Below are 452,466 nucleotides of genomic sequence, written 5' to 3'. Positions count from 1 at the left end.
GGAGCTGGACGGCGACGGCGAGGAGCTCGGCTACGCCGCGGACGAGGCGTACGAGCAGCTCACCGGCGACGTCGCGCCCGACCTCGGCATCCCGGCCGCCCCGGCGGAACCGGAGGGCACGCCGCTCGACTTCGAGGACGAGGCGGTGCTGGCGCGGAGCTATCCGAAGCTGTGGGAACGCTTCATGGCGGACTGACCCGGCGCCCGGGTGCCGTCGCCGCGGGTGCCGTCCCGCGGCTCAGAAGTGGGTGCCGTCCCGCGGCTCAGAAGTGGGTGCCGCCGTCCACGCGTATCTCGGTGCCGGTGATGAAGCGGCCGTCGTCCGAGGCGAGCATCGCGACGACGGACGCGACGGTCTCGGGGCCCGCGAACCCCTGGCCGAGCGCGGGCGCGAGCTTCACGAAGAGGCTCATGTCGGCGTCCGCGGGCAGGCCGGGGCCGACGCTCCGCCTGCTGGCGCCGGAGCCGTCGGTCATGCCGGAGGAGATGGAGCCGGGCTGCACGGCGGTGAAACGGATGCCCTGCTTGCCGTACTCGGCGGCGAGGGCGTGCGTCATGGACTGGATGCCGCCCTTGCTCGCCGCGTAGGCGGCCATGTACGGGTGGGCGAACACCGCGGACGTGGAGCTGAAGTTGACCACGGCGGGGCCGTTGCCCTGGAGGAGCGCCGGGATGGCCTCGCGGATCATCAGGAAGGTGCCGGTGAGGTTGACGGCGACGACCTGGTTGAAGGCTTCCAGGGTGGTCTCGTGGGTGTGCGAGGAGCGCAGGATGCCGGCGGCGTTGACCAGGACGTCGAGCCCGCCGAGCGCGGCGGTGGCGGCGGCGACGCCCGCGCGGACGGAGGCCTCGTCGGCGATGTCCACGGCGAGGGTGGTGAGGCGGTGCGCGGCGGCGCCCGCCTTGGCGAGGGTGTCGGCGAGGCCGTCCTCGCTGACGTCGGCGGCGACGACGTGACCGCCCTCCGCGAGCAGGCGCAGGACGGTGGCCTGGCCGATGCCGGAGCCACCACCGGTGACGAGGGCGCGGCGCCCTTCGTAGCGGTTCGGGGTGGTCGGTGCGGGGCTCTGCATGGTGTTCTCCGGCTCTCGGGGCGGTACGGGGTGCGGTCGCGTGCGGGCGGTTACGTGCGGTCGTGTGCCACCGTACGCCTGGGTGGCATGTTGTGCCATCTTGGCGACCTATGCCTTGATGACACCCTCAGCCTAGACTGCGCAGAATGAACACCCGCACCCTCACGGAGCGCCGCAGGCAGGCCACCCAGCTGGAGATCGCGCACGCCGCGGCCGAGCTGTTCACGGCGCACGGGACGGACGGCACGACGGCCGAGGACATCGCGGGCCGGGCCGGGGTCGCCCTGCGCACCTTCTACCGGTACTTCCGCGGCAAGCAGGACGCGGTGGGCCCGCTGCTCGCCGTGGGCGGGGACCGGTGGCGGGCGCTGCTGGCCGCGAGCGAGCCGGGCGCGGATCTGGCGGAGGCGCTGCGGAGCGCGGTGGCGCAGGTGCTCGCCGCGCCGGACGAGGCCGCCGCGGCGGGGCTTCGGCAGACCCGCGGGCTGCTCCGCGCGGCCGCGGACGACCCCGCGCTACGGGCGGTCTGGTACCGCGTGAACCAGGAGTCCGAGGACAAGCTCCGCCCGGTGGTCGCGGAGCTCGCGGGCGAGGACGCGGGTTCGCTGCCGGTCCGCCTCGCGTCCGCCGCGGCGACGGACGCGATCCGGCTGGCCCTGGAGACGTGGGCGGACTCGGACGCCGACGTACGGGGCCCGAACTCCCCGGCAGCCCTGGCGACCCGATGCCTGCGGGAACTCACGGGCGGCATGGGGCTGCTGACCTGAGGGGGGAGGGAGGTGGCCGCCGTCCTCCTCAAGAACCGCCGTCGCCACCCGGACCCCGCGCCGCACCCGGCCCCCCGCACGGCCCCGGTGCGAACACCATCACCGTCACGTCGTCCCGTATCCGGCCCGCGTAGGCGACGACGTCCTTCCACAGGTGTTCCGCCAGGGCGCCCGGGTCGTCCAGGAGGGCCGGGTCCGTTTTGAGGAGGCCGGTGAGGCGGTCGGTCAAGGGGTAGAAGGTGCCGGTCGCGTCCCGCGCCTCGCTCACCCCGTCCGTCAGGCCGAGCAGCAGGTCGCCGGCGAGCAGCGGCACCGTCAGCTGCTCCGGCGGCGCCACACCCGCGATGCCGAGCCCGAGCGGCGCGCCCGCCTCCACGTCCAGCTCGCTGACCTGCGAGCCGCGCAGGACCAGTGGCGGCGGGTGCCCGCAGGAGACCACGCGGACGACGGACGCGTCGTCCGGGAACTCCAGGAGCATCGCCGTCGCGAACAGCTCCGCGTGCTCCTGCCCCGCCGAGTCCACCACGAGCCTGCGGTCCAGCTGGGCCGCGATCCCCACCAGGTCCGCCTTGTCGAGGACCGCCTCGCGGAACGCCCCGAGCAGCGCGGCGACCGTACCGACCGCCGCGAGCCCGTGCCCCTGCACATCTCCGACCAGGGCGCGGACGCCGTCCGGCCCCCTTCGTACGTCGAAGAAGTCACCGCCCACCAGTGACTCGTGCTGCGCCGCCTCGTACAGGCCCGCGCACCGCACCCGGCCCACCCACTCCGGCAGCGGGGGCAGCACCGCAAACTGGGCCGCCTCGGCGACCGTGCGGACCGTCACGAGCTGTGTCTCGCGGCGGCTGCGCACCCACGCGAAGACCACGCTGAGCAGCGCGATGAAGGTGATCGTCAGCTCGTCGCTGTTGCCCGGCCTGCCGAGGCCGAGGTCCGGCAGGGACAGCAGCCCGACCACCGCGCCGCCGAGCACCGCGGTCGCACCGGGCCCGTAGGAGAGCGCGGCCAGCGGTGGCACGGCGGCGACCAGGAAGCTGAGGTCGACCGTCTTCGGGGTGACCAGCTGGACCAGGAAGATCACGACCAGCAGCAACGGCGGGGGCCAGCGCACCCAGCGCGGAGGTGGCGTCCCACGCAGCAGCCAGTCCCGCTGGTCCGCGTCGCGCCGTCTGGCCGCAGCCCTGATCATCTCTTCACGCTCCTACGCGCTCGGCGACCCCGCACCCCGGGCCGGTCCGTCGGGTGCGGCACGCCGGAAGGCGCCGCGCCCGGTGACAGTCGTTGAAGGCAGGAAGGCAGGAAGGCGGGATGGGGAGGGAGGACGGCAGGAAAGGTGGGAAGGCCGCGCCACCGGGCTACCGGGCTACGCGGTCAGAGGAGGCGGCCCATCATGACGTCGTCGACGTACACACCGTCGAGCAGGAACTCGCCGGGCAGCACACCCTCGACGACGAACCCCTCCGACTCGTACAGCTTGCGCGCCGGCGTGTTGTGCCCGAGGACGCGCAGCGTGATGCGCACCGCGCCCTGCCGACGCGCTTCGTCCATGGCCGCCCGGATCAGCGTCCGGCCGACCCCCTGGCCGCGCACCTCCTCGGCGACGGCGAAACCCTGGATCTGCCGCACATGCGCGTTGACCAGCAGCGGGGTGGGAAAGCCGAGCTTCACATAGCCGACGATCCGCTCGTCGAGGACCGCGACCAGGTGGTCGTGGGGCCCGAAGCGGTCGTTGAAGAACGGCTCGTACGGCGGCTCGGGGCGCGGCTGGACCGCGTGCAGCGTGGACCAGGTGGCGCGGTCGAGGCGGGCGAGCTCGTCGTCGTCCTCGGGCCTGGCGGTACGTATGTGCATGTCCGACATGGCGCCACTGTACGGCGGCCGGGGCACCGGACGACCCCCCGTTCCACGGCGCGGACGCCACTCCCAGGCCCCGCGCGGCGGCACGGGCACCTTCCGGGGCCCGCGGGGCAGGATGGCCCCATGGAAACCACACAGGCACGCGTCGCCGTGGCCGGCTCCTCCGGGCTCATCGGTACGGCGCTCACGCGCTCCCTGGCCGCCGACGGGCACGAGGTGGTGCGCTTGGTGCGCAGAGAGCCCCGCGGGGCCGACGAGGTGCGCTGGGACCCCCGGAAGGGGTACGTCGAGACGGCCGGGCTCGCCGGCTGCACCGCGGTCGTGAACCTCGCGGGCGCGGGCATCGGCGACCACCGCTGGACGGCCGCGTACAAGCGGGAGCTGCGGGACAGCCGGGTCCTCGGCACGCGCGCGCTCGTCACCGCGATGACCTCCCTCGACGAGCCGCCGCGGGTCTTCGTGAACTCCAGCGCCATCGGCTACTACGGGGACACCGGGACCCGCGCCGTGGACGAGAGCGCCCCCGCGGGCCGGGGCTTCCTGCCGGCGCTGTGCGTGGAGTGGGAGGAGGCGACCGCGCCCGCGCGGGACGCGGGCATCCGTACCGTGCTGGCCCGCAACGGCCTCGTGATCGGCCGCGAGGGCGGGGCATGGGGGCGCCTCTTCCCGCTCTTCAAGGCGGGTCTCGGCGGCCGCCTCGGCGACGGCCGGCAGTTCTGGAGCTGGATCTCGCTGTACGACGAGGTGGCGGCGGTGCGGCACCTCATCGCCACGGAGTCGCTGTCCGGCCCGGTCAACCTCACGGCCCCCGACCCGCTCACCAACCGCGAGGTGACGGCCGCGATGGGCCGCGTGCTGCGCCGCCCCACGCTCTTCCCGGCCCCCGCGCCCGCACTGCGCCTGGTGCTCGGGGAGATGGCGGGCGACATTCTGGGCAGCCAGCGCGTTCTGCCGGCCCGCCTCCTGGAGTCGGGCTTCACCTTCACCTTCCCCGGCATCGACGAGGCGATCAGGGCGGCGCTGAGGTGAGGTGAGCTGACGTGAGGTGAGCTGAGGTCGGGTGGGATGGCGGGCGTGGTCGCCGGGCACGGACCCCGGCGTGCGCCCCCGCCACGAAGCGGCCTCCCGCGTTCCGGTCGCTTCTCCCCGTGCGACCCGCGTGCGCCCGTGCCCGGTGCGTGCGCGACTGCGCCGGACCGGAACCGCTCCTACCCTCGTGCCGAACTCGGGTATTCCAGAGCCCGGTTGGGGGCATGAGCACCCCACACGCCGCGCGACCTCGGGAGGGGCACGTGCCAGAGCCTGCGCACCATGCGGATGTCGTCATCGTGGGAGCCGGGGCCGCGGGACTCTCGGCAGCGCATCGGCTGACCAGCGCCGGTGTAACGACCGTGGTCCTGGAGGCCGCCCCTTACGTCGGCGGCCGGATGTCGACCGAGAAGGTCGACGGATTCCGGCTCGACCGGATCGGGCAGCTCCTCACCACCTCGTATCCCGAACTGCGCCGCACCCCGGGACTCGGCTCCCTCGTGTTGCGCCCCTTCGCCCCCGGCCTCCTGGTCCACAGCGACGGCCGCCACCACCGCGCCGCCGAGCCCAAGCCGGGACGGAGCGCGCGGGGCGCACTCACCGCCGCGCGCGCCCTCGCGAGCGCCCCCCTCGGGCCCGCGCGGGCCGCCCTGACGCCCACGAGGAGCGCCTCCGGAACGGCGGGACGGCCCGCGCCGCTCGGTGGCGCCCTCGACCAGGCACGGCTCGGCGCCGCCCTCGCCCGCCTCGCCGCGACCCCCGTCGAACGTCTGCTGTCCCGGCCCGAACTCCCGGCCAGGGACGCCCTCTCCGCCCGCGGACTGCCCTCCCGCACCATCGACGGCTTTCTGCGCCCCCTGCTCTCCGCGCTGCTCTGCGACCCCGGCCTGACCACGTCGAGCCGGTGTGCGGACCTCGCCCTGCACGCCTTCGCGCGCGGCCGCCTCTGCCTGCCCGAGGGCGGCGCCGACGTGCTGCCCGACCTGCTCGCCGCCGCCCTGCCCCCGGGCACCGTCCGCACCGGCGTGCGCGTCACCGCGGTCTCCACCAGCGCCGTCCGGACCGCCGAGCACGGGGAGTTCCGGTGCCGGGCCGTGCTGCTGGCCACCGACGCCCGCGCCGCCGCCGACCTGCTCCCCGGCCTGCGGGTGCCGCCCTTCCACGAGCTGACGGTGGTGCACCACACCGCGCCCGAACCGCCGTTGGACGGGCCCGCGCTGCTCCTGGACGCCGACCGCGCGGGCCCGGTCGCCCACACCGCGGTCATCAGCCAGGTCGACCCCTCGCGCGCGCCCGGCGACCGCGTCCTGATCTCCTCGACGGTGCTCGGCCCGCCCCCGGAGGAGCACGTCGTGCGCGCCCACCTCGCCGCGCTGTACGGCACCCCGACCCACCGCTGGGAACTGCTGGCCGTCCACCACACCCGCGAGGCCGTGCCCGCGATGCCGCCCCCGCACGACGCGCGGCGCCCGGTGCGGCTGCTCGCCGGGCTCTACGTGTGCGGCGACCACCGGGACACCAGCACCGTCCAGGGCGCCCTGCACTCGGGCCGGCGGGCGGCCCACGCCTGCCTCACGGACTTCGGCATCACCCCCGCGTACGCCCAGGAGCCACTGCCCGCGGCGGCCTGACCCCTCCGACCGGCGGGCCGGTGGCTCCGGCCCGCCGGGGCGCCTCAGCCGAGCGCCGCGAGCCGGTCGTGGTACCCGCGCACCGGCGCCGCGTCCCGGTAGGGCTCCAGGCGCCGCTCGAAGTCGCGCACGTACTCGTGGGCCCGCGCCGAGCGCATCTCCCCCGCCGCCTGCGCGGCCTCCGCGCCCAGCTGGCAGGCGTGCTCCAGCTCGCCGAGGCCGAGCCGCGCGGTGGCCAGGACCACCCTGCAGAAGAGCCGCGAGCGGGCGAAGGCGGGGGCGCGCAGCTGGAGGGAGCGTTCGGCGTACTGCGCCGCGGCGCGGTACTGCTGCAGATCGCGGTAGCTGTGCCCGAACTCGTCCGCCAGCTGCGCCTCGTCGAAGAAGCGCGCCCAGTGCGGCACCTCGTCGCCCGGCCGCGCCGCCTCCAGCGAGCGCTCGGCCCGGGCCAGGGCGGCCGTGCAGGCCCGCACCTCGCCGAGCACGCCGTGCCCGCGCGCCTCCGCCGCGTACAGCAGGGCCTGCACGATGTGCGGCGCCGCCGAGCCGACGCCCTGCTGGGCCACCCGCGCGAGCTGCACGGCCTCGCGCCCGTGCCCGAGGTAGACGGCCTGGCGGCTCATGGTGACCAGGATGTACGAGCCGTAGGCCCGGTCCCCGGCGGCCTGGGCGAGGCGCAGCGCCTGGACGTAGTACCGCTGGGCGAGGCCGTGCGCCGCGATGTCGTACGAGGTCCAGCCGGCGAGCCGGGTGAGGTCGGCGGCGGCCGCGAAGAGCCGCCGGCCCGCCTGCTCGCCGTAGACGCCGCGCAGCATCGGCTCGGCCTCGTGCTCCAGATAGCGGACGAGCGCCTGGCGCGCGTGCCCGCCGCCGTACGCGTGGTCGAGGGTGCGGAACAGCTCGCCCACGGAGCGCAGCGCCGCGATGTCGCCGTTGCTGACCCGCTGGCCGGGGACGCGGTCGGGGCCCTGCCGCTGCCGGGGCACCGCGGGGCGACCCTGGGCGGGTACGCGGGCGTGCGCCGGGTCGGTCTCCCCGCGCCCCACGCGTTCGTCGGCGCGGCCGATCAGCCAGTCCCGGCTGGGCACCACGAGCCCGGCCGGGGTGAAGGCGATCTTCCGCAGCTCGGCGTGGCTCCCGGAGTCCTTGCGCCACAGGCCGCCGACGATGTCGATGGCCTCCTCCGGGGTGGCCGCGAACTCCAGGCCCGCGTAGACCGGGGCGCAGGCGTCGAGCCCGAGGTCCTGGGCGGACAGGCGCCGCCCGAGCCGTCTGGTGAAGACCTCGGCGATCAGCGCGGGTGTGGTGCCTCTGGGCTGTTGACCGCGCAGCCACCGGGTCACGGATGTCTTGTCGTAACGCAGGTCGAGGCCGTGCTCGAGGCCCAGTTGATCGACGCGGCGGGCGAGGCCCGCGTTGGAGAATCCGGCTTCCGAGATGAGCGCGGCTAGCTGGCGGTTCGGGGTGCGCTGCGGGGGTCGTTCCGTCATCGGTTGTGCGGTCTCCTGCCTTCCGGACCTGCTGTGAGCAGCCCTTATGGCCTCGTGAACGGCGCGAATGTAACGGCCATCACAGCCGTCGGACGCACCTTCATTCGGCATTCATCCGATCGTGTGAGGAACCCGGGCCGAGGTTGCCGTCGGACGGGGCCCGTACAGTGGCTGGGGCGCGATATGTGCACGGTGAACGTTCAGGGAGGCACCTGCCGTGAGTGAGTTTCGGTTCGTCCGGCTGGGCTTCGGCCCGGACTCCGTGGAGTACCAGGAGGCGTGGGACGAGCAGCGTCGTGTGCACGCCGCCCGTTTCGCGGACGAGGTGCCGGACACCTGCCTACTCCTGGAGCACCCGCCGGTCTATACGGCGGGCCGCCGTACCGAGGACAGCGAGCGCCCGCTGGACGGCACCCCCGTCGTGGACGTGGACCGCGGCGGCAAGATCACCTGGCACGGCCCCGGCCAGCTGGTGGGCTACCCCATCCAGAAGCTGCCCCGCCCCGTGGACGTCGTAGCACACGTGCGCCGCCTGGAAGAGGCACTTATCCGTACGTGCGCCGAGTTCGGTCTGGAGACCACCCGCGTCGAGGGCCGCAGCGGCGTCTGGGTGCTCGGTGACCCGGTGGAGCAGCGGCCGGCGCTCGGCGGGCTCTCCCTGGACTTCGACCCGCGGCTGCAGGACGACGAGTTCGACGCCCGCTTCAACGGCCCGGAGTACGCGCCGTCCAACGCGGGCCAGCGCCGCGAGGACCGCAAGATCGCCGCGATCGGCATCCGGGTCGCCAAGGGCGTGACGATGCACGGCTTCGCGCTGAACGTGAACCCGGACAACACCTGGTTCGACCGGATCATCCCGTGCGGCATCCGGGACGCGGGCGTGACGTCCCTCTCGTACGAACTGGACCGCGAGATCACCATCGCCGACGTGCTGCCGGTCGCCGAGCGGCATCTGCGCGAGGTCCTGGAGAACGCGGAGCTCAAGCCGCGCCTCGTGGAGAAGCCGGCGACGGGCGACGAGCGGGCCGCGGAGCCGGCCTCCGCTTGAGAACGACCCCCGGTCCGGGGAATGCACCCCGTTGGCCAGAGGTTGGCCGGAAGTAAGACCGACGACATCACGGGCGTACCCTGGTGTGCGCCGCAGAATCGAAGTAACGCCAGCTAACAGGGAGCCGATGTGTCCGCAGTCGCACCCGACGGACGCAAGATGCTGCGCCTGGAGGTCCGGAACGCCCAGACCCCCATCGAGCGCAAGCCCGAGTGGATCAAGACCCGGGCGAAGATGGGCCCCGAGTACAACGCCCTGCAGAAACTCGTGAAGAGCGAGGGCCTGCACACGGTCTGCCAGGAGGCGGGCTGTCCGAACATCTACGAGTGCTGGGAAGACCGCGAGGCCACGTTCCTCATCGGCGGCGACCAGTGCACGCGGCGCTGTGACTTCTGCCAGATCGACACCGGCAAGCCGCAGGCCCTCGACCGCGACGAGCCCCGCCGCGTCGGCGAGTCCGTCGTCACGATGGACCTGAACTACGCCACGATCACCGGCGTCGCCCGCGACGACCTGGAGGACGGCGGCGCCTGGCTGTACGCCGAGACCGTGCGCCAGATCCACGCGATGACCGCGGAGCGCGCCGAGGGCTACACCAAGGTCGAGCTGCTCATCCCGGACTTCAACGCCGACCCCGACCAGCTGGCCGAGGTCTTCTCGTCCCGCCCCGAGGTCCTCGGGCACAACGTGGAGACGGTGCCGCGCATCTTCAAGCGCATCCGCCCCGGCTTCCGGTACGAGCGCTCGCTCGAGGTCATCACGAAGGCCCGCGAGGCCGGCCTGGTCACCAAGTCCAACCTGATCCTCGGCATGGGCGAGACCCGCGAAGAGGTCAGCGAGGCGCTGCGCCAGCTGCACGAGGCGGGCACCGAGCTCGTCACGATCACCCAGTACCTGCGCCCCACGCCGCGCCACCACCCCGTCGAGCGCTGGGTGAAGCCGGCCGAGTTCGTGGAGCTGAAGGACGAGGCCGAGCAGATCGGCTTCTCCGGCGTCATGTCGGGCCCGCTGGTCCGCTCCTCGTACCGCGCGGGGCGCCTCTACCAGATGGCGATCGAGAAGCGCGGGGAGTACGTGGCGTCGCAGGCGGTGTGACGGCTCGCAGTGTGACGCGGGCACATGCCGTGGCGCGCGCCGCGGTGGCCCTGTCCCGCGTGGCGCACGCGGCCGCTGTGTGAATCGCCGCACAAGAGACTACCGACTGGTACAAGCCGCAACGACGCGGTCCGTACGATCCCGCAGGTGACGGGGGTGTACGGACCGCGTCAGTGTTTCGGGGCCCCGCGTAAGGGTTTCATCGGCGTTTGACCGCCCGGTCACGCGCTGGTAACACCAGTCAGTGACGCTGGTACTACGGCACGTGGACGTCGGCACGTAGCTCCCGTCGCCACCGCCTCACCGCACATACAGCCTTACCCCCAGCCGCTCCCCCCACCCGAGCCGCTCTCCAGGAGGACCCCATCATGCAGGCCGCGCCCGTTCGCGCCACGCAGGTCCGCACCACCGCCACCACCGCCACCCCCGTTCGCGCCACCGCCATCCCGTCCGTCGGCGACGCCCTGCGCGCCGTCGAGTCGCTGCTGATGAGCGGGGGCCAGCGCACGGCTCGGCGCAACGCCTGGACGTCCGTCCTGGAGGACCGGCGCCGCGCCAAGGACAGGGTCGAGGCACTGCGCGTACTCGAGGAGTCCGTGACGGCGACCCGCACGTCGTAGCCGGCCCCGGGGGCACGTAGACTTCGCACCATGGCGAGGAAGGAATCCACCGCGGCGGATGCGGCCGCGGAGCCAGGGCGACTCAAGCAGATCGCTCTGACCTACAAGATGACCCGGCGGGCCGACTCCAAGATCGGCCTGATCATCGCGGCGGTGGGAATTGTCACCTTCGGTGTCTTCCTCGCGATCGGCTTCTTGATCGGCCACCCGGTCTACCTGGGCATTCTCGGTTTCCTGCTCGCCTTCCTCGCGATGGCGATCGTCTTCGGACGCAGGGCCGAGCGTGCCGCATTCGGGCAGATGGAGGGCCAGCCCGGAGCGGCGGCCGCGGTGCTCGACAAGATCGGCCGCGGCTGGACGACGACCCCCGCGGTCGCGATGAACCGCAGCCAGGACGTGGTGCACCGCACCGTCGGCAAGGCGGGCATCGTCCTGGTCGCCGAGGGCAACCCGAACCGCGTGAAGGGCCTGCTGGCCGCCGAGAAGCGGAAGATGGCGCGCATCGTGGCGGACGTCCCGGTGCACGACGTCATCGTCGGCACCACGGACGACACGGTCTCGCTGAAGAAGCTCCGCACGACGCTCCTGAAGCTCCCCCGCGTCCTCACCGGCCCGCAGGTCACCGCGACCAACGACCGGCTGCGCGCGATGGGGGACCTCATGTCGAACATGCCGTTGCCGAAGGGTCCGATGCCGAAGGGCATGCGGATGCCTCGCGGCGGCCCGAAGGGCAAGTAGCGGCTTCTCTGTCGAGGACCTACGCGATACGACGACGAGGGCCCGGAACCGATCGGTTCCGGGCCCTCGTCGTCGTATCGCGGTCGTATCGCGGTCGCGGTCGTATCGCGGTCGCCGTCGTCTCTCGGGGAGGCGCGGGGCGCGCGGCTAGATACGGATCTGTACGGCGCGGGAGAGGCGGTCGTGGAGGCCGCGGCCGTCGCGGTCCCAGATCAGGGCCGGGATGACGAGGCAGAGCAGGACGCTGCGGACCAGGACCCAGCCGAGGGCGAGGCGGCCGCCGCCCTCCGCGATGACGCGCAGCCGGAAGAGGGCCTTGCCCGGGGTGCAGCCGACCGTGCCGACGGTCAGCAGGCTGACGACGAAGAAGATCCCGAGGGCCCAGTTGCCCATGGCCTGCTGGTCACCGCGGGCGAACAGGCCGTATGCGATCACCATGCACAGGCCCCAGTCGACGGCGAGGGCGCCGATGCGGCGGCCCGGCCGTGCGATCGCGCCCGGCCCCTCCTCCGGGAGCCCGAGCTGCTGGCCCCGGTACCCGAAGTCGACGCCGGCGTCCTCCGCGGCCGCGCGCGGGCCGGACAGCCACGATCCGATTGCTTGCCTCTTGTCCACCCGACAAAGGTACTGCGCCCCGTTTCGCGGGGGGACGGGCGGGGTGCGTGCGGGGTGCCCTGGGTGGGGGTGCCGACGGGCCGGAAGGTGCGTGCGGCGGGCCGGAAAGTGGCGTGCGGCGGGCCGGAAGGTGACGTGGACTACGCCGCACAGCAGGTGTCGAGCGGCGGAAACCGGGCACCGCACACCCGGGCCGGTTAACTTCGGCGAAACAAATGGGTCACGCTTGAGAAATCGACCGTCCCTATGGTCGGGTCCCAGCGTGTGCCACCGCACCGGCCGCACCACGAGCTGCAACCCCGTCCCGCCCCGGGCGGGAGTAGGAGGAGTTGGATGTTGTTCCAGAACGCCGACGACGCGAAGAAGTTCATCGCGGACGAGGACGTCAAGTTCATCGACGTCCGGTTCTGCGACCTGCCCGGTGTCATGCAGCACTTCACGATTCCGGCGGCGGCGTTCGACCCGGACGAGGAGCTGGCCTTCGACGGATCGTCGATCCGCGGCTTCCAGGCCATCCACGAGTCGGACATGGCGCTGCGCGCCGACCTGTCGACGGCCCGGGTGGACCCCTTCCGCCGCGACAAGACCGTCAACATCAACTTCTTCATCCACGACCCGATCACGGGCGAGCAGTACAGCCGTGACCCGCGGAACGTGGCGAAGAAGGCGGAGGCGTACCTGGCCTCCACCGGCATCGCCGACACGGCCTACTTCGGCCCGGAGGCGGAGTTCTACGTCTTCGACAACGTCCGCTTCCAGACGTCGGCGAACGAGAGCTTCTACCACATCGACTCCGAGGCGGGCGCCTGGAACACCGGTGCGGTCGAGAACAACCGCGGCTACAAGGTCCGTTACAAGGGCGGTTACTTCCCCGCCCCGCCGGTCGACCACTTCGCCGACCTCCGCGCGGAGATCTCCCTGGAGCTGGACAAGAACGGCCTCCAGGTCGAGCGCCAGCACCACGAGGTCGGCACGGCCGGCCAGGCGGAGATCAACTACAAGTTCAACACGCTGCTCGCCGCGGCCGACGACCTGATGCTCTTCAAGTACATCGTGAAGAACGTCGCCTGGCGCAACGAGAAGACCGCGACCTTCATGCCGAAGCCGATCTTCGGCGACAACGGCTCGGGCATGCACGTCCACCAGTCGCTGTGGACGGGCGGCAACCCGCTCTTCTACGACGAGCAGGGTTACGCGGGTCTGTCGGACACCGCGCGCTACTACATCGGCGGCATCCTCAAGCACGCGCCGTCGCTGCTGGCGTTCACCAACCCGACGGTGAACTCGTACCACCGCCTGGTCCCCGGCTTCGAGGCCCCGGTCAACCTGGTCTACTCCCAGCGCAACCGCTCGGCCGCGATGCGCATCCCGATCACGGGCTCGAACCCGAAGGCCAAGCGGGTCGAGTTCCGCGCGCCGGACCCGTCCTCCAACCCGTACCTGGCGTTCTCGGCCCTGCTGATGGCCGGCCTGGACGGCGTGAAGAACAAGATCGAGCCGGCGGAGCCGATCGACAAGGACCTGTACGAGCTGGCTCCCGAGGAGCACGCGAGCGTCCCCCAGGTCCCGACCTCCCTCCCCGCGGTCCTCGACGCCCTGGAGGCGGACAACGAGTACCTGCAGGCGGGCGGCGTCTTCACGTCCGACCTGATCGAGACGTGGATCGACTACAAGCGGACGAACGAAATCGCCCCGATCCAACTCCGCCCGCACCCGCATGAGTTCGAGCTTTACTTCGACATCTAAAGATCGGGTCCGGGTGACCTGGGAGGCTTTCGGGGAACATGTGGTGACCTGCGAAAACACTGCTCGGCAGTGCTCGCTGTTGCTGCTTGGTTTCCGCCCTCTTGTGCACCGCGTGTGCACCGCCTGGTCGATTCACTGACGTAACGTCAGTAACAGTGAGGCCGTTGCCCCCCGCGGGGGTAACGGCCTCACTCGCATATACACACCCTCCAGGACCCCCGCATCCGCAAAACCGTGACGAGTAGCGTTTCATGATCACCACCCCGTCCGTTATCGCTGATCAGAAGCTTGTCGGACTCGGCGGCGTGACGCTCCATACGAGCGGGTGCCGAACCCACTCGCTCGCGCATCAAGGTGGCATTCACGCCCGTCCTCCCGCCTGAGGTTCTGTCCGTGCCGCCCAGCAAGCAGATCGCGGCTCCATACCGCCGCACTGTCGCAGCAACCTGTCGAGCCCGAACGAGTGCCGCCGCCAGGCGGTGCGTCGCAGCGAAGCACTCACAGGTGTCTGACTGACTTACCCTCAGCATCCTTCGTACGGCACACTTTTGTCAGTGCCCGCATGTACCGTCCAGAACGACTCTGGACCACAACCACACAGCGGTCGCGCCTTGCCTGGCCCGACTGGCAGAGGAGCGAGACGAGTTGAGCATCACTCAGGGGCTGTCCCAGTCCGTCGAACTCAAGAAGCCACTGACTGCACTGATCAACGGGGGCTGCGTACCCGTCGGCGGCATCTACCGTCTCGACTACGACTCGGCTGTGGTACTGACCGATGACTTCAAGAAGGAGAAGGCCGGGGGAGTTCCGAGGGGCGGCTTCCTTCTCGCCGTCGCGGGGGACAACACAGAATCCGGGTTCATACTCGAAGATCAAGAGATCATCTTGCTTCGTGTCCGCGGGACTGCGCCACTACCCAACGAGTCTGAGCTGATTCAGACTCGCCTGGCGGTTGTTCGCGACGCAGGCGCATCGGGAGTCGGTTTCGACGATGTCACCGATGTACTGACACGCAACGAACTCCAGCAGTCGGCCTTCGACTGCGAAGTTCTGGGCACCTTCTATACCGAGACCGAGGGCCGCGAAGCCGCGATCGAGTTCGGGGCCGACATCGACAACGTAGTCGTCTCCGCACGCTACCAAGTCTTCCTACCCTCGACTCAAGTGTTGTCGTGGCTGGCGTCCTACCCTGAGCCTGCCGACAAGAAGGATGCCCTCGCCCTCGGAAGGGTCCGCTTTGCTGCTACGCGGCGCAAGGCGCTGATCGCCGGCACCGATAGGGCAGAAGCTCGCATCAACGTCTCCGACTTCGTGGGACGGAAGACGGCCGTGTTCGGCATGACTCGAACCGGGAAATCCAACACCATCAAGACGCTAGTTACCGCTGTCCACCGGTACGGTTCGGAACACAAGCGCTCAATCGGTCAGCTGATCTTCGACCCTCAAGGCGAGTACGCGAACGTCAACAAGCAGGACCAAACGGGCCTTCGCCTCCTCGGTGACGACGAGAGCACGGTGCGGATCTACAAGGTGCACCCGAGTTCCTCGGACGGCCGAGAAAAGCCCCTGCGTATTAACTTCTATGACCGCGAGGTTCTGGAAGCAGCTTGGAGCCTGGTAAGCGAAGCAACTATGCCGGTCAACACCAACTACGGCAAAAGCTTCCGATCAGCAGTCCTATCCGAGCCCGATCAAAATGATCGCAGCAAGCACGCCCGCTGGGGGTGGGCCATGGTTGCCTTCTACGGGCTCCTGGCCAAGTGCGGCTTCGAGGCAGCACAACTACCTCAAGACCTCATGGTTGTCGCTCCATCGACTCCGATGCAGGACTTCGTAGCCGCCCATCCTGACGCTGTTGTGCAGGCCCGTCGAGCAGGGTTCTACCGAGTCTCCAACCCCGCAGGAGCGCTGGCGCTCGCCGAATGGGTTGGCGAACGGGAAAGCGAATTCCCCAAGTGGCACGATACTCAGGATTGTCACTTCAGTGCAATTTGGGGCGTCTACAAGTACACCGGCGTAACATCCGCCATTCGAACCATTCGACCATTTCATGGTCCACAATCGGCAGGTGACGTCGGAGAGCACTTGTGGCACGACATGCAGGCAGGCCGACTTGCTATTGTCGATCTCTCCAGCGGAAACGATCAGGTCGCCAAAGTCATGTCCGAGCGTATCGTCACCCACCTGTTGAACCGGGCAGGCGAACGATTCCGCGCTGACCACGATCCCGTAGAAATGCAGATCATCGTCGAAGAAGCGCACAATCTCTTTGAACGCAGCGGGCGAGACGTAGCGGATGATCCCTGGGTACGCCTGTCGAAAGAGGCAGCAAAGTATCGGATGGGCCTGATCTACGCCACGCAGGAAGTCACATCCGTCGACAAGCGCATGCTGTCGAATACGTCAAATTGGCTTATCGCCCATCTAAACTCTGACCACGAGACACGCGAGTTGGCGCACTACTACGATTTCAAGGTTTGGGCACCGAGCATCATCCGAGCAGAGGACGTCGGTTTTGTTCGAATGAAGACCTACTCGGGAAAATATATCGTTCCAATACAGGTCTCCAAGTTCGACCATGCCATGGTAAATGCCGCCCGCAATGCGGCCGGCTTGGCAAGCATCGACGTCTCGATTGAAAGCGAGTAGCTCGTGCCCTACGACGGCGAGAAGGCTTCTAGGCTTGGCCATGTAGAAACGGCGAGGAACGAAGCGGTCAAGGCGGCACTCCAACGCTGGACCATCACCAGCGCTCGCCCCGATGGGGAGGGTGGCATCGCTGAACTCTGTGCAGCTCTCGAAGATTTGCCTCTCGTCGGCAAGCTTGACGAAGTAGATTTCTCCATCACCGTGGACGGATCGGACACAGAGGTGGACACAACTCGCGACCACCCAACGGTGAAAGTTGGCTATCTCCGAGTCGCCGGGTCCGTGGTTCGACTCGATGTCTTTCGCAGCCTTTCACGAGTAAGGCACATCGATCCGCGCGAGGTTCGCAAGTCTCATTCTGAATATGCCTTCGACGTCGCTCTGCCTGGATCTCAACTGACCCGGCCAGGCATGAGCGGCGTGGAGACCTGGCGCATAGAGCTCGAGGACTTTCTTCACGGTTCGCGTTTCGACTCCAATACTGAGATGACCCTCGCAGATGGACTTCTCGCTCTACACGGCACTCGCGGGAAACCGGCAACCACTATCGGACTACGCGTCTGCCCCGGGTGCGGCAAGAAGGCGGACAGCAGCCTCGCACTAGCAGCCGGAAAGCAGGGCGGATCCTGCCCCTCGTGTAACGCGCCTCTCTACCTCGCAGACGTTCTGCGGACTCACGAGGAATACAACGTAGAGGGTTCCAACTTCACTCCACTCGGGCGCGTCATGACCGTTGCCGAGCGATTGATGTCGGTGTGCTACCTGAACTTCTTCGCCGATACTGCACCAGAAGTTCTCCGGCACACCCTCTTCATCACCGATGGGCCTCTGGCATTGTTCGGACCGCTCGCGCCGCTCAAGCGAAGGTTCGAGGAACACCTGGGCAACTTGAGTAAATGGTGCACAAAGCAGGGTCTCGTCGCACCGCTTGTTGTCGGAATTGAGAAATCGGGTGCTTTTGTTGAGCATGCCGAATTGATCAAGGATCTAATTCCACCAGGTCACGTCATGCGGCTCACTAACGCCTACATCAATAGAATTTCGGGGCGCCCCGAAAATAACGAGTACGGCGTGGATGAATTCTATGGACGCCGTTTCATATACCGGACTCGGACTGGCGACCCCCTAGTCATCACGGTTCTACCTAGAGGGGGGCTGTCGCCATACAATGGCGACAGCCCCGAGGTCGAAGGCTGGGAGGCATATCCGACGCTCCGTCTGATATGCGAGGTTCTCGACTCCTTGAGGACCCGCATGTACAGGCATGCCGTCGTACCCATCGCCCTAGCGCACTCGGCAGCGGCACTGCCTCTCGGCGTGGGGCGCTCAGTCTTGACGATGATGGCGCAGCAGAACATCCCCGGACTGAAACCCCATCTCCAGGCAGTCCAACCACCCACTTACTTCAAGAGGTAGGCCCGATCGTGTTCCGGATCACCCGCACGTCCGGCAAGATGGGCGAGTGACCTCTGTGCCCTCGTCAGCGACTGCCACCGCCGCAAGCGGCCTTGTCCGGGTTGCCGCCCCCCTCGGCGCCGACGAGGCGATCCATACCCAGACGCGCGCGCTACCCCAGCGACTTGAACCGATCTCCCATGCCCTCTCTCACGGGCGTTACCAGTCCCCCTTGCGCTACCCAGGAGCCAAGTCCTCACTGGCTCCCGTAATTTCACGAGTGATTACATCAGCGAAGCAGTCTCGAGAGGTTCCCGAGGTAAACCTTCTAGTCGAGCCCTTCGCCGGCGGCGCGTCTGCCTCACTGCGCTCTATCGGTGAGGGAATCGCAGATCGCATCCTCCTCGCAGACGCCGACCCACTTGTCACGGCATTTTGGCAGGCAGCCGCCGCCGACACCGAGCAGCTCATCGACCGAATGCATGAGGAATGGAAGAAATACGTTCGTGCTGGCGGCATCTCGGCAGTAGATCGATGGGATTACTGGCGCGCATGGACCCCGCGTCCCGAAATGTCACCGCGCGACCGCCGTTTGGGCATGGCGACACAATGCCTGTTCCTTAACCGAACTACCTTTTCCGGAATTTTGCACGGAAAGGCTGGCCCCATTGGCGGACGCACCCAATCCAGCAATTACCCTATCGGCTGCCGCTGGAATCCCGATGCACTCGCCGAACGACTTAGGTATGTGGGCCATCTCTATGATATCGGACGGCTAGTAGACGTATGGTGCAAGGACTGGCGTCGAACTCTTGATGACGTGCCCGAGCAATACCCGCAGCTCTTGCCCTCCCGCGTAGTCGCCTATCTCGACCCTCCGTACATTGAAAAGTCATCCCTCCTGTACCGAACATCGTTCGATCCCCGTGGGGGCTACGGTGGTGACGGTCGCAGTTCATCCGCCGACATGTCCGCTGATCCACTTCACCTCAGCCTCGCAAGCTACCTGCGAACAAGGGCACAGTTCCGCTGGCTACTCAGCTACGACAATCACCCGATGCTCTTGCAGAGCAAGTGGCTTTATGCGCAAGCCAGAATGACTCCGTCAGAAATCGATCGCGACACTCTAGGCGTGCGACAGTGGCGAATCACCAAACGACTGGTCGCTACGCGCTACTCCGCAGCAGGACGTTCCGGAAAGCGTTCTGCCGAGGAATTGCTGATCACAACGCTTCCTCCAGCGACCGTGCCACTGGATGATCAGCTGCGCTTGCCGTAGTGGATTCTGAGTAGGCGCCAATCACGCGAGTCTTCGGCTTTGCTGCCGTGGCCGGAGGGGGGCTCTCAGCGCCACCCGTCCAAGGACACCTGGGGGCCGTCGGCAAGGTACCGCCGCAGCGCGCTAGCGGTGGTGTCGACGAACTCTTCCGGGATGGTATCGGTGTCAACCCAGCGGACCTGGGTGTGCTTACGTGGCTCGCGGTTCTCGGGCTCGCCGGTCCAATCGTGGGCTGCGAAGACGACGGTCAGGAAGCCATTGGGCGCTTCAACTCCCCACGCCCCGTGGATGATGTGGGCGACCTTGAGGGACTCCGGCTTCACCGTCAGGCCGGTCTCTTCGTAGAGCTCACGCACGGCAGTGTCGGTGATCGGCTCGCCGGGCTCGCTCTTGCCGACAGGCAGGTCCCACATGCCCTGGGCGAACTTGGCGTTCTCGCTGCGCTGCAGGAGGACGACGCGGTTGGTGCCCTGGTCGTGGACGATGACGGCAGCGACCAGCAGGGTCATGGATTCGAGTGCGGGCTTGAGGGCTTTGGGCTGGTCGTCGGTGGTCGGTTGAGCCACTGTGCGTCCCTTCGTCGGCCGGTTGGTGGGCATGTTAGGCGAGTGCTTCACGAGCGCGGCGGGCGAGTTCGGCGGCGCCGGGTACTTTGCGCCGCTGGTAGATCGCGAGCGTGGACCGCAGTGAGGTGATCGCCTTGCGGGTTCGGTCAGAGGTCATGCCTTCCATGAGCGTCAGGGCCTGCGACCAGGCGGCGACGGCCTCGTCGGCGCGGGCTTGGGCAGCGAGGCTGTCGCCCAGGTCTGCGTAGGTGAGGGCGTGGACGCGCTTGTACTTCACGGGGTCCCAGCGGACCAGGGCATCGCGGTGCTGTTGTTCCGTGCCGATGTGGTCAGCGAGGTCCGTGAGGGTGCGGGCGGTGTGGCTGGCCACGGTGCCGGCGGCCGGGCCGCTGACGCGGGAGTAGCTGGGCTGCGGGCCGCCCTCGCGCAGGAGGGCGTCCTCGGCGGCGAGTAGGGCACGCGCCGCGGCGGGCTTCTCGCCTGTGGCTGCGTAGGCGCGAGCATGAGTGATGTGGAGCAGAGCCTCGGTCTGGCCGTCGATACGGCCGACGCCCTGGGTGAGGGCTGCTTCGGCGAGGTCGATGCAGTGGTGGGGCTGTTTGAGGCTGAGGGCTTGGTGGGCGAGGGTGCGCATCATCCAGGCGGCGTGGCCGTGCGGGTCGGCCTCGCAGGCGAGTTGGTAGCCGACTTGGTAGTAGAGCTGGGCAGCGCCCTCCTGGCCGAGGTCGTGGTGCTTCCAGCCCGCGAGGTAGGCGAGTTCGGCGACTGCGCCGAAGGTTGCCCGGCGTAAGGGCTCGGTGGTGAACCATCCGCGGAGCATCGGGGCTGCGGTGTCGGCGAGGTAGGCGGTGACGGTGGTCAGCCCGTGGCCGCCGCCGAGGCGTTCATCGGCGGCGCTGAACGCAGCGGTGATCTGGCGTACGACGTCCACGTCCTCCTCGCCGACCAGCATGGTGCCGGTGCGGGCGCGGAGCATGCGGGCGGTGGCCTCGTGATCGTAGGCGAGCGGCATGGCAACACCGGCGGTGGTGAAGGCGGCGATCGCGAGGAAATGGTGGTGCTCGACGTCGGCGCGGCCCAGATTGGTCACCGCCAGGACCGGGTCGGCTTCGTCTTGGTCACTGTTGTCACGTGTGCCCAAGCCGATTTCAGCCCTGGTGATGATGCGGCGTGATCGGCGGGACAGCGCTTCGGCGAGGTACTGGGCGGCCCGGCCGCTGGGCCGGCGGGTTCCGTTGACCCAGTGGGAGATAGCCGACTTGTTGGTCTGGATGATCTCGCCGTTCTCGGCGGCGATGCGCCGTACGTCCTTCGCCAGTGCCTCGTACGTGCAACCGGACACGTCGATGGCTTCGCGCAGGCGGGAGTTGGGTGCTCGCTGGACTGCCACGACCGCCTCCGCTCCGGGCCTGTAAACCGCGTATACCGCTTCGCCTGGCTCTCACCGTACCCACTGAGCGTGACGACCGGTTCACTAATCATCAGCCGCCCGGAACGGTTCCAGGTCCGACCGTGAATCCAGGCTCCCCACTTGGCCGGGCGGCCCCAAGTTCCTTACGCCTGCTTCGGGTTCGGGCATTCCTATGCCCGAACCCGGCCGAAGAGAGACGGAGACACGGTGACCACCATCGACACCGCGGCCATCACGGTCGAGCTGCCCGAGGCGTTCGACGCGCGCTGGAGCCGCCTGCCCGGCATTCAGGTCGACGGCCGGCGCATCACCATCGATCCGGCCGACTACTTCTTCCGCTTCGAGTCCAGCACCTGGCTCGTCGCCGACTGGGAGCTGGTCAAGGAGCAGCTCCTGAACGTGAACGAGACGACCGAGAGTGCGGTCGAGCAGCTCGCGCTCGACTTCATCAAGCAGCACAGCCAGTCCACTTCGGACGCGGCCGGGGTGCTGGCCACCGCGTACGAGGTGTACGCGTACTTGTTCCGCGAGGAGCACCTCGCCGGCCTCGGCCTTCCGCAGATCACCCCGGCACACCTGCGGATGCTCCGCGAAGCGGCCACGCTGATGGCGCTGAACAAGGTCGAGCTGGACGGGCACATCTCGAACGTCGGCCCTTGCTGGTTCTTCCCTGCCGCCACCTCCGTCGTCTTCGACCTGGACGACGAGACCGGCGGCATGCTCGACGAGGTCTACCACGGCGGCTGGTTCAACGAGCACCGCCGCATCGAGTCCATCAAGGCCCACGCCGCACTCGGCGGGCGGCTCGTGCACGGCTGCCAGTCCGTGCCGGACCAGTCCGGCGGCGTCGTCGCGCCCTACGGTGCCTCGATGGCCAACTTCCGTGACGACCTTGCCCAGTTCAAGGCCGGATGGATCGAGCAGGTCTACGCCCACCGGGTAGCCCCCGTCGCATAGCCCGCACCCGACCCGGCTCCGGGGCGGGCCGGCACCTTCGCCCGCCCCGGACGCCCTCAACCACAGGAGTCCCTCATGAATGCGGTCCTCAACGCCGAACTCTTGGACAACGTACTGACCGCCGCCGGGCAGTCCGCCACCGCGACGCGTGCGGAGGTACGTGTCTGGTCCATGTCCGGCGTCGAACGCCTGACGTTCCCCGACGGCGCCACCGCCATCTTCAAGTACGCCAAGAAGCCCTTCGACAGCGAAGATCAGGCCCTCCGCCTGGCTCACACCCTCGGCGTCCCGGTCCCCAAGGTCCGGGCCTCTGCGGTACTCGACGGCTGGCTCGGAATGCTGCTGGAGGATCTCGGCACCCCTACCCGGGATGCCGATGACCTCGACGGTGCTGCCGCAGCGGTGGTCCTGCACTACACGCGCACCGCCGCCGCTCTGCCCGTCCTCGACAGAGAAGCCCTGCGCTCCTTGCCCGGCCGGGCACTGGATCACCTCGATCAGCTTCGCAAGGCCGAGCGATGGCAGGATGCCGACGACATCGAGACCGCACTCGACCGGCTCGCCCAGGCCGCCGAAGCACGCTCGGCCGGAACGACGATGGCGCCGTTCGGCTGGGTGCACTCCGAGTTCCACCCCACCAGCCTCCACATCGGCCAACGAGGCTGGCGCCTCTTGGACTTCGCCCGCGCCTTCACCGGACCCGGCCTGCTCGACCTGGCCAGCTGGCACGGCACGATCGACGACCCGGAACCGTACCGGCTTCGGGTCTTCCTCGAGCAGTACGTCACCGAGGGCGGCACCCCCGACGCCCTCGCCGTGCGGGGCGGTCTCGCCGCCGAGCAATGGGCGCTCGGCTGGCACCGGATGTGGGCGGTGGAGTGGTTCATGGAGCAGGCCATCCGATGGATCAACGACCCGGCCACCGACCCCGCGTACATCAAGGTCGTACGCCGCCACCTCACCGATGCCCTCCGGCTTCTGGAGGTCTAAATGCCGCTCGCTCAGGCATCCCCCTGGCACGCACACGCACTCCAGCGCACCACTGCTGGCCCCGCCACAGCACTCCCTGTACGAGCCCGCATGGAATGGACCACCAGGCCCGGCAGCGGCCCAAGTGCAGAGATCCTCGGCCCCGACCTACACGGGAGGCGGCTGCTCGAACTCGGCTGCGGCCCCGGCCACAACGCCGCCCACCTCGCCACCCGGCAGGGTGCGCGCGTGACCGGACTCGACCTCGTGGGCCTTCAGATCCGCAGGGCCCGTACCCACTACGGCCGACTCAGCAACCTCACCTTCGTCGCCGGCCACGCCCTGCACTACCTGCAAGCCAGCGACGAGCAGTTCGACGGCATCTACTCGGTCTTCGGCGCCGTCGGCCTGGCCGCCCCCGAGCTCCTGCTTTCTGCCATCGCCCAGCACCTGAAACCCGGCCGCACTCTGGCCTTCACCGTGCCCCACCCCAAGCGCGGAGGCCGCCGCCCGTCACCGGACGACCGGCCACGCCGCGATCACGTCATGCTCCCTGACCGCACCCGACTCCCCGTCGCTCGCTGGGACTTCGACGCCAGCCGCTGGGAGACACACCTCAACCGCGCGGGCCTCTGGGTCACCTCAGCCCAGGAGTTCCACGACGCCCGTCACGGTCGCTGGCCCACCACCTTGCTGATCACTGCCCGCAAGCTCTGATCCCTGCTCCAGCTTCCTTGGAGGTACCGATGCGCCGGCCCTTCCTGCTCCTCGACATCGACGGCGTCCTCATTCCGTTCCCGGCCGAAGACGGGGCCACCCCGGCCACCCACCTCCGGCATGACGTCGTTCCTACCGGCCGGAGCGCCGAGGACTCCGTCACCGTCTGGCTCAATCCCGACCATGGCCCTCTGTTGACGGACGTGTTCCGTACCGGCCTGGTCAGCCCGGTCTGGTGCACCAGCTGGCGCAGGGACGCCACCACCTTGATCGGCCCGCTCCTCGGCCTCCCGACCCTGCCGTACGTGGACCTCCCCCGCCCGCAGATCACCACCAGTCACCCCGACGGCTACCTCTGGAAACGCGACCATGTCGAGACCTGGCTCGGCGACGCACCCGTCGCTTGGATCGACGACGACTTCACCAACCTCGACCACGCCTGGGCCGCAGAACGCACCGCCCGCGGCTCGGCGACCCTGCTCGTCCAGCCAGACCCCCACGTCGGGCTCCGAGGCGAGCACCTGGCATGCGTGCGGGCGTGGGCAGCACAACTGATCACCACGTCGACCGGAGGACCAGCAGCCACGGGGAAGGTCCAAGCCGCGTGATCTACCCGCCGCACAAGCAAGTTGATGCCCTCGCCACGACGAGCGGCGAGGACATCCGTACTGACTCAGCCCTGCCGATTGAGGCAGTCCGTCTCGACTGCGAGCGGCCGCTGCTGCTACCGATGTCGGCCGCGTTCTTCGGTATTCGTACTCATCGTGGAAGACGCGGGTCGTGTCGTATTCGGCGCGGTAGACACGGGCGCCGTGCTGGCGCGAGTGCTTGGTGTCCGTGCCGCCTGTGCGCGCTTGTTCGGCTGTGCGGTGATGCGCCAGTTGAGGACTTCCGCCGGGCGTTCAGCCGTGTCGAGCTCTCGGCTGGCGGTCACTTCAGCGAGGAGGCGCCTGGTGTCGTAGCCAGCAGTTTCCGCTCGGGCGAGCGTGGTGGCCAAGGCCGGCCAGGCGGCCTCGGCGAGGACACGCTCGGCATGGCCGGGTATGGCCTGGCGTACGTCGGCCTCGAAGCGCTGGACGGTCTGGGGACGTGGGACGCGACGGGCGAGGTCCGCCAGGACGGGCTCGGCGGTTTGGCGGTAGCCCTCCTGAAGGTGGCGGATAGCTTCCTCGGCTGCGGCGGCCTGCTGTTCGTGGCCGCGCTGCTCATGCCACTTGGCAGCGGCTCGGGCCAAGTGCAGGGCGGTGAAGATCAGTGCGACGGCAAGTCCGCCCGGAATGTTGGCGGCCTGGGTGAGTTCCCTGGCCGCATGGCGGAGTTCGACGGCCGCCTGGTGATCGGCCCGGATCGCTGAGCGGCGTGTGCGGTTGAACGCCCGTGCTGCAGCTTGCAGTTCAGGCTGATGAGGGCCGGGTGCCCTGCGGGCCAGGTTGCGCAGAGTGTCGGCGAAGGCATCCAGATGCCCCTGAGCGTCGGCGTCGTCCCCCGAATCGAGCACGGCGAGGGCCGTACGCACGGCGGATTCCGTACGACGCCACGGCTCACCCGGATCCGCCATCCGCTGCAGTCGGTCCGCTACCTCCTTAGTGGGGAGGCGTTCGGTCAGCCGGTTGTACGACAGGTCGGGAGCGAGCGCGGAGCCGCCGAAGAAGACGCTGTCGCCTGGAGCGGCAAGGCTGTAGCCATCCACCTCGCTGGTCTTGGCGCTGACGCGCGGCTTGACCCGGATGCCCAGCGACGCGAGCACACTGAAGTAGTCATCGATACTGCGGACAGCGGCAGCAGCCTCGTACGCGTGCTCGCGCAGCCATTCGCGCGTGGTCGACTTCTGGCCCAGCCGCTCGGCCTTGGCCCGCTCCGCCCCGGTAGGCGTCCTGGGTGCGGTCAGGTCTCCGGACTTGAGACGGCGCAGCCCGAATTCGGCTTCGATCTTGCGGCACTCCTGCTGTGCCCGCCAACCATCTCGGTTCGTACGCGGGCGACGCCCGTCGGCGCGGACGCTGGTGGCCAGGATGTGGATGTGGTCGTCCGCGTGGCGCACGGCGATCCACCGGCACGCCTGGTCGTCACCTTCGGGGGCGATGCCGGTGGCGGCAACGACACGGCGGGCGACCTCGGCCCACTCGGCGCCGGTCAGGTAGCGGTCGCCGGGCGCGGTACGCACCGGGCAGTGCCACACGTGCTTCGGCGGCTTCTTCCCGCCCAGCTCGCGGGTGCGCAGGTCGACGTGATGGTCGAGGCGGCGGGCAAGCTGGGTGTACGTGGCTGCGGGGTCGCGGCCGGGGTCGGGGGCACCGGCCATGTCCCAGGCGGCCACGATGTGCAGGTTGATGTGCTCGTCCCGACGACCCTTGCCATAGAGGTAGTTGATCAGTCCGAGGGTGCTGGAGCCTGTGGAGACGTCAGGCACCATTGGCGGCCCCGCCTTCCGCCACGAGTTCGTCCATCAACTCGTAGCTGCGCTGGACGGCCTGATCGACGTGGCCGAGTACGGCCTCGGTCTGCTCTGGGACAGCTCCGCTGTTGATGGCCGTGGTGATCTGGTTCAGGTTGGTGCCGATCCGGTTAAGCGCCTTGGTGTGCGCCTCGACGGCCTCCACCAGCGGGCGGACGGGATCGTCCTCCGGACTTCCGGTCATGTTCGCCTTGCCGAGCGCGACGGCGAGGGCTGCGCCGCCGACGAACCCGGCGAACGTCAGACGGCGCCGCTTGGCTGCCTCGTCGATGACGCGCAGCGCAGTTGAGGTGAAGCGAATCTTCTTCTCTTGGTCGCGCTTCTCGGTGGTGCGCTTGCGGTTCAACCGCGCGGGCAGCACGGGGGCGTCGGGCTCACGCCACGAGAGCTGCTCAACAGGCAACGGAGGGCGGACAGACGACTCGAACGACGGGACGGCGAGGTCGGAGGGCGGCTGATCGCGTACGGCAGAAGCGTTGGCGGCGGGCGCGGCGTTGGGCCCGGTCACCCCCTCCCCCGGCTCGGGTGCCCGCTGGCGCCCGGCCTCCTCCCCCGCCACCCCAGGGGCGGGGGCAAGCGCGGACGAAGCCCCGTTAGGGGCTCGAACGCTCCAGCTTGCTGCTGTTCGTGCGCCGAGGCCGAGCCATCCCCGACGGCGAGGGGTGCGGTGGTTTTCGGTGTTGGGCATCGTGGTGCTCCAGTGGCAGAGGCGGGACGCTGTCGCATCCGTTGCATGCGTCGCGTGCCTGGTCAGCCCCGGTACGGACGGCTGGGCAGGTACGGATACGTCCGTCCCGGTGTGAGAGTCCGTCCCCGCGCTGACCTGCGCGGGGACGGATGCGACGCAGTAATACGGACCGGTGCGGTCAGGGCATCCGCTTCGGCCCGGCAGGGCCTCCGGGCAGGCCGATGGAGAGCGAACCAGCCGGTGCGGTAGGCGGCTTGCGTTGCGTCGAGCGGTCAGGGGAAGTGCCGTATGCAGGCTCTGGCGAAGCCTCCGCCTGGACCAGGTCGGGACAGTGGCGAGCCCAGGCATCCAGGAACCGGTTACGCAGATACGCCTTGGCCTGCTTGCCCTGGTCGAAGCGGTAGTTGACCGGGCCGATGCCGAAGTCCCGCAGCAGATTGCCCAAGTGGTAGGCGTTCAGCCCCTTCGCACCATGATCAGCCCACGGAGCGTCCGCGTCCTGGATCAGGGCGGCCACCAGGTCCAGGGTGGGCAGGGCCTCGGGGTTCTTCGCCCGCTCGAAGATGCGGTGGATGTCTCGTAGCAGTCGTGTCTTCAGGCTGGTCTGTTCGTCCTGCACCGCCTCGTGCCGGGTCATGGCCAAGCAGGCGGCACGGGCCTGGGCGGGCCGGTGACCGCCGGCGAGGTCGGCGATGATGACCAGCGGCTCCCATGTGTCCGCTGCCCGGTCCTCCACTGGCATCGCCGGAACCATGCGGGCAGCCGTGCCGCGTAGCGGCCCCAGCCAAGTGGCCAACCGGTCACGCAGAGCGTTGAGTTCAGGCGCCGCGTATCGCGTTCGGAACGGGGCGACCTTCTCTCCGGGCTTGCGCTTCTGCATCCGCAGTACGACCGACCGGTCGGTGATCGTGTCCGGCAGGTCACCGATCCCCGCGATGGCGGCCATCGCGAAGGTGGGGAACGGGGTGGGCTTGTGTTCCGGTCCGGAGATCCGCCAGGCCGGTCGGTTGCGCTGGTGTCCAGCATTCAGCAGGCCGCGCAGGATCTCGCTGTCGCCCGCTGCCTTGGGGCTGAAGATGGTGTCGGCCTCGTCGACCAGCAAGGTGGGGGGGATCTTGCCGATGGTGCGGAAAATGACCGCCGGAGAGGTGTTTACCGTCATCATCGGGTCGTGGACGGTCTCGTAGAGCACGTCCAGCACACGGGACTTGCCGCAGCCCTTGGTCGGGCTCATCACCGCGAGTCGGGGCGCGTGCTGCAGGGCGGTCTGGATGTGCGTGGCCGCCACCCACAGGGTGACCGCAGTCAGCGCCTCCTCGCTCGGCAGCACCACGTACTTGCCGATCGTCGACCGCAACTCGTCGAGCAGCACCGCCCCCTCACGATCGGTCGCGTCCTCACCGTCTCCGGTCCCCGATCGGTCACCGGAGGTCGACGCATCCGCCGTCCCTGTCCCCGTCCCCGAATGGTCATCCGTTCCCAGCTCCCGGCGGGGACCGAAACCCCCGTCCCCAAGGCGCTGCGATGCGTCCCCCGACGGTCCCGGCGTGTCCCCGCTGCGGTCCCCGAACTCGGTCCCCATCGCACTGACCTGCAGATCAACAGCAGACTCAGAGCTTCGGTCGGCGGCAGGGGACCGGTCCCCAACCGGCAATGTGGATATCCGGTCCCCGCCATCCCGTCCCCGTGTACCGGTCTCGTTTTGGGGACCGTGGTGGTCCCCATCGACTGCAATGGCCATCTGTCCGGGGACGGCATCCACGGACTGCGTGTCCTCCTGGTCCCGGGCGAGCCTGGGGATTCCCTGGCCGGGGACGGCGACCGTCGGCCAGGCAGGTTTGGGGGATGCGCCGGCGGATGGGGTGGACGTAGAGTCCTCCATAGACGTTCCTCTCCGATGAGGGCAGGTCCGGCAAGACCCGCCCTCATCCGTTCGTTCCTTCAGATATGGGCGATCAGTTGGGGAATCCTCGGCCCTCGGCGGTGGCTCGCCGAGGGCCGCTTCGTTGTCCCCGTGGGGTGTTGCAGGGTCAGACCGTGAGGTCGTACGAGGTCTGTGCGTCCAGCCACGCGTCCACCTCCCGCCACCGGTAGCGCAGGTGCCGGCCGACCTTGTGCACGGTCGGGCCGATACGGCGATGGCGCCACTGGTAGAGCGTCTTCACGGGCACTCCCAGGTAGGTTGCGACCTCCTCTGGCGTGGCCAGAGGGACAGGACCAGCACCGCTGGGCGCTGCGGCACGAGGGGTTCGAGGCATAGGGGCTCCTTCAGGGAAGTGGCGGGGGTGGACAAGACAGCCACAGAATTACCCGCCGCGTCCAGTGGCATTGTGCGGAAATTCCACGGCCACCCCAAAACGGCTTGTCGCCGGGTGGGATAAAAACCGTAGACCCGGATCCCCGGTTGCCGAAATCGCACCGGAGGCAGGGAGTTTCTGTCCGCATTTTCGGCAGACGCCCCGGTCGCCCCAATCCATCCATGCAACCAGGACCGACCACAGGTCAGCGGCCCACCCGAGCACCCTCGTGACAACGGCGCGGGACCATAGCATGAGAATCCGGCTTCACCGAACCGCCCGAATTGTCGAGCGCCGCCAAGTTTTCACAACTCCTTGAGCAACCCTTGCCATGGCTGCCAGATTCGAGTTACAGCTATCTGTCATGGCAGCCCGACCCATTGAAATAGGCCCGGCCGGAATCCAGGCCGCGCGCAATATCGAGACCCTGCGTCTGCTGCGCGGGCTCTCCCAGCAGAGCCTCGCCGAGCGGTGCACCGCCCTCGGCCGACCCATCACCAACATCGCCCTCAGTCGCACCGAACGCGCCCGCCGCCGGTGCGACATCGACGATCTCGTCGCCATCGCCACCGCACTCGGCGTCCCGCCGAGCGGCCTGCTCACGGCCACAGTTGCGGGGCAGCGTGGCTGAGCCGTACGACCGCTGGCACAAGAAGCGGCCGGAGGCCGACGACGAGACCTGCACGGCCCACAAGAAGGTCCCGTCCCGCGAACACGGACGCGGCAAACGGTGGTTGGCTCGCTGGCGCGGCCCCGACGGCCAACAGCAGAGCGAGAGCTTCGACCGGTACGAGGACGCCCGGCAGCACCTCACGAAGATGCAGGGCAGCGTCGATGACGGGACGTACATCGACCCGAGGAAGGGGGAGGCCCAGCTCAAGGCAGTGGCCGAGCAGTGGCTGGCGAACCAGACCTTCGACAACCCTCGGACCTACGCCCAGTACGAGTCCCGCGTCCGCAACCACATCGTCGGGCCGATGGGCTCCCTCAAGCTGCGCCAGATCAAGGCGTCCACCGTGCAGACCTGGATCAAGCGCCGGTTGCAGGTACTGGACGAGACGACGGTCGGGCTGGTCTTCACCCACCTGTCGTCGATCTTGGCCATGGCCGTGGACGACGACCTGATCGCCAAGAACCCGTGCGAGACGGGGTCGGTGAAGCGCGTGAAGCCTCGGCGATCAAAGAAGGCAGCGAAGGACGTACCCCTGTCGTGGGAGCAAACAGATGCCCTGCGACCACACCTGCCCGAGCGCTACCAGGCCACGGTCGACTGCGGCCGGGGACTGGGCATGCGCCAGGGCGAGATCTTCGGGTTCAGCCCCGAGGACGTCAACTGGCTGCAGAAGGACAAGGTCGTCCACATCCGCCGCCAGATCACCCACGACCGCGGAACGCTCGTCTTCGCCCCGCCGAAGGGCGGCACGGACGACGACCTCAAGGACCGCTTCGTACCGGTCGGTGATCGCCTGGCTTTGCTGCTCACCGAGCACATGCGCAAGCACCCGCCGGTAGAGGTCACCCTGCCGTGGATGACCAAGGACGGTGAGCCGGTCACCGTGCGCCTGGTGTTCACGACACGGGAGCGCACGCCGCTGAACAAGAACTACTTCAACGACCTCTGGAAGGGTGCCCTGGAGGCGATCGGCGCGATAACGGCCCTCAACGACAAGCCCGTTGGCAAGGGCCGCAAGTGGGAGGAGTGCCGCGACAAAATGATGCACGCCCTACGGCATCTCTTCGCCTCGGAGGCGATCAACGAAGGCGTTGACGTCTACACCCTCGCCGACCTCCTCGGCCATGAGGACCCTGCGTTCACCCTCCGGCGCTACGTCCATCGCGTGACCGGGGCGGTCGAGAAGGCCCGGAAGGCGATCGGCCGACGATATCGAGCCGCCGCATAGATCCTTCTGCGTCTCGTTCTGTCACTTCGCAGAGCGGTTGACCGAAGACAACAACTCCGCGCTCGGCCATGCCCGAACATGGTGAGGACCGCCAAGCCCGAAGTGCAGCAGTGGGGGATCACATGCGCGTTGAGATTCGTGTCGAGCCAGCGGATGACGAACTCCGCTCCCTGCTGGCCTGGCTCCGCCGCGACCCTGACATTCGGCGCACTGCCAGTGTGGAGATGTGCGAGCAGCCGCCGCGTGAGGGTGAGATGGGGGCAGCCGCCGACATCCTCCAGTTGGTCACGGAGAACGGGTGGAGTGCTGCGAACTTCGCTCTGACGCTTGCGGCTTGGAAGCAGACACGGCCACGCGCCTCGCGTGTGATGATCCGGCATCAGGACCTCGTTGACGCCTTGACCAGCTGCAGCGATGAGGAGATCGAGCGAATCACACGACTGCTCCAACAGGACGGGCGCAACAACGAGGAGGACACGGCAAGTTGAGCGTGTTCCCGGACCCCGGTGCTTCGAAGGCGGTGCTGATCGGAACGAGCACGTACGACATCCTCGAAGATCTTCCCGCCGTCTCCAACAATCTCGACTCCCTGGCAGGAGTGCTCACTGGACCCACGTCGTGGAATCTCAACAGAGATGACTGCGTCGTGCTTTCCAATCCTGCCAGTGCGATAGCCGCGATGAACTCCCTGCGTGACGCCAGCGCCTCAGCAAGGGACACGCTGCTGGTGTACTACGCGGGGCATGGCCTCGTCGCGCCAGACGGCGAGCTCTATCTAGGGCTGCCTCAATCCGAACAGCAACGGATCGAAACAGGGATTCCATACAGCTGGCTTCGTGGCGCTCTGCTGGATGGGCGAGCGGAGCGGACGGTCGTAATCCTCGACTGCTGTTACGGCGGACTTGCTCTGGGCACCATGGGGCCCTCGGAGTTGGCTGCCCAAGCCGACGTCGAAGGGACGTACTTGCTCGCTGCGGCCTCGGAGAACCGCCAGGCACTCGCCCCACCCGGGGAGCCACACACCGCCTTCACCGGCGAACTGCTCGCGATCCTCACCGCTGGCATCGCGGGAGGGCCCGAGCGGCTGGATCTTGACAATCTCTTGCGCGAGCTGCGGAAGTCGCTCTCGGCAAAGGGTCGGCCAGTCCCGCAAGGCCGAGAGCGCAATAGCAACGGCCGCCTCGCACTGGGCTGGAACCCCGCCTTCAGCCGAGCCCCGATGTCCAGCGACCCCGTTGGCCGACAGGTCGACCGCCGCGCGTGGCCAGACCCGGCGTCCATCCGGACTGTCGAGGGGTTCTTCAGCGCACTGAGGCAGGTGCGGGTCACCAGCGCCCTCACACACGCAGCCATCAGTCACCGCTCCGGCCAGCAAATCGCTACAGGCACGGTCGGCAGCCTGCTCAACCGCAAGGACCTGCCCAGGACATGGAGGACGACAGGCGTCTACCTGACTGCCTGTGGAGTGTCTGACGAGCAGCTGAAAGACTGGCAGTCGTGCTGGGAACGGCTGCGATCTGCGTCTCCGGCTGGAAACCCGCCTGACGCCGAGAATCCCCTGAGCCGAAGCCAAAACCCCCGCGCTTCGTCCTCCTGGAGCCAGACCTTTCGGAAACTAGCGGGACGGCGGCCCCGTGACTGACTGGGCTGTCCGCTGAGGTTCCGGACTCGCCTTTCCCCCGTCGTTGCCGAAGAGGCTGTTCCAGGCAGCGATCAGCAAAAGTATGCCAATCACTACAATCCAGAGCGCCGGCTTCTTAGCCTTACTGGATACCGTCGTCGGCCTCACGTAGTGCGCCGCTCGGTAGTACCCCTTTCGCGTCTTTGCCATCGCGCCCATACCCCCGATTCAGTACCGTGCCACGTCAGTTGTGGAGTGTGTCAGAGCCGCTGGCCCGCCGACCGTCGGTTGGGGTCCAGCGGCCAGATCTGGTCTGCACGTGGCGCTCCACCGCCCCTTGCCGCCGTTGCGGCGGCATGATCGTGCGGTTCCCCGGCCGACAGTCAGCAGGGTCGTGCCCGTCAGGGAGGCGAAGGATCTTGCATAATCCGCCGTCGCACCGAGTCGACGGTGATGGAATGAGCTATGTCCTCGCCCCCAGCTCAATGGTCGCCAACCGCTCAGCAGTTGTGGCACGCAATACGCGCAGGCCGGCCTTTGGACCTCTCCACTCCGACGTCCGAGAGCGCAACCGGGCAAGGCCGGGAAGTAGCTGCAGAAGCCATCACTGAGCTCCTGCTGCAGCCTCCACTTCCACAACCCGGTGCCGTGCCGCGACTGCATCTGATCGGCGCCACCATCACAGGAAGCCTGCAACTGTCGCACGCGACAGTCGAGATCCCCATGGCCTTCGTCGACTGCCATTTCGACACCGCAGTCGACCTGAGCGACTCCTCGCTCTCCTCTGTAGACCTTACTGGCTCTTCCCTTCCGACCCTGCATGCAGACCGGCTAAAAGTAGAGGGCGACCTAAAGCTTGCCCGCATAGTCGGCGGGGCCGTATCCCTTTTCAGGTCTGATATCAGCGGCGACGTGTGGCTAAATGGCGCCGAGTTGGTCAGCGAGGATGCAGGATATGCCTTGCGCGCACCCCAGCTGCATGTCGGCGGTGGGCTGTATGCACGAGCCATCAGCGCCGCGGGCGGGATCAATCTGTGGGGCGCTCAAGCTTTCACGCTCGAGGTGATCAAAGGTCGCCTAAGCAGCGTAAATCACGCAGCCCTCCGCTGCGACGGCCTCCGCATCGCGCAGGACCTTCACTGTTCGGAACTGTCCGTTGACGGAGGCGGAATCTCTCTATTCGGGGCGACGATCGGCGGCCAGTTTTGGCTCAACAAGGCCGTGATACATAGCCACACCAGCTGGGCTGTCAGCGCGGCTTCGGTCAGAGTCGGCGGAGGTATCTACGGAAACTCCGTAAAAACACAAGGAGGCGTCAACCTATTCGCCGCCAGCGTCGGCGAATCAATCGAACTCTCCGGATGCACTCTCGCAGCTCACGGAAATCACGCGCTACGCGCCCCAGGTACGCGAGTTGAGGCCAATCTCAATTTAGGCGACGGAGCAACGGTCACGGGCGACGTCATCCTGCCACGCGCCGAGATCAAGGGCACGCTGCACTTGCCTACCTCCATATCCGCCGACACATCGACCGTCGATCTGCAACACGCGACCGTGGGCGTTCTGGACATGGCGTCGACCAGCACTCAATCCTCCACGTGCGACCTTCGCAGTGCAACCATTGGGCGTATCGACGATTCCCCCATCTCTTGGCCGGCGCGAATCGAGCTGGACGGACTGACATATCAAGACCTCCGCCCCTTACTGCCGGCTACTCAACGCCTGGCATGGCTCAATCGCAGCAGCGGGTACAGCCCTCGCACGTACGAACGCCTGGCCACCTACTACCGGCAGCTCGGCCATGACGACGATGCACACACCGTGCAGTTGGCCCGCCATCGAAGGCGACGCGGTTCCGCTCAGCTGCCTGCCCGACTCTGGGGGTACTTCGAAGACCTCACCGTCGGCTACGGCTACCGCCCAGGGCGCGCTCTCGGATGGCTCCTCGCCCTCACGGCACTTGTCGCCATCGTCTTCGCAGCAGTACCGCCACAGCCCGTCCGCGCTAACGGTCCGGCCTTCCAGCCAGTCGCGTTCGCCCTCGACGTCATCCTGCCCATCCTGGACCTCGGCCAGGAGAAGGCATTCACACCCTCCGGCAACACTGCGTGGGTCGCCTGGGCAAGCGCGATAACCGGTTGGCTCCTGGCTACCACCGTCATTGCCGGCCTCACTCGACGCCTATCCCGCTCCGGGCGCTGAACCCCACATGATGTGCACCCGATGTGCACCGGGTTCAGCGGCGACGGCCGATCACCGCAGGTCAGGGACTCCTTCGAGCTGTACTTCGACATCTAGAGATCAGTCCTGGGTGAACCCAGGAGCACTGAGGCCGTCACTCCGCATCGGGGTGGCGGCCTCAGTCGTCCATGGCACGGCCATCGCCAAGCGCTACGCATGTCGAGCAGGACCGGATCCGTGATCAATGGAGGGTCTCACTTCCGCTCAGGACAGCGGCTTTGGCCATCGCTCACTGCGTATGTCGAGACCTCTGCCGAGTTCACCGACATTACGGGGTCAGGGCCACGACGCTCACGAGCCCGTACTGGGTCCCAGAGGTAAAGGATCGCTCCATCCGTGCTGAAAGCGAGCAGCGGACGATTAGTAGGGAGCGGACCATTGTGCACGGAGAGCTTGCCCTTTCGTGGCTGTACACACATCCGCTCGCCCTGGATGCCGTAGTAGGAGTCTGGTGTGGTCGCGTTCACTACATCACGGGCGGCGCGGTGGGCTGTTGCAGAGGTCCGGTTCGCGAAGGCAACTCCTCCAGCAAGGACGAGCATGACGGCGCCCGCCACAGCCACGACCGTCACAATGCTCTTCTCCCAGGCCCAGTGGAAGTGGCGCGCCCAGCCGTAGAGGGCCAGAGGGGGCAGGAGTAGCCCTACGCAACCGAGCGTAGGGAGCAGTGCGGATGCACCGGTCCAATAGACGGGAGTGGAAACGGAGTCGGAAGGGATTCCAAAAACGTCCTCCACGTACAGGAACTGCAAAAACGAGCCGACAAACGGCAGGACCCACGGCAGGGGAAGCGCAAGCACGGTTAGCAGGCCGACTGCATGCCTGCTGATCCAGGTCTGGCGAACGGCGAACCAGCAGCCTCGGGGCACGTACCACAGCAGAGCCAGACAGGCGAACGTGAACAGAACGCTTCTGATCTGCGCGGCGACGCCGTAGGGGTTCTGTTGGTGCCACATGTATCCGGGCATCGCACTGCCAGCGAGGATCAAGGCCCCGGCCAGCCAACGCAAGGGCCAGGGGCGACGCTGATTGCTCGTGTACCAGTTGCCGACGAACCACGCGATGATGGCGAGGGGCACGGACATGGCCAGTTGACCGAGCGAAGAACGATCGTACGCGAGCCAACCGTAGAACATGATCAGGGCTGCCAAGCTAAGGCGGAGCGCTACTCCTCGACGGCCGTGCCGCCAGGGATTTCCACTGTCCTCCGTCTCATTGGTCTTGGGCCCCACGCTCTTGCGCACGCCGTGGCGCGACTCGTCAAAATCGAAGCCGCCAATCCGCTGTCGCCCGAGGAGCTCGCGGACTCTCGCTTCTTCGACGGATGGGGCAACAGCGATGGTGCGCTGCTCGTCAGCGAGCCCTGACTGAGTACGCAGCGAGGCCAACCAACCGAGGCCTCGCCTGCTTCGCCAGCTTGATTCCCTAAAGACGCGCCATGTCACCAACTGCTCGGGCACCTGGGCGCGGACGAGTGCCCCTCCCACAATGGTCACGGTCACGTGCTTGCCCACAATCTTCAGCAGGCGTTGGCGGGCGCCGGTTTCGGCACACTGCCGCGAGCCGGGAAGCCGCACCTCTACAACGTATGCAATTTGGTCCTCCGGCCGCCCGGGGTCCTCCTGCTCACTGGCTGACCGGATAGCCCAACCTTGCTGCTCACACAGTCCCTTGGCGAGCAGCCGATCGCGCCCGCGCTTCGGGATCCGGAAAACCAGATCCACCCGCACGTCGAAGCCAACGACCGGCAAGGGGACTTCCGCTTCGTCGACAGCTACGTCACTGTGGGATCCGCCGGACGGAGAATCGTCCACCTCCCGGCGTGGGCCGGGAACCCTCAACCGCGTCTCCGTTCTCGTCCCCCGTTCACTGTTCGACGACATGAGACGACGAACAAGTAGCGTGCCGAAGACCATGACATCCCCTTTGTGTTGGCACTACACCGACGGAGGGGACGGGTGCACATGGAGTCGTGACCGCCCCCATGACTCAAGAGCGATAACGGTCGCACGGAGCACTGACATTGCCGACCGCCGCTTCAGTCGACGACCGACGCCCACAAATCCAGTTAATAATGATGCAGGTCTGCGCCGACAAGATCGATTCTCTAGGTACCTTGGACGTTTGAGCCTCCCCCGTACTTGTCGACACACCCGGTCAAGGCCCGCCTTGCGGATCGAGCGCGTGATCTGTTGGGCTCCACCCAGCCGTTCGAGGGGACCGCCGGACCTCCGCCGAAGTAGCGGCGGAGGGCGCTGGCGGTGGTGACCACGAACTCTTCCGGGATAGACATGGCATCCGCCCAGCGAACCTAGGCGTGCTTCCGCGGCTCACGGTTCTCGGGCTCGCCGGCCCACTCGTGGGTTAGGAAGACGACGGCCAGAAAGCCATGCGTGCCTCGTGGATGCTTGTAGGCGAACTCGAGCGGCCCGACTGCACTCTCAAGCTGGTCTCCTCATAGAGCTCGCCCACCGCGGTATCTGTGAGGGGCTCGCTTGGTTCGGTCTTACCGACCGGCAGGTCCCACATTCCCTGGGCGGACTTGGCGTTCTGGCTGCGCTGGAGGATGACTAATCGGTTGGTAGCCGGTGGAAAGTCAAGGCGGCGACCAGCTGCGTCATGGATTCAAGGGCGGGATTACGAGGTCAATTCGGGGCCCTGGGAGCTGCGGCTCATGGACGCGTCCACCGCCAAGGCCACCCTCGACCGTTACAACCGGCGCCCGGAGTGACGCACGCGTCCGTGCGGGTCCGCTGTCACGCCCCGTGACGTTCGGCCGTCCCCTCGTGCATCCACATCATGTTGATCCTGTGCATCTTTGCCGTCGGCCGCATGGAAGCCGGACGAGGCCGCCCATCTTGCTGGGTGGCCTCGGCGCACTCCGTGATAGCACGGAGTGATCGCTTCCGAAGGAAGGTACGGCCTCATGGGCATCTTCAGCCGTCGCCAGACCGGCACCACCGAGCGGGCGCCGGGCGGTGGTCTCGGCACGCTCGATCCGCAGGCCGCGGGGGGCGACGCCGCTCTCGACCCCGCCCTTCGCTCGCTGGAGGGGCAGTGGACCATCGACCGGCCGCACAGCCGGATCGGGTTCTCCGTGCGGCACGCCATGGTCACCACCGTGCGCGGCGCGTTCGCCGATTACGACAGTGCCCTGTACTTCGACGGTGCGCAGCCCTCGCGTTCGCGGGCCGAGCTCACCATTCGTATCGCCAGCGTCGACACCGGGGTCGAGCAGCGCGACGCGCATCTCGTCGGCACCGACTTCTTCGACGCGCGCCGCTATCCGGAGATGGTCTTCCGCTCCACCGCCACCATCCACGACGGTGGGGAGACCTTCCGGATGGCGGGGGATCTCACCATTCGCGAGGTCACCCGGCCCGTCGAGCTCCAACTCGACTATCTGGGCTCGGTGGTGGACCCCTTCGGCTTCGAGCGGGTCGGCTTCGACGGGACCACCACCATCGACCGCACCGACTGGGGACTCGTCTACAACCAGCGGCTCGCTGCGGGCGGCACCATGGTGAGCGAGAAGGTGCGACTTCAGTTCGACATTTCCGCCGTTCGGGCCACGGACGTATAGCGGGGCGGGCCACGGACGTATAGCGGGGCCGACCACGTCCGTGCGGCGGGTCCGTCGGCGGTAATTTGTCTCCGGTTCCCGGATTTCCCGTAATCCCCTTGGAGGCGCTGTGGTTCGCGTATCGGCGGCAGCCGGAGGACTCGCTCTGGTGGCCGCCACGTGCGGTTACGTGACCATGGGGCCCTCCGGCGGGCCGGAGGAGGCGATTCCTACGCTCTTTCTGACGCAGGAACTGGCGTCCACCGCCTCCTCTGAGTCCTCCGGCGCGCATGACGGGCAGCTCGCCAACCGCTTCGTCGTTCGGGACCGTTCCGGGGCGACGGTCGGCGGCGCCTACGAGTCGTGCGTCAAGGGGCTCGTCGGGGGGCGAGCACTCACCGCGTACTGCTCCGGGATCATCGAGATCTCTGGGAAAGGGAAGATCGCCTTCCAGGCCTCCCGGTCGGTCACGGACGGGCCCGGTGCGAAGCAACCCGTGGTCACCGGAGTCGTCACCGGGGGAACCGGCGCCTACGACGACGCCGGCGGGGAGATGGACCTCACCCCGCCTGGCTCCGACGCCGACCCGTGGGTCGCCGAGTTCCGGTGAGCGGTACCGGGCGGAAGTGCGTCGTCAGGCGGCCCCCCTCGTCCAGGACGTGGAACGCCACCGACGGGGGCAGGTCGCGGTGCACGTGGTGCGACGGGTCCGTCCGGTGCTCCCACGGGAGGCGCAGCGTGGAGACCACTCCGGGGGCCACGAGCAGCGGGCGGCCGGCGAACGTCGTCGCCGCCGGCGTGTGCGCGTGGCCCGCCAGGAACGCCGTGACGTTCGGGTGGCGCGCCGTCAGGTCGGCCAGGCGGTCCTCGTCGAGCTGGCGGATGCCGTCCACGTACGGCGTGTTGAGCGGGACCGGCGGGTGGTGGAAGGCGACCAGGACCGGGCGCGTGGGCGGGGTGTCGGCGAGGAGGTCCGACAGCCAGGTCAGCGTCTCGTCCTCCAGTCTGCCGTGGTCCTCGCCGGGGACGGACGTGTCGCACAGGGCCAGGACGAAGCGGTCCGTGGCGTGGGAGCTGTTGATCGGCCTCGTGTGCCCGCTCGCGCCACCGGGTTCGCCCAGCAAGTGCTCGCGGTAGGCGGGGCGTTCGTCGTGGTTTCCGGGGCAGGTCAGCAGGGGGTGACGGGACGTCAGGAGTTTGCGGGCAGCCTCGTACTCGGACCGGGTCGCGTGGTCGGCGATGTCGCCGGTGACGATCACCGCGTCCAGGTCGTACGGGAGGTCGTTCAGGTAGTCCATGACGGCGCGGGTGCGGGCGACGCTGCGGCCGGCGTCGGTGGCGGCGGTGTCGAGGTGGGTGTCGCTCAGGTGGGCTATCACGGAGGGCAGTGGCATGCCCCGAATCTATGGGGCAGGCAGGGGCGGGGTGGAGAGCCAACCGTCGGCCTTTGGCCTGCTTGCTGCGGGGTGCGTGCCACCATGGGTTCGTCCCGGGGTGCCTGCTGCCCCGGGTTCGTCCCGGGGTCCCTGCTGCCCCGGGTTCGTCCCAAGGCGCGTGCCACCCCGGGTTCATCCCGCCCTCAGCCCCGCAGGAACCGCACCGAAGGGCGGCCCGCCCCCGCGTCCGCCTCCTGGGTCACCACCGCCCGCACCCCGTACACCTCGGCGATCAGCTTCTCGGTGATCACCTCGGCCGGGGTCCCCGCCGCGTACGCGGCGCCGTCCTTCAGGATCAGCAGGTGGTCGCAGAACATCGCCGCCAGGTTGAGGTCGTGCAGCGCGATCACGCTGGTGACCGGGAGCTCCGCGACCAGGGACAGCAGGTCCAACTGGTGCTGGATGTCCAGGTGGTTGGTGGGCTCGTCGAGGAGGAGTTCGCGGGGTTCCTGGGCGAGCGCGCGGGCCAGCTGGACGCGTTGGCGCTCGCCGCCGGACAGGGTGTGCCAGGCCTGCGCGGCGCGTTCGGTGAGCCCCGTGCGCGCCAGCGCCTCGCGCACCGCCCGCTCGTCGTGGGGCGTCGGCGCGGACCACGCGCGGCGGTGCGGGATGCGGCCCAGGCGTACGACGTCCCGTACGGTCAACTCGACCTGGGTGGTGGCGTGTTGCTCGACCACGGCGATGCGGCGCGCCACCGCGCGGCGGCCCGTGTCGGCCAGCGTGCGGCCGTCCAGGGTCACCACGCCGGAGGCCGGGGCGAGGACGCCCGCGAGGATGCGCAGGAGCGTGGACTTGCCGGATCCGTTGGGGCCGAGGAGTCCCACGGTGGCGCCGTCGGGCGGGGCGAGGCTGACGCCGTCGACCACCAGGCGGCCGCCCGCCTCCCGGCTGACGCGGTCGGCGCGGACACCCGTGTGCGGGCCCGCCCTTTCCGTGCGCACCAGGTCGTACGTCACGACACCCTCCGCGTCCGGTACAGCACCGCCACGAACGCCGGTACGCCGATGAGTGACGTCACCACGCCGACCGGGACCTCCTGCGGGTCCAGGGCCGTGCGGGCCAGCGTGTCCACCCAGACCAGGAAGACCGCGCCGGCCAGCGCCGTGACCGGGAGCAGCCGGGCGTGCCCGGAGCCGACGAACGCACGGGCCGCGTGCGGCAGGACCAGGCCGACGAAGCCGATGGCGCCCGCCGAGCTGACCAGCGCCGCCGTCAGCAGCGCCGTCGTGCAGAGCAGGATGATCCGGGTGCGGGCCACCCGGACGCCCAGCGTCGCCGCCGCCTCCTGCCCGAACGCGAACGCGTCGAGCGTACGGGCGTGCGCGAGGCAGACCAGCAGCGTCACCGCGAGCACCGCGGCGCACAGCCACACGTCGGTCCAGCCGATTCCGCTGAGGGAGCCGAGGAGCCAGAACAGCACGCCCCGCGTGGTCTCGGCGTCGCCCGCCGTGAGGATCACGAACGAGGTCAGCGCGGAGAAGAGCTGCATCGCGGCGACGCCGGACAGGACGACCCGGTCCGTGGTGTCGCCCAGGGTGTGGCTCAGGAGCAGCACCAGCGCGAACGAGCAGAGCGCGCCGACGAAGGCGCCCGCCGAGACCGACACCGCTCCCCCGCCGACCCCGAGGACGACAACCGCGACCGCTCCCGTGGACGCCCCGGAGGACACCCCGAGGACGAAGGGGTCCGCGAGCGGGTTGCGGAGCAGGGACTGCATGACGGCTCCGCAGACCGCGAGGCCCGCGCCGCAGACCACGGCGAGCAGGGTGCGGGGCATCCGCAGGTTCCAGACGATGCCGTCCCTGATCGGGGTGAGCGGGGTGTCGCCGAGGCCGAGGTGGGCGGCGACGGTCGACCACACGTCGGGCACGGAGATGTCCGCGGGTCCGATGGTGACGGCCACGGATACGGACAGGACGAGCGCGGCGACGCCCGCCGCCCAGAGCAGACCCAGGCGGACGCGGGCGGGGGCGGATACGGGAACGGGGGCGGCACCGGCACCGGCACCCGCACCCGCACCCGCACCCGCACCCGCACCCGCACCGGGAGTGGAGTCCGTGCCCCGCGCGGTCTCGCTCGCCGTCACGTGGCGAGCCCGAACTTCCGCAGGCCCGCCGCCACTTGTTCGATGCCGTCGACCGTACGGACCGTGGGGTTCATCGCCTGGCCGCTGAGCAGGACGTACCGCTTCTTCCTCACCGCGGTGAGGTTCTTCATCGCCGGGTTGGTCTCCAGGAACCTGATCTTCGCCCGCGCGCTCTCCGCCGACTGCGACTTGCGCGTGAGGTCGCCGAGGACGAGCACGTCGGGGTCGCGGTCGGCGACCGTCTCCCAGTTGATCTGCGGCCACTCGTCGTGCGTGTCGTCGAAGACGTTCTTCGCGCCGAGTTCGCGGGTGATGATGCCGGGGGCGCCGCAGCAGCCCGCCATGTACGGGGCGTCGGAGTTGGCGAACCAGTACAGGAGACGCGTGTCGGACGCGTCGATGTCCTTCGTCGCCTTCGTGACCCGGCGCTTCATGTCGGCGATCAGCTTCTCGCCGCGCCGCTCGACGTGGAAGACCTTCGCGAGGTCGCGCACCTCGCCGTAGACCGTGTCCATGGTGAGGGTCCGCACGCGCTTGCCGTCGCCGGCGCCGTCGTTGTCCTTGCCCGCGCAGTCGCTGGGCGAGACGTAGACGGGGACGCCGAGTTCGGTGAACTTCGCGCGGTCCGCGACCCCGCCCTTGCCCACGGTGAAGAGGAAGGAGGCGCTGACGAAGTCCGGCTCCTTGTCGAGGACCTTCTCCAGCGAGGGGTAGCGGTCGGAGAGCCGCTCGACCTTGGCGTTGTCCTTCGCCAGGTTCTTCAGGACCGGGTCGGTCCAGGTGCCGGTGCCTGCCATCCGGTCGGCGAGGCCGAGCGAGAGCAGGATCTCCGTGGAGCCCTGGTCGAGGGAGACGGCCCGCCGCGGCGGCGCCGTGACCTTCGCCTCCTTGCCGCAGGAGGTGACCGTGACCGGATAGCCGTCGGCGCTCCCGCCCCCGGCGCGTCCGGACCTGCCCGCCGAGCCGTCCCCGCACGCGGTGAGCGCGAGCAGAGCGGCGCAGAGGAGGGCGGACAGGCGCACGGGCGCGGATATACGGGCTGTCGAGGACACGTGATCCCTTGGGTCTCGCGGCTCATACGCGGAGCCTGGCCTGCGTCACGACCTCCGCCGCCCGGTGTGCGGACGGAGGCGCCAGCAGGTCTTCGGACTCGGGATCGACCGGGCGGGGCGCCTTCCCGGGCGTCCTGAGACGCCCAGTGGCCGTTGCCCCGCCCGTCCCCCTCACCGCTGCGCGTCAGTTCCGGATTCGCACCGGATTCCCTGGCCCAGGTGTGGGTTTGACTGGCTTGCGCAAGTTATCACGCACCCTCACGCGCTCGTTCCGGCCGTCGGTCCCGGTTCGATCCGGCTTCGACAAGGGCGTCGGTCCGGCTTCAGTCAGGCCGTCGGCGCCGGGCGCGGCTCGCCGCGATACGTGCCGAAGGACCAGCGGTTGCCCTCAGGATCGGCGATGCCGAACTCCCGGCTGCCGTACGGCTTGTCCTCGATCTCGGTGGTGATCTCCACGCCCGCCGCGGTGAGGCGCCGGTACAGCGCGTCCACCTCGGCGGTGACGATGTACGCGCCCGCGCCGCCCGGCTTGCCGCAGGTGGCCGCGGACTCCGGGTCGTACGAGCCGAGCATGATGCCACCGCCTTCCGGCCAGTCGAGCTGGGCGTGGGCGACGCGGCCCTCGTCCTCGTAGACGGCCGTGCGCAGGAAGCCGACGGTGCCGACGAGGAAGTCGATCAGTGCGGGGGCGTCCGTGGCCTGCACGCCCGGCCAGATGGCGGGGGCGGGGGTCACGCGGGTGTCAGGGGTGGCAGGGGTGTCAGAGGTGTCCAGCCGCTGTTCCGGCCGGCTGTTCGGTGTGTTCGGTGTGCTCGGTGTGGTGTTCATGGCTTCGAGTCTTCGCCTCCACCATGGGCCCCGGCTTGGATATTCCGGCACTCTTCGGCCAGCCAGCGGGTGGGGCTGGCCCCCGTGTACTGCCGGAAGTCGCGGACGAGGTGCGAGTGGTCGTAATAGCCCGTGTCGGCCGCGACCCGGGCGAGGTCGGGCCGGTCGCCCGCCGCGACGGCCCGGGTCACGGCGGCCTTCGCGTGCTGGAAGCGCATCAGGCGGGCGGCCTGCTTCGGGCTGAGTCCCGTCTCGGCGCGGAACAGCGCGGTCAGCCGGCGCTCGCTCAGCGCGACGTGCCGGGAGAGTCCGCCGAGCGTGCCCGCGCCGCGGTGCCGGGCCAGCCACGCCCAGGCCTCGCCGACCTCGGGCCGTACGGACCCCGCCGCGCGGTCGTCGGACGCGAGCCGGCGCAGATAGCCGGAGAGGAGAGCGAAGCGGTCCTCCCAGCGGTCCAGCTCGCAGAGCCGCTCGCGGACCTCGGCCGCGCGGGCGCCGAACACGTCGGTGCCCGCGACGACGAGCTGTCCGGTCAGGTCGGCCGCGGGCACGCCGAGGAGCGCGCGGGCCGCGAGGGGGTGCACGGCGAGCTGGATGCCGGCCTCGTGCTCGGGCTGGACGACGTAGGCGGGGCTCTGGTGTAGGCCGCCCACCACGATGTCGGTGCGCGCCGCCTCCGGTCCCGTGGCCCGGTCCGGGGAGTCGCCGGTGGCGATGGGGCCGTCGAGGGAGAAGATCACCGTCAGATACGGCGACGGCAGGCCGCGGTGCAGGGCGGGGCGCTGCCCGGTGGTGCGGTAGCCGACCGCCGAGACGACCATGCCGTCGAGCCGCGGCGCGGCCCGGACGAACTCACGGGTGCCCATGGGTTCAGTATGCGCGGCGGAGTCCGACCGGTCGCGGCGCACGCCCCCGCGCCCCGGGGCCCACGCCCCCACGGCCCACGGCCACCCCGCACCCGCACCCCGCATCGGCGCCCCCCGTGCCTACCCCTGTTCATCTCCCGCATGCCCCCGCGGCACGGTGACTTCGATCATGGGAAATGCGCGTGGCGCCCCATAGCATTGCGCGCCGCTCCGGACGGGGCCGCACACCGCTCTCAGGGAACGGCAGGGACGTAGAGACATGGCAGTACGCACGGCGAAGGCCGCACGGGCAGTACGGGCGAAGAGCAGGCTTGCCCTCATCGGCACCACCGGCGCGCTGGCCGCGGCCGTCCTCGCGGGCAGCGCCCTGTGGCCGACGGACGAGGCGAGCGCAGCCGACACCTCGGCGGCCACCGCCCGCGAGCTGTCGCACTGGCCGAAGCCGGTCGCGAAGCGGCTCGGCAAGGTCATCGCCGAGAACGACCACAAGGGCGCGTACGCGGTGTTCGACGCGGACAACACCACGTACCGCAACGACCTCGAAGAGGCGCTGCTGCCCTTCCTGGAGATGAAGGGCATCCTCACCCGCAAGACCATGGACCCGTCCCTGAAGATCATCCCCTTCAAGGACGAGCCCGGTCACAAGGAGAGCCTCTACAGCTACTACCTGCGGCTGTGCGACGTGGACGACCAGGTCTCCTACCCCTGGGCCGCGCAGATCTTCTCCGGCTTCACGCTGAAGGAGCTCAAGGGGTACGTCGACGAGCTCCTCGCGTACAAGAAGCCGATCCCGGCCGAGTACTACGAGGACGGCAAGCTCACGAAGACCGAGGTGAAGCCGCCGGAGTTCTCGCGCGGCATGCAGCAGCTCTACCGGACGCTGCGCGCGCACGGCGTCGAGGTGTACGTGGTCAGCGCGGCCAGCGAGGACCTGGTGCGGATGGTCCTCGCGGACCCGAAGTACGGCTACGGCGTGAAGCCGCAGAACGTCATCGGCGTGTCCATGCAGCTCAAGGACCGCAAGACCGGCACGGTGACCAGCTCCCGCAAGGAGATCGCCGAGGGGCGCTTCGGCGAGAAGGACCGCGCGAAGCTCGCGAAGCGCGAGCTGACGCCGCACCTGTGGGCGCCGCTGACCTGGTACGAGGGCAAGCCCGCGGCGATCAACACGTACATCGACGAATGGAAGAAGCCGATCCTCGCCGCGGGTGACACGCCCGTCAGCGACGGCCCGATGCTGTTCCACTCCGCCGACGTGGAGCACGGCGGTGTGCGCGTGTGGGTCAACCGCAAGGACGCGTACATGAAGCAGCTGGACGGAATGAAGAAGAAGAACGCCGACCGGCAGCGGAAGCTGGGCCAGAAGGTGACCGCCGACAAGCGGTGGCTGACGGTCACCCCGGACCAGATCGGCTGACGCCCGAGGGTACGTGGGCCGGCCGTGACGGAGCGGCCGGCGAGCGTGTCAGCGGCCCGGCGCGGCCCGGTGCGGCGCGACCCGTCCCGCCGTCTCCTCCTCGGCCGTCCACGCCGCCACCCGCTTGGCGAGCGCGCCGCCCGCCCGGGTCCAGGCGAAGTGGTCGAGCGTGCGGCCCGCCTCCTGCGAGGTGTAGTGGCTGCGGGTGAGGCGGGCCTGCGGGACCTTGGCCAGAAGGTGGTCGAGGGAGGACGCGGGGGCGTACGTGTCCTGGTCGACGGAGATCGCGAGGACGGGCAACCGCAGGGCGTGGAGGGCGGTTTCGTAGTCGCGCGCGGAACCCTTCGCGCTGTAGCGGCCGGTCCGCATCTGCCGTGCCCAGTCGCGCATGACGCCCTTGGGCTGATCGCCGCCGAAGCCGAGCCGGGCGCCGGGCCAGCGGCCGAGCGCGGTCGCCGTGGCGGTGACCAGGAGCTGGAAGAGGTAGAGGGCGGGGGCGCGCAGCGGGCCGAAGGCGCGGTACCAGACGGAGCCGGTGGCGACGATCGCCACGCCGTCCACGCCGACGCCAACGCCGCTACCGCCGCCGACCCTGGCCCCGGCCCCGCCCGGCCTTTCGGGCGAGCGCGTCAACGCCGCGTAGATCAGCGCGAGTTGGCCGCCGAGGCTGTGGCCGAGCAGATGCAGGGGCGGTTCGGGGCCGAGCTCGGCACGGACCGCCGCGACGACCGCGGGGAGGTCCTCCTCGACGATCGCGCGGTAGCCGTGGTCGAGCGGCCTCGGTCCCGCGGGGTCCGGGGCTGCCTCGCCCTGGCCGCGCAGGTCGACGGTGAGCACCGTAAGCCCCTCGTCGTGCAACTGCCGGGCGAAACGGCGGTAGCGGCGGGCGGGTGTGCCCATCGCGGGCAGGATGAGCACCACGGGCGCCGGCGGCGGCCCCGGTGCCGGGCCCGAGCCGGACGGAAGGAAGCGGTCCGGTGCGGGCGCGCGCAGGCCGCGCACCGGGAGGCGGGTGCCGTCCGGGAGTTCGGCGGTCGTCAGGAGCGGCAGTTCGCCGACGGGGTCCGGCTGGGTCATGGGCTCAGCATGTCCCATCGCACGCGTGAGCGCACAGGCCCACGCCGCAACGGGGCCCGCGGCGTCAACTCCCGTCCCGGGCCCCGCACTTGTCCGTCACTCGTTCAACGGCAGGTCAGCGGCTGTACCGCATCAGTGCCCGCACCATGTGGCAGGTGATATCGGACGGCGGATGGATCCCGACCTCCTCGGCCATCCGCCGTATCGTGCCGTTCTTCGCCTGGTCCGGCTGATGGACGCCGGAGTCGAGCAGGGCGATGGCCAGGCGCATCGCCTTGAGGCGGCGGTTGTGGTGGACGTACCACTCGCGCGGGCGGCCGGCGGGCAGCGCCTTCTTCTCGCGCGGTGCGTACGGCAGGTCGATCAGGACGGGTTGTGGTGCGGCCTTGGACACACGCTTCGATGTGAGTGCGGCAGCGGGCACGGGCATCCTCCTGTCGCGGTCAGGACCCCCCGTCGGGCGCCCTCGAACACTACTGTGATTCTACTCCCCGGCACTGACAATCGCCGCTGGCCAGACGGGCTTTGGGGTATTCGAACAGAGGGCTGCCGAGACCCCTGGAACGGGTGGTTCGCGGGGTAGCGTGTGGGCATGGAGATCTGGATCAACCCCGCCTGCTCGAAGTGCCGCGGCGCCCTCACCCTGCTCGACGCGGAGGGCGCCGACTACACCGTGCGCCGCTATCTCGACGACGTGCCGACCGAGGACGAGATCCGCGGCGTGCTCGACCGCCTCGGCCTCGAACCCTGGGACATCACCAGGACCCAGGAACCGGCCGCGAAGGAGCTGGGCCTCGCGGACCGCGCGGCCTGGCCCCGCGACGCCTCGGCCCGCGACCGCTGGATCACGGCGCTCGCCGGCCACCCGAAGCTGATCCAGCGCCCGATCATCACGGCGGACGACGGCACGGCGGTGGTGGGCCGTACGGAGGAGGCGGTACGGGACGCGCTCTCCCGCAAGCGGTAGCCGCACCCACGCACATACAAACCCGCAGATGACCGCCCATTGATGGACGAACTCCGGCAAACCGTTACATACGCCTGCCTAGCGTGGGGTGCTCCACACGCTGTCGACCGGACACCGATCCGGCACACGGAAAGGAGCGCGCCGTGCGGAGCTGGATGTTCGGGGGCGTATACGGAACGGTCCTCGCGAGCGCGCTGCTCGCGGCGCTGCAGGCGGAGGGCACGCGCTACACGCCGTACTACGACGCGGCCTGGGTCAGCGTCACCGCGGGCACGGCCGCGCTCGCGCACGGCTACGCGCACCACATGTCCACGCACCGGCCCGGCTCCGGCATCCACCGCTGGCGCCAGCTGGTGCGGGCGCTCGCCGACGAGTGGCCGGTGATCGTGGCCTGCTGGCCCACCGTGCTGCTGCTGGTGCTCGCGGGCGCCTTCGGCTGGCCCGAGCCGCCGGTCACGTACACCGGGCTGCTCCTCAACGCCGGTCTGCTGCTCGGCTGGGGCACCTTCGCCGCGCTGCGGGTCGGCTACCGGCGCCGCTCGGCCGTCCTGATCGGCGCCGCCGACGCGGCCATCGGGCTCGCCATCGCGGCCGCCAACGCCGTCATCAAGTGACGCCGGCGGCGGCCGCACGTGACGTCGGCCACAGCCGCCTTCCGGTAACACGGGGTTCACACAAGAGCAACGGCAGGGAAATCGCCGGTTGTCAGGCTTGCGCCCATCACCACGGCACCGCAGCACCCGCACGTTCTGCGCCGTACCGAACGTTTTAAGGATGAGGCCCCGTGACCTTCAAGGCTGAGTACATCTGGATCGACGGCACCGCCCCGACCGCGAAGCTCCGCTCGAAGACGAAGATCCTCGCGGACGACGCGAAGGGCGCCGAGCTGCCGCTGTGGGGCTTCGACGGCTCCAGCACGAACCAGGCCACGGGTCACGCCTCGGACCGCGTCCTCAAGCCGGTCTACACCTGCCCGGACCCGATCCGCGGCGGCGCCGACGTCCTCGTCCTGTGCGAGGTCCTCAACACGGACATGACCCCGCACGAGTCCAACACCCGCGCCGAACTGGCCGAGGTCGCCGGGCGGTTCGCCGCGCAGGAGCCGATCTTCGGCATCGAGCAGGAGTACACCTTCTTCGAGGGCGACCGCCCGCTCGGCTTCCCCGTCGGCGGCTTCCCCGCCGCGCAGGGCGGCTACTACTGCGGTGTCGGCTCGGACGAGATCTTCGGCCGTGACGTCGTCGAGGCGCACCTGGAGCACTGTCTGACGGCCGGTCTCGGCATCTCCGGCATCAACGCCGAGGTCATGCCCGGTCAGTGGGAGTTCCAGGTCGGCCCGCTCGCCCCGCTGGAGGTCTCCGACCAGCTGTGGATCGCCCGCTGGCTGCTCTACCGCACCGCCGAGGACTTCAAGGTCTCCGCGACCCTCGACCCCAAGCCGGTCAAGGGCGACTGGAACGGCGCGGGCGCGCACACCAACTTCTCCACCAAGGCGATGCGTGAGGGCTACGCCCCGATCATCACCGCCTGCGAGTCCCTCGGCGAGGGCTCCAAGCCGCTCGACCACGTCAAGAACTACGGCGCGGGCATCGACGACCGCCTCACCGGCCTGCACGAGACCGCCCCGTGGGACGAGTACAAGTACGGCGTCTCCGACCGCGGCGCCTCGGTCCGCATCCCGTGGCAGGTCGAGGTGGAGCAGAAGGGCTACATCGAGGACCGCCGCCCGAACGCGAACGTCGACCCGTACGTCGTGACGCGGCTGCTCGTCGACACCTGCTGCACCGCCCTGGAGAAGGCCGGCCAGGTCTGATCCCACCCCATCACCCAAGGGTCGTCCACCGGTTACGGTGGGCGACCCCGTTCTCATCTGATTCAATGGAGCCATGGGCAGCCACCGGAACACCTCGACAGGTCGTCATGACCTCGAGCCTTTCTGGCCCTCCCGGCAGCATCACGACTTCGACCGGGTGTGTTGCCGCGCGATGAACGCGCGGGCCCTCTAAAGCCGTTCACCCGGCCTTCGCCTGACGCGCACGACGTACGTCTCGTTCTCGACGACTCCTTCGCGCGAAAGAGCTGATCCCCCATGGCGAACACCCGATCCTTCTCCGCCACCGCCCTCACCCCTCCCCCGGCGCCGGGCCGCGGCCGGCTGCGGGCCGTCGCACCCGACGAGGTGGCCGGCATCCCCGACTTCCTGCCGCCGGGCGCCACCTGGCTGCCCGCCCCGCAGCACACCCTGCCCACCCTGCCCGGCCGGCCCCCGATGGTCGGCTACCTCGTCCTCGTGCCCGCGGGCCAGGAGCCCGTCACCGCCGACCCCGCCCCGCCCGAGGCGGTGCCCGCCCCCGCCGCCGGTCCCATCAGGATCGACGCCGTGCAGCGCGCCGTCGAGGTCGACGGGCGCCAACTCGACCTCACCTACCTGGAGTTCGAGCTGCTCGCCCACCTCGTCGCGCACCCCCACCGGGTGCACACCCGCGACCAGCTGGTGACCACGGTGTGGGGGTACGGGCACGTGGGCGACGGCCGGACCGTCGACGTGCACGTGGCGCGGCTGCGGCGCAAGCTCGGCGCCGAGCACCGCAGGACCATCCAGACGGTGCGCCGGGTCGGCTACAAGTACGCGCCGGCCACCCCGCACTGACCCGCGGCGCGTCCCGGTTCCCCGCTCTGCCCGGAGCAGAACCTCCTTCCCCGGCGCGGTCCGTGCGGGCAGAGTCGCCCGCATGAGACTTCTGATGCTGGGCGGAACCGAATTCGTGGGGCGTGCGGTCACCGAGGCGGCCCTCGCCCGGGGCTGGGAGGTGACCGTCTTCCACCGCGGCCACCACGCGGCGCCCGAGGGAGCCGCGGCCGTGCACGGCGACCGCACCACCGAGGACGGCCTCGCGGCGCTCGCCGAGGGCACGTGGGACGCGGTGGTCGACACCTGGTCGGCGGCGCCCCGGGTGGTGCGGGACGCGGCACGACTGCTCGCGGACCGCGTCGGGCGGTACGTCTACGTCTCCAGCAGCTCCGTCTACCGCTACCCGGGCGAGGCGGGGTCCGACGAGTCCTTCCCGGTGGTGGAGGGCGACCCGGACGCGGAGGCGACGGAGTACGCGCAGGACAAGCGGGGCGGCGAGCTGGCCGCGCTCGCCGCGTTCGGGGCCGAGCGGACGGTGCTCGCGCGGGCCGGGCTGATCCTCGGCCCGTACGAGAACATCGGGCGGCTGCCGTGGTGGCTGAACCGGGTCGCGCGCGGCGGCCCCGTGCTCGCCCCCGGGCCGCGGGACCTGGACATCCAGTACGTCGACGTGCGGGACCTCGCCGAGTGGATCCTCGACGCGGTCGCCGCGGGGCTGCACGGACCGTACAACCTGGTCAGTCCGATGGGGCGGTTCACGATGGGCGAGCTGCTGGACGCGTGCGCCGAGGTGGCGGGCGGCCCGGACCTGGCGCTGCGCTGGACGGACCCGCAGGTGGTGCTGGACGCGGGCATCGAGCAGTGGATGGAGCTGCCGGTGTGGCTGGCGCCGGGCGAGGTGCACGACACCATGCACCGGTCGTCCGCGGCGAAGGCCGCCGCCGCGGGTCTCGCCACCCGGCCGGTCGCCGAGACCGTGCGGGACACCTGGGAGTGGTTGCGCGCCATCGGCGGGACGCCGCCGCGGCGGCCGGACCGGCCGGTGGTCGGGCTCGCCCCCGAGAAGGAGGCGAAGGCGCTCGGGCTGTGACGCCGCGTGGCCCCGGTGTGGGTGTTCCGCACCGGGGCCGCGTCGTGTGGGGTTCGTACGTCGGATCCGTGGGTCAGGTCCGTCGGGCGCTCGTCAACGGGCGCTCGGCACCTGCGGGTTGGGCAGGCCCGGCGTCCGCGGACCGGCGGGCGCCTCCTCGTCGTGGGAGAGCTGCGGGAGCCGGCGCAGGAACCGCGGCGTGTGCCAGTTGCGCTCCCCCAGGAGCGTCATCAGGGACGGCAGCAGGATCATCCGGACCACCGTCGCGTCCAGGAGGACCGCCACGCCCAGGCCCACGCCCATCTGCTGCATGTCCTGCATGGACAGCGTGCCGAAGACCGCGAAGACCGCCACCATGATCACCGCCGCGCCGGTGATCGCGCCCGCCGTGCGCGTGATGCCCTCGCGGATCGCCGAGCGGTTGTCCAGGCCCCGGTCACGGAACTCGCGGATCCGGGAGACCACGAACACGTGGTAGTCCATGGAGAGTCCGAAGAGGACGACGAGGACGAAGAGCGGCATCCAGTTCTCGATCGCGCCGACCTTCTCCGAGCCGATCAGCTCCGCGCCCCAGCCGTGCTGGAAGACGGCGGTCATGACGCCGTAGGCGGCGCCCACCGACAGCAGGTTCAGCACGATCGACGTCACCGCGATCACCACCGAGCGGAAGCTGAAGAGCATGAGCAGGAAGGTCACCGCGGTGATGAAGGCGAGGACCGGCCCGATGCCCCGGCCCAGCTGATCGCTGAAGTCCTCCGACGAGGCCAGGTCACCGCCCACGTACGCCTCGGCCTGCACCCCGTCGAAGGCCGCGGGCACCGTGTCGTCCCGCAGGGTGTGCAAGGCCTTCTTGGCCTCGGCGTCGGTGCCGTTGCCCGGCAGCGGTACGGCGATCTCGGCGACGCCCGCCGCCTTGTGGACGGTGAGTTCGGCGCCGTCGCCCGCCTTCCGGGTGAGCGCGTCGAGGGCGGACCGCACGGGCGGTGCGCCGATGTCGTCGGCCTTCACGACCACCCGGGCGGGGGCCGGACCGCCGGGGAACTTCTCGGTGATCTTCTTGTACGAGACGGAGAGCGGCGCGTCGGAGCCGAACTGCTTCTCCAGGCCCAGCTGTTCGGTCTTCATGCCGAGCGCGGGGGCGGCGAGGGCGAGCAGCAGCACCGCGGCGCCGACGGCGAAGAACTTCGGGCGGGCCAGGACGGGCCGCAGGACGGTGCCGGCGATGCCGCCGCCGGCGTGGGCGCGCTTCTTCGCGCGGCGGCCCAGGAAGGGGATGCGGCCGGCCTCGATCCGGTCGCCGAGCCAGGCGAGGAGCGCCGGCAGGACCGTGACGGAGCCGAGCATCGCCACGCACACCACCAGGATCGTGGCGACGGCGAAGCCCTTGAAGAGGAGCAGCCCGGACAGGAACATGCCCGCCATCGCGACCATCACCGTGAGGCCGGAGACCAGGACGGCGCGGCCGCTGGTGGCCGCGGCGATCCGCAGGGCCGTCTCGGCGTCCCGGCCGGCGGCCCGCTCGTCCCGTTCGCGGCGCAGATAGAACAGGCAGTAGTCGACGCCGACCGCGAGACCCATCAGGAACATCACGGAGTACGTGGTCTCGAAGAGGTGCAGTTGGTGGCTGGCCAGCGAGAGCAGGCCGAAGGCGGCCACGCACGCGGTGAGGGCGAGGCCCACCGGGAGCAGCGCGGCGACCACGGCGCCGAAGATGACCAGGAGGATGCCGAGCGCCAGCGGCACCGCGGTGAACTCGGCCGTCTTGAAGTCGTCGGCGAGCAGGTCGGACAGCTGCTTCGCGGAGCTCGCGTCGCCGAACTGGTGGACGGAGATGCCGTGTTGGGCCCCGTCGTCGGACGCCTTCGCCACCGCGTCGAGGACCGGCTGGACCCGGTCGGCGGCGTCCTTCGAGTCCCCCTTGATCTGGAAGCGCAGCAGCGCGTCCTTGCCGTCCTTCGAGGGCAGCGGCGCCTTGAGACCGCGTACGTCACCGGTCGCCGTCAGCGCCTTCGACAGGTCGGCGGCCGCGTCCCGCCAGCCGTCGGGGGTCCTGGCGGTGACCATGACGAGCTCGCCCGCGGGTTCGTCGATGTCCGCGTCCTCCAGGATCTTCGTGGTGCGGGCCGAGTCGCCGACCCCCATCTCCTCGTCGGACGCGGTCACCATCCCGGAGCCGCCGCCGATGACCGTGGCGAGGACCACGAAGACCAGCCAGCCGAGGACGGCCGCCTTCCGGTGGTGTGCGCTCCACACACCGAGTCGTGCCGCGAGGTTCCGCCTCATGGCGATCCGCCCCCATCAAGTCTGCATATGCGTCGGATAAGACGTGTCCCACGCTAGAAATCGCGGGCCGCCCGCCCCAGCCGCCGAGGCCCCCTCCCGGCGAAGCACAGGGCGAGGTGCGGGGGTGTCGTCAGGTACACCCCTGCTCGGGTGCGGGACCCAGTGCTCCGATCCGCCGCCACCAACAAGAATGGCGGTGTACCGGTCGCGGGGAGCGGACGGAGGACGCAGGACACATCGAGAGGGGCTCAAGGTCATGACGAGACTGCGGAACGCTGTGGTCGCGGGGGCACGGGGGCTGTATCTGTCGGTCGCCTCGCTCGCGGGCTCGATCACCCTCTTCGTGCTGTCCGTGCTGTCGATCGCCTTCATCCTGCTCGGGGTCGGTGTCCTCACCACCCCGGTCGTCCTGACGGCGGTCCGGCACTGGGCGACCCTGCGGCGCGACCAGGCGGGGCGGTGGGCGGACGTGGCGATCCCGGTCCCCTACCGGCCGTTCCCCGCCGATGTGCGCTCGGGCGTCACCGGGCAGGTGGAGCGCTGTTCGCTGATGCTCAAGGACCCGGCGACCTGGCGCGATCTGCAGTGGCTGTTCGTCGACATGATCGGCGGCTTCGTCACCGCGGTCTTCGCCCCGGTGCTGCTGGCCTACTGGCTGTACGGCTGGGTGCTCGCCCTCGGCGTGTGGAAGCCGATCTACGACGCCGGCGGCGGCGAGTGGTACGGGTTCATCCACGTCACCTCGCAGTCCACCGCCAACCAGGCCGCCGCGCTCGGCACCGCCCTCCTGGTTCTCGGCGTCTTCGTCAACCCCGCCCTCATCCGCGGCCACTTCCTGCTCGCCCGCACCCTCCTCGCGCCCACCGCGACCATGCGGGAGCACGAACTGGCCCTGCGCGTCGACCGGTTGACCGAGACCCGGCACGACGCGGTCGACAACTCCGCGGCCGAGCTGCGCCGCATCGAGCGCGATCTGCACGACGGCGCGCAGGCCCGTCTGGTCGCCATGGGCATGGACCTCGGCACGATTGAGGCGCTGGTCGACGCGGACCCGGCCAAGGCCAAGGTGCTGCTCGCGCAGGCCCGGCAGAACTCCGGCGAGGCGCTGACCGAGCTGCGCGACCTGGTCCGCGGCATCCACCCGCCGGTCCTCGCCGAACGGGGCCTGGGCGATGCGGTGAAGGCCCTCGCGCTGCGGCTGCCGATCGCCACGGAGGTCGACGTGGAGCTGCCGCGGCGGGTGGAGGCGCCGGTCGAGTCGGCCGCGTACTTCGCCGTCAGCGAGGCCCTGACCAACGCCATCAAGCACGCGGGCGCGGACCGCGTCTGGGTGGACGTGCACCACGCGGACGGCATGCTGCGCATCGCGGTCACCGACAACGGCAAGGGCGGCGCGGCGATCGGGGCGGGGTCCGGGCTGAGCGGGGTCGAACGCCGGCTCGGTACATTCGACGGCGTACTGGCCGTCAGCAGCCCCGCGGGCGGTCCGACCATGGTGACCATGGAGATCCCTTGCGAGTTGTCCTAGCCGAAGACCTCTTCCTGCTGCGCGACGGCCTGGTGCGGATGCTGGAGGCGTTCGACTTCGAGATCCTGGCGGCCGTGGAGAGCGGGCCCGAACTGACCAAGGCCCTCGCGGAGTTGCAGCCGGACGTCGCCGTCGTCGACGTCCGGCTTCCGCCGTCCCACACGGACGAGGGCCTGCAGTGCGCGCTCGCCGCCCGCCGGGCCCGCCCCGGGCTGCCCGTCCTGGTCCTCTCGCAGCACGTGGAGCAGTTGTACGCGCGGGAGTTGCTGGCCGACGGCAACGGCGGCGTCGGCTATCTGCTGAAGGACCGGGTCTTCGACGCGGCGCAGTTCATCGACGCGGTACGGCGGGTCGCGGCCGGCGGCACCGCGATGGACCCGCAGGTGATCCAGCAGCTCCTGTCGCGGCACTCCGCCGAGCAGCCGCTCGGCGCGCTCACTCCGCGCGAGCGCGAGGTGCTCGAACTCATGGCGCAGGGCCGGTCGAACGCGGCCATCGCGGCGCAGCTGGTCGTCACCGAGCGGGCCATCGCCAAGCACACGTCCAACATCTTCGGAAAGCTCGACCTCGCGGTCTCCGACGACGACAACCGGCGGGTGCTCGCGGTCCTCGCCTATCTGGACCAGGGGCGCTGAACACGCCGGTCCCCTGATGCGTATGTAGCCCCATGGGACGCACTCCACGACGCACCTCACGCAAACGATCGAAACTGGCGCGGCGGATGGTCGCCGCCTCCGCGGCGTTGCTGCTGGGCGGCGGCGGTCTCGTCGCCGTGAACGTCTACGCGAACGCCGAGGAGGGTACGGACCTGCCGCCTCCGCGCAACGCCGCGCAGTCGGTGTCCACCATCAGCTGTCCGGACGTCGTCAACCAGCTCCCCGAGGTGCCGAAGACGGCGCGCGGGGAGGTGGACCGCGGGCTCGCCGAGCTGGACACCCAGATCACCCGGGCGTACACCCGGTTCGGCCGGGTCCGGGACAAGGAATCCGTCCTGCCCCCGCTGGAGGAGCAGCGGCGGGGGACCATCGGCCGGATCGGCGACGCGCTGGAGCGGGCCGGGGAGCGGCCCGAGGCCATCGACAGCATGGCGCCGTGCACCCTGCGCGCCGACGACCAGCAGCCCGGCCAGGGGCAAGGGCAAGGGCAAGGGCAAGGGCAGGAACAGGGTGGAGGGCAGGACCAAGGCCAGGGGCAAGGGCAGGACCAGGGCCGGAACGGCAACGGCCCCGAGGCCGGTGACTTCGCCGACATCGAGTCCGTCCGGCCCAATGTCACCCGCCCCCGCGACGGCCGGAACGCCTCGCGCGGCACCTTCACCACCAGCTGCGGACGCAACGAGAACGGCAAGTTCAACCCGGACAACGTCATCGCCGCCCCCGGCGTGAGCAACGGCGCCCATCACATGCACGACTACGTGGGCAACCAGGCGACGGACGCCTTCTCCGGCGACGACGACCTCGCGAACGGCCGGACCACCTGCCGCAACCAGGGCGACAAGTCGACGTACTACTGGCCCGTCCTTCGGCTGCAGAACGGCCGGGACGAGAACGACACCCAGGCCGACGGCGGCGGCAAGGACCAGAACGTCGGCGAGATCCAGACACCGGCTTCCGTCACCCTGAAGTTCGCCGGGAACCCGGTGAGCAAGGTCTCCGCGATGCCGCGCTTCCTACGCATCATCACCGGTGACGCCAAGGCCTTCACCAACGGCGACGCCAACGCCAACGCCTCGTGGAGCTGCACCGGGTTCGAGAACCGGCAGCTGAAGGACAAGTACCCGATCTGCCCCGCGGGCAGCAAGGTCGTACGGACGTTCCGCTTCCAGAGCTGCTGGGACGGCCGGAACACCGACAGCGCCAACCACCGCACCCACGTCGCCTTCGCCGACCCGCGCTCCGGCGCCTGCCCGCGCGGCTTCCGCGCCATCCCCCAGCTCGTGCAGCGCATCGTCTACGACGTGCCGCCGGGCCCCGGCTTCGCCGTCGACTCCTTCCCCGAGCAGCTGCACAAGCCCGTCACCGACCACGGCGACTTCATCAACGTCTTCGACGAGCGCCTGATGCGGCGCGTCGCGAAGTGCGTGAACTCCGGACAGCGCTGCACCTGACGCGGCACCTGGCCCTGCGCCCGTTCATCCCATGCGGTGACCGTGGTGGCCGCCGTGCCTCCCCGCGGCGTCCACCACGGTCCCGCCGAGCCGACCGCGCAGCGCCGCGATGTCGGCGGCCCCGCCGACCGCCACCCAGCGGCCGCCGACGAGGTACGTACCCCCGTAGTCGTTCGCCTCGTCGAGCCATTCGGCCTGGCCACGGGCGTTTGTAAAGGTTACGAGGACATAGCGCCGGGCACCGTTCTCACAGGTGGCCTGGCGCAGTTCGGCCGCGTCCGTCTGGATGTCGGCCCTGCAGTGCGCCTCGGCCGCCAGCTGCTCCAGGCTGCCGCTCGCCGTCTCCGGCGCGCCGTCACCCCCCGAGCCGCACCCCGTCACCATCAGCAGTCCTCCCACCGCCATGCCCGAAAGCACGCTCCGTGCCGCCCTCATCGCCCCACCAGCCTCTCGCTGCGACTCGAACACGCCATCTCCCTCACATCCGTTGAGCACGGGGTGTCGCACGGATACCGTGCGCCGCAGCCTTCACCTCAGGGGGTACACATGTCCGAACTGTCCCGACGTTCCGTGCTCGGCACCGCCGGCGCCCTCACCCTCGGCGCCGCCGTCGGCGGGACCGCGCTGCCGGCCCATGCCGCCGACGGCCCCACCGCTGCCGCGGAGCCCGCCAGGGGCCCCGCCTTCGATACGGATTCCGCGCGCTCGGCGCTCAACAGACTCCTGCCGCATCACGCGGAGCAGATCCGGCTCAGACTCGTCCCCGCACGGGGCTCCGAAGACCGCTTCCGCGTCACCGGAACGGCCGGGCGGATCCAGGTGTCCGGCACGACACCCGCGGTCCTGCTCACCGGCGTCCACTGGTACCTCAAGTACGTGTGCGGGACCCACATCGCCTGGAACGGCAGCCAGTTGAACCTGCCGGCCAGGCTGCCCGCGCCGTCGAGGCCGCTGGAGCGGCGCACCTCGCTCCCGCACCGGTTCGCGCTGAACGACACCAACGACGGGTACACCGCGCCGTACGCCGACTGGGCCTACTGGGAGCGGATGATCGACGTGCTCGCGGTGCACGGCTGCAACGAGGTCATGGTGATCGCGGGCGCGGAGGCCGTGTACCACCGGGTGCTGCGGGAGTTCGGCTACTCGGACGCGGAGGCCCGTTCCTGGCTGCCCGCCCCCTCGCACCAGCCGTGGTGGCTGCTGCAGAACCTCTCCGACTACGGCGGCCCGCTCTCCCACGAACTCCTCGCCGAGCGCGTGGAGTTGGGGCAGCGGATCGTACGCAGGCTGCGTGATCTCGGCATCGCCCCGGTCTTCCCCGGCTACTACGGGAGCGTGCCCGACGGGTTCGTCGAGCGCAACGGCGGCGACGCGAAGGTGGTGTCGCAGGGCGTCTGGCACGGGTTCCCGCGGCCGGACTGGCTCGACCCGCGCACCACGGCCTTCAAAGAGGTCGCCGCCTCCTTCTACCGGCACCAGAAGGACCTCTTCGGGGCCGCCGCCCACTTCAAGATGGACCTGCTGCACGAGGGCGGAACGGCCGGCGACGTGCCCGTGCCGGACGCCGCGCGGGGCGTGGAGGCCGCCCTGCAGAAGGCGCATCCCGGAGCCACCTGGGTGATTCTCGGCTGGGAGGCCAACCCGCTTCCCGCGCTGCTCGACGCCGTCGACCGCGAGCGGATGCTGATCGTCGACGGCGTCTCGGACCGGTTCGCGAGCGTCACGGACCGGGAGAAGGACTGGGGCGGCACCCCGTACGCGTTCGGGACCATCCCCAACTTCGGCGGGCGCACCACCATCGGGGCACGCACCCACATCTGGAACGAGAAGTTCTTCGCCTGGCGCGACAAGGCGGGCAGCGCCCTGACCGGCACGGCCTTCCTGCCGGAGGCCACCGACCGGGACCCCGCCGCCTTCGAGCTCTTCTCGGAACTGGCCTGGACGAGGGGCCCGGTGGACCGGGCGGAGTGGTTCTCCTCCTACGCCGACTTCCGCTACGGCAGCCCGGACCGCGGCGCGCGGGCCGCCTGGCGGGCGCTGAACGACACCGCCTACCAGCACACCGCCGTCGAGCGCAGCGACCCGCACGACTCGCTCTTCGCCGCCCGGCCCGACCTCGCGGCGGCCCGCGCCGCCGAGTACGCGCCGCGCGCCCTGACCTACGACCCGGGCCGCTTCGACGCCGCGCTCGCCGGGCTGCTCGGGGTGGCGGGCAAGCTGCGCGGCAGCGCCGCCTACCGCTACGACCTGGTGGACGTCGCCCGGCAGGCCCTCGCCCACCGCAGCCGGCAGCTCCTGCCGCAGCTGCGGACGGCGTACACCCGCAAGGACCGGGAGACCTTCGACACGCTGGCGAAGCTGTGGCTGCGCCTGATGCGGCTCGCGGACGACGTGACGGGCACCGACCCGGCGTTCCTGCTCGGGCCGTACGTCGAGGCCGCCCGGCGGATGGGGACGAGCACCGCCGAGAGCGCCGAGTTCGAGCGGACCGCCAAGGTGCTCATCACCGTGTGGGGCGACCGCGCCACGTCCGACGCGGGGAAGCTGCACGACTACGCCAACCGCGAATGGCACGGCCTGATGGCCGACTTCTATGTGCCCCGCTGGCAGAAGTGGCTCGACGAGCTGTCCGACGCGCTGGCCGCGGGGCGGGCGCCGAAGGCCGTCGACTGGTTCGCTTTCGAGGAGCCGTGGACGCGGGAGCGCAAGGACTATCCGCTGCGCCCGGTCGGCTCGGCGCACCGGACGGCGGCGCGGGTACGGGACGTCCTGGCCCGCGCGCCCTACCAGGGCACCCTGACGGTCACCGCGGAGCCGTCCACCGTCCCGCCGGGCGGCACCGCCCGTCTGGAGGCCGTCTTCCGCAACGTCAACGGACTGCGCGCCACCGGCCGCGTCGACTTCGCGTTGACCGGTCTCGACGCGGAGCCGAGCGGCACCGTCTCGCTGCCGAGGGTGGCGCCCGCGGGGACGGGCAAGGTGGCGTGGCGGGCCACGACACCCGAGGCCCCGCTCGACCGGCCGCTGCGGCCCCTGCCGTACGAGATCGCCGTCACGTACGGCCCCGCCGGGGAGCCGCGCGTGCGCACCGTGCACGACGGGACCCTGTTCGAGGCGGGCCCGGTGAGCGGCGACTGGAAGAAGTACAGCAACAACTCCGCGGTCTTCGGGGAGCTGGACGGGCGGTACGCGATCAACGGGGCCGGCGCCGACCTGTGGAAGGGCACGACGGAGTTCGGGACGCTGTACCGGGAGGGCGCGCTGCGGGACGGTGTCTCGGTGACGGTGCGGGTGGACGCCCAGGCCGTGACCGGGCCGTGGGCGCGGGCGGGCATCATCAGCCGCGCGGCGCTGGGCACACCGGGCTCCCGCGGGTTCGTGGACCTCGCCGTGACGCCGGGCAACGGGGTCGTGCTGTCGTACGACACGAACGGCGACGGCACCCTGGACACGTACCAGCGGCTCACCGGGATCAAGGCGCCGGTGCTGCTGCGCCTTTCGCGCGCGGGCGACACCTTCACCGGGGCGTGCTCCACGGACGACGGGCAGACGTGGCGGACGGTGGCGTCGGTGCGGGTGGCCGGGGCGGTGGCGGCCCAGGACGTGGGGCTCTTCATGAGCGCGACGAACGGGGGTGACGGGGGCCGCGGGACGGTGGAGTTCAGCGGATGGGACGTGGCGTAGGGCCCGGGTGTGCGGGGGTGGGCCGGAACCGGCGGTTCCGGCCCACCCGCGGTCGGGCGGACGCCGAGGTCCTCGACCGCGCACCGAAAAGGGGGTGACGTACGACGAGGGGGGTGCCAGGGCGGCGGCATGGATGACGACTGGGAGAAGCGGCTCGCGGCGGCCTGGGACACCCTGGACGCGTACGGCGAGGAGAACGCCGGCGCGTTCCGCGCGCTGATCGACGGGCTGGCCGCCGAACTGCCCGCCGGAGACCCGGTCGCCCCCTTCGAGCGGGCCTGCGCCTTCGACTCCACCGGCCACTCCGACCGTGCCGTGCCCCTCTACCGGGAGGCCCTGGAGCGCGGCATCGACGGGCTCCGCAGGCGGCGGACCCTCGTCCAGCTGGCCAGTTCGCTGCGGAACACCGGCCGCGCCGAGGAGGGCGTCGCCCTGCTCACGCCCGAACTGGAGGGCCCGTCGGACGAGTTGGACGACGCCGTGCGGGCCTGTCTGGCGCTGTGTCTCGCGAACCTCGGGCGCGAGCGGGAGGGGCTCTCCCTGGTGCTCGGCGCCCTCGCACCCCACCTGCCGCGCTACCAGCGGTCGATGGCCAACTACGCCCGCCTGCTCGTGGCGGACACCCCGGCCTGAGCGGCGGACACGCCGGCACGAGGTGACCATCCGACGATTCGCTCGTTTTGCTGAACGTGTCGTCGAATGTGCAGTCACCCGCGAAGTCCCCGAAGTCCTCGAAGTCCCCCGGGGCCGGCGGCCCCGCCCCCGTCGTCGACGTGGAGCAGGCGGAGGCCGCCCTCGTCGAGCACTACCCGCGGCTCGTCCGGCTCGCCTACCTCGTGCTGCCGCCGCACCTCGGCCGCAACCGGCGGGTCGTGACCGCCCACGCCCTGACCCAGCGCGCCCTGCCGCGCAGCCGCAGGACGGGTGACCCGGCGGTCGTCCCCGCCCAGCGCGGCCCCGGACCGCACGGCGACCCCGCGTACACCTACGTACGTCTGCAGGTGATCCGCGGCGCCCTGGAGGCCGGGGTCCCGCTGCGCTGGACGGCCTGGCCCAAGCGGGCCCAGCTGCCTCCGCTGCTGCCGCAGGTGCGCGGCCTCCGGCTCTTCCCGCGCTCGGGCGGCTCCGACGAACTCGCCCTGGACCAGGCGCTCTCCCGGCTCTCCTGCGAGGCCCGCGCCGCCTACGCGCTGCGCGGCCTCGAAGGGCTCGACGACGACGCCGTGTACGCGGTGCTCTCCGCCGCCGGCTGCGACGACCCCGAGGACGCGCTGGACGAGGCCGACGAGCTCGACGAGTCCGACGCCATCGACGAAGGCGCCGGGAGCGGCGACCGCCACGCGCTCCTCGCCTCCCCCGAGTTCGACCCCTGTTCCCTGCAGGCCAGGCCGACCGACCTGATGCGGCGCAGGCAGCACATGAAGGCCGCCGGTGTCGCGGCCGCCGCCGCGCTGGTGTGCGGGGCGCTGCTCGGGCTGCCCGGCGACGGCTGGGGTCCCGACGGCGCCGCCGCTCCCCCGTACGCGAAGAACCCGGCGGCGCAGGCCGCGCTCGATCCGGGGAAGCTGAGCGTCGCCACCGCGGGGGCGTGGAAACGTTCCTCGCGCACCGACTTCTCCGTGTGGCCCGCGCGCGGCAACCTCGTCGGCGACCGGGAGCTGCTCCGCCGCGCCCTCGCCGTGTGGGCGCGGCCCGGTGAGTCCGTGCAGGTCTCCGCGACGCCGGGCACCCCGGCCGGGGCGCCGCCCGGACCCGCGCGGCTGCTCTACGCCGGCGACATCGACTCCGCCCGCGTGGTGCTGCTCTACGACGGCCTGCGCGTCGTGCGGTACGCCGAGCCTCGCGAGGGCACCAGCGGGGCCGCGCTCGACTTCGCCCGCGTGGACGGGGCGAACGGCAGCGAGGCGGGCGCCGTGGTCGTCGACCGCGCCGACGGCAACATCCGCTATCTGACCGCCCCGTGGATCAAGTCCGCGTCGGTGCAGAACCTCCTGAAGCCCGCCGCGGCCGCGGTCCCGCTGCACCGCTCCGCGGACGGCGTCACCGACCCGTTCGCCGGACCGATGCAGGACGGGCGGTGCGCGTCGTGGAACGCGCTGCGGCTGCGCGACCACTCCGGCGCGGCCCGGCTCTCCACCGACCTCGGCGAGCTCGTCCCCGCCCATCTGACCGCGGGCCGCCCCGAGGCCCCGCGCGAGGCCACGCCCGCCGAGTGGTCGAAGTCGGCCTGCTCGCTCGCGTCGGTGCGCTCGCACGGCGTGCGGACCGTGAACGCCTGGACGTACGCCCGTCAGGCGCTGCCCGAGGGCAACGGTGTCGCCGACTGGGTCTGCACCCGCGCCGACACCTGGCAGGGCGAGGGCACCCGGGTCCTCGCCCAGTTCCAGACGGCCGACGGGCCGGTGGGCGCCGTCGCCGCCAAGGCCGAGGACACCCCGGCGTGCGGCGGCCGCGACCCGCACGTCCTCGCGGGCGTGCTGTGGAAGTCCCGGGCGGGCAGCTGGTACCTCCTCGGCGCGGGCAGCAAGGACGTCACCTCCATCACGGCGTCCGGCGGCACGCGCGCGGCCGGGAACACCCTGGCCGCCCCGACGCAGCGGACCGCGAAGGCGCGGCTGAGCGGCGAGCTCGCGAACGGCAAGAAGGTGCAGACGCTGCGGTAGGCGCCCCGAAGTTCCCCGCGCAGACCCCTGTACCGCGGAACTACCGCTCAGTACATTGACGCCATGTCTAATACGCAGAGCCGGGTGCCCGGGCCCGTCGCGTCCGAGCACATACCGCTCAAGGCACGCAACGTCTCCTTCTCCTGGGAGAACACCCCGCTCCACTGGCTGCCGAACGATCCGTTCACCACGCACATGATCAACGTGCTGCATCTGCTGCTGCCCGCGGGTGAGCGCTGGTTCGTGCACGTCTACAAGCAGGTGCTGCCGCTCATCCGCGACGAGCGACTGCGCGAGGACGTCATCGGGTTCATCGGCCAGGAGGCCATGCACTCGCAGGCCCACGACGAGGTCCTGCCGCACCTCAAGGAGCAGGGGCTCGACCCCACCCCGTACACCGCGCAGGTCGACTGGCTCTTCGAGAAGCTGCTCGGCGACCGGACGCTGCCGCCCGGCAAGGCCCGGAAGTGGTGGCTGATGGAGCGCGTGGCGATCATCGCGGCCATCGAGCACTACACCGCCTTCCTCGGCGACTGGGTGCTCAACGCCGAGGAACTGGACCGCAGGGGCGCCGACCCGACGATGCTGGACCTGCTGCGCTGGCACGGCGCCGAGGAGGTCGAGCACCGCTCCGTCGCCTTCGACCTGTTCATGCACGTCGACGGGGGCTACCGGCGCCGGGCCAGGACGTGGGCGACGGCGTTCGGCGCGCTGGTCTTCCTCTGGCAGCGCGGGGCACGGTTCTTCATGGCGAACGACCCGACGCTGACCGACGGCAAGGCGACCTTCAAGGACTTCCACCGGAGCGCCAGGGCGGGGACGCTGCCCACCACCGGGGCGATGCTCCGCTCCATCCCGCGCTATCTCAGCCGCGACTACCACCCCTCGCAGGAGGGCAGCACCGCGCAGGCCGTCGCCTATCTCGCCGCGTCCCCCGCCGCCGTCGCCGCGGCCGCCGCCGGGAAGGGGTCGCTCTGACATGCCCCGCATCCGCACCCTCGCCCTCGTCACCGGCGCCGGCGCCGCCCTGCTCACCCGGCGCGCGATGCGCCGCCGCATCGGGGCCTCCCCGCTCTGGCCGCTGCCCGCCCTGGAGGAGCCCGTGTCCGGCCGGCCGCGCTCCCGTGCGCTGCGGCTGACCGTCGCCCGGCACGAGCGGATCGCCGAGGGCGTCGTCCAACTGCGCCTGGAGGGCGCGCAGTTGCCGCCCTGGGAGCCGGGCGCCCACCTCGATCTGGTGCTGCCGTCGGGGCTCGTGCGGCAGTACTCGCTCTGCGGCGACCCCGAGGACTCCTCCTCGTACACCGTGGCGACCCGGCTGATCGCCGCAGAGCAGGGCGGCCGGGGCGGCTCGCTGGAGGTGCACGAGCGGCTGCGCGAGGGCGTCGAGGTCGAGGTGCGCGGGCCGCGCAACCGCTTCCCGCTCGCCGACGCGGCGTCGTACGTCTTCGTGGCGGGCGGCATCGGGATCACCCCGATCCTGCCGATGCTGCGCGCCGTCGAGGCGGCCGGGGCGCCGTGGCGGCTGCTGTACGGGGGCCGCTCGCGCGGCTCGATGCCGTTCCTCGAAGAGGTGGAGAAGCTCGGCGGCGCCGGGCGCGGGCGGGTCACCGTGGTCGCCGAGGACGAGGACGGGCTGCCGGACGTGGCCGCCTTCCTCGCCGGGGCCGCGCGCGGGGCCGCCGTCCACGTGTGCGGCCCCGAGCCCCTGATGGACGCCGTGGACGCCGCGCTGCCCGAGGGGTGCACGCTGCACCTGGAGCGGTTCTCGCCGCGCGCCGACGCCGAGGGCAACACCGCCTTCGAGGTCGAACTGCGGCGCAGCGGGCGCACCGTGGCGGTCGCCGCGGACACCACGGTGCTCGCCGCGGTGCGTGCCGCGCTGCCCGACACCGCGTACAGCTGCGAGCAGGGCTTCTGCGGCACGTGCCAACAGCGCGTGGTGGAGGGCGAGATCGACCACCGCGACGAGCTCCTCACGGACGGCGAGCGGGCCGGATCCATGCTGATCTGCGTCTCGCGGGCGCGCGGCGAGCGGCTCGTGCTCGACATGTGAGACGGGTGGCCGCGGCGGGCGCACCGGCCCTCAGCCGGGCCGGTTCCGCTCGGTAAGGTGTTCGTATGACAACCGGGGTGCGCCGCAGGATGGGTGTCGAGGAGCGGCGGGAGCAGTTGATCGGGGTCGCGCTCGAACTGTTCAGCCACCGCTCGCCCGACGACGTCTCCATCGACGAGATAGCAGCGGCCGCGGGCATCTCGCGCCCGCTGGTCTACCACTACTTCCCCGGCAAACTCAGCCTGTACGAGGCGGCGTTGCGCCGGGCGGCGGAGGATCTGGCGGGCCGGTTCGTGGAGCCGCACGAGGGTCCGCTCGGGGCACGGCTGCTGCGGGTGATGGGGCGCTTCCTCGCCTTCGTCGACGAGCACGGGCCCGGGTTCTCGGCGCTGATGCGGGGCGGCCCCGCGGTCTCCGCGGGCGGCGCGTACGCGCAGGAGGCCGTCTCGACGACGAACGCGCTGATCGACTCGGTGCGCCAGGCGGCGTACGACCAGATCCTCGCGCACCTGGGCGTCACCGACCCGCCCGCCCGGCTCGAACTGGTCGTGCGGTCGTGGATCTCGCTGGCCGAGTCGACGGCGCTGATCTGGCTCGACGGGCGGCGCATCCCGCGCGCGGAGCTGGAGTTGCAGCTGGTGCACGACTTCGCGGCGCTGACCGCGGTGAGCGCGGCGTACGACCCGCAGATGGCGGAGCTGCTGCGCACGATCCTCGCCGCGGAACCGGCGGACGGCCCGTTCGCCGAACTGATCGAACGGCTGGTGGCCCTCGCCCCGTGACCACCGCGCACCCATGCTGGAGCACGGCATCACCCAATGGCGGCCGGGCGCCAAAGACGGACGGCACTTTGGCCGGCTGATCGAGTCACCGGCGGCGAAGGTGCGGATCGCCCACGAGGGGGCCGCTCTCGGGGTGTACGAGCCGTGGTGGTCCGGCGAACAGGCGTAGGGGGCGCGGCCTCCGGTGGCCGGGTACGTGCACCGGTTGATGCCCCACCGCGGCGCCCCCGCGGGCACCAGCCACGCACGTACTACGAGGCGGCCGGCTACACGGTCGTCGGGGAACTGGCGGACAAGCGCGCCGCGGACGGTACGTCGTACGGTGTGCTGCTGCTGGAGAAGCCGCTCGGCTAGGGCTCGTCCGGGCAGACCCGTAGGGCCAGCAGTGCGATGTCGTCCTCGCGGTCGTGGCCCAGGCAGGCGAGCAGCGTGTCGCACAGGGCCGTGACGCCGAGCGGCGCGTCCGCCGCGACGGTGCGCAGGTGTTCCATGGAGACGGCGAGGTCCGTGCCGCGCGTCTCGATGAGCCCGTCGGTGACCATGAGGAACCGGTCGGTGGGGCGCAGCACGGTCTCGGTCGGCGCCGGTCTGTCGAGGCCGAGGCCGAGCAGCGGGCCCTTCGCGGCGAGGTAGTCGGCCGTGCCGTCGTCGCGGACGACGAGGGGCGGGATGTGCCCGGCGTTGGCGACACGGGTGCGGCCGGTCGCGGGGTCGACGAGGGCCAGGCAGAGGGTGGCCGTCACCTCCGGGTGGTAGCGCTGCAGCATCCGGTCGAGGCGGCGGGCGAGCGCCGCGGGGTCGGCGTCCTCGACGCAGTAGGCGCGCAGCGCGTGCCGGATCTCCACCATGACCGTGGCGGCCTCCAGGGAGTGGCCGACGACGTCGCCGATGCCGGTGAGGAGGCCCTGCGCGGTACCGAGCGAGGCGTAGAAGTCGCCGCCGATCTCCGTGTCGCGGGAGGCGGGTTCGTAGCGGACGACGACTTCGGTGCCGGGTGTCTGCGGCACGTGCGCGGGCAGGAAGCTGCGCTGCAGGGTCAGCGCGATGTGGCGCTCCATCTCGTACATGAGGAGTCGCTCGGCGGCGACCGCGGTGGCGTGCGCGAGCCGCCCCACCAGGCGGCCGGTGTCGGGGAGCAGTCCCTGGGCGTACGCGGGGGTGGCGAGGCACACCGGTGCGCAGCCCTCGCGGGAGCGGGCCAGGGTGAGCCGGGCGCCCTCGGGGAGTTCGCCGTCGCCGGACGGTTCGGCGTGGAAGAAGCCGGACGGCCACAGGGCGGCGGGCACGACGGTGTCGCGGACCCCGACGCGGCCCGTCATGTCGCGCTGGATGAGCCGGGCGACGGTCGCGTGCGCCCCGTCGTCGGGCAGCGAGGCGGCGGCCCTGCGCCGGGACAGGCCCCGGTGGAGTTCGCCGTCGTCGCCGACGACGAACGCGGCGGCGGGGCCGCGGGTGAGCCGGGCGGCGCCGGTCGCGGCGGCCTCGGCGAGCTCGCGCGGGCAGCGGGCCGACTGCACGGCGAGGATCGTCTCGGCGAGCCGGGTCAGATGGCCGGCCTGTGCCTCGGCGTCGCAGCGGTGGCGGGCCCCGCGGGCCGCGGCGCGCACCACGGCCTGGATCTCCTCCGGCTCGGCGGGCACCGTCAGATAGGCCTCGCCGCCCGCGTCGAGCCCGCGGCACCGGTCGGCGGGGGCGGTGCGGGCGGCGGAGAAGTGCACGACGGGCAGGGCGGCGAAGGGCGGCGACTCCTTGAGCCTGCGGCACAGGTCGAAGCCGCTCATGTCGGGCAGGCCGACGTCGACGAGCGCCACGTCGGGGAGGTGTCCTGCGCGGCGGCGCGCGTCGAGCTCGACGAGGGCCTCGCCCGCGCTGGCGGCGAGGACCACCCGGTGGCCGTCCCTGCGCAGGACCGCGCCCAGTGCGTATCGGCTGGCGGCGACGTCGTCGACCACCAGAATCGTGGTGCCTGCCTTGCCGTTGACGCTCACGCGGGGCCCCTTTGGGGCTGGTGGTGCAGACCTCCCTCGGGTCTGCCTCCTTAAATTAGCGTCCCGGCGGGCGCTCCGGGAGATGACGGCGCCGCTGCGACCGGGACCGGTGAAGATCCCGGAACTGCGTACGACTGGCGCGGACTTGACGATAGGATCTTCGACCGTCCGGTGCCGGGGTGGGTGCGGTACGCTCCGGGGCTCGCGTCCGGACCGGCGGTCGCAGGGATACGGGGACGCCGCGCGTCGGTGGGGCGGACGCCCTCGTGACCTTCGCGTTCCGCACGGCGTTCACCGGAGTGTCCGGCCCGCCACCGGCCCGCCCGCCCGCGCCCCCGTACCCGCTCCCGCACGCGACTGCCGCACCTCTGAGGGACTTCATGACCCAGAACGTCACCGCCGCGCCCGCCGCCACCGACTCCGCGTCCGCCCGCCAGTGGTGGCGCGACGCGGTCATCTACCAGGTCTACCCGCGCAGCTTCGCCGACGGCGACGGCGACGGCATGGGCGACCTGCCCGGCATCACGGCCCGCCTCCCGCACCTGCGCGACCTCGGCGTCGACGCCGTCTGGCTCTCCCCCTTCTACGCCTCGCCGCAGGCCGACGCGGGGTACGACGTCGCCGACTACCGGGCCGTCGACCCGATGTTCGGCACCCTCTCCGACGCCGACACCCTCATCCGCGAGGCCCACGCCCTCGGCCTGCGCGTCATCTTCGACATCGTGCCCAACCACTGCTCCGACCGGCACGCGTGGTTCCGGCAGGCGCTGCGCGAGGGCCCGGGGTCGGCGGCGCGGGACCGCTTCCACTTCCGGCCCGGCAAGGGCGCGGCGGGCGAACTCCCGCCGAACGACTGGGAGTCGGTGTTCGGCGGCCCCGCCTGGAGCCGGGTGCCCGACGGCGAGTGGTACCTCCATCTCTTCGCGCCGGAGCAGCCCGACTTCAACTGGGACCACCCGGCGGTCCACGAGGAGTTCCGCTCCGTGCTGCGGTTCTGGCTCGACCTCGGCGTGGACGGCTTCCGCATCGACGTCGCCCACGGCCTGGTCAAGGCGTCCGGGCTGCCCGACATCGGCCACGCCGAACAGGTCAAGCTGCTCGGCAAGCAGGCCGTGCCGTACTTCGACCAGGACGGCGTGCACGCCATCTACCGCGACTGGCGGCGGATCCTGGAGGAGTACGGCGCCGAGCGCATCGCCGTCGCCGAGGCGTGGACCCCGACGGTCGAGCGCAGCGCCCGCTACCTGCGCCCCGACGAGCTGCACCAGGCCTTCAACTTCGAGTACCTGACGACCGGTTGGGACGCCGCCGCGCTGCGCGCCGTCATCGACCGCTCGCTGACCGCGATGAACGCCGTGGACGCGCCCGCCACCTGGGTGCTCTCCAACCACGACGTCGTACGCCACCGCACGCGCCTGGCCGACGGCGACGCGGCCCGCGGCCTGCGCCGGGCGCGGGCGGCCACCCTGCTGATGCTGGCGCTGCCCGGCTCGGCCTACCTCTACCAGGGCGAGGAGCTCGGTCTGCCCGAGGTCACGGAGTTGCCGGACGAGGTGCGCCAGGACCCGGCGTTCTTCCGCAGCACCGGGCAGGACGGCACGCGGGACGGCTGCCGGGTGCCGATGCCGTGGTCCGGGCGGCGCCGGCCCTTCGGCTTCGGGCCCGTGGCGGGCGGTCCGAGCTGGCTGCCGCAGCCGGACTCCTGGGAGCACCTCACGGTGGCGGCGCAGACCGGAGACCCCGCCTCCACCCTTGAGTTCTACCGGCGGGCGCTCGCCGTGCGCCGCGCGCATCCGGCGCTCGGCGCGGGCCGCGACATCGCGTGGCTGCCCTCGCCCGAGGGCGTGCTCGCCTTCCGCCGCACCGCCCCCGGCGGCGCGTTCGTCTGCACGGTCAACCTCACGGCGGCGCCACTCGCGGTGCCCACGCCCGGCACGCCGCTGCTGGCGAGCGCGGAGACCGAGCCGGGCGCGGAGCGGACCGTACTCCCGGCGGATTCAACGGTCTGGTGGGCAGCCTGAGATACGACCGGTACAGTCCGGTCCTGTGACCGCACGGCTAGCCGACATCGCAGCCCAGGCGGGGGTCAGCGAAGCGACAGTAAGCCGCGTGCTCAACGGCAAGCCGGGCGTCGCCGCGGGCACCCGCCAGTCCGTCCTCGCCGCCCTCGACGTCCTCGGCTACGAACGGCCGGTGCGGCTGCGGCAGCGCAGCGCGGGCCTGGTCGGGCTGATCACCCCGGAGCTGGAGAACCCGATCTTCCCGGCGCTCGCGCAGGTGATCGGGCAGGCCCTGACCCGGCAGGGGTACACGCCGGTGCTCGCCACCCAGACGCCGGGCGGCTCCACCGAGGACGAGCTCACCGAGATGCTGGTGGACCGCGGCGTCGCCGGGATCATCTTCGTCTCGGGCCTGCACGCGGACACCACCGCGGACACGGGGCGTTACGAGCGGCTGCGCGCCCAGGACGTCCCGTTCGTCCTGGTGGACGGCTTCGCGCCGGCGGTGCGGGCGCCGGCCGTCTCGCCCGACGACCGGGCGGCGATGCGCCTCGCGGTGACCCACCTCGTCTCGCTGGGTCATACACGCATCGGGCTCGCCCTCGGCCCGCTGCGGTTCGTGCCCGTCCAGCGGAAGATCGAGGGCTTCGTCCGCACGATGCAGGAGCTGCTGGACCTCGCCCCCGCCGACATCGAGACGGATCTGGTCCAGCACTCTCTGTACACGCTGGAGGGTGGCCAGGCGGCGGCCGAGGCGCTCCTGGAGCGCGGCTGCACGGCCGTCGTGTGCGCCAGCGACATGATGGCGCTCGGCGCGATCCGGGCGGCGCGACAGCGCGGTCTCGAGGTGCCGGACGACGTCTCCGTGGTCGGGTTCGACGACTCCCCGCTGATCGCCTTCACCGATCCGCCGCTGACCACGGTGCGCAAGCCGGTCCCCGCGATGGGCCAGGCGGCGGTCCGCACCCTCCTGGAGGAGCTCGGCGGCACCCCCGCGCCGCCCGGCGAATTCGTCTTCATGCCCGAGCTGGTGGTCCGCGGTTCGACGGCCTCGGGACCCAGGCGCCCCTAGGGGTGCACCCCGCTCACGGCCTCCTTCCTTCGGCGTAGGGAATGCGGCCCGAACCCGACCAGGGGATGATCGGTCGAAGGGTGTGGATCTGGCAGACTCTGTCCCTATGGGTGAGACGACCGTGACGACACTTGAGGGCCGGCAACGGCCCGTGGCATCACCCGGCGCGGCCGAGCGGAACAGCCGCGAAGGGCGGGGCCTCGCACGTCGTCTCCGGGGTCTGCGCACCCCCCGCCGCCCCCGCCTGTGGTTCGAGATCCTCCTCATCGCGGTCAGTTACTGGACGTACTCGCTGATCCGCAACGCCGTGCCGGAACAGAAGACGCAGGCGCTGCGCAACGCGGACTGGATCTGGCGGGTCGAGCAGGATCTGGGCATAGCGGTCGAGCGGAGCGTCAACCACGCCGTGGACTCGGTGACATGGCTCATCGTCGGCATGAACTACTACTACGCGACGCTGCACTTCGTGGTGACCCTCGGCGTCCTGGTGTGGCTCTTCCGCAGCCACCCGGGGCGGTACGCGGCCGCCCGCCTGGTCCTCTTCGCCACGACGGCGGTGGCGCTGGTCGGCTACTACCTGTACCCGCTGGCGCCGCCGCGCCTGATGAACGGCTCCGACTTCATCGACACGGTGGTGGTCCACCACACGTGGGGCTCGATGGCCTCCGGCGACCTGAAGAACATGTCGAACCAGTACGCGGCGATGCCGTCGATGCACATCGGCTGGTCCCTGTGGTGCGGCCTGACGATCTTCGCCCTGGCGTCGGTGCCGTGGGTGCGGGTGCTCGGCCTGCTCTACCCCACGGCGACGCTGATCGTGATCGTGGCGACCGCCAACCACTTCTGGCTGGACGCGGTCGGCGGCATGATCTGCCTGACCTTCGGCTTCCTGGTGGCCCGCCTCTGGTACGGCTCGCTGCCGTATGCGCTGGCGCGTGAGGTGGCGGTGCGGGGGGCGGCGCCGGCCGAGGGGGAGCCCGGGAGCGGGACTCCCCCACGCGAGCGCGTCGAGCGCGCCGGGCGCGACTAGGCGAAGGACTCGTCGCCGTCCCAGTTCACGTGGACGACCTCGGGAGCCAGGCCGTGCAGGACCGCGCGGCCGACGTCCTTCTTGAAGCGCTCGATCAGGCCCGCCACGTCGCTCAGCGGGTACCTGCCGTCCAGGGCGCCGAGCAGCGCCTCCGGTGAGACGTCGACCGCGCGGGCGAGCTGCTGGGTGTTCTCGGGGCGGTTGTTCCAGCCGCCGGCGTTGTTGCGGCCGACGTGGATGGACTCGGCTGCGGTGAGGGCGGAGGCGCCCGCCTGGTGGATCAGGTTCTGGCCGGCCACGGGGCGTGCCGTCAGGTGGAAGAGCGAGCCCTTGATCGTCGCCGAGGAGTCGCCCGTCTTGCGGTCCCTGACCTCGCCGCCGCTGGTGAGCATCACGTTGAGGTGGACGGCGAGTTGCACCGTACGGTCGCCGTCGCGCACGGTCACCGTCACGGGCCGGGAGATGAGGTTGTTGCCGCCGTTGTTGCGGCACTCGGGCCCGAACTGGAACCCGGCGAGTGTCCGGTCCTGGCCGACGATGATGTCCAGGAGCTGGTTCCAGCCGACGCGGGGCGCGGCCTGGGTGTCGGCGACGCGCTGTACGGGGGCGGCGGCGGCCTCGTGTGCGGAGTGATCGTGCGCGACGTGGTCATGTGTGGTGGGCGTGGGCCCTGACAGCACCCGGTGGGCGTTGGCCTCGGCCTCGCGCTCGAAGCGGTCGGAGGGGTCCGACACCTTGAGGCCGTCGCCGTGGTCGGTGCCGGCGACGGGGCCCTGGCGCTGCTGGATGACGTGGGTCAGCTCGTGCGCGAGCGTGTGCCGGTCCGAGCCGCCGTCGCCGATGACGACGTGGCTGCCGGAGGTGTAGGCGCGGGCGCCCACCGCGGCGGCGGAGTCCTTCGCGGCGCTGTCGTCGTGGATGCGGACGTCGGAGAAGTCCGCGCCGAGCCGGGCCTCCATGTCGGAGCGGGTCGAGGCGTCGAGCGGGCGCCCGCCGGCGCGCAGCACGTCGTGCACGGCGGACCGCTGGACGGCGGCCCGCTGGACGGCCTCGGCGACGGCGGCGTTGCCCGCGGTGCGCTGCAGGGCGAGCACCTCCCGCGCCGACATGCCCTCCGCGGTCGACGGCGCGGCGACGGCCCGGGCGGGCGCACGGTCGATCCGCTCCCCGTCGACGGGTCGGGCGGTTTCGCGGGCACGCATGTGGCCTCCAGGCAGACGAACTCGAACTCTTCCTGAATACGCGACGGGACGACGGAAAGACCAGGTGCGTGAGGGCAGGGTTCGGTGCCCGTTGGGGCAGGGGGGTGGGTCGGGGAGGACGGCGCAGGCCGAAGACGGCACGGGACGAAGGCGGAGCCCAGCCGAAGGCGCCACCTGGCCGAAAGCGCCGCGGCCGAAGTCACCGCCGGACAAAGGCAGCGCGCGCCGCCTTACGCCTGCAGAGCTCGTCGGCGCGGGGCCCCTCCGCCCCGTAGAGCCGTCAACCGTACGGGCGGCCGGTGCGGGGCCCTACGCCCCGCAGAACCGCCCGGCACGGGGCGCCCTACGCCCCCGTAGAACCGTCGAGGCCCTACGCCCCGTAGAACCGCTCCTCCACCACCGCCCGCGCCCGGCGCGTGATTCGGCGGTAGTCGTCCAGCATGTCGCCCACGTGGCCCGCGTCGTACCCCAAGTAGCGTCCTACGGCGGCGAGTTCGCGGCCGTCGGAGGGGAACGTGTCGCCCGCGCGGCCGCGCACCAGCATCACCGCGTTGCGCACCCGCGTGGCGAGGACCCACGCCTCGTCGAGGATCGCGGCCTCCTCCGTGGGGATCAGCTCGGCCGCGCGGGCCGCCGCCAGGGCCTCGCGGGTGCGGGTGGTCCGCAGTCCCGGTTCGGCCCAGCCGTGCTCCAACTGCAGGAGCTGCACGGTCCATTCGACGTCGGAGAGGCCGCCCCGGCCCAGCTTGGCGTGCAGCGTCGGGTCCGCGCCGCGCGGCATCCGCTCCGCCTCCATGCGCGCCTTGAGGCGGCGGATCTCCCGGACCGCGTCCTCGCCGAGTCCCTCCGCCGGGTAGCGCAGCGGGTCGACGAGGTCGATGAACGCGCGGCCCAGCTCCTCGTCGCCCGCGACCGGTTCGGCCCGCAGCAGCGCCTGGGACTCCCAGACGAGCGACCAGCGGCGGTAGTACGCCGCGTAGGAGCCCAGCGTGCGGACCAGCGGCCCGCTCCTGCCCTCCGGACGCAGATCCGCGTCGATGAGCAACGGCGGGTCCGCGGAAGGGAGTTGGAGCAATCGGCGCATCTCGGCGACCACCTTGGCCGCGGCCTTCGCCGCCTCCTGCTCGTCGGCGCCCTCGCGCGGCTCGTGCACGAACAGGACGTCCGCGTCCGAGCCGTAACTCAGCTCGTGGCCGCCGAAGCGGCCCATGCCGATGACCGCGAACCGGGTGGGCAACGTGTCGCCCCAGCCCTCGCGGACGACCGCGCGCAGGGTGCCCGCGATGGTGGCGGCCGTCAGGTCCGTGACCGCGTCGCCCACCCGGTCGACGAGCGCGCCGGGGTCGGCCTCGGCGGGGCTCTCCTCGGTGCCGTACGAACCGATGATGTCGCCCGCGGTGGTGCGGAACAGCTCGCGGCGGCGCACGCCGCGCGCCGCCGTCACGGCCTGCTCGGCGCCGTCCGCGCGGCGCACCGCGGCCAGGACCTCCTGGTCGAGGGCGCCTCGGCCGCGCGGCTCCAGACCGCGGGCGTCACCGAGCAGGGCGACCGCCTCGGGGGCGCGCAGCAGCAGGTCGGGGGCGAGGCGTCCGGCGGACAGGACGCGGGCGAGGTTCTCGGCGGCGGCGCCCTCGTCGCGCAGCAGCCGCAGGTACCAGGGGGTCTTGCCCAGCGCGTCGGAGACCTTGCGGAAGCCGAGGAGGCCGGCGTCGGGGTCGGCGGAGTCCGCGAACCAGCCGAGCAGGACCGGCAGCAGGGTGCGCTGGATGGCCGCCTTGCGGGAGACGCCGGAGGCGAGCGCCTCCAGGTGCCGCAGCGCCGCGCTGGGGTCCGCGTAGCCGAGCGCGACGAGCCGCTCGCGGGCCGCCTCCGTACTCAACCGCGCCTCACCCGGAGCGAGTTGGGCGACGGCGTCGAGCAGCGGCCGGTAGAAGAGCTTCTCGTGCAGGCGGCGCACCACGGAGGTGTGCCGCCGCCAGGCCCGGCCGAGCTCGGTGATCGGCTCGGTGCGCATGCCCAGGGAGCGGCCGATGCGCCGCAGGTCCGCGTCGCCCTCCGGGACGAGGTGGGTGCGGCGCAACTTGTAGAGCTGGATGCGGTGTTCGAGGGAGCGCAGGAAGCGGTACGCGTCGTCGAGCTGGGCGGCGTCCACGCGCCCCACGTAACCGCCCGTGCCGAGCGCGTGCAGCGCCACCAGCGTCGAACCGCTGCGGATCGAGGGGTCGCTGCGCCCGTGCACCAACTGCAGCATCTGCACGGCGAATTCGACGTCGCGCAGCCCGCCGGGCCCGAGCTTCAGCTCCCGGTCGACCTCGCCCGCCGGGATGTTCTCGACCACCCTGCGGCGCATCTTCTGCACGTCGGGCACGAAGTTCTCGCGCTCGGCGGCGTGCCAGACGAGCGGGGCGAGCGTGCTGACGTACTCCTCGCCTAGCGCGAGGTCGCCGGCGACCGGGCGGGCCTTGAGCAGCGCCTGGAACTCCCAGGTCTTCGCCCAGCGTTGGTAGTACGCGAGGTGGCTGGAGAGGGTGCGCACCAGCGGGCCGTTCCTGCCCTCGGGGCGGAGGTTGGCGTCGACGGGCCAGATGGTGCCCTCGACGTTCGTCTCGGAGCAGATCCGCATCATGTGCGAGGCGAGCCGGGTGGCGGCGCGCAGCGCCTTGTCCTCGTCGGCGGCGTCGGTGCAGTCGGCGGCCTCGGCGACGAAGATGACGTCGACGTCGGAGACGTAATTGAGCTCGTGGCCGCCGCACTTGCCCATCGCGATGACGGCGAGCCGGCACTGCGCGGCGTCGTCCGGGGCGTCCGCGCGGGCCATGGCGAGCGCCGCCCGCAGCGTGGCCGTGGCGAGGTCGGCGAGCTCGGCGGCGGCCTCTGCGACGTCCGTCGTGCCGCACACGTCGCGCGCGGCGATGGAGAGCAGGCAGCGGCGGTAGGCGACGCGCAGCGAGACCGGGTCGGTGGCGTCGGCCAGGCCCCGCTCGAACTCCGCCACGCCGGGGTGCAGGTCGGCCGACTCGTACGTGACGAGGGCCCGCCAGTCGCGGGGGTGCCTGGCCAGGTGGTCGGCGAGCGCCTCGGAGGCGCCGAGCACGCCGAGGAGGCGGTCGCGCAGCGGCTTGGCGGTGACGAGGGTGTCGAGCAGCTCGCGCCGGCTGAGGTCGTCCTCCTGCCCCTCCACGAGCCGGACCAGCCCGAGCAGCGCCAGATCGGGGTCGGCGGTGGCGCCGAGGGCGTCGAGGAGCAGCGGGTCGTCGCGTACGGCGCTGAGCGCGGGGTCGTCGAGGAACCGCTCCGCGGCGGACGGGTCGGTGAAACCGTGCCGCAGCAGCCGGGTGAACGTACTGCTCCGTCGTCCTTGCGGCACCGTCATGCCGAGCCTCCGTTCGATCACTCCTCGGCCCGAGCCTACGGCCTGGCCGGTGGACTCGGCGCACGTGCGGAGTCCGTTCCCGGGCAGGAGCATCGAAGAAGCGTCGGAAGGGACGGATCATGCCGATCGAAGAGCCCCGTACGGAACTGGACGACAGATACAGCAGCGCGGGCGCAGAGCCCACGCCGTGGTCGACGGCGGTCACCCGCCTGGCGGCCGCCGAGCTGTTCTGGATCTCGACGGTACGGCCCGACGGGCGCCCGCACGTCACCCCGCTGCCCGCGGTGTGGCAGAACGGCGCCCTGCACTTCGCGACGGGCCCCGAGGAGCGCAAGGCCCGCAACCTGGCGGCCAACCCCGAGACCGTCCTCACCACGGGCGTCAACCTCTGGGACAAGGGTTACGACCTGGTCGTCGAGGGCACGGCGGCGCGGGTCACCGACGAGGCCGCGCTGCGGGGCCTGGCGGCGGCCTGGGAGGAGAAGTACGGCAGCTCCTGGCACTACGAGGTACGGGACGGCGGCTTCCACCACGGCGGCGGCTTCGCGCACGTCTTCGCGGTGGCACCCCGCACGGCGTTCGGCTTCGGCAAGGGCGAGCCGTTCAGCCAGACGCGGTGGCGGTTCGACCGGGGGCCGGCCGGTGGTTCTGCGTGACACCCTGCCACGAGCGCTGACACGGGGCCGCGCCCCTGCTGTACTGCGCCCCATGGAATACACACTCGAAGTGATCCCGCTGCCCGTCGCCGACATCGACCGGTCGATGGAGTTCTACCGCGACAAGGTGGGCTTCCACGTGGACGTCGACACGGAGGTCCTGGAGGGCATGCGCATCGTCCAGCTGACCCCGCCGGGCTCGGGCTGCTCCATCGCCCTGGGCGACACGATCTGGGACACGGTACGCGGCCCCCGCCCGGCCCCCGGCTCCTACCAGGGCCTGCAGCTGTGCGTGGCCGACGCCCGGGAGGCGTACGCCGAGCTGGTCGCCCGTGGCCTGGACGTCACGGAGCCGGTCGCGCTGGGCCCGCAGGACGGCGGCACGTTCATGTACTTCACGGACCCGGACGGCAACGGCTGGTCGATCCAGGAGTACGGGGTCCGGGCGACGACGCCGCTACGGGAGGCCATCGTGGCCAAGCCGTGAGGTGCGGCCCTCCTCACCCCCGCCGCCGGTTGCGTGGCATGGCCAGGGAGACCGCGGGGTAGGGCAGCGGGCGCCGCGGGTGGGGTGTGAGGGGGCCCGTGGCGGGGGGCCGCGGGGGTGTGGTGGCCGTCCCGGGCTCGGGGTTGTTCCTGTCGCGGGCGTCCCTGCGGCTGCGCGCCGACGCCTCGTGCTCGCGGCTCAGCCGTTCGGCCATGCGTTCCACCGCCTCATGGCTCCGTACCTGGAACCAGGCGCTCCGCCACCGCTCCCACTCCACGCCGTCGGTCACGTCGCACACCCGCAGGAACGCCAGGAACTGGGCCAGATCGAAGACGGTCCTGCCCGCCAGCATCCGCAGCACCGTGCTGTGCGGCAGCTCCCCGTGGCCGCCGGCCCGGCGCTCCATCTCGCCGGCGGACATCGCGCCCGCCTTGTAGTAGAGCTGCCGCAGCGCTTCGCCCAGCTGATCGCGGTCGTACACGCGGTCCGGCTTGGGATCGCGCGCCCCCGGATTCCTGCGCCGGTGCTCGGCCCAGCGGGCGGCGCGCCACAGGCGCCGGGCCTGGCCGACCGGGGCGTCGCAGGCCCGGGCGTACGCCTCGACCACCGGCAGCCGGGGTATCCGGTCCCCGCTCGTGGCGCGGGAGAACGTGGTCGCGGAGAAGGCGTGCCCGGACTTCTCCGCCATCTCCCGATGGGTCAGCCCCGCCGCCCGCCTGCGCCCCCGCAGCCACTCCGCGAGGTCCTCCAGGCGGGGGTTGGCGGTGGAGATCGACTGTTCCGGCCGTGCCATGGCGGTCCTCGGTCACAGCCCTTCGGGGGCGAGCGCGGACCCGGGCTCGGCGGATGACCGGCGCGCCAGGTGGGCGCCGATCAGGCCGCAGGTGGTCAGGGCCTCGGCCACCACGACCACGGGCAGGCCGACGAGGGTGAGCGCGGCGCCCAGCACCAGGACGACGATGACGATGACGGTCCGGTGACCGTCCGGGCGGGCGACCGCGGAACGGGTCGGAGGGCGGTGTGTGCGCATGGGAAACCCCTGGATCGTGTCAGGCCAACTGGGCGTCACCACGCCCCGGTCGGGACGATGGTGGCACTAGATCCGGGCCGGGCACGGGAGTTGATGCATCCCCGCCCCACTCCGGCGACTCCGACGGCCCGCCGCGACTCCCCGAGCCATCCGCTCGTACCGCCTCACCTGTGCGAAGTCACCCCACGGGTACGCGTGTTCCACCCGACGAGAAGAGTTGATGCACCTACCTGACGCACCTACCCGACGCACCTACCCCTGCCACGCGAAGAGGGGCCGCCCCTCGGCGACCCCTCCCCTTTACCCGCGCCCACGGCGCCGACGGCGCCTACAGCACCGGCAGGTTCTTCCTCAGCTCGAAGGCCGTGACCTCACTCCGGTACTCCTCCCACTCCTGCTTCTTGTTGCGCAAGAAGAAGTCGTACACGTGCTCACCCAGCGTCTCCGCCACCAACTCCGACTTCTCCATCAGGGCGATCGCCTCGCCCAGGTTCTGCGGGAGCGGCTCGATGCCGAGGGCGCGGCGTTCCGCGTCGCGCAGGGCCCATACGTCGTCGTCGGCGCCCGGCGGCAGCTCGTACCCCTCCTCGATGCCCTTGAGGCCCGCGGCGAGCAGGACCGCGTAGGTGAGGTAGGGGTTGGCGCCGGAGTCGATGGAGCGGACCTCGACGCGGGCCGAGCCCGTCTTGCCCGGCTTGTACATCGGGACGCGGATCAGCGCGGAGCGGTTGTTGTGGCCCCAGCAGATGTACGAGGGGGCCTCGCCGCCCGCGCCCGCCGTGCGCTCGGAGCCGCCCCAGATGCGCTTGTAGGAGTTCACCCACTGGTTGGTGACCGCCGAGATCTCCGCGGCGTGCCGCAGCAGGCCCGCGATGAAGGAGCGGCCGACCTTGGAGAGCTGGTACTCGGCACCCGACTCGTAGAACGCGTTGCGGTCGCCCTCGAAGAGGGAGAGGTGCGTGTGCATGCCCGAGCCGGGGTGCTCGGAGAACGGCTTCGGCATGAAGGTGGCCTGCACGCCCTGTTCGAGCGCGACCTGCTTCATGACCAGGCGGAACGTCATGATGTTGTCCGCCGTGGAGAGCGCGTCCGCGTAGCGCAGGTCGATCTCCTGCTGGCCGGGCGCGCCCTCGTGGTGGCTGAACTCCACCGAGATGCCCATCGATTCGAGCATCGTGATGGCCTGGCGGCGGAAGTCCATGCCCACGTTCTGCGGGGTGTGGTCGAAGTAGCCGGAGTTGTCGGCGGGGGTGGGCCGCGAGCCGTCCAGCGGCTTGTCCTTCAGCAGGAAGAACTCGATCTCGGGGTGGGTGTAGAAGGTGAAGCCCAGGTCGGAGGTCTTGGCGAGGGCGCGCTTGAGGACGTAGCGCGGGTCCGCGAAGGACGGGGAGCCGTCCGGCATCAGGATGTCGCAGAACATCCGGGCCGTGCCCGGGGCCTCCGCGCGCCACGGCAGCACCTGGAACGTCGACGGGTCCGGCTTGGCGATCATGTCCGACTCGTACACCCGGGCGAAGCCCTCGATCGCCGAACCGTCGAAGCCGATGCCTTCGTCGAAGGCCTGTTCCAGCTCGGCCGGGGCCACGGCGACCGACTTCAGGAAGCCGAGGACGTCCGTGAACCACAGGCGTACGAACCGGATGTCGCGCTCCTCCAACGTACGGAGCACGAATTCCTGCTGCTTGTCCATCTTCCGCTTCCACCCATCCTTGCTGGTCAGGCCACCTTCACCCGCGTCTCGGAACACTCGGGCACCCGAGCATCCCATTTCCCGGTTTCGAGCACGTTGCGGCGCGTGCCGCGGCGTGCGTGCGGCGGACTCCCGTCCGCCCTTGTCTCCCTGTGCCCATAGTGCCTGCTGATCGGCCGCTCGGTAACAGCGGGCCACCCACCCCTCGCGACTGCGCCCTCCCACCCCTCTCGCTCTTAACTTGCATCTTTAACTTGCATATGAAATGCAAGTTTTCTACGGTCGGCACCAGACAAGGGCGGCGAATCGCCCCGCGTCCTACCGTCCTGGAGGCGTTCCCGTTGCTGTCCGAACAGTCCGCCGCGACCGTCCGCGCCACCCTCCCCGTCGTCGGAGCCGCCATCGGCGACATCACCGAGCGGTTCTACGAACGGCTCTTCGAGGCCCACCCGGAGCTCCTGCGGGACCTCTTCAACCGCGGGAACCAGGCCGCGGGAACCCAGCGACAGGCGCTCGCCGGATCGATCGCCGCCTTCGCCGCGCACCTGCTCGACCACCCCGACGAGCGGCCGGACGTCCTGCTGCGCCGCATCGCCCACAAGCACGCCTCACTCGGCGTGACGCCCGGCCAGTACGCGATCGTGCACGAGCACCTCTTCGCCGCCATCGCCGAGGTGCTCGGCGACGCGGTCACGCCCGCGGTGGCCGCGGCCTGGGACGACGTCTACTGGCTCATGGCCAACGCCCTCATCGCCGTCGAGGCCGGCCTCTACGCCGGGCACGGGCTCGTCGCGGGTGACGGCACCTGGCGGGAGTGGGAGGTCGTCGAACGCGTCGAGGAGACGGTCGACGTCGCCACGTTCCGGCTGCGGCCCGCCGACGGGGCGCCGGCACCGGACTTCCGGGCGGGGCAGTACGTGTCCGTGCAGGTCCAACTCGACGACGGGGCGCGGCAGATACGGCAGTACAGCCTCTCGGGTGGGGGGTCCGGGGTGGGCGCGGAGCCCGGGGGCGGTGACTCCTGGGTTCGGCAGATCAGTGTGAAGCGGGTGCGGGGGGACGTGGGGGCGGGGGTGCCCGACGGGGAGGTCTCGAACCAGCTGCATGCGCGGGTGCGGGAAGGGGACGTGCTGCGGGTGTCCCCGCCGTACGGGGACCTCGTTCTCGACCTCGACCTCGACGCCGGCCTCGCGGGCTGCCCCGGCGAGGCGGGCTCCGACGTACCCGTACCCGTGCTGCTCGCCTCCGCCGGCATCGGCGTCACCCCGATGATCGCCATGCTGCGGCGGCTCGCCGACACGGGGTACCGGGCCCCTGTCACCGTCGTACACGCCGACCGCTCCCCCGCGGAGCACGCCCTGCGGGCGGACCACGAGGCGTACACCGGCAAACTCCCCGCCGGTTCCGCGTACTTCTTCTACGAGCGCCCGGAGCCGGGGCATCCCGCCGAGCTGACCGGGCGCGCCGATCTGACCGCGCTTGCGCCGATACCGGCGGGCACGCGGGCGTATCTGTGCGGGCCGCTGCCGTTCATGCGCGCCGTGCGCGCTCAGCTGATCGAGCGCGGGGTGCGGGCGGCCGACGTCCACTACGAGGTGTTCGGGCCCGATCTGTGGCTGGGGCGGGGGTAGGGCGGTCACCCCCCTCCCCCCTCCCCCCCGGTCAACCCCTGCTCCTCACTCCTTCTCGCGCGCCGTGATGTCCAGCAGGAGCATCCCCGTCGGCGCCGCCACGATGTCCGCCACCGTCAGCGGGTCCAGCGACGCGTAGAACGCCTCCTGCGCCGTGCGGAGCGCGTCGCGCAGCCGGCACGCCGAGTTCAGCGGGCACGGGGTGCCGCCCTCGCAGTCGACCACGTCGCCCGAACCCTCGAAGAACCGCACCAGCTCGCCCACCGACGCGGTGCGCCCCTTCTCCGTCAGCGCGAGCCCGCCGCCCCTGCCCCTGCGGGCTTCGAGCAGGCCCAGCTTCTGGAGCTCGGCGACGACCTTGGTCTCGTGCGTGTACGGCACCGCCATGTCGGCGGCCACCTCGCGCGTCGTGGGCGCCGTGCCCCGCGCCACGGCGAGGCGCATGAGCGTGCGCAACGCCAGGTCGGTCGATCGCAGGAGCCGCATGCCGTCGAGCCTAGGTAATGCGCATCCGGGCCTCAAATCCTCCCTCCCTCGCATTACGATCAGCGCACCGTTCGTCGTCCGTCGTCCCGTCCGTCCCTGTCGCAGAAGGACACACCATGGGTTCCGCCAAGAACACGAGCAACGTCTCCCGCAAGGACCGGATAGAGGAGATGCGCCGGGCCGAGCGCGCACGGGACCGTCGGGGCCGGGCCCTGATGATCACCGTCAGCGCGGTCGTCGTCGCGGCGCTCGGCGTGGGAGGGTTCTTCCTCTTCTCCAACGCCCTCGACGACGACTCCGGCTCCAAGGACGACGCGAAGGGCTGGCCGAAGTACAAGGTCACGTCGGACGGCGAGAAGGTGTGGGGCAAACTCGGCCGTACGCACGTCACGAAGACGGTGAACTACCCCATGACACCGCCCGTCGGCGGGGACCACAATCAGGTGTGGATGAACTGCAACGGCGACGTCTACAAGAAGCCGATCCCGGAGATGAACGCCGTGCACTCCCTGGAGCACGGGGCGGTGTGGGTCACGTACAACGACAAGGCCGATCCGGCCGACCTGAAGAAGCTCGAGGCGAAGGTCCGGGCGACGCCCTACTCGTTGATGAGTCCCGTCGCCGACCAGAAGGATCCCGTCATGCTGACCGCGTGGGCGCACCAGCGCACGGTCGACGGGGCGGACGACCCGAAGGTCGCGCAGTTCTTCTCCACGTACGTGCAGGGCAAGCAGACGCCGGAGCCGGGGGCCGCGTGCACCCAGGGGCGGGCTCAGTGATGTTCGTGGGTGCGGGTGGGAGTGCCTGTACGGGTGCGGTTTCGGGTGTGGGTGCGGGTGCGGGTGCGGGTTCTGGCAGTTAGTGAGGCGGGGCTAGAAGTGAGACGGCGTACCAACTGGATCGTCGGCTGTGTCGCTGCCGCGGTCGTCGCCGGGGGCGGCATCACGGCGGCCGTGGCCGCCACCGACTCCGACTCGGGCGGCACGCCCGCCCGTTCGTCCGCGGACGCGGGCTTCGCGCAGGACATGTCGGTCCACCACCAGCAGGCCGTGGAGATGTCGTACATCGTGCGGGACCGTACCGACGACGTCGAGGTGCGGCGGCTCGCGTACGACATCGCCCAGACGCAGGCAAACCAGCGCGGGATGCTGCTCGGCTGGCTCGATCTGTGGGAGCTGCCGAAAATTCCCGAGGGGGCGCCCATGGAGTGGATGGGCATGGGGGACATGCCGGCGGGGCGGGACGGGGCGTTGATGCCGGGCATGGCTACGGGGGCGGAGCTCAAGCGGCTGGGGAAGCTGAGCGGTGAGAAGGCGGAGGTCCTGTACCTGCGGCTGATGATCCGGCACCACCGGGGTGGGGTGCACATGGCTCAGGGGTGTGTGGAGCGGTGTGAGGTGTCCGCGGAGCGGCGGCTTGCGCGGGGGATGGTGGAGTCGCAGGAGTCGGAGATCGAGCTGATGACGGGGATGTTGAAGGGGCGGGGGGCCAGGCCGTAACGCTGCGCTTGCTTTGGCGGTTCCCTGCGCTGTGCCTTGGTGCCTTGGCGGTGCGGTTGCTGGCGGGGGCGCCTTGGGCTTGCGTCTGCGCCTTGGGGTCGTCTGTGGGTGCGGGGCCGCGGGGGTATGTGCGTACTCGCCATCCACTGTTCGCCACGCCTCGCGGACAATATTGCTACAGCGGGCTCGGTGCTCCGTGCGCACATACCCCCACGTCCCCTCCCGAGCGTCTGCGGGTGCGGCCCGGTGGGGCTCTGCCTCTGAACTGATGCGTCAGGCCAAGCGGTGGAGTTCTGCTTGGTGTAGGCGGCCTCTCAGGCCCGCTCCGGATACGTAGCGTTCCACCTCTTCGACCGCGTACTCGCCCAGTCTTCGTACCTCGCTGCCCTGGGCGCCTGCGATATGGGGGGTGACCAGGACGTTGGGGAGGTGGAGCAGGGGGTGGGCGGGGGGTAGGGGCTCGGGGTGGGTCACGTCCAGGAAGGCGTTCAGGCGGCCGTCCTCGCACTCGCGGGCCAGGGCTTCCGTGTCCACGAGGGTGCCTCGGGCGGTGTTGATCACCGTGCCGTTGTCCGGGATCAGTTTGAGCAACTCCGCGCTCAACAGGTTTTCCGTTTCCGGGAGTTGAGGGGCGTGGACGGTGACCACCGTGCTGCGGCGGCACAGGTCCGGGAGATTCACCCGTTCCACGCCCAGTGCCGTTGCCTGCGTCTCGCTCACGTAGGGATCGGTGAGCAGGATGTGGGGGTTCGTGTCCCACGTCTTCAGGGCCGCGATCACCTTGCGGCCGATGCGGGAGGCGCCGATGACGCCGATCGTGCGGGCGTCGGCGCCGGTGCGTTCGGTGAACGGGGGCCAGCCCGCGGAGTAGTTCGCCGCCGTCGACAACGCGCCCTTCGCCGCGAAGGTGATCGCCGCGAGCGTGAACGCCACCACCGGGTCCGCGTTGGCGTCCGCCGCCGAGGAGACGACGATGCCACGGTCCCAGACCGCGTCCGTCACCATCGGTTTGACCGAGCCCGCGGCGTGCACGACGGCCCTCAGGCGGGGGGCATGGGCCAGGACCTCCGAGGTCAGGGGTGGGCACTCCCAGCCCGTGATCAGGATCTCCGTCTCGGCGAGGGCCGCCCGCGCCTCCGGTGTCGTGAGCGAGCCGGAGAGGGGGGCTTGATGCGTCAACTCGACTGTTTTCGTGAGGCGTTCGCGTAGGTCCTGGGGGAAGACGCGGGCCGCCACCTCTGTGCCCATGGCCAGGGTCGCGGTCGGTGGGGCGCCACCGGGGCGTTCTCGTCGAGCCGTCCGCTCTGCCTGATCTGCCACGCGTGACCGTCCCTCGTAGTAACCGGTTACCAACCAGCGCCTGGAGGCTAGGACCAATCCCGGAGCGTGGTCAAGAGAGGGGCAGGCAAGGGGGGTTGACCGGGCGCAGTAACCGCTTTAGATTCCGGGCACCTTATTCCGACGACGGAGGGGTTGCCGTGCCGACGGTGACGAAGGAACGGGCGGAAACCGAGGCGGTGAAGCCGCCCGGCAGGCGCGATAGCGGATCAAGTGGTGGGAAACCGGTCCGCGGTGAGCTGTGGAAACGGTTTCAGCGCACGCGTGTCCTGGTGCTGCTCATGGTGCCGGGGCTCGTGTACTTCCTGGTCTTCCACTACGGCGCCTTCGTCGCCAACGCGGTCGCCTTCAAGGAGTACGTCCCCTTCGACGGCCTGTGGGCCAGCCCGTGGGTGGGCACCGAGAACTTCTCGCGGATGTTCGGCGACCCGGACTTCTGGCACGCCACCTGGAACACCCTGTTCATCGCCGTGCTCCAGCTGGTGTTCTTCTTCCCCGCGCCGCTCGCCCTCGCGCTGCTCCTGCACAGCCTGAGCTCGGACCTGCTGCGCCGCTTCACGCAGTCGGTGATCTATCTGCCGCACTTCCTGTCGTGGGTCGTCGTGGTCGCGCTCTTCCAGCAAGTGCTCAGTGACACAGGGCTGTTGAACACGTTTCTGAGCGACTCGGGGCTGCACACCGTCGACCTCATCGGCAATCCGGACGCGTACAAGCCGCTCGTCGTCATCGAGGTGATCTGGAAGGACGCCGGCTGGGGCACGATCATCTTCCTCGCCGCGCTCATGCAGGTCGACGAGCAGCTCTACGAGGCGTCGGCCATCGACGGGGCCGGGCCCTGGCGGCGCTTCTGGCACGTCACGCTGCCCAGCATCCGGCCCATCGTCATCCTGCTGCTGATCATGCGGCTCGGCGACATCCTCTCGGTCGGCTTCGAACAGATGCTGCTGCAGCGGCAGTCGGTGGGTCCTGAGGTCGGCGAGGTGCTCGACACCTTCGTCTTCTGGCAGGGCATCGTCGGCGGCGACACCGGATACGCGGCGGCCGCCGGTCTGTTCAAGGGCGTCGTCGGCGCGGCGCTCGTCTTCACCGCCAACCGGATCGCCCACCGGCTCGGCGAACAGGGGGTCTACAAGTGAGTACCGGTCAGGTCACCAGGCCCGCCTGGATGGAGAAGCCGCGGTTCGCCACCAAGGCCGCCAAGGCGGTCGCGGTGACGGTCGTCCTCGCGCTCGTACTGATTCCGTTCCTCGTCATCGTCTCGACCTCGCTCGCCTCCAACCGGGAGGTCGTGGACAACGGCGGCTGGGTGCTGTGGCCCGGCGATCCGACGCTGCGCGCGTACCGGACCATCCTCAACGGCGGCATCGTCACCAAGGCGCTCGGCATCAGCGTCGGGCTCACCCTCGTGGGCACCCTCTTCTCGCTGGCGTGCACCACCTTCCTCGCGTACGCCCTCGCCCGCCCCGGCGTCTTCGGCGGCAAGCCGGTGCTGCTGCTCATCCTCTTCACGTTCCTCTTCCCGCCCGGCATGATCCCCGCATTTCTGCTGGTCAAGGGCATGGGGATGATGGATACGTATGCCGCGCTGGTCGCGCCCGTACTCATCAACGTCTTCAATCTGATCGTGCTGCGCGGCTTCTTCCAGGGGATACCGGAGGAGCTGTACGAGGCCGCGCGGCTCGACGGTGCCGGTGACTGGGTCATCCTGTGGCGCGTGGTGCTGCCGCTCTCCAAGGCGGCGCTCGCCGTGGTCTCCCTCTTCTACGCGGTGTGTTACTGGAACGCCTGGTTCCATGCCTCGATCTACATGGAGTCGGGACACTGGCCGCTCTCGCAGGTCCTGCGCACGTACGTCATCGGCGGCTCGCAGATCGCCGACACCGGTCTGAGCGAGGCCGGCATGGTCTCCGCTCCGCAGACCACCCAGATGGCCGTCCTGGTGATCGCCACCGTGCCGATCCTGCTCGTCTACCCCTTCCTGCAGAAGTACTTCACCAAGGGCGTGCTCACCGGCGCCATCAAGAGCTGATCCCTCAACTCGTCGTCCAGAAGGGCTCCTTCACGTGTCCGGTTCCTCGATGTCGCGGCGCACGCTGCTCCGCTCCATAGCCGTCGGCGGCGCCGCCCTGGCCGCCCCGTCCGTCCTGACCGCCTGCTCCACCGACTCCAGCGGCGGCGGCAACGTCTCCAACGCGGGCAAGAAGGTGGCGCCCTGGCCGACGTACGTCCCGGCCGACGGCCCCACCCCCGACCTCGCCCCGACCCGCGAGGGCGTGCAGCCCGGGTACACGAAGTACCCGGAGAAGCTGGTGCGGGCGTCGGCCGAGAAGCCGGGCACCGGCAAGCAGAAGATCCGGGTCATGACCATCACCTACGGCACTCCCCCGAAGCCGGTCGGCCGCAACAAGTACTGGCAGGCCGTCAACGAGGCCCTGGGCGTCGAGGTCGAGTTCACCGTCGTGCCGGACGCCGACTTCCGCGCGAAGATGTCGACGCTGATGTCCGGCGACGACCTGCCCGACATGATCAACTTCGGCGGCGGGTACGTCCTGCCGCGCGAGTCGCAGTTCGTGAAGGCGCGGTGCGCCGACCTGAGCGACCACCTGTCGGGCGACGCGGTGAAGGACTACCCCAACCTCGCCAACATCCCCACGTACGCGTGGGAGGGCATGGGCCGCATCGCCGGCCGCGTCTACGGGCTGCCGATCGAGCGCGCCAAGGTGCAGGGCGCGATGTTCATCAACCGCGAGGCGTTCGACGACGCCGGCTACCGGCCGGGCATGTCCGCGCCCGACTTCCGGGCGATGGCCAAGGAGGCCTCGCGGAACAAGAAGTCCGCACTCGGCGCGTCCACCGTCGGCTTCTACGGCTACCTCTACCACGCGATGTGGCACGGCGCGCCGAACCAGTGGCAGATCAAGAACGGCAAGGCCACCGACATGTACGGCACCGACGCGTTCAAGGCGGCCCTGGAGTACATGGCCGCGCTGCGCAAGGACGGCTCGTACAACCCCGACGCCACCTCGATCTCCCAGGTGGACCTGAAGACCCAGTTCTACAACGGCACCGTGCGCTCGATGACGGACGGCTGGGGCGCCGCCATCTCCAACGCCCAGGGGATCAAGGACGAGTTCACCCTCGACGTCGCCGAGCCGTACGCGGTCGACGGCACCACACCCGTCTACCAGCAGAACCGCGGCTGTTTCGGCTACACCGTCATCAAGAAGGCCTCCAAGGGCCGCGTCCAGCTGATGCTGCGGGTACTCAACTGGCTTGCCTCTCCCTTCGGTTCGAAGGAGTACGAGCTGATGCACTACGGCGTCGAGGGCACCCACTTCACGTACAACAAGGATGGCGACCCGGTCGCCACCGAGACCGGCCTGATCGACTCCAAGACCAATCTGCCCTTCCCCTACCTGATGGACGCGCCGCAGCCGCTGTACTTCCCCGGCTTCCCCGACCTCACGAAGCGGCTGCACGCCTGGGAGAAGAAGGTCGTCCCGCTCCTCGTGCCGGACGACCACTGGGGCCTGATGTCGGAGACGTTCAACCGGCAGGGCGCCACGATGCAGCAGATCATCGAGGACGGCGTGACGGCGGTCGTCTCCGGCCGCAAGAAGCTCTCCGACTGGGACGGCATCCACGCGAAGTGGCGGTCGCAGGGCGGCAAGCGGGCCGCGGAGGAGTTCCTCGAGGAGTACGAGGCCGCGCACTGACCCGGCGGTCGGGCGCGCGATGATGGGTCCGGGGCGGGGCGCCGCGCGGTGCATGCCGCATGAGCAACTCCGCCCCGGGACCGGCGGGTTGGCCGCCGGTCGGTGTTCGGGCCAGGGAGACACAGTGGGTGAGCGGGTCACCATCCGCGAGGTGGCCGCACGCGCGGGCGTCTCGGTAGCGACCGTCTCGCGGGTCCTCGCGGGCAACTACCCGACGTCCACGGCGTCGCGCGCCAAGGTGCTGCGCGCGGTCAAGGATCTCGACTACGTCGCCAACGCGCACGCGCGCGCGTTGGCGGGCGCGGGCCGCAAGACGATCGCGGTGCTCATGTACGACGTGGTGGGGGCGTTCTACGCGCAGGTCGCGCAGGGCGTGGAGGTGGAGGCCGCGCAGCGGGGCCGGCTCACGCTCGTCGCGTCCACCGGCAGCGATCCGGCGCGCGAGCTGGCGCTGGTGCAGATGATGCGGGAGCAGGCCGCGGAGGCCGTGATGCTGGTGGGCGGCGCCGTCCAGGACGACGAGTACCGGCGGCGGATGGCGCGGTACGCGGAGGCGCTCGCCGCGGCGGGCTCCCGGCTCGTGCTGTGCGGACGCCCGGCGCCGACGCCCGACATGCCGGCGCTGGTCGTCGAGTACGACAACGAGGCGGGGGCCCACGCCGTCACCAGCCACCTGCTGGGCGCGGGCCACCGCAGGATCGCGCTGCTCGGCTACGAGCCGGGCAACACGACCGGCGAGGACCGTCTCGCCGGTTTCCTCCGGGCGCTGGACGACCACGGGGTGCCCCGGTCCGACGCGGTCCTGCACGGGACCGGGTTCGGGCAGAACCACGGCTACCAGGCGATGCGGGAGCTCCTCGCCGCGGCGGACGGGAGGCCGGAGTTCACGGCGGTCTTCGCGGGCGACGACCGCGCCGCGGCGGCGGCGATCATCGCACTGCGGGAGTACGGGATGCGGGTCCCGGAGGACATGTCGGTGGTCGGCTACAACGACGACCCGGTCGCGGCGGACATCACGCCCGGCCTGACGACCGTGCACATCCCCGCCGAGGAGATGGGCCGCACGGCGGTACGCCGCGCGCTTGCGGGCACGACGAGGACGGGCCAGGAACGCCATGTGCTGGGCACGCACATCGTGATCAGGGAGAGCGTACGAAGGGCTGCGCCTGGGACGTGACGTCCGGGGCGGTGCGACGGGTGACGTATGGGGTGGTGCGACGTGATGTCCGGGGTGGTGCGACGTGACGTACGGGTCTCCGCCGCGCTCCTCAAGAGGGCCCCCTCGCCACGGTCGCCGTCGTCAGTACCGACCACGCCAGCACCACCAGCCACACCGCGATGCCCAGCACCTGGAGCCGCTGCCCGGTCCCGAGCCCCCAGGTCCCCCGCCCCGCCTCGAACGCCGCGATGGACGTCAGCGTCCAGCACGTGGCGGCCAGTTCGAGCACGACCACGCCCGGACCGAGACGGGCCAGCGCACACCGCGCGGACGGCGCGGACCGCGCCCCCTCGCCCCGCCGCGCGGCCACCGTGAGCAGCACCATGGCGACCAGCGCCGCCGTGACCGCCAGGCCGCTGCTGACCACGTGCGCGGAGTGCGTCCACGGGACGGCGCCCGCTCCCTCGCGCGCGACGCACCCGGCGTCGGCGGTCGGCGTACAGCTCAGCGGCAGCCGCGAGTCGGCCGCGGTGGCGGCGCCGAACAGCGCGAGGGCGGCCCAGCCCACCGCGGACCACCGCCCCGCGCGCGGGAGCCACCTCAGCGCGCCCAGCGCCGCCGCGAGGGCCAGGAGCCCCGCCAGGAGGTCCGCGGTGCGGTAGAAGGCCCCGTACGGCCGGCCGGAGGCGGCGAGTTCGCTGACGTACGAGGTGCGCGGCGAGAGCCCCGTCGGCAGGAAGGTCTCGGTGAGCCAGGCGCTGTAGGCGAGGGCGCCGACCAGGAGGAGGACGGCGAGGACGCGCGCGAGTGCCGGGCCGCGCCGCAGCCCCCGCCCCGCTCGCCAGGGTTGCTGCGGGGCCATGGACGCGGCTGCCGTCGTCGAGGGGGAGAACGGGTCAGAGATACTTTTCAGGCGCATGTGCCGACCGATGTTCGGGGTGGATCCAGCTGGGTTTGCGGTACTTGAGAAAGGCCGCGGGGGCCAGGACACCGAGCGCGAGGAGGCCGCCGCCGACGATCAGCAGGTAGCGCCACAGGGGGCCCTCGCCGAACTGGTCGGGCGGTACGAAGCCGATGGCCAGCGCCACGACCGAGGCGACGAAACCGACCGTGGCGACGAAGGTCACGGCGGGCACCACGAAGCCGCGCTCCACCTCCGGCTGCGCCTTCCGCAGCCGGACGACGGCGACGAACATCAGCAGGTACGCGATGAGGTAGATCTGCACGGTGATGACCGAGAACATCCAGTAGGCACTGGAGACGTCGGAGCTGAAGGCGTAGAGGACGCCGATCAGGGTCGTCACGACGCCCTGCGCGACCATGATGTTCCGGGGGACGCCCGCCTTGTTGAACTTCTGCAGGACGGGCGGCAGATAGCCCTCCTGCCGCGCCAGCGTCACCAGCCCCTTCGCGGGCCCGGCGAGCCAGGTCAGCATGCCGCCGAGCGCGGCCGCCACGAGCATGACGCCGACGACCTTCGTCAGCCAGCCGACGTGGAAGTGGTCGAAGAAGGCCTGGAAGGCCTGCATCAGCCCTGCGGTGAGGCTGAGCTCCTTCGACGGCATGACCCAGCTGATGGCCAGGGCCGGAAGGATGAAGATCAGCAGGACCAGGCCGGTGGCGAGGAAGATCGAGCGCGGGTACTGGGAGCGCGGGTGGCGCAGCGACGACACATGGACGCCGTTCATCTCCATGCCCGCGTAGGAGAGGAAGTTGTTGACGATGAGGACCAGGCTGGCGAGGCCGGTCCACGGGGGCAGCCAGTGCTCGGTGCTCATGGGGGCCGCGGACGGATTGCCCTGCCCCAGGAAGACGAGTCCGAGGACGACGAGGACGACGCCGGGGACGAGGGTGCCGATGACGAGACCGAGGGAGGAGAGACCGGCGACGGTCCTGGTCCCCCGGCAGGTGATCCAGACGCCCGTCCAGTAGATGACGACGATGACGAGCGCCACGTAGGGGCCGTTCTCGGCGAGGTCCGGATGGATGACGTACGCGAACGTCGAGGCGACGTAGGCGAGCAGGCTCGGGTAGTACGCGATGGTCATGGCGAACTGGCACCACACGGCGAGGAACCCGAGCGGCTTGCCCAGCGCCTCGCTCACCCAGCGGTAGATGCCGCCGGACCACCCGGAGGCGAGTTCGGCACCGACGAGCGCGGTGGGCAGCAGGAAGACCACGGCGGGCAGCAGGTAGAGGAAGACCGCCGCGAGGCCGTAGATGGCCATCGAGGGCGACGGGCGCAGGCTGGCCACGGAGGCGGTGGTCATGAGGGCGAGCGTCACCCAGGAGATGAACTGCCGCGGAATGGCAGGGTCCGGTTCCGGCAGCTCCCCTTCATGGATTTGTACCGGTTCGTCCTGACGTGTCATGCGCTCATGATCGTCGGAGTGCCGGGGGGCCGCATGTCGCCGGATACCCGGTGGGGGTAGGGTTCGCGGCATGGCGAGGACGCGGAGCCGCACGGGGTACGGGCAGTTGCTGCTGCTCGCCGCGCTGCTCTTCGGGATCGTGACGATGCATACGTTGGGGCATCCCTCGGGCGGTCACGAGGGCGCGGCCCCCGCGGCCGCGGCCGGGTCGTCGATGCCGACGGGGCGGCACCTCGGTGACGGCCATGAGCTCGGTGACCGCCACGACGTCGGTGGCCACGGCCTCGGTGAGCGCGGTCTCGGTGAGCGCGGTCTCGGTGAGCGCGGTCTCGGTGAGCGCGGTCTCGGTGAGCGCGGCGGCCGGATCGCGGTGACGGTCGCGTCCGACCCCGCGCCGCACGGCGGAATGAGCATGGATCCGCTGTCCGTGTGTCTGGCGGTGCTCGGCGGCTTCACGCTCCTCCTGCTCGTACGGGCCGGGCTGCTGCGTCCGGGCGGAACGCTCGCCCGGTCGCCCGCGCCCCGGCGGATCCGGCACGCCCTGCGGCCCAACCCGCCGCCGCCCCGCATACTCCTCGCCCACCTGTCGGTGCTGCGCATTTAGACCGCGCACCGGCCGTTCCGTGCTGCCCGCGGAAGTTCGCGGGGTCCCGAGGGGAACCCGCGGGCGTCGAGCGGTGCACCAGGAGCGGCAGATGCGTCCGTCTGCACGCACCACCACGACGAGGTGTCACCAGTCATGCCAGTTTCGCCAGACAGGTCGGTCCTGTCCGCCACGCCAGTCCCGCCGGCCGTGCCAGTCCCGTCGGCCACGCCAGTCCCGCCAGTCCCGCACGAAGACGTCACCCGCGCTCCGTACGCCCCCGCACGCCGCGCCCTGTTCGGCGCCGCGGCGGCCGTCGCCGGGGCCGGGCTCCTGTCGGCCTGTTCCGACTCCGACCCGGGCGGCGGCTCCGGGCACCACGGCCGAGGCGGCGCGCCCGGTCCCGAGGGCTATGTGGATCCGGCAGGCCCGGAGGTCGCGGCGGCCGAGAAGAAGCGCGGCCGGGGCGGCCGGGTCCGCGAGGTGCGGCTGACGGCCGTGGAGACGCGGCTCGACCTCGGCGGCCCCGAGGTCAGGACCTGGGCGTACGGGGACCGGCTTCCCGGCAGGGAGGTCCGTGTCACCGCGGGCGACACCCTGGCCCTCACCCTCGCCAACCACCTCCCGCAAGCCACGTCGCTGCACTGGCACGGCATCGCCCTGCGCAACGACATGGACGGCGTCCCCGGCCTCACCCAGAAGAGCATCCGCCCCGGCGCGGACTTCACCTACCGCTTCGCGGTGCCGGACCCGGGGACGTACTGGTTCCATCCGCACTCCGGCACCCAGCAGGACCGCGGCCTGTACGCCCCCTTGATCGTCGAGGACCCGAAAGAGCCACTGCGGTACGACAAGGAGTGGGTGATCGTCCTGGACGACTGGGTCGACGGGGTGGACGGCTCGACCCCGGACGGCGTCCTCGCGGAGCTGAGCGGCGGCATGCCGGGCCACGACATGGGCGGCGGCGGACACGGCAGCGGACACGGCAGCGGACACGGGGGCGGCCACGACATGGCGGACATGTCCCGGCGGACCGCGCCCTCCCCCGGTTCGCCCGAGCCGTCCGGGCCGGCCGGTCCCTCCCGGATGATGATGGGCGCCCGGAGCGAGTTGCTCGGCGGTGACGCGGGCGACGTCGCGTATCCGCACCACCTGATCAACGGCCGTACGGCGAAGGCGCCTTCGCAGTTCCGCGCCCGCCCCGGCGACCGCATCCGGCTGCGCCTCATCAACGCCGGCGGCGACACCGCCTACCGCGTGGCGCTGGGCGGCCACGCGATGACGGTGACGCACACGGACGGCTCGCCCGTGCGGCACGCGACGACGGACGCGCTGCTCCTCGGCATGGGCGAGCGGTACGACGTCCTGGTCACCGCCGAGGACGGCGTCTTCCCGCTGACCGCGGTGGCCGAGGGCAAGAAGGCGGCGGCGCTCGCGGTGCTGCGCACGGGCGTCGGCCGCGCGCCGACGGCGTCGGTCCGCCCCGCGGAGCTGCGGGGGCGGCTCCTGACGGCCGACAAGCTGCGGGCGCACGCGTCGGTCGCTCTGCCGGCCCGCGAACCCGACCGCACGATCAGGCTCCGGCTGACCGGCGGCATGGCCGCGTACGACTGGGCGTTCGACGGGAAGCCCTACTCCCCCGACCGGCGCCTCCCCGTCCGCGCGGGCGAGCGGGTCCGCCTCGCCTTCGCCAACACGACGGCGATGTGGCACCCCGTCCATCTGCACGGCCACACGTTCGCCCTGGCGGGGACGGCGGCCGGGCCCCGCAAGGACACCGCGATCGTCCTGCCGAACGGCACCCTGTCGGTGGACTTCGACGCGGACAACCCGGGCCAGTGGATGATCCACTGCCACAACGTCTACCACGCGGAGGCAGGCATGATGACGGTGCTCGGCTACCGCCACTAGCCCCCTCGGAGGGCGGCACGGGGTGCCTCGCGCGGGGCGCCCCCCATCCGTCCCCCAGGACATCGCGTCGCTCTGACGATTACACTGGCCGGGTGCCTCAACTACGCCTCGCCCTGAATCAGATCGACTCGACCGTCGGCGATCTCGCCGGGAACACCGAGGCGATCGTCCGCTGGACCCGGCACTCCGCCGAGCAGGGGGCGCATCTCGTCGCGTTCCCCGAGATGGTGCTGACGGGCTATCCCGTCGAGGACCTCGCCCTGCGGTCGTCCTTCGTGCACGCCTCGCGGCGGGCGCTGCGCGCGCTCGCCGTGCGGCTGCGGGACGAGGGGTTCGGGGAGCTGCCGGTCGTCGTCGGGTATCTCGACCGCACCGAGGAGGCCAAGCCGAAGTTCGGCCAGCCGGCCGGCGCCCCGCGCAACGCGGGCGCCGTGCTGCACCGCGGTGAGGCGGTCCTGACGTACTCCAAGCACCACCTCCCCAACTACGGCGTCTTCGACGAGTTCCGCTACTTCGTGCCGGGCGAGACCCTGCCGATGGTGCGGGTGCACGGCGTGGACGTGGCGCTCGCCATCTGCGAGGACCTCTGGCAGGACGGCGGCCGGGTCCCGGCGGCCCGCACCGCGGGGGCGGGGCTGCTGCTCTCCATCAACGCCTCGCCGTACGAGCAGAACAAGGACGACCAGCGACTCGAACTCGTCCGCAAGCGGGCCCAGGAGTCCGGCTGCACCACCGCGTACCTCGCGATGACCGGCGGGCAGGACGAGCTGGTCTTCGACGGCGACTCGATCGTCGTCGACAAGGACGGCGAAGTCGTCGCGCGGGCCCCGCAGTTCTCCGAGGGATGCGTCGTGCTCGACCTGGAGCTGCCGGCCGCCGCGCCGGAGCCGCCCGCCGGGGTCGTCGACGACGGGCTGCGCATCGAGCACGTCACGCTCTCCGCGGAGCCGCTGCCGGCGTACGACGCGGAGCTCACCGGCGGGTACGCCGAGCGGCTCGACGACGCCGAGGAGGTGTACTCGGCGCTGGTCGTAGGGTTGCGCGCGTACGCCGCGAAGAACGGGTTCGGGAGCGTCCTGATCGGCCTGTCCGGCGGCATCGACTCGGCGCTCACCGCCGCCATCGCCTGCGACGCGCTCGGCGCACGGAACGTGTACGGCGTCGCCATGCCGTCCCGCTACTCCTCCGAGCACTCCCTCGGCGACGCGGAGGAGCTGGCCCGGCGCACGGGCCTGAACTTCCGTACCGTGCCGATCGCGCCGATGTTCGACGCGTACATGGGCTCGCTCGGGCTCTCCGGCCTCGCCGAGGAGAACCTGCAGTCCCGGCTGCGCGGCACGATGCTGATGGCGCTCTCCAACCAGGAGGGCCACATCGTCCTCGCGCCGGGCAACAAGTCCGAGCTGGCGGTGGGGTACTCGACGCTGTACGGCGACTCCGTCGGCGCGTACGGCCCGATCAAGGACGTCTACAAGACGGCGGTCTTCCGGCTCGCGAAGTGGCGCAACCGCGCGGCGCAGGAGCGGGGGCAGACGCCGCCGATCCCGGAGAACTCCATCAGCAAGCCGCCGAGCGCCGAGCTCCGCCCCGACCAGGTCGACACGGACTCGCTCCCCGACTACCCGGTCCTTGACGCGATCCTGGAGCTCTACGTCGACCGCGACCAGGGCGCCGACGCGATCGTGGCCGCCGGCCATGACCGGGAACTCGTCACCAGGACGCTGCGGATGGTGGACACGGCCGAGTACAAGCGGCGCCAGTACCCGCCGGGGACGAAGATCTCCGCGAAGGGCTTCGGCAAGGACCGGCGGCTGCCGGTCACCAACCGCTGGCGCGAGTCCGCCTCCGGCTGAGGTGGGCGGTCTCGAGTCGCCGCTTCGCGGCGGATCTTTTCCCACCCGCCCACCCGTTTGCCCCGCACCGCACGGGGCTGTAGGGGCGCCTGATGTCAGTGGTGGGCCGGCTGGCGCTGCTCCGACGATGAAGCCACCACGCGCTCCGTACCCGGCACGGGGCCCCTCCGCAGGTCCACCGCGTACGCCACGCCCGCCACCGCGAGGCCGAGGACCGCGAGGAGGGCGCCGGTCACCGCCGGCGACGTCACGCCGAAGCCCGCCGCGAGGGCGAGGCCGCCGATCCAGGCACCGCCCGCGTTGGCGAGGTTGAACGCGCCCTGGTTGGCGGACGAGGCCAGCGAGGGGGCCGCCGACGCCTTCTCCATGACCATGAGCTGCAGCGGCGAGCCCGTGGTGAACGCCGCCATGCCGAGCAGCGCCACGCCGACCGCCGCGCTCCAGGCCGCGCCCATGAGCAGCGGGAAGAAGGCCAGGACCACGGCCAGCGAGATCAGGCCGCCGAAGAGCGTGCCGCGCAGGGAGTGGTCGGCGAGGCGCCCGCCCAGCAGGTTGCCCGCCGTCGCGCCCACGCCGAACAGCGCGAGGAGCAGGGTGACGCTGGACTCGGCGTAGCCCGCCGCGTCGGTCAGCATCGGCGTGATGTAGCTGTACGCGGAGAAGAGCGCGCCGAAGCCGGCGACCGTGGTGCCGAGCGCCAGCCACACCGGGGTGCTGCGCAGCGCCCGCAGCTCGCCGCGCAGGCCGGCCCCGTCACCGTGCCCGTGGTCCGCGGGGACCAGCAGGGCGAGCGCGGCGATGGCCGCGAGCCCGATGGCGCTCACCGCGAGGAACGTGGCGCGCCAGCCGAGCTGCTGGCCCATGGCGGTGGCCACCGGGACGCCCACGATGTTGGCGACGGTCAGGCCGAGGAACATCAGCGAGACCGAGCGGGCCTTGCGCTCCGGCCCGACGAGCCCGGTGGCGACGACCGCGCCGACGCCGAAGAAGGCGCCGTGCGGCAGTCCGCTCAGGAAGCGGGCGGCCATCAGGAGGTGGTAGTCGGGGGCGGCCGCGGACAGCGCGTTGCCGACGACGAAGAGCACCATCAGGCCGATGAGGACGCGGCGGCGCGGGAGGCGTGCGGTGACGGCGGCGAGCAGCGGGGCGCCGATGACCACGCCCAGCGCGTACGCGGAGACCAGGTGACCGGCGGTGGGGATGGATATGTGCAGGTCGTCGGCGACGTTGGGCAGTAGGCCCATCATCACGAACTCGGTCGTGCCGATGCCGAAGGCGCCCACGGCGAGGGCGAGCAGGGCCAGGGGCATGAAGAAGTACCTTCCACGGAGAACAGGGGGGTGTACGGAGAGCGGGGCATCCGTAAGTTCACGTACGGAACAAACTCATCCGTACCGAGTATTCCGTGGGGCCGCGACGGAAACGGACTCAGGAGGAGAGGTCGACCCGGGCCGCGATCGGCAGGTGGTCGCTGGCCGTCTCCGGCAGCGTCCAGGAGGAGACCGGCTCGACGCCCTTGACCATGATCTGGTCGATGCGCGCCATCGGGAACGACGCCGGCCAGCTGAAGCCGAAGCCGTCGCCCGCCGCGCCCTGCGTGGAGCGCATCTGCGAGGTCACGCCGTTCAGCGCGCGGTCGTTCATCGTGCCGTTGAGGTCGCCGAGGAGGATGACCTTGCCGAGCTTCTCGTCGCCGATGGCCTCGCCGAGCGCGTCGGCGCTGTTGTCGCGCTGGTTGGCGGTGAAGCCCGCGTCGAGCTTCACCCGCACCGACGGCAGGTGCGCGACGAAGACGGCGACCCGGCCCTTGGGCGTGTCGACCGTGGTGCGCATCGCGCGGACCCAGCCCAGCTTGATGTCGACGGGCCTGGTGTCGCTCAGCGGGTACTTGCTCCAGAGGCCGACGGTGCCCTTCACGGCGTGGTACTTGTACTCGCCCGCCAGGGCCTTCTCGTACGTCGGGACGGCCGAGGCGGTGAGCTCCTCCAGGGCGATCACGTCCGCGCCGGAGGCGACGACGTCCTGGGCGGTGCCGGTCGGGTCGGGGTTGTCCGCGTTCACGTTGTGCGTGGCCACGGTGAGGTCGCCGCCGGTGGCCGACTTGCCGGTGATCAGGCCGCCGAAGGAGTTGATCCAGATGATCAGCGGAAGCAGCAGGGCGATCAGCGCGGTGGCGGACTTGCGCACCACCGCGACGACGAGCAGCACCGGGATGAAGAAGCCGAGCCAGGGCAGGAAGGTCTCGGTCAGACTGCCGAGGTTGCCCACGTTGTTGGGGATCTGCGCGTGGAAGAGCATCACCAGGGCGAGCAGGACCGCGGCTCCCGCCGTGACCAGGCCGCGCCGCCAGATGCCCGGGTCGTTCCGCCAGCCGTCGAGCAGCCGGCGCAGTCGGGACCCCGGACGGTCGGGACCCGAGCCGTCGCTGCCGGTCTCCGTCATATACGCCTGCGCCATGCTGTCGTCGCCTCACTGCCTGCCGTGCACACCGTCTGCCCCGCCCCTGAAACCCTAGGCGATGATCGGGTGTCGTCCCTGCCGTCCGCGACGGCCGTACAGGCTCTGGGACGAACAGGGCGGCGCGGCGGGTTCCGGATCAGCGGGCGGGAACGCCCTCTGTGACGAAACGCGCACAACCGTCACCGGCCGCCCCCGGCGTCCGCGGCTCAGCCCGCGGGACGCAGCCCGACCAGCACCGAGTCGACTATCCGCTCCGCCAGATGGTCGTCGAGCGGCGCGCCGGGCCGCAGGATCGTGCGCAGCAGCATGGGGCCCACGAAGAGGTCGCTGGCGGTCTCCACGTCGATGTCGGCGCGCAGTTCGCCGCCGGCGACGCCTCGCCGCAGCACATCGAGCATCATGCGGCGGCGGGGCGCGACGACCGTCTCCTGGTAGGCCTCCGCCAGCTTGGGCAGGGCCTTCATCTGGGCGAAGACGTTGTGCAGGAGCGCGGAGGAGCGCAGGGTGAGGCCGCGCCTGCGCAGGCTCTCCAGGATGCGGACGAGGTCGTCGCGCATCGAGGTGCCCGGCAGCTCGGGGTCGGGCTCCTCGAAGGCGCGCAGCACGTCGACGAAGAGGGATTCCCTGCCGTCCCAGCGCCGGTAGATGGTGGCCTTGCCGACGCCGGCTGTGCGGGCGATCCGCTCGATGGAGAGCTCGGGGAGCGGCACGCCGTCCTCCAGGAGGCGCACCACGCCCTCGATGATCGCCTGCTCCACGGCCTCGCTCCGGGGCCTGCCCCGGCCGGTCCGGGCGGCCCGGGCGGCGGGCACCCCCTTGGCGGTGTCGCCCTGCTCCGCGACCCGCACGCCCTTGTGGACCACGTCGTCACTCCCTCACTCGCGCCGGCTGCCCCGCCGATTCTCCCTCAGCGCCCGGTGGCGCCCACCGGCTCGGACTTCTCCTGCTCCGGCCCCTCCTCGCGGGGCAGGCGCCCCGGCAGGAAGAGGAAGACGATCAGCGCGCCGATCACGGCGACGCCCGCGCCCCACACCGCCGTGACGTGCATGGCGTGCAGGAACGAGTCGTTGGCGGCGCTCACCAGGGGCTCGCCCTTGGGGCCGAGCTTCGCGGCGACGCCGAGGGTCGCCTCGATGGACTCCCCCGCGGTGTGCCGGAGCCCGGCGGGCAGCACGGTCAGCTTGTCCTCGACGCCGTTGCGGTACGCCGTGGAGAGCACGGAGCCGAGCACCGCGATGCCGAGGGCGCCGCCGACCTGGCGGAAGGTGTTGCTGAGCGCGGAGGCGGAGCCGGCCTTCTCGCGCGGCAGGGCCTGCATGATCACGACGCTGGTGGGCGTCATGATGTGCGCCATGCCGGTGCCCATCAGGAAGAAGACGACCTCCAGGAGCCAGATCGGCGTGTCGGTCTCGAAGAGCGTGAAGGCCGTCAGCATCGCCGCCACCAGGAGCAGTCCCCCGGTGGTCACCGCCCGGACGCCGAAGCGGTCGACGACGAGGCGGGCGCGCGGGGCGAAGATGAGCTGGGCCGCGGCCAGCGGCAGCATCAGCAGACCGGTCTGCAGCGGCGAGTAGCCGCGCACGCTCTGGGTGTAGAAGACCGAGAAGAAGGTCACGCCCATGAGGGCGAAGAAGACCAGCGCTATGGCGCAGATCGCCGCGGAGAAGACCCGGTTCTTGAAGTACTTGATGTCGATCGACGGGTGGTCGCTGCGCTTCTCGTGCAGCACGAAGGCGGCGAGCACGACGACGCCTGCGATGACGGTCCCGAGGACGACCGGGTCGGTGAAGTCGGCGAGCTGGCCGCCCTTGATGATGCCGTAGACGAGCAGCACCAGGCCGACGACGGAGAGCGCGACGCCGAAGAGGTCGATGCGGCCGGGGTTCGGGTCGCGGGAGTCCGGCACGAGCCAGATCATCAGCCCCAGGGCGATGATCACGATGGGGACGTTGACGAGGAAGACCGAGCCCCACCAGAAGTGGTCGAGCAGCACGCCGCCGGTGATGGGCCCGATGGCGATGGCGAGGCCGACGCCGCCCGCCCAGATGCCGATGGCCTTGGGCTGCTCGTCGCGCTCGAAGACGTTCATCAGGACGGCGAGGGTGGCGGGCATCACGAAGGCGGCGCCCAGGCCCATGATCGCGCGGAACGCGATGAGCTCGACGGGCGAGCCGGACTCCGCGGCGAGCGCCGAGCCGAGGCCGAAGACGACGAGCCCGGCGAGCAGGACCTTCTTGCGGCCGAGCCGGTCGCCGAGGAGTCCCGCGGTGAAGAGCAGGCCCGCGAAGACGAGCGTGTAGGCGTTGATCGCCCATTCCAGCTCGCTCTGGGTGGCCCCGAGGCCGGTGGGTTCGGGGGTGGAGATCGTCTTGATGGCGACGTTCAGGATCGAGTTGTCGAGCACCACGATCAGCAGGCTGAGCATCAGCACCCCGAGGATCGCCCACCGGCGCCGGTGCACGGCTTCCGGTATCCGGGAGGGGCTGGGGGTGGAGGTGGCGGGGGAGGACATGCGGTCCAGCGTAGACGCATTTCGATACGAGACCGTCTCGTATTGGAAATGCCTTGGGGTACGGAAGGGAAAGACTTTGCCCGGAACGAGAGCCGGGAAGGAGGACCGGACGGAGGACCGGAAGGAGGACCGGCGACGGACTAGCCCCGGAGCGGCACGTGGTGCCACCATGGAGGTGATCCGGGGACGCCGTCAGGGCGCCTCGAGATGACAGAAGGAGCCGTTGCGATGACGCAACTTTCGGCTGCCCAGACGAGCGCCGACGCCCGGCGGAGCCCCGACAGCAGCAAGGCGCTGTACGGCGGCAAGGGCACTCGGCGCATCACTGTGCGCGACATCACCGCCGCCAAGGAGCGCGGCGAGAAGTGGCCCATGCTCACCGCCTACGACGCGATGACCGCGTCCGTCTTCGACGAGGCGGGCATCCCCGTCATGCTCGTCGGCGACTCGGCGGGCAACTGCCACCTCGGGTACGAGACGACCGTGCCCGTCACCCTCGACGAGATGACCATGCTGTCGGCCGCGGTCGTACGGGGCACGAGCCGCGCCCTGATCGTCGGCGACCTGCCGTTCGGCTCCTACCAGGAGGGCGCCGTGCAGGCGCTGCGGTCGGCGACCCGGCTGGTGAAGGAGGCGGGCGTCGGCGCGGTCAAGCTGGAGGGCGGCGAACGCTCCCTGGCCCAGACCGAGTTGCTGGTCCAGTCCGGCATCCCCGTCATGTCCCACCTCGGCCTGACGCCGCAGTCCGTGAACACCATGGGCTACCGCGTGCAGGGCCGCGGCGACGAGGCGGCGCACCGGCTCCTGAACGACGCGAAGGCGGCGCAGGACGCGGGCGCGTTCGCGGTCGTCCTGGAGCTGGTCCCCGAGGAGCTGGCGGCCGAGGTCACCCGCTCCCTGCACATCCCGACCGTCGGCATCGGCGCGGGCGCGGCGTGCGACGCGCAGGTCCTGGTCTGGACGGACATGCTCGGCCTGACCGGCGGCAACATGCCGCGCTTCGTGAAGCAGTACGCGGATCTGCGGGGCGTGATGTCCGGCGCGGCGAAGGCGTTCGCGGAGGACGTGGTGGGCGGGGCGTTCCCGGCGGCGGAGCACGCGGTGCACTGAGGCCGTGGGGCGGGCCGATCGGTGGCCGCCCCCCATTGACCATCGCGGCACCATGGCAGCCCGCCGATTTCCCCCGTCGGCGGGCTGCCCTTTTCTCGCCCCTGGGCGGTTGGGGGGTACGGGGCGGGGGGCCGGGGCCGGGGTGGTCGGGAGGGTTGCCGTGACCCTGCGGCTCGGGCTGCCCTGTTCCGCCGCTTCGCGGCGGTTTCTTCCCCACCCACCCACCCGTTTACCCCGCACCGCACGGAACCGTAGGGAAGCTGGCCGCCGCGAAGCGGCGGAAGCCCCTACCCGCACCAGACGGTGCCGGGTAAACGGGCGGGTGGGTGGGATACATCGCCGCGAAGCGGCGGGAGCTCCTACCCGCACCAGACGGTGCCGGGTGAACGGGCGGGTGGGTGGGATACATCGCCGCGAAGCGGCGGGAGCTCCTACCTGCACTAGGCGGTGCCGGGTGAACGGGTGGGTGGGTGGGATGGATCCGCCGCGAAGCGGCGGGACAGGGGGCGCCCCCCACCGGCCGGACCCCCGTCAGGACCCCGTCGGGACCCTGTCGGCAGGATGTCGGTGGTTTGTCGGTGGCAGCTGGCACCTTATGACGCATGACGCGAATCGACATGAACCCCGGCGGCGCAGGGAGCGCGGTCACCGTAAGGGGACTGGTCAAGCACTACGGCGAGACCAAGGCACTGGACGGCGTGGACCTCGACGTACGAGAGGGCACCGTGCTCGGCGTGCTCGGCCCCAACGGCGCCGGCAAGACGACCCTCGTACGCTGCCTCTCCACCCTCGTCACCCCGGACTCCGGCACCGCGCTGGTCGCCGGGTACGACGTGTTCCGCCAGCCCCGCCAACTGCGCCGCGTGATAGGCCTGACCGGCCAGTACGCCGCGGTGGACGAGAAGCTGTCGGGGCGCGAGAACCTCTACATGATCGGGCGGCTGCTCGACCTGTCCCGCAAGGAGGCCCGGTCCCGTGCCGACGGGCTCCTTGAGCGGTTCTCGCTCACCGACGCGGCCAAGCGGCCCGCGAGCACGTACTCCGGCGGTATGCGCCGCCGGCTCGACCTCGCGGCGTCCATGATCGGCAGCCCCGCCGTGCTCTACCTGGACGAGCCGACGACCGGCCTGGACCCCCGTACCCGTAACGAGGTGTGGGCCGAGGTCAAGCGGATGGTCGGCGACGGCGTGACCGTACTGCTCACCACGCAGTACATGGAGGAGGCCGAGCAGCTGGCCTCCGCGCTGACCGTCATCGACCGCGGCAAGGTCATCGCCAACGGCGGCATCGAGGAGCTGAAGGCGAAGGTCGGCGGCCGCACGCTGCGGGTCCGCCCGGCCGACCCGCTGGAGCTGCGCCCGCTGGCGAACGCCCTCGACGCCCTGGGCCTGACCGGCCTCGCCACCTCGACGGTCGACGTCGAGTCCGGCACGGTCCTCGTCCCGATCCTCAGCGACGAGCAGCTGACCGCCGTGGTCGGCGCGGTCACCGCGCGCGGCATCACGATCGGCTCGATCGCCACCGAACTGCCCAGCCTGGACGAGGTGTTCCTGTCCATCACCGGCCAGAAGGCCAGTGCCCCGCAGGACGCCCGCCCCACCGAGAACGAACTCGAGGAGGTCGCCGTATGAGCGCCACCACTCTCGCGGCCCCCCTCACGGCGGGCCAGGACGACGCCCGCATCGGTCTGCGCGCCCACGTCCGGCACACCGGCGCCCTGGTCCGCCGCAATTTGCTGTGGATCCGCCAGGACCCGGAGTCGATGTTCGACGCCGTCCTGATGCCGATCGTCTTCACGCTGCTCTTCGTCTACGTCTTCGGCGGTTCCATCGGACAGGCGCTCGGCGGTGGTCAGGACCAGTACGTGCAGTACGTGGTGCCCGGCATGATGGCGATGATGAGCATGAACATCGCCATGGCGGTGGGCACCGGCTTCAACCAGGACTTCCAGAACGGCATCATGGACCGCTTCCGGACCCTGCCGATCGGCCAGGGCTCGGTGCTCTTCGCCAAGATCGTGGTGGAGCTGATGCGGCTGCTCATCGCGACGACGATCATGATGATCGTCGGTGTCCTGGTGGGCTTCGACATCACCAACTGGGGCGGTCTGCTCGCCTCCGTGGGCCTCTCCGCGCTGTTCGGCACGTCCATCATGTGGATCTTCCTGGTGCTCGGCGTCGCGATGAAGAGCGCCCAGTCGGTGCAGGCGATGGGCTTCCTGGTCCTGATGCCGCTGCAGTTCGGCTCGTCGATCTTCGCTCCGACGCAGTCGATGCCCGGCTGGCTGCAGGGCTTCACCGACTACAACCCGCTCTCCTCGCTCGCGGACTCCGCGCGCGGTCTGATGGTCGGCGGCCCGGTCGCCCACGACCTGTGGGTGACGGTCGGCTGGTCGGTGGTGCTCACCCTGGTGATGGCGCCGATCGCGATCCACAAGTTCCGTACGAAGAACTGACGGTTCCGCACGAAGAGCCGACGCGCGGCGTCACAGGGTGCACAGGGCGGCGGCCTCCTCCAGGGAGAGCCCGCCGCCCTGTGCGTACGCCGCTTCGTATGCGTCGGCGCCGAGCGCGGCCCGCGCCTGCCGCTCCGCGCCCTCCCGGATCTCCCGCTCCATCGTGTTGGCGATGTGCCACGGCGGCAGCTCGCGGTCGGCGGTGCCGAGGAGGCGCGCCGCGTCCCGTGCGCGGGCGGTGTCGGCGGCCGAGAGGGCGAGGGCCGTGATCCACAGATGGACGGAGACCATGTTCGGGGCGACCATCCGCGACAGTGGGTCGAGGGCCTTGTCGAAGGCGGTGCGCGCCTTGCCGACGCTCTCCTCGTACCGGCCGTCCAAGGTGTCCAGCCAGGCCCCGATGCCGAGCACCGAGCCCTCGAAGACGGCGAAGCCGATGGCGCTGAACTCCTCCCCCAGCAACCGGAGTTGCTCGCGCGCCTCGCCGAAGCGGCCGGTGCGGCCGAGCGCGATGGCGAGGAAGAGCCGGGCGGCGGGCATGGCCTCGCCCACGTGGTGGCGGCCGGGGTTGGCGATGATCTCCCGCAGCATCGCCTCGCCCCGCTCGAACTCGTCCCGCCGCTCCGGCGCGTCCGTCATGAGCGAGCCGAGCCGGGCCTTGAGCAGGGAAACCTGGGCCTGCGCGCCGAGCCGCTCGGCGTGGTCGACGGCGGACCAGAAGTCCTCGGCGGCCAGGGCCAGTTCTCCGCGCCGCTCGCGTGCCTCGCCGCGCGCGGAGAGCGCCTCGGCGACCCCCCACACGTCGCCGAGCTCCTGGAAGATCCGCAGCGCCTCGTCCGCGTCACGGATGGCGTCGCCGGCCCAGTCGGTGCGGTTGGCGAGCATGTTGGCGCGCATCTGCAGGGCCGCGGCCAGCTCCCAGGCGAAGCCGAGCTCGCGGCAGGCGGTCACGGTCTCGTCGACAGTGACGCGCAGCGCCTCCATGTCGCCGCCGAGGAGCACGGCGAAGAACCAGAGGTTGCCGGGGGCCCGGCAGGTCTGCGGGAGGCCGGGGCGGTAGGCGGTACGGATGCCGCGCAGCTTCTGTTCGGCGGCCGGCGTCTGCCACAGCCCCACCGCGTCCAGGTCCATGCAGGCCAGGTGGAGCAGGTGCACCTCGCGGCGGGCCTCGACGAGGACGTCGGGGCGCATCGGCGGGGGCGCGGCCGTGCACGGCTCGTACAGCGGGGGCGCGGGGGCGACGGGCGGGGCGAAGGGGTCGGGGCCGAGGGCCATGGTCTCGCGGGACCAGGTGCGGGTCTCCAGGCGCAGACCGCGGATCTGCCAGTACCAGGACAGGGAGAGGACGAGGCAGAGCGCCTCCTGCTCGTCGCGGTCGGCGATCGCGTGCCGCAGGGCGGTGCGCAGGTTCTCGTACTCGGTCTCGAGGCGTTCCACGGCGGCGCGCTGTCCGTGGCCGCGCAGTTCCGGGTCGGTGGTTCTCGCGACCTCGCGGTAGTGCACGAGGTGCGCGCGTCCCGCGGCGGCCCGGTCGCCCGCCTCGTCGAGCCGCTCGCCCGCGTACTCCGCGACGGTCTCCAGGAGCCGGTAGCGCATGCCGCCGCCGGTCTGCGGCGAAGGGGCCGCGACGACAAGGGACTTGTCGACGAGCGAGCCGAGCAGGCCGGCAACGTCGTGGCCGCTCCCCGCGGCGGCGCAGACGTCTTCCGCGGCGGTGAGGTCGCAGCCGCCGGCGAAGACCGCGAGGCGCCGCAGGACGGTGCGCTCGGCCTCGTCGAGCAGTTCCCAGGACCAGTCGACGACGGCGCGCAGGGTCTGCTGGCGGGGCAGGACGGTACGGGCGCCGCTGGTGAGCAGCCGGAAACGGTCGTCCAGGCGGTCGGCGATCTGGCGCGGCGTGAGCATCCGCAGGCGGGCGGCGGCCAGTTCGATGGCGAGCGGAAGGCCGTCCAGTCTGCGGCAGATCTCGGCGGCGGCCGCCGGGTCCGCGTCGACGGTGAACCCGGGCTGCGCGGCGGCGCCCCGCTCGGCGAGGAGCCGCAGCGCGACGGGTTCGGGCAGCGGCTCGACGGGGCGCAGCAACTCGCCCGGTACGCCGAGGGGTTCGCGGCTGGTGGCGAGGATCGTGAGGCCGGGGCAGCGGGCGAGGAGCTCGTCGGCGAGGCGGGCGGCCGCGTCGATGACGTGCTCGCAGTTGTCGAGGACGATCAGCATGCGGCGCGCGGCGCAGTGCTCGACGAGACGGGCGAGGGGCTTCTCGCCCTGGCGCTCCGAGATGACCCGCATCTCCTCGGCGCCGGCGCCGCGCAGCACGGTCTCACGGGCGCCGAGCGCGGTGAGGACGGCGGCGGGGACGTCGTCCGGGTCCTCGACGGGGGCGAGTTCGGCGAGCCAGACACCGTCGGGGAGGCCGGCGCCGACGGCCTCGGCGGCCTCCTGCGAGAGCCGCGTCTTGCCGGCGCCGCCGGGCCCGAGCAGCGTGACGAGCCGGGCGCGGCCGAGGTCGCCGCGCAGCGCGTCGATGTCGCCCTCGCGGCCGACGAAGGAGGTGAGGCGGGCGCGCAGGTTGCCGGGCACCCGGGCCGGCGCGGGGGCGACGGTCTCCCGCAGCAACTCCTCGTGCAGGGCGCGCAGTTCGGGTCCCGGGTCGGCGCCGAGCCGGTCCGCGATGTCGGTGCGCACCCGCTCGTACGCGTCGAGCGCCTCCGCCGGACGTCCGGTGTCGCGCAGCGCGCGCAGCCGCAGGGCCTGCAGGGGCTCGTCGAGGGGGTGGGCCTCGCAGAGCTCGACGAGCTCGGGCAGGACCTGTTCCGCCCGACCGAGGGCGAGGGCGGCGCCGGCGCGGGCGCGCCGCGCGTCGAGGTGGCGGGCCTCCCAGCGGGCGCCGTCCGCGGCACGTTCGGGCAGGTCGGCGAGGGGCTGACCGGTCCACAGGGCGAGCGCGTCGGCCAGCACGGCGGAGGCCTTCGCCGCATCGCCGTCGGCGAGGGCGCGGCAGCCCTCGCCCACCAGGCGGTCGAAGCGGAAGACGTCCACGTCGTCGGGGCGCGCGTCGAGCCGGTAGCCGCCGTCCACCGAGGCGACGGCGTCCGCGCCGAGGGCCCTGCGGAGCCGGCCGACCAGCGCCTGCAGGGCGCCCGTCGCGTCGGCGGGCGGCTCGGCGGCCCACACGTCGTCGACGAGGGCCGAGGCGGGCACGGTGTGGCCCGCCCGCAGCGCGAGCGCCGCCAGCAGGGCGCGCAGGCGTGCGCCGCCGACGGGAACGGGGGTTCCGTCGGGGCGGACAGCTTGGGTCGGCCCTAGGACGCGGTAACGCACTGGCCCATTGTCCCTGTCGTGACGCGGATCCGGTGCGGCGGGTGTTTTCGTGACCCCGCGTCTTCCTCTTGCCGTAGGAGCCACGAGCCCGCCCACCCGTTTGCCCCGCACCGCACCGCCCCGCCGGAGCAAGGCAACCCCCGCCCGCGGAACCCGCGCCCCGCCGCGCGACGTTCTCACCGTGTGTGATCGGTACAACCGTGTGCAACCGGTACGGTCGGGCACTCCAGGCCGTCGGACTCCAGGAGCCCCGCCCATGACCACCGCCCCCATCCGCCGCAGCGACCGGCGGATCAGCCCCGTCTTCCTGGGGATCGTCGCCGTGGCGGCGGTCTCCGGCTGGGCCGCCTGGACCGGCTTCGCCGACCACCCCGGAATCGCCGTCTTCCTCTTCGTGACGGCCGCCTGGATCGTCTCGCTCTGCCTGCACGAGTACGCGCACGCCCGTACCGCCCTGCACAGCGGAGACATCTCCATCGGCGCGAAGGGGTATCTGACCCTGAACCCGCTCGCCTACACCCACGCCCTGCTCAGCATCGTGCTGCCCGTACTGTTCGTGATCATGGGCGGCATCGGCCTGCCCGGCGGCGCGGTCTTCATCGAGCGGGGCCGGATCCGGGGCCGCTGGAGGCACAGCCTGATCTCGGCCGCGGGCCCGCTGACGAACGTGGTCTTCGCGCTGGTCTGCACGGCGCCGTTCTGGCTCGATGCCCTGGACGGCATTCCGGCCGCGTTCCGCTACGCGCTCGCGTTCCTCGCGCTGCTCCAGGTGAGCGCGGCGATCCTGAACTTCCTGCCCGTCCCCGGCCTGGACGGCTACGGCGTGATCGAGCCCTGGCTCTCGCCCGGGGTGCGCCGCCAAGTGGAGCCGTTCGCGCCGTTCGGTCTCCTCGCCGTCTTCGCCGTGCTGTGGATCCCGGAGATCAACCACGCGTTCTTCGACGCGGTCGACGCGATCCTGCGCGGCCTGGGCGTCAGCGAGTGGGACACCTCGTGGGGCCACTCGCTGTACCAGTTCTGGGACGGCTCCCAGGAGGCCCCGCCGGCGCTGTCCCTCAGTTCGTAGGCGTCGCGGACGGCCCGGCGGCGGCCGCCGCGCCGCGCCGCGCGTCCCGCTGCGCCTTGGCCCGGCGCAGGTAGAACCAGGCCATGTTCGACGACAGACCCGCGAGCAGCACCCAGACGACGCCGAGCCAGCTGCCCTGTGCGAAGGAGATCACGGCCGCGGCGACGGCGAGGGCGCAGACGACGAGGGCGTACACGGCGAGGCGGGGCATGGGGGTCGGCTCCTGTCGGGTGAAGCGTGCGGCGGGCGTACCCGTGACGGGCGTACCCGTGCGGGCGTACCCGTGCGGGCGTACCCGTCCAGTGTCCCCCATGCCCGCCGCGCCCCCGCACGCGTCCCCGTGCGGCCGCCGCACGGTCCCCGCATGCCCTCCTACACGTCGGTGACCCGCAGCCCCGCGTGCGCCTTGTAGCGGCGGTTGACGGAGATCAGGTTGGCGACCAGGGACTCGACCTGGTGGGCGTTGCGCAGCCGTCCGGCGAAGATGCCGCGCATGCCGGGGATGCGGGCGGCGAGCGCCTGCACGAGGTCGGTGTCGGCGCGCTTCTCGCCGAGGACCATGACGTCGGTGTCGATCTCCTCGACGGCCGGGTCCTGGAGCAGGACGGCCGACAGGTGGTGGAAGGCGGCCGTGACGCGGGAGTCCGGCAGCAGGGCGGCCGCCTGCTCGGCGGCGCTGCCCTCCTCCGGCGTGAGGGCGTAGGCGCCCTTCTTGTCGAAGCCGAGCGGGTTCACGCAGTCGACGACGAGTTTGCCCGCCAGCTCCTCGCGGAGCGCTTCGAGGGTCTTGCCGTGCCCGTCCCACGGCACGGCGACGATCACGATGTCGCTGCGCCGCGCGCACTCCGCGTTCTCGGCGCCCTCGACGCCGAGCCCCAGCTCCTCGGCGGCGGTCCTGGCCCGCTCGGCCGCGCGGGAGCCGATGATCACCTTCTGCCCTGCGCGGGCGAGCCGGTAGGCGAGGCCGCGGCCCTGGTCGCCGGTGCCGCCGAGGACTCCGACGACGAGCCCGGACACGTCCGGCAGCTCCCAGGGGTCCTTGGCCGGGGCCTTGGCGGGCGCCTTCTCCGAGGTGTTCTGCGCACTGTCTGTAGAGGTCATGGGGCGACCTTACTCATCGGTCGCGCCGGTCAGGCAGGCCACCGGGATGCGCCGGAACGTGAGGGTCTCGTACGGACCGAAGTCCCCCGTCTCGTAGAGCAGTCCGACGGTCTCCGCGTCGACGCGCACCAGGTCGGAGTAGGCGGCGGGGAGTCCGTCGACCGTGTGGACGGGCCGCCAGGTGGTGCCGCCGTCGGTGGAGCGGCGCACGGTCATCAGCGCGCGGAAGCCGGGGTCGGCGGGGCCGGAGAAGAGGAGCACGTCCGGGTCGCGGAGCTGCAGTACGCATCCCTCGACGACGGGACCGGTGAGCGAGGCCTGCGGGCGGAAGGGTTTGGTGAGGCTCTCGCCGCCGTCGCACGAGTGGGCGTCGGCGCGGTTGCCGGGGGACGGGGAGTCGTTGCGGGTGTTGAAGTAGAGCGTGCCGTCGGGGAGTTCGGCGGCGGTGGTCTCGTTCACGTTGACGTAGCCGTCGGTGTTGTCGTCGACGTAGCCGATCCGCCAGGTCTCGCCGTCGTCGTCGCTGAGCAGGCAGTGCCCGCCGTTGTACTTGCCCTCGGTGCCGTTGTCCGCTCCGGACGGCGGCAGGGAGTGGTTGGCGGGGACCACGACGCGGCCGGTGCGGCCTTCGTGCTCGCCGGCCAGCTGCAACGCGTGCCCCGGTGTGGTCGCGTACCACCGCCACGCGGGCCGTTTGACCTGCCCGGTGATCTCGCGCGGCGCGGACCAGGTGAGGCCGTCGTCGTCGCTGTGCTGGACCCAGACGCGGCGCCCGTCGGCCGCGGATACGGTGCCGCGGCGGATGGCGTCCTCGGTGGCCGCGGCGGCGTTCCTGACCTGGACGAGCAGGACGCGTCCGGTGCCGAGGACGACGGGGGCGGGGTTGCCCGCGAGGTCGGTGCCGTTGCTGCCGACGGCCTGGAGCGGGCCCCAGGTGCGGCCGCCGTCGGTGGAGCGCTTGAGGACGATGTCGATGTGGCCGGAGTCCGCCTGGGAGCCGACGCGGCCCTCGCAGAAGGCGAGGACGGTGCCGGGGGCGGTGGTGACGACGGCCGGGATGCGGAAGCTCGCGTATCCCTCGCGGCCGGCCCGGAAGGGAACAGACGTCTCAAAGGTCATCCCCTCCGCCTCCCCGCTCCGGGGGAATTCGCGGTGAACTCCCGGCCAAGAGTGGAGTGTTGGGGCAGGATGCGACGCCATGGACGCCGTACGGGTCGCGCTGCTGCGCGAAGTGCTCGCCGGGACCGAGTGGCTCGGCGCCACCCGCCGCTTCGCGGGGACGCTGCGGTCCTCCGTCGTGCCGCACGGCGGCGGGCTGCTCCTGGTGGGCACGGCGGCGTACGAACCGTGGCACCTGGCCGCGCACCTGGTGGACGAGGCGGCCTGGTCCGGCACGCCCGAGCTCGCCCCGACGCTGGTCCGCCACCGGGTGCTCGCCGCGGATCCGGCCCATCTGTCGACCGGGCTCGGCCGGATCGAGGCGGCGCGGCGCGGCGAGACGCTGCTCGTGGTGGCGCCGGACGCGCCGGACGCGGAGCTGCTGACGCGGGTGCACGACGCGCGCCGGGCCGGTACGACGGTCCTCGCGCTCGGCTCCGGCGACCGCGACCTGGCCGCCCTGGCGCACGAGGCGCTCGCGGTGCCGGACACCCCCGACCTGGACCTCGACACGGTCCAGCACCTGGTGAGCGCGGCGGCGGGGGAGAACGCGCTGCCGGAGCCGCGCGGCCGCAGACGCCTGCGCGACCGCCTGTCCCGCCTCGCCGACCAGCTGACGTCGCCGCCGCCGACCCGGTGGTGACACCCCGCCTCCCGCACGGGCCGCTCACGGGCCGGCTCGCGGAAATTGATTTGCCCGGCGCGTCCGCCGCCACGGAACATGACTGTTCGTGCCACTCTCCGCGATACTGCCCGACCTCTCCCCCTGGCGTTCCACCCGCGACTTCCGTCTGCTGTGGGTCCAGGGTCTCGTCACGTACTTCGGCAGCTTCATGGCGATGGTCGCCCTGCCGCTGCAGATCAAGGAGCTGACGGACTCGCCGGTCGCGGTGGGTGCGATGGGGGCGGTCGAACTCATCCCGCTGATCGTCTTCGGGCTGTACGGCGGTGCGCTGGCCGACGCCGTCGACCGGCGCAAGGTGATCCTGCTGACCGAGGCGGCGCTCGGCGTACTGGCCGTGATCCTGCTGGTGAACGCGCTGTTGCCGAACCCGATGCTCTGGCCGCTCTACGTGGTCGCGGCCGGCGTCTCCGCGCTCTCCGGGCTGCAGCGTCCCGCCCTGGACTCGCTGATGGCCCGGATCGTGCCGCACGACCAGCTGACGGCGGCCGCCGCGCTGAACTCGCTGCGCTGGAACGTGGGCGCCATCGCCGGCCCCTCGCTCGCGGGCCTGGTCGTCGCGTACGCCGGGCACGCGTCCGCGTACGCGATCACGATCGCCTGCTTCACCGTCTCGGTCCTGCTGTGCACCCGCCTCTCCCCCGCGCCCGCCGCGCACGACGCGGAGAAGCCGTCGCTGAAGGGCCTGGCGGAGGGCGCGCGGTACGCGTGGTCGCGGCCGGTGCTGCTGGGTACGTACGCGATCGACATGGCGGCGATGTTCTTCGCCTTTCCCAACACGATCTTCCCGTTCCTCGCGGACGACCTGGACGCGGAGTGGGCGCTCGGCCTGATGTACGCGGCCGGGGCGGTGGGTTCGCTGCTGTTCAGCATCACCAGTGGCTGGACGTCACGGGTGCGGCGGCACGGGCTGCTGGTGGTGTTCGGGGCGGCGGGCTGGGGCCTGGCGATCACGTCGGCGGGGTGGTTCTCGAACATCTGGGTGGTGCTCGGCTGTCTGGCGCTCGCGGGCGCGGGCGACATGGCGAGCGGCCTGGGCCGCTCCACCATCTGGAACCAGACCATCCCCGACGAGCTGCGCGGCCGCCTCGCCGGCATCGAGGTCCTCTCCTACAGCGTCGGCCCCCAGCTGGGCCAGGTCCGCGCGGGCGCGGCGGCGGGCTGGACGGGCACGCGCCCGGCGATCTGGTCGGGCGGCCTGGCCTGCGTGGCCTCGGTAGCCGTCCTGGCGACGACACTCCCCCGCCTGATCTCCTACGACGCAACAACAGACCCCGACGCAACCCGCCACCGAACAACCACCCACCCCCCAACCCCCGAACCGGCAACGCCCTAGGGCGCCGGAGCGCCGCCACGGGGCACACGGGGCCCACCCACCCGACGCCACGGCCCCTACGCCGACGCGACGTCGCGGGGGGCCCGGCCCCGGCGCCGCGGGCCACCGGGCCCGCCGGTGGCGCGACATCGCGGGATGAAAACGGCGCACCCCCACCCGGCGCCCAGCGCCACGGGTCCCTACGCCGCGACGTCACGGGGCAAACGGCACCCACCCCGGCGCCCCGAGGCAACGGGCGCCTACGCCGACGCGGCGTCGCGGGGCAAACGGTCCCCACCCCCGCCCGCCGCCACGGACCCGCACCCGACGCAACGTCGCGAGGTGAGGGGCCCCACCCCGGCGCCCCGAGCCACCGGGCCCCTACTCCCACGCGGCGTCGCGGGGCAAACGGGTGGGTGGGTGGGGAGAAACCCGCCGCGGAGCGGCGAAGAGCCGCGCCCCCCCGAGCCGGCAACGCCCTGACACACCGGCGAGGAGCCCAAGGCCGACGCAACCTCCACTCCGCCGCCCCGAGCCACCGGGCCCCTACTCCCACGCGGCGTCGCGGGGCAAACGGGTGGGTGGGTGGGAAAAACTCGCCGCGGAGCGGCGAAGAAGCGCGCCCCGGACCACGGCAAGGGGTCAATCGTCCTCGCCCCGCGCAGCGGAATCGTGCCAACGCGGATCCGTCTCCCACTCAAGGTTCCGCTCCTGAGCGGTCCTCATCGCCCGCTGCGCCTCCTCGCGCGACCCGTACGGGCCCATCCGGTCCTTGCCGGGGCAGTCCGGCCCCTCCTCGACCTTGCCGTGCTCCAGGCAGTAGAACCACTCGCCCGGCTTGCCGGCCGTCTTCTTCTTGAACAGCGCCATCCCCGCTCACTCCTTCCGTCCGGATTCCGGATCATTACCCGTTCCCTGTGAGCCATGCTGCCCCACCACCGCTGGCTAGACTCGCTCACATGTCTGGCCAGTCACTGCTCGTCCCAGGGGAGCTCTCCCCCACCCGTTCCGTACCCGGCAACATCAGGCGCCCGGAGTACGTCGGAAAGCCCGCGCCGACCCCGTACACGGGGCCCGAGGTGCAGACCCCCGAGACCATCGAGCTGATGCGCACCGCGGGTCGCATCGCCGCCCGCGCCATGGAGGAGGCGGCGAAGCACATCGCGCCGGGGGTGACCACCGATGAGCTGGACCGCGTCGCGCACACGTACATGTGCGACCACGGTGCCTACCCGTCGACGCTCGGCTACCGCGGCTTCCCGAAGTCGCTGTGCAGCTCGGTCAACGAGGTCATCTGCCACGGGATCCCCGACTCCACCGTCCTGAAGGACGGCGACATCATCAACCTCGACGTCACGGCGTACATCGGCGGCGTGCACGGCGACAACAACGCCACCTACCTCGTCGGCGACGTCGACGAGGAGTCCCGGCTGCTCGTCGAGCGGACCCGGGAGTCCCTCGCCCGCGCCATCAAGGCGGTCAAGCCCGGCCGCCAGATCAACATCATCGGCCGGGTCATCGAGTCGTACGCCAAGCGCTTCGGCTACGGCGTCGTGCGCGACTTCACCGGCCACGGCATCAACTCGTCCTTCCACTCCGGCCTGATCGTCCCGCACTACGACAGCCCGCACGCCACGACCGTGATCCAGCCCGGCATGACGTTCACGATCGAGCCGATGCTGACCCTCGGCACGCACGAGTACGACATGTGGGAGGACGGCTGGACCGTCGTCACCAAGGACCGCAGGCGCACCGCGCAGTTCGAGCACACGCTGGTGGTGACGGACACCGGGGCGGAGATCCTCACGCTGCCCTGAGTTCCGCGGGGCCGAGAACGGGTAGCTCTTTTACCGACAGGATGTCGGGAACCGGTTGACTTAGGTAAGCCTAACTTGCCATGCTCTGCAAGGTCGCACCGGTTCCCGCCATCCCGTCATCCCTCGGCTCCCCCTGGAGGCCCGCATGGACACGGCGCCCACGCCCTTCTCGACCGTCATCCGCACCGCGTCGCACGAACAGCACACGGAGGCGGAGACCTCGACCTTCATGAGCGACCTGCTCGGCGGCAGGCTCGGCGTCGACGCCTACACGCGCTACACGGAACAGCTGTGGTTCGTGTACCGCGCCCTGGAGGACGGCGCGGAGACCCTGCGCGACGACCCCGTCGCCGGCCCCTTCCTCCGCCCCGAGCTGGCGCGGGTGGCCGAGCTGGAGCGCGACCTGACGCATCTGCGGGGCCCGGAGTGGCGCGCGGGCCTCACCCCGCTGCCCGCCACGGCGGCGTACGCGGCGCGGGTCGAGGAGTGCGCCCGCACCTGGCCCGGCGGCTATGTCGCCCACCACTACACGCGCTATCTCGGCGACCTCTCCGGCGGCCAGATCATCCGCGGCAAGGCGGAGCGGACCTGGGGCTTCGACCGCAAGGGCGACGGCGTGCGGTTCTACGTGTTCGAGGGGATAGCCAACCCGGCCGCGTTCAAGCGGAGTTACCGCGCGCTGCTCGACGGGATCGACGCGGCGGTGCCGGACGAGCTGGAGAGGAAGCGGATCGTCGACGAGTGTGGGCGCGCTTTCGCCTTTAACACGCAGGTTTTCCGTGAGCTGGGCGACGCGTTCCCGTTGAGCGCCTGACCCGGTGCCGTCTCGGGGGCTCTGCCCCCGGCCTCCCGCTCCTCAAACGCCGGAGGGGCTGGATTTCAGCTGGAGCCTTGCAGCGCGCACCGGCCCCCCACCTCGATCACCCCGCCCGGCCCCGGTGCCGTCAGGAGCTGGGAGCCGTTGCCCTGGGTGATGTTGAGGGCGCGGCCCAGCTCCCGGGTGAGCAGGAGCGCCGCCGCGCCCGTCGCCTCGTCCTCGTCGATGCCGTCGTCCCGGCCGGGGAAGGCCCGCGCGCGGACGCGGCCCGCCGCCTCGTCCTGCCAGGCCCAGGCGTAGATCCAGTCGCCCGGCTCCGGCACGGACAGCGCGTCGACCTCCGCGGCCGTCCCGTACCGCCGCAGCGTTCTCGGCGGTGCCCAGTCCGCGCGGGCGGTGATCCAGGTGAACTCGCCGTCCTGGCGGGCCTGCACCACCCCTGCGGGCGTGACGAGTTCGGGGACGTCGAGCAGCCACGCCGTGCCGACGCAGGGATGGCCCGCGAAGGGGAGGCGCAGGGTGGGGGTGTAGATGTCGATGACGCCGCGCTCGGGGTCGTCGACGAACACCGTCTCGCTGTAGCCGAGTTTGCCCGCCAGCGCCTGGCGGTCCTCCCGGGCGGGCGTGCGGGACCCGTCGCGCACGACACCGAGTGCGTTGCCGTGCCGGCCGTCGGGCCCGCGGAAGACCCGGACCACGTCGATGGGTCCAGGGGCGTCGAAGGGCGTACGGGCGTCGAGGGGTTCGGTCACCCGTGCATTGAAGCATCACGCCACTGCGGCGCCCCACCGGCGCCGGGCCCCCGCTTGACCGGTGCTTTACCCGGTCATGGGGCACCCATCAGGCTCCCGTGATCGGCCCGTGAGCGGGGGGCGGGGCGTGAGAGCTGAATCACGGTGAAGCCGGGTATCACCGAGGTAAGGGTCGGTTAAGTTAGGTCGGCCTCACCGGCTTGCGGTGGGGACGGCCCCGCCCGTGACCTGTCCTTGGAGCCCGTATGCGACCCGTGCGACCCGCCCGCCTGTCCGTCGTCACCGCCGTCGCCACCGTGGCGGCCCTGACCGTCGTCACGGGCTGCACGGAGAAGAGCGACGGCAAGAGCGACGGCGCGGGCAGCGTGCGCGTGACCGCCACCGACGACGCGTGCCGGGTCTCGAAGACCAAGCTGTCCGCCGGACACGTCGAGCTGGCCATCGAGAACAAGGGCTCCAAGGTCACCGAGGTCTACCTCCTCTTCCCCGACGACCGCATCGTCAGCGAGCGCGAGAACATCGGCCCCGGCACCAAGCAGCGGCTGACGGCCGAGGTGAAGGCCGGCTCGTACGAGATCGCCTGCAAGCCCGGCATGAAGGGCGACGGCATCCGGCAGAAGGTCACCGTCGCGGGCGGCACGACCGCCAAGCGCGACCCGCGCCTGGACAAGGCCGTCGCCGGCTACCGCTCCTACGTGCAGGCGCAGGCCGACGAGACGCTGCCCGAGGTGAAGGTCTTCACCGACGCCGTGCGCAAGGGGGACCTGGCCGCCGCGAAGAAGGCGTACGCCGACTCCCGCATCGGCTGGGAGCGCACCGAGCCCGTCGCCGAGTCCTTCGGGAACATCGACCCGAAGGTCGACGTCCGCGAGGACGGCCTCGCCGACGACCAGGACCCCGAGAAGGACTGGACGGGCTGGCACCGCCTGGAGCGGGCCCTGTGGAAGGACAAGAAGATCGGCGCGCGGGAGAAGGCGCTCGCCACCCGGCTCGACAAGGACCTCCTCGACTGGCAGCGGCGGGTCGGCCGGGCCGAGATCACCCCGACCTCGATGGCCAACGGCGCCAAGGAGCTTCTCGACGAGGTCGCCACCGGCAAGGTCACCGGCGAGGAGGAGCGCTACTCGCACACCGACCTGGTCGACTTCAAGGCGAACGTCGAGGGCGCCGAGAAGGCGTACCAGCTGCTCAAGCCGGTCGCCGCCGAGCAGGACCCGAAGCTCGCCAAGGAGCTCGACAAGCAGTTCGCCGCGCTCGACGAGCTGCTGGAGAAGTACCGCGAGGGCGGCGCGGGCTCCTACCGGTTCACCTCGTACGACAAGCTCGGCAAGGCGGACACCAAGGAGCTGGCCGACGGCGTGAACGCGCTCGCCGAGCCGTTGTCCAAGCTGGCGGCCGCCGTCGCCAAGGCCAAGTAGCGGCAGGGAAGCAGCGGCAGGGGACACCATGGCTGAGACCACCGCGGGCGACGACGCCCGTGCCACCTCCGGCGCCGCCCCGGGCACGGGCGGCGCCGCCGCGCCGTCGCGGCGCTCGCTGCTCGGCTGGGGCGGCGCGGGGCTCGCGCTCGGCGCGGCCGCGGCCGGCGGCGCGGTGGCGATGGCCCGCTCCGACGACGAGGTGGCGCCCGCCGCCGAGGCGGGGGCGGCCGTCGCCTTCCACGGCGCGCACCAGGCGGGGATCGCGACGGCCGTCCAGGACCGGCTGCACTTCGCCGCGTTCGACGTGACGACCGACGACCGCGAGGAGTTCGTGCGGCTCCTGAAGGACTGGACCCGGGCCGCCGCGCGGATGACCGCGGGCCGCACGGTCGGCGAGGGCGCGTACGGCGGGCTCGCCGAGGCGCCCCCGGACGACACCGGCGAGGCGCTCGGCCTCAAGCCGTCCCGGCTGACCCTCACGATCGGCTTCGGGCCTTCCCTGTTCGAGAAGTTCGGGCTCGGCGAGAAGCGGCCCGATGCGCTGGTGGACCTCCCCAAGTTCCCCGGCGACAACCTCGACAAGGCGCGCAGCGGCGGCGACCTGTGCGTGCAGGCCTGCGCGGACGACCCGCAGGTCGCGGTGCACGCCATCCGCAACCTCGCGCGCATCGGCTTCGGCAAGGTCGCCGTGCGCTGGTCCCAACTGGGCTTCGGCAAGACGTCGTCGACGACGCCGGGCGCGCAGACCCCGCGTAACCTCTTCGGCTTCAAGGACGGCACGCGCAACGTCTCCGGCGACGACACGGCGGCCCTCGGCAAGCACGTGTGGGTCGGCGAGAAGGACGGTCCCGCCTGGATGACCGGCGGCTCCTACCTGGTGGCGCGCCGGATCCGCATGAACGTCGAGACGTGGGACCGCACTTCGCTCGGCGAGCAGGAGGACGTGTTCGGCCGCGACAAGGGCGAGGGCGCCCCGGTCGGCAAGGCCAAGGAGCACGACGAGCCGTTCCTGAAGGCGATGAAGCCCGACGCGCACGTGCGGCTCGCGCACCCTTCGGCCAACGACGGCGCGACGATCCTGCGCCGCGGCTACTCCTTCACGGACGGCACCGACGGGCTCGGCCGGCTCGACGCGGGCCTGTTCTTCCTCGCCTACCAGCGGGACGTCCGCAAGGGCTTCATCCCCGTACAGCGCAGTCTGGCGCGCTCCGACGCGCTCAACGAATACATCCAGCACGTGGGTTCCGCGGTCTTCGCGGTCCCGCCGGGCGTCCGCGGCGCGGACGACTGGTGGGGCAGGGGCCTGTTCACCGGAGAGGCGTGAGCCGATGTTCGGCAACTATCTGATCGGGCTCCGCGAGGGCCTGGAGGCGAGTCTGGTCGTCTGCATCCTGATCGCCTACCTGGTCAAGACGGGCCGGCGGGATGCCCTGCTGCCCATCTGGACGGGCATCGGCGTCGCGGTGGCGCTCGCGCTCGGCTTCGGCTGCGCGCTGACGTTCGGCTCGCAGGAGCTGACGTTCGAGGCGCAGGAGGCGCTCGGCGGTTCGCTGTCGATCGTCGCCGTCGGCCTGGTGACGTGGATGGTGTTCTGGATGCGGCGCACCGCCCGGCACCTCAAGGCCGAGCTGCACGGCAAGCTGGACTCGGCGCTCCGGATGGGCACGGCCGCGCTGGTCGCGACCGCGTTCCTCGCGGTCGGCCGGGAGGGCCTGGAGACGGCGCTGTTCGTGTGGGCGTCGGTGCGCGCCTCGCACGACGGGTCGCACGGGCCGCTGCTCGGCGTGATCCTGGGGCTGCTCACCGCGGTCGCGCTCGGCTGGCTGTTCTACAAGGGCACGGTCCGCATCAACCTCGCGAAGTTCTTCACCTGGACCGGCGCGATGCTGGTCGTGGTGGCGGCGGGCGTCCTCGCGTACGGCGTGCACGACCTGCAGGAGGCGGAGTTCATCGGCGGCCTGCGGGACAAGGCGTTCGACATCAGCGCGACCGTCCCGCCGGACAGTTGGTACGGCACGCTCCTGAAGGGCGTCCTCAACTTCCAGCCCGATCCGACCGTGTTGCAGGTCGTGGTCTGGCTGCTCTACCTCGTGCCGACGCTGGCGTTCTTCTTCGCGCCGGCGCGGCCGGCCTCCCGGGACAAGGCCCCGGCGGCGGACAAGGCAACAGTTCCGGAACAGGGTTGAGCGGGGTTCCCCGACCTCGAACCGCCGTGCATATGATCTTCGTTGACCCGTTGTCCGATCTCTGAGGATCCCCCCATGCACACCTCCCGTTTCGGGAAGAGTCTTGCCACGCTGACCGCGGCGACCGCCGTGGCGCTCGGCGTCTCCCTCATGACCGCCCCCACGGCCTCCGCGGTCGGCGGCAGCGCCTGCACGAAGAACGTCAAGAACCACAACATGATGGTCATCAACGTGGGCGCCACCGCGCACTCGGGCCCCGGCGGCAGCTACAGCAAGGTCAAGCGCCTGCAGTGGTTCGACCAGGTCTACGTGCGCTGCTACACGGTCAAGCGCGGCACCCAGTGGTACTACGGCGACCTGCCGGGCACCAGCAAGCGCGGCTGGGTCGACGGCATGCTCCTCCAGGAGAGCTGACCCCCGCCGCAGGCCCTTTCCCGGGCCCGATAAGGTTCGGCCCCGGGAAGGGGTAGGTGACGGTATTCCGATGAGCAAGCTTCGCAGGGTTGGCGGTCTCCCACGGCCGCTCGTGGCGTCGGCGGCGGTGACCGCTCTGGCGCTGTCGGCGAGCGGCTGCGTGACCGTGCACGGCGAGCGCGAGGTGGTGCCCGCGGCCACCAAGTCCGAGGCGGCCCGCGCGCTCAAGGACTTCCTCGCCGCGTACAACAAGGCGGACAAGACCTTCGAACCGTCCGCCGACGCCGCGCGCATCACCGGCCCGCTGGGCGCCATCAACCAGGGCGGCCTGCGCTCCCGGCACGTGCAGCACCCCGACGGCAACCCCCGGCACGTGCCCCTCGAACTCACCGACGTCAGCTACACCATCCCCAAGAAGGCCGGCTGGCCGCGCTGGTTCGTGGCCGACACCAAGGCCAACCGCCGCTCGGACCTGCGCTGGCTCTGGGTCTTCACCAAGGGCGGCCCCGACGAGCTGTGGCGGGCCACCTATCTGAACCTGGTGGCGCCGAAGAAGCTGCCGGAGCTGAAGAAGGACGCGGACGGGTTCGCCGAGCCGGTGGACGCTTCCGCGAAGGATCTCGCGCTGGCCCCCGCCGAGCTCGGGGCGGAGTACACCTCGTACTTGAAGTCGGGGGGTGACTCCTTCGCGCCGGGCCCCCACACCTCGGCCTGGAAGGCGTTCCGCGACAAGAACTCCAAGCGGGCGGGGCTGGCCGTGCAGTACGTCGACGAGCCGGCGAACGGCGGCTCGTTCGCCCCGCTGGGGCTGCGCACCGCGGACGGCGGTGCGATGGTGTTCTTCTCCACGCGCCACTTCGAGAAGCAGACCGCGTTCAAGGGGCTCAGCCCGAAGGTCGACGCGGACGCGAAGGCCCTGCTCAAGGGCGAGGTGCGGCAGACCCTGCTGCTCGACCGGGTGTCGAACCAGGTGGTCGTCGACCCGAAGAAGTCCGACGGCGACAAGGTGGCGTTCCTCAGCCGCATCCAGGGCCTGACGGGCGCCAAGGGCGAGTAGGCACGCCGCAGTCAGGAGGCGGAACCCGCGGTGACCCATGTCACCTCTGCCACCCCTGTCCGGCCCGTCCGCCTCGTCAGCCCCGCAACGGCCAGGCGGCGACGTCCTGTTGGGGCTGTCCCGCGACCCGGGCGCACTCGTCGGTGAGCGTCTCCAGGAGCGTCAGCGGGTCCGGCAGCGGATGCTCGGGGCCGCGCAGCCAGCGCACCTCGCGGTCGTCGGGGAGCCGGGCGGGCGGCACCAGTACGTACGAACCGCGGCAGTGCCAGCGCAGGCCCGGGTGCTCGTCCATCGTCTCGGGGTGGCAGTCCAGCTCGCAGGGCCACCACTCGTCCTCGTCCTCGGGGGTGCCGCGGGTGGCGGTGTAGAAGAGCAGCCGGCTCTGGCCGTTGCTGCCGCCCGACTCCGCGACGGGCCCGACCTCGATGCCCGCGGCGAGCAGCCGCTCCAGGGCCTCCAGACCGGCGTCGAGCGGGACGTCGAGGACGTCGTGGATCATGCCGGTCGCGGTGATGAAGTTGGCCTGCGGCTGGTGGCGGGCCCATCGCTCGATCTGGCCGCGGTCGGTCGTGGACTGCGTCTGCCAGGCGAAGGAGACGGGGTGCCGGGCGGGTGTGGGGCAGCCGATGCGGTCGCAGGAACATCGGTACCCCGACGGATACGCGGCCGGGGCGAGCGGCAGTCCGGCCGCCGCGGCGGAGAGCAGCAGGTCCTCGCGGGCCCGGTCATCCCCGGACGTGTCCTTGGGGCGACGACGCAGCCACTGGGAGAATTTGCCCTGTCCGCCGGACCGGCTGCCGAACTCCGCGCCCATCTAGCCCCTCACCTCGCCGTTGTGCCGAAAGCATGACCCATGGTCCCACCATCCTGCGCCTCGGGGGGCCGGAGCCCACATCCGGGGTGGCCGGGGTGGGGCCGCCAGCGGGCCCCATAGAGCGTCATTCCGGTTGAAATAGTGATTTTCCCGCCTACCGTGGTCGTCATGGTCATTAGGACTGTCCTGACGGGCCTCACGGCGCTGACCCTCACGGCACCGAACGGTTTCCTCACCCCGATCGAGTGGGGCGGCGGCCCCCTGACCGTCGACGCGCTCCCCCGCGTGGTCTACACGGCGCACCGCGGCGGGGCCCTGGAGGTCCCGGAGAACAGCATGTCGGGCCTGGTGACGGCGTACGAACGCGGCACCGCGCAGGTCATCGACTTCGACACCCGGATACTGCGCGACGACACCCTGGTGGTCATGCACGACGCCACCCTGGACCGGACCACGTACTCCAGGGGGCCGGTGCGCCGCCTGGACCGGTGGGACTGGCTGGGCGTGCGGCTGCGTCCGGGGGCCGCGCTGCCCGGCCACTGGCGCCCGGAGCGGCCGCCGACGGTGGCGGAGGTCCTCGACCGCTTCGGCGGGCGGATCATGCTGATGCTGGAGGCCAAGGACCCGCGGAGCCTCAAGCCGCTCGCCCGGCTCATCCGGGCCCGCAGGCTGACCCGCTCGGTCTTCGTGAACACCAACAGCCCAGCGGTCGCCCTGCGCGCGCACCAGCTGGGGCTGCTGGCCCAGCTGTGGCGCTCCAAGCGGCAGATGCGCACGGACCGGCCGGCGGGCTGGGCGCCGTTCGTGGACGTCCTGGACGTCGACTACAAGGCGCGCGACGGCGATCTGGTGCGGGCGGTGAACTCGGGCATCCCGCGGGTGTGGGCGCACACCGTGACCACCCCGAAACAGCGCGACCGGGTGCTCCGGCTCGGCTGCAACGGCGTGATCACGGACGCCCCCGGCCTGCTCTCGCGGACGCCGGTCAAGTGGACGCCGGTCGAGAAGGGCGCCGCATGATCCCGTGCAGGGCGTAGTCGACGAGGGTGTCGGCGTACGCGTGGGTGAGCGGGCCCGAGCGCATCAGCCAGCGCTGGGCGATCGGACCGGCCCACAGTTCGAGCGCGATGCGGGGGTCGATCTCCGGGCCGACCTGGCCCGCGTCCTGCGCCCGCCGGACCCGGGTCACGAAGAGCTGGAGCTGCGGCTCCAGGAGCTTCTCGACGAACTCGGCGCCCAGCTCGGGGTGGAGCAGCCCCTCGGCGGCGAGGGCGCGGTAGGGGGCGTCGTACTTGGAGTCGTTGAACTCGTCGACGATGGCCCGCATCACGAACTTGAGGTCGGCCGCAAGGTCCCCGGTGTCGGGGATCTCGGTCTGGATCTCCTCGGATCCGGCCTTCTCGTTCGCTTCTCTGGCGGCCTGCTCGCCGAGGTCGAGGAAGGCGTCGAGCAGGACGGCGCCCTTCGACGGCCACCAGCGGTAGATCGTCTGCTTGCCGACGCCGGCGCGGGCCGCGATGGCCTCGATCGTCAGCTTGGCGTAACCGACCTCGTCGACGAGGGCGAGGGCTGCGTCGTAGATCGCGCGGCGCGAGCGTTCGCTGCGGCGCGTGGAGTCCGGGGCGGTCTTCTGGGCCATGCCGTCGAATGTAGCAGCGACCGAACCGAGACGTACCGTCTTGACGAGACGCGTCGTCTCGTTCATAGTGGAGTCCGAAGCGAGACGAATCGTCTCGCCGGGGCGAGGTCTTTCCGACCACAGGAGACCCGGCCACTCCACGAGGAACGGGAGGCACACCATGACCCGAGGCGGATCCGGAAACATGCTGGGCGTCGGCGGCACCCGCAGCAACCTCTCCCGTGCCGCGCTGCGCGGCGCGGGCCGCGGCGGCCGGGCCGGCAACGCGCTCAGCCCCCAGGAACAGAAGCGCGAACTGCTGCGCAAGCTGCGGGAGGGACGCGAGACGCACGGCGGACGGTGAACCGCGGCGGGGGTGACCGGATCGTCCGGACGGCGGCGTCCGGATGACCATCTCCGTAACCACCCGTTCGGTTCACAGCAAAGAGGGCTCCTCGCACCGCACTATGGGCATCAACTGCCCCACCAAGGGCGGCAGCTGTCCCTGCGGTACGTGAGGAGCCTTCTTTGTCCCGTAATCCTCGCTCTCCTCGGTGCGCCACACCCCGGCGCTATCTGATGTGCCCACCGGCACACTTCAAGGTCACCTACTCCATCAACCCCTGGATGGACCCCGCCAAGCCGGTCGACGTCCCCCTCGCCGTCGCCCAGTGGGAGGACCTGCGCGACCGGTACCGGGCCCTCGGCCACACCGTCGAGGAGCTCACCCCCCGGCCCGGCCTGCCGGACATGGTCTACGCGGCGAACGGCGCGACCGTCGTGGGCGGCCGGGTGCTCGGCGCGCGCTTCGCCTACCGCGAGCGGGAGGAGGAGGCCGCGGCCCACCTGGAGTGGTTCCGCGCGCACGGCTTCACCGAGATCCACGAACCGGCGCACATCAACGAGGGCGAGGGCGACTTCGCGGTCACCGCCTCCTACGTCCTGGCCGGGCGCGGCTTCCGGGCCAGCCCGCTCTCGCACGGCGAGGCCCAGGAGTTCTTCGGCCGCCCGGTGATCGGGCTCGACCTGATCGACCCGCGCTACTACCACCTGGACACCGCGCTCGCCGTCCTGGACGACGCGGCGGACGAGGTCATGTACTACCCGCCCGCCTTCTCGCCCGGCAGCCGCGCGGTCCTGCGCCGGCTCTTCCCCGACGCACTGATCGCCGAGGAGCCCGACGCCGTGGCGCTCGGGCTCAACGCCGTCTCCGACGGCCTCAACGTGCTGCTCCCGCAGGCCGCCGTGGGCCTCTTCCGGCCGCTGCGCGAGCGCGGCTACGTGCCCGTCCCCATGGACCTGAGCGAACTGCTCAAGGGCGGCGGCAGCGTGAAGTGCTGCACGCAGGAGCTGCGCGGCTAGTTCGCGTGCAGCTTCGCCGGGCAGAGCCGGCGCGGCGCGTCGTCGCCCTTGAGGCGGGCGTCGACGCAGCCGCCGGGCAGCCCGTCGTGCGCCTCGGTGCCGAAGTTGGCCGTCACCGTCAGCGTGCCCTTGCCGAACACCGTGCGCTGGACCGTGCCGTCGGCGGTCAGGCGGCGGTAGGAGGTGAGCGGCTCGGTGCCCGCGGCCCGGTGCAGGGGCTCGAAGTACTGCTGCAGGGCGGCCAGTTCGGTGCCGTGCTGCTTCAGCGACGGGCCGTCGAGGACGTAGTTGAGGGGGGTGTTGTAGAGCATCGCGAGCAGGGCGCGGGCGGTCTTCTGCCGCGGCAGCTTCTCGTAGGAGATCTCCCAGCGCTCGGTGTTGACCAGCGAGCCGTGCAGCGCGGTCTCGTAGAGCGGGACGCGGTAGCGCGGGTCGTACATCGCCTTGGCGAGGTCGGCGGGCAGGTCGACCGGCTTGAAGAAGAACTTCGGCCCGGCCTCCGGGTAGTAGGCGCCCCACTTCTCCTTGTCCTTCTGGAGCGCCCAGATGCCGTCGGCCGGGGGCGTGCCCGCGCCGTGGTCGAAGGCGACGGCCTTGTTCGCCCACGCCTGTGCGGTCTCCGAGCCGAGGACGAGGCCGTCCTTGCCGTGCTCCGCGATGCGCTTCATGCGCGCGAGGCGGTTCTTCCTGTCCTGCGCCTTGGTCATGGGGTGGCTCTCGGCGTGGTCGCGGAAGAGCTCGCCGGTGGCGTCGACGTCGAGGAAGAGGCTGTCGGCGCCGTTGGCGACGACGGAGCGGGTCCGGTCGGCGAGGTAGTGGTGCTTCTTCTCCGCCTGCTCGAAGGCCTGGGAGCTCATGTAGCAGCCGCGGTCGCCGAAGCCGGTCTGCGGCTTGCCGTCGGCGCGGCGGACGCAGAAGTCGGGGTAGAGGGTGCCGGGCCAGGCCGACGCGGGGTTGTCGGCGTCGGCACTCGGCTGGCCGTTGTCGAAGGAGTCGTACGGGCCGACCAGGTAACCGGCCTTCTTCGCGGCGTTCACCGCGGCCTCGTCCATCGGGTCGGGGCCCGCGTCATAACCGAGCCACATCCGGTCGACGCCGAGCTTCTTGAGCTGTTCGACGGCGGGCGCCTTGCGGGCGTCGCCCCAGGTGTAGGCGTGGAAGGCGCCGAGGAGCTTGCCGGTGGCGGGGTTCTTCGCGATCTTCCGCTTCAGGCTGCCGAGCTGTCCGCGCTCGGCGAGGTAGGAGCGGTAGTCGGCGGCGGGCGCCACCGGGTTGCCGTCCGTCAAGGCGAAGGTGACGGAGTAGTCGCGGGTGCCCTCGCCCCGGTCGAAGGCGTGCCGCGCGGTGGTGCGCAGCCGGCCGCCGGGCGTGCTGAAGCCGAGGGTGGTGCCGATGTCGGTGGGGGTGAGGTAGCTGACGCCGGCCTTCCCGCCGAGGGAGTAGCCCCACAGCGGCAGGGTCAGATCGGCGCCGACGTCGACGGTGCTGCCGCCGAGGCCGCCCTTGCCGGTGGTCCAGAAGGCGTCCTTCACTGGGACGTCCAGGCCCTCGCCGCGCGGCAGCTGGAGCGCGGACGCGGTGGCGTCGGTGCCGGTGACGGGCCAGCTGACGGAGGTGTCGCGGTCGGCCTTCAGCCTGAGGGAGAGGCGGCCGTGGTCGGTGCGGGCGGTGACGTCGATGCCGTGCTCGGGGTAGCTCCAGCGCGCCTCGCCCCTGCCGTGCCGGCGGACCGGGCCCGGCGCGCCGAGGTCGGTGCCCGCGGCGTCGGAGAGGGTGAGGTCGCGGCCGTCGCGGGTGTGGGCGCGTACGGCGAGGGAGGCGGTGTCGACGACGGCCGTACCGCCGTCGAGCCGCAACTCGACCTGTTTGCCGTGCGGTTGCTCGGCTCCGGCGGTGAAGGCGTACGTGGTGGCGCCGGCCGCGACGACCGCGAGCGCGATGGACAGGGAGAGGAAACGGGTCTCCGACCGCCTGCGGGCGTGACCTGGAGAGCTGCTCTTGGTGGGCATGGAGAACTGAATAGTCACCGCCCCTAAGAACCTTCTAAGAAGAGGGGCAGTTCAGCCAGGTGGCCGAGGACGTGCTAACAATACGGACGCACGGGTGCAAGACCGTCCTGTGCGAACGCAGCACCACAACCAAACAGTTGGGTCCACCGGGGCCCAGGGGGAAGAAGAGGTATCAGCGCAGTGAACCGTATGCGCACGTCCGCCGCCGTCCTCGCGACCGCGGGGGCGCTCACCGCCGCTCAGCTCGGGCTCGCCGGGTCCGCATCCGCGACCAGCGGCCCGTCCGCGCCGAAGGCCTCGCCGCGGGCCGTCAGCGGCTGCCCGATCGACATCGTCTACACGTCCCGTTTCCAGATCGACCGGAACGGCTGGGTGACCAACGGCGGGCTGTACTTCGGGCTGAAGAACAAGAGCACGAAGACCATCAAGAAGGTCACGTTCACGGTGACCAACGTCAAGAACATCCGCTTCGGCAAGGCCACGCCGACCGGCGGCAAGGTCACCCGCAGGACGACGAAGACCGTCTCGGTCTACGACAAGAGCCTCGCGGGCAAGGCCAAGCTCGGCGTCAGGGTCCGCACCCACCTGCTGAACACCAGGTCCTACAAGGTGAAGTTCGCCGTGCACGGGACCGGCTGGAACTGCGCCGTCAACCAGGGCACCTGGGGCGCCTGAGCCGACGGTCCGGGACGTCAGTCTGCGGACGGCGGCCCGGACGAAGGCCCGGACGCGGACGGGGGCGGCCACGCGTCGCCCCAGTCCGCGTCGCGGGCCGCGCGGTAGAGGGGCCCGTGGCGCTTGGTCACGGTCTCCTTGCGCAGGACCTCCTCGGCCCCGCACAGGTCGAGGAGGACCTGGCCCTTGCGGATCTGCGGGCGGCGCACCACGCGGGAGGGCGCCGGATCCGCGTCGAAGCGGACCGCCGCGACATAGCTGAACTTCTCGTCCTCGTACGCCAGTGAGCCGCCCTTGACCTTGCGGTGCAGGGACGACCTGCTCACCCGCGCGGAGAAGTGGCACCAGTCCGTGCCGGGCTCGATGGGGCAGGCGGCGCTGTGCGGGCAGGGCGCGGCGATGCGGAAGCCCCGCGCGATCAGCCGGTCGCGGGCCGCGATGATCCGGGCGTAGCCGTCGGGGGTGCCCGGCTCGATGATGACGACCGCTTGCGCGGCCGCGTCGGCCGCGGCGTCGACGACCGAACCCCGGTCGGCCTCCGTCAGCTCCCCGAGCACGTACGACACCGTGACGAGATCGGTGCTCTCGATGGTGAGCGCCGCTCCGATCCGAGAGCGCTGCCAGCGGGCGCCGCTCAACTGCGGGGTCGTGCCCGCCAGTTCACGGCCGAGCGCCAGCGCCGGGTCGGCCCAGTCCAGGACCGTCACGGGCCGCTCCCCCGCCCATGTCGCGGCGACCGCCCAGGTCGCCGCGCCGGTCCCGCCACCCACGTCCACATGGCTGCCCGGCGCCCAGTCCGCGGGCGCGGCGTCCGCGAGCGCGGCCAGCGCGGAGCGGACCGCCTCGAAGGTCGCGGGCATCCGGTACGCCGCGTACGCGACGACGTCCGCGCGGTCGCGCAGGATCGGGGCGTCGGTCGGGGTGCGGCCCCGGTAGTTGGCGATCAGCCGGTCGACGGCCTGGGTCGCCTGCTTGGGCGGCAGGCCGTCCAGGAGTCCGGCGAGGGCGGCGCGCAGGGTCTGGGCCGGGGAGGCGGGGGCTGCCGGGGAGATCGGGGCGTTCACCCCGTGAGTCTACGGGGGCCCGGGGGCCCGGAGGCTGGAGGGACGACGGACGCCCCCGCGCCACCGCCGCCACACCTGCCCCCACGCACCCCCGCGCTACGCGCTACCGCCCCCGCGCCGCCCGCGCCAGCCGCGTGCCCGCCGCCGCGCGCGGCCCGTTGTCGGCGGGCCTGCGCCGCGGGTGCACCGTGTTCGCGAGCAGGACCAGGAAGGTGTCCGTCGCCGGGTCGAGGACGAGGGACGTACCGGTGAAGCCGGTGTGCCCGGCCGCCCCGCGCCCCGCGAGCTCCCCCATGAACCACGGCTGGTCGATACGGAAGCCGAGGCCCGGCTCCGCCAGCATCAGCTCGACGAAGTCGGGGCCGAGGATGCGGGCCCGGCCGTAACTGCCGCCGCACAGCAGCGTGCGGCAGAACACCGCCAGGTCGCCCGCGGTGGAGAAGAGGCCGGCGTGCCCCGCGACGCCGCCGAGCGCCCAGGCGTTCTCGTCGTGGACCGTGCCGCGCAGCATGCCCCGGTCGGCCTTGGCCCAGGGGGTGCGCTGGTCCTCCGTGGCGGCGGCGTCGGGGCGCGGTCCGAAGCCGGTGGCGGTCATCCCGAGCGGCCGGGTGATGCCCTCGCGGACCAGGACGTCGAGGGGGCGCCCGGTGAGCCGTTCCAGGACGCGCTGGAGCAGCAGCATGTTCAGGTCGGAGTAGACGTAGTCGCCGGGCGCGGTGGCCGGGGCCTCGGCGCGCAGGGCGGCGAGGCGCGCGGCGTCGTCGGGGCAGTCGTACAGCGGCAGTTCGGGCCGCAGCCCGGATGTGTGCGTGAGCAGCTGGCGGACGGTGACGCCGTGCTCGGCGGCGGCGGTGAACTCGGGGACGTACGCCCCGACGCGCGCGTCGATGCCGAGCGTGCCGCGCTCCAGCTGCTGCACCGCGGCCACCGTGGTGAAGAGCTTGGTGAGCGAGGCCAGGTCGAAGGGGGTGGTGGTGCGCATCGGCACGCGCCACTCGCGGGGCAGCTCGACGCCGGTGTCGCTCCCGGGATCGTACGCGGCGTAGCGCACCGCCCAGCCCGCCGCCTCCTCGGCCGCGACGACGGGCCCGCGGCCCGCGACGACCACGGCGCCCGCGCACCAGGGGCGCTTCCCGCGGGTCAGGTCGCGCACGTCGGCGACGAGCCGCCCGATCTCGTCGGGGTCGAGGCCCGCCCGGTCGGGCGAGCCGGGGCGCAGGAGCCTGGGTGCGCTCAGTGGTCCGCCTCCTGTGTGGGCCGGTGCTGCCAGGGGCGGCACAGTCCCACGAAGCAGGCGAGGGCCGCCAGCGCACAGGCCAGCTGGACGACGGCCATCGGGACGGCGGTGTCCTCGCCCGCGATGCCGACGAGCGGCGAGGCGATGGCCCCGACCAGGAAGGAGGAGGTGCCGAGCAGCGCCGACGCGGAGCCCGCGGCGTGCGGGGTGCGCATCAGCGCGAGCGACTGGGTGTTGGGCATGGTGACGCCCATCGACGACATGAGGACGAAGAGCCCGGCGGCGACGGGGAACAGGCCGACGTCACCGAAGACCCCGGCCGTCATCAGCAGCAGCGCCGTCGCGGCCGTCGCGATCAGCGTGAGGCCGACGGCGAGGACCTTGTTCAGGCTGGCCCTGCCGACGAGGACCTTGCCGTTGAGCTGGCCCGCGGCGATCAGTCCGACGGAGTTGACGCCGAAGAGGAGGCTGAAGGTCTGCGGGGACGCGCCGTAGATCTCCTGGATCACGAAGGGCGAGGCGGAGATGTACGCGAAGAGCGCGGCGAAGGCGAAGCCGCCCGCGATCATGTAGCCGGTGAAGACGCGGTCGGCGAGGAGCGTGCGCATGGTGCGCAGCGCCTCGACGGTGCCGCCGCCGTGCCGCCGCTCGGGGGCGAGGGTCTCGGGCAGCCGCCGCCAGACCAGCAGGGTCAGCGCGGTGCCGACGGCGGTGAGGACGACGAAGATGCCGCGCCAGTCGGTGAAGCGCAGGACCTGGCCGCCGATGAGGGGCGCGGCGATGGGGGCGACGCCGGAGATGAGCATGAGGGTGGAGAAGAAGCGGGCCATCTCCATGCCGTCGTACAGGTCGCGGACGACGGCGCGGGCGATCACGATGCCGGCCGAGCCGGCCAGGCCCTGCAGCAGCCGGAAGCCGATGAGGAGCTCGGCGTTGGGCGCGAAGGCGCAGGTCGCGGTGGCGACGACGTAGACGAGCAGGCCGATGAGGAGGGGGCGGCGGCGGCCCCACTTGTCGCTCATCGGGCCGACGACGAGCTGGCCGAGCGCCATGCCCATGAGGCAGGCGGTCAGGGTCAGCTGGACGGTGGCGGCCGGGGAGTGCAGGGCGTCGGTGACCTGCGGCAGGGCCGGCAGGTACATGTCCATGGAGAGCGCGGGGACGGCGGTGAGGCCGCCGAGGACGAGCGTGACGAGGGCGCCGGTACGGCGGAGGGCGGCGGGGCCCGGTGGCTCCGCCGCCTTCGGTATCGGATGTGTCCGCGTGCCCTGTCCGAGCTCAGGCATCCTGCCCCTCCCAGTCGCTGCGTGTGCCTCTCCATGGTCGCAGGCCGGGGTGGGTGGTACGGACAGGTTTCCGCCGGGGCTAGGCGGGCTTCAGCCCCGGTTCGCCGGCCTCGGTCACGAAGGACGCCGCGGTCCTGATCGGGGCCCCGGGCGTCGTGACGGCGGAGACGGTCTTGAAGTCGGCCCGCGCGGACTTGCTGTCGTAGGCGACCGTGACGTAGCCGCGGCGGCCGTTGTAGAACTTCAGGTGCGGGTTGGCCTTGGTGTAGGTGTCCCAGTTGGCCGGCTTGTCCGCGCCGTCCTTGCCGCTCGCGATGGAGGTGGCGACGATCTCGGTGCCGACGGTCCTGGAGGACGGGTCCTCGAAGTCGGCCTTGATGTCGAAGGCGTAGCCGACGTGCACGTCGCCGGTGAGGACCATGAGGTTGTCCAGGTCCGCGGCCCGCGCCCCGGCGAGGACCCGCTCGCGGGAGGCGCGGTAGCCGTCCCAGGCGTCCATGGAGAGCTTCGCCCGCGCGTTCAGGTCGAGCCTGCGCTCGGAGAAGGTGACCTGCTGCGGGACGACGTTCCACTGGGCGCGCGAGCGCCGCCAGCCGTCGAGGAGCCAGCGCTCCTGGGTGGCGCCGGTGATGGTGCGCGCCGGGTCGTCCGACTCGGGGCCGGGGACGTGGGCGGTGTCGCCGTACGCCTGGTCGGAGCGGTACTGGCGGGTGTCGAGGATGTCGAACTGGGCGAGGCGGCCCCAGACCAGGCGGCGGTAGAGCTGGGCGTCGGGCCCGCTCGGCAGCTGCGGGCGGCGCAGCGGCAGGTTCTCCCAGTACGCCCGGTAGGCGGCGGCGCGACGGAGCAGGAACTCGGCGGGAGGATCGTCGTTCTCGGAGACGTCGCCGGCGTAGTTGTTCTCGGTCTCGTGGTCGTCCCAGGTGACGACGAAGGGGTGCGCGGCGTGGGCGGCGCGCAGGTCGGGGTCGGACTTGTAGAGGGCGTACCGCAGCCGGTAGTCCTCCAGGGTCTTGGTCTCCTTGTTGAAGTGGGCGGGCAGCGTGCGGTCGGTGTAATTGCGGGCGCCGCCGGTGGCGTTGACCGCGTACTCGTACAGGTAGTCCCCGAGGTGGAAGACGACGTCGACATCGTCCTGTGCCAGGTGCTTGTACGCGGTGAAGTAGCCGTCGTGGTACGCCTGGCAGGAGACGGCGGCGAGGGTGAGCCCGCCGGGCCTGCTGCCGGGGGCGGGCGCGGTGCGGGTGCGGCCGGTCTCGCTGACCCAGCTGCCGGTCCTGAACCGGAAGTAGTACGTGCGGCCGGCGTCCAGGTGGTCCGCCTCGACGTGCACGGCGTGGTTGAACTCGGGGTGCGCGGTGACGGTGCCGCGTCTGGCGACGCGCCGGAACCGGGCGTCGTGGGCGAGCTCCCACTGGACGGTGACGCGCTCCTGGGGCAGGCCGCCGCCGGGCTCGTAGGGGGCGGGGGCGAGCCGGGTCCAGAGCAGGGCTGAGGAGGGCAGCGGGTCACCGGAGGCGACGCCGAGGGTGAAGGGGTTCTTCCGGATGCGCCGGGCGTCGAGCTCCGCGGCGCCGGCGACGCCCGCGGTGGGCAGGTTGGTGGCGAAGGCGAGCGCGGCGGCGGCGCCGGTGACGGTGAGGAACCGGCGGCGGCCCAGGTGACGGGCGGCGGCGCGGATCTCGGGTGCGTGGTGCTGGCCTGCGGGTGTCATGTGGCCCTCCCCTGACGATTGCTGTCAGGGGGATGCAAGTCCCGGGGGACGACGTCAGCCTGTCACGTACACAACAGCCGCATGGCGGGCGGATGATGTCCGCGTGGACACCCCTCCCGTACGCTGCGGGGCCATGAACGCATGGCAAACTGCCCCATCGAAGACGGCCGTGGTGACCGGCGCGGGCTCCGGCATCGGCCGCGCCGTCGCCCTCGAACTGCTCGCCGCGGGCTGGTCGGTGGCGCTCGCCGGCCGCCGCCCCGAGACGCTGGAGGAGACGGCCGCCCTCGCGTCGGCGAAGGACGGCGCGACCTCGATCGTACGGACGGACGTGTCGCGCCCCGACGACGTGGCCGCCCTCTTCGCCCGGGTACGCGCGGACTTCGGCCGCCTGGACCTCCTCTTCAACAACGCGGGCACGTTCGGCCCCGGCGGCGTCCCGGTGGAGGAGCTCCCCTACGACGCGTGGCGGCACGTCGTCGACACCAACCTCAACGGCGCGTTCCTGTGCGCGCAGGCCGCCTTCCGGCTGATGAAGGAGCAGGACCCGCAGGGCGGCCGGATCATCAACAACGGATCCATCTCCGCGCACGCGCCGCGTCCGAACTCGGTGGCGTACACGACGACGAAGCACGCCCTGACGGGTCTGACCAAGTCGCTCTCCCTGGACGGCAGGCCGTACCGGATCGCCGTCGGACAGATCGACATCGGCAACGCGGCGACCGACATGACCGAGCGCATGCAGGCCGGAATCCCGCAGGCCAACGGCGAGTTGGCGAGCGAGCCGGTGATGGACGTGGCGGACGTGGCGCGCACGGTGCGGCACATGGCGGAGCTGCCCCTGGAGGCGAACGTGCAGTTCGCGACGGTGCTGGCGACCAACATGCCGTACATCGGGCGGGGTTGAGGGCGGGGTTGACGCCCGCGTGCCCTGGCGACACGGATGTGCGGTGTGTAAATCTCCACAAATGGAATGGGGGCTACCGCAACAAAAGGGGACGGTGATCCCCGTATGCTCGGCTCCTCTCCACGAGAACTTCACACTTGGAGCACTCCTTGCGCATACGCACCGCCGCCCCCGCCGTCCTCGCCGCCACCGCCCTGTCGGTGTCCCTGCTCGCCGTGTCCCCCGCGTCGGCGGCGACCGCGAGCCACCAGGGCGGGCTGCACCTCGGCTCCATCCAGTACGACAGCCCGGGCCGGGACACCCGCTCGAACTCCTCGCTGAACGCGGAGTGGGTCAACATCCACAACAACGGCCGCTCCGCGGTCCAGCTCAAGGGCTACAAGCTGAAGGACGACACCGGCTACACGTACACCTTCGGCAGCTACAAGATCGGCGCGGGCAAGACCGTGAAGGTCCGCACCGGCAAGGGCGGCAACGCCTCCGGCGTGCGCTACTGGGGCCGGACCAACTACGTCTGGAACAACGACGGCGACAAGGCGCGCCTCATCAAGCCGAGCGGCGCGCAGCAGGACTCCTGCGCGTGGTCGCGGGTCGGCGCGGGCCACCAGAACTGCCACTGACCACGGGCCACGAGCCACGGGCAACGGGCCACCCACCACTGACCACTGTCACAGGGGAGGGGAAGGGACGGGGCCGGGCCCGGGGCCGCGCGAAGCGGTCGGGCCCGGCCCGTCCCGAACGGTGGCGGTGGCGGTGGCGGTGGCGGTCAGGCCTGGCCCGTCTCGAAGCGGGTGATCTGGTCGCCGTCGACGGTGAACCGCCACTTCGTCCGCATCTCGCCCCACGTGTCGTTCCGGTACGACACGAGCAGCGCGCGGCCGCCGTCCGACTCCGACTCGACGTCCATGTGGCCGTTGGAGGAGAAGATCTCGCGGTCCGCCCAGTCGGCGACGTCCCGGTCGGTGCCGTCGTCGGCCATCGTGGCGCCCGGCGCGAGCACGGCGTCGAAGGCGGGCTTGTCGTGGGCGTTCACCGCGGTGACGAAGGCCCGGACCGTGGGGTCGGCGAGCCGGTTTACCTGGATGCTCATGGGCCCACGTTCACACCGGGCGGCCCGGTGCGCCACCGCGGCGCACACCGTGCGTCACCCGTACGGCCCCGTGGGCCGGGTGGCCGGTGCGGGTCCGGTGGACGGTGGAGGCGGACGCAACCGCCACCCCGCCGAGGGGCCGAACCGGGAGTTCCCCATGACCACCTTCTCGTCCTGCTCCTGCCTGGACCGACGTGACCTGGGACTGCTGCTGCTCCGCGCGGGCACCGGCGGCGTGCTGGTCGCGCACGGGGGCCAGAAGCTGTTCGGCTGGTTCGGCGGCGGCGGCATCGAGGGCACCGGCGCCTTCATGGAGTCCGTCGGGTACGCGCCGGGTCGCCTGAACGCCCTCATGGCGGGGCTGGCCGAGGCGGGCGGCGGACTGCTGCTCGCCCTCGGCCTCGCGACGCCCGCGGCGGGCTCCGCGGCGGCGGGCGCGATGGCCGGCGCCACGGCCGTGCACACGCCGAACGGCTTCTTCAGCCAGGGCGGCGGCTACGAGTACCCGGCCTACCTCGGCATGGTCGCGGCGGCCCTCGCGGTCGCGGGCCCCGGCCGCTACTCAGCCGACCACGCCCTCGGCCACACGCTGGACCGCGCCTGGATGGTCCCGGCCGCCCTGGCAGGCACGGCGGTGGGCGTACTCGCGACGCTGGGGGCAAGGATGCGGAACGTCCGCGCGGCGGAGGAGGGGGGCGGGGCGCGGGGCGCGGCGCGCGGCTGACGATCGGGAGAGGCACCCGGCGAGACCCCGGCCGGCCAGGTCCCCCACCCAGGCGCGGCGCGCGGCTCACGGTCGGACGACGCTCCCGGCGAGACCCGCGGCCGACCAGGGCGGCCCGCACCCGGGCGGCGCGACGCGGGGCGTAAGGACGCGGGACGCTCCCGGCGAGGCCCGCGGCCGGCTAGAGCAGTCCCCCGCTCGGGCAGCGCGACGCGGGGCGTACGGCCGCGAAACGCTCCCGGCGAAGCCCGCGGCCGGGCCCCCGCCGGGGCGGCACGGCGCGCGGCTTACGGTCGGGGAGCACCCTCAGCGAGGCCGCCGGCCGGCCAGGCCGTACCGGGGCGCGGCGCGCGGCTTACGGCCGGGAGAGGCTCCCGGCGAGGTCCGCGGGCTGCCGGGGTGGCCCCCACACGGGCGACGCGACGCGGAGCGTACGGACGCGGGACGCTTCCGGCGACGCCCGCAGCCAGGTCCCCCACCCGGGTGCGGCGCGCGGCTTACGGTCGGGAGACGCTCCCGGCAAGGTCCGCGGCCGGCCAGGGCGGCCCGCACCCAGGCGGCGCGACGCGGGGCGTACGGCCGTCTCCGTACGAGGGCCGGGGCGGACGCGAGACGCTGGCAGCGGGGTCCGCGGGCCGAGCAGTGCGCCCAACTTCGCCCGGGGGCAGGGGAGGTGGTGGACGCGAGACGTTGTCGAGGGGGCCAGCGTCTCACCGAGACGGCGGCCCGCCGGCGTCGTCTCGCCCCGTCGGCCCCCGCCATGGCACGCTGCGGCCCATGGAAGACGAGCAGGGCACGCCCGACCCGACCCGCACCCCCGGGGCGACCCGTACACCCGAGGCAGCCCCCACGCCGGAGGCGCCCCGCACACCCGACACGACCCCTACGCCGGAGGCGCCCCGCACACCCGACACACCCCCCACCCCCGACGTGCCCCCCACCCCCGAGGCGCCCCGCCAGGACCCCTGGGACACCGTCGGGCGGCTGCACGCTTGGCTCGACTCTCATAATCAGCGGGAGCCTCAAGAGGCCCTGCTTCTGCGGATGTTGAAGCTTTCGGAGGAGGTTGGCGAGGTCGCGGAGGCCGTCATCGGCGCCACCGGGCAGAACCCCCGCAAGGGCACCACGCACACCTGGGACGACGTGCAGTCCGAACTCTGTGACGTCATCGTCACGGCCATGGTCGCCCTGCGCACCCTCACCCCGGACGCGGCCGCCGTCCTCGACGCCCACCTGCGTCACGTCGACGCGCGCGCCAAAATCGTTTCGCCGCCGGCGGGTTGACGGCATACCGTCGGCGGTCATGACCACATCCACCTCGTCCGACGGGCCGCCCCGCCTCACCCGCCTCGCCTTCCACGGCCCGCTCTCCGAGGCCCATGCGCACCGCCTCGTCGACCGGCTGGCCGCCGCAGGCCCCCGTACCGTGCTCGATCTCGGCTGCGGCTGGGGCGAGTTGCTGCTCCGCGTCCTGGAGTCCGTACCGGAGGCCACCGGGGTCGGCGTCGACCTGAAGGCCGAGGACGTCGAGCGTGGCCGCACGGCGGCGAAGGAGCGCGGGCTCGGCGAGCGGGTCGTCTTCGCCGAGGAGTCGGCGACGGACACCGCGCGCGGCCCCGCCGACCTGGTGATGTGCCTCAGCGCGAGCCACGCCCTCAGCTCCGCGCCGCCGCCCCGCGCGACCGTCGAGGCGCTGCACGTGCTGCGCCGCCTGGTGAACCCGGGCGGCCGCGTCCTGCTCGGCGAGGGCTTCTGGGAGCGCGAGCCGACCGCGCGGGAACTCGCCGGGATGTGGCCGGACGCCGACGCCGGGGAGCACCTGTACCTGGGGGATCTGGTGGACGCGGCGATCGAGGCCGGGTTCCGCCCGCAGTGGGTGGAGACGGCGAGCGCGGAGGAGTGGGAGGAGTTCGAGTCGGGCTACCGCTCCGACGTGGAGGAGTGGCTCGCCACGCACCCCGGCCACCCGCTGGCCGCTGAGACCCGCAACCGCGTGGACGCCCAGCGCACGTCCTGGCTGCGCGGCTACCGCGGGGTGCTCGGCATCGCGTATCTGACACTGGTGCCGGTGGAGCCGGTAGGGCCGGTGGTGCCGGAGGGCTGAGTACGGCGCGGCTACCGCCCGAACCACGTCTCGGCGAGCGCGTCGAGGGTCGGTTCGGGCGGCGCGGGCAGCTCCCGCAGGTACCGGGAGAGGTTGCCGTACACGTGGAGCAGGGTGTACGCGAGGAGTTCGCGCGGATCGAACGTCCGGCCGTACTCCTTCGTGAAGAGGTCGAACAGTCCCGGTTCGGCGCGGGTGACGTAAAGGCCGACGGCCACGAAGTCGTAGGCCCGGTCGCCGACCATCGCGGGCTCGAAGTCGAGGAGCCCGGTGAGCCGCCGCCCGGCGCCCGGCTCGACGAGGAGGTGCTCGCGCATGAACTCCGTGTGGAGCAGGGCGGGTTGGGCCAGGGCCTCCCCGTCGGGCCGCGGGGCCGCGTCGAGGAAGGCGGGGATCTGTGCCAGCCAGCGCTCCGGGAGCCCCAGGGCGCTCTGCCGCTCCACCACCCCCGCGCGCTGCTCCGCGACGAACACGCTCCAGTCGGCGGGACCGAGGGCGTCGGCGAGCGGCACGGGGTCGAGTGCGTGCAGCGCGGCGAGGGTCCCGGCGGCCTCGGCGACGATCCGCTCCCGGTCGGCGCGCGGGATGCGCGGCCAGGCGACGGCGAGGTCCTCGCCGGGCAGTCGGGACATCAATATGTGCCGCCAGCCGTTCTCGTACGGTCCCGCGTCGTGCACCCGCGGCGTGGCGAGGGGAAGGCGGCCCTCCAGGTGGCGCAGCACGCGGGCCTCGGCGATGCCGTCCCGGGCGGCGGCGCCGGGGAAGAGCTTGAGCACGTGCGCGTCACCGACGGCGTAGACCGGCTGGGACCCCGCGGGGAAGCGGGTCAGCGGCGCGCCGGCGAGACCGAGCCGGGCGCACAGGTCCTCGACGGCGGGCCGCATGACCGCCTCGTCACCGACGACGCGGTCCCACTCCTCGTCCGTGTTCACCTCGGGCAGCATGACCGGCACCGTAACCGCTGCCCACGTGGGGCGGCGAGCGAGTTTCGGCGGCTGCGCGGGGTGGCCGGCGGCGCCTGACGCCGCCGGGACGGACGACCGGCGCCGGCCGGCGGGCCCGGCAAGACCGGTGGCGGTGTTGGCGATTGGGCCGAGGTCGCAGCATCACAGGTGGCGGTGCTGCCGAGCCCTCGCCGTGCCGCAGGGGGGGCGCCCCGCACGCCCCCCTACCCCTCACGCCACTCCCACTCGCCCCCGGCGCCCTCAGCTCTCGCCCCGAAGCGCCTCCCCCACCTCCCTCGCCAGCAACTCCACGTACGCGGCCGTCCACGACTCGACCGTGGCGCGGTCCCACAGGTCGGTCGAGAACTCCAGATAACCGCTGAGCACGTCACCCGTGGGGATCAGGCCGAGGTTGAACTCGGAGCGCGCACCCGGCACCGCGAGGTCCTCGACCGCCGTGGTCACGCCCGGCAGGTCGACCTCCGTCCGCAGCGAACTCTGGTACTGGAAACCGAGCGGCAGCCGGTCCGGCACCTCGGTGCCGAGCACCGCACCCACCTCCGCCGCCACCGTGCGCAACGGAGCCGCGTGGTCGAGGGCGTCGACCGAGGTGCGCGCCACCTGGTCCACCAGAGCACCGAACGACGCCGCCGCGTCACCCCGTATCCGCAGCGTGAACGACGACACCGTGCACGCCGCGAGCGCCTCGAACTCGCGCCGCTCCCGGTTGGCGTGGGAGATGCCGAGCACGACGTCCGGCGCGCCGCCCACCTCCGCGACCAGCCGCGCCAGGGCGGCCGCCGTCACCACGAAGGGTGTCGTACGGTGCCGGCGCGCCAGCTCCTCCACATCGGCGCGCGCGGCCCGGCCGACGGTGAACAGCACCACGTCACCCGCCCCGCTCAGCTCCGCGGGGCGCGGCCGGTCCAGGGGCAGCGGAAGCCCGAAGGACGCACCCGCCAGGGCACGCGCCCAGTGGTCGACCAGCCTGCTCCCGTCCTGGGTGCGCTCGTGCTCGCGCTGCCAGCGCGCGTACTCGCCGGGCTGCGGGACCCGGCCCGGCAGTGCGTGCGGTACGCCGGTGACCTCCGCCCGGTACAGCGCGGCCAGTTCGCGCAACAGGACGCTGACCGACCAGCCGTCGCAGGTCGCGTGGTGCAGGACGAAGAGCAGCACCCAGCGGTCCTGTCCGGTGCGCAACAGCCTTAGCACCGGCGCGAGTTCCTCTTCGATGCCGAAGGGGACGGCCGCCGTCTCCGCGGCCACGCGCTCCGCCTCCTCCTCGGCGGCGGCCGGGGAGCCGAGGCGCGCGACGAGGTCCTCCTCGGGCAGCGGCACCGGACGGGGCCGCAGCGCCTCCTGCCACCACGCGTCGCCGTCCGCCACGAAGCGGGTGCGCAACGCCTCGTGCCGGGCGACGAGTCGGCCGAGCGCGGCGCGCAGGGCCGGTACGTCGAGGGCTCCCGTCAGGGTGATCCGCATCGCCACGTTGTAGATCTGCGGGCGGGGATGCGTGCTGTGGCGGGTGATGAAGGCCCGCTGCTGGGCGGTGACGGGGGCGCGGGCGACGACGTCGGCGGCGGGCCTCCTGCCTGCGTCGTACCCGTCGTCGGCCTCCGCCTCGGGAACCTCGCCCGACCCGGACGCCTCGGACGACCCGGACGCCTCGGACGACTCTGTCGCCACGGACACCTCTTCGAGGTCCCCGACCAGGTACGCCGCCATGGCCAGCAGCCCCGGCTCCTCGTAGAAGCGGGCGATCGGGTACTCCGTGCCGAACTCCTCCCGCACGCCGTTCGCCAGGCGGACCGCCGTGAGGGAGTGCCCGCCCAGCTCGAAGAAGGACGCGTCGTCGGGGATCGCCGCCACGTCGACCTCGAACTCCTCGGCCCACAGCCGCCTCAGCCGGTCCTCGACGTCACGCGCCGCCGGAAGCGTCCGCTCATGGCCTCGCTCGCGCATCCGCTCGGTGGGCGCCGAAGGCACCGGCGCCGTCGACGTGACCAGCGAAGGTGCGGGCAGCGCGGCCCGGTCCACCTTGCCGTTGGCGGACAGCGGGAGCGCGGGCAGCACGGTCCAGGCGTGCGGCACCAGATGCTCGGGCAGCCGCGCCGCCAGTTCCGCCGTGAGCCGGTCGGCGAGTTCCTGCCCCGGTTGGGCGCCGGCCTGGGACGGCACCACGTACGCGGCGAGGAACGCCTCGCCCCGCCGGTCGCGGCGGGCCAGCACGAGCGCCTCGCCGACCCCCGCCAGAGCGCCGAGGGCCCGGGAGACCTCCTCGGGCTCGACGCGGTGGCCGCGGATCTTCACCTGGTCGTCGGCCCGCCCACGGAACTCCAGCGCCCCGTCGCCGGTCCAGCGGACCAGGTCCCCGGTGCGGTACATGCGCCCGTCGGCGCCCAGCGGATCGTCGACGAAGCGCTCCGCCGTCAGGTCCGGGCGGCCCAGGTATCCGGTGGCCACGCCGGGCCCGCCGACGTACAGCTCCCCCACCTCGCCTGCGGGCACCTCGCGGCCCCGCGCGTCGAGGACGCGGAGGATGACGTTGTCCACGGGACGGCCGATCGGGATCGGGGCGGCGGAGGAGGCGGAGGCGTCGGCGCCTGGTTCCGTCTCCCGTGCCAGGACCGTCTGCGCCGTGCACAGCACCGTCACCTCGGTGGGCCCGTACACGTTCACCGTCTCGTACGGGGCGCCGGGGCGCGGGCGGGTACGCAGCACGTCGCCGCCGAGCAACAGGTGCCGCAGCGCGGGCTGTTGGCGCTCGGGGAGGGCGAGGACCGCCTCGCCGAGCGCGGTCGGCAGGATGGAGAAGCCGATGCGGTGCTCCGTGTACCAACGGGCGAGCGCGGCGGGGTCCTTGCGGACCGTGTCGTCGGCCACGACGACGGTGGCGCCCGCCGTCAGGGCCGGCCAGATCTCCAGCACGGCGGCGTCGAAGCCCTGGCTGCAGACGGCGGCGGCCCGGTCGTCGGCGGTGAACCCGAACCGCTCGTGGTGCCACTGGCACAGGTCCACGACGGCCCGGTGCGGGACGGCAACGCCCTTGGGCACACCGGTGCTGCCGGAGGTGTAGACGGCGAAGCACAGGGACTCGGGGCCGTGGGAGGGGGCGGCGGCGGGGGCAGGAGCGGGCCGCACGGCTACGGTCGGCCCGGCGTCCACGGCGCCAACGTGGACCACGGCGGTCCCTGGCCGGGGCGTGGGCCGCTCCGCTTCCGCGCCCCGCTCGTCGCTCACCACCAGGACGCGTGCGCCGCTCTCCGCCAGGATGGCTTCCGCCCGCGCCCTGCCCTGGGCGGGGTCCAGCGGCAGGTAACCGCGCCCCGCCTTGAGGGCCGCGAGCATGGCGACGACCAGGTCGGTGCCGCGGGGCAGCCACAGGGCGACGGGGCCGGGTCCTCCGCCCCCAGCCGTCCCCCCTGAGGCCTCCCCTTCGGTGCGCAGGGTCGCGGCGAGCCGTTCCGCGCGCTCGTTCAACTCCCGGTACGTCAGGGATACTTCGCCGCAGATCACGGCCGTGCGCTCCGGGGCGACCTCGGCCCAGCGCGACGCCAGCGCGTCGACGGTGCTGCTCGTCCGCTGCCGCACGGGCCCCTGCCGCCACGCCCGGGGCACCACGGCCGCCGGGGCCGCTTCCCCGGCCACCCCGGTCGCCGTCACCTCGCCCGTCGCCTCCCCGACCGCCTCCGCGAGGACGTCCCGGAACGTCCCGAAGAACGCGTCGATCGTCGCCTCGTCGAAGAGGCCGGTGGAGTACTCGAAGTGGCAGCGGATGCCCTCGGGCAGGTCGGTGAAGTACACGCCGAGGTCCGTCAGCGCCTTGTCCGGCCCCGCGTCGAGCGGCGTCGCCCGCACCCCGGGCAGGTCGAAGCGGAACGGGTCGCCGGTCTCGAACTCGGCGAGGGTCTGGAAGACCGGCGTCCGGTCCAGCGCGCGCGGCGGCGTGAGCTCCCGTACGACCGCCTCGAAGGGCACGTCGGCGTGGTCGTAGGCGTCCAGGGCGACCCCGCGCACCCTGTCGAGGAGCGTGCCGAAGTCCGGGTCTCCGGAGAGGTCCAGGCGCAGGGCCAGCGTGTTGACGAAGAAGCCGACGACGTCCGCGTACTCGGGGGTCCGGTCGGACATCGGGGTGCCGATGACGAGGTCGTCCTGGCCGGTGACGCGGCGCAGGGCGGCCGCGTAGCCGGCGAGCAGGGTCATGAAGAGGGTGCTGCGCCGCGCCCGGCCGAACCGGCGTACCCGATCGGACAGTTCGGGGTCGAGGGTGCGGAACAGGGCGTGCCCGCGCGAGGTCATGACGGCGGGCCTCGGCCGGTCGGTGGGCAGGGCGAGGACGGGCAGTTCGCCGTCGAGCGTCTTCTTCCAGTACGCGAGATCCTCGGCCGCCTTCGCCCCGCCGAGGGAGGCGTGCTGGGCGCGGGCGTGGTCGGCGTAGGTACGGGTGAGGGCGGGGAGGTCCGCCGGGGGCCCGCCCGGCAGCTGGGCGCGGTAGAGGGCGGAGAGGTCGCGGGCGAGGACGGCGGCCGACGCGGCGTCCATCACGATGTGGTGCAGGGACAGGACGAGGACGTGCCGGCGGGCGCCGAGACGGACGAGGCGCGTCACGAACAGCGGGCCTTCCGCCAGATCGAAGCGGCGCCCGCTCTCGGCCGCGAGGGTGTCGGCGACGGCGTCACCCACGTACGCGCCCGTGCCGTCGACGACGGCGAAGTCCACCTCGCCGGGCGCCGACGCGAACTGCCGTGCCTGGCCCGCCACTTCACGGAACACGCTGCGCAGCTGCTCGTGCCGGGCGGCGAGCTCGCGCAGGGCGGCGCGCAGCGCGGGGACGTCCAGCGGCCCGTCGAGCTCGATGGCCTTGGTCTCGTTGTACGCGGTGCGGCCCGGCAGCATCCGCTCCAGGAACCAGACGCGCTGCTGCCCGGGAGAGAGCGGAGCCCCCTGATCCCGCCGGTCCCCCGCCCCGCCGGTCCCGGCGGCCGGTTCCCGTACGTCCGCCGCGGGCGCCCCGCACGCGCGGCGCAGCGCGTCGAAGTGGGCCAGGCTCTCGCGCAGCGCCGCGGGAGCGACACCGAAGTCGACGAGGCCGACGATCTCGTCGGCGCCCGCGGCATGCACGGCGTCCGCGACGGACCGTACGCTCTCGGGGCTGCCGATGAGGGCCCGCTGGTCGCAGTAGCGGTCGTAGGCGCGGCGGAAGACCACGTCCAGGTCGTCCTCGGTCATCGCCGACAGGTCGACCCGGTGGCCGAGGCTGCCCGCGACGCCGCCGAAGAGGGACAGCGACGAGCGCATGTACTGCGCGAGGGGTTCGCGGGCCTCCTCGCGCGCCGCCGCGTGGTCCTCGGCGAGGTAGGTGTGCAGCAGCACGGCCACGTGCCCGGCGTCCGGGTCGAGGCCGTGGGCGGCGCGGGTGCGGCGGTACAGCGCGACGTTCTCGTGGAGCTGCTCGACGCTCTGGGTCATCAGGTTGGTGACGATGCCCAGGTCGTGTCGGGCGGCCAGTTCGTACGAGGCCGGGTTGCCGACGACGGCCGTGTACATCGGCGGCGCGTCCTGGACGGGCCGCGGGAACAGCCGCAGATCGCTCTCACCCTTGCCGGTGGTGCGGCGCACCGGCTCGCCCCGCCACAACTGCCGTACCTGCGCCACCTGTTCGTACATCAGCTCCTTGTGGGAGCCGAACCGCTCGGGGAAGAAGACGAAGTCGTTGGCGTGCCAGCCGCTCGCGCAGCCGATGCCGATGCGGCCGCCGGAGAGGTTGTCGACCATCGACCATTCCTCGGCGACGCGGATCGGGTCGTGCAGCGGCAGCACCACGGAGCCCGCGTTGATGCGGATGCGGTCGGTCTCGCGGGCGAGCGCGGCGGCGAGCACGACGGGGTTGGGGAACAGGCCGCCGAAGGAGTGGAAGTGCCGCTCGGGGATCCACAGGGAGTGGAAGCCGTTGCGGTCGGCGAACCGGGCGGTCTCCAGGAGGTGGTCGTACTTGCCGTGCCGGGGCGCCGAGTCGTCCTGCGGGTAGTCGCCGAAGAAGTAGACCCCGAAGTCGAGGGTGCGGGAGGGCTGTTGTGGCTGTGAGTGTGGCTGGGGCTGTGCCCGCGGTGGCGCGGGTCGTGGCGGTTCCGGCTCGCGCGGCGGCTCGGTGCGGGACGCCGCCGCCGCGCTGTTCCAGGCCATGGCCTGCGGCTTCGATACCGGCGCCGGAGCCGGCGCCGGCCCGCGCGTCGGCGTTGCCCGAGGCTTCGCCTTCGCGCCGCCGACGGAGAACCCGGCCGCGCGCAGCTCCCGCAACGAGTCCTTGACCGCGTCCGCGATGAACTCGCAATCGCTGTCGGTGTGTTCGGTGGAGAGGAAGAAGTTGCGCCACTCCCACACGTGGACGCCGCGCAGCATGAGGTGGTGGTAGAGCAGCTCCATGTCCGCGCGGTGCTCGAAGCGGAACATCGAGCCGAAGTGGCTCATGCTCAGGGCGAAGCCCTCGTCCTCGAAGAAGGCGTTGAGGGTGGCGGCGAGCTCGTCCGTACGGGCGTTCAGCCGCTCCTGGAGCCGGGGGCTGTGCTCCTTGAGGTGGGCCAGTACGGCACGGGTCGCGACCATCGACACGGGGTGCTGGATGTAGGTGCCGCCGAAGAACGTGGTGTCGGCCGCCGGGTAACTGTCGTCCCCGTAACTCCAGTGGCCGCCGTCGATGCCGTCCATGATGTCGGACCGACCCGCGACGGCCCCGATCGGGAAGCCGCCGCCGAGCAGCTTGCCGTAGGTGGCCAGGTCGGGCGTGACGCCGTAGAGCTCCTGGGCGCCGCGCGCGGCGGGCCGGAAGCCGGTCAGCATCTCGTCGAAGAGCAGCACGATGCCGTGGCGCGCGGTGAGTTCGCGCAGCCGGCGGACGAACGCGGCGGGCCGGAGCGACGGGTGGCGGCTCTGCACCGGCTCCACCACGACCGCCGCGATGTCCCCGGCCTGCCGCTCGATGACGTCGAGGCTCTCCTCGCTGCCGTACGGCAGGACGAGCAGGTCGGCGACGGCGCCCGGCGGGATCCCCGCGGACATCGGCACGGTGGTGAGGCCCTCGCCGCCGGTGCGCGGGGACCGGCCGAGCACGTTGTCGTTGTGGCCGTGGTAGGCGCCCTCGAACGTGATGATGCGGGAGCGGCCGGTGGCGGCGCGGGCGAGCCGGATGGCCGCGGAGTTCGCCTCCGTACCGGAGTTGGCGAACGCGACGCGCTCCATGCCGGTCAGCTCGGCGAGCAGTTCTGCGGCCTCGCCGGTCTCGACGGTGCGCGGGCCGAGCTGGATGCCGCGCGAGAGGTGCTCGCGGACCGCATCGGCGACGAAGGCGGGCTCGTGGCCGAAGAGCAGGACGCCGAAGCCCATGGTGATGTCGACGTACCGGTTGCCGTCGATGTCCTCCAGCCACGAGCCCTGCGCGCGCCGCCCCGCGATCGGGTACAGCATCTCCTTCGTACTGCTGCGGAAGCCCACGGCGGCACGGCTGTCGGCGAGCACGCGGCGGTAGCGCTGGGTGACGCGTTTGGAGGTGGGCGTCTTGGCGGTGTAGCGCCGCACCAGGTCGTCGAGGTGGGCCCGCTGCGTGTCGGAGGCGTTGCCGCGGAGCATTCCCGAGCCGCGGGAGACTTCCGGGCGGGGGCCGTGCTGGGCGGGGCGGCGGGGCGGCCCCGAGGGCTCTGGTCGTGACTCTGACTCTGGCTCCGGTGCCGGTGCGCCCATCTGCTGGGAGATGCGCTGCGACAGCTCGGCCATCGCGGCGAGGTCCTCGTCGACGGCCGCGGAGACGGAACGGTCGACGGATTCGGTCCCGGTCACCGCGCGTCCTTCCCGTTGGCGGCCAGCAACTGCGAAAGCTGACCCATGAGTTGGAGCTGCATCTGGGTGAGCTGGTGGACCTGCCGTACGAGGTCGTCGACTTCGCGCCGGGTGGCGTACTCGACGGGAGGGGCGGGGGTGGGGGCGGCCGGCTCGCGGTACGCGGGGGCGGGGTCGCGGTACGCGGGTGCGGGCTCCCGGGGCGCCGGCACGGAGGGCGTCACCGGAGGGGACGCCGGAGACGTAACGGGCACGGCAACCGGCTCCCCATACGGCTCCGCGTACGGAGTCCTCGTCACCGGCCCGGATTCCGCGCCCCGTACCCCGTCCCCACCCCCCATCTTCCCCACGATGATCAGCGCGAGCCCCTTCGCCGACCCGGCCTCCTCGAAGAGCTCCCGCATCGACACCTTGACCCGGTGCTCCTCCTCCAACTCGCGCAGCACACCGATCATTTGCAGCGAGTCCGCGCCGAGGTCGAAGAAGGAGGCGTCCTCGGCTATCTCGCTCGTGTCGTAGCTGAGATGTTCCGCGGTGACCTTGATGATGTGCTGGAGCACGCGCTCGACCGCTGCCTCGTCCTGTGCCACGTCCGCCTCATCCCTTGCCGCTGGTACTTGTACGGGTTGTTCGCGCCGGGGAAGGTGGTTCCCCGGGCCTGTCCAGTAGTCCTTGTGCTGGAACCGGTAGCCGGGCAGGGGGATCCGCCGCCCCGCCCCGCCCATGAAGGGCCGCCAGTCGAGCGGCGCGCCGGCCCGGTACAGGCCGGCGGCCGCGTCCCACAGCGGTTCGAGTCCCGCGCCGCGCCGCAGCGATGCCAGAGCCGGCCGGTGCGGCAGCGCGCGGCGGGCGAGCCCGCTGAGCGTCGCGTGCGGACCGACCTCGACCAGCGCGCCCACGTCGTCGTGGGCCGACCCCAACTCCCGTAGCGCATCGGCGAATCGGACCGGCTCACGCGTCTGTCGTACGAAGTAGTCGGCGTCCGGGACCCAGCCGGCCGGCCGCGTGCGCCCATCCACGCCGCTGACGAACGGCACCTCCACGGGACGCGGCCGGACCTCCGCCACCAGCTCCCGCACCCCCGCGAGCACCGGGTCCATGAGGGCGGTGTGGAAGGCGTGCCGCACCGGGAGTTCGCGCGCCGGGACGCCGCGCTCGGCCAGCAGCTCCGTCAGGCGGCGCATGGCGGCCGCCGGGCCCGCGAGCACCTGGGTGTGCGTGCCGTTGCTGACGGCGAGCTCCACGCCCGGCACCTCGGCGGCCAGCTTCTCCGCCTCGTACGCCTCCGTCGGGACCGCCACCATCGCGCCCGGCGCGCAACGGCTTCGCATGAGCGCGCCGCGCCCCGCCGTCAGGCGCAGCCCGTCCTCGACGGAGAGCGCGCCGGCCGCGTACAGCGCCCCGTACTCCCCCACGCTGTGCCCGGCCACGACGGCCGGCGCGATCCCGGCCTCCCGCCACAGGGCGACGAGCGCGCACTGCAGCGCGAAGAGCGCGGGCTGCGCGATCTCGGTCTCGCCGACCGGCTCCGCCGGGCCGCCCTCGCCGGGGCCGAGGAGCGCGTCGAGCAGCGTGCCGCCGCCGCTGAGCTCGGCGAAGTGTCGCTCGCAGGCGTCCAGGACCTCGCGTACGACGGGAAAGCGCTGGTGGAGGGCGCGGGCGGCGCCCCGGTGGAGGCTGCCCTGCCCGGTGAAGAGGAACCCGGTGCCGAGAGCCGCGCCCGACACGGCACCCGATGCTCCGCCCGAGACCGCGCCCGGTGTTCCGCTGACGCGCGGTCCCGCCAGCCAGTCGTCGAGGCCCGCGGTGAGCGCGGCCACGGTGTCGCCCCGTACCGCGAGCCGGTGTCTGCGGTGGGCGCGGCCGAGGGCCAGCGTGGTCACGAGGTCCGCGGGGCGGATCCCGGGGTGGGCGCGCAGATGGTCGCGCAGGGCCGAGGCGTTGTCGGCCAGGGCGGTTTCGGTGTGGCCCGAGACCACCAGGACGCCGGGGGGCAGCGGGGTGTCGGCCGCGTGGGGCTCGGACTGGTGGGCCGGGTTGAGGGCCCGCTCGGGAGCCGGTTCGGGGGCCGGGGCGGGTGCCTGTTCCAGTACGACGTGGACGTTCGTGCCGCCGACGCCGAAGGAACTGACGCAGGCCCGGCGCGGCACGTCGCCGGGTGGCCACGGGCGCGCGGAGTCGGGGATGTAGAAGGGGCTGGCGGCGAGGTCGAGGGCGGGGTTGGGGCGGCGGAAGTTGGCCATCGGAGGGATGACGCCGTGCCGCAGGACGAGGAGCGCCTTGACGAGGCTCGCCAGGCCCGAACACACGTCGAGGTGCCCGATGTTGGCCTTGACCGAGCCGAGCGCGCAGTACCCGGTGCGGTCGGTGTCGGCGCGGAACGCGGCGGTGGCGCCCGCGAACTCGATCGGGTCCCCCTTGAACGTGCCGGTGCCGTGCGTCTCCAGATAGCCGACGGTGTCCGCGTCGACGCCCGCGCGTGTGAGGGCGCGGCGGATGGCTCCCCGCTGGCCGTCCGCGCTGGGCGCGCTGAACGCCTTCTTGCCGGCGCCGTCGTTGTTGACGCCCCAGCCCCGGATGACGCCGTGGATGTGGTCGCCGTCGGCGAGGGCCAGGTCCAGGCGCTTGAGGACGACGGCCACGACGCCGGTGCCGCCGACCGTGCCGTCGGCGTCGGCGTCGAACGGCCGCAGACGGCCGCTCTTGGAGAGGATGGACCCCTTCACGTACCGGTAGCCGAGCACCTGCGGCACGTGGAGGGCGGCGGCCCCGGCGACGGCGATGTCGCACTCCCCGCCGACCACCGACTGCGCGGCGAGATACACCGCGGTCAGCGAACTGGAGCACGCCGTCTGGACGTTGACGGCGGGGCCGGTCAGACCGAGGCGGTACGCGGCGCGGTTGGCGGTGAAGTCCGTGAAGTTGCCGATGGTGACCTGCAGCCCGGCGACCCAGTCCGCGACGCCGCCCTCCAGGACGTTGTTCTGCAGATACGTCTGGAGGGAGTAGAGGTGGTAGCCGGTGCTGGCGTACACGCCGACGTCCCAGGTGCCCTGTCCGCCGCGTCCGTGATCGCCGGCCTGCCCGCCCGCGTACCCCGCGTTCTCCAGGGCGTGGTGCACGCACTCCAGGAACAGCCGGTGCTGCGGGTCGGTGATGCGGGCCTCGTGCGCGCTCATCCCGAAGAAACCGGCGTCGAAGCCCGCGATGTCGTCGAGCACCCCGCTCGCCCCGACGAAGTCGTCCGCACGGTAGGCCTCCTCGGGCACGCCGGCGGCGGCGAGTTCGGCCTCGGTGAAGCGGCGGATGCGGTCGGCGCCGTCGTGGATCGTGCGCCAGAACTCCTCCGGGGTGTCGGCGCCGGGCAGCCGGAAGGAGAGCCCGATGACGGCCACGGCGTCGCGGTCGGTACGGGTCACCGGACCCCACTCCCCTTCTGATTCTGACTGCGGCTCGGCTGCCGTTCCTCGCCCTTACCGGGACTTCCGCTCCGCCCCTGCCGTACCAGCACGACGAACATGCCGACGCACAGACAGATCGCCGACCCGTGCAGCAGGCCCACGACTTGCAGGGGCGTGAAACGGTCCAGGAGGGCGCCGCTGACCAGCATCCCGAGGCCGAAGCCGGTGTTCTCGACCGAGGCGGAGAGCCCGAAGAGCCTGCCGCGCTCCTCGTCGGGCGCGGCCTGGAGCCGGGTGACGTACGCGATCTCGGTGAGGCCGTCCGCCATGCCGGCCACCAGCGCGGCCGCGACCGCCACCCCCGTCGGCAGCCCGGCGAAGACCACGATGAACGCCGCCGACATCACGCAGGCCCCGACGGCGAAGGCCCGCTCCCCCGGCCCCTGCCGCCCGCCGCGCCCGCCCCACCGCCCGCAGATCTGCTGCATGACGATGTTGCCGATGGCCCACGTGGCCCAGAACTGGCTGACGAACGTGGCCGGATGGGACGGGTCGAGGTCGCTGGAGTAGACCGGCAGGGCCACGTTGTGGGACGAGGAGCCGAGCCCGTCGGCGGCGCGCAGGGCGATCATGACGGCGAGGACGGGAGCGGCCCGTACGAGCAGGAGCGCGCCGCCGCGCCGAGCCGACTCACCCGAACCCCCCTGTCCCACACCGGAGTTCGGGCTGGACTTCACCTCACCCCCAGCCGCCTCGGCCTCGGTCGCCTCGACCCCTGCCGCCTCGGCCCTCGTTCGTATGGGAAGCGAGAGCAGCACCCCGGCCGACACCGCGAAGCTGGCGGCGTCCAGGGAGATGGCGGCGGTGTAGCCGAGCTGGGCGACGACGACGCCCGCGGAGGCGAAGCCGGCGATCATCGCGAGCGAACGGCCGGTGGCAAGGAGGGAGTTGGCGCGCATCCGCAGATCGGGGCCGACGATCTCCGGGATGCTGCTGCGCAACGCCACGCCCGACAGGGTCGAGCAGAAGCCGGTCACGACGGCCAGCACGTACAGGAGCCCCGCACGCCCCGCCTCGGGCGCGATCAGCAGCGCTATCATGGCGGCGCACTGCGTCAGGTCGGCGCCGACCATCAACCTCTTGCGGTCGTACGCCGAGACCAGCCGTCCGCTCACAAAGCCGGAGACGACACTGGTCAACAGGCGTACCGCCATGAAGACTCCAGCGGCGAGAGCACTGTCGGTCACCTCGTAGACGAAGACGTTGAGGGCGACCATGTTGAGGTAACTGCCGTACGCGGAGACGCCGTTACCCACGACGAGCAGGCGAAAGTGGATCAAGCGTCCCCCTGGTCCGGGCCGGGCTGCTGCCATTCGGGTCGTGCACGGCTGCGCTCAGCCGAGACCGCCTTCACACTCACCCGCCCCGAAGCGCGCCCATAGTCCCTCGAATTGGGGACTTGACACCGTCGATCGCGCTCAGTAGCTACGCATTTCCCCTGGGTACGTGGGGTTTCCTTTCTGTTTCTCCACGACCGTGGTTAGATCACGTTGCGGCCACAGCCGCCGTACGTGTTGACAGTCCCTCCCGGAGGGAAGATGCCAGTAGACCGGCGCCCGCAGAACGCACCGGCGCAGAACGCACCGGCGTTGTCCCACAGGGAACGCCAGGTGTTGGCCCACATCGCGGCAGGCCTCTCGCACAAGCAGGTCGCCAGACGTCTGGGCATCAGCGTGCACACCGTGAGCACCTATCTGCGCCGCATCCGCAGCAAGCGCACCGCGCCCACGGTGGCTCATCTGATCCATCTGAGCCGCAGCGAGGAGTGCTGACGGGCGCGGACGCGGCGGGACCGCGAGTCGGCGGGACCGCGAGCCGGCGGGATCAGCCCCCGCGGCGCACCCGGGCCGCCCTGCGGGCCTCGGCGAGCTTGCGGGCCTCGGCGCTCTTGCGGGACTTGCCGCCCGTACCACCCGTACCGCCCGTACCACTGGCGGCGTCCTTGCCGTCCTTGCTGGTGCCGAGGCCGCGGAAGGGCTTGTTGGTGTTCTTGGGGCGGGCCGCGGCGGGGCCGCCGTCGAGCGGGGTGCCGGACGGGCGGCGCGCCCCGGTGATGCGGCTGAGCGCCGCCTCGCCCGAGCGCACCTTGGTGACGGTCGGCTCGATGCCCGCCTCGGTCAGCACCAGGCTGGTCTCGCGGCGCTGGCCGGAGAGGACGAGGGTGACGACCCGGCCGGACTCGCCGGCCCGGGCGGTGCGACCCGCGCGGTGCAGATAGTCCTTGGGGTCGGTCGGCGGGTCGACGTTGACGACGAGGTCGAGATCGTCGACGTGCAGGCCGCGGGCCGCGACGTTGGTCGCCACCAGGGCGGTGACCTGGCCGTTCTTGAACTGGGCGAGGGTACGGGTGCGTTGCGGCTGGGACTTGCCGCTGTGCAGGGCGGCGGCGGGCACCCCGCTGGCGCGCAGGTGCCGGGTGAGCTGGTCGACGGCGTGCTTGGTGTCGAGGAACAGCAGGACGCGGCCGTCGCGGGCGGCGATCTCCGTGGTCACGGCGTACCGGTCGGGGGCGTGGACGACCAGGACGTGATGGTCCATGGTCGTGACGGCGCCGGCGGACGGGTCGACCGAGTGGACGACGGGATCGCGGAGGTAGCCCTCGACCAGCTGGTCGACGTCGCGGTCCAGGGTGGCCGAGAACAGCAGCCGCTGGCCGTCGGGGTGCACCTGGTCGAGGGCCTCGGTGACCTGCGGCAGGAAGCCCATGTCGCACATCTGGTCGGCCTCGTCGAGGACGGTGATCCGGACCCGGCCGAGGCGGCAGGCCTTGCGCTCGATCAGGTCGTGCAGACGCCCGGGGGTGGCGACGACGACCTCGGCGCCGTCGCGCAGAGCGGCGATCTGGCGGCCGATGGAGATGCCGCCGACGACGGTGGCGAGCCGCAGCCGCAGCGCGTCGGCGTACGGGGTGAGCGCCTCGGTGACCTGCTGGGCGAGCTCACGGGTGGGCACGAGGACGAGGGCGAGCGGCTGCTTGGCCTCGGCCCGGCGCCCCGCGATACGGGCGAGCAGCGGCAGCCCGAAGGCGAGCGTCTTGCCGGACCCGGTCCGCCCCCGCCCCAGCACGTCCCGCCCGGCGAGGGCGGTGGGCACGGTGACGGCCTGAATGGGAAAGGGCTCACGCACGCCGAGCTCGTCGAGGGTACGGAGGAGCGGGCCGGGCAGGTCCAGATCGCCGAAGGGCCGGGGCGCGGCGACGTCGGGACGGTCGGGGTGAGTCATGAGGAGCCTTCCGCAGAGGGAACGAACGGAACGGACGTACGCACCGAGGAAGGCCCGGCAGGTGGTGGCCCCGCGGGCGGGGCCGGGGTGGTGCGGTGTCCCGGCCGGGGCCGGGTACTGCTGGGTGCCCCGGCCGGGCCGGGACGCGGGGTTCCCGGCCGGGGCCGGGGTGACGCTGGGTTGCCCGACCGGAGCCGGGACGCCGGGTTCCCGGCCGGAGCCGGGGTGACGCTGGGCGCCTGCCCCGACCGAAGCCGGGGTGAGGCTGGGTGCCTGCCCCGACCGAAGCCGGGTGCCGCTAGCCCTGCCTCGACCGGAGCCGAGGCGACGCGCAGGTCCCGACCGGAGCCGGGATAACGCTAGCCCCGCTCCCACCGGAGCCGGGGTGACGCTGGGTGTCCCGACCAGAGCCGGGGGCGACGCTAGCCCCGCCCCAACCGGAGCCGGGGTGATGCCAGGTGCCTACCCCGACCGGAGCCGGGGCGACGCCGCATGTCCCGACCGGAGCCGGGGCGACACTGGGTGTCCCGACCGGAGCCGGGGCGAGGCTGGATGCCCCGACCGACGGCGGAACGCCCGGCCCCGGCCGGAGCCGGGGCGGGTGGGGCAGACGAGTCGGGCTGTACGCCGGGTTCTGTGCCGCGGGTCCTCGCGGACGTCGCGGCGACGGCCATCCATCTAGGGCCGGCATTGCTGCCGGCCTCGTGCGGTCTACCCGCGGACTCGGGCGGGCAGCCCTCGAACGTCCGCGCAGAGCGCGTTTCACGGCGCTCCTCTTGACCTTGCTCCAGGTGGGGTTTACCTAGCCGCCTGAGTCACCTCAGGCGCTGGTGGTCTCTTACACCACCGTTTCACCCTTACCTCGCGCCGGAGCGCGGGGCGGTCTGCTTTCTGTGGCACTGTCCCGCGGGTCACCCCGGGTGGCCGTTAGCCACCACCTTGCCCTGTGGAGCCCGGACGTTCCTCGGGAAGCCCCCCGAAGGAGCCTTCACGCGACCGTCCGCCCGGCTCGTCTGCCGTGCGGACCATGGTACCCGGCGGGGCCCCCGCCCCGCCCCCGAGGCCGGAGCCGCTCACACCCCCGCCTTTCAGCTCGGGACGTCGGCAGCGCCTTCGAGGTGCTCCGTGAGTTGCCCGAGCGTGCTCCATGCCTCCGCGTCGGTGCCGTCACCCAGCGGGTAGTGGAAGGCAGGCGCGGCCGCCGGGCCGAGCCGGACCGGGCGGAGGCCGAGGGGCGGTCGACCGGCTCGCGCAAGGCCGGTGTCACGCACGCCGGAGGACCCGAGGGTGAAGGAGACGGGGACGGGCGGCGCCTCGAAACACGGGGAGACGGTCAGCTCGCGGTCGCCCCGGCGGAGTGAGACGAGCATGGTCACCAGGTCGTGTCCGGTGACCAGCGTGCGCGCCAGCGCCTCGACGGAGTGCAGGGGCGGCTCCTCGTCGGCCGCGTAGCCCACCGCGAAGGTCACGTCTTCGGCCACGCCGGACGCGGTGCGGGTGACCCGCAGGGAGGCGAGGGCGGGCCGGTCGGGGTGGCCGACCGCGAGCAGATGACTTGCCCCGGGCGCGCGGTCGCGTGCCAGGTCCGTCAGTTGGCGGGTGGACCAGGGCAGGTTGACGGGTTCGGCGGTGCCCCAGCCGGCTGGACGCGTACCGGTCAGGTGCTGCCAGATCTCCTCCAGACCGCGGCCGAGCACCAGGCCCGCGTCGGCCTCGTGATGGGCACGGAAGGAGACCAGGAGTTGGTGCTCGGCGACCCGCGCGGCGGCCGTCGCCGTGAAGGCCTCGGCCACGGCGGTCTCCCCGTCTTCCGTGCGGGCGGGCGCGAAGGTGCCGTCCTGCCAGCGCAGCACGGCGCCCGAGAGGCCGTCGTAATAGCCGCAGTCGGGGTGTTGGACGACCCAGCGGTTGGGGGCTCCGGTCAGCGCGGTACGCAGGGGCAGGCTGAGGCGTACGTGCGGTGGCGTGACGATGTGCAGGGCGCGGCCGGAGGCCGTTGTGGCGCGCAGGATCTGCGACAGCCAGGCGGTCAGCGGGATGACGGGGCGGTCGGCGATGACGACGGCGGTCGAGTCGGTGAGGACGTCGACGGCGGGGAGGTTCCCGGCGGGTTCCGGGTGCGCCGAGACCTCGTCGCCCAGAGGTGTCCCGACGACGTCGAGGCTCGCCGCGTCCGGGGGCCACACGGTGCCGCCGAGCAGGGTGCTCAGCCGTCCGCAGAGGGAGCCGGCGAGCCGGTCGGCCTCGGGCACGGCGGTTGTCGCCCGTGCCTCGGTCCACCAGAACGGCACGTCGGGCACCGGCGCCTCGGAGCCGAGGAGCCGCTGCGCTTCACCGGGGACCTGGACGAGGAGCGGCGCCTCGACGGAAACCAGGGGACGGCCGGCCGCGGTGCGCAGCTGGATGACCGCACCGTCGTGCTCGGTGCCGATGCCGAGATCGGGGCCGCCCGCGTGCAGGGCCGCGAGCAGCGCCGGTGCGTCGGGCATCTTGTGGCTGAGGGCTATGACGTCTTTGGTCACGGTGTTCCTGTTCCGAAGGCCGCGCCGGGGGTGCCGTCGGTCTCGTGGCTGAGGGCGGTCTGCATGAGCTGGTGGCGACGTCCTCGGCGGACGAGAGTGCCGCGGCCGGGGGGCTGGGGCGAGGCGTACAGACCGGGGAAGAGCTGGCCTTCGGTGCGGTCGCCGGTCATGAGGAGGGCCGTGGTTCCGGTTTCGCGCAGAGTGGTGAGGAAGGGCTCGTACAGGGCGCGGGAGGACCCGGCGACGCGGCGGGCGACGATGAAGTGCAGGCCGATGTCCTGGGCGGAGGAGACGTATGGGACGAAAGGTGCGAGGGGCTGCTGTCCCGCCGTGGTGAGGATGTCGTAGTCGTCGACGAGGATGACGATGCGCGGGCCGCTGAAGGCGGGTTCGAGGGTGTCGGCGTCGGGGTCGGCGGTTTCCGGCAGGCGCTTCTCGAGTTCGCCGGCGATTCCGGTGGCCAGGGCCTGGGCGAGCTTGGCGTTGTGCGCGTAGCCACCCCGGTAGGGCTCGGGGATGACGCCGCGCAGCCCGCGGCGCGGGTCGAAGACGCCGAAGACGAGCTCGCTGTCGCTGTGGCGGGCGGTGAGCTGACGGGATATGTGCTTGAGCAGGTTGGTCTTGCCGCATTCGTTGTCGCCGAGGATCAGCAGATGCTGGTCCTGGCCGAAGAGGTCCAGCAGGACCGGCGCGAGAGCATCCTGGTCCACCCCGAGAGGGATGCCCGGGGGCTCGTCCGAGGGCGCGGTGAGCTGTGCGGCGGGCAGTTGGGTGGGCAGGACGCGGACGGGCGCGGCGAGTTCGCCGTGCCAGGTGGCGCGGATGGTGCGCGCCGCGTCCTCCAGGGCCGAGCCGAGGTCGGCGGTGGACGGCGTGCTGTCGATGCGCGGCAGTGCCGTCTGGGCGAAGAGCTTCGCCTCGGTCAGGACCCGGCCCGGGGTGTCGGGCGTGAGGGTCTCGGCCAGTTTGCGGTCGATGCTGGAGTCGGCCGGGTCGTTGAGGCGCAACTCGCTGCGGCTGCCGAACATGGACTGGGTGGCGATGCGCACGTCGTTCCAGCGCAGCATGCCCGCGACGACGTGGATGCCGTAGCCGCCGCCGCGCTTGAGGAGGTCGGCCACGTCGTCGTCGAGCTCGTTGAACTCGTCACGCAGGGCGCCGAAGCCGTCGACGAGCAACACGATGTCGGTGGAGGTCAGTTCGGGCACGCGCCCCTGGGCCCGCAGGTGACGGAGCTGGTCGACGGAGTCGATGCCGTGGGTGCGGAAGAGCGTCTCGCGCTCGTTCAGCATGGTGCGGACCTCGGCGACGGTGCGGGCGGCGCGTTCGTGGTCGGCGCGCCCGGCGATGCCGCCGACGTGCGGCAGCCCGGCCAGCGAGCCGAGTCCGCCACCCGCCAGGTCGAGCCCGTAGATGCCGACTTCGGCGGGGGTGTGCGTCAGGGCTAGGGACAGGGCGAGGGTGCGCAGCAGCGTGGTCTTGCCGGACTGCGGGCCGCCGATGATGGCGGCGTGTCCTCCCGCCGCGGTCAGGTCGAGGATCCAGCGGCCCTGCCACTGCTTCTCCGGGTCGTCGAGGGTGCCCAGGGGGACGCGCATCGCCCCGCCGCCCGTGCTGGGCGTGCCCGGCGCGAGGTGGAGTCCGCGCTCGGACGCGGTGAGGGGGCCTGCTGCCGCGTCCAGGGTGAGAGTGCCGGGAAGCGGGGGCAGCCAGATGCGGCGTACGGGCGGGGCGGCAGCGCAGAGTTGGCCGACCATGGTCGACATGACGGTGGGGCCGGTCTCACGTTCCCGCATCGCGGGTTGTTCGGCCGTGTCGACGCCGGCTGTCTGCGGTGCCGTGCTGTAGGTCGGATACGTGTGCACCAGTGGCTTGTCACCGTCGTCCGCCTCGACCGAGGGGCCGCGGTAGGCCCCGGAGACGTATCCGGCCTTGAAGCGCTGATAAGTCGATGTGTCGACCTTGAGGTAGCCGAAGCCCGGCAGCGGCGGCAGCTGGAAGGCGTCCACCGTGTCCAGCACGGTGCGCGACTCGTCCGCGGAGAAGGTGCGCAGCCCGAGCCGGTAGGAGAGGTAGGTCTCCAGCCCCTTGAGCTTGCCGGACTCGATGCGCTGGCTGGACAGCAGCAGGTGCACGCCGATGGAGCGGCCGATCCGTCCGATGGACAGGAACAGATCGATGAAGTCCGGCTTGGCGGTGAGCAGTTCACCGAACTCGTCGATGACCACGAAGAGGTGCGGCAGGGCCTCGAGCTCGGGGCGTCGGGCGCGCAGTGCCGCGTAGTGCCCGATGTCGGCGACGTTCCCGGCGTCCTTGAGTACCTGCTGGCGGCGTTTGACCTCGCCGGCGAGGCTGGTGTGGACCCGCTCGACGAGGCCGGCCTGGTTCTCCAGGTTGGTGATGACCCCGGCGACATGCGGGAGCCCCGTGAAGGGGGCGAAGGTGGCGCCGCCCTTGTAGTCGACGAGGACCATCGCCAGATCCTCGGGCGAGTGGGTGGCCGTCAACGCGAGGACCAGGGTGCGCAGCAACTCGCTCTTGCCGGAACCGGTGGCGCCGACACACAGCCCGTGGGGTCCCATGCCGAGTTCGGAGGACTCCTTGAGGTCCAGCAGAACGGGATCGTGCCGGTCGTTGAGGCCGATGGGCACGCGCAGGAAGTCCCGCTCACCGCGAGGCGCCCACAGCCTGGTGAGATCGAGGTCGGCCGGGTCGCCGATGCCCAGCAGCTCGGGGAAGTCGACGGGACCCGAGATCGGTGTGCCGTCGGCCGCGGACTCGGCGGACAGCCTGAGCGGGGCGAGCACGCGGGCGAGCCCTTCGGCTCCCGGGACGCTCAGCTCGTCCGAGCTGCCCCGGCCGGGGGCCGCGTCCGGGGTACGCAGGTCCTCGACGACGACCTGTCCGTCGTCGACGACGGTGATGCGCACGCTCACTTCGTCCGGTTCGTGGATCTGTTCCGCGAGCAGGTGCAGCACGGTGACGCCCATGTCGGGCAGCCCCACCGCGGCATCGGGGCGGGGCAGTTCGTCGGCCGTCTTCCCATAGGTGTCACTGACCACGAGAAGACGGTCGCTGAGCTTCAGGGCGTCCTTCCCGGACAGGCCGCGGCGCACCTCCGCGGCGTAGGAGGAGCGGCGGCGCAGGTCGGCTGCACCGTGCCGGGCCAGCTCCGTGAGGCTCGGGGCGATCCGCCGGGCGGCGACAGGGCCCTCACTCGCCGGTGCGTCCAGGACGTGGGGCAGCCACTTGGCCCACTCCCACGCCTCCAGCCGATCGCCGGGCACACCGAGAGCGATGGCCACGTCGTCCGGGGCGTGGGTGACGGCGGTCTGGGCGAGCAGGGCTCGGGTGACCCGCAGCACCCCGTCGCGGTCGCCGACGATGCTGACGTTCCCCGCGCGGTCGAGTGCGGCGGTGAGGGGGAAGTCCGTCGTGGTGGCGAACCGGTGCTGCAGCGCGCGGGCTTCGTTGAGCATGAACGGGTCGGGCGGGGTGAGGACTCCGCTGCCCGAGTTCTGTTCGATGTCCAGATCCTGCACCGGCACGTCCCCGGTGCCCAGACGCACCCGCAGGAAGTCGGTGTCCGCACGCCGGCGCTCCCACAGGCGGGCCGGATCGCGCACGAGGTCGTAGAGCGCGAGCGGCGGAGGGTTCAACAGCCGGGCCTGGGCCCGTAGTTCACGTTCGACGGCACCGAGCTCCTCGCGCTGCTCCTCCAGGTACTCCAGATAGCGCTCCCGCTGGGTACGCCGGGTGCGCTGGGCCTTGCCCCGCTGGGACAGGAACAGCGCCACCGCTCCGAGGAGGGCGAAGACCAGCACGATCGCGCCGACAGCCGCGAACTGGCTGTTCCGGATGATCGTCATCATCACGACCGACCCCATGACGCCCGCCATGGGGAGCAGCGAGGTGGCGGCGTTGCCCGTCTTGCCCTCGGGCAGGTTCGGGGGCGGCTCGATGGTGCGCCGGGTGGCGCCCGGAAGGGGCCGGGTCGAGCGGGCCGGCCGGTGGACGAGGTGCTGGGTCATCGCACCCGCACCGCCCGCCGCATCGCCTCGGCCGCCAGCTCGACGGCCGCCTCGGTGGAAGTCTGGCCGAGCATGCCGGTGTGGATGGGGCCTCCTTGGGCCAGATGCCGGTCGTAGGGCAGCGGCACGACGCTGACCCCGGTTTCCCGTAGGTGGGCGGCGGCGGTCTTGAGGTCGAGCGTCATGTCGGGCGAGTTGGCGGTGAGCGCCACCACGGTGGTGGCGAGCGCGGAGTGGGGCAGCTGGGCGAGCCAGTCCAGGACGACCCTGGTGCCGTTGACGCCCTCGGCGGTCATGGGGGCGACCACGACCCGTGCATGGGCCGTGTCCATGGCGGTGCGGGCCACCTCACCGGGGAGGGTCTCGCAGTCCACCACGGACACGGCGAAGTAGCGGCGCAGCGCCAGGGTCACGGCCCGGTACGTCGGCACGTCCAGCGGTGCGCCGACCCTCCCCTGGCTCGCGGGCAGCAGCCATCCGCCGTCCGCGACGGGGACCAGATAGCCGGTGACGTCGGTGAGCTGCATGGCCGGGCTGAGGATGCGGGCGAGATCGGCGCACGCCCAGCGCACCGACTCGGCCCCGAGCCGCACCGGCAGTGTGCCGAGCGCGCCGTCCGCCTCCAGCGCGAGCACCGGGTCGTGGCGATAGTGGGTGAACGTACGGGCAAGGAGTGCCGACACCGTGGACTTGCCGACCCCGCCCCGGATGGAGGTGACGGCGACGACACGCCCTGTGGTGACCGGCTGCTGCACCTCGTGGGCGAGCCGTGTCAGCTCGGCGACCTCGCGTCCGGCGGAGGCGGTGAGCTTGCGCAACGAACGGCCCGTGCGCCGCACCACGGAGTCGCCGTGCTGAGGGCCGCCGAGGGCGAGGGCGAGCCGAGGGTCGACGGTGGGGACAGGCTCAGGGGCCGGCATGGAGATCCGAGGATCGCGAACACCGCGAGGCATCGGCGCGGCCCCCTGACCGTAGCCGTGGGCGGTCGAAGGAGGGGACGATCGCCGTCCGGCATCCTCCGCGTCGGCAGTACGAGTACGCGGCGTCACGGAACCCTCGGCGGGGCTCTCCACCGTCACGGGGTGGGCGAGCCGCAGCCGCGCGGTCGGCTCGCCGGCGGGCGTACCGTCGGTCGGCTTGCCGCCGTTCGTACCGCCCTCCACCCTCAACTCCCGCAACAGATCCCGCTGCCAGTCAGCTTCAGACATGGGACCCGCCCCTACGCGAAGGTGTCGAGCAGTCGCCCGTACACGCCGAAGACCCCGAGCACCAACGGCAACAAGGAGATCACTCCCACCGACTCCATCAGGTCACCCGCACGCCGCAGCCGCACCCGTACGTGCTCGGCGGGACGCACCGCCAGGGCCATCAACGGCAGTACGACGAGCATCCCGAGGACGGCCATCGCGCCGGCGGAGGCGTCGGAGCGCTCCAGCCACACCACGATCAGTCGGACAGCGACGACCGCCGCACACGCAAGCAGCGCGACGACCTCTCCCGTCAGGGGGAAGGCACGGGACCGCAGCCCCAGTACCAGGGTGACGGCGACGCCCAGCAACACCGTCCACACCGTCACTTCGCGCAACACCAGCACACCGGCCGCCGCGGCGGAGGCCGCGACGACGACGGAGGCGCACACCAGCCCTCGATGCGTGGCCGCCAACGCCGTGCTCACCCGGTACCGGCTCACCGATGCTCCGCCCGTACGCCGGTCGTCCAGTCCCGACAGTCCGGACGCCATCAGCGCGAGGCGGGGAAGCAGCCCCAGTACCACCAACGACACGGCGGCCAGCGCCGCCCCGACCCGAGCCTGCTCACTCACACCGTCCGCGCCCGCCTGAGCGGCGAGGGCAACCTGCCAGGCCACGACACAGGCGGTGGCCGCCGCCGCGCCGAACAGGGCGCCACGCCCCAGCGGCGAAAACCATCCCAGCAACAGCAGGGTCACAACAACGGCACCGGCCACACCGGCGAACCGCAGGGCGCCTGCCCAGTCGTACGCGTCGCCGAGCGTCCAGGCGCCGAGCACGGCCAGGCCCCCGCCGGCACCGATCAGAGTGACGGCGACATCGCGTCGCCGCGTCCGTCCGAGCAGCGCGCCGATCACAGCGGCCACCGCGGCGGCACCGAGCGCACCGCCGCCCACGGCCGACAGCTCGAACTGCCCCCGAGCCAGCACCACCGCGGTCAACGCCCAGAAGACGGTGAACAGCCCCGTGACCACCGACCGGGCCCGGGCACCCCACCGCCACGCCCGGACGTCCAGGTCCTCGGCGGCCTCATCGCTGACGTCATGCACCACGGGTGCCGACGGAGCGTCCTCCGCCCGCACCAACCGCAACACCGCACCGTCGACGACGCCCGCCGACTCCAACGTGCCGTCCTGCGCCAGCGCCGACCCGTCCGTGGTCACCAGATGCCGCAGCTCCGGTCGAGCCCCCACCTGATCGCCCAGCAGCCGCAAGACCTCGGGCAGCAGCAGCCCGACCGGTTCCTGGGACGGGAGCACGAGATCCACTCGCCGCCGCTCACCCACCAAGGTGATCCGGCTCAACGCCGTCCGCCTCGTGGCGTTCGCACCGTCCGTGCGGCTCAAGTCCCCCGCAGATATCACGTGTTCGAACCTATCATCGAGAAGAATGCGCGCTGGAGGGCGAGGGAGGGGGTGGAGTAGAGGGCACGGAAGTCCCATAGGGACTCTTCCCGATAAGCCGGTGCGAGACGAATGACCACCCCACGCACCCGGCACACAGCACCGCGGCGATCACCACCCCGGCAAACACCTTCCCCAACCGCTCGTCGACGGTGCGCCGTTGCCGCAGAGCACCAAACAAAAGAGCATCCCGAAGCCGCCGACGCCGAACCGACACCGACTCCAACAGCTGACTGTCGTAATCCTGGGCTGACATCACATGGGCTCACAGACGTCTACACATGGGCTGCAACGTTCGCTGCAGGTTCGAGAAGGGACGGAGCGAGGCCCTATGAGTTCTTTCGTGTGACCATTTTGACGAAGGCGTTCGCCTCCGTCTCTGAAATCTCGACGTGGTCGTCATCGTTGTGCCCCAACTCATACAAGCGCAAATACTCAGTCGGTTCCCAGCGCAGGTTGCGAGTGAACACCTCGTCGGAGGTGTTCACTCCTCCCCCAAGACGGGGGGCAGTGCGCCGACGCACCAGCCCCATGGGGTTACTGCGTGGATAATCGTCACTGACCAGAGCAAAGTAGGTCGTACTGTCGACAGGTGAATTGATTACCTGAATCGAGGCTCCGCGATCATTGAGCCACAGTTCAAGCTCGAGGCCAGCGATTACCCGGAGCGAGCCGTCCTCCTCCACGCGTGCCGGCCCGAAAACGCTCCCGCTGAACCCCTCTACGACAGTACGGTCGTCGAGAACCACCTCGAATGAAGTATCACGGGCCGATGCACCCCTGAGATCAGCACCTTGGAGCTCCACCTGGAGGAACCCGGCACCGTCCAATACCGAGTTGCGCAAGGAAGCCGATCGTGCGTTGACCTTCCATAGCTCGGCACTGCCCAGGTTTGCGCCTGTCAGGTCGGCCCGCTGAAGGGACGTGTCTCTGATGTCGGCCTTCACCAGGGAGGAGTTGGCGAGGTCGGCACCATCAAGTACCGCCAGCGCGAGATTCGCTCGATACAGATCCGTGCCGATCAGCCTGGCGTTGCTCAGGTCGGTTTCGATGAGCAGGGACGTCGCCAGATCGGTGCCGGACAGGTCGGCATGGGACAGGTCGAGTCCCGATGCGTCCAAGGTGACGTTCTCGTCGGCTGAGTCGGACCACGCCCGCAAGGCCTCAGCCGCTTCAGGGGCGGGCGGCATGAGCCGGACTCTCCGGTGGAAGTCACGGATACCAGACAACTCGATCACTCCACCCGTGCTGTTCGACCATCGCCTTGAGATCGTCGATCGCGGCTTGGTTTGCATTGCGTACATCGAGGATAACCGTGCGATCCTTGACGTCAATCTGCTTCCCGATCCTGCGCACCCAGGACTCATTGTTGGCGGGGTCGTACGCGTCCTTGTACGGCAGCGACTTGTCGCGAACATTGTTATACGGCGGCCAATCGGAGTGGACGCCCTTGATGTCGTAGTAGGTTTCCGCACTCGGCGAGTAGAGGTCGCCCTGATTGGCGGCCGGCGGCCGTTGGATATCAGGCGGAAGCTTCCCGCTCTCACGCATGTCCAAAGCCAAACGCGCTTCGTCCATCTCCGATTCTTTGACCACGCCCTTATGGTCCGGGTCATGTTTCAGCCAGTCGAAGTCCTCGAGGTGCCGCTCGGCCAATTCGTGCAGACGTGCGTCGTGCAGCGAACGTTCGGCTTCGGTCAACTCAGGAGGTGGGCCATTGCCGTGAACAGACTGATCACTATGACGGCCGAGCCCCGTACCACCGTCATGCAGCGGCGGATGGGCAGTGGGAAGTTCATGGGTTAGGTCGATCGAAACATCGCCATGAGGCGCGGGGACCTGATCGAACAGCTCATTCTGCTGGTCATTGATGGCGCGGAGTTCATCACCGGTGACGCCAGGCAGTCTGCCCTTCTCGTAGAGTACGTGCGTTTCCATCTTGGCGACGAAACTTTCCGGCGTGTGGAACTGCACCTCGAAGACCCGTCCGCTCGCGGGATCTCGCCAAGTAGAATTTATGCCCTTGTATCCGGGACTGCCCCAAGTGTTCTTGAAGGTGACGTTCTCAAATCCCCTTGCACGCAATGTGTCCACTGCGTTTTGAACACCGTGCACGTACCCTTGGGCCGGGAATTCAACCGTATAGCGAATCGAGTCCCGGATGTGGCCGAGAACTTCCTCCGGCAACATGTTGGATTTACGCAGCAGATCTGTGGCAAGCTTCCGCTTGAGTGAATCTTCTCCCTTGAGGCGGTAATCCAGGCCGATCATGCGTCCGTCATCAACGCTGCGCGTGATCTGCTGGAGCGTGTCGGTGATCCGTGGCTCGGCTTCAGCAGACTGACGCAAGAAGTCGTCGGCCGCCGCGTTCGCGTCCTGCGGCAGGCGCAGACCGCTCTCTCCTGCCCACGATCCATCCGGAAGGTTGCCACGCGGTGACTCCGGCGCGGTGACTCCGGCGGGCGCGTCGTTCGCACCGGTCGGTGAGGCAGCACCCCCCTCGTGGTGCGTTCCTGCCCCGTCGTGCCCAGACGTGCCGTGCTCTCCCCCACTGGTACCGGCGCCGTCGTGGCTCCCGGCGCCGCCAGGCACGTGATCGCCGTTGCCCGGCCCTGCGGGGTGACCCGACCCAGGATTCTGGTGGCCGGCGGACGGGCCATGGGTGAATCCGCCGGACGGGCCATGGGGTCGGTGGGACGCCGCGCCACCCGCAGCATCGCGACCCGCACCGCCACCGATGTGGTCACCGGGCCGTCCAGCGGTCTCGCCCGCGCCGTCTCCTGCTCGCGAGCCGGCCATGACCGGCTCGTGGTGCGGATCATGCACGGAGGTCACGTCGGTGTGCGTGCTGGTGTCGGCGTTGCGGGTCTTGGTGACCTCGTCGGGGAGTTGGAGGGGCTTGTGGTCGAGGTCGCGGATGGCTCCGCCCTCGTCCATGTAGGCGGGCCTGCCGTGGTTGTCGGTGAGAGGGAGCGCGCCTTCGGGCATGCCGGCGTACCGCGCCGATTGTGCGGTCGCCTCGTCAGCCAGTGTGTAGGTGGTACTGGCGGCGCCGGGGACCTTGATGCGCGCTCCGCCGGCGCCCGCACCCTTCAGGGTGTTGAAGAGGTCGCCGACCTTGAGCGCGCCGATCTTCCCCGTGTTGATGGCGTACTTGCCGCCCTTGATCGCGAACTGGCTGCCCTTGACGGCATACATGACGGGGTCGACGAGGCGGCCGGTCTTGCCCACCGCAGCGATCGCCTTGGCCGCGGCACCACTCTTGGCCGCCGCGCCCGCGCCGCCCGTGGCGATCGTGGTGATGACGTTGAAGGACACGGCTCCGGCGGCACGGGCGGGGTTCTTGCCCCACTGGTCGTAGGCGACCAGCGCCTTGCCGGTCTCCTTCACGGCCGTGCGTGAATCGCGGAGCCAGGAGGGAAGCTTGTCCCCCGGCATCGTCCAGTACGCGACACCGAGCGGGCTGAGGGTGAGGGCCAGGCCGGTCGTGAGCTTCGCCAGGCCGGTCCAGGACTTCTTCATGCCGTCCCAGCCGTCGGTACCGACGAGGCTGCCCAGGCCCTTGGCTGTGCCGACCACACCGTCCATGATGAAGCCGTCCCACACCAGGGACTTGAGGTTGTGGCGGAAGGCGGCCCAGCCGGTGTACTCACGCTCCGCGGGCGTGCCCCAGGGAAGCTCGGCCTGGTCGAGCACATCGGCCGTGTAGCCGTAGGTGGTGCAGTCCGTCCTGCCGTCGTCACTGAGGTGCAGCTGGACGCCACCGACCAACGCCATGATCTTGTTGTGGCAGGTGATCTCGGCCGCCCAGAAGGCGAGCTGGGTGGCTTTGACGTCCTCCTCGAGCTCGTTGTTGCGGTCGAGCTTGTCCTGGTCCTGGCGCCAGTCGTCGTCACCGGCGATCTCCGACCAGCAGAACTTGACGGCCTCGTCCTTGAGCCGTTCGAGCTTCGCGGCCAGCGGGCGCACCTCGGTGGCGTAGTCGCTCAGCGCGGTGGCGACCTTCTCCAGGTCGTCGGCGAAGGCATCACTCTTGTCGGCCACCGGCTTGGTGGTGGCGAAGAGGTCGTCCGCCTCCGGAGTCTCGTAGAAGGCGGCCAGTCCCTGGAAATCGGAGTGGACCAACGCACCCTCGATACGGAAGAGAGCCGCCCCGGCCGTCAGGGTGGTCGAGTTCTGTTCCAGCAGTTCGAGATCTCCGGTGAACTGGGGAATCTTCGCCGGTTCGATGGCGCCGTTCCAGCTCATCCGTGCCCGCCCGTTCCGGTGCGCGGGCGGTGGCCGCCGTTGCCGCCGGGCAGGTCTATATGAGGCTCTTTCAGGGCCCTGTTCTGTAGGTCGATGGCCATTTGCAGATCGCCCTGGTAGTAAGCCACAGCAGCATCGGCCGCCCCGTTCAGCGATTTGCCGGCGCGCCTGGCGATGTATTGCAGGTCCCTCTGCCACTGGGTGATGAACGCTCCCAGGGCGGTTGCCACCGGACCCTGCGTGCCGTCGCCCTTCTCGCCCCCCTCAACGGCCGTGCCCGCGTGCTTCGCGGCCTCCGGCAGCGTCTCCTGCACGGTCGACCCGGCCGCCGCCAGTCCGTTGGCAGCGCCCCCGGCCTTCTCCAGCACACCCCGCACCCCGGCGGGGTCAATGTCCCAAGCAGTCACGCAACAGCCCCCAATGCCTCTTGCCCCTCAATCCCCGTCACCCCGTGCCGACCGCCTGGCGGCACGGGCACCTCCTCGGCCTCAATGGCCGGATACTCAGCCGATGTTGTCGACCGCGGCCCGCGCGCGGGTGATCGTCGTCTGCGCGGTTCCGTCGTTCTTCCCCAGCGTGGTGCGGACGAGATGGATGATCTCGCGGACCTCGTGCGCGGCCTTGTTCCAGCGCACTTCCTTGCCGTGGTACTCGTCGGAGACGCCGTCGGCCTGGTAGTCGGCCATCGCGGCCTTCACCGCTTTGTCACGGTCCCCGAGCACACGCTCCAGGTGGCCGATGATCAGCTGCAGGCTGCCCTGCACCTCTCCGGAGGCACCGGTGTCGTACGAGCGGCGGTCCTGGGATGCTGCCATGACGAGAACTCCCCGTGTTCGATGTCTGGTCGGCTCGCCCGCCCCTGAGGGGCCGGGCGAGCCGGGTATGTCCGTGCTGTGGCCGGGTCAGCCGGAGAAGCGGGCGGCCTCGAAGTTGGCCAGTCCCATGTGCTGGTGGGCGTTGTCCGCCTGCTCCTGGTCACCGGAGCCGAACGCCTCGTCCATTCCGGACTGGCCACCGAGGATCGAGGTCAACGACCCGTTGAGTGCCGCGGTGATCTCGTCGGCACGGTCCTTGAAGGAGTCGAAGGTCACCTTGCCCGCCCCGTTGAACTTCCCCTCCAGCGGCTCGGCGGCCTGAATCAGCAGATGGATCAGTGTGCCGAGATCGTCGCTCGACCCCGCGGTGCTCTTGCCCAGCACCGCGAGCGTCTGGTCACCCATGTCGAACTTCATGTACCCACCCCGTAGTTCCGGCGCGCCGGCCGGGCGTTCCCCCACGCCACTCCGATCACGGCGCGCGCACGTATCACTTACGTCGCGTAGCGCATCGAACATACTCTCCCATAAGACATTGCAGGCGCAACGAAGTTGAGACCAGAGGGGCGTGATTCGGCCCACGATCATTGCGAAGCGGTTCCGCTCGGCGCCACGAGTCCCTACTGACCAGCAACAGGGCAGGTAGGCGACCGACAGAGGGCGAGAAGGCCACGTTCGGGCAGCTCACAAGTCGGCTGGAATCATGCGCTGCGTCAAGCCCACGGGTCGCTCGCGGGTCTGGGCGGGCAAACGAGGAGTGTGTTCCGCGAACGAAGAGCGCAAGAGCCACGGCCGGGCAGGGCGCGCCCGCTTGACCTTGTCGCAGCGTCAACGTTTCTACTGGGCCCATGCGGATCGGAGAGCTCGCCGGCGTTGTCGGCGTCACCACGCGTGCCATCAGGCACTACCACCATCTGGGCCTGCTGCCCGAGCCGGAGCGGCGGGCCAACGGGTATCGGTCGTACGGGCTGCGGCACGCCGTCGCGTTGGCTCGCGTCCGGCGGCTGACCGAGCTCGGGCTCGGGCTCGCCGAGGTGCGGGACGTGCTCGCGGACGACGCGGGGCGCGACCTCGCCGAGGTTCTCGCCGAGCTCGACGCGGACCTCGCCCGGCAGGAGACCGCCATCCGTGAGCGGAGGGCGCGGCTGCGGTCGCTTCTCGACGACGCCGAGCGCGGGGGGCTCACGCCCGAGGGGCCCGTCTCCCCCGAACTCGCCGACTTCTTCCGGGAGATGGAACGCGCCTCGACCGGGCGCGAGGGGGCGGAGTCGGTGATGGCCGCCAAGGACCGTGAGTTCCTCGCGTTGTTCGACACCACCGCCTCACCCGAGGACCGGGACGCCTTCCTCACCGCGCTGCGGCCGACCCTCGGTTCGCCGGGAGCGGTCGAGCGTGCCCACGCGGCGTACGAGCGGCTCGACGCGCTCGCCGGCGCCGACCTCGCGGATCCCGGCACCCGGACCGCCGTGGAGGAGGCCGCGCGGACCCTCGCCGCCGCCCTGCCCGACTCGCTCCTGACCGACCTGGGCAGCGACGGCGCCCAGGCCTTCGCGGAGGGGCGCGCGGTCCGCGACGACGGCTTCCTCGACGCCTTCTTCGCCGATTTCGCGCCCGCGCAGGCCGAGGCGGTACGCCGCGCGATGGCCTTGCTCGCGCGGCGCGGAAGGGAGACGGAATGAGGATCACCGCCGTGCCCGTACCCGTGCCTGTCCGGCGGGTCGTCGGGCATGAACTACGCGTCCTGGCCAGCCTTTTGAGGTGGCCGGCCCGGCGGGTCCACGGGGTGCGCGGACCGCACGACCGGGCCTTCGGGCACGCCCGCGACCAGGCAGCCATCATGTACGCGCTGACCTTCGTCTGTGTGGTCGAGGCGTACGGGATGTCCGTACTGCTGCGGAACTGGCCGACCCTCCACATGGTGACGCTCGTCCTCGACGTCTACGGCGTGGTCCTGATGCTCGGCATCCACGCCGCCTCCGTGACCCGGCCGCACATCCTCTCGCCCGACGCGCTCCGGGTGCGCCAGGGCGCCCACCGTGACCTGCGGATACCGCTGGCGGTGGTCGCCGGCGTACGTGCGGAGCGGCTGTTCACGCACGAGCCCGCCGCAGGGGTGCTCGACCTGCCGGTGGCCTCGACCACCTCGCTCACCCTGGAGCTGACCGAGCCGGTCACCGCCGTCGGCTTCCTGGGCGGGCGGCGCGAGGTGACGACGGTACGGCTGCACGCGGACGAGCCCGCGCTGCTCCTCGCCGCCCTGCGCGAACGGCTCGCCCGCCCTCACGCCGGCGCGAACTGAACCTTTGCCGTGCCGGGGTCCGCCTGGGTGAGGCGGACCCGTAGGCGCTCTCCCAGGGGCAGCTTCGTCGAGTCGCTCTCGATGCGGGCCACCACCGCGGGATCGGTCAACTGCACCGTGCCGACCGACGGTTCGCCGTCCTTCACGTCCACCACCACCGCGTCGAAGATCTCGCCGACCCGGCCCCTGAGCAGCGCGGCCTCGACGATGTCCACGCACTCGCGCTCCACGGTGTTGCCGCGCCGGGTGCCGTCCGCCATCTCCTTGGGCAGCCGGTCGAGGGCGGCGAGCACCCACTCCGGGGGCGGTTCGTCCGCGCAGGCCGCGAGGCAGAGCTCGGAGGCGTACCGGTCGACGAGGCGGCGCAGCGGGGCGGTGCAGTGCGCGTACGGGGCCGCGACGGCGGCGTGGGTCGTGAGCTCGGGGATCCGCCCGCCCGCGAACGCGGTGTAGCCCGCGCCGCGCAGCAGCGTCGTGCACTCCTGGAGGAAGGCGGCGTGGTGCGGGTGGCGCGGGTCGAGGGATCGTACGAGCTGTGCGTACGAGACGTGGTGCGGCCAGTCGATCCGCAGGGCGGCCGCGGTGCGGCGCAGCCGGGCGACGGCGCCGTCCGGGGCGGTCGGCAGGGTCCGCAGGATGCCGGTGCCCGAAGCGATCATGAGGTCGGCGGCGGCCATGCCGGTGAGGAGGGAGATCTGCGCGTTCCAGCCGTCGGCGGGGTGCGGGGCGCGGAAGGCGAGTTCGTACGTCCCGTCGCGCTCGACGATCTCCTGCTCGGGGACGTCCAGGGAGATGCCGCCGCGGTCGACCTCCTGCTGTTCGCGCAGGGCGCCGATGACGGCGAGGAGCGCGAGGGGCTCTTCGGCCGTGCCGCCGTCGACGGCCTTCTGCACGCCTTCGTAGTCGAGCTTGGCCCGGCTGCGGACGAGGGCGCGGCGCACGTCGGTGCGCTCGGTGCGGCCGTCCGTGTCGAGGTCGATGGTCCACAGGACGGCGGGGCAGGTCTGGCCGGGCAGGAGGCTGGCGGCGCCCTCGCTGAGGGCGGTGGGGTGCAGGGGCACCTTCTCGTCGGGGAAGTAGAGCGTGGTGACGCGGCGGTGCGCCTCGGCGTCGAGCGGGCCGCCGGGCGTGACGTACGCGGCGACGTCGGCGATCGCGTACGACACACGGAAGCCGCCGCCGTCACGGCGCGCCAGGTGCATGGCCTGGTCGAGGTCGACGGAGGTGGGCGGGTCGACGGTGAAGAGGGGCAGGTCGGTGGCGTCGTACGCCGGCAGCCGGGGGGAGGCGGCGGCGCGGGCCGCTTCCGCGAGGACGTCGGCGGGGAATTCTTCCGGTACGTCGAGTTCCGTACGCAGGGCGCGCAGGGCGGCCCGCAAGGGGGCGGCCTCGGCGGCGCCGGTCACGCGGAGGTGGCGGCGGGGCATGCGTCCGAGCGTATGGCATGCGCCGGGCTTGAACGGTGACGTGGGCGCCGTGCGGGTAGGGGTTCCCCTCTCCCCACCGGGAACACTCCCGCCGCTCAGCGGCAGATGCATCCCACCCACCCGTTCACCCCGTGCGTGCGGGAGGGGGGTGGGGCGGGTGAGGTGCGCCGTGCCGCGCGGAGGCCATTTGTCCGGCGCCGGTCACGGGCGGGCGAGCCCTGCCCGTGCCCGGCGCCGCACGCAGCCGCCCCGCCAGGCCGCAGACGCAAACGCGCGGGAGGGGGCGTGGGGGTATGTGCGCACGGAGCACCGAGCACGCTGTAGCAATGTTGTCCGCGAGGCGTGGCGAACAGTGGATGGCGAGTACGCACATACCCCCGCGGCCCCGCACCCACAGACCGGCAGTAGGCGCAGGCCCAAGCCCCCACGCACCCGCACCAGCACCCGCACCCGCACCCGCACCCGCACCCAGAGAAGGACCCAAAGCGCAGCCGCCCACGCCCCCGTACCCTTTCGCAGGGGCCGCACCCCCTCCCCCATACCGTCCAAGGAGTCCGATCGTGCTCGTCCTGTTGCCGCCCTCCGAAGGCAAGGCCCCCTCCGGACGGGGTGCCCCGCTCAAGCCCGAGTCCCTCTCCCTCCCCGGGCTCACCGGCGCACGGCAGGCCGTTCTCGACGAGCTCGTCGAGTTGTGCGCCGCCGACGAGGAGAAGGCCCGCACCGTACTCGGCCTCAGCGAGGGCCTCCGCGCCGAAGTCGCCAAGAACACCGAGCTGCGCACGGCCGGCGCCCGCCCCGCCGGTGAGATCTACACCGGCGTCCTGTACGACGCCCTCGACCTCGCCACCCTCGACGCCGCCGCCAAGCGCCGCGCCGCCCGTTCGCTGCTCGTCTTCTCCGGGCTCTGGGGCGCCGTCGGCGTGAGCGACAAGATCCCCTCGTACCGCTGCTCGATGGGCGTGAAGCTCCCGGGACTCGGCGCGCTCGGCGCGTACTGGCGGGCGCCGATGGCCGAGGTCATGCCCGAGGCCGCCGGCGACGGCCTCGTCCTCGACCTGCGGTCGTCCGCGTACGCGGCCGCGTGGAAGCCGAAGGGCGACGTGGCCGGGCGGACCGCCACCGTCCGCGTGCTGCACGCGCAGATCGACGAGAAGACCGGCACCGAGAAGCGCTCCGTCGTCTCGCACTTCAACAAGGCGACCAAGGGACGCATCGTCCGCTCGCTCCTGGCCACCGGCACCCGGCCCGAGAACCCCGCCGAACTGGTCGAGGCGCTGCGGGACCTGGGCCACGTGGTCGAGGCGGAGGCCCCGGCCAAGGCGGGCAAGCCGTGGGCGCTCGACGTGGTGGTGCGCGAGATCCACTGACGAGAGCCGGCGGACCCCCACCTCCCCCACCCAACACGTTGCAGCATGCGCAACGACCTTTGCGCATGCTGCTCCCCTAGGGGCAGGATGCCCTCATGACCTCCTCCGCCTCCCGCAACCCCACGCCCACCCCCGCCTCCACCTCCGTCCTCGACCTCGCCCCCGTCGTCCCCGTGGTCGTCGTCTCGGACCTCGCCGACGCCGTGCCGATGGCGCGCGCACTCGTCGCGGGCGGGCTGCCCGCGATCGAGGTGACCCTGCGGACGCCCGTCGCGCTCGACGCGATCTCGGCCATCGCCGCCGAGGTGCCGGACGCGGTGGTCGGCGCGGGCACCGTGATCACGGCCCGCAACGTCTCCGACTCCGTGGAGGCCGGCGCCCGCTTCCTCGTCAGCCCCGGCTGGACGGACACGCTGCTCGACGCGATGCAGGGCTCGGGCGTGCCGTTCCTGCCGGGCGTCTCGACGACCTCGGAGGTCGTGGCGCTGCTCGAACGCGGCGTACGGGAGATGAAGTTCTTCCCGGCGGAGGCCGCCGGCGGCACGGCCTACCTCAAGTCGCTCGGCGCGCCGCTGCCGCAGGCCCGGTTCTGCCCGACGGGCGGCATCACGGCCGGCTCCGCGCCCTCGTACCTGGCGCTGGACAACGTCGGCTGCGTGGGCGGCAGTTGGATGCTCCCCGCCGACGCAGTGGCGGCCAAGGACTGGGCCCGCGTCGAGTCGCTGGCACGCGAGGCGGCGGCCCTCCGCCAGGACGGCTGACAGCCAGCGGCCGGCGGCTGGCGGCTGGCGACCAGCGATCAGCGGCCTACGTCAACGCAGGTGCGACGTGTCGTTGAGGAGCCGTACCGACGCGTTGCCGTCGGCGTAGTACGCCACCGCCGACACCGACGCCGCCGCGAGCTCCATGCGGAACAGCGACTCCGGCGGCGCGCCGAGCGCGAGCCGCACCAGCGTCTTGATGGGCGTGACGTGCGTGACGAGCAGGACCGTACGCCCCGCGTACGCCGCCGCGAGCCGGTCGCGCGCCGCCGCGACCCGGTCGGCGACCGCCGCGAAGGACTCGCCGCCGGGCGGCGCCGCGTCCGGCGAGGCCAGCCAGGCGTTCAGCTCCTGCGGCCCGCGCTCCCGCACCTCGCCGAAGGTCAGCCCCTCCCAGGCGCCGAAGTCCGTCTCGCGCAGGTCCTCGTCGAGGTGTACGTCGAGTCCGAGGCGGGCGGCGACGATGCGTGCGGTCTCCTGGCAGCGCCTGAGCGGTGAGGAGACGACCGCCTGGATCGTGCCGCGCGCGGCGAAGGCGGCCGCCGCACGCTCGGCCTGCGCACGGCCCACGTCGGAGAGGGACGGGTCGCTGCCGCCGCTCCCGGAGAACCGCTTCTCCGGCGTCAGCGGGGTCTCGCCGTGCCGCAGCAGGACGAAGGTCGCGGGGGCACCCAGATCGGCGGGCGCGGCCCAGCCGACCGGCGGAACGGCGGCACTGCGCGCGGCCCGGGCGTCAGCGCCGTCGACCTCGTTCGCCCCGACTCCGGTACGGGCACCCGTACTCGTATCGGCACCAGTACCCGCGTCCGCGCCCGTACTCGTACGAGTAGCAGCCAGACCCGCTCGCACCCGAGCCGCCCCCGCCACCGCGTCCCCCGGAGGCCCCGCCTCCGTCGGAGGCCCCGCCGGCTCCGCCGCCGCCCGCGCCGCCCGCGTGTCCAGCTCCGCCGTCGACCCCGACGGCGACCACCGCTCGCCCCGCTTGCCCGCGTCCATCGCCTCGTTGGCGAGCCGGTCCGCGTGCTTGTTCTGGGCGCGGGGGATCCACTCGTACGTCACCCGGGACGAGGGGTAGACCCCCGCGGCCTCCGCGGCGAGCGGCTTCATGTCGGGGTGCTTGATCTTCCAGCGGCCCGACATCTGCTCGACGACGAGCTTGGAGTCCATGCGGACGTGCACCGAGGCGGCCGGGTCCAGTCGGTGGGCCGCCTTGAGGCCGGCCACCAGGCCCTTGTACTCGGCGACGTTGTTCGTCGCGACGCCGATGTACTCGGCGGCCTCCGCGAGGGTCTCCCCCGTGGCCGCGTCGATGACGACGGAGCCGTACCCGGCGGGCCCCGGGTTGCCCCGCGACCCCCCATCGGCCTCGACGATGAACTCCCGCTCGGAGGACTGCCGGTCGGAGGACTCCCGCTGGGACGGCATGACGGGCCGGTCCCTACAGGCCGGACTCGGACGTACGGACCAGGATGCGACGGCAGTTCTCGCATCGCAGCACGGTGTCCGCGGACGCCGCCTTCACCTCGTTGACCTCGGTGATGTTGAGCTCCAGGCGGCAGCCCTCGCAGCGCCGCTGGTAGAGCTTGGCGGCGCCGACGCCGCCCTCCTTCTCGCGGAGCTTGTCGTACAGCTTGAGCAGGTCGGCCGGGACCGAGCCCGCCACGACCTCGCGCTCCTTGCCGACCGTGGCGGCCTCGCCGTCGATCTCCTCGAACGCGGCGTCGCGGCGGCCCGTGGCGTCGTCGATCTTCGACTGGACCGAGGAGACCCGCTCGGTGAGCTCGGCGACGCGCTCCTGCGCGGACTCGCGGCGCTCCATGACCTCGAGGACGACGTCCTCCAGGTCACCCTGACGTTTGGCCAGCGAGGTGATCTCCCGCTGGAGGTTCTCCAGGTCCTTGGGGGAGGTGACGGCGCCGGAGTCCAGGCGCTGCTGGTCGCGGACCGCGCGCTGACGGACCTGGTCGACGTCCTGCTCCGCCTTGGTCTGCTCGCGGGCGCAGTCGCTCTCCTCGGTGGTCGAGGCGACGAGCAGGTCACGCAGCTGCGTGAGGTCCTTGGTCAGCGACTCGATCTCGGCGTGCTCGGGCAGGGACTTCTTCTTGTGCGCGAGCTGCTGCAGGCGGGTGTCCAGGTCCTGGACGTCCAGCAGGCGGATCTGGTCGGCGGGCGCGGCGTTCAGTTGGGGGCTCCTGTTGAGTCGTGGTGAGAGGCGTGGGAGGCCGCGTGGGCGGTCCAGGGGTCGGTGACCGTCTTCGAGACGTGGACGCGAAGGTCCCATCCGTTCCGGTCGGAGATCTCGTCGAGCTGGGCTGCGGCCAGCTCGCACCAGGGCCACTCGGTGGCCCAGTGCGCGGCGTCGAGCAGCGCGAGGGGGGTGCGTTCGCGGGCCTCGGACGCCGGGTGGTGGCGCAGGTCCGCGGTGAGGAAGGCGTCGACGCCCGCGGCGCGCACGTCGTCGAAGAGGCTGTCGCCGGAACCGCCGCTGACGGCGATGGTGTGGACGAGCGCGTCCGGGTCGCCGGCGATCCGGATGCCCTGGGCGGTGGCGGGCAGCCGCTTCGCGGCGCGCTCGGCCAGCTCGCTCAGCGGCAGCGGGTGTTCGAGCTCGCAGATCCGGCCGAGCCCGCGGCGGCCCCGCGGGTCGGTGGGGTCGGGTACGAGGGGGCGCAGGATCCGCAGGTCGAGCGCGCCCGCGAGGGCGTCCGAGACGCCCGGGTCGGCGCGGTCGGCGTTGGTGTGCGCGACGTGCAGCGCGACGTCGTGCTTGATCAGGTCGTGGACGACCCGGCCCTTGAAGGTGGACGCCGCGACCGTCGTCGTACCCCGCAGATAGAGGGGGTGGTGGGTGACCAGGAGCTGGGCTCCGAGCGCGACCGCCTCGTCGGCGATCTCCTGGACGGGGTCGACGGCGAAGAGCACCCGGGAGACCTCCGTCTCGGGGTCTCCGCAGACCGTGCCGACCGCGTCCCAGCTCTCGGCGAGATCGGCGGGCCACAGGGCGTCGAGCGCGGCGATGACTTCAGACAGACGGGGCACGGAGAAAGGCTACCTTCCCGCTGCGCTCGGCATGTCGGGCGTCACTTACGGCTACGGGGCTGCTACCGCGTGGCTCCGCCACGGGTGGGCCCGCCACGTGGGTGGGCCCGGCGGCCTGCTCGGCTTGCGCAGGGGCGCGGGGGCGTCTGCCTGGAGGGGTGGTGGATGCGGCTGCGGGTGCGATGTGGTTGTTCGCGCCGTTCCCCGCGCCCCTTACGGGGCACCGCCCTGCCGTACGGCTGCGGGTCAGTCGTGGTTGCTCGCGCCGTTCCCCGCGCCCCTTACGGGGCACCGCCCCGCCGTACGGCTGCGGGTCAGTCGTGGTTGCTCGCGCCGTTCCTCGCGCCCCCTTACGGGGCGCAGCACACGTGGTCCTTTTCGTTCAGGCGAATCCGGGGATCGCCACACTTCTGTGTGAAGCGGACGGTCGTCGGTGCCACGTCAGTGCGTACGAAAACTAGCTTCGGGGCCGGAGGTGACACCCACGATGACTGCGCCACCAGCGCCGCCACCGATCCAGGCCCCGCCCCAGGCTCCGGCTCGGCCCCCGGCCCAGGCCCCGATCCGCGTCCACGTACCCGCCCGTCCCGCGGGGTGCACGATCTCGGCGGACGGGTCGTACGCCGCACGTCTCGCCCGCGCCGCCGGCGCCCCGGACTCCTGGTACCCCGAGCGCTGGACCCTCGGCCCCCACGAGCCGTACGCCGTGCCGCTGCCCGGCAATCAGCCCGAGGAGCCGTCCACCGAGGTGCTCCCGATGGGCGACGGCCGGGTGCTCATCCACCGCGTGGCGGGCGAGCGGCACGTCTTCACCCTGCTCTACCCGACGGGCCCGGGCACCGGCGAGGTGCCGCTCGGGGCCGTGGAGTGCGGCGAGTTGAACCTGCTGCCGCCCGCGCCCGGCGGCACCCGCGCGTACGCGCTCGCCCCCGGCGCGGGCTCCTCGGACATCTGGCTGGTGGCGGGCGGCTCCTTCGGGCCCGAGCACCTCGCCGCCGTGCCCGGCCGCTGCTCGGGCGGCGTCTGGCTGGACGGTACGGACCGCATGCTCGCCCTCGACCGTGAGCTGGACGGCCGCACCAAGACGGTGGCGGTGGACCTGGAGCGCGGCGGCGAGGTCTCCCCGCTCCTGCAGATCTCCGAGGAGAGCGACGACCGGCTGCTCCTCGCCGACGCGGGCAGCGGTCTGCTCCTCATCCGCTCCGACGCGCCGGGCACGCGGCGGCTCGGCTGGGGCGTCCTCGGCGGTACGCGGCCGGTGCGGTTCCCCGAGTGCCTGCGGCTGCCGGAGCTGACGGTCACGCCGTTCGCCGTCCAGCCGGGGCAGGTGCTGACGCCGGAGTCGTGCGCGGTGGCGCTGCGGATCGACGGGCCGGTGGCGGGACGGGATGGGGATGGCGCCGGTGCCGGCCGCGGTCCCGGGGGTGGCGGTACCTGGCTCGGGCTCTGGCGGCCCGCCGACCGGCAATTGCACCAACTCCCCGCCCCCGACGGGTGGTTGACCGGGTCCGGCTGGTGGACCGCGGACGGGACCCTGTGCCTGCCGTACGCGACGGCGGCGACGCCGTGCGGGGTGGCGAGGATGACGATGCCCGCGCCCACGACCGTCGCGGAGGCTCCCCCGTCCGCCTCCCCCGCACCGCTCGCGGCGGACCCCCCGCCGGATCCCCCGGCGCCGGCGGCCCCACGCCCCGTACCCCTGCAGCAGGCACCCCTAGGGGGGCGGCAGGCGGGCGGTTAGACTCGCTCGGCTGTACGAACGATCTTCACTACGGGGTGAATGGCTTGACGACGACCGAGAGCGTCACGGAGACACAGCGGAACACCGCACGGCAGATGGCATCGACCGCGCCCACCGGCGCGGGGAACGGGGCCGGCAGGCACCGCGGCCCGGTGGCCGAGCACGACGAGGCGACGGCGCCGCGGGGGCGGCACCGCAGGCAGGACCATCAGTCCTGACCCACGCGTTCAGTCCTGAGCCACGCGTTCAGTCCTGATCCACGCGTTCAGTCCTGATCCACACGTCGCGGCGACACGCCGCAGAAAGGTCTCGCCCCTGAGTCGTCACGAGCGACTCAGGGGCGAGCCCCTTTTTCACACCCGCTACTGCCCCCGCTTCAGCCCGAGCACCTCCGCCGCCGCGAACGTCTCGTTCGGCGGTCGGTCCGCGTAGTACGGGGAGATCGCCTCGTCCAGCTCGTCGAAGGTGAACGTCTCCTTCGCCGAGTCGAACTTCGCCGCCACCCGCGGCCGTTCGACGATCGCGACCATTCCGCCGTGCACGACGAGCAGTTGGCCGTTGACCTTGGCGGCGGCGGGCGAGGACAGGTAGCCCACGAGCGGTGCGACGTGCTCGGGCGCGAGGGGGTCGAGGCGGCCGCCCGTCGGCTCGGCGAAACCGGCGAAGACGTCCTCGGTCATCCGCGTACGGGCCCGGGGGCAGATGGCGTTGGCCGTCACCCCGTACTTGGCGAGGGCCAGCGCCGTCGACGTCGTCAGGCCGACGATGCCGCCCTTCGCCGCCGCGTAGTTGGGCTGGCCCGCCGATCCGGCCAGGAACGCCTCGGAGGAGGTGTTGACGATCCGGCCGTAGACCGGGCCACCCGCCGCCTTGGACCGTTCCCGCCAGTGCGCCGACGCGAAGTGGGTCGTGTTGAAGTGGCCCTTGAGGTGGACGTGGATGACCGAGTCCCATTCGGCCTCGCTCATCGAGAAGATCATCCGGTCCCGCAGGATGCCCGCGTTGTTGACCAGGATGTCGAGCTTCCCGTAGGTGTCGATCGCCAACTGGACGAGCGCGCGGGCCTGTTCGTGGTCCGCGACGTCGCCGGTGTGGGCGGTCGCCTGCCCGCCCGCCGCCCGGATCTCCGCGGCGACCTCCTCGGCGGGCGCCGCCGACGCCTCGCCCGAGCCGTCGCGGCCGGACTGCCCGAAGTCGTTGACGACGACGCTCGCGCCGAGCCGGGCCAGTTCCAGGGCCTCGGCGCGCCCGAGCCCGCGGCCGGCGCCGGTCACGATCGCGGACAGGCCGTCAAGTGGCAGTGACATCGAAGCCCCTTCGAAGCTGGCTGGGTGGGTGAGGGGGACGGATGGGTGGATGGGTGGATGGCTGCGGCGGCGTCGGTGGCCGTGTCAGATCTCGATGCAGGTGCGCAGCGCCGCGCCCGTCCGCATCTGGTCCAACGCCTCGTTGATCTCGGCGAGTTTGACGCGGTGCGTGATGAGGCCCGCCAGGTCGATGCGGCCGGCCCGCCAGAGCGCGATGGCCCGCTCGTACGAGGTGAGGACGTCGCCGCCGCCGTACATGGAGGGCAGGATGCGCTTCTCGTCGAAGAAGAGCTCGAACATGTTGAGCTGCAGATGGTCGTCCATCGCCCCGGCGCCGACGACGCACAGCGTGCCGCCGCGCCGCGTCGTCTCGTACGCCGTGCGGGCCGTGGCCGACTTGCCGACGACCTCGAAGACGTAGTCGAAGCCCTCGCCCGCGGTGATCCGCTGCTTGGCGTCGGCCAGTTCGTCGGGTGCGACCGCCTCGGTGGCGCCGAACCTGAGCGCCGCCTCCCGGCGTGAGGCGACCGGGTCGACGGCGACGATCTGCGCGGCGCCCTTGAGCCGGGCGCCCTGGATCGCGGAGATGCCCACGCCGCCGCAGCCGACCACGGCCACCGACGAACCGGCCGCCACGTCCGCGGTGTTGATCGCCGCGCCGAGCCCGGTCGTCACCCCGCAGCCGATCAGCGCGGCGATGTCGAAGGGCACGTCGTCGGGGATCGGCACGGCGCACCCGGCGTCGACGACGACCTCCTCGGCGAAGGTGCCGGTGCCCGCGAAGCCGAACACGTCGGAACTGTCGCCGGAGCGCTTGAAGTTGGGGGTGCCCGCGTTCATGAACCCGGCGAGACAGAGCTGGGTCTGGCCGCGCTTGCAGGCGGGGCAGGCGCCGCAGGCGGGCAGCCAGCAGAGCAGGACGCGGTCGCCCTGGGCGAGGCCGGTCACGCCGTCGCCGACGTCGACTATCTCGCCCGCGCCCTCGTGGCCGGGGATGAAGGGGGCGGGCTGCGGCAGCACGCCGTTCATCGCGGAGAGGTCGGAGTGGCAGAGCCCGGTGGCCCGGACCCGGATCTTCACCTTGCCCGGCCCGAACCCCACCGTCTCGATGTCGTCGAGCACTTCGAGCTTGTCCTGGCCTGTCTCGTGCAGTACGGCTGCGCGCATGGTGCGGCTCCTCTCGTACGGAGATCCGGGCGGGCCCGAGCGGATTCGGGGGCGTCCGGACTGACTCAGGCGTGTTCGGCGTGTTCGGCGTGTTCGGCGTGTTCGGTGGGGCGGGCGTGTGCGACGGGGCGGGCGTATTCGTGGGTCAGGCGTATTCGACGACCGTGTCGGCGAGGACCGGCGCGTCGTCCCGTTCGACGGCGGTGACCGTGGCCTGCACCCGGCCCTCCGTCCGCCACATGCGGATCCGCAGGGTCTCGCCGGGGAAGACGACGCCCGCGAACCGGGTGCTGTAGCCGCGCACACGGGACACATCACCGTCGAGCCGGGTGTCGACGATGTCCTTGAGGGTCATCCCGTAGGTGCACAGGCCGTGCAGGATCGGCTTGTCGAAGCCGGCGAGCGCGGCGAACTCGGGGTCGGCGTGCAGCGGGTTCCAGTCCCCGGAGAGGCGGTAGAGGAGGGCCTGGTCCTCGCGGATCGGCCGCTCGACCTCCAGGTCCGGGTCGCCCTCGGGGGCGGGGAGGCGGGTGGAGGGGCCCCGGTCGCCGCCGAACCCGCCCTCACCGCGTACGAAGATCTGCGCGTCGCTCGTCCACAACGGCCCCTCGCCGTCCGCGACTTCGGTCCGGAGGACGAGGATCGCGGCCTTGCCCTTGTCGTACACCGCGGCGACCCGGGCGGTGCTGACGGCCTCGCCCTTGACGGGGATGGGGCGGTGCAGCGTGATGCTCTGGCCGCCGTGCAGGACGGCGGCCAGGTCCACCTCGATGCCGGGCGCGGAGAGACCGCCGACGACGCCCATGCCCGCGCCCGCGACGGTGGCGAAGCTGGGCAGGACGTGCAGCCGGGACTCCAGGGTGTAGCGCAGCTCGGCCGGGTCGGTGGCGGGCCGTCCGGCACCGAGGCCCAGGTGGTAGAGCTGGACGTCCTTGTGGTCCCAGGCGATCTCGGCGGACCGGGGCTCGGCGGCCACGGCCTTCTCTGCGTCGATGGGCATGTGGTGGCAGCTCCTTGGGGCCGACGGCACGCACGCAGTGCGTCGTGTGGGTCAAGACCTCGGTGCGACCGTCCGCACCGTCGGCCGCACCGAGGTCGCATCTGGGCCGGAGGGCGGGCCCGCGGGACCCACCCGGTTCTAGAACGCGTTCCAGTCCGGCGCACCCATGTATAGCCGAGGCCGGAGGACTTGTGAAGTCTCCTGACGTCACGTCAGATTCGTTGCGCGGTCACCTTGTTGTTCGGCCGATCCGCTGCTCGGTCGATCAGTGGTCCGGCGGCGGTGACATTTGTACCGGTCGAGACCGTACGGCTGGCTCTGCCGCCCGGCCGCCCCGGATTCGTACCGTCGTGGCATGACACAGACAACCGGCACGGACACCGACAGTCCCGACACCGGCATGGGCATGGGCACCAGCACCGGCACCGGCACGGGCCCCGACCCCGCCGGCCCCGGGACCGGGCCCGCCGTCACCTTCGACGGCGCCGTCAAGGCCTTCGGTCCCGTACGCGCCGTGGACGGCGTGGACCTGGAGATCCGGCGCGGTGAGACCGTCGCCCTGCTCGGCCGCAACGGCGCCGGCAAGTCCACCGCGCTCTCCCTGCTCCTCGGCCTGAACGAGCCCGACGCGGGCACGGTGCGGCTCTTCGGGCGCGCCCCGGCGCGGGCCGTGGCCGCCGGGCAGGTCGGGGCGATGCTGCAGGAGGGCCGGCAGGTCCCGCGCGTCACCGTCCGCGAACTGGTCGCCTTCGTCGCGCAGACGTATCCGGCGCCGATGCCCGTCGACCGGGCCCTCGCCCTCGCGGGCATCGCCGAACTCGGCGGACGGCGCGCCGACCGGCTCTCCGGGGGCCAGTCGCAGCGCGTGCGGTTCGCCGTGGCGCTCGCCGGGGACCCCGCGCTGCTCGCGCTCGACGAGCCGACCGCCGCCCTCGACGTGGAGGCACGGCACGCCTTCTGGACCTCGATGCGCTCCTACGCGCGGCGCGGCCACACCGTCCTGTTCTCCACCCACTACCTGGAGGAGGCCGACGCGCACGCCGACCGGATCGTCGTCATCGACCGCGGCCGGATCGTCGCCGACGGCACCGGGGACGCGCTGCGGCGCGCGGCGGGCGGCAGCCTCGTCTCCTTCGACCTGGCGGGCGGGGGCACGGCCGGGCTGACCGGGCTGCCCGGGGTGCTCGCCCTGGAGGTGCGCGGCGACCGGGCCCTGCTGCGCAGCGACGACTCCGACGCGACGGTACGGGCGCTCGCCGCGCGGGACGCGATCCGCGGCCTCGCGGTCGCGCCGGCCTCCCTGGAGGACGCCTTCCTGGCGCTCACCTCCGCCCACGGCCCCTCCCCGGCCGCTCCGACGGCCGCTCCGACGGCTCCCACCGCTCTGGAGGCGCTCTGATGTTCGCCTATCTCCGGCTCGAGATCCGCAGGACGCTGCGCGACCCTGGATATGTGATCTCGGCGGTCGCGATGCCGGTGCTGATGTATCTGCTGTTCACCAACATCGGCGGGGACGACGGACAGGGCGACTGGAAGGCCCAGTCCATGATCGGCATGGCGGCGTACGGGGCGCTGGGCGCGGCCATGAACACCGGTACCGGCGTCGCCGAGGACAAGACCATCGGCTGGCTGCGGCAGCTGCGGGTCACGCCGATGTCTTCGCGTGCGGTGGTCGCGGGCCGGGCCCTGAACGGTTCCGTCACGGTGCTCCCCTCGATCGTCACCGTGTTCGCCGCGGGCGGCCTGGTCAACGGGGTGCGCATGGACGCCTGGCAGTGGGCGGCCGCCACGCTGCTGCTCTGGCTCGGATCGCTGCCCTTCACCCTCCTCGGGCTCGGCAACGGCTACCGCCTCACCGCCCAGTCGACCGGCGTCGTCAACGTCGCCTGCTACCTGGGGCTCGCGGTGCTCGGCGGGCTGTGGTTCCCGATCGCCCTCTTCCCGCACTGGCTGCGCGCCGTCGCCGACTACACGCCCACGCACCGGTTCGCGGAGCTCGGGGTCGCGGTGACGGAGGGTGGCGTGCCAGGGTTCGCCACGGTCGCCGTACTGCTCTGCTGGCTGCTGGCGTTCGGTTCGTACGCTGTGGTCTCGTACTGGCGGTCCGCGCGCACCGCGGCCGCCTGAGGCGGTGCGACGCATGCGCAGCGGGTACGCCGTGCACACTGTGCGCGGGGAGCGAGAACGGGGAACGCCGATGTCCGGGGATGAGCCGAGGTCCGGGGACGAGCCGAGGTCCGGGCATGAGCCGATGTCCGGGGACGAGCCGATGTCCGAGAAGAGGCCCGGGGCCAAGAGGCACGGGGCCGGGGGGCACGGGCTCGGCCGCCGTGTGCGCGAGTGGCAGGCCGCCCGTACCGAGTGGAAGAGCGCCCGCGACGTGTGGAAGGCGGAGTACCGGCGGGACAAGGCCGCCCGGCGGAAGGGGTGCGGTCCGCGCTCGGAGGTCGAGCGGTTCGGGCCGCCGCCGACCGGCTTCGCGCTGCTGCCCTGGCTGCTGATGGGCCTGGGCGCGGTCTCCCACCTCCTCCAGGGCGAGACCCCGAACCCCTGGATCGGCGTCATCGGGCTCCTCGTCTTCAACTCCCTCTACGTGTTCCTGGCGTTCCGCGCCTTCGACAAGCGGAGGCGCAGGGACCGTTCCACGCTGGTCGCGCTGATCGCGCTGGGCCTGCTGACCGTGGGGCTCGCCGCCGGGTACGGCGGCAACTGGCTGCTCTTCTTCCCGCTGCTCGGCCTCGCGGCGGGCGCGATCGTGCGCGGCCGCGGGCTCGGGCCGATCGGGCTGGGCCTGAGCGCGCTCGCGGGCGTCATCGGCGGGTTCAGGGACGGCTGGGGCGCGGTGAACGTCGCCTACGGCACGTTCCTTTCCACCATGGTGACGGCCGCGATCCTCTCGCTCTCCGAGGCGGTCCGCGAACTGCGCGACACCCGCGAGGAACTGGCCCGCACCGCCGTGGAGAAGGAACGCCTCCGCTTCTCCCGGGACCTGCACGACCTGCTCGGCCACACGCTGTCCGTGATCGTGGTCAAGGCGGAGGCGACCCGCCGCCTGGCCCCGCGCGACCTGGACGCGGCGCTCGGCCAGGTCTCCGACATCGAGTCCGTCGGCCGCCAGGCGCTCACCGAGATCCGCGAGGCCGTCACCGGCTACCGGGAGGGCAGTCTCGCCACGGAGCTCGACCGCGCCCGCGACCTCCTCGAGGCCGCCGGCATCGGCACGGTCGTCCGCCAGTCCGGCCCGCCGCTGGCCCCGCAGACCGCGGCCCTGCTCGGCTGGGTGGTCCGCGAGGCCGCCACCAACGTCGTACGGCACTCCGGCGCGGCCCACTGCGAGATCGAGGTCACCGGTACCTCCGAACGGACCCGCCTGACCGTCACGGACGACGGCCACGGGCTCGACTCCGGAGGCCAGGGGGCGGCCCCCGGCACACCTCACTCCGGCACGCCGGGCAGCGGCACGCTCGGATCCCGCACTCTGGGCGGCAGCACGCCGGGCAGCGGTCTCAAGGGGCTGGCCGAGCGCCTCGCCGCGGCAGGCGGCTCCCTCACCTCGGGCCCGGACACCCGCACCGGCTTCCGCGTCACGGCGACACTCCCGGTCACGGAGCCCCTCCCGCCCGACGCGAGCCCGGCCCCGGACTCGGACCGTGGCCCGACGGCGTCTCCCACGACCACCGCACGGTGACCGACCGCGCGGCCACCCGCCGTTGGCCGGTCTTCATTGGTGTGCCCAAGAGCCGCGACGCATGATGCCCGGCCGGATCACAGACGTGGTGTACGCACCAGGGCACCGGACCGTCGCCGTACTCTGACCCCGTGGAAGAGATGCCGCGGGAACAGCGCGCCGCCAAATCCGTGCGGGTCCTCCTCGCCGAGGACCAAGGCATGATGCGAGGCGCGCTCGCCCTGTTGTTGGGTATGGAGGAGGACATCGAGGTCGTCGCGCAGGTCGGCGCCGGCGATCAGATCGTCGACGCCGCGCTGTCCTCCCGGCCCGACGTGGCGCTGCTCGACATCGAGCTGCCGGGCCGCAGCGGTCTGGACGCCGCCGCCGATCTGCGTGAGGAGTGCCCCGACTGCCGGGTCCTCATCCTCACGACCTTCGGCCGCCCCGGCTATCTGCGCCGTGCCATGGAGGCCGGCGCGGTCGGGTTCCTGGTCAAGGACGGGCCAGTCGAGGACCTCGCCGAGGCGATCCGCCAGGCGCTGCGGGGTGAGACGGTCATCGACCCGGCGCTCGCCGCGGCCGCGCTCAGCGCCGGGCCGAGCCCGCTGACCGGCCGCGAGGCGGACGTCCTCAAGGCCTCCGTGGACGGCGCGACCGTCTCCGACATCGCGGGCAAGCTGCATCTGTCGGAGTCGACCGTGCGGAACTATCTTTCGGCGGCCATCGGCAAGACGGGGACGCGCAACCGGATGGAGGCGGTGCGGGAGGCGCGGCAGCGGGGGTGGCTCTAGCGGTTGCCCTCCCGGGGTGGGCGCGGTTCATCACCGGTCCGCCGAGTTCGTCCTCAAGCGCCGGACGGGCTTCAACTCCCCCGCCCGCCCGGCGACCGGCGCCGCATGCTGCTCCCCCCCCTCCCCTCCACGTCGGGGGAACACCCGGTCCGTCCAAAACTGTTGCACCGACCGAGGGACCAGCGTCGCGCCGACGCCGTTCACGTAATTCCGCAGGAGGACTTCCTCATGAATGACCGGCCTCTGACGATCATGGCCGTCCACGCCCACCCCGACGACGAGGCCACCAGCACGGGCGGGATCCTCGCCCGGTACGCGGCGGAAGGCATCCGCACGGTGCTCGTGACCTGTACCGACGGCGGTTGCGGGGACGGGCCGGGAGGTTCCAAGCCGGGTGACCCCGGGCACGACCCCGCCACCGTCGCCGCGATGCGCCGCAAGGAGCTGGAGGCGAGCTGCGAGGTCCTGAAGATCAGCGATCTCGAGACGCTCGACTACGCCGACTCCGGGATGATGGGCTGGCCCAGCAACGATGCCCCGGGTTCCTTCTGGCGCACGCCCGTGGCGGAGGGCGCCGCCCGCCTCGCGGAGCTCATGCGGCACTACCGGCCCGACGTGGTCGTCACCTATGACGAGAACGGCTTCTACGGCCACCCCGACCACATTCAGGCCCACCGCATCACGATGGCGGCGCTGGAGCTGACCGGGCAGACGCCCAAGGTGTACTGGACGACGATGCCGCACTCGGGGATGCGCCGGTTCGGCGAGATCATGCGCGAGTTCAGCGAGGACATGCCGGAGCCGGACCCCGCCGAGGCCGCCGCGATGGCCGAGATCGGCCTGCCCGACGACGAGATCACCACGTGGGTGGAGACCACCGCGTTCAGCGGCCAGAAGTTCGACTCGCTGGCCGCGCACGCCAGTCAGGGCGAGAACATCTTCTTCCTCAAGATGGGCAAGGAGAGGTTCGGCGAGCTGATGGGCACGGAGACCTTCGTACGGGTCGAGGACGGCGCCCCCGTCGCCGTGTCCGAGGACACTCGCGAGGACGACCTCTTCGCCGGACTGCGCTGACGGGCACGCTGGTCCGCTCCGGCCAGGAGCGGGCCACCGGCCAGGAGCGGGCCACCGGGCAGGCGGGCCGTGTCCCTCAGTCCTCCGCCGGAACCCGCCGCCTCGGCATCCACACCAGCAGCACCACCACGCCCGCCAGCAGGATGCACCCGCTCGTCCGGAACGCCATCGCGTAGCCGTCGGTGAGCGCCTGCGGCGACGAGGAGCCGTGCATCTGCGCGGCCGCCACCGTGGACAGCACCGCGAGGCCGAGCGCGCCGCCCATCGTGCGGGAGGTGTTGACCAGGCCGGAGACGAGGCCCGCGTCGTCCGCCCTGGCGCCCGAGGTGGCCAGCGAGGCGAGCGGCGTGGTGGCCAGGCCCGCGCCGAGCATCATCACCATGCCGGGCAGCAGGATCGAGGTGACGTACGCGCCGTCCACCGTCATCGTCGACTGCCAGCCGAAGCCCGCGGCGGCCACGACGATGCCGAGCACGGAGACGTTCTTCGCGCCGATCACCGGCATCAGGCGCGGCGCGAGCATCGAGCCGATGACGACCGTGAGCGAGGACGGCATGAGGGCGACGCCCGCCTTCAGCGGCGAGTAGCCGAGGACGTTCTGCGTGTAGAGCGTCATGAACATCCACATGGCGAACATGCCCGCGCCGCACACGAACATCGCGGCGTTCGCGGCCGACACCGTCCGCACCTTGAACAGCTTCAGCGGCATCAGGGGCATCTTCGTGCGCGCCTCCACCACCAGGAACGCCGCGAGCAGCGCGAGCCCCGCCGCGAGCGGCACCAGCGTGGCCGCCGCCGTCCAGCCCTTCTCCTCGGTCTGCACGATGCCGTACGCGAGGGTGGCGAGACCGGCCGTCACGAGGACCGCGCCCGGCACGTCCAGGCGGCGGGTCCGGTCGGCCCTACTCTCGGTGAGCCAGGCCAGGCCCGCGACGATCACCAGGGCGCCGACCGGCACGTTGATCAGCAGCACCCAGCGCCAGGAGAGCAGGTCGGTCAGGACCCCGCCGACCAGACCGCCCGCCGCGCCGCCGCCCGCGCCGACCGCCGACCAGACGCCGATCGCCCGCGCCCGCGCCGCGCCCTCGGGCACCGCCGACGTCAGGATCGTCAGGGTCGACGGCGCGAGGACCGCGGCGCCCAGGCCCTGCACGGCCCGCGCCACGAGGAGCTGCCACTCCGCCTGTGCGAGGCCGCCGCCCAGCGAGGCGGCGGTGAACAGGCCGAGTCCGACGAGGAACATCCGCTTGCGTCCGAAGAGGTCGCCGGCCCGCCCGCCGAGCAGCATGAACCCGGCGAAGGCTATGGAGTACGCGTTGACGACCCATTGCAGGCCGACCGCGCTCATGCCGAGGTCGGACCGCATCGACGGCAGCGCGGTGTTCACCACGGACACGTCCAGGACGACGAGGAACTGGCCCGCACACGCGGTGAGCAGCACCGCCCACACCGGGACGGATCTCTTCCGCGGAGCCCGCGCGGCCCCGGAGGGGGGCGGGCCGCCCGGAGACGAGGAAGACGGGGACGACGGCGACGACGGCGACGACGGGGACGAGTAAGTGGTGGAGGGCGTCTGGACCATGACAGCCATCCTCTCAAGCGAGACTCCAGCGACGCATCGGAAATTCGCTGGACAGGACCTCGGCCGTCGGGACTAGGACCACCTCCCCCGTCCCACCAGGCCCTAAGGCCGCCGCAGCATCGTCACCACCGCCGCCCCGCCGAGCCCGATGTTGTGCGCGAGGCCGACCCGGGCCCCCTCGACCTGCCGGGCCGCCGCCTCGTCGCGCAGCTGCCAGGTCACCTCGGCGACCTGCGCGATGCCGGTCGCGCCCAGCGGGTGGCCCTTGGAGATGAGGCCGCCGGAGGGGTTGACCACCCACCGCCCGCCGTACGTCGTCGCGCCGCTCTCGACGAGCTTTCCCGACGCGCCCGGCGCGCACATGCCGAGCGCCTCGTACGTCAGGAGTTCGTTGATCGAGAAGCAGTCGTGCAGCTCGACGACGTCGACGTCCTCGATGCCGAGCCCCGACGTCTCGTACACCTGGCGGGCCGCCTCCCGTGACATCGGCAGGCCCACGGCGTCGATGCACGATCCGGAGGCGAAGGACTCGGCGGTGTCGGTGGTCATGGCCTGGGCGGCGATCTCCACCGCCCGCCCGGCGAGGCCGTGCTGCTCCACGAACCGCTCGGAGACCACGACGGCCGCCGCGGCGCCGTCCGACGTCGGGGAGCACTGGAGCTTGGTGAGCGGGCGATGGATCGTTTTGGCGGCGAGGATCTCGTCGACGGTGTACGCGCCCTGGAACTGGGCGTACGGGTTGTTCGTGGAGTGCCGGTGGTTCTTGGCGCCGACCGCGGCGAGCTGGGCCTCGGTGGTGCCGTGCCGTTCCATGTGCTCGCGGGCCGCGTTGCCGAAGATCTGCGCGGTGGGCGGGGTCATCTCGAAGCCGTGGCGCTCCGCCATGATCCCGTAGTGCCGGGCGACCGGTGAGGTCTTGAAGTCCCCTTCTCCCCCGCCGCCGAGCGATCCACGCGCCATCTTCTCGAAGCCGAGCGCGAGGACGCAGTCGTTCAGGCTGCCCTCGACGAACTGCCGCGCCATCATCAACGCGGTCGATCCGGTCGCGCAGTTGTTGTTGACGTTGTAGACGGGGACGCCGGTCAGGCCCAGTTCGTACGCGGCCCGCTGCCCGGCCGTCGAGGCCTGGAAGCAGTAGCCGACGGGCACCTGCTCGACCTGTTCGTAGCCGATCCCGGCGTCGGCGAGGGCCTTGTCGCCCGCCTCCTTCGCCATGTCCCAGTACTGCCAGTCCCGCGTCTCGGGCTTCTCGAACCTGGTCATCCCGACGCCGACGACGTACGCCTTCATCATGTCCCTTTCGCTGGCCGGTGGTTCAGTCACGGGGCAGGCCGAGGATCCGCTCGGCGACGACGTTGAGCTGGACCTGGGTGGTGCCGCCCGCGATGGTCAGGCACCGCGACATCAGGAAGCCGTGCAGAGCGCGCTCGCCCGGACCCTCGCGCACCGCGCCCGCCGGGCCGAGGAGTTCCAGGGTCAGTTCGGCGACCTTCTGCTGGTGCGGGGTCTGGACGAGTTTGCGTACGGAGGCTCCCGGGCCCGGCTCCGCGCCCGCCACCTGCCGCATCGTGGTCCGCAGCCCGATGCAGGCGAGCGCGTGCGCCTCGGCGGCGAGCGCACCGACGCGGGCTCGGCCGGCGCCGTCGAGCTCGCCCGCGCGGGCGATGAGCGCTTCGAGTCCGGTGTCGAAGGCCACCTGGTCGGCCATGTGGACGCGTTCGTTGCCCAGGGTGTGGCGGGCGACGCGCCAGCCGTCGTCGACCTGCCCGACGGCCGCGTCCGCGGGGAGCAGGACGTCGTCGAAGTACACCTCGTTGAAGAGGGCCTCGCCGGTGATCTCCTTGAGCGGGCGGATGTCGATGCCGGGGGTGTTCTTCATGTCGACGAGGAAGTACGTCAGCCCCTGGTGTTTGGGCGCGGACGGGTTCGTACGGGCGAGGAGGATGCCGTGGTCCGCCCATTGCGCCGCGCTCGTCCACACCTTCTGGCCGTTCACGCGCCAGCCGCCGTCGACGCGCTCGGCCCGGGTGCGCAGCGCGGCGAGGTCGGAGCCCGCGCCGGGCTCGCTGAAGAGCTGGCACCAGAGCAACTCGCCGCGCAGGGTGGGTGCGAGGAAACGGGCGCGTTGCTCGTCGGTGCCGTACGCGATGAGGGAGGGGACGACCCAGGTGGCGATGCCGAGGTCGGCGAGCCGGACGCCTGCCTCCTTCAACTCCTCCTGGATGACCAGTTGTTGTACGGGTCCCGCGCCCAGGCCGTGGGGTTCGGGCAGGTGCGGGGCGGCATAGCCGGTGGGGGCGAGCGCCTTGCGGGCGGCGGCCGGGTCGAGGCCGACGGCCGGGGCGATCGCCGCGCGGGCCCGGGTGCGGTGCTCCTCCGCCTCTTCCGGCAGTTCCAGGCGCAGTTCGCGCCGGGCGCCGCCCTCGGCGAGCCGCACGGCGCGCAGCCGGTGCCCGTCGCCCGCGCCGATCAGCTGCCGTGCGACGACCGCGCGGCGCAGATACAGATGGGCGTCGTGCTCCCAGGTGAAGCCGATGCCGCCGAGGATCTGCACGCAGTCCTTGGCGCAGGAGTACGCGGCGTCCAGGGTGGTGGCCGCGGCGAGCGCGGTGGTCAACCCCCGTACGTCGGCGGGCAGTTGGGGGTCGTCCGCCGCGCGGGCCGCGTCCCAGGCGAGGGCGCGGGCCTGCTCGACGCGGACCAGCATGTCGGCGCAGAGGTGCTTGACGCCCTGGAACTGCCCGATGGGCCGCCCGAACTGCTCGCGCACCTTGGCGTGTTCGGCCGCCGTGTGCAGCGCCCAGGCGGCGGTGCCGCAGGCGTCGGCGGCCAGCACGGCGGCGGCCAGGTCGCGGACGGTCGCCGAGTCCACGGCGAGCACCCGGTCCGCGGGGACGTGCGCGGCCCGTGCGCTCACTTCGGCGGTGGGCCGGGTCGGGTCGGCGCTCTCGTGCGTCCGTACGGTCAGCGCGTCGGCGTCGACGGCCAGCCAGAGCGGGCCCGTGGCGGACGCGGCGGTGAGGACCAACAGGTCGGCCTCGCCTCCGGAGAGGACGGGCGGCGCGGTGCCGTCCAGGACGTAGCCGTCGGGCCCGGAGACGGCGGTGAGCGTGCCCGCGTCCAGGGCGACGGCGCCGATCCGGGTGCCGCCGGCGAGCGCCGCGACCGCCTCCGTGGCGCCCGCGCGGTGCAGGACCAGCGAGGCGAGGGAGCTGGCCGCGAGGGGTCCGGGGAGTGCGGCGCGCGCGGCCTCCTCCAGGACGACGGCGAGGTCGAGGAGGTCCCCGCCCCCGCCGCCGTACTCCTCGGGGAGGTGAACCCCGAGGAGCCCCTGCCCGGCGAGCCCGCCCCAATGGCCGGGCCGACCGCGACCGCCAGATGGACCGCCCCCACCGCCCCCGCTCGCCCCAGGCGGAGGTTCCGGTACGCCGTCGAGCAGCCGACGCACCTCCTCGGGCGGTACGGCGCGCGCGATCCAGCCCCGTACGGCGGACGCCAACTCCCTTTGTTCCCGCGTGATTCCGATCCCCATGCGCATCCTCGCCGGTAGCCGCTGCCGGGACGGCGCAAGAGTAGAACACGTTCCAATCTGACGGAAGGTCAGACGAAGGATCGGCTGGACGGCCCAGTTGGATCCCGCGTGGGGCCGCGGTTCTCCGCATGCGGGGTGTCAGGACGTTTTCACGAACTCCCCTGCCTCACATGCGTGTTTGGCTAGCCTGAGCCGATGCAACGCATCGGGCTCTACTACCCGTACTTCCACTTCCGGGACGAGGAGTGGATGAAGGCTGCCGCGTTGTACTGGCCGCGCATGGCCCGTGTCGTCCCGGCCGGGTTCACACCGCGCGACTCCGGGGTCGCCCTTGCACTCAAGGACGAGCTCGACTTCGTCGTGGACGTGGACCCGGCCGCGGCGGCACGTGCGGTGGCCCCCGTCTTCTGTCAGGTGATTCATGAGCACCGTTTCGCCCTCGAGCGTCTTTACGGGGGCGATCTCACGCATCGGGGGGCCGCGCAGCCGAGCGGCCTGCCCATGATGTGGGAAGACGCGTACGACAACTTCATCCGCCCCTGCGTGCGCAACATCAACCTCTACGGCCCCAGCTTCCAGCACCGCCTCGGGCCCGAACTTGTCGCCCTGCACGAGAACGAAGTCACTCCGGATCTCATCCGCACGCTTGTCCACGGCGGTGGCAGCCTCGGTGAAGTGGGTGTCACCACGCGTGGCGGAGGCCGCCAGTCGGAGCTGCGTCAGGGAGTGGCCGATCGGTGGGTCTTGGTGGACCCCCGCGTGGCCAGGGCCTACAAGTGCCTTCTCACGGATGAGGTGGCGCGCCGTACAGGCTATGTGCCGGCCACAGACCAGCTCACCGCGCATGCAGCCAGCGGTAGTTGGGATGCGGAGAGGCTGGCGGCCCTTCTCCTGGGCGATGGCCATACTCCTAGCGACGGTCAGCCGTCTGCCGCCCCCGATGGACAGATGGTGGGCACGGTCGCTCACCTGGCCGTCAAGTGCGTCCTACCAGGGGGCCTCGGCACTATTCCGATCGAGAGGATCATCCAGCTGCGCAACCGCCACGCAGCAGAGTTCGACGCGTTCACAGAGGCGGTCGCCGCGACTGCGGCAGAGCTGCGCGAAACCCTTGGCGCCATCGAGGACCAGGCCGCCCTCCAGGAGTACTTGCGTCTGGCCTCCCGCCGGCGCTTCGAGACTCCGCTCGCGGAACTCCAAGGAGCCATGAAGGGCCTCAAGATGGCCGGCGGGTACAGCGTCATCGGTTACAAGGTCGAGCTGGGCACCGCGGCCGCTGCGTCTCTGGGCGGCCTCGCTGCGGGATCCTCTCTCGTCACGGCTGGCGCGCTGGCCTTCGGCGTGGCGTCCGTCCGCCGCGCAAACGCGCAGACCCGCGACGCTCACCTGCGAAATTCCGCCGCCGCGTTTCTCCTGCGCCTTCATTACGGCCTGGCCCCGAAATCGCTCGTACGTCGCGTCTTGCGTGGCGCAGCGCGGGCCACCGGCACGGGGATCTGAGACCACGCCCCCTGCTCGCCTGCACTGACACGGCAGAACGGCTTCTGCCCCGGTGATGAAACGGTTAACAGAAGGTCAAGACTTCCCCTCGTACGACATCCGTCGGAATAGTCGCCCCGGGAAACGGGTTCGAGCTACACGTACCCGCCCCACGCGCTCCTGCCGAGCCCTCTTCCTGCCCGGAGGCCCCAAGCAATGTCGATGTCGACGACCCACCCACGCGGCATACGCGGAGTCGTCCCCGTACTCGCCTTCTCAGGCATCGTCGTCGCGGTGATGCAGACCCTGCTCGTGCCGGTCATCAAGGACCTGCCGGAGCTGCTGAGCACCTCGCCGTCGAACGCCACCTGGGTCATGACGTCGACCCTGCTCGCGGGCGCCGTCTCCACGCCGATCATGGGCCGCCTCGGCGACCTCTACGGCAAGCGGAAGATGCTGCTCACCAGCCTGGCCGTGATGGTCGTCGGGTCGCTGGTCTGCGGTTTCACCGACGATCTCGTCGTGATGATCGTCGGCCGCGCCCTGCAGGGCTTCGCGATGGGCGCCATCCCGCTCGGCATCGGCCTGATGCGCGACGAGCTGCCCCGCGAGAAGCTCGGCTCGGCGATGGCCCTGATGAGCTCCTCCATCGGCGTCGGCGGCGGCCTCGCCCTGCCGGTGGCCGCGCTGACCGCGCAGAACGCCGACTGGCACGCGCTGTTCTTCGGCGCCGCCGGACTCGGCGTCCTCTCCATCCTGCTGACCCTCGTCTTCGTGCCGGAGAGCCCGGTGCGCGCCGAGGGCACCTTCGACGTGCTCGGCGCAATCGGGCTCTCCGCCGGTCTCGTCCTGTTCCTGCTGCCCATCACCAAGGGCAGCGACTGGGGCTGGTCCGCGCCGATCACGCTCGGCCTCTTCGGCGCCGCGGCCGTCGTCCTCGTCCTGTGGGGCGTGATGGAGCTGCGCCTGAAGGCCCCGCTGGTGGACCTGCGCACCACGGCCCGCCGCTCGGTGCTCTTCACCAACCTCGCCTCGATCATGGTCGGCGTCGCCTTCTACGCCGTCTCGCTGGTCCTGCCCCAGCTGCTCCAGCTGCCCACCGCGACCGGGTACGGCCTCGGCCAGTCCATGGTCGTCGCGGGCCTGTGCGTGATGCCGCTCGGCCTGACGATGATGTTCACGGCGCCCGTCTACGCCCGCCTGTCGGCGAAGTACGGCCCGAAGGTGACCCTCATCCTCGGCATGCTGATCATCACGATCGGCTACGGCGCCGGGCTCGGCCTGATGAGCGCCGCCTGGCAGACGATCATCATCGCGGTGCTGCTCGGCGCGGGCATCGGCCTCGCCTACTCCTCGCTGCCCGCCCTCATCATCGGCTCGGTCGACCCGTCCGAGACGGGCGCGGCCAACGGCCTCAACACCCTGATGCGCTCGATCGGCACGTCGGTGTCGAGCGCCGTGATCGGCATGGTCCTCGCCAACACCGCGGACCACGTCGGCGGCATCGCCGTCCCCACCATGCACGGCTTCCGCGTCTCGTTCCTGATCGCCGCGGGCGCGGTCGTCGTCGGCCTGCTCTTCGCCCTCATGCTGCCCTCCGCGCGCCGCCCGGCCACCACGCAGCTGCGCGCCAGCAGCGAGGAGGACGCCAACCTGGAGCGCGCGGTGCGGGCGCTCGCCGGCTTCCACGGCCTGGTGCGGGACGCGGACGGGACGCCCGTCCCGCGCGCGAAGGTCACGCTGATCGACCGCAGGGGGCGCCAGGCGGGCACCGCCCTCACCGACGAGGGCGGCCGGTACGCGCTCGACGTGCCCGGCGACGGCTCGTACGTCCTGGCGGTCCGCGCCACCGGCCACGGCCCGCTGGCCTCGGCGGCGGCCCACCCCGGCCAGAACCACCCGGTCGAGCTGGACCTGTCCCTGCCGGCCGGGACCGACGTCTCGGCCGCCGGGACCGACGTCCCGGCCTGAGCCGGTCGCGCGACCGCAGGGTGACCCGCCGCCCCCGACCCGGCCGACCGGGCGGGGGCGGCGTGCGGCAGCATGGGCGGCCCGCGAGCACGCCGCACCCGCGGCCGCTGCCGCGCTCACGCCCGCCCGCACCCGCGCTCACCCGCACCCGCGCTCACCCGCACCCGTGTCCGCCCGCACCCACCCGCACCGCCCGGAGGAACCCATGGCCGCCGCCGACCCGACGCCCACGCCGAAGCCGGCGGTCCTCACCGCGTTCCGGGAGGCCAAGGGCTTCATGCCGGACGACGAGGGGCTCGCCCTCTACGCGGCGGCGACCGAGGCCGGGGCGCTCGGCCTGCCCCTGCTCGAAGTCGGCACGTACTGCGGGCGCTCCACGATCCTGCTGGCCGACGCGGCCCGGCAGGCCGGGGTCGCCGCGATCACCGTGGACCACCACCGCGGCAGCGAGGAGCAGCAGCCCGGCTGGGAGTACCACGACCCGGAGACGGTGGACCCCGAGGTCGGACGGATGGACACGCTGCCCACCTTCCGCCGCACACTGCACAAGGCGGGCCTGGAGGACCACGTCATCGCGATCGTCGGCCGCTCGCCGCAGGTGGCGAAGGCGTGGGGCGGCCCGCTCGGCCTGGTCTTCGTCGACGGCGGCCACACCGACGAGCACGCCACGGCCGACTACGAGGGCTGGGCGCCGCACATCGCCGAGGGCGGGCTGCTCGTCATCCACGACGTGTTCCCCGACCCCGTCGACATCATGACCGGGCAGGCGCCGTACCGGGTGTACTTGAGGGCCCTGGGGTCCGGCGCGTTCACCGAGGTCTCGGTGGCGGGGTCGCTGCGGGTGCTGCGCCGGACGGGGCCGGGGATCTGACGGAGCCGGAGATCCGCCTGGGCCGGGGATCTGACGGTTCGTCCCCCTCCCCGGACCGGACGGGTCCCCCATCTGACCTCAACGGGCGCGGGCGGCGGGCCGCGCGGATAGGCTCGCTCCCGTGTCGTACGTAGGTCCGGAATTCGATCCCTCCCAGCCGCCCAAGCGCCGCATCGGCCGTCCGCTGACGGTGGCCGTCGCCGCGCTGGTGCCGACCTGCCTCGCGGGCTGGCTCGTCTACCAGGCCACCAGTGGGCCGGACGGGAGCGACCCGGCGAGATCGCTGCCGGCCTCGTCCTCCGCGTCCACCGGCGAGCGCACCCCGTCCGGGTCCGCCGCCGCCTCCCCGTCGGGCTCCGAGAAGCCCGACAAGGGGAAGGAAAAGGACAAGGACGGCAAGGGCGCGGACGGCGCCGACAACGATTCGACTACGAAGTCGCCGGGGCGCGGACCCGCCGCCGACGGCCCGCTCAAGGGCAAGGTCGTCGTGGTCGACCCCGGCCACAACCCCGGCAACGTCCGCCACACCACCGAGATCAACCGCCCGGTGGACATCGGGACGAACCGTAAGGAGTGCGACACCACGGGCACGTCCACCAACGGGGGTTACGCCGAGGCGAACTTCACCCTCGACGTCTCCCGGCGGCTGCGCACCCTCCTCGAAAAGCAGGGCGCCACGGTCAAGTTCACCCACGACGGCGACCGCCCCTGGGGCCCGTGCGTCGACGAGCGCGCCCGGATCGGCAACCAGGCGAAGGCCGACGCGGTGATCTCCATCCACGCGGACGGCTCCGCGGCGGGCAACCGCGGATTCCACGTGATCCTGCCCGCGAAGGTGAAGTCCGGCGCCGCCGACACCTCCGCGATCGTCGCCCCCTCCAAGGAGTTGGGCGAGCGCATCGCCGGAAAGTTCGTGAGCGCGACGGGCAGTGCCCCTTCCAACTACGTGGGCGGCGGCACCGGTCTCGACACCCGCAAGGACCTCGGCGGCCTCAATCTCTCCACCGTTCCGAAGGTGTTCATCGAGTGCGGGAACATGCGGGACACGAAGGACGCGGCCCTGCTGACCAGCGGCGCGTGGCGGCAGAAGGCGGCGCAGGGGATCAATGAGGGAATCGCGGGATTTCTTCGCAAGTAGGGCGTGAACGCGATCGGGGGCGGACGGTGAACGTCTTCGTATCGAAGCGTGCACGTCTTTATCCCGAGCAGACACCCCGAGGCTCCGGACGATATTGTCCTCCCTACGATGAGGGGCCACCCCCGCGCTTCGCGCACCGCGACACGAACGCGACTACGGCGACAGCGACGCCTCCACTGACGAGACGACCGACGAAGGACCTGAAGTGAATTTCCGCTCCCTCACTCGAGGCGACGGCGTGGTGATCGGAGCAGCGGTGTTGCTCTTCATCGCCTCGTTCCTCGACACCCTTGACATCGACGGCGCCCCCAGCGACAAGATTCCGAACGCCTGGGAAAACGGCAACCTGCTGCTCAGCGTGTACCTGCTCGGCATCATCGGTGCCGTGCTGATCGTCGTGGGCCGGGCCCTGCCGCAGCAGCGCAAGGTCGCGGGCCTGGACCTCGGCCAGCTCGGGGTGGCCTTCACCGTCGCCGCCGCGTGGAGCTCGCTCGGTGCGATCTTCGACACCGACCAGTCCTACAACTTCATCTTCGACAGCTCCCTCGGGCGCGGAGAGACCCCCGACGCCGGTGTCGGCCTCATCCTCGGCCTGATCGGCGCGCTCGTGCTCGCCGGCGCCGCGGTCGCGACCCTGCTCGTCCCGGCCCTGAAGGCCCCCCTCATGGGCGGCCCCAAGCCGATGGCCCCGCAGCCCTACGGCGGCCAGCCGCAGGGTGGCTACGGCTACCCGGGCGCCGGCGCGGGTCAGCCGCAGCCGGGCGCGCCCTACGGCGGCCAGCCGGGTCAGCCGCAGGGCCAGTCCTTCGGCGGGCAGCAGCCGCAGCCGCAGGCCGGTCAGACCCCGCCGCCCGCGCAGGCGCAGCCGGCCGGTGACTTCTCGCCGTTCTGGTTCGCCGTGCCGGTGCCGCGTCCGCTGTACGCGGAGGACGGCTCGCCGACGCCGATCGCCGAACTGGCGCCCGGCACCTGGTACTTGGCCGTCGAGCAGCGCGGCCCCGGCCTGGTGGCCCAGACGCAGGACGGCCGTCGCGGCGTGCTGCAGGACACCACGGGGATCCAGCGCGGCTGACCCCACGCATCGCGGTACCGCGGCCCCTCGCCCTTCCGGGCGGGGGGCCGTTGTCGTACAGTCCCTCCCCTACGGACCCATCTGACGATCCGTCAGTTCACCAGGGAGGCAGGCCTATGCGGCTCGGGCTCGCACTCGGCTACTGGGGGCGCGGCCCCGACCCCGGGCACGTCGCCCTCGCCCAGGAGGCCGAGCGGCTCGGCTACGACTCCGTGTGGACCGCCGAGGCCTGGGGCTCGGACGCCTTCACTCCGCTGACCTGGATCGCCGCGCGGACCTCGCGGATCAGGCTCGGTACCGCCGTCGTACAGATGGCGGCGCGCTCTCCCGTCACCACCGCCATGCATGCCCTCACCCTCGACCACCTCTCCGGCGGGCGGATGATGCTCGGCCTCGGGCTCTCCGGGCCGCAGGTGGTGGAGGGCTGGTACGGACGGCCGTTCCCGAGGTCGCCGCTGACCGCGACGCGGGAGTACGTGGAGGTGATCCGGCAGGTGCTGCGCCGCGAGGGGCCGGTGGAGCTGGCGGGACGGTTCCACGCCCACCCGTACGCCGGCGAGGACGGCACCGGGCTCGGTAAGCCCCTCAAGCCGATCACCCACCCCCTCCGCGCCGACCTGCCGATCCTGCTCGGCGCCGAGGGGCCCAAGAATATCGCGCAGACCACACGGATCGCGGACGGCTGGCTGCCGCTGTACTGGTCGCCGTTGCGCACAGACGTCTACGAGGCGTCGCTGACCGGTCTGCGGGAGGGGTTCACCATCGCCCCCATGGCACGGGCGAAGATCTGCGACGACGTCGCGGAGGGCCTGTTGCCGGTCAAGGCCATGCTCGGCTTCTACATCGGCGGCATGGGGCACTCCGCGCGCAACTTCCACGCCGACCTGATGGCGCGCATGGGGTACGAGGCGGAGGCCCGGCGCGTCCAGGAGCTCTTTCTCGCGGGGCGCAGGGAGGAGGCGGTGCTCGCCGTGCCGGACGCCTTCGCCGACGAGATCTCCCTGGTGGGCCCGCGCGCCCGGGTCGCCGAGCGGCTCGAAGCGTGGCGCGAGGGCCCGGTGACGGATCTGCTGGTCCTCGCCCCGGACCCGCACACCCTGCGGGTCCTGGCCGAGCTCAACTCCTGACGGCCGCCGTGGGCCGCTTCCGATGGGTGGCGGGGAGGGCGGCGGTGAGGCCGTCGACGAGCGCCGTGTCGTCGCTGTCCGCGCTCGCCCAGGCGATGTGGCCGTCGGGCGGACGAGGGCGGCGCGTATGCCGGACCAGCCCTTCGGGAGGCCGTGGACGCCGGTACGTATCCGGCGCTGCACCGGGTCGCGGCGCACCTGCGGTACGGCGCCTTCGAGAGCCGCTTCGCCTTCGGGCTGGAGGCGATCCTCGCCCGCCTGCCCGAGTAGCGCCGGCGAACGTCCCCTGCCGCCCTCCCCGGGCGGCAGGGCGGCGTCCTCAGCCCTTGCTGAGCTCCCCCGCCGACGGCACCTTGTCCTTGACCTCCGCGCCCGCGCTGCTGCCCGCGCCCTTGACGTCCTTGATGATGTCGTCGAAGGAGTTCACGACCGAGTCCGTCCCCTCGCCCTTGCGGAGCTTGGACGGGAGGTCCTTGAGGGCGTCGATGCCCGAGGTGAGCGGGGCCACCGCCTTGGAGAGGGTCGGGTCGCCCTGCGCGTTCTTCGTCGCGGCCTTCAGCCGGTTGTACGTGAACGCCCCCGCGAGGCCCGCCTTGACGAGCGCGAACTTGCGGCCGTGGGCGCCCTTCTTGAACTTGCCGGCGCGGAACGGCTTCACGATCCACTGGTACGTCGCGCCCGCGGCGAGGCCCGCGTTGGCGACGAACCGGGTCTTGGCGAACTTCTGCTTCTCGTGCTGCTCGGTACTGCTGCTGCTGGCGGACGGCGCCGACGCGGACGCGGTCTTCTTCTCATCGCTGCTGCCGCAGGCCGTGGCGCCGGCCAGCAGGGTGCAGCAGAGCGTGAGGGAGACGCCGGCACGGCGCACGGATACGGGGCTGAGCACGGGAACGGCCTCCATACGAGAGCGGGCGGACCGCCGGACGAGACGGTCCTTCCCGCAGCCTCACCCGGCCCTCGCACCCCCGCCAGCGGAGCGGGCCCGTACGGGTTTCAAGGGGGAACTCCCCGGTATACGGTCCTTATGTCTCCCACACGGCACTCCCACGGCAGCACCGCGGGACGGGTCATAGCGCTCGTCGCCGACATCATGGCCGCGATACTCGGCCTGTGGATCCTGATGTACCTCCTGGACGCGAACCGCGCCAACGACCTCGTCCAGGTCGTCCACGACGTGGCCCGCTGGCTGGCCGGCTGGTCCCACGACCTGTTCACCTTCGACGAGGACTGGGCCCGGGTCGTCGCCGGCTACGGCCTGGCCGCCGTCGTCTACCTCCTGATCGGCCACGCCCTGGCAGGCCGCCTGCGCCGCTACTGAACGGCGGCGTCACCCCCTAAGGGGCGCGGGGAACTGCGCGCCCAGCCACGTCCGGGCCCGCGGACTCCCCACCGCCCCGGGGCGAGGCCCGCGGCAGGCGGTCGCGCGAAAGCCCGTGCAGCCGAGCCGAAGTCGGCCCTTTAAGGGGCGCGGGGAACTGCGCGACCAGCCACGTCCGGGCCCGCAGACTCCCCACCGCCCCGCGCAGCGTCAGCCGCAGCAGTCCGGGTCCAAGCCCCGCGGCAGGCGGTCGCCGGCGAAGATGGCGCAGGTTGCCTCGTCGCCGCCGAGGGCCGCCACCGCGAGGAGCAGGGAGCCCGCCGTCCACGTGGTGAGCTCCTCGGGCCAGATCGCCCTGTCGTCGAACACGTAACCCGTCCAGTACAGGCCGGACTTCGGATCGCGCAGGTGCTGGATGGACTGCAGGATCTCCAGGGCGCGGTCGGACTCGCCGAGGATCCACAGGGCCAGGGCGAGTTCGGCGCTCTCACCGCCGGTGACCCACGGATTGGGCACCACGCACCGCACGCCGAGCTCAGGCACCACGAAGCGGTCCCAGCCCTCCTCGATGCGGGCCTTGGCCTCCGCGCCGGTCAGCGCGCCACCGAGGACCGGGTAGTACCAGTCCATCGAGTAGCGGTCCTTGTCGAGGAAGCGCTCGGGGTGGCGGCGGATCGCGTGGGCCAGCGCCCCGGCCGCCAACTCCCAGTCGGGCTGCGGCTCGTCGCGCTGCTCGGCGACGGCGAGCGCGCAGCGCAGCGCCTGGTGGATGGAGGAGGAGCCGGTCAGGAGCGCGTCGGTCACCGGCGTGCCGTCCGCCTCCCGCTTCCAGCCGATCTGCCCGCCGGGCTGCTGCAGCGCGAGGACGAACTCGACGGCGGCGACCACGGCGGGCCACATGCGGTCGAGGAACGCCTCGTCGCCGGTGGAGAGGTAGTGGTGCCAGACGCCGACGGCGAGGTACGCGCAGAAGTTGGTCTCGCGGCCGCGGTCGGTGACGTCGTCGGGGTCGCCGTCGGCGTACGCCGCGTACCAGGAGCCGTCCGGGTTCTGGTGGCGCACGAGCCAGTCGTAGGCGCGCTCGGCGGCGGCGTGCTCGCCGGCCGCGTCCAGCGCCATGGCCGCCTCGGTGTGGTCCCACGGGTCCAGGTGGTGGCCGCGGAACCACGGGATGGCGCCGTCCTCGCGCTGCACGGCGAGGATGCCGCGCACCGTCGCCATGGCCTGATCGGCCGTCAGGACGCCGGGCAGGACGAGGTGTTCGGTCCGCTCGGGGCTCGTCACTTGGCGTCCGCCGCCGTGTCCGCCGCCGCGTCCGCGCCCGCGCCGGCCGAGGCCTTCGGGAGGTGCGGCTTGGTGGCGTAGGCGACGAAGCTCTTGCCGACGACCGGGTTGAGCAGCTGCTCGGCCACCCGCGTCGCGAGGGGCTTCTTCATGATGTCCCAGACCAGCAGCTTGTGGTACGCGCGGACCGGCAGGGCCTTGTCGTTGTCGACGCCGAACGCGCACTTGAGCCACCAGTACGGCGAGTGCAGCGCGTGCGCGTGGTGGGTGCCGTACGGCTTGAGCCCGGCCTCCCTCATCCGCCCGAGCAGCTCGTCCGCCTTGTAGATGCGGATGTGGCCGCCCTCGACCTCGTGGTAGGCGTCGGAGAGGGCCCAGCAGACCTTCTCGGGGCCGTAGCGCGGGACGGTCACGGCGATGCGGCCACCGGGCTTGAGGACGCGCACCATCTCCGCGAGGACGCCCTTGTCGTCGGGGATGTGCTCCATGACCTCGGAGATGATCACGACGTCGAACGAGGCGTCGGGGAAGGGCAGGTTGAGCGCGTCGCCCTCCATCGCGGTGGCGGTCGCGCCCGCCGGCGCCTCGCCCGCCTCCTTCATCGCGGCGAACCACTTGGCGACCTCGCGGATCTCCTCGCCGTTCTGGTCGAGGGCCACCACCTGGGCGCCGCGCCGGTAGCACTCGAAGGCGTGCCGGCCCGCGCCGCAGCCCAGGTCGAGCACGCGATCGCCGGCGGCGAGCGGGAAGCGGGTGAAGTCGACGGTCAGCACGTGGCCCTGCTTTCGTGGTGAGGTCCTGCAACTTCGGGGGCGGCCGTGGCCGCGGCCGACGGGAGGGCGAGGCCGCGCTCGGCCGCGCGGGCGGCGCCCCCTCCGGCGGAGCGGTCGATCGCCGCGCGGTAGAGCTCCGCGGTGCCCTGGGCGGCGCGGGCCCAGGTGAACCGTTCGAGCACCCGGGCGCGCCCGGCCGCGCCGAGCCTGGCCCGCAGCGCGGCGTCGCCGAGGAGCCGGTTCAGGCCGTGCGCGAGCGCCCCCGCGTCGCCGGGCGGCACCGCGAGGCAGGTCTCGCCGTCCGGGCCCGCGACCTCCGGGATCGCCCCGCCGGTGGTGGCGAGGAGCGGCGTGCCGGTGGCCATCGCCTCGGCGGCGGGCAGCGAGAACCCCTCGTACAGCGAAGGGACGCAGGCGACCTGCGCGGAGCGGACGAGGTCGACGAGTTCGGCGTCGGTGATGCCCTTGACGAACTCGACGGCGCCCGCGAGGCCGTGCCGCTCGATGGCCTGCGCGACCGGCCCGTCCTCGGCGCGCTTGCCGACGACGACGAGGTGGGCGGCGGGGTTCTCGGTGCGCGTCTTGGCGAGCGCCTCGATGAGGTGGACCAGGCCCTTGAGCGGGACGTCGGCGCTGGACGTCGTCACGATCCGGCCCGGCACCTCGGGGACCGACGGGTCGGGCGAGAAGAGGTCGGTGTCGGCGCCGATGTGGACGACGCTGATGCGGTCGTCGCGGACGCCGAGGTGGTCGACGATCTCCTGGCGCGAGCTGCCGGAGACGGTGAGGACGGACGGCAGGCGCCGGGCCACGCGCTTCTGCATGCGGGTGAAGGCGTACCAGCGGCGTACGGAGAGGCGGCGCCTGAGGTTCGGCGCGGCGTCCAGCTCAAGCTGCCGGTCGACGGTGATGGGGTGGTGGATCGTGGTGACCAGGGGCGCGCCGAGGTCGCCGAGCAGGCCGTAGCCGAGGGTCTGGTTGTCGTGCACGACGTCGAACTCGCCGCGCCGGGCGCGCAGATGGCGCCGGGCGCGCAGGCTGAAGGTGACGGGTTCGGGGAAGCCGCCGGTCCACATCGTCGCCACTTCGAGGGCGTCGACCCAGTCGCGGTACTCGTCCCGCTTGGGGGTGCGGAAGGGGTCGGGCGAGCGGTAGAGGTCCAGGCTCGGCAGCTCGGTGAGGCGGAGCCCGTCGAGGCCGGGGCCCTCGTCGAGGACGGGGTAGGGCTGGGCGCCGATCACCTCGACGCTGTGGCCGAGCCGGGCGAGCTCGCGCGAGAGATGGCGTACGTAGACGCCCTGTCCCCCGCAGAACGGGTTCCCCTTGTACGTGAGGAGGGCGATGCGCAGCGGACGCTCGCCGCCCCGGCCAGAGCCCTTTCGGGGGCCTGCCTCCATGGCCTCAGCGGTCACTCTCGGCCCCCTTCTTCCTGCGGTTCTCCGCGAGGTTACGCCGGGACGGTAATCTAGAACAAGTTTCAGACTTGATCGCTGAATGATCGCTGAACGAGCTTTGAATCTACCGGCAGGTAGGCGAGGTGTACGGCCCGGATCAGGTGATTCGCGCCACGACAGGCTCCCTGCCATGCTGTGCGATCTCGGGAGGCGTTTTCCAAAAGGGGCCACGACATGACAGCGGAAGCCAAGGCGGCGAACCCGGCGGCACCGGCCCTGACCGAGCGCCAGGAGGCGCGCCGCCGCCGCATTCTGCACGCCAGCGCCCAACTGGCCAGCAGGGGCGGCTTCGACGCCGTGCAGATGCGGGAGGTCGCCGAGGCCGCCGGCGTCGCCCTCGGCACCCTGTACCGCTACTTCCCCTCCAAGGTGCACCTCCTGGTCGCCACCATGCAGGACCAGCTGCAGCACATGCACACGACCATCAGGAAGCGGCCGCCGGCCGGCGAGACGCCCGCCGAGCGGGTCGCCGAGACGCTGATGCGGGCCTTTCGCGCGCTGCAGCGCGAGCCGCACCTGGCCGACGCGATGGTGCGGGCCCTGACCTTCGCGGACCGTTCGGTGAGCCCGGAGGTCGACACGGTCTCGCGGCTGACGACGGCGATCATCCTGGACGCGATGGGCCTGACCGAGACGCCGACCACGCAGCAGCTCTCCGCGGTGCGGGTCATCGAGCACACCTGGCACTCCGCCCTGATCACCTGGCTCTCCGGGCGTGCCTCGATCGCCCAGGTGAAGATCGACATCGAGACGGTGTGCCGGCTCATCGACCTCACGGTGGATCCGCGGACGTAATCGCCTCGCCCTCCCGTCCGGGGCACGGGGGGCGCACAGTCGTATGGCAAATGCGCCCCCAAACCCCCCCTTGGCCAGTTCTCAGCGTCACGACGGGGGTACTCACCGCTATGAATGTTCTGCGTGCTTGAACGGAGCAACCGGAGCGGGGAGCTGGAGGGGCAAGAGCGTGATCCGGGTCCTTCTCGTGCACGACGCCTGTCTAATGCGAATGGCTCTGGCGGAACAACTCGCCCGTGAGCCGGATCTGGAGGTGTTCCACGCGCCGTGGTCACAGGCGCGCGGCCGGCAGCGCAGCGTACGGCCGGACTTATGTGTGGTCGACCTCGACGACGAGGCGACCTACGCGGGGGCCCCGCTGGGCGAGCTGACGGGGCCCTCGGCACTGGGGAGGGGATGCCGGGTGCTGGTGCTCACCACCGCGAACCGACCGGGGCAGTTGCGGCGGGCGGCGGAGGCGGACGCACTCGGCTATGTGAACAAGGCGAGCCCGCCGGAACGGCTGCTCGCGGGGATACGACAGGTGGCGGCGGGTCGTCGGTACGTCGACGAGTCGCTGGGGTTCGGCTTTCTCAAGGCGGCGCAGATGCCGCTCACCCGACGGGAGTTGACCGTGCTGTCACTCGCCGCCGGGGGTGCGTCGGTCGCCGAGATCGCCAACAGCCTCCATCTGTCCAACGGAACGGTGCGCAACTACATGGCCGCGATCACCCGGAAGACCGGGGCGCGGAACAGGATCGACGCGATACGGATCTCGCAGGGCGAGGGGTGGGTGTGAGGCGGCGCCCTCCTCCCCCCACTCGCCCGCGCCGTTGAGGTCCCGATAGAGAGGCGAACGCTCCAACAGCTCGTCGTGCCGCCCGCACAGGGCGTGCGCTCCGTCCATCACCAGGACGCGGTCGGCACGGCGGGCCGAACTGATGCGGTGGGCCACCACCACCAGAGTGCCGCCCGGGCGGGCCGCGAAGGCCCGCTCGGCGCGCTCCTCGGCGACCGGGTCGAGATGACAGGTCGCCTCGTCGAGCAGGGCCAGCGGCGCGGGCGACAGCCAAGCGCGGGTCAGCGCGATCAACTGCCGCTCACCGGCCGAGAGTTCACCGGGTACGAGCGGGGCGTCCAGGCCACCGAGCCGCGCCACGAGCGGGGCCAGGCCGACCGCTTCGACGGCGGCGAGCAGCTTGTCATCCTGGGGCGGATCCGTCCGCAGATCCCGCAGATAGCGCAGGTTGTCGCGGAGCGTCCCGGTGAAGACGTACGCCTCCTGGGGGATGAGGACGCGCCGCTCCGCCGCCTTCGCGCCCCGCACGGGCAGCCCGGCGACGCGCACGTCACCGGCGTCCGGCACGAGCAGCCCTGCGATGATTCCGGCCAACGTCGACTTTCCGATGCCGCTCGGCCCGACGACGGCGAGGTGCTCGCCGCGGGCGAGGGTGAGCCCCAGATCCCGCAGGACGGGCTCGGCGTGCGGGCCGTAGGCGAAGGTGAGGCCGGAGAGGTGGAGGGCGGGGGCGGTGGCGTCCGCGTCGCCGCCGCTCCTCCCGGGGGCGGGAACGGGAGAGGGCTTCGAGGTGGACTCGGGGGCGGGCTCGGGGGCGGGCTCCGGGGCCGGGTCCCACGTCAGGCGGCGCAGGACGATGGCCAGGCGGGAGCCGCTCGCGCCCAGGCCGTGGACCAGGTTGTGCAGGGCCGGGAGCAGGGCCTGGGTGACGTACGCGAGGGCACCGACCAGGGCGCCCGGCGAGACGCCCCGGTCCAGGAGCCAGGGGCCCGCGGCGAGCAGCAGCACGAGCGGGAGCTGGCCGCCGACGGCGAGGGCCGCCGTGCGCAGGACGCCCCAGCGGGCGAGGGCGCCCGCGGTCGCGTACTCGCGCTCGACGCCCCGGCCCAGGTCGTCGGCCACGTCGTCCTCCGCGCCGGCCGCCGCGACGTCCCGCAACCCCGGGCAGACGAGGCCCAGTTGACCCGCGAGGCGCTCGTCCGCGACCAGGAACTCCTCCTGCCGCCGGGCCAGCGGGCGCAGCGTCGCCACGAACAGGCCGATGCCGGCGAGAAGCGGCGGCCCCACCACCAGGAGGAGGCGCGGGTCCAGCGAGAACAGTCCGACGAGCGCGCCCGCCACCGTGAAGACGAAGGACCGGGAGACCATCACCAGGCCCGCGAAGGTGTCCCTGGCGATCTCCACCTGCTGGGTCAGCCGGGAGACGGCGGCGCCGTCCGCCTCGCGCAGCCCCCGCCCGACGACCTGTCGTACCAGGGTGTCCCGCAACGGCTCCACCAGGTCGGCGACGGCGCGGTAGACCTGACCGGTGCCGTACGCGGCGACGATCACGCCGAGCGCGGCCGCGCCCAGCCAGCCGAGGCCGACCGCCTCACGCCCGTCGAGGAACCCGTCGTCCAGGGCGCGGGCGAGGGCGTACCCGGTGAGGAAGGTCTGTCCCGTCTCCAGGACGGACCAGATCGCGAGCCGCACCACGACCGGCCAGCGGCGCCGGAGGAACCGCACGCCCCGGCGGTACGGGCCGCGCGGCGCCCTGCTCGCTCCGGACGGCGCCCGCTTGCCGGACGGTGATGGCGACCGCTTTCCGGACGGTGACGGCGCCTGCTTGCCGGAGGGCGAGGACTTCACGCGCCGAACACCTCCCGGTACTCGGGCAGTCGCCAGAGTTCCGCGTGGGTGCCCACCGCCCGGATCCGGCCCTCGTGCAGCCAGGCCACCGCGTCCGCGCGGGCCGCGGTCGCCGCCCGGTGGGCGATGACGAGGCGGCTGCGGTGCGGGGTGTGGGCGAGCAGCGCCTCGGCGATGTGGTGTTCGGTCACCGTGTCGAGGCTCGACATCGCGTCGTCGAGGATGAGGAGCCGCCCGCCGCGCGCGAACGCCCGTGCCAGGCCGAGGCGTTGGGCCTCGCCGCCGGAGAGCGGGGCGTCGGCGCAGGGGGTGGCGTAGCCGTCGGGGAGGCGGGTGACGAAGGTGTCGGCGCGGGCGGCGCGGGCGGCCTCGCGGACCCGGGCGGGGGTCGGACGCGGGGCGCCGAAGCCGATCGTGCCCTCCAGGGTTCCGCCGAGCAGCGCGGGCCGTTCGAAGGCGTAGCCGACCTCGCGGCGCAGCTCCGCGCGGCCGAGCGAGGCGAGCGGGACGCCGTCGAGGCGTACGTCGCCCTCGTCGGGGTCGGCGAGCCGTCCGGCGAGGGCGGCGAGCAGTGACTTGCCGGCGCCGGAGCGGCCCACGACGGCGACGGTGGTGCCCGCGGGAACGGTCAGGTCGACGCCGTCGAGCACGGTGCGCCCGCCCCGGCTGACCCTGACCCCGCGCAACTCCAACAGGCCGCCTTCGGAGGGCAGTTGTTCCGTCCCGTATCGAGTCGCGGGTTCCGCGAGGACCTCCGCCAGGCGGCCCGCGGCGGCCCGCGCCCTGACCAGGCCGCTCAGCTGGCCGACGAGCATGCCGACGCCGGTGGCGAGCACCGCGTACCGGGACGCGGCGAGCAGGTCGCCGACGCTGATGCGGTGGTGGAGCACCAGGTGTCCCGCGACCGCGGCGACCGCGATCTGCAGGAGCGGTGCGACGGCGACGGCCTGGGCCTGGGAGCGGCCCTGGACCCGCCACATCCGGTGGCCCTGGTGGCTGAGGTCGGGCAGCGGCCGCAGCACGCGCGCCGCCTCCTTGTCCTCGGTGCGGGCGGCCGCGATGGTCCGCGCGCCGCCGATCGCCTCGCCGAGGCGGCCCGCGATGTCCCCCTGGACGCGCTGGTAGCGGGCGACGCAGTCGGAGGAGACGCGGACGAAGGTGCGGAGCAGCAGGAAGAGGACGGGCGCCCCGAGGACGAAGACGACGGCGAGCCAGCCGTCGATGAGGGCGAGCGCGACCACCGCGCCGACGGGCGTGACCAGCGCGGCCAGCAGGGCGGCGATGGTGGCGGGCGCGATGCCCGCGTGGGCCGCGTTGTCGATGAGGCGGGCCACGAGGTCGCCGGGGGCGAAGCGTGCGGTGGTGCGCGGTCCGACGGCGAGCACGTGGCGTACGACGCGGCCGCGCAGCCAGGCGGTGGTGCGGGCGTTGGTGGTGCCGGTGAGGACGCCGTCGACGGCGTCCAGCAGGGCGCTCGCGGTGATCAGCGCCGCGCACACCAGGATCCAGCGGGTGGCGTCGGTGTCCCGTCCGGTCAGGTGGCCGGTGAGGAGGGCGTCGAGGGCGTGGCCGATGGCGAACGGCAGGAACAGGGCCGCGCCCGAGCCCGCGACGGCGCACAGCGCGAGGGCCGTGCAGCGGGCGGCGCTGTACCGGGTCGCCGTGCCCAGCAGGCGGGTGTCGACGGTGGGTCGGCGCGGGCGGGTGGTCGTCGTCGCCATGCGGTGCGGGTCTCCGTCGCCTCGTCGGGTGCGTGGGCCGCACGGGCCCGCGCGTGGTGCCGTGGACAGCGGTGGGCCCGGGCGGGCCCCTTGCAGGGTCCCGCCCGGGCTTTCATGCCGTTCCGCTCAGAAGCGGTAGGACATCAGAGACAGAGGGCGACGCTCGCCGTGCTCCAGCACAGCAGCAGGCTCGCCTGGCTGCCGCCGCCACCGCCGCCGCCCGTCATCTCGTCGGATTCCATGCTCTGCAGGTCGAGAAGTGCCATGAGATTCCCTCTCTGTAAGGGGAGTTGAGGCCCCCCGTGGTGTGGTGTCACGACCCCGCGATGTCACGGGACCGGGTCTGGGGCCGCCTCAGGGGCGGCAGGAAGGGGACGTGCGCGGTGCCGTCACCGAGCGCCCCGGCGAGGGCGAGGAGGCAGCCGGCCGTTCCGGTGTTCAGGTCCATCGAGAGGCGCAGCATCTGCTCGCCGGGGAAGGCGAGTTGGCCCGCGTACGACATCGCGAACCAGCCGAGCTCCTCGACCTGCGCGGCGACGTCGTCGGGGGTGATGCCCGGCGTGGTGCTGCGGCTGACGTGCAGCAGCAGTCCGGCGCGGCCCTGGAAGAGGCCGGGCTGTACGCAGAAGCGGGAGCGCGCGGCGGCCAGGATGCCGGGCCGTGCCGCTTCGAACGCGGCGTCGTCCCGGTGCGCCAGGTAGTCGTCGAGGACCATGCCGATGCCGACGCTGCCGGCGCCGAGGTAGGGCATGGTGCGCCAGCCCTCGTTCACCGAGAGGCTGCCGTCCTTCTCGTGGCTCACGCACTGGGCGAGGTCGGCGCGCAGGGCGCGGGCCGCCAGGTCGAGGAGGGCGGGATCGCCGCCCCGCTCGTACAGGCGCAGGAAGAGCAGGGCGGATCCGGTGGTTCCGCGCAGCAGTCCGGCCCGGCGCCGCCCGGCCTTGGGGGCGGGCTCCGCGTCCTGTTCGGTGAGCCGCGCGGCGAGCAGTTCCGCCGCCTGTTCCGCGTGCCGGGCCAGGGTCGTCTCGCCGGTGCTGTGCGCGAGCGAGTCGAGGGCGAGGCCGAGGCCCGCGAGGCCGCCGTACAGGTCGGAGGGCAGGCGCTGCCACTTCTCCCTGAGGACGAGGTCCATGAGGTCGAGGGCGCGGGTGCGGTGGCCGAGCCGGTCGAGGACGTGGGCGATGCCGGCGAGGCCGTCGTGCAGCCCGAGCGGGGTGCCGGTGGGGGCGGGCGCGGTGTGCTTCAGGAGCCAGCGCTCGCCCTCCTCGTACCGTTCGGCGCCGCTCTCGGCGAGGGCCAGCAGGACGCCGGCCGCGCCGTGCGCGAGGCCGAGCCCGCCGCCCTCGGCGAACTGGGCGATGTCGCCGGGGAAGAGCCGGTCGTCGCGGTCGGGGGTGGCCGACGCGAGGATCGCCTTGACCATCGAGTCGCGGCTGTAGGGCCAGTCGGCGGGGTCGACCAGCGGTGCGGCCGCCCCGGCCGGCCGACGGGTGGCGCCGGTCCCGCCCCCCTGCGGGATGCCCCCCTCCTGGGCCTCCGCGTCTCCCGCCGCGCGGACCGGCGCCGGTTCGTGCCCCGCCGTCCCGCGCTGTCCGCCGTGCTCGATCTCGGCGACCGCCTCGGTGAGGAACTCCGCCGGTACGTCGGGGAATTCGGCCGCGATCACCTCGGCGAAGTGCGCCGCCTTGCCGCGGTCGATGGAGAGCAGCGTGGTGACCGGCAGGAAGAGGGCGAGGCGCAGACAGGCCAAGGCGTAGCGGTCGACGTCCGTGCCGGTGCGGTCCGGCGGGGCGAGGAACCCGGGGTGCGCGACGACCTGCCGTCCCGCGTCGCCCACGGCGGTCGCGGCCTCGAAGTCGAGGAGTCGCACGCTCTGTTCGTCGGGCGCGACCATGATGTTGAAGAGGTGCAGGTCGTTGAAGACGACGCCCCGCTCGTGCACGGCGGCGACGGCCTCCTCGACGGCGCGGTGCATGCGCAGCGCCCAGGCCGTGTACTCGGATATCTCGGCCGGGTCCGGATCGCTGGTGCACAGCGGGTGCCGGTGGGCGAAGAAGGAGTTGAGGGTGGCGCCCTCAAGGAAGTCCATGACGAGGAAGCGGTGGCCGTCCAGGAGGAACCAGTCACGCACCTCGGGGGCCACGCCGAGTCCGGAGAGCTTCTCCAGGGCGTCCTTCTCGCGCTCCAGCCGGGCCACGGCGTCGGCGCCGTCGGCGGCGAGTCCCGCGTGCGGACGGCCTTCCTTGAGGACGACCTTGCTGCCGTCGCGGGTGTCGGTGCCGGCGTAGACGCCGCCGCCGTTGGAGAAGTGCAGGGCCTTCTCGATGCGGTACGGCAGGTCGGCGACGGTCGACGTGTTGCGGGCCTCGAGCGCCGGTTCGAGGAAGGCGGGCAGCGTCAGCCACTCGGGGACCTTGAAGGCCGGGTCGCGCGGGTCGGGGACGAGCTGTCCCTCGCCGTTCTCGATGGCGGGGACCAGGGTGCCCCGGCCGTTGTCGACCATGCGGCGGGTGAACGCGCCGTACCTGACGTAGAGCGGGCCCTGCCGCCAGCGCAGGTCGGTGAGGATGTACGGGCCCTCGAAGCCGTCGAGGAGCTCGCCCAACTCGGTGACGATCTCCTGCAGTTGCTTCTCGTCGGCCGGGTAGACGGTGACGGCCTTGCCGCTGTGGTCGCGCCCGGCGTACTTGCTGTTGCGCAGGTGCAGCAGGTGCTTGGCCGGCACGAACTTGAAGGGGATCGTGCGGGGCACGCAGTAGTCCCAGACGATCTCCGTGACGCGGTCCGCGTTCTCCAGGGTGGCGGAGACGTGGATCTTCCAGCCCTGCTGGGGGGCGGGGAGCGAGGCTCCGCTGTCGTCGACCGGGACGACGGAGAGCCAGTCACCCGTGCGGCCGGCACGCCAGCCGGCGGGGACGGGGCGGCGGGCCGCGGAGAATTCCGGGGCGCTCGCGGTGCCCGTGGACGAGAGTCGGTCCGGGGTCTCGTAGAAGTGTCTGTCGGCGAGACAGTAGACCTCGTACCGCTTGTCCATGGTGTCCCCTCTCTGCTCGGCGTGGCAGAGAGATTTCCAGGGCGCCGGGGGGCGGAACAGTCACGAGTGTCATCGGATGGGCGTGCGGAACGCATGCGTAAAGTCACGTTCGCTCATGTTCGAGAGAATCAGGGTATCGACGGGTAGGACAAATGGCGACACCCGCGCCCCGCTCGGATGAACGGGGCGCGGGTGCCAACCGGTTGACGGCGTGACGGCGACTGCTCCTCGGCTACTCCTCCGGCGGGAACACGACCTCCCCGCCGTCGGTCAGCGTGAGGGTGATGGCCTCGACGGGGCAGCCCTCCGCGGCCTCCAGGACCTTCTCGTTGGCGTCGGTCTCGGCGTCCGCGGGGTGCGACTGGCGGGCGGTGTCCAGCTCGAAGCGGCCGGGCGCGGTGAGCACGCACATGCCGGAGCCGATGCACACCGACCGGTCGACCTCGACGCGCCAGCGGTCACCCATCAGGCACCCGTCCCCTCATATCCGGCCGGGAGGTGGATCATCTTGTGCTCGAAGTACTCGCCGTACCCCTCGGGGCCGAACTCCCGTCCCAGGCCGGAGTTCTTGTAGCCACCGAAGGGGCCGAGCATGTCGAGGCTGAAGGTGTTCACGGAGTACGTGCCGGTGCGCACCCGGCGCGCGATGTCGATGCCGCGCTCCACGTCGGCGGTCCAGACGCTGCCGCTGAGCCCGTAGTCGGAGTCGTCGGCGATGCGTACGGCCTCGCTCTCGTCGCCGTACGGGAGCAGGCAGATGACGGGGCCGAAGATCTCCTCGCGGGCGATCCGCATGGAGTTGTCGACGTCGCCGAAGAGGGTCGGCTCGACGTACCAGCCGCGGTCGATGCCGGCCGGACGGCCGCCGCCCGCCAGGATCTTGGCGCCCTCCTCCTGGCCGATGCGAATGTAGTCGAGGGAGCGTTGGCGCTGTCGTTCGGCGACGAGTGGGCCGAGTTCGGTGGCGGGGTCGAGCGGGTCGCCGACCTTGAGCGCGGACGCGGCGGCGGCGAAGGCCTCGGCGAACTCGTCGTAGCGGGTGCGGGGCACCAGGATGCGGGTCTGCGCCACGCAGGCCTGGCCGTTGACCATCCAGGCGAACGGGACGATGCCGGCGACGGCGGCCGCGGCGTCGGCGTCCGGCAGCACGACGGCCGCCGACTTGCCGCCGAGCTCCAGCGTCACGCGCGTCAGATTGCGGGCCGCGACCTCCATGACGCGCTTGCCCGCGGCGACGGACCCGGTGAAGGAGACCTTGTCGACGTCCGGGTGCCCGACGAGGTACTCGCTGACCTCGCGGTCGGCGCTGATGATCGAGAGCACCCCCTCCGGCAGCCCGGCCTCGGCGGCGAGCTCGGCGAGGATGTACGCGTCGAGCGGTGCCTCCGGCGAGGTCTTGAGGATCACCGGGCAGCCGGCGAGCAGCGCGGGGGCGAGCTTGGCGGCGGCGGTGAACTGCGGGACGTTCCACGGCACGACGGCCGCGACGACGCCCACCGGTTCGCGCCGCACGAGGAGGCGGCCGAGCACGCCGTCGCGCGCCTCCTCGTAGGTGAAGTCGCGGGCGACGGTGATCGCCGCGTCCCACACCATCATCGCGGCGAGGGCCTGCACCATCACGCTGGAGGTGTAGGGGGTGCCGTTCTCGGAGCTGATGACGCGGGCGATCTCCTCGTGGCGTACCGCGAACCCGTCCTTGATCTTCGTGACGACCTCGATGCGCTCGTCCAGGGTCATCCGGGGCCAGGGGCCGTGCTCGAAGGCGGCCCGGGCGGCGGCGACGGCGCGGTCCACGTCGGCGGGGGCCGCGTGCGGCACGCGGGCGAAGACCTCTTCGGTGTGCGGGGAGACGACGTCGATGACGCCCTTGCCGAGCGGGTCCACCAACTCCCCGCCGATGAACAGCTGTCCGTGTTCCACGAGCTCGGTCATGGCTGACTGCCTCCTGCGGAGCGCTTCCTGACACTGTTTCAGAACTGATACCAGTTCTAGTTGGCGGAGTCCTCGAACGGAAGGGCCAACTCGCCACCAGGTCGGTCGACTTGGGCGACCATTGAAACTAGTTCTAGTTATAGTGGCGGCACCAGCGACAGAGACGAGGCGCCCATGACGCAGGTGAGCGGCACGCAGGCGAGCGGCCCGCCGGTGATCGAGCACGGCGGCGGCGTCCGGAGCATCAAGGTCCCGATCCCCGACAACCCCCTCGGCCACACCCTGGTCCACCTCCTGGACACCGACGCGGGCCCGGTCCTGATCGACACCGGCTGGGACGACCCGACGTCCTGGGCCACGCTCACCGCCGGGCTCGCCGCCTGCGGGACCACCGTCGCCGAGGTGCACGGCGTCGTCATCACCCACCACCACCCCGACCACCACGGTCTCTCCGCGAAGGTCCGCGAGGCCTCGGGCGCCTGGATCGCGATGCACGAGGCGGACGCCTCCGTCGTACGCCGCACCCGCGCCAACCCGCCCGAGCGCTGGTACGGCTACATGGCCGCCAAGCTCACCGCCGCGGGCGCCCCCGCCGACCACGTCGCCCCGCTGATCCGCGCCCGCGAGGAGGGCAGGCCGCGCGGGCTGCCCGGCCTCGACCCCGCGCTGCCCGACCGGGACATCACGCCCGGTGACCTGCTCGCCCTGCCGGGCCGGCGGCTGCGGGCGATCTGGACCCCCGGCCACACCCCGGGCCACGTCTGCCTGCACCTGGAGGAGGACCACCCGGCGGGCCTGCGGGGCAACGGCCGGCTCTTCTCCGGCGACCATCTGCTGCCCGGCATCACCCCGCACATCGGCCTGTACGAGGACCCCGACGACCACCTGGTGACCGATCCCCTCGGCGACTACCTCGACTCCCTGGAACGCGTCGGGCGGCTCGCCCCCGCCGAGGTGCTCCCCGCCCATCAGCGCGCGTTCGCCGACGCCCCCGGCCGGGTCCGCGAACTCCTCGACCACCACGAGGAGCGCCTGACCGGCCTGCTCACCCTGCTCGCCGAGCCCCTCACCCCCTGGCAGCTCGCCGAGCGCATGGAGTGGAACCGACCCTGGGCACAGATCCCCTACGGCTCGCGCAACATCGCCGTGTCGGAGGCGGAGGCCCACGTCCGGCGCCTGGTGAAGCTGGGGCGCGCGGAGGCCGTGGCCGGGAGCGATCCGCTCACGTTCGTGGCGGTGTGACCCGAGGAGCCCGCGGACCGGCCGGTAGAGTGAGTGCGTCGTCCTCACGTCCGCGCAGGGGGAAGCCGGTGGAATTCCGGCGCTGACCCTTCCCCGAGCTCTCGGCTTCGCTCGAGCAGGGGAGACCCCAATCCGTGCACCACACCGAGTGGTGAGCCGGAATGCCCGGCGCGGAACGTGACCGGCTCGCGTCACCGGACCCCGGTGAGCGGCACCGTCGAGGTATACGGAGCCGGAGCCGCCCGGAGGCCGTGCCCGCACGGTGCCGTGCGCCCCGCTCCCCGCAGGGAGAGGCAACCCGCCCCATCATGAACGTTCGTCGCAGCGCCGCGGTCCTGGCCGCCGTCGCCGTGCTGGGCTCGGCCGCCGCACCGGCCGCCGTCGCGGCCCCCTCCCCGAAGCCCTCGACCGCGCTCCCCTCGGGCCTCTACGGCAAGAAGGACCCCAAGTTCGACGGCGTCTTCCGCCAGTCGTACGCCCTGCTCGCCCAGCACACCGAGGGCGTGCAGCCCGCCGCCAAGGCCGTCGACTGGCTGACCGGGCAGCAGTGCGCGAGCGGCGGCTTCGCGCCGTTCCGCGCGGACGCCACCGAGCCGTGCAACTCCAAGACCGCCGTCGACAGCAACTCCACCGCCGCCGCCGTCCAGGCCCTCACCGCCCTCGGCGGCCAGGACAAGACGGTCAAGAAGAGCGTCCAGTGGCTGAAGTCGGTGCAGAACAAGGACGGCGGCTGGGGCTACAACCCGGGCCTGCCCTCCGACGCGAACTCCACCGGCATCGTCGTCGGCGCGCTCGTCGCGGCCGGCGAGAACCCCACCTCCGCCAAGTCCCGGGACCGCAAGTCGCCCTACGACGCGCTGTCCGAGCTCGCGATGGACTGCGGCAAGGACGGCGGTGCCTTCGGCCTCGCCGACATGAAGTCCGGCAAGCTCGCGCCGAACGCCGACGCCACCGCGGCCGGCGTGCTCGGCAGCCTCGGCCGGGGCCTGGTCGTGACGCCCGCCAAGAAGAACGCGTCCGGCGCCCCGAAGTGCGCCGAGCCCGACACCGCCGCGCAGGCCGCGAGCAACGGCACCGGCTACCTCCTGAAGACCCTCGACAAGACCGACGGCCACCTGGTGGCCCCGACGCCGGGCGGCACCGACCAGCCGGACGTCGGCAACACCGCGGACGCCGTGATCGCCCTCGCCGCCGCCGGGCAGAAGGAGCAGGCCGAGAAGTCCGCCGAGTGGCTGACGAAGAACTCCGCGGAGTGGGCGAAGGAGGCGGGCCCCGCCGCGTACGCCCAGCTGATCTTCGCCGCGCACGCGACCGGCCTCGACGCCCGCGACTTCGGCGGCGCCGACCTCGTCGAGCAGCTGAACGCGCAGGGCCCCGCCCCGCAGGGCGCCTCGGACTCGGCCACCGCGTCGGACGAGGACGACAAGAAGAAGGACGACGACGGCGGCGTTAGCGTCTGGTGGATCATCGGCGTCGGCCTGGTCGCCGGCATCGGCATCGGCTTCCTGTACAGCGGCAACCGCAAGAAGAAGCAGCCGTGACGCGAGGCCGCGAGCGGCGCGGGCGCCCGGCGCGGGCCGGGCGGCGCGCCCGCGCCCTGACGCTCGGAACCGTCCTCGCCGCGCTCCTCTGCGTCCTCGGAGTCGCACCCGCCCAGGCCGCCGGCTACCGCTACTGGTCGTTCTGGGACCGGGACGGCGCCGGGTGGACGTACGCGAGTCAGGGCCCCGGCACCGCGCGGCCCGAGGACGGCGCCGTGCAGGGCTTCCGCTTCGCGGTCTCCGAGGACTCCAAGGACGCCGCGAAGCCGCGCGGGGCCGCCGGCTTCCGGGACATCTGCGCGAAGACCCCGGCCGAGGACGGCCGCAAGCGCGTCGCCCTCGTCGTCGACTTCGGCACGGCGGGCGACGCCCCCGACGGGGAGACCCCGCCGAAGCCGCGTACCGCCTGCGCCAGGGTCGGCGAGGACGCCACCAGCGCGGAGGCGCTCGCCTCGGTCGCCAAGCCGCTGCGCTACGACAGCAAGGCGCTGCTCTGCGCCATCGACGGCTACCCGAAGACGGGCTGCGGCGAGCAGGTCGCCGGGGACGGCGCCGGAAAGCAGGAGTCGGCCGACGCGCCCTCCGAGCGGGACGGCGACGCCGGCGGGCCCTCGTTCGGCCTGATCGCCGGGGTCGTCGCCGTCGCCCTGCTGGGCGGCGCCGCCCTCTGGCAGGCCCGGCGCCGGCGCGGCTGACGCGGCACGGACGACGGACACGACGGACACGGACGGCCCGATGACGGACGACCACGGCGGGCGCGCGCCGGGAGCGCTGCGCCGCCGCCTCGCCCCCGAGGCGCACCGGAGCAACGCACTGCACCCGGGCGCCTGGTGGGTGTGGGCCATCGGCCTCGGCACCGCCGCGTCCCGCACCACCAATCCGCTGCTCATCGGGTTGCTGATCGGCGTCGCGGGCTATGTGGTGGCGGCGCGGCGGACGTCGGCGCCGTGGGCGAAGTCGTACGGCGCGTTCGTGAAGCTGGGGCTCGTGGTCATCGCGATCCGGCTGGTCTTCGCGGTGGTGCTCGGCTCGCCGATCCCCGGCACGCACACGCTCGTCACGCTGCCCGAGGTGCCGCTGCCCGACTGGGCCAGGGGCGTGCGGATCGGCGGCCGGGTCACGGCCGAGGGCGTGACCTTCGCGCTCTACGACGGCATCCGCCTCGCCGGGCTGCTGATCTGTGTCGGCGCCGCGAACGCGCTGGCGAGCCCGGCCCGGCTGCTCAAGTCGCTGCCGGGCGCGCTGTACGAGGTGGGGGTCGCCGTCGTCGTGGCGATGACGTTCGCGCCGAACCTCATCACCGACGTGCAGCGGCTGCGGGCCGCCCGGCGGCTGCGCGGCCGTCCCGACAAGGGGATGCGCGGGCTGCTGCAGGTCGGCCTTCCGGTCCTGGAGGGTGCCCTGGAGCGGTCGGTGGCGCTGGCGGCGGCGATGGACGCGCGGGGCTTCGGCCGGACCGCGCCGGTCCCCGCCGGGGTGCGCAGGGCCACGGCGGTGCTGACCCTCGGCGGTCTGATGGGCGTCTGCGTCGGGACGTACGGGCTGCTGACCGCACAGGGCTCCGCCTACGGCCTGCCCGTGCTGCTCGTCGGCCTGCTCGCCGCGCTCGCGGGGCTGCGGCTCGGCGGCCGCCGCTCGGTGCGCACCCGCTACCGGCCCGACCCGTGGGGCGTGCGCGCCTGGCTGGTCGCCGGGTCGGGGGCCGCGGTGGCGGGGCTGATGATCTGGGCCGCCTCGTACGACCCGGCCGCGCTGCAGCCCGGTGTCGTACCGCTGGTCGCACCGACGCTGCCGCTGTGGCCCGCGGCGGCGGTGCTGCTCGGACTGCTGCCGGCGCTCGTGGCACCGGTACCGGCCGAGGGGACGGGGGCGGGGCGGGGCGGGGCGACGAGCGGGCGGACCGGGGCGACTGCGACGGGGCGGGCCGGTGTGGCGAGCGGGTCGGAGTCCGCGTCCGCCGACCTGCGGGAGCCCGACCCGGCGGAGAGGCCCTCGCCCGCCGCCTGGCGCACGCCTCACCCGCACCAGGCCGCGAGCGGATCGGGGTCCGAGCCCGCCGACCCGCGAGAGCCCGCCCCCGCGGAGAAGCCCTCGCCCGCCGCCTGGCGCACGCCTCCCCCGCACCAGGCCGCCGCCCCCGTACCCCCCTCAGCCCCCTCTTCCGCTTCTCCCGAGGAGACCTCATGATCCGCTTCGAGGACGTCTCGGTGCGCTACGAGGGGGCGACCGGGCCCACCGTCCGCGGGGTCGACCTCACCGTGCCCGAGGGCGAACTGGTCCTGGTCGTCGGGCCGTCCGGGGTCGGCAAGTCCACCCTGCTCGGCACCGTGAGCGGGCTCGTGCCGCACTTCACCGGCGGCACCCTGCGCGGGCGCGTGACCGTGGCGGGCCGCGACACCCGTACCCACAAACCGCGCGAACTCGCCGACGTCGTCGGCACGGTGGGCCAGGACCCGCTCGCGCACTTCGTGACGGACACCGTCGAGGACGAGCTGGCGTACGGCATGGAGTCGCTGGGCCTCGCCCCGGACGTGATGCGCCGCCGCGTCGAGGAGACCCTGGACCTGCTCGGCCTCGCCGACCTGCGCGAGCGGCCCATCGCGACCCTGTCCGGCGGCCAGCGGCAGCGCGTCGCCATCGGCTCCGTGCTCACCCCGCACCCGCGGGTCCTGGTCCTCGACGAGCCGACGTCCGCGCTCGACCCGGCCGCCGCCGAAGAGGTCCTCGCGGTGCTGCAGCGGCTCGTCCACGACCTGGGCACCACGGTCCTGATGGCCGAGCACCGCCTGGAGCGGGTGGTGCAGTACGCGGACCAGGTGCTGCTGCTCGCCGCGCCGGGCGAGCCTCCGGTGCTCGGCGACCCGGCCGCGCTGATGGCCCGCTCCCCCGTCTTTCCCCCGGTGGTCGCGCTCGGCCGACTCGCGGGCTGGTCGCCGCTGCCGTTGACCGTGCGCGACGCGCGGCGCGGGGCGGGCGCCCTCCGGGAGCGGCTCGCCGGGGCCCGGCCGCCCCGGGAGACCCCACCCGAGCGGGCCCGCGGGTCCGCGGAGAAGCCGTCCGGGCGGTGGTCCCGGCCGCGCAGGAACCGTACGACCGAGGACCGCGCGGCCGGGGATCGTGCGGCCTTGGGCGGCGCCTCCGAGGGGGCGGCCGCCGCCGTCGTCGACCGTCTCGCCGTGCGGCGCGGGCGCGTCGAGGCGCTGCGCCGCGTCGACCTCACCGTGACCCCCGGCGAGACCGTCGCCCTGATGGGCCGCAACGGCGCGGGCAAGTCCACGCTCCTGTCCGCCCTGGTCGGCCTGCTCGAACCGACCTCCGGCACGGTCCGCGTCGGCGGCGCGGTCCCGCACCGCACGCCCCCGCGCCGGCTGATCCGGCACGTCGGCCTGGTCCCCCAGGAACCGCGCGACCTGCTGTACGCGGACACGGTGGCCGCCGAGTGCGCGGCCGCCGACCACGACGCCGAGGCGGCGCCGGGGACCTGCCGGGCCCTGGTGAGCGAGCTGCTGCCCGGCATCGCGGACGACACCCACCCCCGTGACCTCTCCGAGGGCCAGCGGCTCGCGCTCGCCCTGTCGATCGTCCTCACCGCGCGGCCGCCCCTGCTCCTCCTGGACGAGCCGACCCGCGGCCTCGACTACGCGGCCAAGGCCCGCCTGGTCACCGTCCTGCGCGGGCTCGCCGCCACGGGGCACGCGCTGGTGCTCGCCACGCACGACGTCGAGCTGGCCGCCGAGATCGCGCACCGCGTGGTGATCCTCGCGGACGGCGAGGTGGTCGCGGACGGCCCGACCGAGCAGGTCGTGGTGGCGTCGCCGTCGTTCGCGCCGCAGGTCACGAAGATCCTGGCGCCGCAGGAGTGGCTGACCGTGACGCAGGTGCGGCAGGCGCTGGACGCGGACGGCACGGGCCCGTCGTGACGGCCGCCGCGAAGACCCGGCGCCAGGCACGGCCCATCCGTCTTGGCCGCCGCTCGATCGCCGCGCTCGCGCTGGTCAGCGCGGTCGGCGTGGTCGCCTTCGGGTGGCCGCTGCTCGCGGGCGGCGGCTCCGGGCTCAGCGAGCACGCGCAGGACGCGCCCTGGCTGTTCGCGGCGCTGCTTCCGCTGCTGCTCGCCGTGGTGGTGGCGACGATCGCGGACGTCGGACTCGACGCGAAGGCCATCGCCATGCTCGGCGTCCTCGCCGCGGCCGGCGCCGCGCTGCGGCCGCTGGGCGCGGGGACGGCGGGCATCGAGCCGATGTTCTTCCTGATGGTGCTGAGCGGGCGGGTGCTCGGGCCGGGCTTCGGGTTCGTGCTCGGCGCGGTGTCGATGTTCGCCTCGGCGCTGCTGACCGGCGGGGTCGGGCCGTGGATGCCGTTCCAGATGCTGTCGATGGGCTGGGTCTGCATGGGCGCGGGGCTGCTGCCGGGCCCCGACACCCTGCGCGGACGGCGTGAGCTGTGGCTGCTCGCGGTCTACGGGGCGGTGTCCTCGGTGCTGTACGGCACGGTGATGAACCTCCAGGGCTGGCCCTACCTGGGCGGCCTGGCCACCGGTGTCTCCTTCGTGCCGGGCGACCCGCTGGCGGACAACCTCGGCCGTTTCGTCGCGTACTGCCTGGCGACCTCGCTCGGCTGGGACCTGCCGCGTGCCGTGGTCACCGTGCTGCTGAGCCTCGCGCTCGGTCCCGCCGTCCTCAAGGCGCTGCGCCGGGCCACGCGCCGGGCGGCCTTCGAGGCGCCCGTCACATTCACCGCCCCGAAGCCGTGAGCGGCCGGTCGCTACGCGTCATTTCGAGGTCCCTTCGGCGTGAGGCGGCCCACAGGTCTTTCGTCCTCTACGAAGCGGGGGCGTAGGCCGCGCGTCTTGATGTGCCCACATCAAAACTGCCCCTGACCTGCGCATTGAGAGCCACATCACACGATGGACGTTCGGCGCGGATGCGACTTCCACTAGTAAATACGGACATTGCACTCACCCGGGGGCGGCTGTTTCTGTGGAGGAGTCGCACGGCGCCGACGACCCCCCGGGGACGCGGCGCCGCCGCATGTCCCCCACGTTCCACGGCGTGCACCGCGACTCCCCGTCCCCCACCGGAAGGTCCTCCGTGTCCGCCTCGCTCATCCGCCGCATCGCTTCCCCGAAGAAGGCCCTCACCGGCGGCCTCGTCGCCGCTGCCGCCTCCGGCATGGTCTTCGCCGCGGCCCCGGCCCAGGCAGCCACCCCGACCACCACGAAGGCGGCCGCCCCGGCCGCCGCCCCCGCCGCCGCGCCGACCTCGGCCAAGGCGATCGCCAAGAAGAAGATCGCGGACCCCGCGCAGTTCGCCGCCTTCGACAAGATCGTCTCGCACGAGAGCGGCTGGAACCCGAGCGCGACCAACTCCGCGTCCGGCGCCTACGGCCTGGTCCAGGCCCTGCCCGGCTCGAAGATGGCCTCCGCGGGCTCCGACTGGAAGACCAACCCCGAGACCCAGATCGAGTGGGGTCTGAAGTACATGAACGAGCGCTACGGCAGCCCGGTCGGCGCCTGGAACCACTGGCAGGCGAACGGCTGGTACTGAGCCGCAGCCGCATATCCGCCGAGCCGGTGAGCCGCTGAGCCGCTGAGCCGTTGAAAGAGGCGGCAACCCCTCACTCAGGGGTTGCCGCCTCTTTCGGCTCTCAGCGCACCGCCGCGAACCACCGGACGATCTTCGGTGCCGCCATCGCCACCGACCGCATGTGCGGCACGTCGCCCAGGTCCATGACCGGGGCCCGCACGCCGTGCCCGGCGAGGTCGGCCGCGCAGCTACGGGCGTTCCCGATGGGCACGTCGGTGTCGCCCCGCGCCGCGTAGAGCCGTACGGGGGCGGCGGGCTTCCAGTCGCAGGACCCGTCGTTCGCGGTCAGGGCCTCCTTGAGGCCGCCCGCCGGGTGCCGCAGCCGCTCGTAGAAGGCGGGCGTGACCAGCTCCTTAGCCGACCGGGGCAGCGCCCCGATGACGTCCTCCTCCCCGTGCCGCCCGTCGAAGAGCTGCTCGACCCGGTCCGCGTAGGGCGCGCGGAACACCTCTGCGGGGTCCCGGTAGATCGGGTGCAGACGGTTCTGGGCCACCAGGAAGTACGAGAGGTAGAAGACGCCGCTCGTGTCGTTGACCCGGCCGTCGAGGAGGGCGGGCATCTCCTCGCCGGCCAGGTCGTAGGGCCCGCTGACCGGAGCGACGGCCCGCACGGTGAACCCGTCGGTCGTACCCCGCACCTGCCGGCCCAGCGCCATCGCCACCTGCCCGCCCTGCGAGAACCCGGTGAGGTACAGGTCACCGGAGAGGGGCCGCCCCTGCCGGTGCGCGGCGCTGCGCGCGGCCCGCAGCATGTCCTCGGACGCGGTCACCGCGGAGTGCGTGTCCATGTACGGGTGACGGCCGGGCCCGCGCCCGAGCCCGAGATAGTCCGGGGCGGCGACGGCCTTGCCCGCGGCGGCGTGCAGATAGGGGGTCAGCCGCCCGAAGTCCTCGGCCACGGAGGGCGCGTAGTCGCGGTGGGCCATGGTGCCGTGGGTGTCGGAGACGAGCCCGAGGGGCCGGGCGCCGGGGCTCTTCGGCAGCACGAGGAGGCCGGTGGCGGTGGTGGGCCGGCCCTGGGTGTCGACGGTGCGGTAGGTGAGACGGTACGCCGTCACCCCGTACCGCACGGTCGCCGTGCCGACCTCCCCCTCCTTGAGGAAGGCGACGACCTGGGCACGGCTGAGGTCGGCGACGGGCGCAACCCGCAGCAACGCACCCCGCCCCCCGTCCCGCACGACGACGGAACCTTGTTCTTCCCCCTGAGCGGCCTGCGCGGCCTGCCCGGCGGGCGCGACAGCAAGCCCCCCGAGCACGAGAGCGAGGAGAACGGCGCCCCCTCGTCGTACGGAACGGCCATGGCGGCAAGTCGAGTTGGTCATACGAAGACGCTACGAACCCACGTCCAACCGCGACATCCGACATTCCCCCCGACGGAGGGTGTACGTACGCCCCCTGGACGACGGGCCGGGACAGATTCAGCCCGTCCGGCGCTTGAGGACGAACTCGGCGGAGCCGGTGACGGACCGAGCCACGCCAGACGCCCACCCCACCCCACGACACCTACAGCCGCTGCAAAATCGTCCCCGTCGCCACCGCACCCCCCGCACACATCGTCACCAGCGCGAACTCCTTGTCCCTGCGCTCCAGTTCGTGCAGCGCCGTCGTGATGAGCCGCGCCCCGGTCGCGCCCACGGGATGGCCCAACGCGATCGCCCCGCCGTTCACGTTCACCTTCTCCAGGTCCTGCCCGAAGACCTGCGCCCAGCTCAACACCACTGAGGCGAACGCCTCGTTGATCTCGACGATGTCGATGTCCTTCAGGGACATCCCCGCCTTGCCGAGCACCGCCCGCGTCGCGTCGACCGGCCCGTCGAGGTGGAAGTGCGGGTCCGCGCCGACCAGCGCCTGCGCGACGATCCGCGCCCGCGGCTTCAGCTTCAGGGCGCGCGCCATCCGCTTGGACGCCCACATGATGGCCGCCGCCCCGTCCGAGATCTGCGAGGAGTTGCCCGCCGTGTGCACGGCGGTCGGCATGACCGGCTTGAGGCCGCCGAGCGCCTCCATCGTGGTGTCGCGCAGCCCCTCGTCGCGGTCGACGAGCCGCCACATGCCCTGCCCCGCGGCCTGTTCCTCCTCCGTGGTGGGCACCTGCACGGCGAACGTCTCGCGCTTGAAGCGTTCCTCCGCCCAGGCGACGGCCGCCCGCTCCTGCGAGATGAGGCCGAGGGAGTCGACGTTCTCGCGGGTGAGGCCGCGCTTGCGGGCGATGCGCTCGGCGGCCTCGAACTGGTTGGGCAGGTCGACGTTCCACTCCTCGGGGAACGGCTTGCCGGGCCCGTGCTTGGACCCCGAGCCGAGCGGCACCCGCGACATCGCCTCGACGCCGCAGCTGATCCCGACGTCGATGACGCCGGCCGCGACCATGTTGGCGACCATGTGGCTCGCCTGCTGCGAGGAGCCGCACTGGCAGTCCACGGTGGTCGCCGCGGTCTCGTACGGCAGGCCCATGGTGAGCCAGGCGGTGCGCGCCGGGTTCATGGACTGCTCGCCGGCGTGCGTCACCGTGCCGCCGACGATCTGCTCGACGCAGTCGGCCTGGATGCCGGTACGGCCGAGGAGTTCGCGATAGGTCTCGCCGAGCAGATAGGCGGGGTGGAGATTGGCGAGCGCGCCTGCGCGCTTGCCGATGGGCGTGCGTACTGCTTCGACGATGACGGGTTCCGCGGCCATGGGCTCGTCCTCTCCCTCCACGTCCCGCGAGCCGTCCCGGCGGCTCGCGAGTGGAACTAGTACGCGTTCTAGTTCTGTGCAGCAGTCTGCTGAGCCGGACCCATGTGCCGCAAGGGTCTTGCACGCACCTTGCGCGGGACGCGCGCGTAATCGTCCGGTCCTGGCCCTTGCCTCTTGTAGAACCCGTTACTACCTTTCGAGCCACTGCCTGATGGTCCGTCAGAACTCAGTTCACCGCCTGGAGTTGCCGATGACCTGTCCAGCGCTGCCCGACGGGTTCGACTTCACCGACCCCGACCTGCTGCAGAGCCGCGTACCGCTGCCGGAGTTCGCCCGGCTGCGGCAGACCGAGCCGGTGCGCTGGATCACCCAGCCGCCCCGCATATCCGGCTACGACGACGCGGGCTACTGGGCCGTCACGCGGCACGAGGACGTCAAGTACGTCTCCACGCACCCGGAGTTGTTCTCCTCCAACCTCAACACCGCGATCATCCGCTTCAACGAGACGATCACCCGGGACCAGATCGAGGTCCAGAAGCTCATCATGCTCAACATGGACCCGCCGGAGCACACCCGGGTCCGCCAGATCGTCCAGCGCGGCTTCACCCCCCGCGCCATCCGCTCCCTGGAGGACGCGCTGCGCGCCCGCGCCGGCTCCATCGTCGAGGCGGCCCTCGCCGGCGCGGCCCCCGACGGCTCCTTCGACTTCGTCACGAACGTAGCCGTCGAGCTGCCGCTCCAGGCCATCGCCGAGCTGATCGGCGTGCCGCAGGAGGACCGCTCCAAGATCTTCGACTGGTCCAACAAGATGGCGGCGTACGACGATCCGGAGTACGCCATCACCGAGGAGGTCGGCGCCGAGGCGGCGATGGAGATCGTCGCGTACGCGATGAACCTCGCCGCGGCCCGCAAGGAGTGCCCCGCCAAGGACATCGTCAGCCAACTGGTGGCGGCCGAGGACGAGGGCAACCTCTCCGGCGACGAGTTCGGCTTCTTCGTGATCCTGCTCGCGGTGGCCGGCAACGAGACCACCCGCAACGCCATCACCCACGGCATGCACGCCTTCCTCACCCATCCGGACCAGTGGGAGCTCTTCAAACGCGAGCGCCCGGCGACGGCGGCCGAGGAGATCGTGCGCTGGGCGACCCCGGTCGTCTCCTTCCAGCGCACGGCCACCGAGGACACCGAGCTCGGCGGCGCCCGGATCAAGCGGGGCGACCGCGTCGGCATCTTCTACTCGTCGGCCAACAACGACCCCGACGTGTTCGAATCGCCGGAGCGGTTCGACATCACCCGTGACCCGAATCCGCACCTCGGCTTCGGCGGCGGCGGACCGCATTTCTGCCTCGGCAAGTCCCTCGCGGTCCTGGAGATCAACCTCATCTTCAACGCGATCGCCGACGCCATGCCCGGCCTGCACCTGACCGGCGACCCGCGCAGGCTGCGCTCCGCCTGGCTCAACGGCATCAAGGAACTGCAGGTCAGCGCCTGAGGGACGCCGGGTCAGCGGCCGGTGGACAGTGCATCGCGGCGGCTGACGCGCCTCCAGGGAGGCAGGGGCGATCCCTCTCACGCCCCCGCCCCTGCCTCCCCCGGAGGAAGCGCGGCATCAGGTCAATCACGTGTACGAAACCAACGTTTCCGTTGCAGGAAGCGTCCTGAGAAGTGAACCTTGCCTCCCCAGGACTCGAACGGAAACGGTGGCCGTGGTCTCTGCCGACGTAACGCTCACGCCGTCCGACCGCGCGACCGCCGGACGGAACGCGCCGCCGCGCCCCATCCTGCGCCGTCACCGCGTCCCGCTGCTCGCCACCGTCCCCACCCTCCCCCTGTACGCGGTGTGGGTGGCCTTCCTCGCGACGGGCGGCGGCGACCTCGCGGCGCAGCAGGCCTGGGCGCGGTTCGCCTCCGAGCACGGCACGGCCGCGTACAACCTGTTCTGGTACGGCGGCATGCACACCGCCAACTACAGCCTGATCTCGCCGTATCTGATGGCCGCGCTCGGCGTGCGGACGGTGACGGTGCTGTCCGGGGTCGCGGGCGCCTGGCTGGTCGCCGCGCTGATCGACCGGTCCGGCATCCGCAGGCCGCTGTGGCCCGCGGTGCTCGCCTCCCTCGCGATCTGGTGCAACGTGGCCTCCGGGCGCACCACGTTCGCGCTCGGTCTCGCCTTCGGGCTCGCGGCCTGTCTGGCGCTGGTGCGGCAGCGGCGGGTGGTCGTCGCGCTGGTGTGCGCGGCCCTCGCCACCATGGGCTCGCCCGTCGCGGGGCTGTTCCTGGTGGTGGCGGGCGCAGGCTACTTCTTCGTACGCGACTGGGCGCGCGCGGCGGCGCTGATCGTGCCGCCCGTCGTCGTCGTGGCGGCGACCACGGTGCTGTTCCCCTTCACCGGCGAGCATCTGATGCCGTTCGACCGGATCTTCCCGCCGGTGCTGTTCAGCCTGGCCCTCATCCTGGGCGGGCCGCGCGAGTGGCGGGTGGTGCGGTGGGGCGCGGGCGTGTACGCCGTCGGGACCGTCCTGACGTATCTCATCCCCTCCCCGATCGGCACCAACGTGGAGCGGCTCGCCGAGCTGGTCGGCCCCGCGCTGCTGCTCGCCGCGCTGCTCGTCCCCGGCCTCACCCGGGCCCGCAGGATCGCCCTGACGGTGACGCTCGTGCTGTCCTCGGCGTGGGTGACGCAGAAGACCGTCGACGACCTCGTGGTGTCGACGAAGGTGCCGAAGTGGGCGGTCGACACCCAGGGCGTGGTGCGGGAGCTGGAGCGTCTGGAGGCCAACCGCACCCGGGTCGAGGTGGTGCCGACCCGCAACCACCGCGAGGCCACCGCGCTCGCCCCGTACGTGAACATGGCGCGTGGCTGGAACCGTCAGCTCGACATCGAACGCGGCCGGCTCTTCTACGACGGCTCGTTCTCGCCGGGCACCTACCGCGCGTGGCTCGACAAGTGGGCCGTGGGGTACGTGGTTTTGCCCGCGGGCAAACCGGACGGCTTCGCCGAGGACGAGGCGGCGCTGGTGGCCGGCGGGCCGAAGTGGCTTGAGCCGGTCTGGCGGGACCCCTACTGGCAGATCTTCCGGGTGCGCAACGCGGTGCCGCTGGTCTCCGAGCCCGCTGCCGTCGTGCGCTCCACGGGGTCGAACGTGGTGGTGCGGGTGCCGAAGCGGGGCTCGGTGACGCTGCGCCTGGTGTACTCGCCCTGGCTGCGGGCCGAGGGGGCCTGCCTGACGCCGAAGGGCGAGTTCACCCGCCTCTCGGTGCCCGCGCCCGGCACGTATGAGATCAGCTCGGGCTACCGCCGCTCCTCGGGCCGCCACTCGACGTGTCCTTGAGCGGGTCGCCGGCGGGGGCGGCACCGGCAGGGGACGCACCGGCAGGGGCCTCGCCGCCCGTCGCCACCTTCGGCGGCTGCCGCACGCGGGGGCCGGACAGCGCGTAGGTGAGGCCGAAGCCCGCGCCCACCACGGCCGCGCCGCCCACCGCGTCAAGGATCCAGTGGTTGCCGGTGCCCACGATCGCGCAGACCGTGAAGAACGGGTGGAGCAGGCCGAGCGCCTTCATCCACCACCGGGGCGCCACGATCGCGATGACCAGGCCGCACCACAGGGACCAGCCGAAGTGCAGCGAGGGCATCGCCGCGTACTGGTTGGTGAGTTCGGTCAGCGTGCCGTAGTCGGGCCGGGTGAAGTCCTGCACGCCGTGCACCGTGTCGATGAAGCCGCGCCCCGGCATCAGCCGCGGCGGGGCGAGCGGGTAGGCCCAGAAGCCGATGAGCGCGAGGACCGTGGCGAACCCGAGCGCGGAGCGCGCCCAGCGGTATTCGGCGGGCCTGCGCACGTACAGGACGCCGAGGACGGTCAGCGGCACCGCGAAGTGGAACGACGTGTAGTAGAAGTTGAAGAACTCCTCCATCCAGCCGGTCCGCGCGGTCAGGTGGTTGAACCAGTGCTCGACGTCGATGTGCAGGAACCGCTCGACCGCGTGCACCTGCGCGCCGTGGTGCTCGGCGTCGTCCCGGCCCCCGGAGATCGTGCCGCCCGTCGCCGCGAGCCTGACCTGCTGGTACGCGGAGTAGCCGACGCGGATCAGGAGCAGTTCCAGCAGCAGGTTCGGACGGGTCAGGACGCGCCGCCAGAACGGCACCAGCGGCACCCTGCTCCAGCGGGCCGGCACCGGCGCGGCGTACTCGGTGGGGACGGGCCGCTGATAGCGCGGGTGCGCGCGGGACAGGAACGGCACGACGGCGGCCGCGGCGAGCGCCGCGATCAGCACGACGTCGTCCCGGACCGGCTCGGTGACCGGCATGTTCGGCAGCATCATCGTGGCGGGCAGCGTCGACACCAGGACGACGGCCACCGGCCACACGTAACGGTCGGAGCGGCGCGTGCCGACCCGGCCGACCACCGCGAAGAGCACCCACAGGAGCTGGTGCTGCCAGGTCGTCGGGGACACCGCGACCGCCACGCAGCCGGTGATGGCGACGGCGAGGAGCAGCTGCCCGTCCCGGGCATAGCGCACGGCGCGGCGCAGGCCCACGTAGACGACGGCGGCGCTCAGGGCCAGGAAGAGGCCGGTCTCCAGCGGGCCCTGCAGGCCCAGGCGGAGCAGCATGCCGTGCAGCGACTGGTTGGCGGTGGCGTCCGGGCGCCCGCCGAGGCCGGCGCCCGCGGGGTGGTGGAACCAGTACGTGGACGAGTCGCCCGGCGTCGCGGCCCAGGCGAGCGCGGTGCAGACGGCGAAGGCGGCGCCGGTCGACGCGGCGGCCTTCTTGCGGCCGGTGCACCAGAGCAGCGCGGCGAAGAGCAGCGCGGCCGGCTGCAGGGCGGAGCCGACGCCGATGAGGACGCCGCCGACCCGTTCGCCGCGGACCGCGAAGAGCCCGAGCAGGACGAGCAGGACCGGCAGGACGCTGGTCTGGCCGAGGTGCAGGGTGTTGCGCACCGGCAGCGACAGGATGAGCAGGCTGATCGCCACGGGGGCGGCGAGCAGCGAGGTGCGCCGGCTGACGGGCTGCGGCAGCGCGCGGGCGGCGACGAGGCCGAGGACGACGACCAGGCCGAGGGTGCCGAAGGTCCAGGCCCAGCCGAGCGCCTGTTCCCCGGTGCGCGCGAGCGGTTTGAGGACGAGGCCGGCGAAGGGCGGCCCGGTGAACTTGTCCGCGTCGTAGAAGGATCCGTTGACGTGCAGGACGCCGTCCGGCCCGAGCCACGTCTCCAGATCGGTGAACCGCTCCCCCGCGGGGGTGCGCAGGACGTCGGTGACCTGCCGGACCGCGAGGAAGGCGGCGATCAGCCAGAGAGCGACGCGGGCCGCTCCGACCCGCGCCTCGGGGCCACCGGGCCGCCCCGCTCCCAGGGTTCTGCCCGGTCCCGTGTGCGTTCCGCTCTGCTCGACGTCCACCACGCCCCGTCGGCCTCCCGCCCGGTCCGTCATGTGTGCGGCACGTTCCGGCACGGCCTTCAGTCGTCGGCTCGTACGGACCGCGCCCTGTTGTGAGACGCACGCAACCGCCACTTCACCTGGCGGCCACACCGTTTTCCATCGGCTTTTCGGCTCCCTGGCTCAACAAGGGCGATCGCCGGCCTTCGCGCGGGGCTGATCACTCCGCCTTCCCGTACGGGTGATCACTCCGCCTTCCCGTACGGGTGATCACTCCGCGTAGACCGGTGATGACACCACTGACACCAGGATGGCGCACCGGGCTCCGGCGCGCGGTTCCCGGCCCGGGCCGCGACATAGATCACAGACAGGCCGCACGCCTGCCACCTGCGGAAACGTCGTTTGACCTGGACAGAAGCACTTTCCGCGCGCTGTGCGGCCGACCGGACACCGACCGTAATGATGGCCCTTGCACCTATGGTCGCTTTTCGGGCCGCCCCGGTGACCGGGCGCGGCCCCGCCCTTGTCGTCGATCGAGAGCAGGCGAGCGAACCCTTGGCGAGCGCCACCCCCGCACTACGGAAGCCCGGTTCCTCCAGGTCCGCGGAGCCACCGAAGCCCTCGGGCCCCTCGGGCTCATCGGGGTCGTCCGGGTCCGCGGCGTCCGCGTACGGCCAGGGGGAGGTGACCGTCACCGACCCGGCGATGGTCAAGCGCGCGGTGAAGGCGGCGGCCCTCGGCAACGCGATGGAGTGGTTCGACTTCGGCGTCTACAGCTACATCGCCGTGACGCTGGGCAAGGTCTTCTTCCCCTCGGGCAACCCGACGGCGCAGCTGCTCTCCACCTTCGGCGCGTTCGCCGCGGCGTTCCTGATCCGGCCGCTCGGCGGCATGGTCTTCGGGCCGCTCGGCGACCGCGTGGGCCGCCAGAAGGTCCTCGCGGTCACCATGATCATGATGGCGGCGGGCACGTTCGCGATCGGCTTGATCCCCTCATACGCGACGATCGGCGTCTGGGCGCCGGTCCTGCTGCTCCTTGCCCGCCTGGTGCAGGGCTTCTCCACGGGCGGCGAGTACGCGGGTGCCTCCACGTTCATCGCCGAGTACGCGCCCGACAAGAAGCGCGGCTTCCTCGGCAGCTGGCTGGAGTTCGGCACGCTGGCGGGTTACATCGGCGGCGCGGGCCTGGTCACCCTGATGACGGCCCTGCTCTCGACCGACGCCCTCCTCTCCTGGGGCTGGCGCATCCCGTTCCTGATCGCGGGCCCGATGGGCCTGATCGGCCTCTACCTCCGGATGCGGCTGGAGGAGACCCCGGCGTTCGCCGCGCAGCTGGAGAAGGCCCACAAGGACGAGCAGTCCCGCGCGAAGGTCCGCCTGCGCGACATGGTCACGGGCCAGTGGAAGGCCCTGCTGCTCTGCATGGGCCTGGTCCTGGTCTTCAACGTCACGGACTACATGCTGCTGTCGTACATGCCGAGCTATCTGACGAGTGAGCTCAAGTACGACGAGACGCACGGGCTCCTGGTCATCCTGGGCGTGATGGCGCTGATGATGTGCGCCCAGCCGTTCATGGGCGCGCTCACGGACCGCGTCGGCCGCCGCCCGGTGATCGCGGCGGGCTGCGCGGGCTTCCTCCTGCTCTCCGTACCCGCCCTGCTCCTCATCCGCGAGGGCTCGCTGTGGGCGATCGGGCTCGGCCTCGGCGCGCTCGGCCTGCTCCTGGTCTGCTTCACGGCCTCGATGCCGTCGACCCTGCCGGCGCTCTTCCCGACCAAGGTCCGCTACGGCTCCCTCTCCATCGGCTTCAACATCTCCGTCTCGGTCTTCGGCGGTACGACACCGCTGGTCGTGACGGCGCTGATCGGCGCGACGGGCGACAAGATGATGCCCGCGTATTACATGATGGCGGCGGCGGTGGTGGGCGGCATCGCGGTCTGGTACATGACGGAATCGGCCCGCAGGCCACTGCCGGGCTCGCCTCCGGCGGTGTAGGGGCGGGGTCGCTTTCCGGGTGCGGGCCGGTGGGGGCGGATTCCCGGGTGGGGGAGTTGTGGATCGGGCCGTTGACGTCTATCGGTGCCGCTCCCACTCGGTCCGGGTGAGTTCGTACTCGACTTCACCGTGCTCGGAGCCCTCGATCGCCTCCGGCCAGTCCCCGGTGAAGTTCCGGACGAAGGACAGGCCCGATTTCTCCATCACGCGACGGGAGCGGGTGTTGACGGCCATGGTGTTCGCGGTGACCCGCTCGACCCCCAGTTCCGCGAACCCCTTGTGGACCAGGGCCCGTGATCCCTCGGTGGCATAGCCACGCCCCCATGCCGCCTGGTTCAACCGGTAGCCGAGTTCGACCACGGCGGGGCTGTGCTCCTCCAACGGCCGGAACTCGAACCAGCCCAGGAAGGTGCCGGTGGGCCTCTCCTGCGCGGCCCAGTAACCGCGGGTCCCCCAGCACGGGTAGTCGTGCAGGAGCCGCGGGAGAGTCCGTGTCTCGATGGCCTCCCGACTTGTGGGGCGGCCACCGTTGATGAAGCGCATGACCTCAGGGTCGCTGTCCAGGGCGAGCAGGTGGTCGATGTCGGCCGCCGTGAACGCGCGCAGGACGAGCCGGTCGGTCTCCAGGAAGTCGGGCATGCCGCGATCTTCGCCACGGGCGGGGCGGGCCTGCCACCGGTTTTCTGCCCGACGGCAGGCGGTGGTGTTCCTCGCTCCGTCCTGAACGGGAGGGGCTGCTTCCCGGGTGCGGGCCGGTGGGGCTGGTCGCGCAGTTCCCCGCGCCCCTAATCGGCACGTCCGCGCTGGGCGCTTCGGCCTGAACGGGGGGCAGCTTCTCTGGCTGCGACCCGGCGGGGGCTGATCGCGCAGTTCCCCGCGCCCCTAATCGGCACGTCCGCGCTGGGCGCTTCGGCCCGAACGGGGGGGGCGGCTTCTTTGGCTGCGACCCGGCGGGGGCTGATCGCGCAGTTCCCCGCGCCCCTAATCGGCACCTTCGACACCGCCCACGCCAGCGCCCCGTAAGGGGCGCGGGGAACGGCGCGAGCAACCACAACCGCCCCGCAGAAAAGCTGCCAGGGGCGCGAGATATAGGGGCGCGGGGAACTGCGCAAACACCCCACCGACCCGCAGCCAAGAAACGACCTCAGGCACGAGATAAGGGGCGCGGGGAACTGCGCAAAGCCGTCTGCCAAGACCCCGCCCCCGGCGTACACTCCTTAGCGAGACTAATTAAACCGTCGAAGGGAACGCCCCGCGTGAACCCGCAACAGTGGACCACCGTCGACGCCTACTTCACCGACCTCCTCGCCCCCGCCGACGAAGCCCTCGCCGCCACCCTCCGCGAGAGCGACACCGCCGGCCTGCCACAGATCAACGTCGCCCCCAACCAGGGCAAACTCCTCCACCTCCTCGCCCAGATCCAGGGCGCGCGCCGCATCCTGGAGATCGGCACCCTCGGCGGCTACAGCACCATCTGGCTGGCCCGCGCCCTGCCCGCCGACGGCCGGCTCGTCACCCTCGAATACAGCCCGGACCACGCGGACGTGGCCCGCGCCAACCTCGCCCGCGCCGGGTTCGACAAGATCGCCGAGGTCCGCGTCGGCCCCGCGCTCGACTCGCTCACGGAACTCGGCGCCGAGCACGCCGCGAACCCCGATCCCTTCGACTTCGTCTTCATCGACGCCGACAAGGCCAACAACGCGCACTACCTGGAGTGGTCGCTCAAGCTCACCCGGCCGGGCAGCCTGCTCGTCCTCGACAACGTCGTACGCGGCGGCGCCGTCGCCGACGGCTCCAACTCCGACCCCGCCGTGCGCGGCACCCGGGCCGCGCTGGAGCTCATGGCGGAGCACCCCAGGCTGAGCGCCACGGCCGTGCAGACGGTGGGCACGAAGGGGTACGACGGCTTCGCGCTGGCCCGCGTACTCACCTGACCCGTACCGACCCAGCCGAAGCCGCCCAACACGGCCCACGCCGCCCAGGACGGCTCAACCCTCGTGGAAATAGCCGACGTTCACGCTACGCGGCCCCGACCGGTCCTGGATGACGACCTCGCCGGAGCCGCCCCGGGCGAGCGGCGCCGACCCTCCGTACACGAGGGCCCGCGCCGTACCCCCGGAGACCACCCGGACCTCGGACGCCGGATCGGGGTTCGAGCCGCGCAGCCAGCGGACGGACCACGCGCCGTCGGACCCGCAGCGGAACTCCAGGTGGGTGCGGGAGACGAAGAGCCAGTCGTCGGGGGTCACGAGACGGCACACGTTCCGGTCGCGCCCGACGCACAGGACGGCGCCCGGCTCGCTCGGCGTCTCGGCCATGAGCATGCCCGCGGTCGCCCCCGCGCCCGTCTCCGCCCCGCTCACCGCGGCCATGGTCAGCTCCAGCACGTGGCAGCTCCTTCAACTCGCGCCGAGGCGAGCGTATTTGGTGTGTCGCGCGCTGCCGCATCCTAGGCGGCTCCCGGGCAGGGCGCACGCTCTCCTGCGACAATGTCCCCATGACGGAGCGCAAGCCACCTGGAGTCACCTTCGAGTCCTGGGTCGACAAGCAGATCCGCGAGGCCGAGGAGCGCGGGGAGTTCGCCGCCCTGCCCGGCAGCGGCAAGCCCCTGCCCGAGGGCCCCGATCCCACGTACGACGAGATGTGGTGGGTCAAACGGAAGATGGCCCGCGAGGGCCTCTCCTACCTCACCCCCACCCTCGCCCTGCGCAAGGAGGCCGAGGACACGCTCGTCGCGGCCGCCGACGCCCCGTCCGAGCGCGCGGCGCGCCGGATGGTGACGGAGCTCAACGAGAAGATCCGCGAGGCGCTGCGCACACCGCCGCCGGGCCCGCCGCTCGGCCTGGTCCCCTACGACGTGGACGAGGTGGCCCGCGACTGGCGGGAGCGCCACCCGTAGTCGACGCCGCTCCCGGCGGGTGACTGCCCTGGGGCGACGCCGCTCCTGGCGAACGACTGCCCTTGCCCGGCCGCTGTTTGGGGGCCTGATTCCGGGCAACTCGTTTCGAGGTACGGGTGCCGAGGCCCACCGGGCCTCGCGCCCGAGGCCGATCCCCGAGCGAGAAGGCACCCACTCATGTCCACAGTCCTGATCATCGCTCTGATCGTGGTCGTCGTCGCCGTCCTCGCCGTCGGCGCGGTCGCCGTGATGAACGGCAAGCGGGGCGCGGGCGGTACGCGCGGCCTCAAGCGCCGCTTCGGGCCCGAGTACGACCGCGCGGTCGCCCGGCACGACGGCGACACGAAAGCCGCGGAACGCGACCTCGGCGAGCGGGTGAAGCGGCACGGTGCGCTGCGCACGCGCCCGTTGCAGCCCGCCGCGCGCGAGCAGTACGCGGCCCGTTGGACCGTCGCCCAGGAGCGCTTCGTCGACTCCCCGCGCGAGGCCGTGGTCGAGGCCGACCGGCTGATCGCCGAGGTGGCAGGCGCCCGCGGCTTCCCGGACGCGGGGCACTACGAGGAGCAGGTCGACGCGCTCTCCGTGCACCACGCCCACCACGTCCACGGCTACCGCAAGGTGCACCGCGTGGCCCTCGGCACGACGGGCCCCGAGGAGGGCAGGACCGGCACCCTGGGCTCCACCCTCTCCGGCACCGACGCCGACGCCGCGACCGGCACCGAGGAGATGCGTGCCGCCATGATCGAGGCGCGGGCCCTCTTCGACGCCCTGGTCGCCGAGCAGCGGCACGACGCCGACGCCGCGCACACCGACCGGCACGACACCTCCAAGCGCTCGACCGGCATCACCCAGAAGGGAGTTCAGCATGGCTGAGCCGTCCGCCCCCTCCGCCCACACCTCCCCCTCCGCTCACACCTCCCCCGCCGAGCACTCCGTTCCCTCATCCCCCGCCGCGCACTCCTCCCCCTCCGCCGCCTCGGCCCTCTATCCACCGGACGCGCGCGACAAGTTGACGCTGCGCCTGCAGAACGCCGTCAACGGCTTCGTCGACAGTCCGCGCGCGGCCGTCGAGAGCGCCGACGGCGTCCTGGAGGAAGCAATCGCCGACCTGACGCACATGCTCACCGAGCGCCGCCGCACCCTGCGCACCTCCTGGGAGGCGCTCCCCGCCGAGGGCGCCCCCGGCGAGCCCCCGCCCCCCGGAGGCACCCCGGCCACCGCCGAGGCGGGCCCCACCGGCGACACGGAACAGCTCCGCCTCGCCCTGCGCGACTACCGCGAGACGGCGGAACGCCTGCTCCGCCTGTAGCCACCTGACAGGGCCTGTACGAAAGGCGCCGGGGCGCACACCGCCCCGGCGCCCCTGCATGTCCGGCCCGCCCGGCCCGTACGGCAGGCCCGTACGGCAGGATGGCCGCATGAGCATCGTGAAGATCAACGCCCTCACCGTCCCCGACGAGCAGCGCGAAGTCCTGGAGAAGCGTTTCGCGTCCCGCGCGGGTGCGGTGGAGAACTCCGACGGCTTCGAGTGGTTCGAGCTGCTCCGCCCCATCGAGGGCACCGACCAGTACCTCGTCTACACCCGCTGGCGCGACGAGGCGGCGTTCCAGGCCTGGATGGAGGGCCCGATGAAGGCGGCCCACCAGGGCGGCAACGCGAGCGGCGACCGCCCGAAGCCGGCCGCGAGCGGCTCCTCGGTGTGGTCCTTCGAGGTCGTCCAGCAGGCGGCACCCAAGGGCGCATAACTCTCACGCCGAGTCGCAGCCTGTCGCCCCGTCCAGCATGGCCGCCCCCGGCATCACGCGTGCCCTCCACCCCCTGGGTGCGAGGGCACGCTCCGTGACGCACCTCCCAGCGTGGCTCACGCCGCGGTGTGCCTGACGACGGCGGCAGTCACCGCGGCGACCATCGAAACGTTGTTCGTCGCGGCGGGTCCTGCCTCTCACCACTGCACTCAACCACTGCGGCGGCGCTGACCTACCTCTCGAAGATGTGGACCAGAACAACGCGGCCGGTGTGGGGCGAGGTCCCCCTGAGGCGAGCCAGTCAGCCGGACTCAGAAACCGTTTTGAGTCGATGGCGGCCCGCGAGGCCGACGAGCCGCCGCACCCGTGACGACTCCAGCCAACTAGCCCGCCGGCGACAGACCTTGAGGTATCGGCAGCCAGAAGCCGTGCATCCGCCTCGGCCGGCATCCGCGCCCCCGGGCAGGCCGCCCGTCCTATCGTCTGGACCGAACGCATTCCGGCGAAGGAGAAGTGGGTCCATGTCCCGAGCACGTCTGCCCGCGGCCGCCGCCGCGGTGGCTCTGGTGGCCTGTCTGCCGGGCTGTTCGTCGGCGTCCGGCGCCGTCGAGGGCTGTATGGGGAAGCAGGCGGTCGGTGTGACCTCTGGCGAACTCGTCGGCACCTACCGGGGCGAGGGTGACGCGGAGGGTGTGACGCTCACCCTGAGGGCGTCGAAGGCGTCGGGGAGTGAGCCGGGTGGCGGCCAGGTCAGCGTGCGCGACTGGCCGACCGGTGACTGGTACCGGAGCGAGCTCGGCGAGGCCTTCGACGGGTCCGGCACCTGGTCCGTGGTGCAGGGCGGCACCTCCGCCACCGAGTTCGCCCACCTGTCCGTCTCCTTCACCGCACCGGAGCGGTTCCTGAACGGGGACACCCTCGACTCCCTGTCGATCGCCACGAGCGGCGGACGCACCTATCTTTACGCGGAGGACGACCCGGACGTCTGCCCCGCTTTCCGGTTGCTGCGGTAGGGCAGCTTGCCCCGGGCGGGCGCGTTCACGGGCGGTAGCCCCCTGCGCAAGCGGCAATTCGGTTGCCCGCACACCGGCCCGCGCGATCAGATGGCGGCATGCATGATGCCGCCGTCGATGCCGTCCGAGGGCCGTCCCAGGTCGTGTCCGGTCCCGACCTCCCGTCCAGCCCCGACGCGACCGCTCCCGCCTGGACCGTCCGTCCCGAGCCGTTCGACTCGGCCGTCGCCGCCGCGCTCTGGCGTCCGTACTACACCGAGGTCAGCGACCGCTGGTACCAGCTGCACGAGGGGCGCGACACCGACCCCGAGGAGCTGGAGCGCGAGATCGCGGCGGAGACCGGGGCCGATCTCGCCCCGCCCGGTGGGGTGTTGCTGGTCGCACGGTACGGGGGCGAGCCCGTCGGTACGGCGGGGGTACGGCTGCTCGACACCGACATCGGCACCCACATCGGCACCGGCACCCGCACCGCCGAGCTCAAGCGGGTCTTCGTACGGGCGGACATGCGTGGCAAGGGCGGGGCTCCGCGTCTCCTCGCCGCCGCCGAGGACGCGGCCCGCGCGCTCGGTGCGGGGCGGATCGTGCTCGACACCCGTACCGATCTGGTGGAGGCCCGCGCGCTCTACACCCGGCACGGCTACGCGGAGATCGAGCCGTACGCCGAGCGGCAGTACGCCGAGCATTGGTACGGCAAGCAGCTCTGAGCACCGCATGCACGGCACCACATGCACGATGGTGTGCGAGCACGATGGTGTTCGCGCATGATCGTGTGCGCGCATGATCGTGCGCGCTCAGGCCGCCCGCACCGGCCGCACCGCCGTCGCTCCATCACGCGGCCGCTCCGACTCCGAACCGCACAGCTCCGCGCTGAGCTCCCCGACCAGCTGGACCAGGTCGGTCGGGCGGTCGGGGCCCCACCAGTCGCCGAGCAGCTCCGACAGGGACTCCTCGCGGGCCGCGGCGAGTTTGCCGGCGACCTCGCGGCCGTACTCGGTCAGCACCATCTCCAGGCCCGTGCGCCGGGCGAGGCGGCGCTCCTCGACCTGGCGCGCGGCCGCCGTCACGACGGTCAGCGGCACCGTGGTGCGCTCCGCGAGCACGCCGGGCTCCACGGAGCCGTGCCGGGCGATGCGCAGGAGCAGCCAGCTGGATGCGGGCAGCAGGTCGTAGCCGGCCCGCTCCGTGATCCGCTCGTAGATCTCGCGCCGGCCCTCGCGCGTCCCGAGCACCGAGAGCGCCCGCGCGCACTCGTCGTACGACGAGCGTTCCACCGGGTTGCTGGCCAGCGTCTGCGTGGTGTCGGGCGCCGTCACCGAGACGCGCAGCTTGTCCTCGCGCAGGAACCAGGCGAGGACGAAGGCGGCGAGGGCGACCGGCGTGGCGTAGAGGAAGACGTCGGTGATCGACGACGCGTACGCGTGCAGGGCGCTGGGGCGCAGGTCGGTGGGGAGGCGGGAGATGCCGCGCGGGTCGGCCTCCAGCGTGCCCACGCTCAGGCCCGGCGGCAGCTGCCGTCCGGCGAGGGCGTCGGTGAGTTTGTCGCCGAGCCGGTTGGTGAAGACGGTGCCGAAGACCGCGACGCCGAAGGAGGCGCCGATGGAGCGGAAGAAGGTCGCGCCCGAGGTGGCGACGCCCAGGTCCTCGTAGCTCACCGCGTTCTGCACGATGAGGACGAGCACCTGCATGACCAGGCCGAGGCCCAGGCCGAAGACGAAGAAGTACGCGCTCATCTCCCAGGTGCCGCTGTGCTCGTCCAGCTGGTGCAGCAGGAGCAGTCCGAGCGCGGTGACGGCCGTGCCCGTCACGGGGAAGACCTTCCACCGTCCGGTGCGGCTGACGATCTGCCCGGACGCCGTGGTGGACAGGAGCATGCCGGCCACCATCGGCAGCATGTGCACGCCCGACATGGTCGGGGTGACCCCCTGCACGACCTGCAGGAACGTCGGCAGATACGTCATCGCCCCGAACATCGCGAAGCCCACGATGAAGCTGATGACCGCGGAGAGGGCGAAGGTGCGGATCCGGAAGAGTTTCAGCGGGAGCACCGGCTCCGCGGCCTTGCGTTCCACCGCCACGAACGCGACGGCGAGGAGCACGCCGAGCACCGCGAGCCCGATGATCTGCGGCGATCCCCAGGCCCACGTGGTGCCGCCGAGCGAGGCGACCAGGACCAGGCAGGTGGCGACGGACGCGATGAGGAAGGTGCCGAGGTAGTCGATGGTGTGCCGGGTGTCGCGCACCGGGATGTGCAGCGTGGTGATGATGACCAGCAGGGCGATCGCGCCGATGGGCAGGTTCACGTAGAAGACCCAGCGCCAGCTGAGATGCTCGGTGAAGAGCCCGCCGAGCAGCGGACCGAGGACGCTGGTCGCGCCGAAGACCGCGCCGAACAGGCCCTGGTACTTGCCGCGTTCGCGCGGGGAGACGAGGTCTCCGACGATCGCCATGGACAGCACCATGAGTCCGCCGCCGCCGAGTCCCTGCAGCGCGCGGAAGCCGATGAGCTGCGGCATGTTCTGCGCCATGCCGCACAGCGCGGAGCCGGCCAGGAAGATCACGATCGCGGTGAGGAACAGCTTCTTGCGGCCGTACTGGTCGCCGAGTTTGCCCCAGAGCGGGGTCGCGGCCGTGGCGGCCAGCATGTACGCGGTGACGACCCAGGACAGGTGGTCCATGCCGCCGAGATCGCTGACGATCGTCGGCAGCGCGGTGGAGACGATGGTCTGGTCGAGGGCGGCGAGCAGCATGCCGAGCAGGAGGGCGCCGATGGATACGAGCACGCCGCCCGGGGGGTGACCGTTGCCGCCGGGTCCTGATCCCGGCCCCGGTCCCGCGCCCGCGTGCGCGTCTTGGGAGGGGCCGGATCGCGGCTCCGCGTCCGGGGCCGGCGTGGGCTCGGGCTCCGGTGCGGCCGGGTGGGCGCCGACGTCATGCGTCATGGACACCTCCTGGAGGTTCCGTTCCCGTCCCTCTCCATCCTGGGCCGTGTCTCCGGTTATGGCCTGTTGAAGCGGGGGTCTGCATAATCGCTGGAGCTCATGGGGCGGGCGGGACATCGGAGGGAGGGACGGCCGGTGGCCGGAGAAAACGAACGAGACGCAGGTCGGGAGAGCGAGCGGGCGCGGGAGGACGGGCGGGCGCGGGAGGACGGGCGGGCGCGGGAGGACGGGCGGGGGCGGGAGGACAGGCGGGGGCGAGGGCGGTTACGGTCCGCATCGCGGTCCCGTGCCAACCCCGACCACGACGGTGACCACGACCGCGAGCCAGACCAGGACCGGAGCCGCCACCCGGACCGGGACCGCGACGGTGACCGGGACCCCGCCCGTACCCGGGACCGGGACCGCGACCCAGACCACCACCCGGACCGTGACCCCACCCGCGCCCGGGACCGGGGCCGCGACCGGGACCCCGCCCGCGGCCGGGAGGACCGCGGCCGCGACGACCGTACGCGCGCGCAGGCCCGCGCCCAGCTGCGGTCCGCCGAGACCGCCGCCGCCGAGGACTTCGATCCGCTGCGGATACGGCCCTACGTTTCGCTGCCCGACCCCGAGACCTCGGCGGCCTCGTCACCGGACCCGACCGGGGCCGCGCCCCCACCGCCCCCGCTCCGTCGAAGACCCCTCCCCGCTCCGGACGCGGAGCCCGCACGGCAGCCGTACGACGACGGCATCGGCCTCGACCTCCCCGACCCCGACCCCGAGGCCCACGCAAGACCCGGCGAACACCCCGAACCCGCCCGAAGACGCCGCGCGGCCGGCCTGCTGCTCGCCGGAGCGGGCGTTGTCGCCGCCATGACCGCCGCCACCGTCTTCGCGGTCGGCCTGCTCTCCTCGGCCACCGACGGGCCGACCCGGGACCGGGCCCTCCCGGGCGACCCCGCGTCGGCGTACGCGGACCCGACGAAGCCCGCGCCGCCCTCGGCGAAGGCGTCCGACTCCCCCGCCCACTCGCCGTCCGCGCCACCGAGCCCGACGTCGTCCTCCTCGACGGCCGTGCGTTCGGCGCCCCGTTCGCCGTCGTCGCCGCCACCGTCGACGGCGCGTGCCACCGGGTCGGTGGGTCCGCGTACGCCGTCGTCGTCACCGTCCTCGCGCCGGGCACCCGGCACGACGCTGCGTCCGGGCGACAAGGGACCTCAGGTCGAGGAACTGCAGGGCAGACTGGCCCAGTTGTACCTGTACGTCGGCGAGCGGGACGGCTCGTACACCTCCGAGGTCACCGCGGCGGTCCTCCGCTACCAGTGGGCGCGCGGCCTCAGGGACGACACCCCGGGCTCGTACGGGCGACAGACGCGCCGCAGCCTGGAGGCGGAGACGACGGAACCCTGACGTTCCGGCACCCCAGTGCGCCACGGGACCTCAGTACGCCACGCACCTCAGTACGCGACCTACCTCAAAACGCCAGAACCTCAGAACGCCAGAACCTCAGAACCTCAGAACGTCAGAGTCTCAGAACGTCAGGCGGATCGTCCCGTCCCCCGCGTCGGCGACCCGCACCCGCGAAAGATCCTCGACGTGCACGGTGGGGCCGAACTCCGCGGCCCGGGGGCCGACGCCCACGACCCGCATGCCGGCCGCCTGACCTGCCCGTATGCCCGCCTCGGAGTCCTCGAAGACCACGCAGTCCGCGGGGTCGACGCCGAGCGCGGCGGCGCCCTTGAGGAACCCCTCGGGGTCCGGCTTGCTGGCGCCCACGCTCTCCGCGGTCACCCGTACGTCCGGCAGCGCGAGCCCGGCCGCGGCCATCCGGCCGGAGGAGAGAGGCACGTCGGCGGAGGTCACCAGCGCGTGCGGCAGGCCGAGGTCGGCAAGGGCGGCCAGGAACGCGGGCGCGCCCGGCACCGGCACGACGCCCTCCATGTCGGCGGTCTCCGCGGCGAGCATCTCGCGGTTCTCCGCGTGGTTCTCGGCCATCGGCCGGTCCGGCAGCAGTACGGCCATCGAGGCGTAGCCCTGCCGGCCGTGGACGACCTTGATGACCTCGTCGAAGTCGAGCCCGTGCCGGTCGGCCCAGCGCCGCCAGCAGCGCTCGACGACGGCGTCGGAGTTGACGAGGGTGCCGTCCATGTCGAGGAGAAGGGCCCCGGCGGTCAGAACGGGTGCGACGGGGTCGGCGGTCGTGGCCGTCATCGGGGCTCCAGTGCGCGGCGGCGGAAGATCAAGGCGACCCCGCCCGCCGGTCAGGGAGTACGGGCGGAGCCACTTTGTTCCTGCACGGTACAAAACGCGGGCGGCAAAAGCCAACGCCGCAGGTCAGACCGGCCAAGTAGCGCAAAAGGGACCGCACGAGTCCGCCCGCACCCCGCCCCTTTAGCCACCCATTACCGCTGAGCACTCGTCACCGCCGAGCCACCCGCCACCGCCGAGCCACCCGCGATCGCCACCGTCAGGCGATCGCCTCATACAGGCTCCACACGCCGAGCCCCAGCATCAGCAGGGCCGCGATCTTCGTGATGAGCGCCAGCGGCACCCGCTTCATCAGCGCCTTTCCGCCGACGATGCCGAGGCCGGCGACCGCCCACAGGGCCAGCACCGCACCGAGGCCGACGGAGAGCGGGTCGTCGTAGCGGGCGGCCAGGTTGGCGGTCATGATCTGGGTCAGATCGCCGAACTCGGCGATCAGGATGAGCATGAAGCCCGCCCCGGAGACCTTCCAGAAGCTCTGGTCGGACGGCTGCCTGACCTCTTCCTCGTCGTCGCCGCCCTTGAGCAGGAGCACCGCGGCGCCGGCCAGGAACAGCACGCCGGTCAGCGCCTGCACCAGTTGCTGGGGCAGCAGGGTCAGGACGCTGCCCGCCGCCACGGCGAGCACCACATGGACGGCGAAGGCGGCCGCCACTCCGGCGAAGACGTACGAGGCGCGGTAGCGCGTACCCAGGACGAGCCCGGCGAGCGCCGTCTTGTCGGGCAGTTCGGCCAGGAAGACGACGCCGAAGACGAGCGCCGTCACGCTGATGCTGATCAAGGTTCCTCAATCGGTCGGGGCCGCCCCACCGAGAGTGTTCCACCGCTTCGCGTACGACACCTCGGCACGGCAGCGCGAACGGACGCACACGGATGTACGCCTCCGGACGCACGCGGACGCGCGCGCCGGGCACTGCTTTGCCGAAGGTCTCGCTGGCCTGCCCCCATGGGGCCTGCCTCCGGGCGCCGGCTCAGACGAGCTGAGCAGTATGTCGACGGTCCGGCGAAGAGCTACTCCCCTTCTGCGCGGTCCATGGTACGCGACCTCCGGCCTCCCCCGGCCAGGGCCTTTCGGCCCACCGAGCCCTGCGGACGTGGCGCGTCGAAGTGATCCAGGTCACCCGAACGCCAACCGCCGTGCCACGCCCTCCACCTGACGGGGCACCAGGAACGGGCACGGCAAGACGTCGGAACCATTGAATTCCGCACCTGTTTGACGCGACCCTGTCACCAGCTGCACATCCACCGGACACCCCGACCCGCAACCATGACCGCCCCACCGGTCAACTTCCCCCCACATCAAGGGAGTTCACATGTCCGCCCTCTACGCGCGTCGACACACCCACCCCACGTCCCACCCCGCACCCCGGTCCACGTCCCGCCCCGCCTTCCGGCGTCCCGCCTTCGCCGCAGCGGCCGTCGCCCTGGCCTCCGCCACCGCCCTCCTCACCGGCTCCCCCGCCCAGGCCGCTCCCCCGGCCCCGGTCAGCGCCGCCACGGCCCGCACCTACCTCGGCGAGCTCACCGTCAAGACCGAGGGTTCCTCCGACGGCTACAGCCGCGACAAGTTCCCGCACTGGAGCACCCAGTCCGGCGCCTGCAACACCCGTGAGGTCGTGCTCAAGCGCGACGGCACCGGCGTCGAGCAGGACTCCAGCTGCGCCGCCACCTCCGGCACCTGGAAGTCCGCCTACGACGGCGCCACCTGGACCGTCGCCTCCGACCTGGACATCGACCACGTCGTGCCGCTCTCCGAGGCCTGGAAGTCCGGGGCGAGCAGCTGGACCACCGCGCAGCGCGAGGGCTTCGCCAACGACCTGACCCGGCCCCAGCTGATCGCCGTCACCGACAACGTGAACCAGGCCAAGGGCGACCAGGACCCGGCGGAGTGGCTGCCGCCGTCCGCCTCGTACCACTGCTACTACGCCCGGATGTGGGTGGACGTGAAGCACCACTACAAGCTCAACGTGAACACCGAGGAGAAGAGCGCGCTGTCCTCGATCCTCAACGGCTGCTGATCGCGGCGGGGCGCCTGACCCGTAAGGCCCCTAAGACCCCTAAGGCCCGTAAGGCCCGTAAGGGGGGACCTGACCCGTAAGGGACTCCCGGGGAAATGCTGGAACCGCCCCGGCCTCCTCCGTCGTTCCGTACCCTACGGGGCGACGGAGGAAGGGTGATCATCTGTGGCACGGCTGCGCCTGGGTCCACTGCTGAGGTACGTCGAGGGGTCGACGGCGACCGTCTGGGTCGAGACCGACCGGCCCTGCACCGCCGAGGTGCGGTGCGCGGACGGCGCGCGCGGCACCGCGCGGACCTTCCAGGTCGCGGGCCACCACTACGCACTCGTCCCGGTCACCGGGCTGACCCCCGGCACGGCGACGGCGTACGAGGTGTGGCTCGGCGAGAGCGCGCGGGCCGCCGTCTGGCCGCCACCGGACTCGCCGTTCCCGCCCAGCACCATCCGTACGCCCGCACACGGCGGGGAAGAGGCGCTGCGCGTCACCTTCGGCTCCTGCCGCTGGGCCGCGCCGCCCTCCGACGAGGCCGACCCCGTGGGCCCGGACGCCCTGGACACCCTCGCCGCCCGCATCGCCGCCGCCCCGGACACCGAGCGCCCGGACGTGCTGGTGCTCCTGGGCGACCAGGTGTACGCGGACCAGACCTCCAAGGCCACCCAGCGCTGGATCGCGTCCCGCCGCGACCTCTCCGAGCCCCCGGGCGCCCAGGTCGCGGACTACGAGGAGTACACCCACCTCTACTACGAATCCTGGCTCGACCCGGAGGTCCGCTGGCTCCTGTCGACCGTCCCCAGCTGCATGATCTTCGATGATCACGACGTGATCGACGATTGGAACACCAGTGCGTCCTGGGTCGCCGAGATGCGGGCCACCCCGTGGTGGCGCGAGCGGATACTCAGCGGCCTGACGTCGTACTGGGTGTACCAGCACATCGGCAATCTGCCGCCCGACGAGCTGGCGCGCGACGAGGTCTACGCCGCCGTCACCGGGGCGCCGGACGGCACGGACGCGCTGCGGGCCTTCGCCGCGTCCTCCGACGCGGACGCGGCCGCCGCCCGCTGGAGCTACCGGCGGGACTTCGGGCGGGTGCGCCTGCTGATGGTCGACACCCGGGCGGCGCGCGTCCTGGCGGAGGACCGGCGCGCCATCCTCGACGCCGAGGAGGCCCGCTGGCTGCGCGAGCAGGCCCTCGCGGATCCGGGCGGGTACGACCACCTCCTCATCGGCACCTCGCTGCCCTGGCTCCTGCCCCACCTCATCCACGACGCAGAGGGGTGGAACGCCGCGCTCTGCCGCGGAGAGCGCGGCGCCCGGTGGTCCCGGTTCGGCGAAGATCTGCGCCGGCGCTCGGACCTGGAGCACTGGGCGGCCTTCCCCGCCTCCTTCGAGGCGCTCACCTCACTGATCGCGGAGGCGGGCGCGGGTCCGCGGGCCCCCGCGACGGTGTGCGTGCTCTCCGGCGACGTCCACCACGCCTATGTCGCCGAGCCGAGCTGGCCTATGAGCGGCGAGGGGCCCGACGCCCGGGTGTTCCAGCTGACCTGTTCGCCCGTCCACAACTCCATTCCCGCCTCGATCAAGTTCGGCTTCCGGTTCGGCTGGAGCCGGGCGGGGCGGGCCCTCGGCCGGCGGTTCGCGCGGCACGGCGGGGTGTCGCACGCGGGCATCGCCTGGCGCCGGACGGGAGGCCCGTGGTTCGGCAACCAGCTCATGACGCTGACGCTGCACGGCCGTTCGGCCACGCTCCGGCTCGATCAGGCGCGGGCGGTGCGGAGCCAGGGCGTACGCCTGGAGACGGCGGAGGCGCGGGAACTCGCGTGAGAGGTAGCGGGGATCAAGGAGCGGGAGCGGTGACGGGGAGCAAGGGGCGGGGAGCAAGGGGCTAGGGCCCGGTGGGTCCCCGGACACCCCCCGGGACATTCCCCGCTCCGGTCGGTGCCGGGCCGCGGAATTGAATCTTCCGCCCGGGGTACGCCTTCGGGGATCTCGACGGCATGATGTTGCGGACCGTCTGGTTCCAGCGTTCTCTATGCCCCGGGAGTCACGCTTTTGTCTGCCCCTGTACCCGCGTCCCACCCGCCGGCGCCGTCCCGGCCCGCCCCGGACGCGCCCGCGATCGCCCTGGTCGGGGCGGGTCCTCGCGGCACCAGCGTGCTCGAACGGCTCTGCGCGTCCGCCGTCGAACTCATCCCGGCAGGGACATCCCTGACGGTCCATGTCGTCGACCCCTCGCCGCCGGGCGCGGGCCGCGTCTGGCGGACGGGGCAGCCCGCCGAGCTCCTGATGAACACGGTCGCCTGCCAGGTGACCCTCTTCACGGACGCGAGCGTCGACTGTTCCGGCCCGATACGCCCGGGTCCGAGCCTGCACGAGTGGGCCGCCGCCGGGCACGCCCCCGGGCTCGGACCCGACGACTATCCGACCCGCGCCTGCTACGGCCGCTACCTGGAGTGGGTCTTCGCCGAAGCGGTGCGCCGCGCTCCCGGCACGGTGCGCGTCCGGGTCCACGCGGCGCGCGCCCTGCGGCTCGACGAGACGGCCGACGGGCTGCAGACCCTCGTACTCGACAACGGCCTCGAACTGCCGTCGCTCGCGGCGGTCGTGCTCGCGCAGGGCCATCTGCCGACCGCCCCCGACGAGGGGCAGCGGGGCCTGGCGGACCACGCGGCGCGGCACGGCCTGCGCCACTTCCCGCCGGCCAATCCCGCCGACCTGGACCTGTCCGTCGTCGCCCCCGGCGAACCCGTACTGCTGCGCGGCCTCGGCCTCACCTTCTTCGACCACATGGCGCTGCTGACCGACGGCCGCGGCGGCCGGTACCTGCGGGAGCCCGGGGGCGGCCTGCGCTACGAGCCCTCGGGGCGGGAGCCGCGCCTGTACGCGGGGTCGCGGCGCGGCGTCCCGTACCAGGCGCGCGGCGACAACGCGAAGGGCCCGTACGGGCGGCACGAGCCGGCCGTCCTCACCGGTGACGTCGTGGCCCGCTTCCGCAAGCGGGCGGACAGCGGTGACGCCCCCGACTTCCTCGCCGAGATATGGCCGTTGATCGCGAAGGAGGTGGAGACGGTCTACTACGGGGCGCTGTTGCAGGGCCGGGGCGGGCGCGAGGGTCGGGACGGGGGTCGATACGCGGGCCGGTACGCGGGCCGTGACTTCCGGGAGCGGTTTCTCGCCACCGACCACCGCAGTCCCCAAGAGGCCGTCGTCCTGGGCGAGTTCGGGATCGGCGAAGCCGACCGCTGGTGCTGGGACCGGCTCTCCCGGCCGCACCCGGACCAGCCCTTCACCTCGCCGGACGCCCACCGCGCCTGGCTGCTCGGCCGGCTGCGCGAGGACGCCGCGCAGGCCGCGCTCGGCAATGTCGCGGGCCCGCTGAAGGCCGCGCTCGACGTCCTGCGCGACCTGCGCAACGAACTCCGCGGGATCGTCGACCACGGCGGCCTGTCCGGCGTCTCGCGCCGCGACCACCTCGACCGCTGGTACACGCCGCTGAACGCCTTCCTCTCCATCGGCCCGCCGCGCCGCCGCATCGAGGAGATGACGGCGCTGATCGAGGCCGGCGTCCTGGAGGTGGTCGGACCGCGCCTGACCGTGCGGACCGAGGACGGCGCGTTCCTCGCGCACTCCCCCGATGTGCCGGACTCCGCTGTGCGGGTGAGCACGCTGATCGAGGCGCGGCTGCCCGAGCCTGACGTGCGCCGCACCGCGGACGCGCTGCTCGGAGGGCTGCTGGCGGAGGGCGCGTGCCGCCCCCACCGGGTCGACGGCTACGAAACCGGAGGCGTCGACGTGACGCCGCGCCCGTACCGCCTGATCGACCGTCAGGGTCACGCGCACGCACGGAGGTTCGCGTTCGGCGTGCCCACGGAAGGGGTGCACTGGGTGACCGCGGCCGGCGCCAGGCCCGGGGTCGACTCGGTCACGCTCTCGGACGCGGACGCGGTGGCGCGGGCCGTGCTGCGGACCGCGACGGGGGCCATCCGGCCGCTCCCCGAGCCTCCCCCGGCCCCGGACCGGAGCCGAAGCGGAATCTTCGGATGACCGAATGTTGAACTTGCAAGCACTAATTAGGTTCCCCTAATCTTGGGCCTCCGCTCGGTTACCGTCCCCCGACCGAAGGAGTCCCCCACCATGACTGGACGTCTCAACAGCGCCCAGCCCTACGCCCTCGGGCTGTTCCGCATAGTGATCGGCCTGCTCTTCGCCTGCCACGGCGCCGCCTCGCTCTTCGGCGTCCTCGGCGGCGCGTCGGGCACCGGCGGCACGATCGAGGCCGGCACCTGGCCCGGCTGGTACGCGGCCGCCATCCAGCTCGTCGGCGGCGCCCTGGTCCTGCTGGGCCTCGGCACACGCGCCGCCGCGTTCGTCTCGTCCGGCTCGATGGCCTACGCCTACTTCAAGGTCCACCAGCCGGAGGCCCTGTGGCCCATGCAGAACGGCGGCGAGGCCGCGGCGATCTTCTGCTGGGCGATGCTGCTCATCGTCTTCACCGGGCCCGGCGCGTTCGGCCTGGACCGGTTCTTCGCCTCGCGGGGCGCGAGCGGGGCCGGTGGCGCGGATGGTCGCGGTGGCGGTGACAGTGACGGTGGCGGCAAGGGTGCCGACGCCGAGCGCGCGCCGGTCGTGGCCTGACCGGCCTACAGGCTGAGGGCGCCCCCTTCCTCGTACGTACGGCGGATTCGTACGTACGAGGGAGGGGGCGCCGTCGCGTATGAGAGCGGCCTAATCGCCCTCCCGTGCCTCGCCCCGGGGCTCGAACGGCACCGTGAAGCAGGCGGCCCGGTCGCCCGCGCCGCCCGGCGCGTCGTGCAGGACCACGGAGCGGGCCTCGCCCGGCCGGAATCCCCAGCGGTGCCGCGCCCTCGCCTCGCCTGAACCGTCCGGGCCGGCGGTGAAGTCCAGCCACACCTCGTTGTGCGGATTGACGTAGTCCGGGTCCTTCGACGGCTGCACCGGGTCGACGCGGTGCTGGTAGTGGCCACCGGCGTCCTCGGGTGCGGCGCCGCACGGCTTCTGGTGGACGTGGACGCCGTACGCGTGGCCGGGTTTCAGGCCGTTGACCCGCAGGGTGACGGTGGTCGTGGTCGCCACCTTGGCTCCGCCGGATCGCCCCGCTTCGGATCGCTCGGGGCGGGGTGGGCCGGTCTGGGTGACCTGGATCCAGGAGCCCGCGGGGACGAGGTCCATGTCGTACGTGACCGCGGCCGAGGGGACGAAGGCGGTCGGCGGTGCGAAGCGCGCCTCGACCCGCATGCGTGCGGGCCCCGGTCCCGGGCCCGGTCCCGGCCCCGCGCCGTCGATCGGGGTGCCGCCCGCGGCCAGGACCGCCGCCGCGACGGCACCGGCCGCCATACCTGCCGCCGTTCCTGCCACCATTGCCTGCTCCGTCCTTCGTGTCACTGACACGTGAGTTGGGTACTGACTCGCTCGTACTGGCTTGCTCGTACTGGCTTGCTCGTACTGGCTTGCTCGTACTGGCTTGCTCGTACTGGCTCGTGGCGCGCCAGACCCCTTGTTCGTACGGGACTTCGGGGCCGTACGCCTCATCGGGGGAGGCAGCCGGGTGAACGTGACGTAGGGAACATCCGTGCCCCCAATGGATCTCCCGCCGCACGCGCGGCGTACGCTGTACAGCTGTCATCAGGCCGCCCCTGCCGTACTCCGCGACACATCAGCGGCAACGCGCTGCCGACCGGGGAGTAACGGGGAGTTACGGTGCTTGAGCTTGTGGGGGCGTTGACGGGGAGTCCGTGGATCTACGCGGTCGTCGCCCTGTCCGTCCTGTTCGACGTGTTCGTGCCGGTGCTGCCGAGCGGCGTCATCGTGATCATGTCGGCGACGGCCGCGGCCGCGGCGGGAACGGGGACGGGCCACGTGCCGCGCGCGGTCCCCGACATCCTGGTCCTGACCCTGTGCGCGGCCACGGCGTCCGTCCTCGGCGACATGGTCGCCTACCGCCTCGCGTGGAGCGGCGGCGAACGCCTCGACCGCGCGATCGCCCGTTCCCGCCGCCTGACCAGCGCGCAGGAACGACTCGGCACGGCGCTGGCGAAGGGCGGCGGCATCCTCGTCGTCATCGCCCGCTTCGCCCCCGCGGGCCGCTCGATCGTCTCGCTCGGCGCGGGCGCGGCCCACCGCAAGGTCCGCGAGTTCCTCCCGTGGTCGGCCCTGGCGGGCGTGGCATGGGCGGGCTACAGCGTGGCCCTGGGCTACTTCGGCGGCCAGTGGCTGGGCGCGACGTGGCTGGCCACGGGCGTCTCCCTGCTGGCGCTGTTCGCGGCGGGTGCGGGGGCGGCGTTCTTGGTACGGAGGCCTGCGGCGGGCTGAGGGGGGGCCTGCGGGGGCCTGCGGCCGGCTGGGCGGGGGGTTACGGCGGGGTCGAGCGGGTGCCTACGGCGGCCGAGTCGGAGTGGCCCCGCGCCTGCGGCGGGCTGGGCGGGTGCAGCCTCCCGCGCCTGCGGGCGGGTTGAGCGGGTGCAGGCCCGGCACCCGTGGCGGGGCCGGGCGGGCACCTGTGGCGGGGCCGCGCAGGGCCCCGCGCCCGCGGCGAGCCGAGCGGGGCTTGTCGGGCGCTGGCAGCGGGATGAGCGGGCGCGAGTCAGCGCGTAGGGCGGGTGAGCGGGTTCGGGCCCGGCGCCTGCGTTGTGCTGGGCGGGCGTGAGTCGGGCGCTTGCGGCAGGCCGAGGAGCTTGGGGCTCTCGGGCGCCCGGCGCCCGAGGGCGCTCGGCACAGCTCCGGCGAAGGGCGGCGGCATCCTCGTCGTCATCGCCAGCTTCGTGCCCGCGCACCCGAAGGCGTTCGTAGACGCGCGCGGGCGGTCAGCGCCCGAGGGTGTTCGTAGCGGCGTGGCCTGACTCTTGCGTTGCCGGGGGGGGCGGCCGTAGCTGCCGACCGGTTATACCTGGTGGGCTGGCCCCAGCAGCCGGTCGACCAGCGACCCCGGCCTCCCCGGCAATAGTGGCAGCCCCGGCGGTCCCGGCAACTCCGGCGACCCCAGCCGCGCCAGCGGCCCCCGCGGCCCCGGCGGTCAGTCCTACGACGCCGCCTTGGCCCCGCGTACTTCGAGTCCCGCGAGGAGTTCCGCGGTGGCCTCGGCCACGGCCTCCACCGCGTGGTCGAACACCTCGCGGTTGTGCGCGGCCGGGGCGCGGAAGCCGGACACCTTGCGTACGTACTGCAGCGCGGCGGCCCGGATCTCCTCTTCGGTGGCGTCCTCGGGGATGGCGGGCGGACGGAGCGTCTTGATGCTTCGGCACATGCCTCCAGCGTCCCACCGCAGGCCCCGCTCCGGCGAGACGCCCACCCCCTCCCCCACGCGGTCCCGTGTTCCTCTCGCACACCTAATTCGAACAGGAGTACCATTACGACGTGCCCGTCACCCCAGCCCATGACTTCCCGAGCGACCTCCTCGCCGGCCAGGAGGAGCTGCACCAGGTCCGCTCCGCACTCCTGGCCCTGCTCAAACGCCTGCCCTGGTCCGTGGAGCCCCTCGACGGCTTCAGCGACACCGGCGGCTGGCGCAAAGTGGAGCGTCCCGCGTCCCCGGGGTGGACCCCGGACGAACAGGCGGAGGTCGAGAAACTCCGCACGCGGGAGCGGGAGTTGGCGGTCTTCGTGACCTGCCACAGTTACTGGGAACAGGTCTCGGGCCCCGACGCCGTCACGGCGAGAGCCCGCCTCAAACACGTGCACGAGACACCGGAGAGCTCCCTCCCCGCGAGCCATTGACACCCGTAGACGGTGGGCGTTGACTCCCTACCAGCCGCGCACAAGAGCTCCGTTCGAGCCATGCGAGCCATGCGAGCCATGCGAGCCATGCGAGCCAGTTCGAAAAATTTCGAGCACGTTCGAGCCAGGGAGGTGCAGCCATGAACGTCCTGATAGTCGTCGCGATCCTGGCCCTCTTCGGCCTCGGTTTCGACCAGCCGCTGCTGTGGCTGGCGGCGGCAGCGCTCGCGTTCTACCTCGTCCGCTTCTACGACGGCGGCGGTTCGGCCGCCAAGAAGAACGGCTCCGCGGGCAGCGGCGCCGGGGCGGCGGGCGGCAGCGGTGGAGGAGCCGGCGGTGCAGGGGCCGGCGGCGCGGGAGGCGGTGGCGGCGGATACCCCAAGACGTACCGCGACTACCGCCTGCGCAAGGAACGCCAGGAACGCTGGGACCGCCGCTACCGCAGGACCCACCCGGGTTCGGGCCACTGACCGTTGCCACTCTTGCCACTGACGCCCGTGCCGCTGACGCCCCTGCCACTGACGCCCTTGCCACTGAGGGGCTATCCGTCGTGCGCTTCGACCTCGGTCGCCAGCGGCTGCTGCGTGGCCGCCCACGACGCCAGGAGCGCCAGATTGTCGGCGGTCGGCGTGCCCGCGGGTGCGGTGTAGACGATGAGGTGCAGGCCGGGTTCGGCGGGCAGTTCCAGGGACTCGACGTCCAGGTCGAGCCGGCCCACGACCGGATGGCGCAGCCGCTTGCGGCCGGACCGGTGCAGCCGTACGTCCTGAGATGCCCATCGCTGCCGAAACAGCTCACTGCGTGTGGACAGTTCGCCGACCAGAGCGATCAACCCCTCGTCGTGCGGATTGCGGCCGGCTTCCATGCGGAGCTTCGCGGCGACGTCACCGGTGACGCGGTCGTAATCGACGAAGAATTCGCTGGCCGCATCGGGGTTCAGATAGACGAATCGCGCCGTGTTCGCGGGCCGTCGCGGGTCGGCCAGCATCGGTGCGTACAGCGCGCGAGCGAGTTGATTCATGGCGAGTACGTCATAACGTCCGTCACTGATCCAGGCCGGGGCATCGGAGATCGCGTCGAGCACCTGCTGCAGCGACGAGCGCACCATCACGGCAGGCGTGCGCCGACGTGGGCCGCCGGGCGCGCCGGCCTGACGCGCGAGGTGGAACAGGTGGTCGCGCTCGGCCTCGTCGAGTTGCAGGGCGAAGGCCAACGCCTCGAGCACGCCGTCGGAGGCACCGGCGAGGCTGCCGCGCTCCAGGCGCACGTAGTAGTCGACCGATACCCCGGCCAGGAGCGCCACTTCCTCGCGGCGCAGGCCTTTGACCCGACGGTTACGGCCGTAGGCGGGCAGGCCCGCCCGCTCGGGCGTGATGCGGGCGCGCCGCGAACTGAGGAACTCCCTGATCTCGGTGCGCGGATCCATCGTGGCCATCCCCTCACCGTAAGCCCGTCACGCGACCTGAGGGGTGCCCGTCGCGGTGGTCGCGGTGCCGCCGTCGACCGGGATGACGGCACCCGTGAGGTAGGACCCGGCCCGGCCGGCGAGAAACACGGCGGTACCCGCCATGTCGTCGTCGCGGCCGAGCCGGCGCAGAGGGGTCGCCGCCGCGATCGTGTCGCCGATGGCATCGATCGTGGACGTCATCATCCGCGACGGGAACACGCCCGGCGCCACCGCGTTCACCGTGATGTGCTGGGGGCCCAGCTCCCTGGCCAGCACTCTGGTGAGTTGATGGAGTGCCGCCTTGCTGCTGGCGTACGAGTACGTGGGCGCCTGGGCGACGTGGATGGCGGCGATACTGCCGATGTTGATGATCCGCGCGGGATCATCGGCGGTGCCCGCCCTGCGCAGTGCGGGGAGCAGCGCCTGCACCAGCCAGAACGGCGACTTGAGGTTGAGGTCGATCACGGTGTCCCAGGCCTCGTCCGGGAACGTCTCCAGCGGCTCGCGCCACATCGCTCCCGCGTTGTTGACGAGGATGTCCAGGCGCTCCGATTCGGCCTCGACGAGATCGGCGAGGCGCCGGCACTCGTCGCGCCTGGACAGGTCGGCGGGAATTGCCCGAACGTCGCCGAATTCGGACAGGAGATCCTGCGCCTCCGCGCACGCGTCGTCGTTGCGTGAGCTGATGACGACCCGGGCGCCCGCCTGGAGAAGACCGCGCGCGATCATCATCCCGATTCCTCTGGTGCCGCCGGTGACGAGGGCGTACTTCCCCTTCAGATCGAAAAGCCCTGTGTGCGACGTGAATTGCTGGTCCGCCATTGGTCTCCGTCCCCTTCTGTCGCGGAAGAATGTGCCGAGATGCGCTGTCGGCGCTTCCGAATCGACAGGCTGACAGGCGCCCGGGACGTCCGGGAGTCCCTGGTGATCCAGGTACTCGGAGAACCCCCCTGGGTCGAGGGCGGTAGCGGCGGCGAGGCCCCGATTCGCCCCTGAACGATCACAGCGGAGCCCCTTACCGATCTCGGTAAGGGGCTCCGCTGCTGGTCAGACCCGGTGGGCGCGGACGGTTTCGAACCGCCGACATCCTCCTTGTAAGGGAGGCGCTCTACCCCTGAGCTACGCGCCCGGGAACGAGTCGACAGCCTACCTTGCCGCAGGCAGTGCCCCGCAAACCCGATTCGGGCCGGGCCGATCCCGAGCCGGACGGGGCGGGCGAGGCGGGCCAGCCGGGCGGGCCGGGTCCCTGCGGGGGTTAACCCCACCCCTGATCCGGTGGCCGTCCGGATCCTCCCGCTCGGGGCGGCTCCGTACGATCTGACGGAGACGTACAAGATCACAGCCAGGGGGAACCGCCATGACCGTCCGCACCCGCCTCCCACGCGCGCCACGCGCGCCACGCCCGGCACGTGTCCTCGTCGCCACGGGCGGTGTGGTCGTCGTCGCGCTGCTCGCCGGGGCGTGCGGTGCCGACGCCGGTGAGGACACCGATCCGGAGCACCGGACCTTCGCCCTGTCGGGGAAGACCCTGACCGTCGACTCCGACGACTCCGCACTGGAACTCGTCCCGGCCGACGGTGACGCCAAGGGCGTGCGGGTGACCCGGTGGTTCAAGGGCAAGACCGTGCTCGGCGGTGACCCCACGGTGAGCTGGAAGATGGACGGGAACCGGCTCACGCTCGACATGAACTGCTCCGGGCTCATCACCGACTGCTCGGCCCGGCACCGCGTCGAGGTGCCCCGCGGCGTCACCGTGACCGTCGAGAGCCAGGACGGCCAGGTCACCGCGGCCGGGTTCCGGGAAGCGCTGAAGGTACGTACGAAGGACGGCTCGGTCAGCGTCAAGGACGCCGGCGGGCCGCTCGACCTGCGCAGCTCCGACGGTTCCATCTCCGTCAAGGGTGCCGAAGGACCGCTCGACCTGCGCAGCTCCGACGGCTCCGTCCGCGCCGACGGCGTTCGCTCGCGCCGGGTGGCCGTCGACTCCAAGGACGGCTCCGTCCACCTGGAACTGGTCACCGTGCCCGACCGGGTCGACGCGCACAGCAAGGACGGCTCCGTCGACATAGCGGTGCCCGGCAGGAAGGGCGGGGCCAAGGTCGCGTACGACGTGCGGACCGAGAGCCGCGACGGCTCCGTCGACGTCTCGGTCCCCCGCGACGACCACAGCCCCCACCGCGTGAACGTCCGCAGCGCCGACGGCAGCGTCAAGGTGCACACCGCGAACTGACCGGCCCGTGTATTCGTCCTCAACCGGTGGGAGAATGTGACACCGGGCAGGGCGCACAGCACGGGAGAGGGATAGTGACGGCGACACCTTCGCAGCCGTACACGCCGGACCGACCTCAGACAGGGACAGAAACAGAGGCAGGTAGAGGGACAGGGGCAGGGGCAGGAGCCGCCGCGCGGGCTGTGGGCGGCGGTACGGACAAGGGTCGGCCGCGCAGTCGGAGCGGCGGCACCAGTCGGAGCGGCAGGAGCAGTCGGAGCCGCAGGAGCGGCAGCGGAGCCGCGCGCCGCCACGAGCGTGGGCCCCTCCGCGACCTCCTCACCCTCGTCACCGCCGTCACCCTCTCCCTGCCGCTGCTCGCCGCCACCGTCCCGGCCGCCTTCGCCGGCGGCGGCACGCGGCGCTGGTTCGGCGGGCGCGGCGAGAGCCTGCGCGCCGAGGCGCAGGCCGCCAAGGACGCCGCGGCCGCCGCCTTCTACGAACTCGACACCGCCCAGCGCAACCTGCGCATCTCCGTCGAGACCATCGTCGCCGTCGACTCCTCGCCCGCCGCGCAGCGCACCGTCGCCGACTTCGAGGCGCTCGGGCGCCGTATCGACGAGGTCAGCCACCAGTACATCAGCGCCGTGGACGCCCACGACCTCGACCGGGACGACCTGGACTCCTCCGTCGCGGCCCGCGCGAGGACCGAGCTCACCGCGGCCAAGGACGAGCTGGGCCGGGTCCAGCAGGAACTCGAGCGGTTCCGGCAGGGCCTCGGCCCGCTGCTCGACAAGGCCGAGACCCAGCTCGCCCGGCTCGCCCCCGCCGTGGAGCGGGCCCGCCAGACCCTGCTCGCCGCGAGCAACGCCCTCGACTCCGTACGGGCGGCCGGGCTCAAGGCCGACGACCTCGCCGCCCGGCTCGCCGCCCTCGGCCCGGAGCTGACCAAGCTCAACCAAGGGGCCGGCCGGCACGGCGTACCGGAGACGCTGCAACGCGCCGACCGGGTCCTTCGCGACGCCGACGCCGTGCGCGCCGAGGCCGAGCGGCTGCCCGAGCGCGCCGCCGAGATCGACCGGCGCCTGGTGTCGCTGCGCACCCGCGCCCAGGCGCTCACCACCCGCAGCGGACAGGTCGAACCGGTCCTCAGCGAGCTGCGGCGCCGGTTCTCCGCCGCCTGCTGGCAGGACCTGCAGCACGTCCCCGACCAGGCGGCGGACAGCGTGCGCCAGGCCGAGGCCAAGCTGAAGGAAGCCCAGCGGGCGCGCGACGAGCAGCGCTGGCCGGACGCCACCGCGCTGCTCTCCACGGTCCGCGCGCTGCTGAACTCCACGGACGAGGCCGTCTCGGCGGCCGGTGACCGGCTGCAGCGGCTGAACGCCGTGTCGAAGGACCCGCAGCAGGAGATCGAGCGCACGCGGTTCGCGATCCGCGATGCGCAGCGGCTCGCGATGGCGGGCCGCCAGACCCCGGAGCCGCGCCACGCCCGCCCGCTGGACGAGTCGGTCGCGCGCCTGGACCGTGCGGTGGCCTCCCTGGAGGGCCGCCACCCCGACTACTGGCACTTCCTGACCGAGACCGAGGCGGTCCGCACGGCCGTGGCGCGCGTGGTGGCGCAGATACGGGAGGAGCGGGGGCAGGGGGCCTGACCGCCCTGACCGGGACCTGGCCAAACCCTGGTCAGCCCTGCCCTGGTCAGCCCCTCCCTGGTCAGCCCCTGCCTCGTCAGCCCCTCGTCGGACACAGCCCGTGCCGTCCGTCCCCCACCCGTGGCCGAAACCCCCGCCCCGACCGGCTGGAACCGCTGTGCGAATCTGGGGGCATGCGCGACTTCTCCACGGCTCTCCGGACGCGGCGCCTCGTCGCCATCGTGCGCGGCACGGACCCGGACGCCTCCTTCCGTACGGTCATGACGCTGGTGGAGTCCGGCGTTCCGCTCGTCGAGGTGTCCCTCAGCGGGGCCGACGCCCTGGGCGTGCTGCGCCGGGCGCGGGCCGAGCTGGGGGCGGACGCCTGGCTCGGCGCGGGCACGGTCCTCACCGCGGACGACGCGCGGCGGGCCGCCGACGCGGGCGCCAACCTCATCGTCACGCCGGGGCTCGGCGCGGGCGTCGACGAAGCCGTACGGCTCGGCCTCCCGATGCTCGGGGGCGTCCTGACGCCGACCGACGTCATCGCGGCCGAGGCCGCCGGGGTGACGGCGCTGAAGATCTTCCCGGCGTCCGCGATGGGCGGCCCCGCGTACCTCAAGGCACTGCGCGCGCCCTTCCCCGGCACGGCGTTCGTCCCGGTCGGCGGCGTGGACGCGGTGGCCGCCGCGGAGTATCTGGCGCTGGGTGCGGTGGCCGTGGGCGTCGGTTCGCCGCTGATCGGCGACGCGGCGGACGGCGGCGAGCTGAGTGCGTTGCGCACCCGGGCGGCGGAGTTCGTACGGGTCGCGGAGGCGGCAGGACCCGGCGAGGCGGCAGGTCCTGTGGACGCGGCCGACCCCGCGCAAGCGGTACGCCGATGAGCACCCCCGCCCCCATCCCCGCCCCGGTCCTCACCCTCGGCGAATCCATGGTCGCCCTGCGCGGCAGCGGCCCGCTGAAGCTGGGCGGCACGATGAACGTGTCCGTCGCCGGTGCCGAAAGCAACGTGGCCATCGGCCTGGCACGCCTCGGTCACCCCGTCCGCTGGGCGGGCGCGGTCGGCGACGACGAGGCCGGCGAGCTGGTCCTGCGCACCCTGCGCGCGGAGGGCGTCGACGTGACCTCCGCGACCCGGGACGCCGGGGCCCCGACCGGGCTGATCCTCTTCGAGCCGCGGCTGCCCGAGGTGACCCGGGTGCACTACTACCGCGCGCACTCGGCGGGTTCGCGGCTCGGCCCGGACGCGGTCGAGGCCGCCTTCGCGGCCGGCCGCCCGCCGCGCGTCCTGCATCTGACCGGCATCACCCCGGCGCTCGGCCCCTCGGCCCGCGACGCCTGCCGCCGCGCGCTGCGGCTGGCCCGCGAGCACGGCACCGAGGTGTGCCTGGACGTCAACTTCCGCTCCCGGCTGTGGAGTCGGGAGGAGGCGGCCGCCGAACTGCGCACCTGGATCCCGTACGTCGACGTGCTCATCGCCTCCGACGACGAACTCCCGCTGTGCCTCCCGGATCCGGCCCCGACCGCCCCGGCCGCCCCGGCCGACGCCTCGGCCGAAGTCCCCGCCGGCGCCCCGGAGAAGTCCCTCATCGCGCAGGGCGTACGCGAGGTCGTGGTCAAACTCGGCGCGGACGGCGCCGTCGCCCACACGGCCGACACCGAACTGCGCGCGCCGGCCCGCGAGGTGCGGGCCGTGGACGCGGTGGGCGCGGGCGACGCGTTCGTGGCCGGCTATCTGTCGGCCCTGCTCGACGGTGCGGATGTGGCGGCCCGCCTGGACCGCGCGGTCACCACAGGCGCGTTCGCGGTGGCCTCCCCCGGCGACTGGGAGGGCGCCCCCACACGAGCGGAACTGGGCCTGTTGGGCGCGGGTCCCGGCACGGTGGTCCGCTGACGGGAGCCCCGCCCGGGAGCCAAGGCGAGGGGGAGTCGAGAGGGGCGTCAAGGGCGGCGGTGAGGGGTCGGCGACGGGGGTTGACCCTCGACTTTGTCGAGGGACCAGAGTGCCGGGTGTGGAGAACGACATGCGCAGCATCGGGGACATGGCCCGCGACAGCGGTCTGGGCGTGAGCGCCCTGCGGTTCTACGACCGCGTCGGCGTGCTGGCCCCGGCCTGGGTGGATCCGGTGAGCGGATACCGCTGGTACGCGCCCGAGCAGCTCGAAGAGGCCCGGCTCCTCGCCGGTCTGCGCCGGGCCGGGATGCCGCTGGCGGACACCCGCCTGGTGCTGGCCAGTTGGTCCGGCGCGGACACCGATCTGGTCCGGAAACTGCTCGGGGCGCACCTGCGCCATCTCGAACGGGGGCTGTCCGAGGCCCGCAGCGAGTTCTCCGCACTCCTCGCGCTGCTTGATCGCAGAGAGCACGCGCTGCTCGATCGCAGAGAGCACGCACAGCCCGATCACAGGGAGAACGCCATGACCTCGCTCCGCAACGTCACTGCCCGACTGTCCCTCGCCGCACCCGAGTTGGCGGCCGCGCTGGACTCCGTCCGTTTCGCGGCGAGCACCGACCCGGAGCTGCCGATGCTCGGCGGGGTCCTGTTCGACATCGAGGGCGGGACCCTGCACGCCGTGGCCACCGACCGGTACCGCCTGGCCATCGCGCACGCCGGGGTCACGGGGCACGACGGGAGCCGAGTGCAGGTCATCGTGCCCACTGCGCTCGTCGACGCGATGCGGGCCCTTTCCGACGGCGAGGGGTCCGTGCGGCTCACGGTCGACGGTGACCGCATGACCCTGGAGGCCGGGGACAGGCAGGCGGCCGGTCACTGCCTCGACCACGACTTCCCCGACTACCGACGGCTCCTGCCCGAGCCCGGCGAACGCCGCGCTCTCCTCGACGTGCCGGCTTTCCGAAGGGCCCTGGAGACCGGTCCCGTCCGTGCCGTCGACGCCGAAGCGGGTGACCTCAGCGTGCTCAGGATGGAGGACGACGGCGCGGTGACCCTCTGCACCGACGCCGACGACGCCCCGGACCGCGTCGCCGTGAACCGCGCGTTCCTGCTGGAGGCTCTGGACGCGCTGGCCGCCGGGGCCCGGGACCAGGAACGGGACCGGCTGATTCTGGAGCTGGGCGCCCCCACGGCGCCGATCACGATCCGCCGCCCCGACGACGAGAGCACCCTCTCGATGCTGATGCCGGTCCGCATGGAGGACTGACCCGCACCCGCCGGACCCGGACCCGCCGGACCCCGACCGACTTCGGCCGCACCGCCTCAGCCGCAGCAACCCCCGCCACAGCAGCCGCCGCCCCCACCGGCGCCGCCCCCGCCAGGGGACGGCGCCGAGGTGGTGCCGGCGACGGACACGGTCGACAGGAGCTTCACCGTGTCCTCGTGGCCGGCCGGGCACGCCGCGGGCGCGGCCGACTCGGCCATCGGGCGGCTCAGTTCAAAGGTGTCGCCGCAGGACCGGCAGCGGTATTCGTATCGAGGCATGCGCCCAGGCTAGCCGCACGCCCCGCCGCCAGGAACGCCCCGGCGATCTCCTCCCCCGCCGCGACCCCGCGCCGCGCGAGCGCCGTCAGGCCCGGCGCCGTGAAGCCCGTGTCGGCCAGCTCGCCGTGGCCCGGGCGCCAGGAGCGGTCGGCGGCGAGCAGCAGGTCCGCGTCGAGGAGCGAGTCGCCCGCGGCGAGGATCTCCTGGGCGCCGGTCCGCCGCGCGACCTCCCGTACCGCCGCGCTCTTGGTGAGCGGCATCGGTACGGCGTAGAGCTTGCGGCCCTGCAGCGACACCGTCCAGCCGCGCGGCCCGGCCCACGCGGCGAGCTCCTCGACCCACTCCGCGGGCAGCAGCGCCCGCTCCACGACGAGGTACGCGAAGAGGTCCTCGGCGACGCGCTCCTTGAGCAGCCAGGCCGGGTCCGCGGTGCGCACCAGGTGGGCGCGGACCTCGTCGAGCGAGGCGCACTCCGCGGCGAGCCCGCGGTCGACGGCCGCCCGCCAGCCGGGGTCGCTGACACCGTCGACGAGCAGGTGCCCGCCATTGGCGCAGATCGCGAACCGCGGTGCGGGGCCCGGGAGATGGATGCGCCCGTACTGTTCGCGGGTGCGGGTCGTGGTCGGCACGAAGAGGGCGGTGCGGGCCAGCTCGTCGAGGAGCCCGGCGGCGGTCTCGGTGACGTACGACAGCGGCTTGCCCTCGTACACCTCGACGCAGAGCAGGCGCGGCGCCTCGGCGTCCGGCACGGTCAGGCCGAGCGCGGCGGCGGAGTAGATGAGGGTGCGGTCGAGGTCGCTGGCGACGAGCTGCGTCACTGGGCCACCCCCGTCCCGTCCGCGGCGGCGACCGCCCTGCCGTCCGCTCCCGTCGCGCCCCGCGTGTACCGGGGATGGATCAACCCCACGCAGGTGTACGGGAGTTCGGCGACCTCCTCGACGGGCACGCCCCGCTGCTCGGCGAGCAGCCGTACGTGGTCGAGGTCGGGCCCCGCGCCCGCGCGGGCCAGGATCTTCCACGGCACCCGGCGCAACAGCACCCGGGTCGTCTCGCCGACGCCCGGCTTGACGAGGTTGACGTCGTGGATGCCGTACTCCTCGCTGATCCGCTCCACGGCGGCCCAGCCCTCCCAGGTCGGCGCCCGGTCGGCGGACAGGAGCTCCTTGACCCGCGCGTCCACCGCGTCACCGGCCTCGTCGAAGCGGGCCGCGACGGCGTCGACGAAGGCACCCGAGACGTCCGCCCCGGCGAGTTCGCGGTAGAACTTCGCGCCGTGGAAGTCGTCCCGGCCGACCAGGTCGGCGCGGAGCACCGTACGCGAAATCAGCCCGGACACCGTCGAGTTGAGGCAGGCGGAGGGGATGAGGAAGTCCTCGCGGGTGCCGTAGGTGCGCACGCACGAGCCGGGGTCGGCGAGCACGGCGATCTCCGCGCTGAACCCGGCGGGACCACCGGACGCCTCGAACTCCCGGACGGCGTCGGCCAGTTCACGGGTGATCGCGCCCTTGCCGGTCCAGCCGTCGACGAAGACGACGTCGGCGGGGTCGTGGTGGGCGGCGAGCCAGCGCAGCGCGTTGGCGTCGATGCCGCGGCCGCGCACGATCGACACCGCGTAGTGCGGCAGGTCCAGGCCGTGCCGGTGGGCGGCCCAGCGGCGCATCAGGACGCCGACGGGCGTGCCCGCGCGGGCCAGCGACACCAGGACCGGGCGCGGCGACCGCTCGGCGAGCACGATCTCGGTGACCGTGCCGACGGCCTGGGCGATACGGGCGGCGGACGTGTCGAGGGCGGCGCGGAACAGCTCCTGGTAGCGCTCGCTCGGCTGGTACTCGACCGGCAGCGACTCGGCGTAGTGCGCGCCCCCGCTCTGGATCGCCTCCTCGCGCTCCTCCGTGGGCGCTTCGAGCGTCACGTCCGAGAGGTCCTGCAGCAGCCAGCCGACGTCTTCGGGCGCGTACGAGGAGAAGGCGGGGCCGCGGAGTGGCTCGGGCAGCATGGCGGGCCTTTCGGGGACGTACGAGGGGACGACGGCCAGCAGGACGTGTCCGGTGTGCGCGGCGAGCCGGGCCAACAGACCGTCGGACGCGTGCAGTTCAGGGGTGTCCGCGACCGAGTCGACGACCGCGACGACCGCGTCGAAGCCGCCGCCCGCGACGTTGTACGCGTACCGCGTGCCGGGTCCGTCGGCGGGCTCGTCGTGCGCGGGGAAGGTGAGGCGGGTGCGGATCGCGTAGCCGGGGTCGTCCACGGCGAGCACCGGCGAGCGGGTCGTGGTGGAGAACCGCACCTCCGCGTCGGTGCGGCGCTCCAGTTCCACGCCGAGCGCGAGCGGCGCGTACATCAGCTCCTCGAAGCCCAGGACGAGCACCCGGCGCGCGCCCTGCGGCAGCGCGGCCGCGATCTTCGCCGCCATGCCGGGCAGCGCCGCGTCCAGGGCACGCCGGTGTGCGGGCGTGAAGCCGTGCCGGCCGCCGTCGGGCACGCCCGCGGGCCAGCCGAGGTCCACGCGGTCGACGGTCCCGGGCTCGGCACGCGGCCGGGGAACCGTGGCTCCCTCGTGCTCGGCGACCAGTGCCTGCCCCTTCGCCAGGACACCGTCGGGCAGCCGCACGGTCCCGGACGCCGTGGCGACGAGGTCGACGCGCGCGCCGATCTCGCGGGCGAAGGCGTCGAGGCGCCCGCGGTCCTCGGGCGAGCGCATGTCGACCAGCGCCACGATCACGTACCGCTCGCGCGGGAAACGGGCGTGCAGGGCGCGGACGGTGTTCAGGACCGTGTTGCCGGTGGAGAACTCGTCGTCGACGAGGACCAGCGGCCCGTCCCCGGCGAGCAGCCGCGGGTCCTCGGGCAGCAGCAGGTGCGACGTGGCGTGCGAGTGGGACTCCTCGAAGCCGCCCGCGCGCTCGACGCCCTCGACGGGGCGCCGGGTGGAGTGCAGGTAGGGCGCGAGGACGAGGCCGTCGGCGACCGCGTGGCCGAGGCCCGTGGCGGTCTCCGCGTAGCCGAGGACGACGGCGCGCCGGGCCTCGTCGTCGCCGAGCAGCTCCCGCACCCGGACGCCGAGGCCGTGACCGGCCGCGTAGACGACCGACGGGCGCTGCGGTACGTGCTTGCCCAGGACGTTCGACACCAGGAGGTGGGCCCGCTTGGGGTTGCGGCGCAGCGCGAGGCCGAGCATGCCGTGCAGCGCCTCGTCGCCGTCGAGTCCGACCCCGAGCCGCTCGGCGACCCAGGTCCCCGACCACACGGGGCTCTCCCGTGTCTCCGGTCTCTCCCGTATCTCCGGTGTCTCCGGTATCTCCGGCGTCGCGTCTTCAGTCACGTACGTCATGCTCCTTGCGTGCCTTCTTGATGGTCATCGGCCGGGGATCCCGGTTCGTCAGCCGGGGATTCCGGCGGTGAGCAGCTCCACGAAGCCGATGTCCTCCTTGGCGACGCCGAAGACCTCGGCGCGGCGCAGGGTCCGCTCGGCCCAGGCGCGGTGCGGCTTCACCTCGTTCATCTTGTTCGTGTACGAGGAGCGCAGGACCCCGCCGCCGCCGCGCTCCGGGCGCAGGATGTCCTCGGCGTCGCTGAACTCCTCGTGGCTGACCACCGAGAGCGCGTGCACGGGCAGGACGTGGGAGGGGTGGATGCAGGTCTTGCCCTGCAGACCGTTGGCGCGGTCGAGTTCGATCTCGCGCAGCAGGCCGTCCATGTCGTGTTCGATGAGGGCCTGGCGCAGCTCGTCGGCCCGGCCCTCCAGGAAGGGGCTGCGGCGCAGCTGCGGCTTGAACATCCGCTCCTGGACGCGGAAGTACTCCCAGACCGGTCCGGTCACGGTGAACCCCGTGCCGTCGGCCCTGCCCAGGACGTTGACGACGTCGGCGATGACGGCGGCGACGATCTGTACGTCGTAGGCGGTCATGTCCGGCGGTCTGCGCAGCCCGTACGCCGAGCAGAAGTCGGTGACGCCGAGGCGCAGCGCGAGGACGCGGTCGCGGTACTTGTCGACGGTGCGGGAGATGCCGGCGAGGGTCTCCGCGCGGCTCTCCAGGTGCAGCAGCTCGGGCGATTCCAGGACGGGCATGGCGAAGAGCCGGCGGCCGGGTCCTGCGGGGCTCGCGGGACTGGCGGGGCTTGCGGTGCTCGCGAGGTCCGTGGGCAGGTCGGCCTCGGCGGCCACCATCGCCTCCAGGAACGGAACGCCCCGCTCCTCGGTGAACTTGGGCAGCACGAACCCGGAGAGCAGCCGCACGCCGGTGCCGAGCCTGCGGACCAGGTCGGGTATCTGTTCGGCGGCGCGCACCCGGATGAAGAGCAGCGGCGGCTCCACGTCCCGGGCGGCCAGGTCGGCGAACTGCCGGACCAGGTTCTCCTCGGCGTCGGCGACCTCGGCGTCGTCGATGGAGTCCTCCAGGCAGAGGACCATCGAGATCACGCCACGTCCGGCCTGTTTCATGATGTCGTCGGCGAGGCGGGGGCGGGTGGCCGGACTGTAGAGCGTGGCGCCCAGCGCGGACGCGAGCAGCTGGGGCGGGGAGTCCGCGGTGAAGGCACACGGCTCCCGGTGGAAGAGGCGCTGCCGCACCTCAGGGGCGATGTGCCCGAAATGACGCATGTGACTCCTTGCCTCGTCTGTCGGTCGACGTGGGCCGTTTTGATGTGGCCGGTAATAGTACGTAGAGACGGGTGCCGGGGGTTCCCCGCGGGCATGAACTTCAGGTAACCCGGCCATGTCACACATGCTCACCACACAACCGTCGCACGCTCGCACCACCCGCAGGTCAGGAGCCCGGTGACGCGGTCGGGGCCGGAAACCCCCCGCGTTGTCGCCCCCGTGCGGGGAAAGGCAGGATGACCGCATGACGCACGCGATGTTGAAGGGGTCGAACGTCCCTCTCGAAGCCTCGGCCGTCCGCGCCGTGCTCCGCTGGACCCCCGGGCAGGGTGTCCCCGACGTCGACGCGTCGGCGCTGCTGCTCGGCGGCGACGGCCGGGTCCGCTCGGACGAGGACTTCGTCTTCTACAACCAGCCGCGCCACCCGGCGGGCCAGGTCTGGCGGCTCGGCAAGAAGCGGGTCGCCGAGGGCCTGACGGACACGATCCAGACGGACCTGGCGGGCCTGGACCCGGCGGTGGACCGGGTGCTGCTCGTCGCGTCGGCGGAGGGCATCGCCTTCGAGCACGTGCCCGCGCTGCGGATCCTGCTGTACGACGCCGCCCTCGCCGACGGCGAGCCGCTCGCGTACTTCGACATCACTCCGCAGACCGGCGAGGAGACGGCGCTGATCTGCGGGGAGCTCTACCGCCGCGGCGAGGGGTGGAAGTTCCGCGCGCTCGGCGAGGGCTACTCCAACGGTCTGGAGGGGCTCGCCTCCGACTTCGGCATCTCCGTGGACGACTCGGACGCCGCCGCTCCGGAGCCCTCCCCCTCGGCCTCCTTCCCGCTGCCGCCGCAGCAGCCGGTGCCGCACCAGCCGTCGGGCCGGCCGTCCGCCGCCCAGCACGCCCCGCCCTCGGCCCCGCAGCCCGCCTACGGCTATCCGCCCGAGCCGCCCCGGCACCCGGCGCCCCAGCCCGCGTACGGCTATCCGCCCGCGGCGCCCACGCAGCCCACCCCGATCGTGCAGCCCGCCCCGGTCGCGCAGCCGTCGTACGGCTATCCGCAGCCGGTGACCCCGATGCCGGACCCGAACTTCCGGCTGCCCCCGCAGGGACCGCAGTTCCTGCCCCGCTGAGGGCCGGGCCGGGAGCTCCGGGGGGCGGGCCCGGGAGCTCCGGGGCCGGACCGGGGGCTCCCGCTCAGCCCACCTTGGACTTGTAGCCCCGGCCCCACTGCAGCCCCCAGCCGTACAGCCGGTCGAGCTCGGCCTGGAAGCCGTAGACGAACTTGACCTCGCGGCGCACGACCAGCTCGTCCTTGACGTTCTCCACGGTGAACACCGCGCAGGACCGGGCCTGCGGCTGGCGCTCGTCCAGGTCGATCTCGATCCGCGGGCCGTTGCTGGGGTAGAGCGTGACCTTCGCGTGCGTACGGTCGAACGCCGGCGTCTGGTCGTAGATGTACGCGAAGACCAGCAGTCGCTTGATCGACTCGCGGTGGTCGAGGTTGATGTAGATCGTCTCGCCGGACGGGGAGCCGAACCGGTCGTCGCCGCTGAGCTTCACGAACGGCGGGGCGTTGAGGTCCCCGAAGAAGCTGCCGAGGGGCTGGACGACGCCCTTGGTGCCGTCCACCAGCTCGTACAGGCAGCCTATGTCCAGGTCGACGTTGACCACGCCCTGCGTGTGCGCCTGCACCACGTCGGGCTGGAAGAGTTTGAAGGGGTGGCGCAGCAGGCCGCTGCCCCTGCTCGGCTTGCCGATGATGTCGGACGTGCGCATCTGCCAGGAGAGGTTGACGCGCAGGTTGCCGGTGGCCGCGCCCTGCTTGGAGAGCGAGACCGTCGGGTGCCGTTTGGTCAGTTCGATGGAGTTGGTGGCGGCGCTGCCCGATTCGAAGTCCATCGAACGCCCACGCCACAGACCGTCCCAGAAGGACATTCCGCCCCCAAGTGCCCTTGTGCCACCTACGAATACCGACGGGGCGGCCATGAGGACATCTCCTCGACGGCCGCCCCGCACAGAGCGTTCCTCACCCTGGCCGCCGTCACACTCCGGGAACCGGAATCGGACAGCGCGGCGAGGGAATCAGCCGGTGTCAGACCCCGGACGAGACCTCGCTCTTCTCACCGGAGCTCCCCTGTCCCTCGGCCGCCGCCATCCGCTTGTTGCGGATCACGGACGAGACGAAGGACCAGGCGATCAGGATGACGCCCACGGAGCCGGTGATGACCTCGTGGATCTCGTACTGGATGGTGACCAGGAGGATCACGGAGAGGGCACCGATCGCGTAGTGCGCGCCGTGCTCCAGGTAGACGTAGTCGTCGAGGGTGCCCTGGCGGACCAGGTAGACGGTCAGGGACCGGACGTACATGGCGCCGATGCCGAGGCCGAGCGCCATCAGGACGATGTCGTTCGTGATCGCGAAGGCGCCGATGACGCCGTCGAAGGAGAAGGACGCGTCCAGGACCTCGAGGTAGAGGAACATGAAGAAGGCGGCCTTGCCGGCCATCACGACCGCGGGAACCTTCTTGCCGGTCCGCTTGGCCTCTTCCTCCTCCTCGTGCTCGCGCTCCTCGTCCTCCTCCAGCTTGTTCTCGAAGTAGCCGGAGAGTCCGCCGACCACGAGGTACGTGATCAGACCGGCGATGCCGGAGATGAGGACCGTCTGCGCCTTGTCCACGTGCGCGCCGCCGTGCTGGTGGGCGTGGGTGGCGACGGTCATCGCGGAGATCAGGAGCACGACGAGCGCGATGCAGACCGACAGCATGTCGACCTTGCCGAGCTTGGCGAGCGGACGCTCCAGCCAGTTCAGCCACTTGATGTCCCGGTCCTCGAAGATGAAGTCGAGGAAGATCATCAGCAGGAACATGCCACCGAAGGCGGCGATCGACGGGTGCGCGTCGGTGACCAGCTGCTGGTAGTGGTCCTTCTCGTTGAGAGCGAGCCGGACGGCCTCGATCGGGCCGATCTTGGCGCTGATGGCGACGATCACGACCGGGAAGACGAGCCGCATGCCGAAGACCGCGATCAGCACGCCGACCGTGAGGAAGATCTTCTGCCAGAAGGCACTCATCTTCTTCAGGATCCCGGCGTTGACCACCGCGTTGTCGAAGGACAGCGAGATCTCGAGGATGGACAGGATCGCCACGACGCCGAAGCCGGTCCACCCCCCGTAGAGCACCGCGGCGACCAAGCCGATCGCGGTGACCGCGAACGACCAGCCGAAGGTTTTCAGAAGCACTGGCTACCCAATCGTGTATGTACGGGCTCCCGTTTAGCGGTCTCCCCCGCGCCGGTCCCCGGCTTTACGAAACGTTGACCCCGAAGTCTAGAGCGATGCCGCGCAGGCCCGACGCGTACCCCTGTCCGACTGCACGGAACTTCCACTCGCCTCCGTACCTGTACACCTCTCCGAAGATCATCGCGGTCTCCGTCGAGGCGTCCTCGCTGAGGTCGTAGCGCGCGAGCTCCTGCCCGTCCGCCTGGTTCACCACGCGGATGAACGCGTTGCTGACCTGGCCGAACGTCTGGCCCCTGTTGTCCGCCTCATGGATCGAGACGGGAAAGATGATCTTGTCGCAGTTGGCCGGCACCTTGGAGAGGTCGATCAGCAGCGACTCGTCGTCGCCGTCCCCCTCGCCCGTGAGGTTGTCACCGGTGTGCTCGACCGAACCGTCGGGGCTGGTGAGGTTGTTGTAGAAGACGAACCACTCGTCGCCGAGGACCCGGCCCGCGTTGCACAGCAGGGCGCTGGCGTCGAGGTCGAAGGGGGCGCCGGTGGTGGAGCGCGCGTCCCAGCCGAGGCCGACGAGGACCTGGGTGAGGTTGGGCGCGGCCTTGGAGAGGGAGACGTTGCCTCCCTTGGCGAGTGTGACGCCCATGGTGATGGTCCTCCCCGAGGTGACGAGAGCAGGGGCTCCGGGGTGCCGGAAACCCCCGGGCCCCGCGGTGGCGGGGGCCCTGGGTGATGAGCGCGTCCGGCGCCGCACTCGTGTGGGTGCGACGCCGGACGGAGAGCGGGGTGCGCTCGGCTCAGACGTTGACGCCGAAGTCCTGCGCGATGCCGCGCAGGCCCGAGGCGTAGCCCTGGCCGACCGCGCGGAACTTCCACTCGGCGCCGTGGCGGTACAGCTCGCCGAAGACCATCGCGGTCTCCGTCGAGGCGTCCTCGGAGAGGTCGTACCGCGCGATCTCGGCGCCGCCCGCCTGGTTCACGACGCGGATGAACGCGTTGCGCACCTGGCCGAAGGACTGCTGACGGGTCTCGGCGTCATAGATGGAGACCGGGAAAACGATCTTCTCCACGTCGGCGGGGACCGCGGCCAGGTCGACCTTGATCGCCTCGTCGTCGCCCTCGCCCTCACCGGTGGTGTTGTCACCGGTGTGCTCGACGGAACCGTCGGGGCTCTTCAGGTTGTTGAAGAAGACGAAGTTCTGGTCGCTGCTGACCTTGCCCTCCGCGTTCGTCAGGATCGCGCTGGCGTCGAGGTCGAAGTCCGTACCGGTGGTGGTGCGGACGTCCCAGCCCAGGCCGACCAGAACAGCGGTCAGGCCGGGTGCCTCCTTGCTCAGCGATACGTTGCCGCCCTTGCTGAGGCTGACTCCCACGAGTCCTCCCAATTGGTGTCCAGGGGCGGGGAGCCCCAAGCGTTGCGTTGCCATCGGATCAACGTCTGGATCCTAGTGACCGGTTCCCGGCCGCGCGCGGAATCGAAGTTCGCTCAGAGCGTTTCGAGCGCGGTGACGTACTCGTTCAGGTCACGCGCGTCGGGCAGGTCGTTGACGACGCTCCAGCGCACCACGCCCTCCTTGTCGATGATGAAGGTCCCGCGCACCGCGCAGCCCTTCTCCTCGTCGAAGACGCCGTAGGCACGGCTGACCTCGCCGTGCGGCCAGAAGTCGGAGACCAGCGGGTACTCGAGGCCCTCCTGCTCGGCGAAGACGCGCAGCGTGTGGATGGAGTCGTTGGAGACGGCGAGCAGCTGGGTGTCGTCGTTGACGAACTTCGGCAGCTCGTCGCGGAGCGCGCACAGCTCGCCGGTGCAGACGCCGGTGAACGCGAACGGGTAGAAGAGCAGCACCACGTTCTTCTCGCCGCGGAAGTCGGCGAGCCGCACGGTCCGGCCGTGGTTGTCCTTGAGCTCGAATTCCGGGGCCTTGGTGCCGGTCGCGATTCCAGCGAGCGCCATGACTACGCATCCCTTCGACGGGGCCCCTCGGGTGGGGCCGATCGGGTGACATACACCCTACGTCCGGTGATCTCCGCCCCAGCGCACGCGTGAGGCCCCCGCCGACACCGGTCGGTGGGGGCCTCACGATCGTTCTCCGGCTCAGTGCCGCTGGTGGGCCGTGCGGGCCCGGCGCTCTCTCGGCCCGCGGCCTAGCGCTTCTTGGCGGCCGCCTTCGGCGTGACCAGGCGGGTGCCGCTCCAGTCCTTGCCGGCGTTCGTGCTCTTCGTCTGGGACAGGCCGGCGGTGGTGGCCGCTTCGCCGATCTCGCTCGGCTCGACGTACCCGTCACGACCGGTCTTCGGAGTCAGCAGCAGAATCTGGCCGCCCTCCTCCATGTACGCGATGGCATCCACCAACGCATCAGTCAGGTCCCCGTCGTCCTCACGGAACCAGAGCACCACGGCATCAGCCACGTCGTCGTAGTCCTCGTCGACGAGCTCTGTGCCAGTGGCCTCCTCGATGGCCTCGCGGAGCTCCTGGTCGACGTCGTCGTCGTAGCCGATCTCCTGGACCACCTGGTCGGGCTGGAAACCAAGCCTTACGGCCAGGTTCGTCTCCGCGTGGTCCGCGGTCGCGCTCACGGATTGCCTCCTGATCATGTTTTTGGGAATGCCTGTCAGCCACGCGCGTGCGCGGGGCGTTGGCCGTAGTCCACACGGGCGGGACGGATCGCGCAAGTACCCAGCCGTCGAGACCGCCGAAACGGTGACGTTCCCGACCGTGTCGCCGCAACTGTCGCCACATCCGTACGAGACCGAACGGCTCTGCGAAGCGGCTAGGCAGGATGGGCGTATCGTTGCGATTTGGGCCGAGCCTACCCCAGGGTCGCCGGATGAACGTCTCGGTTACCTATCGGTAGACATGACGTGCGCCTTCACGAGGTACACGATGGGGAGCGGTGCACGGCCAGGCAGAACCCCAGGCGAAAGCCCCGACAGCGAAGGAACAGCGTGGCTTCCGGATCCGATCGCAACCCGATCATCATTGGCGGCCTGCCGAGTCAGGTCCCGGACTTCGATCCCGAAGAGACCCAGGAGTGGCTCGACTCCCTCGATGCCGCGGTCGACGAACGCGGCCGTGAGCGGGCCCGCTATCTGATGCTCCGGCTGATCGAGCGCGCACGCGAGAAGCGCGTCGCCGTGCCCGAGATGCGCAGTACGGATTACGTCAACACGATCGCCACCAAGGACGAGCCGTTCTTCCCCGGCAACGAGGAGATCGAACGCAAGGTCCTGAACGCGACCCGCTGGAACGCCGCGGTCATGGTCTCCCGCGCCCAGCGTCCCGGCATCGGCGTCGGCGGCCACATCGCCACCTTCGCCTCCTCCGCCTCCCTCTACGACGTGGGCTTCAACCACTTCTTCCGCGGCAAGGACGAGGGCGACGGCGGCGACCAGATCTTCTTCCAGGGGCACGCGTCCCCCGGCATCTACGCCCGCGCGTTCCTCCTCGACCGGCTCACCGAGCCGCAGCTCGACGCGTTCCGCCAGGAGAAGTCCAAGGCGCCCAACGGTCTCTCCTCGTATCCGCACCCGCGGCTGATGCCGGACTTCTGGGAGTTCCCCACCGTCTCCATGGGTCTCGGCCCGCTCGGCGCGATCTTCCAGGCGCGGATGAACCGCTACATGGAGGCGCGCTCCATCGCCGACACCTCCAAGTCGCACGTCTGGGCGTTCCTCGGCGACGGCGAGATGGACGAGCCCGAGTCGCTCGGCCAGCTCTCCATCGCCGCCCGCGAGGGCCTGGACAACCTCACCTTCGTCGTCAACTGCAACCTGCAGCGCCTGGACGGCCCGGTGCGCGGCAACGGCAAGATCATCCAGGAGCTGGAGTCGCAGTTCCGCGGCGCCGGCTGGAACGTCATCAAGCTGGTCTGGGACCGCAGCTGGGACCCGCTGCTCGCGCAGGACCGCGACGGCATCCTGGTCAACAAGCTGAACACGACGCCCGACGGCCAGTTCCAGACCTACGCCACCGAGACCGGCGCCTACATCCGCGACCACTTCTTCGGCGAGGACCAGCGGCTGCGGTCCATGGTCGAGAACATGACCGACGACCAGATCCTGCACCTGGGCCGCGGCGGTCACGACCACAAGAAGATCTACGCGGCGTTCTCCGCGGCCAAGGCCCACAAGGGCCAGCCGACGGTGATCCTCGCCCAGACGGTCAAGGGCTGGACCCTCGGCCCGAACTTCGAGGGCCGCAACGCCACGCACCAGATGAAGAAGCTGACGGTCGACGACCTCAAGGGCTTCCGCGACCGTCTGCACATCCCGATCACGGACAAGCAGTTGGAGGACGGCGCCCCGCCGTACTACCACCCGGGCCGCGACTCCGAAGAGATCCAGTACATGCACGACCGCCGGCTGGGACTCGGCGGCTATGTCCCGACCCGTGTCGTGCGCGCCAAGCCGCTTCCGCTGCCCGAGGACAAGGCGTACGCGGCCGCGAAGAAGGGCTCGGGTCAGCAGTCGATCGCCACCACCATGGCGTTCGTCCGCATCCTCAAGGACCTCATGCGGGACAAGGAGATCGGCAAGCGGTTCGTACTGATCGCCCCCGACGAGTACCGCACGTTCGGCATGGACGCGTTCTTCCCGAGCGCGAAGATCTACAACCCGCTCGGCCAGCAGTACGAGGCCGTGGACCGCGAACTCCTGCTCGCCTACAAGGAGTCGCCGACCGGCCAGATGCTGCACGACGGCATCTCCGAGGCGGGCTGCACGGCCTCGCTGATCGCCGCCGGGTCGGCGTACGCCACCCACGGCGAGCCGCTGATCCCGGTGTACGTCTTCTACTCGATGTTCGGTTTCCAGCGCACCGGCGACCAGTTCTGGCAGATGGCCGACCAGCTCGCGCGCGGTTTCGTGCTCGGCGCCACCGCGGGCCGCACCACGCTGACCGGCGAGGGCCTGCAGCACGCGGACGGTCACTCGCAGCTGCTCGCCTCGACCAACCCGGCCTGCGTCGCCTACGACCCGGCCTACGGCTACGAGATCGCGCACATCGTCAAGGACGGCCTGCGCCGGATGTACGGCCCCGACAGCGAGGACGTCTTCTACTACCTCACCGTCTACAACGAGCCGATCCAGCACCCGGCCGAGCCGGACGACGTGGACGTCGAGGGCATCCTCAAGGGCATCTACCGCCTCAAGCCCGGTGCGCAGGGTGCCGTGCCGGCCCAGATCATCGCGTCCGGCGTGGCGGTGCCGTGGGCGGTCGAGGCCCAGCAGATCCTGGCCGCCGAGTGGAACGTGAAGGCGGACGTCTGGTCGGCGACCTCCTGGAACGAACTGCGCCGCGACGCGGTGGAGGTGGAGCGGCACAATCTGCTGCACCCCGAGGAGGAGCAGCGCGTCCCGTATGTCACGCGCAAGCTGTCCGGCGCCGAGGGGCCGTTCGTGGCCGTCTCCGACTGGATGCGGAGCGTCCCCGACCAGATCTCCCGCTGGGTGCCCGGCACGTACCAGTCGCTGGGTGCGGACGGCTTCGGCTTCGCGGACACGCGCGGTGCGGCCCGTCGCTTCTTCCACATCGACGCGCAGTCGATCGTGGTCGGCGTGCTGACCGAGCTGGCCCGTGAGGGCAAGGTCGACCGCTCCGTCCTGAAGCAGGCGATCGACCGCTACCAGCTCCTCGACGTCACGGCCGCCGACCCGGGTGCGGCCGGGGGCGACGCGTAGCGAACCGTGTGACGCGTGAGGTCGCGCGTCATGTGCGGGTGTCTCGTCCGGAGGGCGGCGGCAGGCCTTGGGCCCCGTCGCCCTCCGGCGTTTGCGGTCCGCGGCCATCTAGCGCTCCCAGACCTTGAACGCCCGTACCCGATAAGGCGATGCGGGGGCCCATGTCCCGCTGCCGGGGTAGGTGTTGAACTCGCCGGTCTCGGCGCACTCCGCCGACTGGTACACGGTGACCGGCCGTCCCGTGCGGTTGGCGAGGGCTTCCGCGCTGCCCCCCTCCGGCAGCGCGACGCAGCTCTCGATGTCGATGTCCGCCAGCTCGTACACATGCCGGGCGCCCCGGAAGTCCGACTGCTCCCAGAGGCAGAGCTCCCCCGTGGCGCAGCCGCGGAGCGTCGGCGGGGCGGTGGCTCCCGCGTGGGCGGGGGTGAGGACGACCGCGGCGAGTGCGGCCGCCGCGACGGTCGTGATCGTCCTGATGGGCGTGGACTTGGGCGCGGGCATGGTCGCGGGCGTGGACTTGGTCGTGGGCGTGGACTTGGTCGTACGCATGGTCGTAGGCATTGCTTCAACCCCCGTATGGCGTGGCGCAGTTGCCCGCACGCCGCTCGACGCGGTGGCCCGTGCCGTGCTCGTGCGGATCTTCTTCCTGCACTGTGGACCCGCCCGCCGGGGCGTCGGAAGGGGTACGCCCGTGCCTCACCCTGATAGGCGAAAGCCCCCCAGGTTGTCCCTGAGGGGCTTTCCCTGACATCGGCGACCGGTGGCTCAGATGTGGCCCACGCCCGCGCCCGCCTCGGCGTTGACGCCGCGCTTGGTCAGGAACGCGACGAAGACGGCGACCACCGCGACGCCGGTGGCGACCAGGCAGGCCAGGCCCATGCCCGACATGAACGTGTCGTGCGCGACCGAGGTGATCTGCTCGGCGACGGACGGCGGGGCCTTCGGCGGCACCGGCGCCACACCGACCTGGACGGCCTCGGCGGCCTTGTCGAGCTGGGCCTCGCTGAGCGGCGGGAGCTTCGCCTCGGCCCACTTGTCGGGCAGCTCGCTGTCGACCTTCGACGCCATGACGGCGCCGAGGACGGCGGTGCCGAGGCTGCCGCCGATCTGCATCGCGGCCTGCTGCAGACCGCCGGCGACGCCGGAGAGCTCCATCGGGGCGTTGCCCACGATGACCTCCGTGGCGCCGACCATGACGGGCGCGAGGCCGAGGCCGAGGAGCGCGAACCAGAGCGACATGAGGCCGCTGCCGGTGCCCGCCTCCAGCGTGGACATGCCGTACATGGCGACGGCCGTGCAGAGCATGCCGCCCGCGAGCGGGATGCGCGGACCCACCTTGGTGATCATCGCGCCCGCCAGCGGGGAGCCGACGATCATCATGCCGGTGAGCGGCAGCAGATGCAGACCGCTGTCGACGGGGCTCATGTCGTGCACGTTCTGCAGGTAGAAGGTGACGAAGAAGAGCCCGCCCATGAAGGCGATGGCCATGAGCACCATCAGCACGACGCCGGCCGACAGCGCCACGGAGCGGAACAGCGCCAGCGGGATGAGCGGTTCCGCGACCTTGGACTCCCACGCCGCGAAGAGCGCGAAGCTCAGCACCGAGGCACCGATGAAGGTCCACGTCATGCCGTCGCCCCAGCCCCACTCCGGCGCCTTGATGAGGGCCCAGACCAGGCAGAACATGGCCGCCGAGAGCAGGACGATGCCGACGACGTCGAAGGACTTCGGCGCGTTCTCCGCGCGGTGGTCGCGGAGGATCACCAGGCCGAGGACGAGGGCGATGACGCCGACCGGCACGTTGATGAAGAAGACGGACTGCCAGCTGACGTGCTGGACGAGGAGGCCGCCGAGAATCGGGCCGCCGGCGGTGGAGGCGCCGATCACCATGCCCCAGATGCCGATGGCCATGTTGAGCTTCTCGGCCGGGAAGGTGGCGCGCAGCAGGCCGAGCGCGGCGGGCATCAGCAGGGCGCCGAAGAGGCCCTGGAGCACGCGGAAGGTGACGACCAGCGCGATGCTGTCGGACAGTCCGATGGCCCCGGAGGCGGCGGCGAACCCGACCACGCCTATGAGGAAGGTCTGCCGGTGGCCGAAGCGGTCGCCCAGCTTGCCCGCGGTGATCAGCGCGACGGCTAGCGCGAGGAAGTAGCCGTTGGTGATCCATTGGACGTCCGCGAAGGTGGCGCCCAGGTCCTTCTGGATGGCCGGGTTGGCGATCGCCACGATGGTGCCGTCCAGGGCGACCATCATCACGCCGATCGCGACGGCGAAGAGCGTCAGCCAGGGGTGGCCGCGGAGCCCCTTGGCCGGGGCCGGAGCGGACAGGGGCTCCGGCGCCTCGTCCGCCTTGTCGACGGTGGTCTGACTAGTCATGTGTTCGAGATTAGTGACAGCCTCTGACAGTTGACAAACCATTTCACAAGTCGGTAACTGTCACGTGGCTCACAGGTATGGTGAACTGGGCAAACGGCAGGAAAGAGGGCAATGGCGTGAAGACCACGCAGCGAGCGACCGACGCCCCGGCCGCACGGTCGGAGACCCTTGAGGGGACTCCCTCCGGGTCCACCGGTCCCGGCCTGCGCGAGCGCAAGAAGCAGCGCACCCGGGACGCACTCCTGCGCGTGGCACTCGAACTCTTCACGACCAAGGGGTACGAGGAGACGACCGTCGACGAGATCGCCGAGGCCGTCGACGTGTCCCAGCGCACGTTCTTCCGGTACTTCGCCAACAAGCAGGAGGCCGCCTTCGCCGTCCAGGAGATGGTGGAGGCGCGATTCGTGCAGGCGGTGCGCGACCGGCCGGCCCACGAGGACCCGATGACGGCGCTGCGCGGCGCGGTCCTCGGCGCCTGGCAGGCGATGGGCCAGTCGATCGAGGAGGTCGTCCCGGTCGAACTGCACATGCGCACTTACCAGATGATCGAGTCGACCCCCTCCTTGCTCGCCGTGCACCTGCGGCGCTCCATCGAGACGGAGGACGTGGTCGCCCGTGTGATCGCCGAGCGCGAGGGGCTCGACCTCGACACGGACCCCCGCCCGCGCGTGGCGGTGGCCGCCTTCAGTGGCGTCATGCGGGTCACCGGGCGGCTCTGGGGCGCGGGCCAGGACGCCAGCGTCGAGTCGATCCGCGACCTCACGGAGACCTATCTCGACCACCTGGGGCCCGCGTTGGCGGCGGACTGGCACGCACCCCAATCGCACACGGGTGCGGGACAGTCACCCAACCCGCCGGGCACTTCCGCGCATTGAGCGACTTGAGGCGCACCCTGAGTTACTGTCACCTCTGACTCGCACGTGCGACCGTTACCTACGGAGCGTGACGGCGGACCCAATGTGCGTCCGCTTTGCCTCAATTACCCGTCAAGAAACGTGATCTGCCTCACGCGATGCACGGTAAACATCACGGTTCTCCTAGGGTGTTCCGTAGTGACTTCCTTCGACTCATCCCCTCAACTCAACGCCTGGCGCGCTCTGCTTGCGCTCGCCGTCGTGTTCGTCATGCTCGCCACCACCGGCTGGACCGCCGTGCGGCACAACCAGGGTGATGCCTCCCCGGTCGAGGCCTCGCGCTCCGCCTGGGAGCACGGGCACATCGGCAAGCGCGCGCTGCCCGACACCGACGCTCCGGCCGGCCGGCTCGCGCGCTTCTTCGCCTCGCTCGACACACAGCAGCGCCACCGCCTCGCCGCGCGCTATCCCCTTGCGGTCGGCAACATGAACGGCGCTCCCGCCGACCTCAGGTACCGCGCGAACCGCATCGCCCTGGGGAAGGCCCGCACGATCGAGCGTCGGCGCATGCACGACGACCGCCTCTCCCCGCTGGGGAAGCAGGAGGCCGAGCGCCGGATGAAGCGGTTCGGGGTCATGATGCGTCCGGGACGCCAGGTCATCGCGTTCGACCCCATGGGGTCCGGGCGGATGGCGGAGGTCTTCGGAGACCTCGACAAGGCCCGCCGCGTGTCGGTGGTCGTCCCCGGTGTCGACACCAACGTGCTGACGTTCGAGCGGACGTTCAGGAAGTACTCCGCTCCGGTGGGCATGGCGAAGTCGCTCTACCGCGAGGAGCACGCGGTGGCGCCCCACGCGCGTACCGCCGTGATCGCCTGGGCCGACTACACCGCGCCCGCCGGGATCGGCGTCGACGCGGCCACGGCGATGCGGGCCGAGGACGGGGCCACGCGGCTCGAAGCCATGGTGCGGGGCCTGCCCGGCCGCACCCCGGTCGCGCTGTACTGCCACAGCTACGGCTCCGTGGTGTGCGGTGTGGCCGCGCGGACGCTGCCCGACCGTGTCACCGACATCGCCGTGGCCGGCAGCCCCGGCATGCGCGCCGACACGGCCTCGCAGCTGGGTACGGGGGCCCGGATCTGGGCCACCCGGGACGGCGACGACTGGATCCAGGATGTCCCGAACATGGAATTCGGCGGGCTCGGCCACGGCGCCGACCCGGTGTCCGGCGGCTTCGGCGCGCGCGTGCTGTCCGCGGCCGGCGCACGGGGGCACACCGGCTATTTCGAGCCGGGCACGGAGAGCCTGCGCAACTTCGCAGAAATCGGTACCGGCTCGTACGACGGGGTGCGATGCGCGAGCGACGACAACGCCTGCCGAAAGGGTTTTTCCGGCACGGCGGCGGCCTGACGCGCGTAGAAATCGATGAAACAGCGGCCCGCAGCAGGAGGGACGGAGGAGCTCGTGCCGCCTACGATGAGCCGCATGGGTGACGTACTGGCCGGATTTCATGCCGCCTGGGAGTTTCAGTCCGACTCCGTGCTCATCCGCTTCGAACGGGGAATCCGCACACCGAAGCTCTTCCAGGCCCTCGGTGAACGGCGCATCCCGCATGAGGCGATCGCGGCGGTGACACTCTCCCCCGGCAAACGCGGGACCGTGGTCCTGCATGCCGTGCCGAGACCGGGCGCCGATCCGCTGATGGAGGCGGCCGCGGGGCAGCTCAAGGAAGGCTGCGACCCGTACCGTCTCGTGCTACCCGCCGAGCGGGAGACGCTCGCCGAGTACTACGCGGACGAGCTGCGGGCGCGGATCCCCGCGGACGACGGTGAGCCCGCGGACGGGTACCTGGTGGCCCCGCCGGAGGCTCCGCTGCAGTTCAAGGCGTACGACGGGAAGGCCTCCTTCGACGGCAAGACGGTGTCGTTCCGCTGGTTCTGGACGGGCGCGTCGTCGGCGAAGTGGAAGGCCGGGGACCAGAGCTTCCTCGTCACGGACCTGAGCGGCATCGAATGGCGCTCCCCGGAGGTGTTCGAGGGACATCTGCGGCTGTTGCGCCGTGAGACTCCCGTGGCGCAGCCCGGCCAGGCCGACCAGGACCCCGCGGCCGTGGTCTTCGGGCTCGGCTACGGGCCGGTCCACGAGTCGCTGCCGTTCGCCGCGTCGGTCCTCGCGGCGGTGCGGGCGTCCGGCCCGGCCGCGCACGGTGACGGGGTCGTCGCGAGCGTCTCCGCGCCGCCGTCCGTGCGGCGAGATCCGGCGGACATCGCGGACCGCATCCGACACCTGGGCGAGCTCCATCAGTCGGGGCTGCTCACGGACGACGAGTTCACGATGAAGAAGGCCGAACTGCTCGCGGAGCTCTGAGGTCAGTGGTACGTGTGTGACTTCTGGTGCTGCTGGTGCTGACGGGTCTGCTGGTGCTGACGGGGCTGCTGGTGATACCCGCGAGCAGAAGTCATACCCGGGTATGAGCCGGATTCCGGCTCCCCGGTATGACGTGCCGGCGAGGGCCCCGGCCCTACGCTGATCGGGCCATGAGCAGCGCATCGACATCTTCCGCCGCAGAGCCCCGCCGTCCCGCGCCCGAGCCGGACGGACACCCGGGGCCCCTCCGCCGTGCCGCCGCGACCGTCCGCGACGGGCTGCGCGCGATGGGGACAGCGCTGTGGGAACCCGCACCGTCGACCGAACCGCTGCTCGCGCACGATCCGCGTCGCTGGGTGCGCAGGCTGCCCGTCCTGGTCGCGGCCGGCTTCATCGCCATCCTCATCCCGGTCACCGTCCGGGTGCTCACCCACGACTACGGCGTCAACGGCGCCGTAGCCGGCGCGCTGGGGGTCGCCCAGTCCGCGCCGCTGCTCCTCGCGGTCACCCGGCCGCTGCGGGCCTGGTGGATCGTGCTCGTCTCGGACGTGGTGGGGGCCGTCGTGACGATGGCCGCCGATCCCGGCCACCTCGCCCCGTGGACCGCCGTGACCATCGTGGGGTACCTGGTCCTCTGCTGTGCGCTGGCCCTGCGGGAGGGCCGGCGCACGCTCCTCGGGGTCTGGCTGGTCACCGTCGCCGCCGGGCTGGTGCTCGGCGCGTTCCGCGGCGCCGCCAGCCAGGACACCGGCCTGGTGCTGACCGTGCTGAGCGGGGCCGTGCTCCTGCTCGGCACGCTGCTGCGGGAGCGCGCGGAGGCCCGGCGCAGACTCGTCGAGCAGGAGACCATCAGCGAGGCCGAGCGCGCCCAGCGCACCCTGCTCGAAGAACGGGCTCGTATCGCAAGGGAGTTGCACGACGTCGTGGCGCACCACATGTCGGTGATCACCGTGCAGGCCGACTCCGCGCCCTACCGGCTGCGGGGCCTGCCCGCCTCGGCCGAGGAGGAGTTCGGGGCCATCGCGACCAGTGCGCGGGAGTCGCTGACCGAGATGCGGCGGCTGCTCGCGGTGTTGCGCAGCGAGGGGGCGCACGGCGAGCGGGCACCGCAGCCGGGACTCGACCGCCTGCCCCACCTGGTCGAGGCGACAGCGCGTGCGGGCATACCGATCGACCTGTCACGCCCCGAGTTGGCGATCTTGCGGCAGCTGGCCGAGGTGACGCCAGCCGTGGATCTGTCCGCGTACCGCATCGTCCAGGAGGCGCTGTCGAACGTGATGCGCCACGCGCCGGGCGCACGCACCGAGATCACCGTGACGCTCGACTCCACACATCTGCTGGTCCTTGTGGTCAACGGCCCGTCGACGGACTCACCCGGTCCGCTGGAGAGCGGGGGCACCGGGCACGGCCTGGTGGGCATGCGTGAGCGCGTACGGTTGGTCGGCGGCACGGTCGACGCCGGCCCGCTTCCCGACGGCGGTTTCCGGGTGGCCGCCCGACTTCCCCTCGTCCCGAAGGGCTCCGGCACCGCATGACCATTCGCGTGATCGTCGTCGACGACCAGTCCATGGTGCGGGCGGGGTTCGCCGCGCTGCTCGCGGCGCAGAGCGACATCGACGTGGTGGGCGAGGCGCCGAACGGCAAGAAGGCGATCGAGCTCAGCCGCAGCGCTCACCCCGACGTGGTGCTGATGGACGTCCGCATGCCGGAGCTGGACGGACTCTCCGCCGCCCGCGCCCTGTTGGACCCGCCGCCCGGTGTGGTGCACCGGCCGAAGGTCCTGATGCTCACCACCTTCGACGTGGACGACTACGTGTACGAGGCGTTGCGCGCCGGAGCCTCCGGGTTCCTGCTCAAGGACGCGCCGCCCGCCGATCTCATCTCGGCGGTACGGGTGGTGGCGGCCGGTGACGCGCTGCTCGCGCCGTCGGTGACCCGCCGGCTGATCGCCGACTTCGCCAAGCAGCGGACCGCCCCGCGCCACCAGTCGCTGCGACTCGGTGGCCTGACGGAGCGTGAGACGGAGGTGCTCGCACTGATCGCGCGCGGCCTGTCCAACAAGGAGATCGCCGAACATCTGGTGCTCGCCGAGCAGACGGTGAAGACCCATGTCGGCCGGGTGCTCAGCAAGTTGGACCTGCGGGACCGGGCTCAGGCGGTGATCTTCGCCTATGAGTCGGGGCTGGTCACGCCGGGCGAGCAGTAGCCTCCGCCATCCGCTCGGACGCGGCCCGTTCCGACGCGGCTCGTTCCGCCGCGAGCCTCTGCGACACCGCCCGTTCCGTCACCCTGCCGGCGCCCGCGTACACGTCGATCTTGTAGTCCAGGACGGCGAGGGTGCCCTGGAGCTCCGCGATGCGGTCGCGGACGTCCCGCCGGGTCTGCTCCAGGAGTTCCTGCCGATCGGCGAAGGTGTGCTCGCCCGCGCGCACCAGTTCCGCGTAACGGACCATGTCCGCCACCGGCATCCCGGTCAGCCGCAGCTTGCCGACGAAGGCGAGCCAGTCCAGGTCGCGGTTGCGGTAGCGGCGCTGGCCCGTGTGGGAGCGGTCGATGTGCGGCATCAGGCCGATCCGCTCGTACCACCGGAGCGTGTAGGCGCTCAGGCCGGTGTGGGCGGCGACCTCGCTGATCGTGTAGTGGTCCTGGCCGTCCGGACTCGGATGCCCGGCCACCACCGAGGCGCAGACGTCCACGCCGTCGGCGGTGCGGGCCGGCGCCGCCCCGGCCTCCGTCACCGTCGCCCCGGCCTCCAGGACCGTCGTCCCGGTCTCCATCACCATCGCCCTGGTCTCCATCACCGTCATGGTCCTCACGCTAAAACCTTGGAGTGGACTCCAAGCAAGCGGATCCGGGGAAAATCGCGAGACGTCTCAGCCTGTGGTCACTACCGTCCGGGACATGAGCCTTGTACGCCGTGCCACGCCAGAGGATGCCGAGGAACTGATCAGACTGCGGCAGGTGATGATCGACTCGGTCTTCGCCGCCCGTTCCGGGGCCGAGTCCGACACCAGCTGGCACGCCGAGTCCCTGGTGACCCTGCGGCGCAGGCTGCGGGAGCCGGAGGGGGACTTCGCGGCGTTCGTCGTCGATCACCCGGAGCGGCCCGGCGGGCTCGCGGCGCTGGTGGTCGGGACGATCGAGTACCGGATCGGGCGGGTCGGCAACGCGCACGGCCGGGTCGGCCATGTGTTCAGCGTCGCCACCGACCCGGACCAGCGGCGCAAGGGGCATGCGCGGGCCTGCATGGAAGCGCTGCTCGACTGGTTCCGCGCGCGAGGTGCGGGCCAGGTGGACCTCAACGCCTCGGCCGAGGCGGAGCCGCTCTACGTGGCGCTCGGCTTCGTGCGCAAGCCCGACCCCTCGATGCGGCTGACCCTGTAGGGCGCATAGGCTCGGCCCCATGCGAAGCCTGGCGTTGATCGAGAACTGGCCGGTCCCCACCGCTGCCGCCGCCGTCGTCCGTGCGGACGGCACGCGGGTCGGGGCGCACGGCCCCACCGACCGGCGGTTCGCCCTCGCCTCGGTCACCAAGCTCCTCGCGTCGTACGCGGCCCTCGTCGCGTACGAGGAAGGGGCCGTCGAGCTCGACGAGCCGGCCGGGCCCGAGGGTTCGACGGTGCGGCATCTGCTCGCGCACACCAGCGGGCTCGCGTTCGACGAGCACCGGGCGACGTCGGAGCCGGGCACGCGGCGGCTCTACTCGAACGCCGGGTTCGAGGTGCTCGGCGACCACATCGCCAAGGCGACGGACATTCCCTTCGCGGAGTATCTGCGCCAGGCGGTCCTGGAGCCGCTGGGCATGACGTCCACCTCACTCGAAGGGGACCGGTCGCCCGCGAAGGACGGGGTGTCGACCGTCGACGACCTCGTGCGGTTCGCGGCGGAGGTGCAGGCGCCGCGGCTGCTCGACGTGCGGACCGTGGCGGCGGCGATGAGCGTGACGTACCCGGGGCTGAAGGGCGTCCTGCCGGGGTACGGGCACCAGAACCCCAACGACTGGGGGCTCGGGTTCGAGATCCGGGACGCCAAGTCGCCGCACTGGACAGGGAGTTCGTCCTCGCCTCGGACGTTCGGGCACTTCGGTCAGGCGGGCACGTTCCTGTGGGTCGACCCCGACGCGGGGGCCGCCTGCGTCGCCCTCACCGACCGGCCCTTCGGACCGTGGGCCGCCGAGGTGTGGCCGCCGTTCACCGACGCGGTGCTCGCCGAACTCCGCGGCTGAGCGCCCGCCCCGTACCCGTACCCGTATACGAGGAGCTGCTCCTCGTACCCCTGCGCGAGAAGCTGCGCCCCACCCCTACACCGCGTCCGTCATCTCCCAGAGCAGGAGTTCCGCGGCGTCCGCCGCCACCGCCTCCAGGCCTCGCTCCCCGGTGATCCGCGCCGAGTCCCCCGGGGCGAGGCGCTCGCCGGCCAGGTCCAGGGCGCCGCGCACCACATGCACGTACACGAACGGCGCGTCCGGGATGCCGAGCCGCTCCCCCGCCGCCGGCCTGCGGACATGGAGCAGCGCCCCCGCGCCGGGGACCGCGTAGGGCGTGGAGTCGGCGATGCCGCGGACCACCTCGTAGGACGGGTCGCCGCCCTGGGTGCGCGGGGCCAGCCACATCTGGACGAAGACGAGCGGCGCCGGGCCGTCGTTGCGCTCCACGTGGCGCACGCCGCCCGCGGCGGACAGGTGCTGCACGTCGCCGCGGCGCACCACCGACGCGTGGCCGGTGGAGTCGCGGTGGGTCAGCTCGCCCTCGGCCACCCACGTCACGATCTCCGTGTGGCTGTGCGGGTGTTCGTCGAAGCCGGAGCCGGGCGCGAGGCGCTCTTCGTTGCAGGCCAGGATCGCGCCGAAGCGGAGGTTGTCCGGGTCGTAGTGCGGCCCGAAGGAGAGGGCGTGGAAGGACTCGATGCCGGCCGCGGTCTCCCCGCCGCGGTACCGGTCCTCGGAGCGCCGTACGTCGATCACGCACCCCACGGTAGGCCCTCTCCGGCCCCCGCCACCGCATGTCCCCGCCCCGATGAGGCAGTCTTGTCCCGTGCCCGAACCTTCAGCGAACGAATCCCACCAGGAGTTCCCCCAGGAGTTCCGTCAGGAGCCGCACCGGGAGTCCGGTCAGGACGCCCGGCGTGCCCATGCCCACGCCGCGACGCTGAAGCGTCTGGAGAAGTCGTCCGGGAGTCTCGCGGCGCAGGCCATCGCGCGCATGGACGAGACGCTGTCCTGGTACCGGGCGATGCCGCCGGAGAACCGCTCCTGGATCGGTCTGGTCGCGCAGGCCGGTATCGCCGCGTTCACCGAGTGGTTCCGGCACCCGGACGCGCCCCAGGCCATCTCGACCGACGTCTTCGGGACCGCGCCGCGCGAGCTGACCAGGGCCATCACCCTGCGCCAGACCGTGGAGATGGTGCGCACCACGATCGAGGTGATGGAGTCCGCGATCGACGAGGTGGCGGCCCCCGGGGACGAGTCCGTGCTGCGCGAGGCGCTCCTCGTCTACGCACGTGAGATCGCCTTCGCCACCGCTCAGGTGTACGCACAGGCCGCCGAGGCACGCGGTGCCTGGGACGCCCGGCTCGAATCGCTTGTCGTCAACGCGGTGCTGTCCGGCGAGGCCGACGAGGGCGCCGTCTCCCGCGCCGCCGCCCTCGGCTGGAACTCCCCCGAACACGTCTGCGTGATCCTGGGGACCGCACCCGACGGCGACAGCGAGCTCACCGTCGAGGCCATCCGCCGCGCCGCCCGGCACGCGAAGCTGCAGGTCCTGACGGGTGTGCTCGGCGACCGCCTGGTCGTCATCGCGGGCGGCAACGACAACCCGCTGCACGTGGCGAAGTCCCTGATCGGGCCGTACGCGGCCGGGCCCGTGGTGGCCGGCCCGATCGTGCCGGACCTGCTCGCCGCGACCCGTTCCGCGCAGGCCGCGGCCGCCGGGCTCAAGGCCTGCGCCGCCTGGCAGGACGCGCCGCGCCCCGTCCTCGCGGACGATGTGCTGCCGGAGCGCGCGATGGCCGGGGATCCCGCGGCGCGCGACCAGCTGGTGGAGGAGATCTACAGACCGCTGGAGGAGGCGGGCTCCGCGCTCCTGGAGACGCTCAGCGTCTATCTGGAACAGGCGAGCAGCCTCGAAGGAGCGGCCCGGATGCTCTTCGTCCACCCCAACACCGTGCGCTACCGGCTCCGACGTGTGACTGACGTCACCGGCTGGTCGCCTTCCGATGTGCGCTCCGCGTTCACGCTGCGCATCGCGCTGATCCTGGGGCGGCTGGCCGACGGGGATCCCCAGTCGTAGGGTTTTGTCGGCCTCCTACAATTACCCCGGCTGTTCTTCGTCCCTGTCCCCACGGGCGGGCCCCACCGTCCACAAGAGAGAGTGTAAGAGTGCTCGTACTCGTCGCTCCCGGCCAAGGCGCTCAGACGCCCGGCTTCCTGACCCCCTGGCTCGACCTCCCCGGTGCTGCGGACCGCATCGCCGCCTGGTCCGACGCCATCGGGCTCGACCTCGCCCACTACGGCACCCAGGCCGACGCGGACGCGATCCGCGACACCGCCGTGGCCCAGCCGCTGCTGGTGGCCGCCGGTCTGCTCTCCGCCGCGGCACTCGGTGACATCACGCCCGGCGCCGTCGCCGGACACAGCGTCGGTGAGATCACCGCCGCCGCGTACACCGGTGTGCTCACCGACGACGCCGCCCTGAAGCTCGTGCGCAAGCGCGGCCTGGCCATGGCCGAGGCCGCCGCCGTCACCGAGACCGGTATGGCCGCGCTGCTCGGCGGCTCCCCCGAGGTCACCGTCCCGCACCTGGAGAAGCTGGGCCTGACCCCGGCGAACGTGAACGGCGCGGGCCAGATCGTGGCCGCGGGCACCCTGGAGCAGCTCGCCGCCCTCGCCGAGGACAAGCCCGAGGGCGTCCGCAAGGTCGTCCCCCTCAAGGTCGCGGGCGCGTTCCACACCGAGCACATGGCTCCCGCGGTGGCCCAGCTGGAGGAGGCCGCCAAGGGCCTCGACCTCGGCGACCCGCGGTTCCCGTACGTCTCGAACCGCGACGGCAAGGCGGTCGACGCCGGCGCCGACGTGATCACGCGCCTGGTCGGACAGGTCGCCAACCCGGTCCGCTGGGACCTGTGCATGGAGACCTTCAAGGAGATGGGCGTGACGGCGCTGATCGAGGTGTGCCCCGGCGGCACCCTGACCGGTCTCGCCAAGCGCGCGCTGCCGGGCGTCAAGACGCTCGCGGTGAAGACCCCCGATGACCTCGACGCGGCCCGCGAGCTCGTCGCCGAGCATTCCTAGCCGAGAGCGACAAGGAGCCGTAGCGCATGTCGAAGATCAAGGCCGGCCAGGGCCACCCGTACGCACGGATCATGGGTGTCGGCGGCTACCGTCCCACGCGCGTCGTGCCGAACGAGGTCATCCTCGAGACGATCGACTCGTCGGACGAGTGGATCCGTTCCCGCTCCGGCATCGCGACCCGCCACTGGGCCTCCGAGGAGGAGACCGTGGCCGCGATGTCCGTGGAGGCCTCCGGCAAGGCGATCGCCGACGCCGGCATCACGCCCGAGCAGATCGGCGCCGTGATCGTCTCCACCGTCTCGCACTTCAAGCAGACCCCGGCCATCGCGACCGAGATCGCGGACAAGATCGGCGCGGGCAGGCCCGCCGCGTTCGACATCTCCGCGGGCTGCGCCGGCTTCGGCTACGGCCTGACCCTCGCCAAGGGCATGGTCGTCGAGGGTTCCGCCGAGTACGTCCTGGTGATCGGCGTGGAGCGGCTCAGCGACCTCACCGACCTGAGCGACCGGGCGACGGCGTTCCTCTTCGGTGACGGCGCGGGTGCCGTGATCGTCGGCCCCGCCAAGGAGCCGAGGATCGGTCCGACGGTCTGGGGCTCGGAGGGCGACAAGGCCGGGACGATCAAGCAGACCGAGTCCTGGGAGGCGTACCGCAACGGCGCGCCCGACAAGTTCCCGGCCATCACGCAGGAGGGCCAGGCGGTCTTCCGCTGGGCCGTGTTCGAGATGGCGAAGGTCGCCCAGCAGGCGCTGGACGCGGCCGGAATCACCGCGGACGACCTGGATGTCTTCATTCCGCACCAGGCCAACGAGCGGATCATCGACTCGATGGTGAAGACTCTGAAACTGCCGGAACACGTCACGGTCGCCCGTGACGTGCGCACCACCGGCAACACCTCGGCCGCCTCGATCCCGCTCGCAATGGAGCGGCTCCTGGCGACCGGCGAGGCGAAGAGCGGCGACACCGCGCTCGTCATCGGCTTCGGGGCGGGTCTCGTGTACGCCGCCACGGTCGTTACCCTCCCCTAGGCACTCCGTCCGGACCATCCGGTCCGTACGGCTGTAAACCACCCTGCCGCTCCTGCGGCGGGCGCCACACCCTCTGGATACACAAGAAGGAGCGCCGACATGGCCGCCACTCAGGAAGAGATCGTCGCCGGTCTCGCGGAGATCGTGAACGAGATCGCCGGCATCCCGGTCGAGGACGTCCAGCTGGACAAGTCCTTCACCGACGACCTGGACGTCGACTCGCTGTCCATGGTCGAGGTCGTCGTCGCCGCCGAAGAGCGCTTCGACGTCAAGATCCCCGACGACGACGTCAAGAACCTCAAGACGGTCGGCGACGCGACCAAGTACATCCTCGAGCACCAGGCCTGACCAGGCCGTAGCTCAGTCGCCACCCGGCGGTGGCGCCGCTGATCCCCTCAACACCGTGGAGAATTTTCCTGTGAACTCGACCAATCGCACCGTGGTCGTCACCGGTATCGGCGCAACCACACCGCTGGGTGGCGACGCAGCGTCGACGTGGGAGGGCCTGCTCGCGGGCCGCTCCGGCGTCAGCGCGCTGGAGCAGGACTGGGCAGCCGAGCTGCCCGTCCGCATCGCCGGCCAGATCGCCGTCGAGCCCGGCGAGATCATCCCCCGCCCGCAGGCCCGCAAGCTGGACCGGTCGGCGCAGTTCGCGCTGATCGCGGCCAAGGAGGCCTGGGCGGACGCCGGCTTCACCGCGAAGGCGGGCGAGGACACCTCGGTGGACCCGCACCGTCTGGGCGCCGTCATCGCCTCCGGCATCGGCGGCGTGACCACGCTGCTCGACCAGTACGACGTGCTCAAGGAGAAGGGCGTACGCCGCGTCTCCCCGCACACCGTGCCGATGCTGATGCCCAACTCCCCGGCGGCCAACGTCGGCATCGAGCTGGGCGCCCACGCGGGCGTCCACACCCCGGTGTCGGCCTGCGCCTCGGGCGCGGAGGCCATCGGCTACGCGATCGAGATGATCCGCACCGGCCGCGCCGACGTCGTCGTCGCGGGCGGCACGGAGGCGGCGATCCACCCGCTGCCGATCGTCGCGTTCGGCAACATGATGGCGATGTCCAAGAACAACGACGACCCGCAGGGTGCCTCGCGCCCCTACGACGCGGACCGCAACGGCTTCGTGCTCGGCGAAGGTGCCGGCGTGGTCGTCCTGGAGTCGGAGGAGCACGCCAAGGCCCGCGGCGCCAAGATCTACGCGGAGGCCGTCGGTCAGGGCATCTCGGCCGACGCCCACCACATCACGCAGCCCGAGCCGTCCGGCAACGGCATCGCAGCGGCGCTGCAGAACCTGATCGACACGACCGACCTCAAGCCCGCCGAGATCGTGCACGTGAACGCGCACGCGACCTCGACGCCGCAGGGTGACGTCGCGGAGATCAAGGCGCTGCGCAAGGCGTTCGGCGACGACGTGGACCACATGGCGATCGCCAGCACCAAGTCGATGACGGGTCACCTGCTCGGTGGCGCGGGCGGCGTGGAGACCGTGGCCACGGTCCTCGCGCTCAAGCACCGCATGGCCCCGCCGACGATCAACATCGAGAACCTCGACCCCGAGGTCGACGCGGACGTCATCCGTGACGAGGCCCGTGCGCTGCCCGAGGGCAGGATCGCGGCGCTGAACGACTCGTTCGGCTTCGGCGGCCACAACGTCGTCCTGGCGTTCCGGACCGTCTGAGTCCACCCGCACGTACGCGAAGGGGCCCCACCACCCGGTGGGGCCCCTTCGCGTTGCCTGCCGGAAGGCGGGCGTCAACCACCTGTCAGACCATCTGTCAGACCACCTGGTGGAGCCATCGCACGGGCGCGCCCTCGCCCGCGTACCGGAAAGGCTCCAGCTCGTCGTCCCAGGGCTTGCCGAGGAGCTTGGCGAGCTCTCCCTCCAGATCGCTCTCGCCGCGCTGCGAGCGGGCGAGCGCGGCACGCAGCCGGTCCTCGGGGATCAGGATGTCGCCGTGGATGCCGGTGACCGCGTGGTAGATGCCGAGCTCGGGCGTGGCGCTGTACCGCTCGCCCTCGGCGCTCGCGCAGGGTTCGGCCGTGACCTCGAAGCGCAGCAGGTCCCACCCGCGCAGGGCGGAGGCGAGCTTGGACGCGGTGCCCACCGAGCCCTGCCAGGAGAATTCGGATCTCCAGGTGCCCGGCGCGGCGGGCTGCCTGATCCAGTCGAGGCTCACGCGCGCGCCGAGCACGCCCGCGACGGCCCACTCGACGTGTGGGCACAGCGCGCGCGGAGCGGAGTGCACGTACAGAACTCCACGTGTCGTCACCGGGACCTCCAGTGTGGGTCGAGGTTCGCCTTCCCCAGCGGCCTCGCGCCCGTGCCGAGCAGTTTTCCCAAATACTAGATAAACCTGGGAAAAGGGGACAGATGTGACGTGATGTAATTTAGCGGAACCACTGCAGCGGGGCGCCACCGGGTGGACACCCGCCCTGTCGCTGCCGTGACAGCGACAGGCCCGGCGGCTACGGGGCCGAGGCTACCGTGCGGCGGCGCAAGGAGTGTGACGTACCGTCGGTCCGAAGGCCAGGAAACGCCGACCATTCACCCGGCGGGGCGCAACCCCGGCCGCGCGCACGACGTCACGTTGAACGACCGAGGGGAGCAGGGATGCACAGTCGCAGGCGCCGCTCGCGTGCCGTGGTCGCGTTCGCGACCGCGGCCCTTCTGTGTGGCGGGGCGCTCACCGCGTGTGACGCGCAGGGCGGCAACTCGCCGGCGCCGGGTTCGCCCGGCCACGCCAAGCCCGCCCCCTCGCCCACCCCGGTCTGGGACACCTCGCCCCGTTCGGTGGCCGCCGTCGGCGACTCCATCACCCGTGGCTTCGACGCCTGCTCGGTGCTCTCCGACTGCCCCGAGGCGTCCTGGGCGACCGGCACCGACGCCGAGGTCGACAGCCTGGCGACCCGGCTGCTCGGGAAGGCGCGGGCCTCCTCGCACAGTTGGAACCACGCGAAGACCGGGGCGCGGATGGCGGATCTGACCCGGCAGGTCGAACAGGCCGCCGCCGAGCGGCCGGAGCTGGTCACGGTGATGACGGGCGCCAACGACGCCTGCCGTCACTCCGTCTCCTCGATGACGCCGGTCGCCGACTTCCGCGCCGACTTCGAGCGGGCGATGCGGGCCCTGCGCCGCGAACTGCCGAAGGCCCAGGTGTACGTGGCGTCGGTGCCGGACCTGAAGCGGCTCTGGTCGCAGGGGCGGACCAACCCGCTGGGCAAGCAGGTGTGGAAGCTGGGCATCTGCGCCTCGATGCTGTCCGACCCCGATGACCTGGACGCCAAGGCGACGCAGCGGCGGGCGAAGGTGCAGGATCGCGTGGTCGCGTACAACGACGTCCTGGAGGAGGTCTGCGACCAGGACCGGCGGTGCCGGTACGACGGCGGTGCGGTCTTCGACTACCGCTTCGACGGCGACCAGTTGAGCCACTGGGACTGGTTCCACCCGAGCAAGAACGGCCAGGCGAGGCTGGCCGAGATCGCCTACCGCAAGGTGACGGCGCGCAAGCCGGCGGCCTAGGCGAACCGTTGCCGTACGGGCGCGGCCCGGCCCGGCGTAGGGTCTCGATCATGCGCAGTGAACTCTTCGGGACGCTCCCCGACGGCACGCCCGTCCACCGCTGGACCCTGGAACGGAGCGGGGTGCGGGTGCGCGTCCTGACGTACGGCGGCATCGTGCAGTCGGCGGAGGTTCCGGGCGGATCCGGCGGGGCGGCACCGGTGCCGGTGGCGCTGGGGTTCGGGGACCTGGAGGGGTATCTGGCCCATCCGGGGCCCTACTTCGGGGCGCTGGTGGGGCGGTACGCGAACCGGATCGCGGGCGGCTCCTTCGCGCTCGACGGACGGACCTTCCGCCTCGCGCGCAACAACGGCCCCAACGCCCTGCACGGCGGCGAGCGCGGCTTCGACAAGCACGTCTGGGACGCGGAGCCCGCGGGCGGGCACGGGGTACGGCTCGCGCGGGTCTCCCCCGACGGCGAGGAGGGCTACCCCGGGCGCCTCGCGGTCTCGGCGACGTACACGCTGGACGAGGCGGGCGCGCTGCGGATCGCCTACGAGGCGACCACCGACGCCCCGACCGTCGTGAACCTCACCAACCACACGTACTGGAACCTGGCGGGCGCGCACGGCGGGAGCGACGCGCTCGGCCACGAGGTGCGGATCGCCGCGTCCCGGATCACCCCCACGGACGCCGACGGGATTCCGACCGGGGCGTACGAGGACGTGACGGGGACGCGGTACGACTTCCGCGAGACGGCGGGCGCCGGCCCCGGCTACGACCACAACTACGTCCTCGACAAGGGGGTCACGGCGGCGCCGGTCGAGGTGGCCGCGCTGCGCGACCCGGGCTCGGGCCGGGTCCTGACGGTCTCGACGACCGAGCCGGGGCTCCAGCTCTACACGGGCGACCACTTCGCGCCGGACCTGCCGTTCGCGCCCTGCGCGGGGATCGCGCTGGAGACGCAGCGCTTTCCCGACTCCCCGAACCGGGACGGGTTTCCCTCCACGGTGCTGCGGCCGGGCGAGGTGTTCGCCTCGGAGACGGTGTACGGGTTCTCCGTGACGTGAGGGTCATCCGGCGCGGGTTTTCTTCACGGGGTGGGACGCGGCGGTGCGGGTAAGTGTCCCAGCGGTGCTGCGGGCGGAGGCTTTTTTGCGCAGTTCCCCGCGCCCCTATCCCTCACTGTCCCTGACAACCTTCCTGTGGGCCGGTGGGGGGTGCTCGCGCAGTTCCCCGCACCCCTTACAACTTCCCTGCGGGTCAGTCGGGGTTGCTCGTCCCGTTCCCCGCGTCCGTTACGGGGCGTGGCCGTGGACGGCGCCGGAGGTGCCGTTTTAGGGGCGCGGGGAACTGCGCGACCAGCCCCCACCGGGCCGCACCCGGCAAAGCACCGATCCGCCCCCGCACCGATCCGCCCCCGCACCGGACCCTCCCCGCAACGGCCCGCGGCCCCCGCTCACGTAGAGGGTCGGGCGCGGATATAGGGAACCGCTCGGGAGATGTCCTCCGAGGCCACCGCCGGGTCCGCGCACGCCGCCCTGTAATGGTCAAGCACAACCTCCATCACCGGAAGCCCCGCGACCCCCGTCGCGAGGGCCACGTCCTTGACCGCGAGGTCGTTGGCGAAGTGCACGCCCTCCGCGAAGGCCCGGGCGACCGCACCACCGAGCGGCCCCGCCGCAAGCGCCTCCCGCGCCGTGCCCTCCGCGAGCCCCAGGGAGTCGGCGAGCTTCATGGCCTCCGCGACCAGGGCCACGCCACCCAAGACCGCCGTGTTCACGACGAGCTTGAGCGCGGCGCCGGAGCCGGGCGCGCCGGTGCGGGTGACCGGACCGAAGCGGGCCAGCACGTGCTCGACGGCGCCCGCGTCGCCGCCCGCGAGGACGCCGAGCCGCCCTTCGGCCGCCTTGTCCGTGCTGCCCATGACGGGGGCGTCGACGAGGGTGACGCCGGCCGGGACGCGGTCCGCCAACTCCCGTACCGTATCCGGCCCGACGGTCGACATCTCCACCCAGTACGAGCCGGCGCGCAGCGCGGGGAGGACCGCGTCGGCGACTTCGCGCACGGCGTCGGGGCCCGCGAGCATCGTGATGACGACGTCGGCGTCGCGTACGGCCTCGGCGGGGCTCGCGGCGGCCGTGGCCCCCGCTTCGACGAGGCGTTCCGCCTTCGCGGGGGTACGGTTCCAGACGGTCAACGGGTGCTCGGCCGCCAGGAGTTGGCGGGCCATCGGCTCGCCCATGTGACCGAGGCCGAGGAATGCGATCTTTTCCATGCGGTCGACGCTAGGCCCGGCTCCGTCATGCGACAAGCGAATGTCTAGCATGCGAGCCATGCCGAACCCGCATGCCACGCAGGGGCCCACCACCACACCCTCGGACCCCTCACTCCCGAACCTGTCACCCCCCGAACTGTCGACCGTCTGGCTCCGCACGTTCCTCGACGTGGCCCGGCACGGCTCCTTCACGGTGGCCGGGCGGGAGCTGGGGTGGACGCAGTCCGCGGTGTCGCGGCAGATCTCCGCGCTGGAGGCGGCGCTGGGCGGGGCGCCGCTCTTCGACCGGTTGCCGCGCGGGGTGCGGCCGACCGCGCAGGGCCGGGCCCTGCTTCCGCACGCGCGGGACATCCTGGCCCGACTGAGCATCGTGGGGCGGGAGTTGGCGGCCCTGCGGGACGCGTCGGGCGGGCCGCTGCGGGTCGGGGCGTTCGCGACGGCGGACGCGGGGCTGGTGCCGCGGGCCATCGCCGGGTTCCGGGCCCGCCACCCGGGCGTGGTCCTGACCCGCGAGGAGGGCCTGACGCCCGCCCTCCTGGCCCGCCTGGCGGAGGGCGAACTCGACCTGGCGGTGGTGTCGTCGACGGGCGGCGCGCGGCCCGGCGAGGCGTACGACCTGCACCACCTGCTCGACGAGGAACTGTACGTCGCCCTGCCCGCGGGCCACGCGCTGACGGCCGAGCCGGAAGTGACCCTGCCCCAACTCGCCGCCGAGGACTGGGTGTCGGGCACCCGCAACGGTGAGCGCGCCCTCCTCGCCCCGGCCCTCCGCCACGGCTTCCGCCCGCGCGTGGCCCACGTCGTCGCGGAGTGGACGGCCAAACAGGGCTACGTCGCGGCAGGCCTCGGCGTGACCCTCGTCCCCGCACTCGCGGCGGAGGGCATACGACCGGACATCACCCTGGTACCCGTACGGGACGAGGGCCTCCCCGCCCGCACGGTGTACGCGGCAACCCCCCGAACCCTGACACCCACCCCCGCGACGACCCCGTTCCTGGCGGCGCTGCGCGTGGCGGCGGGAGGGGTGGGCTGAGCGGGCCGCGCTCAGGCGATCCAGCGGCGCGGGTGCGGGAGGTGGTGGGCCGCGGGGAGGGCGGGGGCGTCGCCGGGGTGCCCCGGCCTGAGCGTCAACTCCGGTGCGGGGAGGGCGCGTCCGGTGCTCTTCAGCCCTGCTGCGGCAGCTGTTGGGTCGCGCAGTGGATGCCGCCGCCGCCCTCGCCCAGTGCGTCCACCGGGACCTGGACGACCCGCCGCCCCGGGTAGAGGTCCCGCACGGTCGACGCCGCCGCGTCGTCCGCCTTCCTGTCGCCGAAGCGGGGCATGATCACGGCGCCGTTGGCCACGTAGTAGTTCACGTAGGTCGCGAGGAAGTCGTTGCCACGGCGGCCGATGTCGGACGGCTCCGGCAGGGCGACGATGTCGAGGCGCTTGCCCCGGGCGTCCTTCGCCGCGCCCAGGGCTTCGCGCGCCTGGGCGTACGCCTTCGTCCAGACGTCCTCGGGCGCCGCCGGGCTCGGCGTGCTCATGAGGACCACGCCGGGTTCGGTGAAGCGGGCCAGCGCGTCGATGTGGCAGTCCGTGATGTCCTCGCCCCGGACGCCGTCCACCCAGAGGACTTCGGTGGCGCCGAAGAGTCCCCTCAGTTCGCGCTCGATGTCGGCGCGGGACTTTCCGGGGTTGCGGTTCTCGTTGACCAGCGAGCTCTCGGTCGCGAGCAGCGTGCCGGCGCCGTCGACCTCGATCGCGCCGCCCTCCCCGACGAGGGGCGCCTCGATCCTGGCGATGTGCCGGTCCGCGAGGATCTCGCGCGCGACCTTTCCGTCGCGGCCGTGCTCTTGTTTGTCGCCCCAGCCGTTGAAGTTGAGGTCGACGCCCGCGATGCCGTCCGGGCCGAGGACGAAGCTCGGTCCGGTGTCCCGCATCCACAGGTCGTCCACCGGGACCGGCACGACCGTCACGCCCGAGCCGCAGGCGCGCCGGGCCGCAGCCACGTCCCGCCCGTTCGCCAGCAGGGTCACCGGCTCGAACTCGGCGATCGTCCGGGCGATCCGCGCGATGTCCTCGCGGACGGCGTGCACGTCCGTGCTCCAGATGCGGCGGGTCGGCCAGGACATGTACGTCAGCTCGTGCGGCGCCGACTCCTCGGGCATGCGTCGGTCGCCGCCGGGGGTCGCGGCGGCCGGCCCGGCCCGGTCCCTCCTGCCCCGCCCGCCGGTACGGCCGCTCTCGCCGCCGCCCCCGCCCCCGCAGGCGCTCAGCGTCGCGCCGAGGGCGGCGAGGCCCCCGATCCCCACGGCCCGGCGCCTGGACATCCGCGTGAACGCGAAGGACATGATCGATCCCCTTGACTAACCTTGGCTGACCTTGACTGTGGCTGACCTTGGCTGACCTTGACTGAAAATTCGGTCAGTACGAGCGTAAGGCATGATCGGGCATCGGACACGTCGACCGTCTTCCTCAGGCGGTTTCCTCAGGCAGTGGAGTACGCGATGCCGGACAGGCCCACCCAGATCCTCGAAGCCGCCGCCCGGCTCATCGCGCGGCGTGGCGTGCGCGGGCTGCGGGTGGAGGAGGTGTCCGCCGAGGCCGGCGTCTCGACCGCGCTGATCTATTACCACTTCAAGGACCGTGCGGGGCTGCTCCGCCGCACGCTGGAGTTCATCGGCCGCCGCGCCGTCCGCTACACCGACCCGGCCCTCGACGCCGCCCCGGACCACGACCCCCGCGCCCAGCTCACCGACCTGCTGCTCCTGGAGCTCCAGGACACCCCCCGCGTACGGGAGAACAGCGCGGCGTGGGGCGAGTTGCGTGCCACCGCCGTCTTCGACCCGGACCTGCGCGAGCAGCTGGCCACCGCCACCCGGGAGTGGGCCGAGGACCTGGCGCACCTCGTACGGCGGGCCGAGGCCGCCGGGCAGGCCCGTGCCGGGGTCGACGCGGAGGCCGCGGCCGAGCGGCTCACCGCGCTGGTCGAGGGGTTGAGCGAGCGGTGGCTGAGCGAGTCGCTGCCGCTCGACCGGGCCCACGAGTTGCTGCGCGGCGCGGTCGACGTGGAGTTGGGGCGTCCGCGCCCTGAGCGGTAGGGGGATCCATGAGTACGGGCAAGATGCACGCCGACGAGGCCGACATCGACGAGGCGCTGGTGCGGCGGCTGGTGAGGGCGCAGTTCCCCGCGTGGGGCGGGCTCGACGTGGCGCGCGTGGACTCCGCGGGGACGTCCAACGCGATGTACCGGCTGGGTGCGGACATGGTGGTGCGGCTGCCGCGGGTCGCGGGTGCCGCGCGGGACGTGGAGCGGGAGCAGGTTTGGCTGCCCCGGCTCGCGCCCGCGCTGCCGGTCGCGATTCCCGTACCGCTGGGGAAGGGGCGGCCGGGCGAGGGGTACCCGTATCCGTGGTCCGTCTTCCGGTGGCTGGAGGGTGAGACGCCCGATCCGGACCGGGAGCTCGCCGAGCCGGTGCTGTTCGGTAAGGACGTGGCGGAGTTCGTGACCGCGCTGCGCGCGGTGGACCCGGCCGGGGCGCCCGCGGCCTACCGGAGCGACCCGATGGCGGAGCGCGACGACGAGACGCGCGCGGTGCTCGCCGCGCTGGGCGACGCCGTGGACGGGCCCGCCGCGGCGGCGGTGTGGCAGGCCGCGCTCGACGCCCCGGCGTGGCCGGGTCCGCCCGTGTGGGTGCACGGCGATCTGCAGCCGGGCAACATCCTCGTCGAGCGGGGCCGGCTCGGCGCGGTCATCGATTTCGGGTGCATGGGTACGGGCGATCCGGCCGTCGACCTGATCTCCGCGTGGTACCTGATGAACGCCGAGGCCCGGGAGGCCTTCCGCACCGCGCTCGGCCGGGCGGCGGACGACGCGATGTGGGCGCGGGGGCGGGGCTGGGCCCTGACGATCGCCCTCATGGAACTGTCGTACTACCGCCGGACGAACCCGGTGATGGCCCGCATCGCGCGTGGCGTGGTCGCACGGCTGACGGGGCGGGGGGCTGGGTAGCCGACCGGAGGCGTGGGGGGCTTTGACGGCTCCGTCGGTGCTGACGTTGCTGACGGCTCCGTGGGCTCACGGGCCGGGGCGCTGGATGCCGCCGGCCCCACGCCGCATCGCGCGCCGCGGGATCGCGCGGCTGACGGGACGGGCGGCCGGGGAGCCGCCCGCAGGCTCCGTCGGCCCTGGCGGCTCGGATGGCTCCGCTGGTTCACGGGTCGTGGCGATGGGCGCCGCCAGCCACACGCCGCATCGCGCTCCGCGTCATCGCGCGGCTGACCGAACGGGTGGCCGGGTGGCCGACCGCAGGCGCCGGCGGTCCTGACGGCTCGGATGGCTCCGTCGGCTCTGACGGCTCCCGGGCCGTGGGCGCTGAGCACCGCCAACACGGTCGACGCACCCGGCCGACGCCGCCGTCAGCTCACCAGCAGATGCGCCGCCAGGCCCGCGGCGCGTTGTCGCGCGGCTGACGGAACGGGCGGCCGGGCAGGCGCCGTCGGCTCAGACGACGCAGTCGTCGGCTCGGACGAGACAGTGGTCGGCACTGACGGCTCACGGACCGTGGGCGTTGGGCGCCGCCGGCCCCGCGCCGCGTCACCGCGCGGCCGACCGAGCGAGTAGCCCCGGGTAGCCGCCCGCAGGCGCCGTCGGCTCTGACGGCTCCTACGCCCCGGGGCTTAGGCCTTGGGCGCCGCCAACACCGTCCAGCCACCCGGCCGTTGGCGCCGTCAACTCGCCGACAGATGCGTAGCCGGCCCCGCGGGCATCGCGCCCCGTAACCGCGCGGCTGACCGAGCAAGTAGCCCCGGGTAGCTGTCCGCTGGTGCCGTCAGCGTTGGCGGCTCCGTCGTTCACGAGTCGTGGGCAATGGGCGCCGCCAGCCACACGCCGCATCGCGCGCCGCGTCATCGCGCGGCTGACCCAACGGGTGGCCGGGTAGCCGACCGCAGGCGCCGTCGGCGCTGGCCGGCCCCGACGGCCCCGGTTCATAGGCGCCGGACGCCGTCGCCGCCAACACGCTGCGGCACGCCGGGGGGCTGCCCGCACCGTCCACGCGCCCCTCCCCCCTCAGCTCACCAGCAGATGCGCCGCCAACCCCGCGATCAGCGCGCTCGACGTGAGTGCCGTCAGGAGGCGGCCCCTGCGGCCGGTCAGGGCGTGGCCCAGCAGCGCGCCGCCGCTCGCGAGCAGGAGCTGCCAGCTTGCCGACGCCGTGAAAGCGGCCAGCGCGAACGCCGCCTGGTCCAGGTGTGTCAGCGAAGCCGTCGCCCGGCTGCCCAGGACCAGCGCGGCGAAGTAGACGACCGTGGCGGGGTTCAGGAGCGTCAGACCGAGCAGGGCGCCGTACGCGCGGGCGGGGCCGAGGGGCGTGCCGGGCCCGGCGGCGACGTCGTCGTGTGCGCGGTAGCGGCGGACCGCCTGCACCGCGCCCCACGTCGCCAAGATCACGAGCACCAGGACCGAAGCCCCGCGCAGCGGCGTCAGGACCGGCTCGACCACACCGGTCAGCGAGGCGCCGCCGACCGCGGCGACGAGCGCGTAGAGGCCGTCGGCGGTCGCGACGCCGAGGGCGGCGCAGGCGCCGGTGCGCAGGGTCGTGCGTGCGGTGAGGGCCACGAGGTAGGTCCCGACGGCGCCGACCGGCATGGCGATGCCGTACCCGGCGAGGAACCCCGCGACCAGGACCGCGCTCACGCGTGTGCGCGCATCGGCCTCCGCGATCGGCCGGCCTGCTGCTGCGCCGGCGCCGGACGGGCGGCGGGGACGGCGACGGGCAGCGGGGCGGTGGTGGCCGGGAACGAGTGCATGGGCCGAGCGTCCCGTCAGCCGGGCGCGCCCGGCAACCGATTTACGCGGCGGGGTCCTGCGCCAGTCCCCCCGCGTGCCCCGCCCGGCAACCCGAATTACGCGGCGGAGCCCCGCGCCAGCCCCGCCGCGTGCCCCGCCCGGCAACCCGAATTACGCGGCGGGGTCCCGCGCCAGTCCCGCCGCGTACCCCGCCCGGCAACCCGAATTACGCGGCGAGGTCCCGCGCCAGTCCCGCCGCGCACCCCGCCCGGCACCCCGAATTACGCGGCGGCGTCCCGCGCCAGTCCCGCCGCGTACCGTCCCAGGACCTCCCGTGCCGACTCCGGCGTCTGGTGGCCCACCAAGGCCTGGGCGGTGAGGCCCTCCGTCAGGGCCAGCAGGGTGGCGGCCTCGGTGGACGGGGCGAGGCGGGGGGACAGTTCGCCCGTGTCCTGGCCGTAGCCGATCAGCCAGACCAGGAGGTCGTGCAGCTTTCCGTACGTCTCGCGCAGCACCGCCGCCAGCGGCTCGCTCACCGTCGCGTGGGCGACGAAGGCGCCCCAGACCTGCGCCTCCGTCCGGTCCTCCGGGTCGACGAGGGCGAGGGCGGAGAGCGTGCGGTCCAGGAGGGTCAGGGCGGACCGCGGGGTGCCGGACGCCTCGACGCGCGCCTTCGCCCGGTCGCCGACGCGCTGGGAGAGGCCCTCCAGGGCGAATAGCAGCATCTCGTCCTTGGTGCGGAAGCAGCGCTGCACCGCACCCATCGACACCTCCGCCTCGGCCGCGACGTCGCGGAGGCTCACGGACTCCATCCCGGAGCGGGCGATCAGGGCGCAGACCGCCTCGGCGATGAGGCCCCGGCGGTTGTCGTAATCGACCTGTCTGGGCACGGGCGGGGGCTCCTTCCGGGAGCACGGGACGAAGGGGTGCAGGGGCGTCGGGGCGTCGGGGGGAGGCACGTGGTTCCGGTGCGGTTCTTCGATGCGGTTTTTCGATTCGACTTTCCGATTCGACTTTTCGATGCGGTTGCATCATATCCCGCTCGGATGCATGATCTGATGCGACCGCATCGGAACGATCGGCGCGCCGCGCGAAAGGCAGGCGCCGCCCTCAGGGAGACACGCACATGGCACCGCAGACACCACAGACTCCACAGACACCGCAGACACCCCAGACACCGCAGACCGGGCCGGTCCCGGTCCGGCAGGCCCCCGACGGCAAGAAGAGCGGCACATCCTCCGTGGGACCGCTGGCCCTCTTCGGGTTCATCCTGCTCGTCCAGGGCTTCGGCTCCGCGATCACGGAGTCCGGATGGGACACCGCCTTCGGTGTCTCCGCCGTGCTGCGCGGCGCAGGGGCCCCGGAGTGGACCGACCTGGTGGTCGGGGCGCTCGGCTGCGCCCTGCTCGCCGCGGCGGCACGCGTCCGGATGCTGCGCCGGGCGCCGTAGCGCTCGCCCCACGCGCCCCGCGATACTTCCGCCACCTCATCACTTACGGAAGGACTCGCGTGCACATACGACTTGGTGCCCTCGGCGTCGCCGCTCTGCTCGCCGGGCTCGGGCTCGGGCTGCCGGCGTCCGCCTCCGCCGCGTCCCCGGCCCCCGGCCGCCCCGCCGCCGACCACACCGCCCCCGACCGCACCGCCCCCACCACCGAAGAGGCCCGCCTCGACCGTGCCGCTCCGCAGGAGATCCTGCGGCGCAGCGGGTTCGACTCCGTGGCGCCCGCGTTGGAGCGCGCGCTCGGGACCGCCCGCTCCTACGACCAGGCGCGGCGGCTCGTCGTGCGCGAAGGCGCGGCGCTGTGGCGGCGTGCCGTCGACCGGGCGCAGGGGCGCGGGCCCGCCGGGAGGCGGGACGCGATCAGCCGGGACGACGACCGGCCGTTGTACTGGGCGCGGCTCGGGATGACGCGGGAGCTACGCGGATGGGAGCCCACCCGGTTCACGCTCACCGCACGCCAACGCGCCGCGCTCATAGGCGCGTTGGAGCGGTCATCGCGGGGGCAGGACACCGTCTCGTACCGCGGCGGGAAGCACGTCAAGCGCATCCTCGTCACCGGCTTCGACCCGTTCACCCTCGACCGGGACGTCCGCATCAGCAACCCCTCGGGCGCCACCGCGCTCGCCCTGGACGGCACCACGATCCGCACCGCCGACGGGCCCGCCCGCATCGAGGCGATGACATTCCCCGTGCGCTGGCAGGACTTCGCCGACGGCGCCGTCGAGCGGGCGCTGCGGCCCCACCTGCCGCACGTCGACCTTTTCACCACCATCAGCCAGGGACGCGTCGGCAAGTTTGACGTCGAGCGGACCAACGGCGCCTGGCGCGGCGGCTTCCCCGACAACGACAACCTGTCGCGCACCGAGACCGTCCCGGTCACCGATCCCGCCACGCAGCCCCAGTGGACGTCGACGACCCTCCCGTACAAGGCGATCACGGAGGCGCGCACCGGGCGCTTCCCCGTGTACGACAACACGTCGGTGACCGAGATCCCTGCGGGCGGCACCGCGCCCGTGGTCCGGCCCGACGGGCCCACCGAGGGGTCGACGGCGCGCGAGGGCGGCGGCGGGAACTACCTGTCGAACGAGATCGCCTACCGCGCGACGCTGCTGCGCGACCGGCTCGGGCTGCACGACCGGCTGCCGGGCGGCCATGTGCACACGCCCGTCCTGCAGTTCGGCGCGGGCAACACCGACCCGGCGACGGGTGAGGTCACCGATCCCGAGTTCGTGCGGAACCGGCTCGACATCATCGCTCAGGTGCGGGAGATCCTCCGGGTGGCCGCGTCGTCGTCCTGATCCGCACCCGGTGTGCGACCGCCGCCGTCGCCGTCCGTGTTGTCCTCGCCCAGCAGGTCCCGTGCCATCAGCGTCGCGCCCGCGACCGCGCCCGGCATCAGGAACACCGCGACGAACGGCACCAGGAAGGCGACGGCGAGCGGCGCCCCGAACCCCCAGGCGAGCGTCTTGCGGGCGCGCAACAGCCGCAGCCGCTCGCGCAGTTCGACGCCGCGGCGCTGCAGGGCGACCGCCGTGAGCTCCTCGACCAGGAAGAACCCCGTCACACAGAAGCCGATCACCGGGACCACCGTCTGGCCCGCGACCGGGATGAAGCCGAGCGCGAAGAGCAGCACGCCCCACAGCGCCGCGCGCACCACGATGCGCAGGCTGTCCCGCGCGGAGATCCACAGGTCGCGCCAGAGCGGCAGCCCCGACTCGGGGGCGTGGCCGGACTCGGCGATGTCGACCTTCTCGGACAGCGACTCGTAGAAGGGCTGGCCGATCAGGAGCGTCATCGCGGTGAAGGTGAGGACGGAGAGCAGCAGCGCGAGGGCGAAGAGCAGGCCGGTCAGGAAGCCGCGGAAGAGGCCGGCCCACGGTGAGGACCAGTCGTCGGCGAAGGGCGTGGCCCAGCCGACGAGGTCGGCGCCCCACAGGGCGAGCGCGACCAGCGCGGCCGCGTAGAGGAGGAGGGTGATGAGGCCGGGCAGCAGCCCCCACCCGTACTGCCTGCCGTGCTGGGCGACCCAGCGCTGCCCCTTGACCAAGTAGCCGAAACCCACACCCAGATCGCGCATGCGGCACACCTTAGCCGCAGGTGGGCGGGGGTCTGTGCGGGGCGGGTGACCGTCCTGTCACGGCCGGGGCACAGAGCCGGTCGCGGTGGTGGGAAATACCCGGCGGGGTGGGCGGGTTGATCATGCCGACGAAGTCCCGACCCACCCCGGAGGCCGTTCCGCATGACCCGTGAAGTGCGTGTGCAGGGCACCGTCGCCGACGGATACGAGGCCGTGCGCGAGGAGTTCACCGCCGTCCTCGCCACCCAGGAGCCGCGCTACGCGGGTCAGCTGGCCGCGTACGTCGCGGGGCGCCGGGTCGTCGACCTGTGGGTGGGCCCGGACACCGACGGCGACTCGCTGTACGGGGTGTACTCCTCCACCAAGGGCGCGGCGCACCTCGTCGTCGCCCTGCTCGTGCAGGACGGCACGCTGGACCTGGACCGCGCGGTCGCCGACTACTGGCCGGAGTTCGCCGCCCACGGCAAGGGGGGCGTCACCCTGCGCGACCTGCTCGCGCACCGGGCGGGCGTGGTGGGCGCCGACTCCGGCTTCTCCCCCGGGGAGCTCGCCGACGACCGGGTGATCGCCGAGCGGCTCGCGGCGCAGCGCCCGTACTGGCGGCCCGGCACCGCCTTCGGCTACCACGCCCTGTCCATCGGGGCGCTCAGCGGCGAGGTGGTGTTCCGCGCCACCGGCCGGACCCTCCAGGAGCTGTACGAGGAGCGGGTGCGCGCGCCGTACGGCCTGGACTTCTTCCTCGGCCTGCCCGAGGGGCACGAGGGGCGGTTCCGCTCCGTGCTGCCGATGAACCCGACGCCCGAGCAGCGGGAGGTTCTGGCTGCTTCGGAGACCGGGCCGCGGAGCCTGTCCGCCATCGCCTTCAACCGCAACGGGGCCGAGCCCACCGACCTCCAGTCGCTGCCCAACTCCCGTGCGGTGCGCGCCAAGGGGCCTGCCTCGGTCGGCGGTGTGGCCTCGGCGCGCGGTCTCGCCGGGATGTACGCGGCGGCGGTGACCGGCGTCGAGGGGCGCGCGGCGCTCCTGACGGCGGACACGGTCGCGGAGTTCGGTCAGGTGCAGTCGGTCGGGTACGACCTGGTGTCGCGGGCGCACAAGGTCTTCGCGGTCGGCTTCCAGGCCACGTCCGACGTGCTGTTCCCGTTCCTGGGCGCGGGCTCCATCGGGCACAGCGGCGCGGGCGGCTCGCAGGCGTTCGCCGATCCGGGCAGCGGGCTCGCCTACGGGTACACGCGGCGGCGGTTCGCCTTCCCCGGCGGCTCCGCGCCCGAGAACGAGCGGCTGGCGCGGGTCGTGCACGAGGCGGCGCTCGCCACGGCCTGAGCCGGCAGGCGCGACCACGACGGAGGGCCGCACCCCGGGCTTCGGGGTGCGGCCCTCCGTCGTACGGCGAGCGGGGTCAGGCGACCGCGAGCTCGACCTTGATGTTGCCGCGCGTGGCGTTCGAGTAGGGGCACACCTGGTGCGCCTTCTCGACCAGGGACTGCGCGGTGGCCGCGTCCACGTTCGGGATGGAGGCGGTGATCGCGACCTCCAGGCCGAAGCCGCCGGCCTCGTTCTGGCCGATGCCGACCTTGGCGGTCACGGTCGAGCCGGAGATGTCGGCGTTCTCCTTGCGGGCGACCACGCCGAGGGCGCCCTGGAAGCAGGCGCTGTAGCCGGCCGCGAAGAGCTGCTCGGGGTTGGTGCCCGCGCCGCTGCCGCCCATCTCCTTCGGCGGGTTCACGACGACGTCGAGCTTGCCGTCGTCGCTGGCCACACGGCCGTCGCGGCCGTTCTCCGCGGTGGCCACGGCGGTGTACTTGACGTCGATCTTCTGGATGGACATAAGGGTCTGTTCCTCCTGAGATGTGACGTGGTGCGCGCCCACAACCACGGTTTGTGGAATCAGGTTATCGGATGCCGGAAGAGCCTCGGCGGACCCGAGGCGGTCTCAGCCGGTCTCAGCCGAGCGTGACGATCATCTTTCCGGTGTTCTCGCCGCGGAGCATGCCGAGGAAGGCCTCCACGCCGTTCTCGACTCCCTCGACGACCGTCTCGCGGTACTTGAGCTCGCCGGAGCGGATCCAGCCGCCCACCTCGCGCACGAACTGCGGCTGCAGGTCGTTGTGGTCCTGCACGAGCATGCCCTGCAGACGCAGGCGCTTGCCGATGACCAGGGCGAGGTTGCGCGGGGCCGGGGTCGGCTCGGTGTCGTTGTAACCGGCGATCATGCCGCAGATGGTGGCGCGGCCGTGCACGTTCATCCGGCTGATGGCGGCTTCCAGGTGCTCGCCGCCGACGTTGTCGAAGTACACGTCGATCCCGTCGGGAGCGGCGTCCTTGAGCTGCTCGGCGACCGGCTTGGGGTCCTTGTAGTTGAAGGCGGCGTCGAAGCCGTACTCCTCGATCAGGAGCTTGACCTTGTCGTCCGAGCCCGCCGAGCCGACGACGCGCGAGGCGCCCTTCAGCCGGGCGATCTGGCCGACCTGGCCGCCCACGGCGCCGGCCGCGCCGGAGACGAAGACCGCGTCGCCCTCCTTGAAGGAGGCGACCTCCAGGAGGCCCGCGTACGCCGTCAGGCCCGTCATGCCGAGCACGCCGAGGTAGGCGGAGAGCGGCGCGGCCTGCGGGTCGACCTTCGTGGCGTGCTGGGCGGGCACGGAGGCGTACTCGCGCCAGCCCGCGAAGTGCAGGACGTGGTCGCCCACCGCGTAACCCTCGGCGTTCGAGGCGACGACCTCGCCGACCGCGCCGCCCTCCATGGGGCGGTCGAGCTGGAACGGCGGGACGTACGACTTCACGTCGTTCATCCGGCCCCGCATGTACGGGTCCACGGAGAAGTGCAGGTTGCGCACCAGGACGCGGCCCTCGGCCGGGGCCTCCACGGGGGCCTCGCGCAGCGCGAAGTCCTCCGGCACGGGCCAGCCGTCGGGGCGGCGCACGAGGTGCCACTCACGGCTGACCGAGGGGAGCTGGCGCTGTTCGGGGGTGACGGACATGAGGGGGTGTCCTCCTACTGCCTACTGCCTTCGGGGCATGCGGCGTACGGCGTGCGGAAATGCTTCAGGTTGTGAAACAACCATGCTCCTGAATATTTCATGATGTCAAGCAACCGGGTAGCCTGGTCGTCATGGCCACCCGCAGCGCACGTGCCCGCACGCCCCGCGCCGATCCGCTGACGCTCGAAGTCGTCGAGCTGATCGGCTCGGTCGTGGCGCGCTACCACGAGGAGTACGAGGAGGCTGCCGCCGGGCACGCGTTGACCGGGGCGCAGGCCCGCGTACTGGGTCTGCTCTCCCTCGAACCGATGCCCATGCGTCGCATCGCGCAGAAATTGAAGTGCGAGCCGTCGAACATCACGGGGATCGTCGACCGGCTCGAGGCGCGCGGCCTCGTCGAGCGGCGGCCGGACGCGGGCGATCGGCGGGTGAAGCTGGCGGCGCCGACGGATGAGGGGGTCGCCGTTGCCCGCAGTCTGCGGGAGTCGCTGGATTTTGCGCGGGAGCCGTTGGCTGAGTTGTCGCGTGAGGAGCGGGTGGTTTTGCGGGGGCTTTTGCGGAGGATGGTCGGGGGCTCCGCTGGTTGAGCGGGGGCTCTGCGGGTTGTGTGTGGTTGCTTGCGCAGTTCCCCGCGCCCCTGAGGGGGCTCGCCTCTCGGGTTCCCTGCGGATCGCGTGTGGTTGTTCGCGCAGTTCCCCGCGCCCCTGAGGGGGGCTGGTCTTTCGGGGCCTCTGCCGGTCGCGTGTGGTTGCTCGCGCCGTTCCCCGCGCCCCTGGGGGGCTGGCCTGGTGTCTCGTCTGCGGGCTGTGTGTGGTTGCTTGCGCAGTTCCCCGCGCCCCCCGGGGGGGGCTGGTCTCTCGGGTTCTCTGCGGGTTGCGTGTAGTTGCTCGCGCAGTTCCCCGCGCCCCTTAGGGGCTTGCCCCTCGGGGCCTCTGCCGGTTGTGTGTGGTTGCTCGCGTCGTTCCTCGCGCCCCTTAGGGGGCTTGCCCGCACCGGGTTACGTGCACCACCACAGGAAGCGGTCGCAGGTTTTTGTGGGGGTGGGGGTTGGGGGGTGGGGTGGGGTGGGGCGGGATGTTTCGGCCGGGGTGGGGGGTGGGTCGGTGGGGGAGGGCTCGGGGGGTGGGGGCTTTGCGGTGTTGTTCGGGTTGGTCGTGTCGGCCTTGTCCTCGTGGGGGGTCTTGCCCTCCTCCTCTCGCTCCTTCCGCTCCTTCTTGGGCTTTCGCGTCGCCTTCTCCGTTGTTGGGCCCGACGGGTCCGGCGTCACGTCCGACGCGTCCTGCGCCGTCGTGCCGCCCGCGGCAGGGCCTGTGGGGTCCGGCGGCGAGGTCTCCGTCGTCCCGGCCTCCGGCGCCGACGCCGTCGCCGGGTCCTCCGACGCGCCCTCCGTGCCCAGCTCCGCGAGGCTCAGGCCGCCCGCCGCGAGTGCCAGGCCCGCGGTGATGAAGAGGACCTTGCGGCGCCTGCGCCGGTGCGCCCTGCGGCTGCGCTCCTTGCGGCGGCCGCGTGTGCGCGGGGACGACTCCTCGTACCCCTCCTCGTACGCGTCCGGCTCCCGCGGCGACACCGCGACGGACCGCGCATACTCCCGGCACGCTTCGGCCGGGGTGCCGCACCCCGGGCAGGCGAGGGCGCCGTTGAGGTGCCTGCGGCACGGGTGGCAGTAGTCCATGAGGCATGGAGGCTAGGTGCCGCGTCGGCGCGAGCGGAAGCCGACGCTGTGAAAGTTGTGTGCTGAATCGAACAGTCCGGCCTCAGGACCGGCCCAGCAGGCCCCTCAAACGGCGGGCCCGCAGCACCAGTTCCAGTTCGAATCGGCGATCCGGGTCGTCAATCTCGTCACCCCAGAGTTCCCTGATCTGGCGGAGGCGGTAGCGGACGGTCTGGGGGTGGACGCCCAGTCGCGCGGCCACCTCCGGGGCGCCGCCGCGCGTCTCCAGCCAGGCCAGGAGCGTCTCGGCGAGGCGGCGGCCGTGGGCGGGGCCGCAGTGGTCGAGCGGGGCCAGACAGCGGCGGGTCAGATCCTCGATGAGCTCCTCGGGCTGCAGGAGCACCAGCGCCTCGGTGTGCTCCGTGCAGTGCAGCACCTCACCGGCGGGCAGCAGACCGCGCTCCATCAGCCCGACCGCCGCCTCCGCCCAGCGCAGCGACTTCGCGGCGTCGGCCAGCGCCACCGGCGGGCCGATCGCGCCGGACCAGCCGGTCATCGCGCGGCGCAGCAGCTCGGGCCGGCCCGCCGCCTCGGGGTCGGGTACGACCATGCGGGGCTGCTCGGCCTCCATGTCGAGCAGGACGCCCTGCCCGACGGCGGGCGCCACCGCCTCCCGCGCGGGGCGCAGCAGGACGCCGACGGCGACGCGTTCGGGCAGTTGCCAGCCGACGCGGGCGGCGCGTTCGCCGAGGTTGCCGTGGGCGGCGGGGCCGCCGGCGCGGGCCGGGCCCGCGCCCGTGCCGGTGGCGTACGAGGAGCCGGCGCCGGTGTCGGAGCGCCGTTCGGAGAGCAGCAGCTCCATCAACTTCCTTTGCAGGCGCAGGCGTTCACCGGCCTCGCGGGCGGCGGCCTCCGCGTAACCGCGTACGGACTGGTCGACGAGTCCGTCCAGGTACTCGAAGCCCGACTCGGCGAGTTCGTACATGGCCGGGGGCGGGATCTCGATCTGCTGGCCGATCTCGGCGAGGCGCCGCCAGGCGAGCCGTACGCCCAGGCGGTAGATGGCCTGGAGCGAGTCGAGGCTGCGGCCGTGCAGTCCCTCGCCTCGGCCGAACTCCTGGAAGACCTCCAGGTGGTAGCGCGGCCGCTCCTGCGATGCGAGTTGCTGGACGAAGCCCTCCAGGGCACGCCGGATGCCGATCAGCGCCATCGGCTCGCCGGAGTCGTCGAGGACGACGGGCAGGGCGGGGTACTCGGCGCGGATCCCGCGCAGGATGTCCTGGGCGAGGGCGGGCACCTCCTCCAGGGCGAGCGCGGCGAACTCCCTTATCTGGCGCGGCGGTACGTCACGCCAGGCGGAGCGGGCGGCGGGGCGGGCCGGGTCCTCGTCGCCGGACGCGGCGGAGGCGGCGGACTCTGCGGGCTGGATGCCGGTCGCGGCCACGGCGGCTCACTGCCCCTGCGCCGGTGCCTCGTAGTGCACCAGTGGGGTGTTGGGCTGGTCCGGGGTGGCGTCCAGGAGCGCGACGATGCCGAGGGCCGCCCCGACGGCGATGAGCGCTCCGGCGGCGACGGCGAGTGAAGCGGCGAGCAGTCGGTGCATTGCGAGGGTCAGCCTCTCTGTCGGAGGTCGTCCCCACCCTGGTCACGCGGTACCCCGGCCGGGGCGCGCGGCGTCGCCGCACCGCCCTGGTCGCCCTGCCGATGCCGGCCCCGCCCGGCAAGTGCCCAGTCTCAGCAATGCATTGACACTTCGTCAAGGGTGCGCCTACGGTTCCCGGCCCATACGGCTCGGTAACACTCTCCCGCCCTCAGCCCAGGAGTGACCCCATGCGCCGCACCGCCTCTCCCCTGTCGCTGATCCTCCTCGGGCTCGGCGCGTTCCTTCTGGTCCTGGCACCGATGCTGGCCTGGTACGTCGAGCCGCGGGCGAAACGCACGCCGGTCGACATCGACACCGTCACCGTCTTCAAGGGCAAGGGGAGTTACTTCGACACCGACAAGATCAAGACCGTCCACGACAAGAACCTCACCATCACGCGGCAGGTGCGGGGGGACGTCAAGGACAGCGAGGACAGCGGGCGCGCGGTGTGGGACGTGTCCACCTCCGTGGATCCGGACAAGTCGCTGCCCGCGGCGGACCCGCACGACTCGCTCCAGTGGACGATGGAGCGCTGGGTCACCGACCGGAAGACGAACGCGCCGGTGCACTGCTGCGGCGAGAAGCCGTACTTCGAGGGCGAGGCCTACCTGAAGTTCCCCTTCGACGTGGAGAAGCGGTCCTACCGCTGGTGGGACAACACCCTTGGCGCGACCGTGCCGCTCACCTACCGGGGCACGAAGAAGATCCAGGGCTACGAGGGGTACCGCTTCACGGCGACGGTGAAGGCGACGAAGACCGGGACGCGGCAGGTGCCGGGGACCATGGTCGGTCAGCCGAAGAAGAGTCAGGTCATCGCGGACGAGTACTACGCCAACCACGGCATCGAGCTCGTCGCGGATCAGCGCACCGGCCGGATCATCTACGCCGCGATCGGTCCCCGCAAGACGCTGCGCGCGCCGGGCTCGGACAAGGACGCGACGGTGCTGCTCGACAGCGAGCGGATCGCGTTCACCCCGGCCACGCAGAAGGAGCAGGTGAACCTGGCCGACGACGACAGCAGCAGGCTGGAACTGGTCGGTGAGACGCTGCCCGTGGGCGCCGCCGTGCTGGGCGGTGTGCTCGCGGTGGCCGGAATCGTACTCGTCGTGCGCGGGCGGCGCGGGGACGGGGCACACGGTCCCGGAGGGCCGGGCGGATCGGCGGAGCCGGGCAGTCCGCATGCTGGTACGTCACCGACCGCCCTGCAGTCCAGCACGATGTGATGAGGCGTCAGCTCCCGAAAGCCCGGAAATTGTCACTTCGGTGAGTAGCCGCGCGGTACCGGTCGGCGAAAACTGTCCACCCCACCCGCGCACGGTCCCCGCACCACCCGAGCACGGTCCCCGTACCACCCGAGCACAGTCCGCGCACCGCCCCGCACCACCGGCACGGTCCCGCACCACCCGCGCACCGACCCCGCACCGCCCGGGCACCCGCACCCGCGACAGGCCCCCTGCGCCTGCGCGGCCCGGACCGCTCCACCCGCACACTCCGGCACCACTCAGCAGGACCCGCAGCACCGTTCCACCGACCGGACCCCCCACAGTTCCGCACCCTGAGACGAGTTGGAGCACGTATGCCCCAGCACGTACCGTCCTCGCTGCGCGCGGCCGCCCCACGCCGCGCGGAGCACCTCCCGGCGTCTCCCCCACACCCGCGCCGGATCGTCTTCCTCGCCCACCGCGACCTCAGCAACCCGGCCGCGGGCGGTTCCGAACTCCTCGTCGACCGGCTCGCCGACGGGCTCAGCGGCCTCGGCCACCAGGTCACCCTGTTGTGCGGCGGTCCCGCCGCCTACCGCGACTACCGGGTGGTCTCCGCGGGCAGCGACAAGGGCCACTACCTGCGCGCACGCTCCGCGTTCAGCCGGCAGATCGGCGACTGCGACCTCCTCGTCGAGGTCTGCAACGGCATGCCGTACCTCGCCCCGCTGTGGCACCGCGGGCCCACCCTCTGCCTGGTCAACCACGTGCACACCGATCTGTGGGGGATGCGCTTCCAGGGCGCCCTCGCCCCCGCCGCCCGGCTCGGCCGGCGCCTCGAACACTGGGCCCTCGCGGGCGCCCAGCGCGGCAATCTGCTGGTGGCCGTCTCGCCGTCGACGGCCACGGCGCTGCGGGCCATCGGCGTGGAGCGGGAGCGCATCCGCATCGTGCACAACGGCGTCGAGGAGCCGGGGCCGCTGCACGCCCGCTCCGACGAGCCGCTGTTCCTGGCGATGGGCCGGCTCGTCGAGTACAAGCGGATCGATCTGCTGCTGCGGCTGTGGGAGCGTGTCCGGCCCGTCACGGGCGGCCGGCTCGTGATCGTGGGCGACGGTCCCGAGCGCCGGCGGCTCGAACAACTCGCCGGCCCCGGCGTCGAGTTCAGGGGCCATGTCTCCGAAGCGGAGAAGCACCGGCTGCTCTGCGAGGCGTGGATGCTGCTGCACCCCTCGGCCGTGGAGGGCTGGGGGCTCGTCATCACCGAGGCGGCCACCCGCTCCACGCCGTCGATCGGCTTCGACGTGCCCGGCGTGCGCGACTCCGTCGAAGACGGCGTGACCGGGCTGCTCGCGCGGGGCGAGAGCTCGTTCGCCGCCGCCTGGTGCACGCTGGCGCTCAGCGCCGAGCGCCGCAGATCGCTCGGCAAGGCCGCCGGCGAGCGGGCCACCCGGTTCCGCTGGGGCAACACGGTGCGGCAGTTCCAGGCGGTGGCCGCCGAGGCGGCCGCCGCACACCGGGCGGCAGCCGGGCCCCCGACGCCCCGGGGGGCTGCGTGAAGGATCCGTCGCTGCGCCGTTCCGCCACCCTCTTCCGGGCCTTCCTGCGCGAGCAGCGGGAGCCCGAGCGGTGCTACACGCTCCTCGCCCGTGACGCCGCCGACCAGGTCGAGGCGTACGGCCCGGTCGAAGGACGGGTCGTCGTCGACGTCGGCGGCGGTGGCGGCTACTTCACCGAGGAGTTCCGGCGGCGCGGCGCGCAGTGCTTCCTCTTCGAGCCGGATCCGGCCGAGTTGGGGGCGCGGCCGCCCGAGGGATCGGTGGTGGCCGACGGGTATCTGCTGCCCCTCGCGGACGGCGTCGCCGACGTCACGTTCTCCTCGAACGTCCTGGAGCACGTCGACGACCCCCAGACGTTCCTGAGCGAGCTGATCCGGGTCACCCGGCCGGGCGGGCTCATCTACGTCTCGTTCACCAACTGGCTCTCGCCGTGGGGCGGCCACGAGTGGGCGCCCTGGCACTACCTGGGCGCCGAGCGGGCCCGCGCCCGCTACGAGCGGCGCACCGGCAGGCCCGCCAAGCACACCCTCGGCGAGAACCTCTTCGCGCACCACGTCGGAGCGACCCTGCGCCAGGTGCGGGAGCGCACCGACGTGGACGTCGTCTCGGCGCGCTCCCGCTACTGGCCGTTCCTGGCCGGGGCGATCACCAAGGTGCCGGGTGTGCGCGAGGTCGCGACCTGGAACCTCCTCCTCATCCTCAGGCGGTGTCCATGACCACGGTCCAGGCCCCACCCCCGGCGGCCGTCCGGCCCACGACCGATGCCCCTGAACCCGCGCGGGGGCCGCGTTCGCGGCGCTGGTTGCTGGGGTTCTGGGCCGTGGTGTTCGTGGCGTTCCTCGCGGTGCACCCGGGGCGGATGACGTTCGACACCAAGCTGGGTGTCACCGTCGACCCCTGGCAGTTCCTCTCCGACCTGGGCCAGCTCTGGCACGACCGGGGCGGCTTCGGCGGGATCCAGGACCAGTACGCCGGCTACGCCTTCCCGATGCTGCCCTACTACGGCCTGGCCAAGCTGCTGCACGTGCCGGTCTGGTCGGCCGAGCGGCTGTGGCTCTCGCTGATCGTGGCGGCGGCGTTCTGGGGTGCGCTGCGCCTGGCCGAACGGCTCGGGGTGGGCAGCCGTCCCAGCAGGCTGCTGGGCGCGGTGGTGTACGCGCTGTGGCCGACGTTCACCGTGGTGGTCGGGTCGACGTCGGCGGCCGCGCTGCCCGGCGCGGTGCTGCCGTGGGTGCTGCTGCCGCTGACCGACCCGCGGATCAGCGCGCGCCTCGCCGCCTGCCGGTCGGCGCTGATCATCCCGTTCATGGGCGGCGTGAACGCGGCGGCGACGCTCGCGTCCCTGCTGCCCGTGGGCCTGTATCTGCTCTCCAGACCGAACGGGCCGCGCAAGCGGAAGCTGATCATCTGGTGGGTGCCGGGGGTCGTCCTCGCCACTGCCTGGTGGGTCGTACCGCTGCTGATGCTCGGCATCTACGGCGAGAACTTCCTGCCCTACGTGGAGAACGCGGCCACCACGACGGGCACCATGTCGGCCACCGAGACGCTCCGCGGCGCCGGCAACTGGGTCGCGTACCTGCACTTCGGCGAGGCCTGGCTGCCCGCGGGGTGGACGGTGGCGACGTCCGTCGTGGCCGTCGTCTGCTCCGCGCTCGCCGCCGCGCTCGGCCTCGCCGGGCTCGCCCGGCGCGATCTGCCGGAGCGGCGCTGGCTGGTCCTGACGGTGCTGTCCGTCGTCCTGGTGACGCTCGCCGGGTACGGCGGGGCGTTCGGGGCGCCCTTCCACGGCACCGTCCGGTCCTGGCTGGACGGCGGGCTCGTGCCGTTCCGCAACGTCTACAAGTTCCAGACCGGGCTCGCCCTCGCGCTGGTGCTCGGCCTGATGCACCTGGTGGGGGTGGCCGCCCAGACGCGCGGCGCCCGCCGGGTGCGCGGCCGCCGGTACGCGCCGCTGATCGCGGCGGTCCTGGTGCTGCCCGGCCTGGCCTGGCCGTACCTCAACGGCTCGATCCTGCAGCCCGGTTCGTTCAAAAAGCTGCCGACGTACTGGCAGGCGACGGCGGACTGGCTGGAGAAGTACTCCCCCGACTCCCGCGCCCTCGTCGTCCCCGCGACCGCGCACGGCATCTACACCTGGGGCTCGCCCATCGACCAGCCCCTGGACGTGCTCGCCGACTCGCGCTGGGCGCAGCGCGACTACGTGCCGTTCGGCACGCCGGGCAACCGGCGCGCGATGGACGCCGTCGAGCAGGCGCTGCTGACCGGCGGCCAAGTGCCGGGCCTGCGCGACTACTTGTCGCGTGCCGGGCTGTATTACGTCGTCGTACGCAACGACCTCGACCCCGACCAGGTCGGCCACGTGCCCTCCTCGACGGTCAAGCGCACCCTGGAGGAGTCCGGCTTCAGCCGGGTGACGGGCCTCGGCCCGACGATGACCGAGGGGACGATCCCCGAGGACACCCCGCTCCAGATCGAGGGGCTCTACCCGCGCCAGCGCGCCGTGGAGATCTACGCGCCCGGCAAGGGCGCCGAGCGGCCCGGCCAGGCGGGTCTGAAGCCGGTGTCCAACACGGCGGTCGTCAGCGGCGGCCCCGAGTCGCTGCTCCCGCTCTCCGCCGACCCGTCGATGCGGGACCGGCCGACCGTCCTGACCGGCGACAACCACCCGGGCATCGGGGCGCCGGGGCTGCAGGCGGTCGGTGACGGGCTGCGCCGCGCCGACACCCGCTTCGGCCTGGTCAACACCAACACCTCGTACACGTACACGCGTTCCGAGCGGAACGCGGTCGACGCGCAGCAGGACCCCGGCGACAAGCCGCACCAGATCCTGCCGACCAAGGGCATCGAGCACCAGACGACGGCGGAGCTGCGCGGCGCCAAGTCGGTCTCCGCGTCCAGCTACGGCAACTGGCTCTTCCATCTGCCGCAGTACGACCCGGTGAACGCCTTCGACGGCAATCCGGCCACGGCCTGGTCCGAGGGCAACTCCGGTTCCGCGGACGGGGAGTGGATCAAGGCGGAGTTCAACGACGCGGTCGACGTGCCGTCCTCCTTCCGCGTCACACCGCTGCCGCAGAACGGCGTACGGGCCGCGGCCACCCGGGTCCGCGTGGAGACGGAACACGGCAGCACGACCAGCAATCTGCAGCCCAACGGCATGCCCCAGCGGATCAAGGCGCACCCGGGCGCCACCAAATGGATCAAGATCACGATTCTGGACACCCAGGAGGCGCGGCCCGGTCTGACGGGCGCGGGCTTCTCGGAGATCAGCATTCCGGACGTGACCGTCACCCGGCTCCTCAAGCTCCCCACGGACGCGGACAAGTCCACGGACGCGCGGTCGACGACCTACTCGATGCACCGCTCCACCGACCCGAGCGCCCTCTCGCCGGTGAACGTCGAGTCGGGCCTGCACCGGCGCTTCACGACGACGGGTGACGGCGCCTACCGGTTCAAGGCGAGCGCGGTGGCCGTGCCGGGCGCCGAACTCGACGACCTGCTCTACAAGGTGGCGCCCGAGCAGGAGCGGCAGATCATCGCCACCGCCGACTCCACCGCGCAGCTGGGCAGCGGGCTCTCGCCGCGCAACCTCACGGACGGCGACCTGACGACGGCGTGGATCGCCGGCTCCGCCGACCGGCCGGTGATCCACCTCAAGTGGCCGGACAAGCAGCCGGTGGGCGAGATCGTGCTGCCCGCGGCGGGCGGCCTGTCCACCCGCCCCGAGAAGATCGAGATCAGCTCGCCGGACGGCGCGGCGACGGCGGGCGTGGACGAGAACGGCAACGCGCGCTTCACGCCGATCACCACGGACCGGATGGACATCACCATCACGGAGACGGCCCCGCTGACGGTGCACAACCCCGTCGCCGACGCCGACCTGCGGCTGCCGGTGGGCCTCACCGAGGTGTACGTCCCCGCCCTCGACCAGTACCGCACCCCGCGGCCGGACGCCGACGAGCGCTTCTCGCTGCCCTGCGGCCAGGGGCCGATCATGTCGGTCGACGGCGAGCTGTACGGGACGAGCGCGAAGGGGAAGGTCCGGGACCTCACCGAGCGGCGTCCGGTCGACATCACGCTCTGCCAACGGGGCGAGAAGGACTCCGAGATACAGCTCGGCGCGGGGGCGCACAGTCTGGAGACGGGTGACGCGGGGCCGCTCGCCGTCACGGACGCGTCGCTGACGCTCGGCACGCCGGACGCGGTGGACACGCCATCGCGCGACCTGAAGGTCGAGGACTGGCTGGGCGACCGCCGCGAGGTGTCGGTGGGCGCGGGCGCGGCCTCGTACCTCACGACGTACGAGAACGTGAACGACGGGTGGAAGGCGACCCTGGACGGCAAGGAGCTGACCTCGGTGCGGCTCGACGGCTGGCAGCAGGGCTGGCTGGTGCCGAAGGGGGCGGGTGGCACGGTCGAGCTGAGCTACGAGCCGTCGCAGCTCTACGAGATCGGCCTGATCCTGGCCGTCGTCGCCCTGTTGGCCCTGGTCGCCATGGTCGTGCTGTGGCGGCGCGACACGGACGACGACGCGCCGCCGCCCGCCCCGCCCGCGCCCGGCTTGATCCTCGGCACGGTGGCGCTCACGCTGGTGGCGGTGGTGATCGCGGGGCCCCTCGCCCTGCTGGTCCCCGCGCTCGCGCTGCTCGCCCGGTGGCGGCACGCGCTCCTGGTGCCGATCGCGTTCCTGGCGATGGCGGGGGCGGGGATCGCGGCGGCGACGGGTGCGGGCGAGGCGGTCGCCGCGGACGAGGGGGCGTTCGGGGGTGCGGCCCAACTCCTCGCCCTCGTCGCGCTGTTCGCGGCGCTGGTGACGGTGACGGTACGGGAGGGGCGGCCGCGGGGCGGCGACACGCTGGAGTTCGGGCCGCCGTATCCGCCGCCGCACGCGCCGGACCCGGGACCCGTTCCTGGCCCCGGTCACGACTCCGCGACGCCTCCGCTGCCGCGCCGTACGCGGGGCGGGCCCGGGGCGCCGCCGGAGGTGTCGCCGGACGCGCCGCGCCGTGACGCGGGCCCGACGGTCTCGGCCCGGGGTCCCGCGTCGGCCCAGCCGGATCCGGCGCCGCCGGGCCGCAGAACGGTGCGCTTCGCCCGGCGCAGGCGTCCGACCACGACAGGAGAAGGCTCCCAGCGATGACCGCACTGGAACACCCGGCACGACGCGCGGACGGCCCCGGGCGACCGCCCGCCCGCGTGCCGTTCCCCGTCGTCGACGAGGTCTCCCGGCACTGCCTCCAGGAGGAGGAGCCGGAGACCGTCCACATCGAGGTGCACCTGCCGGGCACCCCGGACCCGGACCGCCTGCGGGCCGCGTTCACGGAGGCCCTGCGCCGTCACCCCCGCATCCTGATGCGGGAGGCGCGGGGCGCCTGGTACCGCCGCCGCTACGAGTGGGAGCTGACGGAGGCCCCGGACACGGAGGTGGTGACGTTCCCACCTCCGGGCCCGAACGCCCTCAAGCGCGCCCGCGAACGCGCCCTCTCCGAGGCCCCGCCCCTGTCAGCGTCCCCACCGATACGACTTGAGGTGATCCGGACGGAGGCCACGTCCGGGGAGGAGGGCCGGGTTCGGACGGGCCCGCCCACTGGGGGCGGGGAGCCCCAAGTCCCGTCCACAGAACGGGGAACGGGCTCGCGGGAACGGGGGGACGGAACGGCACCCGAACACGGGACGACCGCGCGCACGCCCCTAGACGGGCCACCGGACGAGGCCGCGTCCGGCGGGGCGGACGGACGAACGCCTGCCGACGGGACGGCCGGCCCCGCACCCGCACCCGCCGCCGGGCCCACGGACCACACCGCCGCGCACGCCGACTCCGGCGGGACGAACCAGCCCACCGCCCCCCGCGAGACCCGGCCCAGCGGGCACGCGGCCACCGGCACGACCGACGGGCAGACGCCGGCCCACGAGACGGCCGAACCCGCACCCGCACCCACCGCCGGACCCACGGACCACACCGCCGCGCACGCCGACTCCGGCGGGCAAACACCTGCCCGCGCCACGGCCGAACCCACTCCCGCACCCACCAGCGGGACCGCCGACGAGCCCCCCGGCCACCCCGCCCCGCACGCCCGCCCCCGCCAGGACGGCGCCGGTTGCGTTCTGCTGCTCACCATCAATCACACCGCCCTCGACGGCCCCGCCTGCCTGCGGGTTCTTGCCACTGCCGCCGAGCTCTACGGGGGGCGGGACAACTCGGCCGCCGCTCCGCCGGCCCGGGGCGTCGCCGGGGGGCAGGCCGTCGTGCCCGCGCCTGTCGCCGACGTCGCCTCGGGGTGGGCGCCGCCCGCGCGGGTTGCGCGGGGGGCTCCCGAGCCCTCTCCCGGCAACGGCATGCTCGTCGCCGAGCTTCCCGTACCGCGCCGGCCCAAGGGCTCGCCCTTCACCGTGAACGACCAGCTCATGGTCGCCACCGCGCTGATGATCGCCCACTGGAACCGCGAACACGGCGCCCGCCCCCGCCCCTTCCGCATCACCATGCCCGTCGACGACCGGCCCCGCGACGCCACCATGCCCATCGGCAACGGCACCCGGCTCGTGGAAGTCCCCTTCGGTGCGGAGGAGTTGAGCGAATCCGAGTGGACTCCCGCACTGATTCACCGGCTGCTGCGCCGGACCTCCGAGCGCACCCGTGCCCTCAAGGCGCTCCCCCGGCCCCAACTCGGCCGCGGCGCCGCCCTCTTGACCGCGCCGGTCCTCCCGGTCGCCCTCCGCGCCGCCGTCACCCGTGGTCTGCGCCGGGCCGCCGCACCCTGGACGTCCACCACGCTTCTGAGCAACATCGGCCGTGTCCCGTACGCACTGGACTTCGGCGACGCGGGCCGCGCCCACGCCGTGTGGTTCTCCGCCCCGGCCCGGCTGCCCCGCGGCCTCACCGTGACCACCGCGTCGACGGCCGGCCGGCTGCACCTGGTCCTGCGCTGGTCAAGAACGCTGCTCAGCCACGGCGACGGAGCGCGTCTGCGGGACCTCTTCGAGCAGTATCTGCACGCCACCGAACGCGCGACGGAGCAGGCGACCGAACACCCGACGGACCACACCGAAGCCCGCGAGACCCATGGGGGCCGCACGTGACCGCCACCGCCCGAACCACGACCACCGCGCGGCCCGCGCCGCCCGCGCGGCTGAGGGACTTCTACGAGAACCCCACCGTGCCGGTGGCCTCCGGCGACGCCCGCAGTCTGCGGCAGGCCCGCGTCCTCGCCACCGCCCTCGGACCCGCCACCTCCCGTACCGCGACCGTGCTGGACATCGGCTGCGGCGACGGCACGGCCGCGGCCACCGCGGCGCCGCTCCTCGCCGGGCACCGGGTCGTCGGGGTGGACTGGTCGCAGGACGCGCTGCGGCGCGCGCACGCCCGGCTGCCGTACGTCGTGCGGGGCGAACTCACCGACGGGGGGCTGCCGTTCGCCGACGGCGCCGCCGACGCCGTCCTGTTCAGCGAGGTCGTCGAGCACCTCGTCGACCCGGACAGCGCCCTGGACGAGCTGCGCCGCGTCCTCGCGCCGGGCGGCCACCTCATGCTCTCCACCCCCAACCTGGCCGCCTGGTACAACCGCGGCCTACTCCTCGCCGGCGTGCAGCCCGTCTTCTCCGAGGTGAGCCTGCGCGCCGTGCACGGCCGCCCCGGCAAGGAGGTCGTCGGGCACCTGCGGCTGTACACGGCCCGCGCCCTGCGCGCGTTCGTCGCCGCCTCCGGCTTCGAGGTCGTCGGCCTGATGGGCGCCCCCTTCCACGGCGTGCCCCGCCCCCTGCGGGCCCTCGACCGGCTGGCCTGCGCCGTGCCCAGCGCCGCCTCGATTCTCCTGCTGCACGCCCGGAAGGTCTGAGCCCGTGTGGTGGGGCGTGGCCGCGGCCCTCTGCGCGAACCTGCTCTACAGCACCGGATTCGTCCTGGAGAAGCGGGCGTTGACGGCCATGCCGTCGGTCAGCGTCCGCAGGCCCGCCCGGCTGCTGCGGCAAGTCCTCGGCAGTCCGCTGTGGATCGGCGGCTCGCTCGCCCTGGCCGCGGGCTTCGGCGCCCAGCTCGCCGTGTACCGCACCCTGCCGATCGCCGCCGCCCAGGGCATCTTCGTCTCCGGCCTCGTCCTGCTCCTGCTGCTCTCCTCCGTCCTGCTCGGCGAGCGGACCTCGGGCCGCGAGCGGTACGCGGTCGGCGCGATCCTGCTCGCGCTGCTCATGGTGGTCCTCTCGCTCAGCGAGGACAGCGACTCGGTCAGCCACAGCGCCCCCGTACCGCTGATCCTCACCGTCTGCCTGCCCTCGCTCGCTGCGGGCGTCTGGCTGTACGGCTCCGCGGAGCGCCGCGCCAAGCACCGGCACCGGATGCCGACGGCGGGCGTCGAGTACGGCGTCGCGGTGGGTCTCCTCTACGGGGTGAGCTCGCTGGCCATCAAGGGCGTCTCCAGCTATCTGACGACCGAGGACATCGGCGGCGCGCTCGGCGGCCTGCTGCGCTCGCCCTACCCCTATCTGCTGCTCTTCACGGGCGCGTTCGGCCTGGTCATGTCGCAGGCGGCGCTGCAGCGCTGCCGGGCCTCGCTGATCGTGCCGGTGTGCACGACGGTGACCTCGCTGTTCACCGCGGTGCTCGGCACGCTGGCGTTCGGCGAGGCGCTGCCGCACGAACCGCTGCGGCTCGGCCTGCGGATCGCGGGCACGGTCCTCGCCGTCTGCGTGCTCCTCGCCATGCCCAAGCACGACGGGACCTCTCCCCACCCCACCCCCGCCCCCAAGGAGTTGACCAGCGGATGAACCCCGACGACCCGCTCCTGAAGATCCTCGCGTGCCCGCTGGACAAGGGCCCGCTGCACCTGCTGGCCCCGGCCGACCCCCTCGTACCGGAGGAGGCGCTGTACAACCCGCGGCTGCGCCGCCGCTATCCGGTCGTCGACGGCATACCGCAGCTGCTGCCCTCCTCCGGCGAGCAGGTGGCGGACGACGAGCACGAGCAGCTGCTCAAGCGGATGTCCCCGTGACGGCGCCCGCCGGGAGGCTCGTCGAGGGCGAGGGGACGTCCCTGACGCTCGCCGCCCGCCTCGCGCCCTACCTGCCCGACCGGCTGATCGCCGCCCTGGCCCGGCTCGTCTACCCCCGCTTCGAGCTCGAACTGGCCCGGCTCGGCGACCTCTGCCCGGCGGGCTGCGGCACCGCCGTCGACGTCGGCGGCTGGTACGGCCCGTGGTCGCGCAGGCTCGCCCCGCGCGCCCGCCAGGTGGTGACCGTGGAGCCGGTGCCGCACCTCGCGCGGCTGCTCGCCGCCAGCACGCCCGGCAACGTCCGGGTGGTGCAGGGCGCGGCGACGGACCGGCCGGGGACGGCCCGGCTCTGGCTGCCCCGCGGCGACCAGGGGCGGCGCGGCGTCTCGTCGCTGGTGCGCCGCGACATCCACGACACCGCCGTCGACGTGCCGTGCGTGACGCTGGACGGGCTCGGCCTGCACGACGTCGGCTTCATCAAGATCGACGTGGACGGGAACGAGCTGCCGGTGCTGCGCGGCGCGCACGAGCTGATCGCCCGCGACCGCCCCGCGCTCTTCATCGAGCTGGAGTCACGGATCCAGCCGATCGCCCCCATCGTGGAGCTCCTGACCCGCCACCACCGCTACCGCGGCTGGGTCCTGCCGCACCGCACCTGGCTGCCGCTGGCCTCCTTCGACCTGGAGGCGCACCAGTGCGACACGTCGTACGTCGTGGCGCAGGGCCTGCTGCGCCGGGCGCTCACACCGCGCCATCCGCGGTACGTGAACTCGGTGCTGTTCCTGCCCGACGGGCGCCGCCCGGGAGAGCGCCCGGTGCGCGACGATGGGGTGCATGCCCGCTAGCTCCTCCCGCGCCCCCGGCCCCTTCACCCCGCTCGACTTCCAGCTCGTCCTGCTGCGCCGGATGGCCGACCACAACCCCGGCCTGGTCGACGGCGCCCGCCGTGACCTGGGCGTCTCCGTCGCCGACATGCGCGAGGCCAACCGCCGCTGGCAGGCGATGGCCCGCTCCCCGCGCTCCCGGGGCGCCGCGTCCCGCTACCGCTCGGTGCTCGGCGACCCCGAGACGACCGCCCGCCGCACCATCGGCGACCTGGAGTGCGAGGCGCTGCGCTGGCCGGTGCCGCTCTGGCCCGACCTGCGCTTCGAGGCGCTCCTCGCGCCGAACGGCGCGGTGTGGAACGAGTACCTGGTCCGCGCGCCGGGCGCTCCGGCGCCCCGGCTCCGTACGCTCGACGACCTCACCCCGTGGTCCTGCACGATCGACGAGGCCGCGCACGCCTTCGCCCCCGCACGGCCCTTGGAGGGGACGGCACCGACACGGTGGGGCCTCGCCTTCCGGGCGCCGGACGCGAACGGTGAACTCCGGGACTGCGCGGCCGAGTTCACGTGGGGGCTGCTGCAGCGGGTGGGGGTGCGGGACTGAGTGGCGCCGTGCCCCGGAGGCAAAAGCCCGGACCCGGCCTTGTTCCGCTCCTCCAACATCTGCTTATGATTCGGCGGTGTTCGATTCACGGCACATCAAGACGTTCCACGAGGTGGTCCGCTCCGGTTCGTACTCGGCGGCCGCCCGCTCGCTCGGCTACACGCAGCCGGCGATCACGCAGCAGATGAAGGCCCTGGAGCGGTCCGTCGGCACCCCGCTGTTCACCCGCGTCGGGCGCCGCATGCGGCTGACGGAGGCCGGCGAGGCGCTGTCCCGGCACGCCGGGATCATCCTGGACGACATCTCCGCCGCCCAGCAGCAGATGAACGCGATCACGCGGCTGCGCTCGGGCCGGGTGCGGGTCTGCGCGTTCCCCAGCGCCAACGCGACCCTCATCCCCGAGGCGCTGGCCCGGCTCGCCTCGGGGCACCCGGGGGTGCGCGTGGAGCTCCTGGAGGACGAGCCGCCCGAGTCGCTGCGGCGCGTGGTGCGCGGCGAGTGCGACATCACGCTGGCCTTCACCTATCCCGGTCTGCACGACGAGGTGCCGGCGGAGCTGGCGGAGATCCCGCTGATGGAGGACCAGCTGACCGTGCTGCTGCCCGCCGGGCACCGGATGGCGCGCCAGCGTTCGGTCAAGCTCGCCGAGCTGGCGGAGGAGCGGTGGATCGCGGGGTGCCCGCGCTGTCGCGCCAACTTCCTGCACGAGTGCGCCGAGCTCGGTTTCGCGCCCGACATCGCCTTCACGACCGACGACAACCTGGTGGTGCAGAGCCTGGTCGCCGAGGGGCTCGGCATCGCGATGATGCCGGGGCTCGTCCTGAACTTCCTCTGCCACGGCAAGGTGACGGGCCGCGCCCTCGACCCGGCGTCGCGGCGCCAGGTGTCGGCGTACGTCCTCAAGGAGCATCTGCGGATCCCGGCCACCGCGCTGGTCCTGGACGAGCTGAAGACGGTGGCCGCCAACCGCGTCGGCTGCTGACCGCGGCCCGTACGGGCGACGGAATCCCCTCCATCCATAAGCGGAATTTGGGGGGACGCGAAAAGACTGTCGTTGGACGTGATGGATCGGCGGCGCGACGCTGCCGTCATGAGCACTCCGATCGCGTACCGGGCCGCCCGGACCACAGAGCGCCTCGACGCCCTCGTCGCCGACGTGCGCGAGGCCGTCGGGCGCGGCCTGCCCCCCGACCTGACCGCGTACCTGGTCGGCGAGCGGCTCGCCCCGCACCTCGGCTCCGCCGACCTGCTCACCGACGAGCAGTGCGAGGGCGACCCCGACCGCTACCGGCAGCACGTCCTGCACGCCGAGCAGGACGGCAGCTTCTCGATCGTCGCCCTCGTCTGGCTGCCGGGGCAGCGGACGTCCGTCCACGACCACGTGTCGTGGTGTGTGACGGGCGTGCACGAGGGCGAGGAGCAGGAGCGCCGCTACCGGCTCGTGCCCGCCGCGGAGAACGGCGGCGCCGCCCGCCTCGTCGCCACGGACGACGTCGTCAATCCGCGGGGCTCGGTCTGCGGGTTCGCGCCGCCCGGGGACATCCACCGGGTGTGGAACGCCTGCGGCACGCGCGCGATATCGATCCACGTCTACGGCGCGGACATCGCCCGCCTCGGCAGCAGCGTGCGCCGCGTGTACGAGCTCCCGGCCGACCGGTAATGGCGCTGCTCGGGCAGCGCCCCGCCTCCCGTACGGCACCGGCCGCCGCCCCGCCCGTCGTCGCCCCGCCCGTGTCCACCCGCCCGCCGGGCAAGGCGGCGGGTCTCGCCCTGGCCGTGCTCGGCGTCGCGGTCGCCTGGGGCGTGCACCGGTTGGTGCCCGGCGTGCCGATGCTCACCGCCGCCGTGGTCCTCGGCATCGTGGCCGCCCATCTGCCGGGCCGCGCCCACGCCTTCGTGCGCGGTCCGGGCAAGGCGGGTCTGACGTTCGCGGGGAAGCGGCTGATGCGTGTCGGCGTCGTGCTGCTCGGCCTGAAGCTGAGCCTGGACGACGTGCTGGGGCTCGGCTGGGCCTCGGTCGCGATGGTGCTGTGCGTGGTGGCGGTCACCTTCTTCGGCACCTGGTGGCTGGGGCGCAAGATGGGGCTGCGCGGCGACCAGCCGCTGCTGATCGCCACCGGTTACTCGATCTGCGGGGCGTCCGCGATCGGGGCGGTGAGCGAGGTCTCCGAGAGCGACGAGCGGGACACGGCCACATCGGTGGCGCTCGTGACGCTGTGCGGGACGCTCGCCATCGCCGTACTGCCGTTGCTGCAGCACCCGTTGGGGCTCAGCGACGCGGAGTTCGGGCGCTGGGTCGGGGCGAGCGTGCACGACGTCGGCCAGGTCGTGGCGACCGCGCAGACCGCCGGCGCGGGGGCGCTCGGCGACGCGGTCCTGGTCAAGCTGATGCGGGTCGCGCTGCTCGCGCCGCTCGTCGCGGCGGTGGCGCTCTCGGTACGGGCGCGGCGCCGCGCGCACACGGCGGACCCCCAGGACCCTCAGGACCCCCAGGCCACGGCGAACACCAAACGTCCGCCCCTGGTCCCGCTGTTCGTCGTCGGCTTCCTCGCGATGGTCGCGCTGCGCACCACGGGCTGGTTGTCCGGCGGCGCGATCGACGTGGCGGAGACAGCCCAGGAACTTCTGCTGGCCGCGGCCCTGTTCGGCCTGGGCAGCGCGGTGGACCTGCCGTCCCTGACCCGCACCGGGGGCCGGGTCGCGGCGCTCGGACTCGTCTCGTGGGTGGTGATCGCGGGGATCTCGTACGTGGGCGTGCTGCTGACGTACTGAGACGGGCCGGTACGACGCCGACGGGACCGGGCGGATGCGGGCAACCGAACAACGGATGCGAACGGGCGGGCAGTTGTTCCCTGGAACAGGTGATCGTCGCGGCAGGGATTGCGCGCAGCCCCCGGGATTGACGATGCTTACGGTGCGCGAGCGACGGGCTGCAGACCGTAATCGCGCACCCGGTCCATGTCCCATACAGGGCCGGGGTGTTGGGCCCGCGACGCCGGGTCCGGCCTTCCGAGAAGTCCCACAAGGAGAAGCACCACCATGAACCTCATCACTGACGTCGTCGCCGGTCTCGCCCACTTCCTGGGCTGGCTCGTCTGACGTCACCCGCAGCAGTCCGCAGCGACGCCGCCTCCCCCGTCCCACGGGAGGCGGCGTCGCCGTGTGCGGTCCCGGTCCGGCATGGCGGGGCCGGCGGCGGGACACTCTGATGGAGCGTCGACGCGGAGACCACTCGGCCCCGCACCGACTCGGCAGACGGACGACGGACGACGGACGACGCACGAACGACGAGGAGTACGAGACGTGGATCCCCTCTTCCCGGCCCTGACCAGCGAGCGCGGCGAGGCCCTCCGGTTCGGCGACCGCTCGCTGAGCTACCCCGAACTGGCCTCGGTGGCGGGCGCGTTGGCCGTCCGCCTGAACGGCGCCGGGCGGGTGGCCGTCTGGGCGACGCCATCCCTGGAGACCGCCGTCGCCGTCGTCGCCGCGCTGCTCGCCGGCGTCCCCGCGGTGCCGCTCAACCCGAAGTCGGGCGACTCCGAGCTCGCCCACATCCTCCGGGACAGCGCGCCGACCCTGGTCCTCGCCGAGCCCGGCGCCCGCCTCCCGGCCGCGCTGGCCGACGTGGCCCGGCACGACATCGACGTACGTCCGGCCGACGAGGGCCACCCGGCCGAGCCGCCCGCCGAGCCCGCCCCCGAGGCCCCCGCCCTGATCGTCTACACCTCCGGCACCACGGGCCCGCCCAAGGGGGCCGTCCTGCCCCGCCGCGCCGTCGCCTCCACGCTGGACGCCCTGGAGGACGCCTGGCAGTGGACCGGCGACGACGTGCTCGTGCACGGCCTGCCGCTCTTCCACGTGCACGGCCTGATCCTCGGCACGCTCGGCCCGCTGCGGCGCGGCGGCTCCGTGCGCCACCTCGGGCGGTTCAGCACCGAGGGCGTGGCGCGCGAGCTCGGCTCCGGGGCGACCATGCTGTTCGGGGTGCCGACGATGTACCACCGGATCGCCGAGGCCCTCCCCGACGACCCGGAGCTGGCGAAGGCGCTGGCCGGGGCGCGGCTGCTGGTCTCCGGCTCGGCGGCGCTGCCCGTGCACGACCACGAGCGCATCGCGGCCGCCACGGGACGCCGCGTCGTCGAGCGGTACGGCATGACGGAGACGCTGATGAACACCAGCGTGCGGGCCGACGGCGAGGCACGCGCGGGCGCGGTCGGCGTGCCGCTGCCGGGCGTCGAACTGCGCCTGGTCGACGAAGCGGGCGAGGAGCTCGCGGCGGACGACCCCGAGGCGGTCGGCGAGATCCAGGTGCGCGGCCCCAACCTCTTCACGGAGTACCTGAACCGTCCCGACGCGACCGCCGAGGCCTTCGCGCCGGGCGGCTGGTTCCGCACCGGCGACGTGGCGGTGCGCGACCCCGACGGGTACGTGCGCATCGTCGGCCGGAAGGCCACCGACCTGATCAAGAGCGGCGGTTACAAGATCGGCGCGGGCGAGATCGAGAACGCGCTCCTCGAACACGCGGGGGTCCGCGAGGCCGCGGTCACCGGCGAGCCGGACGCCGACCTCGGGGAGCGGATCGTGGCGTGGGTCGTCCCCGCGGACCCCGGAACGCCACCCGCGGCCGAGGCGCTGGCCGACCACGTCGCGGCCCGCCTCGCCCCGCACAAGCGGCCGCGGGTCGTGCGGTTCTTGGACAAGCTCCCGCGCAACGACATGGGCAAGATCATGAAGCGGGCGCTGGGCATGTAGCAGCCCGTCGGGGGGGCGGGCGGGGCCCGGAGCAGCAGGCCCCGCCCGCCGCCTCACCTCACCCCCACCGCCCGCACGATCTCCTGCTCCACGGACCCGCCCCGGTCATCCCGCGCCGAGGCCCGCAGCGACACCGAGTCCGCGCCGCGCGGCACCCTCAACTCGCCCTGCCAGGACGCCTTCTTGCCCTCCCGGACCAGCGGGACGGACTTCCACGTCCTGCCCTCGTCGTACGAGACGGACAGCGCGCCGCCCCCGATCGTGCCGGTGTCCGGCGCCCCCTTCACGTACGCGGCGAAGAGCCCGATGTCGAGGGTCCGGCCGCCCCGCACCCGGCCCGCCAGGTCCGTGTCCACGCCGAACCCGAGGTTCAGCAGCGGCAGGAACGTCTTGCGGTCCGCGGCGGTCGCCTTCGATCTGAAGGTCCACTCCGCGTGGCCCTTCGTGGCGAGCTCCCACCGCTCCGGGTCGAGCGTCGTGTCGGTCACCACCTTGTACGTGTGCTCGGCGGGGTCCGCGTCCCACACGTACACGCCCGAGCTCTGCCGCCGGTCGGCGCTCACCCCGTCCACGAAGACCTCGCTGACCTGCGTCATCGACTCCTCGTTCCAGACGTCGCCGAAGCCGGTGTGGTCGGGGCCCGAGTCGCCCCAGCCGGGCACGTTGAACTCCAGGTCGTTGCCCCTGCGGGTCTGGCCCCAGCCGAGGCCGGTGCCGAGCCACGGGTGCAGGACCGGCTTGAACCAGTCGAGGCCGGCGCGGCTGCCGCCCCGGCGGGCGACCAGACCGCTGCGCTCCTCCAGCGCGCCAGGGCCGGTGGACACCGACTCGTGCCACAACTGACCGGGGCCCGTGGACACGTACTCCGTCCGCTCGGCCGGGAGGTCGATCTTCTCCTGGAAGCCCAGGCCGACGGGGAAGCTGTCGGTGATCGAGTAGCGGAACTCGCCGCCCGCGGCCGGCTTGACGGCGTGGAACGCCGTGTCCAGGACGGCCAGTTCACGTTTGCCCGGCTCGTACGCGAGGTCCTTCGGCACGGCCCCCTTGTGCCCCTCCGAAAGGTCGTACACGTAAGGGGTGTTGAGCGTGCCGGTGCTCTCGGCCTTCCTCCCCGCCCGCGCCGCCGCGACGAGCCGGGCACCGTCCGCCGCGTCGACCGTGGCGATCTGCAGCGGCCGGTCGGCGTTGTCGTCGGTGCCGAACCAGACGTTGAGCCGCCCCGGGCGGTCGTCCGTCACGAAGAGCGCCGCGGCGCCGGCGTCCTGCGCGGCCTGCCCGAGCCGCGCCGGGTCGACCCCGTCGGTGCGGCGCACCACGACGGCCTTGCCGCGGACGTCCTTGCCCTCGTACGCGGCCGGGGTCCCGTCGCCCGCGTCGACCAGCGTCCACGTGTGCCGGCCCTCGGCGAGGGTGCCGCCGGGCTGCGCGACGGCTTCCCGCAGCCCCTTCACGTCCACGAGCGGCTTGCCGAGGCGCCAGACGGTGCGGTACTCGAAGCTGCCGTCGGTGACCTTTGCGGTGGGCGCGGCGAAGATGCTGTCGTACGCGACGGGGACCTGGACGGCGCCCATCAGATCGGCGCCGCCGGCCTTGCGGTCGTACTCCATCAGGAGCTGCCGCGTCTCGGTGCGCCGGCCCACGTCGGCCGTGATCTCGCGCAGTCTGCGGCCGTCCAGGGTGATCTCGCGGTTCCGGTCGAGGCGGATCTGCGGGTCGGCGAGGAAGCCGAGCCCGAGGGAGTCCTTGCCCTTGCTGCCGCGTACGTCGAGGAAGGTGGAGAGGGCGTACGTGCCCGGCTGCAGGCGGAGTTGGAGGGTCCCGGAGTCACCGACGGAGGCAGGGAAGGGTTCGGTGCCCTCGGCGAGTCGCTGCACCACGAGGTCGGCGGGCGACGCGGCGCCGTCCCGGTCCTTGACGTGCACGGTGAGCGTGTACCGCTCCTCCTCCTTGACCAGGCCGAACGCGGTGTGGGCGACCGGCTTGCCGCCGACGCTCGCGACGACGGCGCCACTGGTGTTCCCGACCGGCGCCTTCGCCCCGTCCCCGGTGACGGTGGTCGACGCGGTGCCGTGCGCCGGGACGGTGAGGGTGGAGTCGGCGAGGGCGGCCACCCCCTCGGCCCCGCCCCGCACGGCGAGGCTCAACTGGACGGGTGCGTCGGATGAGTTGGCATACGTGAGGGTCTTGGTGACCGGCTTGTTGGCGTCGTAGGGCCAGCCGTAGAAACCGAGGTCGACGCTGCCGGTCGCGGTGACCTTCGCGTCGACGGCGTCGGGCACGCTGACGCGTCCCGCGCCCAACACGTAGGCCGGAGCGTCCAGTTGCTCGGAACTGGACATCAGGGCGTCCTTGAGCTGCGCGCCGGTCCAGTCGGGGTGCCGCTCGGCGAGCAGCGCGGCGACGCCCGCGACGTGCGGCGTCGCCATCGACGTGCCGCTCATCTCGGTGTAGTAGCCCTCGCCGTCGGTGAGTTGGGAGCGGGCCGCGAGGATGTCGACGCCGGGCGCGGAGAGGTCGGGCTTGAGCGCGTGGTCGCCGGTGCGCGGGCCCTGGCTCGTGAAGTACGCGGCCTCGTCGGCGGAGTCGACGGCGCCGACGGTCAGCGCGGCGTCGGCGGCGCCGGGCGAGCCGATGGCGGAGGGCGCGCCGGTGTTGCCGGCGGCGACGACGAAGAGGGCGCCGGTCTCCGCGGAGAGGGAGTTCACGGCGGCCGCCATCGGGTCGGTGCCGTCGCTCGCCTCCTGCGAACCGAGGCTCATCGACACCACCTTGGCGCCGACGTCCTCGGCGGCCCACTCCATCCCGGCGATGATCTCCGACTCGCTGCCGGTGCCCTCGTCGCCGAGCACCTTGCCGACGGCGAGCGAGGCGCCGGGCGCGACGCCCTTCTCCTTCTGCCCGTCCGACGCGGCGCCGCTGCCGCCCACGGTGGAGGCGACGTGGGTGCCGTGGCCGTTGCGGTCGGCGACATCCTCGCCCGGGATGAAGCTCTTGCTCTCGGCGACGCGGTCCTTGAGGTCCGGGTGCCCGGCGTCGACCCCGGTGTCGAGGACGGCGACCTTCACGCCCTTGCCGGTGAGGCCCGCCTCCCACGCCTTGGGGGTGCCGATCTGTTCGTTGCTCGCGGCCATGTCGGCCTCGACGCGCCCGTCCAGCCACACCTTGCCGATGCCCGAGGCACCGCCCCGCAGCGACCGCCAGAGCGCGGCCGGCTTCTCGGCGGCGACGGCGACGCCCGCGACACTGGGCAGGGACCGCACCTTCTCGACCCCGCGGGGCAGTTCGCGCGCGCCCCGCGCCTTCTTGTCGTACGTGACGATGAGGGGCAGCGCCCCGGTTCGCCCCCGCGCGGATCCCGCACCCGGCGTGCCGGGGGTTCCCGGCTCGGCGAGGCCTTGCCGGATGAGCTCGGTCACGTCGAACAGCCGCGCGTCGAGGACGCCGGAGCGCAGGTACGGCCGTGCCTCGTCCGGTACGACGGTGACGTGCCCGTCCGAGACCTGGCTGCGCACCGCCCCACCCGCGCCGCCCGCCCCGGCGGGCCGGTCGACGGTGACGGCCTGTCGGCCGCCGGGGAGCCGGGTGACGGTGACCCGGTCGCCGGTGATGAGGGTGACGGTGTGGGCGGAGCGCGCGGGAGGGGTGGGGCGCGCGGTGTCGACGGCGGTGGTTCCGGTGGTTCCGGTGCTGGCGGCAGTGGCGGTGGCGGCGGTGGCGTACTGCCCGGTGGGGAGCAGGGCGAACGCGAGACCGGCGGCGGCCACGAACGGGGCTCTTCGCCGCACGGGGGCTCTGGTCATGGGGCTGCCTCTCTTCGTCTCGTCGGACCCGGGCGGGGGTGGTGCCCGAGTGCTGCGAAGAGTGTCAGGGAGCGGGTGCGGCACGGGAGTTGACGGGAGCTGGCGGAAAGCCGCCAGGGCCACTACCCGCCAGGCCGGCCGCGTCACGCCACGCGGTCTCGCGGTCACGCGGTCACGCGGCCTCGCGGCCTCGCGGGCTGGCTCGCTCCGGATGTCCGGAGCGGATGACAGCTCCAAAGTCCTTCGGCGACAATGCCGTTGGCAGGGCGGGGAAAGACACACAGCTCAACGGGGGCGTCACATGGATGGCTTGGTGGAGTTCACGACCGACGAGGGCAGCCGGATCGTCGTCGCCGACGTGGACGAGGGCTCCGGCTCCCGCCTGGTGTCCCGCGGCGACGAACCCGCCCTGGCGGCCCGTACCTTCGAGGCGTCCCTCGACGGGGCGCGGGCGGCGGCCGAGTCCGCGCTGCGGGTGTTCCGCGGTGGCGCTCTGCGGCCCGACTCGGTGGAGATCGAGTTCGGGGTACGGATGTCGGCGGAGGCCGGCGCGGTGATCGTGAAGGGCCAGGCCGAGGGCCACCTGGTGGTACGCCTCACGTGGTCACCGGAACGGCCTGCGGCGCCGGAAGGGTCCCCCACGGCGGACCACCACGGATCCGCTTCACACCCGGCCCCTCACCGGCCGGTCGCGCCGGGCGCCCCCACGCTGCCGGCACCCCCGGCCGCTCCGGTTACCCCGGGCACTCCGGCAGCCCTGGCAGCCCCAGCGCCCCCGGCACCTCCGACGGCCCAGGCCATCCCGGCAGCCCCTGCGACCCCGGCACCCCCGACAGCCCCGGCAGCCCCTGCGACCCCCGCACCCCCGACAGCCCCGGCACCTCCGACGGCCCAAGCCACCCCGGCAGCCCTGACACCCCCAGCGACCCAGGCCGCCCCGGCATCCCCAGCGACCCGGGCCACCCCGGCAGCCTCGGCACCCTCAGCGACCCCTGCGGCCGCGGCACCCTCGGCATCCCCAGCACCCCCGACGACCCAGGCCACCCCGGCCGCCCCGGCACCCCCAGCGACCCCTGCGGCCGCGGCACCCCCGACAGCCCCGGCGACCCCGACGGCCCAGGCCACCCCGGCAGCCCCGGCACCTCCGACGACCCAGGCCACCCCAGCACCCCCCGCGACCCCTGCGGCCGTGGCACCCCCGACACCCCCAGCGACCCCGGCACCCCCGGCCGCCCCAGCAACACGGGCGACCCCAGCAACCCAGCCCACCCCAGCACCCCTCGCACCCCCGGCACCCCTCACACCCCTCGCACCCCCGGCACCCCCCGCCCCGGAGCCCACCCCCACCTCATGAGCAGCGCGTCCTGGCACGTTCGGATTCAGTGTGGCCGTGAGGTCGGCGCCGGGTTTCTCGTCTCCGAACGGCACCTCCTCACCTGCGCGCACGTTGTCCGCGACAGCGGTGCCCGAGACTGTGCCATCACCGTTTCCTTCCCGCACCGCAGGACGCTCGGCCGGGTCGCGGCCACGGTGAGCGCCCACGGGGGCTGGGGCGGCGGCCACGACGACCTCGGCGACCTCGCCGTACTCGAACTGGAGCACCCCGTACCGCTGGCCCCTGCCGTCTTCGCGCCGCCCGAGGACGCGTACCGCCACCCGCGCCCCAGGCTGCTCGTCTACGGGTTCCCCAAGGGGTACGAGGAGGGCACCCTCGCCGAATACCGGGCCACGGCCGCCCAGTTGATCGCCGACGAGTGGGTGCAGCTGGAGGCGTGGAGCGCCCATGGGCAGCCGCTCGCCCCGGGGTTCAGCGGGGCCGCGGTGACGCTCGCGGACTCCGGCCGGGTCGTGGGCATGGTCGCGGCGGCCGCGGGCGCCGCCGGCGTACGTAACGGCCGTATGCTCCCCACCACCGTCATGGCCCGCTACTGGCCCCCGCTCGGCGACCTCGTCCCCACCCCGGGCCACCGCCGGGCGGCGAAAGAGCGGCTGCGCGCACTGGTGGACCGGGTCGAGGACACCGGCGCCGCCCACGACCCGGAGCGGCTGTACCGCGATGCCGTGGGGCCGCTCGGCCCGCCCGTACCGCCGGAGGGGTTCGGCTCGCTCTGGCCGGCGGCCTGGTACGTGCTCTCCGAGGTCGACGACCCGGACGCGGTGACCCGGCTCGCGGACCGGCTCGCCGCCCTGCTCGACAAGGCCCCCGCCACGCCTGCGACCACGCCCACGCCCGCGGCCACACCTGCCACCCCACCCGCGACCACGCCCGCCGCCGAGCCGGGCGCCACCGGGCCCACCGCGTTCACCTCCCCCGATGGGCCGCCACCCACGTGGGCGCCGATCCTCGTGGAGATCGAGCACAGCGGCGCGAGCGGCGACCAGCTCCTGGTCGAGGTGTCCGCCTGCCGCGACGGCCACCGCCACCCCGTCGCCTCGCGCACGCTCCCGGGCGACCGGGTGCCGGCCTTCGTCCAGGAGCGCGTCGACGAGGCCTTCTCCCATCTCGCCCCGGACGCCGACGAGTTGCTGGCGTTCGTCCTGCCGAGGCCGCTGCTCGACCTGCCCGTGGCGCAGTGGCCGCGCGGCGCCGACGACCCGACCCCGCTCGGCTGCTCGTACCCCCTGGTCCTCGCCGACCGTGCGCGGCGCGCGGGCGGCCTGCGCCACCAGCTGACCCGCAAGTGGCAGAACGGGGACGGCAGGCCCGCCGCCCCGCTGCACCGCATCGAGTGCGGCACCCAGGAGAAGCCGAACCGGCTCAGGTTCCGGCTCCGACGGGACGACGCCGACCTGGCGGCCTTCACGGTCCCGCCCCGCACGCCCCGGGCCGCCCCGCGCTTCGACGCGACACTGAACGCGCCGGTACCGGTGCTGCTGTGGCCGCGCTCGGGGTGCGACGCGCATCCGTACGACGGGGGACGTCCGTACGACGACGAGGCTCGCCCGTACGACGACGAGAACCGTCCGTGCGAAGGCGAGGGCCGGGGTGGCGAACCCTGCACACCCGGACCCGTACCCGCACCCCTGCCCGGCACCAGCGGTGGCCCCGACACCGGTGCCAACTGCCCAGGCACCGAATTCCTGAACCGTATCGCCGCGCACATCGACGGCCTCCCGTTGGCCGAACTCCCGCGCGCCATCCTGGCGTTGCGCGAGAGCGCGGACGCCGCAGACGAACCGGACGCACACTGGGCACGGGACGTGCAGCTCCTCTGGGACGACCCCCGCTGCCTCCCCGCCGCACCGCAAGGCCCCTGGCGCTCACCCGTCGCCTGACCCGAAACGTCGCCTGACCCGGACCACCGCCCGACCCGAACCACCAACCCGCCCTGTCATCCGCCGCCCGAGCCCCTACGGAAGAGACCCGGAACATGTCCCTGTGGCCCGTCTACACCGGTACGAACGAGCCCCACGACGGCATCGCCCAGCTGCCCCCGCCGCCGCCCTGGCGCGACTTCGACGGCGGCCCGGTCCTTCCCGCCCCCTCGGACGACACCTCCGCGACCTCGCCGGACCGCAGGCACCGGGCCCGGACCTACCGGGCGACCGAGAACTGCGTTCAACTCGTCAACGCCGCCCTGTACTTGCGGCGCCCCCTCCTCGTCACGGGGCCACCCGGCAGCGGCAAGTCGAGCCTCGCGTACGCGGTCGCCAGGGAGTTGGGCCTCGGCCCGGTCCTGCGCTGGAACATCACGAGCCGCAGCGCCCTGCGCGACGGGCTCTACCAGTACGACCCGCTCTCCCGCCTGTACGCGGCGGGCCGCGCCGCCACCACCCCGCGCCACCCAGATGAGGGGCCCGGCGCGCAGCCGGACGAGGACGGCCGTCCCGACCGGGCGGGCGTCGCGGACCACCTGCGCCTCGGCCCCCTCGGCACCGCGCTGCTGCCCTACGCCCGCCCCCGCGTCCTGCTCATCGACGAGATCGACAAGAGCGACCTCGACCTCCCCAACGACCTCCTGAACATCCTGGAGGAGGGCCAGTACGAGATCCCCGAGCTGGTGCGGACCGCCCGGCACGCCCCGGAGGCGGGCCTGCTCGCCGACGGCTCCGACGACCCGGTCACCGTCGTACGCGGCAAGGTGCGCTGCCGCGCCTTTCCCTTCACCGTCCTGACCAGCAACGGCGAGCGCGAGTTCCCGCCCGCCTTCCTGCGCCGCTGCGTCACGCTGCGGCTGCGCCAGCCGCGCGACGAGCACCTGGAGGAGATCGTCCGCGCTCACCTCGGCGAGCCCGACGCCTACGCCAGGAGCCTCATCACCCGCTTCCTGGAGCGCGGCAGCGGCGGCGAACTCGCCACCGACCAACTCCTCAACGCCATCTACCTCACGGGCGCCGCGGGCATCGACGCCGCGTCCCGCGACGAGCTCGCCCAGCAGCTGATGCCGTACCTGACGCAGGCGGCGGATCCGGGGCCCGATGCGCTCTGACGCCGCCCGGCGCGGGACCCCGCTGGCACGCCTGGCCGACGTACTGGCCCGGGCGTCGGACGGCCTCGGGCCCACCCCCGTCGAACTCGCCGAAGTGCTGTGGCTCGCCGAGCAGGAGCGGGCGCGGTCAGCGGCGGGACGTGCGCAGGCCCCGGACGACGAGGCACCGCGGCCCGACCTCCCGCCCTCGTCGCACGCCGACGCGTCGCCGGACCAGGATTCCGTCGCGCCGACCGGGCCCGCGGACGACGAACGGGTGCCGCTGTACCTGCCCGCGCCACCGGCCGGGAGCGGGGACGAGGACGGAGCGCTTGCACGACGGCCGGCAGGGGATTCGTCCCGGCCGTCCGACGGGGAGAACGCGCTCGGCGCCCGCGGCGGGGCTCGCCCGGCCACCGCCCACGCCACCCTCCGCGTGCCCGTACCGCCGATGGTCACGCACCCGCTGGCCCTGCAGCGCGCGCTGCGCCCGCTCAAGCGCCGCGTCCACTCCCCGGTCGGCCACGTGCTCGACGAGGAGGCCACCGCACACCGCATCGCCCGCCTCGGCGCGCGCCCCTGGGACTGGCTGCCGGTGCTTCGCCCGGCGGAGGAGCGCTGGCTGCGGCTGTCGCTCGTGTACGACGCCGGGCCGACGATGCCCGTCTGGCGTCCGCTGGTCCGCGAACTCCACACGGCGCTCGTCCAGTCCGGCATCTTCCGCACGGTCGAGCTGCACCACGCGCCGCCCGACGGCACGGTCCCGCCCCAGGCGGCCGCCGCCCCCGCCACCGGGCGCACGGTCACCCTCCTCGTCAGCGACTGCATGGGCCCGCAGTGGCGGGAGGGCGCGGCGGGCGACCGCTGGTACCGCACGGTGCGCCGCTGGGCGGAGCGGATGCCGCTGGCCGTGATCCAGCCGCTCCCGGAGCGGCTCTGGCGCACCACGGCGCTCCCCACGACACCGGGCACACTCGCCGCCCCGCACCCGGCCGCGCCCTCGGGCGCACTGACCTTCACCCCGTACGCCGCCGAACCGCCGCCTCCCGGCGCGCTGCCGGTCCCGGTCCTGGAGGCGGCACCGAACTGGTGGGCCCATTGGGCGTCGTTGGTGGCGGACGGGAGCGGAGTGCAAGTGCCGGGCGCGGTGGGGTGGTTGGGGGCCGGCCCGGCCCCGGCCCGCTCGCCCGACGAGCCGGCCACCGAGGACGTCACCCGCCTCTCCCCCGAGGACCTCGTCCTGCGCTTCCGCTCCACGGCGTCCGCCGAGGCCTTCCGCCTGGCGGGCCACCTGGCCGTGGGCGAACCCCGGTTGCCGGTCATGCGGTTGGTCCAGGCGGCGGTGGAGGCACGCCCGCGCCCGCAGCACCTGGCGGAGGTGATCCTCAGCGGCATGCTGACCGTGCGGTCGGCGGCGGACCCGGAGTCCTACGCGTTCCGTGACGGTGTACGGGAGGTACTGCTGCGCACGTTGCCGCGCACGGCACGGGGGCGTACCCACGAACTCCTGGCCCGGGCGGGTGAGTTGATCGATGACCGGGCGGGGGTGGCGCCGGGCGAGCTGCGGGCGGTGGCGGGCGTACGGGTGCGGGGTGCGGGGGCGGGGGCGGGGGTGGAGCCGGGGCGTGGTGTCGCCGCCCGGGTTCCGGAGGGGGAGCCGTTCGCGACCGTCGCGCCGGACACCGTACGGCAGTTGGCCGGGGCACGGGACGGACGGCCGACCCCCGGGGCCGCGGGGCCCCTGTTCGGAGGCCGCTATCGGGGCCTGGAGCAGATCGGGTTGAGCGGACGGGTCTGGCGGGCCGAGGACGTGCGCGACGGGGGCCGGACCGTGGTGGTGCAGCGGTTCCTGCGGGCGCCGCGGTGGCTGCGCCTGGACTTCACCGGGGCGGCACGCCGGCTCGCCCGCTTCCGGCACCCCCATGTGGCGGCCGTGCACGACTACGGCTTCCACCGCCAAGTCCCGTATCTGACCATGGACTTCGTCGAGGGTCGCAGTCTGGAGGACCTGCTCCTGGACCACCCGAACGGGCTGCCCGCCGACCAGCTCATGGACCTGGTGCCGCGCCTGGCCGACGCGGTCGCGGCCCTGCACGCGGCGGACCTGGCACACGGCGCGCTGACCTCGCCCTACGTGCGGCTCTCGCCCGCCGGACCGGTCCTGTGCGGCTTCACGCTCCGCCCCTTCGACGAGTCGAGCCGCGCGGACGACCTGCGGGCGCTGGGGCGGCTGGTCCGGGAGATGTTCGAGCCGCGGGATACGTACGGGGAACAGGTGGCACACGCGCCGCGAGACACAGCCGAGCCCTACGGCTCGTATGAGCCACAGGAGGAGGATCCGAGCGACCTGTGGGCGACACACCCCGCCTCCGCCGGCCCCTCGTCGGACCCCGCCGACGACTTCTGGGGTCCGGATCTCTGGTCCGATGACCCGTGGACGTCGGGCCCGCCACCCCTCGAAGACGCCCCCCAGGGACCGGACCCCGCCCCCGCCGACCTCTTGGCGGCGGGCCGCAGCTCCGAGGACCCCTGGGCCGTCGACCCCGATGCGGCCGACGACCCCTGGCGACACGACGCCGCGGGGGTCCCGCAGTCCCTGCGGCGCGACCGGCCCGGCACGTACACGCTGACCTCCGAGGCCGCGGGCCGGCTCGCCTCGGCCCTGAACGCCCTCCGCTCCGAGGACGCCACCGAGCTCAGCGGCGGCCTCAGCCTGCTCCGGCAACTCTCCTCACCTTCGCTGCACGGGCGCACGTACTCCCTGCTCGGCCCTCTCCGCGTCACCCAACCCCACGGCTGGACCCTTTCGGTCACGGATCCGAGGTCGAGGGCGATGCTCTGCATCCTGCTGCTCCGGGAGGGACACGGCGTCCCGGACGCGGAGCTGACGGCGGGCATCTGGGGCGCGGATCCCCCCGCCAACGCGCCGCGCCTGCTGGCCTCGACCGCCGCCCGGCTGCGCGAGGCGCTCGGGCCGGACTCGGTGGCGAGGACCGGGGACGGGTACACCCTGCTGCTCGCCTCCGCGGCCGAGGAGGTCGACCTGTTCCGCTGCCGGGAACTGGCCGCGCAGGCGGATACGCACCGGCGCGAGGGGGAGATCGAGAGCGCCCTGCACTGCATCGAGTCCGCGCTGGACCTGTGGGACGACGACCCCCTGGAGAACGTTCCCGACCCGGCGGGCAGAGAGGCGCGCACCGAACTCGCCGAGCTCCACTCCCGTCTTGTCCACGGCCAGCAGCAACTCGCCGCAGAACTGGAGGAATCCGCCGGGGGCACGGCCGAACTCGAAGGCGACCCGCAGGGTTTCGCCCCCGACGAGGCCAGAAGCCGGCCCGCCCCGCACGAGCGGTTCCCCCGCTCCCGGCCCGACGCCCTCGAAGCCGAGGAGTCCGCATCGGCCGACTACCTCCCGTACCCGGCGACCGACGTCTCCTTCGCCTACCCCGCCCATCCGGACCCACCGTCCGAAGACGCCCTGCAGACCCTGGGCCGCGCCGTCTCCCACCTGCTCGTCCGCGGCGGCATCGGACCGGAACGGTTCGAGATGCGGCTCCACCGGTACGGGTGGGATGTGACCGTGGCCCCCGAGGTGGACGCCCTCCAGGTACTCCTCACGACCGTCGACCACCTGCCTGCGGCCCTGGCCGAACTCCGCACGCCCCACGGTGGGTTCGACCCCCTCGTCCTCACCGTCACCGTGATACTCGACCCCGACCGGACGGCGCCCGCACCCCCGCTGCCCTCCGGACTCCGCCACCTCTCCGACCGCCCCGGCACCCGCGCGGTCGTCATCGTCTCCGGCGACCTGTACGTCCGTCTCACCCGCTCGGGCCGCATCCGCGCCACCCACGCCTTCGAACCGGTCCCCCAGTCCGACGACTGGTACTGCGCCATTCCGGCGGGGCCGGGGGACGACTCCAACACCCCGCCTGACGCAACGGGGACCACCGCTCCGGGACCTCCGCCGACCGCATCGACCACTCCGGGCCCCCCGTCGGACACATCGGCCGCCCCCGAGGCCTCACCAGGCGTACCGCCCACCCCGGACACCCCGCCGGACACATCGGCCGCCCCCGAGGCCTCGCCAGGCGTCGTACCGCCCGCCCCGGACGCCCTGACCGAAGCAGCGGCCATCCCCGACGTCCCAACAGGCCTGCCACCCGCCCCGGACACCCCGGACACCCCGGACACCCCGGACACCCCGGACACCCCGGACACCCCGGACACCCCGGACACCCCGGACACCCCGCCGGAAGCGTCAGCCGCCGCCGAAGTCCCGTCGGACCCGACGCCCGCCCCAGATGCCCTGCCGGACACATCGGCCGCCCCCGAAGCCTCGTCAGGCGTCGTACCGCCCGCCCCGGACGCCCTGACCGAAGCAGCGGCCATCCCCGACGTCCCAACAGGTCTACCGCCCGCCCCGAATACCCTGCCGGCCACGTCGGCCACCCCCGAAGCCTCGTCGGGCACTCCGAACACCCCGAACACCCCCCCGGAAGCGTCAGCCGCCGCCGAAGTCCCGTCGGATCCGACGCCCGCCCCGGATACCCTGCCGGGCACCTCGATCGCCCCCGAAGCCTCGTCAGGCGTACCGCCCGCCCCGGACACCCCAGACACCCCGGAGACCTCGGACACTCCGACCCCGAACACCCCGAACACCCCGCCGGAAGCATCAGCCGCCGCCGAAGCCCCGTCGGACCCGACGCCCGCCCCCGAAGCCCAATCAGCCGCCCCGCCCGCCTCCGAGGCGGCCCCCTCAGCCGACCCGACCGCCGCCCCCACCCACCCGTCAGCGACCGCACCCTCCACCCCCAGCCACAACACCCCCACCCACCACCTCCCCCACCCCATCGACTCCCTCATCCTCGGCTTCGACGGCACCCTCGCCCAGCTCTACCCGGGGCGAGCCGCGCGGGACGCGGCGCGTTCGCTCGCCGCGCTCATCGCCGAGCAGCGCGACCCCGAGGCGGCCGAAGCGGGTGAGCCCCTGGTGCCCGGCGGAGGGCTCGCCGCCCTCGGGGACGACCGGATCCACCCCCTCGACATCCTGCGCGCCTTCGCCCACCACCCCACGCTCCCGGCCGAACTGCACGCACACCTCGAAGACATCGAGCTGCGGGCGGCGTCCACGACGAAGCCCCCCGGCTCCCTCGCGGACGCCCTGCGCGCCCTCACCGGACCCGCCCACCGCCTCCCCCTGGCCATCGCGACCGACGTCTCCCCGCGCGCCGTCACCGCGTACCTGGCGGCCAAGCGCCTCCCCTTCCCCGAGGCCGCCGTGCACGGCCGTACCGCCGACCTCACCCGCCTCATGCCCGACCCCGACTGCCTGCGCCGCGCGCTGGACCAGCTCGGCTCGTCGGCGGACCGCTGCGTCATGGTCGGCTCCTCCGCGGTGGAGGCGACCGCGGCGCGCAACCTGGGCATCCCCTTCATCGGGATCGCCCCCGACAGCCGAACCCGGCAACGGCTGCTCGACGCCGGCGCCCGGTTCACGCGCGCGCTCCTCTCGGACGTGGCGGGGGCCCTCCGCGAGCTTTGAGCGCTTTGAGCGCCCCGGAGCCGACGGGGGGCACCGGCGCGGCGACCCCGGCCCCGCCCCGGCCCCCCGGCCAGAAAAGATCACTCGTGCGGCCGCACCCCGCCCGGCTCATCTCAACGCGCGGGAGGCCCGCCCCCGTCGCACGATGCGAGACAGGACCGCCGTCCGACGGTCCGTACGGTCTGCGCTCTCGGGAGGATCTGCCATGACCGTCAGTCTGGAGCAGTTGCGCCGCTGCCATATCGCCGTCGACCTCGGAGCCGCGAGGACCCGGGTGTTCGTGAAGGGCGCGGGACTCGTCGTCGACGAGCCGAGCGCCGCCGCCGTCAACACCCGGACCGGCGCGCTCATCGCGGTCGGCCACTTCGCCGAGCAGATGACGGGACGTACGCCCGGATACATCCGGGTGGTCCGCCCCGTCTCCGGCGGCACCGTCGTCGACATCGAGATGGCCCAGCGGATGCTGCGCAACCTCATCGGCGAGAAGCTCCGCCGCGCCCTGCGCCGCAAGCCGCGGCTGCGCGCCGCCGCCTGCACCCCGCACGACGCCGACCCGCTGGCCCAGCGTGCCGCCATCGAGACGATGGTCGGACTCGGCGCGCGCCGGGTGGAACTGGTGGACACCCTCATCGCGGCGGCGGTCGGCTGCGGCCTGCCCGTGGAGCGCCCCGAGGCGACGATGATCCTCGTCTGCGGCGCCGCCACCACGCAGGTCGCGGTCCTCTCGCTCGGCGCGATCGTGACGGCCGAGCGGATCCCGGTGGGCGGCGAGGCCATCGACAACGCGATCGTGCAGCACCTGCGCCACCACCACGAGCTGATGCTCCCCTCCCAGTCCGTGCGCCCCCTGCAACTCGCCCTGCGCGGCAACGGCCTGACCCCGCACGGGCCGGAGTCGACGGAGATCCACGGCAGGGACGTCGCGACGGGCCTCGCCCGTTCCGTCCAGGTGGACACCGCCGCCGTCCGCGACGCCATCCACACCCCGCTCACCGCCGTACTCGACGGCATCGGCAAGGTGCTGCGCGACTGCCCGCCGGATCTGGTGGCCGACCTCGCCGACCGCGGCATCATGATGGTCGGCGGCAGCGCGCTGCTGCCCGGCCTGGACCAGATGCTGCGGGACGCGACCGGAATGCCCGTACATATCGCGGAACGGCCTGATGTGTGCGCCGTCATGGGACTCGGTGCGATGCTGGAGGGCAAGATCCAGCCGCTGGCCCTGGCTCCGCTCTCCGGCTGACGCCCTCGCCGGCCGGCCGGGCAGCCGCCTCCCCCGACCACGGAGTACGTCGTACGTGACCGAGATGCCCGACGGGACGGACGCGCCGCCGTCCGCGATGCAGCCACTCCTGGAGGCCGTCCTCGACGTGGGCACGGACCTCGAACTCCGCGCCACGCTCCAGCACATCGTGGACAGCGCGGCGCGACTGACCGGGGCGGGGCTCGGCACGCTCGGCGTCGACGCGCCCGGCCTCGACGGACCCGCCGAGCTCTTCGTGGCGGGCGGCCCCGCGCGTCACCCCGACGGGGTGCCGACGGTGAGCCCCGCCGCGACGGCGGACGGCACGGCGCTGCGGGTGCCGATCGAGGTCCACGACGAGCCGTTCGGCACGCTGCTCCTGGCGCACAAGGAGCGGGGCGGCACCTTCACGGACGAGGACCAGCAGCTCCTGAAGGTCCTGGCCAGCCAGGCCGGCATCGCGATCGGCAACGCCCGCCTGTTCGAGGCGGCCCGCCAACGGGAGCGCTGGATCGAGGGCGCGGCGGCGGTCACCACGGCCCTGCTCACGGGCGAGGCGGCGGCCGACGCGCTGATGACGGTGGCGGACCGGGCGAGGATCCTGGCGGGCGCGGCGGCGGGGGTGATCCTGCAGCCCACGGAGGCGGGCGGCATGCGGATCGTCGCGGCGGCGACGGACGGTGCGCCCCACGGCTGGGGCACGTCGGCGCGCGCCGCGTCGCCGGGCCACAACGTATGGACGCCGGCGCCCACGCGCAGCACCCCCACCCCAAAGGCCCCGGCCCCCGCCCCCGGTACCGGACCGACCCCGCCCCCCTCCCCCGGAGCCCCCGCACGCACCCCCTACCCCCCGTCCCACAACGACCTCATCGGCACCACCATCGAGCCCGGCAGCGCCGTGCTGGAGCAACTCCTCGGTGGTGAGCCCGTGTTCATCGAGGACTCGGCGACCGACGCCCGGATGACGACGCACGTGCGCGTCCGTTTCGGGCCCAGCATGATGCTGCCGCTGCAGGCCGGCGGCCGGCTCATCGGCACGCTCGCGCTGCCCCGCCGCCGCGGCGCGCCCGCCTACACGCCCGCCGAACGCCTGCTCGCCACCCAGTTCGCCTCGCAGGCCGCGCTCGCCCTCGTACTGGCCGACGCACAGCAGAGCCGGGAGCGCCTCGCGGTCTTCGAGGACCGCGACCGCATCGCACGCGACCTGCACGACCTCGTCGTCCAGCGGCTCTTCGCCACCGGCATGATGCTGGACGCGACCCGCAACAGGGCCCGGGCGACCACGGTCGAGTCCACCCTCGACCACGCCGTCGACGAGCTGGAGTCGACGATCCAGGAGGTCCGTACCGCCATCTTCGCCCTGCAGCAGCCCCCCGCCGACGCCCCCGCCACCTTCCGCGGCAAGGTGCTGCGCGAGACCGCGGGCGCGTCCGCGGTCCTCGGCATCCGGCCGTCGGTGCACTTCGCCGGCGCCGTCGACAACCGCGTCACCGAACCGACCGCCGGCCACCTCCTCGCCGCCCTGCGCCGCGCGCTGGCCGCCGCGTCGCGCCGCACCGGCGTCACCCGGGTCGACGTCGCGATCGACGCGAAGGCCACGCTGCCCGACAGCAGGGAGGGCGTACGCCTGACGGTGTACGACGACGGGGACACGGACGGCGTCGAGGCGGGCACGACGGTGACCTGGCAGGCGCCGTTGTCCCCCTGAGAGGACGTCAGAGCTCGACCACCGAGACCTCCGTGGCCTTCACGCTGGTCCACACCTCCGCCCCGTCCACGAGCCCGAGGTCGAGCGCGGCCTGCGGGGTGATCTCGGCGACCAGGTCGGGTGCCTCGGCCGAGGCGATCAGGACGCGCAGCCGGCTCCCGGCGGTGGTGATCTCCCGTACCGTCCCGGGCCAGACGTTGCGCGGGCTGCCCTCCGGCTTCTCGCGGTGCACGGACACCGCCTCCGGCGCGATGACCGCGAGCGCCGGAGCACCCGCCCCGGCCGTCGGCGGCTCGGCGACGACCAGGCGCCCCTCCCCCGCCAGGACCAGCGTGCCGTCGGCGTCGACCGTGCCGGGCCACGCGTTGCGGCCGAGCATCCGGGCCACCCACGGCGACCGCGGATGCCGGGTGACGTCGGCGGGCGAGGCGTCCTGCAACGTACGCCCGTCGTCGAGTACGAGGACCCGGTCGGCCAGCGACACCGCCTCGACGGGATCGTGCGTGACGATGAGGCACACCCCGCCGAACCCGTCGAGGTGGCGGCGGAGCGTGTGGCGGACGTGGGCGCGGGTGGTCTGGTCGAGCGCGGCGAGCGGTTCGTCGAGGAGCAGCAGCCGGGGCCGCGCCGCCAACGCCCGGGCGAGCGCGACCCGCTGGGCCTGCCCGCCGGAGAGCTGGGCGGGCCTGCGGTGCGCGAGGTGCCCGACGCCGAGCCGGTCGAGCCAGACCCGCGCCTCCCGGCGTGCCTCGGCCCGCCGCACGCCCTGCGCGCGCAGCCCGTACGCCGTGTTGCCCAGCGCGCTCAGGTGCGGGAAGAGGGCGCCTTCCTGCGGCACCCAGGCGACGCCGCGGCGGTGCGGCGGCAGCGCGGTGACGTCCCGTTCGCCGAGCCGCAACCGCGCGTGGGCGCGCGGGGTGAGCCCGAGCAGGGCGCGCAGCAGCGTGGTCTTGCCGGCGCCGTTGGGTCCGACCACGGCGATGGTGATGCCGGGGTCGACGTCGAGGGTGAGCTGGTTGTGACCGGTGACGTCGGCGTGCAGGGCCCACTGTTCGGCGGGCTCCGCGGCCTTCACGTCCGCCGAAGCCACCGAAGTCACCGAAGTCGCCGAAGCCACCGATGCCGGGGAGGCGGAGGCGAGCGCCGCCGCCGGATCGTCCCCGTCCGGGGAGTCGGCGGGCGCCGATCCCCGTACCCCTCGTACTCCCCGTACGCCCTGTCCGCGCACGGAGGCCCCCATCGTCCACCGCCCCCGCAGCCCGACGAGGACGGCCATCGCGATGGCGAGCAGGAGCAGCGACAGCGAGGTGGCGGCCTCCGGCGAGTCCTGGAGGAGCAGATACACCTGGAGCGGCAGGGTCTGCGTGGTCCCGGGCAGATTCCCCGCGAAGGTGATGGTCGCCCCGAACTCGCCGAGGGCCCGCGCCCAGGTGAGCGCGGCTCCCGCGACGAGTCCGGGGGCGACCATCGGCAGGGTGACGGTGAGGAACACCCGTACCGGAGAGGCCCCGAGCGACGCCGCGGTCTCCTCGAACCCGGGCCGCAGCCCGCCCAGCGCGCCCTCCAGGCTGATCACGAGGAACGGCATCGCGACGAAGGTGGCCGCGACCACCGCCCCCGAGGTGTGGAAGGGCAGCACGATCCCGAAGGTGTTCTCGAGCCAGGGCCCGAGGACCCCGCGCCGCCCGAACCCGAGCAGCAGCGCGACGCCGCCGACGGTGGGCGGCAGCACCATCGGCAGCAGTACGAGGGACCGTACGAGCGCCTTCCCCGGGAACTCCACCCGGGCCAGCAGCCAGGCCAGCGGCACCCCGAGCACGAGCGAGAGCCCGAGCGCCCAGCAGGAGACGAGCAGCGACAGCTTCAGGGCCTGGGTGACGCCGGGGGCGGTCAGATGCGTGCCGAGGTCGCCCCACTCGGTCCGCGCGAGGATGCCGACGAGCGGCATCAGCAGGAACGCGACGGCGAGCAGGGCGGGAACGGCGAGCGTGAACGGCGGCCGCGTACGGACGCGTGGACGTGAGCGTGAGCGTGTGCGGAGCATGGCGACTACGGCTTCTGGAAGCCCGCGTCCCGAAGGATCTTCTGCGCCTCGGGGGTGCTGAGCCACTTCACGAACGCGGCGGCGGCGTCAGCGTTCTTCGACCCCTTGAGGGTCGCGGCCGGGTAGGAGGCGACGGCGTTCTGCGCGTCGGGGATGTCGACGGCGTCGACCTTGTCGGTCGCGGTGGCGGCGTCGGTCTTGTAGACGATGCCGGCGTCGGCCTCGCCGAGCTCGACCTTGCTGAGCACGGACCGGACGTTGGCCTCCTTGGAGACCGGCTTCACGGAGACCTTCTGGGCGTCGAGGACCTGCTTGCTGTACCGCCCGACGGGCACGGTGTCGTCGGCGAGGACGACCTTGAGCTTGCTGTCGGAGAGGTCCTTGAGCGAGGTGACCTTCTCGGGGTTGCCTTCGCGGGTGGCGATGACGAGCCGGTTCTTGGCGATGATGTCGGGCTTGTTCGTCTCCCCCTTGAGCCCGTCCATGGTCTTGGTGTCGGCGGTGACGAGGACGTCGGCGGGCGACCCCTGCTCGACCTGCGCGGCGAGCTCCTGCGACCCGGCGGCGGAGACGGTGATGTCGGTGCCGGGGTGCTCCTTCTCGTACGTCTTCTCGGCGGTGGCGAAGACGTCGGTGAGAGAGGAGGCGGCGAGAACGGTGAGCTTCACGTCCTTGCCGCTGCCGCCCTCCTTCTTCCCGTCACTGTCGTCATCACTGCCACAGCCGGCGAGGGGCACGAGCAGGGCGGCGCTGACGACGACGGCGGCGGTACGGCGCACGGTGCGGGCGGAGAACTTCGGGGACATGAGAGGGCTCCTGGCGGATGGCGTACGGGGAGAGGCAGAGGGACGACGAAGAAGATCTACGGGGCCCACGAGGAATGGTGACCCCCGACCGATCGACCGCCCGGCGTCAGGCGCGATCGATGTGCACGTTGGTGGACTTCACGCGGGCGGTGGCCTCGACGCCGACCTCCAGGCCGAGCTCCTCCACGGCCTCCCGGGTCAGCAGCGAGACCAGCCGGTGGGGCCCGGCCTGGATCTCCACCTGAGCGGCGACGTCACCGAGCTTCACGGCGGTGACGATGCCGGGAAAGGCGTTGCGGGCGGTGGTGTACGAGACGTCCTCGTCCCCCGCGTCACCCCCGCTCCGCGCGAGCTCCACGGAGAACGCGGCGAGATCCCGCCCGTCGATGAGCCGCCGCCCGCCTTCATCACGATGCGTGACGACCCGACCGGCATCGGCCCACCGCCGAGCGGTATCAGGACTGACCCCGAGCAGACGCGCGGCCTGCCCAATCGTGTAGGACTGCATGTGCGCCACGATAGGGGCGATGGCCTCGCATTTGTAAAAGTTGAGAGAGAACTCCATCGCAAATGCGACCCGCCTTGGAGGAACACCCAACGCTCCCGTGGCGCGGGCGGGCCGGGCCGGCTGCGAGGGATCTCTACGTGAATCGCCCCGCACAGGTGCAGAACGCAAGAAACCCGCCCGAGGTGGGGGCGGGGCGGGGAGAGAAGGGAATGCGGGCTCGGTTCGTGCGGGACGAGCGCGGCCACGGGGGCCGGAGGCTTCCTCGCGAGCGCTCGCGCTCGCCCTGGTGCCACCCAAACGGGCGCCACCCGGAGGTTTGCGTCGTTGACGCAGGTGGAATCGTTCCTGCGCCCTAGCGCTGTGGTGGGGCGGGTGGGACTCGAACCCACGGCCGACGGATTATGAGTCCGCTGCTCTAACCGGCTGAGCTACCGCCCCTAACGGCGCGTCGCGCACATTTGTGCGCGCCGTCTGCCGCAGCATAGCCGCTCATACGATCTCCTGCTTCGGATGGTCGGCATCGCTCGACCATGAGGACCTCCGTGCTGCCCGCATGGTTCCACCAGGCGGGAAACCGGCGCGAAACAGGGCCGGATCAGGGCCGGATCAGGTGCGGATCAGCCGTGGATCAGGTGGGATCCGTGCACGAGCGGGCATGAAAAAGGACCCCCGAGGGGGTCCTCGGGGGTCCTTCGTACAGCTCTCCCGACTGGACTCGAACCAGTAACCTGCCGGTTAACAGCCGGCTGCTCTGCCAATTGAGCTACAGGAGACCGAGCTCCCCCGACTGGACTCGAACCAGTAACCTGCCGGTTAACAGCCGGCTGCTCTGCCAATTGAGCTACAGGGGATCGTCTCGTTTGCATCGAACGCACCTACCTGGGAACTCTCCGGGCGGCGGGCGTTCGCTGCGACACATACATTAGCGCAAGCAGGGGGGTGCTCCGCCAATCGGTATCCCCTCGGGCGATCAGCGGCGAGCGCCGGCACCGTGACGGCACCCCGTGACGGCAGACAGTGACAGAGCGACGCACGTGCGTAGCCGATGCAGCGGACGACGTAGACGTAGGAGAAGGGTGGCAGCCATGCGGTACCGGCTCACATTCGTGGTGGGACTGGCCCTCGGGTACGTGCTCGGGACCCGGGCCGGACGCGAGCGCTACGAGCAGTTGAAGAAGTCCGCCCGCGGGATCTCGCAGAACCCGGCCGTGCGCAACACCGTCGAGTCCGCGACCCAGCAGGGGCGCGAGGTCGCGGGCAAGGCGCTCCACTCGGTCTCCGAGAAGGTCGGGGACCGGATGCCCGACTCGGTCGCCGACCGGGTCCGTTCCCTGCGTGAACAGCGCGGACAGGGCGGCGTCGAGGACGACTGGGGCACCAGCAACACCTGACGGGAACACCTGACAGCGACACCTGACGGAACCGAGCGGTCCGCCGCGCGCGCCGCCCCGCCGACGAGGCCGGGCGGCGCGTTCCGCGTCCGACGGGGGGGCCAAGGGGGATCAGGCGTGGTCCCGCGGGATCACGAGAGCGAACACAGGTACGGGACACGGGTACGGGCCACGCCCCGCGGTGCGGCAGAATTCCCTCATGGGGATAGTCGCAGGGTTGGACAGTTCGCCCGATTTCACGCGCATCGTGGTCTGTGACACGGACACGGGCGCCGTACTCAAGCAGGGCTATGCCCCGCATCCGCTGGAGAGCGGCGAGGGCGGCTCGCGGCCGTCCGACGTCGATCCACAGGCGTGGCTGCTCTCCCTCGGCGAGGCGGCCGGCGGCGGGCTGCTCGAAGGGGTGCAGGCCATCGGCGTATCGGCCCAGCAGAACGCCCTCGTACCGCTCGACCAGCACGGCAACACCGTGCGGCCCGCCCTCGTCGGCAACGACCGCAGGACCCAGGTCGCCGCCGTCGACCTCGTCGACCGGCTCGGCGGACGCGAGGCATGGGCGCAGGCCGTGGGGTGCGTGCCCCGGTCCGCGGAGCCGGTGACGAAGCTGCGCTGGCTGGCGAAGACCGAACCGGATGCCGCGCGGCGGGTCTCCGCCCTCATGCAGGCCCCCGACTGGCTCGTCTGGCAGCTGCTCGGCCGGCCCGCCCGCCGGACGACCGACCGCGGCGGCGCCTCCGGCACCGGGTACTGGTCCGCAGCGACCGGCACGTACCGCCCCGACCTCGTCGAACTGGCCCTGGGCCACCAGGCGATGCTCCCCGAGGTGATCGGCCCCGCCGAGGCCGCGGGCACCACCCCCGAGGGGCTGCTGATCTCCGCGGGCACCGGCGAGACGATGGCCGCGGCCTTCGGGCTCGGCGTGCAGCAGGGCGACGCCGTCGTCTCGCTCGGGGCATCGGGCTCGGTGATGGCCGTGCACCACGAGGCGCTCGTCGACGCGCGGGGGATCATCACCTCACTGGCGGACGCCACGGGGCTGCATCTGCCGGTGGTCCACACGATGAACGCCGTACGGGTCCTGCGCGGCACGGGCGAGATGCTCGGGATCACCGACCTCGAAGAGCTCTCCGCGCTCGCCATGAAGTCCACGCCGGGCGCGCACGGGCTCGTACTCCTGCCCTACCTGGAGGGCGAGAAGACGCCCAACCTGCCGCACGCCGCGGGCACGCTGACCGGGCTGCGGCGCGAGTCGATGAAGCCCGAGCACCTGGCGCGGGCCGCCTTCGAGGGGATGCTGTGCGGGCTCGGCGACGCGCTGGACGTGCTGCGCGGGCGCGGGGTCGAGGTCCGGCGGGTCTTCCTGCTGGGCGCGGCCGCCGAGCTGCCCGCCGTCCAGGCCGCCGCGCCGATGCTGTTCGGTACGCAGGTCGTGGTGCCGCAGCCCGCGGACTACGCGGCGATCGGTGCGGCGCGGCAGGCGGCCTGGGCGCTGACCGGTCAACTGCCGTACTGGCAGGGGGCGGCGGCGCAGGTCTTCGAGCCGGGCGAGGAGCTCGCGGTGGGGCAGGCGGTGCGCCAGCAGTACGCGACGGTGCGGGAGCAGTCCCATCCGGGGGCCTTCGCCTCCTGACCCTCCGCGGGACGTCCCGTACGAAGATCCTTCAGTGGATCCACTTCTTTACCCGGGCTGAAATTTGACCCGGTCATGGGTTAATCGGTTGCACACCCACGGGTCGGGTGTCGCAGGATTGAGGGCCACCTCGCCCACCACCCTGCCGACACCCGACTCCTCGAGAGACCGAGCGTGCTCATAAGACTCCTGCGGACGTATCTGCGTCCGTACCAGAAACCCATCGCCCTGCTGGTGCTGCTGCAGTTCCTGCAGACCTGCGCCGCGCTCTACCTGCCCTCCCTGAACGCCGACATCATCGACAACGGTGTCGTCGAGGGAGACACGGGCTACATCCTCGCCTTCGGCGGCATCATGATCGCCGTCACCGTCGTGCAGATGATCTGCAACGTCGGAGCCGTCTACTTCGGCGCGCGGACCGCCGCGGCGCTCGGCCGGGACGTGCGGGCCGCCGTCTTCGACCGCGTGCAGTCGTTCTCCGCGCGCGAAGTGGGCCAGTTCGGCGCCCCGTCGCTGATCACCCGGACCACCAACGACGTCCAGCAGGTCCAGATGCTGGTCCTGATGTCGTTCACGCTGATGGTGTCGGCGCCCATCATGTGTGTGGGCGGCATCGTGATGGCGCTCGGTCTGGACGTGCCGCTCTCCGGGGTCCTCCTCGCCGTCGTGCCCGTCCTCGGCATCAGCGTGAGCCTGATCGTGCGGCGGCTGCGGCCGCTGTTCCGCACCATGCAGGAGCGGCTCGACACCGTGAACCGCGTGCTGCGCGAGCAGATCACCGGCAACCGCGTCATCCGCGCCTTCGTCCGGGACGAGTACGAGAAGGAGCGCTTTCGCAAGGCCAACGCCGATCTGACCGAGGTCTCGCTCGGCACTGGCAAGCTCCTCGCGCTGATGTTCCCGATCGTGATGACCGTCGTGAACCTCTCCTCGATCGCGGTGGTGTGGTTCGGCGCCCACCGCATCGACAGCGGCGGCATGCAGATCGGCGCGCTCACCGCGTTCCTCGCCTATCTGATGCAGATCGTGATGTCCGTGATGATGGCCACCTTCATGTTCATGATGGTGCCGCGCGCGGAGGTCTGTGCCGAGCGCATCGAGGAGGTCCTGGACACCGACAGCAGCGTGGTGCCCCCGGCCGCCCCGGTGCGCGAGCTGCGCAGCCACGGACACCTGGAGATCCGGGACGCCGGCTTCCGCTACCCCGGCGCCGAGGAGCCCGTCCTCAAGTCCGTCCACCTCGTGGCCCGTCCCGGCGAGACGACCGCGGTGATCGGGTCGACCGGCAGCGGCAAGTCGACGCTGCTCAATCTCGTGCCGCGGCTGATCGACGTCACCGAGGGCGAGGTCCTGGTCGGCGGCGTGGACGTGAGCACCGTCGAGCCCGCGCTGCTCGCGCGGACCGTGAGCCTCGTACCGCAGAAGCCGTACCTGTTCGCCGGCACCGTCGCCACCAACCTGCGCTACGGCAACCCCGACGCCACCGACGAGGAGCTCTGGCACGCGCTGGAGGTCGCGCAGGCCAAGGAGTTCGTCGAAGGCTTGGAAGAGGGCCTGGACGCGCCCATCTCGCAGGGCGGCACCAACGTCTCCGGCGGCCAGCGCCAGCGCCTGTCCATCGCGCGCACGCTCGTGCAGCGCCCGGAGATCTACCTCTTCGACGACTCGTTCTCCGCCCTCGACTACGCCACCGACGCGGCGCTGCGGGCCGCACTGGGCCGTGAGACCTCCGAGGCGACCGTCGTCATCGTCGCCCAGCGGGTGTCGACCATCCGGGACGCCGACCGCATCGTGGTCCTCGACGAGGGCCGGGTCGTGGGCACGGGCCGCCATCACGAACTGATGGAGAGCAACGAGACCTACCGGGAGATCGTGCTCTCCCAGCTGACGGAAGCGGAGGCCGCGTAATGCCCCCAGGTGGTATGGGCGGGCCCATGATGGGCCCCGACTCCCGGTCGATGAACTTCAAGGGGTCCGGCAAGCGGCTGCTCGCGCAATTCAGGCCCGAGCGGGCCACGATGTACGCGATGCTCGCCGCCGCCGTCGTGAGCGTCGCGCTCTCCGTGCTCGGCCCGAAGATCCTCGGCCGCGCGACCGACCTGCTCTTCGCGGGCATCGTCGGCCGTGACATGCCGGCGCGGGCGACGAAGGAACAGGCCCTCGACGCGCTGCGCGCCAAGGGCGAGGGCGGCATGGCCGACATGCTCTCCGGCGTCGACTTCACCCCCGGCGAGGGCATCGACTTCGGCGCGGTGGGCGAGGTCCTGCTGCTCGCGCTCGGCACCTTCCTGATCGCGGGCCTGCTGATGGCCGTGGCGACGCGGCTGTCGAACCGGGTGATCAACAAGACCGTCTTCCGGATGCGCGCCGACGTCCAGACGAAGCTGTCCCGGCTGCCGCTGTCGTACTTCGACAAGCGCCAGCGCGGCGAGGTCCTGAGCCGCGCCACGAACGACCTCGACAACATCAACCAGACGCTGCAGCAGACGATGGGGCAGCTCATCAACTCGCTGCTGACCATCATCGGCGTCCTGGTGATGATGTTCTGGGTCTCCCCGCTGCTCGCCCTGGTCGCGCTGGTCACCGTCCCGCTGTCGTTCTTCGTCGCGACGAAGGTCGGCAAGCGGTCCCAGCCGCAGTTCGTGCAGCAGTGGAAGACCACCGGCAAGCTGAACGCCCATGTCGAGGAGATGTACACCGGGCACGCCCTGGTGAAGGTGTTCGGCCGGCAGGACGAGTCCGCCGAGGCCTTCCGCGAGCAGAACGAGCAGCTGTACGAGGCCGGGTTCAAGGCGCAGTTCAACAGCGGTGTCATGCAGCCGCTGATGTTCTTCATCTCGAACCTGAACTACGTGCTCGTCGCCGTGGTGGGCGGCCTGCGGGTGGCCTCCGGGTCGCTGTCCATCGGTGACGTGCAGGCGTTCATCCAGTACTCGCGGCAGTTCTCGATGCCGCTGACGCAGGTCGCCTCGATGGCCAACCTCGTGCAGTCGGGCGTCGCCTCGGCCGAGCGGGTCTTCGAGATCCTCGACGCCGAGGAGCAGGAGGCCGACCCGGTGCCGGGCGAGCGCCCCGACCACCTCGAGGGCCGGGTCGCGATGGAGCACGTCTCCTTCCGCTACGAGCAGGACAAGCCGCTCATCGAGGACCTGTCGCTGGTGGTGGAGCCCGGTCACACGGTCGCCATCGTCGGACCGACGGGCGCCGGCAAGACCACGCTGGTCAACCTGCTCATGCGGTTCTACGAGGTGACGGGCGGCCGCATCACCCTGGACGGCGTCGACATCGCCGGGATGTCCCGGGACGAGCTGCGCACCGGGATCGGCATGGTGCTCCAGGACACCTGGCTGTTCGGCGGCACCATCGCGGAGAACATCGCGTACGGCGCGTCGAAGGACGTCACGCGCGAGGAGGTCGAGGAGGCGGCACGCGCCGCGCACGCCGACCGTTTCGTGCGGACGCTGCCCGACGGGTACGACACCGTGATCGACGACGACGGCACGGGCGTGAGCGCCGGCGAGAAGCAGCTCATCACCATCGCGCGGGCGTTCCTGTCCGACCCGGTGATCCTGGTGCTCGACGAGGCGACCAGCTCCGTCGACACGCGTACGGAGGTCCTCATCCAGAAGGCGATGGCCCGCCTCGCGCACGGGCGTACGTCGTTCGTGATCGCGCACCGGCTCTCCACGATCCGGGACGCGGACACGATCCTGGTGATGGAGAACGGCGCGATCGTGGAGCAGGGCACGCATGACGCGCTGCTGGCGTCCGAAGGGGCGTATGCGCGGCTGTACGCGGCGCAGTTCGCCCAGGCGGTCGCCGAGGTGGACTGAGGTCAGTCCAGGTAGCCCCGCAGCTGGTCGGCGAAGGCATGGTCCCTCAGTTTGTTGAGGGTCTTCGACTCGATCTGCCGGATCCGTTCGCGCGTCACGCCGAAGATCCGGCCGATCTCCTCCAGCGTGCGGGGCCTGCCGTCCGCGAGGCCGTAGCGCAGCTGGACGACCTTGCGCTCGCGCTCGCCGAGCGTGGAGAGGACCGCTTCCAGGTGCTCGCGGAGGAGGAGGAACGCCGCCGATTCCACGGGGGACGTGGCGTCGCCGTCCTCGATGAGGTCGCCGAGCGCGACGTCGTCCTCCTCGCCGACGGGCGCGTGCAGCGAGACGGGCTCCTGCGCCAGGCGCAGCACCTCGCTGACGCGCTCGGGCGGCAGGTCCAGATGGGCGGCGACCTCCTCGGGCGTGGGTTCGTACCCGCGCTCCTGGAGCATGCGGCGCTGGACGCGTACGACGCGGTTGATGAGCTCCACGACGTGCACGGGCACGCGGATGGTGCGGGCCTGGTCCGCGAGGGCGCGGGACATGGCCTGCCGGATCCACCAGGTCGCGTACGTCGAGAACTTGTAGCCGCGGGCATAGTCGAACTTCTCGACGGCCCGGATCAGTCCGAGGTTCCCCTCTTGGACGAGGTCGAGCATGGTCAGGCCGCGGCCCACGTACCGCTTGGCGACGGAGACGACCAGGCGGAGGTTGGCCTCGATGAGGCGGCGCTTGGCCATCCGACCCACGACGACCAATTTGTCGAGGTCCAGAGCGAGTTGGGAGTCGAGGTCGGGGGTGTTGCTCAGCTTCTCCTCGGCGAAGAGACCGGCTTCGACGGCGCGGGCCAGCTCGACCTCCTCCGCCGCGGTGAGCAGCGGGATCCGCCCGATCTCGCGCAGGTACTGGCGGAACAGGTCGGAGGAGGGGCCGCCGGCCTCGGCGCGGCTGCGCGGCGCCGGCAGCTCCAGGGTCTCCGGCGCGAGCGCCTCGGGGGCGTCGGGGGCGTCGGCCGCGTCGGGGGCGTCAGCCGCCTCCGGGGCCTCGGCGGCCTCCGGGGTCGTCTCGGCGGCCTCCGGGGCCGCGTCCGGTGTCGCCGCCGTGTCCGGTGTGCCCGGCGCCTCCGGATGCCGGCTCCCGCGGCTCTGCGGTGGCACCGACTCCAGGACGCCGGATTCCGCATCCGCGCGCGCGGCGGTGTCGGTCTGGGTGAGGGTCTGGGTCTGCACGGGGGCGACCTCCAGGGTGATCGCAGCTGAGGCGTGCGGCAACGGGAGAGGGACGACGGCCTCGCCGCTGTCCGTCCCGGACACGATGTGTGGAACCGCGGGGGTGTCGGACCCGCTGTCTGCGGGTCGGCCGCGCTCCGAGGACTCAGGCACCGGAACCCAGTGTGGGGCACGACACACGGCCGCCACGAGGGGCGTGCGGTGACTTTTTGAGTCCGGTCCGTGACCGCTCGGTTACCCGCCGGGTAACCCGGGGGCCCGGGGCGAATCCCCGGGGAACCTCAGGGACCGTTCTCCGGGACGGCCTCGGGGACCGTTCTCCGGGACCGCCTCGGGGATTCCCCTCAGAGCGCGTCCGCGCCGCGCTCGCGCAGCGCCCGGCCGTACTGCTGCAGGACCCACAACTCGTTCTGCACGGCGGCCAGATGCTGCGGGTCGCCGCCCGCGCCGAGCCGGGCGAGGCTGCCCTGGACGTCCCGGATGCGGCGGTCGACGGCGCGCAGCCGGACCTGCACGAGCTGCATGCCCGCGTACATCTCGTCGACCGTCTTGCGCAGGATCGCCTCGACGGCGAGCTCGGTGACCATGGAGCGGACCGCGTCGTCGGGCGCCGCCTCGCGGACGCGCACGAGGTACTCCTGGGGGTCCTGCACGCCGTACTCCGCGCCGCCCGCCTCCTCGATGGCGCGGCGCACCGCGGCGTAGGGCGGGGCGGTGAACTCGTCCATGCCGTACGCGTCGAAGGCCGGGGAGACCAACTGCGGGTACTGCAGGGCGAGTTTGATCAGCTCGCGCTCGGTGCGGTGGGCGGGGCTGCGGAGGTTGAGCGCGGGGCCGCTGAAGCCCTGGGGTGCGCTCTCGTACGCCGGTGAGGTGCGCTGGGGGGCCGGGGCGGGGCCGCGGCCGCCGCGGTCGCGGGCCCAGCGGGCCAGCTGGGCGACGCGCTTGACGACGAACTGGGTGTCGAGGATGCCGAGCATGCCGGCGAGCTGGACGGCGACCTCGTGCTGCGCGCCGCTGTTCTTGATGCGGGCGACGACGGGCGCGGCCTCGTCGAGGGCGGCGGCGCGGCCCGCGGGGGTCTCCAGGTCGTACCGGGAGACGATCTGGCGCAGCGCGAACTCGAAGAGCGGGGTGCGGGGTTCGACCAGGTCGGCGACGGCCGCGTCGCCCTTGGCCAGGCGCAGGTCGCAGGGGTCCATGCCGTCGGGGGCGATGGCGATGTACGTCTCGGCGGCGAACTTCTGGTCGTCCTCGAAGGCGCGCAGGGCGGCCTTCTGGCCGGCCGCGTCACCGTCGAAGGTGAAGATCACCCGGGCCGAGCCGTTGTCCATCAGAAGGCGCCGGAGGATCTTGATGTGGTCGCCGCCGAAGGCGGTGCCGCAGGTCGCGATGGCGGTGGTGATGCCCGCGAGGTGACAGGCCATCACGTCGGTGTAGCCCTCGACGACGACCGCGCGGCTGGACTTGGCGATCTCCTTCTTGGCGAGGTCGATGCCGTACAGGACCTGGGACTTCTTGTAGATCGCCGTCTCGGGCGTGTTCAGGTACTTCGGGCCGTTGTCGTCGTCGCGGAGCTTGCGGGCGCCGAAGCCGACCACGTCGCCGCCGATGTCGCGGATGGGCCACATCAGGCGGCCGCGGAAGCGGTCGATGGGGCCGCGGCGGCCCTCCTGGGAGATGCCGGAGAGGGTCAGCTCCTTGTCGGTGAAGCCCTTGCCGCGCAGATAGCGGGTGAGGTGGTCCCAGCCCGCGGGGCTGTAGCCCACGCCGAAGTGCGCGGCGGCGGCCTGGTCGAAGCCGCGCTCGGCGAGGAACTTGCGGCCGATCTCGGCCTCGGGGCTCTCCAGCTGGTCCACGTAGAACTGCGCGGCGATCTTGTGGGCCTCGACCAGGCGGATGCGCTCGCCGCGCTGGTGGGCGGGGTTGTACCCGCCCTCCTCGTAGCGCAGCGTGATGCCCGCCTGGGCGGCGAGGCGCTCGACCGTCTCCGAGAAGGTGAGGTGGTCGATCTTCATCACGAAGGCGATCGTGTCGCCGCCTTCCTGGCAGCCGAAGCAGTGGAAGAGACCCTTGCTCGGGCTGACCTGGAAGGACGGGGACTTCTCGTCGTGGAAGGGGCACAGGCCCTTGAGGTTTCCGCCCCCGGCGTTGCGCAGCTGGAGGTAGTCGGAGACCACGGCGTCGATCGGGACCGCGTCCCGAACCGCCTTCACGTCTTCGTCATTGATCCTGCCTGCCACGTAGGAATACTACGGGGCACCTGTGACACTCCTGCCCGGCCGGTCACCCCAGGAGCGACGTCAGGGGGGTCGACGGGTCCGCGAGGGCGTCGGTGCCGGGGCGCCTGCCCTCCCGGATCAGTTGCTGGATCGGCTCCGTGACGTCCCACACATTGACGTTCATGCCCGCGAGGACCTGCCCGTCGCGCAGCCAGAAGGCGATGAACTCGCGCTTGCCGGTGTCGCCGCGGACCACCACCTGGTCGTACGTGCCCGGGGGCGCCCAGCCGGAGTACTCCAGGCCGACGTCGTACTGGTCGGAGAAGAAGTAGGGCACGCGGTCGTAACTGACCTCCTTGCCGAGCATCGCGCGGGCGGCGGCGGGTCCGCCGTTGAGGGCGTTGGCCCAGTGCTCCACGCGCAGGCTGGTGTCGAACAGCGCGTGGCGCACGGAGGCCACGTCGCCCGCCGCGTAGATGTCGGGGTCCGAGGTGCGCAGGGAGGCGTCGACGGCGATGCCGCCGCCGTCCGCGCGGTCGGCCAGGTCGAGGCCCGCGGACTCGGCGAGGGCCGTGCGGGGGGCCGCGCCGATCGCGGCGAGCACGTCGTGCGCCGGGTGCTCCTCGCCGTCGTCGGTGCGGGCGGCGAGGACCATGCCGTCCTGGCCGGTGATCTCGGTGAGCCGGGCGCCGAAGTGGAAACGGACGCCGTGCTCGGCGTGCAGGTCGGCGAACATCTGGCCGACCTCGGGGCCGAGGACGGCGTGCAGCGGGGTCGGCTCGGGCTCGACGACGGTGACCTCCGCGCCGTACTCACGGGCGGCCGCGGCGATCTCCAGGCCGATCCAGCCGGCGCCCGCGATGACCAGGTGGCCGTTGTCCCTGCCGAGGGAGGCCAGGACGTTGCGGAGCCGGTCGGCGTGGGCGAGCCGGCGCAGGTGGTGGACGCCCGCGAGGTCGGTGCCGGGGACGTCCAGGCGACGGGGTTCGGCGCCGGTGACGAGCAGGAGCTTGTCATAGCGGATGACGGTGCCGTCGCCCAGGCGCACGTTCTTGGCGGCGCGGTCGATGGCGACGACGGTCTGGCCGAGGTGCAGTTCGACGTCGGCCTGCGCGTACCACCCCGGTTCGTGGACGAAGACGCTGTCGCGCTCCTCCTTGCCGAGGAGATAGCCCTTGGACAGGGGCGGACGCTCGTACGGGTGGTCGCGCTCGTCACCGATGAGGATCACCCGTCCGGTGAACCCTTCGGAGCGGAGCGTCTCGGCCGCCTTGGCGCCGGCCAGCCCTCCTCCGACAATGACGAACGTCTGATCCGCGTCGACCACTTGATGCCTCCTTGCCCGGGGTACCGGGGATGTCCCCCGGAAGAACACAGACTTGCCACTCGGTCTTGCCGCCACAGGGAGCGTCCCGCACGGAGCGTGATGCGGGAAGGGGGCGTGGCCCCGACTGGCCACATTCCGTCACCCCCTGTGGTCACTCCATGGTCACTTACCGTCGTTCCGCCGGGACACGGCCCACGGCTTCGCCGTCATCCGCGTGTGCAGGGCGCGGGCCGCCGCGTCGGTGAGCGACGCGATCTGGTCGATCACCACGCGGCGGGCGGCCCGGTCGTCGGCCGCCGCGTCGTACAGCGCGCGGAACTGGGGGTCGAGGCCGTCGGGGGCGCGGGCGGTGAGCGCCTCGGCGAGCTCGGCGACGATGATGCGCTGGTCCGCGCGGAGCCGCTCCTGGGCGGGGCGCTGCATCACATAGCGGTCGGCGACGGCCTTGAGGACCGCGCATTCGTGGCGCGCCGCGCGGGGGACGACCAGCTCGGCCGCGTACCGCGTGAGGGGCCCCGTGCCGTACCGCGCGCGGGTGGCGGTCTCCGCGGCCAGACAGAAGCGGCCGATGAGCTGGCTCGTGGCGTCCTTCAACCGGGCCTGGGCGACGGCCGATCCGTCGTACCCGTGCGGCCACCACTCCTGTTCCAGGAGGCGGTCGAGGGCCTGGGCGAGCTCTTCGGGGTCGGTGTCCTCGGGGACGTAGCGCCCGATCGCGACGGCGTAGATGTCCTGGCGCTCGGGCTCGGCGTGCAGCGCGTTGGGATCGATGTGCCCGGCGTGCAGGCCGTCCTCGAAGTCGTGGACCGAGTACGCGACGTCGTCCGACCAGTCCATGATCTGCGCCTCGAAGCAGGTGCGGTCCCCCGGCGCCTGGCCGCGCACCCAGTCGAAGACCGGCCGGTCGTCCTCGTAGACGCCGAACTTGGCGGAGGCCGGGTCGCTGGGGTGGCCGCCGCGCGGCCAGGGGTACTTGGTGGCGGCGTCCAGGGCGGCGCGGGTGAGGTTGAGGCCGACGCTGACCAGTTCGTCGCCGCCGCGCGCGCGGACGAAGCGCTTGGGCTCGATGCGGGTGAGGAGCCGGAGCGACTGGGCGTTGCCCTCGAAGCCGCCGCAGTCGGCCGCCACGTCGTTCAGCGCCTGTTCGCCGTTGTGCCCGAACGGCGGGTGTCCCAGGTCGTGCGAGAGGCACGCCGTCTCCACCAGGTCGGGGTCGCAGCCCAGGGCGGCGCCCAGCTCGCGGCCCACCTGGGCGCACTCCAGAGAGTGCGTCAGCCGGGTGCGGGCGCTGGCGTCCCAGGCCTGGCTGCGGGTGCCGGGCGTGACGACCTGCGTCTTCCCGGCGAGGCGGCGCAGCGCGGCGGAGTGCAGCACCCGCGCGCGGTCACGCTGAAAGGCCGTGCGCCCCGGCCTCTTGTCGGGCTCGGCGGCCCACCGGTCGACGGCTGCCTCGTCGTAGGCGCTGTAGACGCTGTGAGCGGTGCGGTCCTCGGGTCGCGCGTGCGGTGCTGTGCCTTCCATGCACCGACAGTAGACGCAAGCAGTGACAAACAGGGATCTGGCCCCGGTGATTCCGGCCTGCGTCAGACACCGCTGAGACGGCGTTCCCGGGCCGGTGCGGGAGCGGTGCGTGCCTGGTCGTAGCGGTGCAGGACGAGCCGGGCGAGCGCCGGGTGCGCGCCGAGCGGGGCTGCCGCGAGCCGGGGGGCGGCGGCCGCGCTCTGGGCGGCGAAGCGGCCCGGCGCGGTGAAGTACGAGGCGACGGCGGCCCGTGTCCGCCCCTGCGCGGCGAGGGTGTCGAGCGCCTGCGGCACGCTGCGGGCGCAGGCGGCGGTCGGGGCGGCGTATGCGGGGACCACGGGGACGCCGATGCGTTCGGCGAGCAGGGCGGCGGCGGTCTCCGTGTCGGCGGCCGACTCGGGGTCGCGGGAGCCCGCGGCGGCGAGGACCACGGCGTGCCGGCGGCGCTCGCGCGCGCCCATGTTCCGCGCGGGCCAGCCCGCCTGGACGAGCCGGGCGTGCAGCGCGTCGGCGAGCAGCGGGTGCGGTCCGAGCGCGGCGGCGACGCGGGCGTCGACCGAGGCGGCGTCCGCGGCCGCTTCGGGTATGTCGCGCTTGACGTGCTGGCCGCGGCCGAGGAGCAGGGGGACGAGGACGGCGGCCTCGTGGGCCAGCGTGTCGAGGGTGTCGGTGAGCAGTGGCTCGTTCAGTTCGATGTGCCCCAGCCGGACGGCGAGACCGGGGCGCTGCTCGCGGACGCGCTCGGCGAGGGCGGTGACGGTGGTGAGGGCGCGGGGGTCGCGGCTGCCGTGGGCGACGAGGACGAGGGTGGGGCGGCGGGGTCGGGTATCGCGGTAGGGGTTGCCGGACGCGTGGTGAAGAGGGTTCGACGGCGTCATGGACCGAGGATGGCCGGGGGATGTTGCCGGGGCGTTGCGCGGTGGTGACGGCAGTTTTCCCGGCGCTCACGGCGGGCGGCGGGGCGCGGTCAGGGGTGGGCCCAGGGGCGGGGTGGGGACGGCGTGGGGGCAAGGTCGGGGGCGGGATCGGGGTCATCTCCGGGTTGTTTCGGGGGCGGGAGGCGCTGACGCGGCGGGTGGCGGCGTTTACGGTTGTGGCAGTGATCGGGTCGGGGGGATCCGGTGGGTACGGGGCACGGGGGCGGATGACGGTGGAACGGCACGGGGAACGGGAACGGGCGCAGGAACGGGAACGGCGGGGATGGGCGCGGAGGTTGCGGGCGCGGTGGTTGCGGGCGCGGAGGTTGCCGGGGTGGCGGACGCACAGGCCGGCCTGGCTGCGCATGCCCCGCACCCGCACGGAGCGGCGGCGGACCGTGCAGGCCGTGATGGCCCTGTGCGTGCTCGCGCTGTCCCCCGCGACCTGGCTGTTCGTGACCACGGACGACAAGGTCGGCACGGTCGAGGACGCGCCACGCTCCCGGGTCGCCATGGTCTTCGGCGCGGGGCTGTGGAAGGGCGAGCCGTCGCCGTACCTGGCCCACCGGCTCGACGCGGCGGCCGAGTTGTACCGCAAGGGCCGCATAGAGGTCGTGCTCGTCACGGGCGACAACAGCCGTGAGGACTACGACGAGCCGGACGCCATGCGCGCGTACCTGAAGAAGCACGGCGTGCCGGGGCGCCGGATCGTGAGCGACTACGCCGGGTTCGACACCTGGGACTCCTGCGTCCGCGCGAAGAAGATCTTCGGCGTGGACCAGGCGGTGCTGATCAGCCAGGGGTTCCACATACGCAGGGCGGTCGCGCTGTGCGACGCGGCAGGCGTCTCGTCGTACGGCGTGGGGGTGGACGCGGTGCACGACGCGACCTGGTACTACGGCGGCGCGCGGGAGGTCTTCGCGGCGGGCAAGGCGGCGCTCGACGCGGCGTTCCGGCCCGACCCGCACTTCCTGGGGCGCCAGGAGCCGGGCGTGGAGCGGGCGTTGGCCTCGCGCCGCTGAGCGGGGGCCGGGCGGGCGTGGGCGGTGGCCCTGGCCGGGGCCGGTTCCGGGTCCGTGCCCTCGCCTCTACGGGAGGCCCGGACCTGATGGCCCTCGCCTGTACGGAGGGCTCGGGACGGGTCGCCCTCACCCCTGCGGGACGCTCGGGCCGGCCTCACAGCCGCGCGCGAGGAACGCTGAGGTCGGCTTACCGCGTGCGTAACGTGATCACGCCGGGGCACGTAACACGCCCGGCGGAGGCTGGACGGCATGCACTCCACGGCGACACCGGCGACACCGTCGACTCCCCCGGCCACGGACCCGGCTGCTCGGGCCGGGGTGACGGCGACCCACTGTCCGTACTGCGCGTTGCAGTGCGGGATGGGCCTCCAGGCGGGGCCAGGCGGCGGGGTGGAGGTGGTGGAGCGTGCCGGCTTCCCCGTCAACAAGGGGGCCCTCTGCGGCAAGGGGCGGACGGCTCCCGAGGTGCTCTCCTCGCGGGTGCGCCTGACGGAGCCGCTCGTCCGGTCCCGCACCACGGGCGAGCTCGCGCCGGCCTCCTGGGAGGACGCACTCGACCGGATCGCCGACGAGCTGTCCCGCGTGCGGGCGGAGCACGGGGCGGACGCCTGCGGGGTGTTCGGCGGGGGCGGTCTGACCAACGAGAAGGCGTACGCGCTGGGGAAGTTCGCGCGGGTGGCGCTCGGCACGTCGCAGATCGACTACAACGGCCGCTTCTGCATGTCGTCGGCGGCGGCCGCCGGGCAACGGGCGTTCGGCCTGGACCGGGGGCTGCCCTTCCCGCTGGAGGACGTGCCGCGCACCGGCTGCGTGATCCTCGTCGGGTCGAACCTCGCCGAGACCATGCCGCCCGCGCTGCGCTACCTCACGGAGCTGCGGGCGAACGGCGGCACGCTGATCGTCGTGGACCCGCGCCGGACCCGGACCGCCGAACAGGCCGACCTGCACCTGGCGCCCCGGCCCGGCACGGATCTCGCCCTGGCCCTCGGCCTGCTGCACCTGGTCGTGGCGGAGGGGCGCACGGACGAGGCGTACATCGAGGAGCGGACGAGCGGATGGGAGGAGGCACGGGCGGCAGCGATGGCGCACTGGCCCGAGCACGTGGAGCGGATCACCGGCGTGGCCGTGCCCCAACTGCGCGATGCCGTACGGCTCTTCTGCGACGCCGACGCCGCGATGGTGCTCACCGCCCGCGGGCCCGAGCAGCAGGCCAAGGGCACGGACACCGTCGGGGCGTGGATCAACCTGTGCCTGGCCACAGGGCGCGCCGGGCGGCCGTTGTCCGGGTACGGCTGCCTGACGGGCCAGGGCAACGGCCAGGGCGGACGCGAACACGGCCAGAAGGCGGACCAGTTGCCCGGTTACCGCAAGCTGACCGATCCGGCGGCGCGGGCGCACGTGGCGGGCGTCTGGGGCGTGGATCCCGACTCCCTGCCGGGTCCGGGCCGGTCGGCGTACGAGCTGCTCGACGCGTTGGGCCGGGACATCAGGACGCTGCTCCTGATGGGCTCCAACCCGGTCGTCTCCGCGCCGCGGGCCGCACACGTGGAGGAGCGGCTGCGTTCGCTGGACTTCCTGGCGGTGGCGGACGTGGTGCTGTCCGAGACGGCCCAACTGGCGGACGTGGTGCTGCCGGTGACGCAGTGGGCGGAGGAGACCGGGACGGTGACGAACCTGGAGGGGCGGGTACTGCTGCGCCGCCGGGCCGTGTCCGCGCCGGCCGGGGTGCGCAGCGATCTGGACGTGCTGCACGGGCTCGCGGCCCGGCTCGGTCACGGGAAGGGGTTTCCCACGGAACCGGAGGAGGTGTTCGAGGAGTTGCGCCGGGCGAGTGCGGGTGGCCCGGCGGACTATTCGGGGATCAGTTACGAGCGACTGAGGAAGGACGAGGGGGCGGGGGTGTTCTGGCCGTGCCCGGACGACGGCTCGGCCGGCGCGGCGGAGGTGCCGGGAGGGGCGGAGGTGCCGGGGAGGGCGGGGGCGCCGGGACCGGCGGAGGTGCCGGGAGACGCGGGATCGCCGGGTGGTGAGGGGCCGCATCCTGGGACGCCGCGGTTGTTTCTGGACCGGTTCGCGACCGAGGACGGGCGGGCGCGGTTCGTGCCGGTGGTGCACCGGGCCGCGGCGGAGGAGCCGGACGCGGAGTATCCCGTGCTGCTGACCACGGGGAGGGTGCTCGCGCAGTACCAGTCCGGGGCCCAGACGCGGCGCGTCGACGAGCTCAACTCTGCGGCTCCGGGGCCCTTCGTGGAGCTGCATCCGCGGCTCGCCGCGCGTCTGGGGGTCGGGGAGGACGATCCGGTCGCCGTGATCTCGCGGCGCGGCCGCGCGGTGGTTCCGGCGCGGGTCACGACGGCGATCCGCGCGGACACGGTCTTCATGCCGTTCCACTGGCCGGGCGAGGGCCGGGCCAACACCCTGACGCATCCGGCGCTGGATCCCGTCTCGCGGATGCCGGAGTTCAAGGTGTGCGCGGTGCGGTTGGAACGGGCGTAGGGGTCGGTGTCAGCAGGTGCGGCCGATGTAGTGCGCGCCCTGGATCTTCTTCGCCGAGCCCAGCCAGCTCCGGCCCGGGGCGACGCAGCGCTCGTAGTCGGGGCCCCAGGCCACCCGGACCTTGATGACGACACGGGAGCCGTCGCTCGTGCAGTGGTTGTAGTAGGCGTCGCTGGCGGTCTCGTAGAAACCGCAGGGGTTCAGGGCCGCGGCCGGTGCGTGGGCGGACGCGGTGCCCGCGGCGGGGAGGCCGAGGGTGAGGGCCGCGGCTCCGACGAGGACCGACAGCGTACGGCGAAGGCTCATGGACAACTCCTGCTGAGGACGTGGTGCTCGCGCACCGGCTCGCGCACCGACCGGTGCGGACCGAGAGTCGCACCGACCGGCGCCTTCCGTGATCACGCGGGCGGCTCGTGTCGCTCGCACGGGCGACGAAGTCCACCGGATCGAGTGCGCGGGTGGTGCGGGGTGCGCTGTGTGCCCCGGTGCTCAGTGGTGGGTCCTGGAGGTGGTCCAGTCTCCGCCATCGATCACCGTTCCGGAGGTCAGGAGGCCGGCCGCGAGGCGTGGGGCGGCGACGTAGATCCAGGCGCGGGTCGTCGTGCCGTCCGGGCGGATGACGTCGCGGGCGACGCGTTCGTACAGGTTGCGGGGGTCGCCGGGGACGTACTCCTCGAGGAGGTCGAGGGCGACGAGGAGCCGGTCGTAGGAGGCGGGTCCGGGCGTCACCAGGTCTCCGTGGACCGGGCCGTGGCCTGCGGCTTCGACGGCGTAGGGATAACCGGGGCCTTCGTAGAGGACCGCGTCCGGCCGGCGGGCGGGCTCCTCCGCGACGGTCCGGCCGTGCAGGTACGCGGCGTGGTTGGGTTCGCCCGGGCGCAGGGTGCCGTAGACGAAGAACGGCAAGTTCACGCGCCGATCGTGCGCAGCGTCCATACGACGATTGTGCACAGGTTCGGCCAGAGGCGAGTGCCCAGGTCGAAGGTCCTGAAACTGGTGGTTCGGCAGCTCTTAGGGGCAGCTGTTACATAACCTCCCGTTTTCCGTGATGGACGGTTCCTACCTTCGAGAGCGGTGGCCGGTCTTCTGCCGAATCCCCAGCGCAGTTCCCGAGCCGGCCACCACCAGCGCTCCTCCCCTCACTTGCCACGCCATGTCACTCCATGCCATGCCACCTGACGGTCAGCCTCCCCATGAACCCGATCTCCCGCCGCCCGCTCCTGCTGGGCGCCGCCCCCTTCGTCGCCCTGGCCGCCTTCGCGCTCGCCGGGTGCGGCGGCACGAACGGTCTCGGCCACGGTGAGGCCGCGCCGACCGTCTCCGTGCAGCCGCACCCCGAGGCGGTCTGGCCGGCCTGGACCGGCACGTCCGCGCGGGCGCCCGGCGCCGAGGCCGCCACGCGCCAGCCGCCGCCGCGCCCGCTGAAGGGGCTGGCGCGCGTCGGCTCCGGGGGACTGGCCTCCGTGGACGTGCACGCGGTGCTGCGGGCCGATCCCCGTACGAAGCCGCTGGCCGACCGCGGGGAGATCGACCGGCCGGGGCGTGCGGGGCTGCGTCCGCCGAAGTTCCTGGACCTGACCGGCGACAAGAAGCCCGAGATGCTCGTGGCCGCCGACACCGAGAGCGGCCGGTCCGTCCTGGCCGTCTACCGCGAGCACGGCGGCAAGGTCTACCCGATCCTGTTCACCTCCGGCAGGAATCTGGCCGTGGAGACGATCGGCCCCGACCTGCTGGTGCGTACGCCGTGTTCGGACGGCGGCGAGCAGGCCGTGCGGTTCCACTGGGACGGCGCCCGGATGTCCACGGTCAGCGACATCAAGAACTACAAGAGCGGCAAGAGCGGCACCTCCACGCCACCCACGCCGCCCACACCCTCCGACTCCCCGTCCCCGTCCTCGTCCCCGTGATGACCTCGATGTCGCGTACGGCCGGGCGGCGGCCGCACCCGGTCTCTGCGGCCCTGGCTCCGGCCCTGGCCCATGTCCGTGCCGCGCCGGGCCGTCTCGGGCTGCGCTGGAAGATCGCCGCGCTGCTCGCCGCGGGCTGCGCCGTGGTGGCCGTCGCCATCGGCCTGCTCGTCCACGACGCCCGGCTCGACCAGGTCACCGACAGCGCGCGCTCCGGGGCGGTGGCCCAACTCGTCCGCGTACGGCAGTTGTACGAGCTCACGGGTCAGGTGGACCAGGCCGACACGGGGGCCGCCCTCGACGACCCGCGGCTGCCGGGGCCGTTGCGGCGGGCCGCGTTGGCCGGGCAGCGCACCACTTACCTCGACATGACGTCGGACGACCCGTGCGTCTGGGCGGCCCGGCCGGTCGGCGACCATCCGCGCCACGTCCTGTCCGTCCGGGAGTCGCTGCGGCAGCAGGCGGACGAGATGGCGGAGTTCGACCGGCAGTTGCTCGTCTCGGGTGCCGTTGTCGTCGGCCTCGCCGCGCTCGGCGGCGCGGGGCTCTCCAGCCGGCTCAGCCGCGAACTGCGCACCGCCGCGGCCATCGCGCGCCGGATCAGCCAGGGCGAACTCGACGCCCGCATCGGCGATCCGCGGCGGCCCGCCGGTACGCACGGCGGGAACGAGGTGGCCGAACTGGCCACCGCCGTCGACACGATGGCCGCCTCCCTGCAGCAACGCCTGGAGGCCGAGCAGCGGTTCACCGCGGATGTCGCGCACGAGCTGCGCACCCCGCTGACCGGGCTGCACACGGCGGCCGAGCTGTTGCCGGCGAGCCGCCCGACCGAGCTGGTCCGCGACCGGGTCCGCGCCCTGCACGTCCTCACCGAGGATCTGCTCGAAGTGGCGCGGCTCGACGCGGCGGTGGAGAAGCCGGACCTGGAGGTGCATCCGCTGGGACGGCTCGTCGAGACCATCGCGGAGCGCACGGGCGGTTCGGCGGCCGGCTTCACGGCGGTGGGTGCGGAGAGCGCGTACGAGACGTACGTACGGACCGACGCGCGGCGCCTGGAGCGGATCCTCACCAACCTGGTCAGCAACGCCCACCGGCACGGCGGTGCTCCGGTCGAGGTGCGGGTCGACGGCGTGGAGGTCAGGGTGCGCGACCACGGGCCCGGCTTCCCGGAGCGGTTGCTGGCGGACGGCCCGCAGCGGTTCCAGACCGGAGCGCGCGAGCGCGGCCAGGGCACCGGCCTCGGCCTGACCATCGCGCTCGGCCAGGCCCAGGTGATCGGCGCCCGGGTGGCGCTCGCCAACGCCGCGGACGGCGGGGCGGTGGCGGCGGTGCGGTTGCCGCGGGCTTGACCTCGGGGGTGGGGCCGGCCTCGGGGGCGGGGCTGGCCTCAGAGGTGCGGTTGCCGTCGGGCCGGCCTCGGGGGCGCAGCCGTCGGGCCGGCCTCGGGGCGCGGCTGCCGTGGGGCCGGCCTCGGGGCGCGGCTGCCGTGGGGCCGGCCTCGGGGCGCGGCTGCCGTGGGGCCGGCCTCGGGGCGCGGCTGCCGTGGGCCCGTACCGGCCACGCCCCGCGGGGAGTTGGGCGGTGCGCACCGCGGTCCGGGGCCCCGCTCCGCCCCTGACTACGCTGGCGGCATGACCCACCGCCTCGCCCCGCTAGCCAAGGAAGCCACCATCGGCGAGCTCGCCGAACGCAGCGGCGTCGCACCCTCCGCCCTGCGGTTCTACGAGAGCGAGGGGCTCATCACGTCCCGCCGTACGTCGGGCAACCAGCGCCGCTACAGCCGTGACACCCTGCGCCGCGTCGCCTTCATCCGCACCTCCCAGCAGTTGGGCATGCCGCTGGCCGCGATCCGTGAGGTGCTCTCCCTGCTCCCCGAGGACCGCACCCCGAACCGGGCGGACTGGGCCAGGATCTCCGAGTGCTGGCGCGAGGACCTCGACGAACGCATACGGACCCTGCAGCGGCTGCGCGACAACCTCACGGACTGCATCGGCTGCGGCTGCCTCTCGCTCTCCCGGTGCGCGCTGTCCAACTCGTGGGACGCGCTGGGCTCGCGCGGGCCGGGACCGCGCCGCGTGGTGGAGAAGGAGATCCCCTGCGCCACCGGGACGTGCGTGCCCGCGCCGGCGGACCCGGCCACCCCGTAGAGGCGGCGGCCGGACGACATGCACGCGTCTCACAGCCGCCGCGCACAGGCCTCGCAGCCTCCGCGCGCACGCCTCGCAACCGCCGCGCCCACGCCTCGCAGCCTCCGCGCCCACGCCTCGTAACCGCCGCGCGCACGTCTCGTAGCGTGTCCGCATGACTATCACCGCACTGGTCGAACGCATCGAGATCGACGGACGGCCGGCCACCGCCGAGGCCCTGCTGTGGCCCGCCCTCGTCCAGACCGGGCACTTCACCGCGATGCAGGTCAGGGGCGGCAAGGTGCGCGGCATCGACCGTCATCTGGCCCGGCTCGACGCGGCCACCCGCGAGCTCTTCGGGCGCGCCGTCGACGGGGAGCGGGTGCGCGGCCTGATCCGGCACATCCTGCGCGACGACATCGAGGAGGCGACCGTACGGGTCCACGTCCACGCCCCCGACGGGGCACCGTCGTTCATGGTCACCGTCCGGCCGCCGACGGAGTTGGCGGCGACGTGGGAGGAGCGGGCGCAGTCGCTGCGGTCCGTGCCGTACCAGCGGCCCTTCGCCCACATCAAGCACCTCGGCGGCTTCGGGCAGGCGCGGCACGCCGAGCTCGTGCGCCGCGCCGGCTTCGACGAGGCGCTGCTCACCGGACCGGACGGCGCGGTCAGCGAGGGTGCCGTCACGAACGTCGCCTTCTTCGACGGCGACGCGGTCGTGTGGCCGAGCGCGCCGCACCTGTCCGGCATCACGATGCAGCTGGTCGAGGCCGGTCTGCCCGCCGCGGGCCTGCCGACCCGGCACGCGCCGGTCACCCTCGCCGACCTCCCGTCGTACGCGGCGGCCTTCGTCACCAACGCCTGGGGGGTCCGGCCCGTGCGGCGGATCGACGACGTGACGTACGGGATCGACGAGGAGCTGATGGGGAGGGTGGCCGGGGTCTACGAGGCGGTGCCGTGGGACGCGATCTGATCCGAGTCACCGGTTGCCCCTCGGCCTCTCCCTGCCTGACGGACTCCCCTCGAACCGGCCCCCTCCGACCGGCCCCCCTCCGACTGGCCTCCCTCCGGCCGATCCCTCTCCGGCCGATCCCCCGGACGGCCTACCCGGCGGGCGCGGGTCACCCATTCACAGGCGTCCCGCGCGCCCTTCGGGCACTGTGCCCCGTTGCCCCGGTGACCTGCTGGAACGCGTCCGTCACCGCGTCCCCGACGGCCCGAACCCGGCGTTTCTGATGCCCCATCAGGAGGCGCGGGGCGCTCGCTGCCACTTACCTCGGTAGAGCGGGGTTCGACCGACGCAGCGGCACTTGGGGGTGCCGCGGGCCGTGCCTGCGCGAAGGCCCTCGGAGGAACGAGCAATGCGCAACGCCCGCCTGCTGACCGGTACCGCTCTAGCCGTGGCGGTGGGCGCCCTGTCCGTCCCCGCCTTCACCGTCCCCGTCCTCGCCCTGGCCGGCGCCCCAGGCCCGCCCGCCGGGGTCCTGCAGATCCAGCCGGCCACCGTCACCCCCGGCTCCGCCGTCACCGTGCACACGACCGCGTGCGGCCCCGGCGGGACGGCGACGGGTGACGCCAGCGCGGTGGGCGCGGGGACGTTCACGATGGCGCCCGGGGCGCACCAGGAGAGCGGTGAGGCCACGGCCGGCCGGTTCGAGGTGCCGCCGTCGGCGCAGCCCGGCACCTACGAGATCGTCGCGAAGTGTTCCGGGTCCGGCGGTTCCGGGGCGAAGGACAAGCGGATCGCGGGCGACCTGGTGGTCACAATCACCTCCACCGCGGCCGCCGGCGAGCGGCCGCACCCGGTCCCGCGGGGACACGTGAAGACGGGGGTCGGCGGCGCACTCGGCCCCGACCCCGTGCAGACCGCGGCGGGAGTGGCGGCCCTGGCCGTCGCCGCCGCGGGCGGTACCTGGCTCCTGCATCGCCGGGCGAGAGGCGACAGGATCTGACGGACACCCTCCGCTGTCCACCGGTACCGCCGCCCCCGCCCCTTCCCGGCCCGTGTCCCCTCGCGGGCGGGGAGGGGGAGGGGGACGAGGGAGTGGCCCGACCGACCCCGAGGGGGACGCCGTATGCGCCGTACACGCCGCGCACCGAAGTCCCGTACGCGTTCCCGTACGGGGCCCCGTAACCGCCGCAGGGTCGGGAACGCCCTCATAGGCACGGTCACCGCGGTGGCGCTGTGCACCGGGGCGTGGCTGCTGAGCAGTGGCGCGCGGACGCATCCGCCGCCGCAGCCGTCCGCCGCGCAGGCCGCGTCGCCCCCGGGGCCGGTCACACGCACGCCCCACCACGAGCGGAAGCCGACCACTTCCCACGTCTCCTCCACCGGCACCGCGCCGCTGCCACCGTCCCCGCCCGACCGTGTGCGGATCCCCTCCATCGGCGTCGACACGCCGTTGATGGGGCTCGGCCTGACCAAGCAGGGCAGCCTCGACGTGCCGCCGCCGGAGCGGAAGAACCTGGCGGGCTGGTACGAGGCGGGCACGACGCCCGGCGAACGCGGCACCGCGATCGTGGCGGGCCACGTCGACAACAAGGAGGGCCCGGCCGTCTTCTACCAGCTGGGCGCGTTGCAGAAGGGCCGCACGATCGAGGTCGCGCGCAGGGACGGCAGCGTGGCCGTCTTCACGGTCGACGCGAACGAGGTGTACGACGCGGCGGACTTCCCCGACGAGAAGGTGTACGGCGCGGCACCCCGCCCGGAACTGCGGGTCATCACGTGCGGCGGCAGATACTCGAAGCAGACGGGCTACCAGGGCAACGTAGTCGTCTTCGCCCACCTCACGTCGGTGCGGTGAGGCCCGTACGGGGCGGGGCGGGGTGGCTGCGTGGTGCGGGGTGGGGTGGGACGGCTGCGTGGGGCGGGGCGGGACGACTGCCTGATGCGGGGCGGGGTGGGCGGCTGCGTGGTGCGGGGCGGGCGTCGAAGCTTGCCGGAAACGGTGGCTCGGCTGCTCACCCCCGGCCGGGGGCGGGCAATCCGTCGGCGAGCGGACCGAACCCGGCCCCTCCCGATACGGGGCGCCGCACTCCCCCGCGCCGTGCGCCAAACGCCCCCGTCGCGGGGCACCGAGGCATACCCGGCAGCGGCTCGGCTGCTCACCCGGCCCCGGGGGGACCCTCGTCGAGCGGACCGAGCCCAGCCCTTCCGGTACGGGGCGCTGCACTCCCCCGCGCCGTGCGCCGCCCGCCCCCGTCGCGGGGCATCGAGGCATACCCGGCAGCGGCTCGCCTGCCCACCCGGCCCGGGGGCGGGCGATTCCCCAGCGAGCGGATCGAGCCCGGCCCCTCCCCGTACGGGGCGTGGCACTCGCCCGCGCCGGGCGCCGAGGCCCCCCGGTATAGGGCGCTGCACTCCCCCTCGCTGTGCGCCGAGGGCCTTCCTGTGCGAGGCGCTACCGCCGGTCGGGCGCCGGACACTGCGACCTCAGGACGCGGGCGCCAGACCCCATCACCCCCGGCGCGGGCGTCAGCCCCTCTCTCTCCCGGCGCGGGGCGCCAGACCCCATCGCCCCGGGCGCGGGCGCCAAGCCCTATCGCCTCCGGCGCAGGCGCGGGCGCGGGGCGCGGGGCGCGAGTCCCTGTCACGCCCCCGGCGAGATCCGTCACGCCCCCGGCGAGACCCCTCACGCCAGCCACTGTTCGTAGGCCATCTTCACGACCAGGGCCAGGACCGTGGTCAGCAGGACCGCGCGGACGAAGCCGCTGCCCTTCTTCAGGGCCGTGTGTGCGCCGAACATGCCGCCCGCGAGGTTGAAGACGGCCATCAGGCCGGCCAGCTGCCACAGGACCGCGCCCTGCCAGGCGAACATCGCGAGGGCGCCCGCGTTGGTGCAGCAGTTGACGATCTTCGCGGTGGCGGAGGCGGAGACCAGGTCGAGGTGGAGCACCGCCGTCAGGGCGAGCACGAGGAACGTGCCGGTGCCGGGGCCGATGAGGCCGTCGTAGAAGCCGATGCCGAGGCCCGCGAGGCCGATCGCGGCGAGGATCCGCTTCGGCGAGGCGGGCCCGGTGGCCGGCGCCGTGCCGAACGCGGGCCGGAGGATCACGAAGGCGGCGACGGCGAGCAGCACCACCATGATCACCGGCTTCAGGACCTCCGTGCTCATCCCGGCCGCGAGGAAGGCGCCGCCCATCGATCCCGCGAGCGCGGCGAGACCGATCCGCACGGCGGTCGGTACGTCGACGGGCGTCTTCCTTACGTACGTGACGGCGGCACCGGTCGTGCCGACGATCGCCACGGCCTTGTTCGTACCGAGGGCGTGCGCGGCAGGCGTGCCGCCGGGGAGGCCGAGGAGGAGGGCAGGGAGCAGCAGCAGTCCCCCGCCGCCGACCACGGCGTCGATCCAGCCGGCCGCGAGGGCGGCGAGGCAGAGGACGACGATCGCGGTCAGGGATATGTCGGGCATGATCGCGACCTTAAGTACCGGGTGATCACGGCGTCCACGAAAAAGCGGAGAGTTGAGGGTCTTCTGAGGTCCCGGGGGGGGGAGGGAGGGCCGTCCAGCGGGGCCCGGCGCCCTCAGGGCGCCGCCTGTGGTGCCGGTGCGATCGGCGACGTGCGGTCGGGGGCCGGGGGCGCCGCCGGGTCGACGGCCAGGGCCAGCACCGTGGCGACCAGCGCGCTCGCTCCCGCCAGGCCCGCCGCGAGTTTCCGGCGGGCCTGGCGGGTGGGTCCCGGGGCGGGGGCGACGGGTTTGCGGTGACGTCCCATGTGCTTGGGTGACCGGCTTTCGTTCTCGGGGGCGGGCGAACGGACAGGTGGGGGAGGCGGGAACGGGCAGGTGCGAGCGGGAGCGGTCAGAGCGTGAAGTGCTCCGCGTGGATGTGGTGGGCCGGCACCCCCGCACGCAGCAGCGCCGTCGTGGCCGCCGCCGTCATGCCAGGCGGCCCGCACACGTAGACGTCGTGCTCGGCCAGGTCAGGGACCAGGTTGCGCAGGGCCTGCGGCGCGAGCGGGGAGAACGCGGCGTCGGAGCGGCCCAGCAGATAGTGCAGGCCGGCGCCGCGCCGCTCCGCGATCGCCTCCAGCTCCTCCCGCAGGACGAGCTGCTCGGCGCTGCCCGCGCGGTAGAGCAGCGTGAGGTCGCCGGGACCGCCGGGCAGCGTCTCGAACAGGGCCCGCATCGGCGTGATGCCCACACCGCCCGCGAGGAGCAGCACCTTGCGCCGCGTGCGGCGGTGCGCGGTGAGCGCGCCGAAGGGCCCGGTCGCCAGGACGCGCGTGCCAGGACGCAGACGCCGCATCCGCCGGGTGTGGTCGCCGGCCGCCTTCACCGTGATGCGCAGCATGTCGTCGCGTACGGGCGCGGAGAGCGAGAACGGCAGCGCGGTGCGCCAGAGCCTGCGCTGCAGGAACCGCCACCGGAAGAACTGACCCGGCTCGGCGCGCAGTTGGTCGACCCCGATGCCCTGCACCGTGACGGAGACGACGCCGGGCCCCTCGCCGCGCACCTCGGTGACCCGCAGGCTGTGGCGCAGCGCCTGACGTACGGGGACGACCAGGCGGTACCAGCCCAGCAGGACGGCGACGGTGGCGTGCAGCAACGACCAGAGCCACAGGGTGAGGACGCCGGCCGCGACGTCCGGTCCCGCCAACTGGTGCGCGAAGGCGAGCGCGGCGCCGAGGTAGGTGAGCAGGTGGACGGCGCGCCAGGTCTCGTGCGAGACGCGGCGGCGCAGCGCGCGGGCCGAGGTGGCGCCGACGGCGGCGAGCAGGACGGTGCCCGCGGTGGCGGCGGTGACGCCCGGGTAGCCGAGCAGGCCGAGGGCGGTGCTCAGCAGGTCGGTGCCGGTGTGGGCGGCGTACGCGCAGAGGGCGAGCAGGGCGTGGGCCGCGCAGAGGCTCAGCACGTACCGGCCGCCGAGGGCGTGCCGCCGGGCGAGCAGGTCGGCGCCGACGCCGTGCTCGACGGCGGGGACGCGGGCCATCAGGAACAGCATGACGAGGATCCCGTACCCGGCGAGCAGCCCGGTGAGGTGCGCCGCGGTGGCGCACAGCACGTCGAGACGCGCGGACGGCTCCACTTGGGCGGCCCACAGCGCGGTGACGGCGAACGCGCCGCCGAGCACGCCGGTCCGCAGGGCACGGGGCGAGACGCGGATCGGGGTGACGGGGGTGCCAGGGGTGACGGGGGTGCTGGAGGTGACGGGGGTGCCAGGGGTGCCAGGGGTGACGGGGGTGCTGGAGGTGACGGGGGTGCTGGAGGTGACGGGGGTGACGGGGGTGACGGGGTTTCGCGGTGCCGTGGTCGCGCCTCGGGGCGGGCGCTGCGGGCTCAGCCGACGCTGCGGGCTCGGCGGGCTCGGCAGGCTCGGCTGGCTCGGCGGGCTCGGCTGGCTCGGCTGGCTTTGCGGGCTCGGCGGGCTTTGCGGGCTCGGCGAGCTCGGCGGGCGCTGCGGGCTCGGCGGGCGCTGCGGGCTCGGAGCCACTCCTCGCCGCCCCCCGCGCCACACGCCCCGCCGCCCCCTCCGTGACACGCGACGCCGCACGCCCGGCGCCCCAACCGGTGGCGCGCCCGCAGGCGGCACCTCCACCGGCTGACCGTGCATCGGCTCTCCGTGCGTCGGCCCGACGTGCATCGGCTCACCACGCGTCGGCCCGCCACGCTTCGGCCCGCCATGCGTCGGGTCGTCGTACGTCGGCCCGCAGCCCGTCGGCCCGCCACGCGTCGGCGGAACGCCGGGTTGCGGCGGCGGGGCGTCCATCTGCCGCAGGTACGCGGCCAGCGCGGGGTACGCGTCGAGTCTGGGGTCGGCTGCCTCGGTGGTCACGGCGGCACACTAGGCGCCGTGAGGGGTCGAGATCCGCTGGTCAGCGGGGTTCGCCGGTTCCTTAAGGCGGCCTTGAGGAACCGCTCAACAGGGGTTAAGCCATGGGCCCTCACAGCCCTCCCCCGCCACCGCTGAGCGCAGCGTTCCCCGCGGGAAACAACTCCGATCCTGCCGGGTAACACCCGCACCGCAGGCTGCCGGACATGACCTCCTCAGCGCAGCCGCCGGCCACCGGCACCGCACCGGCCCCCGAAGGTCACCCCGGGGAAGCTGCCCGTGTGGTGGTGATCGGCGCGGGCCTGGCCGGCGCCCGCCTGGCACAGCGCCTCGGCGACGGCACCGTCCTGATCGGCGAGGAGGAGCACTCCCCGTACAACCGCGTCCTGCTCGCCGAGGTCCTCGCCGGGCGGTACGGCCCCGAAGTGATCGCCCTGCCGAGTCCGCGGGGCCCCGTGCTGCGCACCCGCGCGGTCCGGGTCGACCGCGCCGAACGCCGGGTACTGTGCGCCGACGGCACCGTCGTCCCGTACACCACCCTCGTCCTCGCGACCGGCTCCAACCCCGTACTGCCGCCGCTGCGCGGCCTGTTCGCGCCCGGTGCCGGGGAACTGCCCGGCGGCGTGCACGCGTTCCGCACCATGGACGACTGTCTCGCCCTGTCCGCGGCGGTGGCGGAGGGCGTCCGCGTCGTCGTCATCGGCGGCGGCCTCCTCGGCGTCTCGGCGGCCCGTGCGCTCGCCTGCCGCGGCGCCCAGGTCGTGCTGGTCCAGCAGGCCGAACGGCTCATGGAGCGCCAGCTCGACCCCGCCTCGTCCGAGCTGGTGCGCCGCCACCTCACGGGGCTCGGCGTCGAGGTGCACACCGAGTGCCGGGTGCGCGGGGTCCGGGTCGCGGACGGCGCCGTGCGCGGGGTCGTCCTCGCCGACGGCTATCTGCTGGAGACGGAGCTGACCGTCGTCGCCTGTGGCGTACGGCCCCGCACCGGGCTCGCCCGGGCCGCCGGTCTCGACGTGCGCCGGGGCATCGTCGTGGACGACCTGCTGCGGACGTCCGACCCGCACATCCGGGCCGTCGGCGACTGCGCGGAGCACGACGGCCGCGTCTACGGTCTCGCCACGCCCGCCGTCGAACAGGCCGACGCGCTGGCGGAGGCCCTGATCCGGGACGCAGCGGAGGGAGGCGCACCCCACCGGAACGCCCCCGGCGAAGACACCGCGCGCCAAGCCGGCGCGAGCCGGAACACCCCTCGCCGAGACGAGGCGACCCAAGCCCCACCCGGCCAGAACTCCCCCACCCCGAGCTGGCACACCCACAACTCCCCCACCCCCAGCTCGCCCACCCAGGCCTTCCCCACCCACAACTCCGCCGACCAAAACTCCACCGCCCAAAAAAGCTCCCCCACCCGCCCCTACACCGGCACCCGCACCCTCACCCGCCTCACCCTGCCGGGCCCGGGTCCGCTGGATCTCGCGGCCTTCGGGGATCCCGAGCCGCGCCCCGACGACGACGTCGTCCAGCTCACCGACGCCACCCGCGGCACCTACCGCAAGGTCGTCGTCCGCGACGGCCGGCTCGTCGGCGGCGTCCTGCTCGGCGAGCTCGCCGCGGTCGGCGCGCTCGCCCGCGCCTGGGAGGCCGACGACCCGCTGCCCGACGACGACAGCCCCCTGCTCCACCTGCTCGCCCCCGATGGAGGCCGCTGACATGCCAACGCCCGCCCGGATCCCGCAGCCCTCGCAGACCCCGCAGCCCCCGCAGTCCCGCCCCACCCTCGTGCTCGTCGGACACGGCATGGTCGGTCAGCGGTTCCTGGAGGCCGCCGCCGAGCAGGGGCTCACCGCGAGCCACCGGATCGTGGTGCTCTGCGAGGAGCCGCGCCCCGCCTACGACCGGGTGCAGCTCACCTCGTACTTCTCGGGCCGCACACCCGACGAACTCTCGCTCACCGACCGGGCGTTCCTCGACACGCACGGCATCGAGCTGTACGTGGGCGACGCGGCGGAGAGCTTCGACCGCGAGGCCAGGACGGTCACCGCGCGCTCCGGCGCCGTCTTCCCGTACGACGCGCTCGTGCTCGCCACCGGCTCGTACCCCTTCGTGCCGCCCGTGCCCGGCAAGGACGCGGCGGGCTGTTTCGTCTACCGGACCATCGAGGACCTGCTCGCCATCGAGGAGTACGCGAAGCGGCGCGCCACCACCGGCGCGGTCGTCGGCGGCGGGCTGCTCGGCTTGGAGGCGGCGGGCGCCCTGCAGGGCCTCGGACTGACCACGCACATCGTGGAGTTCGCGCCGCGCCTGATGCCGGTGCAGGTCGACGAGGGCGGCGGCGCCGCGCTCCTGCGCACCATCACCGGCATGGGCCTGAGCGTGCACACCGGCACCGGCACGCAGGAGATCTTGACCGGCGAGGACGGCGCCGTGACCGGCATGAAGCTGTCCGACGGGAGTGAACTCGCCACGGATCTCGTGGTGTTCTCCGCCGGCGTCCGGCCGCGCGACCAACTCGCCCGCGAGCACGGCCTGGAGGTCGGCGAGCGCGGCGGCATCACCGTCGACGAGCGGTGTCGCACCAGCGACCCGCACGTGTACGCGATCGGCGAGTGCGCGCTCGCGGCGGACGGCCGGGTGTACGGCCTGGTCGCGCCGGGCTACGAGATGGCGCAGACGGCGGCCGCCGCCATCGCCTCCCGCGAGGCCAGCTTCACCGGCGCCGACCTGTCCACCAAGCTGAAGCTCCTCGGCGTCGACGTGGCGTCCTTCGGCGACGCGCACGGCGCGGCGGAGGGCTGCCTCGACGTCGTCTACACCGACTCGCGCTCGGGCACGTACAAGAAGCTGGTGATGGCGCCGGGCGGTGAGCTGCTCGGCGGGATCCTCGTCGGCGACGCCGAGGCGTACGGGCTGCTGCGCCCGCTCACCGGATCCGTACCGCCCGTCCCCGCCGAGCAGTTGGTGCTGCCCGCGGGTGCGGGGGCGCCGGTCGCGCTCGGCCCGGAGGCGCTGCCCGGCTCGGCGGTGATCTGCAACTGCCACAACGTCACCAAGGACCAGATCTGCGCCTGCTCCAGCCTGCCCGAGGTGAAGAAGTGCACCAAGGCCGGTACCGGCTGCGGCAGTTGTCTGAAGGTGATCGGGCAGCTGCTGCCGAAGAGCGGCGACGACGGGCTGTGCGGCTGCTTCGCGCAGACCCGCCAGGAGCTGTACGAGATCGTGCGCGCCCTGCGCGTCACCTCCTTCCGCGCGCTGCTCGACGGGCACGGCCGCGAGGAGGCGCGCGGCGGCGAGGGCTGCGACGAGTGCAAGCCCGCGGTCGGCTCGATCATCGCCTCGCTGGCCCCGACGATCGGCGCCGGCGGCTATGTCCTGGACGGCGAGCAGGCAGCGCTGCAGGACACCAACGACCACTTCCTCGCCAACCTCCAGAAGAACGGCTCCTATTCGGTGGTCCCCCGCATCCCCGGCGGCGAGATCACCCCCGAGAAGCTGATTGTGATCGGCGAGGTGGCCCGGGACTTCGGCCTCTACACGAAGATCACCGGCGGCCAGCGTATCGACCTGTTCGGCGCGCGCGTCGAGCAGCTGCCGATGATCTGGACGCGGCTCGTGGACGCGGGCTTCGAGTCCGGCCACGCCTACGGAAAGGCGCTGCGCACCGTGAAGTCCTGCGTGGGGCAGACCTGGTGCCGCTACGGCGTGCAGGACTCGGTGCGGATGGCCATCGACCTGGAGCTGCGCTACCGCGGCCTGCGCGCACCGCACAAGCTGAAGTCGGCGGTCTCCGGCTGCGCCCGCGAGTGCGCCGAGGCCCAGTCCAAGGACTTCGGCGTGATCGCCACGGCGAGCGGCTGGAACCTGTACGTCGGCGGCAACGGCGGCGCCACCCCGCGCCACGCCGACCTGCTCGCGCAGGACCTCGACGACGCCGAACTGGTGCGCCTCATCGACCGGTTCCTGATGTTCTACATCCGCACCGCCGACCGCCTGGAGCGCACCGCGGCCTGGCTCGACCGGATCGACGGCGGCCTCGACCACGTACGCGACGTCGTCGTCCACGACTCGCTCGGCATCTGCGACGAGCTGGAGTCGCTGATGGCCGCCCACGTCACGCACTACCGCGACGAGTGGGCCGAGACCCTCGACGACCCGGAGCGGCTCGCGCGCTTCGTGTCGTTCGTGAACGCGCCGGGCGTGCCCGACCCCACGGTCGGCTTTGTCCCGGAGCGGGACCAGATCAAGCCCGACCTTCCCCTGCTGTCCCTCTCCCCCCGCCCCCTGGAAGGAGCCGCACGATGAGCGACTCGACCGCCTCTCGTGTCCAACTGCGCCTGGACGACGACTGGTTCGCGATCTGCGACCGTACGCAGCTGATGCCGGGCCGCGGCCTCGCCGCCCTGCTGCCCGACGGCCGGCAGGCGGCGCTCTTCCTGGACCGGGACGGCCGCCCGTACGCGATCGACAACCGCGACCCGTTCACCGGCGCCGCGGTGCTCTCCCGGGGGCTGCTCGGCACGGAGCGGGGGCGGCCGTTCGTCGCCTCGCCGCTCCTGAAGCAGCGGTTCGACCTGGAGACGGGGCGGTGCCTGGACGACGAGGAGGTGTCCGTCGCGGTGCATCCGGTCCGGGTTGCTTGACCGGTCGTTCCAGAATCGCGTACCGTCTTCCTCGTGGCAAGGACCAAGGAATTCGATCCGGACGCCGCGCTGCAGTCGGCCTTGGAGCTGTTCTGGCGGCGCGGCTACGAGGCGACGTCGATGGCGGACCTCGTCGAGGCGCTCGGCATCGGGCGGGCCAGCATCTACGCGACGTTCGGGAACAAGCACGAGCTGTACCTGAAGGCGCTGGAGCGGTACGCCGCCGCCCAGAACCCGCGCCTGCTCGCCGAGCTGTCGCAGCCGGGCCCCGCGCTGCCCGCCGTCCGCGCGGTGGTGCGGCGCTTCGGCGGCGAGGCCGCCTCGCCCGAAGAGCGCCTGAACGGCTGTTTCATCACCAACACCGCGGCCGAGCTCGGCCCGCACGACCAGCCGGCCGCCCGCTGCGTCGAGCGCAGCTGGGAGCACATGGAGACGCTGCTGCACTCCGCGCTCGTCCGCGCGCAGGCCCAGGGCGAGCTCCCGCAGGACCGCGACCCGCTGGCGCTCGCGCGCATGCTCCTGACCCTGATGCAGGGGCTGCGCGTGATCGGCAAGGCATCGAAGGACCCGGCCCGCGTGCGGGACGCGACCGAGCAGGCGCTGAGCCTGCTCGACTGAGCCCCGCCGGACCTCCGTTCCACACCCCTGCCCGGCCTTCGGGCTGTTTTTTGTGACCTCATACTGAACCGATCGTTCAAGAAAAGAGTACTGTCATGGCTTCAGCAGCGCGCTCCCGCTTCACCGGCCGTACCGCCCTCGTCACCGGCGGCGGCTCCGGACTCGGCCGGGCCATCGCGCTCGCGTTCGCCGCCGAGGGCGCGAACGTCGTCGTCGCCGGGCGCACCGAGGGCCCGCTCAAGGAGACCGTGGGCCTGATCGAGGACGCGGGCGGCACGGCCCTCGCCGTCACCGCCGACGTCTCCCGCTCCGCCGACCTGGCCGCGCTCGTCGCCGCCACCGTCGACCGCTTCGGGTCCCTGGACGTGGCCGTGAACAACGCGGGCATCCTGCGCGGCGGGCGCCCCCTCGCCGAACTGCCGGAGGACGAGTGGCGCCTGATGCTCGACATCAACGTCACCGGTGTCCTGCTCGCCCTGCAGGCCGAGGTGGCGCAGATGCGCACGCAGCCGGGCGGCGGCGCGGTCGTCAACGTCGGCTCCACGCTGGGCGCGCACACCAGCGCCCCGGGTACGGCGGCGTACGGGGCGACCAAGGCCGCCGTCTCCGCGCTGAGCCGCGCGGCCGCCGCCGAGCACATCAGGGACGGCGTCCGCATCAACACCGTCAGCCCCGGCTCCTCCGACACCACCATGTCCTTCCGCCCCGGCGAGACCGAGGCCGACCGGGCGGCCCGCATGAAGGAGGCGACGCCGCTGGGCCGTGTGTCGACGACCGAGGAGGTCGCCGCGGCCGTGCTGTACCTGGCGTCGGACGAATCCGGCTCGGTCGTCGGCGCGGATCTGGTGATCGACGGCGGCGCGTCGGCCTGAGGCCCGCCTCCCTGCCGGGAACCCGCCTCCTTGCCGGGGGCCCGCCTCCCTGCCGCGAGCTCCGGGCTTGGGCTCCCCCTCCCCCTTACTCTTGGGTAAGAACTCGACGGAGAGGGAGCCTTGCCATGGCCGCGTGGACCGCGAGCGACATCCCCGACCAGAGCGGCCGCACGGCCGTGGTCACCGGCGCGAACAGCGGACTCGGCTACGTGACCGCGCGCGAGCTGGCCCGCCGCGGCGCCCGGGTGATACTGGCCTGCCGCAGCGAGGAGCGCGGAAGCGCGGCGGTGGCCCGGATGCTCACCGAAGTGCCGGGCGCGCACGTCGAGTTCGGGCGGCTCGATCTCGGGGACCTGGCGTCCGTACGGGCGTTCGCGGCGGCGTACGAGGAGACGCGCCTCGATCTGCTGATCAACAACGCGGGTGTGATGGCGCTGCCCTTCCGGCGCACCGTGGACGGCTTCGAGACGCAGTTCGGCGTCAACCATCTCGGGCACTTCGCGCTGACGGGGCTGTTGCTGCCCCGCCTCCTGGAGCGGCCCGGTTCGCGGATCGTGACGGTCTCCTCGGGGCTGCACGCGCTCGGCAACATCGACATCCATGACCTCAACAGTGAGCGCTCGTACCGGCGTTGGCTCGCCTACGGCCGGTCCAAGACGGCGAACCTCCTCTTCACGCACGAGCTGGCGCGCCGCCTGGCCGCCAGTGGCTCCGGCACGGTCGCGGCGGCGGCGCACCCCGGGTACGCCTCGACCAATCTGCAGAGCGCGGGGCCCCGGATGGAGGGGCGCAGGGCCGCGGAGCGGGTCGCCGCGCTCGGCAACCGGATCTTCGCGCAGTCCGCGGAGGCGGGGGCGGTGCCGATCCTGTACGCGGCCACGGCGCCCGGGGTGCGGCCCGACTGGTTCACCGGGCCGCGGGGGCTGGGGTTCCGTGGCGGGGCGGGGCCCTCTTGGCGGGCGGCGTGGACGCGGAGTGATGTGGGCGGGGAGCGGTTGTGGGTGGCGTCGGAGGGGTTGACCGGCGTCCGGTTTTTGCGCAGTTCCCCGCGCCCCTGAGGTCCGGCTTGGCTGTATTGTTCGGCTGACCCGCCGTGGGTTGGTTTGCGCAGTTCCCCGCGCCCCTGAGGTTCGGCTTGGCTGTGTTGTTCGGCTGACCCGCCGTGGGTTGTTTTGCGCAGTTCCCCGCGCCCCTTGATCGGCCGCCGTGGGTGGTCTTGCGCAGGTCCCCGCGCCCCTTTTTCCCGCGGCCCTTATGTACGTCTCTTACGTCCTCTACGCCGCTCCCCGGAGTTCCAGTGCCGCCAGTGGGATGAAGCCTGGGCCGGGGCCCGTCTTTGGGGTGTTCCTGCCGTTCAGGCGGTGCAGGAGGGCCAGGGCCATGCGTTCGCCCTGGGACTTCGCTCTCGTCGCGTTCGGGCCCTCGTGGAGGCCGTCGACCGTGGCGTGCCACAGCTGGACCCAGCGGCCGAAGTGTTCCGCGGTGAGCGGGCGCGCGGAGTGCAGGGCCGCGTGCGGGGCGAACGCGTCGCGGCAGTACTCCGCACTGCGGAACAGCGCGCGCTCCCAGAAGTCGGTGATGCGCGGGAGGTGCACGTCCAGGTCCGTCCCCGCGATCTCCGTGAAGAAGGGGCCGATCAGCGGGTCGGCGAAGGCGGCCGTGTAGAAGCGGCGCAGCAGCACGTCGAGGTCGGCGCGGGAGGAGATGTCCACGCCTACGACTGTGCCACGGGCGAGGGGCGCGGTACCCGGCGAACGGGGGATGTGCGGGGTGTCCATGCCTCCACCGTCCGCCCCGCCGCCCGCCTCCCCCAGGGCCGAAGGTCCCCTCAGCGCAGGTCGGACGCCTCGAAGACCGCCTCGGCCGCCGCCCCGTCGGCGCGCGTGACCAGCCGTCGCAGTTCCGCGCGGCCGGTCCTGAGCAGCCCCGTCTCGCACGCGGTGCGGGCCCCCGTGTCCAGGCGGTGCAGGAGCAGCGGATTGTCCACGAGGATCTGCGGGTCGAGCTCGACCCGGTTGCCCAGCGAGTCGCACAGGACCAGGCGCGCGGCCACGCCTTCGTCATACCGTACGGCGGTCAGCAGGCAGGTGCAGACGTGCCGGCGGCGCCCCAGCCCCCGTACCGCCAGCCAGCCGGGACCCGCGGTCACCCGCACTGGGTGCAGCACCCCGTAGAGCAGCGCGGAGAGACCGGCCCACAGGCCGACCCGTGCGGGGGTCAGCGTGCCCGCCGCCCCGTCGATGACCAGGACGAGCCCGAAGAGCGCGCACGCGCAGAAGACGGCCGTCCGCACCTCGGCCGCCCAGCCCCGGTCCACCGTGACCTGCGCCGCAGCGGAAGTGGAAGCCGAAGCGGAAGCAGCTGCGGAAGCCGACGCTGACGTCGGCGCGTCGTGTCCCATGAGTCCCATGAGCGGCACCGTAGAACGGCCGGACGCCCCCGTCACCGGCATTGACGTGCTGTATACACACAGCGAGCGCGCCTTGACGCACCGCTGACGCACGGCTGACGTACCGCAGACGCACCGCCGACGCGGAAGGGGCGCGCCGAAGGGTGACACTCGGCCGCAACACCCCTGTCGTAATCCCTCTGCATGGTTGATCGTTGAGCCGGGCAGACAAGGGCACGCCACGGAGATCCGACGGAACGACACCACCCAGGGGGACGGCCGGCATGACCATCAGCCGCAGGACACTGCTCGGAACGGGCGCGACGGCCGCCACCGGCGCGGCGCTCGGACTGCTCACCGCGTGCGGGTCCAACACCGGCCGCGGCGACGGCGGTTCGGGCGGCGACGGGCCGCGGCTCGCGCAGTGGTACCACCAGTACGGCGAACCGGGCACCGAGCAGGCCGTGAAGCGGTACGCCGCCGCGTACGACCAGGCGGACGTCAGCGTCCAGTGGCGGCCCGGCAACTACGACGAGCAGACCGCCGCGGCCCTGCTCACCGACTCGGGCCCCGACGTCTTCGAGGTCAACGGGCCGTCCCTGGACCAGATCCGGCGCGGCCAGGTCGTCGACCTCACCGACCTGTTCGAGGGCGTGAAGGACGACTTCAACCCGGTGCTGCTCGCCCCCAAGACGTACGACGGGAAGATCTGGTCCATCCCGCAGGTCGCCGACATGCACCTGCTCTACTACCGCAAGAGCCTGCTCGACGACGCGGGCGTGCGGCCGCCGAAGACCATGGACGAGCTGGTCGACGCGGCGAAGGCGCTCACCACGAAGAAGGTGAAGGGCCTCTTCCTCGGCAACGACGGCGGCGCGGGCGCCCTCGGCGTCACGCCCCTGTACGCGGCGGGCCTCTCCTCGGTCACCGAGGACGGCGAGGTCGGGTTCGACGACCCGGCGGCCGCCCGCGTCCTCGGCAAGCTGCACCAGCTCTACGCCGACAAGTCGCTGCTGCTCGGCGCGCCCGCCGACTGGTCGGACCCGTCGGCGTTCGTGCAGGAGCTGACCGCCATGCAGTGGTGCGGGCTGTGGGCGCTGCCCGCCGTACGCAAGGAACTGGGCGACGACTTCGGGGTGCTCGCACTGCCCGCCGAAGGACCGGGCGGCAAGCCGGCGCTGCCCGTCGGGTCGTACGGGGCGGCGGTGAGCGCCCGCAGCGACCACAAGAAGGAGGCGAAGGCCTTCCTGAAGTGGCTGTGGATCGAACGGACCGAGTACCAGGAGGACTTCGCGCTGTCGTACGGGTTCCACATCCCGGCCCGGCTCTCCCTCGCGAACAAGGCCGACAAGCTGAAGGAGGGCCCGGCGGCGGACGCCGTGCGCTACTCCACGGAGTACGGCTACGCGGAGCCGCTGCTGTGGACGCCGGCCGCCCGCACCGCGTATCAGGACGCGCTGAGCCGGATCATCAAGTCCGGCGCCAATCCCGAGAGTCAGCTGAAGTCCGTCGTACGCACGGTGCGTGCGGAGCTGGACCGCGCCAAGAAGAAGCCGTGAGGCGGGTGTTGGGGACCCAGAACCGCACGCTGTGGTTCTGGGTGTTCGTCGGGCCGTTCGCGCTCGGCCTGGTCCTCTTCACCTACGTACCGCTCGCCTGGAGCGTGTACCTGAGCTTCTTCGACGCCCACAACACGGTGTCGCCGACCGACTTCATCGGCTTCGACAACTACACGTCGATGCTGCGGAACGACGCGTTCACCGACAGCCTCGTCACCTTCGCGGTCTTCTCCGCCTTCATCGTGCCCACGACGTTCGTCCTGTCCCTCGCGCTCGCGCTGATGGTGAACCGGCTGCGCCGCGCCCAGGCCTTCTTCCGTTCGGTCTTCTTCCTGCCGGCCGCGTGCAGTTACGTGGTGGCGGCGCTGATCTGGAAGCTGTCGATCTTCAACGGGGTGCGGTTCGGGCTCGCCAACACCGTCCTCGGCTGGTTCGGCGCGGACCAGACCGCGTGGCTCTCGACGACGGATCCACCGTGGTACTGGCTGGTCATCGTCACCGTACGGCTGTGGCTGCAGGCGGGCTTCTACATGATCCTGTTCCTCGCGGGCCTGCAGCGGATCTCCCCCACCCTGTACGAGGCGGCGGCGGTGGACGGGGCGCGGCCCGGCTGGCAGGTGCTGCGCCACATCACGCTGCCGCAGCTGCGCACCACGTCGGTCGCGGTCACGCTGCTGCTCGTCATCAACGCCTTCCAGGCGTTCGACGAGTTCTACAACCTGCTCTCGGACTCCCAGGGTTACCCGCCCTACGCCCGCCCGCCGCTCGTCTACCTCTACTACACGGCGCTCGGCCAGGAGCAGAACCTCGGCTTCGGCAGCGCGGGCGCGGTGATCCTCGCGCTGATCATCGCGGTGGTGACGATCGGCCAGGCGCGCTGGTTCGGCCTCGGCGGAAAGGAGGACTGACGCCCGTGACCGCACCGGCGAAACGGCCGCTGGAGGACGCCCTGGTCCGGGTGGGCCGCGCGCTGCGCGTCGTCCTCCTGATCGCCCTGGCGCTCCTCTTCCTGATCCCCTTCTATCTGCTCGTACGCAACGGTCTCGCGTCCGAGGACGACATCACGTCGCCCGACTGGACGTTCTTCCCCTCGACGCTGCACTGGTCGAACCTCTCCGAGCTGTTCGACGACCCGACGGTGCCGATGGCGCGCGCCCTGCTCAACTCCACGCTGATCGCGGTCGCGACGACGCTCGGTACCCTCGTCCTGGCCTCGCTCGCCGGCTACGGCCTGGCCCGCATCCCCTACCGCCACGCCGACCGGGTCTTCTACGCGATCCTCGGCACGATGATGGTCCCGGCGGCCGTCACCTTCGTGCCGAGCTTCGTCCTGGTCTCCTCGCTCGGCTGGGTCTCGACCCTGCGCGGCCTGATCGTCCCCACCCTCTTCTCGGCCTTCGCGTGCTTCATCTTCCGCCAGTACTTCCTGGGCTTCCCACGGGAGTTGGAGGACGCGGCGCGGGTGGACGGGCTCGGCTACTGGCGCACGTATTGGCGCGTGGTCGTCCCCAACTCCCGCCCCGTCTTCGCGGCGGTCGGCACGATCGTCTTCATCGGCGCGTGGAACTCCTTCCTGTGGCCCCTGGTCATCGGCCAGGACCGCGAGGCGTGGACGGTCCAGGTGGCCCTGGCCACGTTCACGACCTCCCAGGTCATCCGCCTGCACGAACTCTTCGTGGCAGCAGCGGTCTCGATCCTCCCGCTCCTGGTGGTGTTCCTCTTCTTCCAGCGGTGGATCGTGGCGGGGGTGGAGCGGTCGGGGATCGATGACTAGGGCGGGGCGCCTGGGGGCGGGGTCACGCGGGTTCCGTCAGGTCCTCCATGAGCTCGGGGAGCTTGCGGAGCCTGGACAGGGACTGGTTCAGGAGGCGTACGGCCACGTCGGCCCTTTGCCGGGCGATCGGCTGGGCGACGGAAGCCACCCGGCTCCGCTCCGCGAGTTCGCCGAGGAGGTCGCCCAGCTCGCCGGAGGCCGCGTGCAGCCGTTGGATCCGCTCCTCGACCCGGTCCACCAGGGCCTCCGGGGTGAGTGGCTCCTCGGCGGTGTCAGAGGCCTCCGCTTCCTGCGAGGCCGGCGACGTGGCCTGGGCCGGGAGCGACAAGGTGAGCGAGGGCGCTGGAACGGGTGCCGCCGCTGCCGGACCGGGCCCTGCGGACGACGGCGCTACCGCGCCCAGGGGCTGCCCGGTCCCGGAGCCGTGCACGAGTGCCGGGGCGGGCACGGCCACCGTCGGCGCCGGGGGCAGTGACGGCGCTGCCGCCTTGCGGGGCCTCGTACCGGTGTCCTTGGGGAACATCGTGTCGAACCAGAGCGGCGTCATCTCCCGACCCGGCAACTCCTTGCCGGCGCTGCTGACCCGCCAGGGCCGCCGGTCGCCATCGTCCATGGCCGCGGCGAGTGACCTGAGCAGTCCGGCCGCCGCCGGCCTGTTCTTGTCGTGGCGCAGAGCTTGGAGGCAGTTCATGACGGTCCTGCGGGACCGGCGGACCCGCTCCCCCGTATCGCCGATGGCCTCCTGTCCGTCGAGAGAGCCCCGGTCGGCCTCGATGATGCCGAAGGACGCCAGCCAGTGGGCCGCCCGGAAGGACACCAGTTCATCGAAGGCCGCATCGTCGGTGTCCGCGGCGGCCAGTAGTTCCGGCAGTCTGCGCCCGAGGAGCAGGAAGCCCTCACGGGCACGGGTGGAGAAGACCTGTCCCACCCGTGGGTTCCACGGCGTGGGGTAGCTCTCCGAGGTCAGCGCGGACCACGTACGCGCCCGCTGGTTGATCTCGCCCGTCTTGAGCTGGGACGGCGGGTTCTCGCTGAGCGCGCGGCGCAGCAGGTGCCGTTTGTGCGGATCAACCGGGAACAGCTCCTGGAGCAGCCGCATGGAACGCAGGTCGCGGAGCTCCGACACCTTCATGTCCGGTGCGGCGTCCCGCAGTTCACGGATCGGCGCGAGCCCCGAGAGGACCTCGGCCGTCTTCTCGTCCATGACCTGTTGCGCCACGTACATGCCGAGCACGCTCCTGCCCAGCGCGCGGGAGCGGTCGAGGGCGTCGAATTCCAGCGGCGGGTGGACGTGGTCGCGCCGGTTGTTCATCTGGACGATGCGGTAGAGGCGCTGCGGGGTAGGGGTGCCGATCACCAAGTGCGCGTCAACCACGGCGATGGCGGCGGCCCGCCGTGCCCTCGAACCGCTCGTGGGGTCGAGTTCTTCGTCCGCCGTCTCCGCGAATTCCCGGTTGAGTACGGCGGAGAATTCGGGGAGCCAGACGCGTGGGTCACACACGACCTCATCCCCGTCTCGCTCCAGTTTCTCCGCCGGAACTCCGGCCAGCACTTCACCGGACGTCAAACGGAAAATCGATTGCCTTTTCTGTGTTCGATTATTCCCTCGAACTGCCATCCAACCCCAATAGGCGTCAGGGTAGAGGGGGTTGCCGTCCTCGCCCCTTTCCGGATTCCGTTCGAGGCGCACCTGCTGGGGAACGTACATTCCGGGATCTTGTTGTCCATTGAGGACGAGATCCTCTTCGAGATCGTACGGCCGAACCCGGTCCCGTCGCCTCAAGGCGTCCGCCGCGTCCTCGGCGTTCATCATCAGCGCCCACCGGTCCGGCACGGTGCTCGCCAGGGCGGCGAAGTGCTTCTCGCGGCCGTCGGCGTCGAGACCCGTCCACGGCCGGACTGCGGCGAGGGTCCGCTCGGTCCCCTGCCCGACCGTAGGGTCAGCGACCGAGCGCCAGATCGAGCTGATCCGTTCGTTGTGCCCCCACTGCACGCCACCGACACCGTGCATCCTGACGACGGCGACGACCATGTCACCGGCGTCCGTCCGAACACGGCGCACGGAGCCACTCTTAAGTCTGCGTACGCCCCGGTCGTCAGGCTCACCCAGCGTGCCTTCGGGGTCGACAACGAAGGGGGCGATGTTCTCCAGGGCGCCGCGTGGCAGGTTCACCCCGTCGGTGGCCAACACGGCCTCAATCCATGCCTCTTGACGCTCGCTGGAAACCGGGATCGGGAAGGGTCCATCGATCGTGGCCTCGCTCATGCAGTGCCTCGCATCACTCGTCCTGGAGGTTGTCGACGACCCACCGGACAGCGTGATCCGCCGCTCGGTAAGCCGGATTGCCCGTCACGGCCTCGGCGGCGGCGAGGCTCGCCCTCAGCATCAGCAGCCGGTTTGCCCACCGTTCACGGCGCGCCACCCGCGCCTCCCGGCCGGTCAAGCTTCGCTCCTTAGCAGCCAGTTCACGCCCGTCGCGCCGGACTTCCTCAGCGGATTCGTCACGAGAAGGGTCTGACTGAAAGAAGGCAGGCATGGCTGAAGGGCCCTTCGGAAAGGCGCGGCCGTCGTCGACCTACTCGGCCAACGCCCATTCCGCAGAGGCGTTTCTGGGACATCAGGAATGCTGGCACCACGCCGCGTGTGAACGCCATCTCATAGGACAGGCCTCATCACAAAGGGGTACGAAGCGAACCCCTGCCCCATTGCCGGTAAGGGATGGCCGTCCCGCGTTCGGCCGGAACGAACGCGCAAGCACTGCGGCATGTTAGTAAAAACAACGCCGGGCATCCACGAACGAGTGCCTGGTCGAACTCGTTTTCCCCATTGCCCAGTTCACGGTCCCCCGGTAGGCGCCCCCCTCACACCCCGCCGCCCACCGCCGTCAGGAGTGCCAGTGGGGTCGCTGCCGATCTTGACTCCAGGGCGCAGGAGTGGGGGTAGGGCACCGGCACCGGGTATGCGCTTCTGTCGTAGCCCGCCAGGACCTCCGGGAGGCGGCCGCCCGAGGTCGCCGCGGCGGAGATCAGGCCGTGGGCGACCTCGTGGGCCTCGTCGTGCAGGCCGTAGCGGGCCAGGCCCAGAGCGATCAGCGCGTTGTCGTGCGGCCACACCGAACCGCGGTGGTAGGAGAGCGGGTGGTACGCGGGCTGCTCGGCCGCCAGCGTCCGTACGCCCCAGCCCGAGAAGAAGTCGGGCTCCAGCAGACGGCGGCCCACCACCTCGCCGTACTCCTTGTCGAGCAGCCCGGACCACAGCAGATGGCCCGCGTCGGAGGCGAGCGCGTCGAGTCGCCGGCCCGCGCCGTCCAGGGCGAGGGCGGGGAAGTCCCGCTCCGGCATCCAGAAGTCGCGGACGAAGCGGTCCCGCAGGTCGGCCGCGGTCCGTGCGAGCAGGTCCGCGTACGCCTCGTCGTCCCAGACGGTGCGGGCGAGCCGGGCGGTGCGCCGCAGCGCGTCGTACGCGTATCCCTGCGCGCCCGCCGCCATGACGGGGCCCGTCGCGCCGCTGCCGTCGGCGGAGCAGATCGCGCCGGGCGAGTCCTTCCAGTTCTGGTTGGCGAGGCCGCCCTCGTCCGCGCGGTAGACGAGGTAGCCGCGCGAGGTGAGCCCGCCGTGGTCGAGCATCCAGCCGACGGCGGCCCGCGCGTGCGGCTCCAGACGGCGGGCGGTCGCGTCGTCCCCGGTCTGTTCCGTGTACGCGCCGAGCAGCACCAGGAACAGGGGCGTCGCGTCGACGGAACCGTAGTAGCGCCCGAACGGCACCTGCCCGAAGTGCGCGAGCTCACCGTGGCGCACCTCGTGGACGATCTTGCCGGGCTGCGCCACCGCGCCCGGTACCGCCTCCGTGGCCTGCGAGGCGGCGAGCGCGGGCAGGGTCGCGGCGGCCAGGCGCGGCAGGTGGGGCAACGCGAAGAGCGAGGTCAGCAGGGCGTCGCGGCCGAGCAACGTGTGGAACCAGGGCACGCCCGCCCCGGGCACGCTCAGCTCCTCGCCGTCCGGTCCGGTGGCGGGCACTTGGAGCAGAGCGAGGTCCGCGAGGCCGCGCGTACAGGCGTCCGCCAGCTGTGGCCAACGGGTGGGCAGGGTGATGGCGGACGCGAACTCCCGCTCCATGGCGGCGAGATGGTGGGCCACCTCGCCGGGTGTCGGTGCGTGCGTCGGTGGGGTGGGCGTGGGTGGGGTGTGCGTGGGTGGTGCGGGCGTGGGCGATGTGCGCGTCGGCGGTACGTGCGTCCCGTGCGTGCCGTGCGTGCCGTGCGTGCCGGGGGCCCGCTGGGGCGCGATCGCCGGGTCCGGCGCCGGGCCGCCGTGCGGATGGGCGGCGGCACGCAGTGCCACATGGGCCGAGCCATGCGCGTCCAGCGCCAGCGTCCAGACGAGGCGGCGCGCGCCGGCCCCGGTCTCCTCGACGGAACCCGGCGCGGGGTCGGACGTGACCGTCGTACGCGAACACCACTCGCCGCGGCGGTAGGTGAACTCGACCCCGGCGACGCGGGGGCCCTTCCTCCGGCCCCACTCCTCCCCGTGGTCGGGTGCGCCGCTGTCGTCGTCGAGGGGCCTGCGGGACCTGACGGCACCCGGCTTCGCGTACGTGCGGTGGTCGGCGCGCAGCTCGAACTGGTCGGTGAAGTCGGCGTCCACGGTCAGCTCGATCCGGACCCGGGTCGGCACCGGCCGGTTGCTCACGACCCGCAGCGACTCCACGAACGCGCCGTCCGCCACGGCCTGTTCGCGGAAGAGCGTGTACGCGGGCGGCTCCAGGCGTCCGCCGCGCGGGACCAGGACGCAGCGGGCCGCGCCGGTCGCGGCGGCCGAGGTGTCCACGGGCGTGAGGACCTCGGGAACGGCCCCGTCGGCCGTCAGCTGCCAGCGGCTCAGGTGCCGCGCGTCCCGTACGAACAGGCCGTCCGGGCCCGCGCCGCCGCCCCGCGCGGCGCCGACGCCGCTGATGTCGCCGCCGGTGCCGACGGCCGCGAACGTCCGTCCCCGTACCAGCAGTCGATGCCGGTCGCTCATGCCCACACCTCTCCTTCGGATCCTGCAGAGAGTCCGCCGGATCCTTCAGATAGTCCGCCGGATCCTGCGGAGAGCCCGCCCCGCTCGCTCAGCAGGTCCAGCGTGAGCGCGGCCGTCCAGCCGAAGCCGCGCGCGCCGCGGGCCCGTCCGGTGTACGGATCCACGTACTCGGCGAAGCCGGACGCGCCCGCCACGTCCAGCAGCGTCCGGCGCAGCCGGTCCGCCCGCGCGGCCTCGCCGTGCAGCCGGAGCCCCTTCTCCAGCAGCCAGTTGGTGTTGAACCAGGCCGGACCGCGCCAGTAGCGGTACGGGTCGAAGGCGGCGCTCGTCAGATCGTGGCTCGGTACGAGCCGGGCCGCGCCGCCGAGCCCGAAGCGGGGACCTGCGGCGGTGCGGACCAGGGCCGCGGCGATGTCGCGCGGCAGCGCGGGGAGCGTCAGCGGGATCAGGCCGGTGACACCGCGCTCGGCGATGAGCCGCCCGGAGCGCAGGTCCCGGCAGTGGAAGAGCTCGTCGGCCGGGTCCCAGAGCCGGTCGACGAGCACCTGCGTCAGCGCGTCGGCGCGGGCGCGGCGGGTGCGGCGGACGCGGGAGGCGTCGGGGGTATTCGGGGGTGGGGGTCCGGGTGGTGGCGCCGTCGTCTCCCTGTCCCTGTCACGCTCGCTCTCGACCTCGGCTTCGGTCTCGGCGTCGATCTCCGCCTCGATCCGGGCGAGCGCGTACTCGGAGGTGATCAGGAGCGCGTTGAACGCGGGATCCTCGACGCAGAACGAGGCGCCGACCTGCGGCCCGTAGCCCTCGGCACCCGCGTACCCCCGATCCCGGTACTCCGTAACGAGCCGCACGTAACGTCCGTAGTCGAGGTCGGTCGGCCGTTCCCGGGCGGCTCCGTGCTTCAGGTCCGCGCGCCGCCAGGCGTCCCGCTCGGCGGGCTCGACGCGGCTCAACGGGGCGTCCCAGCACGGACTGTTGTCCATGCCCTGCTCCCAGGGGTGCAGCACGGCGGCGAGTCCGGCGCCGCCCACGTCGCGGTCCCGCAGCAGGTAACCGTGCCAGGCGGCGAGGCGCGGCCGGACGCGGGTGAGGAAGGAGCGGGCCCGGGAGAGGCCGGGGTCGGCCCAGTGCACCAGCCAGGCGGCGAGGGCGTGCACGGGCGGTTGCACGAGCCCGGAGGTCTGGACGTGAGCCGGTGCGCCGGCCGCGCGGCCCGCCTCGGTCGAGCGCCAGAAGTCGGGGCCGGGGAAGTAGGCGTCCGGCGGTACGGCGTCGTTGAAGACGATGTGCGGGATACGGCCGTCGCCCCACTGGGCGGAGAGCAACGTCTCGAGCTCCACCTGGGCGCGCAGCGGCGACAGGTGGCGCAGCCCGATCGCGATGAACGCGGAGTCCCACGACCACTGGTGGGGGTACAGGTCCCGGGACGGGACGGTAGACGCCCCCGTCCAATTGGCCCGCAGCACTCGGGCCGCCCGCTGCCGCAGCACCCGCCGCGGCACCGGCCGCCCCGGTGCGGGCCACCGGGTGCCCTGCTGGGTGGTGACGCTGCGGTCCACACGGATCTCCGCTCTGCCCGGCCCCGGTCCCGGGCCCTCGACGCCTCATCGGTTACGTGGTGTCCCCGGTCAGTTACGCCTGGCTAACGCGCAGAACCCAATATGTTGCGCGGACTTGGTCAACACAAGGGGAAATGATGACGGGCACCAGAACGTAGCGGTGGCCGCCGCGGGGCCACCCCGCCCGTACGGGCGCCCGCCGCCGCCGTAACCCTCCCGAACCCGGCCGTTACGGGTGACCGCCGAAGATCTGGCCGGAACCCCCTACCTCCCCGACGCCCGCGAATCCCTCCTCAGCGACCCCACCCCGCTCCCCCGCCCACCACGACGGGACGACCACCGGCCGAACCGGCCCGACCGTCTCGGAGCGGGTCCGAATGCTGACATCCGGCCGCTTCAAACGGCGTGATTCTCGCCACCCCTGATCAGCCTTGCGCTCAGATGAGCGCTTCACGGCCGACTGCACTTCTCCAAGGGGTGGCACTCAGTGCCATCGCTCGATCATTCATGAGGTGAACTCACATCTGAGTTTCACGCGCTCATCTGAGCGTTTTAAGGGTCCAGCACCCACCCTGCGTTCAAGTCTTGTACACAGCCTCACGCCCCCAGCTACCGCTCAGTCACTTTCGATCTAGCGGCGGACGGGTGGTTACGGCCGCATGACGCACAAGTGGACGTACCCAGGTGCCTTCGATCTGGGTATGTTCCTCGCCGTCAGGGCAGCCACCGAGTCCTCGAGGAGTCGAGACCCGTGTCGGAAAACAAAGATCCCCACGTAGCACGCACGAGTGAGACGACCGAGGACGTGAAGTTCGTCTACGACTTCACCGAGGGCAACAAGGACCTCAAGGACCTTCTCGGCGGCAAGGGCGCGAACCTCGCCGAGATGACCAATCTCGGGCTGCCCGTCCCTCCGGGCTTCACCATCACCACCGAGGCGTGCAAGACCTACCTCGACAGTGGCGAGGAGCCGGCCGCGCTGCGCGACGAGGTCAGCGCGCACCTCGACGCCCTCGAGAAGAAGATGGGCAAGAAGCTCGGCCAGGCCGACGACCCGCTGCTCGTCTCGGTGCGCTCGGGCGCCAAGTTCTCGATGCCCGGCATGATGGACACCGTCCTGAACATCGGGCTCTCCGACAAGTCCGTCACCGGGCTCGCCAAGCAGTCCGGCGACGACCGCTTCGCGTGGGACTCCTACCGCCGGCTCATCCAGATGTTCGGCAAGACCGTCCTCGGCGTCGACGGCGAGCTGTTCGAGGACGCCCTGGAGAAGGCCAAGGACGCCAAGAAGGTCGCGGTCGACACCGACCTGGAGGCCGCCGACCTCAAGAAGCTGGTCACCAAGTTCAAGAAGATCGTCAAGACGGAGGCCGGGCGGGACTTCCCGCAGGACCCGCGCGAGCAGATGGACCTCGCGATCCGTTCGGTCTTCGAGTCGTGGAACACCGACCGCGCCAAGCTCTACCGCCGCCAGGAGCGCATCCCCGGCGACCTCGGCACGGCCGTCAACGTCTGCTCGATGGTCTTCGGCAACCTCGGCCCCGACTCCGGCACGGGCGTCGCGTTCACCCGCGACCCGGCCAGCGGCCACCAGGGCGTGTACGGCGACTACCTGCAGAACGCGCAGGGCGAGGACGTCGTCGCGGGCATCCGCAACACCGTTCCGCTCGCCGATCTGGAGCAGATCGACAAGAAGTCGTACGACCAGCTCATGCAGATCATGGAGACGCTCGAAACGCACTACAAGGACCTGTGCGACATCGAGTTCACCATCGAGCGCGGCCAGCTGTGGATGCTGCAGACCCGCGTCGGCAAGCGCACCGCCGGTGCCGCGTTCCGCATCGCGACGCAGCTCGTGGACCAGGGCCTGATCGACGAGGCCGAGGCGCTGCAGCGCGTCAACGGCGCGCAGCTCGCGCAGCTGATGTTCCCGCGCTTCGACGAGGGCGCGAAGGTCGAGCAGCTGGGCCGGGGCATCGCCGCGTCACCCGGTGCCGCGGTCGGCAAGGCGGTCTTCGACTCGTACACCGCGATCAAGTGGTCGCGTTCGGGCGAGAAGGTCATCCTGATCCGCCGGGAGACCAACCCGGACGACCTCGACGGCATGATCGCGGCCGAGGGCATCCTGACCTCGCGCGGCGGCAAGACGTCGCACGCGGCGGTCGTGGCGCGCGGCATGGGCAAGACCTGTGTCTGCGGCGCCGAGGACCTGGAGGTCGACACCAAGCGCCGCCGGATGACGGTGGGCGACACCGTCGTCGAGGAGGGCGACGTCGTCTCCATCGACGGCTCGACGGGCAAGGTCTACCTCGGCGAGGTGCCGGTCGTCCCCTCCCCCGTCGTGGAGTACTTCGAGGGCCGCATGCACGCGGGCGCCGACGACGCCGACGAGCTGGTCGCCGCGGTGCACCGGATCATGGCGTACGCGGACCGGGTGCGCCGGCTCCGTGTCCGCGCCAACGCGGACAACGCGGAGGACGCCCTCCGAGCCCGCCGCTTCGGCGCGCAGGGCATCGGCCTGTGCCGCACCGAGCACATGTTCCTCGGTGAGCGCCGCGAGATGGTCGAGCGGCTGATCCTCGCCGACGCGGACGACGAGCGCGAGGACGCCCTCAAGGAGCTCCTCCCCCTCCAGAAGCAGGACTTCGTGGAGCTCTTCGAGGCGATGGACGGCCTGCCGGTCACGGTCCGCCTCCTCGACCCCCCGCTGCACGAGTTCCTGCCCGACATCACGGAGCTCTCGGTCCGCGTCGCCCTCGCGGAGTCCCGCAAGGACGCCAACGAGAACGACCTGCGCCTGCTCCAGGCCGTCCACCGGCTGCACGAGCAGAACCCGATGCTGGGCCTGCGCGGCGTACGCCTCGGTCTGGTCATCCCGGGCCTGTTCACCATGCAGGTACGGGCGATCGCCGAGGCCGCGGCCGAGCGCAAGTCCGCCAAGGGCGACCCGCGCGCGGAGATCATGATTCCGCTCGTCGGCACGGTCCAGGAGCTGGAGATCGTCCGCGAGGAGGCCGAGCAGGTCATCGCGGAGGTCATCGAGACGACGGGCGTCGACCTGAAGCTGGCGCTCGGCACGATGATCGAGCTGCCGCGCGCCGCGCTCACCGCGGACCAGATCGCGGAGGCCGCCGAGTTCTTCTCCTTCGGCACGAACGACCTCACGCAGACGGTCTGGGGCTTCTCCCGAGACGACGTGGAGGCCTCGTTCTTCACGGCCTACCTGGAGAAGGGCATCTTCGGCGTCTCCCCCTTCGAGACGATCGACAAGGACGGCGTCGGCCGGCTCGTACGGGATGCGGCGCGGCTGGGCCGCGAGACCCGCCCCGACCTGAAGCTCGGCGTCTGCGGCGAGCACGGCGGTGACCCGGAGTCCGTGCACTTCTTCCACGAGGTGGGCCTGGACTACGTCTCCTGCTCGCCGTTCCGCATCCCGGTGGCCCGCCTGGAGGCCGGCCGCGCCGCCTCCCACTCCACGGGCAGCGACCACCGGTAAGCCCCGGGACCGACGCCGTGTCCCCGACCCTCAGTACCGATACGGCGTCGGCTCCGGCCCACGAAGAGGGGGCAGCACCCTGTGCGGGGGTGCTGCCCCTTCGGGCATTCTGTGCGGAGACGGGCGACTTGACGAGGCTCACTCATCGCGCTCTGCAGCCTGCCTCCGTCGATGCTGCCAGCGCTCTTTCGCCCACAGCGCTGTCGCCTGAAAGGCGGTGACCGCGACAGCGAAGCCGGTCACCTCCGCCCAGCTGTAGTCGAACGCCGCGTGCCAGATCACGGCGAGCACCCCGTAGATGACCACCCATGAGGTGAGGGCCGCCGCCCAGCCTGCTCGCCGACCGGTCGTCGCGCGCTTGGCCGTGCTCCTTCTGTCCATCACCAACGACTACCCGCCACACGCGCGTTGAGAGGCCGGGGCCCGCCGAGGCCGGCATCCCGTGCCCAGAGCCCCGGGCACGGGGTGCTGTCCCTTCCCGTGTATCAGCGGCCGTTCGTCGCGTCGGGTGTCAGGTGGCGCAGGTGCCGGGTGAAGAAATTGGCTGCTGCGTCGCCTGCGTGTGGGGGGACGCCTGTGTGGCCGCCCATGTTTACGTTCAGGCACTTCTCCTTCGAGGCGAAGGCGTCGAACAGGTTCAGGGCCGCCTGGCGGTCGTTGCGTTCGTCGTCCCACTGGAGCAGGACGTGCAGGGGGATGGTGACCCTGCGGGCCTCCTCGTAGGTGGTGCGGGGCACGAAGCTTCCGGCGAAGAGGCCGGCGGCCACGATGCGGGGGTCGGTTGCCGCCAGGCGTACGCCGATGGAGATCACTCCGCCCGAGTAGCCGACCGGGCCGCCGATCTCTGGCAGCTCCAGGAACGCGTCCAGGGCTTCCTGCCACTCCGGGACCGCCCTGTCGACGAGCGGCAGGGTGAGGGCGTCGATGATCTCGTCCGTGACCGGCTCACCGGCCTCCAGCACGCGGCGCAGGTCCGCGCGGGCCTGCTCCAGGGCAGGGATGCGGGGGCGGTCGCCGCAGCCGGGGAGTTCGATGGTGGCCGAGGCGAAGCCGTCCGCCGCGGCGTGCCGGGCGCGCGCCACGAGGCGGGGGTACATCTTGTGCAGGCCGAGCGTGGGGTGGCCGACGAGGATGAGCGGCACCGGTGCGGACGCCGATGCCGACGCGGGGGTCCACAGGAGGCCGGGGATCTCGCCGAGGGTGAATTCTCGTTCGACGACACCGTCGTCGAGGTGCCGCTCGGATGTGAAGTGAAGGGGCATGGTCATGCCTTTCGGAAGCGCTGCGTACGGCGCTCCCGGGCGACCTATCGCCCGACCGTGACCCCGGAGGAGAGCACCCATGTCGTTGTGTTCACGGGTACCACCTCCTCGTTCTCTCGCACGGCCTCCGTCAAGGTAGCGGAGGCCGCCGCGGCCCGCCAAGCGATTTTCGGCGGGTCGGGCGGCAGGGCCGGGACTCAGCCGCCCGACGTGTCCAGCTCCGCGTCCTCGCTCACGCCCGCGCAGTCGTACGGGTCCTTGAGCCAGCCGTCCGGCAGGACCACGCGGTTGTTGCCCGACGTACGCCCGCGGGGGCCGTCCGCGCCCGCCGGCCAGCCCTGGTCGAGGTCCAACTCGCCGAGCCCGTCCTCCAGTTCGGCCAGCGAGGAGGTGATCGCGAGGCGCTTGCGCATCTCCGAGCCGACCGCGAAACCCTTCAGGTACCACGCGACGTGCTTGCGGAAGTCGATGACGCCGCGCGCCTCGTCGCCGATCCACTCGCCGAGGAGGGTCGCGTGGCGGAGCATGACCTTGGAGACCTCGCGCAGGGACGGCGCCTGCGGCGCGCCCGTACCCTCGAACGCCGCCACCAGGTCGCCGAAGAGCCACGGGCGGCCGAGGCAGCCGCGCCCCACGACGACGCCGTCGCAGCCGGTCTCGTTCATCATGCGCACCGCGTCCGCCGCCGACCAGATGTCGCCGTTGCCGAGCACGGGGATCTCGGGGACGTGCTCCTTGAGGCGGGCGATGGCGTCCCAGTCGGCGGTGCCGCCGTAGTGCTGGGCGGCCGTGCGGCCGTGCAGGGCGATGGCCGTCACGCCCTCCTCGACGGCGATGCGGCCCGCGTCCAGGAAGGTGATGTGGTCGTCGTTGATGCCCTTGCGCATCTTCATCGTGACGGGGATGTCCCCGGCGCCCGCGACGGCCTCCCGCAGAATCGCCCGGAGCAGCGGCCGCTTGTACGGGAGCGCGGAGCCGCCGCCCTTGCGGGTGACCTTGGGGACGGGGCAGCCGAAGTTCAGGTCGATGTGGTCGGCGAGGTCCTCCTCCGCGATCATGCGGACGGCCTTGCCGACGGTGGCCGGGTCGACGCCGTACAGCTGGATCGAGCGCGGCTTCTCCGTCGCGTCGAAGTGGATCAGCTGCATCGTCTTCTCGTTCCGCTCCACCAGGGCGCGGGTGGTGATCATCTCGCTGACGAAGAGGCCCTTGCCGCCGCTGAACTCACGGCACAGCGTCCGGAACGGCGCGTTCGTGATCCCCGCCATGGGGGCGAGCACGACGGGCGGCTGCACGGTGTGCGGGCCGATCGACAGGGGCTGCGGCTGGGACGGCATGGATGATCTCCGGGACGGACGACGGGACCCTCCATTGTCCCTCACTCCTCAGGCGCCCGTGTCCCTGACTCCTCAGGCGCCGTGTCCCTGGCTCCGCAGGCGCCGTGTCCCTGGCTCCTCGGGCGCCCGTAAACCCCTGACTCCTCGGGACTCCTCAGGCGCCCGCGCCGTCCTCCCCGCACAGCTCCGCGAGGCGCTCCAGACGCTCCTCCGTCTCGTCGTCGGCGGGGACGTACGCGATCAGCCGGTGGGCCTGCGCCAGCGGGGCCATCCACAGCATGCGGTGCTCCAGCCTGAGCAGCCCGACCCGGGGGTGCTGGTACCGCTTGACGTGCGGCGACATGGTCGCGACCTCGTGCCGCCGCCACAGCTCGCGGAACTCGGCGGAGGCCCCCACCAGCCGGTCGCGCAGCTCCTTCCAGGCCGGTTCGGCGCCGTGCTCGGCCATGGAGCCGCGGAACTTGGCGACGAGGTCGCGCAGCATCTCGTCCCGGTCGAGGAAGGTCTCGCGCCAGCTCTCGCTGGTGGCCAGGAGCCACAGACAGTTGCGGTCCCGCGGGCGCATCGCGTCGAAGTCGCCGAAGACGTGGACCCAGGGGCGGTTGTGGGCGAGGACGTCGTAACGGCCGTTCTGCACGGTGGCGGGGTAGGGGGCGAGGCGGCGCATCAGTCGCCGTACCTCCGCGGAGAGTGCGGTGCACTCCCCCTCGGGGCGCGGGTCGACGGCTCCGGCGAGCGCGAAGAGGTGGGCGCGTTCGCTGGGGTCCATCAGGAGTGCGCGGGCGATGGCGTCGATGACCTGCGCGGACACCCTGATGGACCGGGCCTGCTCCAGCCACGTGTACCAGGTGACCCCCACGCAGGCGAGCTGCGCGACCTCCTCGCGGCGCAGCCCCGGCGTACGCCGGCGGGGGCCGCGGGGCAGGCCCACCTGCTCGGGGGTGATGCGCTCGCGACGGCTGCGGAGAAAGGCGGCGAGCTCTTGTCGGCGGATGTCGGCGCCGGTGGTGGCGGCGGTGGCGGTGGTGGTGGTCATGTGCGCGGTCGACGTCGGGTCTGCGGGCGCCGTCGTATCTGAGGCGGCCGCCAGGTCTGCCGGGTCTGCGGTGAGGGTCACGCGTCCAGGCTCCGCCATCGCGCAGCCTGTTTCCAGGTTCGCCTGGTACCAGGATAAAGACACTCTGGTACCCCTCTGGGCGCCGGAACATCGTCGTATACGTGACCCTCACACCCGATACATCCCAGGCGAAGTCGCCATCCGCGCCCTCCGAACACCACGGACCTCCCACGGTCCTCACCGCCCTCGGCCTGCTGACCGTCCTCCTCGGCGCCTCCCTCTCCAGCATCGACTTCTTCATCGTCAACGTCGCCCTGCCCAGCATCGAACACGACCTGGACGCCTCCCCCGCCACGCTGGAGATGGTCGTGGCGGGTTACGCGGTGGCGTACGCCGTGCTCCTCGTCCTCGGCGGGCGGCTGGGGGACACCTTCGGCCGGAGGAGGCTGTTCCTGTGGGGCGTGGCCGCGTTCGGCGTGACCTCGCTGGCCTGCGGGCTCGCGCCCGGCGCGTGGTGGCTGGTGGGGGCGCGGGTGGCGCAGGGCGCCGCGTCCGCGCTGATGCTGCCGCAGGTCCTCGGCACCATCCACGCGACGACGAGCGGCGAGCGGCGGGCACGGACCGTCGCCCTGTACGGCGCCGTCAGCGGCATCGCGGGCCTGCTCGGCCAGGCCCTCGGCGGTGCCCTGGTCACGGCCGACCTGGCCGGCACCGGCTGGCGCGCGGTGTTCCTCGTGAACGTGCCGATCGCGGCGGCGGCGCTGCTGGTGGGCGTGCGGGCGGTGCCGGACAGCAGGGCCGAGCGGCCGGCCCGGAGCGACGTACTCGGCACGATCCTGTTCGCGGGCGCCCTGACCGCGCTCCTCCTGCCGCTCACGGAGGGCCGTGCGACGGGGTGGCCGCTGTGGTCCGTCCTGCTGTTGGCCGCGGCGCCGCTGCTGGGCTCGGCGTTCGCCGGGGTGGAGCGACGTGCCGAACGCGGGGGCGGCAGTCCGCTGCTGCCTCCGTCGCTGCTGCGTGAGCCCGGGGTGCGCGGCAGTCTGGTGCTGGGTCTGCCGATCTTCATCGGGTTCAGCGGTTTCATGTTCGGTTTCGCGATCGTCCTGCAACAGGGGCTGGGTTACGGGGCGTTGAAGGCGGGCCTGACCGTGATTCCCATGGGGCTCACGCAGATTCCGGCGTCGATGCTCGTGCCGCGTCTGGTCCGCCGGTGGGGTGCCCGCGCGATGGCGCGGGCGGCCGTGGTGCACGGGGTGGGCCTGGCGGTGCTGGCGCTGACGTTGCTGTGGACGTCGTGGTCCGATCTCGCCCCGTTGGCGCTCGCCCCTGGCCTGCTCCTCTGCGGCGCCGGGCAGGGCGTCCAACTCGCCCTGTACTACCGCCTCGCCCTCGCGGCGGTGCCGGCTGCGCGGGCGGGGGCGGGGGGTGGGCTCACGGCGACGGTGCAGCAGTCGTGCCTCGCCTTGGGGGTGGCGACGGTGGGCTCGCTCTTCTTGGGGCTGATTCCGGACCTGGGCATCCGGGGCGCCTTCGAGGCGGCGTTGGCGGTCCAGGGGGTGGGGTTGGGCGCGTTGGCTCTGGGGAGCGTGCGGCTGGCGTCTTCCCTTGGTCCGGGTGGCGGGGCCGGCCGTGGTGGCGCCGCGTAGCCTGCGGCCGCGGTCGACGTAGTGCGGGCCGCTCCGCGAAGGGCCCGGGAGGGGGAGGCCGATCCCCTCTTCCGCCTGCGGCCACCAACAGCCCCGCCGCTCCGCGGCGGATGCCTCCCACCCACCCACCCGTTCACCCCGCGACGCCCTGCGGGGGTAGGGGCGGGTGGGTGGGGCTTACCCCGCGATGCCCTGCGGGCGTAAGGGCGGGTGGGCGCGGGTCACCCCGCCATGCCCTGCGGGAGGAAGGGCGGGCGGGCGCGGGTCACCCCGCCATGCCCTGCGGGAGGAAGGGCGGGCGGGCGCGGGTCACCCCGCGATGTCCTGCGGGAGGAAGGGCGGGCGGGCGCGGGTCACCCGCGATGTCTGCGGGAGAACGGGCAGGTGGGGTGACTCAGCTTGTGGGACGCGATCGGGCCGTCCGCTCTGAGAGTCCGCTCTGAGAGTCCGCAGCCAGACAGCAGGCAGAAATGTCTCCGACAGAACGTGGGCCGAAACTGGCCGTACGTCGAACCCCAAGACCACGGGCGGAGCCGGAGCGGAGGATCGAGGCGATGGCGATTGCGACGGTGCCGTGGGCTGCTCCCGCGACGGTCCGGGAGGCGCGAACTTGGCGTCACCCGAGTCGGAGAAGGGCGGCGACGGCACAGCCGTGAGGGCTCTGGCCATCCCGGGCACCTCCGCCACCAGCCGACCTCAACTCGCCTGCCTGGCAGCCTCATCCGCAGCTGCACCGGGAGCCTCTCCGAACCCGACCGGGGCGGCACGCAGACGCCACAAAAGCGAAATACGACTGTTCGGCCGGACAACATCACCCCGGCAACTGTCCGCCGGCAGGCCAGCCAAGGCACCACCACCCGACAGCTAAGCTCACACCTGCAAACAAGATCCCCTGGGTTCGCGCTCCTGGGATCGTCTCGCTCATTCGGAAGGTTCTCGTGTCCATATTCCTCAAGATGCGCGGTTCTTCGCGGCGCCTGGGCCGTACTGCCGCCACGTCCGCGGCAGTTGCCGTCGCCGTTCTCGGTACCGCTCTCGCGACCGCGCCCGCGGCGTCGGCCGTGGACAGCAGCGGCTGCTCCAAGAACATCGCCAATCATTACCGGATCGTGCACGACCTCGCCGGAGCCACCATCCGCAGCGGCCCCGCCCAGGGCTACTCCAAGCGGTACCACCTCAACTACGGCGAATACTTCCTGGCCGTCTGCACGGCCAAGAGCTCCGCGGGGAACCTCTGGTACTACGGCAAGGACCTGGGCGACCGCAAGGGCTGGGTCGTGGCCTCCAGGACCATCCGCAATCCCTGAGGCACGCGAACTGACCCACATACACTGAGAGTTACCCGGGCCGTACCTGCCGACCGGCGGGTCACGGCCCGGTTCCGTGACGGGCTGCGACGCCAGCCCAGTCAGGGGCGGGCGTGGCCCCACCGGCCCGCAGCCGGGTGCCGGGCGGGAGGGGACGTGGGGGTATGTGCGAACGGAGCAGCGAGCGAACTCTGGCGTCATTGTCCGTGCGGCGTGGCGCAGGGATGGCGAGTACGCACATACCCCCGCGGCCCCGCCACCCCCACACCCCGGCCCAAGCGGGCCTGCAGCCGCCAGAGCACACCAACCCACCCCCTCCCCTCATCGCGCCCCACCCTCAATGACAACTGACAGATATTGAAATCTGTCATCCGTCATGCCACCATGAACCCATGCGAACTCTCCCCACCCTCCCCCTCGGAACCCACGGCCCCCGCACCTCCGCCCTCGGCCTCGGCTGCATGGGCATGTCCGCGCTCTACGGAGAAGCGGACCGCACGGAGTCCATCGCGACGATCCACGCCGCCCTCGAAGCGGGCGTCACCCTCCTGGACACCGGCGACTTCTACGCCATGGGCCACAACGAGATGCTGATCGGCGAAGCCCTCCGCTCCGCCCCCGCCGCCCACCGCGAACACGCCCTGACCAGCGTCAAGTTCGGCGCACTCCGCGACCCGGACGGCGGCTGGTCGGGGTACGACGGGCGCCCCGCGGCCGTCAAGAACTTCGCCGCCTACTCACTGCAGCGCCTCGGCGTCGACCACATCGACGTCTACCGCATCGCCCGCATCGACCCCGACGTCCCCATCGAGGAGACCGTCGGCGCCATCGCCGACCTCGTCGAGAAGGGCCACGTGCGCCACATCGGCCTCTCCGAGGTCGGCGCCGACACGATCCGCCGCGCGGCCGCCACGGCCCCCATCTCCGACCTGCAGATCGAGTACTCCCTGATCTCCCGCGGCATCGAGGCCCAGATCCTGCCGACGGTCGCCGAGCTCGGCATCGGCGTCACCGCGTACGGCGTACTCTCGCGCGGCCTGATCTCCGGCCACTTCACCCGCGACCGGCAGCTCGCCGCGAACGACTTCCGCTCGATGAGCCCCCGCTTCCAGGGCGAGAACCTCGACCGCAACCTGGACCTGGTCGAGGCCCTGCGGAAGATCGCCGACCGGAAGGGCGTCAGCGTCGCGCAGACCGCCATCGCCTGGGTGCTCGCCCAGGGCCCCCGGCACGACGCGGCCATCGTCCCGCTGGTCGGCGCCCGCACCCGGACCCGGCTCGACGAGGCGCTCGGCGCCCTGCACGTGACGCTCGACGACGCGGACCTCGCGGCGATCGAGGCGGCCGTCCCCGCGGACGCCGCGGCCGGCGCACGCTACCCCGAGGCGCAGATGGCACACCTCGACAGCGAGCACTGAACCACCCGCGGGTACGGTCTAGCCATGGCATCCGCGGCGGCTCCCGCTCCCCTGACCCCCGAGCGCATCCTCGAAGCGACCGAGGAGGTGCTGCGCCGGCACGGCGCGGCCAAGGCCACCGTCGTCGACGTGGCCCGCGCCCTCGGGGTCAGCCACGGCACCGTCTACCGCCACTTCCGTACGAAGGCGGAGCTGCGCGGCGCGGTGACGCGGCGCTGGCTGGACCGTACCTCCGGCGCGCTGGCCGAGATCGTCGCCGGCACCGAGCCGGCCGACGCGAAGCTCCGCCACTGGCTGGCGGGCCTCTTCGAGGCCAAGCAGCACAAGGCGGGCGACGACCCCGAGCTCTTCGACACGTACTCGGTGCTCGTCGACGAGAACAGCGACGTGGTGGACGACCACATCGCCGACCTCACAGGACAGCTGACCGCGATCATCCAACAGGGCGCGGACAGCGGGGAGTTCGCGTCCGCCGACCCCGCGACGTCGGCCCGCGCGGTCTTCGACGCCACCTCCCGCTTCCACGATCCGGCGTACGCCGCGCACTGGTCCCGCCCCGGCATCCAGGCCGCGTTCGACGCCGTACTCGACCTGACCCTGCGCGGCCTGCGCGCGTGACCTCGACCGGCCCGAGCGCCTGGCGCTCCGCCACCGCCACAAAGCCCTGGAGCGGCCCCGCGGCCCCTGGATAGAGTGATCCGATGCCGCTCGTCGAGATCACCTACGCGCCCCAGGTCCCCGAGGCCACCCTCCGCGAACTCGGTTCCGCACTCCCCCACTTGGTGTCGCTCGCGGTGGAGTGCCCCGAGGAGCCGTACGACGGTGATCTCCGGCCCGGCGACGTGGAGCTGCGGTTCCGGGAGCTCGGGCCGTGGGACCGCAGCGGTCTCGACTTCGTCGTCGAGGTGCGGTCGAAGTGGTTCGAGAGCCGCTCCCGCGACCGGCAGGAGCGGGTGGACCAACTGCACGACGCCATCCGCCTCGCCACCGGCTGCGACGACTTCGGCGTCTACCTCTCCCTCCCCGTGGCCGCCTGGTCCCAGGGCGACTGACCCCGACCCGGGCCCTAGCCCTAGCCCTAGCCCCCCACCATCGCCGTCACCAGGCGCGTCAACGCGAGCCGCGGGTCCGGCGCGTCCGGCCAGCTCGTCATCAGCAGATGGTGCGCGGTGCCGACGATCGCGAGGGCCACGGTCTCCGGGTCGACGGTCTCCGCCAGCCGGCCGAGCCCCTTCTCGGCCTCCAGATATCCGGTGACGGACTCCTGGATCGCGGTGAAGCCCGGCGCCCCCTCCTGCAGCGCCTCGCGGATGCGCAGCGCCGTGGCGGGGCGACTCATGGCGAGGCCCGAGAGGGCGGGGCCCGCCGAGTCGAAGAGGACGAGGGCGACGGCGTAGAGGTTCTGCGCCACCGTGCCCTGGCCCGCGGCCCCGGACAGGGCCCGCGCCTTCGCCGCCGTCCGCGCGAACCGGTCCAGGCAGAGTTCGGCCACGAACTCGTCGAGCCCCGCGAAGTGCGCGTGCAGCAGCCCCTTGGAGCACTCCGCCTCCGTGGTGACGGCCCGGCTGGTGAGGGCGCCGGGCCCGCCCCGCGCCACGACGCGCTCGGCGGCCGCGAACAGCCGCTCGCGCACATCCGGCGTGGCCACTCCACGCGGTGACATGGGCCCTCTCTTTCGCTCTCGGGGCGTACAACCGCGCCGATCGTAACGGTCATGACGGGGATTGCCAGTTTGGGCGAGCGCCCATACTGTGGGCGTTGTTTGGGCAAGCGCCCATACCGGCTGCGAATGTCTGGGCGATCGCCCATTCCCCGTCAGCCGCCCCTCAGCCACCCGTCGACCACTCACCATCCCCCAGGAGGCCCCCATGCCGGACGTCGTCGTCAACACCGAACAGTCACAGGCGTGGAACGGCCCCGAAGGCTCGCACTGGGCCGAGAACCAAGACCGCTGGAACGCGGTGAACCAGGGCTTCAACGAGCCGCTGCTCGACGCCGCCGGGCTGACCCCCGAAACCGCCGGCGACCACCGCGTCCTCGACCTCGGCTGCGGCTCGGGGCAGACCACCCGCCTCGCCGCCCGCCGGGCACCCCACGGGCACGCCCTCGGCCTCGACCTGTCCGGGCCGATGCTGGCCACGGCACGCGAGCGCGCGGCGCACGAGGGCATCGCCAACGTCGCCTTCGCGCAAGGCGACGCCCAGGTGCACCCCTTCGAACCGGGCACCTTCGACGCGGCGGTCAGCCGCTTCGGCGTGATGTTCTTCGCCGATCCGGCGGCCGCCTTCGGCAACATCGGCCGGGCCCTGCGGCCGGGCGGGCGCCTCGCGTTCGTCTGCCCCGCCGACGCCGCGCTCAACGACTGGGTGGCGGCGATGGCGTCCCTGCGCGACACCCTGACCGCCGATGGCTCACCCGGCGGCTCCTCCGGCGACTTCGGGCGGCCGGGGCTGCCCGGCATGTTCTCACTGGCCGCCCCGGACCGCATCCGCGAGGTCCTCACCGCAGCCGGGTTCACCGGCGTCGACATCAACCAGGCGCAGGCGTACGGGACGTGGGGGCACGGCGCCGAGGACGCGGCGGATTTCCTGCTGAGCACCGGGCCCGGCCGGCACCTCGTCGCACAGGCCGACGCGAGCACGCGCGCGCGGGCCCACCGCACCCTGACCGACCACCTCCGCCACCACCAGGCGGCCGACGCGAACCGCACCGTCCGGCTCCGCAGCACCGCATGGCTGGTCACGGCGGACCGCCCGGCCAACCCGGCCCACCCGCGGCAGGCGTCCTAGGACCCCGACGGATCCACCGTCGCCTGATGCTCCTCCGCCAGGTGTTCCTCGGCCTTGAGCCACGGCAGGAACTGCGCCTTCCGGCGCCAGCCGCACGTCGCGCAGCTCAACTGCCGCTGCCCGCCCGCCTTCTGCACCTGGACGACGTGCTCGCGCCCGTGCTGGTCCCAGCGTCTGACCCTGCTCGTGGTCGTTGGAGGCATGCGCCTCAGTGTGCACAGAAGCCCCCGGTTCCATAACCCGGAACCGGGGGCTTCCTGCCGTCACTCAGGGACCGTACGAGGTCTGCGAGGACCGCACGAGGACCGTGCGGGCGTCAGCAGCCCACGAGGCGCGTGGCGAGGTAGCCCTCGATCTGGTCGAGGGAGACCCGCTCCTGCTTCATCGTGTCGCGCTCGCGCACCGTCACGGCGTTGTCGTCGAGGGTGTCGAAGTCGACGGTCACGCAGTACGGCGTGCCGATCTCGTCCTGGCGGCGGTAGCGGCGGCCGATGGCGCCCGCGTCGTCGAACTCGATGTTCCAGTTCTGCCGGAGGGCGGTGGCCAGACCCTTGGCCTTCGGGGACAGCTCCGGGTTCCTCGACAGAGGAAGGACCGCGACCTTGACCGGCGCGATGCGGTGGTCGAAGCGCATGACCGTGCGCTTCTCCAGCTTGCCCTTGGCGTTGGGCGCCTCGTCCTCGATGTAGGAGTCGAGGAGGAAGGCGAGCATCGTGCGGCCGACGCCGGCCGCGGGCTCGATGACGTACGGAGTCCAGCGCTCGCCGGCCTCCTGGTCGAAGTACGACAGGTCCTGGCCGGACGCCTTGGAGTGCGCGGTCAGGTCGTAGTCGGTGCGGTTGGCGACGCCTTCCAGCTCGCCCCACTCGCTGCCGCCGAACTGGAAGCGGTACTCGATGTCAGCGGTGCGCTTGGAGTAGTGGGAGAGCTTCTCCTTCGGGTGCTCGTACCACCGCATGTTCTCCTCGCGCAGGCCCAGGCCGGTGTACCAGTTCCAGCGCTGCTCCATCCAGTACTCCTGCCACTTCTCGTCCTCGCCCGGCTTGACGAAGAACTCCATCTCCATCTGCTCGAACTCGCGGGTGCGGAAGATGAAGTTGCCGGGCGTGATCTCGTTGCGGAAGGACTTGCCCATCTGCGCGATGCCGAAGGGCGGCTTGCGGCGCGAGGTCTGCTGGACCTGGCCGAAGTTGGTGAAGATGCCCTGCGCGGTCTCGGGACGCAGGTAGGCGACGGAGCCGCTGTCCTGGGTCGGGCCGAGGTGCGTGGCGAGCATGCCGGAGAACTGCTTGGGCTCGGTGAACTGGCCCTTGGTGCCGCAGTTGGGGCAGTTCACATCGGCCAGGCCGTTGGCCGGCGGGCGGTTGTGCTTGGCCTCGTAGGCCTCTTCCAGGTGGTCGGCGCGGTGGCGCTTGTGACAGGAGAGGCACTCGGTAAGGGGGTCGGAGAAGGTCGCGACGTGGCCGGAGGCCTGCCAGACCTCGCTCGCCAGGATGACCGACGAGTCGATGCCGACGACGTCCTCACGCGAGGTGACCATGTAGCGCCACCACTGGCGCTTCAGGTTCTCCTTCAGCTCGACGCCGAGCGGACCGTAGTCCCAGGCGGCACGCTGTCCGCCGTAGATCTCACTGCAGGGGAAAACAAAGCCACGGCGCTTGCTCAGGCTGACGATGGTGTCGATCTTGTCGGCGGCCACGGTGCTCTCTTCATGACGACGGCGGGCGAAGCGGTTACTGCCAAAGCAGTGGCTTCGGGAGCGAATGCTTCAGGTTACCGGCGGCCTCACCCCCCTAATCAAATCGGTTCCGCCGCGGCACGGGGGCGGAGCCCGGTCCGGGGGGCTTGTTGACAATCGTTTCCACATTTGTTGAAAATGAGTGTCATGAACGTACGACGCCTCATACCCGCCGCCGCCCTCGCCTCCGCCACGGTCCTCGGCCTCACCGCACTGACGGCCTGCTCTTCCTCCTCCGCGGCCGGCGAGGACGGCAAGCTGGACGTCGTGGCGTCGTTCTACCCCATGCAGTATCTGGCGGAGCAGATCGGCGGGAAGCACGTCTCCGTCACCAATCTCACCGAGCCCGGCCAGGAGCCGCACGACCTCGACGTCTCCGCCCGCCAGCGCGGCGAGCTGGAGGAGTCCGACGTCGCCCTCTACCTCAAGGGCCTGCAGCCCGCCGTGGATGACGCGATCGAACAGTCCGGCATCGAGACCAAGGTCGACGCCGCCTCCCTCACCAGCACCGAGAAGCACGGCAACGAGGTCGGCGGGCACGCCGAGGAACACGACGGCCACGGCCACGACCACGACCACGACCACGAGGGCGCCGACCCGCACATCTGGCTCGACCCGGTGAAGTACGCCGAGGTCGCCGAGGGCGTCGGCAAGGCCCTGGAGAAGGCCGACCCGGACAACGCGGCCGCGTACAAGAAGAACACCGCACACCTCGTGAAGCGGCTCGGCGGCCTGAACACGTCCTTCGAAGACGGCCTGAAGGACACCAAGTCCAAGGTCTTCATCACCACGCACGCCGCCTTCGGCTACCTCGCCGAGCGGTACGGCCTCACCGAGGAGGCCATCAGCGGCCTCGACCCCGAGGGCGAGCCCAGCGCCAAGCGCGTCAGGGAGCTGCAGAAGATGGCGAAGGCCGACGGGGTCAGCACGGTCTTCTACGAGACGCTCGTCAGCGACAAGACGGCCAAGACCCTCGCCAAGGACACCGGCCTGAGGACCGACGTGCTCGACCCCATCGAGGGCATCACCGACGACTCCAAGGGCACCGACTACATCCAGGTCATGGAGTCCAACCTCAAGGCCCTGCAGAAGGCCCTGGGCACCAAGTGACCCACTCCCCCGCGGCTACGGAGGCACCCGCCATGAGCAAGTCAGCCGGTCCCGGCGAAGGCGAAGCCGTCATATCCCTGCGCAAGGTGACGGCCGAGCTCGGCTCGCGCCCCGTCCTGCGCGGCATCGACCTCAGCGTGCGGCGCGGCGAGGTCGTCGCGCTGCTCGGCGCCAACGGCTCGGGCAAGTCCACCGCCGTCCGCACCGTCATAGGGCAGGTCCCGGTGACCGGCGGCGAGGTCGAGATCTTCGGCACCCCGCGCCGCCGCTTCCGCGACTGGGCCCGCGTCGGGTACGTGCCGCAGCGCACCACCGCCGCCGGCGGGGTGCCCGCCACGATCAGCGAGGTCGTCGCCTCCGGGCGGCTCTCGCGGGCCCGCTTCGGCGTGCTGCGCAAGGCCGACCGTGCGGCGGTCGCCCGCGCCATCGAGCTCGTCGGTCTCGCCGACCGCGCCAAGGACTCCGTCAACGCCCTCTCCGGCGGCCAGCACCAGCGCGTCCTCATCGCCCGCGCGCTGGCCTCCGAACCGGAGCTGCTGATCATGGACGAGCCGATGGCCGGCGTCGACCTGGCCAGCCAGGAGGTCCTCGCGGCCACCCTGCGCCAGCAGGTCGCCCAGGGCGCCTCCGTCCTGCTCGTGCTGCACGAACTGGGCCCCCTGGAGCCGCTGATCGACCGGGCCGTGGTGCTCCGCGACGGCTGCGTCCTGCACGACGGGCCGCCGCCGCGCGCCGTCGGCCAGCACGCCCTGCCCGGCCACGACCACGTCCACCCGCACACCGCCGACGCGGAGCCGGTCCGTACCGGCCTGCTCACCTGAGGACGCAAGAGCCATGGAACTCCTCGACTACGCCTTCATGCAGCGGGCGCTGCTCGCCGCCGTCCTGGTCGGCATCACCGCGCCCGCCGTCGGCATCTACCTCGTCCAGCGCCGCCAGGCCCTGATGGGCGACGGCATCGGGCACGTGGCGATGACCGGCGTCGGCCTCGGCTTCCTGCTCTCCACCTCGCCGGTGTGGATGGCCACGGCGGTCGCCATCGTCGGGGCCGTCGTGATGGAGCTGATCCGCTGGTACGGCAAGACGCGCGGCGACATCGCGCTGGCGATGCTGTTCTACGGCGGCATGGCGGGCGGCGTCATGTTCATCAACCTCGCGCCCGGCGGCTCGAACGCGAACCTCCAGTCGTACCTCTTCGGCTCGCTGTCGACGGTCTCCGAGGAGGACGTCTCCGCGATCTGTCTGCTCGCCGCCTTTGTGGTCCTGGTCACGGTCGGGCTGCGCCGCCAGCTCTTCGCGGTCAGCCAGGACGAGGAGTTCGCGCGCGTGACGGGCCTGCCGGTGCGGGCCCTCAACCTGCTCACCGCGGTGACCGCCGCGGTCACCGTCACCGTCGCCATGCGGGTCGTCGGTCTGCTCCTGGTCTCCGCGCTGATGGTGGTGCCGGTGGCGGCCGCCCAGCAGCTCACCCGGAGCTTCGCGGTGACCTTCGTGGTCGCGGTGGCGATCGGCGTCGCGGTGACGCTCGGTGGCACCGTCACCTCGTACTACCAGGACGTGCCGCCCGGCGCGACCATCGTGCTGCTCACCATCGGCGTCTTCGTCGTCCTCACGGTCCTCGCCACACCGCTGGCCAGGCGCAGGGCGCGGGCCGTGGCCGCCGCGGAGGCGGCCGGCGATCCCGCGGAGTGCACGGTCCCGGCCCAACCGGTGGCCAAGAGCTGACCCGCGTTCGGGCCGACCTGGCACAATGGCCCGGCAGGCCCAGACCAGAGCGCAGACGCGAGGAGGCAACCGTGGGAGCCCCGGTTCGAGGCAGGTCGACCCGCCAGCGTGCGGCGGTGGCCGCGGCGCTCGACGACGTAGAGGAGTTCCGCAGTGCCCAGGAGCTGCACGACATGCTCAAGCACAAGGGCGACTCGGTCGGTCTGACCACGGTCTACCGCACCCTTCAGTCCCTCGCCGACGCCGGCGAGGTCGACGCCCTGCGCACCAGCGAGGGCGAGACGGTCTACCGCCGCTGCTCGACCGGCGATCACCACCACCATCTGGTCTGCCGCGTCTGCGGCAAGGCCGTCGAGGTCGAGGGCCCCGCGGTCGAGAAGTGGGCCGAGGCGATCGCCGCCGAGCACGGCTTCGTGAACGTGGCGCACACGGTGGAGATCTTCGGCACGTGCCAGGAGTGCGCGAGCAAGTAACGGTACGTACGTGGGAGGGCCCGCACCGTCGGACGGACGGTGCGGGCCCTCTCGCGCGCGGCCCTAACTGTTCGCGATCTGCTCCTCGTTGGGGATCGCGCCGCCGAAGCGGCGGTCGCGCCCGGCGTATTCGAGGCAGGCACGCCACAGGTCGCGGCGGTCGAAGTCCGGCCACAGGACGTCCTGGAAGACCATCTCGGCGTAGGCGCTCTGCCAGAGCAGGTAGTTGGACGTGCGCTGCTCGCCGCTCGGGCGCAGGAAGAGGTCGACGTCCGGCATGTCCGGGTAGTACAGGTACTTCGCGAAGGTCTTCTCGTTGATCTTCGACGGGTTGAGCCGGCCCGCCTTCACGTCCTCCGCGATGGCCTGCGCGGCGTCCGCGATCTCGGCGCGGCCGCCGTAGTTCATGCAGAAGTACAGGGTCAGCTTGTCGTTGTCCTTGGTCTGCTCCTGGGAGATCTCCAGCTCCCGGGCGACCGACTTCCACAGCTTGGGCATCCGGCCCACCCAGCGCACCCGCACGCCCAGCTCGTCCAGCTGGTCGCGGGTCTTGCGGATGAAGTCGCGGTTGAAGTTCATGAGGAACTTCACCTCGTCCGGCGAACGCTTCCAGTTCTCCGTGGAGAAGGCGTACAGCGAGATCGCCCCGACGCCCATCTCGATGCTGCCCTGCAGTACGTCCAGGACGCGCTCGGCGCCGACCTTGTGCCCCTCGGTGCGGGGCAGGCCGCGCTCCTTCGCCCAGCGTCCGTTGCCGTCCATGACGATCGCCACGTGCTGCGGGACGAGCTCACCGGGGATCTTCGGCGGCCGCGCGCCCGAGGGGTGGGGCTCGGGAAGCGTGTACTCACGGCGGGACCGTCCGAGGATTCCGCGTCGTGCCATGGGGGGCTCTCTCCTACCTAGCTGTTCACGTACTTTTCTCTACGTACCGCAGTGACCGCAGTCCGCGCTCCAGGTGCCAGTGCAGATAGGCGGAGACGAGCCCGCTGCCCTCCCTGGCGTGCCGCGCCTCGCACGCGTCCGCCGTCTCCCAGTCGCCGGTGAGCAGCGCCCCGAGGAGCGTGAGCGTCTCCGCCGACGGCACGACGCTGCCGGGCACCCGGCAGTCGACGCAAATCGAGCCGCCCGCCGCGACCGAGAAGAAGCGGTTCGGGCCCGGCATTCCGCACTTGGCGCAGTCGTTGAACGTCGGCGCGTAGCCGTTGACGGCCAGCGAGCGGAGCAGGAAGGCGTCGAGCACCAGGTGCGGCTCGTGCTCGCCGCGGGCCAGCACCCGCAGGGCGCCCACGAGCAGCAGGTACTGCTGCACCGCGGGCTCGCCCTCGTGGTCGGTGAACCGCTCGGCGGTCTCCAGCATGGCCGTCCCGGCCGTGTAGCGCGCGTAGTCGGTGACGATCCCGCCACCGTACGGAGCGATCGTCTCGCTCTGCGTGCAGAGCGGCAGACCCCGCCCGATCAGTTCGCTCCCCCGCGCGAAGAACTGCACGTCGACGTGGGAGAACGGCTCCAGCCGCGCCCCGAACTTGGACTTGGTCCGCCGCACCCCGCGGGCCACCGCGCGTACGCGGCCGTGACCGCGCGTGAGCAACGTGATGATCCGGTCCGCCTCACCCAGCTTCTGGGTGCGCAGCACGATGCCGTCGTCGCGGAACAGACTCATGGACCCATTCTCGCGTACGCCGACGGGTCCCCGGGCCCGGGTGGACGCTTTCCCCCCTTACGGGCCCCTCGTCCCCTTACGGGACCCCTCCCCCTACGGGACCTCGCCCCGGCTCCTGGCGTTCGCGTACGCCGTCGCCGCGCGCAGCCGCTCCTCGGTGGTCGCCGAGCGGACGGCCTCCGGGGTGCAGTCCCACTCCCGGCCGCCCCCGTAGGGGCGCAGCTGGACGTACGGCCCCTCGTGGCCCATGACCCGGCCGACGCGGCCGCTGCGGGTGTCGACCACGTACGAGCCGACGGGGAGGTGGAGGTTCACGGCGCCGCCCTCCGCAGGGCGGCGGCCAGCCGGGCCGCCGTGTCGGCGGAACACCCGCCCAATTCGATGCGCGGACAGGGCGTCTCGCGGGCGAGAGTCGCCGGGTCGATCCCCAACGAGGGCAGCGTAATTCCCGCCTCGGTGAGTGCGGCGCGCAATTCCTTCACGGTTTCCTCCGCATGTTCGATACATGCCTCTGCGTGATGTTTTCCATCCACCTTCACGTGGCTCCCCTTCGCCTCCGGATTTCACTCTTCTCGCACATACGGTGACGCACGCCGCCTACACTCGGCAGGAGTCTGTCCCCTACAACTGCGGGGCTGCGGAAGGCGGTTGGCCATGGCCAATGGTTCACGGCAAGCGGCTTGGGAGTTCTTCGGAGCGGAGCTGAAACGGAGACGCGAGGACGCGGGGTTCAGCCAGTCGGCGCTGGGTACGCGGGTCTTTGTCTCCGGCGGATACATCGGCCAGTTCGAACAGGCAATTCGTAAACCGCAGTTGGACGTGGCGGAACGGATCGACGAGGTCCTGCAAACCGACGGTATTTTCGAGCGGATGTGCCGAAAGCTGATCGCAGAGACCCCTTATGCGGAGTACTTCGCCCACGTTGCGGAGCTGGAGCAGCTCGCCACGGAGATCTGCGACTTCGCGCCGGCGGTGGTTCCTGGGCTCCTCCAGACGGCCGACTATGCCCGCGCCGTGTACCGCTCGAGCAACCCACTGGGTTCGGACGAGTACATCGAGGAGATGGTTCGGGTACGGCTGGATCGTGGCACCGTCCTCAGCGAGGCGCCGCGCCCCGTCTATTGGGCGATCCTGCATGAGACGTTGCTGTATATCCCGGTGGGCGGCTTCGTCACCATGGCGGGCCAACTGGAACACATCGCAACCATGGTGCGCAGGCACCAAGCGATGGTGCAGGTGCTCCCGTTCGCCTCCGGTGCCCACCCCGCCATGGGCAAGATGATGAAGCTCATGGAGTTCGCTGACGCGCCGCCGACCGCCTATACAGAGGCGGTGCTTTCAGGGAACCTGCTGGACGAGCCAGCCGTAGTGAAGCGAACACGGGGACACTACGATCTGCTCAGGGCCGCCTCGCTGTCATTGGATGCGTCCCTGACTCTGATCGAAACGGCGGCGGAGGACTACAGAAAATGCGCGACTACGACCTGACCACCGCCCGCTGGCGCAAGAGCAGCTACAGCGGCGGCGACGGCGGAGAATCGTGCGTCGAGGTCGCCGACGGAGTCACCGGCGTCGTCCCCGTGCGGGACAGCAAGAACGGCCCCCAGGGCCCCACCCTGGTCCTCGGCGCCACCGCCTGGCACGCCTTCGTGACGTACGCGAAGGGCCGACGCTGACGCAGGCTCCCCAGGGGCACGGGGAACTGCGCGACCAGCCCCACGAACCCGCACCCGCCCCGCACCCACACCCGCTGCCTACTGACGACTGATCGCCCTCGTGACGCCCGCCGCGATCGTCGTCGCGAGCGTCCACCCCAACACCACCAGCGCATACCCGAACCACTGATACGCCCCCTGCGAGGCGTACGCCTTCTCCTGGCCGAAGTCGACGATCGGCAACAGCAGATCCAGTGTGTAGAAGAGGGGGTTGAACTCCGGTGACTCCTCCCGCTTCAGCGCCGCAGGCTCCCGTACCGCGTAGGTGACCGCGCCCACCAGCAGCAGCGACAGCAGCCAGACCGCCGCCCGCGTGGGCCGGAACCCGTAGCCGACGGTCACGTCCTGAAGGTGGCCCCAGGCCCTGGCGTACCACGCCAGAGTCGCGCGGTGCCGCCGCTCCTTGGCGAGCTGCACGGTCCGCGCGGCCGCGTCGTCGCCGATACGCCGGTACGCGGCGGTCAACTGCTCATACGCGTACGGCACGAAGCCTTCGGTGTCACGTCCCAGGACATCGATCCAGCGCTCGGCGGGCTCGTGCGGGCCGAGGCGCGCGTACGTGAAGCCGTCGAGGCGGACGCGGTCGGGCCAGATGCCCGGAGGGGCGAACAGGAACTCCAGCCGGCTGCCCCGCAAGGTGACGTCGCCCTCGATCCGCTCGGGGCTGTTCAGGGAGAGCGCGGACGCGACGACGCTGGCGCGCAGGGCCGTACCGCCCGGGTTGGAGAGCCGGGCGCCGTCCAAGTTGAGCATGCCCGGCAGGCGGACGCCCGGCAGGTTGAGCCGCCCGTACGCCCGGAGCCGCTTGGCGTGCAGGTCCGCCCCACCGCTGAGGTTCGACGCGTGCAGCGCCGTACCGCCCGGATTGCTGAGTACCGCGTCGTTGAACGTGATGTCGCCGGATATCACGGACCCCGCGAGGCGGACCTCCCCGTCGGCGCGGAACCCCCCGCCCGCCTGGAAGTCGTCGTCTATCGTCACGCGATTGAGCGCGAGCACCGGCTCGGGGTACGTCACGCCCTCCTCCCCCACGTGCGCCCCGTCGAAGAAGACCGCCCCGGAGATCCGCGCCCCGCCGAGCCGGACGGGCCCCCGCACCCGGCAGCCGGTCATCCGCAGCGAGCCGTCGACGCGGAGCGCGGTGGCGTGCAGGCCCGGCAGCACGGACCGGCCGAGGTACAACTGGCGCAGTTGCGCCCCGTACAGGTCGGGGACCTCGTCGAAGTAGCAGGCCCACAGGTGGATCGGGCCGGCGACCTCCGCGTAATGGAGGTTGAGGCGGCCGGTGATCCGCGCGCCGGTGACGCGGAGGACCGGGACCTCGCCGTCCTGCCGGGGCCCGCTGAGCAGCAGCCATCGCAGGACCTCGCCGCGGACGCTCCGCTCGGGCCCCCAGCCGGCACCGGGCTCCGCGGATTCCCCGTCGCGCTCACAGAAGTCGACGGTCCGCCCGAGCGGAAACGCCTCCCACACCCGCCGTTCGGCGGCGGTCAGTTCGGTGATCTCCACCGGCGTGACTCTAGGCGAACCCGGGCGACCGCACCCGGGATGCGCCCAGGAAGGAGGCCCAGGAAGGAGAGGGTCCGCATGCCGGGGTGGGATCGCGCTTCCGCGATCACCCCGGGTGGCCCAAAATACGGGCATGAAGAGTGACCTGTTCTCCAGCGACCACATGGCCCAGCCGGCCCACGCGCCCGGCATGACCCTCCAGAACGCCAAGTCCGTCAAGTACGCGGTGAACGGCGAGATGTTCGCCCGGCAGGGCGCGATGATCGCCTACCGGGGCAATCTGCAGTTCGAGCGCAAGGGCCAGGGCGTGGGCGGCATGCTCAAGCGCGCCATGACCGGCGAGGGGCTGCCGCTGATGGCCGTGCGCGGCCAGGGCGAGGCGTGGTTCGCGCACGAGGCGCAGAACTGCTTCATCGTCGACGTCGAACCGGGCGACGTCCTGACGGTCAACGGCCGCAACGTCCTCTGTTTCGACGCCACTCTCACGTACGAGATCAAGACCGTGAAGGGCGCAGGGATGACCGGCGGCGGGCTGTTCAACAGCGTCTTCACCGGGTCCGGCCGGCTCGGTCTGATCTGTGAGGGCAGCCCGCTGGTGATCCCCGTGTCGGCGCAGCAGCCGGTGTTCGTGGACACCGACGCGGTGGTCGGCTGGACCGCCGACCTGCACACGTCGCTGCACCGCTCGCAGTCCATCGGCTCGATGATCCGCGGCGGTTCGGGCGAGGCGGTGCAGCTGAAGCTGGAGGGCGAGGGGTACGTCATCGTGCGGCCGAGCGAGGCGACACCGCAGAAGCCGCAGCAGCACTGAGGTCGACCCGTTGCGCGAGGGGCCCGTCGGTCGAGATCCGGCCGAGTCCGGCCACAGCGGGTGCGCGGGTGACTTGGGGGAGCAAGTACCTTTCGTCTCATGGTTGTTGACCAAGGAGACGCGACGGCGGGCGTACGGCTGCGGCCACCGCGGCACCGTCTGGACCGCCGTGCCGTCGCCTGGTGGCGCACGCGCCTGCTGCTGACGGCGGCCGCTCCCGCGGCCGTCCTCGGGCTGCTCGGGGCGCTCATCACCCCGGCCCGCTTCTGGCTGCTGCTGCCGGCCGCCGTCGTCGCGGGGGCCGGGCTGGTCGCCGGGGCGCTGCTGCCGCCGTGGTGGTACCGGGTGCACCGCTGGGAGGTCACCGACGACGCGGTGTACGTGCGGACCGGCTTCTTCTGGACGGAGGGCCGGATCGCGCCGATGTCGCGGCTGCAGACCGTCGACACCATGCGCGGCCCCGTCCAGCGGATGTTCGGGCTGAGCACGGTGACGGTCACCACCGCGTCCGCGAAGGGCGCGCTCCAGGTCACGGGGCTCGACCACGCGACCGCCGCCGAGCTGGCCGAACGGCTGGCCCTGGTCACGCAGGCGACGCCGGGGGACGCGACGTGAGCGGGCTCGTGGAGTCGCCGGGGCACTCCCCCGGTGCGCCGCCGCTCCGGACGGATCCGGACGAGGAACCCGCGCCTGCGCCGGCCGAGGGCCCGGATCACGGGTGGCGGCGGCTCGACCGCCGTTCGATGCTCGTCACCGTGCAGATGACGGGCGGCGTGGTCTCCGCCGTCGGCGTGCCCGTCACCCTCAGCTTCCAGGGCTGGGTGGCCATGGGACCCGTACTGGTCTGGGCGGTGGGCCTGAGCCTGCTGCTCGTCGGGGGCGGTGTCGCGCTGGACGCGCTGCGGCTGCGGCACAGCCGCTACCGCATCGGCCCCGAACGCGCCGAGCTGCGCAGCGGCATCCTCTTCGCCAAGCACCGCTCCCTGAGCCGGGAGCGCATACGCTCCGTCGACCTGGTCGCCCACCCCCTGCTGCGCCTGCTCGGCCTGGTGGAGGTCCGCATCGGCACCGGTGAGCAGAGCGCGGGCCAGGAGGCCACGCTCGAACTGCGGCCCGTGCGCCGGGCGGAGGGCGAACGGCTGCGGCGCGAACTGCTGAGCCGTACGGCCCCGGACGCCGTGCCGGACGCGCCGGGCACCCTCGCCGCGCTCGATCCCCGCTGGATCCGGTACGCCCCGCTCTCCTTCGTCACCTCGGCGCTCGCGGCCGCGGCGGGCGGCGCGGTGATGCAGGTCAGCGAGTGGTTCGGGGTGCAGGAGGAGATTATCGACGGGGTCGGTGACCTGTTCCGCGGGATGTCGGTGGCGGGCATGGTGCTCGCGCTGGTCGCGCTGGCGCTGGCGGCCGGGTCGGTGGGGGCGCTCGGGCTCTGGGTCGAGATGTGGTGGAACTACCGGCTGGAACGCGAGCCCGGCGGCACGTTGCGGGTGCGGCGCGGGCTCCTCACGGCCCGTTCGGTCTCCCTGGAGGAGGCGCGGCTGCGGGGCGTGGACGTGGTGGAGCCGCTCGGGCTCCGGCTGTCGGGCGCGGCGCGGGTGGACGCGGTCGCCACGGGGCTCTCGCGCCGCGACGAGGAGGACCAGGCGGGGCCGAGCACGCTGCTGCCCGCCGCGCCGCGCGGCCTCGCGCAGGAGGTGGCGGCGCGCATCCTGCGGGAGCCCTCGACGCCCACGGCGGCACCGCTCACGCCGCATCCGCGGGCGGCGCGGGCGCGCAGGATCCGCTGGGCGGTGTGGTCGGCGGCGGCCCCCGCGCTGGTCCTGGTCCTGCTCGGGGCGGTCACCGGCGTGCCGGTCCTGATGTATCTGGGGGCGGCCTGTGGGGCGGTGCTGGGGCCGGTCGCGGTGGCGCTGGCCCGGGACGCGTACCGCGGCCTGGGCCACGCGGTCGACGGCGACTACCTCGTCGTACGCTCCGGGACGCTGCGCCGGTCCACGGTGGCGTTGCGGCGCGGCGGGGTGATCGGCTGGACGGTCAAGCAGTCCGTGCTGCAGCGGCGCGCGGGCCTGATCACGCTGAACGCGACGACGGCGGCGGGCGCGCAGGCGTACGCGGCGTACGACGTGGCCGAGGCGGAGGGCCTCGCCTTCGCGGAACGGGCGGTTCCGGGCCTGCTCGGGCCGTTCCTGGAACGGCCCGAGCGCGGGCGTACGGAGGTGCTCAGCCGATGACCGCGGGCGTACGGAGGGTGCTCAGCCGCTGACCGCGGCCGTCCGCTGTTCGAGGGCGGCCAGCCGGACGCAGACCGTGAGGCCCTTCATGGCCTCCTCCAGCTCCGCGAGGCTCGGGTAGCTGGGGGCGATGCGGATGACCGCGTCGTTCGGGTCGTCGCCCAGCGGGTGCGTCGCACCGGCCGGGGTCAGCACGATGCCCGCCTCCGCCGCGTGGCGCACGACCTCCTTCGCGCAGCCGTCCGGGACCGTCAGGGTCACGAAGTAGCCGCCCTTCGGCGAGGTCCAGGTGGCGAGGCCGGTGCCGCCGAGCTCCGCCTCCAGGATCCGGGCGACCGTCTCGAACTTGGGCCGCAGCAGCGCCCGGTGGCGCGCCATGTGGGCCCGTACGCCGTCGGCGTCCTTCAGGAACATCACGTGCCGCAGCTGGTTGACCTTGTCGGGGCCGATCGACCGCTTCTGGTTGGCCGCGAGCAGCCACTTCAGGTTGGCGGCCGACGAGCCGAAGAACGCGACGCCGGCGCCGGCCGAGGTGATCTTCGAGGTGGAGCCGAAGACGAACGCCCGGTCCTCGTGCCCGGCCTCCGCGCACGCGGCGAGCAGGTCGGCGAGCTCGGCGGGCTCGTCGGTGAGGTCGTGCACCGCGTACGCGTTGTCCCAGAAGATCCGGAAGTCGGGCGCGGCGGTGGGCATGGCCGCGAGCCGCGCGACGGTCTCGTCGCTGTAGACGACGCCGTCGGGGTTGCTGTACTTCGGCACGCACCAGATGCCCTTGATCGCGGGGTTCCCGGCGACGAGCCGCTCGACCTCGTCCATGTCGGGGCCTTCGGGCGTCATCGCCACGGGGATCATGTCGATGCCGAACCGCCGGCAGAGCGAGAAGTGCCGGTCGTAGCCGGGCACGGGGCACAGGAACGCGATGGGCTCCTGGTCCACCCAGCGCGACGTGGCGCCGGGCACCTCGCCGAGGAGGGCGTGCACGAGGCAGTCGTGCATCAGCTCCAGGCTGGAGTTGCCGAGCGCGAGCAGCTGCCCGGCGGGCACCTGGAGGAGCTCGGCGAAGATCTCCCGGAGCTCGGTCAGGCCCTGCAGGCCGCCGTAGTTGCGGACGTCCGTGCCGTCGGCGGCCTTGTGCCGTCCGCCGGGCAGGCTCAGCAGCTCCTCGGCGAGGTCGAGCTGCTCGGGCGCCGGCTTGCCCCGGGTCAGGTCGAGGGCGAGCCCGCGCCCGGCGAGCTCGGCGTACTCCTTCCTGGCCTGCTCAAGCAGCCCGGCCAGGGCCTGGGTGTCGGGGCTCAGCTCGGTGCTCATGGTGTTGCCTCTCGCAGGTGCGGCGCTCGGTGGGTGGCGCCAGCCGAGGATACAAATCCGGCCGGTGCGGGGTCGCGGATGACCGCTTCGCGAGACCGCGGGGGCCGGGGAGTGGTATCGGGGCGCGCTTGTCGAACGCCGTGCCGGAGCCCTTGACCGGCCCTCTCCCCCCTCCTATCGTCGCCACGCCACCCATGACGTAGGACGTGGGACCTCTTAGGAGGCAAGGGAGACACCGTGACCGATCCGACCTCTCGTACGGCGCTCCGCGCGACCGCCCCGGACCGCCGCTCCTTCCTCAGGTACACCGGCGCGCTCGGCGCCGCCGCCGCCGTGACCAGCACCCTCTCCGCCTGCTCCTCCGGGCCCGAGTCCACCAACGAGACCGGGGGCGGCGGCCAGGGCGGCGACTCGACGCTCACGGCCGTCATCGGCTACGGCAACGACGGCAGCTGGGACCCGACGCAGACCGCGTCCGCCTTCGCGATGGCCGGAAACGAACACATCTACGAGGGGCTGCTCGGCACCGACCCGATCACCCGCGAGCCGTACGCGGCGCTCGCCACCGCGCTCCCGGCCGACCCGAAGGCGACGACGTGGGCGTTCACGCTGCGGCCGGGCGCCACGTGGCACGACGGCAGGCCCGTCACCGCCGACGACGTCGTCTTCGTGTTCAACCGGATCCTCGACCCGAAGACCCAGACCCTCGCCAAGGGCTTCTTCGCGAGCTGGCTCAAGGGGGTCAGGAAGACCGGCGCCACCTCCGTCGAACTGATCCTCAAGTTCCCCTTCCCCGACGGCGCCGCACGGCTCTCCCTCGCCAAGATCATGCCGAAGCACGTCTTCTCGAAGCCGGGCGCCTGGGACGACGCGACCAAGGGGAAGGCGGTGGGCTCGGGACCGTACCGGCAGACCGCCCACCACCCGAAGTCGAACACCACCTTCGAGGCCTTCGACGACTACAACGGCCCGCGCAAGGCCGCCTTCAAGAAGATGAACTGGCTGACCATCGTCGACGCCGCGCCGCGCGTCGCGAAGATCTCCGGGGGCAGCGCGGACGCGGAGATCGCCGACAACATCCCGTACGCCAACATCGAGCGGCTCAAGCGGGGCGGGATGACCGTCGAGGGCGGCGCCGGGATGAACAACCTGTTCCTGCTCTTCAACACCGCGCACCAGCCCTTCGACGACGTCCGCGTCCGGCAGGCCCTGCACTACGCCATCGACCGCGACAAGATGATCGTGGCCGCCCTGCGCGGCCACGGCAGGGCGGCCACGTCCTTCCTCGACGAGACCAACCCCTCCTACCGGCCCGCGAAGACCGTGTACGAACACGACCTGGCGAAGGCGCGGAAACTCCTGAAGGAGGCCGGGGTCGGCAGGCTGAGCATCAACCTCATGGCCGTGAACGTGAGTTGGATCGTCGACTGCCTGCCGACCATCAAGGACGGCTGGGAGAAGCTCGGCGTCGACGTCACCCTCGACCCGCAGGAGACCACCGCGGTCTTCACCAAACTGGACCAGAAGAAGGACTTCCAGATCGTCGCGGCCGCCTCCAACCCCAACCAGTTCGGGCTCGACGCCGACCTGATCATGCACTACAACTACGGCCCCGAGAACCTGTGGATGGGGTACGCGCGCTGGGCCGACGACCCGGTCGCCAAGAAGCTCTTCCAGGACATGGACCAGGCCACCCGCGAACCGGAGGCGGGGCGCAAGAAGACCATGGTCCAGGAGTACATCGACGTCATCGCCGAACAAGCGGTGCTCTACCCGGTCGTGCACAACGAACTCATGACCGCCTGGGACCCGAAGAAGATCACCGGCGTGAAGGCCCAGCCCTACCCGGGGATCAACCTGCTGCAGGCCAAGTGGGTCTGACCACCGGCCAGTTCAGGAGCCGCACGCCGTGACCGCAGTCCTCAGAATCCTGGCCCGTCGCGTCGCCCTGCTCGTCCCGCTGCTGCTCGGCATCGTCCTCTTCGTCTTCCTGGTGATGCGCTTCTCCGACGTCGACCCGGCGTCCGCGTTCTTCCAGGGCGCCAACCCCACGCCCGAGCAACTCCACCAGTTCCGCGAGGACAACGGGCTCCTCGATCCGCTGCCCGTGCGCTACATCGCCTTTGTGGGGGACCTCCTCCACGGCGACATGGGCATCAGCGTCCTCAACCGCTCCCCCGTCGTCGACCAGGTCACCACCGCCCTGCCGCTCACCATGCAGCTCACCTTCCTGGGCCTGGGCATCGCCGTCGTGCTCTCCCTCACCCTCGGCGTGACGGCGGCGATCCACCGCGACCGGCTGCCGGACCAGCTGATCCGCGTCGTCTCGCTGACCGGCGTCGCGGCGCCCGGCTTCTGGCTGGCGCTCCTGATGATCCAGTACCTGGCGGTGGACCTCGGCTGGTTCCCGACCGGCGGCTACATCAACCCCGCCGACTCCTTCACCGGCTGGCTGAAGACCATGACGCTGCCCGCCCTCGCGCTCTCCCTGCCGGTGGCCGCGGGCCTCACCCGCATCATCCGCACGGCCGTGGTCGAGGAGCTCGACAAGGACTACGTCCGCACCGCGATCGGCTGCGGACTGCCGCCGGTGGTGGTCGTCGGCCGCAACGTCCTGCGCAACGCCCTCATCAACCCGCTCACCGTGCTCGGCCTGCGCGTCGGCTATCTGCTGGGCGGCGCGGTGGTCATCGAGACGATCTTCTCGCTGCCCGGCATGGGCAAGCTGATGATCGACGCCGTGAAGAACGGCGACCCGGCCGTGGTGCAGGGCGTCGTCATCACCACCGCCGTCGGCTTCGTCGTCGTCAACCTCGTCATCGACATCCTCCATCTGCTGGTCAACCCGCGCCTGAGGGGGACACGTTGACGTTCGCCACCCGCAAGGAGCTGGCCGACCGGCTCTCGGTGCCCGGCATCCGCTTCCGCTCGCTGCGCCGGCTCCCGCCGCTCTCCAGGATCGCCGTCGGCGTCGTCGCCCTCGTCATCCTGGTCGCCCTGTTCGCGCCGCTGCTCGCCCCGCACGACCCGCTCGACCAGCAGCCGCAGACCGGCGGCACCGGACACCCCTCGGCCGGGCACTGGATGGGCCAGGACAGCCTGGGCCGCGACATCCTCAGCCGGCTGATGTACGGGGCGCGCTGGTCGCTGGCGATCGGGCTCGGCGCCACCCTGCTCGCCTTCGTCGTCGGCGCCGTGATCGGCGCGGTCGCGGCGACCTCCCGCAAGGCCGTCGACGAGACGGTGATGCGCTGCCTGGACGTCGTGATGGCGTTCCCCGGGATCGCGCTCGCCGCCGTGCTCGTCGCGGTCTTCGGCGGCGGCATCCTCGTCCTGATCTGCGCCATCGCCTTCCTCTTCACCCCGCCCATCGCCCGCGTCGTACGGGCCAACGTGCTCGACCAGTACGGCGAGGACTACGTGGTCGCCGAGCGCGTCATCGGCGCCCGTACCCCGCACATCCTGATCCGCCACGTCGCCGTGAACTGCGCGGCGCCCATCCTGGTCTTCTGCACGGTGCAGGTCGCCGAGGCCATCGTCTTCGAGGCGTCGCTGTCCTTCATCGGCGCGGGCGTGCGGCCGCCCGACCCGTCCTGGGGCAGCGTCATCGCCGACGGCAAGAACATGGTGCTGATCGGCGGCTGGTGGGCGACGGTCTTCCCCGGCCTGCTCATGCTGCTCACCGTGCTCGCCCTGAACATCCTCTCCGAGGGCGTGTCCGACGCGTGGGCCGCGCCGTCCGCGCGCGTCGTCGCGGGGGTGGCCCGCGCGGCGGACCCCCTGGAGGCCCCCGAGCCCGGCAGCGGCCAGGTCCTGGAGCTGCCCGGCCTGACGGCGGCGGCGCACCGGCTCCGCTCCCGGGCCCGCCCCCTGCCCGGCGGCGAGCCGGTCCTGTCGGTCCGGGAGCTGACCGTCTCCTTCCCCGGGCGGCACGAGGGCGTCCGCGTCGTCGACGGGATCGGCTTCGACGTACGGCCCGGTGAAGTCCTCGGCCTGGTCGGCGAGTCGGGGTGCGGCAAGTCGCTCACCGCGCTGACGGTCATGGGTCTTCAGCCCAAGGGCGCCGAGGTCGGCGGCCGGGTCGTCTTCGACGGGCAGGAGCTCACCGGCCTGCCGATGCGGGCCCGGCGCCGCCTGCTCGGCCACGCCATGGCGATGGTCTACCAGGACGCCCTGTCGTCGCTGAACCCGGCGATGACCGTCCGCGCGCAGCTCGGGCAGGTCGTCCGCAGGGGCGGCCGGCGCACCCCGGCCGAGCTCCTCGCCCTGGTCGGCCTCGACCCCGAACGCACCCTGCGCAGCTATCCGCACGAACTCTCCGGCGGACAGCGCCAGCGCGTCCTGATCGCCCTGGCCCTCTCCCGCGACCCGAAACTGATCGTCGCCGACGAGCCGACCACCGCGCTCGACGTCACCGTGCAGGCGCAGATCATCCAGCTGCTGCTGCGGCTGCGCGAGGAGCTGGGCTTCGCGCTTGTCCTCGTCTCGCACGACCTGGCGCTCGTCGCCGACGTCACCGACCGGGTGGTGGTGATGTACGGCGGCCAGATCGTCGAGACGGGCGTGACGGCGGACCTGGTCGAGCACCCGTCCCACCACTACACGCGCGGACTGCTCGGCTCGGTCCTCTCCCTGGAATCGGCGGCCCAACGCCTCACCCAGATCAAGGGCGTGGTCCCGTCCCCGGCGGACTTCCCATCCGGCTGCCGCTTCGCGGACCGCTGCCCCCTGGCGGACGAGGTGTGCCGGGTGACGGCGCCCGCGCTGACAGGCGACCACGCCCACACGACGGCCTGCCACCACCCGGCGGACGCCCCGCGTGATGCGGCCCGCAGGGGCGCTCCCAGGGGCGCGGGGAACTGCGCGCCCAGCCACGACGGAGAGTGAGCCGAAATGACCACCCCCATCGTGCAGTTGGACGACGTGAACGTAGTCCACAGGGCCCGCTCGGGAGGCCTCCTCTCCCGGGACCACGTCCACGCCCTCACCGACGCCACCCTCCAGGCCGCCCCCGGCGAAACCGTCGGCATCGTCGGCGAATCCGGCTGCGGCAAGTCCACCCTGGCGAAGGTCCTCGTCGGCGCCCAACGCCCGACCACCGGCACCGTGTCGTTCCGCGGCCACGACCTGTGGACGATGAGCCCGGCCGAGCGGCGGAGCTCCATCGGCACCCACACCGGCATGATCTTCCAGGACCCCTCGACCGCCCTGAACCGCAGGCTCCCGGTCAGCCGGATCCTGCGCGACCCCCTGGACGTGCACAGGCGCGGCACCCCGGCCCAGCGAGAGGCGCGCGTACGGGAGTTGATGGCCCTGGTCGGCCTGCCGAAGGCGCTGGCCGACGGGCTGCCGGGACAGCTCAGCGGCGGCCAGCGCCAACGCGTCGCCATCGCCCGCGCCCTCGCGCTCGAACCGGACCTGGTGGTCGCGGACGAGCCGACGAGCGCCCTCGACGTGTCCGTGCGGGCCCAGATCCTCAATCTCCTCCTGGACCTGAAGGAACGCCTGGGCCTCGCCCTGGTGTTCGTCTCCCACGACATCCAGACCGTCCGCAGGATGAGCGACCGGGTCGTCACCATGTACCTCGGCCGGATCGTCGAGGAGGCGCCGGCCGGTACGGTCCTGGTCCGCGCCCGGCACCCGTACACCCGCGCGCTGTTCTCGGCCACGCCGGGCTTGCTCGACCCCGTCGACCCGATCCCGCTCGCCGGTCCGGTGCCCTCGGCGACCCGGCCGCCGAGCGGCTGCCCGTTCCGCACCCGCTGCTGGAAGGCGGACGAGGTGTGCGCCACCGCGATGCCGGACGCGCACGAGGCGGGCCCGGGCCACCGGTTCCGCTGCTTTCACCCCGTGCACGAGGGAGAGTCGAACCACGACCTCGTCGCCCAGGCCGCCGCCACGGCCTCCTCCGTCACCCCCAGGGAGCAGCCATGTCCGTCCCCGCCCCGCTGACCGGTGTCGTCCCGCCCGTCTGCACCCCGCTGACCCCGGACGGCGAGGTCGACACGTCCTCCCTGGTCCGGCTCGTCGACCACCTGGTCACGGCCGGGGTCGACGGACTGTTCGTGCTCGGCTCGACCTCGGAGGCCGCCTATCTGACGGACCGGCAGCGCGTCCTCGTCGTCGACACGGTCGTACGGCACGTGGACGGGCGGCTGCCGGTGCTGGCCGGCGCCATCGACATGACGACGCCGCGCGTCCTGGACCACGCGCGCGCCCTCGCGGACGCGGGCGCGGACGCCGCCGTGGTCACCGCGCCGTTCTACACACGGACCCATCCGGCCGAGATCGCCCGCCACTTCGAGCTGGTGGCGCGCGGCTGCGGGGTGCCGGTCTTCGCGTACGACATCCCGGCCTCGGTCCACACCAAGCTGGGCGCGGACCTCGTCCTGCGGCTCGCCGCGGAGGGGGTCCTCGCAGGTCTCAAGGACTCCAGCGGGGCCGAGGGCGCCTTCCGGAGCGTCGTCCTCGGCAAGCGGGCGGCGCCGGGGCTCGCGGGGTTCAGCGTGCTCACCGGCTCCGAGGTGACGGCCGACGCGGCGCTGGCGATGGGCGCGGACGGCGTGGTGCCGGGCCTCGGAAACGTGGACCCGGCGGGGTACGTGCGGCTGTACCGGGCCTGCCGGGAGGGCGACTGGGCGAAGGCGCGGGCCGAACAGGAGCGGCTGTGCGGCCTGTTCGGGATGGTGACGGCGGGCGATCCGGCGCGGATGGGTGGCAGTTCGGCGGCGCTCGGGGCGTTCAAGGCGGCGCTGCGGCTGTGCGGCGTGATCGACTGCGCGGCCACGGCGGAACCGCAGATCCCGCTGTCACCCGCGGAGACCGAGCGGGTCGGCAAACACCTGGCGACGGCGGGCCTGCTCTGACCCTGCCCCACGCGGACACGCGGCGCCCGGTCGTCACCCGAAGGGCGCCCCCACCGAACCGGGTGCGACCAGCCCCGACTCGTACGCCATGATGACCAGTTGGGCCCGGTCGCGGGCGCCCAGTTTGCCCATGATGCGGCTGACGTGGGTCTTCGCGGTCAGCGGGCTCAGGCGCAGGGTGTCGGCGATCTCCTGGTTGTTCAGGCCGCGCGCGACGAGCCGCAGCACCTGCCGCTCCCGCTCCGAGAGGCCCTCGGGGCCGCCCGTGACGGGCTCCCCGGTGTCCGGCCCGCGCAGCACCCGGGCGATCAGGTGAGCCGTGGGGCCGGGCGAGAGCAGCGCGTCGCCCGCGGCCACCGTGCGGATGGCGTCCAGGAGTTCGGCGGGCCGGGTGTCCTTGACCAGGAACCCGGAGGCGCCCGCCCGCAGCGCGTCGACCACGTGCTCGTCCGTGTCGTACGTGGTCAGGACCAGCACCTTCACGTCCGCGAGGGCCGCGTCCGCCACGAGCAGCCGCGTCGCCTCGATGCCGTCGAGGTCCGGCATGCGGATGTCCATGACGACGAGGTCCGGCCGCTCGGCGCGGGCCAGCTCGACCGCCGCGCGCCCCGTGCCCGCCTGCCCCACCACCGCCATGTCGGGCGCGGAGTCGACGAGCATCGCGAACGCGGTGCGCACCAGCGTCTGGTCGTCGGCGAGCAGCACCCGAACGGTCATCGCGGACCTCCCAGGGCCAGGGGTACGAGGGGCAGCACCGCCGACACCAGGAAGCCGCCCCCGGGCCGCGGCCCCGCGTCCAGGGTGCCGCCCACCGTGCGGGCCCGCTCCCGCATCCCGAGGAGCCCGAACCCCGGCGCACGGTCGGCCTCCCGGCCCTCGGCCCCGCTCGCGCCCCCGCCCCCGCTCCCGTCGTCCGCGACACGCACGCACAGCGCCGCGTCCTGGGCGCGCACCGACACCCGCACGGTGCTGCCCGCGCCCGCGTGCCGCACCACGTTGGTGAGCGCCTCCTGCACGATGCGGTAGGCCGCGGCGCCCACGGCGGCCGGCGCCTCACACTCGGCGACCGTCAGCTCGACCCGGGCGCCCGCCGTGCGGGCCGACTCGGCGAGGTCGGGCAGCCCGTCGAGGCCGGGCAGCGGCCCCCTCGTCTCGTCCGTGGTGCCGGCCCGCAACACCTGGAGGGTGGCGCGGAGTTCGCCGCAGGCGCTGCGGCAGGTCTCGGCCACGTCGTCGAGCGCCTTGGCGACGGCCGCGCGGTCGAGGCGGTCGGGGTCGGCGGCCAGGACGTGCGCGGCGACGGAGGTCTGGACGCCGACCAGCGTGATGCTGTGCGCGAGCAGGTCGTGCAGGTCGCGGGCGACCCGCAGCCGCTCCTCGGCCACCCGGCGGCGGGCCTCCTCCTCGCGGGTGCGCTCCGCGCGCTCGGCCCGCTCGACGACGGAGCCGACGTACTGCCGGTGGATGCGCACGTACACGCCGAGCAGCAGGAACGACACGATCCAGCCGGAGATGCGCAGCGACTGGGCGCCCTCGGCCAATCCCTCGCGGAACTTCAGGCCCACCAGGATGCCCATGAGGCCGACGCCGACGAGGACGGTGACGCGGGGCCGGGAGCGGGAGGCCACGGTGAACAGGCCGGCCATCGTGGCGGCCAGGGGAGCGGTGTGGTTGGCGTCGAGCAGGTGGTAGGGCAGCAGGAACGCGATCATGACGGTCAGCACGCGCAGCGGGGCGCGGCGCCGCCAGACGACGGTGACGTGGACGGCGATCAGGAGCAGCCAGCCGAGCACGCCGGGCGGGTGGCCGTTGTCCCGTACGAGTACGACGAGCACGAGCGAGCTGACGGCCATGGCGAGGGCGAACAGGGCGTCGGTACGCAGCCGTTCACGCGGGACGGCGGGCCCCAGGAGGCGCTCGACGAGGGCCCGGCGGGCGGCGGCGCCGGAGGCCGTGCCCCGGACCGCGACAGGTGATTCCACCGCTCCATCCTCCGGTACGCGGGCGCCCTCGCGGCAGGGGGCGGGCACCCGGGCGGTCCGGCCGCGGACGGGCTCCCGTCAGGACGGTGTGCGCGCCGTCGCGAGGAGGCGGGTGACGTCCTCCGTACAGATCGTCAGCGCGCTGCCCGCCGTGGTGAGCACGTCGCGTTCGGCCGGGGTGTAGGGGCCGTCGGCGAGGGCGATGCGGGCGCCCTTGAGCAGCAGGGCCTCGCGGCCGGCCGGGGCGAGGTGCGGGGCCAGCGGGCCGAGCGCCTCGTGGAGTTCTATGGCGAGGCCGGGGCCGCAGTCGGGCTCGGTGGCGCGTCCGGCGTCCCGGGCGAGCGCGTCGACGAGCGCGACGAGCTGCTCCTCGGTGCAGTCGTCGTGGCCCGCGCCGTGCAGCGCGGCGACGGCGGTGTCCAGGGTGGGGCGGGCGGCGGTCCCGCCGGTGGACAGGACCGCGAGGACCAGGGTGTGGACGGCCTCGCGGAGCATCGCGGAGAGCCGGGTGGTGGTGGGGTGGTCGAGGACGTCCGGGTCGAAGAGGTCCTGGCAGGCGGCGCACTGGACGACGGGTCCTCGGGTGCCGCGCGGCACCACGGGCAGGCCGAGCAGGACGAAGCGGCGCCGGCCGGTGAGCCGCTGGTAGTTGCGGTCGCCGCCGCAGGCCGGGCAGAAGAACTCGCCGTCGCCCACGGTGTCCCAGGCCGTGTGCATGCCGATGACACGCCTGCACAGCGCTCGCCCGCGCGAGACCGGCTTGAGGGGGATGCGGGTATTTCGGCCGTCCTGTCCCCGAGCTGGCAGCACCACGCACCTCCGTAACTCCCCGGCTGCATTGCCGCGTTGGCGTGATGTTAGCCACATCCGTGATGCGGCGTCAGCCTCTCGCACAGGAGAGCGACCCGGAACTGGCCGGGAGACGACGCGGCCCCGCCCGCCGGATCGGCGGACGGGGCCGGGTGAAACCGGTCGGAGTACTAGCGCGCCGCGCGGTTGACGGCGGACACCGCGGCCTTCAGGGAGGCACGGGTGGTGTTCGCGTCGATACCGATGCCCCAGAGCACCTTGTCGCCGATGGCGCACTCGATGTACGAGGCGGCCTGCGCGGACGCGCCCTCGCTCATGGTGTGCTCCTGGTAGTCCAGCAGGCGCACGTCGATGCCGATGCCCTGCAGCGCGTCGAAGAACGCGGAGATCGGGCCGTTGCCGGAACCGGTCAGGACGGTGTCGGCGCCGTCCAGGGTGGCCTCGACGGTGAGGGTGTCGACGCCGTCCGTGTCGGTCGTCGTCTGGCCGTTCTTGACCTGAATCCGACCCCAGGGGTTCGCCGGGTTCGGCAGGTACTCGTCCTGGAAGACGCTCCAGATGGCGGCCGGGGTGACCTCGCCGCCCTCGGCGTCGGTCTTGTTCTGGATGATCTTCGAGAACTCGATCTGCATGCGGCGCGGCAGGTCCAGCTTGTGGTCGTTCTGCAGGACGTAGGCGATGCCGCCCTTGCCGGACTGCGAGTTGACGCGGATGACGGCCTCGTAGGAGCGGCCGACGTCCTTGGGGTCGATGGGCAGGTACGGCACGGCCCACTCGACGTCGTCGACGGTCTTGCCGGCGGCCGCCGCGCGGCTCTCCAGCGCGTCGAAGCCCTTCTTGATGGCGTCCTGGTGGGAGCCGGAGAAGGCGGTGTAGACCAGGTCGCCCGCGTACGGGTGGCGCGGGTGGACCTCCATCTGCGTGCAGTACTCGTACACGCGGCGTACCTCGTCGATGTCCGAGAAGTCGATCTGCGGGTCGACGCCCTGCGAGAAGAGGTTCATGCCCAGGGTGACCAGGTCGACGTTGCCGGTGCGCTCGCCCTGGCCGAACAGGCAGCCCTCGACGCGGTCGCCGCCGGCCATCACGGCCAGCTCGGCGGCGGCGACGGCGGTGCCCCGGTCGTTGTGCGGGTGGATGGAGAGGCAGACGTGCTCGCGCCGGGACAGGTTGCGCGACATCCACTCGAAGCGGTCCGCGTGGGTGGAGGGCGTGGAGCGCTCCACGGTGGCGGGCAGGTTGAGGATGATCTCGCGCTCGGCGTCGGGCTGCCAGACGTCCATGACGCCCTCGCAGACCTCCAGGGCGAAGTCCAGCTCGGTGTCGGTGAAGATCTCCGGGCTGTACTGGTATCCGAAGGTCGTCCGGTCGTCCAGCAGCTTCTCCGCGTATTCCACGACCAGCCGGGTGCCGTCGACGGCGATCTGCTTCACGGCGTCGCGCGAGCCGCGGAAGACCACGTCGCGCCAGACGGGCGCGGTCGCGTTGTACAGGTGGACCGTGGCGCGGCGAGCGCCCTTCAGGGACTCCACGGTGCGCTCGATGAGCTCCTCGCGGGCCTGGGTCAGGACGGAGATGGTCACGTCCTCGGGGATCGCGTCCTCGTCCTCGATGATCGACCGCACGAAGTCGAAGTCGGTCTGGCCCGAGGAGGGGAAGCCGACCTCGATCTCCTTGTAGCCCATGCGGACCAGCAGGTCGAACATGGCGCGCTTGCGGGCCGGGGACATCGGGTCGATCAGCGCCTGGTTGCCGTCGCGCAGGTCGGTGGAGAGCCAGCGGGGGGCGACGGTGATCCGGTTGTCGGGCCAGGTGCGGTCGGGGATGGCGACCTGCTCGTACTGCCCGTACTTGTGGATCGGCATGGAGGTGGGGCGCTGGAAGTTCGGCATGATGCGTGGGCTCCTCGGAGGGGTGTCCGCTGGATCCTCGCCGGAAGCGGTGCTCCGGCTGAGGGACGGCCGACGGTCTGAGCGCAACACCGAACTCCGCGGGGAGGGGGTCGGCCTCGTCTACAGGCCCTCGCCGCGGCAGCTAAGAAGGAGCAGCCCGAATCGCATGATGTGCCGCAGCCTAGCCGAGACGCCCGTGACGCGCGGGCCCGTATCAGTATGCGGGATCACCGGAAGGTAACGGGTATGGCGTGATCAATACCTCTATTTCACTAATCCTGGTTGCGGGTAGTGACAGCGGCATGACCCAGTGCCACATTGCACGCCATGACCGCCAACCCGGCAGGCTTCGAGCCTGTCTTCTGCACGATCGTGCCGCCCCACGTCCTGGACACGCTGGCCCAGAACCAGGACCCCGCGCTCTCCGCTCCCGCCCGCCGCACCCTGCAGCGGGACGCCTTCGAGCGCACCCAGCGCCGCATGACCACCGTCGTGGGCGCCCCGAGCGTGGCCGCGCCGAAGGACGCCACCGAGGGCAAGCCGCACCGCACCATCCACGACGCCAGGCACCGCACGGAGCTCCCGGGCCGCAAGGTCCGCGGCGAGGGCGACAAGCCCGGCAAGGACGCCACCGTCAACCGCGCGTACGCGGGCCTCGGCGCGACCTTCGAGCTCTACCAGAAGGCGTACGAACGCCTCTCCATCGACGGCAGCGGACTGCCGCTGACCGCGACCGTGCACTACTCCGAGGAGTACAACAACGCCTTCTGGAACGGCGAGCAGATGGTGTTCGGCGACGGTGACGGCGAGATCTTCCTGGACTTCACCATCCCCGTGGACGTCATCGGCCACGAGCTGACCCACGGCGTCACGCAGTACACGGCGAACCTCACGTACTTCGGCCAGCCCGGCGCCCTCAACGAGTCGCTGTCGGACGTCTTCGGCTCGATGATCAAGCAGTACACGCTCGGCCAGACCGCCGCCGACGCCGACTGGCTGATCGGTGCGGGCCTGCTCGCCCCGCGCGTCACCGGCAAGGCGCTGCGCTCCATGAAGGAGCCCGGCACGGCGTACGACGACGACGTGCTCGGCAAGGACCCGCAGCCCGCCGACATGGACCACTTCGTCAGGACCGGCCGCGACAACGGCGGCGTGCACATCAACTCGGGCATCCCCAACCGCGCGTTCTTCCTGGTCGCCGACGCCCTCGGCGGTCACTCGTGGGAGCGCGCCGGGGAGATCTGGTACGCGGTGCTGACCGGCGGCGAGCTGGCGCAGGACGCGTCCTTCAGCGACTTCGCGAAGCTGACCGTCGCGGCGGCGCGCGCGAAGTACGGCGACGGGGACGAGCTCAAGGCCGTCGTCGACGCGTGGGCCACGGTCAAGGTGTCGGCCACGGACGGCTGACGGCGCGCTACCGGCCGCCCACCCGGTGCAGTAGACAGGACCCATGCGTATCCAGGTGAAGCGGACCGGAGGATTCGCGGGCATCGACCGGCACGCCGAGGTGGACACCTCGGAGCTGGCCGATGCCCCGGACTGGCACGACCTGGCCGAACAGGCCCTGACCGAGGGAGCGAGCACCCCGCCCGTAGGGGTGCCGGACGGCTTCCAGTACCAGCTGACGGTGGACGGGCGGACGGTGTACTGCGCGGACCCGCGGCTGACCGAGCCGCAGCGGAAGCTGATCACACGGGTGCTGAAGGAAGGCGCATAAAGGAAGGCTCATAGCGGAGGAGAAAAGCTGAGCTTTGTTCAACTTGTCGCCGCACGCCCATTGACTTCGCCCTGCGCCGGTCCGGAAGATCCCGCCCATGGCAGCGAGTGCGGCGACACCGGCGAGCGAACCCCTCCCCTCCTTCCCCCGCGACTTCCTGTGGGGCGTCTCCACATCGGCCCACCAGATCGAGGGCGCCGCCGACCGGCGCGGCGCCTCGGTGTGGGACGCGTTCACGGCCGTGCCGGGCAACGTGAAGGACGGCAGCACGGCCGAGGTCGCCTGCGACCACTACCACCGCTACCGCGAGGACGTCGCGCTCGTCCGTGACCTCGGCGTGGACGCGTACCGCTTCTCGGTCTCCTGGCCGCGGGTCCTGCCCACCGGCGCCGGCACCGTCGACCCGGCGGGCCTCGACTTCTACGACCGCCTGGTCGACGAGCTGTGCACGGCGGGCGTACGCCCCGTCGCCACCCTCTTCCACTGGGACACCCCGCTGGTCCTGCACGAGGCCGGCGGCTGGCTGAACCGCGGGACCGCCGAGCGGTTCGCCGACTACGCGGCGGTGGTCGCGGCCCGCATCGGCGACCGCGTCACCAAGTGGATCACCCTCAACGAACCGGCGGAGCACACCCTGCTCGGCCACGCCCTCGGCCAGCACGCCCCCGGCGAGCGGCTCCTCTTCGACGCGCTGCCCGCCGCCCACCACCAGCTCCTCGCGCACGGCCTCGCGGTACGGGCGCTGCGCGCGGCGGGCGCCCACGACATCGGCATCGCCAACTCGCACGGCCCCACCTGGCCGGCCTCCGCCGACCCCGCGGACACGGCCGCCGCCGACTTCTACGACCTGCTCCTCAACCGCCTCTTCGCCGACCCGCTGCTCCTCGGCCGCTATCCGGACGGCATCGCGGAGCTCATGCCCGGCGACGACATCGACGCCGACCTGACGGTCATCGCGGAGCCGCTCGACTGGTACGGGATCAACTTCTACCAGCCGACGAAGGTGGGCGCCCCGCTCCCCGGGGGCACCGGCGGGGAGTTCGCCGGAGTCGCGCTCCCGCCCGAACTCCCTTTCTCGCCACGGGAGATCGAGGGCCACCCGGTCACCGACTTCGGCTGGCCGGTCGTCCCCGAGGCCCTGACCGAACTGCTCACCGGCTTCCGCGACCGCTACGCCGACCGCCTCCCGCCGCTGGTGATCACCGAGAACGGCTGCTCGTACGAGGGCCTCGACGACCAGGAGCGGATCGCCTACCTGGACGGCCATCTGCGGGCGCTGCACCGGGCGTTGGACGCCGGGGTGGACGTGCGCGGCTACTTCGTCTGGTCGCTCATCGACAACTTCGAGTGGGCGGAGGGGTTCCGGCGCAGGTTCGGCCTGGTGCACGTCGACCACGCCACGCAGACGCGCACCCCGAAGGCGTCGTACCACTGGCTGCGCGAGGTGCTGCGGGCGCGCCGCCCATGACCGGGGCCGCGCTGCGGGAGCCGACGGAGCGGGTCGGCCGGGGCTGGACGGCCACCCTGTCCCTCGCCAACGGCGCGATCTGGGTGGGCTGGTACGGGCCGCTGCAGATCCTGCTCGCCGTGCAGGCGGAGGAGCTGGCCCCGGCCGGCACGTCGAAGGAGTCGGTGCTCGCCTGGGTGACGGGGGCCGGCGCGGTGGTCTCGCTGGCCGCGAACCCGCTCTTCGGCGCGGTCTCGGACCGCACCACGTCCCGGTGGGGCCGGCGCACCCCGTGGATCGTGGCGGGCACGGCGGGCGGCGCCGTCGCGCTGCTGCTGCTCGCCGCGGCCGGGTCGGTGTGGTGGCTCGCGGCGGGCTGGTGCCTGGTCCAGCTCACCCTGAACGCCGCCTTCGCCGCGGTCACCGCCGCCGTCCCGGACCGGGTGCCGCGGCTGCAGCGGGGCTCGGTGGGCGGCTGGCTCGGGGCGGCGCAGCTGCTCGGCGTGGTCGTCGGCACGGGGCTCGCGACGGTGGCGGGCGGGACGGGCGCGGGGTACGCGGCGTGCGCCCTGTTCACCGTGGTGGGCGTGGCGCCCCATGTCGTACGCCACCGTGATCTGCGGCTCGCGGCCGCCGACCGGCCGCCGTGGGACGGGCGGGCGTTCCTCGCCGGGTTCCGGCTGAGCCCGCGCCGCCACCCCGACCTCGCCTGGGCCTGGCTGACCCGGTTCCTGATCAACGTCAGCAACTCGGTGGTGCTGCTCTACCTGCTGTACTTCCTGCGCGACGGCCTGGAATACGCCGACCCGGACGAGGGCGTCCTGATCCTGACGGCGGTGAACGGCGCGACGATGCTGGCCACCGTCGTGGTGGGCGGCGCCTGGTCGGACCGGGTCGGCCGCCGCAAGCCCTTCGTGCTCTGGTCGGGGGCGCTGATGGCGGTGGCGACGGGGCTGCTCGCGCTCTGGCAGACCTGGCCGGGAGCGCTCGTCGCGGCGGCGGTGCTCGGCATCGGCTTCGGCGTCTTCACCTCGGTGGACTTCGCCCTGATGACGGACGTGCTGCCCACGGCCATGGACCGGGGAAGGGACCTCGGCGTCATCAACATCGCCAATTCCCTTCCCCAGGTGGCGGCCCCGGCCATGGCGGCGCCGATCGTGACGCACCTGGGCGGCTACCGCACGCTGTACCTGACGGCGGCGGTGGTGGGTCTTGCGGGGGCGGTCCTCGTGACGCGGATCAGAGGGGTGGACTGAGGCGCCCTGTCAGGGGCGCGGGGAACTGCGCGCCCAGCCCCGACGCGCCCGCAGCCGAAAAACCCCTCAGAACCCGAGCTTGCGGAGCTGGCGAGGATCCCGCTGCCAGTCCTTCGCCACCTTCACGTGCAGGTCGAGGAAGACCGGCGTGCCCAGCAGCGCCTCGATCTGCTTGCGGGACTTGATGCCGACGTCCTTCAGGCGCTTGCCCTTCGGGCCGATGATGATGCCCTTCTGGCTGGGCCGCTCGATGTAGACGAACGCGTGGATGTCCAGGAGCGGCTTGTCGGCGGGCCGGTCCTCGCGCGGCAGCATCTCCTCCACCACGACGGCGATGGAGTGCGGCAGCTCGTCGCGCACCCCTTCGAGCGCGGCCTCGCGGATCAGCTCGGCGACCATGACCTGCTCGGGCTCGTCGGTGAGGTCGCCCTCGGGGTAGAGCGCGGGGCCCTCGGGCAGCAACGGCACGATCAGGTCGGCGAGCAGCCCGACCTGCTGGTCGCCGACGGCCGACACCGGGACGATCTCGGCCCACTGGAAGCCGAGCTCCGCGCCGAGCTGGTCGATGGCGATGAGCTGCTCGGCGAGCGTCTTGCTGTCGACGAGGTCCGTCTTGGTGACGATCGCGATCTTCGGCGTCTTCTTGATGGAGGCGAGCTCCTTGGCGATGAACCGGTCGCCGGGGCCGAGCTTCTCGTTCGCGGGCAGACAGAAGCCGATGACGTCGACCTCGGCCCAGGTCGTGCGCACGACGTCGTTGAGCCGCTCGCCGAGGAGGGTGCGCGGCTTGTGCAGGCCCGGGGTGTCGACCAGGATCATCTGGGCGTCTGGACGGTGCACGATGCCGCGGACGGTGTGCCGCGTGGTCTGCGGCTGGTCCGCGGTGATCGCGACCTTCTTGCCGACCAGAGCGTTCGTGAGGGTGGACTTGCCCGCGTTGGGGCGGCCGACGAAGCAGGCGAAGCCGGCGCGGTGGACGGCCTCGGACGGCTCGGCTGATGACGGGGTACGAACGCTCATGGCGCCCATTGTCCCTGATCCCCGGAGCCCCGCCGCACCGCACCGCCCGCCGGGAGCCCGGCACCGGCGCGAAGGACGGGCCCGCGCCCCGGCCCGGCGACTCGAAACACGGCGGAAACCCGCGGTTGCCCGTTACGAAACGCGCGGCGGTGACGCTCTCCCCCCATGACGACCTTCGCCGCCCCCCACCTCGACACGGGCGACACCGCCTGGCTGCTCGCGGCCACCGCGCTCGTCCTCCTGATGACGCCGGGCCTCGCCCTCTTCTACGGCGGCATGGTCCGCACGAAGAGTGTCCTGAACATGCTGCTCATGTCCTTCGTCTCGATCGCCCTGGTCACCGTGGTGTGGCTGGTCGCCGGGTACTCCCTGGCCTTCGGCGACGACGTCTTCGCGGGCCTCATCGGCGGCCTCGACCACGCGGGCATGGCGGGCATCGGCCCGGACAGCCTGACCGGCACGGTGCCGACGCTGCTCTTCACCACCTTCCAGCTCACCTTCGCCGTCATCACGGCGGCGCTGATCAGCGGCGCCGTCGCGGACCGGACCAGGTTCGCGGCCTGGCTGGTGTTCGTGCCGGTGTGGACGCTGCTCGTATACGTTCCCGTCGCGCACTGGGTGTGGGGTCCGGGCGGCTGGATCGCGGACTCCCTCGGCGCCCTCGACTTCGCGGGCGGCCTGGTCGTCGAGATCGCGTCGGGCGCCTCGGGCCTCGCCCTGTGCCTGGTGCTCGGCCCGCGCATCGGGTTCCGCAAGGAGGCGATGCGCCCGCACAACCTGCCCATGGTCCTGATGGGCGCGGGCCTGCTCTGGTTCGGGTGGCTCGGCTTCAACGGCGGCTCGGCGCTCGGCGCGAACGGCCTGGCGGCGGCGTCCCTGCTCAACACGCTGGTCGCCGGCTGCACGGGGCTGCTCGGCTGGCTCTTCGTGGAGCAGCGCCGCGACGGTCACCCCACCACGTTCGGCGCGGCGTCCGGTGCGGTGGCGGGCCTGGTCGCGATCACCCCGTCGTGCGGGGTGGTCGGCATCCCCGGTGCGGCGGCGATCGGGCTCGCGGCGGGCGTCGTCTGCTCGTACGCCGTCGCGTGGAAGTTCCGCCTGGGCTACGACGACTCCCTCGACGTGGTCGGCGTGCACCTGGTGGGCGGCGTCGTCGGCACGCTCCTGATCGGCCTGTTCGCGACGGCCACGATGACGCAGGGCGCGGAGGGCCTCTTCTACGGGGGCGGCGCGGCGCAGCTGGGCAAGCAGACGGTGGCGGTGCTCGCCGTGGCGGCGTACACCTTCGCCGTCACGTACGGCATCGGGAAGGGCGTCGACAAGCTGATGGGCTTCCGGGTGTCGGCGGAGGACGAGCAGACGGGCCTCGACCAGACACAGCACGCGGAGAGCGCCTACGATCACGGCGTCCTGGTGGGCCCCGTGGGCTCCGCCTCCGTGAAGAAGGGGAGCCACGTCGCATGAAGCTGATCACCGCGGTCATCAAGCCGTTCCGCCTGGACGAGGTGAAGACGGCGCTGCAGGAACTCGGCGTGGACGGCCTGACGGTCACCGAGGCCAGCGGCTACGGCCGCCAGCGCGGCCACACCGAGGTCTACCGGGGCGCGGAGTACCGGGTGGACCTGGTCCCGAAGGTCCGCGTCGAGGTGGTGGTCACGGACCCGGACGCGGACGCGGCCATCGACGCGATCGTCCGCGCGGCCCACACGGGCAAGATCGGCGACGGCAAGGTGTGGGCGGTCCCGGTGGAGACGGTGGTGCGGGTACGGACGGGGGAACGGGGCCCTGACGCGGTGTGACCTCCGGTCAGGTGGGCGACGCACGGGGCTCGGCCCTGTCACCGGCTCCGCCGAGTTCGTCCTCAAACGCCGGACGGGCTGAATCCCCCATGTCAGCCCCTCCGGCGTTTGAGGAGCGGGGTCCGGGGCGGTGTGACCTCCGGTCAGGTGGACGGCGCACGGGGCTCAGCCCTGTCACCGGCTCCGCCGAGTTCGTCCTCAAACGCCGGACGGGCTGAATCCCCCATGTCAGCCCCTCCGGCGTTTGAGGAGCGGGGTCCGGGGCGGAGCCCCGAGGGCGGAGATGCCGGGGGCTCACTTCGGGAGCAGAGCCACGGCCGGCGGAGCCGGGGATTTCGGGAAGGGGCGGGATCGGGGAAGGAACCGCCGGAGGCCAGACCTCAGCCCGCCTCCACCCGCACCCGGACCTCCCCGTCGCCCCCCGCGAGGAACACCGGCGTCCCGGCCCCGCCGAGGTCCCGTACGGCGGCGAGGTCCTCGGGAGAAACCTGCTCCGCCCCGGAGACGACCGCCGCCGCCTCCAACGACTCCGCCCCGGACGCCACCGCCATCGCCACCGCGGTCCGCAGCGCGGACAGCTGGAGCGAGGCCAGCTCAACCGTCCCCGCCACATACGTCCGCCCCGTCTCGTCCCGCACGGCCGCCCCCTCGGGCACACCGTTACGGGCCCGGGCGGAGCGGGCCAGGGTCACGATCTTGCGGTCCTCGGCATCAAGCGCGGCACTCTCAGTCATGCCCCGAGCATACGGAGCACACCCGGCTCCGCCGCCACCGCCACCGGATGGACCGGTCCCCAGGAGACGAAGGCGGTCCAGGCAGCCGGGTCCACCGCGAGGACCGCTCCCCGGGGGCGCGCGGAGTCGCGGATCAGGACCGTCTCCCCGGTCCAGGCGATCTCCACGCAGTCGTCGTTCGCGCCCCCACTCGCACTGCTCTTGCGCCATGCCCATGTGCTGCCCCTGGTGCAGAGGCACGTAGCACCTCTTCCAGGATAACGGCGCGTCATACGGATCTGAACAACACGTTTCACGCCAAGGTGCCCGCACCCAGGGAGAGTTGAGGGAGGATCAGCTCACTTCGGCGGGTGGGACCAGCCGGTCCAGGTCGTCGGTGCCCTCCTCGGCCCGGGTGGCGAGCAACCGGAGGAGGTCCACCGTGCGGTCCTTGATGGCAAGGTCCTCCAGCTCCCAGAACCTCTCCAGGTAACGCCCGCTCTCCTCCGGGGAGTTGCTGCTGTAGGAGTCGCCGCGCGGGTTCTCCAGACAGAGCGAGTCCGGCATCGTCGGCCTCGAACTCGAAGAGCGTGAAGGGCCCCTGGATGCCCGGGTGCGCGCCGACGCTGAACGGGAGGATCTGGATCGTCACGCGCGGCAGGTCCGCCAGCTCCGCGAGCCGCTCCAACTGGGCCCGCATCACGCCGCGCCCACCGACCTGGCGGCGCACCACGGACTCGTCGAGGATGTAGAACACCTCGCGCTCACCCGATGTCAGCGTCTCCTGGCGGGAGAGCCGCACCTCGACGGCCCGGTCGATCACCTCGTCGGAGATGCCCTCGGGGCCAGCTGCGGCGGACGCCAACGCACGACGTTTCCACTCCGAGCTCCCTTGGCCGGCAGCCCGGAGTGGGAGGGGTTCGGATCCGCCTGTCACTCCATTCTGCCGCCCCGCCACCCCCATGGCGAGGGGCTGTCGGGACACTCTGCACGGTGCGTCCCGGACCGTGCGCGCCCCTCAGGGGCGGTCGAGGCGCAGCCGCTCCGCCCGCGGCAGGCCCGCCACCACCAGGTCGTACGAGTCCTCGATGAGCTCTCTGACCTGCCGGTCGGGCAGTCCCGCGGCGACCGAGACGGTGTTCCAGTGCCGCTTGTTCATGTGCCAGCCCGGGACGATCTGCGGATGCGCGGCCCGGAGCCGGACGGCGATCTCCGGCTCACATTTGAGGTTGACGGTGAGCGGGCGGGCGTCGAGTGCCGTGAGCGCGAACATCTTCCCGGCCACCTTGAAGACCGAGGTCTCCGGGGTGAAGGGGAACTCCCCCACCGCCCCGTTGAAGGAGAGGCAGAACGTGCGCAGGGCCTCGGGCGTCATGCGCTCTCCCGCTCCTTCGTGCCGCCCTCGCCGGGCCCGCCGACCGTGACCGGCTCCACGAGGACCGTCATGATGCGGTTGCGCCGGCCCGCCGCCGACTCCGCGGTGAGCTTCAACTCCCGCTCGTCCGGCAGCGGCACGACCGCCGACGCCCCGGCGATCGGGACCCGGCCGAGCCGCTTGGCGAGCAGACCGCCCACCGTCTCGACGTCCTCGTCGTCGAACTCGTCGAAGCCGAAGAGCTCCCCGAGGTCGCCGATGTCGAGCCGGGCCGTCACCCGGTAGCAGCCGTCGGCGAGCTCCTCCACGGGCGGCAGCTCGCGGTCGTACTCGTCGGTGATCTCGCCGACGATCTCCTCCAGGATGTCCTCGATGGTCACGATGCCGGCCGTGCCGCCGTACTCGTCGATGACCACGGCCACGTGGTTGCGCTCCTGCTGCATCTCGCGCAGCAGGTCACCGGCGTTCTTCGTGTCGGGCACGAAGGTCGCGGGGCGCATCGCGGTGGACACCAGATCCGACTCGCTCTCGCGGTTGATGTGCGTCTTGCGGGCCAGGTCCTTCAGGTACACCATGCCGACGACGTCGTCCTCGCTCTCCCCGGTGACGGGGATGCGCGAGAAGCCGGAGCGCAGGGCGAGGGTGAGTGCCTGGCGGATCGTCTTGAACCGCTCGATGGCCACCAAGTCGGTGCGGGGCACCATGACTTCGCGTACGAGGGTGTCGCCGAGCTCGAAGACGGAGTGGACCATGCGCCGCTCCTCGTCCTCGATCAGGGACTCCTTCTCGGCGAGGTCCACCATCGCGCGCAGCTCGGCCTCGGAGGCGAACGGTCCGCGCCGGAAGCCCTTGCCGGGCGTGAGGGCGTTGCCGATGAGGATCAGCAGCGGCGGGATGGGGCCCATGACGCGGGCCAGCGGCAGCAGCACGTACGCCGCCGCGGTCGCCGTGTTCAGCGGGTGCTGGCGGCCGATGGTGCGCGGCGAGACCCCGACGGCGACATAGCTGACGAGGACCATCACGCCGATGGCGACGGCCAGCGCCTGCCAGGTCTCGTCGAACTCCCGCAGACAGGCGTAGGTCACCAGGGCCGCGGCGGCCATCTCGCACGCCACCCGCACGAGCAGCGCCACGTTGAGATAGCGGGTCGGGTCCGCGGCGACCTGCGCGAGCTTCGCGCTGCCGCGCCGCCCGGAGCGGGCCGCCTCCTCCGCGCGGAAGCTGGAGACCCGGGCGATGCCCGCCTCGGCGCAAGCGGCGAGCCAGGCCACCACCACGAGGGCAACGGCACCGGCGATCAACTGAGGACTCATGGCGTCAGGAGACCGTGGGCGCGGGAGAGGGGCCGGTCAGGCCCTGCTCGGCGCGCCAGCCGTCGACGATCGCGGCCTGCAGGCCGAACATCTCGGCCTTCTCGTCGGGCTCCTCGTGGTCGTACCCGAGCAGGTGCAGCACGCCGTGGACGGTGAGGAGCTGGAGCTCCTCGTCCATGGAGTGCTGCGTCGGGGCATCCTTGCCCTGCTGGGTCGCGACCTCGGGGCAGAGCACGATGTCGCCGAGGAGGCCCTGCGGCGGCTCGTCGTCGTCCTTCATGGGCGGCCGCAGCTCGTCCATCGGGAAGGACATGACGTCCGTCGGCCCCGGCAGGTCCATCCACTGGATGTGCAGCTGCTCCATGGCGTCGGCGTCCACCACGATCACCGAGAGCTCGGAGAGCGGGTGGATGCGCATCCGCGTGAGGGCGTAGCGGGCGATGTCGAGGATCGCCTGCTCGTCGACCTCGGTTCCGGATTCGTTGTTGACGTCGATCGACATGGTGGTGCTGGTCTACTTCCCGTCGCGGCTGTCGTGCTGCTCGTACGCGTCGACGATACGGCCGACCAGCTTGTGCCGGACCACGTCGCCGGACGTGAGCCGCGAGAAGTGGATGTCCTCCACACCGTCGAGAATCCGCTGCACCTCGCGCAGACCGCTCTTGGTGCCGCCGGGCAGGTCGACCTGGGTGATGTCACCGGTGATGACGATCTTCGAGTCGAAGCCGAGGCGGGTGAGGAACATCTTCATCTGCTCGGCACTGGTGTTCTGCGCCTCGTCGAGGATGATGAACGCGTCGTTCAAGGTGTTGTGCGTCAGCAGGTAATCCTGTGTGACGTACAGCGAGTCCTCCGCGGCTACCTGGATACAGACGGCCTCCTCACGGCCTGCGGGCTCGATGCTGTCGATGAAGCGCATCGGGCGGCCGCCACCACCGGCCACGTGATACCGGTCTCGCTTGCGGGCGAGGCGGAAGGGCTCGATGCCCTCGGGGAGACGGATGTCGACGACGTGCGCGTCACGCCGGTGAGCGGCCAGGGCGGAGCCCCGCTCGCGGCCCTCGGCCGGGCGTCGGCGGGTGTAGGCGACACCACCGAGGGACTGGACGAGCGCGATCACGTCGTCCCGCAGGACGAGCGACGTGGTCGAGTACTGGACACGGCAGGTGCGGTCGGCCTGGGTGACCGGACCGCCATCGGAGTCGAGCAGGCCCTGGAGCACGGCGAGCCGGATCTCCGCCGTGTTGTACAAGTAGTCGTCCGGCACGAACTTGGAGTGCGAACGGCTGCCGATCAGGTCCAGTTCCCGCAGGACGCGGGTGACCGGGTTCTCCAGGGTGACCACGTCTCCGGGCGACTTCACCCGGTTCAGCACGTAATCGGGGCCGCTCTTGTGCCGGACGGCGGTGCCGGGAAGCGCGGCCTCCAGCGCCTGGGCGAGTTCGGCGTCCTCGGTGGCGAACGACGGCGTGGTGGAGCCGGTCAGGCAACCGTCACCGAGCAGCAGACCGAGGGCGTACGGGTCCATGGGGACCTCGCGCTCGGGGAACTCGACGGGAGCGGTGAGCATCGGCAGCTCGTACCGGCGGGCGTGCGCGGCGCGGAGGTCGCCGATCATGTCCTTGGTCTCGAGGACCCGCCACGGCTTGTCGCGACGCTTGTCGTCGCGCGTCCTGACCGTCCACAAATGCTCGCCGCAACACAGCGTCCACGAGCCGTCCTGTGCCGTGACGCGGTAGATGTCCTTCTCGCCCTGCGGGTAGACGCCGAGGACGGGGGTCGGCTCGCCGTTGGAACCGATGACCAGGTCGCCGACCTGAAGGCTTCCGATGGGGCGCCAGCCATCCGGGGTCAGGACATTCGTGAAGCGGGGCTGCGCTCGGCCACGCATGTACGCCAGCGGTGCGACCTCGATCGTTCCCGCTGCCATCAGCCGTGGGATCGAGTCGGGGTCCAGCATGTCGTGCAGGGCGTCGTAGAGCGGGCGCAGGTACGGGTCGATCTTCTCGTACAGCGTGCCGGGCAGGAAGCCGAGGCGCTCGCCGGCCTCCACCGCGGGGCGGGTCAGGATGATGCGGTTGACCTGCTTGGACTGCAGGGCCTGCACGGCCTTGGCCATGGCGAGGTAGGTCTTGCCGGTGCCCGCGGGGCCGATGCCGAAGACGATGGTGTGCTTGTCGATCGCGTCGACATATCGCTTCTGGTTCAGCGTCTTGGGGCGGATGGTGCGGCCGCGGGAGGAGAGGATGTTCTGCGTGAGGACCTCGGCGGGGGTCTCCTCCGCGCCGGTGCCGCTCTCGTCCGCCCTCAGCATGGCGATCGAGCGTTCCACTGCGTCCTCCGTCATCGGCTGACCGGTGCGGAGCACCAGCATCATCTCGTCGAACAAGCGCTGGATCAGGGCCACTTCGGGGGCGCTGCCCACGGCGCTGATCTCGTTGCCCCGGACATGGATGTCGGCCGCCGGGAAGGCCTTCTCGATCACCCGCAGCAGGGCGTCGCCGGAGCCGAGGACCGTCACCATCGGATGGCTGGCGGGGACGGTGAAGTGAGCTCGGGCCTGGTCCTGCCCGTCGGTGTGAGTCGTGGGTGTCTGAGTCATGGGCCGGCTCTGAAGGCCTGCTCATCCTCCTCGTGCGGGGCTCGGTGGCCGCGTGACAGCCTTGCACTGCCAAGAGTACGACGCGGCACTGTCAGTGCCGTAAGTCTTTTCGTCGCACCCGTCGCGTACTTCCGCAACCACCGCCGCCCACCGGATCTTCCCGCGGCGTCCCGCAGGGCCTCCCCCGCCCCCGTCGCCCTGCCTACGCCGACCTGAAGCCGATCGTCGGCACCGCCCGCCGCAGCGGCCACGGGCGGTTCGTCGCGGGCAGCAGGCCGTCCAGGAACGCGTACCGGCGCAGGGCCAGCGGATCCTGGTCCTCGACCTCCCGCACCCGGCGCCACCAGGCCCCCACCTCCGCCCAGCCGGGCGCCGACA

383 protein-coding genes, 4 tRNA genes, 1 other RNA gene, 5 pseudogenes and 1 riboswitch (2 of these 394 cut by a window edge) are annotated in these 452,466 nt (G+C 72.2%); of the genes and pseudogenes, 218 read left to right on the top strand and 175 right to left on the bottom strand.

Going from position 1 to position 452,466, the window contains the following annotated elements:
• Positions 1-196, top strand: the final stretch of a protein-coding gene (locus ACZ6CV_RS02680; protein WP_362368318.1) for a DUF4240 domain-containing protein. It extends 326 nt beyond the left edge of the window; 196 of the gene's 522 nt are visible here — the last part of the coding sequence; its start codon lies off the left edge, out of view; its stop codon occupies positions 194-196.
• 67 nt (positions 197-263) lie between these two features.
• Here the strand turns inward: ACZ6CV_RS02680 and ACZ6CV_RS02675 are convergent, their stop codons facing one another.
• Positions 264-1,073, bottom strand: coding sequence for an SDR family NAD(P)-dependent oxidoreductase (locus tag ACZ6CV_RS02675; RefSeq protein WP_469249064.1), 810 nt, complete (start codon positions 1,071-1,073; stop codon positions 264-266).
• Between the two features lie 146 nt (positions 1,074-1,219).
• Between ACZ6CV_RS02675 and ACZ6CV_RS02670 the strand changes: the two genes are divergently transcribed.
• Entirely contained in the window at positions 1,220-1,840 is a 621-nt protein-coding gene (locus ACZ6CV_RS02670) for a TetR family transcriptional regulator (protein ID WP_469249062.1), read from the top strand.
• Positions 1,841-1,868: 28 nt separating this feature from the next.
• Here the strand turns inward: ACZ6CV_RS02670 and ACZ6CV_RS02665 are convergent, their stop codons facing one another.
• Together ACZ6CV_RS02665 and ACZ6CV_RS02660 are read right to left on the bottom strand one after the other, a co-directional pair.
• Positions 1,869-3,029, bottom strand: coding sequence for a PP2C family protein-serine/threonine phosphatase (locus tag ACZ6CV_RS02665; RefSeq protein WP_469249060.1), 1,161 nt, complete (start codon positions 3,027-3,029; stop codon positions 1,869-1,871).
• 182 nt (positions 3,030-3,211) lie between these two features.
• Complete coding sequence (locus tag ACZ6CV_RS02660) at positions 3,212-3,700, bottom strand: GNAT family N-acetyltransferase (RefSeq protein ID WP_469249059.1); 489 nt, start codon at positions 3,698-3,700, stop codon at positions 3,212-3,214.
• A gap of 120 nt (positions 3,701-3,820) precedes the next feature.
• Here ACZ6CV_RS02660 and ACZ6CV_RS02655 point away from each other — a divergent pair, with 120 nt between their 5' ends.
• Both ACZ6CV_RS02655 and ACZ6CV_RS02650 read left to right on the top strand, forming a co-directional pair.
• A complete protein-coding gene (locus tag ACZ6CV_RS02655; RefSeq protein WP_469249057.1) occupies positions 3,821-4,726 on the top strand; it encodes a TIGR01777 family oxidoreductase in 906 nt (301 codons plus the stop codon).
• Between the two features lie 263 nt (positions 4,727-4,989).
• Entirely contained in the window at positions 4,990-6,357 is a 1,368-nt protein-coding gene (locus ACZ6CV_RS02650) for an NAD(P)/FAD-dependent oxidoreductase (protein WP_469249055.1), read from the top strand.
• A 44-nt stretch (positions 6,358-6,401) separates the two neighbouring features.
• On the opposite strand, the gene ACZ6CV_RS02645 is transcribed toward ACZ6CV_RS02650, so the two are convergent.
• Positions 6,402-7,847, bottom strand: coding sequence for a regulator (locus ACZ6CV_RS02645; protein ID WP_469249053.1), 1,446 nt, complete (start codon positions 7,845-7,847; stop codon positions 6,402-6,404).
• 217 nt (positions 7,848-8,064) lie between these two features.
• Here ACZ6CV_RS02645 and lipB point away from each other — a divergent pair, with 217 nt between their 5' ends.
• The 4 genes from lipB (at position 8,065) to ACZ6CV_RS02625 (ending at position 11,348) form a co-directional block, all read left to right on the top strand.
• Positions 8,065-8,895, top strand: coding sequence for a lipoyl(octanoyl) transferase LipB (lipB, locus tag ACZ6CV_RS02640; RefSeq protein WP_469249051.1), 831 nt, complete (start codon positions 8,065-8,067; stop codon positions 8,893-8,895).
• Between the two features lie 129 nt (positions 8,896-9,024).
• Positions 9,025-9,990 carry a lipoyl synthase gene (locus ACZ6CV_RS02635; protein WP_355813835.1) on the top strand — a complete coding sequence of 322 codons (966 nt, stop codon included), beginning with the start codon at positions 9,025-9,027 and terminating at the stop codon, positions 9,988-9,990.
• A 368-nt stretch (positions 9,991-10,358) separates the two neighbouring features.
• Entirely contained in the window at positions 10,359-10,610 is a 252-nt protein-coding gene (locus tag ACZ6CV_RS02630; RefSeq protein WP_362368048.1) for an SCO2195 family GlnR-regulated protein, read from the top strand.
• A gap of 30 nt (positions 10,611-10,640) precedes the next feature.
• Positions 10,641-11,348, top strand: a complete 708-nt coding sequence (locus ACZ6CV_RS02625; protein ID WP_355813841.1) for a DUF4191 domain-containing protein — start codon at positions 10,641-10,643, stop codon at positions 11,346-11,348.
• Positions 11,349-11,495: 147 nt separating this feature from the next.
• On the opposite strand, the gene ACZ6CV_RS02620 is transcribed toward ACZ6CV_RS02625, so the two are convergent.
• Positions 11,496-11,963, bottom strand: a complete 468-nt coding sequence (locus ACZ6CV_RS02620) for an RDD family protein (RefSeq protein ID WP_355813858.1) — start codon at positions 11,961-11,963, stop codon at positions 11,496-11,498.
• Positions 11,964-12,299: 336 nt separating this feature from the next.
• Between ACZ6CV_RS02620 and glnA the strand changes: the two genes are divergently transcribed.
• The 4 genes from glnA (at position 12,300) to ACZ6CV_RS02600 (ending at position 19,032) form a co-directional block, all read left to right on the top strand.
• Complete coding sequence (gene glnA, locus ACZ6CV_RS02615; RefSeq protein ID WP_355813900.1) at positions 12,300-13,709, top strand: type I glutamate--ammonia ligase; 1,410 nt, start codon at positions 12,300-12,302, stop codon at positions 13,707-13,709.
• Between the two features lie 645 nt (positions 13,710-14,354).
• Positions 14,355-16,358: an ATP-binding protein gene (locus tag ACZ6CV_RS02610; RefSeq protein WP_469249048.1), complete on the top strand. Its 2,004-nt coding sequence runs from the start codon at positions 14,355-14,357 to the stop codon at positions 16,356-16,358.
• A gap of 3 nt (positions 16,359-16,361) precedes the next feature.
• The gene (locus ACZ6CV_RS02605) at positions 16,362-17,774 is read left to right on the top strand and encodes a hypothetical protein (RefSeq protein WP_469249046.1); all 1,413 of its coding nucleotides are present in this window, start codon (positions 16,362-16,364) and stop codon (positions 17,772-17,774) included.
• Between the two features lie 46 nt (positions 17,775-17,820).
• The gene (locus ACZ6CV_RS02600) at positions 17,821-19,032 is read left to right on the top strand and encodes a DNA adenine methylase (protein ID WP_469249044.1); all 1,212 of its coding nucleotides are present in this window, start codon (positions 17,821-17,823) and stop codon (positions 19,030-19,032) included.
• 65 nt (positions 19,033-19,097) lie between these two features.
• Here the strand turns inward: ACZ6CV_RS02600 and ACZ6CV_RS02595 are convergent, their stop codons facing one another.
• Together ACZ6CV_RS02595 and ACZ6CV_RS02590 are read right to left on the bottom strand one after the other, a co-directional pair.
• Complete coding sequence (locus ACZ6CV_RS02595; RefSeq protein ID WP_469249042.1) at positions 19,098-19,631, bottom strand: NUDIX domain-containing protein; 534 nt, start codon at positions 19,629-19,631, stop codon at positions 19,098-19,100.
• Between the two features lies 1 nt (position 19,632).
• Positions 19,633-20,988, bottom strand: a complete 1,356-nt coding sequence (locus ACZ6CV_RS02590; RefSeq protein WP_469249040.1) for a helix-turn-helix domain-containing protein — start codon at positions 20,986-20,988, stop codon at positions 19,633-19,635.
• Positions 20,989-21,216: 228 nt separating this feature from the next.
• Here ACZ6CV_RS02590 and ACZ6CV_RS02585 point away from each other — a divergent pair, with 228 nt between their 5' ends.
• The 4 genes from ACZ6CV_RS02585 (at position 21,217) to ACZ6CV_RS02570 (ending at position 24,260) form a co-directional block, all read left to right on the top strand.
• A complete protein-coding gene (locus ACZ6CV_RS02585) occupies positions 21,217-21,966 on the top strand; it encodes a hypothetical protein (protein WP_469249038.1) in 750 nt (249 codons plus the stop codon).
• Between the two features lie 75 nt (positions 21,967-22,041).
• On the top strand, positions 22,042-22,956 hold the full coding sequence (locus tag ACZ6CV_RS02580) for a phosphotransferase family protein (RefSeq protein ID WP_469249036.1): 915 nt from the start codon (positions 22,042-22,044) through the stop codon (positions 22,954-22,956).
• Positions 22,957-23,652: a class I SAM-dependent methyltransferase gene (locus ACZ6CV_RS02575; RefSeq protein ID WP_469249034.1), complete on the top strand. Its 696-nt coding sequence runs from the start codon at positions 22,957-22,959 to the stop codon at positions 23,650-23,652. It abuts the gene before it with no gap.
• Between the two features lie 29 nt (positions 23,653-23,681).
• A complete protein-coding gene (locus ACZ6CV_RS02570; RefSeq protein ID WP_469249032.1) occupies positions 23,682-24,260 on the top strand; it encodes an HAD domain-containing protein in 579 nt (192 codons plus the stop codon).
• Positions 24,261-24,376: 116 nt separating this feature from the next.
• Here ACZ6CV_RS02570 and ACZ6CV_RS02565 read toward each other — a convergent pair whose 3' ends face one another.
• From ACZ6CV_RS02565 to ACZ6CV_RS02550, 4 genes are all read right to left on the bottom strand, one after another.
• Complete coding sequence (locus ACZ6CV_RS02565; RefSeq protein WP_469249030.1) at positions 24,377-26,065, bottom strand: relaxase/mobilization nuclease domain-containing protein; 1,689 nt, start codon at positions 26,063-26,065, stop codon at positions 24,377-24,379.
• Positions 26,055-26,666 (bottom strand): MobC domain-containing protein, encoded by a 612-nt coding sequence (locus ACZ6CV_RS02560; RefSeq protein WP_469249604.1) that lies wholly within the window; start codon positions 26,664-26,666, stop codon positions 26,055-26,057. The genes ACZ6CV_RS02565 and ACZ6CV_RS02560 overlap by 11 nt, the downstream gene beginning before the upstream one ends.
• Before the next feature lie 307 nt (positions 26,667-26,973).
• Positions 26,974-28,152, bottom strand: coding sequence for a DUF3631 domain-containing protein (locus ACZ6CV_RS02555; protein WP_469249603.1), 1,179 nt, complete (start codon positions 28,150-28,152; stop codon positions 26,974-26,976).
• A gap of 673 nt (positions 28,153-28,825) precedes the next feature.
• A complete protein-coding gene (locus tag ACZ6CV_RS02550; RefSeq protein WP_469249029.1) occupies positions 28,826-29,053 on the bottom strand; it encodes a helix-turn-helix domain-containing protein in 228 nt (75 codons plus the stop codon).
• A gap of 403 nt (positions 29,054-29,456) precedes the next feature.
• On the opposite strand from ACZ6CV_RS02550, the gene ACZ6CV_RS02545 reads away from it, so the two are divergent.
• The 5 genes from ACZ6CV_RS02545 (at position 29,457) to ACZ6CV_RS02525 (ending at position 34,816) form a co-directional block, all read left to right on the top strand.
• Positions 29,457-29,723: a helix-turn-helix domain-containing protein gene (locus tag ACZ6CV_RS02545; RefSeq protein WP_469249027.1), complete on the top strand. Its 267-nt coding sequence runs from the start codon at positions 29,457-29,459 to the stop codon at positions 29,721-29,723.
• Positions 29,716-30,993, top strand: a complete 1,278-nt coding sequence (locus tag ACZ6CV_RS02540; RefSeq protein ID WP_469249026.1) for a tyrosine-type recombinase/integrase — start codon at positions 29,716-29,718, stop codon at positions 30,991-30,993. Before ACZ6CV_RS02545 ends, ACZ6CV_RS02540 begins: the two co-directional genes overlap by 8 nt.
• A 122-nt stretch (positions 30,994-31,115) precedes the next feature.
• Positions 31,116-31,481 carry an effector-associated constant component EACC1 gene (locus ACZ6CV_RS02535; protein WP_469249024.1) on the top strand — a complete coding sequence of 122 codons (366 nt, stop codon included), beginning with the start codon at positions 31,116-31,118 and terminating at the stop codon, positions 31,479-31,481.
• 2 nt (positions 31,482-31,483) lie between these two features.
• Positions 31,484-32,635, top strand: a complete 1,152-nt coding sequence (locus tag ACZ6CV_RS02530; RefSeq protein ID WP_469249602.1) for a caspase family protein — start codon at positions 31,484-31,486, stop codon at positions 32,633-32,635.
• Positions 32,636-33,262: 627 nt separating this feature from the next.
• Positions 33,263-34,816: a hypothetical protein gene (locus tag ACZ6CV_RS02525; protein ID WP_469249023.1), complete on the top strand. Its 1,554-nt coding sequence runs from the start codon at positions 33,263-33,265 to the stop codon at positions 34,814-34,816.
• A gap of 233 nt (positions 34,817-35,049) precedes the next feature.
• Here the strand turns inward: ACZ6CV_RS02525 and ACZ6CV_RS02520 are convergent, their stop codons facing one another.
• A complete protein-coding gene (locus ACZ6CV_RS02520; RefSeq protein WP_469249022.1) occupies positions 35,050-36,771 on the bottom strand; it encodes a hypothetical protein in 1,722 nt (573 codons plus the stop codon).
• Positions 36,772-37,058: 287 nt separating this feature from the next.
• Positions 37,059-37,476: pseudogene (locus ACZ6CV_RS02515) on the bottom strand (NUDIX domain-containing protein); the annotation flags it as partial.
• Between the two features lie 305 nt (positions 37,477-37,781).
• Here ACZ6CV_RS02515 and ACZ6CV_RS02510 point away from each other — a divergent pair.
• Both ACZ6CV_RS02510 and ACZ6CV_RS02505 read left to right on the top strand, forming a co-directional pair.
• Complete coding sequence (locus ACZ6CV_RS02510; RefSeq protein WP_469249021.1) at positions 37,782-38,438, top strand: YceI family protein; 657 nt, start codon at positions 37,782-37,784, stop codon at positions 38,436-38,438.
• Between the two features lie 148 nt (positions 38,439-38,586).
• Positions 38,587-39,027: a hypothetical protein gene (locus ACZ6CV_RS02505; protein ID WP_469249020.1), complete on the top strand. Its 441-nt coding sequence runs from the start codon at positions 38,587-38,589 to the stop codon at positions 39,025-39,027.
• Here the strand turns inward: ACZ6CV_RS02505 and ACZ6CV_RS02500 are convergent.
• The 6 genes from ACZ6CV_RS02500 to ACZ6CV_RS02475 form a co-directional block, all read right to left on the bottom strand.
• Positions 38,978-39,811 (bottom strand): metallophosphoesterase, encoded by an 834-nt coding sequence (locus ACZ6CV_RS02500; protein WP_469249019.1) that lies wholly within the window; start codon positions 39,809-39,811, stop codon positions 38,978-38,980. The genes ACZ6CV_RS02505 and ACZ6CV_RS02500 overlap by 50 nt on opposite strands.
• Positions 39,812-39,996: 185 nt before the next feature.
• Positions 39,997-40,809, bottom strand: coding sequence for an ABC transporter ATP-binding protein (locus tag ACZ6CV_RS02495; RefSeq protein ID WP_469249018.1), 813 nt, complete (start codon positions 40,807-40,809; stop codon positions 39,997-39,999).
• Entirely contained in the window at positions 40,806-41,807 is a 1,002-nt protein-coding gene (locus ACZ6CV_RS02490; RefSeq protein WP_469249601.1) for a FecCD family ABC transporter permease, read from the bottom strand. The genes ACZ6CV_RS02495 and ACZ6CV_RS02490 overlap by 4 nt, the downstream gene beginning before the upstream one ends.
• A 128-nt stretch (positions 41,808-41,935) precedes the next feature.
• Positions 41,936-42,961, bottom strand: a complete 1,026-nt coding sequence (locus tag ACZ6CV_RS02485; RefSeq protein WP_469249016.1) for an ABC transporter substrate-binding protein — start codon at positions 42,959-42,961, stop codon at positions 41,936-41,938.
• Between the two features lie 96 nt (positions 42,962-43,057).
• A riboswitch (cobalamin riboswitch) is annotated at positions 43,058-43,242 on the bottom strand.
• A gap of 76 nt (positions 43,243-43,318) precedes the next feature.
• Positions 43,319-43,819, bottom strand: a complete 501-nt coding sequence (locus ACZ6CV_RS02480; RefSeq protein ID WP_469249015.1) for a VOC family protein — start codon at positions 43,817-43,819, stop codon at positions 43,319-43,321.
• A complete protein-coding gene (locus ACZ6CV_RS02475) occupies positions 43,816-44,685 on the bottom strand; it encodes an AraC family transcriptional regulator (protein ID WP_469249014.1) in 870 nt (289 codons plus the stop codon). The genes ACZ6CV_RS02480 and ACZ6CV_RS02475 overlap by 4 nt, the downstream gene beginning before the upstream one ends.
• Before the next feature lie 259 nt (positions 44,686-44,944).
• Between ACZ6CV_RS02475 and ACZ6CV_RS02470 the strand changes: the two genes are divergently transcribed.
• On the top strand, positions 44,945-46,102 hold the full coding sequence (locus ACZ6CV_RS02470) for an HAD family hydrolase (RefSeq protein WP_469249013.1): 1,158 nt from the start codon (positions 44,945-44,947) through the stop codon (positions 46,100-46,102).
• 48 nt (positions 46,103-46,150) lie between these two features.
• Here ACZ6CV_RS02470 and ACZ6CV_RS02465 read toward each other — a convergent pair whose 3' ends face one another.
• Together ACZ6CV_RS02465 and ACZ6CV_RS02460 are read right to left on the bottom strand one after the other, a co-directional pair.
• Complete coding sequence (locus ACZ6CV_RS02465) at positions 46,151-47,179, bottom strand: alpha/beta hydrolase family protein (RefSeq protein WP_469249011.1); 1,029 nt, start codon at positions 47,177-47,179, stop codon at positions 46,151-46,153.
• Between the two features lie 115 nt (positions 47,180-47,294).
• Positions 47,295-47,603, bottom strand: a complete 309-nt coding sequence (locus ACZ6CV_RS02460) for a hypothetical protein (RefSeq protein ID WP_469249010.1) — start codon at positions 47,601-47,603, stop codon at positions 47,295-47,297.
• A gap of 168 nt (positions 47,604-47,771) precedes the next feature.
• On the opposite strand from ACZ6CV_RS02460, the gene ACZ6CV_RS02455 reads away from it, so the two are divergent.
• The 5 genes from ACZ6CV_RS02455 (at position 47,772) to ACZ6CV_RS02435 (ending at position 51,868) form a co-directional block, all read left to right on the top strand.
• Positions 47,772-48,146, top strand: a complete 375-nt coding sequence (locus ACZ6CV_RS02455) for an arsenate reductase family protein (RefSeq protein ID WP_469249009.1) — start codon at positions 47,772-47,774, stop codon at positions 48,144-48,146.
• Between the two features lie 143 nt (positions 48,147-48,289).
• Positions 48,290-48,760 (top strand): hypothetical protein, encoded by a 471-nt coding sequence (locus ACZ6CV_RS02450; RefSeq protein WP_355817641.1) that lies wholly within the window; start codon positions 48,290-48,292, stop codon positions 48,758-48,760.
• Between the two features lie 170 nt (positions 48,761-48,930).
• Positions 48,931-49,959, top strand: a complete 1,029-nt coding sequence (gene glnII, locus ACZ6CV_RS02445; RefSeq protein WP_469249007.1) for a glutamine synthetase — start codon at positions 48,931-48,933, stop codon at positions 49,957-49,959.
• A 276-nt stretch (positions 49,960-50,235) separates the two neighbouring features.
• The gene (locus ACZ6CV_RS02440) at positions 50,236-50,796 is read left to right on the top strand and encodes a winged helix-turn-helix domain-containing protein (protein ID WP_469249005.1); all 561 of its coding nucleotides are present in this window, start codon (positions 50,236-50,238) and stop codon (positions 50,794-50,796) included.
• 82 nt (positions 50,797-50,878) lie between these two features.
• The gene (locus tag ACZ6CV_RS02435) at positions 50,879-51,868 is read left to right on the top strand and encodes an NAD-dependent epimerase/dehydratase family protein (protein WP_469249003.1); all 990 of its coding nucleotides are present in this window, start codon (positions 50,879-50,881) and stop codon (positions 51,866-51,868) included.
• Positions 51,869-51,961: 93 nt separating this feature from the next.
• On the opposite strand, the gene ACZ6CV_RS02430 is transcribed toward ACZ6CV_RS02435, so the two are convergent.
• Positions 51,962-54,151: an MMPL family transporter gene (locus ACZ6CV_RS02430; RefSeq protein WP_469249001.1), complete on the bottom strand. Its 2,190-nt coding sequence runs from the start codon at positions 54,149-54,151 to the stop codon at positions 51,962-51,964.
• Between the two features lie 256 nt (positions 54,152-54,407).
• On the opposite strand from ACZ6CV_RS02430, the gene ACZ6CV_RS02425 reads away from it, so the two are divergent.
• The 3 genes from ACZ6CV_RS02425 to ACZ6CV_RS02415 are packed head-to-tail and all read left to right on the top strand — an operon-like array spanning position 54,408 to position 57,786.
• The gene (locus ACZ6CV_RS02425) at positions 54,408-55,679 is read left to right on the top strand and encodes a sensor histidine kinase (protein ID WP_469248999.1); all 1,272 of its coding nucleotides are present in this window, start codon (positions 54,408-54,410) and stop codon (positions 55,677-55,679) included.
• Positions 55,664-56,314, top strand: a complete 651-nt coding sequence (locus ACZ6CV_RS02420; protein WP_355817627.1) for a response regulator transcription factor — start codon at positions 55,664-55,666, stop codon at positions 56,312-56,314. Before ACZ6CV_RS02425 ends, ACZ6CV_RS02420 begins: the two co-directional genes overlap by 16 nt.
• 32 nt (positions 56,315-56,346) lie before the next feature.
• Positions 56,347-57,786: a DUF1996 domain-containing protein gene (locus ACZ6CV_RS02415; RefSeq protein WP_469248997.1), complete on the top strand. Its 1,440-nt coding sequence runs from the start codon at positions 56,347-56,349 to the stop codon at positions 57,784-57,786.
• 24 nt (positions 57,787-57,810) lie between these two features.
• Here the strand turns inward: ACZ6CV_RS02415 and ACZ6CV_RS02410 are convergent, their stop codons facing one another.
• Entirely contained in the window at positions 57,811-58,191 is a 381-nt protein-coding gene (locus ACZ6CV_RS02410; protein ID WP_362367965.1) for a hypothetical protein, read from the bottom strand.
• 141 nt (positions 58,192-58,332) lie between these two features.
• Between ACZ6CV_RS02410 and ACZ6CV_RS02405 the strand changes: the two genes are divergently transcribed.
• From ACZ6CV_RS02405 to ACZ6CV_RS02375, 7 genes are all read left to right on the top strand, one after another.
• Positions 58,333-61,470 carry an alpha-N-acetylglucosaminidase gene (locus ACZ6CV_RS02405; RefSeq protein WP_469248995.1) on the top strand — a complete coding sequence of 1,046 codons (3,138 nt, stop codon included), beginning with the start codon at positions 58,333-58,335 and terminating at the stop codon, positions 61,468-61,470.
• 129 nt (positions 61,471-61,599) lie between these two features.
• A complete protein-coding gene (locus ACZ6CV_RS02400) occupies positions 61,600-62,103 on the top strand; it encodes a tetratricopeptide repeat protein (RefSeq protein WP_469248993.1) in 504 nt (167 codons plus the stop codon).
• A gap of 47 nt (positions 62,104-62,150) precedes the next feature.
• Positions 62,151-64,133, top strand: a complete 1,983-nt coding sequence (locus tag ACZ6CV_RS02395; protein WP_469248991.1) for a hypothetical protein — start codon at positions 62,151-62,153, stop codon at positions 64,131-64,133.
• 63 nt (positions 64,134-64,196) lie between these two features.
• A complete protein-coding gene (locus ACZ6CV_RS02390) occupies positions 64,197-65,111 on the top strand; it encodes a metal-dependent hydrolase (protein WP_469248989.1) in 915 nt (304 codons plus the stop codon).
• 1 nt (position 65,112) lies between these two features.
• On the top strand, positions 65,113-66,189 hold the full coding sequence (locus ACZ6CV_RS02385; protein ID WP_469248987.1) for a PDR/VanB family oxidoreductase: 1,077 nt from the start codon (positions 65,113-65,115) through the stop codon (positions 66,187-66,189).
• Positions 66,190-66,254: 65 nt separating this feature from the next.
• Positions 66,255-66,971, top strand: a complete 717-nt coding sequence (locus ACZ6CV_RS02380; protein ID WP_469248985.1) for a TetR/AcrR family transcriptional regulator — start codon at positions 66,255-66,257, stop codon at positions 66,969-66,971.
• 13 nt (positions 66,972-66,984) lie between these two features.
• A complete protein-coding gene (locus ACZ6CV_RS02375; RefSeq protein WP_469248983.1) occupies positions 66,985-67,140 on the top strand; it encodes a hypothetical protein in 156 nt (51 codons plus the stop codon).
• A gap of 181 nt (positions 67,141-67,321) precedes the next feature.
• Here ACZ6CV_RS02375 and ACZ6CV_RS02370 read toward each other — a convergent pair whose 3' ends face one another.
• The gene (locus ACZ6CV_RS02370) at positions 67,322-68,959 is read right to left on the bottom strand and encodes a SpoIIE family protein phosphatase (protein WP_469248981.1); all 1,638 of its coding nucleotides are present in this window, start codon (positions 68,957-68,959) and stop codon (positions 67,322-67,324) included.
• Positions 68,960-69,339: 380 nt separating this feature from the next.
• Here ACZ6CV_RS02370 and ACZ6CV_RS02365 point away from each other — a divergent pair, with 380 nt between their 5' ends.
• The 3 genes from ACZ6CV_RS02365 to ACZ6CV_RS02355 all read left to right on the top strand — a co-directional run bounded on the left by ACZ6CV_RS02365 (position 69,340) and on the right by ACZ6CV_RS02355 (position 73,061).
• A complete protein-coding gene (locus ACZ6CV_RS02365; RefSeq protein WP_469248979.1) occupies positions 69,340-70,980 on the top strand; it encodes a glycoside hydrolase family 13 protein in 1,641 nt (546 codons plus the stop codon).
• Positions 70,981-71,005: 25 nt separating this feature from the next.
• Positions 71,006-72,031 (top strand): LacI family DNA-binding transcriptional regulator, encoded by a 1,026-nt coding sequence (locus ACZ6CV_RS02360; protein WP_469248977.1) that lies wholly within the window; start codon positions 71,006-71,008, stop codon positions 72,029-72,031.
• A 106-nt stretch (positions 72,032-72,137) separates the two neighbouring features.
• Complete coding sequence (locus ACZ6CV_RS02355; protein ID WP_469248975.1) at positions 72,138-73,061, top strand: phosphatase PAP2 family protein; 924 nt, start codon at positions 72,138-72,140, stop codon at positions 73,059-73,061.
• Here the strand turns inward: ACZ6CV_RS02355 and ACZ6CV_RS02350 are convergent.
• Entirely contained in the window at positions 73,058-74,263 is a 1,206-nt protein-coding gene (locus ACZ6CV_RS02350) for an eCIS core domain-containing protein (protein WP_469248973.1), read from the bottom strand. The two genes, ACZ6CV_RS02355 and ACZ6CV_RS02350, sit on opposite strands and share 4 nt — an antisense overlap.
• Positions 74,264-74,633: 370 nt before the next feature.
• Positions 74,634-77,636, bottom strand: coding sequence for a bifunctional [glutamine synthetase] adenylyltransferase/[glutamine synthetase]-adenylyl-L-tyrosine phosphorylase (locus ACZ6CV_RS02345; RefSeq protein ID WP_469248972.1), 3,003 nt, complete (start codon positions 77,634-77,636; stop codon positions 74,634-74,636).
• Positions 77,637-77,755: 119 nt separating this feature from the next.
• Here ACZ6CV_RS02345 and ACZ6CV_RS02340 point away from each other — a divergent pair, with 119 nt between their 5' ends.
• Positions 77,756-78,292: a pyridoxamine 5'-phosphate oxidase family protein gene (locus tag ACZ6CV_RS02340; protein WP_469248970.1), complete on the top strand. Its 537-nt coding sequence runs from the start codon at positions 77,756-77,758 to the stop codon at positions 78,290-78,292.
• A gap of 52 nt (positions 78,293-78,344) precedes the next feature.
• A complete protein-coding gene (locus ACZ6CV_RS02335) occupies positions 78,345-78,779 on the top strand; it encodes a VOC family protein (protein ID WP_469248968.1) in 435 nt (144 codons plus the stop codon).
• Positions 78,780-78,792: 13 nt separating this feature from the next.
• Here the strand turns inward: ACZ6CV_RS02335 and ACZ6CV_RS02330 are convergent, their stop codons facing one another.
• The 3 genes from ACZ6CV_RS02330 to ACZ6CV_RS02320 form a co-directional block, all read right to left on the bottom strand.
• Positions 78,793-79,572: a helix-turn-helix domain-containing protein gene (locus ACZ6CV_RS02330; RefSeq protein WP_469248966.1), complete on the bottom strand. Its 780-nt coding sequence runs from the start codon at positions 79,570-79,572 to the stop codon at positions 78,793-78,795.
• A 12-nt stretch (positions 79,573-79,584) separates the two neighbouring features.
• Positions 79,585-79,809, bottom strand: coding sequence for a hypothetical protein (locus ACZ6CV_RS02325; RefSeq protein WP_469248964.1), 225 nt, complete (start codon positions 79,807-79,809; stop codon positions 79,585-79,587).
• A 328-nt stretch (positions 79,810-80,137) separates the two neighbouring features.
• On the bottom strand, positions 80,138-81,499 hold the full coding sequence (locus tag ACZ6CV_RS02320) for a glutamine synthetase family protein (RefSeq protein ID WP_355817577.1): 1,362 nt from the start codon (positions 81,497-81,499) through the stop codon (positions 80,138-80,140).
• 341 nt (positions 81,500-81,840) lie between these two features.
• Here ACZ6CV_RS02320 and ACZ6CV_RS02315 point away from each other — a divergent pair, with 341 nt between their 5' ends.
• Positions 81,841-83,130 carry a globin domain-containing protein gene (locus tag ACZ6CV_RS02315; protein ID WP_469248962.1) on the top strand — a complete coding sequence of 430 codons (1,290 nt, stop codon included), beginning with the start codon at positions 81,841-81,843 and terminating at the stop codon, positions 83,128-83,130.
• A 45-nt stretch (positions 83,131-83,175) separates the two neighbouring features.
• Here ACZ6CV_RS02315 and ACZ6CV_RS02310 read toward each other — a convergent pair whose 3' ends face one another.
• Positions 83,176-83,616, bottom strand: coding sequence for an RrF2 family transcriptional regulator (locus tag ACZ6CV_RS02310; RefSeq protein WP_469248960.1), 441 nt, complete (start codon positions 83,614-83,616; stop codon positions 83,176-83,178).
• Positions 83,617-83,732: 116 nt separating this feature from the next.
• On the opposite strand from ACZ6CV_RS02310, the gene ACZ6CV_RS02305 reads away from it, so the two are divergent.
• Together ACZ6CV_RS02305 and ACZ6CV_RS02300 are read left to right on the top strand one after the other, a co-directional pair.
• Positions 83,733-84,395 (top strand): DUF3105 domain-containing protein, encoded by a 663-nt coding sequence (locus tag ACZ6CV_RS02305; RefSeq protein ID WP_469248958.1) that lies wholly within the window; start codon positions 83,733-83,735, stop codon positions 84,393-84,395.
• Between the two features lie 99 nt (positions 84,396-84,494).
• A complete protein-coding gene (locus tag ACZ6CV_RS02300) occupies positions 84,495-85,115 on the top strand; it encodes a DUF305 domain-containing protein (protein WP_469248957.1) in 621 nt (206 codons plus the stop codon).
• Positions 85,116-85,388: 273 nt separating this feature from the next.
• On the opposite strand, the gene ACZ6CV_RS02295 is transcribed toward ACZ6CV_RS02300, so the two are convergent.
• Positions 85,389-86,363 (bottom strand): hydroxyacid dehydrogenase, encoded by a 975-nt coding sequence (locus ACZ6CV_RS02295; protein WP_469249600.1) that lies wholly within the window; start codon positions 86,361-86,363, stop codon positions 85,389-85,391.
• A gap of 371 nt (positions 86,364-86,734) precedes the next feature.
• Here ACZ6CV_RS02295 and ACZ6CV_RS02290 point away from each other — a divergent pair, with 371 nt between their 5' ends.
• The 4 genes from ACZ6CV_RS02290 to ACZ6CV_RS02275 all read left to right on the top strand — a co-directional run bounded on the left by ACZ6CV_RS02290 (position 86,735) and on the right by ACZ6CV_RS02275 (position 91,346).
• Positions 86,735-87,589: an ABC transporter permease gene (locus tag ACZ6CV_RS02290; RefSeq protein ID WP_355817698.1), complete on the top strand. Its 855-nt coding sequence runs from the start codon at positions 86,735-86,737 to the stop codon at positions 87,587-87,589.
• Between the two features lie 29 nt (positions 87,590-87,618).
• Positions 87,619-88,482 carry a carbohydrate ABC transporter permease gene (locus tag ACZ6CV_RS02285; protein WP_469249599.1) on the top strand — a complete coding sequence of 288 codons (864 nt, stop codon included), beginning with the start codon at positions 87,619-87,621 and terminating at the stop codon, positions 88,480-88,482.
• A gap of 34 nt (positions 88,483-88,516) precedes the next feature.
• Positions 88,517-90,169 carry an extracellular solute-binding protein gene (locus ACZ6CV_RS02280; RefSeq protein ID WP_469248955.1) on the top strand — a complete coding sequence of 551 codons (1,653 nt, stop codon included), beginning with the start codon at positions 88,517-88,519 and terminating at the stop codon, positions 90,167-90,169.
• Between the two features lie 124 nt (positions 90,170-90,293).
• Positions 90,294-91,346, top strand: coding sequence for a LacI family DNA-binding transcriptional regulator (locus ACZ6CV_RS02275; protein ID WP_469248954.1), 1,053 nt, complete (start codon positions 90,294-90,296; stop codon positions 91,344-91,346).
• 91 nt (positions 91,347-91,437) lie between these two features.
• Here ACZ6CV_RS02275 and ACZ6CV_RS02270 read toward each other — a convergent pair whose 3' ends face one another.
• Positions 91,438-92,190 (bottom strand): DUF998 domain-containing protein, encoded by a 753-nt coding sequence (locus ACZ6CV_RS02270; RefSeq protein ID WP_469248952.1) that lies wholly within the window; start codon positions 92,188-92,190, stop codon positions 91,438-91,440.
• A 34-nt stretch (positions 92,191-92,224) separates the two neighbouring features.
• Positions 92,225-93,700 carry an APC family permease gene (locus tag ACZ6CV_RS02265; RefSeq protein WP_469248950.1) on the bottom strand — a complete coding sequence of 492 codons (1,476 nt, stop codon included), beginning with the start codon at positions 93,698-93,700 and terminating at the stop codon, positions 92,225-92,227.
• A 70-nt stretch (positions 93,701-93,770) separates the two neighbouring features.
• Here ACZ6CV_RS02265 and ACZ6CV_RS02260 point away from each other — a divergent pair, with 70 nt between their 5' ends.
• The 3 genes from ACZ6CV_RS02260 to ACZ6CV_RS02250 all read left to right on the top strand — a co-directional run bounded on the left by ACZ6CV_RS02260 (position 93,771) and on the right by ACZ6CV_RS02250 (position 98,047).
• Positions 93,771-94,304, top strand: a complete 534-nt coding sequence (locus tag ACZ6CV_RS02260) for a hypothetical protein (RefSeq protein ID WP_469248949.1) — start codon at positions 93,771-93,773, stop codon at positions 94,302-94,304.
• Between the two features lie 135 nt (positions 94,305-94,439).
• Entirely contained in the window at positions 94,440-96,194 is a 1,755-nt protein-coding gene (locus ACZ6CV_RS02255) for a multicopper oxidase family protein (protein WP_469248947.1), read from the top strand.
• 92 nt (positions 96,195-96,286) lie between these two features.
• Entirely contained in the window at positions 96,287-98,047 is a 1,761-nt protein-coding gene (locus ACZ6CV_RS02250; RefSeq protein ID WP_469248945.1) for an NAD+ synthase, read from the top strand.
• A 95-nt stretch (positions 98,048-98,142) separates the two neighbouring features.
• On the opposite strand, the gene ACZ6CV_RS02245 is transcribed toward ACZ6CV_RS02250, so the two are convergent.
• The 4 genes from ACZ6CV_RS02245 to ACZ6CV_RS02230 all read right to left on the bottom strand — a co-directional run bounded on the left by ACZ6CV_RS02245 (position 98,143) and on the right by ACZ6CV_RS02230 (position 103,019).
• Complete coding sequence (locus ACZ6CV_RS02245) at positions 98,143-99,357, bottom strand: MFS transporter (protein ID WP_469248943.1); 1,215 nt, start codon at positions 99,355-99,357, stop codon at positions 98,143-98,145.
• 118 nt (positions 99,358-99,475) lie between these two features.
• Positions 99,476-100,504 (bottom strand): endonuclease/exonuclease/phosphatase family protein, encoded by a 1,029-nt coding sequence (locus tag ACZ6CV_RS02240; RefSeq protein ID WP_362367849.1) that lies wholly within the window; start codon positions 100,502-100,504, stop codon positions 99,476-99,478.
• Positions 100,505-100,713: 209 nt separating this feature from the next.
• The gene (locus ACZ6CV_RS02235) at positions 100,714-101,319 is read right to left on the bottom strand and encodes a TetR/AcrR family transcriptional regulator (RefSeq protein ID WP_469249598.1); all 606 of its coding nucleotides are present in this window, start codon (positions 101,317-101,319) and stop codon (positions 100,714-100,716) included.
• A 95-nt stretch (positions 101,320-101,414) separates the two neighbouring features.
• Positions 101,415-103,019, bottom strand: coding sequence for an MFS transporter (locus ACZ6CV_RS02230; RefSeq protein WP_469248942.1), 1,605 nt, complete (start codon positions 103,017-103,019; stop codon positions 101,415-101,417).
• A gap of 228 nt (positions 103,020-103,247) precedes the next feature.
• Here ACZ6CV_RS02230 and panB point away from each other — a divergent pair, with 228 nt between their 5' ends.
• The 3 genes from panB (at position 103,248) to ACZ6CV_RS02215 (ending at position 106,584) form a co-directional block, all read left to right on the top strand.
• Positions 103,248-104,129 carry a 3-methyl-2-oxobutanoate hydroxymethyltransferase gene (gene panB, locus ACZ6CV_RS02225; protein ID WP_469248941.1) on the top strand — a complete coding sequence of 294 codons (882 nt, stop codon included), beginning with the start codon at positions 103,248-103,250 and terminating at the stop codon, positions 104,127-104,129.
• 602 nt (positions 104,130-104,731) lie between these two features.
• Positions 104,732-105,760 carry an ATP-binding cassette domain-containing protein gene (locus ACZ6CV_RS02220; protein WP_469248940.1) on the top strand — a complete coding sequence of 343 codons (1,029 nt, stop codon included), beginning with the start codon at positions 104,732-104,734 and terminating at the stop codon, positions 105,758-105,760.
• Entirely contained in the window at positions 105,757-106,584 is an 828-nt protein-coding gene (locus tag ACZ6CV_RS02215; RefSeq protein ID WP_469248938.1) for an ABC transporter permease, read from the top strand. Before ACZ6CV_RS02220 ends, ACZ6CV_RS02215 begins: the two co-directional genes overlap by 4 nt.
• 30 nt (positions 106,585-106,614) lie before the next feature.
• On the opposite strand, the gene ACZ6CV_RS02210 is transcribed toward ACZ6CV_RS02215, so the two are convergent.
• A complete protein-coding gene (locus ACZ6CV_RS02210) occupies positions 106,615-109,902 on the bottom strand; it encodes an ATP-binding protein (RefSeq protein WP_469248937.1) in 3,288 nt (1,095 codons plus the stop codon).
• Positions 109,903-110,158: 256 nt separating this feature from the next.
• Between ACZ6CV_RS02210 and ACZ6CV_RS02205 the strand changes: the two genes are divergently transcribed.
• Positions 110,159-110,968 (top strand): site-2 protease family protein, encoded by an 810-nt coding sequence (locus tag ACZ6CV_RS02205; protein WP_469248935.1) that lies wholly within the window; start codon positions 110,159-110,161, stop codon positions 110,966-110,968.
• Here the strand turns inward: ACZ6CV_RS02205 and ACZ6CV_RS02200 are convergent.
• Genes ACZ6CV_RS02200 through ACZ6CV_RS02190 form a run of 3 tightly spaced genes read right to left on the bottom strand, consistent with a single transcriptional unit; the run spans position 110,958 to position 113,188 of the window.
• Positions 110,958-111,281, bottom strand: a complete 324-nt coding sequence (locus tag ACZ6CV_RS02200) for a hypothetical protein (RefSeq protein WP_469248933.1) — start codon at positions 111,279-111,281, stop codon at positions 110,958-110,960. The genes ACZ6CV_RS02205 and ACZ6CV_RS02200 overlap by 11 nt on opposite strands.
• A gap of 59 nt (positions 111,282-111,340) precedes the next feature.
• Positions 111,341-112,069, bottom strand: a complete 729-nt coding sequence (gene npdG, locus ACZ6CV_RS02195; RefSeq protein ID WP_469248932.1) for an NADPH-dependent F420 reductase — start codon at positions 112,067-112,069, stop codon at positions 111,341-111,343.
• Positions 112,070-112,078: 9 nt separating this feature from the next.
• On the bottom strand, positions 112,079-113,188 hold the full coding sequence (locus ACZ6CV_RS02190; RefSeq protein WP_469248930.1) for a sialidase family protein: 1,110 nt from the start codon (positions 113,186-113,188) through the stop codon (positions 112,079-112,081).
• 79 nt (positions 113,189-113,267) lie between these two features.
• Here ACZ6CV_RS02190 and ACZ6CV_RS02185 point away from each other — a divergent pair, with 79 nt between their 5' ends.
• Positions 113,268-113,870: a hypothetical protein gene (locus tag ACZ6CV_RS02185; protein ID WP_362367823.1), complete on the top strand. Its 603-nt coding sequence runs from the start codon at positions 113,268-113,270 to the stop codon at positions 113,868-113,870.
• Between the two features lie 88 nt (positions 113,871-113,958).
• The gene (locus tag ACZ6CV_RS02180; protein ID WP_469248928.1) at positions 113,959-115,245 is read left to right on the top strand and encodes an MFS transporter; all 1,287 of its coding nucleotides are present in this window, start codon (positions 113,959-113,961) and stop codon (positions 115,243-115,245) included.
• Between the two features lie 621 nt (positions 115,246-115,866).
• On the opposite strand, the gene ACZ6CV_RS02175 is transcribed toward ACZ6CV_RS02180, so the two are convergent.
• Positions 115,867-116,094: a hypothetical protein gene (locus tag ACZ6CV_RS02175; protein WP_469248926.1), complete on the bottom strand. Its 228-nt coding sequence runs from the start codon at positions 116,092-116,094 to the stop codon at positions 115,867-115,869.
• Between the two features lie 89 nt (positions 116,095-116,183).
• Here ACZ6CV_RS02175 and map point away from each other — a divergent pair, with 89 nt between their 5' ends.
• Together map and ACZ6CV_RS02165 are read left to right on the top strand one after the other, a co-directional pair.
• Positions 116,184-117,041, top strand: coding sequence for a type I methionyl aminopeptidase (map, locus tag ACZ6CV_RS02170; protein WP_469248924.1), 858 nt, complete (start codon positions 116,184-116,186; stop codon positions 117,039-117,041).
• Positions 117,042-117,186: 145 nt separating this feature from the next.
• Positions 117,187-117,855: a biliverdin-producing heme oxygenase gene (locus ACZ6CV_RS02165; RefSeq protein WP_469248922.1), complete on the top strand. Its 669-nt coding sequence runs from the start codon at positions 117,187-117,189 to the stop codon at positions 117,853-117,855.
• A gap of 65 nt (positions 117,856-117,920) precedes the next feature.
• Here ACZ6CV_RS02165 and ACZ6CV_RS02160 read toward each other — a convergent pair whose 3' ends face one another.
• A complete protein-coding gene (locus ACZ6CV_RS02160; protein ID WP_469248921.1) occupies positions 117,921-118,610 on the bottom strand; it encodes a PhzF family phenazine biosynthesis protein in 690 nt (229 codons plus the stop codon).
• 254 nt (positions 118,611-118,864) lie between these two features.
• Between ACZ6CV_RS02160 and efeO the strand changes: the two genes are divergently transcribed.
• The 5 genes from efeO to ACZ6CV_RS02135 all read left to right on the top strand — a co-directional run bounded on the left by efeO (position 118,865) and on the right by ACZ6CV_RS02135 (position 123,688).
• Positions 118,865-120,028, top strand: a complete 1,164-nt coding sequence (gene efeO / locus ACZ6CV_RS02155; RefSeq protein WP_469249597.1) for an iron uptake system protein EfeO — start codon at positions 118,865-118,867, stop codon at positions 120,026-120,028.
• A 28-nt stretch (positions 120,029-120,056) separates the two neighbouring features.
• Positions 120,057-121,355, top strand: a complete 1,299-nt coding sequence (gene efeB, locus ACZ6CV_RS02150) for an iron uptake transporter deferrochelatase/peroxidase subunit (RefSeq protein ID WP_469248919.1) — start codon at positions 120,057-120,059, stop codon at positions 121,353-121,355.
• 4 nt (positions 121,356-121,359) lie between these two features.
• On the top strand, positions 121,360-122,217 hold the full coding sequence (gene efeU / locus ACZ6CV_RS02145; protein WP_469248917.1) for an iron uptake transporter permease EfeU: 858 nt from the start codon (positions 121,360-121,362) through the stop codon (positions 122,215-122,217).
• Positions 122,218-122,292: 75 nt separating this feature from the next.
• Complete coding sequence (locus ACZ6CV_RS02140) at positions 122,293-122,631, top strand: hypothetical protein (protein ID WP_355817494.1); 339 nt, start codon at positions 122,293-122,295, stop codon at positions 122,629-122,631.
• 70 nt (positions 122,632-122,701) lie between these two features.
• Entirely contained in the window at positions 122,702-123,688 is a 987-nt protein-coding gene (locus ACZ6CV_RS02135) for an SCO2278 family lipoprotein (RefSeq protein ID WP_469248915.1), read from the top strand.
• 76 nt (positions 123,689-123,764) lie between these two features.
• On the opposite strand, the gene ACZ6CV_RS02130 is transcribed toward ACZ6CV_RS02135, so the two are convergent.
• Positions 123,765-124,502 carry a bifunctional DNA primase/polymerase gene (locus tag ACZ6CV_RS02130; RefSeq protein ID WP_355817489.1) on the bottom strand — a complete coding sequence of 246 codons (738 nt, stop codon included), beginning with the start codon at positions 124,500-124,502 and terminating at the stop codon, positions 123,765-123,767.
• Positions 124,503-124,670: 168 nt separating this feature from the next.
• Between ACZ6CV_RS02130 and ACZ6CV_RS02125 the strand changes: the two genes are divergently transcribed.
• Complete coding sequence (locus ACZ6CV_RS02125) at positions 124,671-125,522, top strand: glycerophosphodiester phosphodiesterase (RefSeq protein ID WP_469248913.1); 852 nt, start codon at positions 124,671-124,673, stop codon at positions 125,520-125,522.
• Here the strand turns inward: ACZ6CV_RS02125 and ACZ6CV_RS02120 are convergent.
• Positions 125,488-126,141, bottom strand: a complete 654-nt coding sequence (locus ACZ6CV_RS02120) for a TetR/AcrR family transcriptional regulator (RefSeq protein WP_469248910.1) — start codon at positions 126,139-126,141, stop codon at positions 125,488-125,490. The genes ACZ6CV_RS02125 and ACZ6CV_RS02120 overlap by 35 nt on opposite strands.
• 160 nt (positions 126,142-126,301) lie before the next feature.
• On the opposite strand from ACZ6CV_RS02120, the gene ACZ6CV_RS02115 reads away from it, so the two are divergent.
• Positions 126,302-126,484, top strand: coding sequence for a DUF6243 family protein (locus ACZ6CV_RS02115; protein ID WP_355817481.1), 183 nt, complete (start codon positions 126,302-126,304; stop codon positions 126,482-126,484).
• A gap of 164 nt (positions 126,485-126,648) precedes the next feature.
• Positions 126,649-127,482, top strand: a complete 834-nt coding sequence (gene ddaH, locus ACZ6CV_RS02110; RefSeq protein ID WP_469248908.1) for a dimethylargininase — start codon at positions 126,649-126,651, stop codon at positions 127,480-127,482.
• Here the strand turns inward: ddaH and ACZ6CV_RS02105 are convergent.
• Complete coding sequence (locus ACZ6CV_RS02105) at positions 127,479-129,491, bottom strand: glycoside hydrolase (RefSeq protein WP_469248906.1); 2,013 nt, start codon at positions 129,489-129,491, stop codon at positions 127,479-127,481. The two genes, ddaH and ACZ6CV_RS02105, sit on opposite strands and share 4 nt — an antisense overlap.
• A gap of 189 nt (positions 129,492-129,680) precedes the next feature.
• On the opposite strand from ACZ6CV_RS02105, the gene ACZ6CV_RS02100 reads away from it, so the two are divergent.
• Positions 129,681-130,166 carry a hypothetical protein gene (locus ACZ6CV_RS02100; RefSeq protein WP_362367784.1) on the top strand — a complete coding sequence of 162 codons (486 nt, stop codon included), beginning with the start codon at positions 129,681-129,683 and terminating at the stop codon, positions 130,164-130,166.
• Between the two features lie 17 nt (positions 130,167-130,183).
• Here ACZ6CV_RS02100 and ACZ6CV_RS02095 read toward each other — a convergent pair whose 3' ends face one another.
• The 4 genes from ACZ6CV_RS02095 to ACZ6CV_RS02080 all read right to left on the bottom strand — a co-directional run bounded on the left by ACZ6CV_RS02095 (position 130,184) and on the right by ACZ6CV_RS02080 (position 135,467).
• Positions 130,184-131,230 (bottom strand): small ribosomal subunit Rsm22 family protein, encoded by a 1,047-nt coding sequence (locus tag ACZ6CV_RS02095; protein ID WP_469248904.1) that lies wholly within the window; start codon positions 131,228-131,230, stop codon positions 130,184-130,186.
• A gap of 103 nt (positions 131,231-131,333) precedes the next feature.
• Positions 131,334-132,509 carry a serine hydrolase domain-containing protein gene (locus ACZ6CV_RS02090; RefSeq protein ID WP_469248902.1) on the bottom strand — a complete coding sequence of 392 codons (1,176 nt, stop codon included), beginning with the start codon at positions 132,507-132,509 and terminating at the stop codon, positions 131,334-131,336.
• Positions 132,464-133,753, bottom strand: coding sequence for a multidrug effflux MFS transporter (locus tag ACZ6CV_RS02085; RefSeq protein WP_469248900.1), 1,290 nt, complete (start codon positions 133,751-133,753; stop codon positions 132,464-132,466). Before ACZ6CV_RS02085 ends, ACZ6CV_RS02090 begins: the two co-directional genes overlap by 46 nt.
• A 79-nt stretch (positions 133,754-133,832) precedes the next feature.
• Positions 133,833-135,467, bottom strand: a complete 1,635-nt coding sequence (locus ACZ6CV_RS02080) for an alkaline phosphatase D family protein (protein ID WP_469248898.1) — start codon at positions 135,465-135,467, stop codon at positions 133,833-133,835.
• Between the two features lie 133 nt (positions 135,468-135,600).
• Here ACZ6CV_RS02080 and ACZ6CV_RS02075 point away from each other — a divergent pair, with 133 nt between their 5' ends.
• Positions 135,601-136,374: an SDR family oxidoreductase gene (locus ACZ6CV_RS02075; RefSeq protein ID WP_469248896.1), complete on the top strand. Its 774-nt coding sequence runs from the start codon at positions 135,601-135,603 to the stop codon at positions 136,372-136,374.
• Positions 136,375-136,523: 149 nt separating this feature from the next.
• Positions 136,524-136,994 carry a lamin tail domain-containing protein gene (locus ACZ6CV_RS02070; RefSeq protein WP_469248894.1) on the top strand — a complete coding sequence of 157 codons (471 nt, stop codon included), beginning with the start codon at positions 136,524-136,526 and terminating at the stop codon, positions 136,992-136,994.
• Between the two features lie 146 nt (positions 136,995-137,140).
• Here ACZ6CV_RS02070 and ACZ6CV_RS02065 read toward each other — a convergent pair whose 3' ends face one another.
• Positions 137,141-137,464 carry a nuclear transport factor 2 family protein gene (locus ACZ6CV_RS02065; RefSeq protein WP_469248892.1) on the bottom strand — a complete coding sequence of 108 codons (324 nt, stop codon included), beginning with the start codon at positions 137,462-137,464 and terminating at the stop codon, positions 137,141-137,143.
• A 157-nt stretch (positions 137,465-137,621) separates the two neighbouring features.
• On the opposite strand from ACZ6CV_RS02065, the gene ACZ6CV_RS02060 reads away from it, so the two are divergent.
• The 3 genes from ACZ6CV_RS02060 (at position 137,622) to ACZ6CV_RS02050 (ending at position 140,292) form a co-directional block, all read left to right on the top strand.
• Positions 137,622-138,188: a DoxX family membrane protein gene (locus ACZ6CV_RS02060; RefSeq protein ID WP_469248891.1), complete on the top strand. Its 567-nt coding sequence runs from the start codon at positions 137,622-137,624 to the stop codon at positions 138,186-138,188.
• Between the two features lie 930 nt (positions 138,189-139,118).
• Positions 139,119-139,472 carry a MazG-like family protein gene (locus tag ACZ6CV_RS02055; RefSeq protein ID WP_469249596.1) on the top strand — a complete coding sequence of 118 codons (354 nt, stop codon included), beginning with the start codon at positions 139,119-139,121 and terminating at the stop codon, positions 139,470-139,472.
• Positions 139,473-139,491: 19 nt separating this feature from the next.
• Positions 139,492-140,292, top strand: coding sequence for an SAM-dependent methyltransferase (locus ACZ6CV_RS02050; RefSeq protein WP_469248889.1), 801 nt, complete (start codon positions 139,492-139,494; stop codon positions 140,290-140,292).
• A gap of 11 nt (positions 140,293-140,303) precedes the next feature.
• Here the strand turns inward: ACZ6CV_RS02050 and ACZ6CV_RS02045 are convergent, their stop codons facing one another.
• The 4 genes from ACZ6CV_RS02045 to ACZ6CV_RS02030 form a co-directional block, all read right to left on the bottom strand.
• Positions 140,304-141,236, bottom strand: a complete 933-nt coding sequence (locus ACZ6CV_RS02045) for a phosphotransferase family protein (protein ID WP_469248887.1) — start codon at positions 141,234-141,236, stop codon at positions 140,304-140,306.
• 261 nt (positions 141,237-141,497) lie between these two features.
• Entirely contained in the window at positions 141,498-149,066 is a 7,569-nt protein-coding gene (locus ACZ6CV_RS02040) for a MupA/Atu3671 family FMN-dependent luciferase-like monooxygenase (protein ID WP_469248885.1), read from the bottom strand.
• Positions 149,063-152,485 carry a type I polyketide synthase gene (locus ACZ6CV_RS02035; protein WP_469248883.1) on the bottom strand — a complete coding sequence of 1,141 codons (3,423 nt, stop codon included), beginning with the start codon at positions 152,483-152,485 and terminating at the stop codon, positions 149,063-149,065. Before ACZ6CV_RS02035 ends, ACZ6CV_RS02040 begins: the two co-directional genes overlap by 4 nt.
• Positions 152,482-153,807 (bottom strand): MFS transporter, encoded by a 1,326-nt coding sequence (locus ACZ6CV_RS02030; protein ID WP_469248881.1) that lies wholly within the window; start codon positions 153,805-153,807, stop codon positions 152,482-152,484. Before ACZ6CV_RS02030 ends, ACZ6CV_RS02035 begins: the two co-directional genes overlap by 4 nt.
• Positions 153,808-154,065: 258 nt before the next feature.
• On the opposite strand from ACZ6CV_RS02030, the gene ACZ6CV_RS02025 reads away from it, so the two are divergent.
• Entirely contained in the window at positions 154,066-154,299 is a 234-nt protein-coding gene (locus ACZ6CV_RS02025; RefSeq protein WP_355817435.1) for a response regulator transcription factor, read from the top strand.
• Positions 154,300-154,351: 52 nt separating this feature from the next.
• On the opposite strand, the gene ACZ6CV_RS02020 is transcribed toward ACZ6CV_RS02025, so the two are convergent.
• From ACZ6CV_RS02020 to ACZ6CV_RS01965, 12 genes are all read right to left on the bottom strand, one after another.
• On the bottom strand, positions 154,352-155,749 hold the full coding sequence (locus tag ACZ6CV_RS02020; protein WP_469248879.1) for a DEAD/DEAH box helicase: 1,398 nt from the start codon (positions 155,747-155,749) through the stop codon (positions 154,352-154,354).
• Positions 155,750-156,356: 607 nt separating this feature from the next.
• Positions 156,357-156,761: RNase P RNA component class A (gene rnpB, locus ACZ6CV_RS02015), an RNA gene on the bottom strand.
• 76 nt (positions 156,762-156,837) lie between these two features.
• Entirely contained in the window at positions 156,838-158,271 is a 1,434-nt protein-coding gene (locus ACZ6CV_RS02010) for a DUF6177 family protein (RefSeq protein ID WP_469248877.1), read from the bottom strand.
• A complete protein-coding gene (eccCb, locus tag ACZ6CV_RS02005) occupies positions 158,268-162,302 on the bottom strand; it encodes a type VII secretion protein EccCb (protein WP_469248875.1) in 4,035 nt (1,344 codons plus the stop codon). The genes ACZ6CV_RS02010 and eccCb overlap by 4 nt, the downstream gene beginning before the upstream one ends.
• A complete protein-coding gene (locus ACZ6CV_RS02000; RefSeq protein WP_469248873.1) occupies positions 162,299-163,510 on the bottom strand; it encodes a hypothetical protein in 1,212 nt (403 codons plus the stop codon). The genes eccCb and ACZ6CV_RS02000 overlap by 4 nt, the downstream gene beginning before the upstream one ends.
• A gap of 11 nt (positions 163,511-163,521) precedes the next feature.
• A complete protein-coding gene (gene eccD / locus ACZ6CV_RS01995) occupies positions 163,522-164,994 on the bottom strand; it encodes a type VII secretion integral membrane protein EccD (protein WP_469248871.1) in 1,473 nt (490 codons plus the stop codon).
• Entirely contained in the window at positions 164,930-165,211 is a 282-nt protein-coding gene (locus tag ACZ6CV_RS01990) for a hypothetical protein (protein ID WP_469248865.1), read from the bottom strand. The genes eccD and ACZ6CV_RS01990 overlap by 65 nt, the downstream gene beginning before the upstream one ends.
• Before the next feature lie 73 nt (positions 165,212-165,284).
• Positions 165,285-166,145, bottom strand: a complete 861-nt coding sequence (locus ACZ6CV_RS01985) for a pentapeptide repeat-containing protein (RefSeq protein WP_469248864.1) — start codon at positions 166,143-166,145, stop codon at positions 165,285-165,287.
• 22 nt (positions 166,146-166,167) lie between these two features.
• Positions 166,168-169,203, bottom strand: a complete 3,036-nt coding sequence (locus ACZ6CV_RS01980) for a hypothetical protein (protein WP_469248862.1) — start codon at positions 169,201-169,203, stop codon at positions 166,168-166,170.
• Entirely contained in the window at positions 169,200-169,610 is a 411-nt protein-coding gene (locus ACZ6CV_RS01975) for a DUF6507 family protein (protein WP_469248861.1), read from the bottom strand. The genes ACZ6CV_RS01980 and ACZ6CV_RS01975 overlap by 4 nt, the downstream gene beginning before the upstream one ends.
• Positions 169,611-169,706: 96 nt before the next feature.
• The gene (locus tag ACZ6CV_RS01970) at positions 169,707-170,018 is read right to left on the bottom strand and encodes a pore-forming ESAT-6 family protein (RefSeq protein ID WP_355817408.1); all 312 of its coding nucleotides are present in this window, start codon (positions 170,016-170,018) and stop codon (positions 169,707-169,709) included.
• Between the two features lie 87 nt (positions 170,019-170,105).
• Positions 170,106-170,435 (bottom strand): hypothetical protein, encoded by a 330-nt coding sequence (locus ACZ6CV_RS01965; RefSeq protein WP_469248860.1) that lies wholly within the window; start codon positions 170,433-170,435, stop codon positions 170,106-170,108.
• A gap of 431 nt (positions 170,436-170,866) precedes the next feature.
• On the opposite strand from ACZ6CV_RS01965, the gene ACZ6CV_RS01960 reads away from it, so the two are divergent.
• Positions 170,867-171,697: a MerR family transcriptional regulator gene (locus ACZ6CV_RS01960; RefSeq protein WP_469248859.1), complete on the top strand. Its 831-nt coding sequence runs from the start codon at positions 170,867-170,869 to the stop codon at positions 171,695-171,697.
• The gene (locus ACZ6CV_RS01955) at positions 171,694-172,317 is read left to right on the top strand and encodes a hypothetical protein (RefSeq protein WP_469248857.1); all 624 of its coding nucleotides are present in this window, start codon (positions 171,694-171,696) and stop codon (positions 172,315-172,317) included. The genes ACZ6CV_RS01960 and ACZ6CV_RS01955 overlap by 4 nt, the downstream gene beginning before the upstream one ends.
• On the opposite strand, the gene ACZ6CV_RS01950 is transcribed toward ACZ6CV_RS01955, so the two are convergent.
• A complete protein-coding gene (locus ACZ6CV_RS01950) occupies positions 172,299-173,744 on the bottom strand; it encodes an RNB domain-containing ribonuclease (protein ID WP_469248855.1) in 1,446 nt (481 codons plus the stop codon). The genes ACZ6CV_RS01955 and ACZ6CV_RS01950 overlap by 19 nt on opposite strands.
• A gap of 560 nt (positions 173,745-174,304) precedes the next feature.
• Here ACZ6CV_RS01950 and yaaA point away from each other — a divergent pair.
• Together yaaA and eda are read left to right on the top strand one after the other, a co-directional pair.
• Positions 174,305-175,111 carry a peroxide stress protein YaaA gene (gene yaaA, locus ACZ6CV_RS01945; protein WP_469248853.1) on the top strand — a complete coding sequence of 269 codons (807 nt, stop codon included), beginning with the start codon at positions 174,305-174,307 and terminating at the stop codon, positions 175,109-175,111.
• 95 nt (positions 175,112-175,206) lie between these two features.
• Positions 175,207-175,872, top strand: coding sequence for a bifunctional 4-hydroxy-2-oxoglutarate aldolase/2-dehydro-3-deoxy-phosphogluconate aldolase (gene eda, locus ACZ6CV_RS01940; protein WP_469248851.1), 666 nt, complete (start codon positions 175,207-175,209; stop codon positions 175,870-175,872).
• Positions 175,873-175,923: 51 nt separating this feature from the next.
• Here eda and ACZ6CV_RS01935 read toward each other — a convergent pair whose 3' ends face one another.
• From ACZ6CV_RS01935 to ACZ6CV_RS01925, 3 genes are read right to left on the bottom strand one after another with little or no spacing between them, the layout of a single operon-like run.
• Positions 175,924-177,297 (bottom strand): bifunctional RNase H/acid phosphatase, encoded by a 1,374-nt coding sequence (locus tag ACZ6CV_RS01935; RefSeq protein WP_469248849.1) that lies wholly within the window; start codon positions 177,295-177,297, stop codon positions 175,924-175,926.
• Positions 177,298-177,310: 13 nt separating this feature from the next.
• A complete protein-coding gene (locus ACZ6CV_RS01930) occupies positions 177,311-178,054 on the bottom strand; it encodes a zinc ribbon domain-containing protein (protein ID WP_362368300.1) in 744 nt (247 codons plus the stop codon).
• On the bottom strand, positions 178,051-178,911 hold the full coding sequence (locus ACZ6CV_RS01925; protein ID WP_469248847.1) for a Nif3-like dinuclear metal center hexameric protein: 861 nt from the start codon (positions 178,909-178,911) through the stop codon (positions 178,051-178,053). Before ACZ6CV_RS01925 ends, ACZ6CV_RS01930 begins: the two co-directional genes overlap by 4 nt.
• A gap of 487 nt (positions 178,912-179,398) precedes the next feature.
• Here ACZ6CV_RS01925 and ACZ6CV_RS01920 point away from each other — a divergent pair, with 487 nt between their 5' ends.
• The gene (locus tag ACZ6CV_RS01920) at positions 179,399-180,652 is read left to right on the top strand and encodes a hypothetical protein (protein ID WP_469248845.1); all 1,254 of its coding nucleotides are present in this window, start codon (positions 179,399-179,401) and stop codon (positions 180,650-180,652) included.
• A 44-nt stretch (positions 180,653-180,696) separates the two neighbouring features.
• Positions 180,697-180,870, top strand: a complete 174-nt coding sequence (locus ACZ6CV_RS01915; RefSeq protein ID WP_362367688.1) for a hypothetical protein — start codon at positions 180,697-180,699, stop codon at positions 180,868-180,870.
• A gap of 144 nt (positions 180,871-181,014) precedes the next feature.
• On the opposite strand, the gene ACZ6CV_RS01910 is transcribed toward ACZ6CV_RS01915, so the two are convergent.
• The 3 genes from ACZ6CV_RS01910 to ACZ6CV_RS01900 all read right to left on the bottom strand — a co-directional run bounded on the left by ACZ6CV_RS01910 (position 181,015) and on the right by ACZ6CV_RS01900 (position 184,126).
• Positions 181,015-181,959: a 3-oxoacyl-ACP reductase gene (locus tag ACZ6CV_RS01910; RefSeq protein ID WP_469248843.1), complete on the bottom strand. Its 945-nt coding sequence runs from the start codon at positions 181,957-181,959 to the stop codon at positions 181,015-181,017.
• An 84-nt stretch (positions 181,960-182,043) separates the two neighbouring features.
• A complete protein-coding gene (locus ACZ6CV_RS01905) occupies positions 182,044-183,126 on the bottom strand; it encodes a Zn-dependent alcohol dehydrogenase (protein ID WP_469248841.1) in 1,083 nt (360 codons plus the stop codon).
• A 145-nt stretch (positions 183,127-183,271) separates the two neighbouring features.
• Positions 183,272-184,126 (bottom strand): MaoC/PaaZ C-terminal domain-containing protein, encoded by an 855-nt coding sequence (locus ACZ6CV_RS01900; protein ID WP_469248839.1) that lies wholly within the window; start codon positions 184,124-184,126, stop codon positions 183,272-183,274.
• 406 nt (positions 184,127-184,532) lie between these two features.
• On the opposite strand from ACZ6CV_RS01900, the gene ACZ6CV_RS01895 reads away from it, so the two are divergent.
• The 5 genes from ACZ6CV_RS01895 to ACZ6CV_RS01875 all read left to right on the top strand — a co-directional run bounded on the left by ACZ6CV_RS01895 (position 184,533) and on the right by ACZ6CV_RS01875 (position 189,661).
• A complete protein-coding gene (locus ACZ6CV_RS01895) occupies positions 184,533-185,525 on the top strand; it encodes an ABC transporter ATP-binding protein (RefSeq protein ID WP_469249595.1) in 993 nt (330 codons plus the stop codon).
• On the top strand, positions 185,525-186,253 hold the full coding sequence (locus tag ACZ6CV_RS01890; RefSeq protein ID WP_469248837.1) for an ABC transporter permease: 729 nt from the start codon (positions 185,525-185,527) through the stop codon (positions 186,251-186,253). The genes ACZ6CV_RS01895 and ACZ6CV_RS01890 overlap by 1 nt, the downstream gene beginning before the upstream one ends.
• 142 nt (positions 186,254-186,395) lie before the next feature.
• Positions 186,396-187,814: a histidine kinase gene (locus tag ACZ6CV_RS01885; protein ID WP_469248835.1), complete on the top strand. Its 1,419-nt coding sequence runs from the start codon at positions 186,396-186,398 to the stop codon at positions 187,812-187,814.
• Positions 187,815-187,954: 140 nt separating this feature from the next.
• Positions 187,955-188,587, top strand: coding sequence for a response regulator (locus ACZ6CV_RS01880; protein WP_469249594.1), 633 nt, complete (start codon positions 187,955-187,957; stop codon positions 188,585-188,587).
• A gap of 228 nt (positions 188,588-188,815) precedes the next feature.
• The gene (locus ACZ6CV_RS01875; protein ID WP_469248833.1) at positions 188,816-189,661 is read left to right on the top strand and encodes a PIG-L family deacetylase; all 846 of its coding nucleotides are present in this window, start codon (positions 188,816-188,818) and stop codon (positions 189,659-189,661) included.
• Between the two features lie 76 nt (positions 189,662-189,737).
• Here the strand turns inward: ACZ6CV_RS01875 and ACZ6CV_RS01870 are convergent, their stop codons facing one another.
• The 3 genes from ACZ6CV_RS01870 to ACZ6CV_RS01860 all read right to left on the bottom strand — a co-directional run bounded on the left by ACZ6CV_RS01870 (position 189,738) and on the right by ACZ6CV_RS01860 (position 194,775).
• Complete coding sequence (locus ACZ6CV_RS01870; RefSeq protein ID WP_469248831.1) at positions 189,738-191,243, bottom strand: MFS transporter; 1,506 nt, start codon at positions 191,241-191,243, stop codon at positions 189,738-189,740.
• 102 nt (positions 191,244-191,345) lie between these two features.
• Positions 191,346-192,533 carry a lipid-transfer protein gene (locus tag ACZ6CV_RS01865; RefSeq protein ID WP_469249593.1) on the bottom strand — a complete coding sequence of 396 codons (1,188 nt, stop codon included), beginning with the start codon at positions 192,531-192,533 and terminating at the stop codon, positions 191,346-191,348.
• A gap of 25 nt (positions 192,534-192,558) precedes the next feature.
• Positions 192,559-194,775, bottom strand: a complete 2,217-nt coding sequence (locus tag ACZ6CV_RS01860) for an acyl-CoA dehydrogenase family protein (RefSeq protein ID WP_469248829.1) — start codon at positions 194,773-194,775, stop codon at positions 192,559-192,561.
• Positions 194,776-194,970: 195 nt separating this feature from the next.
• On the opposite strand from ACZ6CV_RS01860, the gene ACZ6CV_RS01855 reads away from it, so the two are divergent.
• From ACZ6CV_RS01855 to ACZ6CV_RS01830, 6 genes are all read left to right on the top strand, one after another.
• A complete protein-coding gene (locus ACZ6CV_RS01855) occupies positions 194,971-196,275 on the top strand; it encodes a DUF6236 family protein (protein ID WP_469248827.1) in 1,305 nt (434 codons plus the stop codon).
• Between the two features lie 195 nt (positions 196,276-196,470).
• Positions 196,471-198,225: an MFS transporter gene (locus tag ACZ6CV_RS01850; RefSeq protein ID WP_469248825.1), complete on the top strand. Its 1,755-nt coding sequence runs from the start codon at positions 196,471-196,473 to the stop codon at positions 198,223-198,225.
• A 205-nt stretch (positions 198,226-198,430) separates the two neighbouring features.
• Positions 198,431-199,096 (top strand): class I SAM-dependent methyltransferase, encoded by a 666-nt coding sequence (locus ACZ6CV_RS01845; protein WP_469248823.1) that lies wholly within the window; start codon positions 198,431-198,433, stop codon positions 199,094-199,096.
• Positions 199,097-199,217: 121 nt separating this feature from the next.
• On the top strand, positions 199,218-200,234 hold the full coding sequence (locus ACZ6CV_RS01840) for an N-acetylmuramoyl-L-alanine amidase (RefSeq protein WP_469248821.1): 1,017 nt from the start codon (positions 199,218-199,220) through the stop codon (positions 200,232-200,234).
• Positions 200,235-200,439: 205 nt separating this feature from the next.
• Positions 200,440-201,306, top strand: coding sequence for a hypothetical protein (locus ACZ6CV_RS01835; protein WP_469248819.1), 867 nt, complete (start codon positions 200,440-200,442; stop codon positions 201,304-201,306).
• A 116-nt stretch (positions 201,307-201,422) separates the two neighbouring features.
• Positions 201,423-202,433 carry an LLM class F420-dependent oxidoreductase gene (locus ACZ6CV_RS01830; RefSeq protein WP_469248817.1) on the top strand — a complete coding sequence of 337 codons (1,011 nt, stop codon included), beginning with the start codon at positions 201,423-201,425 and terminating at the stop codon, positions 202,431-202,433.
• Positions 202,434-202,752: 319 nt separating this feature from the next.
• Here the strand turns inward: ACZ6CV_RS01830 and ACZ6CV_RS01825 are convergent, their stop codons facing one another.
• Positions 202,753-203,334 carry a hypothetical protein gene (locus tag ACZ6CV_RS01825; RefSeq protein ID WP_469248815.1) on the bottom strand — a complete coding sequence of 194 codons (582 nt, stop codon included), beginning with the start codon at positions 203,332-203,334 and terminating at the stop codon, positions 202,753-202,755.
• 123 nt (positions 203,335-203,457) lie between these two features.
• On the opposite strand from ACZ6CV_RS01825, the gene ACZ6CV_RS01820 reads away from it, so the two are divergent.
• Positions 203,458-203,751, top strand: coding sequence for a hypothetical protein (locus ACZ6CV_RS01820; protein WP_362367648.1), 294 nt, complete (start codon positions 203,458-203,460; stop codon positions 203,749-203,751).
• A gap of 210 nt (positions 203,752-203,961) precedes the next feature.
• On the opposite strand, the gene ACZ6CV_RS01815 is transcribed toward ACZ6CV_RS01820, so the two are convergent.
• The 3 genes from ACZ6CV_RS01815 to ACZ6CV_RS01805 are packed head-to-tail and all read right to left on the bottom strand — an operon-like array spanning position 203,962 to position 207,220.
• Complete coding sequence (locus ACZ6CV_RS01815; protein ID WP_469248813.1) at positions 203,962-205,035, bottom strand: prenyltransferase/squalene oxidase repeat-containing protein; 1,074 nt, start codon at positions 205,033-205,035, stop codon at positions 203,962-203,964.
• Positions 205,032-205,808, bottom strand: coding sequence for a class I SAM-dependent methyltransferase (locus ACZ6CV_RS01810; protein WP_362367642.1), 777 nt, complete (start codon positions 205,806-205,808; stop codon positions 205,032-205,034). Before ACZ6CV_RS01810 ends, ACZ6CV_RS01815 begins: the two co-directional genes overlap by 4 nt.
• The gene (locus ACZ6CV_RS01805; protein WP_469248811.1) at positions 205,802-207,220 is read right to left on the bottom strand and encodes a glycosyltransferase family 4 protein; all 1,419 of its coding nucleotides are present in this window, start codon (positions 207,218-207,220) and stop codon (positions 205,802-205,804) included. Before ACZ6CV_RS01805 ends, ACZ6CV_RS01810 begins: the two co-directional genes overlap by 7 nt.
• Positions 207,221-207,436: 216 nt before the next feature.
• On the opposite strand from ACZ6CV_RS01805, the gene ACZ6CV_RS01800 reads away from it, so the two are divergent.
• Complete coding sequence (locus tag ACZ6CV_RS01800; protein ID WP_469248809.1) at positions 207,437-208,057, top strand: TetR family transcriptional regulator; 621 nt, start codon at positions 207,437-207,439, stop codon at positions 208,055-208,057.
• 43 nt (positions 208,058-208,100) lie between these two features.
• Positions 208,101-208,751 (top strand): annotated as a pseudogene (locus ACZ6CV_RS01795) (LuxR C-terminal-related transcriptional regulator); the annotation flags it as partial.
• Here ACZ6CV_RS01795 and ACZ6CV_RS01790 read toward each other — a convergent pair.
• From ACZ6CV_RS01790 to ACZ6CV_RS01765, 6 genes are all read right to left on the bottom strand, one after another.
• Positions 208,677-210,560, bottom strand: coding sequence for an ABC transporter ATP-binding protein (locus ACZ6CV_RS01790; RefSeq protein WP_469249592.1), 1,884 nt, complete (start codon positions 210,558-210,560; stop codon positions 208,677-208,679). The pseudogene ACZ6CV_RS01795 and the gene ACZ6CV_RS01790 sit on opposite strands and share 75 nt — an antisense overlap.
• Positions 210,561-210,679: 119 nt before the next feature.
• Positions 210,680-212,404, bottom strand: a complete 1,725-nt coding sequence (locus ACZ6CV_RS01785; protein WP_469248807.1) for an ABC transporter ATP-binding protein — start codon at positions 212,402-212,404, stop codon at positions 210,680-210,682.
• A gap of 143 nt (positions 212,405-212,547) precedes the next feature.
• Positions 212,548-212,670, bottom strand: coding sequence for a SapB/AmfS family lanthipeptide (locus ACZ6CV_RS01780; protein WP_469248805.1), 123 nt, complete (start codon positions 212,668-212,670; stop codon positions 212,548-212,550).
• A 47-nt stretch (positions 212,671-212,717) separates the two neighbouring features.
• The gene (lanKC, locus tag ACZ6CV_RS01775) at positions 212,718-215,438 is read right to left on the bottom strand and encodes a class III lanthionine synthetase LanKC (RefSeq protein WP_469248803.1); all 2,721 of its coding nucleotides are present in this window, start codon (positions 215,436-215,438) and stop codon (positions 212,718-212,720) included.
• Positions 215,439-215,670: 232 nt separating this feature from the next.
• Complete coding sequence (locus tag ACZ6CV_RS01770) at positions 215,671-215,904, bottom strand: ferredoxin (protein ID WP_469248801.1); 234 nt, start codon at positions 215,902-215,904, stop codon at positions 215,671-215,673.
• On the bottom strand, positions 215,904-217,370 hold the full coding sequence (locus ACZ6CV_RS01765) for an aldehyde dehydrogenase (protein WP_469248799.1): 1,467 nt from the start codon (positions 217,368-217,370) through the stop codon (positions 215,904-215,906). The genes ACZ6CV_RS01770 and ACZ6CV_RS01765 overlap by 1 nt, the downstream gene beginning before the upstream one ends.
• A gap of 174 nt (positions 217,371-217,544) precedes the next feature.
• Between ACZ6CV_RS01765 and ACZ6CV_RS01760 the strand changes: the two genes are divergently transcribed.
• From ACZ6CV_RS01760 to ACZ6CV_RS01730, 7 genes and pseudogenes are all read left to right on the top strand, one after another.
• Positions 217,545-218,612, top strand: coding sequence for an MBL fold metallo-hydrolase (locus ACZ6CV_RS01760; protein ID WP_469248797.1), 1,068 nt, complete (start codon positions 217,545-217,547; stop codon positions 218,610-218,612).
• Positions 218,613-218,920: 308 nt separating this feature from the next.
• The gene (locus ACZ6CV_RS01755) at positions 218,921-220,153 is read left to right on the top strand and encodes a prenyltransferase/squalene oxidase repeat-containing protein (protein WP_469248795.1); all 1,233 of its coding nucleotides are present in this window, start codon (positions 218,921-218,923) and stop codon (positions 220,151-220,153) included.
• Positions 220,150-220,848, top strand: coding sequence for an SCO2322 family protein (locus ACZ6CV_RS01750; protein WP_469248793.1), 699 nt, complete (start codon positions 220,150-220,152; stop codon positions 220,846-220,848). Before ACZ6CV_RS01755 ends, ACZ6CV_RS01750 begins: the two co-directional genes overlap by 4 nt.
• A 40-nt stretch (positions 220,849-220,888) precedes the next feature.
• Positions 220,889-222,022, top strand: a pseudogene (locus ACZ6CV_RS01745) (energy-coupling factor transporter transmembrane component T); the annotation flags it as partial.
• Positions 222,023-222,336: 314 nt separating this feature from the next.
• Entirely contained in the window at positions 222,337-224,073 is a 1,737-nt protein-coding gene (locus ACZ6CV_RS01740; RefSeq protein WP_469248791.1) for an ABC transporter ATP-binding protein, read from the top strand.
• Complete coding sequence (locus ACZ6CV_RS01735; protein ID WP_469248789.1) at positions 224,070-224,906, top strand: ECF transporter S component; 837 nt, start codon at positions 224,070-224,072, stop codon at positions 224,904-224,906. Before ACZ6CV_RS01740 ends, ACZ6CV_RS01735 begins: the two co-directional genes overlap by 4 nt.
• A gap of 337 nt (positions 224,907-225,243) precedes the next feature.
• Positions 225,244-225,699, top strand: a complete 456-nt coding sequence (locus tag ACZ6CV_RS01730) for an aggregation-promoting factor C-terminal-like domain-containing protein (RefSeq protein WP_469249591.1) — start codon at positions 225,244-225,246, stop codon at positions 225,697-225,699.
• A 100-nt stretch (positions 225,700-225,799) separates the two neighbouring features.
• Here the strand turns inward: ACZ6CV_RS01730 and ACZ6CV_RS01725 are convergent, their stop codons facing one another.
• Positions 225,800-227,059, bottom strand: coding sequence for an alpha/beta fold hydrolase family protein (locus ACZ6CV_RS01725; protein WP_469248787.1), 1,260 nt, complete (start codon positions 227,057-227,059; stop codon positions 225,800-225,802).
• A 181-nt stretch (positions 227,060-227,240) separates the two neighbouring features.
• Positions 227,241-228,410 (bottom strand): steroid 3-ketoacyl-CoA thiolase, encoded by a 1,170-nt coding sequence (locus ACZ6CV_RS01720; RefSeq protein WP_469248785.1) that lies wholly within the window; start codon positions 228,408-228,410, stop codon positions 227,241-227,243.
• A gap of 250 nt (positions 228,411-228,660) precedes the next feature.
• Between ACZ6CV_RS01720 and ACZ6CV_RS01715 the strand changes: the two genes are divergently transcribed.
• Both ACZ6CV_RS01715 and ACZ6CV_RS01710 read left to right on the top strand, forming a co-directional pair.
• Positions 228,661-229,902 (top strand): cytochrome P450, encoded by a 1,242-nt coding sequence (locus ACZ6CV_RS01715; protein ID WP_469248783.1) that lies wholly within the window; start codon positions 228,661-228,663, stop codon positions 229,900-229,902.
• Between the two features lie 214 nt (positions 229,903-230,116).
• Entirely contained in the window at positions 230,117-231,742 is a 1,626-nt protein-coding gene (locus ACZ6CV_RS01710) for a hypothetical protein (RefSeq protein WP_469249590.1), read from the top strand.
• On the opposite strand, the gene ACZ6CV_RS01705 is transcribed toward ACZ6CV_RS01710, so the two are convergent.
• Complete coding sequence (locus tag ACZ6CV_RS01705) at positions 231,693-233,843, bottom strand: bifunctional glycosyltransferase 87/phosphatase PAP2 family protein (RefSeq protein ID WP_469248781.1); 2,151 nt, start codon at positions 233,841-233,843, stop codon at positions 231,693-231,695. The genes ACZ6CV_RS01710 and ACZ6CV_RS01705 overlap by 50 nt on opposite strands.
• 423 nt (positions 233,844-234,266) lie before the next feature.
• Here ACZ6CV_RS01705 and proP point away from each other — a divergent pair, with 423 nt between their 5' ends.
• Entirely contained in the window at positions 234,267-235,784 is a 1,518-nt protein-coding gene (proP, locus tag ACZ6CV_RS01700) for a glycine betaine/L-proline transporter ProP (protein WP_469248780.1), read from the top strand.
• A gap of 78 nt (positions 235,785-235,862) precedes the next feature.
• On the opposite strand, the gene ACZ6CV_RS01695 is transcribed toward proP, so the two are convergent.
• Complete coding sequence (locus ACZ6CV_RS01695; protein ID WP_469248778.1) at positions 235,863-236,423, bottom strand: GNAT family N-acetyltransferase; 561 nt, start codon at positions 236,421-236,423, stop codon at positions 235,863-235,865.
• A gap of 617 nt (positions 236,424-237,040) precedes the next feature.
• Between ACZ6CV_RS01695 and ACZ6CV_RS01690 the strand changes: the two genes are divergently transcribed.
• Positions 237,041-237,718 (top strand): O-methyltransferase, encoded by a 678-nt coding sequence (locus ACZ6CV_RS01690; RefSeq protein ID WP_469248776.1) that lies wholly within the window; start codon positions 237,041-237,043, stop codon positions 237,716-237,718.
• Positions 237,719-237,772: 54 nt separating this feature from the next.
• Here the strand turns inward: ACZ6CV_RS01690 and ACZ6CV_RS01685 are convergent, their stop codons facing one another.
• Positions 237,773-238,171: an FHA domain-containing protein gene (locus ACZ6CV_RS01685; RefSeq protein WP_469248774.1), complete on the bottom strand. Its 399-nt coding sequence runs from the start codon at positions 238,169-238,171 to the stop codon at positions 237,773-237,775.
• A gap of 110 nt (positions 238,172-238,281) precedes the next feature.
• Between ACZ6CV_RS01685 and ACZ6CV_RS01680 the strand changes: the two genes are divergently transcribed.
• The 6 genes from ACZ6CV_RS01680 to ACZ6CV_RS01655 all read left to right on the top strand — a co-directional run bounded on the left by ACZ6CV_RS01680 (position 238,282) and on the right by ACZ6CV_RS01655 (position 242,145).
• The gene (locus tag ACZ6CV_RS01680; protein ID WP_469248772.1) at positions 238,282-238,683 is read left to right on the top strand and encodes a DnaJ family domain-containing protein; all 402 of its coding nucleotides are present in this window, start codon (positions 238,282-238,284) and stop codon (positions 238,681-238,683) included.
• Between the two features lie 177 nt (positions 238,684-238,860).
• A complete protein-coding gene (locus ACZ6CV_RS01675) occupies positions 238,861-239,556 on the top strand; it encodes a hypothetical protein (protein WP_469248770.1) in 696 nt (231 codons plus the stop codon).
• Entirely contained in the window at positions 239,549-239,992 is a 444-nt protein-coding gene (locus tag ACZ6CV_RS01670; protein WP_469248768.1) for a hypothetical protein, read from the top strand. The genes ACZ6CV_RS01675 and ACZ6CV_RS01670 overlap by 8 nt, the downstream gene beginning before the upstream one ends.
• A 109-nt stretch (positions 239,993-240,101) precedes the next feature.
• Entirely contained in the window at positions 240,102-240,428 is a 327-nt protein-coding gene (locus tag ACZ6CV_RS01665) for an antibiotic biosynthesis monooxygenase family protein (RefSeq protein ID WP_362367575.1), read from the top strand.
• A 521-nt stretch (positions 240,429-240,949) separates the two neighbouring features.
• Positions 240,950-241,441 carry a hypothetical protein gene (locus ACZ6CV_RS01660; protein WP_469248766.1) on the top strand — a complete coding sequence of 164 codons (492 nt, stop codon included), beginning with the start codon at positions 240,950-240,952 and terminating at the stop codon, positions 241,439-241,441.
• A gap of 98 nt (positions 241,442-241,539) precedes the next feature.
• On the top strand, positions 241,540-242,145 hold the full coding sequence (locus ACZ6CV_RS01655; protein ID WP_469248764.1) for a GNAT family N-acetyltransferase: 606 nt from the start codon (positions 241,540-241,542) through the stop codon (positions 242,143-242,145).
• 87 nt (positions 242,146-242,232) lie between these two features.
• Here the strand turns inward: ACZ6CV_RS01655 and ACZ6CV_RS01650 are convergent, their stop codons facing one another.
• On the bottom strand, positions 242,233-244,380 hold the full coding sequence (locus tag ACZ6CV_RS01650) for a DHA2 family efflux MFS transporter permease subunit (RefSeq protein WP_469248762.1): 2,148 nt from the start codon (positions 244,378-244,380) through the stop codon (positions 242,233-242,235).
• Positions 244,381-244,515: 135 nt separating this feature from the next.
• Here ACZ6CV_RS01650 and ACZ6CV_RS01645 point away from each other — a divergent pair, with 135 nt between their 5' ends.
• Positions 244,516-245,769 carry a peptidoglycan-binding domain-containing protein gene (locus tag ACZ6CV_RS01645; RefSeq protein ID WP_469248760.1) on the top strand — a complete coding sequence of 418 codons (1,254 nt, stop codon included), beginning with the start codon at positions 244,516-244,518 and terminating at the stop codon, positions 245,767-245,769.
• A 120-nt stretch (positions 245,770-245,889) separates the two neighbouring features.
• Here ACZ6CV_RS01645 and ACZ6CV_RS01640 read toward each other — a convergent pair whose 3' ends face one another.
• Both ACZ6CV_RS01640 and ACZ6CV_RS01635 read right to left on the bottom strand, forming a co-directional pair.
• The gene (locus tag ACZ6CV_RS01640; protein WP_469248758.1) at positions 245,890-246,570 is read right to left on the bottom strand and encodes an HAD family hydrolase; all 681 of its coding nucleotides are present in this window, start codon (positions 246,568-246,570) and stop codon (positions 245,890-245,892) included.
• 256 nt (positions 246,571-246,826) lie between these two features.
• Positions 246,827-247,405: a TMEM165/GDT1 family protein gene (locus ACZ6CV_RS01635; RefSeq protein WP_469248756.1), complete on the bottom strand. Its 579-nt coding sequence runs from the start codon at positions 247,403-247,405 to the stop codon at positions 246,827-246,829.
• A 532-nt stretch (positions 247,406-247,937) separates the two neighbouring features.
• Here ACZ6CV_RS01635 and ACZ6CV_RS01630 point away from each other — a divergent pair.
• The 4 genes from ACZ6CV_RS01630 (at position 247,938) to ACZ6CV_RS01615 (ending at position 253,274) form a co-directional block, all read left to right on the top strand.
• Entirely contained in the window at positions 247,938-248,642 is a 705-nt protein-coding gene (locus tag ACZ6CV_RS01630; protein ID WP_469248754.1) for an HNH endonuclease family protein, read from the top strand.
• Positions 248,643-248,807: 165 nt separating this feature from the next.
• Positions 248,808-250,463 carry an alkaline phosphatase D family protein gene (locus ACZ6CV_RS01625; protein WP_469248752.1) on the top strand — a complete coding sequence of 552 codons (1,656 nt, stop codon included), beginning with the start codon at positions 248,808-248,810 and terminating at the stop codon, positions 250,461-250,463.
• 228 nt (positions 250,464-250,691) lie between these two features.
• Entirely contained in the window at positions 250,692-252,683 is a 1,992-nt protein-coding gene (locus ACZ6CV_RS01620; RefSeq protein ID WP_469248750.1) for an FAD/NAD(P)-binding protein, read from the top strand.
• A 90-nt stretch (positions 252,684-252,773) separates the two neighbouring features.
• Positions 252,774-253,274: a DoxX family protein gene (locus ACZ6CV_RS01615; protein WP_469248748.1), complete on the top strand. Its 501-nt coding sequence runs from the start codon at positions 252,774-252,776 to the stop codon at positions 253,272-253,274.
• Between the two features lie 90 nt (positions 253,275-253,364).
• Here ACZ6CV_RS01615 and ACZ6CV_RS01610 read toward each other — a convergent pair whose 3' ends face one another.
• Complete coding sequence (locus tag ACZ6CV_RS01610; protein WP_469249589.1) at positions 253,365-253,994, bottom strand: superoxide dismutase family protein; 630 nt, start codon at positions 253,992-253,994, stop codon at positions 253,365-253,367.
• Between the two features lie 363 nt (positions 253,995-254,357).
• On the opposite strand from ACZ6CV_RS01610, the gene ACZ6CV_RS01605 reads away from it, so the two are divergent.
• Positions 254,358-254,969, top strand: coding sequence for a DedA family protein (locus tag ACZ6CV_RS01605; protein ID WP_469248746.1), 612 nt, complete (start codon positions 254,358-254,360; stop codon positions 254,967-254,969).
• 706 nt (positions 254,970-255,675) lie between these two features.
• Here the strand turns inward: ACZ6CV_RS01605 and ACZ6CV_RS01600 are convergent.
• Positions 255,676-255,900: a DUF2277 domain-containing protein gene (locus ACZ6CV_RS01600; protein ID WP_469248744.1), complete on the bottom strand. Its 225-nt coding sequence runs from the start codon at positions 255,898-255,900 to the stop codon at positions 255,676-255,678.
• Between the two features lie 110 nt (positions 255,901-256,010).
• Here ACZ6CV_RS01600 and ACZ6CV_RS01595 point away from each other — a divergent pair, with 110 nt between their 5' ends.
• Complete coding sequence (locus ACZ6CV_RS01595) at positions 256,011-256,370, top strand: hypothetical protein (RefSeq protein WP_362367530.1); 360 nt, start codon at positions 256,011-256,013, stop codon at positions 256,368-256,370.
• Between the two features lie 140 nt (positions 256,371-256,510).
• A complete protein-coding gene (locus ACZ6CV_RS01590) occupies positions 256,511-256,840 on the top strand; it encodes a hypothetical protein (protein ID WP_469248742.1) in 330 nt (109 codons plus the stop codon).
• Between the two features lie 71 nt (positions 256,841-256,911).
• Here the strand turns inward: ACZ6CV_RS01590 and ACZ6CV_RS01585 are convergent, their stop codons facing one another.
• The 3 genes from ACZ6CV_RS01585 to ACZ6CV_RS01575 all read right to left on the bottom strand — a co-directional run bounded on the left by ACZ6CV_RS01585 (position 256,912) and on the right by ACZ6CV_RS01575 (position 258,946).
• Complete coding sequence (locus ACZ6CV_RS01585) at positions 256,912-257,796, bottom strand: helix-turn-helix transcriptional regulator (RefSeq protein WP_469249588.1); 885 nt, start codon at positions 257,794-257,796, stop codon at positions 256,912-256,914.
• Between the two features lie 27 nt (positions 257,797-257,823).
• Complete coding sequence (locus ACZ6CV_RS01580) at positions 257,824-258,639, bottom strand: SDR family oxidoreductase (RefSeq protein WP_469248740.1); 816 nt, start codon at positions 258,637-258,639, stop codon at positions 257,824-257,826.
• 235 nt (positions 258,640-258,874) lie between these two features.
• Positions 258,875-258,946 (bottom strand) — tRNA-Val (locus ACZ6CV_RS01575).
• Positions 258,947-259,174: 228 nt separating this feature from the next.
• Here ACZ6CV_RS01575 and ACZ6CV_RS01570 point away from each other — a divergent pair.
• The 5 genes from ACZ6CV_RS01570 (at position 259,175) to ACZ6CV_RS01550 (ending at position 264,818) form a co-directional block, all read left to right on the top strand.
• Positions 259,175-260,047, top strand: coding sequence for a DUF4097 family beta strand repeat-containing protein (locus ACZ6CV_RS01570; RefSeq protein ID WP_469248738.1), 873 nt, complete (start codon positions 259,175-259,177; stop codon positions 260,045-260,047).
• Between the two features lie 74 nt (positions 260,048-260,121).
• The gene (locus ACZ6CV_RS01565; RefSeq protein WP_469248736.1) at positions 260,122-261,678 is read left to right on the top strand and encodes a hypothetical protein; all 1,557 of its coding nucleotides are present in this window, start codon (positions 260,122-260,124) and stop codon (positions 261,676-261,678) included.
• Positions 261,679-261,851: 173 nt separating this feature from the next.
• On the top strand, positions 261,852-262,541 hold the full coding sequence (locus ACZ6CV_RS01560) for a bifunctional 4-hydroxy-2-oxoglutarate aldolase/2-dehydro-3-deoxy-phosphogluconate aldolase (protein ID WP_469248735.1): 690 nt from the start codon (positions 261,852-261,854) through the stop codon (positions 262,539-262,541).
• Positions 262,538-263,551: a sugar kinase gene (locus ACZ6CV_RS01555; protein WP_469248733.1), complete on the top strand. Its 1,014-nt coding sequence runs from the start codon at positions 262,538-262,540 to the stop codon at positions 263,549-263,551. Before ACZ6CV_RS01560 ends, ACZ6CV_RS01555 begins: the two co-directional genes overlap by 4 nt.
• 130 nt (positions 263,552-263,681) lie before the next feature.
• On the top strand, positions 263,682-264,818 hold the full coding sequence (locus tag ACZ6CV_RS01550) for a DNA polymerase III subunit beta family protein (protein ID WP_469248731.1): 1,137 nt from the start codon (positions 263,682-263,684) through the stop codon (positions 264,816-264,818).
• 56 nt (positions 264,819-264,874) lie between these two features.
• Here ACZ6CV_RS01550 and ACZ6CV_RS01545 read toward each other — a convergent pair whose 3' ends face one another.
• The 4 genes from ACZ6CV_RS01545 to ACZ6CV_RS01530 all read right to left on the bottom strand — a co-directional run bounded on the left by ACZ6CV_RS01545 (position 264,875) and on the right by ACZ6CV_RS01530 (position 269,696).
• On the bottom strand, positions 264,875-265,096 hold the full coding sequence (locus ACZ6CV_RS01545; protein WP_469248729.1) for an FmdB family zinc ribbon protein: 222 nt from the start codon (positions 265,094-265,096) through the stop codon (positions 264,875-264,877).
• Complete coding sequence (locus tag ACZ6CV_RS01540; protein WP_469248727.1) at positions 265,045-265,914, bottom strand: HAD family hydrolase; 870 nt, start codon at positions 265,912-265,914, stop codon at positions 265,045-265,047. The genes ACZ6CV_RS01545 and ACZ6CV_RS01540 overlap by 52 nt, the downstream gene beginning before the upstream one ends.
• Entirely contained in the window at positions 265,911-268,376 is a 2,466-nt protein-coding gene (locus ACZ6CV_RS01535) for a phosphoribosyltransferase (RefSeq protein WP_469249587.1), read from the bottom strand. The genes ACZ6CV_RS01540 and ACZ6CV_RS01535 overlap by 4 nt, the downstream gene beginning before the upstream one ends.
• A 99-nt stretch (positions 268,377-268,475) precedes the next feature.
• Complete coding sequence (locus ACZ6CV_RS01530; RefSeq protein WP_469248725.1) at positions 268,476-269,696, bottom strand: HpcH/HpaI aldolase/citrate lyase family protein; 1,221 nt, start codon at positions 269,694-269,696, stop codon at positions 268,476-268,478.
• Between the two features lie 244 nt (positions 269,697-269,940).
• Between ACZ6CV_RS01530 and ACZ6CV_RS01525 the strand changes: the two genes are divergently transcribed.
• On the top strand, positions 269,941-270,816 hold the full coding sequence (locus ACZ6CV_RS01525) for a TerD family protein (protein ID WP_469248723.1): 876 nt from the start codon (positions 269,941-269,943) through the stop codon (positions 270,814-270,816).
• Positions 270,817-270,880: 64 nt separating this feature from the next.
• On the opposite strand, the gene ACZ6CV_RS01520 is transcribed toward ACZ6CV_RS01525, so the two are convergent.
• The 6 genes from ACZ6CV_RS01520 to ACZ6CV_RS01495 all read right to left on the bottom strand — a co-directional run bounded on the left by ACZ6CV_RS01520 (position 270,881) and on the right by ACZ6CV_RS01495 (position 275,495).
• Positions 270,881-271,621, bottom strand: coding sequence for a TerD family protein (locus tag ACZ6CV_RS01520; protein WP_355808817.1), 741 nt, complete (start codon positions 271,619-271,621; stop codon positions 270,881-270,883).
• Positions 271,622-271,778: 157 nt separating this feature from the next.
• Positions 271,779-272,924, bottom strand: coding sequence for a DUF475 domain-containing protein (locus ACZ6CV_RS01515; RefSeq protein ID WP_469248721.1), 1,146 nt, complete (start codon positions 272,922-272,924; stop codon positions 271,779-271,781).
• A gap of 64 nt (positions 272,925-272,988) precedes the next feature.
• On the bottom strand, positions 272,989-273,564 hold the full coding sequence (locus ACZ6CV_RS01510; RefSeq protein WP_358704938.1) for a TerD family protein: 576 nt from the start codon (positions 273,562-273,564) through the stop codon (positions 272,989-272,991).
• A gap of 151 nt (positions 273,565-273,715) precedes the next feature.
• The gene (locus ACZ6CV_RS01505) at positions 273,716-274,291 is read right to left on the bottom strand and encodes a TerD family protein (RefSeq protein ID WP_062781869.1); all 576 of its coding nucleotides are present in this window, start codon (positions 274,289-274,291) and stop codon (positions 273,716-273,718) included.
• Positions 274,292-274,404: 113 nt separating this feature from the next.
• Positions 274,405-274,872 carry a peroxiredoxin gene (locus ACZ6CV_RS01500; protein WP_469248719.1) on the bottom strand — a complete coding sequence of 156 codons (468 nt, stop codon included), beginning with the start codon at positions 274,870-274,872 and terminating at the stop codon, positions 274,405-274,407.
• A 191-nt stretch (positions 274,873-275,063) separates the two neighbouring features.
• Positions 275,064-275,495: a DUF3052 domain-containing protein gene (locus ACZ6CV_RS01495; protein ID WP_362367483.1), complete on the bottom strand. Its 432-nt coding sequence runs from the start codon at positions 275,493-275,495 to the stop codon at positions 275,064-275,066.
• Positions 275,496-275,864: 369 nt separating this feature from the next.
• On the opposite strand from ACZ6CV_RS01495, the gene aceE reads away from it, so the two are divergent.
• Positions 275,865-278,597 (top strand): pyruvate dehydrogenase (acetyl-transferring), homodimeric type, encoded by a 2,733-nt coding sequence (aceE, locus tag ACZ6CV_RS01490; protein ID WP_469248717.1) that lies wholly within the window; start codon positions 275,865-275,867, stop codon positions 278,595-278,597.
• Between the two features lie 108 nt (positions 278,598-278,705).
• Here the strand turns inward: aceE and ACZ6CV_RS01485 are convergent, their stop codons facing one another.
• Together ACZ6CV_RS01485 and ACZ6CV_RS01480 are read right to left on the bottom strand one after the other, a co-directional pair.
• A complete protein-coding gene (locus ACZ6CV_RS01485; protein ID WP_469249586.1) occupies positions 278,706-279,098 on the bottom strand; it encodes a peptidase inhibitor family I36 protein in 393 nt (130 codons plus the stop codon).
• Positions 279,099-279,362: 264 nt separating this feature from the next.
• Positions 279,363-280,973, bottom strand: coding sequence for an MFS transporter (locus ACZ6CV_RS01480; RefSeq protein ID WP_469248715.1), 1,611 nt, complete (start codon positions 280,971-280,973; stop codon positions 279,363-279,365).
• A gap of 116 nt (positions 280,974-281,089) precedes the next feature.
• Here ACZ6CV_RS01480 and ACZ6CV_RS01475 point away from each other — a divergent pair, with 116 nt between their 5' ends.
• From ACZ6CV_RS01475 to ACZ6CV_RS01455, 5 genes are all read left to right on the top strand, one after another.
• Entirely contained in the window at positions 281,090-281,848 is a 759-nt protein-coding gene (locus ACZ6CV_RS01475) for a TetR/AcrR family transcriptional regulator (protein WP_469248712.1), read from the top strand.
• 177 nt (positions 281,849-282,025) lie between these two features.
• Positions 282,026-283,237 carry an alpha/beta hydrolase gene (locus ACZ6CV_RS01470; protein WP_469248710.1) on the top strand — a complete coding sequence of 404 codons (1,212 nt, stop codon included), beginning with the start codon at positions 282,026-282,028 and terminating at the stop codon, positions 283,235-283,237.
• Positions 283,238-283,312: 75 nt separating this feature from the next.
• Positions 283,313-284,194 carry a DUF4429 domain-containing protein gene (locus ACZ6CV_RS01465; RefSeq protein ID WP_469248708.1) on the top strand — a complete coding sequence of 294 codons (882 nt, stop codon included), beginning with the start codon at positions 283,313-283,315 and terminating at the stop codon, positions 284,192-284,194.
• 170 nt (positions 284,195-284,364) lie between these two features.
• The gene (locus ACZ6CV_RS01460; protein ID WP_469248703.1) at positions 284,365-285,729 is read left to right on the top strand and encodes a sensor histidine kinase; all 1,365 of its coding nucleotides are present in this window, start codon (positions 284,365-284,367) and stop codon (positions 285,727-285,729) included.
• Positions 285,726-286,400: a response regulator gene (locus ACZ6CV_RS01455; protein ID WP_469248702.1), complete on the top strand. Its 675-nt coding sequence runs from the start codon at positions 285,726-285,728 to the stop codon at positions 286,398-286,400. The genes ACZ6CV_RS01460 and ACZ6CV_RS01455 overlap by 4 nt, the downstream gene beginning before the upstream one ends.
• Here ACZ6CV_RS01455 and ACZ6CV_RS01450 read toward each other — a convergent pair.
• The gene (locus ACZ6CV_RS01450; RefSeq protein ID WP_469249585.1) at positions 286,381-286,971 is read right to left on the bottom strand and encodes a MerR family transcriptional regulator; all 591 of its coding nucleotides are present in this window, start codon (positions 286,969-286,971) and stop codon (positions 286,381-286,383) included. The genes ACZ6CV_RS01455 and ACZ6CV_RS01450 overlap by 20 nt on opposite strands.
• A 124-nt stretch (positions 286,972-287,095) precedes the next feature.
• Between ACZ6CV_RS01450 and ACZ6CV_RS01445 the strand changes: the two genes are divergently transcribed.
• Complete coding sequence (locus ACZ6CV_RS01445; RefSeq protein ID WP_469248700.1) at positions 287,096-287,578, top strand: GNAT family N-acetyltransferase; 483 nt, start codon at positions 287,096-287,098, stop codon at positions 287,576-287,578.
• Positions 287,579-287,597: 19 nt separating this feature from the next.
• Positions 287,598-288,419: a serine hydrolase domain-containing protein gene (locus ACZ6CV_RS01440; protein ID WP_469248698.1), complete on the top strand. Its 822-nt coding sequence runs from the start codon at positions 287,598-287,600 to the stop codon at positions 288,417-288,419.
• Between the two features lie 75 nt (positions 288,420-288,494).
• Here ACZ6CV_RS01440 and ACZ6CV_RS01435 read toward each other — a convergent pair whose 3' ends face one another.
• Entirely contained in the window at positions 288,495-289,157 is a 663-nt protein-coding gene (locus tag ACZ6CV_RS01435) for a pirin family protein (RefSeq protein ID WP_469248697.1), read from the bottom strand.
• 70 nt (positions 289,158-289,227) lie between these two features.
• On the opposite strand from ACZ6CV_RS01435, the gene ACZ6CV_RS01430 reads away from it, so the two are divergent.
• The 5 genes from ACZ6CV_RS01430 (at position 289,228) to fabF (ending at position 294,191) form a co-directional block, all read left to right on the top strand.
• On the top strand, positions 289,228-290,481 hold the full coding sequence (locus ACZ6CV_RS01430; RefSeq protein ID WP_469248696.1) for a PucR family transcriptional regulator: 1,254 nt from the start codon (positions 289,228-289,230) through the stop codon (positions 290,479-290,481).
• Positions 290,482-290,570: 89 nt separating this feature from the next.
• The gene (locus ACZ6CV_RS01425; RefSeq protein WP_362367453.1) at positions 290,571-291,482 is read left to right on the top strand and encodes an ACP S-malonyltransferase; all 912 of its coding nucleotides are present in this window, start codon (positions 290,571-290,573) and stop codon (positions 291,480-291,482) included.
• 26 nt (positions 291,483-291,508) lie between these two features.
• Positions 291,509-292,510, top strand: a complete 1,002-nt coding sequence (locus tag ACZ6CV_RS01420; RefSeq protein ID WP_469248695.1) for a beta-ketoacyl-ACP synthase 3 — start codon at positions 291,509-291,511, stop codon at positions 292,508-292,510.
• A gap of 99 nt (positions 292,511-292,609) precedes the next feature.
• Complete coding sequence (locus ACZ6CV_RS01415; RefSeq protein WP_055531551.1) at positions 292,610-292,858, top strand: acyl carrier protein; 249 nt, start codon at positions 292,610-292,612, stop codon at positions 292,856-292,858.
• A gap of 70 nt (positions 292,859-292,928) precedes the next feature.
• Positions 292,929-294,191, top strand: a complete 1,263-nt coding sequence (gene fabF, locus ACZ6CV_RS01410) for a beta-ketoacyl-ACP synthase II (protein ID WP_469248693.1) — start codon at positions 292,929-292,931, stop codon at positions 294,189-294,191.
• A 97-nt stretch (positions 294,192-294,288) separates the two neighbouring features.
• On the opposite strand, the gene ACZ6CV_RS01405 is transcribed toward fabF, so the two are convergent.
• Positions 294,289-294,783, bottom strand: a complete 495-nt coding sequence (locus ACZ6CV_RS01405) for a DUF3145 domain-containing protein (RefSeq protein ID WP_362367444.1) — start codon at positions 294,781-294,783, stop codon at positions 294,289-294,291.
• Between the two features lie 341 nt (positions 294,784-295,124).
• Between ACZ6CV_RS01405 and ACZ6CV_RS01400 the strand changes: the two genes are divergently transcribed.
• Complete coding sequence (locus tag ACZ6CV_RS01400) at positions 295,125-296,033, top strand: SGNH/GDSL hydrolase family protein (protein ID WP_469248692.1); 909 nt, start codon at positions 295,125-295,127, stop codon at positions 296,031-296,033.
• Between the two features lie 50 nt (positions 296,034-296,083).
• On the top strand, positions 296,084-297,082 hold the full coding sequence (locus ACZ6CV_RS01395; RefSeq protein WP_469248691.1) for an aldose epimerase family protein: 999 nt from the start codon (positions 296,084-296,086) through the stop codon (positions 297,080-297,082).
• A gap of 389 nt (positions 297,083-297,471) precedes the next feature.
• Here the strand turns inward: ACZ6CV_RS01395 and ACZ6CV_RS01390 are convergent, their stop codons facing one another.
• Positions 297,472-298,290, bottom strand: a complete 819-nt coding sequence (locus ACZ6CV_RS01390) for an NAD(P)-dependent oxidoreductase (RefSeq protein WP_469248690.1) — start codon at positions 298,288-298,290, stop codon at positions 297,472-297,474.
• A 49-nt stretch (positions 298,291-298,339) separates the two neighbouring features.
• Here ACZ6CV_RS01390 and ACZ6CV_RS01385 point away from each other — a divergent pair, with 49 nt between their 5' ends.
• Positions 298,340-299,323 carry a LysR family transcriptional regulator gene (locus ACZ6CV_RS01385; protein ID WP_469248689.1) on the top strand — a complete coding sequence of 328 codons (984 nt, stop codon included), beginning with the start codon at positions 298,340-298,342 and terminating at the stop codon, positions 299,321-299,323.
• A 130-nt stretch (positions 299,324-299,453) separates the two neighbouring features.
• Here ACZ6CV_RS01385 and ACZ6CV_RS01380 read toward each other — a convergent pair whose 3' ends face one another.
• Entirely contained in the window at positions 299,454-300,623 is a 1,170-nt protein-coding gene (locus ACZ6CV_RS01380; protein ID WP_469248688.1) for an agmatine deiminase family protein, read from the bottom strand.
• Positions 300,624-300,779: 156 nt separating this feature from the next.
• On the opposite strand from ACZ6CV_RS01380, the gene ACZ6CV_RS01375 reads away from it, so the two are divergent.
• On the top strand, positions 300,780-301,373 hold the full coding sequence (locus ACZ6CV_RS01375; RefSeq protein WP_469248687.1) for a TetR/AcrR family transcriptional regulator: 594 nt from the start codon (positions 300,780-300,782) through the stop codon (positions 301,371-301,373).
• A gap of 8 nt (positions 301,374-301,381) precedes the next feature.
• On the top strand, positions 301,382-302,284 hold the full coding sequence (locus ACZ6CV_RS01370) for an aminoglycoside phosphotransferase family protein (RefSeq protein ID WP_469248686.1): 903 nt from the start codon (positions 301,382-301,384) through the stop codon (positions 302,282-302,284).
• Positions 302,285-303,343: 1,059 nt separating this feature from the next.
• On the opposite strand, the gene ACZ6CV_RS01365 is transcribed toward ACZ6CV_RS01370, so the two are convergent.
• Complete coding sequence (locus ACZ6CV_RS01365) at positions 303,344-303,970, bottom strand: LysE family transporter (RefSeq protein WP_469248685.1); 627 nt, start codon at positions 303,968-303,970, stop codon at positions 303,344-303,346.
• Positions 303,971-304,344: 374 nt separating this feature from the next.
• Positions 304,345-304,953: a TetR/AcrR family transcriptional regulator gene (locus ACZ6CV_RS01360; RefSeq protein ID WP_469248684.1), complete on the bottom strand. Its 609-nt coding sequence runs from the start codon at positions 304,951-304,953 to the stop codon at positions 304,345-304,347.
• A gap of 236 nt (positions 304,954-305,189) precedes the next feature.
• Here ACZ6CV_RS01360 and ACZ6CV_RS01355 point away from each other — a divergent pair, with 236 nt between their 5' ends.
• A complete protein-coding gene (locus ACZ6CV_RS01355; RefSeq protein ID WP_469248683.1) occupies positions 305,190-305,513 on the top strand; it encodes a hypothetical protein in 324 nt (107 codons plus the stop codon).
• A 59-nt stretch (positions 305,514-305,572) separates the two neighbouring features.
• Positions 305,573-306,865, top strand: coding sequence for a pyroglutamyl-peptidase I (locus tag ACZ6CV_RS01350; protein ID WP_469248682.1), 1,293 nt, complete (start codon positions 305,573-305,575; stop codon positions 306,863-306,865).
• Here the strand turns inward: ACZ6CV_RS01350 and ACZ6CV_RS01345 are convergent.
• On the bottom strand, positions 306,823-307,644 hold the full coding sequence (locus ACZ6CV_RS01345; RefSeq protein WP_469248680.1) for an EI24 domain-containing protein: 822 nt from the start codon (positions 307,642-307,644) through the stop codon (positions 306,823-306,825). The genes ACZ6CV_RS01350 and ACZ6CV_RS01345 overlap by 43 nt on opposite strands.
• A 162-nt stretch (positions 307,645-307,806) precedes the next feature.
• On the opposite strand from ACZ6CV_RS01345, the gene ACZ6CV_RS01340 reads away from it, so the two are divergent.
• The gene (locus tag ACZ6CV_RS01340; RefSeq protein ID WP_469248678.1) at positions 307,807-308,967 is read left to right on the top strand and encodes a serine hydrolase domain-containing protein; all 1,161 of its coding nucleotides are present in this window, start codon (positions 307,807-307,809) and stop codon (positions 308,965-308,967) included.
• Between the two features lie 76 nt (positions 308,968-309,043).
• Here ACZ6CV_RS01340 and ACZ6CV_RS01335 read toward each other — a convergent pair whose 3' ends face one another.
• Together ACZ6CV_RS01335 and ACZ6CV_RS01330 are read right to left on the bottom strand one after the other, a co-directional pair.
• The gene (locus tag ACZ6CV_RS01335; RefSeq protein ID WP_362367386.1) at positions 309,044-309,472 is read right to left on the bottom strand and encodes an organic hydroperoxide resistance protein; all 429 of its coding nucleotides are present in this window, start codon (positions 309,470-309,472) and stop codon (positions 309,044-309,046) included.
• Between the two features lie 115 nt (positions 309,473-309,587).
• Positions 309,588-310,625, bottom strand: coding sequence for an NADP-dependent oxidoreductase (locus tag ACZ6CV_RS01330; RefSeq protein ID WP_362367383.1), 1,038 nt, complete (start codon positions 310,623-310,625; stop codon positions 309,588-309,590).
• A 131-nt stretch (positions 310,626-310,756) separates the two neighbouring features.
• Here ACZ6CV_RS01330 and ACZ6CV_RS01325 point away from each other — a divergent pair, with 131 nt between their 5' ends.
• On the top strand, positions 310,757-311,212 hold the full coding sequence (locus tag ACZ6CV_RS01325; protein ID WP_362367380.1) for a MarR family winged helix-turn-helix transcriptional regulator: 456 nt from the start codon (positions 310,757-310,759) through the stop codon (positions 311,210-311,212).
• Positions 311,213-311,622: 410 nt separating this feature from the next.
• On the opposite strand, the gene ACZ6CV_RS01320 is transcribed toward ACZ6CV_RS01325, so the two are convergent.
• The 3 genes from ACZ6CV_RS01320 to ACZ6CV_RS01310 all read right to left on the bottom strand — a co-directional run bounded on the left by ACZ6CV_RS01320 (position 311,623) and on the right by ACZ6CV_RS01310 (position 313,879).
• Entirely contained in the window at positions 311,623-312,297 is a 675-nt protein-coding gene (locus ACZ6CV_RS01320; RefSeq protein ID WP_469248676.1) for an SCO2400 family protein, read from the bottom strand.
• Between the two features lie 82 nt (positions 312,298-312,379).
• Positions 312,380-313,606 carry a PucR-like N-terminal domain-containing protein gene (locus ACZ6CV_RS01315; RefSeq protein ID WP_469249584.1) on the bottom strand — a complete coding sequence of 409 codons (1,227 nt, stop codon included), beginning with the start codon at positions 313,604-313,606 and terminating at the stop codon, positions 312,380-312,382.
• Positions 313,607-313,726: 120 nt separating this feature from the next.
• On the bottom strand, positions 313,727-313,879 hold the full coding sequence (locus ACZ6CV_RS01310; RefSeq protein ID WP_355808718.1) for a hypothetical protein: 153 nt from the start codon (positions 313,877-313,879) through the stop codon (positions 313,727-313,729).
• A 227-nt stretch (positions 313,880-314,106) separates the two neighbouring features.
• Here ACZ6CV_RS01310 and pgfA point away from each other — a divergent pair, with 227 nt between their 5' ends.
• The 14 genes and pseudogenes from pgfA to ACZ6CV_RS01240 all read left to right on the top strand — a co-directional run bounded on the left by pgfA (position 314,107) and on the right by ACZ6CV_RS01240 (position 331,840).
• The gene (pgfA, locus tag ACZ6CV_RS01305; protein WP_469248674.1) at positions 314,107-315,141 is read left to right on the top strand and encodes a cell envelope lipid trafficking protein PgfA; all 1,035 of its coding nucleotides are present in this window, start codon (positions 314,107-314,109) and stop codon (positions 315,139-315,141) included.
• Between the two features lie 353 nt (positions 315,142-315,494).
• Positions 315,495-316,679 (top strand): glycosyltransferase family 4 protein, encoded by a 1,185-nt coding sequence (locus ACZ6CV_RS01300; protein WP_469248672.1) that lies wholly within the window; start codon positions 315,495-315,497, stop codon positions 316,677-316,679.
• Entirely contained in the window at positions 316,676-317,395 is a 720-nt protein-coding gene (locus ACZ6CV_RS01295) for a class I SAM-dependent methyltransferase (protein ID WP_469248670.1), read from the top strand. The genes ACZ6CV_RS01300 and ACZ6CV_RS01295 overlap by 4 nt, the downstream gene beginning before the upstream one ends.
• Positions 317,392-321,819 (top strand): alpha-(1->3)-arabinofuranosyltransferase, encoded by a 4,428-nt coding sequence (locus ACZ6CV_RS01290; RefSeq protein WP_469249583.1) that lies wholly within the window; start codon positions 317,392-317,394, stop codon positions 321,817-321,819. Before ACZ6CV_RS01295 ends, ACZ6CV_RS01290 begins: the two co-directional genes overlap by 4 nt.
• A 788-nt stretch (positions 321,820-322,607) precedes the next feature.
• Positions 322,608-323,756: pseudogene (locus ACZ6CV_RS01285) on the top strand (condensation protein); the annotation flags it as partial.
• On the top strand, positions 323,753-324,511 hold the full coding sequence (locus ACZ6CV_RS01280; RefSeq protein ID WP_469248668.1) for a class I SAM-dependent methyltransferase: 759 nt from the start codon (positions 323,753-323,755) through the stop codon (positions 324,509-324,511). The pseudogene ACZ6CV_RS01285 and the gene ACZ6CV_RS01280, both read left to right, overlap by 4 nt.
• Before the next feature lie 16 nt (positions 324,512-324,527).
• A complete protein-coding gene (locus ACZ6CV_RS01275) occupies positions 324,528-325,436 on the top strand; it encodes a DMT family protein (RefSeq protein WP_362367360.1) in 909 nt (302 codons plus the stop codon).
• The gene (locus tag ACZ6CV_RS01270) at positions 325,433-325,660 is read left to right on the top strand and encodes a Trm112 family protein (RefSeq protein ID WP_362367357.1); all 228 of its coding nucleotides are present in this window, start codon (positions 325,433-325,435) and stop codon (positions 325,658-325,660) included. Before ACZ6CV_RS01275 ends, ACZ6CV_RS01270 begins: the two co-directional genes overlap by 4 nt.
• The gene (locus tag ACZ6CV_RS01265) at positions 325,657-326,505 is read left to right on the top strand and encodes an FkbM family methyltransferase (RefSeq protein WP_469248665.1); all 849 of its coding nucleotides are present in this window, start codon (positions 325,657-325,659) and stop codon (positions 326,503-326,505) included. Before ACZ6CV_RS01270 ends, ACZ6CV_RS01265 begins: the two co-directional genes overlap by 4 nt.
• Positions 326,486-327,088, top strand: coding sequence for a hypothetical protein (locus ACZ6CV_RS01260; protein WP_469248663.1), 603 nt, complete (start codon positions 326,486-326,488; stop codon positions 327,086-327,088). Before ACZ6CV_RS01265 ends, ACZ6CV_RS01260 begins: the two co-directional genes overlap by 20 nt.
• A 76-nt stretch (positions 327,089-327,164) precedes the next feature.
• Positions 327,165-328,070: a LysR family transcriptional regulator gene (locus ACZ6CV_RS01255; RefSeq protein WP_362367348.1), complete on the top strand. Its 906-nt coding sequence runs from the start codon at positions 327,165-327,167 to the stop codon at positions 328,068-328,070.
• Positions 328,071-328,178: 108 nt separating this feature from the next.
• On the top strand, positions 328,179-328,748 hold the full coding sequence (locus ACZ6CV_RS01250; protein ID WP_362367345.1) for a cysteine dioxygenase family protein: 570 nt from the start codon (positions 328,179-328,181) through the stop codon (positions 328,746-328,748).
• Positions 328,748-329,860, top strand: a complete 1,113-nt coding sequence (locus tag ACZ6CV_RS01245) for a YeiH family protein (RefSeq protein WP_469248660.1) — start codon at positions 328,748-328,750, stop codon at positions 329,858-329,860. Before ACZ6CV_RS01250 ends, ACZ6CV_RS01245 begins: the two co-directional genes overlap by 1 nt.
• 531 nt (positions 329,861-330,391) lie before the next feature.
• A complete protein-coding gene (locus ACZ6CV_RS01240) occupies positions 330,392-331,840 on the top strand; it encodes an acyl-CoA synthetase (protein ID WP_469248658.1) in 1,449 nt (482 codons plus the stop codon).
• A gap of 53 nt (positions 331,841-331,893) precedes the next feature.
• On the opposite strand, the gene ACZ6CV_RS01235 is transcribed toward ACZ6CV_RS01240, so the two are convergent.
• Complete coding sequence (locus ACZ6CV_RS01235; protein WP_469248656.1) at positions 331,894-335,640, bottom strand: S8 family serine peptidase; 3,747 nt, start codon at positions 335,638-335,640, stop codon at positions 331,894-331,896.
• Between ACZ6CV_RS01235 and ACZ6CV_RS01230 the strand changes: the two genes are divergently transcribed.
• From ACZ6CV_RS01230 to ACZ6CV_RS01205, 6 genes are all read left to right on the top strand, one after another.
• Positions 335,639-336,994: a CU044_2847 family protein gene (locus ACZ6CV_RS01230; RefSeq protein ID WP_469248654.1), complete on the top strand. Its 1,356-nt coding sequence runs from the start codon at positions 335,639-335,641 to the stop codon at positions 336,992-336,994. The two genes, ACZ6CV_RS01235 and ACZ6CV_RS01230, sit on opposite strands and share 2 nt — an antisense overlap.
• The gene (locus tag ACZ6CV_RS01225; RefSeq protein WP_469248652.1) at positions 336,991-338,916 is read left to right on the top strand and encodes a VMAP-C domain-containing protein; all 1,926 of its coding nucleotides are present in this window, start codon (positions 336,991-336,993) and stop codon (positions 338,914-338,916) included. Before ACZ6CV_RS01230 ends, ACZ6CV_RS01225 begins: the two co-directional genes overlap by 4 nt.
• Before the next feature lie 95 nt (positions 338,917-339,011).
• The gene (locus ACZ6CV_RS01220; protein WP_469248650.1) at positions 339,012-340,070 is read left to right on the top strand and encodes an AAA family ATPase; all 1,059 of its coding nucleotides are present in this window, start codon (positions 339,012-339,014) and stop codon (positions 340,068-340,070) included.
• Positions 340,060-345,594 (top strand): SAV_2336 N-terminal domain-related protein, encoded by a 5,535-nt coding sequence (locus ACZ6CV_RS01215; protein ID WP_469248648.1) that lies wholly within the window; start codon positions 340,060-340,062, stop codon positions 345,592-345,594. Before ACZ6CV_RS01220 ends, ACZ6CV_RS01215 begins: the two co-directional genes overlap by 11 nt.
• Before the next feature lie 205 nt (positions 345,595-345,799).
• Positions 345,800-346,837, top strand: coding sequence for a rod shape-determining protein MreB (mreB, locus tag ACZ6CV_RS01210; protein WP_469248646.1), 1,038 nt, complete (start codon positions 345,800-345,802; stop codon positions 346,835-346,837).
• Between the two features lie 64 nt (positions 346,838-346,901).
• Positions 346,902-348,545 carry a GAF domain-containing protein gene (locus ACZ6CV_RS01205; RefSeq protein WP_469249582.1) on the top strand — a complete coding sequence of 548 codons (1,644 nt, stop codon included), beginning with the start codon at positions 346,902-346,904 and terminating at the stop codon, positions 348,543-348,545.
• A 7-nt stretch (positions 348,546-348,552) separates the two neighbouring features.
• Here the strand turns inward: ACZ6CV_RS01205 and ACZ6CV_RS01200 are convergent, their stop codons facing one another.
• The 6 genes from ACZ6CV_RS01200 to ACZ6CV_RS01175 all read right to left on the bottom strand — a co-directional run bounded on the left by ACZ6CV_RS01200 (position 348,553) and on the right by ACZ6CV_RS01175 (position 352,754).
• Positions 348,553-350,589 carry an ABC transporter permease gene (locus ACZ6CV_RS01200; protein ID WP_469248644.1) on the bottom strand — a complete coding sequence of 679 codons (2,037 nt, stop codon included), beginning with the start codon at positions 350,587-350,589 and terminating at the stop codon, positions 348,553-348,555.
• Positions 350,590-350,594: 5 nt separating this feature from the next.
• A complete protein-coding gene (modA, locus tag ACZ6CV_RS01195) occupies positions 350,595-351,395 on the bottom strand; it encodes a molybdate ABC transporter substrate-binding protein (RefSeq protein ID WP_469248643.1) in 801 nt (266 codons plus the stop codon).
• A gap of 106 nt (positions 351,396-351,501) precedes the next feature.
• On the bottom strand, positions 351,502-351,903 hold the full coding sequence (locus ACZ6CV_RS01190) for a TOBE domain-containing protein (protein ID WP_355808665.1): 402 nt from the start codon (positions 351,901-351,903) through the stop codon (positions 351,502-351,504).
• 361 nt (positions 351,904-352,264) lie between these two features.
• Positions 352,265-352,341: transfer RNA gene (locus ACZ6CV_RS01185), tRNA-Ile, on the bottom strand.
• 262 nt (positions 352,342-352,603) lie between these two features.
• Positions 352,604-352,676 (bottom strand) — tRNA-Asn (locus ACZ6CV_RS01180).
• Between the two features lie 5 nt (positions 352,677-352,681).
• A tRNA-Asn gene (locus tag ACZ6CV_RS01175) sits at positions 352,682-352,754 on the bottom strand.
• Between the two features lie 234 nt (positions 352,755-352,988).
• Between ACZ6CV_RS01175 and ACZ6CV_RS01170 the strand changes: the two genes are divergently transcribed.
• From ACZ6CV_RS01170 to ACZ6CV_RS01155, 4 genes are all read left to right on the top strand, one after another.
• Entirely contained in the window at positions 352,989-353,294 is a 306-nt protein-coding gene (locus ACZ6CV_RS01170) for a YtxH domain-containing protein (RefSeq protein ID WP_469249581.1), read from the top strand.
• Positions 353,295-353,493: 199 nt separating this feature from the next.
• On the top strand, positions 353,494-354,924 hold the full coding sequence (locus tag ACZ6CV_RS01165) for an FGGY family carbohydrate kinase (protein WP_362367313.1): 1,431 nt from the start codon (positions 353,494-353,496) through the stop codon (positions 354,922-354,924).
• A 174-nt stretch (positions 354,925-355,098) separates the two neighbouring features.
• A complete protein-coding gene (locus ACZ6CV_RS01160) occupies positions 355,099-356,832 on the top strand; it encodes an ABC transporter ATP-binding protein (protein WP_469248640.1) in 1,734 nt (577 codons plus the stop codon).
• A gap of 26 nt (positions 356,833-356,858) precedes the next feature.
• On the top strand, positions 356,859-358,757 hold the full coding sequence (locus ACZ6CV_RS01155) for an ABC transporter ATP-binding protein (protein ID WP_469248638.1): 1,899 nt from the start codon (positions 356,859-356,861) through the stop codon (positions 358,755-358,757).
• A gap of 2 nt (positions 358,758-358,759) precedes the next feature.
• Here the strand turns inward: ACZ6CV_RS01155 and ACZ6CV_RS01150 are convergent, their stop codons facing one another.
• From ACZ6CV_RS01150 to ACZ6CV_RS01130, 5 genes are all read right to left on the bottom strand, one after another.
• On the bottom strand, positions 358,760-360,121 hold the full coding sequence (locus tag ACZ6CV_RS01150) for an RNA polymerase sigma factor (protein WP_469248636.1): 1,362 nt from the start codon (positions 360,119-360,121) through the stop codon (positions 358,760-358,762).
• A 191-nt stretch (positions 360,122-360,312) separates the two neighbouring features.
• Entirely contained in the window at positions 360,313-362,211 is a 1,899-nt protein-coding gene (gene dnaG / locus ACZ6CV_RS01145) for a DNA primase (protein ID WP_469248635.1), read from the bottom strand.
• Between the two features lie 43 nt (positions 362,212-362,254).
• Positions 362,255-363,517: an NAD(P)/FAD-dependent oxidoreductase gene (locus ACZ6CV_RS01140; RefSeq protein ID WP_469248632.1), complete on the bottom strand. Its 1,263-nt coding sequence runs from the start codon at positions 363,515-363,517 to the stop codon at positions 362,255-362,257.
• 162 nt (positions 363,518-363,679) lie between these two features.
• Positions 363,680-365,038, bottom strand: coding sequence for a deoxyguanosinetriphosphate triphosphohydrolase (locus ACZ6CV_RS01135; RefSeq protein WP_469248630.1), 1,359 nt, complete (start codon positions 365,036-365,038; stop codon positions 363,680-363,682).
• Between the two features lie 62 nt (positions 365,039-365,100).
• A complete protein-coding gene (locus ACZ6CV_RS01130; protein ID WP_469248629.1) occupies positions 365,101-365,916 on the bottom strand; it encodes a sirohydrochlorin chelatase in 816 nt (271 codons plus the stop codon).
• Between the two features lie 404 nt (positions 365,917-366,320).
• Between ACZ6CV_RS01130 and ACZ6CV_RS01125 the strand changes: the two genes are divergently transcribed.
• Both ACZ6CV_RS01125 and ACZ6CV_RS01120 read left to right on the top strand, forming a co-directional pair.
• Positions 366,321-366,977: a SanA/YdcF family protein gene (locus ACZ6CV_RS01125; protein ID WP_355808634.1), complete on the top strand. Its 657-nt coding sequence runs from the start codon at positions 366,321-366,323 to the stop codon at positions 366,975-366,977.
• Positions 366,978-367,226: 249 nt separating this feature from the next.
• A complete protein-coding gene (locus ACZ6CV_RS01120) occupies positions 367,227-369,473 on the top strand; it encodes a molybdopterin oxidoreductase family protein (RefSeq protein WP_469248627.1) in 2,247 nt (748 codons plus the stop codon).
• A 9-nt stretch (positions 369,474-369,482) separates the two neighbouring features.
• Here ACZ6CV_RS01120 and ACZ6CV_RS01115 read toward each other — a convergent pair whose 3' ends face one another.
• Positions 369,483-369,779 (bottom strand): DUF6355 family natural product biosynthesis protein, encoded by a 297-nt coding sequence (locus ACZ6CV_RS01115; RefSeq protein WP_355808629.1) that lies wholly within the window; start codon positions 369,777-369,779, stop codon positions 369,483-369,485.
• A gap of 183 nt (positions 369,780-369,962) precedes the next feature.
• Complete coding sequence (locus ACZ6CV_RS01110; RefSeq protein WP_469248624.1) at positions 369,963-370,385, bottom strand: gamma-glutamylcyclotransferase family protein; 423 nt, start codon at positions 370,383-370,385, stop codon at positions 369,963-369,965.
• Positions 370,386-370,666: 281 nt separating this feature from the next.
• Here ACZ6CV_RS01110 and ACZ6CV_RS01105 point away from each other — a divergent pair, with 281 nt between their 5' ends.
• The 6 genes from ACZ6CV_RS01105 (at position 370,667) to ACZ6CV_RS01080 (ending at position 376,310) form a co-directional block, all read left to right on the top strand.
• A complete protein-coding gene (locus ACZ6CV_RS01105) occupies positions 370,667-371,380 on the top strand; it encodes a hypothetical protein (RefSeq protein ID WP_469248623.1) in 714 nt (237 codons plus the stop codon).
• The gene (locus tag ACZ6CV_RS01100; protein ID WP_469248619.1) at positions 371,380-372,729 is read left to right on the top strand and encodes an ATP-binding protein; all 1,350 of its coding nucleotides are present in this window, start codon (positions 371,380-371,382) and stop codon (positions 372,727-372,729) included. The genes ACZ6CV_RS01105 and ACZ6CV_RS01100 overlap by 1 nt, the downstream gene beginning before the upstream one ends.
• A 282-nt stretch (positions 372,730-373,011) precedes the next feature.
• The gene (soxR, locus tag ACZ6CV_RS01095) at positions 373,012-373,527 is read left to right on the top strand and encodes a redox-sensitive transcriptional activator SoxR (protein ID WP_469248613.1); all 516 of its coding nucleotides are present in this window, start codon (positions 373,012-373,014) and stop codon (positions 373,525-373,527) included.
• Positions 373,528-373,681: 154 nt separating this feature from the next.
• Positions 373,682-374,479 carry an aminotransferase class IV gene (locus ACZ6CV_RS01090; protein WP_469248611.1) on the top strand — a complete coding sequence of 266 codons (798 nt, stop codon included), beginning with the start codon at positions 373,682-373,684 and terminating at the stop codon, positions 374,477-374,479.
• 388 nt (positions 374,480-374,867) lie between these two features.
• Positions 374,868-375,458, top strand: coding sequence for a hypothetical protein (locus ACZ6CV_RS01085; protein ID WP_469248610.1), 591 nt, complete (start codon positions 374,868-374,870; stop codon positions 375,456-375,458).
• 123 nt (positions 375,459-375,581) lie between these two features.
• Positions 375,582-376,310, top strand: a complete 729-nt coding sequence (locus tag ACZ6CV_RS01080; protein WP_469248608.1) for a class F sortase — start codon at positions 375,582-375,584, stop codon at positions 376,308-376,310.
• An 828-nt stretch (positions 376,311-377,138) separates the two neighbouring features.
• Here ACZ6CV_RS01080 and ACZ6CV_RS01075 read toward each other — a convergent pair.
• The 3 genes from ACZ6CV_RS01075 to ACZ6CV_RS01065 all read right to left on the bottom strand — a co-directional run bounded on the left by ACZ6CV_RS01075 (position 377,139) and on the right by ACZ6CV_RS01065 (position 379,584).
• Positions 377,139-377,921: a sulfite exporter TauE/SafE family protein gene (locus tag ACZ6CV_RS01075; protein ID WP_469248606.1), complete on the bottom strand. Its 783-nt coding sequence runs from the start codon at positions 377,919-377,921 to the stop codon at positions 377,139-377,141.
• Positions 377,922-378,034: 113 nt separating this feature from the next.
• Positions 378,035-378,226 (bottom strand): hypothetical protein, encoded by a 192-nt coding sequence (locus ACZ6CV_RS01070; RefSeq protein ID WP_362367265.1) that lies wholly within the window; start codon positions 378,224-378,226, stop codon positions 378,035-378,037.
• 86 nt (positions 378,227-378,312) lie between these two features.
• Positions 378,313-379,584, bottom strand: coding sequence for a ferredoxin reductase family protein (locus ACZ6CV_RS01065; RefSeq protein ID WP_469248604.1), 1,272 nt, complete (start codon positions 379,582-379,584; stop codon positions 378,313-378,315).
• 980 nt (positions 379,585-380,564) lie between these two features.
• Here ACZ6CV_RS01065 and ACZ6CV_RS01060 point away from each other — a divergent pair.
• The 6 genes from ACZ6CV_RS01060 (at position 380,565) to ACZ6CV_RS01035 (ending at position 387,465) form a co-directional block, all read left to right on the top strand.
• Complete coding sequence (locus tag ACZ6CV_RS01060; protein ID WP_469249580.1) at positions 380,565-381,989, top strand: NAD(P)/FAD-dependent oxidoreductase; 1,425 nt, start codon at positions 380,565-380,567, stop codon at positions 381,987-381,989.
• Between the two features lies 1 nt (position 381,990).
• On the top strand, positions 381,991-384,579 hold the full coding sequence (nirB, locus tag ACZ6CV_RS01055) for a nitrite reductase large subunit NirB (protein ID WP_469248602.1): 2,589 nt from the start codon (positions 381,991-381,993) through the stop codon (positions 384,577-384,579).
• Positions 384,576-384,917 carry a nitrite reductase small subunit NirD gene (gene nirD, locus ACZ6CV_RS01050; RefSeq protein ID WP_469248600.1) on the top strand — a complete coding sequence of 114 codons (342 nt, stop codon included), beginning with the start codon at positions 384,576-384,578 and terminating at the stop codon, positions 384,915-384,917. The genes nirB and nirD overlap by 4 nt, the downstream gene beginning before the upstream one ends.
• A 33-nt stretch (positions 384,918-384,950) precedes the next feature.
• Positions 384,951-385,535 carry a TetR/AcrR family transcriptional regulator gene (locus ACZ6CV_RS01045; protein ID WP_362367247.1) on the top strand — a complete coding sequence of 195 codons (585 nt, stop codon included), beginning with the start codon at positions 384,951-384,953 and terminating at the stop codon, positions 385,533-385,535.
• 95 nt (positions 385,536-385,630) lie between these two features.
• Positions 385,631-386,407: an SDR family NAD(P)-dependent oxidoreductase gene (locus tag ACZ6CV_RS01040; RefSeq protein ID WP_469248598.1), complete on the top strand. Its 777-nt coding sequence runs from the start codon at positions 385,631-385,633 to the stop codon at positions 386,405-386,407.
• A 125-nt stretch (positions 386,408-386,532) separates the two neighbouring features.
• A complete protein-coding gene (locus tag ACZ6CV_RS01035; protein WP_469248596.1) occupies positions 386,533-387,465 on the top strand; it encodes an oxidoreductase in 933 nt (310 codons plus the stop codon).
• Positions 387,466-387,681: 216 nt separating this feature from the next.
• Here ACZ6CV_RS01035 and ACZ6CV_RS01030 read toward each other — a convergent pair whose 3' ends face one another.
• Positions 387,682-388,119, bottom strand: coding sequence for a group III truncated hemoglobin (locus ACZ6CV_RS01030; protein ID WP_469248594.1), 438 nt, complete (start codon positions 388,117-388,119; stop codon positions 387,682-387,684).
• Positions 388,120-388,235: 116 nt separating this feature from the next.
• Positions 388,236-388,817, bottom strand: a complete 582-nt coding sequence (locus tag ACZ6CV_RS01025; RefSeq protein ID WP_469248592.1) for a hypothetical protein — start codon at positions 388,815-388,817, stop codon at positions 388,236-388,238.
• A gap of 263 nt (positions 388,818-389,080) precedes the next feature.
• Between ACZ6CV_RS01025 and ACZ6CV_RS01020 the strand changes: the two genes are divergently transcribed.
• The 3 genes from ACZ6CV_RS01020 to ACZ6CV_RS01010 are packed head-to-tail and all read left to right on the top strand — an operon-like array spanning position 389,081 to position 392,129.
• On the top strand, positions 389,081-390,355 hold the full coding sequence (locus ACZ6CV_RS01020; protein WP_469248590.1) for an ABC transporter substrate-binding protein: 1,275 nt from the start codon (positions 389,081-389,083) through the stop codon (positions 390,353-390,355).
• The gene (locus ACZ6CV_RS01015; RefSeq protein ID WP_355808574.1) at positions 390,352-391,263 is read left to right on the top strand and encodes a carbohydrate ABC transporter permease; all 912 of its coding nucleotides are present in this window, start codon (positions 390,352-390,354) and stop codon (positions 391,261-391,263) included. Before ACZ6CV_RS01020 ends, ACZ6CV_RS01015 begins: the two co-directional genes overlap by 4 nt.
• Before the next feature lie 29 nt (positions 391,264-391,292).
• The gene (locus ACZ6CV_RS01010; RefSeq protein WP_362368248.1) at positions 391,293-392,129 is read left to right on the top strand and encodes a carbohydrate ABC transporter permease; all 837 of its coding nucleotides are present in this window, start codon (positions 391,293-391,295) and stop codon (positions 392,127-392,129) included.
• Between the two features lie 22 nt (positions 392,130-392,151).
• On the opposite strand, the gene ACZ6CV_RS01005 is transcribed toward ACZ6CV_RS01010, so the two are convergent.
• From ACZ6CV_RS01005 to ACZ6CV_RS00990, 4 genes are all read right to left on the bottom strand, one after another.
• On the bottom strand, positions 392,152-394,395 hold the full coding sequence (locus ACZ6CV_RS01005; RefSeq protein WP_469248588.1) for a hypothetical protein: 2,244 nt from the start codon (positions 394,393-394,395) through the stop codon (positions 392,152-392,154).
• 13 nt (positions 394,396-394,408) lie between these two features.
• Positions 394,409-394,573 (bottom strand): hypothetical protein, encoded by a 165-nt coding sequence (locus ACZ6CV_RS01000; protein ID WP_469248585.1) that lies wholly within the window; start codon positions 394,571-394,573, stop codon positions 394,409-394,411.
• A gap of 418 nt (positions 394,574-394,991) precedes the next feature.
• Entirely contained in the window at positions 394,992-397,148 is a 2,157-nt protein-coding gene (locus ACZ6CV_RS00995; RefSeq protein WP_469248583.1) for an amylo-alpha-1,6-glucosidase, read from the bottom strand.
• Positions 397,145-398,701 (bottom strand): MGH1-like glycoside hydrolase domain-containing protein, encoded by a 1,557-nt coding sequence (locus tag ACZ6CV_RS00990; protein WP_469248581.1) that lies wholly within the window; start codon positions 398,699-398,701, stop codon positions 397,145-397,147. Before ACZ6CV_RS00990 ends, ACZ6CV_RS00995 begins: the two co-directional genes overlap by 4 nt.
• Before the next feature lie 751 nt (positions 398,702-399,452).
• Between ACZ6CV_RS00990 and ppdK the strand changes: the two genes are divergently transcribed.
• A complete protein-coding gene (ppdK, locus tag ACZ6CV_RS00985) occupies positions 399,453-402,197 on the top strand; it encodes a pyruvate, phosphate dikinase (RefSeq protein WP_469248579.1) in 2,745 nt (914 codons plus the stop codon).
• A gap of 138 nt (positions 402,198-402,335) precedes the next feature.
• Here ppdK and ACZ6CV_RS00980 read toward each other — a convergent pair whose 3' ends face one another.
• The 4 genes from ACZ6CV_RS00980 to ACZ6CV_RS00965 form a co-directional block, all read right to left on the bottom strand.
• The gene (locus tag ACZ6CV_RS00980; RefSeq protein ID WP_469248577.1) at positions 402,336-402,578 is read right to left on the bottom strand and encodes a hypothetical protein; all 243 of its coding nucleotides are present in this window, start codon (positions 402,576-402,578) and stop codon (positions 402,336-402,338) included.
• A gap of 104 nt (positions 402,579-402,682) precedes the next feature.
• Positions 402,683-403,459, bottom strand: a complete 777-nt coding sequence (locus ACZ6CV_RS00975; protein ID WP_469248575.1) for a dienelactone hydrolase family protein — start codon at positions 403,457-403,459, stop codon at positions 402,683-402,685.
• Between the two features lie 197 nt (positions 403,460-403,656).
• Positions 403,657-404,796: a tRNA dihydrouridine synthase DusB gene (dusB, locus tag ACZ6CV_RS00970; protein ID WP_469248574.1), complete on the bottom strand. Its 1,140-nt coding sequence runs from the start codon at positions 404,794-404,796 to the stop codon at positions 403,657-403,659.
• Between the two features lie 154 nt (positions 404,797-404,950).
• Complete coding sequence (locus ACZ6CV_RS00965; protein ID WP_469249579.1) at positions 404,951-405,832, bottom strand: helix-turn-helix transcriptional regulator; 882 nt, start codon at positions 405,830-405,832, stop codon at positions 404,951-404,953.
• 182 nt (positions 405,833-406,014) lie between these two features.
• Here ACZ6CV_RS00965 and ACZ6CV_RS00960 point away from each other — a divergent pair, with 182 nt between their 5' ends.
• The 5 genes from ACZ6CV_RS00960 to ACZ6CV_RS00940 all read left to right on the top strand — a co-directional run bounded on the left by ACZ6CV_RS00960 (position 406,015) and on the right by ACZ6CV_RS00940 (position 411,276).
• Positions 406,015-407,499, top strand: coding sequence for an MFS transporter (locus ACZ6CV_RS00960; protein WP_469248571.1), 1,485 nt, complete (start codon positions 406,015-406,017; stop codon positions 407,497-407,499).
• Between the two features lie 956 nt (positions 407,500-408,455).
• On the top strand, positions 408,456-408,806 hold the full coding sequence (locus tag ACZ6CV_RS00955; RefSeq protein ID WP_469248570.1) for a hypothetical protein: 351 nt from the start codon (positions 408,456-408,458) through the stop codon (positions 408,804-408,806).
• A 392-nt stretch (positions 408,807-409,198) separates the two neighbouring features.
• Complete coding sequence (locus tag ACZ6CV_RS00950; RefSeq protein WP_469248568.1) at positions 409,199-410,224, top strand: aldo/keto reductase; 1,026 nt, start codon at positions 409,199-409,201, stop codon at positions 410,222-410,224.
• 24 nt (positions 410,225-410,248) lie between these two features.
• Positions 410,249-410,842: a TetR/AcrR family transcriptional regulator gene (locus tag ACZ6CV_RS00945; protein WP_469248566.1), complete on the top strand. Its 594-nt coding sequence runs from the start codon at positions 410,249-410,251 to the stop codon at positions 410,840-410,842.
• An 83-nt stretch (positions 410,843-410,925) separates the two neighbouring features.
• Positions 410,926-411,276, top strand: a complete 351-nt coding sequence (locus ACZ6CV_RS00940; protein ID WP_358705102.1) for a hypothetical protein — start codon at positions 410,926-410,928, stop codon at positions 411,274-411,276.
• Between the two features lie 26 nt (positions 411,277-411,302).
• On the opposite strand, the gene ACZ6CV_RS00935 is transcribed toward ACZ6CV_RS00940, so the two are convergent.
• Positions 411,303-411,887, bottom strand: coding sequence for a TetR/AcrR family transcriptional regulator (locus tag ACZ6CV_RS00935; protein WP_469248564.1), 585 nt, complete (start codon positions 411,885-411,887; stop codon positions 411,303-411,305).
• 205 nt (positions 411,888-412,092) lie between these two features.
• On the opposite strand from ACZ6CV_RS00935, the gene ACZ6CV_RS00930 reads away from it, so the two are divergent.
• The gene (locus tag ACZ6CV_RS00930; RefSeq protein WP_469248562.1) at positions 412,093-413,013 is read left to right on the top strand and encodes a class I SAM-dependent methyltransferase; all 921 of its coding nucleotides are present in this window, start codon (positions 412,093-412,095) and stop codon (positions 413,011-413,013) included.
• Here ACZ6CV_RS00930 and ACZ6CV_RS00925 read toward each other — a convergent pair.
• Positions 413,010-413,216, bottom strand: a complete 207-nt coding sequence (locus ACZ6CV_RS00925) for a hypothetical protein (RefSeq protein ID WP_355808531.1) — start codon at positions 413,214-413,216, stop codon at positions 413,010-413,012. The genes ACZ6CV_RS00930 and ACZ6CV_RS00925 overlap by 4 nt on opposite strands.
• Before the next feature lie 113 nt (positions 413,217-413,329).
• The gene (locus tag ACZ6CV_RS00920; RefSeq protein WP_355808530.1) at positions 413,330-414,712 is read right to left on the bottom strand and encodes a glycine--tRNA ligase; all 1,383 of its coding nucleotides are present in this window, start codon (positions 414,710-414,712) and stop codon (positions 413,330-413,332) included.
• A 186-nt stretch (positions 414,713-414,898) separates the two neighbouring features.
• On the opposite strand from ACZ6CV_RS00920, the gene ACZ6CV_RS00915 reads away from it, so the two are divergent.
• The 4 genes from ACZ6CV_RS00915 (at position 414,899) to ACZ6CV_RS00900 (ending at position 418,059) form a co-directional block, all read left to right on the top strand.
• The gene (locus ACZ6CV_RS00915) at positions 414,899-415,861 is read left to right on the top strand and encodes a metal ABC transporter substrate-binding protein (RefSeq protein ID WP_469248560.1); all 963 of its coding nucleotides are present in this window, start codon (positions 414,899-414,901) and stop codon (positions 415,859-415,861) included.
• Positions 415,862-415,893: 32 nt separating this feature from the next.
• On the top strand, positions 415,894-416,682 hold the full coding sequence (locus tag ACZ6CV_RS00910; protein WP_355808524.1) for a metal ABC transporter ATP-binding protein: 789 nt from the start codon (positions 415,894-415,896) through the stop codon (positions 416,680-416,682).
• A gap of 13 nt (positions 416,683-416,695) precedes the next feature.
• Entirely contained in the window at positions 416,696-417,586 is an 891-nt protein-coding gene (locus ACZ6CV_RS00905; RefSeq protein ID WP_355808521.1) for a metal ABC transporter permease, read from the top strand.
• Between the two features lie 71 nt (positions 417,587-417,657).
• Entirely contained in the window at positions 417,658-418,059 is a 402-nt protein-coding gene (locus ACZ6CV_RS00900) for a Fur family transcriptional regulator (RefSeq protein ID WP_355808519.1), read from the top strand.
• Between the two features lie 63 nt (positions 418,060-418,122).
• Here ACZ6CV_RS00900 and ACZ6CV_RS00895 read toward each other — a convergent pair whose 3' ends face one another.
• From ACZ6CV_RS00895 to ACZ6CV_RS00880, 4 genes are all read right to left on the bottom strand, one after another.
• Positions 418,123-418,944 carry an isoprenyl transferase gene (locus ACZ6CV_RS00895; protein WP_362367187.1) on the bottom strand — a complete coding sequence of 274 codons (822 nt, stop codon included), beginning with the start codon at positions 418,942-418,944 and terminating at the stop codon, positions 418,123-418,125.
• Positions 418,945-418,969: 25 nt separating this feature from the next.
• Positions 418,970-419,722 (bottom strand): DNA repair protein RecO, encoded by a 753-nt coding sequence (gene recO / locus ACZ6CV_RS00890; RefSeq protein WP_355808514.1) that lies wholly within the window; start codon positions 419,720-419,722, stop codon positions 418,970-418,972.
• A 93-nt stretch (positions 419,723-419,815) separates the two neighbouring features.
• Complete coding sequence (locus tag ACZ6CV_RS00885) at positions 419,816-420,037, bottom strand: hypothetical protein (RefSeq protein ID WP_358773357.1); 222 nt, start codon at positions 420,035-420,037, stop codon at positions 419,816-419,818.
• Positions 420,034-420,261, bottom strand: a complete 228-nt coding sequence (locus ACZ6CV_RS00880; RefSeq protein WP_469248557.1) for a hypothetical protein — start codon at positions 420,259-420,261, stop codon at positions 420,034-420,036. Before ACZ6CV_RS00880 ends, ACZ6CV_RS00885 begins: the two co-directional genes overlap by 4 nt.
• A 115-nt stretch (positions 420,262-420,376) precedes the next feature.
• Between ACZ6CV_RS00880 and ACZ6CV_RS00875 the strand changes: the two genes are divergently transcribed.
• Together ACZ6CV_RS00875 and ACZ6CV_RS00870 are read left to right on the top strand one after the other, a co-directional pair.
• Entirely contained in the window at positions 420,377-421,210 is an 834-nt protein-coding gene (locus ACZ6CV_RS00875) for a helix-turn-helix domain-containing protein (protein WP_469248555.1), read from the top strand.
• The gene (locus ACZ6CV_RS00870; RefSeq protein ID WP_469248553.1) at positions 421,192-421,398 is read left to right on the top strand and encodes a DUF397 domain-containing protein; all 207 of its coding nucleotides are present in this window, start codon (positions 421,192-421,194) and stop codon (positions 421,396-421,398) included. Before ACZ6CV_RS00875 ends, ACZ6CV_RS00870 begins: the two co-directional genes overlap by 19 nt.
• A gap of 78 nt (positions 421,399-421,476) precedes the next feature.
• On the opposite strand, the gene ACZ6CV_RS00865 is transcribed toward ACZ6CV_RS00870, so the two are convergent.
• Positions 421,477-422,946: a membrane-associated oxidoreductase gene (locus ACZ6CV_RS00865; protein ID WP_469248551.1), complete on the bottom strand. Its 1,470-nt coding sequence runs from the start codon at positions 422,944-422,946 to the stop codon at positions 421,477-421,479.
• A gap of 133 nt (positions 422,947-423,079) precedes the next feature.
• On the opposite strand from ACZ6CV_RS00865, the gene ACZ6CV_RS00860 reads away from it, so the two are divergent.
• The 3 genes from ACZ6CV_RS00860 (at position 423,080) to ACZ6CV_RS00850 (ending at position 425,988) form a co-directional block, all read left to right on the top strand.
• Positions 423,080-423,757: an AIM24 family protein gene (locus tag ACZ6CV_RS00860; RefSeq protein WP_469248550.1), complete on the top strand. Its 678-nt coding sequence runs from the start codon at positions 423,080-423,082 to the stop codon at positions 423,755-423,757.
• Between the two features lie 99 nt (positions 423,758-423,856).
• Positions 423,857-424,372 carry a PH domain-containing protein gene (locus ACZ6CV_RS00855; protein WP_362367170.1) on the top strand — a complete coding sequence of 172 codons (516 nt, stop codon included), beginning with the start codon at positions 423,857-423,859 and terminating at the stop codon, positions 424,370-424,372.
• Between the two features lie 128 nt (positions 424,373-424,500).
• Positions 424,501-425,988 (top strand): PH domain-containing protein, encoded by a 1,488-nt coding sequence (locus tag ACZ6CV_RS00850; RefSeq protein WP_469249578.1) that lies wholly within the window; start codon positions 424,501-424,503, stop codon positions 425,986-425,988.
• 21 nt (positions 425,989-426,009) lie between these two features.
• Here the strand turns inward: ACZ6CV_RS00850 and ACZ6CV_RS00845 are convergent, their stop codons facing one another.
• Positions 426,010-427,296 (bottom strand): aspartate aminotransferase type Ic, encoded by a 1,287-nt coding sequence (locus ACZ6CV_RS00845; protein ID WP_469248547.1) that lies wholly within the window; start codon positions 427,294-427,296, stop codon positions 426,010-426,012.
• 237 nt (positions 427,297-427,533) lie between these two features.
• On the opposite strand from ACZ6CV_RS00845, the gene ACZ6CV_RS00840 reads away from it, so the two are divergent.
• From ACZ6CV_RS00840 to ACZ6CV_RS00820, 5 genes are read left to right on the top strand one after another with little or no spacing between them, the layout of a single operon-like run.
• Positions 427,534-429,177 (top strand): ABC transporter substrate-binding protein, encoded by a 1,644-nt coding sequence (locus ACZ6CV_RS00840; RefSeq protein ID WP_469248545.1) that lies wholly within the window; start codon positions 427,534-427,536, stop codon positions 429,175-429,177.
• Positions 429,178-429,205: 28 nt separating this feature from the next.
• On the top strand, positions 429,206-430,165 hold the full coding sequence (locus ACZ6CV_RS00835; RefSeq protein ID WP_355808484.1) for an ABC transporter permease: 960 nt from the start codon (positions 429,206-429,208) through the stop codon (positions 430,163-430,165).
• Entirely contained in the window at positions 430,162-432,183 is a 2,022-nt protein-coding gene (locus ACZ6CV_RS00830) for a dipeptide/oligopeptide/nickel ABC transporter permease/ATP-binding protein (protein WP_469248543.1), read from the top strand. Before ACZ6CV_RS00835 ends, ACZ6CV_RS00830 begins: the two co-directional genes overlap by 4 nt.
• Before the next feature lie 6 nt (positions 432,184-432,189).
• Positions 432,190-433,248, top strand: a complete 1,059-nt coding sequence (locus ACZ6CV_RS00825) for an oligopeptide/dipeptide ABC transporter ATP-binding protein (protein WP_469248541.1) — start codon at positions 432,190-432,192, stop codon at positions 433,246-433,248.
• Positions 433,227-434,162, top strand: a complete 936-nt coding sequence (locus tag ACZ6CV_RS00820) for a dihydrodipicolinate synthase family protein (protein ID WP_469248539.1) — start codon at positions 433,227-433,229, stop codon at positions 434,160-434,162. The genes ACZ6CV_RS00825 and ACZ6CV_RS00820 overlap by 22 nt, the downstream gene beginning before the upstream one ends.
• A gap of 33 nt (positions 434,163-434,195) precedes the next feature.
• On the opposite strand, the gene ACZ6CV_RS00815 is transcribed toward ACZ6CV_RS00820, so the two are convergent.
• From ACZ6CV_RS00815 to leuA, 4 genes are all read right to left on the bottom strand, one after another.
• Positions 434,196-434,879: a response regulator gene (locus ACZ6CV_RS00815; RefSeq protein WP_469248538.1), complete on the bottom strand. Its 684-nt coding sequence runs from the start codon at positions 434,877-434,879 to the stop codon at positions 434,196-434,198.
• Complete coding sequence (locus tag ACZ6CV_RS00810; RefSeq protein WP_469248536.1) at positions 434,876-436,144, bottom strand: sensor histidine kinase; 1,269 nt, start codon at positions 436,142-436,144, stop codon at positions 434,876-434,878. Before ACZ6CV_RS00810 ends, ACZ6CV_RS00815 begins: the two co-directional genes overlap by 4 nt.
• A gap of 78 nt (positions 436,145-436,222) precedes the next feature.
• Positions 436,223-436,954 carry a TerB family tellurite resistance protein gene (locus ACZ6CV_RS00805; protein WP_469249577.1) on the bottom strand — a complete coding sequence of 244 codons (732 nt, stop codon included), beginning with the start codon at positions 436,952-436,954 and terminating at the stop codon, positions 436,223-436,225.
• Between the two features lie 170 nt (positions 436,955-437,124).
• Positions 437,125-438,846 carry a 2-isopropylmalate synthase gene (gene leuA, locus ACZ6CV_RS00800; RefSeq protein ID WP_469248534.1) on the bottom strand — a complete coding sequence of 574 codons (1,722 nt, stop codon included), beginning with the start codon at positions 438,844-438,846 and terminating at the stop codon, positions 437,125-437,127.
• 327 nt (positions 438,847-439,173) lie between these two features.
• Here leuA and ACZ6CV_RS00795 point away from each other — a divergent pair, with 327 nt between their 5' ends.
• From ACZ6CV_RS00795 to ACZ6CV_RS00780, 4 genes are all read left to right on the top strand, one after another.
• Entirely contained in the window at positions 439,174-440,253 is a 1,080-nt protein-coding gene (locus ACZ6CV_RS00795) for a M4 family metallopeptidase (RefSeq protein ID WP_469248532.1), read from the top strand.
• A gap of 43 nt (positions 440,254-440,296) precedes the next feature.
• On the top strand, positions 440,297-440,563 hold the full coding sequence (locus tag ACZ6CV_RS00790) for a protealysin inhibitor emfourin (protein WP_469248530.1): 267 nt from the start codon (positions 440,297-440,299) through the stop codon (positions 440,561-440,563).
• Between the two features lie 97 nt (positions 440,564-440,660).
• Positions 440,661-442,031, top strand: a complete 1,371-nt coding sequence (locus tag ACZ6CV_RS00785) for a GH1 family beta-glucosidase (RefSeq protein WP_469248528.1) — start codon at positions 440,661-440,663, stop codon at positions 442,029-442,031.
• Positions 442,028-443,266 carry an MFS transporter gene (locus ACZ6CV_RS00780; protein WP_469248526.1) on the top strand — a complete coding sequence of 413 codons (1,239 nt, stop codon included), beginning with the start codon at positions 442,028-442,030 and terminating at the stop codon, positions 443,264-443,266. The genes ACZ6CV_RS00785 and ACZ6CV_RS00780 overlap by 4 nt, the downstream gene beginning before the upstream one ends.
• Positions 443,267-443,332: 66 nt before the next feature.
• On the opposite strand, the gene era is transcribed toward ACZ6CV_RS00780, so the two are convergent.
• On the bottom strand, positions 443,333-444,295 hold the full coding sequence (gene era / locus ACZ6CV_RS00775; protein ID WP_469248524.1) for a GTPase Era: 963 nt from the start codon (positions 444,293-444,295) through the stop codon (positions 443,333-443,335).
• Between the two features lie 156 nt (positions 444,296-444,451).
• Between era and ACZ6CV_RS00770 the strand changes: the two genes are divergently transcribed.
• Positions 444,452-445,750, top strand: a complete 1,299-nt coding sequence (locus tag ACZ6CV_RS00770; RefSeq protein ID WP_469248522.1) for an ammonium transporter — start codon at positions 444,452-444,454, stop codon at positions 445,748-445,750.
• A complete protein-coding gene (locus ACZ6CV_RS00765) occupies positions 445,747-446,085 on the top strand; it encodes a P-II family nitrogen regulator (protein ID WP_355808452.1) in 339 nt (112 codons plus the stop codon). The genes ACZ6CV_RS00770 and ACZ6CV_RS00765 overlap by 4 nt, the downstream gene beginning before the upstream one ends.
• 380 nt (positions 446,086-446,465) lie before the next feature.
• Here ACZ6CV_RS00765 and ACZ6CV_RS00760 read toward each other — a convergent pair whose 3' ends face one another.
• The 9 genes and pseudogenes from ACZ6CV_RS00760 to ACZ6CV_RS00720 all read right to left on the bottom strand — a co-directional run.
• Positions 446,466-446,819, bottom strand: a complete 354-nt coding sequence (locus tag ACZ6CV_RS00760; protein ID WP_362367126.1) for a cytidine deaminase — start codon at positions 446,817-446,819, stop codon at positions 446,466-446,468.
• Complete coding sequence (locus tag ACZ6CV_RS00755; protein ID WP_469248519.1) at positions 446,816-447,091, bottom strand: DUF397 domain-containing protein; 276 nt, start codon at positions 447,089-447,091, stop codon at positions 446,816-446,818. Before ACZ6CV_RS00755 ends, ACZ6CV_RS00760 begins: the two co-directional genes overlap by 4 nt.
• 61 nt (positions 447,092-447,152) lie before the next feature.
• Positions 447,153-447,365 (bottom strand): hypothetical protein, encoded by a 213-nt coding sequence (locus ACZ6CV_RS00750; protein ID WP_469249630.1) that lies wholly within the window; start codon positions 447,363-447,365, stop codon positions 447,153-447,155.
• 55 nt (positions 447,366-447,420) lie between these two features.
• Positions 447,421-447,762: pseudogene (locus tag ACZ6CV_RS00745) on the bottom strand (Scr1 family TA system antitoxin-like transcriptional regulator); the annotation flags it as partial.
• A 54-nt stretch (positions 447,763-447,816) separates the two neighbouring features.
• A complete protein-coding gene (locus ACZ6CV_RS00740) occupies positions 447,817-448,173 on the bottom strand; it encodes an MmcQ/YjbR family DNA-binding protein (protein ID WP_469248517.1) in 357 nt (118 codons plus the stop codon).
• A complete protein-coding gene (locus ACZ6CV_RS00735; protein WP_469248515.1) occupies positions 448,170-449,486 on the bottom strand; it encodes a hemolysin family protein in 1,317 nt (438 codons plus the stop codon). The genes ACZ6CV_RS00740 and ACZ6CV_RS00735 overlap by 4 nt, the downstream gene beginning before the upstream one ends.
• Positions 449,487-449,490: 4 nt before the next feature.
• The gene (ybeY, locus tag ACZ6CV_RS00730; RefSeq protein ID WP_362367109.1) at positions 449,491-449,988 is read right to left on the bottom strand and encodes an rRNA maturation RNase YbeY; all 498 of its coding nucleotides are present in this window, start codon (positions 449,986-449,988) and stop codon (positions 449,491-449,493) included.
• Positions 449,989-450,000: 12 nt separating this feature from the next.
• Positions 450,001-452,088: a PhoH family protein gene (locus ACZ6CV_RS00725; RefSeq protein WP_469248513.1), complete on the bottom strand. Its 2,088-nt coding sequence runs from the start codon at positions 452,086-452,088 to the stop codon at positions 450,001-450,003.
• Positions 452,089-452,290: 202 nt separating this feature from the next.
• Positions 452,291-452,466: the 3' portion of a carbohydrate kinase family protein gene (locus ACZ6CV_RS00720; RefSeq protein WP_469248511.1), read on the bottom strand. It continues 931 nt past the right edge of the window; only the last 176 of its 1,107 coding nucleotides appear in the window; its start codon lies beyond the right edge, outside the window; its stop codon occupies positions 452,291-452,293.

The sequence above is a fragment of the Streptomyces sp. NPDC041713 genome (assembly GCF_055591085.1).
The sequence above is the reverse complement of the archived record's forward strand: the minus strand, read 5'-3'. Positions and strand labels throughout refer to the sequence as shown.

What these genes read in the sequence shown, in the direction of transcription:
- ACZ6CV_RS02675 (WP_469249064.1), bottom strand. Translation starts at nt 1,073, where the DNA reads ATGCAGAGCCCCGCACCGACCACCCCGAACCGCTACGAAGGGCGCCGC.
- ACZ6CV_RS02670 (WP_469249062.1), top strand. Translation starts at nt 1,220, where the DNA reads ATGAACACCCGCACCCTCACGGAGCGCCGCAGGCAGGCCACCCAGCTG.
- ACZ6CV_RS02665 (WP_469249060.1), bottom strand. Translation starts at nt 3,029, where the DNA reads ATGATCAGGGCTGCGGCCAGACGGCGCGACGCGGACCAGCGGGACTGG.
- ACZ6CV_RS02660 (WP_469249059.1), bottom strand. Translation starts at nt 3,700, where the DNA reads ATGTCGGACATGCACATACGTACCGCCAGGCCCGAGGACGACGACGAG.
- ACZ6CV_RS02655 (WP_469249057.1), top strand. Translation starts at nt 3,821, where the DNA reads ATGGAAACCACACAGGCACGCGTCGCCGTGGCCGGCTCCTCCGGGCTC.
- ACZ6CV_RS02645 (WP_469249053.1), bottom strand. Translation starts at nt 7,847, where the DNA reads ATGACGGAACGACCCCCGCAGCGCACCCCGAACCGCCAGCTAGCCGCG.
- ACZ6CV_RS02630 (WP_362368048.1), top strand. Translation starts at nt 10,359, where the DNA reads ATGCAGGCCGCGCCCGTTCGCGCCACGCAGGTCCGCACCACCGCCACC.
- ACZ6CV_RS02625 (WP_355813841.1), top strand. Translation starts at nt 10,641, where the DNA reads ATGGCGAGGAAGGAATCCACCGCGGCGGATGCGGCCGCGGAGCCAGGG.
- ACZ6CV_RS02595 (WP_469249042.1), bottom strand. Translation starts at nt 19,631, where the DNA reads ATGCCCACCAACCGGCCGACGAAGGGACGCACAGTGGCTCAACCGACC.
- ACZ6CV_RS02580 (WP_469249036.1), top strand. Translation starts at nt 22,042, where the DNA reads ATGAATGCGGTCCTCAACGCCGAACTCTTGGACAACGTACTGACCGCC.
- ACZ6CV_RS02575 (WP_469249034.1), top strand. Translation starts at nt 22,957, where the DNA reads ATGCCGCTCGCTCAGGCATCCCCCTGGCACGCACACGCACTCCAGCGC.
- ACZ6CV_RS02570 (WP_469249032.1), top strand. Translation starts at nt 23,682, where the DNA reads ATGCGCCGGCCCTTCCTGCTCCTCGACATCGACGGCGTCCTCATTCCG.
- ACZ6CV_RS02565 (WP_469249030.1), bottom strand. Translation starts at nt 26,065, where the DNA reads ATGGTGCCTGACGTCTCCACAGGCTCCAGCACCCTCGGACTGATCAAC.
- ACZ6CV_RS02550 (WP_469249029.1), bottom strand. Translation starts at nt 29,053, where the DNA reads ATGCCTCGAACCCCTCGTGCCGCAGCGCCCAGCGGTGCTGGTCCTGTC.
- ACZ6CV_RS02545 (WP_469249027.1), top strand. Translation starts at nt 29,457, where the DNA reads ATGGCAGCCCGACCCATTGAAATAGGCCCGGCCGGAATCCAGGCCGCG.
- ACZ6CV_RS02535 (WP_469249024.1), top strand. Translation starts at nt 31,116, where the DNA reads ATGCGCGTTGAGATTCGTGTCGAGCCAGCGGATGACGAACTCCGCTCC.
- ACZ6CV_RS02520 (WP_469249022.1), bottom strand. Translation starts at nt 36,771, where the DNA reads ATGGTCTTCGGCACGCTACTTGTTCGTCGTCTCATGTCGTCGAACAGT.
- ACZ6CV_RS02510 (WP_469249021.1), top strand. Translation starts at nt 37,782, where the DNA reads ATGGGCATCTTCAGCCGTCGCCAGACCGGCACCACCGAGCGGGCGCCG.
- ACZ6CV_RS02500 (WP_469249019.1), bottom strand. Translation starts at nt 39,811, where the DNA reads ATGCCACTGCCCTCCGTGATAGCCCACCTGAGCGACACCCACCTCGAC.
- ACZ6CV_RS02480 (WP_469249015.1), bottom strand. Translation starts at nt 43,819, where the DNA reads ATGAACACCACACCGAGCACACCGAACACACCGAACAGCCGGCCGGAA.
- ACZ6CV_RS02475 (WP_469249014.1), bottom strand. Translation starts at nt 44,685, where the DNA reads ATGGGCACCCGTGAGTTCGTCCGGGCCGCGCCGCGGCTCGACGGCATG.
- ACZ6CV_RS02470 (WP_469249013.1), top strand. Translation starts at nt 44,945, where the DNA reads ATGGCAGTACGCACGGCGAAGGCCGCACGGGCAGTACGGGCGAAGAGC.
- ACZ6CV_RS02465 (WP_469249011.1), bottom strand. Translation starts at nt 47,179, where the DNA reads ATGACCCAGCCGGACCCCGTCGGCGAACTGCCGCTCCTGACGACCGCC.
- ACZ6CV_RS02455 (WP_469249009.1), top strand. Translation starts at nt 47,772, where the DNA reads ATGGAGATCTGGATCAACCCCGCCTGCTCGAAGTGCCGCGGCGCCCTC.
- ACZ6CV_RS02440 (WP_469249005.1), top strand. Translation starts at nt 50,236, where the DNA reads ATGGCGAACACCCGATCCTTCTCCGCCACCGCCCTCACCCCTCCCCCG.
- ACZ6CV_RS02435 (WP_469249003.1), top strand. Translation starts at nt 50,879, where the DNA reads ATGAGACTTCTGATGCTGGGCGGAACCGAATTCGTGGGGCGTGCGGTC.
- ACZ6CV_RS02430 (WP_469249001.1), bottom strand. Translation starts at nt 54,151, where the DNA reads ATGAGGCGGAACCTCGCGGCACGACTCGGTGTGTGGAGCGCACACCAC.
- ACZ6CV_RS02425 (WP_469248999.1), top strand. Translation starts at nt 54,408, where the DNA reads ATGACGAGACTGCGGAACGCTGTGGTCGCGGGGGCACGGGGGCTGTAT.
- ACZ6CV_RS02415 (WP_469248997.1), top strand. Translation starts at nt 56,347, where the DNA reads ATGGGACGCACTCCACGACGCACCTCACGCAAACGATCGAAACTGGCG.
- ACZ6CV_RS02410 (WP_362367965.1), bottom strand. Translation starts at nt 58,191, where the DNA reads ATGGCGGTGGGAGGACTGCTGATGGTGACGGGGTGCGGCTCGGGGGGT.
- ACZ6CV_RS02405 (WP_469248995.1), top strand. Translation starts at nt 58,333, where the DNA reads ATGTCCGAACTGTCCCGACGTTCCGTGCTCGGCACCGCCGGCGCCCTC.
- ACZ6CV_RS02400 (WP_469248993.1), top strand. Translation starts at nt 61,600, where the DNA reads ATGGATGACGACTGGGAGAAGCGGCTCGCGGCGGCCTGGGACACCCTG.
- ACZ6CV_RS02390 (WP_469248989.1), top strand. Translation starts at nt 64,197, where the DNA reads ATGTCTAATACGCAGAGCCGGGTGCCCGGGCCCGTCGCGTCCGAGCAC.
- ACZ6CV_RS02385 (WP_469248987.1), top strand. Translation starts at nt 65,113, where the DNA reads ATGCCCCGCATCCGCACCCTCGCCCTCGTCACCGGCGCCGGCGCCGCC.
- ACZ6CV_RS02380 (WP_469248985.1), top strand. Translation starts at nt 66,255, where the DNA reads ATGACAACCGGGGTGCGCCGCAGGATGGGTGTCGAGGAGCGGCGGGAG.
- ACZ6CV_RS02375 (WP_469248983.1), top strand. Translation starts at nt 66,985, where the DNA reads ATGCTGGAGCACGGCATCACCCAATGGCGGCCGGGCGCCAAAGACGGA.
- ACZ6CV_RS02365 (WP_469248979.1), top strand. Translation starts at nt 69,340, where the DNA reads ATGACCCAGAACGTCACCGCCGCGCCCGCCGCCACCGACTCCGCGTCC.
- ACZ6CV_RS02355 (WP_469248975.1), top strand. Translation starts at nt 72,138, where the DNA reads ATGGGTGAGACGACCGTGACGACACTTGAGGGCCGGCAACGGCCCGTG.
- ACZ6CV_RS02350 (WP_469248973.1), bottom strand. Translation starts at nt 74,263, where the DNA reads ATGCGTGCCCGCGAAACCGCCCGACCCGTCGACGGGGAGCGGATCGAC.
- ACZ6CV_RS02345 (WP_469248972.1), bottom strand. Translation starts at nt 77,636, where the DNA reads ATGACGGTGCCGCAAGGACGACGGAGCAGTACGTTCACCCGGCTGCTG.
- ACZ6CV_RS02340 (WP_469248970.1), top strand. Translation starts at nt 77,756, where the DNA reads ATGCCGATCGAAGAGCCCCGTACGGAACTGGACGACAGATACAGCAGC.
- ACZ6CV_RS02335 (WP_469248968.1), top strand. Translation starts at nt 78,345, where the DNA reads ATGGAATACACACTCGAAGTGATCCCGCTGCCCGTCGCCGACATCGAC.
- ACZ6CV_RS02330 (WP_469248966.1), bottom strand. Translation starts at nt 79,572, where the DNA reads ATGGCACGGCCGGAACAGTCGATCTCCACCGCCAACCCCCGCCTGGAG.
- ACZ6CV_RS02325 (WP_469248964.1), bottom strand. Translation starts at nt 79,809, where the DNA reads ATGCGCACACACCGCCCTCCGACCCGTTCCGCGGTCGCCCGCCCGGAC.
- ACZ6CV_RS02320 (WP_355817577.1), bottom strand. Translation starts at nt 81,499, where the DNA reads ATGGACAAGCAGCAGGAATTCGTGCTCCGTACGTTGGAGGAGCGCGAC.
- ACZ6CV_RS02310 (WP_469248960.1), bottom strand. Translation starts at nt 83,616, where the DNA reads ATGCGGCTCCTGCGATCGACCGACCTGGCGTTGCGCACGCTCATGCGC.
- ACZ6CV_RS02305 (WP_469248958.1), top strand. Translation starts at nt 83,733, where the DNA reads ATGGGTTCCGCCAAGAACACGAGCAACGTCTCCCGCAAGGACCGGATA.
- ACZ6CV_RS02295 (WP_469249600.1), bottom strand. Translation starts at nt 86,363, where the DNA reads ATGGGCACAGAGGTGGCGGCCCGCGTCTTCCCCCAGGACCTACGCGAA.
- ACZ6CV_RS02290 (WP_355817698.1), top strand. Translation starts at nt 86,735, where the DNA reads ATGGTGCCGGGGCTCGTGTACTTCCTGGTCTTCCACTACGGCGCCTTC.
- ACZ6CV_RS02285 (WP_469249599.1), top strand. Translation starts at nt 87,619, where the DNA reads ATGGAGAAGCCGCGGTTCGCCACCAAGGCCGCCAAGGCGGTCGCGGTG.
- ACZ6CV_RS02270 (WP_469248952.1), bottom strand. Translation starts at nt 92,190, where the DNA reads ATGGCCCCGCAGCAACCCTGGCGAGCGGGGCGGGGGCTGCGGCGCGGC.
- ACZ6CV_RS02265 (WP_469248950.1), bottom strand. Translation starts at nt 93,700, where the DNA reads ATGACACGTCAGGACGAACCGGTACAAATCCATGAAGGGGAGCTGCCG.
- ACZ6CV_RS02260 (WP_469248949.1), top strand. Translation starts at nt 93,771, where the DNA reads ATGGCGAGGACGCGGAGCCGCACGGGGTACGGGCAGTTGCTGCTGCTC.
- ACZ6CV_RS02255 (WP_469248947.1), top strand. Translation starts at nt 94,440, where the DNA reads ATGCCAGTTTCGCCAGACAGGTCGGTCCTGTCCGCCACGCCAGTCCCG.
- ACZ6CV_RS02245 (WP_469248943.1), bottom strand. Translation starts at nt 99,357, where the DNA reads ATGCCCCTGGCCCTGCTCGCCCTCGCCGTGGGCGCCTTCGGCATCGGC.
- ACZ6CV_RS02240 (WP_362367849.1), bottom strand. Translation starts at nt 100,504, where the DNA reads ATGGCGCAGGCGTATATGACGGAGACCGGCAGCGACGGCTCGGGTCCC.
- ACZ6CV_RS02230 (WP_469248942.1), bottom strand. Translation starts at nt 103,019, where the DNA reads ATGTCCTCCCCCGCCACCTCCACCCCCAGCCCCTCCCGGATACCGGAA.
- panB (WP_469248941.1), top strand. Translation starts at nt 103,248, where the DNA reads ATGACGCAACTTTCGGCTGCCCAGACGAGCGCCGACGCCCGGCGGAGC.
- ACZ6CV_RS02220 (WP_469248940.1), top strand. Translation starts at nt 104,732, where the DNA reads ATGACGCGAATCGACATGAACCCCGGCGGCGCAGGGAGCGCGGTCACC.
- ACZ6CV_RS02215 (WP_469248938.1), top strand. Translation starts at nt 105,757, where the DNA reads ATGAGCGCCACCACTCTCGCGGCCCCCCTCACGGCGGGCCAGGACGAC.
- ACZ6CV_RS02205 (WP_469248935.1), top strand. Translation starts at nt 110,159, where the DNA reads ATGACCACCGCCCCCATCCGCCGCAGCGACCGGCGGATCAGCCCCGTC.
- ACZ6CV_RS02200 (WP_469248933.1), bottom strand. Translation starts at nt 111,281, where the DNA reads ATGGGGGACACTGGACGGGTACGCCCGCACGGGTACGCCCGCACGGGT.
- npdG (WP_469248932.1), bottom strand. Translation starts at nt 112,069, where the DNA reads ATGACCTCTACAGACAGTGCGCAGAACACCTCGGAGAAGGCGCCCGCC.
- ACZ6CV_RS02190 (WP_469248930.1), bottom strand. Translation starts at nt 113,188, where the DNA reads ATGACCTTTGAGACGTCTGTTCCCTTCCGGGCCGGCCGCGAGGGATAC.
- ACZ6CV_RS02185 (WP_362367823.1), top strand. Translation starts at nt 113,268, where the DNA reads ATGGACGCCGTACGGGTCGCGCTGCTGCGCGAAGTGCTCGCCGGGACC.
- ACZ6CV_RS02175 (WP_469248926.1), bottom strand. Translation starts at nt 116,094, where the DNA reads ATGGCGCTGTTCAAGAAGAAGACGGCCGGCAAGCCGGGCGAGTGGTTC.
- map (WP_469248924.1), top strand. Translation starts at nt 116,184, where the DNA reads ATGTCTGGCCAGTCACTGCTCGTCCCAGGGGAGCTCTCCCCCACCCGT.
- ACZ6CV_RS02165 (WP_469248922.1), top strand. Translation starts at nt 117,187, where the DNA reads ATGGACACGGCGCCCACGCCCTTCTCGACCGTCATCCGCACCGCGTCG.
- efeB (WP_469248919.1), top strand. Translation starts at nt 120,057, where the DNA reads ATGGCTGAGACCACCGCGGGCGACGACGCCCGTGCCACCTCCGGCGCC.
- efeU (WP_469248917.1), top strand. Translation starts at nt 121,360, where the DNA reads ATGTTCGGCAACTATCTGATCGGGCTCCGCGAGGGCCTGGAGGCGAGT.
- ACZ6CV_RS02140 (WP_355817494.1), top strand. Translation starts at nt 122,293, where the DNA reads ATGCACACCTCCCGTTTCGGGAAGAGTCTTGCCACGCTGACCGCGGCG.
- ACZ6CV_RS02135 (WP_469248915.1), top strand. Translation starts at nt 122,702, where the DNA reads ATGAGCAAGCTTCGCAGGGTTGGCGGTCTCCCACGGCCGCTCGTGGCG.
- ACZ6CV_RS02130 (WP_355817489.1), bottom strand. Translation starts at nt 124,502, where the DNA reads ATGGGCGCGGAGTTCGGCAGCCGGTCCGGCGGACAGGGCAAATTCTCC.
- ACZ6CV_RS02125 (WP_469248913.1), top strand. Translation starts at nt 124,671, where the DNA reads ATGGTCATTAGGACTGTCCTGACGGGCCTCACGGCGCTGACCCTCACG.
- ACZ6CV_RS02120 (WP_469248910.1), bottom strand. Translation starts at nt 126,141, where the DNA reads ATGGCCCAGAAGACCGCCCCGGACTCCACGCGCCGCAGCGAACGCTCG.
- ACZ6CV_RS02115 (WP_355817481.1), top strand. Translation starts at nt 126,302, where the DNA reads ATGACCCGAGGCGGATCCGGAAACATGCTGGGCGTCGGCGGCACCCGC.
- ACZ6CV_RS02105 (WP_469248906.1), bottom strand. Translation starts at nt 129,491, where the DNA reads ATGCCCACCAAGAGCAGCTCTCCAGGTCACGCCCGCAGGCGGTCGGAG.
- ACZ6CV_RS02100 (WP_362367784.1), top strand. Translation starts at nt 129,681, where the DNA reads ATGCGCACGTCCGCCGCCGTCCTCGCGACCGCGGGGGCGCTCACCGCC.
- ACZ6CV_RS02085 (WP_469248900.1), bottom strand. Translation starts at nt 133,753, where the DNA reads ATGCCTGAGCTCGGACAGGGCACGCGGACACATCCGATACCGAAGGCG.
- ACZ6CV_RS02080 (WP_469248898.1), bottom strand. Translation starts at nt 135,467, where the DNA reads ATGACACCCGCAGGCCAGCACCACGCACCCGAGATCCGCGCCGCCGCC.
- ACZ6CV_RS02075 (WP_469248896.1), top strand. Translation starts at nt 135,601, where the DNA reads ATGAACGCATGGCAAACTGCCCCATCGAAGACGGCCGTGGTGACCGGC.
- ACZ6CV_RS02065 (WP_469248892.1), bottom strand. Translation starts at nt 137,464, where the DNA reads ATGAGCATCCAGGTAAACCGGCTCGCCGACCCCACGGTCCGGGCCTTC.
- ACZ6CV_RS02060 (WP_469248891.1), top strand. Translation starts at nt 137,622, where the DNA reads ATGACCACCTTCTCGTCCTGCTCCTGCCTGGACCGACGTGACCTGGGA.
- ACZ6CV_RS02050 (WP_469248889.1), top strand. Translation starts at nt 139,492, where the DNA reads ATGACCACATCCACCTCGTCCGACGGGCCGCCCCGCCTCACCCGCCTC.
- ACZ6CV_RS02045 (WP_469248887.1), bottom strand. Translation starts at nt 141,236, where the DNA reads ATGCTGCCCGAGGTGAACACGGACGAGGAGTGGGACCGCGTCGTCGGT.
- ACZ6CV_RS02025 (WP_355817435.1), top strand. Translation starts at nt 154,066, where the DNA reads ATGCCAGTAGACCGGCGCCCGCAGAACGCACCGGCGCAGAACGCACCG.
- ACZ6CV_RS02020 (WP_469248879.1), bottom strand. Translation starts at nt 155,749, where the DNA reads ATGACTCACCCCGACCGTCCCGACGTCGCCGCGCCCCGGCCCTTCGGC.
- eccCb (WP_469248875.1), bottom strand. Translation starts at nt 162,302, where the DNA reads ATGACCCAGCACCTCGTCCACCGGCCGGCCCGCTCGACCCGGCCCCTT.
- ACZ6CV_RS02000 (WP_469248873.1), bottom strand. Translation starts at nt 163,510, where the DNA reads ATGTCTGAAGCTGACTGGCAGCGGGATCTGTTGCGGGAGTTGAGGGTG.
- eccD (WP_469248871.1), bottom strand. Translation starts at nt 164,994, where the DNA reads ATGGGACTTCCGTGCCCTCTACTCCACCCCCTCCCTCGCCCTCCAGCG.
- ACZ6CV_RS01990 (WP_469248865.1), bottom strand. Translation starts at nt 165,211, where the DNA reads ATGTCAGCCCAGGATTACGACAGTCAGCTGTTGGAGTCGGTGTCGGTT.
- ACZ6CV_RS01985 (WP_469248864.1), bottom strand. Translation starts at nt 166,145, where the DNA reads ATGCCGCCCGCCCCTGAAGCGGCTGAGGCCTTGCGGGCGTGGTCCGAC.
- ACZ6CV_RS01980 (WP_469248862.1), bottom strand. Translation starts at nt 169,203, where the DNA reads ATGAGCTGGAACGGCGCCATCGAACCGGCGAAGATTCCCCAGTTCACC.
- ACZ6CV_RS01970 (WP_355817408.1), bottom strand. Translation starts at nt 170,018, where the DNA reads ATGGCAGCATCCCAGGACCGCCGCTCGTACGACACCGGTGCCTCCGGA.
- ACZ6CV_RS01965 (WP_469248860.1), bottom strand. Translation starts at nt 170,435, where the DNA reads ATGAAGTTCGACATGGGTGACCAGACGCTCGCGGTGCTGGGCAAGAGC.
- ACZ6CV_RS01960 (WP_469248859.1), top strand. Translation starts at nt 170,867, where the DNA reads ATGCGGATCGGAGAGCTCGCCGGCGTTGTCGGCGTCACCACGCGTGCC.
- ACZ6CV_RS01955 (WP_469248857.1), top strand. Translation starts at nt 171,694, where the DNA reads ATGAGGATCACCGCCGTGCCCGTACCCGTGCCTGTCCGGCGGGTCGTC.
- ACZ6CV_RS01950 (WP_469248855.1), bottom strand. Translation starts at nt 173,744, where the DNA reads ATGCCCCGCCGCCACCTCCGCGTGACCGGCGCCGCCGAGGCCGCCCCC.
- eda (WP_469248851.1), top strand. Translation starts at nt 175,207, where the DNA reads ATGACCTCCTCCGCCTCCCGCAACCCCACGCCCACCCCCGCCTCCACC.
- ACZ6CV_RS01935 (WP_469248849.1), bottom strand. Translation starts at nt 177,297, where the DNA reads ATGCCGTCCCAGCGGGAGTCCTCCGACCGGCAGTCCTCCGAGCGGGAG.
- ACZ6CV_RS01920 (WP_469248845.1), top strand. Translation starts at nt 179,399, where the DNA reads ATGACTGCGCCACCAGCGCCGCCACCGATCCAGGCCCCGCCCCAGGCT.
- ACZ6CV_RS01910 (WP_469248843.1), bottom strand. Translation starts at nt 181,959, where the DNA reads ATGTCACTGCCACTTGACGGCCTGTCCGCGATCGTGACCGGCGCCGGC.
- ACZ6CV_RS01905 (WP_469248841.1), bottom strand. Translation starts at nt 183,126, where the DNA reads ATGCGCGCAGCCGTACTGCACGAGACAGGCCAGGACAAGCTCGAAGTG.
- ACZ6CV_RS01900 (WP_469248839.1), bottom strand. Translation starts at nt 184,126, where the DNA reads ATGCCCATCGACGCAGAGAAGGCCGTGGCCGCCGAGCCCCGGTCCGCC.
- ACZ6CV_RS01895 (WP_469249595.1), top strand. Translation starts at nt 184,533, where the DNA reads ATGGGCACCAGCACCGGCACCGGCACGGGCCCCGACCCCGCCGGCCCC.
- ACZ6CV_RS01890 (WP_469248837.1), top strand. Translation starts at nt 185,525, where the DNA reads ATGTTCGCCTATCTCCGGCTCGAGATCCGCAGGACGCTGCGCGACCCT.
- ACZ6CV_RS01885 (WP_469248835.1), top strand. Translation starts at nt 186,396, where the DNA reads ATGTCCGAGAAGAGGCCCGGGGCCAAGAGGCACGGGGCCGGGGGGCAC.
- ACZ6CV_RS01880 (WP_469249594.1), top strand. Translation starts at nt 187,955, where the DNA reads ATGCCGCGGGAACAGCGCGCCGCCAAATCCGTGCGGGTCCTCCTCGCC.
- ACZ6CV_RS01875 (WP_469248833.1), top strand. Translation starts at nt 188,816, where the DNA reads ATGAATGACCGGCCTCTGACGATCATGGCCGTCCACGCCCACCCCGAC.
- ACZ6CV_RS01870 (WP_469248831.1), bottom strand. Translation starts at nt 191,243, where the DNA reads ATGGTCCAGACGCCCTCCACCACTTACTCGTCCCCGTCGTCGCCGTCG.
- ACZ6CV_RS01865 (WP_469249593.1), bottom strand. Translation starts at nt 192,533, where the DNA reads ATGAAGGCGTACGTCGTCGGCGTCGGGATGACCAGGTTCGAGAAGCCC.
- ACZ6CV_RS01860 (WP_469248829.1), bottom strand. Translation starts at nt 194,775, where the DNA reads ATGGGGATCGGAATCACGCGGGAACAAAGGGAGTTGGCGTCCGCCGTA.
- ACZ6CV_RS01855 (WP_469248827.1), top strand. Translation starts at nt 194,971, where the DNA reads ATGCAACGCATCGGGCTCTACTACCCGTACTTCCACTTCCGGGACGAG.
- ACZ6CV_RS01850 (WP_469248825.1), top strand. Translation starts at nt 196,471, where the DNA reads ATGTCGATGTCGACGACCCACCCACGCGGCATACGCGGAGTCGTCCCC.
- ACZ6CV_RS01845 (WP_469248823.1), top strand. Translation starts at nt 198,431, where the DNA reads ATGGCCGCCGCCGACCCGACGCCCACGCCGAAGCCGGCGGTCCTCACC.
- ACZ6CV_RS01830 (WP_469248817.1), top strand. Translation starts at nt 201,423, where the DNA reads ATGCGGCTCGGGCTCGCACTCGGCTACTGGGGGCGCGGCCCCGACCCC.
- ACZ6CV_RS01825 (WP_469248815.1), bottom strand. Translation starts at nt 203,334, where the DNA reads ATGGAGGCCGTTCCCGTGCTCAGCCCCGTATCCGTGCGCCGTGCCGGC.
- ACZ6CV_RS01820 (WP_362367648.1), top strand. Translation starts at nt 203,458, where the DNA reads ATGTCTCCCACACGGCACTCCCACGGCAGCACCGCGGGACGGGTCATA.
- ACZ6CV_RS01800 (WP_469248809.1), top strand. Translation starts at nt 207,437, where the DNA reads ATGACAGCGGAAGCCAAGGCGGCGAACCCGGCGGCACCGGCCCTGACC.
- ACZ6CV_RS01785 (WP_469248807.1), bottom strand. Translation starts at nt 212,404, where the DNA reads ATGGCGACGACGACCACCCGCCCGCGCCGACCCACCGTCGACACCCGC.
- ACZ6CV_RS01780 (WP_469248805.1), bottom strand. Translation starts at nt 212,670, where the DNA reads ATGGCACTTCTCGACCTGCAGAGCATGGAATCCGACGAGATGACGGGC.
- lanKC (WP_469248803.1), bottom strand. Translation starts at nt 215,438, where the DNA reads ATGGACAAGCGGTACGAGGTCTACTGTCTCGCCGACAGACACTTCTAC.
- ACZ6CV_RS01770 (WP_469248801.1), bottom strand. Translation starts at nt 215,904, where the DNA reads ATGGGTGACCGCTGGCGCGTCGAGGTCGACCGGTCGGTGTGCATCGGC.
- ACZ6CV_RS01765 (WP_469248799.1), bottom strand. Translation starts at nt 217,370, where the DNA reads ATGACCGAGCTCGTGGAACACGGACAGCTGTTCATCGGCGGGGAGTTG.
- ACZ6CV_RS01760 (WP_469248797.1), top strand. Translation starts at nt 217,545, where the DNA reads ATGACGCAGGTGAGCGGCACGCAGGCGAGCGGCCCGCCGGTGATCGAG.
- ACZ6CV_RS01755 (WP_469248795.1), top strand. Translation starts at nt 218,921, where the DNA reads ATGAACGTTCGTCGCAGCGCCGCGGTCCTGGCCGCCGTCGCCGTGCTG.
- ACZ6CV_RS01740 (WP_469248791.1), top strand. Translation starts at nt 222,337, where the DNA reads ATGATCCGCTTCGAGGACGTCTCGGTGCGCTACGAGGGGGCGACCGGG.
- ACZ6CV_RS01725 (WP_469248787.1), bottom strand. Translation starts at nt 227,059, where the DNA reads ATGACCAACTCGACTTGCCGCCATGGCCGTTCCGTACGACGAGGGGGC.
- ACZ6CV_RS01720 (WP_469248785.1), bottom strand. Translation starts at nt 228,410, where the DNA reads ATGGCCGCGGAACCCGTCATCGTCGAAGCAGTACGCACGCCCATCGGC.
- ACZ6CV_RS01715 (WP_469248783.1), top strand. Translation starts at nt 228,661, where the DNA reads ATGACCTGTCCAGCGCTGCCCGACGGGTTCGACTTCACCGACCCCGAC.
- ACZ6CV_RS01705 (WP_469248781.1), bottom strand. Translation starts at nt 233,843, where the DNA reads ATGACGGACCGGGCGGGAGGCCGACGGGGCGTGGTGGACGTCGAGCAG.
- proP (WP_469248780.1), top strand. Translation starts at nt 234,267, where the DNA reads ATGGTCGCTTTTCGGGCCGCCCCGGTGACCGGGCGCGGCCCCGCCCTT.
- ACZ6CV_RS01695 (WP_469248778.1), bottom strand. Translation starts at nt 236,423, where the DNA reads ATGCCCGACTTCCTGGAGACCGACCGGCTCGTCCTGCGCGCGTTCACG.
- ACZ6CV_RS01680 (WP_469248772.1), top strand. Translation starts at nt 238,282, where the DNA reads ATGACGGAGCGCAAGCCACCTGGAGTCACCTTCGAGTCCTGGGTCGAC.
- ACZ6CV_RS01675 (WP_469248770.1), top strand. Translation starts at nt 238,861, where the DNA reads ATGTCCACAGTCCTGATCATCGCTCTGATCGTGGTCGTCGTCGCCGTC.
- ACZ6CV_RS01670 (WP_469248768.1), top strand. Translation starts at nt 239,549, where the DNA reads ATGGCTGAGCCGTCCGCCCCCTCCGCCCACACCTCCCCCTCCGCTCAC.
- ACZ6CV_RS01665 (WP_362367575.1), top strand. Translation starts at nt 240,102, where the DNA reads ATGAGCATCGTGAAGATCAACGCCCTCACCGTCCCCGACGAGCAGCGC.
- ACZ6CV_RS01660 (WP_469248766.1), top strand. Translation starts at nt 240,950, where the DNA reads ATGTCCCGAGCACGTCTGCCCGCGGCCGCCGCCGCGGTGGCTCTGGTG.
- ACZ6CV_RS01655 (WP_469248764.1), top strand. Translation starts at nt 241,540, where the DNA reads ATGCATGATGCCGCCGTCGATGCCGTCCGAGGGCCGTCCCAGGTCGTG.
- ACZ6CV_RS01650 (WP_469248762.1), bottom strand. Translation starts at nt 244,380, where the DNA reads ATGACGCATGACGTCGGCGCCCACCCGGCCGCACCGGAGCCCGAGCCC.
- ACZ6CV_RS01640 (WP_469248758.1), bottom strand. Translation starts at nt 246,570, where the DNA reads ATGACGGCCACGACCGCCGACCCCGTCGCACCCGTTCTGACCGCCGGG.
- ACZ6CV_RS01630 (WP_469248754.1), top strand. Translation starts at nt 247,938, where the DNA reads ATGTCCGCCCTCTACGCGCGTCGACACACCCACCCCACGTCCCACCCC.
- ACZ6CV_RS01615 (WP_469248748.1), top strand. Translation starts at nt 252,774, where the DNA reads ATGACTGGACGTCTCAACAGCGCCCAGCCCTACGCCCTCGGGCTGTTC.
- ACZ6CV_RS01610 (WP_469249589.1), bottom strand. Translation starts at nt 253,994, where the DNA reads ATGGCGGCCGGTGCCGTCGCGGCGGCGGTCCTGGCCGCGGGCGGCACC.
- ACZ6CV_RS01600 (WP_469248744.1), bottom strand. Translation starts at nt 255,900, where the DNA reads ATGTGCCGAAGCATCAAGACGCTCCGTCCGCCCGCCATCCCCGAGGAC.
- ACZ6CV_RS01590 (WP_469248742.1), top strand. Translation starts at nt 256,511, where the DNA reads ATGAACGTCCTGATAGTCGTCGCGATCCTGGCCCTCTTCGGCCTCGGT.
- ACZ6CV_RS01585 (WP_469249588.1), bottom strand. Translation starts at nt 257,796, where the DNA reads ATGGATCCGCGCACCGAGATCAGGGAGTTCCTCAGTTCGCGGCGCGCC.
- ACZ6CV_RS01580 (WP_469248740.1), bottom strand. Translation starts at nt 258,639, where the DNA reads ATGGCGGACCAGCAATTCACGTCGCACACAGGGCTTTTCGATCTGAAG.
- ACZ6CV_RS01570 (WP_469248738.1), top strand. Translation starts at nt 259,175, where the DNA reads ATGACCGTCCGCACCCGCCTCCCACGCGCGCCACGCGCGCCACGCCCG.
- ACZ6CV_RS01560 (WP_469248735.1), top strand. Translation starts at nt 261,852, where the DNA reads ATGCGCGACTTCTCCACGGCTCTCCGGACGCGGCGCCTCGTCGCCATC.
- ACZ6CV_RS01555 (WP_469248733.1), top strand. Translation starts at nt 262,538, where the DNA reads ATGAGCACCCCCGCCCCCATCCCCGCCCCGGTCCTCACCCTCGGCGAA.
- ACZ6CV_RS01550 (WP_469248731.1), top strand. Translation starts at nt 263,682, where the DNA reads ATGCGCAGCATCGGGGACATGGCCCGCGACAGCGGTCTGGGCGTGAGC.
- ACZ6CV_RS01545 (WP_469248729.1), bottom strand. Translation starts at nt 265,096, where the DNA reads ATGCCTCGATACGAATACCGCTGCCGGTCCTGCGGCGACACCTTTGAA.
- ACZ6CV_RS01530 (WP_469248725.1), bottom strand. Translation starts at nt 269,696, where the DNA reads ATGCGTCATTTCGGGCACATCGCCCCTGAGGTGCGGCAGCGCCTCTTC.
- ACZ6CV_RS01525 (WP_469248723.1), top strand. Translation starts at nt 269,941, where the DNA reads ATGACGCACGCGATGTTGAAGGGGTCGAACGTCCCTCTCGAAGCCTCG.
- ACZ6CV_RS01520 (WP_355808817.1), bottom strand. Translation starts at nt 271,621, where the DNA reads ATGTCCTTCTGGGACGGTCTGTGGCGTGGGCGTTCGATGGACTTCGAA.
- ACZ6CV_RS01510 (WP_358704938.1), bottom strand. Translation starts at nt 273,564, where the DNA reads ATGGGCGTCACACTCGCCAAGGGAGGCAACGTCTCCCTCTCCAAGGCC.
- ACZ6CV_RS01500 (WP_469248719.1), bottom strand. Translation starts at nt 274,872, where the DNA reads ATGGCGCTCGCTGGAATCGCGACCGGCACCAAGGCCCCGGAATTCGAG.
- ACZ6CV_RS01485 (WP_469249586.1), bottom strand. Translation starts at nt 279,098, where the DNA reads ATGCCCGCGCCCAAGTCCACGCCCATCAGGACGATCACGACCGTCGCG.
- ACZ6CV_RS01480 (WP_469248715.1), bottom strand. Translation starts at nt 280,973, where the DNA reads ATGACTAGTCAGACCACCGTCGACAAGGCGGACGAGGCGCCGGAGCCC.
- ACZ6CV_RS01465 (WP_469248708.1), top strand. Translation starts at nt 283,313, where the DNA reads ATGGGTGACGTACTGGCCGGATTTCATGCCGCCTGGGAGTTTCAGTCC.
- ACZ6CV_RS01460 (WP_469248703.1), top strand. Translation starts at nt 284,365, where the DNA reads ATGAGCAGCGCATCGACATCTTCCGCCGCAGAGCCCCGCCGTCCCGCG.
- ACZ6CV_RS01455 (WP_469248702.1), top strand. Translation starts at nt 285,726, where the DNA reads ATGACCATTCGCGTGATCGTCGTCGACGACCAGTCCATGGTGCGGGCG.
- ACZ6CV_RS01450 (WP_469249585.1), bottom strand. Translation starts at nt 286,971, where the DNA reads ATGGAGACCGGGACGACGGTCCTGGAGGCCGGGGCGACGGTGACGGAG.
- ACZ6CV_RS01445 (WP_469248700.1), top strand. Translation starts at nt 287,096, where the DNA reads ATGAGCCTTGTACGCCGTGCCACGCCAGAGGATGCCGAGGAACTGATC.
- ACZ6CV_RS01440 (WP_469248698.1), top strand. Translation starts at nt 287,598, where the DNA reads ATGCGAAGCCTGGCGTTGATCGAGAACTGGCCGGTCCCCACCGCTGCC.
- ACZ6CV_RS01420 (WP_469248695.1), top strand. Translation starts at nt 291,509, where the DNA reads ATGTCGAAGATCAAGGCCGGCCAGGGCCACCCGTACGCACGGATCATG.
- ACZ6CV_RS01415 (WP_055531551.1), top strand. Translation starts at nt 292,610, where the DNA reads ATGGCCGCCACTCAGGAAGAGATCGTCGCCGGTCTCGCGGAGATCGTG.
- ACZ6CV_RS01400 (WP_469248692.1), top strand. Translation starts at nt 295,125, where the DNA reads ATGCACAGTCGCAGGCGCCGCTCGCGTGCCGTGGTCGCGTTCGCGACC.
- ACZ6CV_RS01395 (WP_469248691.1), top strand. Translation starts at nt 296,084, where the DNA reads ATGCGCAGTGAACTCTTCGGGACGCTCCCCGACGGCACGCCCGTCCAC.
- ACZ6CV_RS01390 (WP_469248690.1), bottom strand. Translation starts at nt 298,290, where the DNA reads ATGGAAAAGATCGCATTCCTCGGCCTCGGTCACATGGGCGAGCCGATG.
- ACZ6CV_RS01385 (WP_469248689.1), top strand. Translation starts at nt 298,340, where the DNA reads ATGCGAGCCATGCCGAACCCGCATGCCACGCAGGGGCCCACCACCACA.
- ACZ6CV_RS01380 (WP_469248688.1), bottom strand. Translation starts at nt 300,623, where the DNA reads ATGTCCTTCGCGTTCACGCGGATGTCCAGGCGCCGGGCCGTGGGGATC.
- ACZ6CV_RS01375 (WP_469248687.1), top strand. Translation starts at nt 300,780, where the DNA reads ATGCCGGACAGGCCCACCCAGATCCTCGAAGCCGCCGCCCGGCTCATC.
- ACZ6CV_RS01370 (WP_469248686.1), top strand. Translation starts at nt 301,382, where the DNA reads ATGAGTACGGGCAAGATGCACGCCGACGAGGCCGACATCGACGAGGCG.
- ACZ6CV_RS01355 (WP_469248683.1), top strand. Translation starts at nt 305,190, where the DNA reads ATGGCACCGCAGACACCACAGACTCCACAGACACCGCAGACACCCCAG.
- ACZ6CV_RS01345 (WP_469248680.1), bottom strand. Translation starts at nt 307,644, where the DNA reads ATGCGCGATCTGGGTGTGGGTTTCGGCTACTTGGTCAAGGGGCAGCGC.
- ACZ6CV_RS01340 (WP_469248678.1), top strand. Translation starts at nt 307,807, where the DNA reads ATGACCCGTGAAGTGCGTGTGCAGGGCACCGTCGCCGACGGATACGAG.
- ACZ6CV_RS01335 (WP_362367386.1), bottom strand. Translation starts at nt 309,472, where the DNA reads ATGTCCATCCAGAAGATCGACGTCAAGTACACCGCCGTGGCCACCGCG.
- ACZ6CV_RS01330 (WP_362367383.1), bottom strand. Translation starts at nt 310,625, where the DNA reads ATGTCCGTCACCCCCGAACAGCGCCAGCTCCCCTCGGTCAGCCGTGAG.
- ACZ6CV_RS01325 (WP_362367380.1), top strand. Translation starts at nt 310,757, where the DNA reads ATGGCCACCCGCAGCGCACGTGCCCGCACGCCCCGCGCCGATCCGCTG.
- ACZ6CV_RS01320 (WP_469248676.1), bottom strand. Translation starts at nt 312,297, where the DNA reads ATGGACTACTGCCACCCGTGCCGCAGGCACCTCAACGGCGCCCTCGCC.
- ACZ6CV_RS01310 (WP_355808718.1), bottom strand. Translation starts at nt 313,879, where the DNA reads ATGCACCGACTGCTCGCCGCTTCACTCGCCGTCGCCGCCGGAGCGCTC.
- pgfA (WP_469248674.1), top strand. Translation starts at nt 314,107, where the DNA reads ATGCGCCGCACCGCCTCTCCCCTGTCGCTGATCCTCCTCGGGCTCGGC.
- ACZ6CV_RS01300 (WP_469248672.1), top strand. Translation starts at nt 315,495, where the DNA reads ATGCCCCAGCACGTACCGTCCTCGCTGCGCGCGGCCGCCCCACGCCGC.
- ACZ6CV_RS01290 (WP_469249583.1), top strand. Translation starts at nt 317,392, where the DNA reads ATGACCACGGTCCAGGCCCCACCCCCGGCGGCCGTCCGGCCCACGACC.
- ACZ6CV_RS01270 (WP_362367357.1), top strand. Translation starts at nt 325,433, where the DNA reads ATGAACCCCGACGACCCGCTCCTGAAGATCCTCGCGTGCCCGCTGGAC.
- ACZ6CV_RS01260 (WP_469248663.1), top strand. Translation starts at nt 326,486, where the DNA reads ATGGGGTGCATGCCCGCTAGCTCCTCCCGCGCCCCCGGCCCCTTCACC.
- ACZ6CV_RS01250 (WP_362367345.1), top strand. Translation starts at nt 328,179, where the DNA reads ATGAGCACTCCGATCGCGTACCGGGCCGCCCGGACCACAGAGCGCCTC.
- ACZ6CV_RS01245 (WP_469248660.1), top strand. Translation starts at nt 328,748, where the DNA reads ATGGCGCTGCTCGGGCAGCGCCCCGCCTCCCGTACGGCACCGGCCGCC.
- ACZ6CV_RS01230 (WP_469248654.1), top strand. Translation starts at nt 335,639, where the DNA reads ATGGGGCTGCCTCTCTTCGTCTCGTCGGACCCGGGCGGGGGTGGTGCC.
- ACZ6CV_RS01235 (WP_469248656.1), bottom strand. Translation starts at nt 335,640, where the DNA reads ATGACCAGAGCCCCCGTGCGGCGAAGAGCCCCGTTCGTGGCCGCCGCC.
- ACZ6CV_RS01225 (WP_469248652.1), top strand. Translation starts at nt 336,991, where the DNA reads ATGAGCAGCGCGTCCTGGCACGTTCGGATTCAGTGTGGCCGTGAGGTC.
- ACZ6CV_RS01220 (WP_469248650.1), top strand. Translation starts at nt 339,012, where the DNA reads ATGTCCCTGTGGCCCGTCTACACCGGTACGAACGAGCCCCACGACGGC.
- ACZ6CV_RS01215 (WP_469248648.1), top strand. Translation starts at nt 340,060, where the DNA reads ATGCGCTCTGACGCCGCCCGGCGCGGGACCCCGCTGGCACGCCTGGCC.
- mreB (WP_469248646.1), top strand. Translation starts at nt 345,800, where the DNA reads ATGACCGTCAGTCTGGAGCAGTTGCGCCGCTGCCATATCGCCGTCGAC.
- ACZ6CV_RS01205 (WP_469249582.1), top strand. Translation starts at nt 346,902, where the DNA reads ATGCCCGACGGGACGGACGCGCCGCCGTCCGCGATGCAGCCACTCCTG.
- ACZ6CV_RS01200 (WP_469248644.1), bottom strand. Translation starts at nt 350,589, where the DNA reads ATGCTCCGCACACGCTCACGCTCACGTCCACGCGTCCGTACGCGGCCG.
- modA (WP_469248643.1), bottom strand. Translation starts at nt 351,395, where the DNA reads ATGTCCCCGAAGTTCTCCGCCCGCACCGTGCGCCGTACCGCCGCCGTC.
- ACZ6CV_RS01190 (WP_355808665.1), bottom strand. Translation starts at nt 351,903, where the DNA reads ATGCAGTCCTACACGATTGGGCAGGCCGCGCGTCTGCTCGGGGTCAGT.
- ACZ6CV_RS01170 (WP_469249581.1), top strand. Translation starts at nt 352,989, where the DNA reads ATGCGGTACCGGCTCACATTCGTGGTGGGACTGGCCCTCGGGTACGTG.
- ACZ6CV_RS01165 (WP_362367313.1), top strand. Translation starts at nt 353,494, where the DNA reads ATGGGGATAGTCGCAGGGTTGGACAGTTCGCCCGATTTCACGCGCATC.
- ACZ6CV_RS01155 (WP_469248638.1), top strand. Translation starts at nt 356,859, where the DNA reads ATGATGGGCCCCGACTCCCGGTCGATGAACTTCAAGGGGTCCGGCAAG.
- ACZ6CV_RS01135 (WP_469248630.1), bottom strand. Translation starts at nt 365,038, where the DNA reads ATGGAAGGCACAGCACCGCACGCGCGACCCGAGGACCGCACCGCTCAC.
- ACZ6CV_RS01130 (WP_469248629.1), bottom strand. Translation starts at nt 365,916, where the DNA reads ATGACGCCGTCGAACCCTCTTCACCACGCGTCCGGCAACCCCTACCGC.
- ACZ6CV_RS01125 (WP_355808634.1), top strand. Translation starts at nt 366,321, where the DNA reads ATGCCCCGCACCCGCACGGAGCGGCGGCGGACCGTGCAGGCCGTGATG.
- ACZ6CV_RS01120 (WP_469248627.1), top strand. Translation starts at nt 367,227, where the DNA reads ATGCACTCCACGGCGACACCGGCGACACCGTCGACTCCCCCGGCCACG.
- ACZ6CV_RS01115 (WP_355808629.1), bottom strand. Translation starts at nt 369,779, where the DNA reads ATGAGCCTTCGCCGTACGCTGTCGGTCCTCGTCGGAGCCGCGGCCCTC.
- ACZ6CV_RS01105 (WP_469248623.1), top strand. Translation starts at nt 370,667, where the DNA reads ATGAACCCGATCTCCCGCCGCCCGCTCCTGCTGGGCGCCGCCCCCTTC.
- ACZ6CV_RS01100 (WP_469248619.1), top strand. Translation starts at nt 371,380, where the DNA reads ATGACCTCGATGTCGCGTACGGCCGGGCGGCGGCCGCACCCGGTCTCT.
- soxR (WP_469248613.1), top strand. Translation starts at nt 373,012, where the DNA reads ATGACCCACCGCCTCGCCCCGCTAGCCAAGGAAGCCACCATCGGCGAG.
- ACZ6CV_RS01090 (WP_469248611.1), top strand. Translation starts at nt 373,682, where the DNA reads ATGACTATCACCGCACTGGTCGAACGCATCGAGATCGACGGACGGCCG.
- ACZ6CV_RS01085 (WP_469248610.1), top strand. Translation starts at nt 374,868, where the DNA reads ATGCGCAACGCCCGCCTGCTGACCGGTACCGCTCTAGCCGTGGCGGTG.
- ACZ6CV_RS01080 (WP_469248608.1), top strand. Translation starts at nt 375,582, where the DNA reads ATGCGCCGTACACGCCGCGCACCGAAGTCCCGTACGCGTTCCCGTACG.
- ACZ6CV_RS01075 (WP_469248606.1), bottom strand. Translation starts at nt 377,921, where the DNA reads ATGCCCGACATATCCCTGACCGCGATCGTCGTCCTCTGCCTCGCCGCC.
- ACZ6CV_RS01070 (WP_362367265.1), bottom strand. Translation starts at nt 378,226, where the DNA reads ATGGGACGTCACCGCAAACCCGTCGCCCCCGCCCCGGGACCCACCCGC.
- nirB (WP_469248602.1), top strand. Translation starts at nt 381,991, where the DNA reads ATGCCAACGCCCGCCCGGATCCCGCAGCCCTCGCAGACCCCGCAGCCC.
- nirD (WP_469248600.1), top strand. Translation starts at nt 384,576, where the DNA reads ATGAGCGACTCGACCGCCTCTCGTGTCCAACTGCGCCTGGACGACGAC.
- ACZ6CV_RS01040 (WP_469248598.1), top strand. Translation starts at nt 385,631, where the DNA reads ATGGCTTCAGCAGCGCGCTCCCGCTTCACCGGCCGTACCGCCCTCGTC.
- ACZ6CV_RS01035 (WP_469248596.1), top strand. Translation starts at nt 386,533, where the DNA reads ATGGCCGCGTGGACCGCGAGCGACATCCCCGACCAGAGCGGCCGCACG.
- ACZ6CV_RS01025 (WP_469248592.1), bottom strand. Translation starts at nt 388,817, where the DNA reads ATGGGACTCATGGGACACGACGCGCCGACGTCAGCGTCGGCTTCCGCA.
- ACZ6CV_RS01020 (WP_469248590.1), top strand. Translation starts at nt 389,081, where the DNA reads ATGACCATCAGCCGCAGGACACTGCTCGGAACGGGCGCGACGGCCGCC.
- ACZ6CV_RS01005 (WP_469248588.1), bottom strand. Translation starts at nt 394,395, where the DNA reads ATGAGCGAGGCCACGATCGATGGACCCTTCCCGATCCCGGTTTCCAGC.
- ACZ6CV_RS00995 (WP_469248583.1), bottom strand. Translation starts at nt 397,148, where the DNA reads ATGAGCGACCGGCATCGACTGCTGGTACGGGGACGGACGTTCGCGGCC.
- ACZ6CV_RS00980 (WP_469248577.1), bottom strand. Translation starts at nt 402,578, where the DNA reads ATGGACAGAAGGAGCACGGCCAAGCGCGCGACGACCGGTCGGCGAGCA.
- ACZ6CV_RS00975 (WP_469248575.1), bottom strand. Translation starts at nt 403,459, where the DNA reads ATGCCCCTTCACTTCACATCCGAGCGGCACCTCGACGACGGTGTCGTC.
- dusB (WP_469248574.1), bottom strand. Translation starts at nt 404,796, where the DNA reads ATGCCGTCCCAGCCGCAGCCCCTGTCGATCGGCCCGCACACCGTGCAG.
- ACZ6CV_RS00965 (WP_469249579.1), bottom strand. Translation starts at nt 405,832, where the DNA reads ATGACCACCACCACCGCCACCGCCGCCACCACCGGCGCCGACATCCGC.
- ACZ6CV_RS00955 (WP_469248570.1), top strand. Translation starts at nt 408,456, where the DNA reads ATGCGCGGTTCTTCGCGGCGCCTGGGCCGTACTGCCGCCACGTCCGCG.
- ACZ6CV_RS00950 (WP_469248568.1), top strand. Translation starts at nt 409,199, where the DNA reads ATGCGAACTCTCCCCACCCTCCCCCTCGGAACCCACGGCCCCCGCACC.
- ACZ6CV_RS00945 (WP_469248566.1), top strand. Translation starts at nt 410,249, where the DNA reads ATGGCATCCGCGGCGGCTCCCGCTCCCCTGACCCCCGAGCGCATCCTC.
- ACZ6CV_RS00940 (WP_358705102.1), top strand. Translation starts at nt 410,926, where the DNA reads ATGCCGCTCGTCGAGATCACCTACGCGCCCCAGGTCCCCGAGGCCACC.
- ACZ6CV_RS00935 (WP_469248564.1), bottom strand. Translation starts at nt 411,887, where the DNA reads ATGTCACCGCGTGGAGTGGCCACGCCGGATGTGCGCGAGCGGCTGTTC.
- ACZ6CV_RS00930 (WP_469248562.1), top strand. Translation starts at nt 412,093, where the DNA reads ATGCCGGACGTCGTCGTCAACACCGAACAGTCACAGGCGTGGAACGGC.
- ACZ6CV_RS00925 (WP_355808531.1), bottom strand. Translation starts at nt 413,216, where the DNA reads ATGCCTCCAACGACCACGAGCAGGGTCAGACGCTGGGACCAGCACGGG.
- ACZ6CV_RS00915 (WP_469248560.1), top strand. Translation starts at nt 414,899, where the DNA reads ATGAACGTACGACGCCTCATACCCGCCGCCGCCCTCGCCTCCGCCACG.
- ACZ6CV_RS00910 (WP_355808524.1), top strand. Translation starts at nt 415,894, where the DNA reads ATGAGCAAGTCAGCCGGTCCCGGCGAAGGCGAAGCCGTCATATCCCTG.
- ACZ6CV_RS00905 (WP_355808521.1), top strand. Translation starts at nt 416,696, where the DNA reads ATGGAACTCCTCGACTACGCCTTCATGCAGCGGGCGCTGCTCGCCGCC.
- ACZ6CV_RS00895 (WP_362367187.1), bottom strand. Translation starts at nt 418,944, where the DNA reads ATGGCACGACGCGGAATCCTCGGACGGTCCCGCCGTGAGTACACGCTT.
- recO (WP_355808514.1), bottom strand. Translation starts at nt 419,722, where the DNA reads ATGAGTCTGTTCCGCGACGACGGCATCGTGCTGCGCACCCAGAAGCTG.
- ACZ6CV_RS00875 (WP_469248555.1), top strand. Translation starts at nt 420,377, where the DNA reads ATGGCCAATGGTTCACGGCAAGCGGCTTGGGAGTTCTTCGGAGCGGAG.
- ACZ6CV_RS00870 (WP_469248553.1), top strand. Translation starts at nt 421,192, where the DNA reads ATGCGCGACTACGACCTGACCACCGCCCGCTGGCGCAAGAGCAGCTAC.
- ACZ6CV_RS00860 (WP_469248550.1), top strand. Translation starts at nt 423,080, where the DNA reads ATGAAGAGTGACCTGTTCTCCAGCGACCACATGGCCCAGCCGGCCCAC.
- ACZ6CV_RS00855 (WP_362367170.1), top strand. Translation starts at nt 423,857, where the DNA reads ATGGTTGTTGACCAAGGAGACGCGACGGCGGGCGTACGGCTGCGGCCA.
- ACZ6CV_RS00850 (WP_469249578.1), top strand. Translation starts at nt 424,501, where the DNA reads ATGCTCGTCACCGTGCAGATGACGGGCGGCGTGGTCTCCGCCGTCGGC.
- ACZ6CV_RS00845 (WP_469248547.1), bottom strand. Translation starts at nt 427,296, where the DNA reads ATGAGCACCGAGCTGAGCCCCGACACCCAGGCCCTGGCCGGGCTGCTT.
- ACZ6CV_RS00825 (WP_469248541.1), top strand. Translation starts at nt 432,190, where the DNA reads ATGACCACCCCCATCGTGCAGTTGGACGACGTGAACGTAGTCCACAGG.
- ACZ6CV_RS00820 (WP_469248539.1), top strand. Translation starts at nt 433,227, where the DNA reads ATGTCCGTCCCCGCCCCGCTGACCGGTGTCGTCCCGCCCGTCTGCACC.
- ACZ6CV_RS00815 (WP_469248538.1), bottom strand. Translation starts at nt 434,879, where the DNA reads ATGACCGTTCGGGTGCTGCTCGCCGACGACCAGACGCTGGTGCGCACC.
- leuA (WP_469248534.1), bottom strand. Translation starts at nt 438,846, where the DNA reads ATGCCGAACTTCCAGCGCCCCACCTCCATGCCGATCCACAAGTACGGG.
- ACZ6CV_RS00795 (WP_469248532.1), top strand. Translation starts at nt 439,174, where the DNA reads ATGACCGCCAACCCGGCAGGCTTCGAGCCTGTCTTCTGCACGATCGTG.
- ACZ6CV_RS00790 (WP_469248530.1), top strand. Translation starts at nt 440,297, where the DNA reads ATGCGTATCCAGGTGAAGCGGACCGGAGGATTCGCGGGCATCGACCGG.
- ACZ6CV_RS00785 (WP_469248528.1), top strand. Translation starts at nt 440,661, where the DNA reads ATGGCAGCGAGTGCGGCGACACCGGCGAGCGAACCCCTCCCCTCCTTC.
- ACZ6CV_RS00780 (WP_469248526.1), top strand. Translation starts at nt 442,028, where the DNA reads ATGACCGGGGCCGCGCTGCGGGAGCCGACGGAGCGGGTCGGCCGGGGC.
- era (WP_469248524.1), bottom strand. Translation starts at nt 444,295, where the DNA reads ATGGGCGCCATGAGCGTTCGTACCCCGTCATCAGCCGAGCCGTCCGAG.
- ACZ6CV_RS00770 (WP_469248522.1), top strand. Translation starts at nt 444,452, where the DNA reads ATGACGACCTTCGCCGCCCCCCACCTCGACACGGGCGACACCGCCTGG.
- ACZ6CV_RS00765 (WP_355808452.1), top strand. Translation starts at nt 445,747, where the DNA reads ATGAAGCTGATCACCGCGGTCATCAAGCCGTTCCGCCTGGACGAGGTG.
- ACZ6CV_RS00760 (WP_362367126.1), bottom strand. Translation starts at nt 446,819, where the DNA reads ATGACTGAGAGTGCCGCGCTTGATGCCGAGGACCGCAAGATCGTGACC.
- ACZ6CV_RS00755 (WP_469248519.1), bottom strand. Translation starts at nt 447,091, where the DNA reads ATGACGCGCCGTTATCCTGGAAGAGGTGCTACGTGCCTCTGCACCAGG.
- ACZ6CV_RS00750 (WP_469249630.1), bottom strand. Translation starts at nt 447,365, where the DNA reads ATGCCGGACTCGCTCTGTCTGGAGAACCCGCGCGGCGACTCCTACAGC.
- ACZ6CV_RS00740 (WP_469248517.1), bottom strand. Translation starts at nt 448,173, where the DNA reads ATGACGCCCGAGGCCCTGCGCACGTTCTGCCTCTCCTTCAACGGGGCG.
- ACZ6CV_RS00735 (WP_469248515.1), bottom strand. Translation starts at nt 449,486, where the DNA reads ATGAGTCCTCAGTTGATCGCCGGTGCCGTTGCCCTCGTGGTGGTGGCC.
- ybeY (WP_362367109.1), bottom strand. Translation starts at nt 449,988, where the DNA reads ATGTCGATCGACGTCAACAACGAATCCGGAACCGAGGTCGACGAGCAG.
- ACZ6CV_RS00725 (WP_469248513.1), bottom strand. Translation starts at nt 452,088, where the DNA reads ATGACTCAGACACCCACGACTCACACCGACGGGCAGGACCAGGCCCGA.